Below are 380,351 nucleotides of genomic sequence, written 5' to 3' on the forward strand. Positions count from 1 at the left end.
CTGCATTAACCACGTTGTCCGCAGTCACTGCATTGACGTTCAATACCGTACCTGTCGTATCTGGTGGCAAGCTATCTACCACTTCACTGCCCGGTAATGATGGGTTACCCGCTGGGTCAGTCGCGACCGCAGTCACTGTACTGCCGTTTGGTAAGTTACCTGGATTTGGTACTGTCCATACGCCTGTGGTTGGATTAGTTGGAACTTGAACTGTACTACCATTCGGGAAGGTCACCGTCACCGTTGACCCAGGCTCTGCTGTACCGGTAATCGGATCTGTTGCATTGATTGGGTTAATGTCTGGTGCATTCGGTGCAGTTGTATCTACGGTATAAGTTTGACTATCACCCTTCGTACTACTATTACCTGCTGCATCTGTAAATGTGACTGTTGCATCGATGGTTTTATCACCATCAGCCAATAAACCACTACCTGGCACACTCACACTCCAAGTGCCATTAGCCGAATTGACTGTCGCTGTATACGTCACACCATTGACTACAACTGTTACCACTGTGGTCGCTGCATCTGCTGGGATACCAGTTAAGACTCCCGTCACCGTTATATTACTTGTAGATTCTGCTGTATTGAGGACATTATCGGCAGTTACGGGATCAATGTTTAGTATTGTTCCTGAAACATTTGGGCCAACTGTATCAACTGTTTCTGTGCCTGGCGCAGATGGGTTACCTGCTGGATCTGTTGCTACCGCAGTTACTGTACCACCATTTGGTAAGTTACCTGGATTTGGTGTGGTCCATACGCCTGTGGTTGGATTAGTTGGAACTTGAACTGTACTACCATTCGGGAAGGTCACCGTCACCGTTGAGCCAGGTTCTGCTGTACCGGTAATCGGATCTGTTGCATTGATTGGATTGATGTCTGGTGCATTCGGTGCAGTTGTATCTACGGTATAAGTTTGACTATCACCCTTCGTACTACTATTACCTGCTGCATCTGTAAATGTGACTGTTGCATCGATGGTTTTATCACCATCAGCCAATAAACCACTACCTGGCACACTCACACTCCAAGTGCCATTAGCCGAATTGACTGTCGCTGTATACGTCACACCATTGACTACAACTGTTACCACTGTGGTCGCTGCATCTGCTGGGATACCAGTTAAGACTCCCGTCACCGTTATATTACTTGTAGATTCTGCTGTATTGAGGACATTATCGGCAGTTACGGGATCAATGTTTAGTATTGTTCCTGAAACATTTGGGCCAACTGTATCAACTGTTTCTGTGCCTGGCGCAGATGGGTTACCTGCTGGATCTGTTGCTACCGCAGTTACTGTACCACCATTTGGTAAATTACCTGGGTTTGGTGTGGTCCATACGCCTGTGGTTGGATTAGTTGGAACTTGAACTGTACTACCATTCGGGAAGGTCACCGTCACCGTTGAGCCAGGTTCTGCTGTACCTGTAATCGGATCTGTTGCATTGATTGGATTAATATCTGGTGCATTCGGTGCAGTTGTATCAACAGTATAAGTTTGGGTATCTGTTACATTGCTGCTATTTCCTGCTGCATCTGTGAAGGTAACTTTTGCATCGATGGTTTTATCGCCATCAGCCAATAAACCACTGCCTGGTACGCTTACAGTCCAAGTGCCATTTGCTGAATTCACCGTTGCTGTGTAAGTCACACCATTAACGACAACAGTAACTACAGTTGTTGCTGCATCTGCTGGTACGCCTGTTAAAGTTCCTGTCAATGTTACATTGCCTGCAGATTCTGCTGCATTCAATATGTTATCTGCAGTTACTGGATTTACATTAAAGTTTACAGCATCCGTATTCGGAGGCGTTGTATCAGCATTATTGTTATTATTTCCGCCACCCCCACCCCCACTCGCTGCGGCAGCAATACCTCCAATCGCAAGCACGGGTAAAGCCCATAACCATGGACTGAATCCACTAGATGCTTCGCCTGCATAAAGCAATGGTTCTACTGCTTCAATAGGTTGTAATGCAGCTGCTTCAACTGGCGCTGCTGCAGCTTCTGGTACAACTGCTGGTGTTTCCTCTAAATAAACAGCCCCTTCATGATCATCGTCATCCGAGTCTGCATCAGCATCTGCATCAGCGTCTGCATCGGCATCACTTTCTGCATCCTTGAAGTGAGCCCAGACCAATTGATTATCTTCGCCTTGAAGTACCAGACTATTATCTGCAACTTCACTATTATTAAAGAAATTATGAATAACGATCGTTTCGCCATTTTTTAAAACTACAACTGCATTTACACCATCTCTCTTAACAACTGAAATATCATTTGCAGAGACCTTAATTAATACAACTGAAGGTTCAGAGGGTAATGTTGCTGTTTTTCCCGTCGTATTTACAAGGGTTTGATGACTTTCCTTGGAAATAATCTGTATTTGAGACATGGTTATATTCCTCATTATAAATTATTAATTCTTAATTACATTATTAACTTAAGTTTAAATTATTGTTTCTAAGTGATAGACTTCACAGCACCACTTTAAATCAAACATAATAAATGTTAAATAGCTCACAAAATAAAAAAACAAACTTACATTGCAATATTTTTTAATAACAAAATAAGGTAATGATTTAAAAGAACAAAAAGAGAATAACACTTTTTAAATAATTATTAAATTTACACTTTTAAACAAACAATATAAAAATAACCAATAAATTCCAAAAAGGTATTTAAATTAAATTTAACAAACATTTTAAATATCTTATTCAATCAAAATAAAACCCTTCTTTCCAATAAATATTATTTAACTTTATTTAATAAATATTTTAATAATATTCACCTAATAAAATAAAAGCCTTTTATGACAAAAGGCTTTTTTAACATAAAACAAAAATATATAATTAAAAATTATCAGGATTCTCTAGTCGTTTAACTTCTTCTCTCTTATTTGGATGATGCATTGTCGCCACACCATCTTCCGTTTTCTGGTCCAATAAAATTTCAGGATTATAAATGGTAATCGTTTCTCTACCTAGGCTATCTTCACCAACAATATACTTAAAACCACGGCGATTCATCTTATTGCACATACGTTGGTAGAAGCCCTTCAAGCCCTGTGTCTCTTCACTCGGATTGTAATAGAAAGCATTCATCACACCCGGTAATCCTAGACCACAGACCACCCCAGATAGCAATACACTAATAAATGTATAACCAATCAGAATACTACTGTATTGGCTCAACTCTGGAATATTCGCCACTGCAAGGATCAAAGCCAGTGAAATCCCTCCGCGAACACCACCCCATGAAAGAATCGCTAAACTGCCGTTGTAGCTTTTATTACGGAATGATGGAAATAATGCAAAAGCAGCAAAATTCGCTGCAAAACGAGATAAATGCAAAATAATAAAGGCAATGATTCCACCAATAATTAAGTTGGCACTCAAATCAAGAATAAATAACTCTAAACCGATCAAAGTAAAAAGGAATGAATTAATAATTCCTTCAACCGTATGCCAGAAATGATTCACCTCGCGGATTTCTCTCTGTTCACGGATTTCTTGCCATTTATTGCCGACAATCAAACCACCAATCACACAGGCAATCGGAGCAGATGCATGAGCAAATAACGCAACTAAATATGAACCACTAGCAAGTAATGCCGTAGTTAGAATGAGAGATTCCATCTCATGTTTACCACGCAGTAAACGTAAGATCGCAAAACCAAAAGCAAAACCAATAATCACAGCAACAAATATTTCATATAACAAAGTTTCAATTGTTGCTAATAATGAAAAATGCTCACCCTGCAAAACTTTTAATAATGTCATAAATAATGCAATACACATCGCATCATTAAATAACGACTCACCTTCCAGCTTTACAATCAGATGGTGCGGTGCCCGAATAGAACTCAACACCCCCTTAACCCCAATTGGATCTGTTGCTCCAAGTGCTGCACCTAATAATAATAGAACACCAATTGGAACGGGATAACCAACCAACCATTGAAACAAATACAATAATCCTGCATAAAATCCTGCACATAATACCAATGCTATTGTTGCCAAAATACTAATCGGCTTCCAGTAATTCCTTAAGTCTGAAATTCTAAATTTAAGTGCAGAAGAAGTTAAAATAAAGCAAATGACGCCATTGATTAGAAAATCATAAAAATCGATATTTCTTACAGCTGCCTCAATATTATGAATATTAATTGTAATAAACTGATTACCATTTAATAGGCTGGCGCCCCACTGCAAAATAAAGACAAAAATAGCTGAGACAATTGGAACACCAATCGCCTGAGGAAAACCTAAAATTCGTTTATTAAAAATGGTCGTCGCAATGGATAAAGCAAAAATGACCGTCAAAGCCTGCAAAAGAAAAAAATTACCCATACGACCTCTTTAATTTATTCAATTTTAATAACATAGACTTTATTTAAATTTTACAACTTTGATAAATCATAAATTTAAAAGACTTTGTGATCGAATAAAGAATGAGGGCCTATGCTGTATTTTATCCATCTTATTATTTAACTTTTATTCACAAATGGTTTAGACACAACAATAAACCAATCATCCTCAATTCAGCATAGACAATGCTATTTTACGTCAATTGTTCTTCTGATTCGTATATCTTCCGTATAAAAATCAAGGAGCAACGCTCCTTTTTCATCCTATTTAAAGGTATTACACTGGTTCACATCACCTGATTTCAGACCAATCTGGAACCATTGCATCCGTTGTTCACTCGTACCATGGGTAAAACTATCTGGTACAACTTGCCCAGTCGCACGACGTTGTAAGTAGTCATCACCAATTTTTTCGGCTGCATCCATTGCTTCTTCGATATCACCCTGCTCAAGGAATTGTGTACGTTTTTGGTTCTGATGTGCCCAAATCCCTGCAAAACAATCCGCCTGTAATTCTAAACGAACAGAGAGTTGATTACCTTGTGCGGGGCTAGCCTGTGCTCGTGCTTGCTGCACCTGACCAGAGATCCCTAATAAGTTCTGAATATGATGTCCAACTTCATGCGCAATCACATAAGCTTGGGCAAAATCCCCCGCCTGATCTTGACGAGAAAGTTCCGTTTGATTCTGTTCCCCAGAAATCCCCATTTGTTGACGCATTTCTTTAAAGAAAGAAGTATCAATATAAACTTTCTGATCAGCAGGACAATAAAATGGTCCCATAGCGGCTTGCGCTGTACCACAACCAGAGCGATCTACTCCACTAAATAGTACAAGGCGTGGTGGTTTATAGGTCATCCCAAGCTGCTGAAAAATGGGGGTCCATGTATCTTCTGTATCGGCCAGAACAGTACCGACAAAATCACTGGCTTCTTTTTGTTCAGCAGTTAGATTTTGTGGTGCACCGCCTTGCTGAGAAGACTGTGCTGTTACTGCTTGTGTCGCTTGATAGGCCTGCTGCGGGTCAACCCCAAAAAACTTCCAAGCCACAAAAGCGACCACTAGCCCAATAATACTAATGCCACCTGCTTTTGCTCCGCCACCACCGCGACGGTCTTCTACATTGGTACTGACTCGACGACCTTTCCAACGCATAATTACCTCACATAATTCTGATGATGACGACCTAGGTTTAAGTGGCTGGCTTTACTTTAGACCAAACCTTCTGAATGAGCATAACAACGATCAACACAACTGCACCTGCAAGCAAGCCAATGCCTAAGTTAATCAGGGTTGGTGTTAAGGCACCAATGATTGAACCGACACTTGGGATCAACTCTAAATGATCGACCGTTTCTTCAGTAAAATGATGCAATAAAGGAATGGTATGGCTAATAATCCCGCCACCAACTAAAAACATTGCAACTGTTCCAACAATTGAAAGTGTTTTCATTAAGATTGGAGCAAAACTAAGTAAACCACGACCGATTTTATTTTTAAATTCAGAAGCTTGTTGTGTTAGATATAAACCTAAATCGTCAATTTTTACAATCATTGCAACCAGACCATATACCCCTACGGTCATGACAATTGCAATAATACTTAATACTGTCACTTTAGTCATAAATGCTGCTGTTGCAACTGTACCTAACGAAATCACCACAATTTCAGCGGAAAGAATAAAATCGGTTCGAATCGCTCCCTTAATTTTTTCTTTTTCAAATTTGGCTAAATCAACTTCAACCTGTTGTAGGTTTTCACTCGCTTCCTCTGCTGTTTTGGCCTTTTTGTGATACAGCATATGCACAACTTTTTCGACCCCTTCATAACAAAGGAATAAACCACCAATCATCAATAATGGATTAATCAACCAAGGCGCAACAACACTAATGAGCAAGGCAAGTGGCACTAAGATTAACTTATTAACAAATGATCCTTTAGCAACACTCCAAACCACAGGTAACTCGCGGTCTGAACGAACACCACTGACTTGTTGTGCATTGAGGGCTAAATCATCCCCCAATACCCCTGCTGTCTTCTTTGCTGCCATTTTACTCATGACCGCAACATCATCTAAAATTGTTGCAATATCATCAAGTAATAATAATAAACCACTCGCCATTTTTATTTCCTAGTTTGTATTTATAGGGCTATTGTAGAATCACGCGGTGAAATCACAATATGATTTTGAGAAAAAGTTAAAATAATCGCTGACGAAAAAAATTTATTTCTCGTACAATAATATCAATCTTATATCTATGAAATTACTGAATCTTGGAACATCTCATGAGTAATATTGATCAACGTCCCATCATTTTGACAGGCGACCGCCCAACTGGACAACTCCACCTTGGACATTTTGTCGGTTCATTACGTTCTCGTGTAGGTCTACAAGACAGTCATCATCAACATCTATTATTGGCTGATGCGCAAGCGATGACAGACAATGCAGATAATCCAGATAAGGTACGCAACAATATTCTTCAAGTTGCACTTGATTATCTTGCTGTCGGGATTGATCCAAGCAAAACAACCATCTGCGTGCAATCTTGTTTACCTGCACTAAATGAATTAACCATGATTTACCTCAACTACGTGACCGTTGCACGTTTAGAGCGTAACCCAACCGTGAAAGCTGAGATTCAATTACGTAACTTTGAGCGTGATATTCCAGCAGGCTTCCTGTGCTACCCAATTGCACAAGCAGCAGACATTACTGCATTTAAAGCGACTGTTGTTCCTGTTGGGGAAGATCAACTACCAATGATCGAACAAACTAACGAAGTAGTACGTCGTATTAACCGTCAAATTGGCCATGATTTGCTGCCAGAATGTAAAGCGCTTTTATCAAATATGGCACGTTTGCCTGGTTTCGACGGTAAGGCGAAAATGTCTAAATCATTGGGCAATACCATTGTGCTGAATGCTACTGATAAAGACATCAAAAAAGCCGTGAATGCAATGTATACCGATCCAAATCATTTACGTATTGAAGATCCAGGTCAGGTTGAAGGCAATATTGTCTTTACCTACCTTGATGCGTTTGATCCAAATAAAGAAGAAGTGGAAGAATTAAAAGCACATTATCGTCGTGGTGGTCTCGGTGATGGTACTGTGAAAAAACGTTTAGAAGGTGTTTTACAAGAGTTGATTGCGCCCATTCGTGAACGCCGTGCTGAGCTAGAAAAAGATCCTGATTACATTATGGATGTATTGAAACAAGGTACCGAAAAGTGCCGTATCATTACCCAACAAACACTTGATGAAGTTAAAGCGGGAATTGGATTATTTAAATTCTAATTTGCGTTATTTTTCACATAAAAAGCCCATGATTGGGCTTTTTATATTTTAACCTTTTGATTTAAGTTTAATTTTAGAACTCCTTCAAAAAATCCAAAACTAACAATTATCGTCACTTCTTAACATCTATTAACAGTAGTTAACATGAATACCGATGAACTTAGTCAGGTTTTTAAATACTATGGCGTTGTAGGTTAGTTAACACTAATCTCATGACATTTCTCCTTTCAACCGAAACTGTTTTAAACAGATTCGTTGTTCAACGCAGTGATCACCCCAATCATTGCGTTTTTTTTCGCGTGCCATAATGTGATCGATTTAGGTTGAAATTTAGCCGAGTTCGTTTTACTCTTATAACTGTTTTATTTCTATAAAAAATTTATTAATTAACGCTAAAAGAAATAAGAGTAATTGTGATGATCTGGGATCTTTTAACACATCCTTCCAATATTGTTTTTAGCATTGCTTTAATGTTGTGTCTATTTATCGGCATTCTCGAATTAATTCTTCTATTATTCGGTGGCAGTGCTAGCTTCTTGGAACAGTTTTTACCTGATAGCCTGACTGATATTGATCATGCAGACCTTTCTCTAGAGCAGTCTGATAGTGTTCTGACTCAACTTTTAGAATGGCTTTATCTAGGTAAAGTACCTTTACTGATCTGGCTAATCATCTTCTTAACTATTTATGCGCTCACAGGTTTAATCATTCAAGATTTGTTCTATCAGTTTACAGAACATTATCTCTCTGCTTGGATCATTGCACCTGTTTGCTTATTTTTATGCATGCCATTGGTGCGTTATAGTGCTGCATTCATTGCCAAAATCATTCCTAAAGATGAAACCACTGCAATTCAAGCAGATGATTTAATTGGTAGAACCGCGCATATTATATTAGGGGATGCTAAACCCAACTCCCCTGCACAGGCCAAAGTTAAAGATCAATTTGGTCAAACTCATTATGTCTTGGTTGAGCCTGAACTTGATCTTGTTTTTCATCAAGGACAAGACGTAATTTTAACGCAAAGAACCAAAATTGGATTCCAAGCGATTGCTTCTTAATTTTTATATTTAATACATGAGGGTGTTTACATGTTGAATTCAGCATTGACTGAAATTTTAATTATTACTGGTATTATTTTTGCGGCACTCATCTTTATTGGCGTTGTTATCGCGCGTTTATATACACGTTCGAGTAAAGAGGTTTCTTTTGTGCGTACAGGTTTTGGTGGCGAAAAAGTCATTTTAAACGGTGGTGCGATTGTCCTACCAGTTTTACATGAGATTATTCCTGTAAATATGAACACCTTACGTCTCGAGGTAAAACGTGCAGCCGATCAAGCACTCATTACCCGTGACCGTATGCGTGTTGATGTCATGGCTGAGTTCTATGTCCGTGTAAAACCGATTGCAGAATCAATTGCAACAGCAGCACAAACCTTGGGACGTAAAACCATGTCTCCGCCTGAGCTTAAAGATTTGGTGGAAGGTAAATTTGTCGATTCACTTCGTGCTGTTGCCGCTGAAATGGCAATGGAAGAACTACATGAAAAACGTGTCGACTTTGTGCAAAAAGTTCAACAAGTGGTGTCTGAAGATTTATCAAAGAATGGTTTAGAACTAGAAACGGTTTCATTGACTGGACTTGACCAAACTAGCTTTAAATTCTTTAACCCTCAAAATGCATTCGATGCGGAAGGCTTAACCAAGCTGACTGAAACCATCGAAGACCGTCGTAAAAAGCGGAATGACATTGAACAAGATGCTGACCTTGCGATTCGAGCAAAAAACTTAGAAGCAGAACGCGCACGTTTAGAAATTTCGCGTGAAGAAGAATATGCAAAGTTACAGCAAGAGCGTGAAATCTCGATTCGTAAAGCTGAACAAACCGCAGAAATCGCCTCTCAAGAAGCAGGTAAAAAACGTGAGGCTGAAGAAGCTCAAATTGCAGCTGAGCGTGAAGTGGAACTAAAACGAATTGCTTCAGCTCGTGATGTAGAGAATGAAAATATCCAAAAAGCTCAGCTCATTCAAAAAGCACAGGTCGAACAAAAGAAAACCATTGAATTGGCTGAGCAAGACCGCGCCATTGCCATTGCTGAAAAATCTCGTGCTGAATCAGAAGCCAAGGCGCAAGCTGACAAGGCCCGTGCCGAAGCGGTAAAAGCAGAGGAAGAAGTTGTGACGGTACGTGAAACACAACGTGCTGAGCGTCAAAAAGCAGTCGAGCTGGTTGCAGCTAAACAAACTGCTGAGAAAGAAGCGATTGCGATTACAGTCGCTGCGGATGCAGGTAAAAAAGCCGCTGCCGATGAAGCAGAAGCTGTACGTATTGCTGCCGAAGCTGAGGCTGAAAAAATTCGCTTAAAAGCGAAAGGTGAAGCAGATGCAAAAATCCTACTTGCTCAAGCGTTGGAAAAACAATATCAGGTTGATGCGGAAGGTGCGCGTGCGGTGAATGAAGCAGCCAATACTCTTTCTGCTGAACAGGTAGAAATGCAAGTGCGCTTGGCACTATTAAAGCATTTACCAGAGATCATTCGTGAAAGTGTTAAACCAATGGAAAACATTGATGACATCAAGATTTTACAAGTGAATGGTCTAAGTAGCTTTGCTGGTGGCGGTACTGTCGGTAGTGATACGGTTGAAAATAGTCAAACCTCTTTATCTGATCAAGTGGTAAATAGTGCCCTACGCTATCGTTCACAAGCACCATTGATTGATAGCTTAATGAATGAATTAGGTCTACAAGGTGGTGATATCAATGGTTTAACTCAAGGATTGAATAAACCTAAAACAGAATAAGCATTTTGTGACCGATAAAGAGCCTTCACCATAAGGCTCTTTTTTTCATATCAAAGAATACAAATAGACAATAGGTAAAATTTAAACATCATTCAAAAAAATTAATATTTTCTTCAATTCTGAAATTACTTCATCTTCGTCATATAGGTACTCACTACCTCCAGACACATAAGACGCTAGAATTAGAATCATATTCTCTATGATCTCTTCCTCTGAATTTAAATCATCAAGAAGAACTTCTATTCTTTGTGCATTCTTGATAGAGATATCATTCTGATCTATAAATTTTTCGACACTATAAATTAATTCTTCCCTACTCATTTATTTTACCCTGGACTAATTATGTTAATTATTCTATTTTGTAGCAGAACTTATATCATTTCATTTTAATAAAAAAAACCCCGATAAAAATTTATCGGGGTTTTCAAGATTAAAATCTAACGTATTACGCTAAACCTTTCTCTTTTAAAACTTGCAACATAGTAGAACCAAGCTCAGCTGGGCTACGTGTGTAAGCCATTCCCGCACGTTCAAATGCAGCGAATTTCTCTTCAGCAGTACCTTGACCACCAGAAATGATCGCACCAGCGTGACCCATACGCTTACCTTTAGGCGCAGTTACACCAGCGATGTAACCGACTACAGGCTTAGTCACGTTAGATTTGATGAATTCAGCAGCTTCTTCTTCCGCTGTACCACCGATCTCACCGATCATGATGATTGCATCAGTATCTGGATCGTCTTGGAACAATTGAAGTGCTTCGATCTGGTTCATACCTGGGATTGGGTCACCACCAATACCGATACAAGTAGACTGACCTAAACCAAGCTTAGTTGTTTGAGCAACAGCTTCATAAGTCAATGTACCTGAACGTGAGATGATACCAATACGACCTGGTTGGTGGATGTGACCAGGCATAATACCGATCTTACATTCACCTGGAGTGATCACGCCTGGGCAGTTAGGACCAACTAAACGAGTACCGTTACCGTTAGTTTCTAAGTAGCGTTTCGCTTTAAGCATGTCGATCGTTGGAACACCTTCAGTGATCACAACGATTAGGCCAACACCTGAATCAACCGCTTCAACGATTGAGTCTAAAACGAATGGAGCTGGTACATAGATTACAGATGCATCAGCATTTGTTTCACGTACCGCTTCTTTCATTGTGTTGAATACTGGTAGATCAAGGTGAGTTGTACCACCTTTACCTGGAGTAACACCACCAACAACTTTTGTACCGTAGTCTAAAGCTTGTGCAGAGTGGAAAGTACCGTTTTTACCAGTAAAACCTTGTACCAATACTTTAGTGTCTTTATTAATTAATACGCTCATGATTGATACTCCTTACGCTTTAACTGCAGCTACAACTTTTTCTGCGGCATCAGATAAACCGTTCGCAGAAATTAATTTCAAACCAGATTCATCAAGTAATTTAGCACCTAACTCAGCGTTGTTACCTTCTAAACGAACAACAACTGGTACAGTTACGTTTACTTCTTGAACCGCTGCAATAATCGCTTCAGCAATCATGTCACAACGTACGATACCACCGAAGATGTTGATTAAAACACCTTGAACAGAAGTATCAGCAAGGATGATTTTGAACGCTTCGATTACGCGCTCTTTGGTTGCACCGCCACCAACATCAAGGAAGTTTGCAGGCTGGCCACCATAAAGTTTGATGATGTCCATCGTTGCCATTGCGAGACCAGCACCGTTAACCATACAACCGATGTTACCTTCTAAAGCAACATAGTTAAGGTCAAATTCAGATGCTTTCAATTCACGCTCATTCTCTTGAGATTTGTCACGTAAAGCAGCAACTTTAGGTAAACGGTAAAGCGCGTTAGAGTCGATACCTACTTTCGCGTCTACACATAAAATATCGCCATTTTCACGAACTGAAAGTGGGTTAATTTCGAATAATGCAAAGTCATTTTCAACAAATGCTTGGTAAGCAGCAGCCATGATTTTTACAAATTGGCTGATTTGCTTGTCTTTCAAACCTAAAGCAAACGCAACTTCACGCGCTTGGAATGGTTGTAAGCCAACTAATGGGTCAACTTCAACTTTGATAATTTTTTCAGGCGTTTCTTCTGCAACTTTCTCGATTTCTACACCACCTTCGGTAGAAGCCATGAAAGTAATACGACGGCTAGAACGGTCTACAACCGCGCCTAAGTAAAGCTCACGTTCAACTGGATAAACGTCTTCAGCAACGATAATGCTGTTAACTGGTTGACCATTTGCATCTGTTTGATACGTTACAAGACGAGTACCAATGATGTTGTTAGCAAATTCGATAACATCTTCTTTAGATTTTGCAACTTTAACGCCGCCAGCCTTACCACGACCACCAGCATGAACTTGCGCTTTCATTACAGCGAATTTACCACCAAGCTGTTCAAATGCAGCAACTGCTTCGTCTGCATTTGTTGCCAAGATACCTTCTTGTACTGGCATGCCATATTCTTTCAATAATGCTTTAGCTTGATACTCATGTAAGTTCATTTAGTTACCTACTATGTTGTTTGTAGTGATACAGCCCTGATCTTCTTAAAATCAGACTGCTACATATTGAATAAATGATTGCCTTAAAAAGACAATCATCATCATTCAAAAAAGTGTGGCGAACCACACTTTATGTTTTATTTACGCTTACGTTGAATGGCGTGGATTGCACGACCATCAACCGAAAGCGCTGCTTCATGTACAACTTCTGAGAATGTTGGGTGACCAAAAGTCATCAACTGTAAGTCTTCAACAGAAGAAACAAACTCAAGCGCGATCATACCTTGGTGCACGATATCAGATGCATTAGGCCCCACAACGTGCATACCTAAAAGACGATCTGTTTTCGCATCAGCAACGAACTTCACAAAACCAGCAGTATCACCCGCAGCTAACGCACGACCATTCACCGCAAACGGGAATTGACCAGCTTTAACTTCGTGACCTTTTTCAGCTGCTTGTTCTTCAGTTAAACCAACCCAAGCTGCTTCTGGATGCGTATAAATAACGCTGATGATTGTGTCATAGTTCACTTGAGCAGCATGACCGTGAATACGTTCAACAGCCATTACACCCTCTTCCATTGCTTTATGTGCAAGCATTGGACCGCGTACTAAGTCACCAATTGCATAAACACCTTCTACAGATGTTTGGCACTGATCATTTACATCAACCAAACCACGTTCAGTTAATTTAATGCCAGAGTCTTCTGCCAATAAACCTTCTGCATATGCTTTACGGCCTACACAAACGATTAACTTGTCAAAAACTTGTTCTTTGTCTTCGCCAGCTTGGTTATATTTAACCGTTACTTCGCGACCATTGGTTTCAGCACCAGAAACTTTTGCACCGATACGGATATCTAAACCTTGTTTTTTCAAGATTTTTTGATATTCCTTCGCCAATGCTTTGTCCGCCATTGGTAAGAATGCATCTAATGCTTCAAACACAACAACTTCTGAACCAAGACGACGCCATACTGAGCCAAGCTCTAAACCGATAACACCCGCACCGATCACACCAAGACGCTTAGGAACTTCTGAGAATTTCAATGCGCCAGTAGAATCAACAATTAAGTCTTCATCAACTGGTGCTACAGGAATATTTACAGGTACAGAACCAGTCGCAAGAATCACGTACTTCGGCTCTAAAATCTGTACGTCGCCTTCAAAAGGTGTGAATTCTACTTTTTTACCTGCAAGTAATTTACCAGTACCTTGTAACCACTCGATACCATTACCTTTAAGTAATTGAGCAACACCACCAGTCAATTGATCTACAACTTTGTCTTTACGTGCCAACAAAGTATGTAAATCAAATTTAACTTCACCTGTCGTGATGCCGTGTTCAGCAAGTTCATGAACAGTTGCTTCGTAACGGTGAGAAGAGTCAAGCAATGCTTTAGAAGGGATACAACCAACGTTTAAACAAGTACCGCCTAAAGATGGCTTACCATTGTGAATACGTTTTTCGATACAAGCGACTTTGAAACCAAGTTGAGCTGCACGAATCGCCGCTTCATAACCACCAGGTCCACCGCCAATGACAACAAGATCAAACTGTTGAGACATGTTTCTATTCCTTAAATCTCCCCCTAACCCCCTCTTTCACAAAGAGGGGAAATACCTTTAGTGGTAGTCCCCCTTTATCAAAGGGGGATTTAGAGGGATTTAAATATGTTAAAGATCAAGAATGAGTTTAGCTGGCTCTTCTAACAATTCTTTGATTGTTACCAAGAAACCTACAGCTTCTTTACCATCGATTAAACGGTGGTCATAAGAAAGCGCTAAGTACATCATTGGCAAGATTTCAACTTGACCATTTACCGCCATAGGACGCTCTTGGATTTTATGCATACCCAAAATCGCTGTTTGCGGCGTATTCAAAATCGGCGTAGATAATAATGAACCGAAAGTACCACCATTGGTGATCGTGAACGTACCGCCAGTCATGTCTTCGATGCCTAATTTACCGTCACGCGCTTTGAAAGCGTAATCACGGATACCGTTTTCCACTTCTGCATAGTTCATGCGGTCAGTATCACGAAGGACTGGCACAACTAAGCCACGCTCACTTGATACAGCAACACCGATGTCATAGAAACCGTGATAAACGATATCGTCGCCATCAATAGAACCGTTCACTGCTGGGTAGCGTTTTAATGCTTCAGTCGCTGCTTTAACAAAGAAAGACATAAAGCCTAAACGAGCACCATGACGTTTTTCGAAAGCATCTTTATATTGCTTACGCATTTCCATGATTGGCTTCATGTTAACTTCGTTGAACGTTGTTAACATTGCAGTTTGTTGTGTAGCAGCCAATAAACGCTCAGCAACGCGCTTACGTAAACGAGTCATTGGAACACGTTTCTCGATACGCTCGCCTACCGCAACGCTTAATGGTTGAACTGATGCAGCAGGTTTAGCTTGATGGCTCGCAACATCTTCTTTAGTAATACGACCACCGCGGCCTGTACCTTGTACGTCAGCAGCATTGATACCAGTTTCAGATAATGCTTTACGAACTGCAGGCGCTTGGTTTTGATCAACTGCTTGAGTTGATGCCGCCGCAGGAGCAGCAGCTGTAGGAGCTGCCGCTGCTGGTGCAGCAGCTTCAGGAGCAGCTGCAGAAACAGCACCAGCTTCGAATTGAGCAATCACTTCGTCAGAAAGAACTGTATCGCCTTCACCTTTGATGATTGCAACTAAGCTACCATCAGCCGGAGCAACCACTTCTAAAACAACTTTATCGGTTTCAATGTCACAGATCACTTCATCACGTGATACAGGTTCACCTACTTTCTTGTGCCAAGTTGCGATCGTACCGTCAGCAACTGACTCTGGAAATACCGGTGCTTTAATTTCGGTTGCCATTATTTAGAATCTCCTGATTGTTCAACTTCAATCGCAAGTGCGTCATTGATAAGCTGAGCTTGTTGTTTTGCATGCAAGTATGGCGAGCCACAAGCAGGTGCGGCAGATGCTTCACGACCAGCATAGCTAATACGGATTTGTTTACCAGATTTAAGAACGTCTTCATACAAACGAGGAACGATGAATAACCAAGCGCCTTGGTTCTTCGGCTCTTCTTGTGCCCAAACAAGTTCTTGAATGTTTGGATACTCAGCCATAACTTCAGCCAAGCGTTGTTCTGGGTATGGATATAATTGTTCGATACGTACAATCGCAATGTGGTTTAAACCAAGCTCACGACGTTTTTCGAGTAAATCGTAATAAACCTTACCACCACAAAGCACTAAGCGAGTTACGTCAGCTTTGTTGATTTGATCAATTTCATCGATCACAGTTTGGAATGAACCATTTGCTAATTCATCTAAAGTTGAAGTCGCAAGTTTATGACGCAATAACGATTTTGGTGACATCACGATCATTGGCTTACGAATCGGACGAACCGCTTGACGACGTAAAGCATGGAAAATCTGTGCAGGCGTCGTTGGTGTCATCACTTGCATGTTGTCTTCAGCGCATAGCTGTAAGAAGCGCTCTAAACGTGCAGATGAATGCTCTGGACCTTGACCTTCATAACCGTGTGGTAACAACATGGTTAGACCACACACACGCTCCCACTTGGTTTCACCCGAAGCGATAAACTGGTCAATTACAACTTGCGCACAGTTAGCGAAGTCACCGAATTGAGCTTCCCAAACGATCAAGCTTTTCGGCAATGTCGTTGAATAGCCGTATTCGAATGCAAGCACTGCTTCTTCTGACAGTAGAGAGTCATAGACCGCAGTACGTGGCTGATTTTCTTTGATATGGCAAAGTGGAATATAAACAGAACCATCGACTTGGTTATGTAATTTGGCATGACGGTGCGAGAATGTACCACGACCAACGTCTTCACCAGTAATACGAACCAAGAAACCATCATCAAGTAAAGTCGCATACGCTAAAGTTTCTGCAGCACCCCAGTTGAGTGGCATTTCACCTGTTTGCATTTTCACGCGATCATCGATGACTTTTTGAACTTGACGCTGTAATACAAAACCTTCTGGTAATGTATTCATTGTTAAACCAAGCTCTTTCAAACGATCGATGCTGAATGTTGTATCCCAAAGGTCTGTATATTCATGGCCCAAATATGGGGTCCAATCGACAAACATCTTTTTATTTGGTTCACGAACTAAAGCATTGGCAACGTGATTACCTGCTTCTAAATCAGAACGATAGCCTTCAACCATTGCATCTGCGCTTGCGCGATCAAGTACTTTTTCTTGAACCAATTGATCAGCATACAAGGTGCGCGTAGTCGCTTTCTTGTTGATCACTTGATACATCAATGGTTGAGTTGCAGATGGTTCATCCGCCTCGTTATGACCGCGACGGCGGTAGCAGAACAAGTCTAAAATGACATCTTTACGGAAAGTATGACGGAAATCATGTGCAAGCTGAGTTACGAAAATCACAGCTTCAGGATCATCACCATTCACATGGAAAATCGGTGATTGGATCATTTTAGCAACGTCAGTACAGTATTCTGTAGAACGTGTATCACGTGGATCAGAGGTCGTGAAACCAACTTGGTTGTTGATCACGATATGGACTGTACCGCCCACTGTATAACCACGTGTTTGTGACATTTGGAAGGTTTCTTGGTTTACACCTTGACCCGCAAATGCAGCATCACCATGAACAATCACTGGAAGAACGTCATCACCACCAATGTCTTTACGACGAACTTGACGTGCACGAACCGAACCTTCAACAACAGGTCCAACGATTTCTAAGTGTGATGGGTTAAACGCTAATGCCAAGTGAACTTCGCCACCTGGTGTCATTACGTTTGAAGAGAAACCTTGGTGATACTTAACATCACCAGAACCTTTTTTATGTAGGCTCTTACCTTCAAACTCACCAAACAGGTCAGCTGGGTTTTTACCCATAATGTTAACAAGAAGGTTGAGACGACCACGGTGTGGCATACCAATCACAACTTCTTTACAACCAACACTACCTGCACGCTGGATGATTTCGTTCATCATCGGAATAAAAGACTCACCGCCCTCTACACCAAAACGTTTCGCACCAACGAATTTATTACCAAGATACTTTTCTAAGCCTTCTGCAGCGGTTAAACGCTCAAGGAAGCCTTTCTTCTGATCACTGGTATAGTTAAATTTACCGCGAACACTTTCCAAACGTTGTTGAATCCAACGCTTTTCTTTGGTGTCAACGATATGCATATATTCCACGCCAACTGAACTACAGTAAGTCGCTTCCATTGCCTCAACCATTTCAGACAATGTTGCTTCTGCTTTGCCAATTGCGAGGTTACCTGTATTAAATACAGTATCAAGATCTGATTTGGTTAAACCGTGAGCAGATAAATCTAGGTCAGGAACGTCTTCGCGTTTCGCAAGACCTAATGGATCGAGTTTAGCTTTTTGATGACCACGGTTACGGTAAGCAGCGATGAGTTGTAATACACCAATTTGACGACGCTCATGTTCTGTACTTACAGTGCTTTGTACGACAGGCTGAACTCGGCTTGCATTACGTCCCAAAAGGAGGAATTGCTCGCGCACACTGCCGTGTGGTTGATCACCTTTAGGGTATTTATCGAAATATTCACGCCAATCCTCTGACACTGAGGTTGGAGAAGTTAGGTACTGTTCGTATAGCTCTTCAATATACGCTGCACTATCAGCGGAAAGTTCAGTGTCAAGACGCGATGCGTCAGCAACTTCTTGCATTTTTGGACCCATTTCCTATTGCAAAAAATAATACAGGCTGCCTTTTAAGCACACCCATGATTCATAGTGTCAAATTGGTAAACACGACACTACTACCCAAGATCATCCAACCTTGAGACATTATTACTACACATCAGGAGTATTCCCTTTGATGTAACAAATGAGCTACGCACCTTCAATTCAAGGCACATAACTCATTTTTCATACTCGATGAAATCGAGCAATTTTTTGCAAATCATTTTAGAAAAATTAACTGGATTTTTAACTTTTCTAAATTGACTTTTTCCATGAAATCTGTACAAATCTCTAAGACATTATCGTTCGATAACATCAAGAATCTGTTTATTTTTTGATTTCATTTGTGGCAGAAATCCTAACATGTTCTCAAGCTTGGATTGATTTTTTTGACACATACCATCCATAAAGCAGCGAAATACACATATCAAATTATATTCTAATATACCGCCCTTTTGATAAAAGTTGCACTCCAATCGATCAAAAATAAACATTCTCTACAAATCTTGCACAAACGTTATTCAGTTTGATGAAAAATAGATCAATATATTTAACATATCGATTCTCATGATTTGGTTTAACAGCAAAATCTATAAATATTTAAGGCCGAATTGCTGAAATTCAAGCCTAATTTTTCCAAGTAAACACTTTTTAACCAAGCTCACCCTTTAAGCAAATTCCAATAAAAAAGAAGCCCCTTTAGGGGCTTCTTTTTTACGCTAGAAAAAGTGGATTAACCCGCTTGATCTAACAACATATTACGAATGTGACCAATTGCCTTTGTCGGGTTCAAACCTTTAGGACATACAGATACACAGTTCATGATCCCTTTACAACGGAACAAAGAGAACGGATCGTCTAAACGAGCCAAACGCTCTTGTGTTGCCGTATCACGAGAGTCGATGATAAAACGGTATGCATTTAACAATGCTGATGGCCCAAGGAACTTATCAGGGTTCCACCAGAATGATGGGCATGACGTTGAACAACATGCACAAAGAATACATTCATATAGACCATCTAAGTGTTCACGTTCTGCTTGAGACTGTAAACGTTCTTTTGCTGGCGCAGGTTGATTGTTAATCAAGAATGGCTGGATCTTGTCATATTGATCATAGAACTGATTCATGTCTACAACCAAGTCTTTTACCACTGGTAAACCAGGTAAAGGACGGATCACAATCTTCTCTGGTAAATCGTTCAAGTTCCACAAACACGCTAAACCATTTTTACCATTGATGTTCACACCATCCGAACCACAAATACCTTCACGGCAAGAGCGACGGAATGTTAATGACTCATCTTGCACTTTCAACGCAAGTAACGCATCAAGCAACATACGGTGCTTATCGGTTAACTCAAGTTTGAAAGTTTGCATGTACGGCGCTTTATCCTTATCAGGATCATAGCGGTAGATTTCGAATGTACGAGTGCCTCTACTCATCTTTGTTCTCCCGATTAGAATGTACGTGGTTTAGGTTCAATTGCTTCAACCGTTAATGGGCTGAAACGTACTGGCTTATATTCAAGACGGTTGTCTGATGAATACCATAAAGTATGCTTCATCCACTCATCATCACGGCGACCGTAAGAATAAGTTGGGTGGTCAGGTGCTAACTCATAGTCAACAACTGTATGTGCACCACGACATTCTTTACGTGCAGCAGCAGAAATCAGAGTCGCCTTCGCAACTTCATATAAGTTTTCAACTTCTAATGCTTCAACACGCGCAGTGTTAAATACTTTAGATTTGTCTTTTAAATGAATGTTACGAACACGTGGTTCAATCGCAAGGATTTCTTTTACGCCCTTATCAAGCAATGCTTGAGTACGGAACACACCTGCGTGATCTTGTACGATGTCACGGATTGCATCAGCAACTTCTTGCGCGTTTTCACCCGTAGTTGAATCATCCAACTTACGAATACGCTCTAATGTATTTACCAATACATCAGTCGGAAGCGGTTGATAATCATCGCCATGATGTTTAGTCACGTAGTCAATGATGTGCTCGCCCGCTGCTTTACCAAATACTACAAGGTCAAGCAATGAGTTTGTACCTAAACGGTTTGCACCATGTACAGATACGCAAGAACATTCACCAATTGCATAGAAACCTTTGACTGGCTTCACATAGTCACGTGTACCTTTATAAGAATACTCTTTAGTATCCTTATCATAATGCGCAGAGAATTCACCCTCTTCAACACCATGTGGAACAACCACTTGACCATGAATATTGGTCGGAATACCACCCATTTGATAATGGATTGTTGGTACGACAGGAATTGGTTCTTTGGTACAGTCAACGTTCGCAAACTTCTTACCAATCTCAAATACAGATGGAAGACGCTTCATAATCGTTTCAGCACCCAAGTGAGTCATATCCAATAAGATATAATCCGCCTTAGGACCACAACCACGACCTTCTTTAATTTCTTGGTCCATAGAACGTGATACGAAGTCACGCGGTGCCAAGTCTTTTAAAGTCGGTGCATAACGTTCCATGAATGGTTCGCCGTCTTTGTTACGAAGGATACCACCTTCGCCACGACAACCTTCAGTCAACAATACGCCTGCGCCAGCAACACCCGTTGGGTGGAATTGCCAGAATTCCATATCTTGCAATGGAATACCTGCACGAGCCGCCATACCAAGACCGTCACCAGTATTGATATAAGCATTGGTTGATGCGCGATACACACGACCAGCACCACCTGTAGCGAACAAGGTTGCTTTCGCTTGGAATACTGCAATGTTACCTGTTTCTTGGTCAATTGCCGTCACACCAAGGACATCACCTGCTTCGTTACGGATTAAGTCTAATGCAATCCATTCAACGTAGAACTGAGTACCCATTTTTACGTTGCTTTGATACAAGGTATGAAGTAACGCATGGCCTGTACGGTCAGCAGCAGCACACGCACGCGGAACTGCTTTTTCACCATAGTTTGCAGAGTGACCACCAAATGGACGCTGATAGATCGTACCATCTTCGTTACGGTCAAACGGCATACCTAAGTGTTCAAGCTCGTATACCACTTTTGGCGCTTCACGTGTCATGAACTCGATTGCGTCCTGATCGCCTAACCAGTCAGAACCTTTTACCGTGTCATAGAAGTGATAATGCCAATTATCTTCTTGCATGTTACCTAACGACGCACCAATACCACCTTGAGCAGCAACTGTATGCGAACGTGTTGGGAATACTTTGGTTAATACTGCAACTTTTAAACCTGCTTGAGCAAGTTGATAAGCAGCACGCATACCAGAACCACCACCACCAACGATAACTGCGTCGAAAGTGAGGTTTTGAATATTTGAATAATCTTCTTTAGGGTTAATTGCGCCCATGATCTCTTCCTATCAATTTGCCCAGAAAATCTGGATACCCCAGATTGCGTACACGAACACTGAAATAATGACAGCAGAAGTGAGTACAAGGCGTAAACCTGAAGCTGAAGGGCCCATTTGACGAGTCGTTACATAATCAGTAAAGACTTGCCACATACCAATCCAAGCGTGTGCAACGAGCGCTAACACTGCTAATAAAGAGAAAATCTTCATTGGCAACGTCAACATAAAGCCAGCCCACTGTTCATAACCAAATCCGCTATTGCAAAGGATCCAGCCAAACAAAACCACAGTGTATGCAGCCAACACTACAGCACTGACACGTTGGATATACCAATCGCGAGAACCTGAACCTGTTAAACCTGTAGCACTTTTCATCAGAACATAATCCATACGAATGCTGCGACAATACCAATCGCAGACAAGATCAATGAAACTGTAGCAGCGATACGACCGCTTTGAAGTTCTTCAGCAAAACCGAGGTCAGCAAGTAAATGCTTCACGCCTGCGATAAAGTGGAAAATCAAGCCAGCTACAAATACCCATACGATGAAACGTACAATGATATTTCCGAAAACGACATTTTTAACGTAGTCAAATCCTTCTGGTGAAGATAAAGATTTATCCAAAATCCATAAAAGAACTGCAACTAATACGAAAACGATTACACCTGATAGACGGTGTAGAATTGATGCAATAGCCACGGGTGAGCGTAAATTTACCGCTAACACCTGACCCATGGACAAATTGACAGGTCTGTTGCTTTTCACAGCGGGCATCCTGTAGGTAGAAACTCCAACTGGAGTTTGTTTGAATTAATTCAAAGGAAAGCTGGCATTGTTAGGCAAGCACAGCACATGCCTAACCTATAAACGACAGCGAATTATAAAACGTGAAATATCAAAATACAAACAATCAACTTTCGCTTTAGTCGAAAAAAACTTTAAATAAGAATCATTCACACGCATAATAACGGCGATAAATGCATCAAGTTTTATCAAAAACAACTATCTATTTGTTTTGTAATGATAAAAATAAAATACTATTTTTTATAGATACTTTTTAATTTTATAAATTCTTTTCTTGTTATTTCACAAAAAAGTGCCCTTTTCAGCTTCAAAGCAACACAAATTTTCTACCTTTATATATAGTCAAAAATAATACCCCTCATTTATATATTAAATATAATCAATTAATAATATATTTTCATAAATCAATTAACCAAAATTAATCAGTCATTTTTTATACAAATAATCGCACCATAATGGGTCAATTATTACTCCATAAATAACGCTTTTAGGTGTTTTTTGAATGAACAGTTCACCTCAAACCTTAACAAATAGAGGGATTGCAAGCGTCATAAGTATTTATTTTATAAGCAGCAACATCTGACCCAAATAAAAATTTACTTACAATTGGACTGATGCTTCATTTTTTTTATGCACCTGAAACTTGATTTGACATATTATACTCGACCGGTGCTGTGATTTTACTCAGTTTTTTCTTCGATACTGAATGACTAATTGACTGTAGCAACGTCATTTTTTATCCCTAAGTATAATTGACAAAATTTTAGTAGCCACTAATCTTATAGCAAATTTTGACACCGTCTGATTCGCACATGACAAGATTAGTATTTCGAGTCAGATAATCATTCACCAGGACAGGAGATCTATTGAATGTCTGCAGCAACTGGCAAAAAAGCCGTATTACAGCTTGATGGCAAAGAAATTGAATTACCAATTTACAGCGGCACATTGGGCCCAGATGTAATTGACGTTAAAGATGTATTAGCATCAGGTCACTTTACTTTCGATCCTGGTTTTATGGCGACAGCTGCTTGCGAATCTAAGATCACATTCATTGATGGTGACAAAGGTGTGTTATTACACCGTGGTTATCCAATTGATCAATTAGCGACTCAAGCAGACTACTTAGAAACTTGCTACTTATTGCTAAATGGCGAGCTTCCAAATGCTGAACAGAAAGCAGAATTTGATGCGAAAGTACGTAACCACACAATGGTTCACGATCAAGTAAGCCGCTTCTTCAATGGTTTCCGTCGTGACGCTCACCCTATGGCAATCATGGTTGGTGTTGTTGGTGCGTTATCTGCGTTCTATCACAATGGTTTAGACATCGAAGATGTGAACCACCGTGAAATCACTGCAATTCGCTTAATCGCGAAAATCCCTACACTTGCAGCGTGGAGCTACAAGTACACTGTAGGTCAACCATTCATTTACCCACGTAATGACCTTGGTTATGCAGAAAACTTCTTACACATGATGTTTGCTACTCCTGCTGACCGTGATTACAAAGTAAACCCAGTTCTTGCTCGTGCAATGGATCGTATCTTCACGCTTCATGCTGACCACGAACAAAATGCGTCTACTTCTACAGTTCGTCTTGCTGGTTCTACTGGTGCGAATCCGTATGCATGTATCTCTGCTGGTATCTCAGCACTTTGGGGACCTGCTCACGGTGGTGCAAACGAAGCTGTACTTAAAATGTTAGATGAAATTGGTAGCGTAGAAAACGTTGCTGAATTCATGGAAAAAGTAAAACGTAAAGAAGTTAAACTCATGGGCTTCGGTCACCGTGTTTATAAAAACTTCGACCCACGTGCGAAAGTCATGAAAGAAACTTGTGACGAAGTTCTTGCTGCATTAGGCATCAACGATCCGCAATTGCAACTTGCAATGGAACTTGAGCGTATTGCGCTTAACGACCCGTACTTCGTTGAACGTAAACTTTACCCGAACGTAGACTTCTACTCAGGTATCATCTTAAAAGCGATTGGTATCCCAACAGGTATGTTTACAGTAATCTTCGCGCTAGCACGTACAGTTGGTTGGATCAGCCACTGGTTAGAAATGCACAGCGGTCCTTACAAGATCGGTCGTCCACGTCAGCTTTACACAGGTTCGACGCAACGCGACATCAAACGTTAATTTCGATTAGCGTGAATAAAAAAAGGATGCTTCTGCATCCTTTTTTTATTTTATCGGTTATGCTCTTGGAATAAAGCTTAAACAACATTCATTTTGCATAACTACTTTTATCGAGCCAATGAGCAAAAAAACCACTGTTTTGATGCAAGTCACACTACCCGCCTATCAAATAAAAATTGCGTCTTTTACGTTGTTTTTATTGATGATCATACTGACTTGGCTGCTACTCGTTTACTTTAGTTATGATCTAAGCCTGTACTATCTTTATCAATTCCTGCCTTTCTTCGCCCAACTACTCAGTATTGCTTTAATGTTTGCTTTATTGATCCCAACGCTTTACCTCTATAACCAGCTTTATCAGAAATACTTTAGACGCTCCATCACCTTTAAGCTATATCAGCAAGGCATAGCACTGGATGATTCAAAACAATCTACTTTTTTCTCTTGGCAAGATTTGATTCAGATACAGCTTCGACAACAACAAACTCAAATCCATAGTTTTCATCTCTTAAGTAAAAACAAACCTTATCGACAGTATTTTTATTTTAATTCATGGATGTGGCCTGCCACCTTAACCCAGCAACATTGTGAGTTTTTACCATTCTGGAAAAAACTGCAAGCACTGGCAAAACAGCAACAGTTGCAACGCATTCACAGCTCTAGTAGCAACCAAAAGACTCATATTGAGATAAGCACTTTAATTGCAGATCAACAAGCGCTAGACATTTTCCAACGAAAACAGAGATGGTCTGCTATCGCATTAACACTTGGTATTTTAGTCAGCTTTAGTCTTTTTATGGGTTATCTACTCTGGCATGAATTTGAGGATGGGAGTATTGATCTGCCCCATCAACAAACACAGGCAATCTCTGGCACAAATTTCGAAACTTTTCAGAATCAGGTCTATATTTTTAAACAAGGTCAAGGTACTTTTTTAGTTCCTCAAGTAAAGGCTAATCAATTTACAGGTTTAGCTTTAGGCAATCTTCCTGATCGTGCAGATGAGCTGTATAGCAATGTCGGTAAAACACCACAACATGTTTACTGGCAAGACCACATCTTGTCACAATTAAATCCTGCGCAAACAAGCTATTTAGGCAATGATTTCACCAAAGATGGTCAACAGGTTTATTTTCGGGATATACGCTTAACCAACGCGAATGCCGCACATTTCACGGCAATATTGCATCCAAGATTCAATACGCTTGGCTATTTTTATGCTAAAGATAATCAACTGGTCTATTACAAAACAACGGTCTTAACAGATTTAGATCCTCAACAGAGTCAAGCATTTCCAAATAATAGCCAATATATTCACGATCAGCATGTTGTCTATTACCGAGATAAAAAGCTTCACGGATTAAATGCTCAACAGACTCAAATTTTTAGTGGCAACAACCGTTTTAGCCACAAGCTTAATTTAGCAACAGATGGTCGTGCTTATTACTTAAATGAACATCGATTACCAACTGTAGCCGAGTATAAATTTTGGGGAACAACGCCTGTTGATTTATCACACCTACAACTCATTGGTAGCCAAAGCAATGAGCCCTATCCAGGAAATTTCAGTTATCTTTTTGCAGATCAGCAAAACATTTATATCTATGATGAGTTTTACCAACGATTAAAAGTTCTCTATCATTTTTCCCAACCAGTGCAGCTACAGGCTATGGATGATCGGCGTTTTAGCGACGGGAAAAATATTTACATCCTGACTGAAAAGATCTACCGCTCTAGAGGTCGCTCTTCTGGAACCACCACACATGGTTTTAAAATAAGCCTGATGCGTGAAAAAGACCAGCAGATCATCGCTCAGTATTTTGCCCGCAATCCAAGTGCCTTAAAACTATCCAACCTGCTTCAGGATAGGGACATCAACTAAACTCAGAATATGAACAAGATAAGCTAGATGTCGATCAACACTTTTCATGATCGACAAGATGCTCTACAACAGGTGATTGTCTTAAATCTCATCTTCTTCTAGCTCTAATGCACGCAATAAAGTATTGCTGATGCCATCGGCACGCAACCATGCCAACTCATAACTCGCCTTCGCTAAAGCCAGTACACGACGTTCAAACTCATCCCAAATCGGCTTAACTTGTGCATCACTAATACCAAGACCACTTTCATGCGCCAAATGTTTATTCTTTTCACAAATCTTTAAGGCGTGGTACAACTTGCGCCCTTTACTCGCACTCTCCAATACACGGGTACGCTTATTCTGAATAAAGCCCTCAATATGCTGTACATTCGCATGAGGTAATAAAGGCACCAAGATCTGATCAAGTTGTGCATCTAAGCGTTTCCACACCATCAAGCGTTGCTCAGCCGTATAAGTATTCCACTGAATCACTTCATGATTAAAGCGGCGACAGCCACGACAGACTAGATCACCAAATACCGTTGAACAGCGCCCTGCACATGGGGTCAATGATGGAATTCGACGATCATTACTCAAAACCAACTCCTCTAAAACCATATTTATTTTATGGTTTTCTCGCTTATTTTCAGATTTCGCGCTAAAATGTGCGCCTTATTTTTCTATCTTAATACATTTGGAGTTATCCATGAACGCTACTGTAGAACAGCTTGCACCTGTAGAACAGCAAGCGACCAATAATTGGGTTGTTGCAGCACTATATCAATTTAAAGAAGTTTCAGATGCAGCGGATCTGCAACAACGTCTTTTGGACTTAGTGAATAGCATCAATTTATGTGGAACTCTGATTGTAGCGTCTGAAGGAATTAATGGCACTGTTGCTGGCGACCGTGCCGCGATTGATACAGTTCATCAATTCCTTTTGAACGAAGGTTTTAACGCAATGGAATATAAAGAGTCAGAAAGCTCTGAAAAACCATTCCGTAAAATGAAAATTAAACTCAAAAATGAAATTGTAACTTTAGGTGTAGAAGTTAAGCCACGTGATTTAGTCGGTCACTATCTTGACCCTAAAGAATGGAATGAATTGATTAATCGTGATGATGTGATCTTAATTGACACACGTAATGACTATGAATACAAAGCAGGCACATTCAAGGGTGCAATTGATCCTAAAACAGAAAGCTTCCGTGAATTCCCTGAATATGTAAAACAAAACCTTGAACAGCATAAAGACAAGAAAATTGCGATGTTCTGTACAGGTGGTATCCGCTGTGAGAAATCAACGTCATTGCTGCTACAAGAAGGCTTTAACGAAGTTTATCACCTGAAAGGCGGTATTTTAAAATACCTTGAAGAAACCCCTGCCGAAGAGAGCATGTGGGAAGGTGAATGCTTCGTCTTTGATGGCCGTACCGCGGTTACACACGGTGTTGAAGAAGGCGAAAATATTAAGTGTCACGCTTGTGGTTGGCCACTGACTAAAGTTGAAGCCGAGTTACCAAGCTACGAGCATGGTGTTTCTTGTGTTTACTGTATAGATAAAACCACTGACAAGCAAAAAGCGGGCTTCCGTATGCGCCAGTCACAAATTGCAGCAGCAAAACGCAAACGTCTATAAGCTGAAAAATTAAATTTAAAGCCATAGTTAAACTATGGCTTTTTTATTGTGCTGATAAAAATCATGTAACGATTCGGCTATTGAGCGTTACATCAACTACAACTATGCTAAAAACAATAATCAAATGAATCATATAAGGGCATTATGGGACTGGAACAATGGGTCTTATCGATCATGGAGAAACTTGGATATTTAGGTATCGCATTTTTAATGTTTCTGGATAATGTCTTCCCCCCTATTCCCTCTGAAATCATTATGCCTTCAGCAGGCTATACTGCATCAAAGGGCGAACTTACCCTGATCGGTGTCATTATTGCAGGCAGTGCAGGTTCAATACTCGCAGCGATGCTGTTGTATTGGATAGGACGCAAAGTCCCTCAGCAACGTCTGTTTAATTTTGTAGAGCGCTATGGAAAATATCTCCGTATTCAGGTGGCTGACCTAGAAAAAGCCTTAATGTGGTTTAACAAACATGGACATCGGATTGTTTTCTTTGGTCGTATGATTCCAGCTGTACGTTCTTTAATTAGTATTCCTGCTGGTATGAGTAGAATGCCTTTTGCCAAATTTATGTTCTACAGCACTGCTGGAACCGTGATTTGGACCAGTTTTCTGGCCTACCTGGGTTATCATTTTAGTGAAAATCAGGCACTGATGCTGGCGATTCTGCAACGTATCAGCTACATCATTTTTGCGCTTGTTCTGCTTTATATCCTGTGGTGGATAATCAAAAAGTTTTATCTGAATAAATCAAATCCCTAAAAGCGCAGGCTTGGTGACAACGATCATTCAGCTTTTGTTTGATCAAATGAAGCCAACCACAATTGACTCTTTTGCATTTCATCTTTCAGCCAATCTCTAAACACCAACTTGCGAATATCATCCTCAAAGGGCTGAGCTGATAATAAATGATAAGCGGAGCCATCAGCATACACAGCTGTCAGCCGATCCAGCATTTGATATTTTATTTCCCGCTCAACCATATAGGCAGAAACCACAGTCGCGCCCAAGCCAGCCAAACAAGCCTCTATACACAAATAAAAATGCTCCAGAGACGACCGTTTTAAATCATTCAACTGTTCTGGGTGCTGACGCTTAAACTGTTGCCATAGTTTTGGTCTAGACTTGGAAATAAACACTTGTGTCGGTGCTGCACGATCATTCTTCCTGATCACACCTAACATCTGCTCATCTGCAATTTTTTCGCTATGGAGCACATCACCCCAATCGAAGTCATCCCGCCTTAAGGCCAAGTCAATGTTCTGTGAAGCAAAATCGACAGCCCCTCCACCCGTCAATAAACTGACTTCAAATTCAGGATAAAGCTGCTTAAAGTGTAGCAATCGAGGAATTAACCATTTCATTGCAAGTGTGGGTTCACAAGAAAGAATTAAGCTCTTTTGCGCTTTGCTATATTGCTGTAATTGTAATAAACACTGATCTATTTGCTGGAATACCTGCTGGCAACAATCAAACAGTACTTCTCCTTCTGAGGTTAAAGTTAATTTTCTGGCTTCACGTACAAATAACAGCAAGCCTAAACTTTCCTCCAAGTTTTTAAGTTGCTTGCTCACCGCACTTTGCGTCACAAATAGCTTTTCCGCAGCAACAGTCACGCTTTCATAACGCGCGACATAATAAAAAAACTTGAGTGAATTCAAAGATACTCTCTCAATCATTCCAAAAACTCATGTATTGCAGGAATTAACTTCAATTTTAAATATAGCAAGAATATGAAAAATATAAAAAATCTTTAATACATCAATTTAGGAATAGATGAGTGAATGAAATCATTGCAGTAGCCTTAGTCACCCTGCTAACGGTCATCAGCCCTGGTGCAGACTTCGCCCTAGTCACTCGAAACAGTTATCTTTATGGTCGTCATTTGGGTATATGTACAGCCTATGGTATTGCAATGGGTGTTTGGGTCCATATCAGTTATAGCTTAATAGGACTCACTTTTTTACAGCAATATCTCCCTAATCTAATTCAACTGATTCAATATATTGGCGCAGGCTACTTGATCCATATTGGTTATAAAACCTTTACGCAAGCTGCCATTTTATTTGATGAAAATAGCCATCAGATCACACGTTGGCAGGCCATCAGACATGGTTTCCTCACTAACAGCCTCAACCCGAAAACCACACTTTTTATCATGAGTATTTATGCACAGGTCATGACCAGCAATAACAACCTACACACATTAATCGGATATGGTGTATTTATTTCTGGCAGCCATCTGGCTTGGTTTTGTCTCGTGGCAATTTTTTGTTCTGCCCCTTTGATTCGCAATAAAATTCTCGCTCGCCAAGTCAGTATTAATCGAGTCATTGGTTGTATCTTAAGTGCTTTAGGACTGAGTCTGTTTTTCGCTCATTTTTAAAACGATCTAAATACAAAGCCGAAACACCAGCAATCGGCAATAAAAAAACGCCTGCTAGAGGCGTTTTAATATTCTATTTGTTTCTCATTCATCAACCACAATAACCGCAGTATTAGCGGCATGTTTATGCTGGTGTATGGTACATCAGATAAAGTTCATTTAAATTATTTGGAATTTCTTCCGCTAATTCATCCATCAACTGACCATTACGGCGGAAAGATTCCATTTGTGGATCTTCTTCATCAATTCCACTAAACACCATAATTGGTAATGTTAAATCGATAAGCTGTTCTTCAAACTCAGGCGCGAACCATGCATCCTCATTAAGGAACATGGCATCAACAAAACCAACACTCCAATCACCTAAGCTTGATTCAACGTCTGCTTCTTCGATTTCAAATGGAAACTCGATTCCATTTTCATTGGCTAAATCTTGACGAATAGATTCCAACCAAAGCTTAACCTGCTCAAGAACTTCAGCAGGAAGTTTCTTTTGATTACTTTCGAACAGCTCATCTAACCAACGATCAAATTGTGGACCAACTGCAATCGCACACAAAAAGCCATGAGTCGCTGCAAAATCTAGACCATATTCATTTTGATCGCCGTCAAGATAGTTACTCAATAAGTCTAAATCTAACGTGCTCATTCTTTAATCCAATTTTAAAAATACATCGCCAACAGCATAACATTTTCGGACATAAAGTCTTAGCAATTTTGCTTAGTCTTCGTCATCAAGATCATCGTCATCGAAATCGTAATCAAAATCTTTGAGTTCTCGTTCTAAACGACGTTGCGCCAGAAGCTCATCGATCAAACGGCGCTTTTCTAATGATTCTTTGGCAGTAATTTTTCCAGATGACTCATCAAAACCTGCATCATCTTCACCATAGTTATCATCATCTAATTCAAAATCTGTAGAAGACACTAAGTACCTCTAATGAAAAAATATAAATGGGTCTAGCCGCTATTTATCGGTCTTAGCCAGCCTTGTCAAGTTTTATTTGTTTTTTTTGTGATAAAACGATGTTTTGTACTTTTTTTCGTCAGTTTTTTTGTGTATTTATAATCTAAGAACAATTGTAATTAAAAAACATCTTTAATCAGGACTGACTGCTTGAAAATTTATGACTTAACCCCATATTCAAGAAACGAACGTGAAATCAAAGCTATTTTTTATTTAAAGCAAACCGATCAAATCCAAAACATTCGTCGTGAATTGTGCTATCATGCACGGTTTTTCACCGCCACAGATTCAACAAAAGAGTAAGCAAAGATGAGCGATATGAATTCCCCTACTTCGCAAGTAGCGGCTCTGATTAGCCGAGGCAAAGAGCAAGGTTATTTAACTTACGCTGAGGTTAACGATCATCTACCAGACTCAATTACGGAAAGTGAGCAGATTGAAGACATCATTCAGATGCTTCAAGACGTTGGTATTCCAGTGCATGAACGTGCGCCAGAAACTGATGACACCATGTTTGGTGAATCAACTGAAGCGGCTGACGAAGTTGCCGAAGAAGAAGCTGCTGCCGTATTAGCATCGGTTGAAAGTGAGCCTGGTCGTACCACAGACCCTGTACGTATGTACATGCGTGAAATGGGTACGGTTGAACTTCTTACACGCGAAGGCGAAATTAGCATTGCAAAACGCATCGAAGAAGGTATTCGTGACGTTTTACATTCGATTGCTTACTGGCCAAATGCGGTTGAAGTTGTTTTACAAGAATATAATGACTTTTTAACAGGTGAGCGTCGTCTTGCCGATATTCTCTCTGGTTATTTAGATCCAGAAACTGACGAAGATATTCCAGAAGTTCTTGAAGAAGAAGCTGAGCTTGAAGACGACGAAGGTTCTTCATCTAAAGCAAAAGACGTCAAACTCGATGATGATGACGAAGAAGAAGAATCTGAAGGTGATGATGATTCTGAAGGTGAATCAGGTCCAGACCCTGAAGTTGCTAAAGTTCGTTTCTCTGAATTAGAAGCTGCTTGGAATGAAACCAAAGCGGTTGTCGCGAAACATGGTCGTGATAGCAATGAAGCAAAAGCTGCGCTTGAAGCGCTTGCTGCTGTGTTCATGATGTTCAAATTTACACCACGTTTATTCGAAATCATTTCAGAAATGATTCGCGGCACACATGACCAAATTCGTGCAAATGAACGTGAAATTATGCGTTATGCAGTGCGTCGTGGTCGTATGGATCGTACTCAGTTCCGTACAACGTTCCCTGAGCAAGAATCAAATCCTGCTTGGTTAGACGAACAAATTGCCAAAGCACCTGCTGAAACCAAAGCACATTTAGAAAAAGTGCGTCCTGACGTATTGGCATTCCAGCAAAAAATTGCTGATATCGAGAAAGATCTTGGTTTAAACGTTAAAGATATCAAAGATATCTCGAAACGTATGGCAGTTGGTGAAGCAAAAGCGCGTCGTGCTAAAAAAGAGATGGTTGAAGCAAACTTACGTTTGGTAATTTCGATTGCGAAGAAATATACCAACCGTGGCTTGCAGTTCCTCGATTTGATTCAAGAAGGTAACATCGGTTTGATGAAAGCCGTAGACAAGTTTGAATATCGTCGTGGTTATAAATTCTCGACTTATGCAACTTGGTGGATTCGTCAGGCAATCACGCGTTCGATTGCTGACCAAGCACGTACCATTCGTATTCCAGTACACATGATTGAGACCATCAACAAGATCAATCGTGTTTCTCGTCAACTTCTTCAAGAAATGGGTCGTGAACCGACACCTGAAGAGTTAGGCGAACGTCTGGAAATGGATGAGGTTAAAGTTCGTAAAGTACTTAAAATCGCCAAAGAACCGATTTCGATGGAAACACCGATCGGTGATGATGAAGATTCGCATCTTGGTGACTTCATTGAGGACTCAAACATCACATCTCCAGTGGATGCTGCGACCTCAGAAGGCTTAAAAGAAGCGACCCGCGAAGTACTTGAAAACTTGACTGAACGTGAAGCGAAAGTATTGAAAATGCGTTTTGGTATTGATATGCCAACCGACCATACTTTAGAAGAAGTAGGTAAACAGTTTGACGTAACACGTGAACGTATTCGTCAGATTGAAGCCAAAGCATTACGTAAGCTTCGCCACCCTTCTCGTTCAGAACACTTACGTTCTTTCTTGGAAAACGACTAATATTTGGGAAATCTTGTGCTAGACCAAAGCATGGCATTGGCTTAGCACAAGACTTGAAGTTTAACACTTCATCCCCATCTATGTATTAGATCAAAAGCGCCTGCACTGATGCAGGCGTTTCAAATTAAGAGGTTGCTCATGTTAGACCGCACTCCTTCTCGTGAATTGCAAGAACATCTTTGGGTTTTCCCGATGGACTATCCGATCAAATTGATTGGTAATGCAGGGGATGAACTTCGAGTGGCTGTTGTTGATATTTTGCAGAAGCACTTCCCTGAATTTGATGGCGAATCAGTAAAAGTTCAGCCGTCACGTACAGGTAAATACCACTCTTTAACTGCTCAACTGCGCTTTGAAGAGTTGGAACAAGTTCATGCCTTATACGCTGATCTTGCAGCCTGTCCTTTAATTAAGACAGCGCTTTAATTAAAAAAGTCCAAAATACGAAAGTGTTTTGGATTTTTTTTTCGAAAAAAATAATACCCAACTTTTTCGATAAATCCCTATTTATCTGATTTAAAGCATTACATAATTCAACAACTCATCAATTTAACGCTGCCAAGGAAATCCTGTTGTAATGAGTGCTGCAAAACCAACTTTAATCATTCGTTGTTTCAATGATCTACAAGATTACACCACTCGTTTTGAAGCAATGAAAGACTTCACAACCAATCGTGATGAAACCACACCAGATGAAGTTTGGCTACTTCAACATCAAGATGTCCTGACCCAAGGACAAGCAGGCAAGCCTGAACATATCCTCATGCAGAGCAACCTTCCAATCGTACACACAGATCGCGGTGGCCAAGTCACTTGGCACGGCAAAGGTCAGTTGGTTGCCTACTTCCTGTTAGACTTGAACCGTTTGAAATGGCATGTTCGTACTTTAGTTAGTTTTGCAGAACAAGCCATGATTGATCTACTCAAACAATATAATATCAATGCCTATGCCAAACCAGATGCACCTGGCGTCTATGTCGATGAACGTAAAATTGGTTCACTCGGTTTTAAAATTCGTCGTGGGCGTAGCTATCATGGTCTTGCCCTGAATATTGACTGTGACTTAACTGGTTTTCAGACCATTAACCCATGCGGTTACGCAGGTTTAGAAATGGTACGCTTACAGGACTTACTGACAGATTACCCTAGCTTTGAACAGCTCTGCGCTGATTTTGTCAGCTATTTTAAAAATACCGATTTGTTTAATGACCTTGTAGTCAAATCTGAATAATTTACTTTTCAATTCTAATAAAATAAATTAGAGTAAATACTCTAAATTAGCTTTTGCATAATTTTAACAAGGGATACGCAAGTGATTTCAACCAAAGCAGTGAAGCCCACGTTGCAATTTGCCTACGTCAAACTCATGATGGATGTTGTGGGTCGTGGCCTCGTGATGGCAAGCCAAGTGGATGATGAAGTACAACAGGAAGTGTCGAAGTTTCCTGTTGGTTTTATCCTTTCAATGAATGTTTTCCCCAATGGACCTGCATTTGTTGCTCGAGTAACCGAAGAAAAACAATTAGAGCTATTGTCCAATTACAAAGGCAAGCCTGATTTAACCATTACCTTCAAGCATTTAACCCATGCATTTTTGGTATTTTCTTTCCAAGAAAGTACCGCGCAAGCCTTTGCCAATGACCGTATGATTGCCGATGGTGATGTTTCAAGCGCCATCCGTCTAGTGCGTTGCTTGAATAAAATGGAAGCCCTGATCTTACCTAAGCTAATCGCTTCACTTGCAGTCAAGCGCTACCCTGCTGAATTAACATTAAAAGAAAAATTCACGGGTGCAAAAAATATTTATCTTAAAGTCGCAAAATCATATCTCAAACGGAGCGCATAACATGGCTAAGCCTTATTACGAGTTTTTCTGTCCTGTAAAAGTCATTGCTGGTAACGCTGCCTTAGAGCATATCCCATTTGAACTTGCGACACTTGGTGCAAAACGCCCGATGATCATTACCGATAAAGGTGTGCGTGCCAATGGTTTGCTCAACCCAATCGAAGCAGCATTCAGCACTACTGATGCGGTGATTGGTGCGATCTTTGATGATGTTCCACCCGATTCAAGCTTGGAAGTTGTTCGCTTAGCAGCAGAACTTTACCGTAAGCAAAAATGTGATGCGATCATTGCGATTGGTGGCGGCTCAGTCATCGACACCTCTAAAGCGACCAATATCTTGGTGTCTGAAGGTGGTGATGATTTATTGCAATATTCAGGTGCACATAACCTGCCAAAACCACTCAAACCATTCTTCGTGATTCCAACCACCTCTGGTACAGGTTCGGAAGTCACCATGGTGGCTGTCGTTTCCGACACACATCGTAATGTGAAACTGGCATTTGCTTCATATTACCTCATGCCACATGCCGCGATTCTTGATCCACGCATGACTCAGACTCTACCACCGCATCTTACTGCCATGACAGGCATGGATGCACTAACTCACTGTGTAGAAGCCTACACCTGTTTAGCAGCCAATCCACTCAGCGATGCCTATGCCAGTGCAGGGATTAAAAAGATCAGTGAAAACCTGTTCAAAGTTCTAGACAACCCAAGCGATGCACAAGGTCGTTTAGAGCTTGCACAAGCATCCACCATGGCGGGGATTGCCTTCTCTAATTCAATGGTGGGCTTAGTTCACTCATTGGGTCATGCGCTTGGTGCAGTTGCACATCTGCCCCACGGCTTATGCATGAACTTATTCCTGCCATACGTTCTGGAATACAACAAAGAGATTAATGGCGACAAGATTGGTGAATTACTGCTGCCTCTCGCGGGCGCTGATATTTACGCTCAAACACCAGCCAACTTACGCGCTGACAAAGCAATTTCGACGATTTTAGCCATGCGTGATCGCTTATTCAGCTTGACTAAATTGCCACGTACGTTACGTGAAACAGGTAAAGTCACTGAAGCGCAACTGGATGAGGTTGCAGACAAGGCACTCAATGATGGTTCTATCATTTACAACCCGAAAGAAGCAAACCTGAAAGACATTCGTGCAATCTTACAAAAAGCATGGTAATACATTAAGTTAAATCAAGTATTCCTGCTTAACAGCCTCGATATTGATTGAATATCGGGGCTTTTCATTTTTAAGTGAATCTTTATTCATCTATTTATTTACCCAATTGGCAAAAAAATTGCTAAAAAAAGCATAAAAGTACTGACAATTTATAGTGTTTTAGGATAGATTGGCGCACTTTCGTTTTTTGTACGGGGGATCGTTTTTGTCTCAAACGATCCTTAACACTATGGCTGATCTTTGATCAACGATTATGAGGATAACGCCGTTGACAAATTTATCTGGGACTCAACCAACAGCGAAGCTTCAAAAGAATCTTGTGCTTTGGCACATCATCATTATTGGCTTAGCTTATATTCAACCATTAACTTTATTTGATACGTTTGGTTTAGTATCTGAAAGAAGTGGTGGTCATGTACCGACTTCCTACATATTTGCCTTAGTTGCAATTCTTTTAACGTCGATCAGTTATGGTCACATGATTCGTCGTTATCCATCTTCTGGTTCTGCATATACCTATGCCCAAAAGTCGATTCACCCTAATGTTGGTTTTATGGTGGGTTGGTCTTCGTGGTTAGATTATTTGCTCTCTCCTCTAGTGAATATCATTCTTGCTGATATTTATTTGAGAGCACTCTTCCCAGAAGTCAATAACTGGATTTGGGTCATTGGTTTAACCGTCCTGATGACGGTGATCAACCTGTTTGGAGCACGTTTTGTCGCGCGTTTTAACAGTACTATTGTGGTGATCCAACTCGGTGTTATTTTCTACTTTGTGTATCAGGTCTATATCCTGCTTACGCAAGGGGTCTATGCCGATGGCACACTGAATCCGGACAAAGCTGAATTATGGTCGCTTGCGCCATTCTGGAATGAAATGACCTCTGTCGGGGCGTTAATTGCAGGTGCAACCGTTCTATGTTTCTCATTTACTGGCTTTGATGCACTTTCTTCACTTGCAGAAGAAACCAAAGATGCTGAGAAAACTTTGCCACGTGCAATTTTCACTACAGCCTTGGTTGCGGGTATCATCTTCATTGTCAGCACCTACTTTATTCAGCTTTACTTCCCAAGTAATCCGAGTACCTACTTCAATCCATTGGATGAGTCTCAGCCCGTGATGGTTGCAGCGATTGGTAGCCTTGCATTTAAGACCATGGTGCTCTACTTTGCAGTCGTGGCAGTAATGGCATCAGGTATTTCGGCACATGCAGGTGTATCGCGTTTGATGTATGTGATGGGTCGTGATGGTGTGATCAATAAGAAGTTATTCGGTCATATTAGCCCACGCTTGCACACCCCAACTTACAACATCTTGATTGTAGGTGTTGTTGCGCTGTCTGCTGGTTTCCTTGATCTTGAGCATATCGTGAACTTGATTAGCTTTGGTGCATTAACTGCATTTAGCTTTGTTAACTTCTCGGTGATTTCTCGCTACGCGTTGCGAGATGGCAAGAACAAGACACCAAAAGACATTATCAGTTACATCATCATTCCTACACTAGGTTTCGCCAGCGTGTTTATGATGTGGTTAGAAATTGATAAATTGGCTTTACAGATTGGTTTGGCTTGGGCAGTAATCGGTGTCGGTTATCTTGCTTATAAGACTAAAGGCTTCAAATACAATGCACCACAGCATAATGAATTTGATGACAGACATTAATCTGATAAGTTAATAAAAAAGGCGCTCAATGCGCCTTTTTTATGGCTTGAAAATTTAGCCGTGCAGCTTTTCAACAACCGATTTCACACGTTTTGCATAAAGCTTCGCTGTTTCCAAGTCCCCTGTTGGGATCTCATCGGTACTCGCATCTGATGGCGATTGAACCAACAAGCCGACTGAACCGCCTAAATTGTTCACATCTTCACGTTTTGCATCTTTGGTATTGGCAGGCAATAGTCCCAAGCTCACCCAAATACCACCATGTTGAGATGCCAAAGTTTGTAACTGAATCAAGGTCACTTGCTTATCACCATTCAAGCTCGCGCTATTGGTAAAACCTGCAAACACCTTATCCTGCCAACCACGGGTAAACCAGATTTTTGACGAAGCATCGGCAAATTTCTTGAACTGCCAAGGGGCTGCCGCCATGTAAGTTGGCGCTCCAAAAACAATACCTTGCGCATTATTGAGTGTTTGCCAATCCTGTTCCGTAATTTCACCATTCTGATCAATTTCAATCAGAGAGGCATCAATCGCACTCGCAAAAGTTTCAGCAACAACTTTGGTATGGCCATAGCCCGAGAAGTAAACAACTGCAATTTGTGTCATGAGTGTATCCAAAATTTTTCAAAAGCTCGATTTAATGATATATTTTAGAAACTAGGTGTCAATTAGTTACCAACTGGTAACTACTGACATTTCATTGAGAAAATGAGGGCTGTCGCTATGAATCAGGCATTAAAATACGATATTTATCAACAACATTGCCCTGCTCGGTTATTTTTTGAAAAAATTGCAGATAAATGGGTACTGATGATCATCAATGTACTTGCGCGAGAAACCCAACACTTCAATCTATTAAAAAAAAGCATTCAAGGCATCTCACCTAAGGTATTGTCACAGAAACTAAAAATGCTGGAACGAGACGGTTTTATCGAACGCCAAGTGCAGAATACCGCTCCAATTCGGGTGGATTATTCACTCACCACACTCGGTTTAGAAGTTGCAGAAATGGCCTATCAACTCAAAGATTGGGCTGAAAGTAATATTGAACAGGTGATTTACGCTCAACGACGTTTTGATACGATACAGGAACAAGAACTCGAATAACTCCGTGAGGTGTCTATGTACCCACAACCTTTAATTGCAGTTGCAGATGTCGAGAAAACCAGTCAGTGGTATCAAACTGTGCTTGGCTTAAAAAGCGGGCATGGCGGCAAAGACTATGAACAGTTGCTGTTTGAGCAGAACATGGTACTGCAACTGCACCAATGGCAAGCGCATGATCACCCACATATCGGAGATCCGAAACGAGTGGTTGGTAACGGCGTTTTGCTTTGGTTTGAAAGCGATCAATTTGATGAGATTGTCAAAAAGCTACAAACCCATCAAGTTGAAATTTTGGAAGGTCCTAAATATAACCCCAACGCACATCATCGCGAAATTTGGTTTAAAGACCCAAATGGCTATACGCTGGTTGTGGCAAGCCCATATGGAGATATCTAAGCTGGGAAATTAGAGTTGTTTAAAACCCTGTTGTCGCCACGCTTCATAGACAATCACAGCAGTTGCATTAGAGAGGTTTAAACTTCTTGAATTTTCAGCCATCGGTAAACGGATCCACTGTTCTTGCGGGAACATGAGACGTACCTGCTCAGGCAGACCACGGGTTTCAGGCCCCATTAACAAGGCAACTGGACGATTCAGATCAACCGTATGCGGTGTCGCTGAGCCTTTAGTGGTGAGTGGAAAAACATGCTCTACCCCTTTGGCTTTTAAGTCAGCAAGGCAAAGTTCGATATTGTCCCAGATTTGCATTCTTGCCCATTCGTGATAATCCAATCCTGCACGTTTCAACTTTTTATCATCCAGCTCAAAGCCTAATGGTTTGACCAAATGTAGTTGCGCACCTGTATTGGCACATAGACGAATGATATTACCTGTATTCGCTGGAATCTCAGGTTCGTATAGGACGACATGAATCACAAATTTTCTCTACTTTTCATAATCCCTCCTATCCTCCCTTTGAAAAAGGGAGGAACTCCTCCTCTTTTTTAAAGAGGTGAGGAGCGGTTATAGCTCCGCAAGGAGGGATTCTATTGCCATTTTAACTGTTCACGTAAACTCACCACTTCACCAATAATGGTTAAAGTCGGTGCTATGATCTGATGTTCAGATACTTTGGTCGCGATATCTGCCAATGTACCCACCACCACTTTTTGATCAGGAGTAGTACCTTTAGAAATTAGGGCCACAGGCATGGTTGGACGTTGACCATGTGCAATCAATTGTTCACAAATACGCTCCAAACCGACCAGTCCCATATAAAGGACTAAAGTTTGGTTTTCATAAACCAGCTCATTCCAAGGTAATTCAGGTGAGCCTTCTTTTAAATGCCCTGTCAGGAAACGTACACTTTGCGCATAATCACGATGCGTCAGTGGAATACCTGCATAGGCAGAACAACCTGAAGCTGCGGTAATACCCGGAACAACTTGGAAAGTCACATTGGCTTCCACCAATTCCTGAATTTCCTCTCCACCACGTCCAAAGATAAAAGGATCACCGCCTTTTAAACGGCAAACACGTTTACCTTGCTGTGCATATTCAACCAATAAAGCATTGATGCCATCTTGTGGAACCGAATGATTAGAACGGGCTTTACCCACATAAATCTTTTCAGCATCACGGCGACACAATTCCAAGATGGGTGCAGACACCAAGCGATCGTAAATCACCACATCGGCTTGCTGCATCAAACGTAAGGCTTTTAAGGTCAAAAGCTCGGGATCACCTGGACCTGCACCCACTAAATACACCTCACCTTTCGGTGCAGTCCATTCCGTTAAAGCCTGCTCAATCAGATCATTTGCCACTTCAATATTGTCATTGAAAACCTGTTCTTTCAGCGGACTGGCATACAGGTTTTCCCAGAAGATACGACGCTCATCTGGATTGGCAATTTTGGCTTTCACTTGCTTACGCCATTGGCCTGAAAACTCAGCCAATTTGCCCATACCGTGCGGCACAATGGTTTCAATCTGAGTGCGCAGCTGTCTAGATAAAACGGGTGATGCTCCATTGGAAGCCACCGAAATCACCAACGGTGAGCGATCAATAATCGCAGGCACCATAAAGCGGCAATGCGGAATATCATCGACACTGTTGACCAGTAGATTACGCTGTTCACACTGTTCAAATACCGTTTTATTAACATCAGGTTGGTCTGTCGCGGCAATCACTAAGCGATAGGCTGTTACCAAAATGGTTTCAGAAAAAGGCGCTTGTATATATTGCCCCGTTGATTGCTCAACAAGTTGACCTAATTCAGGAATGATGTCTGGTGCAATCACATCAACAATTGCACCAGCTTTGACGAGCAGGTTTGCTTTGCGGTAGGCAATATGCCCACCACCCACAATCAGACAACGTTGCTGCTGCAACTTTAAAGAGATTGGGAAAATTTCCACGTCACGCCTCTATATTTTCAATCTGATTGAGCTTAAGCAAAAACTATGCACAAATTCGATGCAAAGTTTAGTCGATGTAGCTAACACCGCCCATATATGGACGTAAAACTTCTGGAATCTCAATTGAACCATCAGCGCGTTGATAGTTTTCCATCACTGCAAGCAAAGTACGACCGACCGCTAAACCTGAACCATTTAAGGTATGCACCAATTCGATCTTCTTCTGATCGACACGGTAGCGTGCCTTCATGCGGCGTGCTTGGAAATCGCCCACATTTGAACAGCTTGAAATTTCACGATAAGTATCTTGGCTTGGTACCCAAACTTCTAGATCATAAGTTTTGACTGCACCAAACCCCATGTCCCCACCACAGAGCAAAATCTTACGGTATGGTAAGCCCAATGCCTGCAAAATGCCCTCTGCGTGTGCAGTCAACTCTTCAAGTGCCTGCATAGAGTGCTCTGGTTTTACGATTTGCACCATTTCGACCTTGTCGAATTGATGTTGACGAATCAAACCACGGGTATCACGACCATAAGAACCTGCTTCGCTACGAAAACATGGCGTATGTGCAGAATATTTCAGCGGCAAACGATCCGCATCAATAATTTCGTCACGAACGAAGTTGGTCACTGGTACTTCAGCAGTTGGGATCAGGTAATATTCTTTTTCACCTTGTAGCTTGAACAGATCTTCTTCAAACTTAGGGAGCTGACCTGTACCACGTAAGCTGTCTGCATTGACTAAATATGGTACATAAGCTTCGGTATAACCATTTTTAAGCGTGTGTGTATCGAGCATGAACTGAGTCAAGGCACGTTGTAAACGCGCCAAAGGTCCTTTCAATACGCTGAAACGTGAACCTGTTAATTTGGTCGCTGTTTCAAACTCCAGACCACCCATCATTTCACCAAGATCGGTATGATCTTTGATTTCGAAATCAAACTGGCGTGGTGTACCCCACTTCAAGATTTCAAGGTTATCGCTTTCGTCTTTACCAAAGGGAACAGATTCATCTGGCAAGTTTGGAATTGCAAGAGACTTTTGCTCAAGCTCAGCTTGCAGCTCAGCCAAAGCCACTTCAGCAGCTTTGATTTCATCACCAATGGCCGCCATACGCGCCATGATCTCAGAAGCATCTCCACCCGACTTTTTGATTTGACCGACTTGTTTGGCACCAGCATTACGCTCTGCTTGTAAGTTTTCAGCTTTGGATTGCAAATCTTTGCGGCGAGCTTCTAAATCAGCCCACTCTTGTACATTTAGCTGAATACCACGTTTTGCCAAAGCAGCATTAACTGCTTCAATATTATTTCTGAGTAATTTTGGGTCGATCATAATCAATCATGAATAGAGAAAAAAACTGGCTATAGTGTAAGGCTTTAACCCAAAAAAATACAGCGATTGCGCAGCATCTACACATCATATGTAAATGCTGCACTAAAACTAGTTCGGATCTTTTGATAGGCTTGGTAAATATTCAGCCTTCACAAACTGCTTGGCTGCGTAGTATGGCAAGGTCAACTCGCTCATGCCTTCTGCATAAGATGCCAATTCATAGAGTGGATAAACAAATACAATGCCATTTACCCCATAGTAATAGTTATCACTGACCTGTAACTGTTCTTTTTTAATGCTGTGGTCTTCCAACCAGTTTTGATTGGATGCATAGAGTTCATCGCGTAGTTTGGTATTCATATCGGGTTTAAGCAACTCACTGACCGTAATGTGTTTTTTATTGCTCAAGTCAAAATTCACAAACTCTTGATGTGACATGCCATGTGCAGCGCCTGCAGAATAGGAATAGGTCTGAATTGCAAAAGTCGCTAGATTATAATTTTGCCCAACAAAGCGTACATAAGTGCTGCTTTCACTTTGCGATGGCTCATCTGCTGGGACTTTGACTTTCTGATCTGCAATATTTGAAAAAGCATTCGGCTCGGCCTTTTTCATACGATTGACGAAATATTCATTAATCCATTTCTGATTAGTTTCAACCGTTTGTAAATCATAAGTGGTACAGCCATCTTCCAAACACACTTTTTGCTTTGGAATTTTAACAGCCACCACTTTTGCATGAATCAATGGAATATCCACTTTTTCAGTTGCCGCTGCGGACTCTTTTTTAGGTTGGCAACCTGCGAACGCAACGACAGTCAGGATGGGAATAAGTGGAATAATTTTTGATAGTTGTGAAGTATTCATCGTCATGCAAGTCTCTGATGTTTTTCTTCACTATACAAAGCCTTGCCCAGAGATGAAATTAAAAAATGTATCCAAGCTTCACATAAAAAAAGCCGCAACATGTGCGGCTTTTTAAATCAAACAATCAATTACTGATCAATAATATCGGTACCCTTTGGCGGTGTAAAATTAAACACCGATGCTGGAATCGCCTGATTCACCTTAATATTACTGAAACGGACATACGTGGTTTGACCTAAAGAGTCCTGTAACACCATCAAATTCGGTGCTTTATTGCCACCAAAACTAATGGTTAAGCTCTGGAACGCACCATCTTCCTGTTTTGGATATAAGGTGTAATACAGTTTAGTACGGTCAGGTTGAGTCACACGATAAGATTGCATGATCTGGTTAGTATTGCCCGATAACAATAATGCAGGGGTATTGGCAATTTGATCATCCAAACTTTGACGCACTGCTTGCTGCAAGTCTGGGTCATAAATCCACACCACTTTGCCTGTGGTTACAATGGTTTGTTTAGCAGGACTAGTAGTTTCCCAATAGAATTTCCCAGGACGTTCAACTTTCATGGTCCCTTTGAAGGTCTGATTCATATGTTGAGCAGTTAAGCCCTTCTTCTGTGCGACTTTATTACTATTACTAGGTGCAACTTTTGTGGTTTGTTCAAAATCTGCGGTGAATCGTTGCAAGCCAGATAACTGTTGAACCAAACTTGTGGTCGCTTGTTGAGCCGATGCAGCTACAGGTGCAGCGAATACCTGACTACTCACAACTGGAGCAAGTGTCATTGCACTTAACGTTGCAGCATAAGCCATTTTTTTTACGAAATTCATAAAAACAACCTTCTATCAGATTTCTACTGGTATGACGACATCTTACTGTTTTTGATCATTAAAAAAATGAAGAAAAGCAACGGTTTTGTGTAATTCGTGTCGCAAAGTTCTGCATTATGTATGAAGTTGCAGCCTTTATGTAGAGATTGTAAGGATGAAAATCAACTTTTCGACCATTCACCGATTAAGGACATCAATGCCAGATCAGAGAAATTATTCATCAACAATGCTCTAGACGAAAAATAAGAGTTTGATAACCTAAAACCAATAACTTAAAAAAGCACCATCCATGAAAAGTCTTGCCTTTATCCACCGTAATGACACTCGATTTGCAATTGGTGATTTTTATCCCGCCCTGTCAGTCTTTTCTTACCAGGAACTCGGCAATACCACCTCCCCTTTTTTGCTTTTAGATCATATTGGACCTGGACGTTTACCACCTAAAAGTACTAAAAAAGGTGTCAATGAACATCCGCATCGTGGTTTTGAAACCGTCACCTTTGTTTTTGCTGGTGAACTGCAACATCAAGACTCAACAGGAAGTGGTGGCGTGATTAGCCAAGGTGATGTGCAGTGGATGACTGCTGCATCAGGTATACAACATATTGAACATTTCAGTCCTGAATTTCGTGAGCAAGGTGGATTATTTGAAATGGTGCAATTGTGGGTCAATCTACCCGCCAAAGATAAAATGTCTGCACCACATTACCAAAGCTTGCTGAATCACAATATACCAAAAGTTATACTCGAAAATAATGCAGGCTATGTTCGTATCGTGGCAGGACAATTTAAGAGTACGCAGGGTATCGCGCAAACCTTTAGCCCAATGCATGTATTTGATATCCATTTGGCTAAAGGACAGCATCTTATACTTCCCGCCAATCATGGTGATAGCACCTTAATTTATTTACGCAATGGAAAGCTTCAATTCTCTGCTGAAGAAGAAGTTTTAGAAGAACAAGCTTTGGCAATCATGTCCAGTTTCGACAATGATGTAGCAGTTACCGCTTTAGAAAATTGCGATTTGCTATTTTTATCCGCACCGCCCTTACAAGAACCAATCAATGGACATGGCTTTTTTGTGATGAACAGTTATGAGGAAATTCTGCAGGCCTATGACGATTTAAAAACAGGGCAATTTGGAAAACCATAAAACTCTCCACCTTAAAATCCAGTAGGCATAAAAAAACCCGCTAAAAGCGGGTTTTTCGAACTATTAAAACTTAAGCTTCAACAGTTACATAGCGACGGCCAAATTGACCTTTCACTTCAAATTTTACTACGCCGTCAGCAGTAGCAAATAAAGTATGGTCACGGCCCATACCAACATTTGCACCAGCGTGGAACTCAGTACCACGTTGACGAACGATGATGTTACCAGCAGTTACAGTTTGACCACCGTAAACTTTAACACCTAACATCTTAGGATTCGAATCACGACCGTTCTTCGTCGATCCACCGGCTTTTTTAGTTGCCATGTCTATTTACTCCTCGTGTTAGCCTGCGATACCAGTAATTTTCAACTCGGTAAACCATTGACGGTGACCTTGTTGCTTACGGTAGTGTTTACGACGACGCATTTTGATGATGCGGATTTTGTCGTGACGACCATGGCCAACTACTTCTGCAGTTACTTTTGCGCCAGCTACAACTGGAGCACCGATTTGAATGTTGTCACCGTTAACAACCATTAATACGTCATCAAACGTAATAGTCGCACCAGTTTCAGCTTTCAATAATTCTACTTTAAGGGTTTCACCCTCAACAACACGGTGCTGTTTACCACCGCTTTGGATTACTGCGTACATAATGTACTCCAACATGCCCGTGTCGTCGTGCCGATAAAAGGATATACCGATCTTAAAACGAGCGCCACTGGGTTTATACAAGGGGACAAATTTTAAGTGAAAATTGATCAAACAACAAGTTATTTTGTATAAATGCACGCATAACGATAACTTGCTTGGATTTTCCAGTAAAATCAATTAGATTGATGGCGAGCTGTTTTGATTGATTCGCATCAAAATTTGAAATACATTTTTGAAAACAAAATGTGACAATAACAAACTGTGTTTTTACAGTGCCCTAAGTAAAGTAATGGCGTTTGATGAAAACCGCCTTTTTCTGTCTAATTTAAGACCAAAAAGCTCTTCATTGTGTTTTAAATGACAAATTATACAGTCTGTATAACTGTTTAGTCACAGATTAATTGATACACTTGGCAACATTACCACCTATACGAGGTTTTCCTTCATATGGTTATCGATTTTAAGCAAGACATTCTCTCCCCTGTTGCGACAGATTTTGCTGCGATGGATCACCTCATTAATGAAGGGATTAGTTCTAAAGTTGGTTTAGTGATGAGTGTCAGCAAGCATGTTGTTGAAGCGGGTGGCAAACGTATGCGCCCAATCATGTGCTTACTGGCTGCACGTGCCTGTGGTTTAGCCAATATGCAACAAGCACAGCATTTAGCTGCTGTGATTGAAATGCTACACACTGCAACCTTAGTTCATGACGACGTCGTCGACGAATCAAGTTTACGCCGTGGTCGTCCAACCGCAAATGCAACGTGGAATAATCAAACAGCAGTTTTAGTCGGTGACTTCCTCATCTCTCGAGCTTTCGATTTATTGGTCGACTTAAATAATATGACCTTATTAAAAGATTTCTCGACTGGAACTTGTGAAATTGCAGAAGGTGAAGTTTTACAACTACAATCTCAACACCAACCAGAAACCACTGAAGAAACATATTTAAGAATTATCCACGGTAAAACATCTCGTTTATTTGAACTTGCAACCGAAGGTGCCGCCATTTTGGCAGGAACTGAAGAATACCGTGAACCGTTACGTCGTTTTGCTGGTCATTTTGGCAATGCTTTTCAAATTATCGACGACATTTTAGATTACACCTCTGATGCGGAAACATTAGGTAAAAATATTGGTGATGATTTGATGGAAGGTAAACCAACTTTACCGTTAATTTCAGCATTAGCCCATTCAACTGGTGAGGATCAAGCGATCATTCGTCGTAGTATTGCAACGGGTGGTGTTGAGCAATTAGATAAAGTGATTGAGATTGTTCATCACTCGGGTGGCCTAGATTACTGTCAAAAACGTGCGCAACAAGAAACGGATGCTGCTTTAGAAGCGTTAAAAGCGCTACCAGATAATGAATATCGCCAAGCACTGATCAATTTGACCTTAATGGCTTTACATCGTCTACAATAATTTTTTGACCGCCTATGCATTTAACGTTATCTGATCTTTTTTTAAAAATGCAGGATCAGCTTGATCAACCTCAAGCTGTTCTTGACGAACAACTTCTCATCGAACTGGTCGACCGTATACGGCCAAAAAATCCAAATAATGCAGATGAGGTCAAGCAGCGTATTCATGCGCTAATCAAAATATTATTACTCACTCCAACATCTGCAATTCTACTGCAAAACTTTTTACTTAAGCTGATCAGCCAATACAAACAGCTTAGCTTATATGCCGATAGTGGCATTCTATCGCTTGATGGTTTCTGGAACCAATTAGGGCAACGTCTAGGCGCGCACTTCCTCCCTTTGGTCGAAGACGGTCAACAGCTTAAAACCCTCATTGGGAAAGTCTTTCACCAAGAAAATGACAGTGAATGGCTCGATCTGATTGAGAATCAAGACTGGATTACACTATTCAACCTGTTAGGTGAAAGCCAAAGCAATACCAGAGAAAAGCAAATTTCAAAGAATGAGCTAATTAAAGCGATTACGGTATTGTCCTATCGGATTAGTGGTATCGGTTTATATCCTGAATTTATTAATGCCCAACCCGAAATTACCGAATATGAATCGCCTTTTTTGGTACAAAACCGAGAAATCGTAGAATTCATCGAAAAATATAAAAAACAGATTGATGATCAAGATGCGGTTGCAGTTTTACCACCACCTGATGCTTCACAAGCCTTTGTGATGCTTGATCAGTGTCGTGAAGTAGTGCTAAAAATTCGCCGTGCCACCAAACGGATTGGGGTCAGTATCAGTCTGACCTACTTATTGTCGCTATTAGAACAGGCGATTGACCGTATTGAACTGCTGCTGACCTTGTTAGCCAGTAAAAATGATGCACGTTATACCGCATTGGGTGAGCTGATCGTCGATTTGACCAAAGCACATTATAATGAAAAAAGTGTACGTCATTTGCTCACCTCGACCAGTGAATTGATTGCCTTACAGGTCACTGAGAATGCCAGTAAAACAGGCGAGCATTATGTAAGTACCGACAAAGCTGGCTTCTTTGGCATGTATAAAGCTGCAGCTGGCGCAGGTGCGATCATTGCCACCATGGCGACACTGAAAATTTTAACGGCACGCTTGGTACTCGCACCTTTTGGACATGCTTTCTTATACAGCATGAACTATGCACTTGGTTTTATGCTGATTCATGTACTGCATTTTACTGTTGCAACCAAACAGCCAGCGATGACTGCTGCCGCACTTGCCTCGACTGTACAACAGCAAAAAGGCAGTAAAACTGCGCAGATCGCAGAACTAGCGGCATTGATTATTAATATTATTCGAACCCAGTTTATTGCGATTTTGGGGAATATCTCAATTGCAATCCCAACCGCAGCGCTGATTACTTATTTGTGGCAATACAATTTAGGTGAACCTCTACTCAATCATGCCAAGTCAGCCGCATTGCTACATAGTCTCAATCCATTTACCTCATTGGCTGTTCCGCATGCAGCAATTGCTGGTGTTTGTTTGTTTTTCTCTGGTTTGATTGCTGGCTATTTTGATAACTTAGCGGTTTATCGCAAAGTCGGCCCACGTTTAAAACAGCATCGCCGCTTAAAACGCTGGATGGGACAACAACGTTTAGACAAGTTTGCCAACTATATTGAGACCAACCTTGGTGCATTAGCAGGTAACTTCTTGTTCGGGATCATGCTTGGAAGTATGGGCACAATTGGATTTATCTTAGGTTTGCCTTTAGATATCCGTCATATTGCCTTTGCTTCTGCCAACTTTATTCAAGGTTTAATGACCATTGGTGGTCCTGACATTGGTTTAATTTTGGTATCATTCTTAGGTGTTATGCTAATCGGCTTAACCAACTTATTTGTCAGTTTCACCTTAACAATTATTGTTGCTCTACGCGCACGTCGTGTTCGTTTTGCACAATGGAAGCCTTTAGCCAAGTTAGTAACAACGCATTTCTTAACTCGACCAAGTGATTTTTTCTGGCCACCTAAGCAGCCCGTAGAAGTTGAAGAGCAAACCAAGAACGCATCTTCGCATCACTAACTTTGTACAGAAAAAACGGTGAAGTACAAGTCTAACATTTGAACTATTTTTACGTATAATCAATCCACCAAAAATAGTTCAAATGGGTTGGTATTCCCTGCGTCTATTGTTCAATAGATCACTTCTCAGCCATGGTATCCCCTTTCCCTAAGGAGATACGATGACGTGAGTCCGTATCTCAATTTGAATGATAGAGATCGAAACAATGCTTCTTGATTACTGACGTCCTAAGAATTTTATAATGTACTTGAAATAAGTCGTTTATTTTTTGCTTTCGTTTAATCATGTTCTATAGCAGATATGTGGTGTATATGGTGAAACGAATAAGTTAAAAAGAGCCTATTTCAATAAGTACATATATCAATCTAAAATGAGATATACATCAAATTTTGTTATGTTTTTTTACTAGCCCTTAAAAAAACACAAAAATGAAATTATCATAAAATTTCAAGACTTGACCAAAAGTGTACTCGCGAGTACACTTTCAAACACTCAACAACCCTGAATAATGGTTAAGCAAATAATGAGTAGCGCATGCCGTACCTATTGCTTTGTATTGGTTGCTTTTTTTTAGGACTCGGTGTGATTGGATTAATGAATTCCAACGCATCAACTTTAGACCTTTTTAGTGTTCAAGCTTTTTTTGAGCACCGTTCATTTACGCTTAACCATGTGACAGTTCTGCTCTCCCGACTAGGTGGAATGCCTTTTTTACTATTTTTAACAACATTTTTGTGTATTTACCAAACGTGGATTAAAAATTATAAGAATGTGACTTTTATCGCTTTAAGTGTGAGCGGCAGCATTGTGATTGGTTGGCTTCTGAAATGGAGCATTGATCGGCCAAGACCAATGGAGTTTTATCACTTGGTTCAAAGTTATGGCGCATCCTTCCCAAGTGCCCATAGCCTTTATGCTGCAACCCTTGCGAGTCTAGCCATGCTGTTGTGTCAACAGTATAAGTATCGCACCAGTGTCATTTTAGTATCTACTTTATGGTTTATATTCATGGGGATATCTAGAGTTTATGCAGGGGTTCACTTCCCAACTGACGTACTTGCTGGTTGGGGAATTGGGTTGATTTGGACTTCGTTGCTTTGGTTAGGGCTGTATCAAAGCACTTTCAGCAACAATTTGTTTTTAGATAAAAAATCTAAATTGAGGTGGAATAATGATGTCGGCTAAGCTTTGGGCTCCTGCCCTAACTGCTTGCGCATTAGCAACAAGCATTGCGCTTGTTGGTTGTAGCAAAGATCCTAAAGATGCACAGCAAGCTGCTGCTGCTCAAAAAATGCCACCTCCAGAAGTTGGTGTCATTGTTGCGCAACCACAAAGCGTTGAACAAAACGTCGAACTGTCAGGACGAACCTCTGCATATCAAGTTTCGGAAGTACGCCCTCAAACAGGTGGCGTAATCTTAAAACGATTATTTGCTGAAGGAAGCTACGTTCAAGCAGGTCAAGCACTTTATCAAATTGATGCAAATACCAACCGCGCAACGGCAGACAGTGCTCGTGCAACGTTATTGCGTCAACAAGCAAACTTAAATGCATTACGTGTGAAAGAAGGCCGTTATCGTCAGCTTGTGGGAACAAATGCTGTTTCTAAACAAGAATATGATGATATCAATGCTCAAGTAAAATTGGCTGAAGCTGATGTCGCTGCGTCTGAAGCTGCATTGAAAAATGCTGAAATTACTTTGGGTTACTCAACTGTTCGCGCGCCAATTTCTGGTCAATCTAGCCGCTCTTCGGTAACGCCTGGTGCGTTGGTGACTGCGAACCAAGCTGATCCATTGGTCACGATTCAACAATTAGATCCAATCTATGTTGATATCAATCAATCCAGTGCTGAATTATTGCGTTTACGCCAACAACTCAGTAAAGGCAGCTTGAATAACAGCAACAATACCCGTGTCAAAATCACGCTGGAAGATGGTTCTGAATACCCAGTTGAAGGTCAACTCGCTTTCTCTGATGCGAGCGTGAATCCGGATACAGGTACTGTGACTTTACGTGCAGTCTTCTCAAATCCAAACCATTTATTATTACCAGGTATGTATGCAACGGCTAAAATTTCGCAAGGAGTTTTACCAAACGCTTATCTGATCCCTCAAGCAGCTGTGTCTCGTTTACCAACAGGACAAGCAATTGCTTTAGTGGTAAATGCTAAAGGTGCGATCGAAACACGTCCAGTTAAAACTGTGGGTGTCAAAGGTCAAGACTGGATTGTAACTGAAGGCTTACAGGCTGGTGATAAAGTTGTTGTTGATGGTGTTGCCAAGGTAAAAGAAGGCCAAGAAGTGTCTGCTAAACCTTATCAACCAAAAGCAGCTGAAGGTCAAAATGCAGCACCAAAAGCTGCTGAACAACAAAAGCAAGCCAATTCACCAAAAGCTGAACAAAAAGCAACTTCAGAAGCTTAAGGGGTAGATTGCATGGCTCAATTTTTTATCCATCGCCCAATTTTCGCTTGGGTGATTGCACTGGTCATTATGTTGGCGGGTATTATCACGCTTACAAAAATGCCAGTTGCACAATATCCGACAATTGCCCCCCCCACGGTAACGATTTCTGCAACTTATCCTGGGGCTTCTGCTCAAACTGTTGAAAATACCGTAACCCAAATCATTGAACAACAAATGAATGGTTTGGATGGCTTACGTTACATTTCATCGAACAGTGCGGGTAATGGTCAAGCATCGATTAACTTAAACTTTGCACAAGGTATCGATCCAGATATCGCACAGGTTCAAGTTCAAAACAAACTGCAATCAGCAACAGCGCTTTTACCTGCTGACGTACAGCGTCAAGGTGTAAAGGTAACTAAGTCTGGTGCAAGCTTCTTACAAGTTATTGCGTTTTACTCGCCAGATAACAGCCTTTCTGCATCTGACATTAAAGACTATGTGAACTCAAATATTTCTGAGCCACTGAGTCGTGTGGCGGGTGTAGGTGAACTCCAAGTATTTGGTGGTTCATATGCAATGCGTATCTGGTTAGATCCAGCAAAGCTGACGAGCTTTAACCTGACACCAAATGATGTTGCGACAGCCATTCGTGCACAAAACTCTCAAGTTGCAGTTGGTCAGCTCGGTGGTGCGCCATCGACTGCGGGTCAAGTACTCAACGCAACAGTGAATGCACAAACCATGTTGCAAACACCTGAACAGTTCAAAAACATCTTCCTGAAAAATACTTCAGGTGGTGCTCAAGTTCGTTTAGGTGATGTTGCACGTGTAGAACTGGGTTCTGATAACTACCAATTCGACTCGAAATTTAATGGTAGCCCTGCAGGTGGTGTTGCAATCAAACTTGCAACTGGTGCCAATGCACTGGATACCGCTGCTGCAGTTGAAAAGCGTTTATCTGAGTTACGTCATAACTATCCAAGCGGTTTAAAAGACAAGCTTGCGTATGACACGACACCATTTATTCGTCTATCAATTGAAAGTGTTGTCCATACGCTGATTGAAGCAGTCGTCTTGGTATTTATCGTAATGTTCTTGTTCTTACAGAACTGGCGCGCAACGATTATTCCAACATTGGCTGTACCTGTGGTTGTACTCGGTACATTTGCCGTGATTAATATCTTCGGCTTCTCAATCAACACACTCACCATGTTCGCAATGGTACTTGCCATTGGTCTATTGGTGGATGACGCCATCGTTGTGGTTGAGAACGTTGAACGGGTAATGCAAGAAGAACATCTCGAACCGATTCCAGCGACTGAAAAGTCAATGAGTCAGATTTCGGGTGCCTTAGTCGGTATTACCAGTGTGTTAACAGCGGTATTTGTACCGATGGCATTCTTCAGTGGAACCACTGGTGTTATTTATCGTCAGTTCTCGATCACGCTCGTTACCGCGATGATTCTGTCATTACTGGTAGCATTAACCTTTACCCCTGCCCTGTGTGCGACCTTGTTAAAACAACACGATCCAAACAAGCAGGAAAGCAACAATATTTTCGCGCGTTTCTTCCGCTGGTTTAACCGTAGCTTTGAAAAACTTTCAGAGAAATACCAAGGCGGTGTCAATCGTATGACCCACCACAAGTTATTCTCTGGTGTGCTTTATATTGTTGTCATCGCAGCATTGGTTGGTATCTACAAGGTATTGCCATCTTCTTTCTTACCAGAAGAAGACCAAGGTGTGGTCATGACCTTAGTTCAGTTACCACCAAGTGCGAGCTTGGAACGTACTGATAAAGTCATTGATACCATGACGGGCTACTTCTTGAATAAGGAAAAAGAAAATGTAGAGTCGATCTTTACAGTTGCTGGTTTCTCTTTCACAGGGGTGGGTCAAAACGCGGGTCTTGCCTTTATTAAATTAAAAGACTGGAGTGAACGTACGACACCAGAATCACAGATTGGTGCCATCATTCAACGTGGTATGGCATTGAACATGATTGTGAAAGATGCGTCTTACATCATGCCGTTACAGCTACCAGCAATGCCTGAATTGGGTGTCGCTTCTGGTTTCGATATCCAGTTAAAAGATGCAAGCGGTCAAGGGCATGAGAAGCTGATTGCTGCACGTAATGCGATTTTAGGTATGGCATCTCAAGACAAACGTCTTGCGGGTGTACGTCCAAATGGTCAAGAAGATACACCACAGTACCAGATCACCATTGATCAAGCACAAGCAGGTGCAATGGGCGTCAGTATCGCTGATATTAACAGCACCATGAGCATGGCTTGGGGTGGTTCGTATATCAATGACTTCGTTGACCGTGGTCGTGTGAAGAAAGTTTATGTCCAAGGTGAAGCGGATACTCGCATGATGCCTGAAGACTTGAACAAGTGGTATGTGCGTAATAACAAAGGCGAAATGGTTCCTTTCTCTGGCTTTGCCAAAGGTGAATGGACTTATGGTTCACCTCGTCTAGAACGTTATAACGGCGTATCATCTGTTAACATTCAAGGTACTCCTGCACCGGGTGTCAGCTCTGGTGATGCAATGTTGGCGATGGAAGAAATCATTGGTAAGTTACCTTCTATGGGCTTAACTGGTTTCGACTATGAATGGACAGGTTTATCTTTAGAAGAACGTGATTCTGGTAGCCAAACAGCTCCACTCTTGGTTCTTTCATTATTAATCGTGTTCCTGTGTCTTGCTGCACTCTATGAAAGCTGGTCAGTCCCTGTTTCTGTATTACTGGTTGTACCTTTAGGTATCGTCGGCGCATTTACATTGACATGGTTAGGTATGCTGATTAAAGGTGATCCAAACTTATCCTTTAACATTTACTTCCAGGTTGCGATTGTTGCCGTAATTGGTCTATCCGCAAAGAACGCGATCTTGATCGTCGAATTTGCGAAAGAATTACAGGAACAAGGTGAAGAGCTTTTTGAAGCAACTCTACATGCTGCAAAAATGCGTTTACGCCCAATTATCATGACCACACTTGCATTCGGTTTCGGTGTTTTACCGTTAGCTCTAGCAAGCGGTGCTGGTGCTGGTAGCCAACACTCGGTCGGTTATGGTGTACTTGGTGGTGTAATTTCATCAACGCTTTTAGGTATTTTCTTCATCCCTGTATTCTTCGTGTGGATTCGTAGTATCTTTAAGTACAAACCTAAAACTTTAAATACTCAGGAGCATTGATCGTGATGCAAACTGTATGGTCTATTTCCAGTCGTGGCATTGCAATCTCTGCACTCGCGCTTTCTTTGGCTGCCTGCCAAAGCATGCGCGGGCCAGAGCCTGTTGTGAGTTCAGATGTTCCTGAAAGCTTCGCGTCTTATGGTAATGCTTCTGGAAAATCAATCGCAGAACAAGGTTACAAAGATTTCTTTGCTGACCAACGTTTATTGCAAGTGATTGATCTGGCACTTGCCAATAACCGTGATTTACGTACTGCTGCTTTGAACATTCAAAAAGCGCAACAGCAATACCAAATCTCGGAAAACAATCAATTGCCGACTATTGGGGCAAGTGGCAGCGCGGTTCGTCAAGTCACCCCTAGCCGTGACCCTAATAACCCGTATTCAACTTATCAAGTTGGCTTAGGCTTAACTTCATATGAATTGGATTTCTGGGGTCGTGTACGTAGCTTGAAAGATGCAGCTTTAGATAGCTACCTCGCAACACAAAGCTCACGCGATGCAACGCAGATCAGTTTAATCAGCCAAGTCACTCAAGCATGGTTAAACTACTCATACGCGAATGCGCAATTGAAATTGGCGGATCAAACGCTAAAAGCTCAACAAGACTCGTTTAACTTAAACAAGAAACGTTTTGATGTGGGTATTGATAGCGAAATCCCTGTACGCCAAGCACAAATTTCAGTTGAAACGGCACGTAATGATGTCGCGAACTACAAGACTCAAGTTGCTCAAGCACAAAACTTGTTGAACTTGCTTGTTGGTCAGCCAGTTCCTCAGAACTTGCTCCCTCAACAACAAGTTGCACGTATTACGCAACAAAGCGTGTTTAGTGCTGGTTTACCAAGTGACTTGCTCAATAACCGCCCAGATGTAAAAGCATCTGAGTACCAGTTAAGTGCTGCGGGTGCGAATATTGGTGCTGCTAAAGCCCAACTGTTCCCAACCATTAGCCTGACTGGTTCTGCGGGTTATGCATCAACTGATTTGAGTGACTTATTCAAATCAGGGAATGCGTTATGGTCAATTGGTCCAAGCTTGAATATCCCAATTTTTGACTGGGGTACACGTAAGGCCAATATCAAAATCTCTGAAACCGATCAGAAAATCGCACTTGCTAACTATGAAAAGTCAGTACAGTCAGCTTTCCGTGAAGTGAATGATGCTTTGGCGACGCGTGCCAACATTGGCGACCGTTTAACCGCGCAACGCCGTTTGGTTGATGCAACCAATACAACATATAAGCTTTCAAATGCCCGCTTCCGTGCTGGTATTGACAGCTATTTAACCGTATTGGATGCACAACGTTCTGCTTATTCAGCTGAACAAGGTTTATTGTTGCTTCAACAAGCAAACCTCAACAACCAAGTTGAACTGTACAAAACTTTAGGCGGTGGCCTCAAAGCATCTAGCAGTGAAACGGTAACGCACCAGCCATCTAGCTCAGAACAACACTACGCAAAAAAATAATTTCATCTTTTGCGCATAAAAAAGCTCACTTCGGTGAGCTTTTTTATTGCAACCATGACCAATATTTCTTATCTTCAAACTGAATATATTGATGATTTAGAAAATACGATGTTACTAAGCAGTTTAGAGTCTGTACCAGGTCATGAAATTTTACGTCAACTAGATGTGGTGTATGGCAGCACCGTTCGTAGTAAACATGTGGGCCGTGATTTGATGGCAGGTTTAAAGAATATTGTGGGTGGTGAATTGACGGGCTATACCGAATTGCTGGAAGAGTCACGTCAAGAAGCGACACAACGCATGATCGATAAGGCAAAAGCTTTGGGTGCCAATGCCATTGTCGGTATTCGTTTCTCGACTTCAAATATTGCCCAAGGCGCATCAGAGTTATTTGTGTATGGTACCGCAGTAGTGGTACAACCCGTTGCACCTAAACTTCCTGATCCATTTGGCGCATAGGCAAAATTATGGATGGATTCATTTTTCAGATTGTCCTGTTTCTGATCCTATTTTCAGTCGGTTGGGGTTTTGGTCGTCATATCGAGCAAAAGCACTTACGTGAGCTGGATCAGAAAGAACAGCAATTTGCCCATATTCGAATTGATACCAATCGCTTTGTAGAAACCACTGCCTATGGGCAAATGGTCAGCAGCAATGTGGTGATCTCCCATGATTATTTTAAGTATGTACTGGCAACTATTCGAAACTTCTTTGGTGGACGTCTAGTCAGCTATGAAAGTGTGGTGGAACGTGCGCGTCGTGAAGCTGTGGTTCGCCTGAAGCAAGAAGCGCATGCCATGGGGGCTAATCATATTATGGGGGTTCGACTTAGTACTACAGAATTGGGTATGCAAGGTGGTATGGTTGAAGTCTTTGCCTATGGTACGGCAATCGTAAACGCTCAACATTGATGTCAATAGTCTATTGGGAAATTACGGTACTACCCATAAAATAAAAAATGCCTCGAATCATGAGGCATTTTTTATCGCTTAGATTTTAAAGTTAATGAAATAAAACAATCGCCTTTTGCAAAGTAAACCAAATCCCTGCCAATAAAGGGAGACCCACCACCAACCAAGCAAGTACCACCGTAATGGTCTTGGATGGCGCATGTGCTACATTATTTTCTATGCTTAGATCTTGTGATACTTTCTCATGCGCTAAAGCCTTTTCTGCGGCTAATTCCGCATCTGTCATATATTGATCTTCATCGACAGGTTTGATCAAGAGATTAAGCACAAACCCAACTGCCAACATCCCCGCTAAAATATACATGGCAACATCATAAGATTGTGCCTGAGTTACACCGTGCGCCAGTTGATAATCACGAATATTGGTAATCAATAAGGTTCCCAATATCCCTGCGACAGACCATGCGGTAAGCAAACGCCCATGAATGGCCCCGACCATTTGCGTACCAAAAATATCGGCCAAATAAGCAGGCACAGTGGCAAAACCACCGCCATACATCGACAAGATGACACAGAAAGCTAAAACGAATAATGGCAAATTTTCAGCATGTGCCAAGTGTGGAATTGAGACATATAACAAGAAGCCCAACGCGAGAAAAATAAAGTAGGTGTTTTTACGACCAATAAAGTCCGATGTCGATGCCCAGAAGAAACGCCCAGCAATATTAAATAAGGACAGTAAACCCGTAAAACCTGCTGCAAAAGTTGCAATCTGCATTTTTTGCTCTGCGCTTAATTCATTAATTCCCACATCTAAACCGATGAGGCGTCCGCCAAATACCTCCTGTAATAACGGCGAAGCCATCGCTAAAATGCCAATACCAGCAGATACATTTAGACAGAGCACGCCCCAAATTAACCAAAACTGCTTGGTTTTCCATGCCTTATTTAAATGAACATGACGATTGGTCACAAGACCCGTCGCCTGCGTTACGCTCGGTTGCCAGCCACTCGGTTTCCAATTTGAAGGCGGAATGCGGTAACCAAATGCACCACCGATCATAAAAATGAAATAAACGACAGCCAGTACCAAAAACGTTTGCCAGACACCAACAGAGGTATCCGTTGCAAAGAACTTCATTAACTTATCTGCCAATGGCGCACCAATCATGGCGCCTCCACCAAAGCCCATAATGGCAAGACCTGTTGCTAAACCACGACGGTCTGGAAACCACTTAATCAGGGTAGATACAGGTGAAATATAGCCAAGCCCAAGCCCGATACCCCCTATTCCTCCTCCCAGCCACAATAACCACAACTGATGTGTATAAACACCCAGCGCAGATAAGATCAAACCACTTGCCCAGCAAAATGCTGCAACTACACCTGCCTTTCGCGGCCCTGCATGCTCCAGCCAGCCGCCAAACAAAAACGCGGATGAACCTAAAAAAACAAAAAACAGCGTGTACATAATGCTTAATGTAGACACACTCCAGTCACAGGTTGTAGTGAACAACTGCTCAAGCAGACCTATGTTTTTACATTCAATTGGCGCATCAATTCCCAATGCTTTGGATAATGGCAACCAAAACACGGAAAAGCCATAGGCCATACCAATACTGAGATGAATCGCTAACGCGGCAGGAGGCAATAGCCAACGGTTATAACCAGAATGGGCAATCGTGCGTTCCTTGGCCAAAAGTGAAAGTCGTCTTTCCATGTACAATCTCCGTGCCTTCACTGCTAAAGAAAGGTTAGTATTATTCATTTGGATCTAGGCAGCCATTCGCGCTTATGCCAGAGCTTTGTATTATGCTTATTTTTCAGTGAAGACCAATCAAATGATTGTGCAAAAAATATCTTGTTCTTATCAAGTAGCTTTTTTTAATAAAAAGTAAATAACGGGTTTAATGATTTTTAAAAATATCCTGTGACATGCACAGGATATTTGCCCTACTCTGCAAAAATTGCTTGCCAATAGTGATAGGTTTTCTCTTCCCCATCTTCTAACTTAAACTCATATGACATCTGACGAATTCCAGCAATTTCAAATTCAACAGCATGTTTAAATAAACCGCCTGCATAAGCAAAAGTATGGTATTCGCCATTTTCACCACAAACATCAACATCACTAGGCATCCGCTCTAGCAAAGCTGCATCGATATCCTGTCCAATAAACGACTCATCCAATTTGCTGGCATCAGTCACAATGATTTTGGTTTTAATGCCTGAATCCAAGAAATCCTGCATCACTTCAAGCGAGTTGAGATTCCATATTGGCTCAACTACTTCGATGCCTAAAGGATGTAAACGGTCTTCGCGATATTTGCGCACATCACTGAGGTAGATATCACCAAAGATAAAGTGCTCAACGCCCTGTGCCTTAAAATGATTGGCTGCATCGAGCATACGTTGCTCATAGACAGGCAGATTTTTCGGCAGGAATACAGGATAGAGTGGAATACCAATACTTTCAGCCTGCTTTTCAAGCAATGTATGCGGAATGGCATGCATGGACGACAAGGCTGTTTCTTCATTGACCGTAGTTAATAAAGCAACCACCTCAAACTCATTTTGCTGTAAGACCTTATACAAGGCCAAAGAAGAGTCTTTACCACCGCTCCAATTAAAAACGGCTTTCTTACGCTTATTCACACTCATTTCACTTTCATTTTGCGAATCATCTTATACAACAAGTTGGGTGACAATCGAGAGACCAGCACACCCAATTGTTCTTTTTTCCCACCAACTACAATATATTGCTCGCCTGCCATCAAGGATTCCACCACACGCTCCGCAAATACATCGGCATCTAAACCATTTTCAATGGCTTCATCCTGATGGCCTTGAGGCTTACCTTCACCATTTAAGGCATTAAAAGAGACATTGGTTTTGACAAAGCCTGGGAAGACCACCGAAACTTCAACACCTTCTGGAGCAACTTCGGCACGCAAACTGTTGGCCCACATATGAATCGCAGCTTTAGCCGCAGAATAAGTAGCGCGATATTGGGTTCCCAATAAGCCAGCCACACTCGAAACAAACACCACCCGACCTGATTTTTGTTTTAACAATGTTGGCAATACTGTTTTGGTAAAAAAGACCTGTGAAAAATAATCGACTTCCATGATGGCACGTTCAGTGTGCATGGTCGTATCTTGAATCAAGGCACGTTGACTCAAACCTGCATTATTGATAAGCCAATCAATACGCCCTTTACTTGCCAAAACTTGTTCATGGGCATGACGGACTTGGGCTTCATCGGTAATATCCGCAGCAATCGAAAGATGCTGTTCGGGCTTGAGTAATCCAACTCGTACTGCTTCTAATTCATCATAACGACGTGACGTCAACACCACTTGTGCGCCTTGCAATGCACATTCACGAGCTAAAGCTTTACCTAAGCCAGATGATGCGCCCGTAATCCAGACCACTTTATTTTCAAGAGTTTTGAGTTTTGCCATTTTTATGTTCTGCCTATGCTTGATGACGCATAAATTTCAGGAAGTAATCTACATATGTTGCCGCTACTTGCTGATCAATTTGCGTGCCTAATTTTTCCAAACGTTTATAACCCAAATGTGTGGTCATATTAATCACCCCATTAAGAGTTTTATCGACCACAAAATTGAACTTGAGACATTTCTTTGGTTCACGAATCAAATGGGTGACACCAGCATCAATCACTTCGGTAAGAAGTTTGAGTGCATTTGAAACTTCTCGATGATCTCCTCCTGCCAACTTTTGGCTAGAAGCGATGACCTTTTGAGCCAAATGCTGCTCAACAGGATAAGTCATATATACCTGTTCATCTTCAAGTTGCAGGGTTTTAGAGAGATATTCCACCAAAGGGATTAAGCGGTCATTGCCAAAAAATGAAATCGACCATGGCATATATTTGCGAATTGCTTCCAAAATTTGCTGAATCACTTTTTCAGATTCACCCGTTTGTGAATACTGCTGATTTTCTTGTAACAGCACCATAAAAACTTGTTCAATCACTTCACAAGCCATTTCAGACAATACACTGCCCAAAGCATTGGCCTGACTTTCTTTACTTCCTTGCAATAATTGCGTCCGAATATGTGCAAAACGTGCATAAGTATCCGCATGAATATTTAAAAAAACGGCGGTGTTCATTCTCATAACCCTAATTGTAAGATTCCATAAAAAAAGAGCTTGTTTAACAAGCCCTTTAATCAGATCAATTTTTCTATGATTTTTGGCGTTGTACACGCCGAATTTAGCACACTCTATTCTGTATCGACATGCATAAATGCTAAAAAATGGTTGACGCAATCCGTTGCGGCATTGGCATCAACCTGATTGCCCATTTTCTCTAAACGCTTATAACTTAAATGTGCAGTCATATTGATCACCCCATTTAAGGTTTTATCGACCACGGTATTAAAGTTGAGACATTTTTTCGGTTCACGAATCAAGCTGGTCACGCCCAAATCCACAATCTGAATCAAGGTTTGAAATACATCAACCATGTCACTGATTTCATTATTCTTGAGTTGTGTGATCAATGTATGTGCCTGCTGCACCAACTGACGATCAATCGGATAAGACACATAAACCTGTTCATCGTGATACTTAATCATATTGGAAAAATAATTTGCAAATGGACAGAGACGCTCATTACCAAATAAGGCAATCGACCACGGCATATATTTACGTACCGCGCCAATGATTTGTTGAATTACTTTTTCTGATTCAGCCGTATATTTCTGCGTTAACTGCGTCGGTTGGCGATTTTGAATCAAGAGTACTGAAAACACTTGCTCGACAATATCACAGGCAATTTCGGATAACACCTCACCCAAGATACGTGATTGACTCTCATGCGTACCAGCATTGAGCTGCTGGCGGATCGTTTCAAATTGTCCATGTGTGACGTCATTAATTTTCAATAGGATTGAATAACTCATGAGAAGCATCCCTTTTTTAGTTTTTCGCATTCTTATATTGTTGTTTTGAGCATCAATATTTTTAAGTTATGTGATGCATTACACAAATCTAACCCTATTTGTATAAAAATCCAACGCCTTTCATCGGCTTTTTCAGAAAAAAATGAAGTCTATAAAGCATTTATCTTGATTGAGCTGTCGATCATCAGTCATAAAAGCCACATGATGAAGCTGCACTAAACATCTGCTCTATAAAAGCTCAAAAAACGGCAATTCAGACATTATTTAAGCAGCTTTTCGCATTAACACTTGGCATGGCTGAAATGCCTACAGAAGCGAGGATTTTTTGCTACAATAGATCTAATTTTTTATTCAATTTTAATCTTCTGTACTATGACTGACGCTCAATCTGCTCAAAATATTGCAACCACTTACGATCCAACCGAGATCGAAAAGAAATGGTATCAAATCTGGGAACAACAAGGTTATTTCAAACCATCAGGTCAAGGTGAATCATTCTGTATCATGATTCCACCACCGAACGTCACGGGTAGCTTGCACATGGGACATGGCTTTAACAATGCCATCATGGATGCACTGACCCGTTACAACCGTATGATGGGTAAAAATACCTTATGGCAACCAGGAACTGACCATGCGGGGATTGCAACGCAGATGGTGGTCGAGCGTCAATTGGGTGCACAAGGTGTCAGCCGCCATGACTTAGGTCGTGAAAAGTTCATCGAAAAAATTTGGGAATGGAAAGAGCAATCAGGTGATACCATCACCCGTCAAATCCGTCGTTTAGGTTCTTCAGTGGACTGGTCGCGCGAACGCTTCACTATGGATGAAGGTTTGTCCAATGCGGTGAAAGAAGTTTTCGTAAAACTGCATGAAGATGGCTTGATCTATCGTGGTAAACGCTTAGTCAACTGGGATCCGAAACTACAAACAGCCCTATCAGACTTAGAAGTTGAATCGGATAAGGAAGAAGCAGGTTCACTGTGGCACTTCAAATATTTCTTTGAAGATAAAAACCTCCGTACCCATGATGGTAAAGACCACATCGTTGTCGCTACCACTCGTCCTGAAACCTTGTTAGGTGATACTGCGGTTGCTGTAGCACTGGATGATGAACGCTATACACATCTTGTGGGGCAGAACATTATCCTGCCAATTACAGGTCGTGCTGTTCCAATCGTTAAAGATGAATATGTAGATAAAGAATTCGGTACAGGCTGTGTGAAAATCACCCCTGCACATGACTTTAACGACTATGAAGTCGGTAAGCGTTGTGAATTACCAATCATTAATATCTTCAATAAAAATGCAGAAGTATTGGCTGAGTTTGAATACATCGCCAAAGCAGGCGAGCAAATTTCTAAAACCATCCCTGCCCCTGCGGACTATATTGGTTTAGAGCGTTTTGAAGCACGTAAAAAACTGGTTGAACAAGCTGAAGCTGAAGGCTGGTTAGATCAAATTCAACCTTATACACTGAAACCACCACGCGGTGACCGTTCAGGTGTGATCGTTGAACCATTATTGACAGATCAATGGTATGTAAAAATTGCACCATTGGCTCAACCTGCAATTGAAGCGGTTCAAGACGGTCGTATCAAGTTTGTTCCTGAACAGTACAGCAACATGTACATGGCGTGGATGAACAACATCCAAGACTGGTGTATCTCTCGTCAACTTTGGTGGGGTCACCGTATCCCAGCTTGGTACGACGCTGAAGGCAATATCTATGTGGGTCGTGATGAGGCGGAAGTTCGTGCTAAAAACAACATCCCTGCTGATGTTGTGTTAAACCAAGATGAAGACGTGCTAGATACGTGGTTCTCATCTGCGCTGTGGACCTTCTCAACTTTGGGTTGGACGGGCGATGCCAAGAAAGATGCAGAAAACTATTTCCTCAATACGTTCCACCCAACTGATGTATTGGTGACTGGTTTTGACATCATCTTCTTCTGGGTTGCGCGTATGATCATGTTTACAATGCACTTCATGAAGAATGAAGATGGTACGCCACAAGTACCGTTTAAAACGGTCTATGTTCACGGTCTGGTTCGTGATGGCGAAGGTCAAAAAATGTCGAAGTCTAAGGGCAACGTGCTTGACCCATTAGACCTAATTGACGGTGTTGACCTTGAGACTTTAGTACAAAAACGTACGACGGGTCTGATGAACCCGAAACAAGCAGCGAAGATTGAAAAATCAACTCGTAAAGAATTCCCAGAAGGCATTCAAGCTTACGGTACCGATGCAGTTCGTTTTACGTTCTGTGCGCTTGCAAACACAGGTCGTGACATCAAATTCGACATGAAACGTGTTGAAGGCTACCGTAATTTTGCCAACAAGATCTGGAACGCAACCCGTTTCGTATTGATGAATGTTGAAGGTCAAACGGTTGCTCAAGAAGCGCGTCCTGAGCTGTGGGAACTTCCAGAAAAATGGATCATGAGCCGTCTGCAAAAAGCAGAAGCTGCGGTACATCAAGCATTTGCTACCTATCGTTTAGACCTTGCTGCACAAGCGATCTATGATTTTATCTGGAATGAATACTGTGACTGGTATGTTGAGTTAACCAAACCAGTTCTGAACGATGCCAATGTATCAGAAGAGCGTAAAGCGGAAGTTCGTCGCGTATTACTTGCAGTGATGGAAGCATCTTTACGTTTGGCTCATCCGTTGATGCCGTATTTGACTGAAGAAATCTGGCAAACCCTTGCACCAATGTTAGGCAAAGGTGGTGCTACGATTATGACTGCGCAATACCCTGTTCCCGATCAAGCGAAAGTGAATGATCAAGCTGAAGCAGACATGCAGTGGTTACAAGGTTTGATTGGTGCGGTACGTAATATCCGTGGTGAAATGGGCTTAGGTAATGCGCGTTTATTGCCTGTATTACTCAAGAACATTTCTGATGCTGAGCGTGAGCAAATCATCCGTATCGAAGCTTTATTCAAAGCACTCGCTAAAGTTGAAAGCATTGAGTTCTTAAGCAATGAGCAAGAACCACCGTTGTCATGTTCTAGCGTTGTTAGCCATGCATCGGTATTTGTACCAATGAAGGGCTTGATTGATCCTAAAGCTGAATTAGGTCGTTTGCAGAAGGACTTGGATAAGGTTCAAAAGCAACATGATCAAATTGCCAATAAACTTTCAAATGAAGGTTTCGTAGCGAAAGCACCAGCAGCGGTTGTTGAAGGTGAAAAAGTGAAATTGGCTGAGTTTGCTGATCAGTTAGCGAAAATTAAGCAAAGTATGGAGCAAATTGCTGCGCTTTAAGGTGTTGCATATTTAATCTGATCGATTGCATAAAGGGCTGATTATTCAGCCCTTTATGTTAAAAAGAAATCCAAGTTTTAAGTTTAGATGCCTTTCAAGTTGCGAAATGTTGCCCTATAACTAACATGCGATATTCTCTCTCCTTCTAGGAGAGGGTTAGGGAGAGGTACTTTTGCTTTTCAAAGAAGAACAAACATTCCATAAATCATCTAAAACTCTCTCAGTATTTTTTAAAATCTCATGATTCCAATACCGCACCACTTTTAAATCCAAAGCTTCTAAAAACTTGGTTCGCTCAGCGTCATATTCTTTTCCGTCATCAGTACCGTGCTGACTGCCATCTAGTTCAATCACCAAACCCAATTCATGACAGTAAAAATCCACAATATAGGAGGCAATCACATGCTGTCTGCGAAATTTAAGATTCATAAATCGTTTAGCACGAAGTAGTTGCCACAGCAGGTGTTCTGCCTCAGTTGCATTACTTCGCATAGTTTTGGCGAATTCTAATAACTGTGGGTCTAGTTTCATTTTATGTTATCACCTCTCCCTAGCCCTCTCCTAAAAGGAGAGGGAATATCATCTAATTACAACCACTATAAAATCCATTGCCACTCCCTCTCCCTCAGGGAGAGGGTTGGGGTGAGGGAAAATCAAAGCACCCCATGCTCCAACAACATCTCTACCCCACTCACCTTCTTCATATGCTTTAAACGTTCCTTTTCCCACTTCAACTGTTGCTTTAACTCAGCACAATCTGCATCTATGGCTTTATACACATCACTAATATGCAGATGCTCCGCTTTGACTTTTTTCGCCAATTGAAAAGAATCTAAAATCTCCTCAATTTGACTTTCAAGCTGCTGACTCTGTGCATCCAGAGCCAGTTTATAAAACTTTACTTGCTCTGCCGATAGCTCTTTAGCGCCAACACCTTTGTTCTGTTCAAGCTGTAATTGAAGCTTGAGCAAATAAAACAAATCCTGCTGCTCATAAGCCTGACTTGCCTGCTGGAACAACTCAGTTTTTTCTTCTTTTTTGGTCTCGTCTTGTTCACGGTCAGGATGAATCGTCGCAGCAATTTTTAAATACACGGTTTTCAACGATTGCGCTGCCATCTGCTCAGCTTGTTCACGTTTCTGCTGCTGTCTAAGTTGCTTAGCTTGTTCACGTGCCTGTTGTTGCTCGGCAGCATACTGCTCAAAGTCATCTTGATCTAATTCTGCACTTTGCTCATAACCTTCATCAGATTCAAACTTGGCTGACTGTACTTTTTTATTCTTTTTAGCCAATTGCTGAGCATGTTGCTGATAAAAAGTATCGATCTGTTTGACGAGCTTTAACTGTTCATCATTCAACATCTTGGAACGCTTTAGCATCTGTGCAAGCTGGGCAATTTTTTCATCCAGTTGCTGCATATCCGCTTTAGAAAACTCATGCTGTTGTAACAGTGTCCAAAGTTGATCTAACTGCTGAAACAAGATTTCATGCAATTCACTATACACAGGCATCAGCTTTTGCCGCGTATGCTGTTGAATCTCGGCTTGGGCATTCTGCCATGTGGCAAGGCTGATTTTTTGCTGTTCTATTTGATCAATCAGGCGATTCAGCTTCTTCTGCTGTGCGGAAGGTTCAGCCCTTTGCTTTAAACTGACTTTGAGATCAAAGGACATAATGCTTCCGCCTAAAAATAAAAAAGTGTAGCAATAATCAACCAACAAAGTCAGCAAACACTTTCAATATCGTGTTTGGACAAACAAATCGCTTAACTAAGCTTTACTCATCGCCAAATAAGGCATTGGCTGAAACGACTTTGGTGATTTTAACTTTATCTTGTTTCAGCAAAGGATAGATTTTTTGTCTAAGTACATCACTGGTCATCGTGCCATTCAAATTCAGTAATACAGGTTCTTCACTCAGTGATCCTTTGCCCAAGTACTCTTGATTCAAATCATTGGTGGTTGCTTGATTCACTACAACAAAATATCCCGAAATGCCTTTGACCTGACCACAGGCCAAACTTTGTGGTGACCAATCCCCTTGGCGAATCACTTTTTGCAACGTATAGCCTTTGCTTTTTAATTGCTGCGTTTGTACTGCGGTTGCAATTGGAAAATCAATCCGCTTTTGTTGTCCTTTCCAATTCACCAGCAAATGGCTTGATTGACAAGATTCACGCATGACACCCCCACTTCCTCTCAATGCGCCTTCATCGGGATCAAAACAGGATGAAATCACTTGAAAAGTTGCTTCACCACAATGCAACAGCTCGGATTGATAGGTCTTGAATGGCGTTGCTTGAGCGTGGCTCAACTGAGTTAAACATAAGGAAATAAGACAAAAACTGATGAATTTATTGTTCATATGAGGTCGTATTAGAATTAAAAGCTGATTCATTCTAACTCAAAAATTGAGTGACTAAAGAGAGTTCTCATACTCCTCAATTTGAATTAAACATTAAAAATGACAGGCCCAACTTTTAAGCTAAAATCGGTTATATACATCATCATTTAAATACTCGAATTGTATGAAGAATAAAGTCCTATTGCTCACCTCATTTATTTTGCTCGCTGGATGTAATGAAAAACCAAAAACATCATCAGAAAGCGATCAACCCACACAAAGGGCAGCTCAACAGACTCAAGCCGTATCAGAACCTGTGCTAATTCCCGCTACCCCCGAATCCGATTATCTCGCCAATAATTCAACTCCACTTCCAAAAGGCTATTTAGTCGATACAACCCATCTCAAAAAGCCTTTGTTTATTGATTTTAATGGCGATGAAGATCTGGATACTTTTCGAGTGCTGAAAAACCCAAATAAAAAAGGAATGAAATATCTCTTTGAATTCCGTATCTCAAATAGCAACAAAGTTTATTACTACGAAAATACAGATAAAGATTATGACCTCGATATTTTCGGAACTTTTGAAGTTGCACCTAAAACAGATATTTACGTGGATGAAGATTATCGCTTTGATGAAAATGGAAATATCTTAGCTGATGAGCAAATTGACCCAAAACATTATCTAAAGTTCAAGGGTGATGGTCTTTCTGTCAATGTTTTAGAAGAAACCTGTGCAACATCTGTATTTTTCTTAACAGATGAAAAAATTAAACGAATTGCGCTGTGCTAACGCATCACGTTCATTTCATAAAAAAGCCGCCCAATTGAGCGGCTTTTTCAATCACGTAAACGGATTACTGTGCGGTATAACCACCATCCATCACCACCGCCTGTCCTGTGATTCCTGCGCCTTTGCTGCTGGCTAGGAAAATCGCATAGTCGGCAATTTCTTCAACACTGAGTAAACGCTTCTGCGGTACCATCGCCAAAATCACATCTTCCAAAGCACTTTCCAGACTAACATTACGGGTTTTGGCTAAGTCAGCAATTTGCCCACGCACCAATGGCGTATCCACATAACCCGGACATAATGCATTCACGGTAATGCCGTCACGGGCACATTCCAAAGCAGCTACTTTGGTTAAACCAATCACCCCATGCTTGGCACTGTTATATCCCGCCTTACCCGCAAAGCCAATCAAGCCATTGATCGAAGACATATTGATAATACGACCATATTTTTGCGCTTTCATAATTGGAAATGCATGTTTAATTCCGATAAATGAACCTGTCAGCATCACCTGTACCAGTTTCTGATAAATATCAGTGGAGAAGTCTTCAATTGCTGCAACATGCTGAAAACCCGCATTGTTAATCAAGATATCCAAACGTCCGAAAGTTTGCGTGGTCAAATCAATTGCCGCTTTATAAGCCTGTTCATCGGTTACATCACAAGGTGCAGACAAAGCGTCAAAACCTTGTTGTTTTAACTGCTCCACTGCTTGCTGGCATTTCTCTGCATTGACATCAGAAATCACTACTTTCGCGCCTTCCTGAGCAAATTTTTTCGCAATTTCTAATCCAATACCACTGGCAGAACCCGTAATAAAGGCCACTTTGGCTTCGAGTTGTTGAGTCACTGTTCTACTCCTGTTCTTGATGATCTTGATTGCTCACCAGTCATTACTGACAAGCTCAAATAAATTCGACTTAGACAATACCGAACCATGTAAATGCAGCAATCACCACAAATACTGCCAAGGTTTTAATAATGGTGACCGCAAAAATATCTTTATAAGATTGCTTATGAGTTAAGCCTGTGACCGCAAGCAAGGTAATCACTGCACCATTATGTGGAAGTGTGTCCATACCACCCGATGCCATCGCTACCACACGATGCATCACTTCTGGTGGAATGCCTGCAGCTAAAATAGCTGCGTTATAGATTTCTGCCATCGCACTCAAGGCAATACTCATTCCACCCGATGCCGAACCTGTAATCCCTGCCAGCACTGTCGTGGTGACGGCACCATTGACCAATGGATTGGTAAATGTGGTACCGAGTGCATGGCTAATCAAAGCAAAGCCCGGTAAAGCCGCAATAATCGCACCAAAACCATACTCCGACGCGGTATTCATCACTGCCAATAATGAACCACTGATACTGGCATTGACGCCTTCTTTAAAGTTGGTCACCACGCGCTGATAATCAAATAAAATTGCCGCAATAATCCCAACAATCAAGGCCAAACCGACTGCCCAAATCGCCCCAGTTTTTGCTACATCAACAGTGTAGTTGGCTAGACCAATTGCATTAAAATCAAAGCCATTTGGGTACCATTCTTTGATGGCCGTAGACAGATAACGGTTCATCACTGCAACTAGAATCAACGGAACAAAGGCCATACATTGACGTAGTACTGAACCATTGTTTTGGGTTGATGACTCAATATCGACTGCCGTTTGCGAGACTGCATCTTCAGCAGCAAAACCTGCATAGCCTTCACCTGCACGAGCCGCAGCTTTACGACGTGATTCCAAATATAGTAGACCCATGCTCAAGACGAAGATCGCCCCAATGACACCCAAAAACGGCGCTGCATAAATATTGGTGCCAAAGAATGTGGTTGGAATCACGTTTTGAATTTGGGGTGTACCCGGCAAAGCATCCATGGTGAATGTAAATGCACCTAAAGCAATAGTGCCAGGAATCAAACGTTTTGGAATATTGGCTTGTTGGAACAACTGATTGGCAAATGGATAAATCGCAAATACCGCCACAAACAGACTGACACCGCTATAAGTCAGAATGGCACCGAGTAAAACCACGGTTAAAATGGCTTTCTTTGCGCCAATTAAATTGACAATGGTGCGGGCAATCGACTCGGCAATACCGGACATTTCGACCACTTTGCCAAAGATCGCGCCAAGCAAGAACACCAAGAAATAGTCTTTAATAAAATTGACCATTTTCGGCATGAAAACGCCCGAATAAAACGGCAGCACATTGGCGGGGTTAATCAGAAAAACCGCCAATAATGCACACAACGGTGCCATGAGGATCACGGAAAAACCGCGATAGGCGGTGTACATCAGCAAGCCTAAAGACAGCAGAATGACAAATAAGTCCCACATATTCTTTTACTCCATTCCAAAGAATATATGTCAGGGTCAACCAAATTATTTTTTTTATACTGTGTGGTGGTTATCCTAACCATAAATAAAATCAAAATACTGCATATTGCAGTACAGAATCCAAAGCAAAGACGCATACTAAAACGTATTTTAAAATAGCATTAAAATCACAAAAAACAAGACCATTAAAACAAAATACATCATTTTAATTACCATTAAAAATCAATATCTTAAATAAATTAAGATTAAACAATTTAATTGATTAATAAAACAAATTAACTATTCAAAAATACTCATTAATCTCATCAAATTATATTTAGCTTATTCTTTTTAAAATCCATTTTTCGATATTGAGATAAAATAAATCAATAATCGCATGTCAAATTTTTAAAAATAAACAGCTTGCCTCTCGCCACCGAATTAACAAAAATGCCAGTCACAATGTGCTGTTTTTTTTATAAATTACAGCATATAAATCAAAAACTTTCCGCATAGGTCGTCCACCATGACTTTAAAGCAACTCAAAGCATTTCTGGCTTTGACTCGTACCCTGAATTATGCAAATGCCTCTGCTGAATTGCATCTCAGTCAATCTGCTTTAAGTCTAAGTATCAAATCACTGGAAGAAGAACTGGGCGGCAAGCTGTTTAAACGCAATACCCGTCGGGTTGAACTAACACAGGAAGGAAAATCATTAATCCCCTATGCCAAGAAATTACTGGCCAATTGGGAAGATATGGAAAAAGACGTCAAACAACGATTTAAACTCAATCGCGGCACCCTGAACATTGCCTCGATGCCCTTTGTCACGCATGCGATTTTGCCGCAAGTGATTCATAGTTTTTTAGCCAAACATCCCAATATCAGCTTTTCCATTCATGATATTCCCAATGAAAAAGTACTGGAAAATGTTCAGGATGGTATTTTTGAAATTGGTATCTGCTTTGAGCCACCGCGCAATGATCAACTGGAATTTAAGCCTTTATTTGAGGAAGATTTCCTTGCGCTCTTACCGAAAACACATCCACTAGCAAGCGCGGATTCGATCAGTTGGAAACAGCTGTGTGCCAATCCCTTTGTGACCTTGCAGCATCCCTCGATTGTTCGGCATCTAATTGAAGAAAACTGTCTCAAAAACCATCTGACTTTAGATTTAAAAGTCGAATGTCATCAAATCAGTTCCCTCTCCAGCTTTGTGGCATTGGATATGGGGGTCAGTGCCATACCCCGCCATTTTCAAAATTTCATCGACAAGGAGCATAATGTCTTAATTGAAATTGAGGACGGTAAACTGCCGCAAGCGATTGGCATTGTCTATAAAAAAGACTTTGAACTTTCCAATATCTCAGCCGAGTTTATCGAGATCTTGCTACAACATGATTTTGGCTAACCCTGATTGACCGCTACAGGAAGACAGACTCGCTCCGTCATCCTGCTCTTTTGAGTGAAATAGATGAAATTTGTTGTATTAATGAGTTTCCCTCATTAATCCTTTAAAAATTTAAACTTCTGTAAATAATCCCTGAGTGCTAAAACTATTAGAAACCAAGGAATTTACAGGTGAAAAAAATGAATAAAGTCTATTCAACCGCAGCACTGGCACTGCAAGATGTGGTGCAAGATCAACAGACATTTGCGGTTGGCGGTTTTGGCCTATGTGGTATTCCTGAAGCATTGATCCAAGCACTGAAAGAAACAGGTGTAACAGGCCTCACTTGTATCTCAAATAATGCAGGCATTGATGATTTTGGCTTGGGTGTCTTGCTCAAGACCCGACAAATTAAAAAAATGATCTCGTCTTATGTGGGCGAAAATAAAGAATTTGAACGTCAGTATTTGAATGGCGAGCTTGAAGTTGAACTCACACCTCAAGGCACACTAGCCGAAAAACTACGCGCTGGTGGTGCAGGTATTCCTGCCTTTTATACCGCAACAGGTGCAGGCACCTTGGTGGCTGAAGGTAAGGAACAACGTGAATTTAATGGTCGTACTTACATCCTTGAACCCTCACTGACCGCAGATGTGGCACTGGTCAAAGCCTATAAGGCGGATAAAGCTGGCAATCTGGTATTCCGTAAAACCGCTCAAAACTTCAACCCTGAATGTGCGATGGCTGGAAAAATCACCATTGCTGAAGTCGAGCAAATTGTTGAAATCGGCGAACTTGATCCAGATGAAATTCATTTAGCGGGCATTTACGTCAATCGGGTGGTGCTGAATGCCACCCCAGAAAAACGTATTGAACAAAAAACCCTAAAAGCACAGGACGCATAATCATGGCATGGACACGTGAACAGATGGCACAACGTGCCGCGCAAGAATTACAAGATGGTTTCTACGTCAATCTTGGTATTGGCCTGCCAACCCTCGTTGCCAACTACATCCCAGAGGATATGGATGTGTGGTTGCAATCGGAGAATGGTCTGCTCGGTATTGGTGAATTTCCAACAGAACAACAACTTGATCCTGATTTAATTAATGCAGGCAAACAAACGGTTACCGCTCGTGCAGGTGCGGCATTTTTCTCAAGCAGTGAATCCTTTGCCATGATTCGTGGCGGCCACGTCAATATCGCCATTCTGGGTGCTATGGAAGTCTCTGAACAAGGTGACCTCGCCAACTGGATGATTCCGGGCAAAAAAGTCAAAGGCATGGGCGGCGCGATGGACTTGGTTGCAGGCGTTCAACGTGTGGTGGTGCTGATGGAACACAATGCCAAAGACGGCACCGCTAAAATCGTGAAACAGTGCAGCTTACCGCTCACAGGTCAAAAAGTCGTACATCGCATCATTACCGACTTGGGCGTTTTAGATGTTGTCTCAGCAGGCATCAAACTGGTTGAACTGGCACCGGATGTAACTGAACAACAAATTCAAGCTGCCACAGGTGTTGAGCTGTTGATTGAAGCCAAAGCTTAACTCTACACCCCCTTTTATTTTTCTCGTTGAAGTGATGCTGTAATGGCATCACTTTTCGCTGTTTTCGGGAGCAGCACATTCATTTAGGACAAATGAATCAGATACAACAAAATTAAAAATGGATGCTAAACATGAATAAACAACCTGCCTTGTTAGAACGGTTTGCCCTGCGGATTAGTAACTGGTCGGAAAAATGGTTTCCTGACTCTTATATCTTTGCCCTGCTCGGTGTGATTATCGTTTCCTTTGCTGCAATCAGTATCGGTGCATCGGTACAAGATGTGGCGAGTTCCTTTGGGAATGGTTTTTGGAGTTTAATCCCTTTCACTCTGCAAATGACCATGCTGATTATTGTTGGCTATGTCGTTTCAGTTTCTGCACCTGTGAAAAAACTGATTCAGAAGATGGCGCGTATCCCCCATTCGGGACGCAGTGCCATTGTGTTGGTGGCCACGGTCAGTTTATTGATTTCTTTGGTCAATTGGGCAGTCAGTACCATTTTAACCGCATTATTGGTGATTGCGCTGGCAAAGCGTAAAGAACTACAGATGGACTACCGTGCTGCCGCCGCCGCTGCAATCATTGGCATGGGTGCAACGTGGGCACTGGGTATCAGTTCTTCTGCAGCTCAATTACAGGCCAATAAAGCCAGTCTGCCTGAGTCGATCTATAACTTAACTGGTGTCATTCCATTTACCGAAACCATCTTCCTGTGGCAATCCATGCTGATGACCCTAATTTTGGTGATTGTCTCAATTGCGATTGCCTATTGGTCTGCACCGAAAGGTGACAATGTCAAAACCATGCAAGATTTTGAGCTGAGTTTTGAAGAAGAGGAAAAGACCGAAGTCAAATCGACCCGACCTGGGGATTGGTTGGAGAACTCACCGCTTTTGACCATTATTGTGGTGGCATTAGGCTTGATCTGGATGTTTATCGAGTTTTCTAAAACCAATCCAATCATCGCCATTTCCAGTCTCAATACCTATAACTTTGTGTTTTTGATGCTGGGTCTGGCACTACACCGCACCCCGCGTAATTTTCTCAATGCTGTCAGTCAAGCGGTGCCTGCGGTCTCAGGGATTTTAATTCAATTCCCACTCTATGGCAGTATCGCCTTTATTATGACCCAAGCCCTGAATAGTCAGGATTTATCTCTGTCGCACTATATTGCTGAATTCTTTGTCTCGATTGCCTCCAAAGAGACCTTTGCGATTGTGATGGGCATCTACTCTGCGGTACTCGGTTTCTTTGTGCCATCAGGCGGTGGGAAATGGATTATTGAAGCGCCTTATGTGATGCAGGCCGCCAATGATTTACAAGTACATTTAGGTTGGTCGGTACAGATTTATAATGCGGCAGAAGCATTGCCGAATCTGATCAATCCCTTCTTTATGCTGCCGATGTTGGGAATTTTAAAACTTAAAGCCAAAGATGTGATTGGTTTTACCGTCACTCAATTGGTGTTCCATCTCCCTTTAGTACTGTTCTTATTATGGATTTTAGGCCGTACCCTCAGCTATAGCCCACCTGTCATGTAAGACCAGCAACAATTGCACAGCGCTGCTTTTTATATTGAACATTACGGATATGAAAAGTGGCGTGAGCTGTTCTTGAACACAGCAAAAATCATCTCTCCATTTGCATTCAAATCCCCCACGACGCCTTTCATTTAGAAACACCCAAAACTGTGCTATTTTTAAGCAAATTGCACCACTTTTCATCAAAATGATAATTTAACCTCTAAATTGGTGCGTTTTTTGCATTAGATATTTCATCAAATTGAGCTGTTGCGATATAGCTTGAGTTTTTAGATTTACTAAATCCATTTTGGTGCAAAAAACGAATCAAATATTTGCACCAAAATAAAATTTAGCACTTTTTTTGAGCGCCACTATGCAAAACGTAGATCTATTTTTTTTACTGCTCGGGGCAGTACTGGTATTAGCAATGCACGCTGGCTTTGCATTCTTGGAATTGGGCACAGTACGCCATAAAAACCAAGTCAATGCGTTGAGTAAAATCCTCACCGATTTTGCCATTTCAGCAATTGCCTATTTCTTTGTAGGCTATTGGATTGCATATGGTCAAAACTTTTTCCACGCTGGCAGTACCTTAGCAGCCGATCATGGCTATAACCTGATGCGCTGTTTCTTCTTACTGACCTTTGCTGCTGCAATTCCTGCGATTATTTCGGGTGGGATCGCAGAACGTGCCAAAATGCGTGCTCAAGCCATTGCAACATTGATTTTGGTGGCACTGATCTATCCTTTGTTTGAAGGCATGATCTGGAATGGTAATTATGGCCTACAAAAGTGGTTAGAGAACTCTTTTGGTGCAAGTTTCCATGACTTTGCAGGCTCCGTTGTAGTGCATGCCATGGGCGGTTGGATTGCCCTTGCTGCGGTGATTTTACTCGGTGCTCGTCATGGTCGTTATAAAAATGATGGTCGTGTCAGTGCCCATCCACCATCATCGATTCCATTCCTTGCTTTAGGTTCATGGATTCTGATCGTGGGTTGGTTTGGCTTTAACGTGATGAGTGCACAACGGGTTGAAGCGATTTCAGGTCTGGTTGCAATCAATTCTCTCATGGCAATGGTCGGTGGTACTTTAGCAGCCAATTTTATGGGCCGTAATGACCCTGGTTTCTTACACAATGGTCCATTGGCTGGCTTGGTCGCAATCTGTGCGGGCTCAGATATTGTGCACCCAATTGGTGCATTGGTGATTGGTGCTACTGCGGGTGCACTATTTGTTTACCTATTTACTTACACTCAAAACAAACTCAAAGTTGATGATGTACTTGGGGTATGGCCATTACACGGTGTATGTGGTGCATTAGGCGGTATTGCGGCAGGAATCTTTGGGCAACAAGCCCTCGGCGGTCTAGGTGGTGTTTCCATCATTTCACAAATTATTGGCACCAGTTTAGGTATTGTCATTGCACTTGCAGGTGGTTTCTTAGTGTATGGTCTACTCAAAGTAACCATGGGAATTCGCCTTTCTCAAGAAGATGAATACCGTGGTGCAGACCTTTCCATTCACAAAATTTCAGCGAATTCTGAAGAATCGATGTTCTAATTTTTCAAATCTTTTTAAGCGACGGAAACGTCGCTTTTTTTATCTAATATTAAAAGGTATAGACTCAAATTTACGGGTTCATTGCAAGATAAGGAACTTATTGATTGGTCATCGCCCGCGTTTGAAATACACAGTCCAATAGCGCTTTTTATCGTTGTATTGCAAAGCTAAATCGCCATCATGGCACATATTATGCTTTACGTTTCTTGCAATTTTTACTGTAATTCATTCATTTAAAAATTGCTTAATTCATCGACAGTTACTATTAACAAAACGGTAAAGAATATCGCTTGAGCAATCGTATTGAAGTCTATTAAGATGAAAAATAATGTATTTTTTATGCATTAAAAAAGAACACATTATTTTTCATAACAATGAACGGTTAAACCGCAACAATTACGAATGCGATCATAACGATACAAAAGGAGTTTTGTATATGACACCTAAACGCACCATGACCTCCCTACTTTGTGCAAGCACTCTGATGCTCGGATTAAGTGCCTGTAGTGACAATAAAGCGCCCGCTGCAGGTGAAAAAGCTGCTGAAGGTAGTGCTTCCGCCTCTGGTACGTTAAACAAAATCAAAAGCTCTGGCACGATTGTGCTGGGTTATCGTGATTCATCAATTCCCTTTTCTTATATTGCCTCTACCCCAAATCAGCCAGTAGGTTATGCACACGATCTACAACTTAAAGTTGTTGAAGCCCTAAAGCAGAAACTCAACATGCCGGATCTGAAAATCCGCTATAACCTCGTCACCAGTCAGAACCGGATTCCATTGGTTTCGAATGGTACGGTAGATCTGGAATGTGGCTCGACCACCAACAATAAAGAACGACAGCAGCAAGTCGATTTCTCTGTTGGTTTCTTTGAGGTTGGCTCTCGACTGCTGACTGCTAAAAACTCTGGAATTAAAGATTTTTCAGATTTAAAAGGCAAAAAATTGGTGACAACAGCAGGAACCACATCTGAACGTTATATTCGTCAACATCAACAAGAACTAGGGATTGGAGAAATTATTTCTGCCAAGGACCATGCTGAATCTTTCTTGATGCTGCAAAATGGCCGTGCTGTGGCATTTATGATGGATGATATTCTGCTTGCTGGTGAAAAATCCAAAGCCAAAGATCCAACTCAATGGGATATCGTCGGTACCGCGCCAATCCATGAAATCTATGGTTGTATGTTGCGTAAAGGCGATACTGGTTTTAAACAGGTCGTGGATGATGCCATCAAGGCAACCTACGCTTCTGGTGAAATCAACAAAATGTATGAAAAATGGTTCCAACAACCGATTCCGCCAAAGAACATTAATCTGAACTTTGCAATGTCCGATCAACTCAAAGCATTAATCAGCAATCCACATGATCGGGATCAATAATTTGTCCTTATAACCAAAATCTTATTATGGAATCGGGGAACAGTGGATGTTCTCCCGCTTCTTCTCAGGAGTTATTATGACGTATAGCTGGAACTGGGGAGTTTTGTGGCAATCTACAGGTATCGGGGATACAACCTACCTGAGCTGGATAATAACGGGTCTGGGATGGCTTGTGGTGATTGCTATTGTTGCATGGAGTATTGCCATGCTTCTCGGCAGTATCCTTGGAATTATGCGAACGCTCCCAAATAAAACAGCCAGAGCCATTGGTACAGCCTATGTCACCCTGTTCAGGAATGTGCCCTTACTTGTTCAGTTATTTATCTGGTTTTATGTGGTTCCCAACTTTCTCCCTGCACCAATCAAAAACTGGTGGATGAATGATCTCGGTGCTAATACCACAGCCCTGATTTCTGCCAGTGTTGGGCTCGGGCTATTTACTGCTGCTCGTGTTTGTGAACAGGTTCGAACGGGTATCGAAGCCTTACCCAAGGGACAAATTAATGCAGGCTATGCTATGGGGTTTTCCACGGCACAACTGTATCGCTATATCATTCTGCCGCAGTCTTTTCGTACCATTTTACCGCCACTGAGTTCAGAGCTGACCAACTGCGTGAAAAACACCTCGGTTGCCTCTCTGGTTGGGGTAGCGGAAATTATTTCACAGATGAAAACCATCAGTGAATATACCCAGAACACCATCGAAATTTATACCTATGTCACAATCATATTCATTGTGATCAATGTTTGTCTTATTTTTACCATGAACCTGCTGGAAAAACGTCTACGTATTCCTGGTTTAATATCAGGAGGAAAGTAGTATGGAATGGTTAACTTCTTTTCTAAATGATTTACAGCAGTCTGGACCTGCACTCTGGTACGGTTTCAGCATTACTTTAAAAGTGGTTGTTCTAGCAACGATCGGTGGTATTGCCATTGGTACGATATTGGCCCTGATGCGTCTATCTTCGATCAAGATTCTAAATTGGATTGCACAAGCTTATGTGGATCTGTTCCGCTCTATTCCCCTGCTGTTGGTGTTGATGTGGTTCTATTTTGCAGTTCCGTTTCTTTATACCGCGATCACGGGGCAATACCTGACCATTGATACTGCTCTGGTTTCAAGTATCGTGGCCTTTATGCTATTTGAAGCTGCTTACTTTTCTGAAATTGTACGTGCCGGTATTCAATCGATCCCCAAAGGTCAAGCTGCTGCGGCATATGCGCTGGGTATGAATTACAACCAGTCGATGCGATTGGTTATTTTGCCGCAGGCATTCAGAAAAATGACACCGTTACTGCTTCAGCAGACAATTATCCTGTTTCAGGATTCAACTATGGTCTATGCCATTGGATTATTAGATTTTTTCAGAACCAATTATGTTCGTGGCGATCTAATGTCTTTACTCACCCAATATATTCTATTTGCAGGACTGGTGTATTTCACCATTAGTGCTTTAGCAACGTTCACAGTGAAGCGTTTACAAAGGAGGTTACGTGTATGAGTGACAAGAAAGTAATGATAGACCTCCAAAATGTCAGTAAATGGTATGAACAATTTCAGGTACTCACTGAATGTAGTACTCAAATCTGTCAAGGTGAAGTTGTCGTGGTCTGTGGCCCATCTGGTTCGGGAAAATCAACCCTGATTAAAACCGTAAACGGGCTAGAACCATTTCAACAAGGTAAAATCTTTGTCGATGGCGTGCCAGTTCACGAACCCAAAACAGATATGACTAAGCTACGCAGTCGTGTCGGTATGGTGTTCCAGCACTTTGAACTATTTCCACACTTGAGTATTACCGAAAATCTCACTATTGCACAAATCAAAGTGCTTGGTCGTTCCGAAGCGGAAGCAAACAAAAAGGGACTGGCTTATCTAGATCGTGTCGGTCTGAGCGCCCATGCCAATAAATACCCTGCTCAGCTTTCAGGTGGACAGCAACAGCGCGTTGCGATTGCGCGTGCCCTTAGTATGGATCCAATTGCCATGCTATTTGATGAGCCAACTTCTGCGCTCGACCCCGAAATGATCAATGAAGTACTGGACGTGATGGTCGGACTGGCCAAAGAAGGCATGACCATGATGTGTGTCACCCATGAAATGGGCTTTGCCCGGCAGGTAGCCAATCGCATTATTTTCATGGATCAAGGAAAAATTGTAGAAGACTGTTCCAAAGATGAATTTTTTGGTTCACCACGTGGAGAACGTGCACAGCAATTCCTGAATAAAATCCTGCACTAATCAGTTCTGCTTTACAGTAGAAATAAAGCAGCCAAATGGCTGCTTTATTTTAAAAACCCTGCAAAATAAATCACCTATCTTATTTTTCAATGAGTACCCATTACTCTTTTTTAAGGCTCATTTAAGAGCCAATTAAGCTTCTAGGCATTAAATAATCAGAACATCATCCAGCCCTAACAGCCAGTTCCATGATATTGAAAACACCATTCTTCTTATGGCTGAGTTTTTTACTTTTTATTAGCTTTTTCATTTTGTTATGGGTGTTTCCTGTGGGAGGAGCAATTGACTTAAACCTGATTCAACCGTGGGTGAGTCAGCATGGCACGTTTCCTTATAAGAATGATTGGTTCCTCGACAAACTTAACCACACTTATGTCAAACAACTATTAACGCTTGTTTATGTGGTTTTTTTCATTTTATGGTGTGCCTCTTTTAAAGTCGAAAAGCTAAAGCCACAACGTTGGCAATATGGCTATATGTTTTGGGTCAGTATGCTCTGCACCTGTATTGTCGGATTACTCAAAGCACATTCTACCCAAGCCTGCCCATGGTATATGACTCATGCAACGACTACAGGTTTTGTTTGGGATTTCTCTGCAACCGAAGGACATTGTTTCCCTGGCGGACATGCCAGTACAGGCTTTGCGCTGATTACAGGATTCTTTGCCTATCGCTTACATCAAACACAACGTGCTTGGTTTTATCTGATTGCAGGTATAACCCTAGGCTTTGCCATGGGTTGGGCCCAAATGATGCGTGGTGCTCATTTCCTAAGTCATAATCTTTGGACCGCCTGGGTTTGTTTTGTGATTAATTTACTCTGTTATGCATTGACTTATCAGCATCATCAAGCAGTTGCAAATCGTAATTCTGTACCTTTCCCGACGCCTGATGTGGTAAAGTGAACGCCCGTGCTCATAGAACGAGTACGTTTGACACTCACATTAGGATTATTTTTGCTGCCGTATGTCTGACTATCAAACGTTTTTAGAATCCACTTTAACGACCCAATCTGACTCTATTCAATCTTATGAATTAGATTCACGAAAAGTATGGCTTAAAAAAGCATCTGAACGTCATGGTTTATGGTTATATACTCCATTGAAATGGTTAGCTAAAATATTTAACTTAGGCTCAATCACGCCTGTTCCAAATCAAGGTGGATCAACCGCAATCCAATGTGAGTTTAAGCGCATCCAACAGCTTAAAGCTCTAGGCATTTCTACACCAAATGTATTAGCTATCTCTAAAAAAGGCATTTTATTGGAGGATGTTGGTTCACAGCGCCAGAGCCCTGTCAGTCAACTTGATCAAAAGTTAGGAAGCTTGAAAGATCATCCTGAACAACAGTTTCAATTATTTCATCAAGCAATTCAATCGATTAGTCAATTACATCAACAACAAGGATATTTGAGCGAAGCCTTTGCTCGGAATATTTTGGTTGATCAAGAAAATCATTTTACTTTTATTGATTTTGAAACCGATCCTCGTGATGTTCTGAGCCTACATGATTGCTTTGTGCGCGATTGGTTACTGTTTATCTTTTCAACTGCTTATCATTTTGAATTCGAACAACTTGAGCAAGCCAGCCACCAACTCTATCAAGCTTTATTAGATGAAATACAAGTCTATAAAGATATTTGCAAAGTCGGTAAGCGCCTGAATTGGGTATTACGCTTTAATGTCAGTAAAGTGGGCAATGATGGCAAACGTATTCAAAAATGTGTGCTGTTTCTGCGTTATCTCAAAGAACAAGCAGAACGTAGCAATGGCTAATGGTACTTTTGCTCATTATTTAATGTAGCTCATGATGGGCAAGTTTTTTTGGCAATTTGACCAACACACTTAAACCACCTAATTCAATACTTCGAGATAAAGTTAAAATCCCACCCAAACGCTGAGTGGCTTTGTCTACAATCGAAAGTCCAAGTCCACTCCCCACTTCTAAGTGATGATGTACGCGATAAAAACGTTTGAGCACTTTGTCATATTGTTCAGGATCAATCCCCGCACCACTGTCTTCAATTTGGACATAGGCAAAATTATCGGTATCGCTATACACTGAAATATTGATAACACCTTGGCTTGGGGTGTACTTAATTGCATTATCAATTAAGTTAAAGATAATCGAATGCACGGTTGATTCGAGGCTCTGCATTTCAATCGGCTCATTGCGCTCGAAACCTAAGTCAATTTCCTTTTGCATGGCCAAATTCACCAATTGCTCAACACAATTGAGTGCAACATCATTTAATCTGAAGTTTGTATTGGGTTCAATCAGACTCAGAGCAACATCCTGTTTAGCCAATGCCAAAAGCTGAGTGACTAAATGTTGAATACGGGCTAAACCTTTACTCAGATTTTGCAAAGCCTCATGTTCTGGAAACTGACTCATCAGAATTCTTGTCTGTAAATTCAGCGCAGTCACAGGTGTTCTAAGTTCATGTGCGGCATCGGCAATAAATTGCTTTTGTTCAGTCTGAGCATGCTGAATGCGTTCAAATAGACGATTCATTTCTTCAATGGTTGGCAACAGTTCTTGCGGATAATCTTTAACATCGATAGGCGACAAGCCATCCGAATCACGCTGTGTAAGTTCCTCTTTAAAATCGTCCAAGGGTTTTAAACTTAAACTGATAATAAATGCTAAAACTAAAATCGCAATCGGTAATAGGAGTAGATAAGGAACAAACATACTCCCAGCCAATTCCCAAGCAAAGGCATGGCGAACCTCTTCTTGCTGGCTGACCTGAATCTGATAATCTTTTAATGGGATCACATAAACACGCCATTTTCCTTGCGGTGTGTTCTGGGTATAAAAACCTGCTTGCTTCACAGGAGGGACTAAAAGATGTGTCTGATGCCATAAATGGCTTTGATCTTTATAAGCCCAGATATCAATCAGCAAATCTTCTTCGTGATAAGCTCGATGTAACTCCACGCGACTCGCCATAGGCGTTACAGGATGAGAGCTTGAACGTTCCGCCATATACTGCATTTGGGTATCTAAAATTTCATCGACCTCATGTAATGAAATTTTATATGCCGCTAAAACCAAAAAACAGCCCAGTACAATACTGAAAATGGAAGTGCCCCAAATCAGTCTTTTCTTGAGCGAATAATGCTGAGCTGTTTTCATAAATTTAAGCTTGCCCCAAACGATAACCTAAACCACGAATCGTACGAATAAAGTCTTTTCCAAGTTTGGCACGCAAGTGGTGTACATAGACTTCAATGGTATTACTGGTCACTTCACTATCAAAATCATACAACTTATCTTCAAGATTGGCTTTCGAGAAAATTTTGTTTGGATGAGAAACCATTGGAATCAGAATCGCCCACTCTCGATTAGAAAGTTCGATCTGTTGTCCTTTAAAAGTCGCCAAGTGTTGTTCAACATCTAATGTCAACTCGCCACTTTTTAACAATTGCGACTGACTTTTCAATTGTGCCGTTTCTACGCTACCACGGCGCAACAAGGCATTGATTCGTGCAAGTAGTTCATCAAACTCATAAGGCTTGATCAGATAATCATCCGCACCTTGATTTAAACCATCAACACGGTTTTGTAGCTGGTCACGCGCAGAGATAATCAATACAGGTACAGTACTACGTTGACGAATTTGCTTGAGAATTTGCATTCCATCCATTAAAGGAAGACCCAAATCCAACAGAACCAAATCAAAAGCCTGCTTGGTCAGCAAAGCTAATCCATCTACCCCATTGTTGACCCATTCCACTTCAAACTGATGATATCGCAATAAAGTCAATGTTGACTCTGCAATCATAAAATCATCTTCTATCATCAAGATCTTGGTCATGATTTCACTTCACCTTATGGCTTAGGACATGTTTGTAACATGTCATCTTTAGGATTAATTACTTTAGTTTTAATATCAAGCAAACTGAGCATGGTTGGGAATAAATTATCCTGACTGAGTTTATTTTTACTTTGTTGCGCTAAGCATTTGATTTGCTTGCTTGCCTGTTGCTGCCATACACTAGAAAACCACATCAACATCGGAACATGTGTCTGTTGGCTCGGTGCAATCGCATAAGGCGCGCCATGCAAATACATCCCACTTTCACCCGTTGATTCACCATGATCAGATAAATACCACAAGCCTGTTTGATATTGCGTAGTATTTTTTAATGTATTGATCAATGAATCTAGAACATAATCAGTATAAAGCAAGGTATTGTCATAAGTATTGATTAAAGCTTCTTGAGTGCATCCCTGAATCGCATTGGTATCACACGTTGGCTTAAACACACGAAACTCCTCAGGTGCACGTTTATAGTAAGCTGGACCATGACTCCCCATTTGGTGCAAGACCACCAATTGCGGACGTTTATCATCTTTTGGAATCGTTTCGAGATAAGCTTTCAGGCTATCAATCAAAATGTCGTCCAGACATTCACCATCCTTACACCATTTCTGCTTGATCGATTCTGGAATTTTATATTCTCCAATCCGATCACATGTCCCCTTACAACTTGAATTGTTATCAATCCAAGTGACTTGGTAACCCGCACGTTTTGCAATATCCAGTAGCCCTTCTCTATGGCTAGCCAACCGCTCATCATAATCCACCCTTTGCATACCTGAGAACATACATGGTACGGACACTGCCGTTGCTGTACCACATGAGCTAACCTGAGAGAAATTCAAAATATCTTGTTTAGATAATTTAGGATTGGTCTCTTTTGCATAACCATTCAAAGAAAAATTTTCTGCACGTGCTGTTTCACCAACCACCAGCACCATCAGTTTAGGTGCACCTTTTGGAGTTTGAGAAACTTGTGCATCTTCACCGTAATGCACCAGAGGTAAATTCTCTTTAGGTGCTTTCTTTTTATAATAAGATACCGATGCAGCAATCATATTTTGCGGGGAAATCATCCCTTTCAAATCACGATTTTCACGAAAGATTGCAGCAAAATCGACATAGAAAATAAATAGCAAACCACCAACAAGCGTTAAAGAAACCAGCGATGCCATTATTTTTTTAAAGACTTGTCTCCCCCTAGACTCTGGCTTTAACTGAACTTTTAGAATCACCAAAATCGGTAGAATGATCATCCCGATGACCCAAACCACTAAACGCCAAGACCAAGTATCGCGAGCCTCAGCAATATTGGTTTGCATCATATTTTGAATTTGGTCAGCAGTAATCCAAACGCCTAGAGTGTTCACCGCATAGGCTGCAAAACCACCAATAAATATCAAAGCAATTGCAATTGGCTTTGCCGTCCATTTCCAATTTAAAATCTGTAACGCAAATAAATACAAGGCTGTCACGACACCCACTGAAGCAACCACAAATAGCCCAGCCTTAAGTCCTGTATAAGGCGTTAATGCTTGCATCTTTTGATAAAATGCAATATTGAGAAATACACCCAACCAAATTGCAAGTAGCACATTGAAGGTCAGAAGTGAAATCGATCTAGGCATGGCTTTTTGTAGCAACATAGGCATCACAGTCTAAAAATAATTTTCTTTGCTTTTTTTAAAATAAGAATAAAAACTTAAAAATCACTTAAACCTTGTAATAAGTGTGCAGAATTGCTGAATTGCTTTGTTCAAAAATAGGATGAACCATACAATCTAAAAGCACTGATTATATTTTTATAGTTGATGAAATAAATTTTATGATGATTATGTTTTTTTCTTATTACGACCCAATATAAGCAAAAAAGCCCTTTAAGCAAACTTAAAGGGCTTTTTTTGAATGACAGCAGCTTAGAATTTGAATTCTAAACCTAAGCCTGCAACAGGTTGTTTATCCTTTTTGCTTGCTTGTTCAAGCGTTAGATAACCTGCATAACCATAAGTTTTAACTTGTTTGTTAAAAGCATAGTCAGCACCTGCAATAATTTGTTTTGCTTTAAAGTCGGCTGTATTGTTTTTAAAGCTCGTATCATTTTGGCTATATTGCCCCTTCACCGTCCAGTTTTTTGCTTGTGGGATATTATATTCCGCACCCACTAACCAACCTTGTGCATCGTCAATATTATCTGTAAGCACACCATTACCATTGCCAGCTGCTTTTTCAACTTCAGAAGTTTGATATAGAGCTTTTAATGCCAAACCATCAATCGGCGTTACTTTACCAATTGCACGTACGGTATTTGCCGCTGCAAAAGTATCTGCCGCTGCTGGCGCTGATCCAAGTTTCGGCTCAGCTGCATTTAAGAAACCGCGACCCAAGAAGTTACTTGGAATGGCTTTATCATAACCGATACCAGCAACCACCAATGGGTTTTCATAGGTAACAGATGCTGACCATGCATCGCCTAAACCGCGACCTGCAGTTTTAACAACGCCCTTATCTGATTTAATACCACTCGACTCACCAGTAGCCAATAAAGCATTAAACTTAAATGCACCATCTAATAACTTAAGCGCTGGAGACTCATACACAACAACGTTCGAAACACGGTTTTCACCTGTAAAAATACCTGTGATATCGGCTTTGTTAGCAACATAGTTATTAAACGTATCAACCACACTTGATAATTGTTTTACTGGCGTATCATGCGCACCAATTTTCAAGGTACCCAATTGCGCATCTTTTAAACCGACAAAACGGTTACGCTTGCTCCAATCATCGCCATCACCATCGGCATTAAATGCCCACTCAATTGCATAAACTGCGCTTAAGCGTTCAGTCAGTTTTTCATCGCCTTTAAGTCCAAGGAATGAACTGTTTGAGCTAATTTCCCAAACATCTTTATTTGATTTTTTTGCATTTTTTTCTGGTAAATAATCAACACTGGCATCGATCTCGCCATAAAATGTTGGTGCTGCAAAAGTGGTTGTTGCAAGTAAACTAAGCACTGCTGCTGTTACAATTTTGATTTTCATTGTTTACATCCTGGTTAAATTTGTAACAAATCCTACACATTAACTTTATATGACAAAACGATTAAAATCTTATTAATTTATTCCTATTTCGACTAAAGTTTAATTTTTGTACACACACTTATTGTTTTTATTGAATCATTCCACACTTTTATTTATGAGTAATTTAATTTAAATATCAATCAATTAAACCAATATTTTCTTGATTATTATTCACCCACCCCTCTATATTCAAAAAATTCAAAAATCCGACAAAAAACTTATAATCTATAGATAAGTCCTACTTTAAGCACGCTCAGTTGTTTCAGAATAGGTCTGTTTAACACAAAAATTGTAATAAAAAGTGATCTTCATCTTGCTTTATTTTTCCAATAAAAAATTGGACATAAACATAGGATAGAAACGATACAAATCACGATCAAATAACGATAATAGCCCAGCCAATCTCCAATCACGCCACTGAATAAATAGAGTAAGCCACTTATCGTTGCCATGATGGATACTTGGAAAGTAAAGTCAGTACCTGCAAATTGTTTACGGCTGTACTGCATAACTAGTGTCAGCATCACCACCAGCAACATCGCTGAACAGGCATCTTCAAATGCATTCACAACATAAAGCCAAATTGGTGTAATGTGATTTTGAGCTTCATAATGATAAGCAAGAACTGTATATCCACCTAAGCTCATGATTTTAAAAAAGGAAAATATAAGTAGGCAATGTACTCGGGAATAATGCTTCAATAATAGCCCAGCAATGCCAGCACCCAATAAGGCAGCCACAGCACCAAACATGGTAATAAACACACCAATCTGAGTGAAATTTAATCCCATATCGACCATCAATGGTTTTAATAGAGGTCCTGCCATACCATCAGCCACTTTAAAACTGATCAACACCAGCAGCCATGCTTTTAATTCAGAAGAAGACTGAAAATAATTTAAGTAAGCTTTAATTACCTGAGTAAAAGATTGAGAGTTTGCTTTATTTAGGGCGGCTTTACTTTCATGCCGCGGCTCAGGATAAAACAAAACAGGTAATGTGTTGATAAAAACCAATACAGCCAAAGCCAGAAAGGTTTTTTGCCAATGCAGCCAATCCAAGCACCAAAGTACAGCTCCCCCACCGACAATAAAACCTAAGCGCGATCCAATTACCTGAAAGGTATTACCCCAATGTTGCTGATCACTTTTAAGTAAGTTGACAGCTAGACCATCTGTAGCAATATCCTGAGTTGCACCAGTTAAATTTATCAAAAGCAGCAGCGCAAAGAAAATCAGCAGATAACTCGGCTGATCCAAAGCATGAATAGGGAAAAAAGATAAAATAATCAGAATAACAACGCTGCACAGTTGCGTTGGAATGATCCAGCTACGGTAATGTCCTAATGTCGATAAAGCAAAACGATCTACATAGGCCGCCCAAAAAATCTTAATTGACCAAGGCAACATGAGTAAGCCAAAGCCACCAATATGTGCCAACGATACGCCCTGTGTTCTTAAAATTACGGGCAATGCATGCGTCATAAAACCAACAGGCAAACCCTGCGCCCAATACAAAGAAAACAATAAAATGTAAATCTGTCTAAGATTAGGCATTTTGAGTTTTCCATGGCTATATGATGAAGTTGCTCAAGTATCTAATCCTTTCATCTACATGGCAATAAAATCTTATTTTTTGCCAATGCAGTACATGTAATGAGCGTTTAACATAATTGTAGTTGTCATTACATATCGTGATTTATGCCACAACATTTCCCTGATTTACCTCCGCTAGTTCCGCAACGTGGCACTGCTTATAGCCGTGCCTTGTGTAAAAAACTTTTTCTTGGACAAGGCTGGACAGTCATTGGTGAAATACCAAACTTACCCAAAGCCGTCGCGATTATCTCCCCACATACCTCTAATATTGACGGTTGGTATGGCTTTTTAGCCATTGGCGGTTTAGGTTTAAAAATTACAGTCTTGGGCAAAGATAGTCTGTTCAAACCACCATTTCAGCCGTTATTAAATTGGGCTGGGCTGATTCCTGTCCGTCGCGACAGCGCACACGGACTGACAGAACAGGTTGTTGCCACGATTCATGCGCACGATAAAATCTGGATCGGGATGGCACCTGAAGGTACCCGTAAAAAAGCTGAGAAAATGAAAAGTGGTTTTTATCATATTGCGCATGCTGCAGGGATTCCCATCGTAATGTTTGCCTTCGATTACGATCATAAAACCATTTATTGCTTAGGCGCTTTTACCCCGACAGGTCACTATCAACAAGATCTAGAGCAAATCATGCAACGCTATGTGGGACATTTCTCACCAAAGAATCCGGATTGGCTGGCTGAACCCTTACAAAAACTTGTGAAAAAAAACTAGAAAAATAAGGGCAAATCTGCTCTGATGTGCCCATCTTTTTGTTCATTTTATCTGCACCTGATATGAAAATTGCTCGACTGTCTTGCTTGGCCGTCCTTAGTCTCGCTTTATTTGGTTGTGATCAAACAGCGAAAAAAACTCCCTCTACAACAGCAATTAAAGCACGTGAACCTGTCATCGCACTTGCTTTGGGAGGCGGTGGTGCCAAAGGCTTTGCCCATATTGGTGTGATCAAAGTTTTGGAGTCTCATGGTATTAAAGCCAAAATCGTGACAGGTACCAGTGCGGGCAGTTTTGTGGGTAGTATTTATGCTAGCGGGCAAACACCTTATCAAATGCAAAACCTTGCATTGAAACTGCAAGAGTCTGATTTGCGTGATTTAACATTAAATAGTCAAGGCATTATTCTCGGTCAAAAACTACAGAACTATGTAAATACACAAGTTGGCAATAAACCGATTGAGCAGTTTCCAATCCGTTTTGCCGCCGTTGCAACACGTTTAGATAGTGGTAAAAAAGCTGAGTTTATTAAAGGCAATGCAGGTCAAGCCGTACGTGCTTCTTGTAGTATTCCAAACGTGTTTGTGCCTGCGGTGATTGGTAATACCAAATACGTCGATGGTGGTCTAGTCAGCCCAATCCCTGTGAAAACAGCCAAAGACATGGGGGCTGATATTGTGATTGCAGTGGATATCTCTGCACGTCCGGTCGGTGGTAAACCATTGAGTATGTGGGGCCTATTAGACCAAACCATTAACATTATGGGACAACAAAGTATTAATGAAGAACTCAATCAAGCCACGGTTGTGATTCAACCAAAAGTTGGGCATCTTGGTGCACTTGATCTTAAATCGAGTAATGAAGCAATTCTAGAAGGTGAAAAAGCAGCTCAAGCCAAGATCACTGCGATTCGGAATGCGATTACCACATTTAAAAACTCTCCTGCAGCCCTTAAGCCTGCGCCAAAGTCTAAATTCTAAAAACCCACCACAAGGGCTGTTGTTCTCTAAAAATACTTGCGATACAAGTAAGATTTTTAGCAGGCATCAGCCCTAAATTCTAAAAAAACAATCTTTGTATATTCATAAAGATAATGATCTGCTAGAGTGCTAAAGGTGAATATTTTTTCACCTCCACTCCGTTTAATGATGCGAGCAAATCTATGGAATTTGTAGTTGAACCTTGGCACTGGTTTGTATTAGGGATTTTACTGATTCTTTCAGAGTTAATTTTGCCTGCTTTTGCTGCATTATGGTTTGGCATTGCAGCAGTCATGGTCTGTATTTTACTGTGGCTTTTCCCGATGATGGGCTTTACCACCCAAGTGATTACTTGGGGAATTTTATCTATTTTATGCACGATTCTTTGGTTCAAATTTATCAAACCTCTCTCCATTGATAAAACCAAAGCAGGACTTCCTCGTGAAGCAACCATTGGTCAAGTAGGTATGGTTATCCAAACTGGACTTGAGCATGGACAAATTGTTGTACGCTTTCCGATGCCTGTTTTAGGTAATGATGAATGGAATTGCCGTTGTACCGTACCTGTACAAGTCGGTGATCGCGTTCGAGTAGTTGATATTTTGGGTAATGATTTAGTCGTTCAACCGCATAGCACGTCATAAACACAAAAGAGGGTTTTCAATGTCTGTCGGTACTATTGTTGTTTTAGCTTTTTTAGCTTTTATTGCTATAACTATCTTTAAAGGGGTTCGTATTGTTCCCCAAGGTTATAAATGGATTGTTCAACGTTTAGGTAAATATCATACCACGTTGAATCCTGGTCTCAATTTCGTTATCCCCTATGTAGACGAAGTTGCTTATAAAATTACCACTAAAGATATTGTTTTAGATATTCCTTCACAAGAAGTAATTACCCGAGACAATGCTGTACTGGTGATGAATGCCGTAGCTTATATCAACCTGACAACACCAGAAAAAGCGGTGTACGGGATTGAAAACTATACTTGGGCAATTCAAAACCTTGTTCAAACTTCACTCCGTTCAATCGTTGGTGAAATGGACTTGGATGATGCACTTTCTTCACGTGATCATATCAAAGCGAAGTTAAAAGCAGCTATTTCTGATGATATTTCAGATTGGGGGATTACCCTTAAAACGGTTGAAATCCAAGATATTCAGCCATCTCATACCATGCAAGCTGCGATGGAAGCTCAAGCTGCTGCTGAACGTCAACGTCGTGCGACAGTGACTAAAGCTGATGGTGAAAAACAAGCTGCAATTTTAGAAGCAGATGGTCGTTTGGAAGCTTCGCGTCGTGATGCAGAAGCGCAGGTTGTTCTTGCAGAATCTTCACAACGTGCGATTGAAATGGTCACCACAGCTGTAGGTGATAAAGAAATCCCTGTTGCTTACTTACTCGGTGAGCAATATGTGAAAGCGATGCAAGATCTTTCTAAATCAAGCAATGCAAAAACTGTGGTACTTCCAGCCGATGTACTCAATGCCATTCGTGGAATTATGGGCAAACACTAAGTCCTGTTTCCAATAAAAATAAAGCAGCGTTATCGCTGCTTTATTTTTTATACACTCTGAATCCTTTTTCGATCTTTAAGTGGAAGTTTTCCCACCACCAAATCATAAGAATCTTTAATCAGGTCTTGCAGTAAATCAGCTGTAATTTCATGACCACTGGCAATTGATATCCAATGTTTCTTATTCATGTGATAACCTGCTGAAATTGAAGGATACAGCTCCTGATATTCCAAACTTTTCTCTGGCTTGCATTTAATCGTCACCAGCAGCTTACCTGAATAAGCACCAATCAACATAAATACCTTATCAAAGACCTTAAAGACCTCACAATCTGGACCAAAAGGTTGTGATTGGATGGAAAAAGCCAGCTGTTGTCCATATTCAAGTGCATATTGTTCTAATTTATCGTCGTTCATTAAAATATATCCTATTGTTATTAAAAATGAATTTAATATTCCACGCTGCCTTTTTTCATTTTAGTTGATCATAAAATACTTCGAACTCTACTTCACCACCCTTTGCGGATATTCCCCAAGGTTGTTCTGTCGTTATAATGCAACGTTCCCGCCCATCTTGTTCAACCCATAAACGAATCATCTCACACGCAATCTTTCCATATTGTGGATAGCTACTCGTTTCATGCAAATTTTGATCGGTAAAAATAGGGATTTTATCTATAAAAAACCATTTTCGATTCGACGTATCAATTAATAGACATTCAACCCACCCTGGAAAATATGAATCTACGAACCGGACGATTTGGACATTTACCATGTACATAACATATGTCACCTAGATTAAATTTCGATAATTAAGCCTATCTCATTGCTCTAAATGATTAATCAAGAATACATATTTTAAGAAATGAATATCAACTTTTCCGTGCCAGTAAAAACTGTGAAATCTCGACCAGCTCTTTGGCATCATCACCAAAATAAGCCAAGGCTTCAAAGGCTTGATCATGTAAAGTTTGTGCATAGGCCTGTGCTTGCGCTAAACCCATCAACGATGGATACGTTGATTTCTGAACTTGCTCATCTTTACCAGCCGTCTTACCTAAAGTCTCAGTGCTTGCCGTCACATCTAAAATGTCATCTTGTACTTGGAATGCCAAACCAATCGTTTGTCCAAATTGGCGTAATTTTGGAATTGCTTGATCAGTCCCATTAAAAATGGTCACCGCGCCCATCATAATTGCCGCTTGAATCAAAGCACCTGTTTTATTGCGGTGAATGTTTTCCAATTCAGCTTGATCAACTTGCTTCCCTTCCCCTTCAGCCTGTAAATCCAATACCTGACCACAAACCATTCTTGAACTAGCTGTTGCTAAGATTTGCACTTGTTTTAAGACAATGGCTGCTTCAGTACCTTGACCCTGCTCATCGAACAAACGACTGCCCAATATTTCAAAAGCCATCGACTGCAAAATATCACCAGCCAATAACGCAGTATCTTCACCAAATGCGACATGGCAAGTTGGTTGTCCACGACGTAGTAAATCGTTGTCCATGCATGGTAAATCATCATGTGCCAACGAATAACAGTGAATCAATTCAACTGCAACTGCGGCACGGCGAGCTGCTGCAAAATTGTGATTTGGCTGTAATGACGCTGCTGCATAACAGAGTGCAGGACGAACCCGTTTACCACCTAACATCACGGTATGATGAACGGCTGCTTTTAAAGGTTCTGGAATTGAAAATGCAGCCAATGCTGTCAATAAATCTTGTTGAATACGTTGTTGAGCTTGTTTTAAAACATCCGCATTAACTTGAGAGATAGATGACACAGTTGTTGCCTCAGGAAATCTGAATGGAAGAGTAAAATGACAAGACTTGTCAGAATCGCAACATCATAACATTATTTATCTCATGAAATTGTGTTTGTATTTTTAATAGATTTAAAATAATAAAGCCTTCAAATGAAGGCCTTACCAATAAAATTCAAACCGATAAATTAGAAGCTATCTCCTGGTACACGAACCCAGCCTTCCATCAGCACACGTGCGCTACGACTCATAATGGCCTTTTTCACAGACCATTTACCATCAATCAATTCTGCTTGAGCACCCACACGTAAAGTCCCAGATGGATGACCGAAACGAACGGCTTCACGCTCACCGCCACCAGCTGCCAAATTCACCAAGGTACCCGGAATAGCTGCGGCTGTACCAATTGCCACTGCTGCTGTTCCCATCATGGCATGGTGTAATTTACCCATCGACAAAGCGCGAACCAATAAATCCACATCACTCGTCTCAACGGGTTTACCACTTGATGAGGTATAGTTTTTGGGTTGTGATACAAAAGCAATTTTAGGTGTATGCTGACGTGCAGCAGCTTCTGAAATATCTTTAATCAAGCCCATGTGTACCGCACCGTAAGCACGAATCTTTTCAAAACGTGCTAAAGCTGCTGCATCAGCATTAATTTGATCTTGTAATTCTGTACCTTGGTAACCAATATCTTCTGCATTGAGGAAAATGGTCGGAATACCTGCATTGATAAATGTCGCTTGGAATGTACCGATTTCAGGAACGGTCAATTGATCGACCACATTTCCTGTAGGGAACATATCCCCCCCTTCTTCACCATCATCAGCCGGGTCTAAAAATTCAATTTGAACTTCAGCGGCTGGAAAGGTCACACCGTCCAGTTCAAAATCACCTGTTTCCTGAACTTGACCATTAGTCACAGGGACATGGGCAATAATGGTTTTTTGAATATTCTTCTGCCAGATCCGTACCGTACAAATGCCATTTTCGGGAATACGCACTGTATCAACCAAACCATTTGAAATTGCAAATGAACCCACTGCTGCGGTTAGGTTGCCACAGTTACCACTCCAGTCGACAAATGGCTGATCAATTGATACTTGACCAAATAGATAATCAACATCATGTTCTGGCTCTGAACTTTTTGCCAAAATAACGGTTTTACTGGTACTTGAGGTTGCCCCACCCATGCCATCAATCTGTTTGCCATAAGGATCTGGACTACCAATCACACGTAGAAGAAGTTGATCACGCGCTTTGCCCGCTACTTGTGCCGCTTCAGGTAAATCATCCAGTTTGAAAAATACACCTTTACTTGTGCCTCCACGCATATAGGTTGCTGGGACTTTTATTTGCGGTACTGAGCTCATGTCAATGTCTTCCTTTTATCATATTCTTGGTGCAGATAAATTTTGAATCTAAAGGTACTGCACTGCTATTAAAAATACCATACGACCAATGGTTTTGGGATTGGTCATAATGCGTAAAATCTGTGCATTATAGTGAGTAGATTTCCAGGCTTTCACAATGGCAGAAATAGCAATCCATCCGTCGGGAAAAACTTGGGGATTTTTTAACTGTATAAAATTACAGCATATTTCATTTTAATATTCATATAAATATAAGATTTTAAATAACTTTTAAAAACAACTTTCCAGTCATAGCATCGCTGTACTTTTACTAGGCGAAAATCTTTCAATCTATTAGAATAATCCAGTTAATTCCTCGTCGAGCTCAGTCCTTTGAACAACGATTCTTCTCAACTTCAGCGTGGACTAAAAAACCGCCATATCCAACTCATTGCGATGGGTGGAGCGATTGGTACGGGCTTATTTTTAGGTTCTGCGCAAATTATCCAGTCTGCTGGGCCATCTATTATTTTGGGGTATGCGATTGGCGGCTTGATTGTTTTTCTAATCATGCGTCATTTAGGTGAAATGATTGTTGAAGAGCCTGTTGCAGGTTCATTTAGCCATTTTGCTTATAAGTATTGGGGTAAATTTCCAGGCTTTATAACGGGTTGGAACTATTGGGTGCTCTACATCCTTGTTGCAATGACTGAGCTAACGGCAGTAGGTAAATACATTAATTACTGGTGGCCACAAATTCCTGCATGGCAATCTGTATTATTTTTCTTTGTCGTGATTACAGCAGTGAACCTGACCAATGTTAAGTTCTATGGTGAATCTGAGTTCTGGTTAGCAATCATCAAGGTGACTGCCGTAGTTGCTATGATCTTGTTTGGCTTGTTCTTACTGTTCACTGCGGATTCAAACTCAACAGCCTCATTTAGCAACCTTTGGTCACAGGGCGGCTTTTTCCCACATGGCTTCGATGGCTTGTTTTACATGCTGGCTTTCTTGATGTTTGCCTTTGGGGGAATTGAGCTCATTGGTATGGCCGCAGCAGAAGCCAAAGACCCAAAGACAACAATTCCGAAAGCGATTAACCAAGTCGTTATTCGTATTTTAGTATTCTATGTGGGTTCTCTTGCTATTCTCTTGTCACTTGTGCCTTGGAATCAATTGGATCTCGGTGGCTTAGATAAAAGTCCATTCGTGATGATTTTCAGCCAAATGGGGATTGGTTGGGCAGCCCACCTACTTAACTTTATTATCCTGACAGCAGCATTGTCGGTGTATAACAGCGGCATGTATGCCAATAGTCGAATGGTATTTGGTCTAGCTCAACAAGGTAATGCACCAAAAGTATTTACCAAAACCAATAAACAAGGGGTTCCTGTTCCAGCAGTACTGCTCTCAGCTTTCCTAATCTTTGGTTGTGTATTACTCAACTACTTTGTGCCTGAAGATGCCCTCGGACATTTGATGTATGTGGTTGTTGGTGCTTTAGTTTTAAACTGGGCAATGATCAGTTTGACCCATTTGAAATATAGAAGTTATATCAAAAAAGCTCAAATTAAAACCTCTTATCCAGCGTTATGGTCTCCGTTCAGTAACTATTTGGTATTAGGTTTTATTGCTGTTGTGCTTTACATCATGTGGCAACAAGGCTTCAAAGAATCTGTACTGATGATTCCGATCTGGATCGTAGGTATGTTTATTTTCTATAAGTTTTTAAATCGTAAAACTGAAAATTAACATTTGATCGGTTTCATTAAAAAGTGATTGCTTCTGCAATCACTTTTTTGTTTTAACCATCAAATTTTTTAGTTTTGATGGTTAAAACATTCCAAGAAATTAAAAATTTTAACTTTAAATATCTGTTAAAAAAACTAAACAGTATGTTCTTTATATAGCTTGATATTATGCCCTAACAAGAATTAAACAGAGGGGAAAATAAATTATGACAACACCTTATATCGTCATGGGCTGCCCTACTACTGGCGGTGGTCAAGTTATATCAGGTAATAGTACGTTCCAAGTTGAAGGTATTCCCATCGCTTGTGTTGGTGACAAAGCCACATGCCTAAAACATAAGACTCTTGCAACAATCATCACTGGTGATCCTTATATGCAAGTTTTAGGCAAAGCAGCAGCAAGAGTGAATGATAGCCTTTCATGCGGCTGTAAATTGCTTCCTAAACAAAATCTAGTTGTTGGAGCAACGGAGTCAGGCAATGGCTCTGGATCTTCTAACTCATCTACATCAAATTTTGCCCAAACAAATCATCTTATTTACGATGAACAAATTATTGCTGTCGATGAGCAAGGTGCACTTATGCCAAATATCAGTTATTACATTGAAACGGTAGAGGGTGAAATATACAAAGGCAAAACTGATAGCTTTGGAAATTGTCCAAGAATCGCAACTTCAAAGAAAAGTGAATTAAAAGTCTGGCTAGGTGATGATGCCGAAATTAAAATAAATGAGGCTAATCAAACATGACAACCCAGCCCAAAAAAGTACCAACGAATAGCTCTAGAAATTCTACCACTCAAATAACTGTGAATCGTAAAAACAGGATTATCGCTTGGGGTGGAGCTTATTCTAAAAGTGATAATCACACCTTTTTAGACACTGCAAACAATCTACAGAGGGCTTATAAAAATAAGGATGGAAGCAAATACAATATATTTGTGAGGGAGATTAAAACTAAAGATGATTTTATTGATCTGATTAATCGCCAGCCTGAAAATAGCATACGCTCATTAGATATATTCACTCACGGCGGCGAAGATTCACTTTACATGGTATCTGTACGCCAATCTGATAGCTGGTCCCCGAGCCAATATCGCTTATGGCGTTATGCATTTCACAATAAAACTTTTTCATCTTCGGACTTATCCTCTTTGCAGTATAAGACTTTTACACAAAATGCAAAAATAGAGATTCACGGTTGCCAGACTGCCGCAAATCCGCAAGCTGCGAATAATCTTGCTTCTGAATGGTCTAAAAAGCTGTATAGTGCAGGTAAAACACAATCATCCGTTATGGGACACACCACGAATGCCAGCCCTTTAATTAATGGATCTAAGACCACTTCGTCAGAACAATCATATATGTGGCAGCAGCGTGTTGCATATAGGAATGGGCGTATTATTCTGGATACAACAGAGAAAGGATTGATTGACGAAGTTAAGCTGTCGAAGTAAGAGAAAATTATGATTGATAATCCAAATTTTTTTACAAATGCTCTTGTTTATTTTTTCGGGTGTCTCGTTCCTATCTTTTTTATTCTGGCTCTTTATGCGCCTATTGCACCAGAAAAATTTTCTAGACTCTCAAAAAATAGATTAGCTTTGTTTATAATTTTTTTACTATTGGCGATAGTCTGTTTTGGTTTAGCTAACTTATTTATCCCTAGAGGCTTTCCATAAATTTATTTTCTCTTTAACAGCTGATCGGTTTCATTAAAAAGTGATTGCTTCTGCAATCACTTTTTTGTTTATAATCATAAAATTATGCGCTTATAGCTTAACTGGATAGAGCAGTTGCCTCCTAAGCGACCGACGTGGGTTCGAGTCCCGCTGAGCGCATAACCCATCTTCATTTTCCTTATGCAGTGATGGAAGACTTTAAATATCCCAGTTCTTTTCAATAGCAGTAATCTGGCTATATACGCTTTGGTACTCTGCCTGCTTCACTGTGCACCAAAGATCAACAAAGGCTTTGCCTAGATATTCCGTTAAACAGGTATTGGCTTTCAATAATTTTAGTGCTTGCATTTGCTCGGTTGGCAAGAACACATGTTCACTTTTAAGTTTTAATTGATGTGCTTGCTTAGGAATATCCAATTGATTCGTTAAACCATGTAAAGTCCCAATCAAAATTGTTACCAAAGCCAGATAAGGATTACAATCGGCTCCCGCAACACGATATTCTAAACGCTGATTTTCTTGATCTGAACATGGGATTCGAATTGCTACATTCCGATTATTCAGTCCCCAATTGGCTTCCAAAGGAACATGATTACCCAACTTGAAGCGACGGAAAGAATTTAAATTGGGTGCCAAAATTGCCATTGAATCTGGCATCAAAAACAACAATCCACTCACTGCTTTTAATAATGCATCAGCTATATACCCTTGTGATGAGCTAAAAAGATTCCGTTGGTTCTGATCCAAAAGACTCATATGGAAGTGCATACCACTACCCGCTTTATGCATTTCAGGCTTAGCAAGGAAGTTTGCACGCAGACCATGCTTATTCGCAATCTGTTTGATGGTTCTTTTTAGCAACATAATCTGATCACATAAGGTCAAAAGATCCGTTGTATGTTGCAGATTAATCTCATACTGGCCAGAAGATGATTCGGAAACAATTCCTGTAATTTGAATGCTCTGCTGTTTTGCAACCGCTTCAATCTCATTCAGAATATCTTGATAATGATCAGAGGTATTGATATCAAAGCATTGTGACATCGTTTGTTCAGCATCATTAGCCTCACGTAAAGGATGTAAATAGAACTCAACTTCTGCAGCAATACGGGGGTAGTAGTTTTGCAGCTGTAATTGAGAGAGCATTTTCTTTAAAATATTTCTGGGCTCTAATAGACAGTCCTGCTGATGATCATCTTTCATACTGAGCAGTAATTGGGCTGTTATTTCGGGTTCAAGCGCATGTGGCTTTAATGTTCCTAAAACAGGCTCACATAAACGATCAGGTTCACCAATATATTTACCAAGCCCTGTTTCCTCAATCACTTTACCATCCAGACTCATGGCATAAATCGACAATGGGAAATAACAGCCTTTACTCAAATTTTTTAGGCAACCGACATCTATCCGTTTACCGCGTAAATGCCCATTTAAATCACATAAATAAATATCGACGTGTTGGGTCTGTGGGTAATGTTTTAAATAGGTTTCAACTTCTTCTATAAATCCTTTTTTTTGCGAAACACCGTCAACATCATTTTTCGAGGCTGCGGTATGAATATACTTTTTAAGCGCAGATGGATGATTGATCTCAACAAGTACAGCACTCATAGCTGAAAGCTCAAGTTATATAGATAGATTCAGCTTAGTTGAGCCTTAGGCAGAAGTAACGTAAACAGTGCGTAAATTGACTATGCTATTGAATAAATTTTTTATAAAAAGCAGAAAAATAAAAGCCCACAGTGCATGAGCTTTTATTATTTAAGAATAAATTACTGAATTTTGCCTTCAATCAACTGTTGATTCAGTAAAGTTTTAGCTTGCGATTGCAACTGTTCAACTTTCACTGTTTTCCCTGCAACCGACTCAGCTTGGTCATTAAAATAGCTAAAATGAGACTTTTCATTTTTCTCAGCAAATTTTAATGCCACAATTTGATTTTGGTTAAACGCATTACTCCAAGCACCTCTGACTGCGCTCCAATAAGCCGCATTAGTTTTCCAATAATCATAAGCAGGTTTAAAGTCATAACCTTCGATTTTGTTGTATTGATTAACCCCAAGTTCGCGTGCAAGTGCGGTATTGGTTTTACTATCAAACTTAATATTGTCTTGCTCATGTACCCAACCCGTTGCCGTGAGTGCATGTCGATTGATACCAATAATCACATCATAGTCATTACGTGTGGTATGTTCACGACGAGGCAATGGACGATAGGTTTCATTGGATACCCATTCAACAGCACCATTATCTTTAGTCCATTTACCTAAACCAGCATAACGGGGTGAATCATCCACTTGCCAAACAGTTTGTAGCCACTTGCCTTGGGTCTCTGCTTTTTTTAGCTCAATGCTTTTCCAACGATAGTCGCCAATATAGCTCCACATTTTAGTTGGTTCATATTCCCAGTCTTGTCGCCAGTGTTTTACCACATGCCCACCAGCCACCAAGATATGCTGTAGCGATACTTTATTGGGTGTGTTCTCTAAGACGATGACCGTTTCATGCCCACTCGATAAATCATCATCTTTGAGTTCATAACCTTGTTTAAGTGAATAAAGCTCTTCAAAACGAAAGTCGACTTTGTATTCCCCTGCCATTTTTAAAATGGCTTGGCGAGCTTGTTCTTGAGTCAGATCTTCATGTAAAGATTGCTGTTGTAATGCCTCAGCTAATTTTATTGGCTGTTGTGCAGCATTTACACTTGTTGTCCCCAGAACAAATGCCATAACCAAAACATAAGACAGCTTAAGTTTCATAAAAAAATCTCAATTCAACACTAAAATACTGATTCAAATAAATAAAACAACTTTTCAAACTCTAGTTGCATGTATCTTTTTGAAATAAACCTGTAAAGCATTGTAAATTATTGTGAGAATGATTACCATTTATATTATGGAATAATTTTCATTGCGATCAAATATTGTGAATATGCTGTCTCCTCAATTTTCGTTTAAGCCTAATTTTTTATTTGCTTCCCTTTTAGCAGCAGGCTTAATTTCTCCATCAGCTTATGCAATCGAGCAAACAACTGATACAACTGCAAAAGCACCACTTCATGTTCTTGACACGATTGTCGTGACAGGAACTCGTTCAGAAAAAAAATTAATTGATAGCCCAATCCGAACTGAAATTATCAGTGAAGATGAACTGAAACGGACCAATGCCATAACCTTAAAAGATGCTTTGGAAAATATTCCAGGGATTCTGTTAAGAGAAATTCATGGCAAATCAGGCTATGAAATTTCATTGCAAGGCTTGAGTAGTGATCAAGTCCTGATTTTGATTGATGGCTTACCGCTTGCTGCCAGTACCAGTTCTACCGTTGATTTGGATCAATATTTAATTGGTGGTATTGAACATATTGAAGTGGTTAAAGGCGCTGCATCCGCACAATATGGCTCATCTGCGATGGGTGGTGTGATTAATATTATTACCAAGAAAGTTCAGGACGGTGTCTCAATTTCAGGACAGATCGATATTGGTTCTTATGGCAAACAAAATGCGGATGGAAAAAACACGTCCATCAACAATCACCATCAGAAAATCAGTATTGAAGCCGCAAATGCAAATTTGAAAGGCCGAATTATTGCAGATCAATTCACTAATGATGGATTTGCGGTAGAACCTGATGCTTACCCACGACAAGGAGATGAACAAAAGCGTCAACAATATGCTGTTTATGGTGCATGGCAGGCCTCAGATCAAGTTATGCTTTGGGCAGATTTCAATGAATATAAAGAAAAAGATCATCAACGCAGCTTAAATTTTGTTCCACCCTTTTATTTAAAACAACACAAGATTGAAGATATTGAACGTCAACGCTTTAGCGCAGGGTCTCAATTCGACCTTATGAATACTGCCAAAGTTGATTTAAAAGCAGTCCATGAAACTTATGACTCGACTTCTACTCAAACTTTAGATGGTTATCTATCTGCATTGAGAAACTCAAAACAAGAAAATAATCATTTCAGCTCTCAGCTCACATTCCCTAAATGGCATAAGCAAAATTGGCACTTGGGCTATGACTGGCATGAAGAAAAGCTAGAACAGAGCAACAATGGAAAATTTGAGATGCAAGGTGGCAGTGTTAAACGTGATCGCCATGAATTCTATATTCAAAATGATTTCAATTTAGTCGCCAATCTTGATGCGGTTATTGGTTGGCGTTTCCAAAATGATGATGATTTTGGTGACCACAATGCCTTTAAACTCAGTACTAAATATCGCTTTTATGAGCAAAATGATTTATTGGCAGATCTTCGCTTAAGCTATGGTCAAGGCTACCGTGTTCCCAATTTAAAAGAACGCTTCTATTCTTTTGATCATAGTCACTTAGGCTATATCGTGATTGGTAATCCAAACCTAAAACCAGAGTCATCGGATAGCTATCAACTGGGATTAAGCCTGGTTCAAAATGAGCGTTGGAATGCTGACTTCAATCTATTCTGGAACGATGTTAAAGATCTCATTCAAACAGACTATGACAATGCCACAACGCTAAATGGTATAACCCAATATAGCTATAACAACGTTGCCAAAGCTGAAACTAAAGGCTTTGAAAGCTCAGTTAAATGGAATCTGACACCGTATTTTTCACTCAATGGCGCATATACCTATACCGAAGCCAAAGATAAAACGACAAATACACTTTTAACAAGACGCCCAAAACATATCGCGCGTTTAGGGGCTGATTATGCCTTGAATGATCAAGTTGATTTGACCTTCCGTACTCGTTATCAAAGTGATGAATATGGTGATAGTGCCAATCAACATAGCTCCCCGAGCTGGATCACTTTTGACTCACAAGTTGATTACCGCATCAACAAATATATCAGTGCCTTCGCAGGTATCGACAACATTTTCAACGAACAACGTGATTTCTCTGCAGCTTTCGATTATCGGCCTATTTCTGGTCGTTATACCTATATGGGTCTGCGCTTTAACTGGATGAAATAATCTTTAAAGGATAACTGGACAATGTCTCATTTAAATTTAGCTAAATTATTTGCCCTCAGTACTTTAAGTACTCTGCTCATCGCTTGTGGTGGTGGAAGTGATGGCTCACCTTCAAATAATGGCGGCTCAACCAATCCCCCTACAACACAGACAGATCTCTTTACAGTCAAAGCTAAAGAATGGTCTTTTCAAGGAAATACTACTGAAGCCCAATGCTATGATATTGATCTTCAACAAGCAGCTAACTGCTCTGGTACGGATTGGGATATCAAAGCAGTAATGAATCGTGGCACACCAACTTTTTCGAGTAATGGTGGTGCAAGTGGGAATGGTAAAGCAGCTGTTCTTTATTCACCATTTGATGCAACATGGGCTAACTTATCCAAGCTAATTGATGCAAATAAACAAGGAAATGATGCGATTCCTGCATCGGCATGGTCTCAAGATGCATATAGCAATGGATTTACCGCAACAACAGGTTATAGCTTTTTAGAATATAATTTGTTTGGCGATCATCGTATGTCACCAAATTTTAAAATCTATTTTGTCACCACAGATACAAAAAATCTCAATACGGTTGGGACAGAAGACAAACCTGTGTATGCAGTACAAATTTATAATTATTATAATCAATCAGGTACTTCAGGTTATATCAGCATCCGCTATATTGATACACGATACCCTGATGTTGTTAAAACAATTGAGAACGTCGATGCAACAAATGGCTGGGCTTATTTAGATCTAAAATCTGGTGTTGCAACAAACTCCGCAACACAACCATGGCAGTTAGCTTTTAATCGTTACAATGTTCAAACCAATACAGGTATCGGTAGTACCATTGGTTTACAGCCTACTGGTTTTTATGATGCTGATAGTAAACCGATTATCAATAAATTTAAATCAGCCACGGTTTTTGTAGATACTTTAGCTGAACTTAAAGAATTACCAACAACAGTAAAACAAGTAAATAGTTGGACAAATAATGGCGTTAAGTCATTACTCAACCCAGCCTATAAAGGTGCATACGGTAGAGAACCGCTTAATTTTGGCTGGTACACTTACTATTCAACTGATGCCTTAGCTGCACCGGTTGGTTTAAAAGCCCATATGATTAAAGCAAATCCTGAAGCCGCATCTCTTATTCGTGGTAATACAGGCAATAGCTATGCACGTCTACATCTGAAAGATGTTAAATATGCAGATCCAAGTAACGCCTCAAGTGCAACCACATGGACCTTTGAGCTAGATATCCAACCTGCCAAATAAGCCATAAAAAACGGAGCCATGCTCCGTTTTTTTACAAATTCATTCAGGTCTGATATGTATCAATCAATCACTTGAACTGGCTTTATACGTCTAACTCTAATTGCCAACTCTTTCAGTGCATGATTGACCAATACGACCAACATAAAGCCAATCACAAAAGAACCTATCACATCAAATGGGAAGTGAACACCTACAAAAACTCTCGATAGTCCGACAACAACACTACACAATAATCCAATCAGACCAATCTTTTTAAAACCCGCCATCCAATAAGAAAACCCAATAATCACAACTGTGATTGTATGTTGACTTGGGAACGATGAAGTTGAGCCATGACCAATTAACTTATGACCTAAGTCGATTTGAAATGGACGAGGATGATGATAAAAGAATTCAATAATGTCGCTTAAAAGTAAAGAAAACAACACAATCACTAAAGTTTTGGCAAATAAAAGACTATATGTTTTCCATTGGATTACCAATAAAAATACAAGAAAACTGATCAATACTGTATTTAAATCTTCTGCTAAAAAAATTGCGATTTTGTCTAAAGCAGGATGCTCTTTTGCAAAAGAATTTATGCTATTAAACAATGAGATATTTAAATCTTTAAAAATCATTTCCTTTTCTATCCACACTATCCATGAAGATCAATGCGCTCAATATACAGGATAATAATGAAGAAATTATTAATAATTTTTATATTTTATTATTCACATATTCCAAAAGGATTTAAGTCAAGTATTGCTTAATCGGCAAGCAAAATAGGTCAAGTAAAATCATTGATAAATAGGACAAAATTATCCTATTTATCAATGTTAATTGACTGAAACTTAGAACTTAAATTCTAAACCAGTACCCGCAATCGGTTGCTTATCTTTAGCACTTGCTTGCTCGAATGTTGAATATCCAGCATAACCATAGACTTTCACTTGTTTGTTAAATGAATAATCTGTTCCTAACAAAAGTTGTTTGGCATCGAAGTCCTCATTACCATTGTTAAAACTGGTGCTGTTTTGGCTATATTGCCCTTTCACGGTCCACTTAGATTGATTCGGTAGCTTATATTCCGCACCAATCAGCCAACCTTGTGAATTATCAATACTACGGATGAATCCTTCTGGGTCTAAAGTTGTTGGATCTACAACTTTATTGCCTGGCTTATCTACAACCTTTGATGTCTGATAAAGCGCTTTTATGGCAAGTCCTTCAAGTGGCGTCAAACGACCAATGACACGTACAGTATTCGCTGCCGCAAACACCTCATCCACTTGCGTTTCTGTTTCTGCTGCATTCAATAAGCCATGCCCTAAGAAATCACTTGGAATCGCTTTGTCATAACCGACACCAACTAAGAATACTGGATGGCTATAGCTCAAGGATGCCGACCAAGCATCGCCTAAGCCACGCCCCGCGGTATTCACTCCACCGCGTTTATCATCTTCAATCCCGCGGCTTTCTCCTGTTGCAAGTAGAACACTTGCTTCCAAGTTACCACCGTTCAACGCAATTTCAGGGGAGTCATAAACCACTACATTATTCACACGATTTTCACCTGTCATAATGCCTGTGATATCTGCTTTATTACTAATATAATTATTAAAACTATCAACAGGGCTCGATAAATCTTTTAACGGTGTATTATGTTTACCGATTTTGACTGTACCAAAACGATCATCTTTCAACCCGACAAAGCGATTACGTTGCGACCAATCAGTTTTATCACCGTCTGCATAAAATGCCCATTCCGCTAAATAAACCGCACTTAAATTTTCGGTTAATTTTTCCTCGCCTTTAATTCCGACAAACGAACTATTGCTATTTACTTTCCAAACATCATGATCTGCCGAATTTGCATTTTTTTCTGGTAGATAATCAATACTTGCATCAATTTCTCCATAAAATTTTGGCGCTGCAAATGCAGAGCTTGTCGCAATACTTATCATCGTCGCGAGTACAATTTTCATCTTCATTGTTATGTTCCTAACCATCTAAAAAAGTGTAAAAAATCCCTATTTCGCTATATTTCAAGCAAAATTTTAAATTAAGTGGGAATGCGTAAATAAGTATGCTTTTATATTCTCATGAATATAAAAGCATTATAACAAATTGATTTACATATTATAAAATGGAAATACACCGAATATTAAGGCACTACCCATCAACACGCAGCAGGTAATAAATGCCCATTTCAAAGTGAATTTCTGATGATCACCCATTTCTACAGCAGCCAAACCACATAACAAGTATGTTGAAGGAACTAAAGGTGATAACAAATGAATCGGTTGTCCAATAATCGACGCACGTGCAATTTCAACTGGTGCAATGCCATAATGCGATGCAGCTTCTGCAAGAATCGGTAAAACACCGAAATAAAAGGCATCATTAGACATAAAGAAGGTTAAAGGCATACTCAAGACACCTGTAATCGGTGCCAAATAAGGTCCCATGCTTGGTGGAATCACAGCAACAAACCCTTTAGACATCGCTTCAACCATGCCTGTACCCGATAAAATTCCTGTAAAGACACCTGCAGCAAAGATCACACCAACAACTGCTAGTACACTATCCGCATGCATGGCAATCCGTTTTTTCTGCATGTTGACGCATGGATAATTCACGACTAAAGCAATACAGAAACCGAGCATGAACAGGATAGACATTGGTAAAATCCCTTTCACCAAAGAAGCCATTAAAACTAAGGTCAAAATACCGTTAAACCAACGTAAATGAGGACGCTGTGCTTCTGGATCTTTTGAGATCGAAATATCATCCGCATGGCTAATATCGACCAATTCAATCACACCTAAGCGTTTGCGCTCGTACATGCCATACAGATAGGCCAAGAAGAATAACCAAGCAGCCGCCACAATCATCGATGGAATCATTGGAATAAACACTTCACTGGCATCAACTTGTAATGCACTGGCAGCACGGGCTGTTGGTCCACCCCATGGCGTCAAATTCATCACACCACTACAGAGGAGCATCAAGCAGGTCATGATCAGTGGATTCATGCCTACACGTTTATACAAGGGCATCATTGCAGCCACGCAGATCATATACGTGGTTGAACCATCACCATCTAAAGAGACCAATAATGTTAGAAAAACTGTACCTAAAGTGATTTTTAATGGATCGCCTTTTACTTTCTTTAAAATCCATCTTACCGAAGGGTCAAATAACCCCGAATCAATCATTAATGCAAAATATAAAATAGCGAAAAGAAGCATGACGCCTGTTGGTGCGAGCTTTTTAATACCCTCTAACATGGTATTGCCAAGTTCGGCCAATTGAATATGACTTAAGCTGTCAAAATAAAAACCTAAGCCCCAAGCGATAATAGCAAATATGAATGGGATTAAAATTAATGCAACTAATGCACTGAGACGTTTTGACATGATCAAATACATAAAGCACATGATCATGCTGATACCTAAAAAAGTCAGCATTGAATGCAATCCTTAGCATAATAAGTTTTTTTAATGGGTAGACCCTACCCTAATCCAGCACAGATTCTATGCGATTTAACTTTAGGTAATTCATTTAATTTAATTATATAACCAACACACCCATTCACATGAAAAATACCTTAAAAGTATGCAAATATACTTTTAATTGTAAGACTTTAATTATTAACATATTTTTAATAAAAAATTTAGATCAATCGATCAAAACACCTGAACAATAACCAATCAAAATGCTATATATTTAAAATATCAATGCAATATTATGGTGCATTTTTTGATTAAAAAATAACATTTTTCAATTAAATGATAATTAAAATAAATATCATTCATTTATAAAACTTCTATTCAAGTTAAAATAAACATCTGTTTATTATCACTTCAACAATTATAACAATCATTATTATCCTGTGATATTAAAATTAAATTAAAAAATTCATACTTTGAGAATAAAACCTATTTTTAAAACTAAATTATCTTATTTTTATCCGCTCGATATTCATTTGGTGAAATCCCAACCCAATTACGATAGGCTTTCCTAAAATTTGATGTATCAGAAAATCCTAAGCGTTCTGCAATTTCATCAATACTCAAACTTGTTGCCAAATATTCATCTGCAAGTCGCCTTCTGGTACTGTCTAAAATCTCTTGATAACTGACTTCCGCATCTGCCAAACGGCGGTATAAAGTTCGCTTGGATAAATGCAATTGATCTGCAATCTCTTGTGCAGTTGGAAAGCTGCCTACTGCATCTAATAAGATCAGACGAATCGTACGAACTAAATCGGGTTCTTGTTGATCATCATCGCTACCCAGCATCCTTTCACAAAAAGACTGACACATATCAGCAGTAATCGGATTGGCATTGGGGCAAGGCTTCTCTAGCCAATCAAGATCAAAATGCCATTGCATTACGTCAGTATCAAACTCAACTGGACAACGAAAAACCTTTTCATATTCATCTGCATAGTCAGGTGCAGGATAAGGAAGTAACAATTTTTTCGCTTGAAATGGTGCTTCTAATACACACTCAATTAGGGTCTGCATTGAACTAAACCAAAACTCACATACCAAAGGCAATAATTTACCGAGCGCGATAATTTCATGACCTTCAAAAATGGCAACTTGCTTTTGGATCGAAAAGGTTTTCTTGAGAACTGGCGCCGCAAGTTTGATATGGCGAATCCCAAACTCTACCGCCTGCCGAAAATTACGAGAGGAATACAGTGCATAACCATAGACCCCAAAGTCCGAAAGGCGCTGTTTTTGCCCAGCTCGTATACCAATAAGCGGATCTTTTGATAAACGCTGAATCGTTTGAAAAAGTTGTAATTTTTGATAGGGGGAGATGTGAGAAGCCGCACTATTTAGTGCATCTTGAGAAATTCCTGTACCCGTTAAAATCTCCTCCAAGCGATAGCCTTGCTGTTGCATAGCCTCCAGTAGACTAGTTAGACCTAAAATCGGTGTGCCTTGACTCAACTCTTTTTGATCATAACGCGCTTCGACTCGTACTGGAATAAGATCCTGTTTACGCATTTTTTCACCTCATCCCTTGAGTGATGATGCATAATGGCACTAAATTACTCTTTGTTGTCTCAATTTAACATCGACTACAAATCTCATCAATCATAAAGTCTATTCTACTAATAAGCATGAAAGGAGCAACAATGACACTTTCAACTTCACAACCATTCAGTGATCCTGCAACCGAACATATGTATTCTGTGTTTAATCAACAGCGTGCTGCTTTTGATGCTCAGCCCTACCCAGATCTTGATAATCGACGTACAAAATTATTGCAAATAAAAAAACAAATTATCCGTTATCAAGATGTGATTGCGACTGCAATTAATAGTGACTTTAGTTCACGCTCGGTAGATGAATCTAAACTGCTTGATTTGCTCGGCTCCGTACTCGAAGCAGAACATGCGATTCGCCATTTACGCCGTTGGATGCGGCCAAGTAAACGTCATACTGAATTGCTATTTTTATCGAATCGCCTACGTGTGCAATACCAGCCTAAAGGTGTAGTAGGTGTTATTGTTCCTTGGAACTTCCCTGTTTATTTAGCCTTGGGGCCATTAATTGCCGCAATTGCAGCAGGCAATCGGGTGATGATCAAACTACCTGAAGTGACTCCAGCAACCAATGCTGTGGTTAAACGAATGTTGGCTGAAATTTTTAGTGAAGATGAGGTTGCTGTTTTTGGTGAAGAGATCCTTGATCCAGCACAATTTACCTCGCTGCCATTCAACCATATTGTATTTACAGGTTCACCAGCGATTGGTCGAGTGGTGATGCGTGCAGCCGCAGATAATTTAACCCCAGTCACCTTAGAACTTGGCGGTAAGTCCCCTGCTTTAGTCAGCCGCAACTATCCGCTTGCTGATGCAGCAAAACGCGTTCTACATGGTAAAGCGACCAACTGTGGTCAAATCTGTGTTGCGCCCGACTATGCACTGGTGCCAAAAGAAAAAATCGATCAATTCGTTGCAGAATGCCAAGCGAATTTCACTGCGATGTATGGCAATAATATTAGCCAAAACCCAAACTACACGTCGATTGTGAATGATCGTCATCTAAAACGCTTGCTTGATATTTTGGATGATGCCAAAGCCAAAGGTGCTCAAATCATTGCATGTGGTGAATATGATCGAGATAAAGATGCACGTCGTATGCCTGTACATATCGTACTGAATTGCACAGCAGATATGCGGATTCTAAAAGAAGAACTATTTGGTCCAGTTTTACCTGTGGTTGCTTACGGTACAGTGGATGATGCAATTCAATATATTCAAGCGGGCGAACGACCATTGGCCTTATACCTCTTTACCCACGATGCCAATGAACGTGATTATGTCTTAAAACAAACCCATTCAGGTGGTGTGACTTTAAACGATTGGGGTTGGCATGTGGTCAACCATGATGCACCATTTGGTGGTATTGGTAACTCTGGCATGGGGACATATCATGGAGAAGAAGGTTTCCGTGAGCTTTCCCATGCAAAAACTGTTTTTGCACGTCATCGTTTCTTCCCAACTCAATTGTTCTATCCTCCATACGGTACTTGGGTACAAAAACTGGCTTTACGTTTCTTCTTGAAACAAGGTGATCCAAATATTAAATAAGATTTAATATTAAAAAAGCCTCTTGTTGAGGCTTTTTTAATATGCAGATGACAATGGATTACTTCACAACACCGTCTTGTTGATATTTAGGTGAACGAGGTCCGTAGAGCAAGCCCAGGCCGGGGTTGTGCTGCGTTGGTGTAAATAGTTGGGTATTTACAATCGTTGCCAAAGGATAAGCACGATCATTTAAGCTACCCGCAATCTGTTCAACCAATGCGCCAACAAGTGCAGTGAGTAAATCATTATTACCGCTATTGCTGGATTGAACGGCTTTCTTCTCACCAGTCCAAAGTGTCTCATTGGTTTTTAAATCAACCAGTTTTGCCTCTACACTAACTGCCGCAACACTTTGAATGACTTGATACTTGGAACCGTATTCTTTAATTCGAATATAAAGTGCAGCATCAGCACCAAAAATTTCCTGTAATTTCTGTGGTGAGATGCTTTGTGCATCATGACCATTGGTCACGCCGTTCTCTTTAAACATTGAGTCGACAACAGAAATTGGAAAGACATAGTAACCCGCTTCGGCAACTGGTGTGATCACAGTCGGCCAATAGCTATAAGTTGCTTTTACATCTGGAGAATCATTGACAGGTGGTAATACCAAAATTGATTTTGGCATATGCTGTTTATAAGCAGTCATATCTTTATTGACTACAGGAGAAGATGCACATCCTGTGAGTAACAGACCAGTGATGACAAGACTCGAAATTATACACTGCTTGATCATGACTTGCCTGATCCTACATTTGTACTCATTTTCTGTAATAAGCGATCCATTAATACCGTTGACTCAGGATAAACCTGTCGCTCTAACTGAAAATATTCAGTTGCTTTTTGCGCATTATTTTCCTGCAAATATAACAAGCCCAGATGTGCATATAGACCAGGTGGGACTACAAGATTTTTGCCTTTGGCTTTTTCTATTTCAGCTTCCAACTTGGTTATTTGTGCATTCGGCATCGCTTTTTCTGGTGCGTTATACATCAAATAGGTCTGCTGTGTATAAGAGCCCCAACTATATAAAGGTTGAGGCCCCGCAGCACAGCCAACCAAGCCGATCGTGATTAGACTGGTCAACAGAATTTTTTTCATTTCTACAACAATCCAAGCTTATTGAGCAGTCCAACGATTATTCTGGATATCAGTCACTAAGTTATTCACTGCTTCACGTACAGCCAAGTCGAGAACTTTACCGTTTAAGGTCGAATCATAAGAGGCTGTAGAACCAAAACCCAGTACTTCACGAGCACTTAAGGCATACTCACCCGCACCTTGTACTGAATGTACAATTTCTGAGGTCTTAACATCGACAATATTTAAATTTACTTTTGCATAGGCAACTTGTTGCTTACCGCGTCCTAAAATACCAAATAACTGTTGGTCACCCACTTCTTTACGACCAAACTCAGATACATCACCAGTAATGACATAACGAGCACCCTTAATGGTTTGGGCAGTATTGCTATAACCAACTTCTTGCTTAAGTTCGGACAAATTGTCGCGGTTTAATACAGAAAAATAGCCTGTTTGCTGTAGATGCGTTTCTAAAATAGTTTTTGCCTGTCCACCAAGACGGTCGACATTATCTGAAAATATGCCTCTCATATAGCTTGAACGATTATCAAACTTACCGATCGACACAGGTACTTTCGCCCCATTATATTTAATTTGCTGAACTGCTGCGGTCACCTGAGGGCTTTGAATCACTTTTGATGTTTCTGTGGTTGAACAGGCCATTAGACCTAAAGAACTGAATGCTGTAATCGCTAATAATTTTTTCATTTTGACTCTAGTAAGACATTAAAAAAGCCTTATAAGTATATACTAAAACAGTGATCCAACTCACCTTTTATACTTATCAGCATACACAAAAACCAATAAATAGCATTATAATACAGTGTATTACAAATACTATCACCAGCTATTCTCCAAACCTCAATCCGACTCCAGCAATCGTAAAAATATATTTAGGTGTTATTGCAGAATCTCCGATTTTGGTTCTGAGCTTTTTCACCAAGATCCTGAGATAATGAGTATCTTCTTCATGGGTAATCCCCCATAACTCGGTCATAATTTGTTTTTGTGTCACAATCTTGCCCTGATGGCGAATCAATAAAGCCAACAATTGAAATTCTTTTTTGGTCAAGGCGATTTCTTCACCACCCAGCTTGGCTGTATGCTCAGCAACATCAATACAAAGTTGTCCATCATTAAAGACTAAATGGTGCTCCAACTGTTGTGGCATATTCCTAAACATCACTCGAATACGCGCACATAACTCCTGGATACTAAAAGGCTTGGTAACATAATCATTCGCCCCTGCATCCAATAGCTTAATTTTCTGGTTTTCATCGGGACGCGCAGATAACACAATCACAGGAATAGCAGACCATTGTCGTAACTCAATCAAAACATCCTGTCCATCCATATCTGGTAGACCAAGGTCGAGAATCAACAAATCCGCACCACGTGTCGCCAGAACCTCTAATCCTTTCATGCCATTTTCAGCTACATGAACTTGATAACCTTGGGCACGTAAGGCAATATCCAGAAACTTCCGAATTTGTGGTTCATCATCAATAATGAGAATAGATGCTTGAGAATTTAATGTTTGCGGCATAGATGATAATTTTAATCCTGATGCAGTGGTAATCGTATTCTAATTAAAGTGCCCTGACCATATGTACCTGCCAAAGCTTCAATACTCCCCATATGCGCCCCAATAATCGCTTTGACAATTGCAAGACCTAATCCAGTGCCTGTTTTACCGCGATCCCCACGTTGCATGGTATAGAACATATCAAAGATTTGCTCTCGCTCCTCTTCTGGAATGCCAACACCTTGGTCAATAATATCAATCTGAAGATCACCTTCATCCTGTTGGATCCGTACTTCAATTGGCACATTATCAGGTGAAAACTTAGCTGCATTTTCTAGCACGTTAAATATCGCTTGCTCAATCAAAGCAGGATGTACATACAACTGTGGTAAATCTTGTTTTATTGCTACATCAATGTTGACCTTAGGCTGATAACGTTTAAGTCGCTGCGTGGCAGAACCAATCAACTCTTCTACCCCAATCCAGTCCCGACTTAAGCTTAAACCTTGATGACCTAATCGGGTCATATCCAGTAAATTTTGAATATAGCGATCCAGCCGTTCACCTTCAACATGAATGGTATCCAGTAAACTTTCTCGATCCGCTTCAGACATTTGCTCGCCATAGTATTTCAGGCTGTCTGCTGAACCAATCATTGCAGCCAATGGTGAACGTAAATCATGGGAAACAGATGAAAGTAAAGCTGAACGTAACTTTTCAGTTTCAGCAACTACGCGGGAGTTTTCCAACTGTAAGGACAACTGTACGCGAGAAGCGGTTTGAGCAATATCATCAATCATTAACTCAGCTAAACGCTGCTGCTCAAAACTAATGCTATCTGTATTTTGATTAAATCGAATAGCGATAACACCATAGTCCCCCACCAAATTCAGTGGATTAAACCACCATGCTGATTGAGTTAAAGTATTGGTAAAACGTCCACATGGCTTAGCATTTTTCTGAGTCCAATTTGCCGCAATTTGATCTTTTTCATTAAATAAACGGCTATCCCCTAATTCCTTTGTTCCAATTCTTAGCCAAACTGTTGCATTTAAAGAGCTTTCTAAATGCTGCTTGGCAATATTCAAAACTTGTTCAATATCGACACAACTGGATAGTTTTCGTTCTAATTCCTGCATTTGTAAGGAAACTGAATTCGCTGCACGTAAACTTAGAACCTGAGCGCGTAATTGATTAGCTAAACGTCCAACCAGCAAAGCCGAAATGATAAAAATGATGATAGTCATCACCCCACGCTCAGCACTAATTCGCAGCGTAAATCGAGGTTCAATGAAAAAATAGTTATACAGCAAGAAGCAAATCAACACACTGATAATGGTAATGAACATCCGTGCTCGCATTGCAACCACAAGCACAGTAACCACAAAGATTAAAGCCAGTTCACTATAACCAATAAAATGATCACTTACCGTTGCAGTAATCAACCCCAGCAAAACAATCAAAATGCTTTCAATCATCTCTCGTGGGTTAAATGCCAAGCCTTGTTCTAACCAAGAAGAATAAGCCCTATCTGTCTGTGGCTTAGCCTCATTATTATTGTTTTTAGCTTTTAAGGGTTGAACAAAAGTGATCTCAAATGGATGCTGTTTTTCCAAAAGTTGATCAGCAATATGATCTGAAAACAGACGTTGCCAGAGCGATTTTTTGGGACTTTTACCGAGTAAAATATTGGATGCACCATAATCATAAGCAGCCTGTAAAATGGTCGATGCAATATGATTGCTATGTAATAAATAAGTATCAGCTCCAAGTTTTCTTGCCAGATTAAAAGCTTTGGTTACCGCAAACACTTGTGTATTGGAATTCTGGCTTTTTTGAATCGAAATCACACTCCAGATTGCATTGCGTCTTTCTGCAATACGATGTGCACGTCGAACTAAATCTTCCGAAAACTCCGAGCCATCAATCGCCAACATTACATGATTTTGAATAGGGATAATCTGTCCTTGGGCAACAAACTTTTCCCGATAATCAATTTCAACCTGCCCTGCAACTGTTTGAATCGCCAAATCACGTAAAGCGGTTAAATGTGCAGGTTTAAAAAAGCCTTGTAATGCGTGTGGTGCGACATCTGCCAAATAAATCTTGCCGTGCTGCATTCGTTCCAACAGCTCTGGAACGGGCAAATCAACCAGACGGATATCTTTCAAGCGTTTTAATAACGCATCGGGAACCGTTTCGCTGACCCGAATGCCCGTGATTTGATAAACCACATCATTCAGACTTTCTAAATGCTGAATATTTAAAGTGCTATACACATCAATGCCTGCATCCAGTAATTCATTGACATCCTGCCAGCGATATTCATGTCGGCTATTGGGTACATTACGATGCGCGAGTTCATCCACCAAAACAATTTCAGGTTTTAATTTAAGAATTTGATCAAGATCCATCTCCTCCAAAATTCGACCTTGATACTCCACAGCCTTCCTTGGAACAACATTGAGTCCTTGAATTAAACGCTCAGTATCAGATCGACCGTGAGTTTCAACCACCCCAACCATCACATGTTGCCCTTGCTGCATCAACTCATGTGCTCGAGTCAGCATGGCATAGGTTTTACCCACCCCTGGTGCTGCACCCAAGAAAATGGTCAAACGTCCAGACTGTTCACGCTGACTATGTGCCAACCATGCATCTGCTTTATGATTACGGTCAATCTGCATAAGTGCGCTCTATTAACGAGGTGTAGACGACAATTGATCTAAGGCTAGATTCAACTGTAAAACGTTGACTCGAGCTTGCCCATAGAGATTGAACTGAGCAGGCTGAGTCTGTTGTTGCACTAAATCTCGCAGTTGCTGTTCAGGTAAATGACGTTGTTCTGCCACACGTTTCACTTGTAATAATGCACTCTCAGGTGAAATATCAGGATCAATCCCACTGCCTGATGCCGTGACTATATCGTTAGGTACCTGCTGCTCTGAAACATGATTATTGTGAGCAAATTGCACTGTTCTTTCCTTAATTTGTTTTTGTAAGTCAGGATTAGAAACCGCTAAATTACTTCCCGCCATCCCATCGACATTGTAACTTACCGCACTTGGGCGACCATGAAAATATTGTTCACTGACAAAGTTTTGCCCCACCAAACTTGAACCAACAATTTTGCCATCCAGTTCAATCAAACTGCCATTAGCCTGCTTCGGAAAAATCAACTGCGCAATAGACACACTAACGGTAGAGTACAGCAACCCTGCAATTAAGAAACCCACAGCTGTCAGCCCAAGACTAGGACCTAAGACCGAATGCCCTTGACCTGATAATGTCAAGTCATGTTGATTCAATTGCTCATGATTCAATAAAGTATTCATTTCCAACTCCTAAATCCACAATGACACAATAAGGTCAATTAACTTGATCGCAATAAACGGAAAGATCACACCACCGACACCGTAAATCAGCATATTACGGCGTAACAATTGCAAAGCACTCGCTGGCTTGAACTGCACACCTCTTAATGCCAATGGAATCAGCATCGGAATAATCAAGGCATTAAAGATCAATGCAGAAATTACTGCACTGCTTGGACTACCCAATTTCAAAATATTCAGTACCCCAAGTTCAGGAATTGCCACTGCAAACAGCGCAGGTAAGATCACAAAGTATTTAGAAACGTCATTGGCTAAAGAGAATGTGGTTAATGCACCACGAGTAATCAATTGCTGCTTCCCAATTTCGACCACATCAAGCAATTTAGTTGGATCAGAATCTAAGTCCACCATATTGCCTGCTTCTTTCGCAGCCTGAGTGCCTGAGTTCATGGCTAGGCCAATATCCGCCTGAGCCAAAGCAGGAGCATCGTTGGTACCATCCCCTACCATCGCGACCAGTTTACCTGCAGCTTGTTCATTACGAATACAGGCCAATTTATCTTCAGGTCTTGCCTCAGCAATATAATCATCTACACCCGCTTCAGCAGCAATTGCTGCGGCAGTCAGCGGATTGTCCCCTGTGACCATAATGGTTTTGATGCCCATCTCACGTAACTGTGCAAACCGTTCTTTAATGCCTTGTTTGATTACATCCGAGAGTTCAATTACCCCTAAAATACTGTGATTCGAAGCCACTACGAGTGGTGTCGCACCTTTAGAGGCGATTTGTTCAACACGAGTTTTAAGTTCAATGTTGTCTTTAATCTCTTGATTGGTAAATTTAAGAATAGCATCGACAGCACCTTTACGAATCTTTTGTCCGGTCACCAAGTCCACCCCAGATAATCGTGTCGATGCACTAAACTGAATGAATTCGGCATCTTGAGGTTCACGAATGTTCTCGCCCATTTCTTTACCCAAACTCACCACGGATTTACCTTCAGGGGTTGGGTCAGCAAATGAAGTTAACATCGCTGCTTGGCGTAACTCGGTTGGAGTCACACCGGCCAATGGATAAAAAGCAGTGGCCTGACGGTCGCCATAGGTGATCGTGCCTGTTTTATCCAACAACAACACATCAATATCACCAGCAACCTCAACTGCTTTCCCTGATTTAGCCAAGACATTGGCTTTTAAAGCACGGTTCATCCCAGCGATCCCAATTGCAGGTAATAAGCCCCCAATCGTGGTTGGAATCAAACATACCAGCAGCGCAATCAGTAAAACCATACTGATTTTGATTCCCACCATTGAGCCAATAAATGGTAATGTCGCCACCACTACAATAAAGGTAATGGTCATGATATTAAGCAAAATACTTAACGCGATCTCATTTGGTGTTTTCTGACGGTTTGCACCTTCAACCAAGGCAATCATACGGTCTAGAAAGCTATGACCAGCTTCATTACTGACCCGAATAATAATTTCATCTGACAAAACTTTAGTACCACCAATCACACCTGAACGATCGGTGTTGGCTTCACGCAATACAGGTGCAGACTCACCAGTAACTGCCGACTCATTGATGGTGGCAAAACCTTGAATAATCTCCCCATCTGCTGGAACAATCTCACCAGCTTTGACAATCACCAAATCATCTTTTTTGAGTAGATTGGCAGAAATCGTATTCGGTACTGCATCTAAATCTAGAATACGATTTGCTGTTAAGTTTTCACGTGCCTGACGCAATGATGCTGCTTGTCCTCGACCTTTGGCTTCTGCGACCGCTTCTGCGTAATTCGCAAATAATACGGTCACCAATAAAATTAAGCTCAGCAATAAACCAAAACCTAAGCTAGTACTCCCCATCAAAGTGGCCGCAATAGTCAAAACGGTTCCGACCCAGACACATGCCATAACAGGATTTTTAAAAGCATATTGTGGCAACAGTTTATGAAAAGTTTGCTGAATAATTTCTTTATTCAAAATATCCATCTGTTGTGTCGCATTTGAATGTTTCATTGTGCTTGCTCCACACTTAAACTTTTATCGATAAATAGTCAGCAATTGGTCCAATCACCAACACTGGCATGAATTGCAATAAGGTGAGAATCAACACGATCCCGATCAAGGTCAAAGCAAATGTCGGTGATTCAATATGTAAAGAACCTTTGCTTTCGGCTGCTTGAGCTTTGGTTGCTAAACTGACTGCAATCAAGACTGGAATGATTAGCACGCTATAACGCCCTGCTAATAAAGCGATACTGGCACTGAGATTCCACCATAGGGTGTTATCGCCTAAACCTTCAAAACCAGAGCCATTGTTTGCGTAAGCTGAAACATATTCATAAAACACTTGGCTAATCCCATGGAATGCTGGATTTGAATTCCCTGTAATTGCGGGGAATGCAATTGCGATTGCAGTCAAACCAAGAATCACCACAGGCTGTAATAAAATCACCAGCGCTAACAACTTAATTTCAGTGACTTCAATTTTTCGACCAAACAATTCAGGGGTACGCCCTGTCATCAAGCCTGCGATAAAGACAGCAAGAAACAGGTAAATAAAGAACTGCAATAAGCCACAACCAATCCCGCCCCAAATGGCATTAATCAGCATATTGCACAGCTCAACCAATCCTGTCAGTGGTGAGGCTGAATCATGCATCATATTGACCGAGCCATTATTGACTTGTGTGGTCAAACTTCCCCACAGGGCAGATGCTTCAACACCAAAGCGAAGCTCTTTCCCCTCCATCAACGCTGTGTTTGAAATTAACGAAGACTTTTCAGTCCACAAGGTTAATAAGGTTGAAGCCAATGACATCAACAACATGGTGCCAAAAATCATCCACATCAATTTCTTACGCTGGATAAAGCGTCCAACCATAAATACTGCTGACAATGGAATAAGTAAGATCGCAATCATCTCAATCACATTCGATAACGGCGTTGGGTTTTCTAACGGCACACTGCTATTTGGCCCATACCAGCCGCCACCATTACTACCCAGTTGTTTAATCGCGACCATTGGCGCAACAGGACCGAGCGGAATATGCTGTGTTTTCAACTCTACGCTTTGATCCAAGACCTGTGCTGTCGGGCCAGCAGATAATGTTGCTGGAACACCTTGAAAGGTCAGTAACAAAGAAAAAATAAGGCCTAATGGAATGAAGAATCTAAATAATGGTCGAATGATATCCATCCAATAATTACCTAGATTAATCTGATTCCAATTCTTTTGATCTGAATCTTCTGTTTGACGTGATTGCAGGAACAAAGCTCGTAACATTGCAACCAATAAAGCAAGCCCAACAATTGGAGACAAATATTGCAGCCCAACGATTACCGTCATTTGTGATAAATAAGAAAGTTGAGCCTGTCCTGAGTAATGTTGCTGGTTGGTATTGGTTAGGAATGAAATAGTGGTATGTAATGCCAAATCCCAGTTCATATTGGGAATATGATCAGGATTCAGTGGCAACCATGCTTGAGTCATTAAAACGGTAACGCTAGCGCCCAGCAATAAAACGTTACTGAGTAGGAAAGCAGCAAGATATTGCCGCCAATTCATACCGACTTGCTTCACATTTAGAACAGCATAAATCGGTTGCTCAATCCATTTAAACAATCGGTCGCTTTTCATTGGTTTTGCCTGCATCACATCCGCAAGATAAGCACCTAGCGGGTAAGCCAACAGCAATGAAAGGATAAATACAGAAATAAATTCCCACATAGCAAATGCCATTTAAAAATAGGTCAGCTTTAGTATGGAAATTGAGGACGTAAATTCTCTATATTGAAAAACGAGGGCAACGTAAATTTTACGTAAATTATTTGAATTAGATTTAAAATGCTTAAAAAATTAGCTAAAAATCAAATATGAAGAAATAAATCTCATTTTTTACAAAAAATCTTTGACCATATAAAAAACTTTTTTTCTAAAAATGCAAAAAGAAACGATTATTATTTTAAAATAATAATTTATATTTATCATTATTTTACAAATAAAAACACATATGTATATAAATTTTTTAAGATTTATTTTTATCCATTTTCATCTAATCCTTAGTACTGCTTAGTTCATTTAGAACATTTACTCTTATTTTAATTATGGTATTTTTGTTACATGAAGTTATAGCCAATCACGATAGATAACTTTTTGTTGTCAGATCATAGCTTCTTAACACTTAAGAATCTTGAAGTTCAAGGAAAGATTTACAATGAAACTAAAACATCTTAGCACTGCCATGATCTTAGCAACGCTACCTGCAACTGGAGTTTTTGCAGCTGCGTTAGACCGTTCAGGTCAATCTATGTCTGCTTTTTTACAACCGGGCAACTATTTTGAAGCCGGTCTTTCGGTTTTAGACCCAACAGTTAAAGGTCAAGAAGCGGGTACTTCATCAACGACACGTAAAATCGGCGATATGGGCGATGATTACATGTTCCCTAGCGCAGCATTAAAACTACAGCTGACTGATAATATTTCTTTTGGTCTTCTTTATGACCAACCATTTGGTGCTGATGCAAAATATACAGGTGACAATGTATTCGTATCTAGCCCAACTGACGGTGTTTTATCTGCAAAATCAATTGATGGTATTGTGACAAGCAGAGCAATTGCTGCATTGCAAGCACAAAACCTTCCTGTAAATGAACAAACCATTGCAGCTGCGAAAGCCCAAGTACAAAATACGCCTCAATTTAAGCAATTGGCTGGTGCATTAAATGCAGCTAAGAACTATCTTGGTTCTAGTACTGGTCAAAATAGTACCCAAGTTGAAGTTGATACACAAAATTTATCTATGGTTTTTGGTTTCCAACCAAATCAAAACTTTAACTTCTACGCAGGTCCTGTACTTCAAACAGTAAAAGGAAATGTAAGCCTTCGTGGTGAAGCATATAGCGTTTACAATGGTTATGATGCTGATATTAAAGAAACAACAGGTGTGGGCTGGTTAGCAGGTGCTGCTTACCAAATTCCTGAGATCGCACTTAAAGCGTCTGTAACTTACCGTTCAGAAATCGACCATGACGTAAAAATTAAAGAAGACTTATCTTTGTTAGGCTTCCCTGGATTAACAAGTGTTCTTGGTGGATTAGGACTTGATCCAAGCAAACTCACTGCTGGCCTTGCACAAGACAAGAAAACCAAAATCACAACACCTCAATCTGTTAACTTGGATTTCCAAACAGGTATCATGGCGAACACCGTTGCATTTGCCAATGTTCGTTGGGTGAACTGGAAAGATTTCTCAATCCAACCATATAAATTTGGTGTTTTATCACAACAAGTTGGTGGTTTAGTTGGTCGTCCAAATGGTTTCAACTTAGTTGAATATTCTGATGACCAATGGTCTGTAAATGCTGGTGTTGGTCGTAAACTCAATGACCAATGGGCTGGTAACGTTTCTGTAGGTTGGGATTCTGGTGCAGGCAACCCTGTAACAACTTTAGGTCCAACAGAAGGTTACTGGAATGTTGGTGTAGGTGTTCAATATAGCCCTACTCCTGCAACCTTTATCTCAGGTGGTGTGAAATACTTCTGGTTAGGCGATGCTAAAGCGCAAACAGGTGCTCAAGCAGGTGGTAATGACTATGTTGCAGACTTCCAAGATAACAAAGCAATCGCTTATGGTATGAAAATTGGTTACCGTTTCTAATTCGTTTCTATAAAAGAAAGGTCATCATCAGATGGCCTTTTTTATTGCGCTTTAATAAATAAAATCAAAATCATAGATCAATAACTAATATTCATTTCAAACACTAGAACCACCAAGGTAAAACTTGAATGCTCAACTATTTTTCGTGACCTCATCAGTTCATTTATTGACATTTGTAAAATATTTAAGCGAATAAAAATTATGTTACTTTTCGCGCCATTCTGTTACAAAGTGATTTGAGAGAACATATTAATGAAGCTGAATGCTATTCAAACGGCTCTTCTACTTAGCTTAGTTCCAACAACGACAACATTTGCCGCAGCATTGGATCGCTCTGGCCAATCAATTGCAGCGTTCCTACAGCCAAATAATTATTTTGAAGCAGGTATCACAGTTCTTGATCCCAATGTATCAGGTAAGGACATATCTCAAAACAATACAGGGAATATGGCGAATCATTACTACTCGCCAAATGCTGCCCTAAAAATTCAAGCAACGGATAAATTCTCGATTGGTCTTATTTATGACCAGCCTTATGGGGCAGATGCAGAATATACAGGTAAAAGTAACTTTATCGAAAGTCGCCCTGTTCCATTTAAAGGCGGTACATCGGTTACAGTTGATACTGAAAACTTAAACTTACTGTTTGGTTATCAACCAACACAAAACTGGAACCTCTATGCGGGTGCGGTTTATCAAACCTTAGACAGCACTGTATTATTACGCGGCCAAAGCTATAGTGCCTATAGTGGTTATGATTTTAAAACGGGTAAAGATGAAGCTGTAGGTTGGTTAGCTGGTGTTGCCTATCAAATTCCTGAAATTGCACTCAAGGCTTCATTAACTTATCGTGCCAAGATCAAGCACGAAATGAATGCCTATGAAACGCATGGCATTGCAGGCATGACAGGCAATGCGGGTTTTGATGCAATTTTAAATAAAATTAATCATTCAGAAGGCACCACTGAAATCACCACCCCTCAATCGGTTAATCTTGATTTCCAAACAGGGATTATGGAAAACACGGTTGCCTTTGCGAATTTACGTTGGGTGAACTGGAAAGACTTTGCCATTCGTCCATATAAATTTGGTGCAGCTTCGACTCTCCCTCCAATCGTTGCTTCAACAGGTAAAAAAGACGGTTTTGATCTGGTTGCCTATACCGAAGATCAATATTCAGTGACTGCAGGTGTTGGCCGTAAACTGAATGATCAATGGGCAGGTAATTTATCTGTGGGTTGGGACTCTGGCGCAGGTAATCCTGTGACGACATTAGGTCCAACAGAAGGCTATTGGAATGTCGGTATCGGTGTTCAATATAGCCCGACGCCTGCAACCTTTATTACGGGTGGAGTAAAATACTTCTGGCTCGGCGATGCCAAAGCACAGTCAGGTTCACAATTCAATACACCTGGTTATGTCGCTGAATTTGAAAATAATGATGCCATCGCTTATGGTTTAAAGATTGGTTATAAATTCTAAGAAATCTCCCCTCACCCTGAGCCACGACTGAAGTGGCGCAAGGTGAAAAAGCCCCCTCCTTTTCTAAAGGAGGGCTGGGGAGGATTAATTACTCTGGAATATCACGTTGTGATACAGAACGAATCGCCTGTTTTAACGCTTCATAACCATGTAATGGTGGGAATTGTGGAAACTCAGCAATCACATTTGCTGGCGCATCAAACAAGAAACCATGATCAGCTTCGCCAAGCATAGTCGTATCGTTATAAGAGTCACCTGCCGCGATGACGCGGAAGTTTAAACCATGCAATGCTTTTACCGCCTGACGCTTTTGATCAGGTTGGCGCAATTTATATGCGGTAATCATACCGTTTTCATCAGTTTCAAGCTTGTGACAGAAAATCGTTGGCCATCCCAATTGCTTCATGAGTGGATGAGCAAACTCATAAAAAGTATCAGATAAAATAATCAATTGAAAATGAGTACGCACCCACTCAACAAACTCTTTAGCCCCTTCAAAAGGTCCCATATCAGCAATCACAGCTTGAATATCATTTAAGCCTAAACCATGCTGTTTCAAGATATTCAGACGTTGAGTCATGAGTACATCGTAATCTGGAATATCACGTGTAGTTGCTTCAAGTTCTTTAATCCCTGTTTTTTTTGCAAAGTTGATCCAAATTTCTGGAACCAAAACCCCTTCAAGATCTAGACATACGATTTCCATGCTTATCCAACTATCCTATGTGTTAAAAATTGCGCTAGTTTAGCATGGAGAGCTGTTCAAGAATCGCCCTTTTTTCATACTCTAACCATAGATTTTTTGAATAAGAATTTGCTTGATGGTCATATCCGACTCGGCATAATTACATTACTATATGGCGTAGTGTGTCGTGTATACGATAAAGACCGATGATCATAAAAGGCAACGCGTTATGACTTTAAACTTGGATCAAATCAATACAGAATTTGGCAATGATGCTGAAAAACTAGTTGAATGGGCATTAAGCTTAAATGAAAAAGCTATTGTGACAACTAATTTTCGTCCATTTGAAGCTGTCATTTTACATATGTTGACCCGTGTCAAACCTGATATCCAAGTGGTATGGATGGATAATGGCTACAACACCGAAACAACCTATAAGTATGTTGATGAGATTACAAAACTGTTGAATCTTAATCTTCTGACTTATTTGCCAAAACGTTCACGTGCACATCGTGAAGCACTGGAAGGCACCGTTCCAGCATTGGATGATCCAAAGCATGAAGCTTTTACTGCTGAAGTAAAATTAGAACCTTTTGAGCGCGCATTACGAGAAACCGCACCCAAAGTTTGGTTTACGGCATTACGTGCAACAGATACCGCTGTTCGTGCTGAAATGGACCCTGTGAGCATTAATCCAGATGGTCTTATCAAGGTTGCGCCATTATTGAAATGGACTTCAAAAGACCTCTGGGAATATATGCAAAAACATAATTTACCTGATAATGAAGATTATTTTGATCCGACAAAAGGTGAAGAGCATCGCGAATGCGGTTTGCATCTAAACCACTAAATCTCTATTCCATTAAAACAAAACCACTGATTCGTCAGTGGTTTTGTTTTTTATGACTCGCTTGTCTAAAGTCATATTTTAACCAGAACAAACAGTATATACTGCGCAGAACGGTTCCAATAATTCTAATAAGAGCTCCATGAGAGTATCTTAGAAAAAATGCGATGAGAGGCTAGGTCTGCTATGCGCCCACTACACCCAATTGATTTTATCTTTCTCTCGCTAGAGAAAAGACAACAACCTATGCATGTAGGTGGATTGTTTTTATTCGAGCTTCCAGAGAATGCTTCACCTACGTTTGTGCACGATCTAGTCAATGAAATTCGCCAATCAAAAAGTATCCCTGTTCCACCATTTAACAATCAATTGAATGGTTTGTTTTGGGGAGAAGACAGTGAGTTTGATCTAGACCATCATTTCCGCCATATCGCGCTACCAAATCCAGGGCGTATCCGTGAACTACTGGTGTATATTTCACAACAGCATAGCTCTTTGATTGATCGTGCCAAACCACTTTGGACCTGTGACATCATTGAAGGAATTGAAGGTAACCGTTTTGCCATGTACTTCAAAATTCACCATGCGATGGTGGATGGAGTTGCAGGTATGCGTCTGATTGAAAAATCACTGTCTCAAGATCCAAATGAAAAGCATGTCGTACCGTTATGGTGTGTGGAAGGAAAACGAACCAAGCGTTTGAAAGCACCTAAGCCACCAACGGTGAGTAAAATTAAAGGTGTGATGGAAGGGATTAAATCTCAGCTTGAAGTTGCACCTAAGGTCATGCATGAACTGTCACAAACCATCTTTAAAGAGATTGGTAAAAATCCTGATTATGTATCAACATTTCAGGCGCCTCCTTCAATTCTGAATCAGCGCGTCAGCTCTTCACGTCGCTTTGCAGCACAATCTTTTGAACTCGGTCGTTTCCGTCATATTGCCAAATCTTTGGGTGTAACGCTCAATGATGTGATTCTAGCGGTATGCTCAGGTGCTTTACGTGAGTATCTGATCAGTCATAATAGCTTGCCAAAAAAACCTTTAATTGCAATGGTTCCTGCATCACTGCGTACCGATGATTCTGATGTCAGCAATCGTATTACCATGATTTTGGCGAATCTTGCGACCCATATCGAAGACCCTATTGAACGTCTGGAAATCATTCGTCGTAGCGTACAGAACTCAAAACAGCGTTTTAGCCGTATGACTGCCAATGAAATTCTGAATTATAGTGCGGTTGTGTATGGCCCAGCTGGTTTAAACATTGCATCAGGCATGCTACCTAAACGTCAGGCATTTAACCTTGTCATCTCAAACGTACCCGGTCCGCGTGAACCCCTCTACTGGAATGGTGCCAAATTAGATGCGCTCTACCCTGCATCAATCGTGATGGATGGACAGGCACTGAATATCACGATGACCAGTTATTTAGATAAACTGGAAGTGGGCTTGATTGCATGTCGGAATGCTTTGCCTAAAATGCAAAACCTATTGACCCATTTAGAAGAAGAAATTCAACGTTTTGAACAAGCCATTCAAAACTTGCCTCAACAGAAAGTTGCGAATTAATTGTAGAGAAAAAATTAAGGGGCTTTCGTTAGCCCCTTATTTTTTAATTGTGCGACAACGCTGTAAAAGCTGATGGCAGGCTGAACGAATCATTGCCGTAGTAATCTGAACTTCTTTACCTTGGCTATCTACCATATAACATGTGTTTACAGGATTACTGTCTAATACATGCTTAAAACCGTGACTTACTAATCTTTCACTTACATTCATAATTAGATACCTCATATTATTTGCTAAGGCACCGAAAAGTACCTATGGCTCATTCTATGGTTCTAGTATTTAAAATTCATGATAGAAAGTAAAATTTCAGTTGTAACAAGGATTAAGCGAAATCTTGTTACAACTTTAGGTCAAAATGATATCGTATTGCTCTTGCGTATATAGATTTTCCACTTGGAATTTAATCACACGATTCACAAAATGTTCTAAATCCGCGACAGCTGGGGCTTCTGCTGTTAATAGCCGATCTATCACAGCTGGATGAGCAACGACAGTAAAGCCACCCTTGGAATCAAATGCACGTGCATAACGCATGACTTCTCGAAATATCTCGTAACATACTGTCTCTGCTGTCTTCACATAGCCCCGCCCTTGGCAGGTCGGACATGATTCACAAAGCAAATGCTCCAATGATTCACGGGTCCGTTTACGTGTCATTTCAACTAAACCCAACTCCGAAACTTGGGTAATTTTAGTTTTTGCATGATCACGTTCCAGCATTCGTTCAAACTGACGCATCACTTCTTCACGATGCTCAGCTTCTTGCATGTCGATAAAATCAATAATCAGAATACCACCCAAATTACGCAGACGCAGTTGTCTTGCGATCACTTGAGTTGCTTCCATATTGGTTTTAAAGACCGTGTCTTCTAAACTGCGACCACCCACATATGAGCCTGTATTGACATCAATCGTGGTCATCGCTTCAGTCTGATCAATCATCAGATAGCCGCCAGACTTGAGTGCGACACGGGTCTGCAACGCTTTTTGAATATCTTCTTCGACGTTATACAAATCGAAAAGTGGCTTTTCACCAGGATAATGAATTAAGCGATTTTGAATCGTGGGAACAAACTCATCGACAAACTCGCTGAGCTTGCCATGAATCTCACGTGAATCGACATAGATCTTCGCCGTTTCATCACTGGCTAAATCTCTGATGATACGTTGCGGTAACGGGAGTTCCTCAAAGATCAGTTCAGCAGTAGCTGCTTCTTTTTGTTTGCGCTGAATGAATTCCCAAAGTTTACTGAGATAACACATATCTTGTGCAATCGCAGCTTCATCTACACCTTCTGCCGCAGTACGAACAATGACACTACCCGGCAAATTATGTTCTGCTTGAATATGTTCAATAATGCTACGTAGGCGGTCTCGTTCCTCTTCAGACTCAATTCGCTGTGACACACCAATGTGATTGCCATAAGGCATGAGAACGAGATAACGCGATGGGATAGAAAGATCAGTACTTAGACGAGCGCCTTTGGTACCCAACATATCTTTCATAACTTGGACAGTGAGCATCTGCCCCGGATGTAACAGCTCAAAAACGTTTGGGGTTGGCTGCGAACGCGACCACACCATATCGTTAATATGCAAAAAAGCGGTTCGAGACAAACCAATATCGACAAAGGCAGCTTGCATACCCGGCAGTACACGCACTACTTTACCCTTGTAGATATTACCCACTAACCCACGTTTTACAGTTCGCTCAACGAATAATTCATTGACCGTACCATTTTCAATCAATGCCACACGACATTCCATCGGCGTGACGTTAATCAGCAACTCTTCTGCCATAACAAACTCAAAACTTTATAAAAATTCTTATAACCGAAAGTGTCGTTCCCTGTATTGAAATACTTAGGTTTTAACGCTTTCTAATAACTGTGCAATCTCATGCAAAGGCAAACCGACGACATTACTATAACTGCCTCGAATCTGTGGAATATATTGTGCTGCAATTCCCTGTATTGCATAAGCACCTGCTTTGCCTACAGGTTCGCCTGTTGCCCAATATTTTTCCATTTCCGCATGACTGAGTTGTTGTAACTCAACTTGCGTTCTTACCACTGTACTTAATATCTGAGCAGAACTTGCAACACAAATTCCAGAATAGACATCATGCCATTGCCCTGAAAGCATCGACCAGATGGAAAAAGCATGTTGCTTTGACTCTGGCTTCCCAATGATCTGCCCAGCAAAACTTAAACTGGTATCTGCCGCAATCACAATTGCGTCAGCATATTTATTTAAAACGACCTGTGCCTTCTCTCGCGCCAAACGTTCAACATAATGCTCAACAGCCTCTCCATCATGCACCGTCTCATCGACATCTGGACTATAAATCTCAAAGTCCAAACCCAATTGCTGTAATAGCTCCTGCCGACGAGGCGAGCTTGATGCGAGAATTATATGCGCCATTTATGTAAGCAATAATAAACCAATGGCCATGCCAGTACACTTGTCACAACGGGCTGCCAATGGCGCGCAATCGAAAAATGTGTTCCTGCAATGGTCTGGCTAATCCACAAAAATGTAATATGTGCAACAACCGCAATCACTGCGATAACCCATGAATTACCAAACGTCAGAATACGACGTTCACGGATTAAATAGCGAATACCAAAACTGATCACAACAAAACTGAGTGCATTTAAGCCAAAAGGTGCATCCAACAGTAAATCGGCAAAAAGCCCCATACCAAATGCAAACCAGACACCACACCATACAGGTTGATACAGAATCCAGAACAGCATAATCATGAGCATGATGGATGGTCGCCAACCTGAGGCCTCATAGGCCATTGGATAAACCATCAGTACAGAACCAATCACGATGGATAGAATAATCATCCACAGCGGATCTTTGCGTTTCTCATAATTGAGCTTAGCGATCGGCATACGGTTGCTCCTGCGCTAAGGATTCTGAAAACAGCACCACGACATGATGACCACTTGCCAATTGAGCCGCTGGTGTGACATCAATTTCAGCAAACTCACCTGAAGTATGACGACTGACTTTAGACACAGTTCCCACTAAATAACCTGCTGGGAAATGTTCGCCTAAACCTGAACTAAAGACTTTATCCCCAACCTGAATATTGGCGCTGGTTGGCACATATTCCATTTTGAGTTGACCCAAATCGCCAGTACCTGAAATGATCGCACGCATACCAGTACGTTCTAAACGCACAGATAATGAGTGCTCCTTATCAGACAGCAACATGATACGAGCACTATGCGGATAGACATTAATGATCTGCCCCATAATCCCCTTATCATCTAGAACAGTTTGTCCCGCACTTAAATGATCCACTGAACCACGGTTAATGATAATAATATGGCGTAATGGATCAGCATCAGTCCCTATCACCTCCGCAATTTGCATACGTCCATCAATAATTAACGGCGTATCCAAAAGCCCTCTTAAACGGTTATTTTCCGCAGAAAGTTCTGAAAGTTTTTGGAGGCGGACTTGTGCTTGTAATAGTTCAGCTTGCATTGCCGTGTTTTCACGGCGCAATTGCGCTTCAGATTTGGTTTGTTGGTTAAGCCATTCTCGCGACAGTACAGGATAGCTTGCCAGCGCATAAATTGGATTATACGCGGCGTACAAGACATCCCTTGCAGGTTGAATTACATAAGGCATGCGCCAATCAAAGAAAAGCACCACCAAACATGTAATTACCGCAATAACAAATGAGCGAAAAGATGGCGGTTGTCTTGAAAAAAGATTCGGTTGCACCGCCTAGTCCTTATGATTTAACCAACGAAAAGCATGTCGTGGTTTGGATTGTCAAAGAACTCTAATACTTTACCGCCACCACGAGTGACACAAGTTAAAGGATCATCTGCAACAATTACTGGCAAACCTGTTTCTTGCGCAAGCAATTTATCAAGGTTACGCAACAATGCACCACCGCCTGTCAACACAATACCGCGCTCAGCAATATCCGAAGATAATTCAGGAGGCGTTTGCTCTAGTGCAGATTTAACCGCACTGACAATGCTTTGTAACGGATCAGAAATGGCCTGGGTAATTTCATCAGAAGTCACCGTAATCGCGCGAGGTACACCCTCAGCCAAGTTACGACCGCGAACTTCGATCTCTAGGGTCTTGCCATCAGCAACAGCCATACCCACTTCTTTTTTAATGACTTCGGCTGTTGTTTCCCCGATCACACAACCGTGTGCTTTACGCACATAATTGATGATTTGCTCATCAAATACATCACCACCGATACGTAAAGAATCAGCGTAGACACAACCCTGTAATGAAATGATTGCAATTTCAGTGGTACCACCACCAACATCAACAACCATCGAACCACATGCTTGCTCAACAGGCATACCCGCACCAATTGCAGCAGCCATTGGCTCTTCGATTAAACGTACATCACGCGCACCTGCATTAAATACAGCCTCGCGAATCGCACGACGCTCAACCAATGTCGATTTACAAGGTACACAGACCACAACACGCGGTGCTGGCGGGAATAAACGCTTTTCATGCACTTTGCCAATGAACTGATTCAACATGGTCTCAGTGACTTCAAAATCAGCAATCACACCGTCTTTCATCGGACGAATTGCTGAAATATTCGCTGGTGTACGGCCTAACATTTGTTTAGCATCAATACCTACAGCGGCAACAATTTTTTGTGAACCACTATGGCGAATTGCCACAACAGTTGGTTCATTTAATATAATGCCACGGCCTGGTGCATAAATAAGTGTATTTGCAGTACCTAAATCAATGGCTAAATCCGGCGAAAACAAGCCAATTAGTCGTTTTAGAATCACGGGGGCGTTCTCAATTAAACTTTGTGTGAATACAAGGTGGCAACTTTAACTAAATGTGATGATTTGAACAAGTCAATCGCTTATTATAACGCACGATATTTTGAAATTTTTTAATACTGAATTAGGTAAAGTTATGTCTACATCATCAGATGCTCAGCAGACAACAGACTTAAATGCGCAAACGGTCTCGCAAATTGCACACCTTGCACGTTTATCTCTCAATGACACGCAATCTGCTGAATATGCTCAAAGTTTAAATAAAATCCTTGGCATGATGGAAAGCTTGAAAGGCATTAATACCGATGATGTTGAGCCTTTAAAGAGCCCATTTGACAACCCGCAACCCTTACGCGCTGACGTTGTGACTGAAAGCAACCATCGTGATGAATATCAAGCGGTCGCGCCTGCTACAGAAGCAGGTTTGTACCTCGTACCTCGCGTAATTGAATAAGATTTATTCAATTAGTCAATATTTTATATTTAGAATGTAAAGAAATTTTTCATATGACAGATTTACATCGCTTATCAATCCGTGAACTCTCTGAAGGCTTAAAAACAGCCCAATTTTCATCACGCGAATTGACTGAACATTATTTAAAGCGTATTGCCCAAATTGACCCGAAAGTAAAAAGTTATGTGACAGTGACTGCAGAACAGGCACTTGCAGAAGCAAATGCGGCCGATGCGGCACTGAAAGCAGGTAATGCACATGCTTTAGCAGGTATTCCACTTGCCCACAAAGATATTTTTTGTACCCAAGGTATTAAAACCACTGCCGGTTCAAAAATGCTGGATAACTTCATTTCACCTTATGATGCAACTGTGGTTGCTAAAGCTAAAGCTGCGGGTCTCGTGACTTTAGGTAAGGTGAACATGGACGAATTCGCCATGGGTTCCACCTCTGAAAACTCGTATGTCGGTGCAACGTCTAACCCTTGGGCACTAGATCACGTTCCAGGTGGTTCGTCAGGTGGCTCTGCTGCGGCTGTGGCGGCTGATCTTGCGCCAATCGCAACAGGTACCGATACAGGTGGCTCAATTCGTCAACCTGCTTCATTCTGCGGCTTAACGGGCTTAAAACCGACCTATGGTCGTGTGTCTCGCTTCGGTATGATTGCGTATGCATCATCACTCGATCAAGGCGGTCCAATGGCACGTTCTGCGGAAGACTGTGCTTATTTGATGAATGTGATTGCTGGTCATGATGCCAAAGACTCAACTTCTATCAACAAAGAAGTGGATGATTACGTTGCTAACCTAAACGGCACAGCAGTGAAAGGTCTACGCATTGGTATTCCAAAGCAATACTTCAATGTTACAGGTCTAGACGCTGATGTAAAAGCACGCGTTGAAGAATCGTTGAAAAAGCTTGAAGACATGGGTGCGATCTTGGTTGAGATTGACCTCAACATGACTGAAGCCTATGTACCAACTTACTACTTGATCGCACCTGCGGAAGCTTCTTCGAACCTGTCACGTTTTGACGGTGTTCGTTATGGCTACCGTTGTGAAAACCCAGTGGACTTGATGGACTTGTACAAACGTTCACGTTCAGAAGGTTTTGGTGCTGAAGTACAACGTCGTATCCTGATCGGGACTTATGCCCTTTCTGCGGGTTACTACGATGCATATTATGTCAAAGCACAAAAAGTACGTCGTTTGATCCAACAAGATTTCCTCAAAGCATTTGAAAATGTTGATGTGATTGCTGCGCCATCTGCACCAACCACAGCCTATAAGATCGGTGCAAACCTCAGCCCGACTGAAATGTATTTAGGCGATATCTATACCCTTGCTGTGAACTTGGCAGGTCTACCAGCCATCAACGCACCAGTTGGTTTTGATAAAGACAGCTTGCCTGTGGGCTTACAGTTGATTGGTAACTACTGGTCAGAATCACAATTGCTTTCGATTGTGCATCAATATCAACAAAATACAGACTGGCATACCAAACGTGCGGCAATTGCTGAGGAGAATGCATAATGACTGAAGCTCAAAAGTTAAAGCTTATTGACGGTTGGGAAGTCGTTATCGGGATCGAGATCCACACGCAATTGGCGACCAAGTCTAAGATCTTCTCTGGTTCATCGACTGAATTTGGTCAAGACCCAAATACACAAGCCAGCCTTGTTGATTTAGCCATGCCGGGTGTATTACCAGTATTGAATGCTGAAGTGGTTGATCTTGCGATTCGCTTTGGTTTGGGTATCGATGCCTATATCGACCAAGCCTCTGTGTTTGCACGTAAGAACTACTTCTACCCAGATTCTCCAAAAGGCTACCAGATTAGCCAGATGGACAATCCGATTGTAGGCTTGGGTCATATCGACATTCAGCTTGAAGATGGCACTGTGAAGCGTATTGGCGTGACTCGTGCCCATCTTGAAGAAGATGCTGGTAAATCGATCCATGACCAATTCGAAGGTATGTCGGGTATCGACTTAAACCGTGCGGGCACACCATTGCTTGAAATCGTATCTGAGCCTGATATGCGTTCGGTGGAAGAAGCGGTTGCCTATATCAAATCGATTCACACCTTGGTGCGTTGGTTAGGTATTTCTGACGGTAACATGGCAGAAGGTTCATTCCGTGCCGACTGTAACGTGTCACTTCGTCGTCCGGGCCAACCTTTTGGTACGCGTTGCGAGTTGAAAAACCTCAACTCATTCCGTTTCATTGAGCAAGCGATCAATGTTGAAATTGAACGCCAAATGGAAATTTTGGAATACGGCGGCGAGATTGATCAGGAAACTCGTTTGTTCGATCCGAACAAGATGGAAACCCGTTCAATGCGTTCGAAAGAAGAAGCGAACGACTATCGCTACTTCCCAGATCCAGACTTATTGCCAGTGATCATTGCTGACGAACAAATCGAAGCGGCACGTGCTGCCCTTCCAGAACTGCCTAAAGCGCGCCGTGCACGCTTTATTGCTGACTTTGCTGTGACTGAGTACGATGCGCATGTATTGACGCTGTCACGCGAAATGGCAGACTTCTACGAAGCAGTTGTAGCTGCTGCGGGCGGTGCGAAGCAAGGTAAAGTCTCTGCAAACTGGGTGATGGGTGAATTCTCAGGTGCTTTAAACAAAGCTGGCCTAGAATTGGCGGACTCTCCTGTTTCTGCTGAGCAGTTGGGCGGCATGATTGCGCGTATTGTCGACAATACCATTAACGGCAAAATTGCGAAGCAAGTGTTTGGCTTTATGTGGGAAGCAGAAGGAAAATCTGCGGATGACATTATTGCTGAAAAAGGCTTGAAGCAAGAAACCGATACAGGTGCGATTGAAGCAATTATCAAAGAAGTGCTTGCAGCCAATGAAAAAATGGTTGAAGAGTACAAGTCGGGTAAGGAAAAAGCCTTTAACGGTCTGGTTGGTCAAGTCATGAAAGCTGCAAAAGGTAAAGCCAACCCAGCCCAAGTGAATGAATTAATGAAGAAATTGATTGGTTAAACTGATCTAACTTCAAAAGAAAACCCGCTTTAGAGCGGGTTTTTTGGTTTTTATAGGATAAAATACCCGCACAATAAATTTTAAACTAAAACGGACATGATCATTCAACTTATGAAAAATAGATTACTTTTGAGTACCTGTTTACTTTTAATCAGCAGTTCTAATTTTGCACAAACACCTCAAGTTCCTAAAGCGGATACTGATGCTATTTTTAAAGCAGCGGGCTTTTCAAAAAGTAAAAAAGGCTGGAAAAGTGATTGTTCAGTTGGTGAAATTACTGCTTATGCCGATTTAAATGGTGATGGGCTGAGAGATGCAATCGTTTCAGATTACGGCACCATGTGTTATGGCAATACAGGGGTTGGCTATTATATTGTTTCACAGCAAAAAAATGGAAAATGGAAGCAATTATTTAGTAATTCTGGTATACCAAAATTTCTGAAAATGACAGGAAAAAATGGATGGCCTGACATTGAAAATGGTGGCCCTGGTTTCTGCTTTGCAGTTTATCGTTGGGATGGTCAAGAATATAAGGTTCACCGTTATGAATATGAAGGTAAAGCTTGTAAATTAGATTAAAGGTTATAATAAATCAAAATTATATGTAAAATAAAAATAGTGATTTTACATATTAGGGACTATAAAAATCATGGCTCAAACTAAAACAGTTTTTAACATCACAGAAGAAAGAACATCCAAGCTGGCTGTTTTAATCGATGCAGATAATGCCTCAGCAAAAGATATTAAAAATATTCTAGATGAACTTACAAAATATGGGGAAGCAACAGTAAAGCGAATTTATGGAAATTTTGTTAGTCAAAATGGTAACTGGAAACAAGCTATTAATGATTTAGCCATCAAGCCAATGCAACAATTTGCTTATACCACAGGGAAAAATGCTACTGATGGTTTTATGATTATTGATGCAATGGATCTTCTTTATACAAATCGATTTGATGGTTTTGCCCTAATTTCAAGTGATAGTGATTTTACTGCTTTAGCTATTCGTATTAAAGAACAAGGAGCAACTGTTTATGGCTTTGGTAAAATGCAAACGCCTGAAGCATTTAAAAATGCTTGCTCACATTTCACATATGTTGAAAATTTAAGCAATGAAAATGATACTGAAATCATCCAACCGTTGCCAACTAAACAGCAAACAAATATTAAAACACCTCAAAAAGAAACAAAAAAAACAGAAAGCACTCCAATAATCAGCAATATTAGTCATAAACTACCATTATCAACAATTAAGCAAATTTTCGATAATCATGATGCTGAATGGATACCCGCTTCGTCTTTCACGTCTCAATGGAAGTTATTACAAAATGACTTCGACCCAAGAAATTATGGTTTCAAAAAAGTTGTAGACTTAATCAAAAGCCATACCGATATTTTCAAGTATGATGAGCGTCTATTAGAAAATGGACACAGACAAATATATATAAAATTAAAAGATTAAATTATCCAATATTAATAACATGCTAAGTCTAATATAACTAATTTATTGCATGGCCTTCTATTCTTAGAATGGAAGGCCTAAATCATCACTGCCCTCTTAATACACCCAACTTATTCCAAATATCAGGTGTTAAAAAAGTTGTGACCAATTTATTTAAATCAATATAACGCAAGGTACCTTGCAACTGCTGTCTGACCGCTGGGTCTTTGACAATATCCTGCCCTGCACTCTGACCTAACTGCTGAAAAGCCTCTCCAACAGCCTTAACACCTTCGGCTTGAATCACAGCCTTAGTCTGTGTCGAACACTGCTCCACAATCACACGCTGTAACACCTGTGCTAACTTCTGATCCAACTGAGTTTTCTGCTCAGGCGTGACATTACTAAAAGACTTTAAATCTGGATGCGCAGCCAAAGCAGTAAAAGTCCATTGCAAAACCGTGGTCTTATCCGCTGCTGTCGTGGCTTTCACTAGACAATCACTCAGTTGATCGACTGTTGGCCCTGCCATCGCCACTTGGGTTGTACCCAACACAGCCGCAGCCATGAATACAGAACGACTCAAATGAGAAAATTTACGGCGGGCAGAAGTATAAACACGAGACATAAGCACAGTTCCAAATTGCAATCTTTCCCTTTGTACCATGCTCTGTCTAGATCATCTGTTATGACGCTGTAAATTGCGTAAGTCCACGCCCTTAAAGCTTTGGCAAAATGTAAAGGCTATTAGGATTACAAATGACTCAACCCGCACCCTCATAGTCCCATTCTTCTGGTATATTCGGCTGCTCAGGTGCTTTATTTAAATCAATATTCAAGTTGCGGCTGCCCTTAAACGATTTCTCACCCGAATCTGACGCAGGTGACACATCCAGACTGTAGCGATAACGGAATTGCCAAAGCATCGGCTTGATCGGACGAATATCTAGGCCCAAACTATCTTCATCATGGCACTTGCCCTTAGAGCTTTCATAATCCTGTTCTGAGAAACAGGCCCGAATCATGCGATAAAAATGAAAAGGATAGTTTTCAATAAAGCGATGCGTCTTACCTGAATCCTTTAACTCATAAAAGCTGGCACGCTCAACACTTGCACCACCACCTGAATATGATTCTGAAAAAGTATCAATCACCGCAACGGCATAACGGTTTTGCTCCATTGGAAACAGTTTAGGGAAAATATATTGACTAGATCGTGCCATTTCTTCCGAAGCCGCCAACTGAATACGCCACTGCTTTAACAATTTAAAACCTGTGGTCGATGTCGCAAACTGGGCAATATTGCCCTCAGATAATAACCATAAGGTTTGATCTGGCGTTTTCAAACTCTGCAATTGTGTTCGCTGCTGACATAGCTCTTTTACTTGTTCACAGAGTTGTGTCTGTTCCGTTGCACTCAGTTGCCCCTTTTTAAAGTCAAGAATCTGTAAAGGCGCCGCAAAAACAGATGCACTAATATAGGCGGATGCACCTATTAAAATCATTCCACCTAAACCCATCTTATATTTAAGCATTGTGTTTCCTTAGGCTATTTTTATATTCATAATATTATTTGACGATTGCTTCAATCTGATCAAGTTCCCATACCCCACCTGCAGCAAGCCCTTTACACATCCCCGTCCACATGTCTTTGGTATGCACAAATTTCTGCCCATCCCACACCCATTCATCACTCGACCAACAATCACCAATACCACGCCCTTTCTGTGAGCTACTGATAATACCCGCATAAAACTCAGAAGCATGTTCAGTCACAAAGTTCGGTTTTGTCGTGAGTGATTCATCCAACACCCATGCACCAGATCCTTCGTTATAAGCACCACGCCAACACAAGGTCATGGCCAATACTTTTTTATTGGTCAATTTATACAGCTCGATCGCTTGAGGCTTTGTTTCACCACCATCATAAATCCCTTCACAAAAACCCTCCTGTTTTGGTGTCGGCTGTGCAGCCATCAAATTACGATATAAGGCAGCATAACGTTTATTGTTTGGCTGCAAAGTCAGATAAGGCTTATTTGAAGTTTTAATCTGTTTTACCATGAATTTTGGCTGTGCAGCCAAGACATGCGACTCATCCGCCTTGCCCTTTTTAATCAATGCGCCAACAGTACCAACACGCTTTTGAAAATCATCCATTTTCAATAAGACTGCGGTCATACCCAAATCCGAGATTTGCCATTGCAAGTTCACATTTTTAAAGATGATTTCGGTCTTTTTCTTGGATTGCTGCAATAAGGCATTAACCTGTTGCCCAGACAATCTTCCCATTAATGGAAATTCAGTTCCTTCAAACGAGACCGCACCTAAATCTTTCCCATTCACATAGAAATGAATATTTTTGAGCTTGGCTGCTGGAAAAGATGGTTCTTCATAACGTGCCAATGCAAATTCCACTTGAACAGGCTGCCGTGCACCCGCCTGACGCGTCAAAAGTAGAGAAGCAGGCTCGTTGCGATATTCTTCATTCTGATAACCCGCTGCACGACAAGTGCCTGTGTTACTACAATAAATTTCCCAATCTTGATGCGAGAATGAAATTCCTTTGATCTCTTGGGCAAAAGCACTAGAACTCATCGCCATATAGCAACAGGCTAAAAATATCTTGTTCATAAGACGTATTTCTCAATGCAATTTATTTATTATTCATTCAAAATATTCTAAATCTTTTAAATTGATCACTTTGTAGGTTCTTGTATTTCAGAATATGTTAATTTTAACTCAACTCGAAAATACCAACTTAAGAATGAAAACATCAATCTCCATTTCTACTGCGCTATTGGTACTGTCTGCTACTCTAACTCATGCCGAAGTCAGTAGCTTTAAGCCCATTTTCCCGAAATTTTCAAATACAGCACAACAACGCCAAGCCGAAAATCAAATATATACACTCGGTGAGGTATCCTTTGCCAACGATGTCCGTGTTCCCTTTTATGGCGTTACCGCACTTAACCCTGCCGATGATGGTCTATTAAAAGACTTTAAAAGCTGTACAGCGAAAAGCTGTCATTTTGATTTTAAACTGGAACCAAATCAGGCCAAACAACTTAAATTATTTGCGCTCCCTGAAATAGGTCTTGTACTGGTACCTAAAAATTGGAGTGACGCAGAAGCAAGTGCTGGCGCAAATGGTACGGGTTCAGCCCTGCTGATGAGTCCAAATCAAAAACAGGCAATTGAATTATACGACTCATCTTTCTGTGTCGGTTGCGGCATGCCCAATGCCACGCTTTATTTTCCTAACCTGTTAAAAGAAAGTGTTGAAAATGAATTTGGCGGCTATAAAGATTCGCAGAAATTAATCAATGTAGTGCATCCTTCTAAACAAGTGGCTTTCTTTAGTTATCAAATTCCAAACTTGAATAATAAAACCCATGGCGTCGCAAAATACTATGATGAAGACACCTTTAATTTTAGAGAAATCATCGTAACGCTAGATAAATCACAACAGCACTTGGTTGGACCAATTTTAAATTTCTATCACTTCAGCCATTAACGACCGCTACTTTTTAACCGGCTTGGCTAGCCCTGAGCAAACTCAAGAAATGTTCAACCCGAATATTATTTTCTTTAGCTCGACAAATTGCGTAAATCGGTGCAATACAAGGTTTCTTGGCTTCTAAAGGTCGATAGATAATCTGTTTATTCCAAAAGTCTTGAATCGAAGCCGGCACAATAGAAAGTCCAATCCCAGCAGCAATCAGATTGAGACTGGAGGTTAAGCGCGGTGCTTCTTGTACGATATTGGGACTAAATCCTGCCTGATAGCAATTTGCCAGAATATTATCAAACAAGTCCTGTCCTGCAATACGACGATACAACACGAACTCATAAGGCTCTAAATCGACTAAGCGAATTGCACCGTCTTTGTCTGTTAATGGATGATTGCTAGGTAATGCAACAATTAATGGTTCATTCAACACATGAATACTTTGTACTTGTGCATGAATGGGCGCAGGTTTGCGTAAAAAGACAATATCCAGTTTTTCATTGATCACGGCATCAGTTAAAGCCGTACTGCTATCCTCTTCCAAATGAATGGCGACAGCAGGAAACTTCTCCCTAAATTGACGCAATAATGCAGGAAGAAATGGATGTAAACCTGCGGAGTTGGTAAAGCCAATATTGATTTGACCTTCCAAGCCTTGAGCTATGTTTTTGACCCGTTTCGGAATCGACTGGGCATGCGCCAAGATCGTGATCGCTTCCTGATATAAAGCCTTACCCGCTTCAGTTACTTCCACGCCTCGCGGCAAACGTTTCAGTAATGCGGTATCCAATTCCTCTTCCAGACTTTTAATTAAGCGAGTCAGTGGCGGTTGTTGCATATGTAGTCGAACGGCGGCTTTAGAAATATTACTTTCCTCGACCACAGCAACAAATGCATTGAGCTTATGAATATCAATCATACATACCCTAAAAGTATAGATAACAGCAAAAATAGCATTTGTGAATATACCACAAATCATCCATTCTATAGCTCACAAGGTTGAACAGAAAGGTCGTCCAATGAAAGCCCAAGCCCTATCAATACAGAATGAGCCACTCACCACTGCTCCTGATTGTAAGGCATTATTCACGGGATTTATGAAGTTGGGATTGATGGGTTTTGGTGGTGTTCTACCACTGGCACATCGCATTATCGTTGAAGAACACAAATGGATCGATGAAGGAAAATTTACCGACTTACTCGGTGTCTGCCAGTTATTGCCCGGTGGAAACATCATCAACATGTCGGTTGCAATCGGCATGGAATTTCAAGGTGTTAAAGGTGCGATCAGTTCAGTGCTCGGTTTGATCTCCGCCCCAACAGCAATTGTGCTAATCATCTACCAAGTCTATGAGTATTTTCAGTACCTCCCAGCGGTTAAACACATGATTCAAGGTTTGGCCGCAGCAGCAGCAGGCTTATTGTTTGCGACAGGCTTTAAGATGCTCAAGCCGATTTTAAAAAGTTATCTGACCATTTTTACGATTGGATTAACCTTCGCGTTTATGATCTGGATCAAGCTACCGTTGGCACTGACTTTAGCGATTCTACTTGCCATTAACATGCTAGTTTTAGGAGTGAAAAAGTCATGATTTTGCTGACACTTGCAATTGTATTCACTCAGCTCTCGCTACTAGCTTTTGGTGGTGGTAATGCCATCCTGCCTGAAATGCAGCACCAAGTAGTGACCGTGCATCAATGGATGAGTGCTGAACAATTTAGTTCACTATTTGCCATGGCACAGGCTGCCCCCGGCCCCAATATGATGATCGTACCTTTGGTTGGTTGGCATGTCGCAGGCCCAGCAGGGTTATTGGTGACTTCTCTAGCGAAGTTCGGTCCGTCTTCAATCATTACCATTTATGCACTTAAATTCTGGGAACGCTTTAAAGACAATCCGTTACGCGCGCGTTTTGAAAAAGCCTTAAAACCGATTACCGTGGGTTTGGTTCTGGTCAGTGCATGGTTGATTGCGGATGCATCTGCACAAAACCTGCTTCTGGTCATGATCGTGATTGTCACCGCAATCCTCGGCATGTTTAAAAAGATTCATCCGCTCTGGGTCATGGCTGCGGGTGCAGGACTTGGAATTGCTTTCCTTTAAGCTCTAAGCATCAATAAAAAAACCTGCATCAAGCAGGTTTTTTTATTGAATCTCGAATTACCAAATACTGACACGTTTTTCAGGAGCCAAATACATTTTATCTCCCTCTTTAATCTTGAAAGCATCGTAGAACGGTGCTTGATTGACTAAAGCGCCATTGGCGCGAACTTTATCTGGTGCGTGTGGATCTGTTTTTAAATACACAATCGCTTGCGCTTCACGAGTTTTGGCACGCCATACTTGCGCCCAACCCATATAAAAACGCTGCTCTCCTGTCTGCCCATCAATGATTGGTGCAGGTTTACCAGCCAAGGATAGTTGATACGCTTTATAGGCAATCGACAGACCTGAGTTATCGGCAATATTTTCACCCAAGGTCAGCTCACCATTAACATGATAACCCGCAATCGGCTCATAAGCATTGTACTGTGCCACTAAAGCCTGTGTTTTGGCTTTAAAGCGTTTGTGATCCTGTGCGGTCCACCAATTGCGCATATTGCCCAATTCATCAAACTGACTGCCTTGATCATCAAAACCATGACTAATCTCATGTCCAATGACACTGCCGATTCCACCATAATTCACCGCATCATCAGCATCGATATTAAAGAATGGCGGTTGCAATATTGCGGCTGGGAATACAATTTCATTTGATGATGGATTGTAATAGGCATTCACGGTTTGAGGGGTCATAAACCACTCATCACGATCCACAGGCTTACCGAGCTTATCTATATCATCTTGATGTTCAAATTCTCTGGCACGAATCACGTTACCAATCAAATCACCATCTTTAATGTCCAGTGCTGAATAATCACGCCATTTCTTTGGATAGCCGACTTTAATCGATAAGCTGGCTAATTTCTTTTTAGCCTGCACTTTAGTTTCAGGGCTCATCCAATCCAACTGGCTAATGCTTTGATCATAAGCCTGTATCAAGTTTTGAACCAATGTATCCATGCGTTGTTTTTTCTCTGCAGAAAAATGTTTTTCCACATAGATTTTGCCTAGACCATCACCCAACACTGCATTTACTGTTTGTACACCACGCTTCCAGCGAACTTCTTGTTCTGCAACATCACGCAAGGTTTTGCCATAAAATTCAAAACTTTCATCCACAAAAGCCTTGTTTAAGAACGGTGAAAAATTACTGATCAAGTTCCATTTAAAATAAGCTTTCCATACATTTAAAGAGGTTTGATTAATCACTGGATCAAGCGCTTTGAAATAACTTAATTGATGTACTTGGATAGTCTGAATTTTATCCTTGACACCAACTGTTTTGAGATAACTATCCCAATCAAAACGACGAGTTAATTTGTTTAAATCTTTAAGTGAATAAATATTGTAGCGCTTAGATAAATCACGGTTCTGGACATTGCTCCACTGAATCTTGGCCAAGTCTGTTTCGAGCTTGAGAATTTCTTTTGCGTGCTGCGCCGCTTGCTGATCACCTGAAAGTTGTAGCATTCGTTCAATATGCTTGAGATATTTGGCGCGAGTTTCGACAAACTTTTTATCATCTTTTAAATAATAATCTCGATCTGGTAAACCCAGCCGACGCTGAGCCAGACCTGCAATCATCACATCAGAACGTTTCATATCTTGATCAATACTGATATCAAACGGTGTTCTAACTCCGATGCGAGAGAAATGCCCCATTAATTGAGCAAGGTCTTGTTTATTTTGAATTGCATCAACCTGTGCCAATTCTTGCTTTAAAGGTTTAATTCCTTTCGCTTCAATCTCTTTTTCATCCATAAAGTTGGCATACAGACTTGAAACTTTTTGCTCAACCGTTCCTGTTGCCCATTTTTGAGCGTTAAGCTCCTCAACAATGGTATGTAACTGATTGGTCGATAATTCATGTAATTCATTGAATGCGCCCCAACGTGATTTGTCTGCAGGAATCTCAGTATCTTTTAACCATTTTCCATTCACATAGTCATAAAAATCGTGATTGGCTGATACGCTTGGATCAATATATTGCTGGTCTATGCCTGAGATTTTTTCAGTTGGGGAGGATTTTATTGCTTGGTCTGCCCAGACATTTGCAGTAAAAGCCGTCAGTGCAAGTGCTAATGCACTTTTGAGCAATACAGGTTTCATGATTTATCCTATTTGTTTAAGTTTTAAGCGACCCAAGAGAGAAATAAAAGAAGATCATTAATTTTATCAAAGGACTATAGTGAAACCACACGCTCAAATAAAGTAATTTTCACAGAAATGCATATGCAAACGTCACATAAGAAACAATTCTCATGAGATAAAAGCCAAACAACTTCACGAGATGTGAAGTCGTTTGGCTTAAGTCATTCAAGCTAATCTAACGTTTTTTCAAATGTTCGAAGACGTTTATAAATTGACAATAACTCAATGATCGTTGGCCATGAAGCAATAAGATATTGAAATGATTTTCTCACTTGCTGAAAAACATTCATAATCTGCATCATGATCCCTAATGTAATCGCACCTGCTGCAATTGAAGGCGCTAAAACAAAGAAACCGTATAAATTATCTAATTGTAAATACCAAATCCGCACTAAATTAAAATAGGTATAGTGGAAATACAATTTAAAGTAATTCAACCGCACCTTACTAAATAACTCTTTTAAAGTTAAAGGATCTGCTCGATCTAGATGATCTTCACCATAAACCAACTCTTTACGATACGCAGCTTCAACCTTTTGATTATTAAACTCCAACCCCGGAAGTTTCGCGCCAACCACTATTAAAACCACGGTTCCAAAAATTGCCCAACCTAAAGCAGCTGTCATTAGCGTATGTGGTATTTCACCGACTATAGGTAAAACTTTGACGTGAACTGAAAGCTGTATCAAAATCGGCAAAAAGGCAACTAAAGTCATAATCGCCTCAATCAAACTTACACCTAGCCCCTCTAAAGTCCCAGCAAATCGCATGGTGTCTTCTTGGATACGTTGCGATGCACCTTCTATATGACGTAGCCGCTCCCAATACTGGGTATAATAATCATTCATTGCCGTACGCCAGCGAAAGATATAATGGCTAACAAAGAATAAATTTAATATAGCGATGGTGACATAGACCATCGCTATCAGAATAACAGTAAACATTTCACTATAAAGCTGCTTTAAATCGCCACCACCACTCGAAACCATTTTCTGTATTAATGAATAAAAAGGGTTATACCAAGCATTCAATACAACATCGACTTGTACCGAGAACCAAACATTAAACAAAATAAAAGCAGAGCCCCAAATTGACCAATGTTGCCATTTATTGGATGAAAAAATACGCCAAAAACCTGCAAGCAATCCTGTTGCTGCAATAAACCACAAATAAAACCAAATAAAAGAAGGCGCCCAAAAACGACTGACATCAATAGGTAATTCAGCTTCAGCATAGCCTTTGGGAAAACCCAGATATTCACCCCAACTATGCCCTCCGGTGTACCACAGCAGCATATTAAGTGCTAACCACACGATCACTGATATAAAAAACAGGCGTGGGTTTGGAAAGAATGACTTAAACATCGTGCTTAACAATCCTTGTCATGTTGCAATTAATCGTATAGGTCATCCTATGACCTAAAACTTAAGATTAACTGATAAAAAAGTTTTATGATTTGTAGTTATTTACCTGTTTTTCTCTATTTTTAATAGCTTTTTGTAGAGGTTTTACAATTTGTTTTTTGCCTGAATATTTATTGAGTAAATGGGCTCAACGACCTAAGCCCATTAGACATTATTCAAAAGCTTGCTTAGCGAGGCGAGGAAGTACTCAATTTTAAGGCAATATCTTGTCGTTCCGTTTGTGTTGGATAAGTTTTACTTTGAATTGCCCATTGGATTTCAGCTAACTTTTCATTTGCCGCATCTGCACCTGCCTGCATAGTCATTTCCCTACCTTTCACATCAAAGATATGTGCCTTTTCACGTAGGTCAGGTTGAATCACGATATCTGCATCTTTCAACTCTTCTTCAGCCAAACGCCCTTGCATGATATTAATGTTTTGGTTGAACAGTCCCCACACATTGCTGGTCTCGGTATGGATTGGTTGCGCCAAGATATCGACTGCAATCACAACATCTGCACCAAGCTCACGCGCGACTTGAACAGGTACTGGACTAACCAAGCCACCATCAACATACTCAACATCATGAATTTTGGTCGGCACAAACATACTTGGAATTGATGCAGATGCACGAACAGCCTGCCCTGTATTGCCATAGTTAAATACAGTCCTGGTACCATCTTTTAATTCAGTTGCAACGACGTACATTGGAATCTTTAGTTTTTCTAATGGCATGTTATGGACTTGCTCGTTGATATAGTCTTCAACCTTCTTACCGTCAAAAAAGCCTTTTAGACTGACATTCACTTCGCGAACATCATTGGCTTTGAGTTTTAATGCAATATCACGTAATTCAGCAGGGCTTTTACCACTGGCATAGATAGACCCAACAATACTTCCAGCACTGGTGCCCACGATAAAATCTGGACGAATTCCTTGTCGCTCTAATACTTCAATCACACCAATGTGTGCATAGCCTCGTGCACCACCGCTGCCCAATACCAATGCAATCACAGGGCGTTTTTGTTGCTGTTTAATTGAGGTAAAAGGTTGATTGACAGCATGGGCTTGTGCATCTTCAATGACAGGTGCTAATTGTGATGTGGTTTGACAGGCTGTCAAAACCGTCATTGAAAGGCCGAGCATCCATAATTTAAGCTGTTTCATACGCAACAATTGCCATATTCACCATATTTCTTGGCTAAATTTTAGCGTTTAGCTGATCTAAAAACTGTAGCATTTTTTGTATTTGTCATAAAAACAACATAAAAAAAGCTCCTCGAGAGGAGCTTTTTTAGGATCTCAGCTTAACTTAAATCAAATTACCAAATATCAGAATCTACTTTTTTCTTCAATTCTGGATAGTTATCAATCTTAAATTCAGGCTCTTTAATGCCTCGTTTAAGTTGAGAGGTATAATCTTTCAACAAAGTTCGTGCCATTGGTGTTAACAGCAAGATTGCGATCAAGTTAATAGTTGCCATGATCCCCATGAACAAGTCAGCCATTGACCAAACCAACGGAACACTGCCGATCGCACCGAAATACACCATCACCAATACAAAGATTCGGAAAATGAACATGACTTTCGGGTTGTTATTAATAAACTGTACATTACTCTCTGCATAGGCATAGTTACCCAATACAGCTGAATAACAGAATAAGAATAATAGCACTGCAAGGAAATCAGCACCCCAATGTCCGACTTGCGTCTCTAAGGCACGTTGCGTCAGCTCAACCCCAACAAAACCTGCATCGTGATAAACACCTGACACCAAGATAATGATTGCCGTACTGGTACATACAATGAAAGTATCTACGAATACACCAAGCATTTGCACCAAGCCTTGGTTCACTGGATGTTTCACATCCGATGCTGCTGCAGCGTTTGGTGCAGAACCCATACCCGCTTCGTTAGAGAACAAGCCACGCTTGATCCCTTGCATCATCGCCATCGAAATCATAGCACCAAAGAAACCACCTGCCGCAGCATTGAACTGGAATGCTTCAGTGAAAATGAGTTTGAAGATACCCGGAAGAAGTTCGTAATTGCTGATTGCAATATACAAAGCGACAGCCAAATACAGACCTGCTTTTAACGGTACAAACATTTCTGCAAATTTAGCGATACGTTTAATACCACCAAAAATTGCCAATGCAACCATTACCACAAGTGCAAGACCGACCCATGAGATTTCTAAATCAACGCCACCTAAGTGAGCGATGAGATTGGCTTTATCCCAACCCCAAGCATGAGAAGAGGCATTGGCAATCGCATTGATTTGAACGGAGTTGAATACAAAACCATAGGTAAAGATCAGTGCAAGTGCGAAGATTACACCAAAGGTTTTGCTACGTAAGCCTTGAGTAATATAGTAAGCTGGGCCACCGCGGAATTGCTTACTGTTACTGTCTCTAACTTTAAATAATTGTGCGAGTGAAGATTCGATAAAAGCTGAACTCATACCGAGTAATGCTGTAAACCACATCCAAAACACAGCACCTGGTCCACCAATCGCGATCGCGATCGCAACACCTGCGATATTACCAACACCAACTCGACTTGCTAACCCCGTAACAAAAGCCTGAAATGGAGTAAGTCCATGTGAATCTTTTTCTTCACCTTTAGTACGACTGCCTCTCATCACCTTGATACTGTGAAAGAACATTCTAATCTGTACAGCTTTGGTCGCAACAGTATAGAAAATACCTACAGCAAGCAGGAAAACAACGAGGAAGTCCCATAAAGGATCATTAAAAAAACTTACCCAAGCCATCAGGGTGTCATTTAATTTTTCATTCATCACTTATTCGCTTTTAAATATTTTATGTACATCCGTACATATACGATAACAATGGATGAATCAAAAAAGCCCCACATGGGGCTTTTGATCCGACTTAGGCAAAGAATTTCAAAATTAATTGAATTACTGTTGCGTTAATTAAATCAACGAAGAACGCACCACAAAGCGGAACAATCAAGAAGGCTTTATGAGATGGTCCATACATATTGGTAATCGCTTGCATGTTTGCAACCGCAGTTGGTGTTGCCCCCATACCAAAACCACAGTGACCTGCTGCTAAGACAGCTGCATCGTAATTTTTACCCATTACACGGAAAGTAATGAATGCTGCATACAATGCCATAGTAATGGTTTGTGCACCTAAAATAACGACAAGTGGACCAGCCAAATCTGCCAATTGCCATAATTTTAATGAAAGCAATGCCATCGCAAGATAAAGTGATAATGACGCATTACCAAACACATCAATTGCACGGTCAAAGATATCTACTTTTAATACGCTTTCTAAGATATTACGTAAAATCACACCGCCGCCAAGCGCCCAAACAAATGTTGGTAGCTCGAACCAAGTGCCCTTACTGAAACCTGTCATGAATTCTGCGAATGCTAAACACGCAGCAAACATACCCAAAGTCGTAATCGCATTATCAGCTGTAATTAAACGAACCTGATGTGGATTTTCAAATGGTGCTAACTCGTCAGGATGTTGATCTAAATGCGTATCGCGATCTTTGATCTCTGCTGGGGTTTGCGCTTGCGCAAGGCTATAACGATTGATCAGCAATTTCGCCAATGGACCACCGATAATACCACCGATAATCAAGCCAAAAGTTGCACTCGCCATACCTAAAGCCAAAGCGCCTTGAATCCCATGCTGAGTTTCAAGAATCTCACCCCACGCCCCTGCTGTACCATGACCGCCTGTCAATGTGATTGAACCTGCAATCAAACCAACCAACGGATCAATACCCAGCATCGTTGCTAGGCTCATACCTACAGCATTCTGTACCACAATAAATGATGCGACACAGACCAAGAAGATCACTAAACCAATACCACCTTCTTTGAGCTTCATAAAGTTGGCACTTAAACCAATAGAAGCAAAGAAGATCAACATAAAACTGGTTTGTAGTTCACTACTAAAGATAATGCTGTAACCCCAAAGTGAGTGTACAAGTAGCGAAACTACCGCTGCAACCAAACCACCCGCAACAGGCTCAGGAATGTTATAGCGTTTTAAAAAGTCAATTTTATTAACGAGTAAACGCCCCAATAACAAGACGATCACCGCCGAAATTAGGGTATAGAAACCATTAAAAGTAAATTCCATATCTTCTTCCGTTTATTTTATTCGTTCTGTCTATGATTTTATCGACACATCAGAACGTATAAAATAGTAACTCTCAAAATGAGTGAAAACTCAATCAACTTAATAAAAAGCATACAGTTCTAAGCCAGAACTAAGGCCTATTTCATCGATCAGTTTTCACGGATGATTTACACCTACAGGATAGATGGCTTAGAAGTTATAGCGAGCCATTGCCCCTACACGATTATCCTGACCTTTTTGTCCATCAAAGGTCTTACGTTCACCATAGACATACTCTAGGCCAAACGTAATCGGTGTAACTGGTGAATACATGATATTCCACCAACCTTGTTGCAAGGTCTTGTTCTGTGCAGCATCTTTTGCAATCACGGCTTGTTTAGCAAAATCATTACTGTCATCAGCGAACATTGCACCATAAGCCAATGTACTGCGTAATTTAGGGTTAATTTGATAAGTCGCCCCTAAGGTTAGAGCATCGAACTCATTTAGATTTAAACCGAAATTATTTGGGTTTACGTTGTAAGCATTGTTGGTATACAACAAGAATTTACTATCGCCCTTCACATGCGAATAGTCGATCATCGCTTGCAATGCATCAGTGAACTTATATTTTGCACCAACCGCAACACCCCAACCTAACTCTGAATCATTGGCACTAATCTGCTTGCTCTCTTTCTTAAAGGTGTCTTTATCGATTTGTGTTAGCACCTCTTTATAAGCATCTTTACTACGTGCTTCTGTAATTAACGCACGTGCAGAAGTCGTACCTTTACCTTCAGCAAAATCATATTTTAATTTTGAAGTTAAAGCAGGCGCTCTGTTATCGTCATTACCTTTTTCCAAGGCAACAAAATAATGTGTATTTGGATTGAATGCACCACTATAACGAACCATTGGCGTACGATAAGTACCAATTCCCAAAGGAGAGTTAAAATCAAGCATTTCTGGCTGTAAATCAGTTGCCAAGAAAGTTGATGTGGTTTGACCAAATAACCAGTCATTCATCGTTAAATACGCATGGCGAATACGAATCGTGTCATTGCTGCTGCCACCACGGAAATCGACTTCCAACTTACCGCCCACCTCAGTACCTTCGACAGGTGCTTTGAAATCAAGCCCCAAACGTGTAACCGTTGCAGTGCTATAGAAGCGATCACTGTTCTTTTCGGCACCTTCTAAATCAACCTTGTTGATGCGGTTAAATATCCCGTCACCACCTTTAGATTGATAAGATGCATCGCCACGTAAGAAACCATGTAATTTAACTTCTGCACCAGAGGCAGTGTTAAACACCAATTGCGACTTTTTAGGGACAGTAGGTGCCACAACTACATTTGTAGGGTGATCTGGATGTGTTTCTTTAAAATTAGAATGTTCCTGTACAGGAGCAAGGTCATTTTTTTGTTTTGCTTGGGGAACATATTGCTGTAATAAAGCTTTTAATTCCTTCACTTCATCACGAAGTTGTTGAATCTGTTCTTGCTCACTAGCAGCGTGTGCATTGTTCATCATTAAGGCAGCAACAGTAATTGCCAAACCTTGCAGTACGAACGGCTTACGGATGAGAGATACACTCATGAGAAGCTCCTTGTATCTGTGTATATTTCAACATTTTCTAACAGCATAAAATTGGATAAATTTGCTATGCCTGGTATAGAAAATTCCCCTCACCTTATCAGTAAGGAAAGCCCAATCAGTTTTTTAAAAAGGGCGTATTATGCATAAATTTCGAATATTGTGTGTACTTTTTATTTAAGGAGTTCTCATCATTTTCGCGTGAATAAAAAAATAGTTTTTCGATTTCATTATGTTACTAATAGTTTTCTTTTTCACACAAACCAAACAAAATACATAAAACACACTACAACTTATCTTAAAGCTTTATTTTTGTGATTATTTTTTACACACCGCTAAAGTTGTATGTGAAAAACTATCTGCAAAAACCATTTATTGATTTATAGTCAGCACACATTAAAAGATCAAAATGATGAGGAGTTTTTTATGAACACGGAACAAGTCCACTATGTCGATGAAGCGATTACGTCTCGTCATTCAGTCCGTGCATTTTTAGATACCCCTATTGAAATACAAACCATCAAAGATATTTTAGCTGTAGCAAGTCGTGCGCCCTCTGGCACCAATGTTCAGCCTTGGAAAGTTTATGTGGTAACAGGGCAAAAACGTGCCGAGATGATTGATCGTGTTTGCACAGCCCAAATTGAACTGCTACAGAAACCTGAACTAGCAGCACAATATCAAGAGACGTTTGCCTATTATCCTGAAACATGGATTTCCCCTTTCATTGACCGTCGTCGTGCCAATGGCTGGGGGCTTTATGGCTTATTGGGTATCCAAAAAGGCGAAAAAGAAAAAATGGCAGCGCAACAACTGCGTAACTTCCAATTGTTTGATGCACCTGTTGCCTTATATTTTACTGTGAATAAAGTCATGGGGATTGGCTCAAAAATGGACATTTCCATGATGATCCAGAACGTGATGGTCGCAGCCAAAGCGCGTGGCTTAGATACTTGCCCACAAGCAGCATGGAATCACTTTCACCCAATCGTACTCGATATTTTAGGTGCGCCTGACGACGAAGAATTGGTTTGCGCAGTGGCTTTGGGTTATGCCGACCCAGATCATATTGTGAATACCTTCATTACTCCACGCGAGCCCGTTGAAAACTTTACAGTGTTTCTCGATTAAGCATATAGATAAAGCAGTTTCTCTAAGCTGAGAGACTGCTTTGCTGTTTTCCAACTTTTAAAATGGCAAACAATCCTGCGCTGGTAAACAGTAACATCATGATGCCCATGTTCAGAGATGCCTTCCACACCAAGAAGTTCAAGATAACCCCAGCCAGCAGACCACAAGCAAATTGCATACTACCCATAATCGCGCTGGCTGTACCAGCACGCGCCCCTTGCTGAGACATCGCCAGAGCCATCGCATTCGGGCCAGTTAAACCAATTCCAGACACCACCAAGAACAAACCTGACATTAACAGTAATAACGGCGCATCCGCCATAAGACCCGCACTCAGTACAATCAGTGCCCCAAAACACTGAATTAAACCACCCAAACGCAGACGTTGGAAAATTCCCATTCGGGTATTCAGATGTTTATTCAGCGAGGACATCAACATAATCCCTGCTGCATTCAACGCAAATGCATAAGAGAAATGTTGCTGAGACAATCCATATTGCCCCATAAACACTTCGGAAGCAGAGCTGATATAGCAGAATAAAGCTGCGCCAGTTAAGCAACCTGCAAACATTGGCACCCTAAAACTCTCATCTTTAAGAATTGCAGCATAGAGCGTGGTCACTTGATAAGCCGATAATTTTAAACGGCGTTCGACAGGCAGTGATTCTTTAAAGAAGAAATGCACGCAGAGCCAACACATCACCCCAATCATCGATAAAGTGATAAAAATCGCCTGCCATGGAAAGAAATTCAAAATCCATGCCCCAAAGATTGGCGCAAGAATCGGTGCTAGGCCCATGACAATCATCATGCTTGAAAATGCTTGTGCAGAGCCCTGCATATCCAGACGATCACGAATGGTTGCGCGAGCCATCACGACACCAACACAGCCACCCAAAGCCTGAAAAATACGTGCTGCAATCAAAGCCCACTCATTGGTCGCAAATACACAAGCTAAACTGGCAATTGCATAAAGCCCTAAACCAAAATATAAAGGTTTTTTACGTCCAATACGGTCACTAACAGGGCCATAAATCAACTGACCAATCGCCAGCCCCAAGAAATAAGCAGGTAAGGTATTGGCGACCATTTGTGTACTGACCCCAAACTCATCTGCCATTTGCGGCAAAGCGGGTAAATACATATCAATCGACAATGGCCCTAATGCGGTTAACAAAGCAAGCAACAAAATCCATGCTGTTGAATATTGACGCTGATTGGTTTGCTCTGCCTGCATAATGCTCTACTTTTCATGTTAATCACCATTCTAAGCTTAGCATCCTCAACATATTTGTGCATAATAAGAATCAGAAAATTGATTGCAGAATACAAAAAGGACAAACTTTGAATCCTTGGTTCGGACGTTTAAGACAAGCAACCTATAACACCACGTTCATGTATAACGTGCGTATGTTAATCGCGTTTACGGGCACAGCTTTTGTCCCCTATCTTTTAGATTATCAATTGGCAACAATTCCCTTAACACTCGGTGTCGTTGCTGCAGCGATTAGTGATATCGATGACCGCTTTTCTGTGCGCATCATGAACCTGATTTATACCTATATTGGGTTCTTCATTACAGCGGCTTCGGTTCAACTGTTATTCCCCTATCCGATCGCCTTTGCAATTGGATTAATCGCCTCTTGTATCGGCTGGATCTTATTGGGTTCTTTAGGTCGTCGCTATGCCACCATTGCCTATGGTTGCTTGGTCATTTCAGTCTATTCGATGTTGGGCGTACATTTATTTGAACAATGGTATTTGCAACCTGCTCTACTTGTTGTTGGTGCGGCTTGGTATGGTTTACTTTCTACCATCAGCTTTCTATTGTTCCCCGTACGTAAAGTTCAAGATCAATTAGCTGCGTCCTACACCGCCTTAGGGAGTTTCTTATTCGCCAAATCAAACTTATTTGATGTGGATATGACCCCCTCTAGCTATCAACAAAGCATGATTGATATCGCTATGGAAAATGGCAAGTTGGTGGCAATCTTTAACGATATGCGCATGTCGCTGTTGACTCGATTAAAAGGGGATCGCGGACAGAAAGGAACTCGACGAAGTCTACAATATTATTTTGTCGCTCAAGATATTCATGAACGTGCCGATTCAGCACATATTGACTATCAAAAACTGGCAAAAGTGTTTCAACATAGTGATATTTTATTTCGCTTTCAAAGGATCTTATCGATCCAAGGTAAGGCCTGTCAGGATTTGGCTCAATCGATATTAAGTCGCACTCGTTATATCCATAACAAGCGCTTTAAGCATAGTTTTGAGAACTTACGTTTATCATTAGAAAAACTGCGCCAAGATGGACACTATGATCAGGTCAGAATTAATGCTTTATTTGCACTTTATCAAAACCTCAAATCGATTGATGCACAACTACAAAACCTAGAAACAGAAAGAAATCTGCAAAAGATCAATGCACAACATACCGAAAGCCAGTTAAAGGATGATGATCTAAAAGGCTGGAACGACATCATGGTACGAGTGAAACAACATCTCACACCAGAGTCCGTATTGTTCCGTCATGCGGTACGTTTATCAATCGTATTATTTATTGGTTATCTGTTTATTCAGCTTACCAATATCGCCTATGGTTACTGGATTTTGCTCACCGCATTATTTGTCTGCCAACCCAATTTCAATGCGACCAAACGACGCTTGTATTTACGTATCGTCGGAACATTGGTCGGTATTATCGTTGGTCTCGCCATCATCTATTTTATTCCTTCAATTGAAGGTCAATTGGTGATGTTGATTCTGAGCGGTGTACTGTTCCTTGAATTGCGCAGTAAACAATATGCGCAAGCCACTGCATTTATTACCATTCTTGCTTTAATCAACTTTAATCTAGACGGCTCTGCATTTGCAGCAGGTTTGCCACGTCTTATTGATACCGTGATTGGATGTGCCTTGGCATGGTTTGGTGTCAGCTTTATTTGGCCAGACTGGAAATTTCGCAGACTGCCCCGCTCAATTCAACGTTCTCTACAGGCGCAATGTAAATATCTTGCCGAAGTGGTAGAGCAATATCATCAAGGTCGTAATAATGCCTTGAATTATCGCGTGGTTCGACGTGCTGCACACAATACCGATGCCGAAGTAGCATCCCTGATTTCAACCATTGCAACCGAACCGAATATTGATGTGAATCAAAAAAGTTTAGCGTTTGAATTTTTATGCCTCAGCCATACTTTTTTAAGCTATATCGCAGCATTAGGTGCGCACCGTGAGCAAATCCAAGATCAGGAAGTATTAGATTTACTCGATCAAGCTTTAGATGACATTCAAGGTGCGCTGCTCAGAGATGAAGTTCCGGATTTATCAGCACACAACCTGATGCAAACCATCCGTGATCGTCTCAGCCGCAATGAAAATGATGATCCAAAATCGCTCATCATCTTGCAGCAACTTTCGCTCATGCTCAGTGTGTTAACACGTTTAAGTATGTTAAAACAAAGCTTGAGCCACGAGCCCAATGAAGATGGTACCGAATTTGCTTCACTTTAAGGGCTGTGGAGATTGCAACAGCCCGTTATGATTCGCCTTTGGCATAATATCTTTGCATGCCAATAGATGTTAAACTAAAACCAGTTATATACTCATTTTTTATACTATGACCGCCAAAACGCTATACGCTTATACGCTACAACCTGTTCCTTACGAAGTTTCTGAAACTGAACAACGTCAAGCTCAACTGATGATTTGGCGTAGTACCAACAAATTCAGCCGCAAAGCATGGATGATTATGATTGCACTTGTGGTGCTTTCTTTGGTTGCTGCAGGACTTATTAAATATTATTCGACTTACTCAACAGTGATTTGTTGGGTGGTAATTGTGAGTGTTGTGCTGTTCTATTTGATCAAACGTTTTGGTCTGGAGTGGTACGTTAAACGCAAGATGACTGAATTCCCAGTACAGGAAATTAAAGGTCTACGTTTAGGCGTACAGCCGCACGGCATCGTGATGCGCCAAAAGATGGGACTTCAAGAAGGTACCGCAACGATCGGTTGGAAAGACATTTACGAATGGTATAGCTCTCCTGACTTTATTTTGGTGAATTTCAAAGTAAAAACACCAAAAGGCGAAGAACAGCAAGGTGCTTATATTTTACCAAAGCGTATGGACTCAAAGAATTTCTCGTTCAATACAGTACGTAGACACCTGAATGAAACAGTTGGTGCACCTAAATCAATCTAAGTTTTAGTCTCTGACTTAAAAAAACCTCCCTACATGGGAGGTTTTTTAATGTCCGCTAAATAAATGAGAATCAAAATCAATATTATCTGCAAAATCCATATTATGTACTTATTCTTGGGTTATAATTTTTTACATGAATTTCATTATCTTTCCATTCTTTGACCATGCTTAAAAAAGTTTTTTTCCAAATCCATTGGTTTTTAGGAATTACCGCGGGGCTTATTCTCTCTTTGATGGGGGTAACAGGTGCAATCTATTCATATGAGCCACAAATTCTAAAATGGATCAACCAAGACAGCTATGTGGTTGAGGTTGCCCAAACAGCAAAACTCACTCCTGCCCAGTTGTATCAACATTTCAATCAGCAACAACCCGAGATTGAAATTAACAGCATTACCATTGCTTCCGACCCAACAGCATCTTCTACCGTCAATATCAAAAAAGAAGGTGCGCGTCGTGGCTACAACATGATGGTCAATCCATATACAGCAGAAATCTTACCCGATGTAAAAGGTCGTGACACCCTACAATTTATTCAGCGTTTGCATCGTAATTTAACCGCTGGTGAGTTTGGGGCTCAAATTACGGGTGCATCAACCCTGATGCTCATCTTCTTTGTTTTGAGTGGCATCTATCTGCGCTTTCCGAAGAAACATAGCTTTAAACAATGGTTCTTTATTAAACCCAAACTCAAAGGTCGCAATTTTATTTGGGACTTACATGCTGTTGTTGGGACATGGGTAGTCGTATTTTATCTACTGTTTGCATGTACAGGCTTATATTGGTCTTATGACTGGTGGCGTGCAGGTATGTTCAAAGTCATGGGCGTTGAACAACCGCAACGGAATCAACAAAATAATGAACGTGGCAAAGATAAACAACCTGAACTGGCAAAACCACAGGTCAATGCTATCCTGAGCCAAACATGGACAGGAGTAAATGCACAGATTGGGCGTGAGTACTCAAGCCTCACCTTAAATATTCCAAAACACGATAATGCCAAGGTTGAGCTTTCATTTGTCGATGCGATTCCACAACATGAACGTGCACGCAACCAAGCAGTCTATAATTATCAAGATAATAAATTCGAAAAATTTGAACTCTATGAAGACAAGAAGCTCAATGAAAAAATCATGAGTAGTATGCTACCTGTGCATCGTGGTAGTTTCTTTGGTTCAACCTATCAATTTATTGCCATGCTGGCTTCATTGGCAATGCCACTGTTCTTTGTAACTGGTTGGATGCTGTATCTAAAACGTCGCAAACAGAAGAAGTTAACTCAAGCGGCACGTCAGTCACTCAGCGCACAGTCGATTGATCCAAATGCTAAGCCTTGGCTGATTACTTATGCAACCCAAACTGGTGTGGCTGAACAATTGGCTTGGCGTACAGCGACCAGCTTGCAAGAAGCACAGCAGCCAACTACGGTTAAACCAATTCAGCAACTCACTGAGCAAGACCTATTACAGGCACCACAGGTTTTATTTGTCGTCAGTACCTATGGCACAGGCGAAGCACCTGATCTAGCCGTAAGTTTCAGCAAGAAATTGATGCAACAAAAGCTCGATCTGAGCCAAATGCAATATGCTGTACTGGCACTCGGCTCAAAAGAATACCCAGATAGTTATTGCAGCTTCGGTTATGCTGTAGATACATGGTTAAAGCAATGTCATGCGCAACCCTTATTCGACTTGATCGAAGTGGATAATGCCAATGCCACTGATATTCAACGCTGGAATCAAGGCTTGTCTGCGGTAACTCAACATGAGCTACATGCAATGAATATTGAGAAAGTATTTGATCAATGGACGTTAAGCGAACGTACCCTACTCAATCCAGATAGCTTAGGACAAGCGGCCTATAATATTGAGCTGACCACAGCATCTGACATGACATGGCATGCTGGTGATATTGCAGAAATTCAACCAGCCAATAGTTTGGCTGATATTCAGAACTTCTTGATCAAATATCAAACCCCTGCACACAGTATCGTTGAGTCATTAAACCAAAATATTGAACAAACACTTTGGGATAAAAATCTGCGGGTTGATATCCAGCCGTTTAGTACGCTTGAAGATTTACTGGAACAACTTCCAACCCTGCCAGCACGTGAATATTCGATTGCCAGTATTCCATCTCAACAAGTACTAAGACTGGTGGTTCGCCAAAAACGCGATGAAAATAATCAACTCGGTCTTGGTTCTGGTTGGTTAACCGAATTGGCTCAGCTAAAACAAACCATTTCCCTGCGTATTCGAACCAATGAATCATTCCATCTCATTGACGATAACCGTCCAATTATCTGTATTGGTAATGGTACAGGAATTGCGGGTCTCATGAGCTTGTTACAGCAACGTAATCGACAAAACTATACCGCGAATTGGCTGATCTTCGGTGAACGTCAACGCGAACATGACTTTTTCTATCAAGAAACCATTCAAGCCTGGTTAAACATGGGAACATTACAGCGTTTGGATTTGGCTTTTTCTCGCGATCAAGAACAGCGTATCTATGTTCAGGACGTATTACGCAATAATGCTGATGAACTCATCAAATGGGTTGAGCAAGGTGCTGTGATTTATGTCTGTGGTAGCATTGAAGGTATGGCCTCTGGTGTCGATCAGGCACTGATGGATATTCTAGGTGAAGAAAAACTAGATGAGTTAAGACAAACTGGCCGTTACCGTCGAGACGTGTATTAACTATTGTTCGGAATAAAAAAACGAGTGCAAGTCACTCGTTTTTTTATAAGACAATAAGAGGATTTGCCTTTCTCTGAATTTTGCATACACTTAGCACGGTTCAAATCGACACAATTAAGATTATGCAAATAAGTTCATGGGTTCGTATTGTTTTAGCCCTTATCGGTTCAGTTCTGTTCTTAGATGGCGCAATTCTGATCGCCTTTAAAAAGATTCACATCGGAACAGTACTGCCGCTGCTACTTGGACTATTTTTCTGTCTCTATGCTTATTTCTATTACCATATTGAACGTTTCTTTTTCTATCATTTCCGTTTACATTCAATCTGGCGCTTCGGCTGGCTGTGTTTCTGGATTTGGGTCGTTAGCTTAGGCTATTTCTTCGATTATCTTTCAGATAATAATGCCAAAGCTCAAAATATCCCTCCAGTTAAAGCAATTATTGTATTAGGAAGCGGTGTTGAAAATGGACAACCTTCTGCCACACTCGCAAAACGCTTAGATCGCGCTGCACCTGTTGCTTTAGCTCAACCCCAAGCAAAATTAGTCATGACAGGTGGTATTGATTTTGGTGAAACAGACAGCGAAGCTGTAGTAATGTCACGTTATGTACAACAGCACTATCACATTCCTGCATCACACATCATTTTAGAAGATAAGAGTACCAGCACTGAGCTGAATCTCAAAAATAGTCAAGCCTTATTGCAGGCGCAACACATTACTATTCAGCAGCCAATTGCAATCGTCACCAGTGATTTCCATACCTTACGTGCCGCTGCCATTGCCAAGAAACAAGGTTACAGCAATATCACCATGCTTGGTGCAATCACACCTTTGGCAACACGTTATAATGCATGGTTAAGAGAATACTTCGCCTATGCAAGTGGCTGGATCTTAAATGAGTATTGATTGAGGGTCTTCCTTTTCAATACTAGGATGAAGCTGAGTTATGCAAACGAATATCGCGAGGTAGAGGAAGTTTTAACTCAGCAAATACATCAGGACGTTGTAAATATATTTGGTATAAAAAATTCTTAATATCCAATAACAAAGCATCAGGGGAAACCAATAAATTATTTCCCTCTGGTGTTAAATCTAAAGATAAAATCGTATTGTTTTCTTTTAAAAATGGAATCATCTTCTCAATAAAGGCCAGCAACGGCACTTCCTGAATTTCGTATTGCGCCCAATTGTCTTTAATCAGTAATTTTGCCAAACTTTTATTCTGCCAAACGGATAATGCATGCTGTCCTGATGGTGTTGAGCATAAGGCCCACCCCTCATGATAAAGTGCAATCACGTGACGTTGCATAATAATATTTTGAATAAACTGACGGTAAGCGTCTTTAAGCGAAGAATTAGCAGGTGTAGTTTGAGATTTCGACGCAGCCTTGCGTTGATAAGGGTTTCTCATAAAGTACTTCATATTAGAATCATTATTGATGCTAATCATAAAATAACTTTGTAATGATTACAATGATATGAGATTTGGAGAGATATATGGTGGGCGCTGACGGGATCGAACCGCCGACATTCTGCTTGTAAGGCAGACGCTCTACCAACTGAGCTAAGCGCCCTGAGCGAGGATAAACAAAGCGAAGCTTTGTCTGAGCGCAAGAGAAAAATCTTTGATTTTTCTAATGGCATCTCGAATCAGAGATCAAGTATAAAAATACTTGTTAAAACTAACATTCTCTTAAACTGATATCAAAAGAATGGCGCAGCGGACGGGGCTCGAACCCGCGACCCTCGGCGTGACAGGCCGATATTCTAACCAACTGAACTACCGCTGCACTGTATTACTTCATAGTGAGAAGTAAATGTCACAAATTATGGTGGGCGCTGACGGGATCGAACCGCCGACATTCTGCTTGTAAGGCAGACGCTCTACCAACTGAGCTAAGCGCCCTGAGCGAGGTAACAAACTTAAAGCATTGCTTTAAAATTTGTTTAAGTATAAAAGAAATAAATTCCAATGTACTCAACTCTATTTCATTCTTGCAAATTTAAGTGGCGCAGCGGACGGGGCTCGAACCCGCGACCCTCGGCGTGACAGGCCGATATTCTAACCAACTGAACTACCGCTGCACGATAATTTTGCAATCATGACAAACAATTATTAAAACTTAAGTGGCGCAGCGGACGGGGCTCGAACCCGCGACCCTCGGCGTGACAGGCCGATATTCTAACCAACTGAACTACCGCTGCACTTGAGTTTTAACGTAAAGGCTTGGTGGGCGCTGACGGGATCGAACCGCCGACATTCTGCTTGTAAGGCAGACGCTCTACCAACTGAGCTAAGCGCCCTTAACGTCTTCATCGTTTGTGAGGTGCATTATAGAGAATCTTTACAGCCTGTCAAACGCTTTTGCCACTCTTTTCCTAAAAAACCGCACGAATGATTAAAAAATAAGTGATTCCATTAAAAATTTGATATTTCCGTATTTTATTTAAGCACTTATTTGCATTTTCACACTTTATTTTCTAAGGCATGTTCAGAAATATAAACCACGGCTTGCTCAGAAACGAGCTCAAACAATTCAACAATTTCATCATTCTTCATCCGAATGCAACCATGTGACATTGGAATGCCCATCGGTTCTGTGTCTGGGGTACCATGGATATAGATATAACGCTTAAACGTATCGTGCCCTTCCCCATGGTTAAAGCCTTCCTCTAAACCATCCAACCATAAAATTCGTGACAAGATCCAATCTCGTTGTGGAAATTGCTGTGCTAGTTGTTGGTCATACACTTCACCTGTGGGTTGGCGTGCAATAAAAACGGCATTTTTAGGTGCATCACCACCAATCTTTTGTGCAACCTGATGCCAACCTCTTGGTGTCTTGCCACTATTTTCCTGTTCACCGATACCGTTTTTACCTGAAGAGATCACATAGAATTTATTATGTTTTGGCAAATGTAAGGTTTGCTTTGCTAAATCAATGACGATATCTGCCTGATCTAGGGTATAGCTCATTTTTATCTCGATAGATGATAGAACACTTTTATTTCAACATAGACCGCAATCTTTTTCTTGTACTTTTAGGTAGTTTTAATTGTTCGTCGGTTTTAAATATAGAAACAAAAAACAATGCAGCATGATTTAATCTTATTCTGATCTTTTGGATCGGCGATAAGGATTCTCAGAACAAAGGATTGCTTTTCTTAACTCGCCACTCACAGCATATGAGCCATATTTGGCGCAAGGTCTTGCGCAGCTAAAAAGCGTTGCTTTTCTTAACGCTGCTCAGGCTCGGGGCGTAACCACAACCACACCGCAACGATAAACATAGTGACATCAGTAAAGACTTTTACCCAAAATGGCGCATTGGTAAATAGCATCAAAACACCACTGATCAGCATCATGATACTGGCAATCCATTTTGCCTTACGCGGGACTGTGCCATGCTCACGCCAATTGCGTAACGTTGGTCCATACTTCGGATGATTCAATAGCCATGCATCCATTTCTGGCCAGCCTTTTGAAGCAGCCCACGCTGCAAGAATCAGAAAAACAGTGGTTGGCATTCCCGGTAGAATTGCCCCAATAATTCCCAACGTAATAAAAATCACGACTAAACTACGCCAGAACAATGTTTTCATTGAGTAATTAACCGACACTTATTTGCAACCGTGCTAGTATAAAGTGTTTTTATCACTCTTTCTTAAACTTCACTTATTATTTCAATGATTGAGTTATTTTATGCCTAGCGCAATGAGTCCTGTTTATTATTTTGAACCTTGGCTACAGTTTAAGACTCCTATCGTAAGACATTTAGCGTTTTGTATTGCCAGTCCGAATATCTTGACGCAAATACCCAGTGAACTAGCCGTAAAGCATAATTTTGAGTTTCATCATGATTCCAAGTGGCAGAATTATTATCAAAACTATGAACAACGCTTAAAGCAACTCGATCAACAGCCTCAAGCGCTGATTGATTTTCTGGCACAACTAAAAAGTACACGCCTTGGTTTACGTTTTGAGAATTTACTCTGGTTTTGGTTATTGGATGATGAATACCATCCCTATCAACTACTTGGACACAGTATTCAGAAAATTGCAGGTGCAGTGACTTTAGGTGAACTCGATTTTGTTGTACTCAATCGACAGACGCAAGAAGTTGAACACTGGGAAGTGGCTTTAAAATATTATCTTGGTGAAGAAAAACTAGATTTAGCGCAATGGTATGGACTCAATCGACAAGACACATTACGAAGAAAATTAAGACATTTTACCGAACGTCAATTTCAATTTTCGGAAGCAAACCAGTATCAGATTCAACGAAAATTTGCCGTCATGAAAGGACAACTCTATCTACCCCATGAACAAAATAATTTAAGCCTACCTTCTTGGATCAATACATCACGGCGTTTAGGACAATGGGGTACACAGATTCCGCAAACACCTTATTCTCGCTTACAACGTCATGAATGGCTCTGCCCTGATCTAGGGTCTTCATCACAAACAGCTGTTTGGTGGACCAATGGTTTATATTATCAGGATCAACCAACACCTTCTTATTATATGTTCCGCCAACCTTCACTTTTATTTATGAAATAAAGTGAATTATTATTCTACAAATTAACATTTTATAACATATCTACCATCAAACCCACATGGTCATTTTCTGTTAACTTTTTTAGCCTCTTAAGTACATCATAATTAAATTGAAATGGAGACGATGATGAAAAAAATCTTAGTTGCTTCAATCATGACTGCTTTTGTTTTAACTGGCTGTAATACATTTAAAGGTATTGGTAAAGATGTATCTAAGGCGGGTGATAAAGTCACTCAAACCGCGGAGAAAACACAAGATAAGATGTAATCCCTGAAAGCAACTTACCAAAACCTTATCTAAACCTAGATAAGGTTTATTTTTACATACCTTTCTGCATCATATTCCCCTATTATATCGGTTCACATTTCACCAGATTTAGCTACATCTCGCATGAACCATTCCGATACGCTCGAACTTAGTTTACAACTCCTTCGTCAACCGTCTGTAACGCCTGTAGATCATGATTGTCAAAACATCATGGCAGAGCGTTTAGCAAAGATTGGCTTTAATATCGAAAACATGCGTTTTGAAGATGTTGATAATTTATGGGCACGCCGCGGTACTGAAAATCCAGTATTCTGTTTTGCAGGACATACCGATGTTGTACCAACGGGTCATTTAGATGCATGGAATTCAGATCCATTTTTACCAAGTATTCGTGATGGTAAATTATATGGGCGCGGTTCAGCAGATATGAAAACCGCATTGGCTGCGATGGTAGTTGCATCTGAACGTTTTGTTGCTAAACATCCAAATCACAAAGGTTCAATTGCCTTCCTGATTACTTCGGATGAAGAAGGACCATCTATCAATGGTACCGTTAAAGTCGTTGAAACATTAGAAGCGCGTAATGAAAAAATGACGTGGTGCTTGGTCGGTGAACCATCAAGCACAAATCAACTGGGCGATATCGTCAAGAATGGCCGTCGTGGCTCTCTAAATGCGGTACTCACAGTTCATGGCAAGCAAGGTCATGTTGCCTATCCACATCTGGCTGAGAACCCAATTCATTCTGCTTCTAAAGCCATCAATGAATTGTGCGAAACAGTTTGGGACAACGGCAATGAATACTTTCCTGCAACCTCATTCCAAATTTCAAATATCCAAGCAGGCACTGGCGCAACCAACGTTATTCCAGGTACATTAAAAGTCACTTTCAACTTCCGTTATTCAACCGAAGTCACTGCAGACATCTTAAAACAACGTGTACTTGAGACCTTAGATAAGCATCAACTGAATTATGATATTCAGTGGACTTTATCTGGTTTACCATTCCTTACACCCGTTGGTGAGTTGGTGAATGCTGCAAAAACGGCGATTAAAAATGTTACAGGCATTGATACTGTACTTTCAACCAGTGGCGGAACCTCAGATGGTCGCTTTATTGCCCCTACAGGTGCGCAAGTACTTGAGTTAGGTGTGTTGAATGCAACCATCCATCAGATTAATGAGCATGTCAATGTCGCTGAACTTGAACCATTGGCTGAAATCTATGAACAGATTTTAATTGAGCTGCTTGCTTAAAAATAAAAAGAGATCAATAAAAAAGGAACTCAAATGAGTTCCTTTTTTATTACAACCCGAGCTGGGTTTGTATATTTTGCAAATGGGGAACATAGAATTCATGCTCTCCCATTTTTACATATTTAAAAACTTTGTCGTCATCGGTTTCGCGCTCTTCATCCACAATTTCTGAAATACGCACACGAATCGATTCAGGCATTTCATCGCAGACCAAAGCAAATCGCTCAGAAACATCATCCCCTTCAATCACCAACGCAACCCCTTGTTTCTGCTTCGGATCATTCACGGCATAGACAGGAAGTTTTAGATCATGCCATTCAATATGATCAACATTGGTTTGAGTATCCATTGCGGATAACACAATATTTTGCGGTAACAGCATCGGCACTTTTTGATGGCATTGAATAATATATGCATCAATAAATCCTGTTGAAACCGTAATTAAATGTTGTAACTCTTGCTGGTCAATCTGCCCCAGTGCTGAGTTTGCGCTTTTCTTTGCCATTATTTTTCACCTCTTAGCGCACTGCAAGTAAGCTTTCAATATTTTCCAAGAGTGCCTCCTCTTGGAACGGTTTACCCATATATTGGTTTACACCAAGCGATAATGCACGTTCACGATGCTTCTCACCGGTACGTGATGTAATCATAATGATTGGTAAATCACGGTGGATTTCATGATGTCGTACCAGATTCGATACTTCAAAGCCATCCATACGTGGCATCTCGATATCCAACAACATCAGATCTGGCTTAATCGTCTCAAGTTGTTCGATTGCATCCACACCATCTTTCGCAGTTACAACGTCATAACCTTGGCGCTCTAACAAACGTGAAGTTACCTTACGTACCGTTACTGAGTCATCGACAATCATAATCAGGCGACGTTCATCATAACGCTGTTTGGTATAAGTCTCATCAGCCTGTTTACTACGCGCAGTTGACTGCGCTTGTCGAGCAATGTTTTGACCATCCAAAATCAAACATACTTGACCATCACCTAGGATGGTGGCACCTGCAATTACGCCAATACTTGAGAACTGTTGCCCCACAGGTTTTACAACAATTTGTCCTCGCGATCCAATCAACTGGTCAACTAGCAATGCCGTAGTCTGACCTTGGGCACCTTTAATTAACAGCACAGGCAATGAGTGAACCACACCGCTCAAACGTGGAATTGGTTGCCCAGCAACGAACTCCGACAAATAACGTAAACGATAGCGTTCTTGGTCAATACTGAAGTAGTCTTCTTGACTATCGAAGTACTGCTCTAATGCCATTGGTGAGATACGCACAATACGATCGATCTGCGCCAACGGGAAAGCAAACTGTTGATCGCCTGCTTTTACCATCAAGGCATCGCTTACCGCTACTGTAGTTGGTACGCGAATGGTAAAGGTCGTTCCTTTACCTAAAGTTGAATCGACACTGACGTGACCGCCTAGCGTTTTAATATCACTTTGTACCACATCCAGACCTACACCACGTCCAGAAATTTGAGTGACTTGAGCCGCGGTACTAAAGCCCGGATGGAAGATAAATTGTAGAATTTCTTCCTGATCAAGTTTCTGATCTTTGGTCATTAAACCAGTCTGTAATGCTTTTTCTTTGATACGGTTAACATCAATCCCTTTACCGTCATCGCTGAAGGTCACAACCACATCTGTACCTTGACGCCCAATGTTTAGCACAATATGTCCAGTCTCTGGCTTTTCTGCCTGTAGACGTTGTTCGCGGTCTTCAATCCCGTGGTCAATCGCATTACGTAACATATGTTCAAACGGTGCAACCAGACGTTCAAGAATACTGCGGTCTAATTCACCTTCAGTATTATTCACCACCAGTTCTGTAGGACGGTTCAAGGTCGATGCTGTTTGACGCACGATACGTTGTAAACGCGGCAATAGACGCGAGAATGGGACCAGGCGAGTACGCATCAAGCTTTCTTGAATTTCAGCCTGAATACGTGACTGCTGTAACAACAAACCTTCGGTATCACGAATCTTTTCAGACAGTGTGGTTTTGAAGTCAACCAAATCCGATGCAGACTCTGCCAATGATTTAGACAATTGGTTCAACGATGAATACTGGTCCATTTCCAGTGGGTCAAAATCGGCATAACGCGAGTTTTCACCACCGTGTCGTGCAATAATCTGGCTTTCCAACTCACCTTCCATTCGACGTAATTGATCCGCCAAACGTTTGATTGCCAGTTCCATTTCCGTCAAAGTACCGCCCAACTGACCTAGGTCCATTTCAATACGTGAACGGTTGATCGCATTTTCCCCAGACAAGTCAATCATCTTCTCAATGACATCAGCAGAAACACGGATCATTTCATTATTCTGTTCAATCCGTTCTGTGGTTTCCCATTCACCCAGCATTGACGGCGGCTCAGTACCGTCTCCCTGAACAAATTCCATCGTATATTCAGGGGTAAAGATATCTTTAGCAGAAAGCTTTTGTGGCAGTTGCGCAGAAACGTCGACAAACTCCATTTTTTCTAGGCTTTGTTTTAAGCCGTCGAAATTCGCATATTGACGTTTAAAGATTGCATCATTCAGCCAAGCAAATGCGGTATTGAGTAAGTTGTCATACACATTCGAATTGAAATGATGTACACCAAATTGCTCGAATGCATTTTCTAAGTGGTAGGCAATAATGGCAATAGCATCCATTTCTGCCATACGTGCACCACCTTTGAGACTGTGGGCATTACGCTGTAACTGCAACAGTAAACTACGGTTACCACGTTGATCAAACCATTGTTTTAATAAGCCTTGTGCCTGCTCTATTAATTCTTCCGCTTCCTCTAGGAAAGTCTGTTCAACCAGAGAACGAACATCGTCATCTGCCGACGTGGTCTCTGTCTCAACAGTTTGAGCTGCTGAAGTATCTTCCAACACTTCCTCTTCAACTTCAACACTGCTAACTTGCTCTTCAAGCGCTATTGGCTGCACGTCAACTTCAGCTTCAGCCTCGATAAATTCAAGAACTTCTGCTTGAGTAGCAACGCTTTCAGTTTCATTGACTTCATCTACAGGCGTATCCTCAACAGCTGTGTCCAACGTTGCAGGAGCAACTGCTTGATCTGCCTGTTGTAGTAACTGCACCACATGAGTAGATGGGTAATCTGTTTGCTGATCGCGAATAGTTTGAATACGATCTGCAATATCATCTTGGACTAAACGAATGATCGCAATTAGTTGTGGCGTTGCTTGAATCTGCTGGTTGATCAGCTTTTCATAAATCGTTTCTAATTCATGCGCGATCAAACCGATATGACGTGCTTGAATCATATTTGAACCACCTTTTAAGGTGTGCAAATAACGCATCAAGTTCTTTAACGCATTGATATTTTGATGATCGGCAGTCCAAGTATTCAGATCCGTATCAATCCCACCCATCAACTCATCTGCTTCTTCAAGGAAGATATCCAATAAGTCTGGGTCAAAGTCACGGTTTGCATCTGTTGATTGTAACTGTTGCTTATCCAGAGCTAACTGAGCAGCATATGTGGTGACATCAATCGCAGCTGATACAGACTCAGTTTTGGCTGGCGCTACCGTAATCATTGCCTCTGATGACTCAACAACATCTTCAATTACAGTTGATTGATCTGGTAGTGTTGCTGGTACCGATTCAGTTTCAACTGCATCTGCCACAACAGCAGTTTTGGATAAATTAGCAAGCACAACCAAAGTGTGTGTCGATGGATAATCCACCTGTTGATCACGAATAGTTTGAATACGATCTGCAATATCATCTTGAACTGAACGAATCGTAGCAATCAATTGTGGCGTTGCCTGAATTTGTTGATTGATCAACTTCTCGTAGATCGTTTCTAATTCATGTGCAATTAAGCCAATATGACGCGCTTGAATCATATTTGAGCCACCTTTTAAGGTGTGCAAATAACGCATCAAATTCTTTAACGCATTGACGTTTTGATGGTCCGCAGCCCAAGTATTTAGATCGGCATCAATACCACCCAGTAACTCATCGGCCTCTTCAAGGAAGATATCCAATAAATCTGGATCAAAGTCACGATTCGCATCATCCGACTGCAACAGTTGCTTATCTAAAACAAATTGAGCAGCTAAATCGGTAGTAGCGGCAATAACAGGTGTAGTTGCCTGTTGGAGTTCGACGGTATTTGTCTGTTCAACTGCCTCAGTGACCTCAACAACTGGTGTTTCCAAGGACTCAACATTTTGTTGAGTAAATGAGCTTAATTCATTTAAAACAAGTTCATGCGCTTTGCTTAAGGTAACCCGTTGTCCCGCGGCCAAAGTATCAAACAGTTGAATAAACTGTTGATGTACTTGATGATAAAGCTCAAATGCATAATCAAGATTAAGTAAACTTGGTTTAAATAGAATATCTTGATAGCTTGAACGCAACTGGCTGGTGTACTGATACATACCAATCGTTGCATGGTGATGGGTATGCTGCAACAAGGTCTCAGCTTGCTGGCTGAGTAACTGAATATACTTAGGAAACTCGTGACGCGCACGTTTTTCAAAATCGAACTCGACATCTAAGAGATCATTGATATTCAGTTCGAGTAGCTCAGAAACCAAACCTTGTGGTCGAACTGTAGTCCCATTCTTTTCTTCGAGTTGGAAGTCATAGCTATCCCATGCAACGTTGAAGGTTGCATAGATTTCATCAAACTTCAGCTGTGGCGCTTGTTGCTTCAAGGTATGTAAATAATCACGTACAAATTGAGCATAATGTGTCAGCAAAGCCGTTTCATCTGAACTTGAATCCAGCTCTTCTTGTAATAATGTCTTAAACAGATTCTCAACTTTTGAGCTGGCCTCAAATACATGATCAACCTGCGCCATGGCAGAGCTACCACGTAAGGTATGTAATGCTCGGATCAGCGTATTATAGTGATCATTACTCGGATGATCATTCACTAAGAATTGATCAATTGTGGCAAGATGCTCTTCTGCCTCTTCCAAGAAGATTGCCAAAGTTTCTTTCGCAAGAACTTCATCATCGGTATGATTTGTTGTCTCGGCTGAAAGAGATTCGACAGCAATGGTTTCAGGTACAGTTTCTTCAACTGCTTCAGCATCTGCCGCCCATTCAAGGCCTGTCATTACATCATCATGTGTCAGATCAGTAGCAAGCTTAAACAACTCAGCCAACGCTGGCTCAGGACTTTGCTGTTGTTGTAATTGTTGCCCTAATAAAACCAGTGGTCTGAAATCGATGAGATGTTTTTGAACGGCTTTAAAATCATGAATCAGTTTAAAACGGTACAGATTGAAAACTGTTTGTATATAGCGCTGAATATCGGTATTTAAGGTAATCGTACCAGCAATGACACGATTCAAAGTATCTTCAACCGTCCACGCCAACTCTCCAGACGACTTCGCTCCAACCATTCTTCCAGAGCCTTTCAGCGTATGAAAATGGCGGCGAATATCTGTAAGCACATCTTGCTGATGTGGTTGTTCCGTCCATTGAACTAATAATGGTTCTAACTCAACAAAGATCTCATCTAATTCTTCAATAAAAATTTCAAGAATCTCTGCATCTTGTTCAAGATAACTGTCTTCAGGAAGCGTCATCGTTTCAACTAACGTTTTTAATATTTGTTTCATAGCTGCTTCTTTCGTTTTTATCCACCAACGTGGGTAAAAATTACGTCTATCTATCACACAAGATGTAGTTACATTTCGCCATCACCTTGTTGAGATATCCAACATCTCTAAAAATGGAAAGACAGACACCCCCATCTGCCTTTCCAATTCGGTTTACTCAGGTAACTTAAAGTCAGTTACCGATTCACGTAATGATTCAGCCATGTTTGCCAACTCAGAAACTGAGCGCGCTGTATCAAACGTTGCAGTTGTTGTTTGTGAAGTAATTTCCTGAACGACATTCATCGTGGTTGCAATATGGCTGGCAGATGCTGACTGAAGTTTTGCTGCATCCGAAATGCTTGCAATCAGTTTTGCCAAGTCACCCGATACCGTTTGAATCTCATCTAGTGCAATACCTGCATCTTTCGCCAAGTTCGCACCACGTACAACTTCCGACGTAGTTTGTTCCATCGAAATTACAGCTTCGTTAGTATCTGTTTGAATGGTTTTTACTAAGCTCTCAATCTGCTTGGTTGCTGATGCAGAACGTTCTGCAAGACGTTGTACCTCGTCCGCTACGACCGCGAAACCACGACCTGCTTCACCTGCCATCGATGCTTGAATCGCTGCGTTTAATGCCAAGATGTTAGTTTGGTCGGCAATATCGTTAATCAACGAGACGATGTTACCAATTTCTTGAGAAGATTCACCCAAACGTTTAATACGTTTTGAAGTCTCTTGAATCTGTTCACGAATGTGATCCATACCTTCGATCGAACGGTTTACCACTTGCGCACCATTGGTTGCAATTTGTACCGAACGTTGTGCTACGTCAGCTGATTCAGATGCGTTGGCAGATACTTGGTCAATTGACAATGCCATTTCGTTCATCGCGGCTGATGCACCTGCAATTTCTTGCGCCTGATGTTCAGAAGCTTCCGCTAACTGGTTGGTAATGCTCTGGGTATCTTGGGTGTAGCGTGCAACTTCTTGCGAGGTATCTGTAATTCGAGATACAAGGTCACGTAACTGGTCAATCGCAAAGTTAATCGAGTCGGCAATCGCACCCGTAAAGTCTTCAGATACCGTTGCATACGAACGCAAGTCACCGTCCGCTAAGTCGGCAATCTCATCCAGTAAACGCAAAATCGCGTTTTGGTTACGGTCATATTCATCTTGTAAACGCGTTACACGTTCTTTATCCGTATTACTACGTAGTGCAAGTAATTGTAATGCAGAGAATACAAGTAAGCCTAAAGCACCAATCAGTACAATACCGGCAATCACGTTACCCCAACCGCCTTCTGCTTTGTTTGACAAATCATTGAGTGAGGTCAAAAGCGCATCAGACTGAGAGAAAATTTGTGAAGATGCCTGACGTACACGAACAATCTGATTGGCGTTTTGCAATACGGTTGCTGCCGCAGATTTCAATACTGCATCATAATCAGATTTAATGCTGTCTACAGACTCACGTAATGCTGATGAACTAATACGGTCTACACCAAGCTCTGAGCTACCATTTAACTGTGCATTTAAATAAACACCAAAGGTATCGATATCGGCACCAAAGTCATTCGCTGAAACGTTTGAGTTGTCTGTACCCACCAGTACCGAGTTAATCGAACGTAAAATACGTTCCGCGATGAACACTTGGTTTTTAGTGATAATTACCTGACTACTCGGCATGTTCTCACGAACCATTTGATCGACCATCAAGTTATATTCAGCCTGAATTTCAGGAATCGTTTCACTAATCGAGATGTTGGTATCGTAAAGTTGGTTAATGACTTTTTGTTGCGATGCAATTAGATCAATATTCTTAGCGACAGTGTCCCAAAGTCCACTCACCTTCTTATATTCATCAGAGCCTTTACCATACACACTTTCAACCGTGTCTAGGTTTTCAGCAAACTGCTTCTCTGACTCAACTAGTTTTTTCATTGCTTCTGGCGTACCAGACGCAGTTGCTTCAGTTGCTTGACGCGAAATGGTTTGCGATAACAAACGCAATTCACCCAAACTACGGGTCAATTGGTTCGAACGCGGAACACTCACGAATAAGTAAATTAAGAGGATAACTGCAAGGGCCAAAGCAATTAAAGCACGATAGATAATCGGTTTTGATTTCTCTGTTTCACCGAATAAGCGCGAAAACTGGTCAAGTTGCGTTTTAATATTATCTAAAAACGCACCACCTTTTTTCAGCCCTGCACTATCGCCATTGCCGTTCTTTTTTTTAAGTTTAAAGCCCATATCAGCTTCTCCCCTGAATACGCGTTTATGTTCCGTAGCGTATAAATTAGTTTATAAATTTTATTGATGCATTCATGTATTGAGGATTGCTGAGCAACCGACTCAATAAAAACACATGCCATTGTTGATTATGTTGATGGAAATGACCTTGGCAATAATCTTTCAATTTATTATCCAGCTCATTATTTTGAGAGAAAAAACTCTTTTTATTAAAGTGTTGAATCCCCAAAACCTGATCGACGACCAACCCCACATAATGGTCTTGATGGCTAATACAAATCACTTTTTGCGTTGGGGAAAACTGACTTCGCTGTCCTGAAATAAAATGTGTTAAATCAGAAACGGAAAGTAGTCGTCCACGAATATTGGCCAAACCGCGCACCCACGCCTGAGTATTTGGTACTGGTGTATATTTCGGAGGATAAATCACCTCCGAAATTTCCCCTAACGGCGCAACAAAATATTGCCCCAACATCTCAAATGCGATACCAGACCAACGGCTGACTTCATTTTGAGTTGAAGTATATTGCTTATTGCCTCGCTTGGATAAACGAAGCAATTCGATAAATCCATTTGCTGCCATACCCTATCCCGTATTGAGAAGGCTCATCTTGAGCAAAAAATTAACTTAATAATTGTTTAATTACATCAATAAGCTGCTGTTCATCAATCGGCTTAGTCAAATAATCACAAGCCCCTTGACGTTTACCCCATACACGGTCTGTAGCCTGATCTTTAGTACTGACAATCACCACAGGAATATGTTGTGTGTCTTTACCTTTACTGATTTGGCGTGTCGCTTGAAAGCCATTCATCCCTGGCATCACCACATCCATCAACACCAAGTCAGGCAATTCTGCTTGCGCCATGGTTACCCCGTCAGCACCATTGGTTGCTTCAATAACGTCATAACCGTGCTTTGTCAAAATTTCTCTAAAGCGAAATGTTTCAGTAGGTGAATCATCTACAATAAGTATACGAGCCATTTTTTCCTCAATCTTAAATTTTATGCGCTAACGTGGTTGCGAATCGCGTTTAACAACTCATCTTTACTAAATGGCTTCGTTAAATATTCATCCGACCCCACAACACGCCCTTTAGCCTGATCAAACAAACCGTCTTTGCTTGACAACATAATTACTGGAATATTTTGATAATTTAGAGAATTTTTGATTAATGCACAGGTTTGATAACCGTCTAAACGAGGCATCATGATGTCTACAAAAACGATATCTGGATTGGCTTCAGCAATTTTTGACAATGCTTCAAAGCCATCAACCGCAGTGATCACTTCACAACCTTCACGTTGTAACAAGGTCTCAGCTGTACGGCGAATCGTTTTTGAATCGTCAATCACCATCACCTTTAAATTTTGAAATTTATCGTCCATTTATTGTCCTGCCCCAATACTCAATACAAACTATGGTTGGTTTAATTTGTTTTATACAGATTAGTTGATATTTTTAACATATCTTTACTTGCATTATCAATGAAGTTTTTTGAACCAACCTATCAGTTTCTCTTAACAATCACAAACAGTTCACACTTTTGATTAAATTCCTATTTTTTTTGCTGAATAACTATTTTTAAATGTCTAAATTAGCACTAATATACAACTGATTATTATTTAAAAATAAGTGATTTAATTAACTTTTTTACGGGGAATGTAATGACTGGTTCGTTAAAGTGCGGTTTCCGCATTCGTCACTTTACAACGATTACTCGTAGTTACATTTGTTGTTTTTTTCTATTGCTATTTGTCAACAGTTCCACTTTTGCCGCAACTGAACAAGCTAAGCCTGTTTGGTATCGTTATTATGACAAAAACGGTGTTGCCAATGTCAGCACCTCTGTCACGCCAGAACATATCCGGCACGGTTATGAAGCACTCGATCGTAATATGCAAGTGATCAAACGCAATCGTGCTTATAATGCCGCAGCAGATGCTCAGCAATCTGCCCAACGAGAATCTCAAGCACGTCGTCGTGAACAAGACTTAAGATTAAAACGCGCCTACGGTAGCCCACAAATTGCCGCAGCAAAACGGGATCAGATTTTGGCCACCTTAAAAAAACAGTTGAATTATCAACAGGAACAATTGCAGCAATTACAAAAAGATAAGATTAGTTTTAAACGTCAAGAAATGGAGTATCATCGCAAAGGTGAAATGCTACCAGCACAACTTAAAAACAACCTTGAGAATAATGCTCAGAATATTGAAAACGTCAAAAAAACCGTTGAAAGCCTACGCAACGCCTACCACAAGACTGAGGTTGAATATAGCGATATTATCAATCGTTTAAATACACTCGGCTCGACTTAATCTCTCAATCTTCTATAAATCTCCTATCGTCTCGATACTAATTTTTAAACGATTTCAATATTTAACCACATGCTACTGCTTTATACTGCGCGAAATTGCACGTTTCATGTCATAATGCCATTTGCTCAAAACTGGGCCCATTATTTTGCTCATTTTATAGCACTTTTTAAATAACACTTAACTTTAGGACAGTTTCCATGCGCGCAAGCCGCTTTTTATTTGCAACGTTAAGAGAAACCCCAAATGATGCTGAAGTGATTTCACACCAGCTCATGTTACGTGCGGGGATGATTCGTAAATTAGCTTCTGGCTTATACTCTTGGTTGCCCATGGGAACGCGCGTTTTAAAGAAAGTAGATGCGATTGTTCGTGAAGAAATGAATCGTTCAGGCGCATTAGAAGTGTTCATGCCTGTGACACAACCTGCTGCGCTTTGGGAAGAATCAGGTCGTTTTGAACAATACGGCCCAGAGCTATTACGCTTTAAAGATCGTCATGATAATCCTTTTGTACTTGGTCCAACTCACGAAGAAGTGATTACCGACTTGGCGCGTAACGAGCTTAAAAGCTATAAGCAATTACCATTGAATTTCTATCAAATTCAAACCAAATTCCGTGATGAAATTCGTCCACGTTTTGGTGTGATGCGCTCGCGTGAATTCATTATGAAAGATGCTTATTCTTTCCATGCGGATCAAGCATCATTACAAGAAACCTATGATGTCATGTATGACACCTATAGTCGTATCTTTACGCGTTTAGGCTTGGATTTCCGTCCAGTACAAGCAGATACAGGTTCAATTGGTGGTTCTGCATCGCATGAATTCCATGTACTTGCATCAAGCGGTGAAGATGACATCGCGTTCTCGACAGAATCGGACTTTGCTGCGAACGTTGAAATGGCAGAAGCACTTTTAGTCGGTGAGCGCGCTGCTGCAACTCAAGCATTGACCTTGGTCGATACGCCAAATCAAAAAACTATTGCTGATGTTTGCCAGTTCTTAAATGCCGATGCCAAACAGTCTGTTAAAGCATTATTAGTACAAGGTCCAACCGATGACAAAGGCAATACACCAGTTGTAGCCTTGTTCTTACGTGGCGACCATGAGCTCAATGATATTAAAGCTGAAAAGCATCCATTGATTGCAGCACCTTTAGCATTTGCAACTGAAGAACAATTGCAACAACACGGCCTAACAGCTGGTTTCTGCGGTCCACAAGGTCTGCTAGAAAAAGGCTTAACTGTGATTGTGGATCGCGCTGCGTCAGTATTGTCTGACTTTGTGGCGGGTGCAAATGAAGTCGACAAACATGCAACAGGTGTAAACTGGGAGCGTGATGCGAAATTCACGGAAGTGTTTGACCTACGTAATGTGGTTGAAGGCGACCCTTCTCCAGATGGTAAAGGTACAATCCAAATTAGACGTGGTATTGAAGTTGGTCATATTTTCCAACTCGGTACAAAGTATTCTGAAGCTTTGGGCTGTAAAGTCTTAGGTGAAGATGGCAAACCATTTACCGTAACCATGGGTTGTTACGGAATTGGGGTAACACGTGTAGTCGCTGCTGCAATCGAACAAAACTTTGATGATAAAGGCATTATCTGGCCACAAGCGATTGCACCATTCGAAGTTGCAATTGTGCCAATGAATGCACATAAATCACCACGTACGCTTGAAGCAGCTGAAGCACTCTATGCTGAATTACAAGCACAAGGCTATGACGTATTACTAGACGATCGTAACGAACGTCCAGGCGTGAAATTCTCTGATCTTGAGTTGATGGGTATTCCTCATCGTATCGTGATTGGTGAGAAAGGCTTAGATGCAGGCACTTTCGAATATAAAGGGCGTCGCGATGCTGATGCCAGCAACCTCAATAAAGAAGAATTATTAGCAAAACTTGTTCGCTAATCTCAATTCTAGCTGTAAAAAAGCCGTTTCAATGAAACGGCTTTTTTATTGGGGTTAAGTGGTTAAATCTTTAATCGTTTCTGATGGTCCATTCTTTTTCACAGACTCAATGCCTTTATCACGCGACTGTTCACTTGAATACAGCTGACTGTTACCAATCACCTGATGGTTTGCAGCTTTTAAATTAAAGTATGGCTTATCATTTTTAGAAGTTAATTTTTCATAACGACCATCATCAGGACTATTTTTTTGTACTGATGCAATCCCATTCAGTGCAGCTGCTTTGGTTTTATATAATTCACTCGTTAAAACAGTCTCACTATTACCTGCTTTTAATACGAAGCGATATTGCCCATCACTCGCCTGACTGACTTCAAACCATCCTGACATAAAGACCTCTATTCTTGGAGTTACTGTTGTTTGTTATCTCAACAATATAGATCAGCTCTCACCGTTTAAGAAGATTGTTTTTTGTTCACTTTTGGTAATTTATATCAGATAGAAAAAAGGAGCATTTTCATGCCCCTAAATAAAAATTTAAACTTTTTTCACAAACTCTGATTTCAATTTCATCGCACCAACCCCATCAATCTTACAATCAATATTATGACCATCACTTGCATCAGGTACTAAGCGGATACTTTTTACCTTTGTTCCCACCTTCACCACAGAAGATGAACCTTTAATTTTTAGGTCTTTCACAACCGTAACACTATCACCATCTGCCAATACATTACCGTTGGCATCTTTAATGATGTCTTGTAATTCTGAAGCTGAAGTTTCCCCTTCCTTCCATTCATGTGAACATTCAGGGCAAATCAATAAATCGCCATCTTGATAAGTATATTCTGATTGGCATTGTGGGCAATTTGGAAAAGACATAAAAGAAACTCAAAACGACTATTATGATGGATAGACGCAGTTTTTCAAAATTTAGGCTTGAATCGCTTTGCCAAGTAAATAATTTTTAAGTACCAAAGCATGATTAAGCTCAGGATCTTTAGCTGCATAAATCAGCGTCAATTGCTGTTGCTCTGCCATTTCTCGGAGCTGATGTACATACGGATTATCTTTAAGCTCTTGATAATATCCCTCTTGAAAACTCAACCAGTGCTCTGCTTGATGACAAAAAGCCTGCCGCAATTCAGTTGAAGGTGCAATTTCTTTCAGCCATAAATCCAAATGCGCACGCTCTTTAGAAATACCTCTTGGCCATAAGCGATCAACCAGTACACGCTGCCCATCGGTTGACTCCACAGGATCATAAATACGTTTGATCTCAATTTGCACACGACTCTCCAACAGCTTATTCAGTCAACTTTCCATTGATATATCAATAACCTGTCCTTTTGCATCAAAACTCACGCAAATCACATAGTTGGTGATTTCATCTGGCAAGGTAAAATCCAGCATATCATAACTGTCCAAGTCCTCATCTTGCCACTGATGAGCAAGCACCAACAACGCTAACACCTGTGTAGGTAATGGTGTTGCAGTTCCAAAGTGTTTTTTCCAATATGCTGGCTCCACTTCCTCCAGATGGTGTTGAATAAACAATTCCACACTATCTTCAGCTTGTTGATTTTCTAAGGCTTCACGCATCGCTATACGTGCAAGTTGTTCACGGCGTTCAACAATCGCTTGTTCTGACATAGCATCCCCCAATGTAATAATCATCAAAACTCTTTATTTAAGATTTAAGTCGTTTGATTTATTGGTCTGGTATCTCTGCTTGCACCAATAAGCCCAATAAATAAAGCGACTCTTGCCAACCGAGATAACATGCCTCAACAGGTATTACATCAGGTAATCCTTCTTGGGTAATATGCACTTCGGTTCCAACCAAGACTTGCTTCAATTGAATTGTGACCTGAATGTCACCCGGTAAATTCGGATCATCAAATTTATCGGTATAACGTAGCAATTCATTTGGCACGAGTTCTATATAGGTTCCACCAAACGAATGACTACGTCCTGTTGAAAAATTGCTAAATGAAATTTTATAAGTTCCACCTTCTTGTGGATCTAGATGATGAACTTTCGCTGTAAAGCCATGCGGAGCCATCCATTTCACTAAGGCATCTGGGTCAAGAAAGGCTTTAAAAACTCGAGCGGGTGGCGCATTGAATACGCGATGTAATCGTACTATTCCAGTCATTATTATTCTCCAATTTCACTATTATTCTGTTGGATCGATTTATCATAGCGATTTGTTGTTCAAATGCTACGCCATCAATCGCTCATTTGAACACGAATATCGAGAATCTCAAGCTGCTTTTTTATGAAAAATGGCGCAAAATAACAATCCATATTTTTAGTGACCAGAACGCAGCTTTAGGATTGATCTATGAGTCAGCTTGCTTTTAGTGCTTTTAGTTTAAATGGTGTCGATGCACAAAAATTTTTACAGGGTCAAGTGACTATTCATGTAGAACGTTTACCTGAAAATGAAAGTCGCTATACTGCTATTTGTGACTTAAAAGGACGTATTCATTTTGGTTTATGGATTAAAAGATTAAATCCAGAAGCTTTTGAACTTGTCACCACTCAAGACCAAGCAGAAGAATTTGCTAAACATATTAAAAAATTTGGTGCTTTTTCTAAGATGAAATTAGAAGAAATAGGTTCTGTCTTTCCAACGGCAAACGGCATTCAAACTGAATTTTCGCCAACCGAAACCGATATAAATGCTTGGCAGATTCAAGCAATTCAGTCTGGACAAGCATGGATTAGTCAAAATACTGAACACCTATTTCAACCTCAAGAATTACGTTTACATCAACGTGATGGTGTACATTTCGATAAAGGTTGCTATCTCGGTCAGGAAATTGTGGCACGTCTATGGTTTAAAGCTAAACCAAAACACTGGCTTCATTTAATCCAAGCCAAAGGGGATCTTCCTGCCTCTGCAACTCAACTCAATAAAGATGTTGAAGTGGTCAATAGTATTGCATATGAAGAAGGCTATTTAGCGCTGGTCATTGCAAAACCCGTTGCTTTAGAAGAACTCGGTGTAAGCATTTTAGATTTACCAGAAATGCTTAATGGTGATGTAGCACGACCAAGCTAAATACGTGTAAAAATCAGGCTTTGTTTTATATTAAAAACTCATGTGTTATCGCGGCTGCTAAACCCGATCAACGCATGAGTTTTTTAATATGGATCATGTATCACAATAACCTAATCGAGCCTGGCGACGTAAACAAAAGCTTCTATTTCGTGGTCGAGACTGTAGGCATCGTTCCCTCTGTTGGAAGCCTCCTAAACAATAGAAATATCTGTATACACGACAAGATAAACTTGTACGTGCCAAACAATTAAGAATTGAATATCCTCGAATTCCCAAAGCAAAATATTTACGTGAAGCTCATTTCAACTCATGGATTTAAAATTCTGAACACTCTTTTCATTTGCAGTCGCAATCAATGGCGTAGTCCTACAGCCGAACGTATTTTCGCTCAAGGGTATGGTCTACATACCCGTTCAGCGGGAACCAGCCGTCACGCCAAACATACAATTTCACCCAAAGATATCGCTTGGGCCGAGCAAATTTTTGTGATGGAATCTCGACATAAACAACAAATCAAACAACAGTTTTCCAAACAACTCACGCATAAGAAAGTGTTTGTGCTCGATATTCCAGATGACTATCACTATATGGACTCAGATCTGATTGAGTTACTTCAATTAGCGATGCAACCTTATTTAAAATAAAGTTTAACGATCATTCTTGTCGAAAACCAAAATGAACGTTATTGTTCACCTATTCTCAATACAACCGATTTCTCATGAAAATAATGATCAAAACATGGTTATCTGTACTCAGCTTGAGTCTTCTCAGCGTACAAAGCCTGCATGCCGACAGCAAAACACTGGAACGAAACTTCAAACAGAATTATCCAGATATTCCAGTCAAATCAGTTAACTCCTCTCCTTTACCAGGTATTTATGAAGTCTATGCCGCAGGTAAAATTATCTATACAGATGAAACAGCTAAATACCTGTTTTTTGGTAATCTACTTGACGTCAAAAACAAGAAAAATCTAACCGAAGAGCGTTTAGCTGAATTTGGCAAAATTGATGTCAAACAACTACCTCTCGATCAGGCAATTAAATATGTCAAAGGAGATGGAGAGCGTATCCTCTATGTCTTTAGTGACCCTGATTGCCCTTATTGCCAAAAGCTTGAGCAGCACATGACTTCAGTTGATAATGTCACCGTGTATCTGTTCTTGTTCCCGCTCAAGAAACTACATCCTCAAGCAGAAGCTATCGCCAATAAAATTTGGTGCTCAAAAAATCAATATGAAGCTTGGGAAGATTATATGCTGCACCGTAAAGCACCTAAAAATGCAGCACAGTGTGAAACCCCTATTCAGAAAAATCTCGCCCTAGGTCAAAAATTACAAATTGATGGCACACCAACGATATTCTTGCAAAATGGTATACGACTCTCGGGTAGTCCGCAAAATGCAGAACAGATTGAGCAACTTTTACAGGAAGCCAGTTCTCAGAAATAAAGATTAAATTTGACGGCTTGTTGAGCATTTTTCTACAAATGGCTCACAAGCCTTTTTTAAATTCATTATAATTCAATGATTTTAATTAATTTAATAAAAATATTAAATCCCTTTCACTACCCACCTTTGCTACGTTTTATACAAAATCCTTATTTACATTTTGTCGTAAGCTTTTATGATGAGAGCAACATATTGAGTTCTGCTATGCAAAGGATGAAAGCAGATCAACGTGAAAGGAAAATAAAGATGAAAAAAGTGCTCATTGCGAGTTTAATCACTATTGCAAGCCATGCAACATTCGCCGCAGACAATAAGACTCCAACCACTAAAGCAGATCCTCTGTTTACTAAAGCAACCCAACTTTACGAAGCGAAGGACTACCCTGCTGCTTTTCAAGAAATGCAACGTTTAGCCAATACAGGAAATAAGCAAGCAATCTATAACCTTGGCTACATGACTCAACTTGGTCAAGGAACAGTAAAAGATGATAAAAAAGCGCTACAATATTATCAAGATGCATCTAATAAAGGTTATGGCCCAGCAAGCTATGTCCTAGCACAGGCATATCATAAAAGTACACTTGGCTTAGCGCATAATCCACAGAAGTATAAAGAGTATTTAGATAAAGCCTCGAATCAAGGTTCAGATGAAGCAACTGTCGAATTCGCGGATTTACTTTTTAGACAAGGCAAACCACAATACGACCAAATTGCAATTCAAAAGTTATTGCCTCTGCTTCGCAAAGACTACTATCCTGCAAAGAATTTAAAAGCAGTCTATGACCTTGGCATTGGGGTTAAAAATAAAAATCCCTTCATGCAACAACAAGCTGTTGAAAGCTTAAAAGATTTAGCCAAGAAGAATTATGCACCATCCCTAATGATTCTAGGTAACATGCTCGCTAACGGCAATATTATTGATCAAGATTTAGAGCAGGCAAAAAATATTTTTTCTCGTTTAGCTGCAGCAAACTATCCTGATGCAAAAGAATCTTTAGCCAAAGTTGAAGAAGCCATAGCAGCAAAAAAAGCTACACCAGCTCAAGCACCCAAAAAGTAAAAAAGTTAGAGCAGCATAAAAATGCTGCTCTTTTCAGATTAGAATTGCTTACTGACTTTAATTCCCGCACTCCAGTTACGACCATCAGCAGGTTCAAAGAATCGGCTATTACTATCGTTGACAATCACTGAACCTGCATAGTTTTTATCAAATAGGTTGTCTACACGTGCAAAGCCATTAATACCCCAATCTGCGTATTTCCACGCATATCCAGTATAGACTGAAGCAACGGTATAACTTGGTGCTGCATCGCTATTGATGTCATCAACATAAATCTTGTCCATATACTGAGCATCAATACCTGCATAGAATCCTTGCTCTGGTTTCCACGCTAATCCCATAAAAGCTTGGTTTTTAGCGACTCCTGGGATTGCATTGCCCTTTTCAACAGCTTTCACAGTACCAATTGCTGGAATAGTAGCATCAAATTTGGCATCCAAATAACCATAACTGGCATTCATTTCCAAGTCTTTCCAAAGCTTTTTATTCCATGCGAATTCAGCGCCTTGGCGTATTGTTTTATCCGCATTTCTAAACGTTGAACGACCATCAGAAGTACCTGCCGAAACAATATCATTCTGAGTCTTGCTCTGGAAAACAGCCACAGTGAAATCACCAAACGGGTTTTGCGATTTCAAACCCACCTCATAGTTATCACTTGTAGAGGGTTTTAGATCAAAGTTAAACCCAGACTTTTTAGGATCAGCTTGATAAGCCATTTCTGTAAATGTCGGAGTTTCAAAACCTTTGGCATAGCTGGCATAGGCCAATAACTCAGGTGCAATTTGCCAACTTAAAGCAGCTGATGGCAAGACCTTGTTGTAATCTGTTTTATCACTATCATCGCCATTACTTAAATAACGATCCTTGGATTTGTAATGCACATTACTATAGCGTACGCCCGTATCTAAGCGCCAAGTCGGTAAAAATTGCCACGATGCTTGTAAGTATGGATCAACATTCCACAGGCTATTGTCTTCATTACGACGCAATGTACCCTTTACGCCATAAGACGGCGAGCCATTAACAAGATTAAAGTTCTCATACCCTTTACGATCTTCATCCATACTATCAACAGCAAGCCCTGCGCTGAAGGTTGTATTCGGCAATAATTCTTTACCTGTCCAGCGGAAATCAGCACCATAATAATTACGTTCAAAATCAATCACACCACCCGCATGATTAGGATTTCTTTGACCTGAGTAAACTGGGTTACCCTTATCGTCCAACGTTATTGTTCCACGTGGTATAGATTGATATTGAGTCACCTGACGATTACCCAAATAAGCCATGGCATAAAGCTCATGCTGATCATTAATCGGTTTAGACCAAGTCACCCCCGTTTGCGTTTGTTCAATATCTTTACGAACCTTATATACATTATTCGCATCGTTGACTTGACGTGGGTTTTGCTGCCACTGAGTTCGATTCAATCCTTGAGGATCATCGGCATGAATCTTGACATAGTTTGTGACCCAATTGATTTTACTACCATCATCCAAATTCCACGTCAGTTTCGCATTATTTAAAACTTTTTCTGCACTGCTATGATCACGATAGCCATCGGTGTCAAAATATGAGGAACTGATAATATAGCTCGGTTCATTTTGATTTTTCGCACCACCCTGAAGTACCAGACCTGCACGATTCTTGTTATGGCTACCACCCGCATAACTCATCTCAATCGAATCTTTACCCTGCCCCTCTCGAGTTGTCGCCAAAATAGCCCCACCCGATGAGTTGCCATAAAGTGATGAGAATGGGCCTGTTAATACCTCAAGATGACTGAGGCTGCTTAAATCAATATTCGAGGTTTGGCCCTGTCCATCTGGCATCGTTGCTGGAATACCATCGGTATATAAGCGGATCCCACGCACACCAAAGGTCGAACGCGCACCAAAACCACGCATCGAAAGCTGCAAGTCTTGCGCATAATTCTCGCGATTGCGTAATTGAACACTTGGAATCCCTTTCACCACTTCGGTTAAGTTCACCTGCGTAGATTGATCATTTTGAGGCATATCCACTCTAAAGATCGACGCAGGGGTTTCCATATAAGTGGTATCGGTACGTGTTGCTTCAACTTTAATTGTTGGAAGATGTACGGCTAGTTCTGCATTAGGTGCATCAGCCCAAACAAGGGAGCTGCTTAACCCCATACACATTGCAACACAACCGTATAAAAGGTTAATTTTCGGTGAAGGCATGAAGATTCCTTATTTCTCAAAATTTCAAAGAAAGGCTTTTAAAAAGTAAGAGTCTGATTATTTTATATTTATCTTACACATTTAACTTTAGCTAAAACCATCAATCACGTTACTGATCTGCATTAGCAAATAAGATTAAATACCGTCATAATTGTAAGTGAAACATTTACCCTCATTGTATTGTTGTTGAAACAACTTGAGCTCATTATGCCCGAACTTCCTGAAGTTGAAACTACCAAAACTAGCCTACTCCCGTTGTTAGAACAACGTGTGCAAGCGGTCAAAGTATTGAATGCAAGCTTACGTTGGCCAATTCCCAATAACCTTGATAAATTAATTGGACAACGCTTAACTCAGCTTAAACGTCGTTCTAAATATATTTTGGCAGAATTTGAACAAGATCATATGCTTTGGCACTTAGGTATGTCTGGCAGCTTTCGTTTATGTGAGCCGAATGAAGCACTCAGAAAGCATGATCATTTAGTAATTGATTTTGAAGATCTGCAACTCCGTTACCATGATCCGCGACGCTTCGGCTGCATTCTATGGTTGGACCAAGCCAATCAGACCAAGCTAATCGATACACTCGGCCCTGAACCATTGAGTGATGACTTTAACGCAACTTATTTGCATGAAAAACTAGCCAAAAAGAATGTCGGCATTAAAATTGCTTTGATGGATAATCATGTGGTGGTTGGTGTCGGCAATATTTATGCGACTGAAAGTTTATTCAACATCGGGGTTCATCCTGCACAACCTGCTTCGACGCTGAGCAAAGCACAAGTGGAAAAGTTGGTCATTGAGGTTAAACGCATCTTAAAACAAGCGATTGACTTAGGCGGCTCAACCTTACGTGACTATAGCAATGCAATGGGTGAAAATGGTTATTTTCAGCAAACACTTTTGGCCTATGGCCGTGCTGGAGAGATGTGCGTGAATTGTGAAACCACTTTGGAAAACTTAAAGTTAGGACAACGTGCCAGCGTATTCTGCCCACAATGCCAACCACTGAAGTTAAAGAAAGCGTAAGCGAATTGAGATGTACCAAAGGAGAACACATCATGCAAACTGCGATTGTTCGACATATTCTAGTCAAAGATAAAGATTTAGCTGAACAGCTAAAAAAGCGCATTCAGTCAGGTGCTGATTTTGCTAAAGTCGCCAAGCAATATTCAACCTGCAATTCAGCAAAACGTGGCGGCGAACTTGGCGAAGTTAAGAAAGGCCAGTTAGTCCCTGTGATTGATAAACTGGTATTTACTGCCGCAGAACGTATTTTACATGGTCCAATTAAAAGCCAATTTGGTTTTCATCTGGTCGAAGTTAAATTTCGCATGAGTAGCTTGAGATAGTAGATAAACTTGAGCTTAAATTCCGATTTAAGCTCAAACGTCTATTGTGAAATCAAACCCTTCAACTCTGAGGCTTCATCACATAAGTCCATGCTGATGTCGCCGTACCATCAACTAACTGAACCAGAGCTTCTACACGTTGATACTGCATCCCTTCAAAATCATCCAACATCTGCCAGTTTTGTTCTAATTTATCCGTACTAAACAGATATCCCTCAACCAAAGGATCAGCCTCATTCAGTATCATTGCAGGCAAACCTTGATCTGGTCCCCAATCTAAAATATGAATGGTTCCATGTACAAAAGCTTGTTGCCAGTCACCGCCTATTCCACCCAAAATATGAGCATTTTCTCGATTTGGGCAAAGTGTGCCGTAAACAAATAGTCGATTCATGTTGATTGATCCCCACGCAATATGCACAGCATCTTAGAATGAAAACAGCAATTTTTCTACGTAAAAACGAGTATTTTCACATCATTATTCAGCAGTATCCTATTCAAATAGACAATAAAAAACGGCATTTAAAATGCCGTTTTCACTCAAGATCACATTAACCTTGTTTTTTTAATTCATCACGAATTTCACGTAACAATTGTACATCTTCTGGTGTTGCTTCAGGCTCAGGTGCAGCCTCTTCTTGTTTACGGATACGGTTCATCACTTTCACCAACAAGAATACAACCCATGCTAATAATAAGAAGTTAATCAGGATCGTTAAGAAACTACCATAAGCAAATACATTTAGTCCTGCATCCTGTGCCGCTTTTAAGGTCGTCACATTGTTCGGGTTATCTCCGAGGATAAGGAACCAATTGGTGTAATCCACATCACCACCCAAGATCCATGAAATCACCGGCATCACGATATCTTTCACTAATGAATCAATGATTTTACCGAAAGCACCACCAATGATGACACCAATCGCCAAATCCATCATATTGCCTTTGATGGCAAATTCTTTAAATTCTTTAATAATACTCATCTATAACTCTCCAGAGTTGAACTTGATCGCAGCCTGTTTTTGCATTGTTTATTACACAGGTGCAGTTATCCACATAATGTTGATAATTTAATATTTTTATCAAAAAAAGAAAGTTATTTCACACTTTAACAACACTTTTTATTTTAATAAAAATATGTGTTTAAGCATCTCTCGACCATTAAGTTTATGCAATAAAAAACCGCTAAATAAATTTAGCGGTTTTTTCATTTTTCGGTGAAGAAAAATTATTTATCGCGGTTACGCTTACGTTCGTTTTCAGTTAAGTAACGCTTACGAATACGAATCGATTTTGGTGTAACTTCTACTAACTCATCATCTTCAATGAATTCAAGTGCTTGTTCAAGCGTGTATTCAATTGCAGGTGTCAAAGTTAAAGCATCATCAGTACCAGACGCACGAACGTTGGTTAACTGTTTTGCTTTAGTTGGGTTTACAACCATATCGTCTGAACGAGAGTTAATACCCACGATCATCCCTTCGTACACTTCTAACTGTGGCTTCGCAAATAAACGTCCACGGTCTTGAAGCGTGAAGAGTGCATAGCCCAAGCAAGTACCTTGAACCATAGAAATCAATACACCGTTTTGACGCTTCGCTACGCTACCCTGTTTCACAGGACCGTAATGAGAGAAGCTTGATGTCATGATCCCTGTACCAGAAGTCATGGTCAAGAATTCAGAACGGAAACCAATCAAACCACGTGAAGGAACAGTTGCTTCAATACGGATACGGCCTTTGCCATCAACTTCCATATTGGTCATCTCACCTTTACGGTGACCCATTTGCTCCATTACAGAACCTTGGTGCTGTTCTTCAACGTCAAACGTTACGTTTTCATACGGCTCTTGTCTTTCACCATCAATTTCTTTGATGATTACTTGTGGACGTGATACGCCCATTTCGAAGCCTTCGCGACGCATGTTTTCAATCAATACTGAAAGGTGAAGTTCACCACGACCAGAAACCTTGAAACGGTCTGGACTGTCAGTATCTTCAACACGTAATGCTACGTTGTGAATCAATTCGCGATCAAGACGTTCACGGATGTTACGTGAAGTAACAAACTTACCTTCTTTACCAGCGAATGGTGAGTTGTTTACTTGGAATGTCATCGAAACTGTAGGTTCGTCTACAGACAATGGCGGTAAAGCTTCTACATTTTTCGGATCACAAATCGTGTCAGAAATGTTTAATGCATCGATACCTGTAATACATACGATATCACCTGCTGATGCAGATTCTACATCAACACGCTCTAAACCGTGGTAACCCATGATTTTTAAGATACGACCGTTACGTGTCTTACCTTCTTTATCAATCACAGTGACTGGTGTGTTTAATTTCACTGAACCACGCTGGATACGACCAACACCGATAACACCAACGAAACTGTTATAGTCAAGTGATGAAATCTGCATTTGGAAAGGACCATCAACATCAACTGCTGGTGGTTCAACAATATCTACAATCGTTTGGAACAACGGTGTCATGTCTTCCGCTAATTCTTCTGGTGAAGGACCAGCAACACCACGTAAGCCTGAAGCATAAACGATTGGGAAGTCTAACTGTTCGTCAGTACCGCCAAGGTTATCAAACAAGTCAAATACTTGATCAATAACCCAATCTGGACGCGCGCTTGGCTTGTCGACTTTGTTGATAATCACGATTGGCTTTAAACCACGTGCGAACGCTTTTTGCGTTACGAAACGAGTTTGTGGCATTGGACCTTCTTGTGAATCTACAAGAAGCAATACACAGTCAACCATCGACATTACACGTTCCACTTCACCACCGAAGTCGGCGTGTCCTGGGGTGTCCACAATGTTAATGCGGTATTCGGTGTTTGTACGTGCGTCTAACCATTTGATTGCTGTGTTTTTTGCAAGAATGGTAATACCACGTTCAGACTCAAGCGCGTTAGAATCCATAACACGTTCAATCTCGCCTGCGCGATCACCAAGAGCACCTGATTGTTGTAAAAGTTTGTCGACTAAAGTCGTCTTACCATGATCGACGTGCGCAATAATGGCAATGTTACGGAGAGTTTTAATATCTGACATGTAAAATTCGATACGCTTTAAATTTGAGGGCAAATTATACAGAAGAATCCTAAACTTTAGTAGTGACAGTTTATTGACAGTGCACTTTTTTTCTGACGAAGTGTCATAGAATCGTTGGTAAAGCGAGCTAACTCTATTAGAATATTCCACTAATGCCTCTCGCTTTTTATACTCCCATGTCGAATTCACAACCTCAGCAGCAGCTTGATCTGGTCTACGGACTCAATGATCGACCGAAACCTTTTGTTGCATTTTTAGCCGCTTTACAGCATCTTTTGGCGATTTTAGTCCCGATCGTAACCCCTGGATTACTCATTTGTTTGGCACTTGGCGTATCTCGCGAAGACACCAACATGATCCTTTCGATGTCTTTAATCATTTCAGGAATTGCAACCTTTTTACAGTGTAAAAAAGTAGGTCCATTCGGTGCAGGACTGCTCATTGTTCAAGGAACAAGTTTTAACTTCATCGGCCCAATTATTGGTATTGGGAGCGCAATGGTTGCTACTGGAACACCAGTTGAACAAGTGATGGCTGCCATTTTTGGTGTCGTGATTGCTGGTTCGTTTATTGAAATGGGCGTTTCTCGAATTTTGCCTTGGGTGAAGAAGCTGATTACACCATTGGTGACAGGTATTGTGGTTCTGTTGATTGGTCTTACCTTAATTAAAGAAGGTCTGATTAGTATGGGCGGTGGTTATACTGCGATGCAGGACAACACCTTTGCCAATGCGGATAATCTGATCATGTCATGTACCGTACTTGGCATTATTATTCTACTCAATCGTATCAAAATTATTTGGGTGAAAAGTTCAGCAATTTTAATTGCACTGGTGATTGGCTATATTCTTGCTGGCTTTATGGGGCATTTAAACTTTTCAGTGCTCAACGATGCCCCTCTAATTCAAATTCCAACACCGATGCATTTTGGACTCAGCTTCTCTTGGAGCTTGTTCATTCCTATGGCATTCATTTATCTGGTCACTTCACTTGAAGCGATTGGTGATGTTACCGCAACCAGTAAAATCTCAAACCAGCCTGTAGATGGTCCAGTTTGGATGCAACGTATTAAAGGCGGTGTATTAGTCAATGGTGCTAACTCTTTCCTAGCAGGTATTTTCAATACTTTCCCAAGTTCTGTATTTGCACAAAACAATGGCGTGATTCAACTCACGGGTGTTGCAAGTCGCTATGTAGGTATCTGGATTGCCGTACTTTTAGTGATTTTAGGCTTATTCCCTGCTGTTGCTGCAGTAATCCAAGCAGTACCGCAAGCCGTGCTTGGTGGTGCTGTGATGGTAATGTTTGGTGCAGTCGCTGCTTCAGGTATTAATATTCTTTCAAGTATTCACCTTGATCGTCGCGCCTTGTTGATTATTGCGATTTCACTTGCTCTAGGTTTAGGCGTTGCACAAGTCCCTCAAATTCTTGAGCACCTACCTGAATTATTTAAGAATATTTTTAGCTCAGGTGTCGCGACTGGCGGTATTGCTGCCTTAATTTTAAATATTGTTTTACCTGAAACACATAAATAATCAACCAACAATCGCAACTGCCCAGTTTCACGACTGGGCTTTGTTTTTGATGAGAGATCAAAATGGATCCACGTAGTGAAGTTGTCATCAGACAACAAAATTATTTAAATGGGCAAGTTTTACTGATTAATGCCCCAAATGACCAACTCGCCAAAAATTTACCTGAGCAAGTTCAAGCATCAGTATGGACTTGGAATTATGCTGATCATCAAGGTTTTATCAGCTCTGGAATTCGCTCTCATTTTTCCGTGGAATTCCCACAAGCACCGTTTGATCAAGTTGTTATTTTCGTTCCCAAGTCAAAAGAACTCCTCAATTATATTCTGCACGTTGTGGTTAGCCATTTAAAACTTGATCAAAATATTTTTCTGGTTGGTGAAAAAAAAGGCGGTGTTGAGCGAGCAGCAAAACAATTATTGCAATATGGTAAAACACTGAAACTTGACAGTGCACGTCACTGCCAACTTTGGCAAATGAAAATTGAAAAAAATGATGAGTTAAAACCACTTGAGCGTTGGTTAAAAACTTATACAGTTCAAATAGATCAAGAACAGTTAAATATCTGTGCCTTGCCTGGTGTATTTAGTCAAGATCACTTAGATGTCGGAACAGCCGTATTAGTCCCTTACCTTAGTCAAGTAAAATCAGGTAAGATTGCCGACTTTGGTTGTGGTGCTGGAATTATTAGTGCTTATTTAGCCAAGCTAAATCCAAACCAGCAGATTTTTGCACTTGATGTTGATGCATTTGCATTACGATCAACTGAATTGACTTTTCAGAAAAATAATCTGAATCTCGATCAGTTAAATCTACTACCTGTAACAGGTTTTGTAGATGCGCCCAAAGATTTGGATGCAATCGTAAGCAATCCGCCTTTTCATCAGGGGATTCAGACCAATTACGATGTAAGTGAAGAACTTTGCCAACGCGCGAAACAACATCTTAAAAGCTCAGGTGAGTTATGGATCGTGGCAAATCGTTTTCTGAATTACCCTCCACTCATTGAACAGAGTTTTGGTCAATGTCTGGTCAAGGCAGATCAACAAGGATTCAAGGTTTTATATGCCTGTGCAAAATAAACATTTTAAGGAATTTTTATGAGCGATACATCTGCTCCTCAACACCTTCAGCGCAAGCTCGGGGCTCGACACCTGAACATGATTGCGATTGGTGGATCGATCGGCACAGGCTTATTCCTTGCTTCAGGTTCTACCATTGCTAACGCAGGCCCTGGGGGTGCGTTACTGGCATATGCTTTAATCGGTATCATGATTTATTTCTTGATGACCAGCTTAGGTGAATTAGCAACGCACAATCCAACATCGGGTGCTTTCTTTACCTATGGTAGCCGCTATGTCGAAGATGGTTTTGGTTTCGCCTTAGGTTGGAACTACTGGTATAACTGGGCCATTACAGTTGCCTTTGAATTGGTTGCAGTCCAATTCATCATGAAATTCTGGTTCCCGGATATCCCTGGGTTTTACTGGAGTGCAATCTTCCTTGCCATTATTTTTGCAATTAACGCTTTAACAGTAAAAGGTTTTGGCGAAAGTGAATTCTTATTCTCTTTGATCAAAGTAATTGCCATTATTGTCTTTATCGTGATTGGTATCTGGATGATTTTTAAAATCATGATGACGCCTAATGTATCAGTATTCCAACACTGGACTTATAAAGATGCGCCTTTTGTCGGTGGTTTTCAGGCACTGATTGGTGTAGCAATGATTGCTGGATTCTCATTCCAAGGCACAGAGATGGTCGGCGTTGCTGCTGGCGAGTCAAAAGATCCTAAAAAGACCATTCCACTAGCGATTAAGCAAATTTTCTGGCGCATTTTACTGTTCTATATCTTGTGTATCTTCATCATTGGCACACTGGTTAGTTATGATGATCCACTGTTATTAAAAGCAGCGCAAAGTGAAGATATCGCGCTGTCCCCTTTCACACTATTGTATGAAAAAGCTGGTTTTGCCTTTGCTGCAAGCTTGATGAATGCGGTTATTCTCAGTGCAATTTTATCTGCGGGCAACTCAGGCATGTACTCTTCTACCCGTATGTTATTTGATATGGCTAGAGAAGGCCGTGCGCCAAAATGGTTCTCCAAATTGGATGTTCGTGGTGTACCAATGAATGCACTTTATGCAACCACTGCAGTTGCTGCACTGTGCTTCTTAACCACATTTATTGGTGAGAAACAGGTGTTTAACTGGTTACTCAACATGTCAGGTATGTGTGGTTTCATCGTATGGCTAGGGATTGCGATTTCACATTATCGTTTTCGTAAAGGCTATATCGCTCAAGGTTATAAAGTTGAAGATCTTGCCTATCGTGCCAAATTCTTCCCTTTTGCACCTTGGTTTGCATTCATCTTATGTTCGATCATTATTCTAGGTCAGAACTATCAAGCACTATTAGGTGGCAAAATTGATTGGTTAGGCTTAATTTCTACCTATATCAGTATTCCACTCTTCTTAGCCATTTGGTTAGGTTATAAATGGAAACACAAGACCAAACTAATTGCTTATAAAGACATGAACGTGAAAGAAGGCGAATAAAATCGCTTTTTACTTGACCCAAATGAAAATATGAGTAGAATCTCGCTCATATTTTCAACGATACTAACGATATAGGAGGACGACAGCATGCCATTAACACTAGGAACAACACAGTAAGATTTGGCACTGTCGACTCACGGACAAGTGTACAAATCTAATGATCACTTGTCCGAATGCTCTATTCAACCTAGCATTCGCTAGGTTTTTTTATGCCTATTCGGACCAAATATTAAAATATCCCGAGACAAGAAAATGGGCATACAAAAAATACTCAACGCAGATGCACAATATGGCGTTCCAGTGAAAATCTTCACTAACGATATTGATAGCGAAAGTATTGAACAACTCAAGAAAATGGCGCAACTACAATTTGTTTATTCACATATTGCAGTAATGCCAGATGTACATGTAGGCAAAGGTGCAACTGTAGGCAGCGTGATCCCAACCAAACATGCGATTATCCCTGCTGCTGTCGGTGTTGATATCGGTTGTGGTATGAATGCAATTCGACTCAACCTCAAAGCATCACAACTTCCAAACAACCTTGCGCCATTACGCCATGCCATTGAACGTAAGGTCCCTGTCGGCTTTGAATTACATAAACAAGTAAAAGCAAAAGCATCTAGTATTATTCCGCTAGAAAAGCGCTTACAACCCATCATTAAAAAACATCCCGGCTTGGTTCGAATGCTAAGAAAATTTGATGCAACTTGGCAAAAACAACTGGGAACTTTAGGAGGTGGTAATCACTTCATCGAACTCTGTCTCGATGAAAATCAGGATGTTTGGGTGATGCTGCATTCTGGCAGTCGTGGTTTAGGCAATGTCATTGGAACCTATTTCATTGAATTGGCAAAGAAAGAAGCGCAACACCGTTTTGGCCATGTTCCTGACAAGGATTTGAGTTACTTTGCAGAAGGCTCGCATAGTTTTAGCGACTATGTTGAAGCAGTTGAATGGGCACAGGAATATGCTTTCGAAAATCGACGCGAAATGATGCGTCTTATTTTAGAGGCGATTCGCCCGCTTCTACCGCCTTTTCAAATGACCAAAGAAGCGATTAACTGCCACCACAACTATATAAGTCGAGAAACTCACTATGGTGAAGAGCTGCTAATTACACGTAAAGGAGCCATTCGGGCAGGGTTCGATGAGCTAGGCATCATCCCGGGTTCAATGGGAGCACGCTCCTATATTGTTAAAGGTAAGGCTGACCCTGAATCATTCTGCTCATGTTCCCATGGTGCAGGGCGAAAAATGAGTCGCAGTAAAGCAAAGCTGCTGTTTAACCAAGATGACTTGATTCAACAGACTCAAGGCATCGAATGCAGAAAAGACAGTGCGGTAATTGATGAAATTCCGGCTGCTTACAAAGATATTGATCAAGTTATGGCAAACCAATCCGACTTGATTGAAATCGTGCATACCCTCAAACAAGTTTTATGTATCAAAGGATAATCAGATGAAACTCAAACAAATGCCAAAAATTAAAGTCCGTAACCCTGTAGCGCTTTCGCCTTTATTACACAAAGGTGGAGTTCATGAGACAGAAAAACCTAGAGCACAACATCGTCGTGAAAGACAAAATACCAAGCAGCAGTTAAAAAAAGAGGTATGGTAAATAATTAATCATTATTGAAATATCTTAAAACCATTAAATAAAAAGGAGAATCTCAATGTTTTATCACTTAGCCTCCCCATATAAAAAAAGCGACTCTGACGAGTCGCTTTTTTTTCAGTTCATAAACTCAAATTATTGAGCTTGTTGACCTGGTTGTACAAGAACAGTACGGCTACCAGAAATCGCAGCGAATACGCGACGGTTCATAGCACGACCTTCTTTAGTTTTGTTGTCAGCAATCGGTTGATCCCAAGCGAAACCTTGAGTTGTCAAACGAGTTGCATTTACGTTGTATTCGTTAACAAGTGCAGATTTAACAGAGTTAGCACGTGCTAAAGATAAACGTTCGTTCAACTTACGTGGACCTGTGTTATCTGTGTGACCTTCAATACGAGCTGTCGCATTCGGGTATTCAGCTAACTTCTCTGCAACTTTAGCAATTTCAGACTTGTACTGTGGCTTGATGTCTGACTTGTTCGTATCAAAGAATACGCGAAGTTCCATGTTAAGGTCTTCAGTCAACTCTTGTGGCTGTGGAGCAACTGGAGTTGGCTCAACTGGAGCAACTTCTACAACTGCTGCAGCTGGTTTCAAGTGACCACCAAGAACTACGTTTAAGCCAGCAAGTGCTGTATAGTTCCAGAAGTCTTCATCGATGTTATATGTACCACGAGCTTCAGTACGAAGAGATAAAGCATCGTTTAAGCGCCAGAAAGCACCAAAACCAGCATTACCTAAAGTACCTTCTTCTTTATTACCACGAGTACCACGGTTTACATCATCAAATGTATATTTGTAGTGACCAGCACCTAATAATACATATGGCTTGATTTTGCTGTCATAGTTTTTAGTGATTAAATCAGAAGTAACATAGAAGTTACCGTTGATTTGCTGTTGCTTGTATTCAGCGTTAGCAGCAGCACCGTCTACATCACCTTTAACTTGGTTATATTCAGCTTCAAAACCTAACCATGGTGTTAATTCAATACCTAATGCAGCACCAACAAATAAATCATCCTGAAGCTCAGGACCATTTGTTAAATGCTTATCACCATTGTTGTGTTTAGTGTCTTGGAATGTGTAACCAAGCATTAATGGAGTTACTGTTACGCCTGCATTCGCAGCAGCTAACGGAGCAGCAACAAGCATAGCAAGTGCAATACGACTCAATTTCATGGAATATCCTCCAAAAACAAAAATTGTTTGTTATGTAAACTCTAATAATCTCTGAATACTGAGAAATAGTTTCATTATATCTTTTTCAGTTATTCACCTCATGTAGAATCATACAAATACCTGATCAATTTTCCAAGTATTTGACAACATTCAGCTAGCAGCCACTGAAAATTACCTATTCCTCTCCCAAAAACCTAGAAAATTCTAATTTAGCAACATATCTAATAACGCGAAGAGAGCTTATCACTTTTTAATCAAAATTTTAACAAGCTATAAAAATCTTTTCAACGAAACTAAATAATCTCAAGTAAATATCCAAAATTAAAGCAAGATTATTCTAGTTTTAAATACTTATGTTTTAGTTTTACATCAATGCTACAAAAACGTATACATCCATAAAAAAAGCGACTCTGACGAGTCGCTTTTTTCAGTTCATAAACTCAAATTATTGAGCTTGTTGACCTGGTTGTACAAGAACAGTACGGCTACCAGTGATCGCAGCGAATACGCGACGGTTCATAGCACGACCTTCTTTAGTTTTGTTGTCAGCAATCGGTTGATCCCAAGCGAAACCTTGAGTTGTCAAACGAGTTGCATTTACGTTGTATTCGTTAACAAGTGCAGATTTAACAGAGTTAGCACGTGCTAAAGATAAACGTTCGTTCAACTTACGTGGACCTGTGTTATCTGTGTGACCTTCAATACGAGCTGTCGCATTCGGGTATTCAGCTAACTTCTCTGCAACTTTAGCAATTTCAGACTTGTACTGTGGCTTGATGTCTGACTTGTTCGTATCAAAGAATACGCGAAGTTCCATGTTAAGGTCTTCAGTCAACTCTTGTGGCTGTGGAGCAACTGGAGTTGGCTCAACTGGAGCAACTTCTACAACTGCTGCAGCTGGTTTCAAGTGACCACCAAGAACTACGTTTAAGCCAGCAAGTGCTGTATAGTTCCAGAAGTCTTCATCGATGTTATATGTACCACGAGCTTCAGTACGAAGAGATAAAGCATCGTTTAAGCGCCAGAAAGCACCAAAACCAGCATTACCTAAAGTACCTTCTTCTTTATTACCACGAGTACCACGGTTTACATCATCAAATGTATATTTGTAGTGACCAGCACCTAATAATACATATGGCTTGATTTTGCTGTCATAGTTTTTAGTGATTAAATCAGAAGTAACATAGAAGTTACCGTTGATTTGCTGTTGCTTGTATTCAGCGTTAGCAGCAGCACCGTCTACATCACCTTTAACTTGGTTATATTCAGCTTCAAAACCTAACCATGGTGTTAGTTCAACACCTAATGCAGCACCAACAAATAAATCATCCTGAAGCTCAGGACCATTTGTTAAATGCTTATCACCATTGTTGTGTTTAGAATCTTGGAATGTGTAACCAAGCATTAATGGAGTTACTGTTACGCCTGCATTCGCAGCAGCTAACGGAGCAGCAACAAGCATAGCAAGTGCAATACGACTCAATTTCATGGATATCCTCCAGAGATAACAATTGTTTGTTGTGTAAGCTCAGCCTATGATTTTTCGTCCTGCGAAAGTATATTCAGCAGTATTTTTTTCAGCTATTCACTTCACTTTGAATCATACAAACACTTGATGAATTTTCCAAGTGCTTGATAACTTTAACCTCGTAAATTATTGACAAAATTTCTTACAATTTCCGTTGTAGTTCAGTAAATTTTCAATTCCCATTAGATATCTTATTGAATTATTGTTTATGAAGTTATGTTTTAGTATATCTTAACTATTTTTTTAATAATTCTCACCATCAAGATTAAATTTACACTTAAGGCTATGTTTATAAAAAAGTTAATAAAAATAGATAGGTAAATATGTTTAGATCTTTTGGCTTTAGTTTAATTGAGTTGATCATTACTACTGGAATCTTGGCAATTTTGAGTGCGCTTGCACTCCCCTACTTCCGAGAAATGATGATCTCAAGCGAAGCAAACCACCTCAAAAGAACTCTCACAATTCATATACAAAAAGCAAAGACTGACGCACAACTTCATCATAAAAATGTGATGCTTTGCCCAAGTTCAGATTTTGAAAACTGCCATAAAGATTGGAATAAAGGCTTTATCGGATTTATTGATACCAATCGAAATCATCGTCGTGATCAAGCTGAAAGACTACTCTTTACCGTTCCTCTCAACCATAAATATGGTAACCTCAATTTTAAATCTTTTGGGCAATCGCCTAACTACCTTATCTTTCAAGCAGAAAATGGACTCCCTTTTGCATCTAATGGCAGTTTTGTCTACTGTTCAGAGTCACCACAGCACCATACTAAAATTGTTTTAAGCCGTATGGGCAATATACGTTTTGAAAAGCTCTCCACCTGCTAAAAACTCTTCAGTCTAGCCTAAAATAGTTAAAACACTTTATTCCAATCCTTTTTTTACTATACTGCTTAAGTTTGGAACATTTTTATAAATTATAAGTGTGGAGACACATCATGACTGATATCGTAATTGTTAATGGCGCGCGTACAGCAATGGGCGGCTTCCAAGGTGCATTATCTGGTGTAACTGCGCCAGAATTAGGTGCTGTTACCATTAAAGAAGCAATTGCGCGTTCTGGTCTACAACCGACTGACGTAGAAGAAGTAATCATGGGTTGTGTTTTACCAGCTGGCTTAAAACAAGGTCCAGCACGTCAAGCTATGCGAAAAGCAGGCTTACCAGACTCTACTGGCGCAGTGACAATCAACAAACTTTGTGGTTCTGGTATGAAAGCTGTGATGCAAGCAGCAGATATGATCAAAGCAGGGAGTGCAGAGATCGTTGTCGCTGGTGGTATGGAATCGATGACCAACGCACCATATGTTTTACCTAAAGCACGTGCTGGCTATCGCATGGGTCATGGTGAGATTAAAGATCACATGTTCCTAGATGGCTTGGAAGATGCTGAAACAGGCCGTTTGATGGGTTCATTTGCTCAGGATATGGCAAACAAACGTAGCTATACACGTGAACAAATGGACGACTTTGCTATTCGTTCATTACAACGTGCACAGAAAGCGATTACTGAAGGTTACTTTAAAGATGAGATTGTTGCTGTAACTGTTTCTACTCGCAAAGGTGATGTTGTTGTTGATCAAGATGAACAACCATTAAGTGCGAAAATCGACAAAATTCCATCATTAAAACCAGCATTTGCAAAAGATGGCACGATTACAGCTGCAAATGCGAGTTCAATTTCTGATGGCGCATCTGCACTGGTATTAACATCAAGCGACGTTGCGGCTCAACGTGGTTTAAAACCTTTAGCGAAAATTCTTGCAACTGCATCAAACTCTCAGCACCCTTCAGAATTTACCATTGCACCAGTAGGCGCAATTGAAAAAGTTTTGAAGAAAGCAGGCTGGGATGCTCAAGACGTTGATCTTTGGGAAATTAACGAAGCTTTCGCAATGGTGACCATGTGTCCAATTGATGATTTCAAATTAGATGCAGCAAAAGTAAATATTAATGGTGGTGCTTGTGCTCTAGGTCACCCTGTTGGTTCTACCGGTTCTCGTATCATCCTGACATTGATTCATGCACTTAAGCGTACTGGCGGTAAAAAAGGTGTTGCAGCCTTGTGTATCGGTGGTGGTGAAGCGACCGCTGTTGCGATTGAATTGATCTAAATATTTTTCAATCTGATCAAAAAAAATCCTGCTTGATGCAGGATTTTTTTATTTTAGGATTACAAAAAATAATGCATCTATAGTCAAAATATCGATAAGTTATGCTGTGTATAAAAAAACAACAAGGAGTACATCATGCAACTTAATCATTATCTAAATTTTAAAGGACAAACAGAACAAGCATTCAACTTTTATAAATCTGTATTTGGTGGTGAATTTGCCATGCTCAGCCGTTATGGCGATATGCCACCTACTGAAGGCGTCAGCCTTTCAGAAGCTGATAAAAACCTGGTTTTACACGTTTCTTTACCCATCAATGAATTTACCGTATTGATGGCTTCAGATGTTAATGATCAATTCTGCGCTCAAAATAGCGTATTTACCCAAGGCAACAACCACTATATTTCAATTAATCTTGACCCAGATGAGCAAGACGAAGCACAACGCCTCTTTGATGCCTTGTCTGCAAATGGTCAAATTGAAATGCCTCTAGAAAAGACCTTCTGGGGCGCACTGTATGGTGCGTTTACCGATCAATTTGGGATCAAATGGATGATTAATTGCCAGTTAGATGGGTAAGTTGAACCAATAAAACATGACTTCATAGAAATACATCGTTATTTCTATGAAGACTACACATCAATATTGGAATACTGCGCGATAATCATAAGTCCAATCGTAATAAACCCAATGCCTACCCACCCTGCTAAATCAATATGCTGCCCTAAGAAGACCTTAGCCAAAGCAGCTGTTGCAATAACACCAAGCCCTGACCAGAGCACATATAAAATCCCAGCCTGCATATATTTCAAAGCAATCGCAGCACAAGCAAAAGAGATAAGGTACAAAACCAATGCGATGCCTTGATCAAGTTTATTCACTAAACCATTGCCCTTCGCAGAATAAAATGTCGACAGCACATCAGCGGCAATCGCAAAAAGCAACCACACCACCCCAGGATTTATTTTTAAAATAAAGTTCAGCATTTTATTCTTCAATTGATTTACTAAAACGATGCCCCATAAAAAAGCTGAACCGTAGTTCAGCTTTTTTGATCTCTAGTGACTTATGCACCAGTTTGATAACTTGCTTGTGGCACAGCAGTAGAAGCTTGATAAGGATTGGTAAAATCTTGAAGCCCAGCAGCTGCTTCATGAATATCTTTACCTTCTTTGACTACAAATGTATCAAAGCCAGAACGTTTTAAATAGTTTAAAACATCCTTAAAGATATCACCGACTGCGCGTAACTCACCTTGATAACCTTGGCGACGTAATAAGGCAGCAAATGAATAACCACGGCCATCATTAAAACCAGCAAATTCAATAAAAATGGCATCAAGCTCATTCAATGGAAATTCATGAGTTTCAGGTGAATCATTGACTGTGATGTATAGGGCTTTTTTGCCTTGTACATTTGCCAATTGATCCAACTGCGCAGTTGTTACAACCACATCACCTTGTGGAAGTACGCCATCTTCGGCAATGACTTGATAAGTATTGTCTGCAATTGTGCCATCTTTAAAGAGCACTTGTAGCGTTGTATTAAGCATAAGCACGCTCCTTAAATGGTTGAATACCAACACGGCGATAGGTATCAATAAAACGCTCACCTTCTGTACGTAAGTCAAGGTAAGTATTCAAGATTTCATCAATCACATCTGGTACAACTTCAGCAGCAAATGACGGTCCTAAGATATCACCGAGTGATGCATCATGATCTGCATGACCACCTAAAGTGATTTGATAGAACTCAGCACCTTTCTTATCGACACCTAGAATACCGATGTTACCGACATGGTGATGGCCACAAGCATTCATACAACCCGAAATATTCAGATCAAGTTCACCTAAGTTATAGATGGTGTCTAGATCATCAAAACGACGGCTGATTGCTTCTGAAATTGGAATCGATTTGGCATTTGCCAATGAGCAGAAATCACCACCCGGGCAACAGATAATATCGGTAATAAAGCCAATATGTGCACGTGCCATGTCGCTGTGTTCAAGCGTTTGCCACAATTCGAATAAATCTTTCTGCGGCACATCGACCAATGAAATATTCTGTTCGTGCGTAGTACGGAACTCACCGAAAGTGTATTTATCGGCTAAATCAGCAATTAAATTCATTTCTTCAGTGGTGACATCACCTGGCGCAATACCTGCGCGCTTCAAAGAAATCGTGACAATACGATAGCCTTTCACTTTATGTGCATTGGTGTTGACGTTAAACCACTGTTTGAATTTCGGATGTGCAGCGAATAAGTCTGTGAAGTCTTGATCTTCTAAATCTTGATAATCAAATGGTGTAAATTCTTCATCCAATTTTTTCAAGATTTCAGGTTGAATCTTCAATGCTTCACGCGTGTGCTCAAATTCTGCTTCCACTTTTTGTGCAAATACTTCTGGTGTTAAAGCTTTCACCAAAATTTTGATACGCGCTTTATATTTGTTATCACGACGGCCATGTAAGTTATAAACACGCAATGTCGCTTCTAAATAAGCAATCAGATCTTCACGAGGTAAAAACTCACGGATCACACTACCAATAATTGGGGTACGACCAAGTCCACCACCAACCATGATTTTATAGCCCATCTCGCCCGCATCGTTACGTACTAGATACACACCGATATCATGGAATGCAGTTGCAGCACGATCTTTCTCTTCTAAAGCCGAAACTGCAATTTTGAACTTACGTGGTAAGAAGGCAAATTCAGGGTGAAACGTACTCCACTGACGAATTAATTCACAAGTCGGACGTGGGTCAGCAATCTCACCTGCAACTACACCTGCAAACTGGTCAGTTGTGGTATTACGGATACAGTTACCTGACGTTTGTACGGCATGCATTTGTACCGTTGCCAGCTCAGCTAGAATGTCAGGTACATTTTCCAATGCGGGCCAGTTCAACTGAATATTTTGACGAGTTGAAACATGCGCATAGCCACGATCATATTCAGTCGCGATCTCAGCAATTTTTCTTAATTGTTTAGTATTCATCAAGCCATACGGCACAGCAATACGAAGCATAGGCGCATAGCGTTGCACGTATAAACCATTTTGCAAACGTAGTGGACGATATTCGTCTTCTGTTAATTTTCCTGCTAAATAGCGTTCTGTTTGATCGCGAAACTGAGCAACACGTTGGTTAATCAGTTGTTGATCGAAATCCGTATATAAATACATGGCGTATGGCTAGTCATTCATTATAAAGGCGACTAGCATAGCGAGCTTTTATTCATCAACAAAATGCTTTTTTTGCATATTTAATAACGGTTTTATTGATAAGCCTATCTAATTGCCATAAAAAGAAAAAGCCCAGATAAATCTGGGCTTTTTATCTCCCCTCACTCTGAGCCAAGATTATAGTGGCGTAAGGATTAAATTAGGGAACTCCTCCCTTTGACAAAGGGAGGTAGGGAGGGATTTAAGGTAAAGCGTACGCAACGAGATAATCACCCATTTTGGTACCGAATGAACCATGTCCACCAGCCATAATCACCACATATTGTTTACCATTTGCTTCATAAGTCATTGGTGTTGCTTGTCCACCTGCTGGTAAACGTGCTTCCCATAACTTATCGCCATTTGAAACATTAAAGGCACGGATGTAATTATCTTGTGTTGCACCAACAAACATCACATTACCCGCAGTCGAAATCGAACCGCCTAAACCTGGTACACCAATTTTCACTGGTGGTAACTGGAATAAGGTTGGTAAGCTGTCACGAATGGTACCAATACGTTTTTTCCACACCACTTCATGTGTTTTTAAGTCCACACCAGCGACAAAACCCCAACCTGGTTGTTTACATGGTAAACCCAATGGAGATAGGAACGGACTAATATCAACACCGTATGGTGTACCATACATCGGTTGCATGCCCTGCTCAGTACCAGCACCACGTGCCACAGGTTGACGGTTTGGATCCGCTGGAATTAAACGACTCACGAATGGCAAGCCAATCGGGTTCATGACCGCGACCTGACGATCAGCATTCACTGACATACCGCCCCACTCAAATACACCCAAGTTTCCAGGGAATACCAAGGTTCCATTTTCAGAAGGTGGTGTATAAATACCATCGTAATTCAGTCGTTTAAATTTCACACGACACATCAACTGATCAAACATGGTGGCACCCCACATGTCTTTATCAGTCAATTTATCTTTAGGTGCTAAATCAAAGTCAGAGAATGGTTGAGTTTTTGAGTAGAACTCACCTTTGGTTTGTGGACCCCATTTCACAGTTTGCGGAACAGGTTTCTCAGTAATTGGTACAATCGGCTGACCATTACGACGGTCTAAAACAAAGGCATTCCCTGTTTTAGTCAATACATAAATCGCTGGGACCGTTTGACCTGATTTATCTTGAATATCAGCCAATGACGGTTGTGATGGTACGTCCATATCCCACAAATCGTGATGTGTGGTTTGGAAGTGCCATACCAGTTTACCCGTGGTTGCATTGATCGCCAGCATTGAGTTGGCATAACGCTCTTTCAACTCAGTACGATCTCCACCCCAGATATCTGGTGTACCCACACCTGTCGGAACATAGACGATATCTAGTTTTGAATCATAGGCAAGTGGCGCCCATGCATTTGGTGAATTATGAACAAACTGCGTGTCTTGACCTGGCATTGCATTTGGATCAGCAGCGCCTGTATCAAACACCCACAATAATTTACCTGTGTTCACGTCATAACCACGAATCACGCCGGATGGCTCTTTATTCGAATGGTTATCGGTCACTGAACCTGCAATCACGACAGTAGTACCAGAAACCACACCCGGAGATGTTGGGTTATAACCACCTGGATAAGCATATGGCATGAATTCTTGTAAATTCACTTCACCATTTTGACCAAAGTCAGAACATGCTTTACCTGTATCAGCATTGACCGCAACTAAACGACCATCATTCACAGGAACAAAGACTTTACGCGGACACTCGGTTGAGGTCGACTTTTTCGCCTGTAAGCTGGTTGCAAATTCAGTAGTATTGGCAGCATCGTAGTACATCACACCACGACAAGTTAAATGCTGGAAGGTTTTATCAGTTTTGAGTTTAGGATCAAAACGCCATTTTTCCTTACCCGTTGCAGGGTCAATCGAAATTAAATGTTGATGTGGGGTACACATAAACATGTTATTTCCAATCTTGATTGGCGTTACTTGATTCGTGGTTTCGCCCGAATCATTTTCAGTTCGGAAATCACCCGTGCGTAATGTCCAAGCCACTTTGAGATCTTTGACGTTTTTATCGTTGATCTGTGTCAATGGAGAATAACGTTCACCGCCCTGACTACGACCATATGCAGGCCAATCTTCAGGGGCAATGCCATCCACGGCTTTCGCTTGTGCTGGCTGTGGCGTTTGAATCACACCATTAATTTCTTGTGGATCATTAAAGATCGAGTACACCATCACCACAATTGCAATGGCTAAAGTCGATGATAACGCCACTTTACTTGAAGTGAGGTTATCAATCCCGCGTGTTACAGCAGGAACCAGTAACCACAAACCTAAGATGCCAAGGATATCAAGACGTGGTGCCAGTGCCCAGAAGTCCGTTCCAACTTCCCAAACACCCCAAACCACACTACCTAACATCAATGCCGCATAAACCCACAATGGGCCTGAGGCACGTTTATAGAGTTGTACTGCTACAATGAGTAACAGCACACCCGCAATCACATAATAAAAAGACCCGCCAATTGCTGCGAGCCAGATACCGCCAACGAGCAAGAACAATGCAATGAGGGCGATAATCACCACCGTCAAGGTTCTAAGCCCAGATTTTGAAGCAGATTGATTCATAAGATCACCTTGCATCTTTTATATTTTAGATCCATAAAAAGAAAAAAATCTCTTTTTATGGTCGAGTTCAAAACACAATAAGAACTTTGCAGATATCGCCCATCGTATGAACTACATCTGCAAAATTGCTCAAGTATCAAAATTAGAAAATAGTTTGGAACTTAATACCGCCAACCCAAGTCTTATCCCCATCTTTCAATGCACCTACATGGTGGACATATTGAATATTTGGACGGATGGTGAGCCAGTTGGTTGCATGAATGCCGTAATACAGCTCGGTGTTATATTCTTCATCCAATAGACTATTGTTTTTGTCATTGGCATGAATACGGGCAACACCTAAAGCAATTTCATCTTGAGGACGTTGATCCAACAAACCTTTATAGACCAAACCGACATTTTGCATGTCTTTGATGGCATTGGTTTTAGAATCATGTACTGTGACATTGACAAAGCCCGTCAAACCACGATCTGACTGACCATCATGACGAGTCAATTGTTGTTTCGCAGTAAACCAGCCGCCTTGTTTATGTCCAGTCTTGGCAGGATTCTCAATTTCTGCGGCATCTGCTGTACTGTAGTAATAACCAAAGCGATATTCACCCGGCAGAGCAAGTGCACCTAATTTAGGATTCCATACCACCTCTGCAGGAATGATCGCACCATGTGAACCATCCGTACTCAAGTTAAAACCTTTGCCACGCTGTAAGTTCTCAGGGTTATATTCATACGCCCCGATTTGTGCATAAAGATCTGGCTGTAGGTTATATTTGACCCGCAATGCCCATTGGCTTACTGGCCAGTTGTACCATTGATCACCAACCCAGTTACCCACCTGAGAACCGCATAGCGACAAGTTCTGGAAGTCACAGTTAAAACTGTTGAAATCTTCACCTTCACCGAAACGACCGACTTTAATATCTAAAGCTTGATCTAAAAATTTCTTTTTGATCCAGAGGTCGGTTAAGCGCCAAGTTTGACCACGCCCCCAAACTTCTTGTACAGAACTTTGGTGACCTTGCAAGCCATCTGCAGTTTGTGACAAAGACTGACCATCACGATAAGTCACCGTGATTTGCGCCTCAGTGTCTTGCCAACCTAAAATTTTATTTAGGTCGAAGTTCGTACCTAAAGCCAATTGCCCAGTGAATTCACTGCCATGACTTGAGTGTTGTTTAGAATCTAAAACCCCTGCAAATTCACCAGTGTAATCAGCAGAAAATTTGTAACCCTGTTCTTGCAACGCAGTGCGTTGACCGTTCCAATCACCAAACAGCCATTGACCATTTGGATCAAATGCGGAAGATGCTGCTTGAGTATGTTGTGCGAAAAGACTCAATGATAGAACGGATAAACAAGAAACAATCAAAGATTTAGAGATTGTCATGTTTACGTAACCTTTTATGTTATTGTGTATAAAAGGTTACTCTCATTTTTAAATTACAACTTATTCAAAATGTTAACAAACTGTACAATATTTTAACAATCAGTGATTGGTCGCACATATTTTCTACCATTTACCCTCCCCCAAACCTTGGCCAATAAAAGCATACTTCATTTGTGAACGAGAAAACTTGATCGGACACGCCAACTGAGGTTCGGTTTGTGATGCATTTTCCGATACTGGTACGTCAACCACCCATCCTCTCTGTTGAGCCATTGGCGAGACCAATGCTTCATCCAAGCTGAGTACAGGTTCAACACAAATATCCAAGCTTTGGAATAGCTGTTGCCATTCGGCAAAATTTTGAGTTTTAAACTTCTCCTGCAAAGCTTGCTTTACCGCTTGACGATCTTCTGGATCAAAAGATGTCCCTTTTGCAAGGAGTACAGGTAATTGTAACGCTGTAGCCAAGCCTGTCATAAATTGTGGCTCTAAACTTCCCACTGAGAAATAACGACCATCTTTGGTCTGATAATAATCATAGAAGCTTGCACCATTCAGCATTCCCGTCTCGGGTGCTTGCGGCGTTTGTCCTGCCAAACTTGCAGAAGCCGCCATACTATTCAGACTTGCCACACAATCTGTCATCGAAATATCAAGATATTGCCCCAGACCACTGCGTTGACGCTCGACCACAGCAGCAAGAATGCCAATCACTGCATGCAAAGAGCCACCTGCCACATCCGCAATTTGAATGCCTAACGGTGGAGGTCCACTATCTTGACGACCACTGTGCCCAGACACACCAGCCAATGCTAAATAGTTAATGTCATGACCTGCCCGATCTTTATAAGCACCTGTTTGACCATAACCTGTAATCGAACAATAAATGAGTCGTGGATTAATCTCAGCTAAGGTTTCATAGTCCAAGCCCAAACGTCGCATCACATCTGGACGGAACTGTTCAAGCACAATATCAAACTCAGAGATTTTATTTTTGATCAGTTCAATATTGGCCGCATCTTTGAGATCAAGGGCAATCGACTGTTTATTCCGATTCAAATAACTGTGTGCAGTGGCCTGACCATTGGCATAGGGTGGCATAATCCGTACGAGGTCTGGACGAGTCGGTGATTCAACATGGATAACTTCTGCACCCATGTCCGCAAGATACATACTGGCAAATGGTCCTGGTAACAAAGTCGAAAAGTCTAGGACTTTCAATCCCTTTAATGCAGATGGCATAATAATTTTTACTCAATTTGTTCAAATTTTCTTTTATACTAGGTGTGGATAAACACAAAAACAATGTCATGTTCAGCCATTTACCTTGATAGTTTCGGCAATTTAACATGTATACAAGGCGCAATTATTTTTCTTGTCAATTGCCCAATTTGATATTTTAGACGGTTATTTAGGTCAATTATCGTGAATAGTAAAGAAACTGAAGGATTCAATATGAGCCGTGATACGATCAGCATCCACTTCGTGAATGCGGCTTTAACAGGTGTTAAACGCCTAGGCATGGACGTTGAAACGTTACTTTCACATGTCGGCATAGAGGCTGAACTGCTTCGCCAACCGAAGGCTCGAATCTCTCCAGAGCAGTACACCCGTTTTGTAAAAATGTTATGGATGGTTACCCAAGACGAACACGTAGGCTTCGATGTACAGCCACGTCGCTTGGGTACATTCGCAATCATGTGTCAATTGATCATTCATTCCAAAACACTTGGACAAGCACTCGAACTCTCCTCTCAATTCTATAAACTGTTTGGAGATGAATGGTCGGTAAGCTTGGAACGTGACAAACATGAAGCACGTTTAGTCCCCCACATTCCTAAAGCTTTAGATCCTGATCATTTCATTACTGAAAGCATGCTGATGATCTGGCATGGTCTAGCATCATGGTTAATCGAACGTCGCCTACCTTTAGAACGTGTGCATTTTGGTTATGAACGTCCGAATCATGCTGATGAATACGATGCATTGTTCTTCGCCCCAGTGATGCAATTCGATGCACCACGTACCGAAATTACCTTTGCAGCAGATTATCTTGATCTCCCAATCCGTCAAGATGAAAAGACCTTAGAAGAATTCTTGAAAGCAGCGCCTGCCCAGTTGTTAGTGAAATTCAAAAATACGAACTCACTCACTTCACGTATTCGTGATGTATTGAAGAGCCAGATTGGTGAAGAAATGCCAACGCTCAATGATGTAGCGGCAATGTTGTATTTATCACCGCAAACCTTACGACGTCGTTTAGCTGCGGAAGGTAAAAGCTATCAAGGGGTTAAGGATGCCTTACGTCGAGATGCGGCGATTCATTTATTGTTGACTCCAAATCTCACCCTTGAAGATGTAGCTCAACAAGTCGGCTTTAGTGAAACCAGTACTTTCCACCGTGCCTTTAAGAAATGGACGGGAGTAACACCGGGTTTATATCGTCAGTTGCACGGCCATCACAACTAATAACGGTGATAATGTAGTGTTCAACCCTATTATAGAGTTGAACACTACATTTTAAATATGCTAATAATCAAGCAGATCTCTACAGTGTGCTTGAATAGCAATGATCATTAAAAAAGCTGACTTTACTCACCCACAAGTGCAAAATTTGATTTATATTCACTTGCATGGCCTGCATCAAAACACCCCACTTGAACATAGTTTTGCATTAGACCTGAGCAGTCTGCAAAAAGATTCAATTAGCGTCTATACCTTATGGAACAATGAGCAATTACTGGGCTGTGGCGCAATCCAAGAACTGACACCCGACCATGCAGAAATCAAATCTATGCGGACTCATCCTGCCCATTTGCGTCAAGGGGTCGCAGCACAACTACTGAACTACTTACTAGAACTTGCTCAGCAACGTCACTATAAAAGAGTCAGTTTAGAAACAGGAAAAGACGTTCACTTTGATGCAGCAATCAAACTTTATAAGAAGTTTGGTTTTGTTCAAGGTACAGCTTTCGCAGAATATACCGAATCAGCCTATAATCAATTCTTTCATTTAGATTTCTCGAATAAGTCCATAAACTCAAGCTTGGGATGATCTACGTGAATAGCCATTGCTCAATGCCTTTTGGATAAACAGGATATTGAGTCAGTGCGATTTGTTCTCGACTCAACCACTGTGCGATATAGCGATGTCCATTGGGTTCACAACCCTGTATCTCGTATTGCTGATACATATGCGAGTCTACAAATTCAGCATCATATACAAACACAATTTCATGGCCTTGCTGTCCATCAAAGCTAAAGAGATTCTCCATGACACAGACAAGTTTAGGCTGGGTCAGTTGCTGCTGAATTTCTTCCAAGACCTCTCTTTCAATTGCCTGAATAGAGGTTTCCCCAAACTCGATACCACCACCGATCGGTCTGAAAAAATGCTCATCCTTATCGGGATCATACGCTTTTGCAAGTAACACCTTTTCATTATGACGAAATAAGCATAACGCTTTTGCTCGAATAGCCGTCATTACACGGCCTTAATCTGTTCTAAAAATTTTTCTGCTTGTTTTGGAGACGTTAAATGAATAAACCGAATCTGCTGATATCGAGCATCATTCATCATCGCCAAATACTTTTTTCTATTTTTAGCATGATGACTGATCATCCATAAAATAATTGAATCCTTTGACATAAAACTGGTCTTAAAACTTTCTCGATTGTTTGAGTTTGGCCACAATCTTTTTTGCGTGACTGCCCGAGCAATTGCCCGTTTTACTGATCGAAAAAGATTTAAAGAAAATGAATAGTCTAACCAAATAATGGTATCAACATATCTAAGCTTTAAAGCTTGCGTTCGAGAATAGTTACCGTCAAGTACCCATCCACCCGTCGATTGGTCCATTTGACTTTGCAATTTTGGGAAAAATTCGTGATCAGGTGTTTCTTGCCAATTATCCAGCCAGAATAAATCATCCATTTCAATATGAGCCACAGCTAACTTTTGGGCCAGTTGACGAGCAAAAGTGGTTTTTCCAGCAGCAGATGTGCCTACGACATTGATGAATTTCATCTCAAACACCCTATTTTATAAGCTATTATTTCACTCAGATTGAAGATGATTATTTATACCTTCAGATGCGCTAAAAAACGTCTTGTTTGTTTAGGGGAGGTTAAGTGAATAAACCGAATATGCTGATGGTCAGGGTTTTGCATCAAAGCTAAGTATTTTTTTCGGTTTTTCGGATAGGATTTAATTAACCAGATAAAAATAGATTGTTTGGACAGCATCAATTTTAAACTTTCCCTATTATTTGAATCTTCCCATAACTTTTTCCGACTGATCACACGCCCGAATGTACGCTTGGTCAAACGATATAAATTGATATAAAAGGGATAATCTAACCAGATAACGGTATCTACTTTCTCCATCATCATTGGAATAGTGCGGGTATAAAGTCCATCAATGACCCACCCTGTCGCAGCATTTTTCATGGCGACTTTCAGCTTCAAAAACAAGGCTTCATTAGAAGATTCTTGCCAATCATTCAACCAAAGCAAATTATCCAATTCAATATATTGTAATTGTTGTTTTTGAGCCAACTGTCGGGCAAACGTGGATTTGCCTGAACCTGTCGTACCAATAATATTAATAAACTTCATTTGTTATTAGCACAATCAAAAGGCATGTGAGTTTAAACAACTTGCATCGGCTTGTGAACCAGTCAATGCAAGTTATAAATCAATTACTTATCTCGAGCAGCTTGAATCAGTTTCTCAGCATTGTCACCTGTCACCTGCCAAGTGAGACAACGTACACTACCACCCATTGGACAAACACTTTCAGCATTTACAGGAATGACTTTCTTAGAAGTGTTTTGCTTGATGATCGTGAGTGCTTTTTGATCATGTGGCATATTAAAGGTCGGCACATAGATATTGTTATGCGTGACAGTGGCATTTAAATTCACACCGCATGCAGACTCAAACCCTTCCCATTGCCCTTTGGGATTGGTCTTGTATTCAACAGGCACTTCCACAATTTTTGCAGTTGGAAACGAAGCTTTTAACTCCTTCATTACGGTTGTTCTAAATGCTGGTGTTTTTGAATAGTCATTCACCAGCAAAGTATTTTTATCCACCCAACTGACCATGCCATCTGAATGAGCAAGCACTTCTTCATCTGGTTCTAAAATGGCAACTTCGGTTGCACCCAAAGTCGCTTTTAACTCTTGTTTAGCCTCGTTATAGCTAAGCTCATTATCTTCCATAAAACGTGTAGTGGTGATCACACGACCTGCATAATCATCAACAAGGTTACCCCCATCAATCATCAAATCAGTTTTAGCTCTTTGAATTTGATAACGATCAGCAAACTGACTAAAACTTTTTTGCACATCTTTACTTTGTTTCTTGGTCATCGACGCCCAAGTATAGGTAAATTGCACAGGCTGCATTGGGTTGACCGTGGTGAAGTCGCGCATCCAGATATCACGCACATCATCTACCAATAAAATATCTTCAGGCACTTTGCCAGTGAAATACGGCTTAGTGTCTTTATCTACCACAATGACCACATTGTCATTGCCCAAAATCGATTTTGCATAATCAATCTGGAAATCCACAATCCGTTGAAACGCTGATTTATAATAGGGATCATGTACCGAAGGTGCAGATAAAACCAATAACATTTTGTCATCAGCAGTTTGATTTGAATGGGTTTGGCTCACCTTGTTTTTATCCTCGATTGCTTTGTTATTTTCAATATTCCGTCCAGATGAATCACATCCAAAAAGTGACAAGATCAATGCCATAACAGCATAGTGACGCTTTAGTATTATCATGTGCTTTCGCCCATCTTTTCTATCAATCATTTCCAAATGCTAGTCTAATCGAAGATGTCGCAAGACATGCAGAAAAATACCAAATTTAACGCTTGGCTTGATCACTCAGGCAATCTATCAAATTGGCGAAAAGCATCAAACTTGCCAATGTTTATCATCATTGCACTGACACTTAAATTGAGTACACTCGATAAACAACAATTTTAAGGTGATACAAGGAAAACCTATGAGCGAGGCCTACATTATTGATGCCATTCGCACACCACGCGGAAAAGGGAAAAAAGACGGCTCACTTCATGAAGTCAAACCGATTACTTTACTCACATCATTACTGAATGAATTACAACAACGCCATCAACTTGATACTTCAAAAGTCGATGACATCGTCTTAGGTTGTGTCACACCAATTGCTGATCAAGGCGGTGATATTGCTAAAACTGCAGCCATTGCAGCAGGTTGGAATGATGATGTTGCTGGTGTACAAATCAACCGTTTCTGCGCATCTGGCTTGGAAGCAGTCAATTTGGCAGCACAAAAAGTCCGCTCTGGTTGGGAAGATGTGGTGGTTGCTGGTGGTGTGGAGTCCATGTCACGTATCCCGATGGGTTCTGATGGCGGCCCTTGGGCACTTGATCCTGAAACCAACTTAAAATCTTCTTTTGTGCCACAAGGCGTTGGCGCAGACTTGATCGCAACCTTAGATGGCTATAGCCGCAAAGATGTTGATGCTTTTGCAGTAGGCTCACAACAAAAAGCAGCGGCAGCACAGGCCAAAGGTTATTTCGATAAATCAGTCGTACCTGTTAAAGATCATTCGGGTGTACTGATCTTAGAAAAAGATGAATTTATTCGAGGTGCGACCACCGTTGAAGGCTTGGCAAAACTGAATGCCAGCTTTGAAATGATGGGACAAATGGGCTTCGATGCGGTTGCTCTACAAAAGTACCCTGAAGCGCAAAAAATTAACCATGTACACCATGCAGGAAACTCATCAGGCATCGTTGATGGTGCTGCAGTGGTGTTATTGGCTTCTGAAAAAGCCGTCAAAGAACAAGGCTTAAAACCACGTGCCAAAGTACTTGCAACGGCATTGGTGGGTACAGACCCAACGATCATGCTGACAGGTCCTGCGCCTGCTGCACGTAAAGCCTTAGCCAAAGCTGGCTTAACGATTGATGATATTGACCTATTTGAAGTGAATGAAGCATTTGCTGCCGTGGTGATGCGTTTTATCAATGAACTCAACGTTCCAGCTGAGAAAGTCAATGTCAATGGTGGTGCAATTGCGATGGGTCATCCATTGGGCGCAACGGGCGCGATGATTTTAGGAACTTTGCTGGATGAGTTAGAACGTCAAGGCAAAAAACGTGGTCTAGCCACATTGTGTGTTGGTGGTGGAATGGGGATTGCCACTATTATTGAGTTGGTGTAAGGAGCACAACATGAGCGCTATTAAATACGAAAAAAACGCTGACAATATTGTAATTCTTACCCTTGATTCATCGGGTCAATCTGCCAACACCATGAATGCAGAATTCCGTGATTCACTCAATGAAGTCAGCCAAAAGCTCAAAGCAGAAACGGAGCTAAAAGGCATTATTTTCCGTTCTGCCAAGAAAACTTTCTTTGCTGGCGGTGATCTAGATGAGTTGATTCAAGTTCAACCAGAACACGCTACCGAATTCTTCAAAATGATTGAAGAACTCAAGGGTGACTTACGTGCGATTGAAACTTTAGGTGTACCTGTTGTTGCTGCCTTAAATGGTACGGCGCTCGGAGGCGGTTGGGAGATTGCTTTAGGCTGTCATTACCGTATTGCCATCAATGATCCAAAAACCAAATTTGGTTTACCTGAAGTGACTTTAGGCTTGTTGCCAGGCGGTGGCGGTATCGTGCGTATGGTACGTTTGCTTGGCTTACAAAATGCGTTTCCATTCTTGATGGAAGGCAAACAGTTTGGTGTCGATAAAGCAAAATCACTTGGTTTGGTACATGACACCGCTGAGAACGAACAAGAGCTGTTAGACAAAGCCATTGCTTGGGTCAAAGCCAATCCTAAGTCACAGCAACCTTTTGATGTTAAAGGCTACAAAATCCCAGGAGGCGATCCGAAAACTCCTGCTGTAGCACAAGTGCTTGCAATTGCTCCAGCGATGCTACGTGATAAAACCAAAGGATGTTACCCTGCACCTGAAGCGATCATGGCGGCTGCGGTAGAAGGTGCACAGGTTGATGTTGATACCGCTTTGCGTATCGAATCACGTTACTTTACGCAACTCACAGTCGGTCAGATTTCTAAAAATATGATCGGTACTTTTTGGCACGGTCTCAATGCAATTAAGTCTGGTGCAAGCCGCCCTGCTGAAGTTGCAAAATGGCAAGCGACTAAAGTGGGTGTATTAGGTGCAGGCATGATGGGGGCAGGCATTGCTTACTCAACAGCAATCAAAGGCATCCCTGTCGTACTCAAAGATGTCTCTGTTGAAAATGCTGAAAAAGGCAAAGCTTATTCACAAAAACTTCTGGATAAACGTGTTTCACAAGGTCGTATGAGCGCAGAAAAGCGTGACCAAGTCTTAGCACTGATTACCGCAACCGCTGATGCGGCTGATTTGCAAGGCTGTGACCTGATCATCGAAGCGGTATTTGAGAATCAGGAATTAAAAGCCAAAGTGACGCAAGAAGCTGAACAATATTTGGCTGAAGGTGGAATCTTTGCATCGAATACCTCTACCCTACCAATCACTGGTTTGGCAACGGCAAGTAAAGATGCTCAAAAGTTCATTGGTCTACATTTCTTTAGTCCAGTCGATAAAATGCAATTGGTCGAAATTATCAAAGGTAAACAGACCTCTGCTGATACTTTGGCGAAAGCTTACGACTTTGTTCAGCAAATTGCCAAAACCCCAATTGTAGTGAATGACAGCCGTGGCTTCTTCACCAGCCGCGTGTTTGGTACATTCATTCAAGAAGGGATGCGACTACTTGCGGAAGGTGTACATCCTGCCAAAATTGAAATGGCAGCACTAAAAGCAGGTATGCCGGTTGGTCCACTAGCGATTCAGGATGAAGTTTCTCTGACCTTGACTGAACATGTCGCAGCAGAAACCCGTAAAGCCCTGCAAGCAGAAGGCAAAGATTTACCGAAAACTCCAGTCGATGACGTGGTACACACCATGATTCATGAACTGAATCGTAAAGGAAAGGCTGCGGGTGCTGGCTTCTATGACTATCCTGAAAATGGTAAAAAACATTTATGGGATGGACTTAGTCGCTGGCAAAAAGAGAACACTATTTCTGAACAAGACATGATTGACCGCTTCTTGTTTGTACAGGCACTAGATACATTACGCTGCTATGAAGAAGGTGTTTTAGAGTCTGTGATTGATGCCAATGTCGGTTCGATATTCGGAATTGGTTTTGCTCCATGGACAGGCGGTGCAATTCAATTCTTGAATCAAAATGGGATTGAAAAATCCTTGCAACGTGCTGAGCAACTGGCTGCTCAATATGGTGACCGTTTTACCCCACCAAAGTTATTGAAAGAAAAAGCACAGCAAAATACTGTGATTCAATAATCTCGATTTAGCCAAGCCAATTAAGGCCCGTATGGAACTCCTTGTCTGTACGGGCTTTTTAATGCGTCCGACAAAATCACAGCAAAACATCTGAGTAATGCATCACAATTTATGCTATAACTTTATCAATTCTGCTTTATTTTTTTGCATCATTTGGAAATTTCTTATGTCTGAAAAACTCTGCCCAGAAACTTCGCCTTGGGGTTGGAAAGCATTAATTATCACCACAATTCTCAGCCTACTGTTTATGGTGATTTTCTACTTGGCTATTAATAATGAACCAGATTATATGCCAATGAACCAAAAGAAAGCCGCAACTCCTGCTGAAATGTCACAGTCATCAGTGACAACAGAAACAAGCTCAACTGAAGCACATCAACACAATCACTAAAGTGTTATTGTCGAATATGATAAATCCGTGTAAAACATGGGTTTATCATGATATTCGAGATTTTCAATGCTTCAACAAAATCGTCAGGCACTGGTCGTTGAAGGCGGTGGAATGCGCGGTGCATTCACCAGCGGTGTCTTAGATGCATTTTTGCAGCAACAATTTAACCCCTTTGATCTTTGTGTCGGTGTCTCCTCTGGTTCAACCAATGTCGCCAACTACCTCGCTGCCCAACAAGGTCGCACCTTACAAATCTATTTAGATCATTCACTCCGCACTGAATTTATCCAATATGGTCGCTTTTTCAAAGGTGGTGACTTACTGGACTTAAAATGGATGTGGGATATTGTTGAACAAGAGCATCCGCTCAATCAAGCTCATCTGTTTGCCAATCATCCTGAATTCTATATGGTGCTCACCCACGCCATTTCAGGTGAAGCCACTTACATCAAAGCGTCTAGAGACAATATCTTAGAAGGTTTAAGAGCATCGAGTTCAATTCCTGTCTTAACTCGTCAAGCCGTTGAAGTCTTTGGTGAACCTTATTTTGATGGCGGCGTTGCCGATGCCTTACCCGTACCTTGGGCCGCCCAACAGCATGATGTTTCCAAGTTAATGGTGTTGAGAACACGTCCACAGAATTACTATAAAGCCAGCAGTAAAGGCGACCAGTTGCTTGCCAAATACCTGTTTAAACAGCAACGTGGTTTTGCACAAAGTTTATTAACGAGGACTCAGCGTTATAACGATGCAGTCGAATTTACTCGTACCCCCTCTGAACAAAAAATCTTGGAAGTTTGCCCCCCTGATTTAAAAAATATGGCAGGTCGACTTTCAAAGAATAAAACCAAGATCCGTTATAGCTATGATGTTGGAATAGAAACAGGTTTAAAGGCAATTGAAGACTGGAACAAACTTTAATTCTTATTCAAATAAATCCAATTTTACTTTGGATGGCGAAGCGTTTTTTAATTTAACGATGGCAGCATCTTCGGTCTACGCGCCCCTATCCAAAGTATGAGCCAATTTCTTATTCAAAATTTCTACTTGGCAAATCAGCCCCAAAAGGCGCAGAATCTAGTTTTGTTTTTTGTTATTTTTGGAATTTATTATGAATAATCAACCATCCCAAAAAAAAGATTCAAATGAAGAAACCGTATTGGGATGGAAATTTGTCATCATTGTTGGTGTGCTCAGCACGATTTTTTTAAGCTTTTTCTATTTAGCCATGACCCAAGAACCTGATTATATGCCAGGCGCGCAACGTAAAGCGCAACAACAGGAACATGCTCAAAATAGCTCTTCAGCGAGTTCTGAAGTGGCTACCCAAACTCAGCAGCAGCCATAACTTATTTATCCTACTTTCGCTCAACAAAAAATAGGATACTCGTAAAAGTCATCAGCAAGTTGAGCAAGCCAAAGCGACTAAAGCTTTGGTGAAGCGCAAGACAACAATTTGTATAGTCTATACTCAAGCATAGCTTTCGCCTTGCGGTGCGGCAAAGATAATAAATCTTTGCTATTAGCACCTCAGGTTTTGCCTACTTTTCCCAAAATGAGAAACAACGTTTCGTAAGGTAGGTCGAGCCGAAGGCTAATCTTGAAATTGAATGAGAAGTCATCAAGACACCGTCAAGTACTTTCTTTTCAACAAATTGACTCAATATTTAAACCAAATTTAGGTTATTTACATTGCACTTGTTCAATCATTGACATAATCATCTCAATATGTGGAATTCCACACTCATCATATTCATCCCCTTGCACCACAAAACCAAGCTGCTGATAAAATGACATCGCATGGACTTGCGAAGACAAATGCAGGAATGCACGTCCCTGCTGCTTCGCAAAGGCAATAATATCCAGCATAATCATTTGACCAAGCCCTTGCCCCCGATAAGCCTTAAGCACAGCAACTCGCCCAACGCTATTATTTTGCAATAATCGTGCTGTCGCAATCGGCTGATCCTGATCATAGATGACAAAGTGTTGTGAGATCGCATCTTGCTCATCCCACTCGTCCGCTTCAGCAATACCTTGTTCCTGAATAAAAACCAATATTCGGATCAATTTCGCATCATGCTGTAATTGATCCCAATTTCCCTGTTTGATTTGGTACATCGTTTTCTCTGTTTTAATTAACACTTACAACCGATATTCTCGACTGGCATCTGATCTTGTAATAATAATTCCAAACTCTGTTTCTCAATGCCATACATGGCTTTTAACGCTTGAATCTGTTGCATGATTTTGACATCAGGTTGTTGAATATCCTTTCGTTTCGTCGCCAAAATCATTTTATTCTTACTGGTATGCTCCAAAGACACAAACTCAAAAACTTTAGTTTCATAACCATAGGCTTTAAGCAGTAACGCACGTAAAGTATCGGTCAGCATTTCAGCCTGTTGTCCTGCATGAATGCCAAATTGCAACATCGGCTGTAACACCTCTGGACTTTGTAGCTGTGGACGGAGTTCCTTATGGCAACACGGTGCGCACATAATCATGGATGCATTCAGACGAATACCGGTATGAATAGCAAAGTCAGTGGCGATATCACAGGCATGCAATGCAATCATCACATCTAACTTTTCTGGCTGATAACTACGCACATCCCCTTCAAAGAAATCCAGATGACTAAAACCCGTTTGATCAGCAACATTTTGGCAAAATTCAACCAGATTCGAACGCAATTCAACGCCCGTAATTAACGGTGTTTTATGCTGCGCCTGTAAATAGTCATATAAAGCAAAAGTTAGATAGCCTTTGCCTGAGCCAAAATCGACAATATTCAATTCTTGTTGTGATGCATCAATCTGTTCATAGGCATGTGAAAAGATTTCAATAAATTTATTAATCTGCTTCCACTTACGCGCCATACTTGGAACGATTTGCCCTTTTTCATCAGTAATACCGAGATGCTTTAAAAATGGGCTCTGCTGTTGTACATAACGCTGCTTTTCACGATTGTGCTGCTGTTGCCCTACTTTATCGGTCGATGCCTGTTTCTTCTGAGTGTTCAACATGGCTTTCTTTTTATTTTTCTTCAGTTGAACGTCTTGTTCAGTGCTAAAGAGATTGGCTTGCTTAGACAGACTCAATAACTCAGCAATCTTTTCCAAACCTTCGACAATACTATAGTTTTTAGTGATGTCTTGTGTGGTGTGATGATATAAACAAGACAAGCTTGCCTGTCCCTGTAGTTCAATCACACGGAATGTCATTTTTTCTAGTTGCGCCATTTCGCCTTTGTACTGACTTAAAATCAGGCGATCAAAGCTATTATTTTCAATAGATTGCTGGATATCCAAGAAAAACTGCTGTTCTTGTTCAAAAGAAAAATTCGGCGCAAACATAATGAAAACCTGACAAATAGAAACTAAATTTTAAAGCGTCTTACTTTAAAAGGGAAATTGCATTACGATACAGTTGTATTTTTATGCAACCAGATCGCTTGATGAACACAAACACATTACTGGACTATGACCCCAAAGAAGAATTGATTAATGCCTATAGTCATGGGGCTGGCGCAGTACTGGCTTTAATTGCCTCAATCTTTTTGATCATCAAAGGCTATGGTCTGCCTTTAGGGCAATGGATCAGTTTATGGGTCTATGGCTTTAGCTTGGTACTATTGCTCAGTAGTTCCATGCTGTATCACTTTGCCCAAGATGAACGTAAACGCTATTGGTATAAAAAACTGGATCATACCGCGATTTACTATCTGATTGCAGGCACCTATACCCCTTTTCTCAGTATTGCCATTCCAACTGCCAAGGCACATTATTTATTGATTGCTTTATGGGCCATTGCCCTGATCGGTACTTTGTTCAAACTGGTATTCATTCATCGCTTCCAAAAACTTTCTTTAGCCGCTTATTTAGTCATGGGCTGGCTCGCTGTTTTGGTGATGGATGATATGCAACGTTATCTGTCTAAAGAAGCGGTACAACTGCTAATTGCTGGTGGGTTGGCTTATACCATCGGCACATTGTTTTATGCCTTAAAAAAGGTAAGATATACCCACGCAATTTGGCATGTTTTTGTGCTATTAGGCGCAGGATTACACTTTTTGGCAATCTACTGTTATGTATTATAAGTCCATATATAGCATTAAGTTTTCGAAGTAAAACTGCACATTCAAAAGGAATTTTTCAAGACAACCGCTATTCTGTTTCTTGAATGAATAACATGAAGGTCTTGTATGTCGTCAAGCACTACGACTGCCACCCCAGAAGTGGCCAGCAATTCAAAAGCGCGAGTATTATTTGCCAGCCTTGTCGGTACGACAATTGAGTTTTTCGACTTTTATATCTATGCCACAGCAGCAGTACTCATTTTTCCACACTTATTTTTCCCAGAAAGTAGCGATGGTGCTGCGGTGCTTAAGTCACTCGCGACCTTTGCAATTGCTTTTATCGCCCGACCGATTGGCGCAGCAATTTTTGGACATCTCGGTGACCGAATCGGACGCAAGGCCACGTTAGTTGCTGCCTTGCTGACCATGGGGATTTCAACAGTGTGTATTGGTCTGTTACCGACCTATGCACAAATTGGTCTAGCAGCACCACTATTGCTTGCCTTATGTCGTTTAGGCCAAGGTTTAGGTTTAGGTGGTGAATGGAGCGGTGCAGTACTGCTTGCTACTGAGAATGCACCAGAGGGTAAACGCGCTTGGTATGGTATGTTTCCTCAACTCGGTGCACCAATCGGTTTCATCCTTGCAACAGGCTCATTCTTGCTACTCAATGCCTTTATGTCTGAACAAGCATTTATGACATGGGGTTGGCGTATTCCATTTATTGCCAGTGCTGTGTTGGTTTTAGTTGGTTTATACATCCGTTTAAAACTGCATGAAACCCCTGCTTTCCAAAAAGTATTAAACAAGCAAAAAGAAGTGAATGTACCGTTTAAAGAGGTCATGACCAAACATTTTCCAATGTTGGTGCTTGGGACAATTGCAGCCATCTGTACTTTCGTGGTGTTCTATCTCACCACCGTATTTGCCTTGAACTGGGGTACCACCAAGCTCGGCTATGCCCGTGGTGAATTCCTAGTATTACAGCTCATCGCGACCTTATGTTTTGCAGCCTTTATTCCACTCTCAGCAATTTTTGCAGAGAAGTTTGGTCGTAGAAATACATCAATTGCAGTATGTATTCTTTCAGCCTTGTTCGGACTGTGTTTCGCACCGCTACTCGGTTCAGGTAGCCCGATTCTGGTATTCCTGTTCTTATGTATCGGTCTTTCGATTATGGGCTTAACCTATGGCCCAATTGGTACGGTACTGTCTGAAATCTTCCCCACCTCAGTTCGCTATACTGGCTCAGCACTGACTTTTAACCTAGCTGGTATTTTTGGTGCATCCTTTGCGCCTTATATCGCCACCAAGCTCGCAGAAAGTTATGGCCTAGGTGCAGTTGGTTTATATCTGAGTTTGGCTTCAATTTTATCGTTGATCGCATTTTTAATGATTCGCGAAACCAAACATGATGATGTAAATAACCAGATCTAATCGTAATTTTTTCAGATGATCTGTGCAAAACACCCGCTCAGATCATCTGAAATACCATTCAATTGCATAGTTTTTATCTTATAAAGTTGCTTTTACAACTGCATTCTTCCAAATATTTTTTATGCTAAAATAGCCGCCTTCATTTTTTTTTAGACGATTGTGTTATGTACGCAGTGATTATCGTTGCCGTATTTTTAATCAGCTTTTTATATACCTATTTTCGGGGCAAAGAACGATTAAAAGCATCTCGACAATTATTTGACCATTCGACATTTTTAGCGCCCGTGAACATGTTCATGACTGGTTTTTCTAAATTGCCGAACCAACCCTTCTTTGATGTGGCACAGTTTCCAGAACTGAAGCCCTTACAAGACAATTGGCAAGTGATTCGAGAAGAAGCAATTCAACTGCAAAACCAAATTAAAGCGTCTGAAAAAAATAATGATGCTGGCTTTAACACTTTCTTTAAACGTGGTTGGAAACGTTTTTATCTAAAATGGTATCAAGACAGCCATCCTTCAGCACAGCAACTCTGCCCAAAAACAGTAGCTCTGTTGGAAAGCATTCCTTCAGTCAAAGCAGCGATGTTTACCGAACTACCATCAGGTAGTTATCTTGGTAAACACCGTGATCCTTATGCTGGTTCTGTTCGTTATCACTTAGGTCTGGTCACGCCAAATAGTGATGATTGCTTTATTGAAGTCGATCAAGAGCGTTATAGCTGGCGAGATGGTGAGGCAACCGTTTTTGATGAAACCTTTGTGCATTGGGCTGAAAACAAAACTGAGGAAACCCGTATCATCTTATTCTGTGATATTGAACGTCCAATGAAATGGGGCTGGGCACAAAAGTTGAATTATTGGTTTGGTCGTAATGTCATGTCTGCGGCAAGCTCACCGAATGATGATCAGGACAAAACTGGTTTTATTAACCGTATTTTCAAATATGGTTATGCCGTCCACCATTATGGTCGTGGCTTAAAAGAGCGTAATCGCCCACTCTACTATGTATCCAAGTGGTTACTATTTGCCATCCTGATTGGTTTAATTTTATTACCAAGTTTTTTATAAAATATTCTTCCATAAAAAAGAGATGCAATTGCATCTCTTTTTTATTTTTAAACAAATCGTAATTAATTTGCTTTTGCTGTCTGTGTACTAGCCGTTTGCGCTGCCGCAGCATTCGCAGCCTGAACAGCAGTTTCACCGATTAAAGCAATCTTCGCTTTCTCTTGGCTTTGTGCTGACAATGCAGGGTTTGATGCCACAATACGGTTAATATTGGCTGAGTTTGCAGGTGCGATTGCTGCAGTTTGCAATACGATTGGGCGATTGCCTGTATCACCTAAGGTATAGCGAATGCCAGTACGCGGACTAATAACTGTAGTTACTTCACGTTTTATTTGAGCTTCTGCAGTAGTGGTACCTTTTGCTGCCAAAACTTTATCCACAGTCGTGGTTTGTGGGGCATCATCTGCAAATGCAAAACCAGATACCGCCGCACTTGCCAAAATTAAAAGTTGTAATGGTTTTTTCATTGTCTTCCCGCTTTTAAGGCGCACTCAATCAAGATCTATAAGTCCAATAATGAAACTACAAAGTGTGCTTGTACTCAAGTAAATTCTCGTAAAAAAGCAGAGACAAATGCTCTGCTTTTTTATTTTAGGTTAGTCTAGGTCAAAACTTAGATTTTACCGTGACATTGCTTGTACTTTAGACCTGAACCACACGGACAAGGTGCATTACGACTTTCTGGAACCGGGAATGTATGATCAGCAATTTCTTCAGAAGTGGTTACTTCACCGGTTAGGCCATCAACATCATCATGTTCAAAAGAAAGACGCATTGATTCAGCCTGACGTTGTTGCTGAGCTTCAAGTTCAGCCAACTCTTCTGCCGTTGGTACATGAACACGAGATAAATCAGTCACCACATCTGACTTAATCACACCCAACATATTTACAAATAAGTTGAATGCTTCTTTCTTGTATTCTTGCTCAGGATTCTTCTGTGCATAGCCACGTAAATGAATCCCTTGACGTAGATAATCCATCGCAGCCAAATGATCTTTCCAATGACGATCAAGTGAGTTCAACATAAAGTGACGTTCAAGCATTGCTGCTGATTCATCACCCATTTGTTCACGGCGTTGACGATAACGTGCAATTACCTCATCAGTAATACGTGCAATCAAACCTTCTTCATCTAAACGACGATCTTGGTCTAACCATTGCTGTACAGGTAGGTCAATGCCTAAATCTGTATGCAAGGCATTTTCTAGACCGTTAATATCCCACTGATCGTGAACCGACTCTGGTGGAATAAAGTCTGCAATTAAGCCCTTCACCACTTCTTGATGCATTTCTTCAATGTAATCTTGTAAAGTGCTTTCAGCCAATACTTCATCACGTTGCGAGTAAATGATCTTACGTTGTTCGTTGTTAACATCGTCATACTTCAATAAGTTCTTACGAATATCAAAGTTACGCGCTTCAACTTTACGCTGTGCATTCTCGATTGAACGACTGACCATTTTGTGTTCAATGGCTTCACTTTCTTGTAAGCCCATTGCACGCATCATAGCAACTACACGATCACCCGCGAAGATACGCATCAAATCATCTTCAAGTGACAAATAGAAACGAGATACACCAGGGTCACCTTGACGACCAGCACGACCACGCAGCTGGTTATCAATACGGCGTGATTCATGACGTTCCGAACCAATGATATGTAAACCGCCAGAACTTAAAACATCTTCGTGATCTTTTTCCCACTGTGCCTGTAAACGCGCTTCATCTTCTGGCGTTGAATTTTCAATTTTGGCAAGCTTGGCTTTCCAGTTACCACCCAGCAAAATATCCGTACCACGACCCGCCATGTTTGTCGCAATCGTCACAGCATTTGGACTACCCGCTTGAGCAATAATATCCGCTTCGCGTTCATGCTGTTTTGCGTTCAAGACTTCGTGATGAATACCCGCTTGTAACAACTTAGAAGACAAGATTTCACTTGCTTCAATGGTCGCTGTACCAATCAAGATCGGTGCAACACCCTGCTGACGAATATTGGTAATTTCTTCGATAATCGCAGTGTATTTACCATTACGGTTTAAATAGATTAAATCGTTATGATCTTTACGAACCATTGGACGATGTGTCGGAATAATCACAACGTCTAAGCCATAAATCTCTTTCATTTCCGCAGCTTCTGTATCGGCAGTACCGGTCATACCTGAAAGCTTTTTATATAGACGGAAATAGTTCTGGAAAGTTGTCGTTGCAAGTGTTTGGTTTTCAGGTTGAATTTCCATGTTTTCTTTGGCTTCAACCGCTTGATGCAAACCTTCTGACCAACGACGACCTGGCATTGTACGACCAGTACTTTCATCCACAATAATGACTTCTTCTTTCTGAGTCTGTGGATTAACACCGATGATGTAGTGCACGTTCTTTTGATAGAGATAATGTGCACGAATCGCTGCAGTCACATGGTGAACCAAATTCAGGTTGGTTGCTGAATACAGGCTTTCACCCTCAGCCAACAAGCCCATTTCAATCAGATTTTGCTCAACTGTTTCATAACCAACTTCAGTCATTTCCACTGAACGTTGTTTCTCATCCACCCAGAAATGTCCGCCATCAGCCACTTTTTCTTCTTTCTGTGGACGAAGTGTTGGAGGAATATTATTAATGAGCTGATAAAGATGAGATGAATCTTCACTTTGACCAGAAATGATCAATGGCGTACGCGCCTCATCAATTAAAATTGAGTCAACTTCATCAATGATGGCATAGCTTAAACCACGCTGTTTTTTCTCTTGTAGAGAAAACACCATATTGTCACGCAGATAGTCGAAACCGAACTCATTGTTGGTCCCGTAAGTAATATCGGCAGTATACGCTTGTGCTTTTTCATCTGGCATTTGCATGGAATAAATCACACCAATGCTCAAGCCTAAGAATTCAAATAGTGGACGGTTTAACTCAGCATCACGTTGCGCCAAGTAATCATTCACTGTAATCACGTGAACACCTTGACCACTTAATGCATTAAGGTAACAAGCCAAAGTACCCATCAGGGTTTTACCTTCACCTGTACGCATCTCAGCAATTTTACCTTCATGTAAGGTAATACCACCGATGAGCTGCACATCATAGTGACGCATACCCATGACACGTTTTGCAGCTTCACGACAAACAGCAAAAGCTTCTGGTAATAATTTATCTAAACTTTCACCATTATTAAAACGTTGTTTGAATTCTGGAGTTTTTGCAGAGAGGTCTGCATCGTTAAGAGCAGATATCGTCGGTTCAAGCGCATTGATTTGTTCAACAATTTTACGCATGCGTTTGAGCTCACGCTCATTTTTTGTACCGAAGATACCTCCGATCAGACTTGCCAACATGAATAAACTCTCTAATCCTGTTTGTTATAAGGTTTGTCAATTTCAACAAACCCTAGGTCGGTTAATTTTTTCTTAGCTGTTATTATGGAGTCAGAAATTAGAACTACAAGTGCTTTGCATTCAAACAGGCAAAAAAATCTGCGAGGCGATTCTGACGTCACATCACTAAAGATGCGTTAATGTAGCAAATTTGCATTTAACTTACATCGATTTGAATGTGAATTTCTGATCATTTTTTTAGCATCGCTACTTATACATATCTCAAAAACTCATAATAAAATGAAAAAACAATCTTTTTATTTATAAAGAGAATGCTGCATATTGAATGCAGACAGAAAACATAAAGAATGTATAGAGGACTGATCATGACATTACGTTTAGGCGACATCGCCCCAAACTTCCAACAACAATCAAGCCAAGGTGATATTGATTTTTATGGCTTTTTAGGGGATAGCTGGGGGATTCTTTTTTCCCATCCTGCGGACTACACCCCAGTCTGTACCACGGAACTTGGCTATACCGCAAAGCTAAAAGATGAGTTTGATAAGCGTGGTGTGAAAGCCATAGCACTTTCTGTGGACGATGTTGAATCACATCAAGGCTGGATTCAAGACATCAATGAAACACAGAATACCACTGTTAATTTTCCAATCATTGCCGACAAAGACCGTAAAGTTTCTGAGCTGTATGGGTTTATTCATCCAAATGCCAGTGAGACCTTAACAGTGCGTTCATTGGTAATTATTGACCCGAACAAAAAAGTTCGCTTGATTATTACCTACCCAGCATCAACAGGTCGTAATTTTAATGAAGTACTCCGTGTAGTCGACTCACTGCAACTAACCGACAAGCATAAAGTGGCAACCCCTGCCAACTGGCAACATGGTGAAGATGTGGTTATTGTACCGTCCTTGAAAGATGAGGAAGAAATCAAACAACGCTTCCCGAAAGGTTACAAGGCAGTCAAACCTTATTTACGATTGACCCCACAGCCTGAGTGAGGATCAAACGAGCAACGCTCGTTCCGAAACGCAAGATGAACAGCTATGCTGTGAATTAAAAGATTGAAGCCGATTAAAGGCTTCAAGTGAAGTGCAAGACAAACGAAGTGCGTAGCAATAAAGACGAGCAACGCTCGTTCCTGAGAGGCGACTAAAGCTTCGCAAGAAGATGAACAGCTATGCTGTGAATTAAAAGATTGAAGCCGATTAAAGGCTTCAAGCGAAGTGCGTAGCAATAAAGACGAGTAACGCTCGTTCCTGAAAAGATTGAAGAACAAACATCAAGCCTATCCATTTGATAGGCTTTTTTATGTGCAATTGAAATTTGTTTTGGTATTCCTGAATCAATAGGTTATAAGAATAATTCGATCCGCCACACAATAAAAACAGCATCATGATCTACAATATCCACCATCTGCACTGTGGAAGCTTCTGCCCTGTTTGTGCCCCTTTATTTGGACAAAAAGGCTGGAAAGCACACCTCGTTTGTCATTGCCTATTGATTGAAACTGATCGTGGTTTAGTCTTAATTGACACAGGTCTGGGGCTTCAAGATTATTTACATACCGAACAACGTTTAGGCCGTTTGCTCAAACAATTCGGTTCAATTGTGCCGAATTTAAAATTAACTGCCATTCAACAAATACAGCAACTCGGTTTTAACCCGAGTGACGTAAAACATATTTTTGTGACCCATCTAGATTTTGACCATGCGGGTGGAATTTCTGATTTCCCAAATGCTACCGTACATCTGTTAGCTGCGGAATTTAATGCGACCCAATCACTCACAACAAAAGGCAAACTACGCTATAAGACAGAACAATTTAAACAACATCGTCATTGGAGCTTTGCTGAACATAACAATGGAGAGCCATGGTTTAACCTCCAAAAAGTCAAAGGATTACCTCTATTTCAAGATGAAATCCTGATGATTCCACTGATTGGGCATACCGCTGGACACTGTGGGATTGCAATTAAAAAGGCAGATGGATGGGTTCTATTCTGCGGTGATGCCTATTACACCCATTTGGAACTCAATCCGAAAAATAAACTCAGAGCCCTAGACCTCACCGAACGATTACTCGCGGAAGATAACCAACTGCGTTTGCAAAACCTGAAACAGTTACAATATCTAGCTCAACATGAACCAAGCATTGAGTTAATTTGTGCGCACGATCCAGTCGAATTCAGTCGTTATCAGTAAAGCATATGAAAAAAACACTCATTACCGTTGCTCTTGTTTCAACATTAACACTTGGTGGGTGCATGAAACACCCAAGTTTGGATGATGAACAACGCCCAAAAAATTGGGGAACACTCATTTCTCATACGCATAATTTTTATCAAATTAGCAATGATGTATTTCGTAGTGATCAGCCCAGCAATGAGCTCATTCCAAGCCTAAAACAATATAATATTGATACGGTCATCAATCTCAGAGCTAGGAATGAAGATGCCAAAGTTTTAAAAGATCAACCTTTTAATCTAGTGCATATTCCGATTTATACATGGGCCATCAATCGTCAAGACCTATTGCAGACCATGCAAGCGATTCAAACAGCCAAACAAAACAATCATAAAATTTTAGTACATTGTTATCATGGCTCAGATCGTACCGGAGCAACCATTGCCATGTATCGGATTATTTTTGAAAACTGGTCGATTGAAGATGCAGTCAAAGAAATGAAACAAGGTGGCTATGGCTTCCATGTGATCTGGAAAAACATTGATCATTTATTTACGCCTGAAAATGTAAAATGGATTCAACAACAACTGTCAAACCCATCTAGTTAAAGCGCAAAATAGTTTTGGACGAAGTACTCTTTGTCAGATATTTTTTATTGAGCAAGTTTATTCGTCCATTCTCTAAAGTATCAGCCTGTGATTATCATTTAGCCTGCAAAATATACTTTTCAAAATTGCATGATCAACAGACCGAGCTCCCCCTAATCTCCCGACTTGGCAAAAGCAGAACTGTTTAGCAGTACTTTCAAAATTTCAGAATCACCGCCATCACTATCCGTAACCAATAAAAAAACTTCACCATCAGGTCTCGATTCTAACCAAGTAATCCCTTCAACTTTAATCGGTAGCGTTTTTCCTTCCACATCCTGAATCAGATGACTAGACAAAGCTCTCCCATCTGGCGTTAACACTAAAATAAAACTACCTAGCACATCCCCATCGTCATAGGTATTTAAGGTTTGCTCAACCGCAGCCGTCGCGACAATGAGATTTTTATCCACAAAAAAATAGGCATCAGAAATCCCACTTGCAGCACCCTCAATCTCAGGCAAATTGAGATTAAGCGAGTTGATAAGCGCACTTTCCAACGGTTCTCCTGCTTGAATTTTGACTAAATCAAAGACTAAAACACCATGATGGCGATTAATGTTGCCACGTTGAAAAATGTAGAGATAACGATGATCCGAACATACAGCTTCTATATTTAGTTCAGCTCCACCCGTTAATTCGACACTGTTTTCTAAAAAGTGATAATCGACTGCATCCAGAAAAATGCTAATTTGATTGTTAAATGGATTATAAAGTAATGCTTGTTTCCGATTTTCGGTAGAACCTGATCCCATCACCAGTAGTTGCTGTTGCCCATCCAAGCTTATGCAACTTAGTGCTTCAAAATCAGGTTTTTTTGCTTTGCTCAATGCAATAAGTGGTATTTGTTCGGACGGTTCAGATAACGGAACTTTTTCAAAAACTGTTGCACTGATCATTTTATTGTTTCGATTAGTTTTTAATAAATAACGGACATCGTCACCAACAAAATAGAGATCTTCCCCAACACAAGCAACACCAGAGAGTGCACTAACAACAGAATCATGCTCAAAAACAAATTGTTCTAATATTCTGATCGTTGTATTCATCATCTCATCAGTCCCCTATTGTAATTTTAATTGAACACGCACAGCCCCAATAAAGCCTGTGACGTGTTCCTGATTTGATTAGAGGATGATTAGATATTTATCGCTGGTCAAGCGGAACCCAATCAATCACCCAAGCTGATTTCATATTTAAGCTTTCATCCGTTGTAATTTTCTTACGGGTTGCATCAGCTACATCGCGGTCTTTGGCTGGACCAACCATAATACGAATCCCTTTAGACGTCGGACTAGTGGTCACTTTATAACCTTTTGCACGCAACTTAGAAACAACGGCATCTGCATTGGCTTGGTTCGCAGCTAAGGCGACTTGTACCATCCATTTTTTATCACCATTTTCCATCAGATCACGCGCTTTTTCAGCTTCGGCTTTCTTATCGGCTTCAGCTTTACGCTTTTCTTCTGCTGCTTTCTTATCCGCATCAGCTTTACGTTTATCTTCAGCTGCTTTCTTATCAGCTTCGGCTTTACGCTTATCTTCAGCTGCTTTCTTGTCAGCTTCGGCTTTACGCTTATCTTCAGCTGCTTTCTTGTCAGCTTCGGCTTTACGCTTGTCTTCTGCTGCTTTCTTATCCGCATCAGCTTTACGTTTATCTTCCGCTAACTTCTTTTCAGCATCAGACTTCTGTTGATCTGTTTTTTGCTGCTCAGCACGCTTCTTTTCATCGGCTTTACGCTTTTCTTCAGCAAGACGCTGTGCCTTGGCTTTTTCGTCTTCAACTAATTCGGGTGGAATATTATCCGAGCTTTCCTGAGCTGCAGTACGACGTGCATTAATCGCTGCATATTCTTCTGCAGCTTTACGTGCTGCTGCTGCTTCGGCCTGTTGCTGCATCTTTAAGAATTCAGCTGCACGTGCTTCTTGTTCAGCCACTGCTTTTTCACGTGATCGACGCTGTTCTTCCAGTAAACGCTTTTCTGTTTCCACATCGACAGCCAATGGTTGTAATGACACCATTTCGCTGTCTTGAGCTGGCTGTGCCGTTTTCGGTTTAGACTCAGTTTTGGGAATCGGATGAGTAACTGGAGCTTGCGTGTGATCTTGCTCAATTTCATCATTGCCTTTTAACAGCAATGCAGCTAATAAAACACCACCACCGAGTAGAACAACGCCGCCCATCCAACGTTGTTTGTTATTCATCGACATTCTTCTAAATACTCCCAGACCGCTTCTAAAGTATGAAACGAACCACAGACTAAAATCAGCTGATTGTTATTACTTTGTTTCAGCACAGTTTCAAACGCTTGCTGGATACTGCCGAACTCGTATACCTGTTGCCCTTGCAATGCATCATGTATCTGTTGCACTGGTGCGGCTCTAGGCACATCTAAATTAGCAATAAACCAATCTTTTACTGTTGTTTTTAGTAAATCAGTGACCGATGGAATGTCTTTATCGGCCAGCATTGAAAATACTGCAACAACATCTGTGTACTGTTTATTGTATTTTAAGAATTTTCGCAACTGCTTCAATAAAAATTCGACGCCATGCGCATTATGCCCAGCATCAAAAATCACGGTTTTATCTTGGATTTGTCGTATTTCAAAACGACCTTGTAAACGTGCTTGTTGGATACCTGTTGCAATCGCTGCTTGCGAAACCTCAATACCACTCGCCAATACAGCGGCAACTGCGGTAGAAATATTGTCGAGTGCTAGCTGTCCAACAGGAAGCTGTAAGGTTGTGCCAGAAGAAGCAAATGACCAAGTTTGGCCATCATCATTGAACTGGTAAAAATAATCCCGATTCAAGGCATATAGCTGCGCTTGGGTTTCAACCACTTTATCTTGAATGGCTTGCGGCAATTGTTGTTGACCAGCAAACACTACTGGAATATTCGGACGAATAATCCCTGCTTTTTCAAATGCGATTTTTTCTACGGTGTCACCGAGCCAATCTACATGATCTAAACCAATATTGGTAATCACTGCAATATCAGGATCAATCACATTGACCACATCAAGACGACCGCCTAGACCGACTTCAAGTACCCAAACATCACATTGTTGTTGTTTAAAAATCAAAAAAGCAGCCAAAGTGGTTGCTTCAAAAAAAGACAAACTCAAACCACATTCACGTCGGGCTTGATCCACCAAAACAAAAGCATCGACCAGACTTTGATCATCAACCTCTGTACCTGCCAATTTAACGCGTTCATTAAAACGATAAATATGCGGTGATTGATACAGACCAACCTTATAGCCTTGCGCATTTAAAATCGCAGCTAAAGTTGTGGTGGTTGAACCTTTACCATTGGTTCCAGCGACGGTAAATACCTTTGCTTTAGGTCGCATCACATCCAATTTTTCAGCAACAGGAATGACACGTTCTAAACCTAAATCAATGCCTGTAACATGAACATGGCCCCAATAATCGAGCCATGTTGTTAGTGTATCTGTTGAATGTGGTGCAAGTGGTTTCAAGGTAAATTCATCAGCTTAGCGACAAGTCGGTATACAGTATCACGTAATGCATGACGATGAACAATTTGATCGACCACACCATGATCAAGCAAATATTCTGCACGTTGGAACGGCTCTTCCAGTTTTTCACGAACCGTCTGTTCAATCACACGTTTACCAGCAAAGCCAATCATGGCTTTCGGTTCAGCAATATGTACATCGCCAAGCATCGCCAATGATGCCGTTACACCACCGTATACAGGATGGGTTAATACCACCAAGTATGGAACACGTGCTTCTTTCATTTTCTGGATTGCAGCCGCAGTACGCGCCATCTGCATCAAAGACAACATGCCTTCCTGCATACGTGCACCGCCAGAAGCAGCAAAACAGATCATCGGTTGGTGCAATGCGATTGCACGTTCAGCGGCCTGCACAAAACGGTCACCAACGACGGTACCCATTGAACCCGCCATAAAATCAAACTCAAAGGCACACGCAATCAGATCTAGGCCTTTCAACGAGCCCTGCATCACCACAAGTGCTTCGGTTTCATCTGTTTTGTCTTGTGCTTCACGAATACGATCTGGATAAGGTTTGCTATCCACAAACTTTAATGGATCTTTGGGATTAAATTCCTGACCTAACTCACCATTGACTTGATCAAAGAACCAGTTCAAACGATCACGCGCACGCATATGTAAGTGCTCATCACACTGAGGACAGACATAAGCATTAAATGACATTGCAGTACGTGTTACCAGCGCATGACACTCAGGACATTCAATCGTAGGCTCAGTAAAGGTCGCTTTAAATATCTGTTGTTGATCTGCAACCTGAATACCAGGGACATGACGCTCAGTCCAAGGTGTTGAAGGGTTAAGAACCTTCCCTGATGTTAACTCTTGACTCATACTAACTCATCGAGCGCAGCTCGAAGCTCCTTCACTTTATTCACCGTCTGTTGCGCAGCTTCATCCGCTGGCAATGTCGCAAAAGATTTAACGAAAGCACTTCCTACAATCACGGCATCGGCAACTTGACCCATTGCTTTTGCAGACGCAGCATCACTAATCCCGAAGCCAACGCCTACTGGCACATTGGTTTTAGACTTAATTTTTGCAATACGCTCTGCTGCTTCAGAGGTATCTAAAGTTGCTGCACCAGTCACACCTTTGAGGGACACATAGTAAACAAAGCCGCTCGCCTGATTGACCACATGTTGGATACGTTGGTCTGTTGAAGTAGGTGCAAGCAAGAAGATCTGATCCATTCCATTCTGTTTAAGAACTTCACCTAATTGCTTAGACTCTTCTGGTGGTAAGTCCACCAAAAGTACCCCATCAACACCACAGTCTTTCGCATAAGCAACAAACTTTTCATAACCAATGACTTCGACAGGATTTAAATATCCCATCAATACCACGGGTGTCGTTTGGTCTTTTTCACGAAAGGCTTTCACCATATCCAATGCATCTAAGGTATTGGTTCCACCTGCCAAAGCACGCTCTGCGGCTAAAGCAATCACAGGGCCATCTGCCATCGGGTCAGAGAATGGTAGACCCAGTTCAATGACATCGACACCTGCTTCAACCATTTGGTGAAGCAATGGAACGGTTACCTGTGGATGCGGGTCACCTGCCATAACATAAGAAACAAGCGCTTTACGTTGCTGAGATTTAAGCTGTTCAAAACGAGTGGCAAGACGTGACATAGGATTATGCTTTCCTGATTTATATAAATTAAGGAGTTGTTTGTAGTCATACAAAAACACTGCATTGTAACGCTATTTTTTGTTCATTGAACAGAGTTTGACGTGATTGCGACAGTGAATCTTGCTACTTACAACAGCCTTGCTACATTTATCTATATTTTGAGTTTTTTCTCAATGATCAAAGCTTCCTAATTTTGGGCTTATCGCATAGCATTTTAGAAATCAGCCAAGCTCCTTTATACTAGCCGCAATTTTTAAGTTTTCTTTTTATTTTTATGTCTGCCCACTCTCAGGAAAAAGTACAAAGCAATGCCCTTGCTTTGCTACCGCTATTGGTATTTTTGATCATCTTTCTCGGGAGTGGTGTCTATCATTCAATGATTGGGACAGAATTTGCCTTCTATCAAGTCAAGGCACCTGTTGCAGCCATTCCAGCCGTGATTTTAGCTTTGTTGTTATATAAACAAAAACTAAATGCGGCAATTGAAGAATTTTTGCAAGGTGCCAGTCACCCCAATCTGATTCTGATGTTTATGGTATTTATGCTGGCAGGTGCTTTTGCCAGTGTCTCCAGTGCCATTGGCAGTGTTGATGCAACGGTACAGTTAGGGCTTTCGCTTATTTCACCAGAATTTGTCTTACCCATGCTGTTTATCATTGCCGCGTTTATTGCAACGGCAATGGGAACATCAATGGGCACCATTGCCGCCTGTGCCCCAATCGCCTTTGGTTTTGCCCAAGCCACTGATATTGCACCTGTCTATGCCATTGGTGCCGTAGTCGGTGGCGCCATGTTTGGCGACAATCTATCTATGATCTCAGATACTACCATTGCAGCAACTCGTAGCCAAAATGTTGAGCTTAGAGATAAGTTTAGAGTCAATGTCTGGATTGCACTCCCTGCGGCCATTATTACCTTATTGGTCTATATCTCGATGAGCCATGAGGCGGAAGCGATTCAATCAACACCTTATGATCTCTGGCTGATTCTGCCTTATCTGGCTGTGTTTTTCCTCGCTTTTACCCGTTTGCATGTCTTGGCCGTGCTGATGATTGGGGTGATTTTATCAGGGCTAATGGGTCTAATTGAAAAGCCAGATTTTGATATCCTCAAACTGAATAGTGCGATTTATGATGGCTTTGTCGGCATGTTTGAGGTGGCATTACTTTCCATGTTGCTTGGTGGACTATCTACCTTGATGCAGAAAGAAGGTGGTTTACAATGGCTAATCCAACGTATTTACGCCATTACACGCCTCTTCAAATTCGGTAAACAACGTGCTGGTGAATTAGGGATTAGTTTCCTAGTGGTATTCTCGAATCTCTTTGTTGCCAATAACACCGTGGCAATTATTTTATCTGGTGACATGGCGCGTGAAGTGGCAAGAGAATATGGGGTTGATCCTAAGCGCAGTGCGGCTTTGCTTGATATTTTCTCGTGCGTGGTTCAAGGGATTATCCCCTACGGCGCACAGCTGCTGTTGGCCTGTTCGATTGCCAAGCTCTCTCCCGTTGAATTGATTGGCAATATTTATTATTGCTGGATCCTTGCAATTTGCGCAGTCCTCGCAATTGTCTTTAATTATCCGCGTTTAAAACTGCGCTAAAAAATTTAGATTAATCATTGAATATAGCAACGACTCTTACATTTTTAATAATTTTTTAATTTAAGCGACAATTTACTATCGTGGCAGGCGACATGGATGTCGCCCGTTGGACTGCGGTAACAAGGATGTACCGTCAGTCCAACAAAGGATTTTTGTTACTTTTCATCCATGAAAAGTAAAGAAGATATTAAAATGATCCGATAATTCATAAATTAAGTTACAGTAGCCAAAACCCATTTATTAAAAGTTGGTTAGCCATAAAATCTAAAGAGATTTTAAAAACTGCTTGGGAGTAACTCCTGTCCAACGCTTAAACGCCCGCCCAAACGCACTCTGATCGGCATAATTCAACCGCTCCGCAATCTCAGAAAAAGACTTACCTTGTTGCAAATACAGTTTGCTCTGCTCCAATCGATACTGATCAAGTACATCCTGAAAATTTAGCTCATAGGCTTTAAGCTGACGTTGTAGCGTTCGTTCCGAACAATGCAGACGCTTTGCCACATAACTTTGCAACACCTCTTCCTGCTGCATTAAACCTTGCTCGATAAAGCCATGTATCTTTTGGCGAAATTGCTGCTGTTGGATTTCAAAAGAACTCACGCTATTCAATGAATGCTGCGCTTGAGTGGATAACACTTGATTCAGTTGCAGATCGGCAGCAATACTTTTTGCCTTTAAAATTTGATTGGAAAAACGAATCGCATACTGCCCCTGCTGAATCTGAATCGGACAACCATAGAATTTTTCAAAATGATAAAGCGCTGTATGCGGTGCATAACCAAATTGAATCATCTGCGGTGGCACTAAAGCATCCTGCACGATCAATTGTGAAATTTTAAAGATCAAGGCCAGATTGAGCTCGTACATTTCCCGATAGTCACTATAGGATGCACTCCAAACAATTTGAATATATTCAGAAAATTGCTGCACATCGAGTTGTTCTAAATTGGTTTGCTTAAAGACGAGAGAATAATAGCGTTGTAATAATTGAAGTGCTTGTTGTAGATCAATACTGGTCGATGCCAAATAGCCCATCAAACCCAAATCTTGCAAATTGGCATGCTCGGCCAACACCAAAGTAATCGGACGAGTAAAGTGTGCTTGAGCAGCCTGTAATAACAAGGCATAGCGTTCGACATCAAAGTCACGCTCATCGGGGTTTTCCAGACAGGCTTGAAAGGCTTGCCAAAGTTCAGGTGCAACAACTTTAGACAAATCAATTTGTTCCTGTTGTAAAACACGATTAAACAAACGCAAATATCCAATGATTATTTTAACTGACATGGGCCAATCTCATCCTGAGCTGTCGTTATTTGTATAAAACTTGGCTGTAACTGTCAAAACATTTCATCGGACTTTTTCCATACTGAGTGCATGAAGAAAAACAAGGAATAGTCAAGATGAATGCACATGTTTCCTATCAAGTTGATCCTGTTGTCAGAACCAAATTGGACTTCCACCTCGACCAAGCACCGCGCTTTTGGTTCGGTGGTGATCCGTTCCGTACACGTATGTTTGATGCTTTAAGTCTTACCTTTCCTGATGGCGAGCGCTACTTTATTGAATGTGTCCGTTTATTCCGTGACAAAATTGATGACCCAGACTTGCAGGAACGTGTTGCTGATTTTATCCGTCAGGAAGCACAACATGGTATTGCCCATGACAAAATGAACCAAGTCATGAAAGATCAAGGAATGCCTGTAGATCAGTTCACAACGCGTTTAAAGAAAATTTTTAGATTTGAACTCAAGAATCGCTCACCACAATACAACATTGCCATGACCGCAGCAGCCGAGCATTTAACTGCGCTGATGGCCGATACCTTCTATAGCAAAAAAGCAACTTTGGCGGAAGCTGATCCCTTTGTACGTGCACTTTTTGCTTGGCATGCGATTGAAGAAATGGAGCATCGCGATGTCGCCTTTGATGTAATGCGTGAAGTCGGTGAAGTGCCAGAAGCAACCCGTCGCTTTGCCTTGGTGTTTACCACAGTGATGATGTTTGGCTTTACCTTGTATCGCACTGATGTGATGCTCAAAACCGATGGTTTTAATTTAAGACAACGTTTTGATATGGCACGTAAAGGTTTGCCTTGGTTCTTTGGTCGTAACGGGATTTTAACAGCGAAAAGAGCACAATATAGCGACTGGTTTAAAAAGGATTTCCATCCAAATCAACATCCTGTTATTCGCCAATACGATGTCTGGATTGATACTTTAGCCAAAACCAATGATCCAATTGCGGCAGGTGAAGCGTTCTGGCAAGCTGGGCTTTAAAAATATATATTTTAAATCTCCTTATACTTAATTAAAGGTATAAGGAGTTAAGTATATAAAGATAAATTTTTACTTAAAAAAATTCTTAGTTTTTTCTAAATAGTCTAGATTTTCCTTATTTCTATGTTGAATTGCATTATCTAGTCTATCTACCACACAGCCACCCCATTGCTTAAATTTAGCTTTAGGAATAGATTCGTTTTCTGCTATTCCCATTTCAGCCATACATTCCTTTCTATAAAAGTGATCTAAATTTAGTAATAAATCTGAATTAGCTTCAGATTCAGTATTCACAACTGCAATTTTTTTGCCATCTTCAATATAATAATCAACTTTGGTTCTTGAACACCAAGTTCCAGCTTGATTGCAATTCTCATAATCCATTAGAGCAGATTGCATAGGTTGTTCAGCTAGTACATGAAGAGATGCTACTAGTAATAGTATTAAAAAAACTCTATTCATTTTATGCGTAAAAACCTCTAAATTTTACATATCACCACTTCGCATAATGCTGTTCTAATAAACCATATTGCTGATCCAACGCCACCACTTCAACCTGCTCATGTGCAATGGTGCCACTGACTTTGGCTTGCCATTGATTAAACTGACTGCCAATCAAACGCAAGTTAATATTCTCAAAACGACACCAGCCTGTTTCGACAACCAAATTCAAACATCCGCCCAATGAACGAATCGACCACGTCGTTTCATTTTGCTGTTCAAATAAAACATCCGTCAGTGGATACAAACGACCATTCACCCACAAGGCATTTTCATTACCAAAACTTTCATTGACTCCCGATGCAAGATTCAACCCAATCCGACGGTCCTGTGCATCACGGAACTGGCAAGACAACCAGAACCAAGCTGTTTCAGGACGCAAAAAGCCACAGGTATCATCCAAAGCTGCAAGGCTCTGCGCATTAAATTCAATCTGTTGTCGATCTGGGCTGATAAAGAATCCCTCAACCGCCAATGTGGTTTGCTTCTGGGTATAAGTCCAACCATTAATCCCCGTCGGGCTACACAAACTTAAAGCATCCGTGCCCGCACAAAAAATTCGGGCTTTCAGTTGTACTTCACCATGTTTGGTCACTTGGATATAGCGCACTCCATTGGCATGTTGCATATCAAATTGATAAGCCGATTTTTTAAAATGACTTTGACTAAATAAAGGTTGCTCATCGAGCTGTGTTTTTAATGCCAATGGTTGGATTGCATTCCACTCAATCACTTTCTCTGACTGATGGTCATAGACATAGAAAAAACCATGCCCTGCCCAAGATAAATCAACAATTGCGACCCCAATGCTGTAATGCTCATGCTGCAAACCACAGAATTTAAATTTTTTATATTTAAGCTGTTTGCGCCAACCTGTTAACACCTGACCATAAGGTGTTTTATAAATATAGTCATCCAAGTTAATGCGCGAAGGTACTTGCTCAAAACGCCCATAACGCGGTTGACCATTGGCTTGTATCAAATCCATTTTCTATTCCATGATTGCTGAGTCGCATCTACGCCCATAATAGACTGTAAGTGATCAAATTTACTACTATTTTTATGTTGGAAAATTCTAATTACCACATATTTTTTCCAGCAATTTTAAAATTCTGAACAATACTTTTTAGCTCACTATTTCATCAAATATTCATACAGAAGTTTTATTTTAAAAACAATCTTATACCACCCGATCAAAAACCATGATGACTCATAGACTATTAAAAGCAAACGTACTCTGTCTCATGATGCTGGCTTTAACAGCTTGTAATGACAATGATGATAATAACGAAACGCCAACAGTTGAACGCAAAAATCAGAATATCAACATCCTTGCGTTTAACGACTTTCACGGTAATTTAGAACCACCAAAACGTTTTATTGAAGCAGATGATCCCAGTGATAACAGTAAAACCGTACGCATTCCTGTTGGTGGCGTCAGTTATTTTGCCGATGCCATTAAAAAGCTACGTGCTCAATACCCCAATAATGCGGTGGTTTCAGCGGGTGACTTAATTAGTGCTTCCCCACTCACTTCATCGCTGTTCTTGGATGAACCCACCATTGAAGCCATGAATGACATTCAGATTGATTTCAATGCGGTTGGTAATCATGAATTTGACCGCGGGACAGATGAATTACGTCGTTTGCAAAATGGTGGCTGTCAACAATATACCAGTGCCAAACCCTGCCAGATCAACCCCAAATTTGAGGGTGCAAAATTCAATTTCTTGGCCGCTAATGTTTCAATGAAGAATGATCCCAAGAAAACCCTATTCCCTGCTTATAAAGTCAAAAGCTATGGTGGCATTCCTGTTGCCTTTATTGGCATGACCCTGAAAGCGACACCAAGTATTGTCTCAGCTGCTGGTATTAAAGATGTTAACTTTAATGATGAAGCGGATACCGTCAATGCCCTAATTCCTGAGTTAAAAAAACAAGGAATCGAAGCGATTGTCGTGGTAGTGCATGAAGGTGTGGCACCAAGTACCAAATTTAATAAGAAAACTTGTGATGGTCTCAGTGGTCCATTACTCGGTATCCTCGATCGTTTAGACCCAGCGGTTGATGTAGTCGTTTCAGGTCATACCCATCAGTCTTATATCTGTGATTATGCTACCAAGAATCCACAAAAACCGTTTTTACTTACTTCTGCGGGTCAATACGGCACAGCCATTACCAACATTCAGTTAGAACTAGATGGCAAAACAGGTAATGTGATTAAAAAAGATGCCAAGCAAGTTCCGATTCAAAGTGAAGCCTATAGCTCTGGCACAACCACGGTAGGCTTGACCAATCTATATGAAAAATTCAATAAGACGCCAAGTATCGAGGCAATTCTGGATAAATATCGCCAAGCCGTCACCACCATTTCAGCCCGTGTGGTCGGTACAGCCAATGGTGTCATTAATCGTAATGCCACCGAAAGCGGTGAAAGCCCACTTGGTAATTTGATTGCCGATGCGCAACAAGCCATGGCATTAACAGCAAGTAATCAAGGCTCTGACTTTACCTTGATGAATCCAGGCGGTGTTCGTGCCGATTTATTGGTAAATAGCAGCAATCAGATCACCTTTGGCGATGTCTTTACGGTACAGCCTTTTGGTAATTCGGTCGTGACTCTTAGTCTGACAGGCAAGCAGATTCGTGATGTGTTAGAACAGCAATGGTCAGGTGCAAACACAGCCACAGTTCGTATCTTACAGCCATCTAAAGAGTTCAGTTATTCGTATAAGAAAGATACATCGGTTTCTCCACGCGCCAGCAATATCTTAGTTGCAGGACAAGCACTCGTGGATAGTAAGGTTTACCGCGTGACGGTGAACAGTTTCCTTGCCGATGGCGGTGATAACTTTACGGTATTAAAAGAAGGTAAAAATCCAGTCGGTGGCGGACAAGATATCGACGCATTAGAAAAATATGTGGCGCAGCATTCTCTACTGACGGCACCTAAAACAGATCGAATCAAAGTACTTCCTTAAGCGCATACGCAATAAAAAAAATAGGGAAGCAATTGCTTCCCTATTTTCATTTTTACTACTGATCAATCCAAAGTCAGATAAGTATTTTCCCAAACTGTAGGATTAAACTCACCTTGAACTAAATGAATATAACGCCCCGCAACATGATCAATTGGAATGCAATCATCGACATCCACCACACGATCGGTATGCGGTTTATGCCAATCTTGTTCGATAAATTGTTTACCTAACTGTTTTGCAATCACTGCATCAGGTGCAACGACTAAATGATAGCTATGTAATTCACCAAAAGCGTTAAGTGAATATCCACCTAGATTAATCAAATATAATTTTTCATCCAAAGCCGACGGTGCGGCATCGGAAAACTGAATTTGATAATTCACGCCTTGTGATTGAACACCTGAAATCTGTGCCCAAGCATCTATATGTAAGCCTTTCGATTCACCAAACCAAGCCTGTTTAAGCTGAGGTATGACTTCAGACAATGATTCACCTATTGCCATCACCACATCATGCACTTCAGTATTGGCCTTTGCATGTCGGCCACCCAACATCACCATAAACAAACTTGGCATTTTGAAAACTTACATCTCGACCATTTCAACACCATCAATACGCGCAACCGTCATCAAGTCTTTATCGCCACGACCTGAAACTGTTGCAATAATAATTTGATCTTTCGACATGGTTGGCGCGAGTTTAGTGACATAAGCCATGGCATGTGAGCTTTCAAGCGCAGGAATAATTCCTTCGATTTGAGTGAGATCACGGAAACCTTGTAAAGCTTCATCATCATTGATTGGCACATATTCAACACGGTTCATGTCTTTCAGGAAACTATGCTCAGGCCCAACACCAGGATAGTCCAAACCTGCTGAAATACTATGTGTTTCAATGATTTGCCCTTGTTCATCAGACATTAAGTAAGTACGATTACCATGTAACACGCCCACATGGCCAGCATTTAATGGTGCAGAGTGTTTACCCGTTTCAATGCCATAACCAGCGGCTTCAACACCGTACATTTTCACGTCTTGATCATTCAAGAATGGATAGAACAAGCCCATCGCATTTGAACCACCACCTACACAAGCCACCAAAGCATCTGGCAAACGCCCCGCTTGTTGTTGGATTTGTTGGCGAGCTTCGCGGCCAATAATCGACTGAAAATCACGAACCAGCTGCGGATATGGATGTGGGCCTGCAACAGTACCAATCACATAATAGGTGCTATCCACATTGGTCACCCAATCGCGCATCGCTTCGTTCATGGCATCTTTCAATGTTTTTGAACCACTTTGCACAGGCACCACCGTTGCACCCAACAAACGCATACGATAGACATTCATGGCCTGACGTTTCACGTCTTCAGCGCCCATGTACACCACACATTCCATACCCAAGCGTGCTGCAATCGTTGCTGTCGCCACACCGTGTTGACCTGCACCTGTTTCCGCAATGATGCGCTTTTTACCTGATAGCTTTGCCAATAAAGCCTGACCAATGGTGTTATTAACCTTGTGCGAACCAGTATGGTTCAAGTCTTCACGTTTCAGGTAAATTTGCGCACCGCCGAGGTGCTGAGACCATCGTTCAGCATAATAAAGCGGGCTAGGACGACCAACATAGAATGCAAGATCACGGTCAAACTCCGCTAAAAACTGTGCATCATTCTTCATACGACCATAAAGACTCTCGAGGTCTTCAAGTGCAGCCATCAGCGTTTCGGATACAAAACGTCCACCATGAATACCGAAATGCCCTTGAGCATCTGGAAACTGGGTGTAGTCAATCACTTGATTTTTTTGACTAAGGCTTTGCTGATCCACGTTGGACTCCTTGCATAAATTTTTCAATCAGTTGTTGGTCTTTTATACCTTTTGCGGACTCGACGCCTCCGCTGACATCTACAGCAAATGCCGCTGTAGTATCAATAGCTTCACTGACATTTTCAGGGGTTAATCCGCCTGCCAAAATGAGTGGAATTTCAAGTTGCGGGAATTGGGTCCAGTCAAAACTGTGCCCTGTGCCGCCTTTCAGTTCAGGATGCCATGCATCAAGCAAGACGGCACCAGCTCCCGCTGCTTGATAACGCTGGATTTCAGCCACAATATCTAAATCAGGTTTGACTTGAATGGCCTTATACCAACGGCGTTTACAGTGTGCTGCAATTAATTGGCATTGTTCTGGCGTTTCATCGCCATGTAGTTGTAATACATCCAAAGCAACGGAATCAAGCACCGTTTGTATTTGTTCAGCACTGGCATTTACAAATAAGCCGACCAATTGCACATAAGGTGGTACCAGCTTTGCCAAGCTTTGGGCTTGCTCGATACTGACATGACGTGGACTGGGTGGAAAAAATACAAAACCAATCGCATCTGCCCCTGCTTGGACAACGGCTTGGATATCTTGTGCTCGGGTAATTCCACAAATCTTGGCGCGAGTTCGCATTTGGCTTTGGCGCATGAGCTGTCCAATTTAAACTGAATATTTTTGAAACTTTCGCATTGTAATCCAATTTGACTTGCTTTGGGCAAAGTTCATTCGGAAATGCAATTGTTTAAAAAACGTTAACACTTTATACTTTGCGTAATCTTGCAACAAGTCTAAAGCAAATTCTTTTGTTTATAGGGAAGTTGGTGTAAGTCCAACACTGCCCTCGCAACGGTAACACCGAATCACTCATCTCAGCTCAAAGCCAAATCACTGCATCGGTATGATGTGGGAAGATGATGAGTAACATCATTCATTTGATGATTATAGTGAAGTCCGGAGACCTGCTTGTTGTTTATTTCCACATTATCATTCACGACGGGTGAATGTCTGGAGCGACATCATGTCTACTGTTTTTCAACCGACTCGTTTAGTTGGTGCTATCGCTATTGCGATGGGGTTTTCTTCACCTGCTTTTGCTCAAGATCAATCAAGCGATAAAACTGCGACGCTAGATACGATTGTTGTGACAGCATCTCGTACTGAACAAAAAATCAGTGAAGTTCCTGCGCGAATCAATATTATTGAACCGAAAATTCTTGAGCAGTCACCAATTGCATCTTTACCACAATTATTACAAACCGATGCTTCTATCAATATGGTACAAAGCGGTGGCTATGGCCAGACAGCTTCTATCTTCCTACGTGGTGGTAATTCAAACCAAACGCTTGTTTTAAGAGACGGTGTCCGCCTGAATTCAGCAACTTCTGGCACAGCCTCTTTACCATTTATTGATACAACTGATATTAAGCAGATCGAAGTATTAAAAGGTCCTGCATCAGTTTTATATGGTACTGATGCAATCTCAGGCGTAGTTCAACTTATTTCTAAAACACCAGAAAAAACCGCTGCATTTGTAACAGGTGAAATAGGTGAAAATAAAACCTATAAATCTGTAGTAGGTGCAGATCTGGCTGAAAATGGTTTCTATGCACAAATTCGTGGGCAACGCCTTGAAACGGATGGGACACCTGTAAAAGAGATAAAAAATGCAGCCGATGCCTCATTTGATCAAAAGGGCTATAGTGCAAAAGTTGGCGTTGATAAAGAGCAATATGCGGCTTCGGTTGATTATAGTGAGAACCAAGGTTCTAGCGATTACGATATCTCAGGCAAATTCGTTTCTCAAGATTTTAAAAATGAAATCATTAACGTCAAAGGACGTTTAAATATTCTTGATAATTTAGCCGTACATGCCCGTTTCTCTCAATTTAAAGATGAATTAGATCAAAATAATTCAATAGATTTTGTGCATAGTAAAACACAAGAATCTGAAATCTATGGTCAATGGGGCTTTACACCAAATCAAAAGCTTCTCGTTGGTGTAACACACCGAAATATTGATGGTGATGTGATTTCCTATGGCACGCCATATCAAGAGGATATTGATTCAACAGGTTATTATATCCAGCACAAATATGATCAAGCAGGATTAAACACCCAAGTTGGTATCCGTGTAGAAGACAATGAAAAATTCGGTACACATACTGTTGCTCAAGGATCTGTTCGTTATCAATTGCTACCTTTAACTAGTATTTATGCAAATATTGGTTCAGCTTTTAAAGCTCCAACACTCAATGATATGTATGCTTATGGTGGTAACCCAAACCTTAAACCAGAAGAAAGTTTGTCTTATGAAATCGGTCTAGACCAAAAACTGGCTTACAATATTTCAACTGGTTTATCTCTCTATACTACAGAAGTAGATAATCTCATTGCTTTTGATGGCGTTCTGAATCAAATGAGTAACGTTGAAAAAGCTAAAATGGAAGGTAGTGAGCTGTATGTGAAATGGCAAGGTGAAAACCTGTTTACTAATTTAAGCTATAACTATGTTCGAGCTAAAGACAAGAAAAATGATGAAGATTTAAGTCGTCGTCCTCGTCAAAATATTACTTTGACTGCAGGTTGGACCGATGAACAATATACCTTCTCGACTACAATGCTAGCGAATGGTGATTACGACAACAGTGCTTTTGACAATGTTCAAATCCCTGGACACTTCCGTGTAGACATGCATGGACAATACAAAGTGAATAAAAATGTAGATGTTTTTGCGAACATCCAAAATGTAGGTGATTCAAAATATCGTACCGCTTATGGTAGTGGTAGTTACTACATCAACGGTGGTCGCCTAGCTTCTGCAGGTGTCACATTCCGTTATTAATCGCATGATAAAATAATAAAAAATATTTTCTTAACTCCAGTTTCGGGGTAATGTTCTGACCGACATTATCCCCTTTTTATTTTCAGGATCAGAGAAGCAGAACTATGGGACATCGTTTAAGCAAAATCTATACCCGTACAGGTGACTCAGGCACAACTGGCTTAGGGGATGGTTCACGCGTTGCCAAAGATGATTTACGCATCGCAGCATTGGGTGATGTCGATGAACTCAATGCGACCATTGGCGTGCTCCGCGCACAAATCAGTAACAGCCAAATTGAAAATAAAGCACACTGGGATAAAAGCTTAAGCCTGATTCAGCATTGGTTATTCGATTTAGGTGGCGAAGTGTGTATTCCAAAATATCTTCTACTACAACCTGTATGTATTGATTTCCTTGAAAAAGAAATCGATCACATGAATGAATCACTGCCGATGTTAAAAGATTTCATTTTGCCATCAGGCACTTTAGCTTGTAGTTATGCACATCAAGCTCGTGCAGTCTGCCGTCGTGCAGAACGTGCTTTGTTGTCAGTACATAATCGTGACCAAAATATTCAAGCAACCGCATTACAATTACTGAATCGCTTATCGGACTGGTTATTCGTTGCTTCACGTGCATTACAACGTGCTGAAGGTGGTAGCGAAGTGCTGTGGCAAAAGAATATTAATGACAGTATCGATCAAGCGTAATTTTTCAATAAAGGCAGAAACACATGCGAATTATTGGTCATCGTGGTGCACGTGGTGAAGCTCCTGAAAACACTTTGGGTGGTTTTCACTATTTGCATGATTTAGGTGTACGTGCCGTTGAATTTGATGTGCGCCAACTGAAAGATGATCAATTGGTCGTGATTCATGATGATGATTTTGTTCGTACTGCCGGTCGTTCACAACAGGTTGAAAGCTGCAATTTATTAGAAGCTCAGCAATTCGATCATCGCCATCAATGGCAGGCATGGGCATTTGAAGAATACACACCAAGCCTGCCGCATGTTTTGGATTGTTTAACCGATTTTGAGCATATCGAAGTTGAAATTAAGGCCGTTGCAGATGGAGCAGCAGCTGAACGTTTGGTCTATCAACTGCATCAAGATTTAAAAGGGTTTGAGAAGAGCGTAACCATTACCAGTTTTGATGTCAAAATTTTGGCGGCATTACAACAACATCACAGTTCATTTAAACGTGGGCTATTGGTGGAAATTCCAATTGGTGAATATGCGATCGAACTAGCACAGCAATATGGCTGCAATCAAATTGGTTGGGGAGATGCCTTGGCAACAGATGAAATTATTCAACGGACTCAACAAGCGAATCTTGAGATTAGCGTCTGGACGGTGAATGACGTTGAACGTGCCAAGCACCTTCAGCGATTGGGCATTCAAGGTTTGATTACCGATGTACCCACCACGATGTTGCAACACTTGAAGTAAACAAAAGGCGGAATACATTCCGCCTTTTTTATTCTATTTTTTACGTTGCGCCTGAATAAGACGTTGCCCTTTTGCATCTAATAAATATAAGTTTGCACCATCCAACTGGAAGCGCTCAACCCGTTGAATCGAGTCCATCAAGTCAGCTTCTTGTGCTAAAGCGCGATTACAGCTTTGATGTTGTGCCATCACATCAAAATCTAGTTTACGTTGGGTGAAATCGTATTTATAACGACCATAAATATTGTTACACCCAGTATGGCCTGTCACCATTTTTGAAACAGAGTTAAGCAAGAAACTGGGATATTGATTAAAGAACAATGCTCGCTTGCCCTGAATCGTTGTAATCTGCCATTCCACATCCTGAACACCGTCTGTACTCTTACGCACTTGCATTGCTGGTGGCTGAGTTACTCGCTTGGGCTGCAAGGTGTTTTTTTGCACAGGTTTTGGCTGGCTTTGGCACGCTGCAAGCATGACTGCAGCAGAGAATATTAAAGTTTTGTTAAAAAATGCCTTCAAAGAAAAAATGGGATTTTTCATGGTAATTTGCTCAGACATTGATTTATTTCACCTTTTAATTCATTGATTAATTTTACAAATGAATTCTGTTACTGTTCTTTCGATACAACTGTAGAATAATGCTAGTGCTAATTGATTTGGGCATGCTAATATCAGTGATAAAATAGCAATATATCGTCATGATTGGTTTTGCTATCTCGTTTAGTTTTATTATCTTGTGCAAACAAGGTTTTTAGGAGCGCTGACGGATATGACTTCCGCCCCACTCAAAAAAGCACCCATTAACTGGACTGCTAGCATTACCTTAATTGGAACACCAATTCTTGCTGCTATATTAATTCCTTTGTACGCCTATTATTATGATTTTAGTGTAAGTGCATGGGTGAGTATGATTTTCCTATTGGCACTCAGTAGCCTAGGAATTACAGCAGGTTATCACCGTCTATGGGCACATCGTGCTTATGAGGCAGCATTACCGCTTAAAATCTTACTCATGATTGGCGGCACCTTTGCTGTTCAAAACAGTATTTTGTTCTGGGCTTCAGGTCACCGTACCCATCACCGCCATGTCGATGATGTTGATGAAGACCCGTATTCAATCAAACGTGGCTTTTGGTATGCACATTTAGGTTGGATGATTCGCGATCACTCCCCATCTAAACCAGATTTTAAAAATGCACCTGATTTGCTCAATGACAAATTAGTGATGTTCCAACACAACTACTATGTGCCAATGGTGATCGCAGTTCACGTTGGTGTATTAGGCTTGATTGGTTGGGCGACAGGCGATATCTGGGGTGTAATTTTACTCGGTGGTTTATTACGTTTGATCATCAGTCATCATGTCACCTTCTTTATCAACTCACTATGCCATATGTGGGGCAAACGTCCTTATACTGATGAAAATACAGCGCGTGACAACTTCGTGTTAGCTATTTTCACTTGGGGTGAGGGTTATCATAACTACCACCACATTTTCCAATACGATTACCGTAATGGTGTGAAATGGTGGCAATATGACCCAACCAAATGGTTGATTTGGACCAGTTCTAAACTTGGTTTAGCAAAAAACTTACGTCGTATTCCTAGCTTTAATATCAAAAAAGCAGAGCTTGCGATGAAGTTCAAATATGCGGAACGTGACTTGGCAATTTATGGTCATGATGTGAATACTGACATCGTGCAAATGAAACAACGTATCGCACAAGAATATGAAGCTTTCACCCATACTTTAAATGATTGGGCTAAGCTGAAAGAACAAGAGCTTCAAGCGAAGAAAGCAGCGATGGCTGAAAAAATTCACCAGATGGACCATAAACTGAAAGTTGATTTCCAATTGCTTGAACATCGCTTAAGTCACCATCGTGAATGTTTAGAAACCTTGATGCGCAATATCAAAAAAGCGCCTGTTTCCGAATAAGCGATCGATAACTAAAATGGTCTCAAGAGAGGCCATTTTTTATGCCTATACATCTACCATTCCTTTCTCCCGACGATTCACCATTTCACACTGATATTTGCTATAGTCATGATTCGGCTCTCTCTGATGTTTCGTTTATGCAATTCAATCCTCGCTATGCTTCGCTCAATCCCAAGCTCTATCACCAACAGCAGCCAAGTCCATTACGTGGTGCCAAAGCTGGGCATTTTAATGAAGCATTGGCTGATGAATTGCAGTGGAGCGAAGAAGATAAAGCCAACTGGGTTGAAATCTGTAGCGGACAAAAAACTTTTGCTGAATTTCCCCCACTCGCCATGGTTTATGCAGGCCATCAGTTTGGGCAATGGGCTGGACAGTTAGGAGATGGCCGCGGTTTGTTGATCGGGCAAATCCTAAATAAACAAGGCGAAACGATTGATCTACATCTCAAAGGTGCAGGTTCAACCCCCTACTCGCGTATGGGTGATGGTCGAGCCGTCCTACGTTCAGTGATTCGTGAATATCTCGCTGGACATGCGTTAAATGCTTTGGGCGTTGCATCAAGTCATGCGGTTGGTTTTACCAGTTCAACTCAGGGCGTACAACGCGAAACCCTAGAGCTGGGTGCAATGTTATTGCGCACATCCGAATGTCATATTCGTTTAGGGCATTTTGAGTGGATCAATCAATACGCCCCTGAGCTTTTGGTTGAATTCACCCAGAAATGTATTGAATGGCATTATCCAGAATGCCTGAAAGCTGAAAATCCAATTCTGGCTTTCGCCGAAGCGGTGATTGAGAGAACCGCGATCATGATTGCTAAATGGCAATTGGTTGGCTTTGCGCATGGTGTCATGAATACCGATAATCTTAATATTACAGGTTCAACACTCGACTTCGGACCTTACGGTTTTATGGAACGTTTCCGCCCGAATTGGATTAATAACCACTCAGACTATCAAGGGCGTTATACCTATCAAAATCAGCCGAGTATTGGTCATTGGAATCTTTGGACATGGCTGAATAACTTAATTCCCCTAGCGACCACAGAGAACAAAGAACAGTTCAAACTCGATCTAGCAGCATGTTTAGAAAAATTTGAGCCGACTTTCTTACAACATTATGGGCAAGGTCTATGCCAAAAAATGGGGCTGCCAGAATTTCATAAAGACAGCCTAGATTGTAGTTTTGCCTTTCTTGGTATTTTGCAAACTGAGCAGCTAGATTACACGCAAAGTTTTCTTCGTTTGCAGCAACAGAATTACAAGGCTTTAAGAGATGATTGTATTCATATCCAGCAGTTTGATGACTTCCTAACCCGCTATCAAAATATTCGACAACATCAAGATACTGATGCCTTGGATGAGATCATGCAGCAGGTCAATCCACAGTATATTCTACGTAATCATATGGCACAGAAAGCCATTGAACTTGCTGAACGTGGTGACTTTAATGAGGTCGATCGTTTGTTTAAGCTATTGAATCAACCTTATCAAAAACAAGCTGATTTAGAAACGGAACAAGATACTGGGCCTTTACCAAGCGATGTAGCTGAAATTTCTGTCAGTTGTTCATCTTAGAAGAAGAAATCTATGAAAATTGGGCTGATGATTGGATGTGCGATTTTAATCCTGTTATTGGGACTGGCTTATTCCCAGTATGGCAAGTTTATCCCAACAATGGGCTCAGCACATCAACCTCTTTCAGCCCATGAAATACAACAGCTTCAAAAAAACAAACCGGTGACTTCAATTGAAGTGTTTAAAAGCCAGCGCATTCTGCAATTGAAACATCAACAGGAAGTCATTCGCAGCTATCCCATGCGTTTAGGCTTTGATCCGATCGGACACAAACAGTTTGAAGGTGATGGTAAAACACCTGAGGGAACTTATTCTATTGATTGGCGGAATCCTCAAAGTGCTTACTATAAGTCTTTGCACATCTCCTATCCCAATAAAGTGGATCGCGCCTATGCCCAACAGCAGGGTCAATCCGCTGGCGGTGATGTGATGATTCATGGTACCGTACCAACACGGGCAACATCACTTCCTGCAAGCGCAAGCTATATGCCACGTAAAGACTGGACACTGGGTTGTATTGCGGTAACCAACTCAGATATGGATGAGATATGGCAATTGGTCACGGATCATACGCCCATTATCATTCATCCATAATCAAACAGGCGTTTAAAACCGATTCTGTGGATAGCGGCTTTTATTAAACCGAACAAGGCTTATTCAGGGGATAAGTTCGATAGAGAGAATTGATCTCAATTACGGCACAGATATCATCACAACCTTTTGTAAAGTAATGTAATATTTTTTAGTGGCGAAGATAGCGATTTTTCACTTAACCACATAACAGCAGATAATTTCTACAATAGCTTTGCGAAACTATCCACATTTTCTGTGGATAACGCTGTGGTTATCCACAGGATAAAACTTTTTGCAGTACGTCATCCCTTATCATCATCAAGATCCATCTTATTTCAGCTTCTCTATACAAAGGAAAAGAGGCGAACTCATCTGTAGAAACTATCCACATTTTCTTGGATATGAGCCGCGTTGAAGCGGCGCAAGGGCGACTATAGCAGTGCAAGGCGTTGTAGCAGCGCAAGGCTTATCACAGGATAGCGTAAATCTAGTTACTCATCTGGATATTCAAAGCGATAACCTACCCCATACACCGCCTGAATCCATTCATGACGATTGCCCGTATCTGCCGCTTCTGTGATCTTACGGCGCAGGTTTTTAATATGACTATCAATCACGCGATCGGCAACATCGAAGCTATCAGGGTTAATATGATCAAGTAATTGCGCACGAGAATAAACTTGACCTAAGTGTTCCAAGAACAACTCTAATAAACGAAACTCAGTCGGGGTCAAAGTCAGTGCTTTTTGTTGATACCAAATCCGTTGCTGCGCTTTATCAATACGGAATAAATCATTTTGTTCAGGCTCAGCCTTACGTTCCAAACGGCGTAAAACAGCTTGTACACGAGCAACCAGTTCTTTTGGACTAAACGGCTTACAGATATAGTCATCTGCCCCCATGTTCAAACCTAATACGCGGTCAATTTCTTCAGTACGAGCAGTCACCATAATGATCGGTAGATCAGACTGTTCACGGACTTTACGGCAAATGGTCAAACCATCCATACGCGGAACCATCAAGTCCAAAATCATTAAGCTTGGTTTACGTTGCTGAAACTGAGTATAAGCATCTTGACCATCATGAAACATACTGACTTCAAACCCAGCAGCTTCTAAATAGTCACGAACCAACTGTGCGAGTTCAACTTCATCTTCAACCAACATAATATGTTTCATGGTCTTCATCCTATCCATCATCCCCCACCAAAGAGGATTTAAAAGTTACTTAATCTGTTTTGGGAAAGTCAGCACACAACGCAACCCACCTAGAGGTGAATGGTCGAAAGTCAGTGAACCACCTAAAGCTTGTGCCAGTTTACATGATAAAGCTAAGCCTAAACCGGTACCCCCAGTGCTACGTGTACGCGAGTCATCGACACGATAGAAACGCTCACCTAAACGTGCCAGTTGCTCATCATTCACACCCAATGGACTATCATCAACATACATTATCCATTGTTGCTCATTTTGTTGAGTGTGAATCTGTATTTTTCCACCTTGCTCGGTATAGCGAACACAGTTACCCAGTAAATTGACAATAATCTGTTTAAAGCGGTCTCTGTCTAAAGATAAGCTAGCCCCTTCCCCTGACAGTGTTACTTCAAGCTGGTTTTGCTCAAAGGTAGACTTAAAGTTTTCAACCTCTTGCAATACTACATCCCAAGGATTAACTGTCGCAAAATAGCATTTCAACTGTTGCGCATCAGCTTGTGCCAAATCAGCTAAATCTTGGGTTAACTTTTTCAAGGTACTCACCTGACGCATCATGGCATCAAGGTGTTCCGGTGTGGCTTTACGAATCCCATCCTGCATCGCTTCGATCTGTGCCTGCAATACAGCCAACGGTGTTTTTAGTTCATGTGAAGTATCGGATACCCATTGACGGCGTGATTCTTCATGCTGATGTAAAATATCAGCCAAATGATTCAGCTGGTTAGATAAATCACCAAGTTCATCATTACGTTTGATCATGACCTGATGCTGATAATTACCATGTGTCAGTTCTAAAGTAGCTTTTAATAAGCGTTGAATCGGCTTCTTAAAATAAGTTGCCATCAACAATGCAGCAACCAGACTTGAAAGTACCGTTAATGCATAGACCAACAGCAAATAACGTTTTTGGTTACTAAAGAAATTGATACTGGATGCATCGTCCTGATCAAGTACAGGTTTTAAACCTAAATAACCAACCACCTTTTCCCCAACCACAATTGGGCGGAACGAAATTTGGTCACTCGCTGGCTCACCTACAATAAACTGCTGGTTTTCATCATATAAAGATAAACGTGAACTTAAACCTAAACGATCAGGAATAGAAACAAAGCGTTTTTTACCATGTTCAACAGGCGCTGTATTAAGTTTGTTTTCTTGTTTATCTTCTTTGCTATCCGTCTTTAAACGAAATTGACGAGGGCTTAAAGGAAAACGTAAGCCTTCGAAAGGCTGATATTCTGAAGGTAAGTTTTGTTTGAGAATTTTTAATTCTTCGTCGTTAAATATCTGCCGATTTTTTACCTCAACACTATTCTGTGCCAAAGTAGGAGAAAGGCTGAGTAAAGTATGGTCATTAAAATAACGTTGCTGTAAGGCAATATCATACTGACGGCGTAACCACCACTGCGATAATCGATCATAGTCGTCAGGTGCAGCAGTACCTTCTATTTGCAGAATCTGTGCCTGAATCGCATTACCCCAGTCATGATAAACCGTATAAACATTGCCCAAATTGGCAATCAGACGGTCTAACTTCTGCATTTCCACATCGGCCACATAACGCGCAAAGTTTTTTTGCATGGTCCAATGCAAAACCCCCAAGCTAATCGTTGCGATCAACAAGGTTGTAAGTAATACCGTTAAAAACAGGCGTAAGGCTAAAGGTACGCGACGAACATTCAAAAGCTGAATCTCAATAGTGTTCTATTTATGGATTGTAACCAACATGGTCGAAAAAAACTCTCCATTGTTTCTTCATCTTTATTATCTAATCTTTAACCATCGAATCTCAACTGATCATGCTGGATAAAATAATGAACAAGACAAAAATTGTATTGATGACCACTCTACTCGGTTCTATTTTAGGTTTGGCTGCCTGTCAATCGACAACTCCAGCAGAACAGTCGATGAACCGTGACCACCACCGTCATAATATGCAACGTACACCACTAACACCAGAGCAACGTGCCGAATGGCAAGCTAAACGTGAACAGCGTTTAGAGCAACGTGAACAAATGCGTCAGGAACATCAAGCTCAACGTGCGCAAATCGAACAAGCCTGCCAAGGTAAGCGTATTGGAGAACGTGTGAATGTTCAATGGAATAAGCGTGTAATTGAAGGCACATGTGAAGTTCGTTTTACCCCAGATAAATCTCAGTTCAAACGCCAAGCCAACGCAACAACATAATCAACCTCTTCCTCATCGGCGCTTTTAAAGCGCCTTTTTTTATGGCCAAAGAGCATTCATTTTGAATTACACAGCTGCTTACGATTTTAGATCAGCAGTTTAACTCAAAAGCCTGAAAACCGCCTACAATCTATACGCTTAAGCAGGTTGAACCATAAACTTTGACTTAGCAGTCACTAAGAAATGACCTGCAAAAGCTTGTACCGAACTATAACTTGTTGCACGATTAGCGCTACCAAATGGTGCTCTTGGGCACATCAAACATTGACTAAGATTATAACTCTGGTTTAACCAGTATTGAGGAACCCGCTATGCCACAATACAAAGCACCCTTACGTGATATGCAGTTCGTATTGCACGAATTATTAAATGCTGAAGCACATTACGCGAAACTTCCTGCATTTCAAGACACAGTAAGCCGTGAATTGGTTGATCAATATTTAGAAGCAGCGGCTGATTTCTGCGAAAACGAACTTTCTCCTTTAAACCAAGTCGGCGACCGTGAAGGTTGTACTTGGAATGACGGTGTTGTAACAACACCTACAGGCTTTAAAGAAGCGTATCAAAAATATATCGAACTTGGCTTCCCATCTCTTTCTGCTGATGAAGAATTTGGCGGTCAAGCATTACCAAACTCTTTAGGGATTTCTATCTCTGAAATGGTCGGTACTGCAAACTGGTCATGGGGCATGTACCCTGGTCTTTCTCACGGTGCTGTTCGTACTTTAGAACATCACGGTTCTGATGAGCAAAAGAACACTTACTTGCCAAACCTTGTTTCAGGTGTTTGGACAGGGACCATGTGCTTAACTGAATCTCATGCAGGTTCTGACTTAGGTATCATCCGTTCTAAAGCAGAACCAAATGCTGACGGTAGTTACGCAATCTCTGGCGAGAAAATCTTTATCTCTGCTGGTGAACATGACATGGCTGAGAACATCATTCATATCGTACTTGCACGTTTACCAGGCGCACCAAAAGGTACTAAAGGGATCTCATTATTCATCGTACCTAAATTCCATGTAAATGCAGATGGTTCTGTTGGCGAGCGTAATGCAGTGCGTTGTGGTTCAATCGAACACAAAATGGGTATCCATGGTAACGCAACTTGTGTCATTAACTTTGACCAAGCAAAAGGTTACTTGATCGGACCTGAGAACCGTGGCTTAAACTGCATGTTCACCTTCATGAACACAGCACGTATCGGTACAGCAGTTCAAGGTTTATCTGCATCTGAATCTTCTTTCCAAGGCGCTTTAGCGTATGCGAAAGATCGTTTGGCAATGCGTTCTCTTTCTGGTCCTAAAGCACCTGAAAAAGAAGCTGATCCAATTATTGTTCACCCAGCTGTTCGTAACATGCTTTTAACGCAAAAATCATTTGCTGAAGGCGGTCGTGCGTTGGTTTACTTATTGGCTCAATATGCAGATATCGTTGAGAAAGGCGAAACTGAAGAAGAGCGTAAGTTTGCTGATAACATCTTGTCTTTGTTAACACCAATTGCAAAAGCATTCTTAACTGAAACGGGTTCTGAATCTGCGAAGCACGGTGTACAAGTATTTGGTGGTCACGGTTTCATCTCTGAACACGGTATGGAACAAATCGTACGTGATACACGTATTGCTTGCTTATACGAAGGTACCACTGAGATTCAAGCACTTGACTTGTTAGGTCGTAAAGTCCTGCAAACTCAAGGTGCGATGTTGAAAGACTTCACCAAGATCATCCATAAATTTGTTGAAGCAAACAAAGACAATGCTGCAATGCAAGAGTTCATTGCGCCATTGGCTGCTGCAAACAAAGAATGGGGCGATATCACCATGCAAATCGGCATGCGTGCAATGCAAAACCCAGATGAAGTTGGTGCAGCTGCGGTTGACTACTTATACTTCTCTGGCTATGTAACGCTTGCTTACTTATGGGCACGTATGGCGCTTGTTGCTCAAGAGAAATTAGCAGAAGGTTCAACTGAAGTTGACTTCTACAATGCAAAAGTGACTACTGCTCGCTTCTACTTCAAGAAGATCTTGCCACGTGTTCGCTCACATGTAGACGTACTTTCAACTGGCGTAGCGCCATTGTTTGAACTTGATGCGGAACACTTCGCTTTCTAAACATAGTTTAGAATGAGATGCAACGTTCATCACAGAAAAAGGACTGGTCAGTTTTGACCGTCCTTTTTTTGTTTAATCAATGCTAAATTTACACTATTCAATTTATTTGTTCGTTTTATTTGATCACTTTGCACATGAAACTGTGCGTAGAAGGGAACGATTATGCCAATTTACAATGCTCCTTTAGCAGATATGAAATTCATCTTAAATGATGTATTTAAAGCAGAACAATTTTGGCAGTCTAATGAGAAACTGGCTCATGTAGATGCTGCAACAGCTGAAGCAATTTTAGAAGAAATGGCGAAGTTTGCCCAAAACGTGACACATCCGTTAAACCGTACGGGTGATGAAGAAGGCGCACGTTGGGAAAATGGTGAAGTTTTTACCCCAGCTGGTTTTAAAGAAGCATTCCGTCAATATGCTGATGGTGGTTGGATCGGCTTAGGTGCTGATGAAGAATGGGGCGGTCAGGCAATGCCAAAAATGCTGACTGTACTGTCTGATGAAATGTTATTCGCAACCAACCCATCATTCATGCTCTACCCGCTGCTTTCTGTGGGTGCTGGTATGGCCTTAAATAGCTATGCATCACAAGAGCAAAAAGAAACCTATTTACCTAAAATCTACTCTGGCGAATGGTCAGGTACGATGTGCTTAACTGAACCACATGCAGGTACAGATTTAGGCATTATCAAAACTAAAGCTGAACGTAATGAAGACGGTACTTATAACATTACCGGTACTAAAATCTTCATCACCGGTGGTGATAACGACCTAGCTGAAAACATCATTCATCTTGTTCTTGCCAAGACACCTGATGCTCCTGCGGGTTCACGTGGTATCTCGTTATTCATCGTTCCAAAGTTCCTGTTAAATGAAGATGGTTCTTTAGGTGAACGTAACCCTGTAGGCCCTGGTTCAATCGAGCACAAAATGGGGATCAAAGCCTCTGCAACATGTGTGATGAACTTTGATGGTGCTAAAGGCTACCTCGTTGGTAAAGAAAACGAAGGTCTTGCTGCAATGTTCGTCATGATGAACTACGAACGTTTGTCGATGGGTATCCAAGGTCTGGGTGCTTCTGAATTTGCTTATCAAAATGCAGCACAATATGCGACTGACCGTTTGCAAGGCCGTAGCGCAGCAGGCGTCCAATCACCAAACAAACCAGCGGACAGCATTTTAGTTCACGGCGATGTACGTCGTATGTTGTTAAATGTACGTGCGAATAACGAAGCATCACGTGCATTTGCAGTCTATGTCGGTCAACAACTGGACATCACCAAGTTCTCGACCGATGCTGAAGCTGTGAAGCAAGCGAACAACCGTGTTGCATTGTTAACACCTATCGCAAAAGCTTACCTCACTGATACTGCTTTCCAAGCGACTCTAGATGCGCAAATGGTGTTTGGTGGCCACGGTTATATCCGTGAATGGGGTATGGAACAATGTATCCGTGATCTTCGTATTGCTCAAATTTACGAAGGTACCAATGGTGTTCAGTCTCAAGATTTAATTGGTCGTAAAACCATTAAATGTGGCGGTGCATTCATTGCTGAGTACATCACTGAAATCCGTGACTTCGCCAATGATCTAGACACTGATTTGAACTTCATTAAAGATGCAACCTTAGATGCTGCAACTGAAATTGAAGCAATCACGCAGTTCATTATTGAGCAAGCAGCTGAAAATGTTGACTTCCCGAACTCCGCTGCGGTTGATTACTTACATGCAGTAGGCTTACTCAGCTTCGCATATATGTTTGCAAAAATCGCTGCTGCTGCAAAAGACAAGTCTGGTGATTTCTACCAAAACAAAATTGCATTAGCACAATACTTTGTAGACCGTATCTTGCCTGAATTAGATGCACGTTTAGCGAAAATCAAAGCAGGTTCTGATTTGATCATGAACTTCAGCGAAGATTATTTCACCAATCAAGCTTAATTTTAGCGCGGTGATAAAACTGCCTCAATCATTTGGTTGAGGCAGTTTTTTTATGACTATAATAAAATCAGCATAAAACTTGCATAACATTCTAATGATCATGTTGAGAATATAAATCGCTATGTCTAATTCAAGAGAGAAACTTGAAGGCTTACCTCGTCTACTTGATCGCTTCGGTCATTACGCAGTTGAAGCTTTTCATTATTTAGCCTTATTTATTATCGGCTGTATGATTGCATGGTCAGCCGTACATACCGTGATTGAAATTCTAACGGTAAAACAGTACGCCACCATTGATGACATCTTGCTGCTGTTTATCTATTTAGAATTAGGTGCAATGGTAGGGATTTATTTCAAGACCAATCACATGCCGGTGCGCTTTTTGATTTATGTCGCGATTACTGCACTCACCCGTCTATTGATTGCCGATATTCAGCACAATCATAAAGCCTCTATGGATTTGGTCATTACCACAGGTTCGATCTTGATTTTAGCTGTGGCGATTTTGGTGGTACGATTTGCGTCATGGAACTACCCTTCTGTAATTCGGGGCAAAGATCAAGAACAACAATTGCCTTCCAACAAAACACCTCAACCACAAGATGACGAACTGGCATAAATAAAAAAGCAGGCACATGGCCTGCTTTTTTATTACGTTTGCTATGCAACTCGGAAAACACGATATTTCGAGTCCACCAACACATATTTGCCTTGTACCTGCATCCAGTTATAGCCACGAGGTGGTTCATATAAACGATGGCTACGATAGTTCGAAACCACATAGCGGTTACTGCGGAATTCTGAGGGTAACCGTTCGCCACGCTTGAAGTTAATACGTTGACCATAATGATTACCGCGGTCGCCATTTGACCAGCGTGGCTGTTCACGATGATCGTAACGGTGGTCATAACGATCATAGCGATTATCGTAGCGATCTCTATGATCATGATTCCAACGATTTGAATCCGCCATAGCTGAGGCAGAAACACCCAACATAAGTGTTGATACAAGTAATACTGCGGTCTTCTTCATTCTTTGATCCTCTGTTTTTCGATCTGAAATCAGATTAAGAAAAACTCAAGGAGAAAGCATGAATAAAACTCGCAACATTGCAAAGCTTTGTAATGAATAGCGAGAAATTATGAAGAGTCCTCTAGAGACTTCATTTTAAAAACCATCAAAAAATCAGCGAATAATCTCAATGGTAAAGTTATCATCAGTCACTAAAAGATAACGTCCATCGACAACGACCCAATGTCTGCCACGTGGTGGTTCACGTAAGGAATAATAGTCCCAGTCTCGAATCACATAGCGCTCGCTTCGGAACTCACCTGGTAATTCATTGCCAACCACAAAAGACTCACGACGATAGCTGCGGTCATATTGTGTGTCTGGATAATATTCGACACGAACACCCGGTCGATGATTCGGATAAGGATAGTAATTATTTTGATTGGGTTGATAGTAGTACCCTTTCGGTGGCGCTGTCGGTGTCGCGCGCTGATTTGAGAACGCAAATGGGTCTTGCGCAGGTGGCTGATAGCCAGGAGTAGTCTGATGATAGGAACGACGCTCTACCCCACTATAACCACTCCAAGCATTGTCCGCATAGCTCATTACTGGGAGATAGCTCAATACAGCCGCCAAGCCATAAATATAAGATTGAAATTGCTTCATCGTGATCTCCCTAAAAGCAGAGTATCTGTCTATTTTAGAACAAAAAATAATCACAACTGTTGTAATAATATTTTTTCAGATCAACTGCTGCTTTACAGAGATAAACAGCAACGACCTACAGCTCTACCTAGATATGCTAAAATCATTTTTTTGGTTTTAAGGCAACATCTGTGGCTGAAATGAATTTTGATCGTCTCTATCAATTCTTTTGCAAAGTTCCAAGTGTGCAAGAAGCGCGTATCGTTGCGCATGGTGCAGATGGTCAACATGCATGGTGGTTTAAATTCAATATTGATGTTGAACATCCTTTAGCATGGCAAACCGTTCAAGAGCTTGGACATGTTCTTAATTATTTATCCACCAATGAACGTTTACCAACCCAGTTCTTCCCAGTGTCTCCACCACCCTATATGAATGGTGAGGCTAAAGATTTCTTGGCTTGGGTAATTCAGTGCAATCATCCAGAATTCACTCCAGATGTGGTCTGTGACTGGCTAGAAGCCCGCTTACCGAATCCTGTCGATGATGAAAATCAGTGGAAAATTAAAACAGATTTAAGTGAACTCGAGCAAATGGCTGATAAGGATTTAGATCAATTAATCCCTCCAAGCCCTTAATTTTTTATTGATGATGTAGGTCTTTCAACAAGCTGAATCGCAAATAAACACCCACATTCAGTTTGTTGAACTCACGATCTAAATCACGATAAGTCATAACCTAAATATTCTTGTGGGGATTCTGAATAAGGTAATATCAGATAATTATTTTCCAAAATCAGCGCTTTCATTTTTTCTTGATGGATTGAGTCCAAGGGGTAAATTAAAGCGAGATCCTGAATTAAATCTTCAATTTTATCCGCTTTAAAATCTGGTGTTTTAATCCATCCCAATAAAGATGCACCCAGTCCGATAAATTCGAAGCCATAGTGCTGTATCTGCTGAATAATGGCGAAGTTTTCGAAGGGATCAAAATCACAAGAAAAATAGCCATTCGGTAGCATCGCCAGTTTCAATGCTTCTGTTTCCACAGCAGCCACTTTAACCATTATTTCAGTATTGCTAGAGATCAATAGGTTTTGATTGAAATAAATTAGTGCCTCTAGATCACTCTGATCATAGTGCTGCATTTTTTCAGCCAGACTTGCAAAGCTTCTCTGATGATCTAGATGACTCAGCTGTTGAACATAATGCTGCAGCCTTAAAGGTGTGACAATATTACTTTCAATCAGTTGGCTTTCTCGGCTGCCAATATCTTCGATTCCTGCAAAATATTGGCTGTCATCAAAATAAAGCTGATCCCCCAATTGAGCATGCATAGAGGTGTATTCTGCTTGTGACCTATCATCTAGAACTAGAAACACTTTCTTTGGTTTAACATCTTGTTTTAGAGCTAAATAACTCTCTAAGAGTTCTGCCCAACTTTGGATTTCAACAATATCTGCATAATGATTAAATTGATGTACATCTAAATCAATCTGCTCATCCTGTCTGATATTCAGTTTAATTTTCGCCATTGTGTAGAACTCTATTTAAGCTGCATTAAAAGGTGGATAATCCCGACCATTCCATAAAACGATAGATCCAGTATTTTACTTTTGATTCATCAGCATATTTTGCATAATCCACCGTGATTTGACGGCCATTTGCGTTTGTCCATGCTGCATCAAAGTACTGTCCTGCATCTTTAAACACGGGCGCTTGTGCTGCACCAATCACGCGCATGTCGGTTTCAAGATTATAATTTTTTAGATTACGCGCAGTTAAGTTGGCAGAACCAAGAACGATCTCCGCTTGCTGGGCATTAGATTTAAGCAACATTTTGCTATGGCATTGCTCTCCACGGGTATCACACCAACGGATTGGAATGCCTACCGCATTCATTTCCGAAGCTACTTGGCGATTGGGAATACCATTCTTTTGGCGACCGAAAGCATCTTTATTCGGGTCAAGCATAATACGAATATTGACACCACGTTGCTTGGCTTGTTTCAAGGCTTCAATGATATTACGCTCCGATAAATAGAACATCGCCATATCTAAATGCTCTTTGCTCTTCGCAGTCTGAATCATTTTCAGCACAGCATCGTAAATGGCTTTTTCAGTCAGCACTTGTACTTGTGGCAATGTTTTATCTTCAGCTAGCCCGCCCATAATCACAAATGGGCTCGAACCTTTTGACATATTCGCCACAGCTTGTTCAGTTTGCAACACATCAATCGCTGTTGGCCCATCTACCACCAAAGCCACATTGCTATGATGCGAACTACCATCGTGTGGATTTGCCGAAGTCACCAGACTTTTCCAGCCGTCAACCGTATCAACTACCAAGGTTTTACGGTGATTGGCTTTGAAATTGAATAATTCTAGATAACTGCGCAAGGTAATTTTATCATTGCCAAATGGGCTACTTAACCAACTACCTTCAGGATTATTACCTAAGTTTTGACAGCAGATATACCAAAAACCTGACCACAGTGGATTCGAGGCACGCAATGGTTTTAAATCAGTTTCGATGACATCCACACCCGCTTGGCGTAGTTGTAGATAATGCTTTGGAGTCAACCCACCATAAACCGAATTAATCGGATCAGTAATCACCACAACTTCTACATTTGGATGCAAACGGCGCTTCACGATTAAGGCATCGGTCAGTTCTTGCATTAAAGGAAACTGTTTGACTGTCGACTTACCCACTTCCTGATTAAATAGGAACATATCCAGCACAATGGTACTCTGTGCCTGATCAATCAACTGGAAGACTTCTTTGAAAATATGCTGATCAACTTGTTGCTGACCTTGCGCATCGATATAGGTCTGATCGGCTAAAAATTTCACATTGGCATGACGTAGTTGCCCAGTAAAATCCAGACCTTTCGGAAGTGGTTTTACTGTGTGATAGATTGCCGAAGCAATGTATCCAATCGCAAAAATACACAATATAACTGCCATGTAACGTCGACCTGACCAGTTTAATTTTCGATGGATTCGTTGGAAGATACGCATATAAACAAAAAAAGCCCTAGCCGAATAAAAATCACCCCAGCCCTCTTTATCAAAGAGGGGGAACTTTATGTAGGCTAGAGCTTATACTTTGATTTTTCAATGCTAATTTAGTGATCATTTAAAAAATCAAAAATTAAATTTTCACTTAGAAGTTAAAATTCACCCCAACCGTAAAATTACGTCCCACTTGTGGAATTGTTGATAAGAACGATGCATGTTGGTACACCTGGTCATCGAGCAAGTTATTGGCATTTAGATAAACACGATAATCTGTTGCCTTACTATATTTACCCGTGTAAGCCACACCTAAATTCAGCATGTTATAGCTTTGGGTATTAGTCTCATAAGCAGCAATCTTGTCCTGTTGGAACACATGATAGTATTCAGCTGAACCGCTAAAGCCATCACCAAAGTCCGCATTTACTTTTGTTCCTAGACGACCTGCTGGGACACGCGGGGCATTTTCATTGTCAATCTTGCCGCGTACATAGTCACCAAATACACCAACTTTGTACATGTCCGAGATCTGATAACCCGCCTCTGCTTCAGCACCGTAGAAGCGTGCTTGATCTTGGGTATATTTCACCAAACGAAAATCTTTATAACGATCTAAAGTTTGAGCATAGATATAGTCGTCAAACCAGTTGTGATAGACATGCACATGGTAGTCAAACTTGTTATTGTCATAATGGAAACCAAGTTCCACATTATTCGATTTCTCTTTCTTCAACTGATCATCACCTAACTCATAAGTGTTGGTCGCGAAATGTCCACCATTTGCATATAGTTCTTGTGCTAATGGTAAACGTTCCTGATGAGAGGTTACGAAAGAAAGTTTATAGTTCGGTGCAAACTCCCAATTGGCAGCACCAGAAACAGAAAAGGCTGAACCGTCGAAATCTTTTTTAGTTGAATCTTCAATATCAATTTTTTGTTGGTCTGCACGTGCTGCCAGCTCGACATGCACATCATTAAACTGTGCATGTTCTAAGGCAAAAATACTCCACTTCTTCGTCGTATTTGGTGCTAAGAAAGCTTCCTCACCCGTGAGTTCTAATTTTTGTTGACCATATTGGGTTCCAATCACCCCTTCCCAAGGACCCAATGGATTATGTACCAATTCTAAACGACCATCATAACCTTTGTTTTTAAAGCGAGTGGCGATGGTATCTTCTTCAATTTCATCATGTTTATAATCGGTATAACTGGCTTGAGCACGTAACTTTTTAAATCCTGCAAAGGGATCATTCAATTCTGTACGCACATCATAACGCTCAGATTTCAGATCAATCCAAGGACCTGCCTCATGTGCATGATCGTGGTCGTGATCGTCATGACCATGCCCATGATCATCCCCATCTCCATGATCATGCTCACCACAATGCAAACTTAGACCATGTAAATGGCAGCTCTCATATTCATGGCTATGTCCCGGCAGACCATATTTATCTTGGCGATTGCTATATGAAATTCCTGTAAAACCGCGATCATAAATCCAAGACAAACCGACATTTACCGTTTCACCTTTGGCAAAGGTATTACCGACACGACGCTCTTTCTCACCTTCGTGCACATAGTTCGGCGCGATATAGTCATTGGCTTCACGATTTAAGCCTTCAACACGCAAGGCCACTTGATCACCAAGAGCGACCGTTACCCCAGCCGTTGCCAGCTTTTCATCACTGCCCGTGTTGTAACGTAAACCCACATTACCTTCATAGCCATTTTCAGGCATTTTGGTTGGAATCTTACTATCTGTTACATTAACTAAACCACCCACTGTTCCTGCACCAAACAACAAGGTAGAAGGTCCACGAATCACTTCAACCTGTTGAGCGAGTGCAGGATCTACAGTCACTGCATGGTCAGGAGATAAAGTTGATACATCAATATTTTCGGAGGAGTTTTGCAAGACTTTTACCCGTGGTCCATCTTGACCACGAATCACAGGGCGACTTGAGCCCGCACCAAATTGATTGGAATAGATCCCAGGTTCACTACTCAATGCCTCACCAATGGTGACAGCTCCCTGCTGTAAGCGTTTTTGATCCACTACGGTATCGGCAACCGCAAAATCTTTCGATGTTTGCTCTAATGGATGTGCTTTAATTCGTATTGTCTCTAAACTTGTCACTTGCTCATTTTCTGCTGCAAACGTAGATACAGATACAACAGCTAAAATAGATAAGGTCAAAATATTCTGTGGAAATGACATATCGTGTCTCGAATCAGTCGATCGTTATTTTTGTTATATTATAACATTTCATTTATTTTGCAATAAAAAACAGTGCAACAACGAACATTTGCTACACTACTTCTTCATGATTCAATGAATGGTCGTTTTTCAACGATATGCCTTTTACACTTTCCCATGCCGTCCTCGCTCCACCTTTATCCAAATTAAGTCAGGGGCATTTGCCTGTCGCAGCCTTGGCAATTGGATGTATGACCCCCGATCTCTATCGATTATTTACCCAAGAAAATATCGCTTTAACCCACCAGTGGTCAGGCATCTTATTTCCAAATCTACCCATTGGATTATTCTTTTGCCTCTTATGGTATTTAATCTATCGTCCTGTGACCTATCGCTGTCTTGAAATCAGACACCCTTTAAATATTCACTCACTGGATGACTTTATTTCTTTCAGCCTTCTGAGTTGTCTGGCACTTATACTGGGGATCAGCACACATTTGATCTGGGATGGACTCACCCATCTCGATTTTCGAACTTTTGCTTTTAAAGAAATTCTGGCTCAGAACATTTCATTGTTGGGTTTTAGTTATCCATTACATTTTGTCTTGCAGATTGGCTCTTCTATTATTGCTTTGCCGTTCCTCATAAGAATGTGCTGGCATTATTATAAGACCCATCAACATCCAGATCCCGTCCCAGTTAAACTCAAAGGGTTTGCACTACTCAGTGTTATCCTCTCCATCTTATATGGGCTGTTCTCAGTTTTAGACTACAACCAACATATCAGTACTGATCTTTGGAACAGTGAACGCTATTTTTTTATTGGTAAATCGATTAATGAATTTACCCAAGCTGGCTTAACGGTCTTTACTGTGGCTTGTCTATTATTCTTATTTTTAGATCGGACAGAGCGTCTAAAATCATTTTAACAAAAAGCGTCTGTTTAAAATTCGCTTGAAAACATTAAGACTTGAGACTATACGTCCAACAAGGCATAATCTCCCCTTCATTGGTGCTGCGCTGTTTACGCATTCACCTTCTACAGCCAATATAGTTTGGATAAATAATTCAATATGATGCGCACTCATTACTGTGGCTCTTTAACAGAAGCCCAAATCGATCAAACAGTTACTTTATGCGGATGGGTTCACCGTCGCCGTGACCATGGCGGTGTGATTTTCCTTGATATGCGTGACCGTGATGGTCTCGTTCAGGTCGTTATCGATCCAGATACGCCTGAAGCATTCGCAACAGCAGATAAAGCACGTTCAGAATTTGTATTAAAAATTACAGGTCGTGTACGTCGTCGCTATGAAGGTACTGAAAATGCCAACATGGTGAGTGGTCAAATTGAAGTTTTAGGTAAAGATATCGAAGTTCTAGCAGCTTCTGATACTCCACCATTCCCATTGAATGATGAAAACACCAATATTTCAGAAGAAATACGTTTGAAATATCGTTTCTTGGACATCCGTCGTCCAGAAATGTTAGAGCGCTTACGTTTCCGTTCTAAAGTCACTAACTTGATCCGTAACTATTTTGAAGATCATGGTTTCTTAGACGTTGAAACACCAATTTTGACACGCGCAACCCCAGAAGGTGCACGTGACTATCTCGTGCCAAGCCGTGTTTCAAATGGTAGCTTCTACGCACTTCCACAATCACCACAATTGTTCAAACAGTTGTTGATGGTGGGTGGTATCGACCGTTATTACCAGATTGCTAAATGTTTCCGTGACGAAGATTTACGTGCGGATCGTCAGCCTGAATTTACCCAAATCGACGTTGAAACATCGTTCATGAGTGACGATGACATCATGGATTTAATGGAAGGCTTAACGGTTAAAATGTTCAATGAATTATTGAATGTAAAATTCGATAAATTTGAACGTATGACCTATGCCGACGCAATGCGTGACTATGCATCTGACAAACCGGATATGCGTATTCCATTGAAACTGGTTGACGTTGCAGACTTGATGCAAGACGTAGAGTTCAAAGTCTTCGCTGGTCCTGCAAAAGATCCTAAAGGCCGTATCGTTGCTTTACGTGTTCCTGGTGCTGGTTCATTGCCACGTAGTGCGATTGATGAATACACCAAATTTGTTGGCATCTACGGTGCAAAAGGCTTGGCGTACATCAAAGTCAACGAACTTGAAAAAGGTATTGAAGGTCTTCAATCTCCAATCGTTAAATTCATCGAGCCAATCGTGCTTGATTTATTAAAACGTGTTGGCGCTGAAAATGGCGACATCGTGTTCTTTGGTGCGGATAAAGCTAAAGTTGTAAATGATGCGATGGGCGCACTTCGTGTTAAAATCGGTCATGACTTGAAGCTGACTACTTGTGAGTGGGCACCACTTTGGGTTGTTGACTTCCCGATGTTCGAAGAAACTGATGATGGCAAATGGACTTCTGTTCACCACCCATTCACACTACCAAAATCAAGTGTTGAAGAAGTGAAGAGCAATCCAGGTGAAGCCCTTTCTGTTGCATACGATATGGTCCTGAACGGTACTGAAATCGGTGGTGGTTCGCTTCGTATCTATACTTTAGAAATGCAGAAAGCAATTTTTGAAGCTTTAGGTATTGGTGAAGAAGAAGCCGAAGAAAAATTCAGCTTCTTATTGAATGCACTCCGTTATGGTGCGCCTCCACACGGTGGTTTGGCATTTGGTCTTGACCGTTTAATCATGTTAATGACTGGCGCATCTTCGATTCGTGATGTGATTGCATTCCCGAAAACCAAGACAGCTGAATGTCCATTGACTCAAGCACCTGCACCAGTTGAAGCAAACCAATTGCGCGACTTAGGTATTCGTTTACGCGAAAAAGCAAAAGCTGAAGAAAAATAAACCATAGGTTTATGATTCAAATAGAACCCTGCTCTATGCAGGGTTTTTTATATTCGAGTTTTGCTTTGCGAACATGGCAGCTAGTGGCATAATAAGCTGCTTTTTTATTGAGAGATCCATCTTATGGCAATGCGTCCTGATGTACGTCGACATGCAATTGTAATTATTGTATTTTCACTTGCTCAATGGTTTTTCATGCGTTACATCTTGGCAAATGAACTCTTCAATATGGATACCAATCAACGCATTTTATACTTCTGTGTAAGTAGCTTGGCCGGTGCTCTGCTGATTTTTGTCGCATTAATCTATATGGTGCTTAAGGGCAACGTAGACAAACAAGACTAAGATCATGTCGTTTTACGCTACCCTACTTCGTATTCTCCCTTTAACACTTTTGCGTAGTATCGCAAAAGTGGTGGCCTACTTTATCAATCAAAATCCGAATAAAAGTATGCTGTGGAAAACCAGAATCAATTTAGGACTAGCTTATCCTCAACTTAGTCCAGAACAAAAAGAACAGCTCGCCAGAGAAAGCGTCACCAAACAATGCCTCAGTTATATTGAATCTGGAAAATGCTGGGCGATGCCACCTGAATGGAGCATCCAGCAGATTCATACGGTACATCATTTAGAAGTATTAACAGATGCACTCAGTGATCCAAGAGGTGCACTGATTATTACTCCGCATTTGGGTACATGGGAAATGATGAATGCTTGGGTGCATCAATACGGCATTCCAACCATTATGTACAAACCAATGAAAGATTCTGGCTTTAATGCATTTGCCTTGCATGCACGTCAGCGTCTTAACGCCACGTTAGTCCCAACTGATGCATCTGGTGTAAAGGCCTTGTTTAAAAATCTGAAGCAAGGTGGTTTCAGTGTCATCTTGCCCGATCATGTCCCAGATCCGTCTGGCGGTGTCATTGTTCCTTTTTTTGGGATTCCATGCCTAACCAGCACGCTTGCCAGTAAAATGGCCCAAAAAACCGAATGTCGCCTAGTCGGCTTAAGTTGTTTCCGTCGTGAAGATGGCGAAGGTTTTGATGTCTATTGTGACGATCTGAATGATCCAAAATTATATGATCGAGATATCGAAGTTGCCACAACAGCACTTAATCAAGCAGTTGAACAGATGATCAATCGCTTTCCTGCTGAATATATGTGGGGTTATAAACGGTTTAGAGGTGAATCAACTAATAAAGATCATTATAGATAATCAAAACTTATTTTTATGAATTCCATCGTCAACTTAGTTCAAATCAATTCAGATTAAAACGCTAGAACTACAAAAACTTAATAAAACAATGATATATTATCATTCTGTTTAGACTTACTCTTTACCTAAATGATTCCTAAAATTATTCATTATTGTTGGTTTGGAAAAAAGAATATTCCAGAACCATTACAACACTATATCAATGGTTGGAAAGAAAAATGTCCCGATTGGGAAGTTAAGCTATGGAATGAAGAAAATTTCGATATTAATAGCCACCCTTTTACCCGATCTGCATATCAACAAGAAAAATATGCTTTTGTTTCAGATTATGTACGTGCATGGGCATTATATGAATTTGGAGGTGTTTACTTAGATACGGATGTCGAAATCAAGTTACCAATCGATAATTTCTTAAGTTATGAAGCATTTAGCGGCTTTGAAGGAGTTGACTTACCTTTTACTGCTGTATGGGGGTCAATACCAAAGCACAGTTTTTCAAAAAAAATCTTAGACTACTACCATAATAAAACTTACTCTAATCAATCTCCTCCTAATACTCTATTTATTTCAGATATTCTCACTACTGATTTCCATATAGATAAAAAAACAGATTCTTATCAAGTTGGAAGTGATAATAAAAATATTATTCATATTTTTCCATCGAACTATTTCTGTTTAGATCTCCCAATAAACTACACGACACACCATTTTGTTGGCTCATGGATAGAAGACCACCACAATAGAAAACCATATAAGCAACAACTACATAATAAATACTATTCAAACAAGCTAGAAAATGATTTTTTTTGTGAAAAAGATCAACTAAAGAAAATAGCTAAAAAAATAAACCTAAGCCAACTATTAATAATTATACGTTACTACGTCCGGGCAAAGATAAAATAAGAATCCAAAGAGGTTGCATATTAAAGCATATGCAACCTCTTGATATAAAAGTTAAAGCTATAAAGGCGATATTTCATAAAGATTCGGAGGCGATAGAGCCGCACCATTCTTAATTTCTATAGCCACTCACTCAAAAATATAAAGTGCTTGAGCTAACTTTTTAGACTTATCTAAAAGTACATCACTTTAATGTATAAAAAACAGATAAATTGAATATAAAATTATGTACTAAAAATGCTATGACAATCATAATTATAAAAATAATGGTATATTATCTAGATACCTTAGACTTAAATTCTATTCCATGATCCCCAAGATTATTCACTACTGTTGGTTTGGAGGAAAAAAAATTCCCGAACCACTACAACACTATATCAACGGCTGGCAAGAGAAATGTCCTGATTGGGAAATTAAGCTATGGAATGAAGAAAATTTCAACATTAACAGCCACCCTTTTGCTCAAAAAGCATATGAAGAAAGAAAGTATGCCTTTGTCTCAGACTACGTTAGAGCATTTGCATTAAATGAGTTTGGAGGGGTTTACTTAGATACAGATGTTGAAATTAAACACTCGATAGATGAATTTCTAGGACTAGAAGCATTTAGCAGTTTTGAAATTGACGCGATTCCTTTCACTTCTGCCGTATGGGGAAGTATTCCTCATCACTCACTCACCAAAAGAATGTTAGATTATTATGACTCAAAGATTTACAGTCATGATGAACCACCCAATACGGTTACGATCAGCAATCTTCTAACCAACTTTTATGCAATTGACCCGCATAAAGATGAAAATCAGATTGGCAATGATGGATCCAATAAAATTCATATTTTCTGTTCTTCTTATTTCTGTTTAGATCTTCCTCAAAATTATACCACTCATCACTTTATTGGCTCATGGTTAGATAAAGATAAAAAAGAAAGCTACAAAGAAAAAGTACATACCGTACATTATACAAATAAAGTTTTAACTGAAAATGTAGCAACAGATAAAATTTTCTTAAAGAATTTGGCAAAAAAAATAAATATTTCAAGCCTATTTAACTTGATTCGATATTATCTAAAATATAAGTTCAAGTAGCTTAGACTACTTGAACTCTATTTTCTTTTTGAAAATTTTATAATGCAAACTGTAAATTTGAACAAAAAACCGATAGATCTCTCTTTTTATTTTTAAGCTTATTTTATTTATTTTTACAGGAGAAATCATTTCATTTTTATGTCTTTCTGAACGATCCTTCTGAAGGCAACTCACAAATTTAATATCTTTATTATAAATAAAGTCTTGAATACATAATGCTGGCTGCATCTGATATATTACTTTATTTGCAATATAGCTATCAAACATAATATCATCAATTGGTTTTACAACATCCAACCCACCAATATAATCAAATAAATTTCTAGCTCCTGCATTGGAAATAATATAACCAGCCGTGCCCAAATGCCTCCCTTTTAAAATAAATAGGGATCTATCATTAATAATATCTTTTTTAGAAAAAAGCTCAACCTGAACCGAATCTGAAAATGCTTCAAGTTTAATAACCTCTGCACTTTCAGGTATCCAGGAGCTATCTTTTAGAAACGATTTTGCTTTTGAACCTAAATAAATATCATCTTCAAAAATTGCCATATAGGGTAAGTTATTATCAATTACTTTTTTCCACAAAGAGAGATGGCTTAAAAGACAACCTATCTCACCTTTTGTTAAAGAACAATTTTTAAGTTCGATTCCTGTATTTTTAAGTGCCTCATCAATCTGATGAGGTTCAATAGCATCAAAATATTGAAATTCAATTTGTTGAGTCATAAATTGCTTATTTATATGCACCCTTCTTTCAAGTGCATTTTTTAAGCTAACGACAGAAATATCCATTCAATGCTCTCTTCTCAGGATCTTGCTAACAACGTACTGTTATTTGAGTAATTATAGGATAAAATAGGATATGACTCAAATTCGCTATATCCCTTCGATGATCTGTTTAAGTATTATTATTCCTGTATACAATGTTGAAAAATACATTCATGAATGTCTGCTAAGTGTATGCAATCAAATAGAAAATAATATCGAAGTTATTATTATCAACGATGGTTCAACTGACCGATCCGCACAAATTATTGATGATTTTATAGACAAACTACCCAATTCGCTCAAACAGAATTTTGTAGTCATTCACCAAAAAAACCTAGGTGTAAGTCATGCGCGAAATAATGGCGTACAGAGTGCTAATGGTAGCTATATAACCTTTATAGACTCCGATGACATCATTGCTGACCAATATATTTCTAAGATATTGTCTGCGATTCAGAAATTTCCTGATCTGATCCAGTTTAATGCATATTGTTTTTTCGAGGGTGCACCTGAAAAAAACTATCACCTATCCCAACCGTCATTATCTGGTCTACATAAGGTCAACGATGAATTACTTCGCAATATTTTCAATCAAAACAATTGGTTCTCTTGGCTAAGAGTATTTAAACGAGAGTTACTTCTCAATAATCCATTCCCAACAGATATGACCCATTTTGAAGATGCATTTATTGTATCGAAGATACTTACTGAAATTGAGAGTATATTTATAATTAAAGATAGCATTTATAATTATAGAATTTTAGAAAGTAGTGCTACGCGCGAGAATAATCTAGCAACAAAAAACAAGCTATTAAATAGTTGCTCTGTTTTAATTAAAGAACTAATTAAAAACACTAAAAAAAATGAAGTATTTGCAATACCACTACTTCATTTTTCTTACATCTACCTAGATGAATCAAAAAAAAGTAAAGGTTATTTTATTACGAATAAAAACTGGAAAGAAATCAAAAAAGAAATGAAAGGTTTAAAAGTTAATCTCAGTATTATACAAACAAAAAGAGAGAAACTTTTATTTATATTTCTAGACTTCGGTATTTTTGGCCACTATTTAGCCAGAAAACTAAGTAAAGTTATAAAATAAATACCCAAGAGTAGCAATATATTCTTGGGAAAACCCCTTACTTAAATCCAACAGTCTTAAAGAAAATAAGATTTCTGATTTGTTGAAAAATTCGACTTAATTCTAAAAATATTTTATCCAGACCTGTTTTTTTATCATAATGTCTTCTGGTTAAGCGTTCTTTATACAAATGACTTGCAAAACGCACACTATCCTTTGTAGAAAAGAGTGTTACGTCTTGGATACACAAGGCTGGTTTCATCTGAGATACAGATAAAATTTTATCTTGAATAAGCTTTTCAAACATCAAGTGATCCAAGGCAATCAACTTATCCAATGACTGAATGTAGCTGATTAATTGCTTAGCCCCATGTAAAGAAAGAATATAACCAGCCGTCCCAAGGTTCTTACTTTTAAGCTCAAAAAGTGCTCTATCAGGCTCACTATTAAAGGTTTTAATCTGTTGTCCTAATGCAACTTTGGAGGTAAATTCTTCAATCTTGATCAGATGCCAATTAGAGTCAATCCAAGAGTTATCAGTAAGAAATGCTTTAACATTTTCACCTAAATAAATATCATCTTCGAAAATAGCCATATGTGGAATATTCTCGTTGATCATTTTATTCCACAAGAAAACATGGCTCATAAAGCATGCAACTTCACCTTTTGTTAAAGACTGTCTATCAACGTTTAAGTTAAGTTCTTTCGCAAAAAGAGCTGCTGGCTCAGGAGTCAAAGCATCAAAAAAGTCAAAATTTATACTTTTTTTACCAAACTCACTACAAATATGTTCTCTACGTTCACTGGCCGTCGAGAGACTAATAACAAATTTTTTCATAGTAGTAAAAAACTGAAGATTAGTCATATTTTACTACCTTTTTGAATAAGCTTCACCACCAATTCATATAGGCAGCGAAGTTGTCTAAAAGTTAAGAAAGATCAAGCAGAGAACCATCCAGATACATTCCCTTTTCATAATAATGGCTCAGGGTTTTTCTTTCCTTACCGGCAAGCTTAATCAATCTTGGCATTTCCTGAGGCGGGTAATTGATTGCCATATCAATCAGCACTTTTTCTTTGACCCATTGATGCTTCACTTGGAAAAATAAGGCATTTTTATCACAGTTAATCAAACTCATACTTGGTAAATGGCTACGCATCACCTTCTGACAAGCCACATAGGCAACCAAATATTCTAAACGACCAATCTGTTGAAATAAGTCCTGATATTGTGGCTCTGTTTGCTTAAGTTGCTGTAGATAAGCTTTAGGGCTCATTTCAATGGCTTTTGCCAACTCATTGAACCACGCTTTAAAGAAGATATTTTTCTCTGTACTGGCCAGTAACCAGTTCTCTAATACGGGAAACTCTTTAAGGGTGGTGTTCTTCGCACGATAGTAGGCAAAGCTATTGGTTTGATTCTTCAACACTAACGCTTGAATCCAGTCCAAACTCTCATAAACAATCGTACTGGCATCTAGCCAAATGCCACCATGTTGATAAATCAGCTCAAAACGGATGAGATCAGCTTTTTGCTGAGGTGTTGCATGTTGAAAGCGCTCATAGTCAATGTCACAAAAATCCTTAACGGTATCAGGGGTTAAAAAATTAACCTCATAGTCCGGATTGGTTTTTTTCACTTGCTCAACACATTGTTCAACAAAGCTTGAAAGTGTCCCTTCCCAATACATCCAGATTTTTTTAGGAATCACCGCATTTTGCACAACCGGATTAAGAACAATTAAATCTGCTTCATTATCTATTGCTTCATTCACTCCTCTCTTTTTATTCGAATACATCGTATAAAACTTTAAGAGATAGAATATTTTTTTAAATATTTTCATAGAGGGAACTCAGCAAAAATCAAATCACTTGTGCTTTTCATGTCATGCCAATGATTTACACATATCACTTTCATTAAAGGAAGAGATGCTTAAAAGCATAAAAACGGTCACGCCACATTCTTTTCTGCTTCTTGAAACCATGAGATGAATCACGCTTTTCCAAGTCTTTACGCTGAATCCCCTGACTTGCAACAGTACCTAAAATATCACTGTCTAAACCTGCTGGTTTTACAAAAGGTTGCCAAACGCCTAGACCTTTACCATTTTTACTGAGCCAGCCTTGGAAGAAGATATCGACAGGAACATGAATTTGTTTACCAACTTTTACAAACTCTTCTGCACCTTTGCGAGACCAAAGCAATCCGACCCCACGAATCGGAAAATAGTAAGCATGCCACAATTGATATTGATCTATCTGGATAATGTCTTTTGCTAATTTTTTCTTTTTAGCAGCCATATTTACCACGTACCAATCTAATTCTTTATGCTGATCTAAATAGTTAAGAAGCGAATCAAGATTCTGCTTAAAGTTGGGTAGAACCTGAATATCATCTTCTAATACCACCAAATAATCAGCATCAGTTTCAAGAAATTTTTCAGCACAGCCATAGTGGCTCAGATAACAACCTAATTCAGAATTAATCAGACTACGCCCTAAAATTTTCTGTGCTTCTACATCATCATAATTTGTAAACTCTGATAAAGCCTTACCACGACCATCGTAGGCAGCAAAACGGGTAAATGGCCAACCCTCGTGCTGCAATTGGGCCGTTGCACTGGCTAGACGCTGATCACTGCCATCAAGATTAATTAGATAAGTTTCAACTTTCATCATTTATCCTTTGGCCGTTTCAGCCAATAAAACTTTCGGGATATAGCCTGCCAATTTTTGATTTAAAGCTGCATAAATTTCTGCCGCTGCCGCATCACTCAATTGATCCAAACTTTGCATACACCCATATTTAATCTGTTCATTGCCCAAACTTTGCAAGAAGCTACTTAAACTGCTTTCATTTTTCAAATAGGCAATCTCAAGATCAGGCTTTAACAAGGCCTCACCCTTTTGAATTTTTAAATGATTCATCAATGAAATCGGATTGATTTGTTCGACACTGCGGAACTTATGCTGAATCTGTTTGTCTAAAAACTTGGGATGTGCAAGTAAATAGTCTTGTAATATTTTACGGTCAACCGCGTGCGGATAATGGTGAATCTCAAAAAACTTTTTAAATCCAAGCATATCTGCACCTAACATTTGCGCAATCATATGTTTAGGCTGAATGGGCTTATTAAAATATTGATTTAAAACCTGACGATACCAAAGTTTGGCCTTGAGCACAAAACTGCTTTGCCAATGCCCGTAAATCACCATTTTCTGATCAATCAGAATATCTTCCAACTGCGCAGGTGCATTGAAAAAGAAATCATCATTCAAGTAGAAAAAGTAATCGGATACACCCTGAATATTCCAGAGCATGGTTTCAATCGAACGTGTATTGAAAGTGGGTAAGTATTGCTCATAACCCGTAAAGATTTCACGATGATCAACAATCCGAATTTTACCTGCCTCACAAATCCCATCCTGAACAAAGTCATCAATCCATTGCGGTTGCTGACCATCAGTCACAATATAGATATGTCTGCAAAATGGGACATATTTCAGAATAGATGCAACGTTATAATAAATTTCATGGTTGCTGGCAAAGCGAGTATCACTAATAGCATCAGAAGCTAGTACTTTGCCCTGATACTGCATGCGCTTCTGCTTTAACTTTGGATCATTGCCATCCACCCAAGCAATCACCACATCAACCGGTTGCATCATTTCACTCATCAATTCACTCTTAAACGATTAGAAGGCACAAGAATCGGCCAAACATGTTTAATCTAGGACTACATGATAACATCACTGATCTGTTCACAGGCAGTCTCTTTTCGTAATGCTAGGCATCTTGATCATGTAATCATTCCATATAAATCAATATATTATAATTATTAAAATTCTCACATCAGAGAAGTGCTCATGCATCGCGCAATTTAGCCAATTTAGCAACTTTATTAATCGCAACTTAAACTCTGACAATCCCTAACAAAATCAAACCTTTTGGAATCATTTCTCATCAATATTTACGACATTTTTATTAGACGAATTTAGGTATTTTTATTATAATTACAGGTTACTTTAATGGGATTTAATCTTTTGACTGATGATTTATAATTACTTTGAGTATCAAGCAAAAATAATTAGAACTAAATTTGTTTCAGATAAAGCGTATCTGACTAAACGGTTTATCTGCAAATTAGGTTATACCCCTAATTTTTGCTCGCCAAAAAGCTTCAATGAAAAAGTTACTGCGCGAATGATTTTTGAGCGAAGTCCGCTATTCACAAAATTAGCAGACAAATGCGCAGTCAGACAGCTGGTTTCAGCAAAAGTCGGTGATGCCTATTTTGTTCCATTGATTGGCATTTACAAATGTATTGATGAGATTGATTTTAATCAGTTACCCAATCAATTTGTTTTAAAGTGTACCCATGACAGTGGCAGCGCCATGATCTGCCGCGACAAGAGCAAATTTAGTGTAGAAGCAGCAACAGCTAAAATCAAAAATCATCTCAAAATGAACATGTATTTTAGAAAGCGTGAATGGCACTACAAAGATATTTGCCCTAAAGTGCTGGTTGAGGAATATGTTGAGCTCTATGTCGACCCTACCAGCCAATCCACCATTACTACGTGTCGTGTGCACTGTTTTGAAGGCCGCCCCGAATATTTGGAAATTGATGTTCAAGATGCTCAAGGCAATGACTACTCAAATATGTATGACACTCAATGGCAGTTACAGCCATTTCGGGTCGATCTTAAAGAAAACTCTCCTTCCGCTTTAACGGCACCGAAACAATTGCAAGAAATTATTCAACTGTCAGAAAAGCTTTGTTTTGCGTATGGTTATAGCCGAATTGACTTCCTATTGTCTCAAGATCATGTGTATTTTAGTGAAATCACCCTCACTCCGAATGCAGGGCGAATGGTCATTACACCAGTAGAATGGGATTTAAAATTAGGCTCACTCTGGTTATCCTATTAGCCGTCCATCATGTATTAGAATCTGTTAGGTATTTATGAAAATAGCGATTGCTGGAACAGGATATGTCGGATTGTCAAATGCTATGCTATTTGCACAACACCATGAAACCATTGCACTTGATATCCTACAAAGTAAAGTAGATTTGCTGAACGACAAAATATCACCGATTCAAGATCATGATATTTCACTCTTTTTAAAAGAAAAAAACCTAAATTTCACAGCCACCACTGATCAGCAACTGGCTTATCAAGATGCTGATTTTATTATTATTGCTACCCCAACCGATTACGATCCACAAACCAATTATTTTAATACGCAAAGTGTAGAAAGTGTCATCCAAGATGTTTTGGCAGTCAATCCAAATGCGACCATGATCGTTAAATCAACAGTGCCTGTTGGTTTCACTGAACAAGTCAAAAACAAATATCAAACCCAAAACATTATTTTCTCACCAGAGTTTTTACGTGAAGGCAAAGCGCTGCACGACAACCTTTATCCTTCGCGGATTATTGTCGGTGAACAGTCTGAACGTGCCCAGCAATTTGCAGACCTACTGGTCGAAGGTGCGATCAAGCAGGATATTCCTGTATTGCTGACTCACTCGACCGAGGCTGAAGCAATTAAGCTATTTGCCAATACCTATTTAGCAATGCGAGTTGCCTTCTTCAATGAACTAGATACTTATGCACAAAGCTTTGGTCTAGATACGAAGCAAGTAATTGATGGCGTTTGTCTCGATCCTCGTATTGGCAGTCATTATAATAATCCATCTTTTGGCTACGGCGGCTATTGTCTGCCAAAAGATACCAAGCAATTACTGGCTAACTATAACAACGTCCCAAGCAATCTGATTAAAGCCATTGTCGATGCCAATCGCACTCGTAAAGATTTTATTGCAGATTCAGTTCTCGCACGAAATCCAAGTACGGTGGGAATTTACCGTTTAGTGATGAAAAGTGGCTCTGACAATTACCGCGCCTCAGCCATTCAAGGCGTGATGAAGCGACTAAAGGCCAAAGGTCTGGAGATTATTATTTATGAACCAACCTTTCATGAAGACAGCTTCTTTAAGTCAAAAGTCACTCAGGATCTAAATGAATTCAAACAATCTTGCGATGTGATTATTGCCAATCGCCTCTCCAATGAATTGCTAGATGTACAAGATAAAGTTTATACCCGAGATATTTTTGGAGGCGATGAATGAAAGTTCTAGTCACAGGTGCTGCTGGATTCATCGGCTTTAGTGTTGCAAAAAAACTGCTGGAACGCGGTGATGATGTGGTCGGTTTTGATAATTTTAACGATTATTATGATCCATCCCTGAAAGAGGCCCGTGCTCAGCAATTACAGCTGTTGGCTGAACGCAACGATACAGGTAGTTTCACTCTGATTCGTGACAATCTCGCCAATAAAGCTGTGGTGGATCAATGCTTCCAAGATCATACTTTTGATCGTGTCATTCATTTGGCTGCACAAGCAGGTGTACGTTACTCATTGGAGAACCCGCATAGCTACGTGGAAAGCAATCTGATTGCGTTTACCAACATTTTGGAAGCCTGCCGCTATGCAGAAACACCACACTTGACCTATGCAAGTACCAGTAGTGTATATGGCGCCAACACCACCATGCCTTTTAGCGAGCAACACGGCGTGGATCATCCTTTACAATTCTATGCCGCAACTAAACGCGCCAATGAATTAATGGCACATAGCTACAGTCATTTATTTAAATTGCCAACCACAGGGTTACGCTTCTTTACCGTCTATGGTCCATGGACACGTCCAGATATGGCCTTATTTAAGTTCACCAAGAACATTTTTGAAGGTAAACCGATTCCTGTATTTAATCACGGCAATCACACACGTGACTTCACCTATATCGATGATATTGTTGAAGGGATCATTCGTACCAGCGACAAGATTGCAACACCTGATGAGACTTGGGACAGCAACCATCCAAACCCTGCAACCAGCAATGCCCCATTTAGAATTTTCAATATTGGTAACAACCGTACGGTGAAACTGATTGAATACATTCAGGCCATTGAAAAAGCAGCAGGCAAAGAAGCGATTTTAGACCTTCTCCCCCTCCAGCCAGGTGATGTGCCAGATACCTTTGCTGATAGCTCTGCGCTTGAAAACTATGTGGACTATAAACCCGCAACTTCAGTGGTTGATGGAGTGAAAAACTTTGTCGATTGGTATCGCCAATACCACAATATTTAACAACCCTTAAAGCAAAAAAATCAGGCATTCCGCCTGATTTTTTTATCCTATTCATCTATTCAATTTCAGGATGAACAAGGCTTGGATTATTGCCAAGACTCTTTAATCCAATCCGATGGCAATACATAGCGATACCACTTACCACCGCCACCACTGATCGCATCAGGTGGATTAATCTCACCATGGAAAATAATAATTTTTGCGCCTTTTGGTTTGATAGGCGGCTGGAAATAAGCAAATGGCACTCGTCTTAAACAGTGGTATTTATAGCTTTTGCACCACTCTTTATTCCAATAACTCAATTTGCCTTCTTTATGCACAAACCAAGACAGGTACTCTTGTTCATTACGGAACTTTTGACTGATCTCTTTAAAGTTTGCACGGAAGTACGGCAAAATATCAGGGAAAGCGCCCAGTTTAAAACGATAAACCGAACTATTGCCTGTGATACGCCAAGGGCGTTTCCAGTCGTGAATCACCAAGAACTCACCTTCCGCTTGGAAGAAGCAGTCAATATTATCAATGATCACTACATCCAGATCGAGGAATAAAGCATTTCCTTTTAAGCCATACAGATCAGGCTCAAAGGTCGACAGTTTATTCCAGCCACGTTCAGGACTACCCGCAGGTAAATCTAAAGATGGAATTGGGAAACATTGAACATTCGGGTCAATACCTTCGGTACGATCCGTTAAGCACACCATTTTAAAAGGTAAAGTCAAATGACGTTTGACCATGTTATACAAACGGTTGACGTACTCAGCACCATACTTGGTTCCCCACTTCATGCATAAGATCACATTGTCTTCATGAGTTGCCGAATTTTGTTGAATATCTACCATCTGATAACCTTAAATGCTTGAGATACGAGGCTACACTTTGTCCAAAAAAACAAAAGTGTTCAATCATATGCACTGAATATACGCTCATCTTAGCATAGAGCGGATTGTTTTTTTTAGTATTAATTCGTCAATAAAAAAGCGAAGCCTAAGCTTCGCCTTTGTGCACGATTACAGCTTATTTAATATAAGTTAACCAGTGTGCATATTTGTCATTGCGGCCTTGTACTGCATCAAAGAAAGTCTTTTGAATCACAGTGGTAATCGGACCACGCGAACCACAACCGATTTCACGGTCATCATATTCACGGATTGGCGTCACTTCCGCAGCAGTACCGGTAAAGAATGCTTCATCTGCAATGTAGAATTCATCACGGGTAATACGGCGTTCCACCACTTCATAACCAAGGTCTTTAGCAATGGTAATCACGGTTTGACGGGTAATCCCTTCTAACGCGCCACCTGCTAAATCAGGGGTATGCAAGACACCATCTTTGATCAGGAATACGTTCTCGCCCGCACCTTGGCAAACAAAGCCTTGTGGGTCAAGCAACATTGCTTCGTCATAACCTGAACGCGCTACTTCCTGATGCGCCAAGATCGACACCGTATAGTTACCACATGCTTTTGCTTTACACATGGTCACGTTTGGATGGTGATGCGTGAATGAAGAGGTTTTCACACGAATACCACGTGCCATTGCTTCTTCACCTAGGTATGCACCCCAGCCCCATGCTGCAACCGCGGCATGAATGGTGTTGTCAGTTGCGGCAATACCGAGTTTTTCAGAACCAATCCAAATCAATGGACGTAAATAGCAAGATGCTAATTTATTTTCACGCACCACATCGATTTGTGCTTGTTCTAGTGTCGCTTGATCAAATGGAACATTCATTTGATAAATTTTTGCTGAATTTAATAAGCGTTTAGTATGATCTTGCAAACGGAAGATTGCTGTACCATTCGGTGTTTCGTAAGCTCTGACGCCTTCAAAGACACCCATGCTGTAGTGTAGTGTGTGAGTCAAGACGTGAATTTTTGCATCACGCCAATCAACTAATTTTCCATCTTGCCAAATAAAACCATCACGATCAGCCAAACTCATCGCATATACTCCATTTTCTTTTTTACACAATTATTCACTTTCCAATGCTTGCGCAGTTGGATCAATTAATCTTTGCCATAACTTGCAAACGATCTCGCGGGTATCGTGCCAATCCGCAGCATTGACTTGCATAGATTGATTTGCAAGCGCTAGACGGTGGCTCTCAGCTCGTTCACGGAGATAAGCGTGTATTAATGCTGTGGCATCTTCACTGGATAAGCAGCCTGCTTTAGCAGCATCTTCTAGAATTCTTACATTATCGGAAAAATGGGCGAGATCTGTATTCGTCCCACTCCATGCAAGCACAGCATACTGTGCCATAAATTCGATATCAACGATACCACCTGAGTCCTGTTTTAAATGAAAAATCCCATGTTTTTTTTGCTCAGAAGATGATCCCAAATGATCCTTCATCTTTTGGCGCATTTTCAACACTTCTTCACGCACTACATTTTCATCACGTACTTGGGTCAGGATTTGGCAGCGGATCTGTTCAAATTGCGTGCATAATCCACTATCTCCCGCAATCGAGCGAGCACGCACCAAGGCTTGATGCTCCCATAACCAGGCACTTTTTTGTTGATATTGCTCATAAGCTTTTAAACTGGTGACCAACATCCCTGCTTCACCTGAAGGTCGAAGACGGGTATCAATTTCATAAACACGACCATCTAGGGTCTGCGTGGTCATTAAAGACATAAACTTTTGTGCAACACGAATGGCAAACTCAGCACCACTAATGCCCTTACGCCCATCAGTTTCACTATGCTCTTCAAAGGCATGGATAAACACTAAATCTAAGTCTGAGCCATAGCCCAACTCAATGCCACCCAATTTGCCATAGGCAATCACGGCAAAGCCTTTGCTATCAAGACTACAACGCTGCCCATTATTTCCGACTGGATAACCATGACGCTGCGCAACTGCCTCATAAGCCAAGCGTAAAGTCGCTTGTACACTGACTTCGGCAATATCAGTGAGTGCATCAGAGACTTTCATCAACGGACTTTCTGCAAGCACATCACTAGCTGCAACGGTAAGTACATTGCTCTTTTTAAATAAGCGCAGCACTCGCATTTGATCTTCAACTTGATCAATCTCGATGCGTAGCAACTGTTGACGCAGTGAATCTTCCAGATCTTTGCGTTGCGGCAGACCAAAATCCATCGATAAAAATTCATCGAGCAAAACTGGATACTGCGCCAGTTCCTCACAAATCCATGGACTGACAGTTGCCATCTTGACCAGTCGCTGTAAAGCACCCCGGCTTTCCATCAGCATGACCAGATAAACCGTACGACGTAGCACCGATTCGACCAATGGCATCAAACGTAACAGTGCCATTTGCGGTTGATCCGACTGTAAAATCGCTTCAATCAAATGCGGCCAGAATTTCTTTAAACGCTCTAAGGCACTGGCAGGGATTTTGCGTAATGCCTGCCCATGCCAAAAGTTTTGAATCAAGCTCTTGGCATCATCATCCAATACCGCATGGAGTTTTTGTTCAAGCTGTACAAAGTCATCAACAGGTTCAGCAAATTCTTTTTCCTGAATCAACTGTTTAAACTGGACTTTAACCTTGTCACGTTTCTGATTGAGTACATCCAAGAACGAAGCCCAATCAGCAAAACCCAATGTATCCAACATCCGTTGTCTCAATTCAGGCTCGGTTGGCAAAGATTGGGTCTGCTGATCATTCAAGGCTTGAATCGCATGTTCGACACGTCTTAGGAATAGATAGGCATCTTCCAGATCAATCACCGCTTGCTGATCCAATAATTCTGCTTCACCCAAATGATGCAAATTGACCAGACATTGACGATCTTGCAGTTCGCGCTTCGATCCACCATAGATCAACTGGAACACCTGCACGATGAACTCGATTTCACGAATCCCACCTGCACCGAGCTTAATATCCTCTTCGATATTACGGCGCATGACCTCACGCTCGATCATGGCTTTCATTTCACGCATAGCAGCGAAAGCGGAATAATCGACATAGCGACGGAACACAAACGGACGTGACATGTCTAGTAATTCTTCGCCCGCTTTGCCACCTGTAATCACGCGCGCCTTAATCCATGCATAACGTTCCCATTCACGCCCATGCTGACTCAGATATTTTTCTAATCCGCTATGGCTAATTGCCAGCGCTGAACCATCACCCCACGGACGCAAACGCATATCGACACGGAACACAAAACCATCTGCGGTAATATGATCAAGCAGATAAATCAGCTTCTGCCCCCACAAAATACAAAACTGCTGTACATCAATACATTTACGCCCATTGGTTTCGCCTTGTTCATCGAAGGCAAAAATCAGGTCTATATCACTAGAAAGGTTCAGCTCTTGGGCACCGAGCTTGCCCATGCCAATCACAATCAGATCTTGTAACTGACCTGAATAACCGATCGGTTCACCATGTTTGGCTAATAAAGGTGGTAATGCAAAAGCTTTGGCGGCACAAATACTGGCATCAGCAAAATCGGATAACTCACGGGTCAGTGTCACCACATTGGTCAGTTGATTGGCATCTTGCCAAATCCAGCGAAACATCAGCTTGGCACGGAGTACGCGTAACGCTTTCATCCATGATTGTTCATCAGTGAGTTCAGCTACAGCCAGTTGCACTTTTTGATAGATGGTTTCGGTCGACAGCGAGTCCAGAAATTGATCTTCGGAATAGTCTTGTTCTAATTGTAATTTGTATAAATTTAAAACTTGTTCAGCATATTGGCTTGCAACTAAGGTTTTTTGTAGCTGTTGCGCATTCATATAAAAAGGCTCGACTGATGTCATGTCATCTAGGTTAGTTATATCAGTTACAAGCTTATCTTTAAAATCTCTTTAGACTAATTTCGCTTTGCTTTTTTGTTGATCCGTACATAAATCAACCTGTTCACGTTCGATTGGCAGCAACACTGTAAATACCGTGCCTTCGCCCTCATTGGAGCTAACATTGATTTCACCTAAATTCATTTCTACAAAGCGCTTACACAAACTTAAGCCCAGACCCGCACCTTTTTCTCCAGCGGTGCCTTTATAACTCATAGTAATCCGTGGCTGGAACAGATCGTTGATTTGTTGTTGAGTCATGCCGAGACCGGTGTCTTTGACATAGACTTCAACATAAGTGCCTTTATGCTGTGCTTGAATATAGACTTTGCCCGTACCATCGACATCGGTAAATTTCAGCGCATTAGACACCAGATTCTGAATGACCGAGGTGATCATATTCATATCGGCATAGACTTTAAGATTTTCATCGACTTCATTAATCAGTTGAATATTCTTCTTAATCGCCAAAGTTTTGAGAATATCGGTCACGATATTGGTGATCTGACGTAACTTAAAGTTGATTGGGTGATAGACAAAACGCCCACCTTCGGCCATTGCCCAATTGAGCAAGCTTTCCAATAAGTTATAGGTCGATTGCGAAGTATCATAAAGATAGTCGGCAATATTCTGAATGCTAGACTCGTCTAAGGTTTCGCGTTCTTTTGCCAATATTTCAGAAAAACCTAGTAGCCCATGAAACGGTGCGCGTAAATCATGCGAAATAATCGAAAAGAATTTGGTTTTACTAAAGTTCAGTGCAGCTTCTTGTTCATATAATTCTTTTAGTTCATCGTGGTTAAACTTCAATTCCAGTTGTTGCATGAAGTTGATGCAATGTTCCTGCAGGAGTTGTTTTTGTAAATCACTAAAGCCTTGGGCAGCTTCATCAAACAGGATAATATAGCCGAGTGAAGTTTGGTCTGGATGCCTGAGATGTAACGCAACCGCAGTTTGGATTTTCTTTTTTAGGGGTGCGAGAAATGCCAGTAAGGTTGAGTATTGCGGATGCTCACTATCGACTAAATCACCATTCACAAATAAGGTATTGAGACTTTTAGTAATTTTTACGGAATCAATGGCTTTGAGTTTTTCAGGGCAACGATGCCACAGGTAAGGTTCTTGGTGAAATGACAGCAATGCAGTACTGGTTTGCATCAGTTTTCGGTTGAACTGTAAAAATTGCTCAAGCAAGTTCTGCTCTGAAGTTAGCCCCAAAGAAAGAGAGATTTTACAAGCACTTAACTTTTCGGCTTGTTGTAGTTCTAATAATTGAATCGTCATTCCCGCCTCTCGAATATTTTCGTTATACGGTTCTTTACGTTTTATAAAAAAAATGTGAAAACTATCACTTAGTATTAACAAACTTTAACAGAAAAGGCAATTGTTGATTCAATCAATTCGCAACAAAACGTGAAATTTCATTAAATTTTAACTTTGTAAGTCCCCCTACCTGCTCACCACAAAGTAACTAACAGTATTGCAAACTCCATCTTTATTATTTAAACCTACATCCATTTTGGAGAGACTTATTCTTTATCAATTAATTATTTGATCTGCTTCGGTTATTTTTTGCATAAACTTTTCTGCATGTGACAAACTCGATGCTTGTAATAAAGCAACAGCTGCGGCCATAAAGCTAGCAAAGCCAAGGATAACAGTACAGAGAACAAATATAAGAGGTGTCTCCTTGGACATCAAGAAGCTAGAGAACCAAGGAGAAATCAAAAAAGGAATAGAAACTATAAATGCAAATAGAAAATACTGTAGATTAAAAAATAAATTTTGTTTTTTTACAGACCTATCATTTTTAAGCTTTAGGCTAAAATTATTTACATCAACTTGCCCAAGACTTGGTAAATATATTATAAATTCTTTGCCAACTTTATAATGATGTATAAGCTCATCTAGCTTAATTAAAAAATTTTCGTCAAGTTTGATTAAATAACATAAAAACTTAAAGTCTATTAATTCAGATTTTACTACATCCTGTGCAGCTCGATCTAAGACCAATTTATTCTTACCCTGTTCCTTTCCATAGAACTCATCGAAAAAACGTATGGTAGCGTCTAAGCGAGTCGAGAAATCCTTATGTCTTAAAGCTAAAACTTCCTCTCTTTTATAAAAAAGACCTATTACAGCTGCTAAACCTGCAAGTATTGGTATCCAATCTTTTAAATTTTCCATCTGACATTACTCCTTCACAAACAGACTCGGAATAACGGGCATGCCACACCACTCAGCTATGCTGTTATAACGTCTTCCTAAACTTTTAAGCAGATCTAATGCTTTGCCACCCTTTTCTGCTAATTCACTCGCCTCAGTTCCTACTTCATTTGCTTCATTTAAAAACTTAGCTAATTTTTTCATACCATTAGAATCTTTAACGTCCTCAGGATTATCTAAGTTTCTATTGTTATCTAAAGCGTTTTGAATCGTTGCAAGTTTATTCTTCAGAACATCACTATCAGCAAGATCAATCAGCTCCTCTAAATCATCATTAGATTTTGATATCTCAGCTTTATAATTAATTACAGTAGACTGCAAGTTATGTAATTGGTTAATGATCGTAACTGGTGCATGAGAAATAGGAGAAAGTGCTTTATCCACGATATCTTTTAAACTCAATATTTGACCATTTTGTAAGGCAATAATCTCTTTTTGGGACTCGACTTGGAATTTAAATAAATTGAGCTGATTTTTCAGTTCTAAGGCTTTTAATGGTGAAATGGCAAATTCATCTGCACTTGTCTGACCTTTAAGCACCAACTCATACTCGTAAAGTGCTTTTTCAATCGTTTCAATGTTCCCATCTTCAGATTGAATAATCATACGCACAGTTAAATCATGTTGCTCAATTTTAATTGTGGCATTTTGCTCAGGGTATCTATCCCTTAAGACCGTTCCAAAATAATTGAGAATACTTAATCCTGCTTGATAGTATTCGGGTTCAAAGGTAATACTTCTATCAATTTTTACATTTAAGTCATTATCATTTATCTTTTCATGCAATATTTCTTCTACTTCTAACTCTCTCTTATCCAATCCAACTCCAAAAATTAAAAAAGGATGTTCAAATTTTAAGGGAGAAATCCTATTTAGCTTTTCTTTAATACTATTCAATGAATAAGTTTTACTGTCTTTTGAAATTATATTAAAAGAATTTTGATTAACCGCATCAATAATTTGCCTCGAACTCATACTATAAATTAATAAAATAGGTATAGAAATTTTTTTTACTTTCGCAACATAAGCTATTTCTGAAAATATCCAAGACATAATTACAGTTGCGGAAGATGAGCCAATCGCAGATCTAATAAAACACTGGTCTTTGCTGACACCTAAATTCTTTATCAATCTATCTTGAGAAGTAAAGCTATGACTTACTTTTTGCCAATCTAGATTAATTAGCTCCTCTTCTGTTTCCTTAGATAGAAAATTGGATAGTGGCGGGAAAGTCCATTTATTATCCAGATCTGCATCCAAATAAATATGAAATACCTTCTCTTCAAGATTTTCTAATACATGAGTTATATCATCCAATAAATTTGAGTGTTCAACTTGTAATTTCCCCCAAGCATCCATATAACTTATTACTTCGTTGATATACATTTCTAAACTCTTATAAGTTCAACATTAGCGATTTTTTATTTTTATAACATTTTAATTATTCTAAAACATCATTTTACTGATAAGTAATCCAACAGCGGAATAATCTATGAAAATAAAAATTTCCATTAAAAAACCCCAAGCCTTTAATACCAGCTTGGGGTCTTTGAATCTTGGTCCCGAGGGTCGGGATCGCAGTAATGTAAATAATTCAGAGTGTTAGATATAAACATGGGGAAATAATGTGCATATAAGGAAAAAATTACTGAAATATCAGAAGTATAGAAACAATAATTTAAGGGTGTTTTGTACCCTTCTCCCTAAACTTTAGGTCATCAAAAATAGGGGTTACAAAAGTTACAGATATTTATTTATATAGTTAAATATATGATTATTATTAATAAATATATAAAATATAAAAGTTACATATAGGTTACTTTGAAGTTACATGTAACCTCTTTTCGAGGTTACAAGATGTAACCCCTTATATATATGATTTATATAGATATTCTATCTTTTTAAAAAAATCCGTAACCTCATGTAACCTCTATGAAGTTACAAAATATTATTTTAATAATCATATACTTAACACTTGTAACTTCTATTAATTTTAAGTTGTAACCTCAAAATACCTATAGTTTTAAGGTTTAAAAAATCTTTTAATTTCCCTATTTTTTATTTAGTGCATTGGATTGCGTCAAAGCGCATCTAATATGAAATTAAAAAAGGGCTCTAAACCTTATAAAACATAACGTTTGAACATAATTTCTCTGTGCATCAAAAATGAGACATTTAGAAACTGCGCAGGCGGGAGAGGAGACTGCGATTGCCCCCTCTGCCTGTTGGTTGAGATCCAGTGCAAACACTGTTGATCTGTTTAATATTCTCAAGCAAAAAAAAATGCCAAGCTTTAAACTTGGCATCTTAAAAATTAAATAAATGTATATTTTTTAATGATTTTTTGATAAAATACAGGTATCTATGGCTTCGATTCCGAAGAAATTAATTCATATTCTTTAAATCGAATTACTTCTATTCCCAGTTGATCATTTATTTGTTTCATTAGATTTTGTAAGTAAACGATCTCATTGTAATAAAACACCCTAGCGGCTTTTTCAATGTCTCCAAATCCTCCAGCATTCTGAGGTACTACGCCCATCAACTGTGGTGGCATACGATGCCCAGCAAGCTGATCGTCTCGGCTTGCAATCTTGATATTATAAAACTCATCCTTTGCAGCAACTTCAGCCAGCGGTATAACATTTAGCCCCTTTTCTTTCCCTCCAGGCGTATAGACCAATAGATTTTTAAAATTGCCGGCACCTTTTGAATTCTTTAAAGAATCCTCCAAATCATCTACATCCTTTTGAGTTTTCATGGCGTCTGTAATGTGAAGAATGAAACCTGCATGTGCGCCATTTTTATAATATCGACGACGGAATAAAGTCGCTGCCTCATTCAAAAGAATGGCATTGATACTACTTAGATAATTCGGAACGCCATAAATTTCCTGATTGATATCAGGCTCAGAAATATGAATGATTTCGTGCGGATCAAATACATGTTGTTTTGCTTGGAAGCCATCCAATTGAAAGAATCTTTGCAGATCAATCCCTTTTCTCATATTGATTGCTGGACGTGAAGTTAGCTTCAGTACACCACGGAATCGATTATATTGAATATGAGCATAACAATTTGCAAAGGTGATCAGGTTCAATGCCAAGGCATTAAAATCATGGCGGCTTAAAAGTGGATGCGGGATAAAGTCATTTGAAAGAATATTTCTTTTTATGACAATTGCACTGGTATGGTGGCTGGTACCGCGATAAAGCTTTGAAGTAGCAGCTATGTCATATGGTAATTCATACCATTCCTGCCATTGGGGGCAATAGCCATATTCAAAAAGAGTATGGCCATCAAGAACTGGCTCAGGATCTCCAAAACTTCGAAACGTAGTTTTAGTTTGTTCGTTCACGCGATTTATTGGTGCCGAATGATCAACCGACATTTGCTCCTTGTGCGGAAATAAACTTGTAATAACTCTGTCTAATATTTTCATGAATTAAATACTCTGATACGGCTTTGACGTGCGCCTTGATGTTCTGGATCTGGGACATGAATAATTGGTGCATTCTCTAGTCCGTTCATTACGGCCCAAGCTATGTCTCCGTGACCCGTTTCAGCACTTCGACTTGTGATCAGTGTTTTGTTTCCACCGCCTCCAGTGAGTGCTTTTTTGATCGATAAAAAGGACTTAGCCACTACTTGCAAACCTGCATCAAAATGCAGTCTGCGTTTCTGGAATAATTCTTTTACCCGTAGGCCCATACGGATTTTCAATTCTGGTGTGTAGTTCAAGCGCGTGAGTTGCGGGAAGAAAATCTCTACATGCTCAGCAACGGCCAAACCATTCCCGGTGTTATCAATACCGATAAAAGTAACGTTGTAACGTCCGCAAACTTTTTTGATGTACAAAGCTTGTTCACTGGCTTTCATACCCTGAAATTGTTTGATTTCTAGGATTCGATAGGGTTCCAGCGGTGTGCATGGCGGTGCAATTACGGCAAGTGCTGCATTGTCTCCAGTGAACGAAGGATCGTAGCCGAGCCAAACTTCCCCTGCATAACGTGGATTTTGATTAGGAAAAAAGTCCTTCCAAACTTCCCAGGTGTCGACCATATTCGGGATGATGTCTTTAAGTGGAAAATAAGATCCTGAATCATCGATAAATTCACAATCGAATAAATTGGCAAATTCCTCGTCGCCATATTCTGCAAGGAGATCCTCACGATCAAATAGATCACACCCCTTTTCCTCGGCATCGCTCAATGTGACAATTTGCCTAGTTTTCCTATCTGCGCACTTAACTGGAGTTTTTAATGCAACCTTGCTGATATCGATCTCGATAGGTTGTTTTCGTTTGCTATCTTTACCTGTCCAGAATGTAAATGCTTCATGCAAAATACTTGAAGGGGTAGACATATAAATTTGCTTATACATCTTTTGGGATGCCATTGCTGAAGCAACTTTTTTGAACTGTAAAAACTTACGAATCCAAAAAAACTCATCCATGATGACATCGCCATGTCGACCTTGTGCTGTCAGCGCATTTGTTCCCAAGTAGTAGACTGTTGCTTGTCCATTCGGTCCATTGATCACAATCGGATCTCCAGTCAGATCTAACCCAATGACATCAAGCACAAATGCTTTTATATATTCGACAAATTGGTAAGCCTGCGCTTTTGACGCAGACATGAAAATTTTATTCTTCCCTGTTTTTAATAAATCAATCAATGCCCATAAAGCAAAAATATAAGTCGCTCCGATCTGGCGAGATTTTAATAATATAAAAATACGAGACCAGGAAATTGCATCCATCCATTCCTCTTGATAAACGTACAAAAATTCCTTGAATGCTTCCTCAAGTTTTTCCAGATCCTCGAGCGTAATTTCATTTTTAAGTTTCCGCTTTTTAGGTCCAGCATTTCTGTTCTCAATGTTCGGATTGAGATCCGTTTGTTTACCTGACTCTAAATATTTATTGATCCTAGCCCATCGTTCGAACTCTTTTGAGATCCGTTCCATTTCCTTGTAATTGGCATTACTTTTATTTTCCATAAAAGTGAGTGACATGTAACGGATTTTCAAGGCAATTGTGATGTCATCAAAAACATCCGATTTTGCCCACTGATCGCGCTGTTTCCAACTTTCTACAGTCGAACGATTTTCGCCAGTGTGATTGGCGATTTCAGAGACAGACATACCCATCGAGAAAAGAATTCTTCCCTGCTGTCTTGGGTTCATGAGTTCAAGGAACGTCGGCGTATTTGTATTCATGTGCCAATGTTGCGATAAGCACAAAAAATCTCTGAGTGATGTTTTCCTGATTAAGCGTTAATCAGGATAGGTCAGATTGCGCCTATACCTTGGGTCAAAGCAGACTGCAATCATCTTAAAAATGAATTGCGGATAATTTAATGGAACTACCAGGAGAAGGACGTGTAATCAAACGATTTCGAGTTGCCCGTGAGGGTCAAACTGTCGATGGCCGTGAACTCACTCGCCAAGATATTCAGGATATGGCAGATACCTACAATCCTGAACATTACGCAGGACGAATCAATATTGAGCATTTTTCAGGATGGTCACCAGCCCCCCCCTTTAATGCCTATGGCGATGTTTTAAAGGTTGAAGCTATTGAAGAAAATGGAAAGTTAAACCTTTACAACGAAATCTCAGCATTACCGAACTTTGTTGCGATGAATAAAAAGGGACAAAAAATTTATCCCTCAATTGAGTTCTATCGCAACTTTGCCAATACAGGCAAAGCATATCAAGTGGGTTTAGGGATGACCGACACTCCTGCTTCATTAGGTACACAAGCCATCAAATTTGCAGCAAATCCTCACTCGCTCAGAACCCAACCTGATTCGGAGATTTATTTCACCATGTCTGAAAAAACAAATGAAGGGAAAAGTTTACTTGATCAGATCAAAGAAGCATTAACCCCTACACCCAAGCCCCAAGAGCAATCCGCAGTCAGTGAAGAATTGGCAGGTGCATTAACTCATGGATTAGTCCAGTGTTTGGCTGGGATTAAAACTTTATCTCAGGAATTGAGTGGACTTAAACAAACACTTAGCACTTCTGAGCCTGCAGCTGCTCCAAATTCTCAAACCCCGCCTGCAACTGCGCCAAATGTTCAAACACCACCTGCAGCTAGCCCAGATCAGCTTTCAAGCCAACAAAGTTCACCAGGTAATAGCATTCCGCCTGAACTGGCCACAGCTTTACAACAACTATCAACGGGCATTACAGGGCTTCAAACCACTTTTAATGCCCTAAATGTTACCCCTATGAACCCACCACCTGCTCAAGCCGGTGGCGCAGCAAACACTGTCGATTACTAAGGAATTAAATAAATATGTCTGTAGTTCTACAACCACAAGCACGTCAGCTATTTGAATCCTATAAAGCTGATATTGCTCGCGCCAATGGTGTCGAGAGTGTTCTTAATACGTTTGCTGTAAATCCCGTACCACAGCAAAAAATCATCAAGGCATATCAGGAACAAGCCGATTTTTTAAAGTTGATCAATTATTTCCCTGTTGATAATGCTCGTGGTGAAAAAATTGCATTAAGTATCGGCACAAGCATTGCTGGTAACACCAACACCAATGTCCAAGAACGTCAACCGACTCCAGTGGGAAATCTGGATCATCTTGATGAATATGATTGTACTCAGACAGATTACGACGTTGCGATGAAATGGGCATTGCTGAATGCATGGCGTCATCACCCAAATTTCAAGCAAATGCTTCAGGAACTTGTTATTCGTGCTGTTGCGTTGGACAAACTTTGTATTGGGTGGAATGGTTTATACCGTGCTCCGACTTCTGATCGCATTGCCAATCCATTATTACAGGATGTGAAACGCGGATGGTTGCAAAAAATTCGTGATATCGCACCGGAACAACATTATGAAGGTGTAGATGTAACTGTTGGCGGTGTGACTAGCAAAAAAACCCTTATCGGTGCTAGTAATGAATACAAAACAGTAGATGGCTTGGTTGAATACGCTGTCGAGGAATTTATTGCTGACCAGCATAAAGACAGTGGACTGATTGTCATTTGTGGTCGTGGAATTTTGAGCGATAAATATTTACCGCTATTAAATAAAATTCAAGATCCAACCGAACAATTGGCGGCCCGTACTATCTACGCAAACAAGCAGCTAGGCACTCTACCCGCTCTGCATGTTCCAAAATTCCCTGCCAAAACGATGCTTATCACAACTGCTGATAATCTGTCGATCTATATGCAGAACGGTACTTTTAACCGCTCTATCGAAGATCAACCTTCATGGAATCGCGCGGTGGATTATCAATCAGTGAACGAAGACTTTGTAGTTGAAGATTATACAAAGGCTGTTCTCATCGAAAACATTGAGGTCCAATAAACATGACCGTTAATTCTATGCGCCAGCATCGTGAGAAGATGCTGGCTGAACGGGCCATAAAAGCCCAACAAAGCCAAGATCCACGAGTCAAACGCACTAATGTGGTTGACTTGGCATCGGGCCCAAATCAAACAGTCCAAATTCCTGCTGAGCTATTGAATCAGGGTAACCAGCCAAATATCGAACTACGCATGTTCAATCATTTGAATATTCTTAGTGGTATGAAATCGATTCAAGAGCGTATCGCGAAAAAAGCGGAATGGCTTCCTGAATATGCAGGTTTTATTGATGGCTGTCTGGCTGTTTCACCAGCTCCACAAAACACTACCCTCGTTCATTTAATGATCTGGGCATGTGATGTCAACGATTTTGAACTTGCTGTAAAAATTGCTGAATATGTTGTGTTAAATGACATGGTTATGCCTGAAGGATATTCACGTTCAACCGCTGAATTTATCACTGAACAATGTGCTGAAGTCTTTATCGATGACGAAGTTCAAGCTATCGCCAATGCATCGCTTATCGAGCGAATTATTGGTCTCGGTGATGGTGAACCTATGGTCGATGAGGTTCGCGCAAAAATTTATCGTGCTTTAGGTGATGCATTGAGCCAAGCACAACCAAATGAAGCTGTATCAGCTTACAAGAATGCACTTCGATACAATCCGAAAGCTGGTTGTAAAAAAGATTTAGAACAGCTTGAAAAACGATTGCGTCAACTTGCAACTGGGTCGTCTCCCGACGCCACGGTCGGCTCGCAGGCAGTTACATCGGCAGACTCAAATGCCGCTGCAACTGATCCTGCGTCCACCGACTCCAAAGCTAAGGAGTAAACCATGCTTTTAAACGCACCCGTTCGCGATGCTGAAGTCGAGAATCCAATTGCTGAATATCCAAGCCTCAGCATCAAGGATCTGCTCGCGAACGTGCGTTTGGACCAATCCAAGGGCGAACTTTTACTTACTGAAAAGATCCTGTTGGCAATGGACACCATCAATGGCGATTTAAAAGGCCTTGATATCCATTCAAAAGAACAGATCCGCAAATATAAACGTGCTGTGAGCTATGAAGCCGCAGCACTGATATGTGAAGACAATCTGGATTTTGATACCACAACCGCAGGTCAAGTCAGGGGTGAAAACCACCAAGTAAAAGCAGATGCCCATCGTCGGATTGTACAGCATACGATTGCTGACTTAACGAATCGGCCACGTAATCGGGTCCGATTAATATGAGATCAGTCAATGCTATTCAGGGAGACACTTTGGAGTCGATAGCGTTCCGATACTTTGGATCTAAAGCGGTCGACATGCTCCCTGCTCTTATCGGAGCAAACTCGACAATCAATCAGCTTTTTTTGAATGAAAATCAAAAAATACAATTACCAGAATTAACCAAAGCTTCAGCTCCACAAACGCTCAAGCTTTGGGATTAAGGGGATGGTCATGAATGACCCTATTAGCATAAAAGGCCTACCATGGTTCATAAAAATCGTTGCCGCAATCATTGGGGCCGTCTTGGCTCTGACTCTTAGCGGTGATATTGACATCGATGGGCGATTAAAAATATCTAAAGGCTTACTTCTTAAATTCACATTTAGTGTAGCGATAAGTATCTTTGGTGGTGCGGCTTTTATCGAATACTTTGGTTTAACACATTATTCGCACCCAGCCCAAGGCATCGTAATGTTAACGTTTGCAGTCTTTGGCCTGTTAGTCGTGGGAATTGTATATCAATCCTTTAAGATGATGGATGGTAAAAAACCTAGCGAACTCATCAAAGAAATTAAAGACACTTTCACCGCAATTTTTAAATAAATGGTGGACTGAATGAGTTTAAAAATTTCCTTGGACCAAATTGAGCAACAGGCAAGAAATCTGGGGATTGAAACAGCCGCATTACGTGCTGTGATTGAGATCGAATGTAAAAGCTCAGGTTTTAACAAAGATGGCTCACCCGTTATTTTATATGAACGCCACATCATGCGTCGCAGATTAATTCAAAATAAAAAGCCAAAAATCGCTGATGAAATGATGCGAAAACGCCCTGATCTTTGCTCAAAAACTTCGGGGGGTTATGGTTTAGAGTCAGTACAACATTTAAAGCTTCAGGATGCCGTCAAATTTGACCGTGAAAGTGCTTTAGAGTCTTGTAGCTGGGGACTAGGCCAAGTCATGGGTTATCACTGGTATTCTCTTAGCTATGATTCAATCCAAGACTTTATAAATGCGATGTACATGAACGAAGCCCATCAATTGGATGCAATGTGCCGCTATATCAAAGTAAATAATTTAATTAATGCTTTGAAAAACAAGGATTGGAAATCATTTGCCCAAGGGTACAACGGTCAAAACTACAAAGCCAATAATTACGATACTAAATTGGCCAATGCTTATCAACGTTTTGCGAGATAGCCATGCAAGCCCTAGTCCAACTAAAACCGTTTTTAATTGAACGTTTGCCTTTGATGTCAGCGGATAAATGCCATCCCTTGATTGTTAATGGCACTCAAAAAGATGGTTATATAGATTATACGGCTCGCATTTTAATTCTTGATTACCGGGGAGATCCTATCGAGGTCATAATGCTGATCAGATCATGGTTAGAGTCTAAAAATTTACATTTAGATCCAGCGGGGAAAGATATCCAGCTATCTTTTAACTCTGAAATTATTGATTCAGATACCTTTGACCTCGAAATTGACTTCCCGCAGCGGGATAAAGTTATATTTTCTGAAAATGAGTATCACGTTTGCCCCCCATTAGTTTGGAGTGATGTGAAAGGTGGATTCTTCCCTGCAGGTGAATAATGTATGCAGTTAAAGGTTTAAATCATTGGCTAGATCAACTTGCAGTACTTCTTGAACCGTCACAACGCAAGGAGCTATCGAGGCTCTTATCGCAAGGCCTTCGCATTCGATTTCGTGAGCGAATAAAAAAACAAAGAGATCCAAATGGTGACAAGTTTGTCCCACGTAAACGAGATCAAATCGGAAATATTAAACGACAAAGTGCCATGTTCCAAAACATCGGCAAGCAACTTAAAACAGATTATTCAGTAGATCATGCTGCTGTAGGTTTTGGTGGACGTACAGGTTTTGTGGCTTCGGTGCACCAGGAGGGAAAATCAATCCGACCAAGCAAAAATGCAAGATCAACACGCTATCCAGTCCGTGAACTGGTTGGCTTTAGCAAAGATGATCAGGAATGGATTAAATCTGAAATTACGAAGTTTTTAACAATAAAATAAAAGCTCAATATTGAGCTTTTATTTTATTGTTCAGATAACTCTTTTTCTTTTTTTTCTTTTAAATTTACAAAATTAATAGTTGGTAAAAATGTTGGTTCATATCCAGCATTTAAAAGTAAGTTTGAGAAAAAAGCTCTAAAATATGGATAACCAATCGCAGGAGCATTAATTAAAGCAAATTTATTTTTTAAAAACTCTTGATCAATTATTTCACCTGTTTCAAATTGGGCTACAAATACAACTTTACATGCAAATGCTTCTTTATAGCTCTTCATTTCACCTAAAAATGCAATAATAAAAGATTTTATTTCCACTTCATTTTCAGGTAGAAAAGGATTGAAATCAAAAGAGAAATCTATCTCCTTATTAGAAGACTCATCATCCACTTCACAAGGTGTAAGTTCAATATTAATTGCCTTAGTTGAAACAAGCTTAATTTTCATTTAGTTATCCAAAATACTAACTACGCAACAAGAGAATAGTCTTCATCTACAGAATCACTCATAAAACTATCACTAGAATTATATAATGTTGAATTTTTAAAACCATAAACCTCATCATTTGCACATCTTTGTATTTTACATACTCGTGTTGAATCGAAGAGTTCTAATATACGTTGCATTTCATGCTCAGATAGATTTAATGAAGTTACATCTGTATAAGGGTTTTCCCAATAATCTTCATTAGTTAAACCGAATAGAGCATATGTCGGAATATGTAATATTTGCATGAACTCATCAATACTAGGTCCGCAAGAATGTTCTTGTAGCTCTAAAAACTCATTCAAGAATTCATCGGCATCAACATTAGCTAACCATTCTTTAGCCTCAAGTAATGCAACTTCGTGATGTTTATTCATAATAAGCACCTTATACCTCATCTGCAATTTCATCAGGAGTAGTTGAATAATGCCATTCAGCTTGTCCTAATAAGCCCCTTGCCTCAGGAAAAACCACAATTTGTTGCCTTGTTGGATAATGTAAAACTGCATCATCTGTATTAGGAACAACATAACTTATTGTATTTGTATCGTTTGAAACAATATCTTGAGCCTTCACCACCTTATAAGGAAATTTTCTTTCCTTTCGGTAATGTTGAATCACTGTCGATACTGTTAAAGGTTTATTCATAGCTTGTTTAACAAGCTGTTGTTTTCTAGGATCAGTTATCTGTTGAAGCTTTTTACGTAAAGCTTCATGATATTCACTAACTAATTTAAGAAATGCAAGTTGATCACTAACGTTTCCAACCAAATCTAAAAAAAGATCACTGTCTATACTTAAGTTAAATTTGGTAATGACATAATCACCATATCTAGGAGCTAGTTTACCCCAATCATGAGCATAGTGATCAGAATCCGTCCAAAGATAATAACCCTGCCCAAGCCATTGAGGCTTAGTTGAATTACTATGAAATGGTGCGCGTTCTAAAATAAACTCTTTGCCACCTTCACTTTTACACGTATGAAAACAAAGAATTTCTTTCGTCATTACACATCTCAAAACTAGTGTTACTAATCCTAAAAAAACGTATTTCAGTCAGTATAATGCAATACCATGTATTGCATTATACTGACAGCTAAATAAAACTGCTAGAACTTTAACAACTTAACACATTAAAACCTGATTAAATACTCACTTGATACCCCTCCCCAACAAAGTTAACTTGTTAAGACCACTCCACATGAGTGGTCGAGTTTGGTCGCTCGTTGAAAATACATGGTAGACAACCGCTACTTGCGGATTTTTTTTGTCTATAATTCGGTGTACCCGCGTTATGGTAGATCGGATGGGGAGGCCTAAGCCTGCCGTTTTGCCTGTGTTTTACGGTCGACCAACCCCGTTCGATCTGCCACCCTAGTTTGGTCGCTAGGAGGGCAGAAATACCAAATACACAGGTGAATCATCATCAATAAGAATCTAAAGGTACAAAACCATCTCGACAAAATCTGCTATCAACGCATCCAATCACCAGACTTTGCCCGATCCTCTTCACTCATTCAAAAAATTATTAAAACAATCAAAGGGAGAAGTATATGAAACATCCCTTCTTTTCTCTCAGTGAAGACAACTAAAACATCGTCAATGAAGTACGTGCCACACTGAATATAATTGCCTCTATGGGCTTAACCGACACCAGTGATAGTTGCAATCAACTCTCTAAAGACGACCTTATCTGTGTACTGTTACAGGCAGAACAAAGGCTCAAACAAGTGTTAGAAGAAACCGCCAAAAGCTTCCGATCCTGAATAACCTTTAATCAGACAAGTCAAATCAAAAAAGCCCATGATCCAAACATCATGGGCTTTTTTGTTTCAACATGAGCTATTCTCACTACTTCTCAACTTTATCTAGGGTCATATCTTCTGGTTTTGGACTATTCGCATATAAGATTGACATAACTAAACAGCTAAAATTTCTATTCCAAATACCATTATGTCCTTGGATTACATTATCACTCGCTCTCATAAACCAGTATGGATTATTTTCCCAAGTTGTTGGATAATCAGATGTTTTTTGGGGCTCATTTTTTTTCCAATGTCCACTTGGTATATATTGAGTCGAGATTCTCAATGGCAATTGATCAACTAACCCATCATCCTTTTGTACCGATTGAGCTTTATTATGTTTAGAAAGTGATTCTTCTTGCTGCTTAACAATGTTTTTAAAAATAAGCTCTTGGTTTTTAGGTCGATTTTTGTCTGTCGGTTTATATGCTGTAGACCAGTTTTCACTTTCAGAATTATGATTTACAGAGTCTATTAGCCAATTTCTATTTTCAATTTCGCAAGTTTTTTCAGATATAAGATCCTTTTCAAAATATTCTCTAGATATCGGCTCTTCAAAAGCCTTATTGAGAGTAGAAGGTTTTATATTATTATCTTCAATGAACTCAGAAATATAAGTTTGATATTGAACCACCCAGTGAGTATAGTACGGTGCATAATTACCAATCGCTGTAACATCCATACTTTTTTCGTTTACAGTTTTTTCTTTGTTAGATATACCATCAATAATTTGGGTATCTCTGTAGTTTTCAGTCCAAGCATTTAATTTTCTACCGATTGGGAAATACCGAGTAGTATCAGTATCAGTTCCACTTCCAATCACAATGAAAAATGGTTTTAAATTATTCTTAAAAATCCTTGGTCTTTCTCCTCCATTTTTCCATATATGCTCTCGTAAAGCAGCGAACCTAGTAACCTCAACTGCAGGGTTAATTAAAAGTACCAAATCACCAACACCTTTAAGTGCAACTGAACTATCTTTTTCCTGTTGACGTATACCTTCATCAAATCGCATTAAAAGCATAGTAGATACTGCACTGTATAAAGCTGAAGCCCCAAAGCTATGCCCCGCCAAAATAAATATCGGCTTTTCTTCATGGGGTTTGGAATCACTTAAAAATCCATCTAAGTTCAAAATAAAGCGCTGAAGATCGCCACGACCAATATCTTCACTAACTTTTTTCCTATTCCAAAAGGTAGCTAGTTTATTTAGATAATCAGGATATACTTTTGCTCTCCAACTCACATATACGCCAATAACATCACGATAGTTACCATCTTTATTTTTAATTTTTACTGACTTTATTATCTTTTTAAAATCACTAAGATTTTCATCTCCTTCGATTGAATTATGATTCCAACCATGTATAAAAAGAAGGACTACAGGCTTACTATCAGACTCATTTTCTTTCTTAACAAAATCAATAATTTTATCTGCATATGACTCATTAATATAATGACCTTGTTCATCAATCTCTAAAATTGCCACCGTTTTCCTTTCATTTGTATTTTTATCCACATCTGTATAAAAAACAGAATCAGAACAACCTGATTTAGCACTTAAGGAACATTTATCCATAATATCAAAGTTAGTTCTTTTTCCATCCTTATAAAAAAAACTACACGATGTTAGTGTAGAACAAGTTAATACAGTTATGCCTAAAGCTTTAAAATTATTCATATATTTCCCCTCTTGTAATTTTGATTATTAAATATTTAGCATTTTCATACATATATGAACGAATACTTTCTGACAAATGGTTAAATTCACAATCTTTAAAGTTAACTTCCAACTCATAAACTTCCTGAATAACCTTTAATCAGGAATGTCCAAATAGCAAGCCATACCTAAAAAGCCCATGATCTAAACATCATGGGCTTTTTAGTTTCAACATGAGCAATTTAAACAGGCAATTTCAAAACTTGGCAGGCATTGGTAGCGTGATTGCGATCGATGCTTCAGTCGGGAAAATGCGCCTAAAAATCGACGAAAACGAAACCGACTGGATTCCGATTCCAACCATAGCTGCAGGTGTGGTCAAGTTTTGGCGATGCCCATCGCTAGGCGAACAATTTTCAGTAACAGCACAAGGCGGTGAACTCACCAGTGCTGTTCCACAGGTCAGCCTATTTTCTGAAGCCAATCCGCCACCGACCGATAATCCTGACGAGGTTTTTATTCAACTTGGCGAACATAGCTTTGTTGTCAACGTTGCCACTGGTGAAGCCAATTTCAAACTGAATAAATGTGTTTTTGATGTGCCTGAAACTATTTTCAAAGGCAAAGTCCATGCTGAACAAGACATCACATCCGATACCGATATCAAAGCAGCAGATGTCAGCCTTGTTCAACACCCTCATGGTGGTGTGATGAGTGGGTCAAGCCAAACAAGCTCTGCAATACCAAGCGGAGGTGGCTAGATGAAAGGCATGTCGAGATTAACAGGCTATGCGATCACAGATGATGAAAGCCAAGAATACGCTCATTTAAAACAATCCATTCACGATATTTTAAGCACCCTGATCGGCACACGCTTATGCCGACGCTTTTATGGCTCTTTAGTACCTGAACTGATCGATCAACCGTGTAATGAATTTACCCAAGTCAAACTGATGTCCGCTGCGGCCACTTCACTGATTCGTTTTGAACCACGCATCAAGATTAGTCAGATTCGAGTCAATCAATCCGCACAGACATCAGGGAAATGGGATTTCTTTATTTTAGGTAATCAAATCACCGCTTCAGGTGAAAAACCTTTTAACGAAAACTTTATGATTGGAGCAGCTGCATGAGCACCACCCGAATTGATTTATCAGCACTGCCCTTTCCCAATGTTTTAGAAACACTGGACTATGAAGCCGAGTTAGCAGCATGCAAAGCGGATCTGATTTCTAGAGATCCTGATCTTGCACCGGTTCTAAATTATGAAAGTGAACCCTTGGTCAAACTGCTTCAAACCTTTGCTTATCGCCAATTCTTAAAAACTGGCCAAATCAATGAGAAAGCCAAAGCTTTGATGCTTGCTTATGCCAAAGGTGCAAATCTTGATCATTTAGCAGCGAATCGTGGCGTTTATCGTAAAACCATTGCCAAACCCAATCCAAATACCACCCCACCCACCGCTGCAGTGCTGGAATCAGATGAGGATCTCAGACGACGAGTTCAACTCGAACCTGAATCAATGTCAGCAGGATCAGAAGGTTGCTATCAATTTTGGGGATTGTCAGCACATGGTCATGTTAAAGATATTGCCGTGACAACACCGACTGCAGGCTATGTCGATATTTATGTACAAAGTCACGTTGATGAGATTGCCGTTCAATCCTTACTTAATATCGTTGATCAAACGCTTATTCCAAGCACTCGCAGACCATTTACCGATAAAGTTACAGTCAAAGCAGCCTCTCCGATTGAATGGACATTAAACGCCTCATTGGTTTTATTCCCTGGTCCTGATGCTGAAGTCGTCAAAGAAGCAGCTGAAACGGCTTTGGCTGAATACATCAGTATCACCAATTCACTCGGCTATGACGTAACTCGCAGCGGATTATTTAGAGCTTTGCACCAGGGCGGAGTGCAAAACGTCATTATCAATAATCCACTCAATGACATCGTGATCTCAAAGAGCAATTACGCAAAAAACATCGGCTTCGATATCAACATTACGGAGTTTAGAGATGTCTAGTTTACTGCCACCCAACGCTACAAAACTTGAGAAAAATATCGAGCAGATTGGGCAGCGTACCAGTCAATTGCCCATTCCTTTTGTTGAGTTACATCGAGTCGAACTGTGCCCTGTTCCATTTCTCGCATGGTTGGCTTGGGATCATCGAGTCGAATACTGGCGATCAGACTGGAGCGAAACAGAAAAACGTCAAGCCATTTCAGAGAGTAAAACGTTCAATGCTCAACGGGGTACACGCTCCTCGATCCAAGAATTACTTAGTAAGTTTTCAACCAATTTTCAGCTAAAAGCATGGCATGAGTTCAACCCACCACAACCCCCTTTTACTTTTGTTGTGATTATCAACGAACTCACTGTCTCGATTGTTCAGCTCTTACAAATCCAAACTGCAGTCGAAGCGACTAAATCAGCTCGTGATAATTTTTCAATATCTGCAAAAGTTGTAAGCAGTGGGCAATTTCAAATGACAGGTGCATGTCATTCAGGTGAAACCGTTTATTTAACTACACTTTAGGATTAAACATGCAAGCAAAATATTATGTGACTCTTACCGATTACGGTGCAACCCAAGTGGCTCAAGCGCACGATGTCGCATCAATTACATTGACTCAAATGGTGATTGGTGATGCCAATGGTGTTCCATACGATCCTGTCGATCAAAAAAATCGAACTACATTAGTCAATCAACGGGCGAGTGTTCCTGTTCAGTCAGTAGTCATCAATGGTGCTGTCACTACAGTTACAGCAACAATTCCTGCCAATATCGGTGGTTTCAATTTGCATGAGATTGGATTAAAGGACAGCACTGGTCAACTTGTCTATATTGGTAATTATCATGGCGGTTATAAACCTGCAATCGCTGAAGGTGCGGGTGGTGAATTAACTATTGTGATTGATATTAAAGCCGAAGCAGGTAATCAGGCTTTGATTGAAATTGATCCAAATATCGTGACGGCAAATAAGGATTGGGTCAAATCAAAGATTGAGGAATTAAAACTAGACTTATTAAATGAGATTAATCTTGCTAAACAGGATGTGGCTGTTGGGGATCTTTATATTACTACGCTTGCATTTCCTGATGCCCAAGCTGTCGCCAACCATAAAGGATATGGCACTTGGGAACCTTTTGGAAACGGTCATGCCTTAGTTACTCGTTCACTATCACACGATAATTTAGGTGCATATGAATGGCTTAAATTTATTGGGGCTACTGGTGGCTCTAATACTCATCAATTAACGGTAAATGAGTTACCTAGCCATCAATTCAACTATCCTAACCAGTGGGCAGGAACTAACCCGCCAAACGCTGTAGAAGTTTATTCTTATGATGACATTGGTTGGGCGAAAGATGGATCTGCTGATACCTCTTTGACTCAGCATACGAATAGCGTGGGTGGCGATCAACCTCATAATATTGTCCAGTCTTCTATCGTGATTGCAGCATGGAGAAGAATGACATGATTCAATATATCAATCCCGATTAGGTTTTAATCAGGATACAAGCATTCGCACTGTTGAATTTATGCATTCAATATCTCCAAAAGCCACCCTATCTTTTGGAGATTTTTTTAAATGGCAAACCAACACCATGGCATTACAGGACGTGAGGTCCAATCAGGCATCATTCCCATGCAAGATGCCGCAACCAATACAATTGGAATGATCTGTTTTGCAGACGATGCAGATCCTGTCATTTTTCCAGAAAATATCCCGGTTCGAGTTTCATCAATCAATCGCGTTTTACCTGCAGCGGGTTTAACAGGCAATTTGCGCAAATGCCTTGAGATCATTTCTAAAATTACAAATCCTACGCTGATCGTGATTCGAATCCCTTCCCCGTTTGGTGAAGTTTTCGATGTGCACAATGTGACTGGTGGCGTTAACGAATTCGGACAACGAACAGGTATTGAAGCATTCTTGACTGCCAAATCAATCCTAGGGATTAGCCCTAAAATTATTATCGCTCCTGATGTTGAAACGCCCGACGTTGTTGAGGCTTTAGCTGCGGTATGTAAAAAATTACGTGCCTATAGCTACGTTACCCCTCGCGATATTACAGGCGGTATTCTCCCAACAGCTGAAGAAGTTGTCTTATACCGCGATCAGCTTGCACATCGTGAGATTGAATTAATATGGCCTGAGTGGACCTCAGGGAGTGTATTTTTGGGGGAGATCCAACCCCCTCAGCACTAAGTTGTGAGGGGGCGATAAGATCCTTTAAATGGGTTATGGCGATCCGACAAGGCACAACACCTGCTGCAAATCTCAGTGTTTTTATAGACGGTGTAAATCAACAAGATAAACCGCCTTTAACTTGGTTAAATGAACAAGTTTTAGAGGAAAATTACCCTTATCTATCTCCTGATCTTGAAGGATTTCAAGTGGGGCAAGGTGTTATGCAATGGACGAATAACGATGATAAAAATCATCGTGTGGAAATTGTCAGCAATAACCCTGATATCATTCTCCTTACATATGGAAATCCAACTGTGATGGCATTTTCCTCCACACATATCGGTGTTTGTCTTAGCCATAGTGAAGCTGAATCAATATCATGCTCTGGGGCAACGGATAAAGTTAAATTTAAATCCTCTGGTTTAAGTAGTAACAACACAGGATACAACCTTATTGTTAATGGCTTTAATTACCGAGATTTCAATTGGAGTGGTGATAGTTCTCTTGTTGGATATTTACAACATGCAGTCTTGAATTATCTTTCTGACAAACTAATCGTCACAACCGAAGGTTCTGGCTTTGGAACAGATTGGACTATTCAAAATATTTCAAATGAAAATTTAAGAATTAGTCTTGTACCTTGGATAAGTACTACTGATTTTTCCATTGCTCCAGATAATGAAAACCCAACTTTGCACAGTCCAAATTCACAGGTTTTCGAGTTTTGTCTTTCACCAGGTGCACAAGTTGATCCCCCATGGGACATTGAATACCAATATATAGGAGAAACCACTAGGGAACTTACTGGCAATGAGATTCCAGACTATAGTAATTTTGGAAACGTCTACGCGACATCTCTAAAGTTCAATAATACAGTGATAAGAATCGGTGATGCTGCCTTCAAGGATTGGTCATATGCACTATCACTTGAGTTAAGCAACACTGTAAAAAACATTGGAAATGGAGCATTTAGCTCATGGATCAGAGCAACTACTTTAATCATTCCTGAGGGGATTGAAACCATTGGCAGTGAATGCTTTGACCACTGGCTTGTGCTAAAAACATTAACTTTACCAAGCTCGATTACTAGTATTTCAACTGCTGCATTTAATTATTGCTCAGCACTAGAAAAGATCACAGTCAACGCAATTAATCCGCCAAATATGACTGGAGCTGCTTTTTGGGACACTAATAATGCACCAATTTATGTACCTCAACAGTCGGTAAATGAATATAAGGCCGCTCCAAATTGGTCAAATTATTCATCGCGTATTTTTCCAATACCTTAGATCAATGAAACCACCTTCGGGTGGTTTTTTTCAAATCAACAAATCCCGATTAGCTTTTAATCAGGATTGAACAAATAGCGAAGCCTGACCATTCACCGCATGATTGACCCATCAACCAATGAAATGGGAAATTTCATGCCACAAACCAACTTATCCGAACTGTACGGACATGGCAGTTTCACTGCCGTAGTCGCAGCTGCAGCTTTGCGAGCCGAAACCGACAAAAAGGTCGGCTGGCATAAATCACTATCAAATATTCCTGTGACTGGTCCAACAGGAATCAGCCAACCAATGACTTGGGATCTTGAAGATCCAGACACAGACGTCGGTTACTTAAATCAGCACGACATTACCAGCATGATCCAGCATCAAGGTTTCCGTTTTTGGGGAAACCGCAATTGCTCTGATGATCCTCGCTTCAGTTTTGAAGTGGCCACACGTACCGCACAATTTATTTTAGACACCATCATTAATGGCTGTTTTCCATTCGTGGACCAACCACTGACCCCATATCTTGCCAAAGACATCATCGATTCGATCAACGCTGAGCTACAGGAACACGTTACAGCACGTCATTTGCTTGGTGCCTCAGTTTGGTATGACCCAGCCGAAAACTCGATCCAGAACTTACAACAAGGGCAACTCTGGGTCGATTATGACTACACCCCTATCCCAACACTTGAAAACCTTGGCTTAAACCAACGCATCACTGATCGCTATTTAGTAGATTTCAGCAAGTTGCTTGGTGGTGGTTCAACAACGGAATAAGGAGTTCCAAATGCTTCCACGTACACTCAAAAACTTTAATGTTTTTGTAAATACCCATTCATGGGCAGGGGTTGCCGAATCGATCACTATTCCAAAAATCACCAAGAAAACTGATGACTATCGCGGTGCTGGAATGATTGGTGACGTTGCTCTGTCCACAGGTTACGAAAAGCTTGAGAGCGAAGTGACCTATGCAGGTTTCGACGTTAAACAATACCGACAACTTGGAGTCTGTGGAACGTCAGATTTGCCAATTCGTTTTGTGGGTGTTTATGAACGCCAGGACAACTGCACCACTCAAAATGTAGAAATTTATACGCGCGGCCAAGCGACTGAATTGGATCCTGGTGACACTAAAAATGGTGAACGTACGGAAATCAAAATGTCATACAACCATACCTATTACCGTATGGAAGTTGATGGTGTCGTCGAAGTAGAGCTTGATTTCATTAATGGTATTGAACGCTATGGCGATAGCAATATCGCACAAGAAATTCGCGAATTACTTGGCCTATAGGTCAAGTAATCCCCCTTCCCCCCTATAAATATCCAAACAGGAAAATTTCATGTCAACGACAGAGCAAACTCAAAACGCTGAAGCAATTGCAGATCCTAACGTGAAAACCGTTTTATTCGATTTCGGTTTCAAACGTGGCGAGACATTGATTAAAGAAGTCGTGATCCGTAAACCAAAAACCCGGGCTTTACGTGGTTTAACTTTATCGGATCTGCTGCGTCTTGATGTAGATACGATTGCAACCCTTACCCCACGTATTACACAACCTGTTATGTCTGTAAATGATGTGTATGACCTTGAACCAGTAGACCTAACCAAAATTGGGAAGGAAATTATTAGTTTTTTCGTGAAAACAACGGACGAAGACTTCCAATAAATGTCGATGAAGTCATTGCAGATTTAGCCGTTGTATTCCATTGGAGTCCTGATATCTGCGATGACTTTTCTATTGATGAGTTGATGGATTGGCATGAACGTGCGCGTAAGCGATGGGAAACAGATAGTAAATGAGTGAAATAACGTTAAAGGCAATGCTTGAGCTAGTGGACAAGGCTACAGCTCCACTTAAAGAAGTTTTCGGGGCAAGTAATGAAACGAGTGAAGCACTCAAGTCTCAACGTGAGGAACTCAAAAAACTATCGAAGGCTCAATCTGAAATTTCTTCATTTCGTCAATTAAGCTCGGCTCTTAAAAAAACCAAAAACGATCTTGAAGATGCCAAATCTTCAACTGCACGTTTGGCACAGGAATATGCACGAGTTGAAAAACCAACTCGTGCTATGACTAAGCAATTTGAGCAGGCAAAACTGAAGGTAAAGCAGTTAAAACAGGCAGAACAAGAGCAACAAATGCAGCTATCAATGCTGCGTAATGGATTGAATCAAGCAGGTATCAGTACAAAAAATCTTGCCAAGGACGAACAGGCACTCAAGCAGAAAATTGATTCCTCCACTCAGGCTTTAAAGCAAAAAAAACAACAACTGGATAAACAGGTTGCTAGTCAAAAACGGTTAGACGAAATCACTAAACAGCACAGAAAAACTCAGGAACTCGTCGGCAATATGACAAGTGCTGGCTTGGCCACTGGAGCCGCTGCTGCCACTGGAGCCGCTGCTATCGGTTTCCCTATCAAAGCATTTGCTGAGGCTGAAGATGCTTCAACCACTTTGAAAGTGTCAATGATGCAATCAAATGGAATGGTAGCTAGGGAGTTTAAAGATATTAATTCACTGGCCAATGTCCTTGGGACCAAATTACCAGGAACAACAGCTGACTTTCAGTTAATGATGGCCAAGCTTGTACAACAGGGTATCAGTTACAAAGCAATTCTTGGCGGTGTGGGTGAAGCTTCAGGCTATCTTGCAGTTCAGCTAAAAATGCCATTTGAAGCTGCTGCAGAGTTTGCGGCCAAAATGCAAGATGCGACTAAGACATCCGAAAAAGATATGCTCGGGCTAATGGATACAATCCAACGCGCTTATTATCTTGGGGTCGATTCAGACAACATGCTCCAAGGATTTTCCAAACTTTCAGCTGGTATGAAAACTATCAAGGCTGAAGGACTAGCTGGAGCAAAGGCAGTGGCTCCCCTTCTGGTAATGGCCGACCAGGCTGCAATGGCAGGAGAATCCGCTGGTAACGCATACAGCAAGATTTTCTCCAGCATGATGAAAACAGATAAAATCACCAAAGCTCTGAAGAAAAATAAATCCCCATTGAGTATGAATTTCACCAATGGTAAGGGCGAATTCGGTGGTCTCGATCAAATGTTCAAACAACTAGAAAAATTAAAATCACTTTCAACTGAAGCACGTCTGCCGATTCTATCGGATATGTTTGGGGATGATGCAGAAACAATTCAGGCATTAAACCTGTTAATCGATAAAGGTCAAACTGGCTATAACGAGACAGTGGCCAAAATGAATGCTCAGGCCGATCTACAAAAGCGAGTCAATGAACAGCTTGGCACCTTAAAAAATCTTTGGGATGCAGCAACAGGTACATTTACAAGCGCGATGACAAATTTTGGAGCAGCAATTGCCCCAGAACTTAAATCTGCGGTGACAGGTCTAACCGATATTACTGAAAAGGTCGGAGCTTGGTCACAGGCTAATCCTGAATTATCAAATGCGATCATGAAAACGGTTGGCATTATTGTCATTTTATTAGCGGTATTCAGCGCAGTTTCACTTGGACTTGTTGCTTTACTTGGTCCAATGGCTTTACTTCAAATGACGTTCAGTGTTTTAGGTGTGAAAGGTTTCGGGCTGATCAATGTTATCAAATTAATTGCTGGCGCATTTATGTGGTTAGGAAGAAGCTTATTAGTTGTAGGTCGTTTAATGCTGGCCAACCCATTAATTTTGGCTATCACCTTACTGGCCGTGGCAGCCTTCCTGATCTATAAAAATTGGGGATCAATTGGTCCATTCTTTAAAGAAAAATGGGACAGCATCGGTGCAGGTGCTTCACAGCTTTGGCAGCAGCTTGTTGGATTTTTTAATAGCGGTATTTCCAATATCAGTACAGTGATTCTGAACTGGTCCCCTATCGGCCTTTTCTATCGGGCATTCGCTGCTGTAATGAGCTACTTTGGTGTCCAACTGCCAAGTACATTCACAGGATTCGGACAAATGCTTATGCAGGGTTTAGCCAATGGTATAGGCAATGCGGTCGGAGGTGTCATTGCAAAAGCTAAAGAGGTTGCATCATCGATCACCAATACCGTTAAAGGTGCATTCGGTATTCATTCTCCTAGCCGGGTATTTGCCGAATTAGGTGCTTATAACATGCAAGGCTTGGCTATCGGCATCGACAAGAATGCAAAACTTCCCTCAATGGCCGTTTCAAATGTCAGCCGGGAAATGTTAGGAACTTTTGACACTAGCGGCATCCGTTTCGATACCCGCCCATCGATTTCATCACGTTTACCAGGTGCAATTGCTTCAAGTAATTCTCAGCCGATGCAACTGACCATTAACGTCTACCCTTCAGCGGGTATGGATGAAAAATCATTAGCTCAAATGGTGGCTGCTGAAGTTGCAAAATTCCAAAGGGTGCCAAGTAAAAACCCTCGTACATATAACGATCTTGACTGAGTAAAAAACTATGCTTATGTGCCTAGGCCAGTTTGCATTTACGACTGACACTTTAACTTTCACAGAGATCCAACGCCAACGTTCTTGGCAATATGCAGATAATGCAGTGGCCACAGGTCGCAAGAAACGCCAATTTATCGGATCTGGTGATGACATCATCACACTCCCGGGAGTGATTTATCAGGAGTATGGTTTCGGTAATCGTTTTGCCATCGATGAACTTGCATCGATGGCCGATACTGGACAAGGCTTTGTCCTGGTCGATGGCAGTGGATATATATATGGAGTCTTTACGATCGACAACATAGACGAAACCAGACAGGTTCTATTGTTTAATGGTGTACCTCGAAAGGTAGATTTCACGATTAAACTTACCCGTGTGGATGACGAAAGAATTGATCAGCAAACGGCTGCGGAGTCTTAACAATGCCAAAGATTCCTGTTTGTGTTTTAACGGCCGATAGCAAACCACTAAATGAGCAAATCACTTTGCGGATTCTCAGCGTCCAAGTGACCGATAACCGCGCCAATGAAGCAGATCAACTCGATATCGTGATCGATGACAGTGATGGAGAGCTTGAACTCCCCCGACGAGGTGTAAAAATCAATTGTCAGCTTGGTTTCCATAATGAAGTACTGCACGACAAAGGGGATTTTATTGTCGATGAAACCGAATGGAGTGGACCGCCTGATATCATCACAATCAAAGCATCCAGCGCAAATTTTAAAAGCAATATTAAAGAAGCCAAATCAAAGTCATACCACCGCAAAAAATTCGGTGAAATAGCTTCTGAGATTGCCACTAGCCACAAACTGACATTGGTAATGACCGATGACCTTAAAAATATTGATTTAAGACATGTCGACCAGACCAATGAGTCGGATCTCAATTTACTGAATCGGATCTCAAAGCAAAACGGTGCAGAAATGGCGGTCAAGAAAGATCGGCTATTAATTTTTAAAGCTGGCACCGCACAAACGGCCTCAGGACAAAAACTTCCAACGATCAAAATGACCAGGGAGGAAGGTGATCAATTCAAGTACTCCGAGCAAGATAGAGACTCGGACTATACTGGCGTTTCAGCTAGCTATCATGACCAAGGCAAAGCAACCCGTAAACATGTGACTTCAGGCAATCCAGAATCCCGTGGCGCGGTCAATGATCCAAATACTAAAACCAAAGTATTAAAAGGGACCTTTGCATCCAAAGAAGAAGCACAACGAGCAGCTGATGCCAAAATGTCCGAGATCAAACGCCAAAAGGCGACCTTCAGTATTACCACCGCTTTGGGTATCCCTGCCGTTTCAACCGAGACACCTCTGGAACTGGAAGGATTCAAGCCGCAGGTAGACAAACTAAAATGGATTGTTGGAAAAGCCGTTCACACATATTCGACGGGTGGCTTGGTTACGCAATTGGATCTCGAGGCTAATATTTAATTTATGGATTAGGATTCAAATTATTTTCAGAAATCCAAATAAGTATTTCAGCTAAAGTACGAGCTTTATATGCCCCTACAGTCATCATATGATCGGATCCTTCTAGTTCAATATATTTACCAGACTTGCCGTAATTCTTTGCAGTCCCTCTACACATTCCTGGCGGTGTACACTTATCTTGAGATCCACCAATTACCAAAACTGGTGCCTTTACTGCCTTGTAATCAATTCTTGTAGATTTTTTTTGATCTAAAAACCAGAAAATCATTTGAGAATACGCTGTTCCTGATTCAGCACACAAACTCGCATAATATGACTCTTGTATTTCCAAAGGTTGTGCATTACAAATATATTTTTGCCAAACATCCCATTTTACTGGATACATTGGTCGGCCTAATACCCATTCTGGTAAGTAGCGTCCCCATAATTTTAAACACGATGGGTATAATGCAAACATTCCTGCTGTTGGAGCTGGTCCAAGTAAAACTAAGCCTTTAGTCTTTCGTCTAACAGCTACTAGCTGTGCTATTAATGCTCCGACAGAATGTCCAATAATAATTGGAGGACTGTCCATAGTGTCGATTAATTCGCAAAAATCCTGTGTATAGTCCAACATACCTAGCTTAGAAATCTTTTGAGCTGATCCCCACATATCCTTTTGAGCAGGCTCACCGTGATAGCGATACGAAGGTGCGTAAACTTTATAGCCTCTTTTTTCCAAATCGGTTTTAAATTCCCCCCAATTTCCACCATTACACCAAGTTCCATGTATTAATAATACATTTACCATTTTCTGTTCCTTTTGAAATTGCATTAAGTAAGTACTTAATATAGATTCTAAATAAAGAACAAAATTGACTTTATGAGACAATTTAGAGATAGATTATGATCAGAATGGGTGCGTTACAAGGCTATAGAGAACTGATGCTTACTCTAAATTGTGATCCATCACCTTTTTTAGTTCGTCATAATATTGATTATCAGAGACTTAATGATTCGGATGCATTTATCGAGATTGCCAGTTTGATAAATTTATTAGAAGAAAGCTCTCATGCAACTGGCTGTCCAGACTTTGGCCTTAAATTAACTCAGCATCAAAATCAGGATATGTTAGGTCTTTACCTAATCCTACTTCAACATTCTTTTAGTATTGAACAAGCCATAAATGATGCATCCAATTATATTTTTTTGCATAGTCCTTCAATGAGGCTTTTACTTGATAAGAATCAAAAATTATTTAAAAATTGCGCCTCTCTATATTTTGATATAAAAGTATCTGAATTTATATCTCAAAGGCAAATGATAGATGGTTGTCTTGGTAGAATTTTTTTAACATGTACTCAACAATTTAATATTCAACCTCAACATATTAAAGCAATATCAATTCCACACTCACCTACAGCACCAAAGTCTGCTTATCAAAGATTTTTTAAAGTACCTGTATATTTTGAGCAACCCTTCGCAGCTATACATTTTGATATTAATTTATTAAAAATTGAACTTTTTCCTACAAATACTAATATTAGAGACGAACTTATAAGAGATATTTCTAAGAACTATTCTCAATTGCAAACTCAATCTATGATCGAAAAAGTACAATACCTCATTCGCTCAACTATTGGCTTCCAGCAAATATCCAAAAATGATATTGCATCTTTACTTAATATGCACCCTAGAACATTGCAAAGAAAGTTAAGCAATGAAGGTAGTAACTTTGAAATAATTAAAGAAACTGTATATAAACAAATTTCACAGTCATATTTGTTAGAAACTAATATTCCTATTAAGCAAATTTCTAGTATTCTGGGGTACTCAGAGCCGTCGATTTTTACAAGAGCTTGTGATCGGTGGTTTAATAAAACACCTAAGGAAATTCGAATTAATAGAAAACTCTAGTGATTAATTCGGATCATGCCTTCAGCTGTAAAATAATTCGGAGTGAGATTGGATCTCTGCATGGTCCATTCTCCACCTAAGCCCCCTGCCCCAACTGATTCTCCAACATGAAAAAAAAATGTCACCATACGGTGGGGTAATATGGAACTGAGTTTCTAGGTATAAAACTACTATACATCGTAGTTTTATGTTAATCAATTTTCTGAAGTATTTTTCGGATCTTTTGGATTTGTACTTGTTGCATCAACTAAACTTGGTTTAAGTGATTTCACTATTTCCGTGCTAGTTTTAAATACCTCTAAACTCGTTTTCATTTGTTCATTCATTAAATCACCGATCTTGTCATGCTGAGTTTTATCAAGCTCTTTGCCAAAATACTTGGATACGAGTTCTTTGTAAATTCCTGAATGCTCTGACTTTTCAACTTCTGCCAAATAAAGTGGTAATGCTCTTAGCTCTAAAGAAGTTTGATGAGCTTGTTCGTGTAACTTTCTAAAATGAGCTGCTTTTCGTAAAAACAATGTTCCAAGTGTTAGAACAAGAGTTATAGTTAAGACTTTGAATAAAATAAAATTAACAAGATTCTCGTCACTATAAGGGAATATGTTTAAACTGACTATCGTAACTAATACAGCACCTCCAAATAACATATAAAACAGAATTTCATAAGTTCTAGCAGCTTCTAAAAATTTATTACTAGCCTCTGAATATATCTCTTCAGTTTTAATTCCTTCTAAAGCACGTTTTGCTGATTCAACTTGTTTAACTGTTTCTCTGGCTTTTTCAACTTCTTGCTGTAAGTTAAATATAAGCTCATTTGATACTTTCTCCTTATCTGCAATATCTTTAACAGTTGTATAAAATTGAAGTAAATTTCTTATGTTATGAAAAATTCTACTTAAATCATCTAATGTAATTTCTGTATTACTTGGTGGTAGTGTAGAATTTGCTAATTGAATATGTTGAATCGCATCGTAGTCTTGAATGGTATATTTTATATATTTTCTATTATCTGAAAAAAAACTATTGAATTGCATTTCCAACACAGACGTTTGTGCTCTTACTCTTTTAAGAGTTCTCTCATAGGGGCTTTCCATTTCATTTTCAGGTGATAGATCCGCTGTAAAGGCTATATTATCTAAATTTTTTATTAACTCACGTAATGATTTTTGAAAAATATTAAAAGTTTCTCTTTCATCACTTGCCATTGGTTCAGTAAAACTCAAAGCCATATCCCCTCCTCAAAAATATTAAAACAATAATTCTTTAATTGACCCCATGCATTAGCTCACTTTGACCCTATCCATTGGCTCAAAGTGGACCATCGCATTGTATCAAAATGGAATCTTCTTTCCTTATATAAATAAAATAAGAATTAAAGTTATATAAAAATGCAAAAACGAAAAATTGTTGACTAAAAAAAAATTTAAATTATATTGTCCATATCACAGCAAAATCTGTGATCAGGCGTGAGAACCTGCATTATTATCCAACGGTGCAAAATCAAAGTCGCACCAAGCGGCATTTTTTTTGTCTATTGCATAGTCGTGCTTTCGTTATGGCAGGCTAGGCAGGGCAGCTTTATGCTGGTCGCAACCGTTGGAGCGATTTCTCACCCCTGTTTAGTCTGTCACCATTACCGTGAGAAGTGATGCTGGCAGGTTAATAAAACTTACCAACGGAAAACGACTATGAACACACGTTCTTATAGTGCATACACACGCACGTCTACCACGCCAATCGAACACACCCCAATCCTTGATTTTCCAGCTTATCTGGCATCAAAAAAGAAAGCCGCAAAGCTCAAAAAATTAAAGACACCCTCGCATTTCTTACCATCATAATCCTTGCCTACATCCTGATAAATTTAGGCGGTGCATGATGCCAAAGGTCCTCATATACACCGAACTAGGCACTGAAAGACTGTGTACAAGCTGTGGCGAGTACTACCCATTCGACGGTGAGTTTTTCAACAGAAATGGCTTAAGAAAGGGCGTTCAGCAATGGACCTCAAAGTGTAAAGCTTGCTATATGGAGCTTTATCGGGGGGCTGTAGCATGAAATTATTACTTCAACATAATGAATTTCCCCTGATCGCTTCGCCAAAAATGGCGAAGGTTTTGGGGATTACAGCGGCAACCTTTCTGCAAAAACTCTATTACCTGATCAACGAAACCCGTAAACGCAAAACCAAGAAAAATTTAACCACTTACAAAGGCCGCAAGTGGTGGTTTCATACCTTCGAAGAATGGAAAGAGACCCTCGGAATGTTTAGCGTTTCAACGATCAAAAGAGCCGTGGCCAAGTTACGCGCTCTAGGTCTCATTCAGGTTGCAAAGCTATCTGATGTGAAGTCGGATCGGGTGAACTACTACACCATTGACTACAAAAAATTAAAGTCCTTATTCTGCATCGACATCCCAACTTCAGACACGCCAGTGCCGCCACCTGCAGCTGCTCCACACCAGGATAAAATTATCGGTACACCAGAGCCACAAAACCCACCTGCAACACCAGACCAATTAAGGGCCATGCCTGATAAACAAAGGAAGCTGTACAACCAATTACGCGCCTTAAAACTGGATATCACCCCATGCGAACCCTTACTCGAAATATGGGTCCATCATGCCAACATGATCACTGCTTATGTGGCATCCGCATCATCACGATTAGACATTACCAAATGGCACTGGCACACCCCTGTCCAGATCCTCCCATCGCATTTACTAGACTGAGGGTTTTACAATGAAAATAGAAAAAATAATTGTCAGAGTACAAAATCAGAAAACAAGAAAACGCCAGCTTTTTGTCAGCTCTAGAAAATTACATCGACTTATACAGAGTAATCACTCATATAAAACTTTTATCGAAACTAATATTATTTGGTCTCGATTACGAGAAAACATTGATTACCATTTCAACAAAAATTATGACACCTATAACCTGAGTATCTGTGCTGTTCAAGCCATTTTAGTAATGGAAAATACTGAACTAAGTTGGAGACTTTTCAACGAACTTTCAGACCTGATAAATAACGGATTTAACCATTCATATGGGGTATGACATGGATATACAAACAAGGTTAACATTATTAGATCAGCATTTAAGTTTACTTGTTGAAGCAACAGAATGCTGCGAATCATTAACTGGCGAGTCTGTCGCTGCGACATTATTTATTATTCAAGAGCAAGTTCGACTTATTCAAAAATCTATGAATCAAGAGTAAAAAAAGCCCTCTCATGAGGGCTAATCATCATATAAACCATCTGTATTTGAATCAAAACTCTCAATTAAAGGCTTGTATTTTTCAGCATCACCATCTCGAGGTAAATGCAAAAAAGTAATGGGAATATGTCTAACTTTATAGTTATATTCCGTTCCTGAATGTGGCTGAAGGCTGTAGGTGCAACTCGATTTCATTTTACATTGTGTAAGTGAAACTAATTTAGCACCAAGTTTTTTGGACAAATATTCTTGCCAATTTTTCATAACTTTTGGTTCAGTATGATTTGCATTGTTTGGCTTTATAAATATCAGCATTGCTCCTGCTGTAGCTCCAATCTGGCCTTTACTATATCTTTCAGTTAATTGCGTATAGCCGCCATATAAATATGTATTTCCATATTTATTAGGACCACCCCAAATTTTAGCTTCAGCAATCCATGTAAAACTACCTAACGTAATTGAAATATCGGCATTTCCATTATTATCACTATCTTTCTGTGCAGTAGGCCAGAATCTTTTTAATCCTAACCAAATATTGTGGGAAATCTGAACCTCAGTCATTCCCCAATAATATTCAACAGCAGTTAACATATCATTAGTAATTTCATCTATTTCATTGTAGATAAGTTCAACAAAATCCTCATAAGTACCATCCGTAGCAACAAGGTCTTGGTACATTCTTTTTTGCATTTGTTGCGAGGCCTGTGCCATTAAAGCAAAATTCACAATATTGACTCCCAAATTTTGATAAAATTCAGAGTCGGTACAAAATAAGGAAATACAACCTGATGATATTGTTCAAAGCTTAATCTGCATCCTTCTTGAGGGTGATAATATTCATTATTCTTCATTGCTAAAAAGACTTCACCTCTAGGGATCTCTTCCCAATAGCCAGTTACAATATCTCGATAATGAAAATATTGGATCAATACCTTTACTTCTTGGCTACTCAGTAAATACACAGCATCAATAAATTGCGAATGCTCAGCATCTTTTGCTTTTGATACATTAAATAAATAGCTAAAGTGCATATCTGTTTCAGAATTCAAATCATCACATTGAGCTATTTCAATAATCAAATTTTTACAAAGAGCAAATACAAGCTCATGATCTGATCGACCATCAACTAATTTTTCAATAGTTGGCTCAAAATACTCAAAAACCTTATAAGCTCTTTGTAAATAATTATTCATTTACTTATTCACTTTATGTAAGTGTGTCATAATTTTATCAATACAATATTGTAGACCTTTATATGAGTCTAGATGGTCTAAAATTGCATATTTTACTGGATTATGAGTTGAATCTCTAAACTCTGCTTCAGTAAGCCCTAAACTAATAATAGGTTTTTCCTCATCTGATACATTATATTCACGATCAATACCAAAAAAGTCCAGAATCTGACTTTTTGATCCCTCTTGGAAAAACTTATCGTCACGCATGTCATTCAACTTTTTCCCACTACGACCAAGATAAGTATAACCTCCTTTACCTGTAGAAAAGTCATGATTCACGACACGACCTGTCGCTGAACTTTCAACTTCCATTTCTGGAATGATTTTTCTTAGGTTAAGGCTATTTAATTGATCTAGCATGCCGTATCTCTTAATTATTGTTTTGTAGTCTTCTATTTTTATATTAGATAAAGCCCTATCAAAAACATTAATTAAATCAATACCTATTACAATTATTTCATGTTTATGATCAATCTTGATAAAATCAAATGCATTAAGATCAAAACGTAGTTTTTTGGAAATACCAACCACTACTGCATCAGGAAACTCTAAGGAAAACTCATCAACACTACGGACCGTTTCTGGAACAGTTCTATAGTAATGGCGTTCACTTTTGAAATAGTAAATTGTTCCGCTGTCTAATTCTTCTGCTTTAGCTAACACAGCATCATTAGTAGTTGCAGGGCTGTGATTAAATTCACTTTCAAAAAGATTAAATTTTAAAGCTTCATTTTTTAATTTATCTTCAATATCTTCTATAATTTTTGAGTCTACCTTATATAGTAAAATCTTTTTATTGAAGAAAGCTACATGCTTATCAAGAATTTTTTTAAGTTCACAATTTACTTCATTTAAATCTTTTAAAACATCTCCTTTATCTAACCCCCTTACTGCGTTTATTAAACCGTGGCGACCTCTTCCTGTAATATGAAATGGACGAAAAACATCTGCTATTTTGTTTGCCGGGAACTTTCTTTTATTTAGCTGATCTAACTTATTAATAACTTCAATTTTTAGATTTTCAATTTTTGGATCTTTTGCCACAAAACTAAACCTTATAGTAACTTAACAATAATATATTTATAGCATTGTTTATTTTATAGCACCATTATATTTGATCATATTTTGACAAACAGATTAGAGTAAATGATTAATGTCATTTACTCTCTTAATTATTTATTTGAAAAACTCTCAGCAAAATTTCTTACCAATGTAAGCAAGGTCACATGCTGTGCGGGGTCAACTTGATTCCAAAGTTTTAATAGCTCTTTTGCATCGTCTGAAAGTAGATCAGGACGTACACGCTCTCCAGTAAGAAGAAACCAAACATCGACCCCTTCTTGATGTAAAGCTTCCAAATCCTCTTGGTTCATGACCCTTTCGCCCTTTTCATAGCGCAAAACAGCCATCGTTTTCTTATTAAACAAAGCAGAAAAGTCTTTTTGAGAAAGCCCTAATCTTGATCGTTCAATCCGAATGCGTTTACCTCTTTGATTGATATTTTCATCACCCATTTGGGATATACCTATTATTTAAATATCCCAAATGGGATATTATTTGTTTAAACATATACCATCTTAACAAAGTTCTTTCTTCACTACAGTCTAAAACTGTCACTAAAAAGGAAACCTGCAATGGTTACTCAAGAGTCTCAAAAAGAAATTCAAATCAGTTTTCGTACCACATCAGAAAATCGTCGCTTAGCTCGCATCGAAGCAGCCAAATGCAATATGTCACTCAATGAGTGGATCAAATTTCTGGTCGAATCAAAACTGCCGAACTCTACTCCTTCAAACTCAAAATAATCATAAGAGACGACTTTTTGGCTCATCACAGATTCCCTAGCCAATCACGTAAATGTTTAGTAAAGAAATGAAACGGACTGTAAAACAGCAAAAAAATAACAAGTGAGTGTCGTCGGGAGCAACAGATCACTTGGTCGATTCACTAGGGGTAATAATGAGTAAATCTATAGGATTCTATTGTCCGCATTGCGAACGTAGATTACATGTGACCAGTCGCAAACGCCCATCACCATTACTACACAACATTATTGTCAGTTGTATAAATCCTGACTGTTTAGCAAGCTTCGCTGCTGATCTCGAAATCACACGCACTATCCACAATAGTCTTTCACCTAAATCAAATCTTTCCATCACAAAACAAAAGTGGGAAATCGAAATAGAGCTGCAGCTTTTCGCTTTAGAACTTCAAACTGAAATTGATCAGTTCCAAAAATGCTTTATCGAAGGTGCGATTAATGCATTGCATTGGGCAAATAAAATTGATCTAGCAACCGCTCAAAGCTATCGCAACCGCCTCCTACAAATGAAATTGATCTGAGTAATACATGGATATTTTGCAACGTCGCATCGACGAAAGACTGAACCAACTTTTCAAATTCAAAAAAGTAGGCGACTGGTACCGCAGCGGTGTATGCCCTAAATGTAATCAAAAAGAGTTATACACCCACGCAATAACACCAAAAGTGGTGAAATGTGGCCGTATCAATAAATGTACTTATGAAGAACATGTCAAAGATATCTGCGACGATCTTTTTAAGGACTGGTCGCAGGACTTCCCTAAGACAGAATCAAATCCAAACGCTTCTGCAGATGCATACATGCAACACGCTCGGGGCTTCGATATATCCAGCTTTAAAACTCTCTATAAGCAAGAACTTTACCGCGACTATAAGAATCAAAGCCTAGTAACGTCCACGGTTCGTTTTGAACTTGCACCAGGTATTTATTGGGAAAGGTTTATTGATCGTCCAGAACGTTTCGGACGTATGAAAGCCAATTTTATTGGCGAATGGAAAGGCTTATCGTGGACCGTTCACAGTTTAGATGATCTTTGTAATGCTGGCAGTATATGGTTAACAGAGGGAATTTTTAACAGCATTGCATTGTCACAGTCGGATCTGATCAGTATCAGTACCATGAACAGTGGCAACTATCCAAACAAGATCCTGAGACAAATCGCTACACGCTGCGAAGAACTCCAAAAAGACCGCCCTCGCCTTGTATGGGCTTTAGATAATGACAAGGCTGGAAAAAAGTTTTTACCTAAACAGATCGACCAATCGATAAAAGATGGATGGTTATGCACAGCTGCTCTACCTACGGTCGGTCAGGATTGGAATGATCTATTTCAAAACAATCTTCTCACCAAGAAACACCAGGATAAATATATCCATTACGGCAAGCTACAAATCGCAAAGACAGCTGAGGAAGCCGGCTTATTGATTTACAACTTCTACAACATTGCAAAGTTTTATTTTAATCACGGTTTCCGCACCTATTGGTGGGAACTGGATTACAAAAAATTTAATTCAGTGCTTGAAGCAACAAAAGAAGGACAAGGTTCAATGTTGTCCGAAGAAGAACAAAAGATTCACGCTCTAAAAAATAGTTCTTCAGTCGTGGAGATCTGTAACGCACAACTGGAACCTTTATATTTCCAACGTAACGAGATAACCGACGAAAGTTGGTATTACTTCCACCTGCAATCACCGTGGGGAGAAGTTAAAGCAACGTTCACCCCTGAACATATTTCATCACGTAGCAAGTTTAAACCGCGTGTTATGGGCGTTTTATCAGGTGCAATGTGGACTGGATCAGATCAACAGCTCGAAACCTTTATCAAGCGCAAAACGGAGCGTTTACGCGAAGTCAAAACGATCGACTTTATTGGATACAGCAAGGAACATGATATCTATATCTTCGATCAATTCGCTGTGCATAAAGGCCAAGTTATCCCCAAAAACGAACACGATTATTTCAGAACAAACAAAAAAGAGATCAAGACTTTAGCTTCGACGCCCATTATTCATATAAACAACAAGAAGGAATTTCAACCGACTTGGTGGCGTGATTACTACGACTTAAACGGTGAAGTCGGACTAATACTTTTAGCCTGGTGGACAGGTTCATATTTTGCGGAGCAGATCCGCGCGGTTAATTCATCATATCCATTCTTTGAGTTTGTTGGCCAAGCAGGATCAGGTAAATCGACTCTGATCGAAATGCTTTGGAAATTTAGCGGCCGCGAAGCCTATGAGGGTTTTGACCCAAATAAGTCAACAAGCGTGGCGATTTATCGTAACTTCGCCCAAACCTCAAATATGCCAATCGTACTCATCGAGGGCGACCGTAACGATCAACAATCAGCACAAAAAGCAAAATTTTCATGGGATGAATTAAAAGACGCATTCAACGGCCGTGCAATTCGCTCCAAAGGCTTAAAAACGGCAGGTAATGAAACATACGAGCCACCGTTCCGTGCTGCTGTGATGATCAGCCAGAACACGCCGATCCAAGCCTCTGAAGCAATCCTCTCTCGTACCCTGCATATATCGGTCGATATCAAAGGTCACAGCTTAGAGAAAAAGAATATTGCGACCAGATTGTCGCAAATGCCTTTGGATGAAGCATGTACTTATATGACGTACTGCCTGAAGAACGAGAACAAGATTTTAGAGACTTACAGCAACAATCTGAAAAAGATCGAAGCAGAGTTCCACGCAAAGGGAATCACTCATGTCCGTATTGCGCTATGCCATGCCCAAGTCTCAGCGATGATCGACTCATTAGCTGAGCATGTACTTAAAAAAGAAATCAGTGCAACCGAAATCCAGAACGCCAAAAACATGCTTGAGAACATGGCTAGAAAACGCGTCGACGAGATCGGAATGGACCACATCTACGTGCAACAGTTTTGGGATGCATACGAATATCTTAACGGCATCCGAAACGTACATTTTCATCTTAATCATTTCGACGCAACAGAGGCACATATTGCAATCAATTTAAACGAAGTCTACAAAGTCGCTGCTCGGAACTTCCAAGCATTACCAGACATCAACGAAATGCGGAACTTATTGCGTACAAGCAAAAGATACAAGTTTGTTGAAGCTAATAAGCCAGTCAGATCGAATAAATTCCCTGCCGAAGATGCCAAAAATTTAGGCGACCACACCAACGACAATCCACTCCAAAGCGAGCGGATTATTAAGTGCTGGATCTTCACAAATCCAAATCAAGTTAAACAACCAGGAATAAAAAAATGATGAATATGACCCAAGCCACAATTATTATTAGTAGTTCATCATTTTGCGGAGCTGTTTATTTTTTATCTGAAACTTTACGATAATGGATACAACAATGAGTAATGAAAAATTATTAGAAAAAGTCATTCTAAAAATGCTTCAGCAACTGGATGCTAAACCAATCATCCCGATAGAGCATCAACTCTGGGATCTCGACGACATAGCGAAATATTTTAAATATTCTACCGACTATACCAAACGCCACATCATTACAAATCCCCACTTCCCCCCTAGTCGTGATCTACCCACAACTCGCGATCACACAGTCCCAAGATGGCGAGCCAAAGATGTGATTAGTTTTGGTATGGCCTTTGATAAAGCTAATGTAACATATCGATGATGAAGGATTATAATATGCAAAAATTTAATGTATGAATATATATTTAATTTGTACAAAAAAATGTATATTACAACAAATTATTGAGTACTGATTCATAAAAATTATGCCTACAACAGTTGATAAGAATGCCGTTACTTGGGTTGATACTTTTAGTAATTTTTTAGATGCCAATTGGTTTAGCATTTTTAGTTGGATTATTGGTATTGCTCTCGCAATTTTTTTATACTACTTACAAAATAAACGTGCAAACTCTGCTTATCTTGAGCAAGTTAAACAAGCGAAAAAAGAAATAATAGATACACTAGAAAACTATATAATCAATGATATACCAATCAATGAGGATATGATCGAAAATTTAAGATCTGGAACTGAAAGAAATTATAAAGTTATCATTGAAAATGAATGGAATACTATTTCGACCCTTCAAGATATTAACTTTCGCCTACAAACAAGTAGACATCTGGCTATTACGCAAAAAGCTGCATATTCAAAATCATTAGATGAATTGATTAACCAATTCAAAACCAATCAAAGTGACATAGGCTTTAATAGCATTAACAATGACAATAATCTACTAATCAAGCAAATACTTGATCAAACGCCTCCAGAAAGTCAATTAGAGGTTAAAAAAATAATATTTAAAATTTTAAATGATCAAGAAAATAAAATTAAATCTAGAATACATAATGAAAGATTCAAATCCACACAGTTTGATAAAATTATTATTTCTATAGTAATTGCATTCTCGTTGACTACATTCTTATCTACTATAGTAACTAAAAGTGGAAAACTAGAAGCTGTTGCTCAAAACACTGTTAACTCACTAATTTCAATTTCAAATATTGATACATTATTTGTTCTATTCACATTAATTGTTGCAATATTAACTGCATATTATTCCTACTTAGATCATAAGAGCAAAAGAAAAAAAATGGATGACTAGCATCCTATTAGACATCAAACTTTAAAAATAAAATTTTATTTTACTCTTAGAGTTTGATTCAGCTCCTCAACAATCTCATCATTGGTTGGATTGTAATAAACCAAGGCAAACTTAGGATCTTTCCAACCAAAAATCTTACAAAGCGTAAGTGCATTTTTAATTCGTTTAGCCATCAAACTTGCTGCTTCATGTCTTGAATCATGAAAAGTTAAATCTGCATGTTCCAAACCTGCTTGCTTCCTCGCCTTTCTAAACAACGTATCTCTTGAAGAATCAGACACAGTGAAAACTTTAGGTGACGCTTTGCGATCAATCTTCATAGCCAGTGACCAAAGATGAACCGCAAAATTGTCCAATGGAACTTTTCTTGATGTGCCATTCTTGGTATCAGGCAACAGGATCTGCTGCTTACTCAGTAGAACTTCTCTAGGTAACCGATTAACAATTTCACCTGAACGCATACCAGTAGCCATCGCAATCAACCAAATTAAAGCAACTTCCTGAGATTTATTTGTTGGAACAGAACCAGGAACATACTTTAAAGCTACTAACATCCTCTCAACTTCATCCAACTCGATACGACGTTCACGATTAGTAGGTTTAGGTGGTAACTTCACTTCTGACACAGGATTATGCTTAATCCATTTTTTCTCGATACACCAAGAGAAAAATGACGACAATGTAGAAAAGTCACGACGCACTGAACTCGCCTTCAAAGGCTTGATTGAACGATTCAACATAGCATCACGATACTGAGCCAAATAATCAGACTGAAAATTTACCAATGGCCAATCAACATTCGGCAAATGGTTTTGAAAATATTTAATACGCTGCCCTTCTTTCTTTCCAGTTTTTTTATAGCGTGAAACTTCATTGGAGTAACGAGTTAAAGCCTCATGAACGGTCAAAACAATTTTTCTTTTTAAAGCTTCTTCGGTCGAGTTATTCAAAAGAATATCGCGTTCTTTTTCCATCGCCCATTTCAGCACTTCTGTTTTTGTTTTTCTAACTTTGCTGCAACGAACATTTAAAACTCGCAAATCAGCTCGCCAAGAGCCATTCGCTTGCTTATAAACAGACAAACTCATATCTGCACCAAGTCCCTAATTTCTTAAAATAAATCCACAAAAATTTAATGTGGAAAATGTGTGGAAATATATACCCGAAAAACCCTAGAAATACCCGAAAAAAACTCAAACGCCAGAAACGACAAAGCCCCAAGCCTTTGATATATAAGGCTTGGGGCTTTGAATAATCTGTGTAAGCTTTCGCTTGGTCCCGAGGGTCGGACTCGAACCGACACGTCATCTCTGACAGCGGATTTTGAGTCCGCCGCGTCTACCAATTTCACCACCTCGGGAAGAGTGCGATGCTTTGTGTTGCGTATAATAACCTGTTTGATTTTATTGTCAAACACTAACTATCGCTTATTGCTCACTTTTAAATCACTCAGATATTTTTCTGCTTATAAACACGCGAACTCAGCGAGAAAACGCAAAAAAGACTATACTACGCCCAATTTTTGCAATGTTTTAGATGTATGCAACTCTCCGACTTTTCGTTTGATCTCCCCGATGAACTTATTGCTCGCTATCCATTAGACAGCCGTAGCGCATCTCGCCTGCTGCATATCGATGCTCAAGGTCAATATCACGACCACGCGTTTACCGATATTCTTGACCTGCTCGAAGACGGCGATCTGCTGGTACTGAATGACACCAAAGTCATGAAAGCACGTTTAAAAGGCAAACGTGCGACAGGTGGCGCAATCGAAGTTCTGGTTGAACGCATGTTGGATACCCACACTGCCCATTGCCATATCAAATCAAGCAACTCACCTAAAGCAGGCGCAGAACTGTATATCGGTGAAGATGCGGTTCCAGTCACCGTACAAGGTCGCCATGAAAACCTGTTTGTGGTGAAGTTTTCACAACCGATCTTGTCGGTACTGGATCAATACGGTCAGTTGCCGATCCCGCCTTATTTCAACCGTGAAGCGGAAGAGATTGATACCGAACGTTATCAAACTGTGTTCCACGACCCTGAAAAAATTGCCAGTGTTGCAGCACCGACAGCGAGTCTGCATTTTGACCAAGGCTTATTAGAAAAACTAGCAGCCAAAGGCGTGCAAAAGACCTTTGTCACGCTACATGTCGGTGCAGGGACTTTTATGCCTGTGCGTACCACAGACATTACCAATCATATTATGCACAGTGAATGGTGTGATGTACCGCAAGCAACCATTGACCTGATTTTGGCAACCAAAGCGCGTGGCAATAAAGTGATTGCAGTGGGAACCACAGCGACCCGTGCCTTGGAAAGTGCAGCGCAAGCTAATCAAGGCAAAATTGCAGCTTGGACTGGTGATACGCAAATCTTTATCTATCCAGGTTATCAGTTCTGCATCGTGGATCGTTTGATTACCAACTTCCATTTACCAGAATCGACCTTGTTGATGTTGGTTTCAGCGCTATCAAATCGAGACAATATCTTGGCTGCTTATACCCATGCAGTTGAACAACGTTATCGCTTCTTTAGTTATGGCGATGCAATGTTGGTAGATAAACTCGACGCTTAAAAGTGATCAATCGACTAAATTACGGTTTAGTCGATTTTCTCAATAAAATGTTTTGGTAAAAGTCATTCATTCAAGATAATAAAACTCAACTAGATTCAGATTATAGACTTCTTAGTTTCTGAAATTTAAAGCATAATTCAAACAAGACCAACCTATTATAATGAAACGATTATTTCCATGCCAATCGACACTGTACAACAAGCGCTGCATATCAGACGTAAAAAAAATGCGCAGGTTTTTCACAATATTGCTCGGCTGTGGGAAGCTGGACAAAAGTCTCATAGCGATCAAGCCTTGCTAGATGCTTTGCATCCATGGCGTGACGATCACAGTCTACGATTTTTTAATGTGCTACCCTACTTACTGGGGATGATCAGTGTTGGCACCTTGGTGTTTGGTTATTTTCTACATCCGCATATTCAATATATCTGGAGCCTACTTGGGGCATTTCTGACAGGTTTTCTGGCTTATCTGCTCTATGAACCACAAGAGCCATTAACACGCGTCATTCATTATTTAGAAGAACGCATGACGGTTTTACGTTATGGTTTGCAGTTCCAGCAATTGCCAGCTTATTTACCTATTCAAGCACAGCCACTTTTGGTCATCAGCAAACTAAAGCAACATTTCCCCTTATTCAATCGCGGCAATGAAGCCAACGAAATTACTCAATATGCATCGACCACGTGGGATGATGGCAACACAACCCACCAAGTCCTGCTATTTCAGTATCACTATGTCAGTGAAATGCCGATCCTTCAGGATCAAAGCAGTGATAAAAAAATCGTTAAAGAAATCCATAAAGATTTGTGGGGTGCATTTATTTTTCAAATGCCAGCCTTGGGTATTGCCGTAAGCAATCAACGTTCTCGTTTTTTTGAACCTTATACCAGTTCATGGCAAAGCAGCGATATTTTGATTAACCAAGAATTGAATATTTTTGGCTTAGATCAACACCGACTCGCAAAAGAAGTGAGTCCTAGTTTGACCTTAAAGTTACATGATTTTTTTCAACATTTTACAGGTGATTTAATTTATCATCATGAAGAGCAAATCATGTGTTACGTCGGCGAACAAAATCTTTTCCAAACCGCCAGTAAACGCAGTGAAATACAGGATATTCCAGCATTACGTGGACATTTAAGAACCATGACCATGCCGCAATATCAAAAGTTTCAACAGCTCATGCTGAATTTAATTAGCTAGTCATCTAGCCATAACAATAAGGGGAATAGCGATGACAGGTTTACTGATCTTTTTGGGGATTTTTGTGGTACTGATCGTATGGGGCGTTTCTATCCGCAACAACATCGTACGATATTTTAATGCCACCAAACGTGCATGGTCAGAAGTGGCTAACTTTGAACGTCAGAAAGTAAAGACCTTAGAAGCTCTGGAAGCAACGCTGGATCAATATACCCAGTTTGAAAAATCCACTTTGGAAAAAGTCACCGAGTTGCGTCAGCAGATCCTCAATCTGAATGTCAATGACACTGATATTTCTCAGTTACAACAGATTGAGAAAATGAGTAAGGAACTGATTCGTAGCTTGAATGTGGTGGTCGAAAATTATCCTGAACTGAAAGCAGATGCGCTGTATAGCAAGATGATGGATGATATTCAGGAACAAAACGAAAATGTCGGTGCGGCAATCACTATCTTTAACCGCAATGTAGAATTATTTAATAACCAAATCGAAGTGTTCCCAAATAATCTGATCAATACACTGACTTTATCTAAGAAAGCCATTCGTCCATTTAAGGATAATCTGGCGACTGAAAATTTTGATTATAAGCCGAATTTTTAGTGCCTTAGCGGCGATCACTGTAGTCTATTTTATATAGCGGAAAATCATTCAGTTTGATGCTCTAGATTTACTATCTTACCTCGTAAATCCCCCTCCCTTGCGCTGCTACAACCGCAGCTCACCTTTTAAAAGGAGGGGGCATTTGAGTTTATCTTCAGAAATATTGCCTTTTATCCCCCCTCTTTTTAAAGAGGGGTTAGGGGAGATTATTATTTTTTGGTTATGGCTACATTTAGTAGTAGAACTACACGCCATAATCGGGGAAAATAGCCGCTTTCGATCAGCGAACTGTTTTTTCGCCTCCTTGCGCTGCAATCAAAGTAGCACTTCGATCTTGCTCAGGTTATTACATGAAATTTGAAAAATTAGGCCAGTCGGGGCGCGCCCGTCGTGGTCGACTTACTTTAGAACATGGTGTGGTTGAAACCCCTGTATTTATGCCAGTGGGTACCTATGGTACGGTTAAAGGCATGCTCCCGCGTGACATTGAAGAAATTCAGGCACAAATTATCTTAGGCAATACCTTCCACTTGTACTTACGTCCAGGCTTGGAAGTGATTAAAGAGCATGGCGGTCTGCATGAGTTTATCCGATGGGATAAACCTATTTTGACTGATTCAGGCGGTTTCCAAGTGTTTAGCTTGGGCGCAATGCGTAAAATCAAAGAAGAAGGTGTGACCTTCCGCTCTCCGATTGATGGCTCAAAGGTGTTCTTGTCTCCAGAAATTTCAATGGAGATTCAACATGTATTGAACTCAGACATCGTGATGATCTTTGATGAATGTACGCCTTACCCTGCAACCCATGAAGAAGCGCAAAAATCATTGCAGCTTTCTTTACGTTGGGCAAAACGTTGTAAAACTCACCACCATGATGAACTCAAGAATAAAAATGCATTATTCGGCATTATTCAAGGTGGCATGTACGAAGACCTTCGTGACGAGTCTCTCACTGGCTTGTTAGAAGTTGGTTTTGATGGTTATGCGATTGGCGGCTTATCGGTCGGTGAACCGAAAGAAGAAATGATCAAAGTACTTGATTATTTACCTAACAAAATGCCACAGGACAAACCGCGTTATTTAATGGGTGTGGGCAAACCAGAGGACATCGTAGAAGCAGTTCGTCGTGGTGTCGATATGTTTGACTGCGTGATGCCAACCCGTAATGCACGTAATGGTCATTATTTTGTCACCGATGGTCTGGTCAGAATTCGTAATAGCCGCTACCGTCATGATCAAGGTCCTTTGGACCCACATTGTGATTGCTACACTTGTAAAAACTTCAGTCGTGCCTATTTATATCATTTAGAGAAGTGTGGTGAGATGCTGGCATCAATGCTCGGCACAATCCACAACTTGCGTTACTACCAACGTCTGACGCAAGGTATGCGTGATGCTTTGGATAACGGCACATTTGATGAGTACGTTCAGGACTTTTATGCTCGTCGTGGATTAGACGTTCCACCATGTCCAGAAGACTAAGCTGAACGATTTGCATCAAGATTTGCGCCTGATCGCAAGACAAGGTACATTGCAAAACGAATTGGAATTTATTGTTAATTTTTTGCCTTTTAATTTTAGGAAATCGAAATGAGTTTTTTCATCTCTACTGCTCACGCTGCTCCTGCTGCAGCACAAGGTCCAAGCCTCATGGCAAACATCTTGATGATTGCTGTCTTTATCGCAATCTTCTATTTCTTGATCTGGAGACCTCAAGCAAAACGTGCTAAAGAACACCGTTCTTTAATCGAAAGCTTGGGTGTAGGCAGTGAAATCGTGTTTGCTGGTGGTTTAATGGGGAGAATTACCAAGCTTGAAGGTGACTTTGCAGTAGTTGAACTCACTCGCGGAGTTGAGGTAAAAATCCAACGTGCGAGTGTCATTTCAGTATTACCTGAAGGCACATTAAATAACCTTTAATCATAAAATAGTCGTGCCTCAGCACGACTTTTTCATTTAAGAAGAAAGCGAATGCGTTACCCTGCATGGAAATATTTACTGATCCTTGTGGTACTTGTGATCAGTACGTTATATGCACTTCCAAGTCTGTATCCAGATGAACCTGCTGTCCAAATTTCTGGGGCAAAAGCAGGCACCAAAATTGATCAGACTATCGTGCAAAAAGCTGAGCAGATTTTAAAAACTGCCAACATTAGCAGTCACGACAATAGCTTTGCCAACAACGCGGCCTTATTACGCTTAAACTCTTCTGAAGAACAGTTAAAAGCCAAAGAAGTGTTACGCCGTGATTTAGGTGATGACTATGTAGTTGCGCTCAACCTTGCACCGACCACGCCAGAGTGGCTGCAAAAGATTGGGGCAAAACCGATGAAACTCGGTTTGGACTTACGTGGCGGTGTACACTTCTTGCTCGAAGTCGACATGGATAAAGCAATTAGTCAGCGCATGGAAACATCTGCGACTGATTTACGTCGTCAATTCCGTGATAACAAAATCAAATTTAACAACCTTGCATTAAACAACAACACCATTACCATTCAGTTTGCAAGCAATGCAGACCGTGATGCAGCGGCAGATTTTTTACGTCGTAATGGTAATGAGTTTACTCAGCAAGCAGTTGCTACTTCATCTGGTGCAACTTTAAGACTGAATTATACCGACACTCGTCGTCAAGAAATTCAATCTTATGCAGTCAACCAAAACTTAACTACCTTACGTAACCGTATCAACGAACTCGGTGTGGCTGAAGCGCTGGTACAAACTCAGGGTAGCAACCGTATTGTAGTTGAATTACCAGGTGTACAAGATACAGCTGAAGCAAAGCGTGTCTTGGGTCGTACAGCAAACTTAGAGTTCCGTTTAGTTGCGGATAGCAATGATCAATATATTGACTCATATACAGGAAAATATAATGATCAGCCACTCCCTCCAGGTACTGAAGTCTTTGCTTATCAGTCCTTAGACAGTGGTCGTCAATTGCTGTTACAACGTAACCGTATTTTGACAGGTGAACGTGTTCAAAATGCAAGCTCTGGCTTTAGCCAAGACTCTGGTGGTGCAGAAGTAAACATCACTCTAGATTCTTCGGGCGGTAAGCTCATGGCAGATGCAACGCGTGGTGCTGTAGGCAAACGTATGGCGGTTTTGTTTATCGAGAATAAACAAAAGATCTCTTATGTTGCTGATCCAAATACAGGCGTTCAAACTGAAGTTCGTACCCCATATACAGAGTCTGTCGTAATCAATGCTGCGACGATTCAAGCAGTACTCGGTTCACAGTTCCGTATTACTGGCCTAGATTCACCGCAAGAAGCGGCTGAACTTGCCTTGATGCTTCGTGCAGGTGCTTTGGCTGCGCCAATGTACTTCGTAGAAGAACGCGTTGTTGGTCCAAGTCTTGGTCAAGAGAACATTGATAAGGGCGTGTTATCAACCCAAATCGGTTTCTTACTCGTTGCGATCTGGATGGTGGTGTTCTTCCGTTTATTCGGTTTAATTGCAAACTTTGCCTTGGTGTTCAACCTTGCCATGATCCTAACAGTCATGTCTTGGATTGGTGCCTCCCTCACCCTACCGGGTATTGCGGGTATCGTCATTACCATTGGTATGGCGGTCGATGCCAACGTATTGATCTGTGAGCGTATTCGAGAAGAAATGCTCTGGGGTGCCTCGCCCAAACAGGCGATTGTCGCAGGTTATGATCGAGCCTATAACACCATTCTTGACTCCAATTTAACCACTTTCATTGTTGCGTTTATCTTATTCGCGATTGGTACTGGTCCGATCAAAGGCTTCGCAGTCACCTTGATGATTGGTATTGTTTGTTCGATGTTTACTGCAATTACCGTAACACGTGCAATCGTACAGCTCATTTATGGCAAGCGCCGTAATTTGACCAAGTTGAGTATTTAAGGAGATTCACATGACTGATCTGACTCAACAAGACTCAAAGCAATACGGTCGCCCAGATGATCTAAAAATCATCCCGTTTATGAAGATTGCCACACCTGCGGCCATCTTCTCGATCCTGATAACAATTGCCAGTATCTTCTTTATTGTGACTAAAGGTCTAAATCTCGGTTTGGACTTTACTGGCGGTATTTCGGCTGAATTGAACTACAAGCAAGGTGTTCAACCTGCTCAAGTGGTTCAAGCACTCGATCGTGCAGGCTTTAAAGATGCTGTGGTACAAACATTAGGAAGCAGTACTGACCTTATCGTACGTATGCCAGTACAAGAAGACCTGAATGTTGAAGACCTGAGCAACAGCATCACGAAAGCAGTTCAATTACCAAATAACACAGTAGAAGTTCACAAAGTGGACTCTGTCGGTGGTGCAGTGGGTAATGAGCTCTATGTACGTTCTGCAGGTGCCGTTGCACTGGCACTGATCTTAATGTTGATCTACGTCACCGTTCGCTTTGAATTTAAAATGGCAGTCGGTGCTGTAATGTCATTATTCCATGACATTATCATCATTTTTGGTGCTTTTGCGCTGTTCCAGTGGCCATTCGACTTAACCGTACTTGCGGCTGTGCTTGCGGTGATTGGTTTCTCACTCAACGATAACATCGTTGTTTCGGACCGTATCCGTGAAAACTTCCGTAAAATTCGTGGTGCAAGTCCTCGTGAAATCGTAGACATCGCACTCACAGAAACTTTACGTCGTACCATTCACACTTCGATGACCTTATTACTCGTGGTACTTGCCATGATGTTCTTAGGCGGTGATGGCTTACACTGGTTCTCTATGGCAATGTTTGTTGGTATTTTTGTTGGTACTTACTCATCAATCTATATCGGTACAGCATTCGCGTTATGGCGTGGTCTGAACCGTCAGGACTTTATTGTTCAAGTTAAACCTGAATTTGAAGAAGACCAGATTCCTTAAATCTTGCGCTTGTTTGATTCAAATAAAATGCCAGCAAAATGCTGGCATTTTTTATGTTAGTACAAGATTATTTATACATATGCTGAATAATCTGAATCTGTGGAAACTGAAAACCACGACAAGATTGCTCAGCTCGCCACGCTACTGTCAGCACAATATTTTGATTGAGAATAAAATTCTGATAAGCAAAACTTCCAATCAAAGGATGAGAACACATTCCCCCATAATTAGATGGATGGACTTGGGTATTTAAACTATTTAAATCAAGGCGGATTCCAAGTCCCGAAGCTTTAAGAATAGCCTCTTTAGTGGTCCAAACCCGTAACCAATATTCATTGTCTTGATCTTGCTGCTGCCAAGTTTGGTATTCCTCAGGATGAAATGCATGTTGTGCCAAGGCATCAAAGCGCACTTTCCGATCGAGTTCTTCGACATCAATCCCAAGATCTTTTACCCGCTCACTCATGGCCAAGGCATAATATTGCTGGCTATGGGTATGATTAAAATGTAAGTCATGCGAACTTAAAAAAGGCTTGCCATGTTCATGTTTGGAAAAACTGAGTTCCTCAGCATTACATTGCAGCCGCTCAGCCAACAGATCATTACGATATTCCTTTATCTGCTGTTTTTTATAATGATTAAAAGCACTTAAATCAGCAAAATCAGTTTTACTTTGTTCGAGGAGTTGAGTCAATGCCTGAACATGGATTTCAATTTCACGTGTTGACATTGGCTTTACTCCCTATAAAAAAGCCCAAAGCAAAGTTTGGGCTTTTGGCATCAAGATCAGCTTAACGCTTAAATTTCTTTTCAGCTTTCTTAAACTTCTGTACATAACGACGTTTACGTGCTGCAACGCGTTCATCCACTTGCGACTTACGTCCTTCAAATGGGTTGTCCGATGTTTTAAAATCAACACGAACAGGTGTCCCTTCCAATTTATAAACTTTGCGGAACACATTCTCAAGATAACGGCGATAGTCCGCAGGTGTTTTATCTACTTTATTACCATGGATTACGATCGTTGGTGGGTTCTGTCCACCCATATGCGCATAACGCATTTTAATACGTTTACCACCAATCATTGGCGGTTGATGCGCTTCAGTCGCATCATTTAAGATTTGAGTGAGTTTCGCAGGAGACACTTTTAAGTGTGATGAATCATAAGCACGATGGATAGTTGGGTACATTTCACCCACACCTGTGCCATGCAATGCTGAGATTAAATGTACTTTCGCCCAAGGAATAAAGTCAAAACGACGGTCAACATCCAACTTACATTGCTTGCGATCATACTCGGTCATGTTGTCCCATTTATTGATCGCAATCACCATGGCACGGCCAGCCTCAAGCGCATAACCAATTAAGTGTAGATCTTGTTCTACTACACCTTCTCGAGCATCCAGTACCACCACAATCACATGCGCATCTTTAATCGCTTGTAGTGTTTTCACAATTGAGAATTTCTCAATCATTTCCTCGACTTTGCCTTTACGACGTACACCAGCTGTGTCGATCAAAGTATATTGACGACCATCGCGCTCATAAGGAATATAAATCGAGTCACGCGTTGTACCAGGTTGGTCAAATGCAACTACACGGTCTTCACCCAATAGACGGTTAACCAAAGTTGATTTACCCACGTTAGGACGACCAATAATGGCTAAACGTAAACCCGTTGCTTTGTCATGTTCTTCTGGATTTTCATCTTCTGGAACTTCAGCCAACACATCTTCAAGCATCTGCTGTACGCCACGTCCGTGACTTGCAGCAACCTGTAATGGCTCACCCATACCAAGCTTATAGAATTCAACCAAAGCAGCTTCGGCATGTACACCGTCTACTTTATTGGCAACGAGATATACTTTCTTACCTAAAGTACGAAGCTCACGTGCAATTTGCTCATCCGATGCCAACAGACCGGCACGTGCATCCACAACAAAAACAATAATGTCTGCTTCATGGATTGCAGTTTTCGACTGCTCTGCCATGTAAGAGTCGATACCACCTTCGTTCTCACCAATACCGCCCGTATCGACAACAATGAACGATTTATTTTGATAAACCGCATCGCCGTATTTGCGGTCACGAGTTAAACCAGCGAAGTCAGCAACCAAAGCATCACGACTTTTGGTGATTTGGTTAAATAGCGTTGATTTTCCGACGTTTGGACGACCAATGAGCGCAATAACGGGTTTCATAGATTAACCTTAATTCAGACGAGCCATCGTTGATGACATCGTATCAGAAACAGTATGGAAGATTTTGGTGATCAAGTAATCACAATAAAAATTCGGGGTTTTGTTTAGACAAATACCCCGATCATTCTTTTATTAGCAATAGCTAATTGAGCATTTTACCACAAGCTAAGGCAAAATTAACGATTCTGCCAAATGGTTAATGCACCTTTTCGTGTTGCAACATAAAGCTGATTGTCAATCACACGCAATGAACGAACATCACCACTGGTTTTCGCACGGCCAATCAACTTACCCGAAGCAGGATTAATCAAATGGATCACACCATCTAAATCACCTACCACTAGGTTTTGCCCTAACATCACCGGATTACTCAGCTTACGATTTAGCAACTCTTCATTTTGCCAAACCAACTCACCCGTTGCTAAGTTATACGCATTCAACTTACCGTCGGTAGTCGCAACAAAGACTTTATCTTCAGCAACTTCTGCGCTATTGGTACTGCTCGCATCTTCGCTCCACACCACACGTTGTGTCGCAAGATCAGTTACAGTCACTTGGCCTTGGAAGCTCGTCGTCACCAGATATTGACCTGAAACAACTGGGTCTCCAACCACATCGACCAAACGTTGAATGTCTGAACGACCTTCACTAATTGCAACACGGCGTTGGAAACGTGGTACACCACTGATGATATCCAAAGCATAGATATAGGCATTTGCAGAACCAATCAACACGGTACGCTCATCTAAACGAACAGGTGCAGGTTGACCACGCAAACTAAACTGAACATTCGGTAGCTTATACGCCCAAACCTGTTGTCCAGTCACTGCATCATGTGCAAATACAGTACCATCATTGGCAATAGTAATCACACGACCAGACTGAATCAATGATGGAGACAAAATTGCACCGGACAATTTCGCAGTCCATTTTTGCTCACCTGTGGCTTGGTCTAAAGCAAATAGCTGTCCTTTACGATTACCACTCACCACAATCCCTTCACCTGCCTCTACACCAGCGGTAAGTTCTTGTTTGGTAATTTTACTTTTCCAAAGACGCTCTTTACCTTTGTAAGCAGACACTTGACCATCAGGATCAATAGCAAAAACTACACCATTGTCGGTATCCAACTGCAGGCGTAAAGCTTCTGCTGCATTGGTCGACGAAACACTTTGTGAAAACACAAGGTTTAAACTTTGTTCTTGCGTGATCTTTGGCAATGGATTTGGTTTTACTTCTTTTACTTTATTGCTTGAACAACCAACGAGTAAAGCTGAAGCAATTGCAATTGCCAAAGGTAGTTTTAGTTTATTCTGCATTAAGACTCATCCACTTTGGTATCTAAGATCGGGCGCTCAAACTCAGGATCATCTACTAAAACGCCAACACTTTCGAGTTTAATTTGTAAAAGCTGACGCTCTTGTTTACGCTCGAGCAAGTTATCCCATGCACTTTGATACGCTTTACGAGCAGATTCATTGTCTTTTTTCGCAACAAAAATATCACCACGAAGTTCATCAGCAGTCGCCTTGAACGCTGGATCTGTCACGCTAGTTAAGGTTTTTAAAGCTTCATCGTATTTGCTTTGGGCCAATTGCGCATCTGCTAAACGTAATTTAACAATTTGAACCAAACCCGCATCTTTAACTTTTGAAGTTTCAACTTTCTTCAACGCTTTTTCAGCAGCAGCATAATCTTGCTTGTCATACGCAAGTTTCGCCATGATAAATTGTGTTTGAATTGCTTGAGCAGAATCCGCATCATCTTTCACAATCTTATCTGCAGTTTCAGATAAGCTGGCAAAGGCATTCGGTTGACCTGATGCAGCTTTTGCCTCATCCATCAACTTTTGCACCTTCGCAGTTTGGTTCTGGGCTTCAGCAAGATTTTTCTTTTGCCAGTATTCCCATCCGAAAAAGGCAATCAAGGCAATGAGAATTCCGCTAATCATTGCAGAACCATATTTTTTGGCAAACGACTTTAACTGGTCGAGTTGTTCATCATCACTTAAACTCATGTGATTGTCCTTTTCCTAAATTGTGCAATTTATTGTTTAAATTTTTCGATAAAAAATGGCGTCAGTTCAGTTAAAGCCACTTGTGCCTGTTCAGCCGTTGCAAGTTCCTTCACCAGTAACTGCTGAGATTCCCACTCACGCTCACCCAAGATGACTGCATAGATCGCACCTGATTGATCCGCCTTTTTCATTTGGCTTTTCATGCTACCTTGAGATCCAGTCTTTAAGCGGATTGAACTGTTCGCTGCTTCCAACTGGTCACGGATTTGTTCAGCCAATACCAAAGCTTTAGCTTGATACGCGGGTTCAGCCAATAAAAACACTTCACAATCACGGACATCTTTGGCTTGCGCAACTTGCTCAACCAATAACAACAAGCGCTCCATACCCATGGCAAAACCAACCGCTGGTACAGACTGATCCGCTTTCCCTTTAAGCTGTCCAACCAGACCATCGTAGCGACCACCCGCACAAACAGTACCTTGTGAACCCAACATGGTTGTGGTCCATTCAAATACAGTCTTGTTGTAGTAATCCAAACCGCGAACGAGCTTTTGGTTAATCACAAACTCAACACCAGCATCAGTTAAATATTGCTGTAATTGTTGAAAGTGATTGATTGAATCTTCTTTTAAGAAATCATGTAGCTTCGGTGCATTTTCCAAAATCTTTTGCGTTGATTCAATTTTAGAATCCAATATACGCAATGGATTCGTCGTTAAACGACGTTGCGAATCTTCATCCAAGGCATCTTTATGCTGGTTTAAAAATTCAACCAAGGCTGCACGATATTCTGCACGCTCATCACTTTCACCTAAAGTATTTAACTCTAAGCGCACATTCGCTGCCACACCCATACGTTTCCATAAACGTGCGGTCATTAAAATGATTTCTGCGTCAATATCAGGTGTTGCTACACCAAAGGTTTCCACACCAAATTGATGGAATTGGCGATAACGACCTTTTTGTGGTTTTTCATAGCGGAACATTGGTCCGAGATACCATACACGCGGTGTTGCACCACGTAGTAAGTTATGCTCTAACATCGCACGTACACAACCCGCCGTTCCTTCAGGACGTAAAGTTAGTGATTCTGGCGGATTACCCTTGTCGAAAAAGGTATACATTTCTTTTTCAACAATATCAGTCGCATCGCCAATGGCACGCTTAAATAAACCAGTTTGCTCAACGATTGGCAAACGGATTTGTTGATATCCATAAGCATCCATCAAAGATGCAAGTTGTTGTTCCAGACTTCTCCAAGCCGCAGTTTGCGTTGGAAGGGTGTCATTAAAACCTTTGATAGCGACAATTGAACTCATGATGAACTACGAATAATTACTTTAGATTTTGCTTCTTCAAGCTCTTGAACACGTTGACGAACCATTGTTTCAATTTCATCAACCAACTGATTTGTGTCGATCAAATGGCTCTTTTCACCATTTCGATAGACCAGTGAACGAGGTGATGCACCTACAATCCCGATATCTGCTTCTTTCGCTTCACCAGGACCATTCACTTTACACCCGATGACAGATAAATCCATCGGTGTACGAATATCTTCTAATCGCTCTTCCAACGCCTGCATCACTTGAATCACATTGAATTCTTGACGTGAACAGCTTGGACAAGCAATAAAGTTAATCCCATTTGAGCGTAAGCCAAGCGATTTTAAAATATCAAAACCGATTTTAATTTCATCTTCTGGTTCAGCCGCAAGCGAGATACGCATGGTATCGCCAATGCCTTCCATCAACAGCCCGCCCAGAGCGATTGCTGACTTGACTGTACCAGTACGATAAATCCCTGCCTCAGTTACACCCAGATGCAGCGGATTATCAATCTGTTGAGACAATAAGCGATAGGCATCCATGGTTAAGAACACATTTGATGCTTTTACGCTGACTTTAAACTCATGAAAATCTAAACGATCCAGAATGTCGATATGACGCATTGCCGATTCAAGCAAGGCCTGCCCTGTTGGCTCGCCATATTTCACCTGTAGGTCTTTTTCCAATGACCCTGCATTGACACCAATACGAATCGAAATGCCGTGATGTTTTGCCGCAGCAACCACTTCACGCACTTTCTGATCCGAACCGATATTGCCCGGATTGATACGTAAACAGTCTGCGCCATAGTCAGCCACAGCTAAAGCAATACGATGATCAAAATGAATATCTGCCACCAGTGGCACAGAAACGCGTTTACGAATCGCGCCAAACGCTTCTGCTGCTTCCATCGACGGTACAGAAACACGCATGATATCCGCGCCTGCATCTGCACAGCGCTGAATTTGCGCCACAGTTGCATCCACATCACAGGTTTCAGTATTGGTCATACTTTGAACACTGATCGGGGCATCACCACCGACATACACCGAACCGACACGGATTTTTCGTGTTGGGCGGCGCTTAATTGGATTCACAATCATCGTATAGCTCTACTCTTTGGCATTAACGAGACAAACGGAATTCTGCTTTTCCATTGACTGTATATGGAGACAAGGAAATTTGCTCTTGATTTAAAGTCAACGCTACAGCTGTTGCATCATCTAAACGAATTTGAAATGGTGATTCACCACTTAAAGTCAAAGTTGATGCTTGACGACCTGTTGCCAACACTTTACCTGTTGCATCGACAATATGCACAGAAGTTGGTCGGTTAAAGTTCAATACCAACTGGTCACCAGATGTTGCTGTGGTGGCATTGCCCATTGGAAGAATCTGAACTTCAGAGTTCTTAATCTTTGGCACATCTTCATCATCTTTATGACTTGATGTCCAATTTTGTACTGCCATCACTGCGAACCAAGCCAAAATAGCCACTGCAGCCACGATCGCAATACGTTTTAACCAAATACGGTTACGTACACTTTTCGAACCTGATAATTTCCCCATGATTTTAATTGGAGAGTTATTCAAGGCATGACTGGCTTTAAGACCAGTATCATTCACATAAATTTCATCAAAGCGTTGAATGATTGCACTGGCATCTGCATTTAAAAATTTTGCATATGCACGGTAGTAACCTTTGATAAATGTTGCTTCTGGCAATGATTTATAATCATCTTGCTCTAATGCTGTCAAGGTTTTGACAGGCATATTCAATACGTTTGCAATCTCTTCAATTTCTTTCTTTTGTGCAATACGAATTTGACGCAAATACTCACCAGGTCGTTGAATATTTCCTAACGTTGACGATGGCGAGGTTGAGCCAGTTGGCTGATGTGAATTTGGATTTATTTCCATACGGCCTCAGTACTGTACTGTAATTGCAAATAACGTTGATATTCTGGACTATCAGGAAATAGCGCACGTAGTTGGTTCACTAACACTTGCATTCCTAATTGATCCGCATTCGCTCGAGCAATGCGTAGACCAATCCAAAGTGCTCTTGCCCCTTGGTTTTTCTGTCCTACATTACGAACATATTGTTCGTATAGTTGCGATGCATCTCTATTATTTTGTTGCAAATAGAAAATTTCCGCCAACTCTAACATTGAAATAGTTGCGTTTCGATTCGCTTGTAGCGCTTGTTTGAACGATTTTTCAGCATTCGCAACATCGCCCAATCTCAAATAGATTCGCCCTAGGTTTTCCAACGATTGAAACCGCTGTTCATAACCTAAGGTTGCACCCGCACGGGTAAATTGCTCAATCGCTTCATTATAGCGTTGCTGTTGATACAAATATGTACCGTAATTATTACGCGCTTGCGCATTATCTGGTTCTGAGGAAATTGCACGCTTAAAATAAGCCTCTGCTTTTTCCATATTGCTGGCACTGCCTTCCTGTTGTAGCAAGATGCCCATCATCATATTGGCATTGGCATCTCGGGAATCAACTTTTAAGGCTTGATCCAGCGAGCGCTTGGCTGAATCTAAATCACGATTACGAATATATTCTGCTGCAAGTTGGGTACGGACCTGCACTGCTTTTTCTGGATCTTTTTTTAATGTTGTAGATGTCGATTGACATGCTGTTAAGCTAAATAAAGTAAACCCAACAGCTATCGCAATAATCGTTTTTGGTCGAGTGGTATTCAACGCCTTTTCCCCAAGTATTATCCTTGTGTGCGCAAAATTTCTTGTTGTTGCGCCACTTTCTTTTTCCATTGTTCAGCACGACGGGTACGGTCAGCAACCTGTCCTACCAACTGTCCACACGCAGCATCAATATCATCACCACGTGTCTGACGAATCGTACACACAAATCCAGCATCCGACAAAGTTTTTTGGAAAGCGATAATACGGTTACGACTCGAACGACCATACGGCGCATGCGGGAACGGGTTAAATGGAATAAGATTGATCTTACTCGGTAGATTTTTTAACAGTTTTAATAACTGTTGCGCATGCTCAGGTTTGTCATTGACACCATCAAGCATCACGTATTCGATCGTGACATGTCGACGGGAACTTTCACTACCATCTTTTGCGAGATAGCGCTGGCAAGCTGCAATCAATTGTTGTAATGGATATTTTTTATTAATCGGAACCAATTCATTACGGAGCTCATCATTTGGTGCGTGTAAAGAAATCGCCAAAGCGACATCAATATCTTGCGCCAATTGATCGATCTTAGGTACAACACCAGATGTTGATAAAGTTACACGGCGCTTCGACATGCCATAAGCGAAGTCGTCCAACATTAACTGCATAGAACTGAGTACAGCATCATAGTTGAGTAAAGGCTCACCCATACCCATCATGACCACATTAGTCACGGTACGCTCACGTTCAGCGACAGGTACATCTTCCATATAGGAATAGTTCGCCATCCACAATTGACCAATAATTTCTGCTGGCGTTAAATCACGCTGGAAACCTTGTTTACCCGTCGAACAGAATGAACAATCCAATGCACAGCCCACTTGTGACGAAATACACAAGGTCTTACGTGCACCTGTTTTATCTTCCGCAGGAATTAAGACAGTTTCAACCAATGAACCTTCACCATCTCCAACACGGAACACCCACTTACGAGTTCCATCTTTAGAGTAGTTGCGGTGCACCACATCAGGGGCTTTAATTTCACAAATTTTTTCTAATTTTTCGCGTAACTTGCCTGAGATATTGCTCATCTCAGCAAAATCAGTCACAAAATATTGATGAATCCATTTCATGACCTGACCTGCACGAAACTTTTTTTCGCCCAAATCTTCGAAGAATTTTTCTAATTCAGCTCGAGACATGCCAAGTAAATTTACCTTTTTCTCGGCAGCATGAACGACAGGCATAGAAACAGACTGTTGTTTTTCATCCAAATTTTCTGATGAAACGACCACTGCAGAACTCATGTACATTTACCTAAACAATATCAGCGCTAAAAACCGCTGTGCATAATTCGCACAACGCAATCTATAAAAAATAAAAAACCAGATAAGTAGTATACCACTTATCTGGCCTGAATACTTTGGATTAACGAGTGCGTGGGCAAATCTCGTTATCAGCAAAGAAGTAAGCAATTTCACGCTCAGCAGAAGCAACTGAGTCAGAACCGTGAGCAGCATTTTCGTCGATGCTTACAGCGAAGTCAGCGCGGATTGTGCCAGGAGCAGCTTCTTTAGGGTTAGTCGCACCTAAGATTTCGCGGTGAGCAAGAACTGCGTTTTCGCCTTCAAGAACTGAAACAACAACTGGACCAGAAGTCATGAATGCAACTAAGTCAGCAAAGAAACCACGTTCTTTGTGCTCAGCATAGAAACCTTCAGCATCAGCTTGAGAAAGGTGTTTCATTTTAGTTGCAACAATTTTCAAACCTGATTTTTCGAAACGAGCAAAGATGTCGCCGATGTGGTTCTTAGAAACTGCATCTGGTTTTACGATAGATAAAGTACGTTCAATCGCCATGATTGACTCCTATTATGGTTTAAACTAAAAAATTTGCCGCATTATACCGATGTCATCGCTAATAATCAGCTTGAATATGCAAAACTTAAGCGTTTTCTGACGAATTTTTAACGAACTTCATCTAGCCATGCCATTTGAATGGCTTCGAGCAAACCTTCAGTTGACTTATTTGGGTCATCACTAAAGTCAGGCAAAGCACAAACCCATGCATGTAAATCGGTAAAACGAATCCATTGTGGATCTACATCTGGGTGTGCTTCGGTGAGTTCAATCGCAATATCAATCGTATCTGTCCAACGTAAGCCCATATGACAACCTAAATAAATATGTGTAATTGAGCGTACTTTAACAAATCATGCAATTTAAGGGATAGTGCTCTATTGCGAAATTCAGCATAAAACACATTACAATGCGATATTAAAGCTGGGTGCCAACAAAATAATCGCACTGGCAACTGATGCACCAATCATCGCACCCACAATCACATCACTCGGATAATGCAGACCTAAGACCATACGTGACAAGGCAACCAAAATGGTGAATGGCAACATCAACAGCAATAGTAGAGGTTGAATATAACCCAAAGTGATGGTCACCATCACTGCATGTAAAGTATGACCTGATGGAAAACTAAAATGATCGAGTGCCCGTTCACCCAAGACAATCACTTGATGCACCTGATAAGGTCTTGGACGTGTGGTTTTATTTTTCAAAAATTTATAGATCAAGGTTCCGACGGAACCCGCAGCAATCACATACAAAATTTGCAGCCCGTATGCCAAACCTTGCATTGCCCAGACTGATAACAACATGACATACCAAAATGGTCCATCCCCCAAACGACTGATCGTTTTAAAAAATAAAGCGACTCGCTGCGAATGGGAGAGATGATTAAGGTAGACACACCCTTTTAAATCTAAATCAAGTATTTTTATTTTTGCATTTTGAAGATTCATACTTTTTCTCCTCTTATGAGAATACTTTAAGTCGTGGTCATGGGAGACTCCTCACGACTTGATATAGTGCTTGTTCTAATTGTTGTACTGGAAACTGCCAGCTGCTTTGTTGCACACTTTCACTGGCTACTAAACCCATCTGTCTTAATTGTGGTAGTGCAGGTAATTGGCAAATCGATTGAATGAAATGATCTGTTTGTCCCAGTGGACTCAGCCAGCCTGTCACATTGGGTTGAACATGCTGGTGTGCACAGACATAATCATATGCCACTACTGCCAAACCACTGGCAATCGCCTCTAAAACCACATTACCGAAGGTGTCTGCTTGGCTGGCAAAGGTAAATACATCAGCACTGGCATAAGCAGCTGAGAGTTCTCGACCACTCAGACTACCCATAAAGATAATGTCATCCGATTGTGCCATTTTGCCTAGACGACCACGATCAGGGCCATCCCCGACAATCACAAACTTCACATTTTTGCCTTGTTGGGCCTGTAATGCATGAAAGCTCTTGATCAGCACATCGACTTCTTTTTCGGGTGATAAACGTCCGACATACAACATCACTCGGGTATCGGCATCGACACCCCATTGTTGGCGCAGTTGTTGTGAACGATGTTTGGCTGAGAATTTTTCAGTATCCACACCACGTCCGACCACCACCAATGGGCAAGTCACACCAAAACCACGTAAAGCTTGTTCGGTATATTGACTCGGTACACAGGTCACATCAGTACTATTATGAAACCAAGTCAAATAACGTTGAATCGGCTTGACTAAAAACGCCAAGTCAAAGAAGCGGCTAAAATCATGAAAGGCTGAATGGAAACCACTGGATACTGCTATTTTTCTTGATTTTGCTGCTTGTAAGGCAGTTAAACCCAAAGGCCCTTCAGTAACGATATGCACCACATCTGGAGCAAATTTTTCAAAGGCTTTGGATACTTTAATATATTGCGGCCAACCAAACTGAATACTTGGATATTTGGGAATCGGTTGTGACATCACCAGACATTCTTGTTCAGGATGAAATTCGGTACAGACTGCTTTTTGGGTTGGTCGTACCAATAAAATTTTATGCCCTAGTCGCTGCAAACCTTGGCACAATTGCATCATCGACAAGGCCACACCATTGATTTCTGGTGGCCATGTTTCAGTTACAATGGCAATTCGGAGACGAGGACGAACGAGATCACGAAGCTCAGTCAATTCATCTTGTTTATTTTTGAGTTGTTTCCTTTTAAAGTAAAATTTAAAATTTTCAGGAAACTCTTGCTTGAATAGAGATGTCGCGTATGTACTCTGCATATCGCCATCCATTTGTGTCGTTATTTTCATGCTTTCAGCTTAAAAACATTATTTGACACTTTAATGATCAGTGTATGACAGTTTTTTGACAGCCTTAAAATAAAAAATGCCCGATTTTAGTATGAAAATGGGCATTTAAAAAATATCACAGACTGTTCAAGCTAAAGGATTATCCACCGCAAACATGTGTTGATCTTCCAAACGGAATGCCATCAGTTGCTGTCCCCAAACACAGCCACCATCAACATTTTGAATTTGAGCACTAATGGTCTTGCCCTGCAAAGCCGCCCAATGTCCAAAAATCAACTGATGGGTCTGTGCCGCCTGACTTTCAAACTCAAACCATGGTTGGAAACCCTCAGGCATCGGTGCATCGAGCGCATCTTTAAAATCAAATTCCAAACGGCCTGCTGCGTCTGTTAAACGCATTCGAGTGAGATAATTGGTAATACAGCGTAACCGTGCCATACCCGTCAGCTCATCAGACCATAGATCAGGTTGTGAACCATACATCTCGGCAAGAAAACTATCTAAAACCGAAAGATCCTCATGACCCACTACCTGCTGTACTTCTTGTGCTAATGCCACAGTTTGTTCGGCATTCCAGATACACGGCACACCTGCATGGGTAATCAAAGTCTGTGCATTTGGAGATAGGCTTAACGGCTGTTTACGCAGCCAATCAATCAGCTCATCGCCATCAATGGCATCAATCACTTCTTGAGTATGATCTTTGTCTTTGGTCTTTTTAAAACCACGGGCGCAGGCAATCAAGGTCAAGTCATGATTACCTAATACCGTTGCGGCAGCACCACGGTCAGCCAGCTTTTTAATAAAGCGTAAAGCACCCACCGAGTTTTCACCACGTGCAACTAGATCACCCGCAAACCATAAAAAGTCTTGGTCAGGATCAAAGCGGATTTCTTTCAGCAACGCTTTCAGTGCTTCGAAACAACCTTGCACATCACCAATAACATAGTTATAGCGTTTAGACATTAAGACACCATCTGATCAGAAAGTGCGACAAAATCAGCCAAGCTCAATGTTTCTGGACGAGCCATCGGATCAACGCCTGCTTTTTCAAAGCCGTCTTCAGCCAACATGCCTTTTAAACTATTACGTAAGGTTTTACGGCGCTGGGTAAAGACATGTCCAACCAAACGCGCCAAAGCTTTCTCATCCTTTGCCACGATTGGCTTGGTTTCATAAGGTTCCAAACGAAACACTGCTGATGTGACTTTCGGTGGTGGATTGAATGATCCCGGTGGTACTTCAAATAAGAAGGTTGGCTTGCAGTAATACTGAATCATCACCGATAAACGACCATATTCTTTGGTATTTGGAGTCGCAGTAATACGATCCACGACTTCTTTTTGCAACATGAAATGCATGTCTTTAACTTTGTCACCAAACTCCAAGAGATGGAACAACAAAGGCGTAGAAATGTTATAGGGCAAGTTTCCTACCACACGCAGCGGACGGCCGTCTTGAAACAGCTGCGTGAAATCATATTTCAAAGCATCGGCTTCAATAATCGTTAGGCGCTCAGGATGTGGTACACGTCCCGGTAGGCCTGCTGCCAAATCGCGATCCAGCTCAACCACAGTTAAGGCATCACATTCACCAATCAATGGTGACGTTAATGCAGCCAAACCTGGCCCAATTTCAACAATATTCTCGCCTGTGCGTGGATTCACTGAGCGTACAATTTTGGCAATCACACGCTGATCATGTAAAAAGTTTTGACCAAAACGTTTTCGAGCCTGATGCCCTTCATCTTTAGGGTTTAGGGCATTAATTTGATACATACATTTATACTCAATATTTGAAACGTAATCCCCCCTCTTTTATAAAGAGGGGTTGGGGGAGATTCTTGCTAAATCAAGTGCTAAATCCACTGCAACATGCAAGCTCGATGCTTTTGCTTGTCTAGTGCCTGCAAGAGAAAGTGCTGTACCATGATCGACAGAGGTTCGAATAAATGGTAAGCCTAATGTAATGTTTACTGCTTCACCAAAGCCTTGTGATTTTAACACAGGTAAGCCTTGATCGTGATACATCGCTAAAACAGCATCTGTATCCTTCAGATTTTCAGGGGTAAATAATGTATCTGCTGGCAAACTTAGACTCATATCAATGCCCTGTGTTCGGTAGGTTTCCAACACTGGATTGATCACTTCAATTTCTTCTCGGCCTAAATAGCCATCTTCACCTGCGTGAGGATTCAAACCACACACCAAAATACGTGGAGCTGTGATTTTAAATTTTGTTTTTAAATCATGAATCAAAATATCAATGACTTGCTGCAAGCGCTCTTTAGTAATGGCATCAGGCACATCACGTAAAGGTAAATGGGTCGTTGCCAAGGCAACCCGTAATGTTTTCGTTGCCAGCATCATCACCACACGATCAATAGCTGCGAACTCTTGGTAATATTCAGTATGTCCGCTAAATACGATTCCAGCCTCGTTGATAATCGACTTCTGCACTGGGGCAGTTGCTACACCAACACTCTGTCCAGAGATCGCATAATCAGCTGAACGACGTAATTGTTCTAATACATAAGCGGCATTAGCTGAATCCAATCGTCCCAACACAACAGACTTAGCTAAAGGCACATGTTCAACAAAAAGTTGCCCCTGCAAACTGGATTCAGTCTGCCCTTGATAAGCAATCAGCTCAACAGCTATACCTAAAAGATTTGCGCGCTGCTGCAACATCTGCATATCAGCTAAAATAACAATAGGTCGCTCATCTACACGCTCTGCCAAACTTAGACAGATGTCAGGGCCAATTCCTGCAGGTTCGCCTGAAGTGACATATAAAGGGAGCATAGGTATCGCCAGTCTTTTTTGATTCCTATCTAGTGTAACCAAAATCTAAAACGAGCTATAGCCCTTCATTTTTATAATTCACTTTACTTCGGGATTTGTTGTCGCTTTTGGTAAATTCTGTGGAACTAGATTTGAAGGCACAAATTCAACCTTTCGTGTCCATGGGTTAATCTTTGGCTGTACTTTCTTCTCTGGCTGCACTACCGCCACTTCTTCTTTTTTCTCAATCACAGCAACAGTACTTGCCGCTTTTTCTGCTAATGGATTCACAGCAGCATCTTTCTTCTCAAGCACTTGAGCGACCTGAGACTCTTTTTTTTCTACAGCAGCTGTTGCAACTACAGCACTTGTAGGTCGCGTATAAGGAGCCGCGATTGAACCTTGTTTCACAACCGTTTGTGTCGCTGGTTGCTGAACAGAATGCGTCATTGAATTTGAACCTTGTCCTTGCAAATTCATTTGGTCGACAGGAATTTCAATCGCTTTCATTTCTGCGGTGACTGCCATCGCAGGGTCAACATGATCGTTGCCACGACTCTCCAGTACTTCAAGTTTACGACTAGTACCTTCTTTGGGCTGAAATTCTGAATAATTGGTGACGCTGGTCTGATCTACCCATTTATAAAGTCGTCGTGCATTGGTTTGTGATGAACAAACGCCAATTAATAATGTGACTACAACAATTTTTGTAGAAAACGACAACTTCATCAAATTCCCCAAGAGAAGAGGTAAATACTTCTATTTATTTCAAATATTTGCTAGAAAAATAATAGGGCAAATCTAGTCCCCTCTCAAGATAAATAATAGATCATTCAGCTCAGCGCATATTAGTTCCCAAATCAGTCACATTGCAGCAATTTATGACGACTCAGGCGAATTTTTCTTGTGTACTTTTACGAACTCATGTAGAATTCGGTCTCCTTTTGTTTGGACAGATTTTACCGTCCAAACCAACTATAATAGGTAGTGGTTTAAATGAAAACTCTCAGCGCTAAGCCAGCTGAAGTTCAACACGACTGGTATGTTGTTGATGCTTCTGGCAAAACTTTAGGTCGCCTTGCGACTGAAATCGCTCGTCGTTTACGCGGTAAGCACAAGACTTCTTATACTCCTCACGTTGACACTGGCGACTACATCGTTGTGATCAATGCTGAACACGTTCAAGTGACTGGTAACAAATCACTTGATAAGAAATATTATCGCCATACTGGTTTCCCTGGTGGTATCCGTGAGACTAACTTCGAGAAGTTAATTGCTCACAAACCTGAAGCAGTTTTAGAAAAAGCTGTTAAAGGTATGTTACCAAAAGGTCCTCTTGGTTATGCAATGATCAAAAAAATGAAAGTGTACGCTGGTACTGAGCATCCTCATACTGCTCAACAGCCACAAGTTTTGGACATCTAAGGGATACAGCACATGGCTACTAATTATGGTACAGGTCGCCGTAAGACCGCAACTGCACGTGTTTTCTTATCAGCTGGTACAGGTAAACTCGTAATTAACAACCGTACACTTGAGCAATATTTCGGTCGTGAAACTGCTCGTATGGTTGTGCGTCAGCCTTTAGAACTTTTAGAAGTTACTGAAAAATTTGACCTTTACATCACTGTTAAAGGTGGTGGTATTGGTGGTCAAGCAGGCGCTATCCGTCACGGTATTACTCGTGCATTGATCGCTTCTGACGAAACTTTAAAACCTGCTCTTCGTCAAGCTGGTTTCGTTACTCGTGATGCTCGTGAAGTTGAACGTAAGAAACTTGGTTTACGTAAAGCTCGTAAACGTCCTCAATTCTCTAAACGTTAATCGTTTTACGAATTGGACAAAAAACCTCGGATTTTCCGAGGTTTTTTTATTTCTGAATTTCAGTTATTTGTTTTTGTTCTTTTTAGAACAGTCCATCACCGCATCAGCTAAACCATCGGCAGCAATTGATTCAGTAATGGTGCAGCCATTTTCTTGATAAGTTCTCGTAGTCTTGGAAAATTGATGATCTTTTGGAATCGGTGCATTGCACGGTTGGTCGGTTTTCTCATTGACCATCTGAACTGGCCCATCATTATAAATTGTCACCTTACAACCTTTGACCACGTACTGTTTTTTGATTCCGCCATATTGAGAATCATCCTGATCAGCACCAGCCGCAATAGCAGCATCTGTAGCCGCACCACCCTCATCTGCAGATGCAATATCCACCTGATTCGAGATAGTTGGCGTGCTAGTACAACCACCGAGTAATAATGCTGCACAAACTGCAGCAAAGTAATATCGCTTCATGCTATTTTTCTCTCTTTGAACTTATTGAATCATAAATCTATTCTGTAACAATCATATTGTTCAGCTTTAAGTGATTTCCAACGTTAATTTTAGTATTCTAAACAGTCAACCATAATTTTTTGGACTTATGTCTTTAGAAAATCCCCCAACCCCTGTTCAAGGCATTACGCTTTATAGTCATGCAGATGATTTCCGCTCACACTGGATTCGTTTTTTACTTGCTGAAAAACAGATCAAATATCAACTGATTATCACAGACCATGAAGATGAGGATCTTGCAGATCTTAATCCTTATAATCAGCTTCCGATGCTGATTGAGCAAAACCTAAAACTATTTTCAGCCAATGTCATTGCAGAATATTTGGATGATCGATATCGCCAAAATAAGCTCTATGCTGATGCACCAATGGCACGTGCCGAGCAACGGCAATATATTTGGCGCTTTGAACAAGATTGGTTCAAACTTGCCGACCATATGTTGAGACATGCAGATACGGTAAACCCGCAACAAAAGCAAAAAGCACAAAAAGAACTTCGGGATACCCTGATTTCGCTCACCCCCTTATTTCAGCATTTTCCATTTTTTATGTCAGAAACCTTTTCAATCTTAGATTGTATGCTCGCTCCAATCTTCTTACGTCTAAAAAGTATGGGAATTGAACTACCTGCACAACACTGTCGACCTATATTCTTGTATTGCCATCGTATCTTTAGCCGACCATCTTTCATTAAATCGATGACAGCTCAAGAAAAAAACAGCTACAATGAATTGATTTCTACGATTTAATAAGTTTTTCAATTATGTCTGAGCAAATAACTTTTACGCCTACACGCCCATATCTTGCTCGTGCCATTTATGAATGGATTTGCGATAACCAACTCACTCCTTATTTATTGGTTGATGCAACGCAACCCCATACTGATGTTCCCCTACAATTTGTGAAGGATGGTCAGATTGTCTTGAATCTTGCCCCTCATGCAATTCATCAGCTGCATATGAGTAATGAGGCGATTACCTTCTCTGCTCGTTTCGGAGGCGTTGCAAAAGAAATTTATGTGCCGATTCGCGCTGTCTTAGGTATTTATGCAAGAGAAAATGGCCAAGGCCTGTTTTTCGATCCTTCTGAATACGCAGAAATTGAAGAATCGACAGCTGCACCAATCAATGAAACAAAGCAAGAAACTGAACCAACGAAAAAGAAACCTTCACTAAGAATTTTAGATTAAGCGAGGATCGTCACGATGGCATTTGACTTAGTTCAATATTTTTCTGAACAAATTAAAATTCAAAAACCACAACTTTTTGGACAATATTCTCCTAAAGAAAAACAAACATATATTGATGAAGTAAACGTGTTGGCTCTTGGACAACTCATTAGTCTGTGGAAACAAAATCCGCAGAAACTCTATCAAGAAGTTCATACAGCCGATCCACTGTATATTCAAGAGATTGCTCGCCATCTCACTACTTCAGCCCATAACCAATCGACCCTTAAAGCAACTGAATTGGAAAAAAGCCTCTCAGATGTTCTGGCCTTACAATTAACTGAATTGAAGCAGCTTGATCAGACTGGTAGTTTTGGGCAGACAGGACTCACAGAACTTTTATTGGGTCAGATTGAACATTTATCTGGACAAGCAGAAGACTGGGTTTGGTCAACCAATCAACTCACCGAATTACTTGGCTCCAAGCCAGTTATTCAGCAAGAAGTATCGCTTGAAGCGACTATGCAAGAATTTAATCAAATGGTTCATCAGGCACAACCTCTTGCGCATGACCACGAGCCTACTATTGAAGTGGAAACGCCAGAAATCCCAACATGGGCCTATATAGTTTCGCCTTTCGTAGCATTGGTCATTTTGATCTTTTTGTATTGCTCATATTGCCAACTCATTTCAGTTTAATCCTCCTCTAAAATGATAAGGAAAGTACGATTGCTTTCTTTATCATAGACTTAACATTAATTTAATTTTATTTAAAATATCAATTTACCCATATTAAAAAAATTTATTTACATTTATTTACAATCAAAGAGTGCATTTAAATACTGATATTAATGTGAATAAAATCACAATAAAAACCATTTATTATCCTCAATTAATATTTTTAATTGTTTATTTGACAAAAATTGTCAATTATTAGCACTCCTGTGATTTCAATTATTTTAAAGTATGATTGATTTAATAAAAGAGTTTCCTATAATGAGATTAACTGCTTTTGAAAACTAATCATAAAACAGAAGTGGCGAATATAAATTCATAAACAAAGATGTAATTAGTAGAGATAAAATCATGGCTAAAATTTCATTAGAAAGCTTAACAAATATTGATGGATTCGTTGCGGCAGCGTTAGTAGACACTGAAAGTGGTTTAGCGCTAGCAACTCAAGGTGGGGGCGCAATCGACTTAGAACTAGCAGCAGCGGGTAACACCGAAGTTGTTCGAGCAAAACGCCGTGTTGCTAACTCACTTAAACTTAATGATGATATTGAAGATATTCTAATCACACTTGGTAAGGCATACCACTTAATTCGTCCACTAGAAAGCAATGGCAATTTATTCCTCTATCTCGTATTAGACCGCAGTAAATCTAACCTCGCGATGGCTCGCCATGAATTAAAAACATTTGAAAAAGAATTAGACTTCGCTTAATTCAAAATTTCAGTTTATGTAATATATTAGACTTCTTGTGTATTCCTTATATTTTATTCACTATAAAGTATAATAAAAATATACAAGAGGTCTATTATTAGTCTTTAGTATTAGACTAATTTTGTGCAGTCCAATATTTTACAAAATATTAAAGTGATACTATGAATGGACATTGCATTAATATCGCAATTTCAGGTATAAGTTTAAAAGTTTCAGATGAATTAAAAATAGAACTTAGAAAAACAATACCTCATGAATTTGGCATTAACTGGATCAACATTGCCGATCCAAATATAGACTTATTATTAATAAATGAAAATTTTTTTGAAACTGAAGGCATTCAACGTATTTTAGAACAAAAACAACTTCCCTGCTTAAAAGTTTCAAAAGGAGAAGGCTCACATCATATAGAAGAACACAATACACTTTATTTACCGTTCCAGCATACAGATGCATTAAAAGACTGGATTCATCTTCGTCTTTTAAGTTACCTCACCCATCAACAAGCACAACAACCCAAGACTGAAACCGTTTCTACACACAATGCAATTAATGAAAAGTATTTAACCGATATGTTAAATCCTGATAATGCCCGTCTTCATTTATTTGATGATCACGGGACTTTGGCCATTATCGATACCCGTAGCCAAATTGCCTGGTTAGAGCCAACCCGTACACAAACACAGACCAATCATAGCTTTAAATATGAGTTCGCTACGACTTCGAACTTCACTAAAGTCTCTCGAAAAGTTGAATATAACTTGCAAGATTGGTTATGGAACTTATTTTGGCATTCGCTGGAGTTCCAGCGCTTAGCCCCAAACGAAAATGAACACTACAAAATTGAATATTGGCCTCAGCCAGCTCAAAGCACTGACCGTAAAACGGCCTTATTGCTTTCTGCTTGCTTCATACAAGGAGCTCAGCTGTATCAAGTTGCAACACAATTAAAACTTCCTATTCAAACGGTTCAACAATTTATCGCTGCCTGCATTATTTCGGACAACGGCGGCATTATCCCTGCTTCAGAAAGTCATTATTTACGAACAGAAACTTCTAAGCAAACAACTGAACAACAAGGCTTTTTAAATAAATTTTTCGGCAAGGTTAGACGCCGCTTTGGGCTTTAAGGATTGATATGATTCTCCAACAATATAAAATTGTTTTTGCAGGAAGCATGGGCGCAGGAAAAACGGAAGCAATTAAATCGCTTTCAGAAATCCCTGTCCTCGCAACCGAAGCATTCAATACAGATAGTCAGGCCCATAATAAAATGCAAACTACCGTTGGCATTGATTATGGCGAGATTACATTAGATGACGGTGTAAAAATTGGCTTATATGGCACACCTGGACAATCACGCTTTGATTTTATCTGGCCTGTGATTTGCCAAGGTGCTTTGGGGGTAATTTTACTGGTGGATCACAACAGTAAGGTACCGATCGAAGAACTTGAAGGGTACTTGGATACCTTCAAAGACTATACTAAAAATATTTCCATTGGCATTACCCATGTCGATGAACATAAAGGACAACCGACCACTATTTATCGTGAATGGTTAATCCAAAACGACTATCAATATCCTTTATTTTTCATTGATGCACGTAAACAAGAACATATCTTGCTGATGATTGAATCGCTCATTGCAGCATTAGAAGTCAATTTAAAAGCAACAAATTAATTACTTTATAAAGAGAAGAATTATGTTCAGTATTCCCAGTCAGCAACGTACTGCTCCCAAAGAGCTGATTCAATTTGCTAAAGCGCAGGCCAATGATGTTTTAACCAACATCCGAGGGGTGGATTATATTATGCTCTGCTCTACCGATGGATTCGAGTTGGCCTCGATTTACAAGAAGAACCCATATAACAGCACTAAACTTGCGGCTGTGAGTAGTTCAATCTTGGCCATGGTCACCGCTTTCCTTAATGAAATCCAGCTGACGGGATGTCAAAGTATTACTTTGGATGCTGAAAATGGCAAAGCGATTTTGACCTCTATTCCAGCCCCACATCACCCGATGGTGATGGTAACGCTAAGCAATAAAGACGTCTTGTTAGGACAGCTTTTATATAGCTTAAAACAAGCCAGCAGTGCAATCGTCGACGCAGACCAAGCTTAATCTTTTTCTCATCAAAAATCTGACAGACCTAGCAAGTCTGTCAGATTTTGTCATTTATAACGTCTATAATAATACTGTACTTTTCAATTTTCATTTCTGAATTACTCTCAGTTCTAAATTTCACTAATTAACTGCTTCTATTTGTTAAAAATCTCCTAAATAAGTCAAAAATTTAGAATAAAATATTGTTTTTAAAAACATCAGATGAATGGTCATTAATTTAAATGATTTAGCAATATTTTTTCATTATTATAATTTTCGAACAAATAACAATCATAAAATTTTCACAAATGAATAATTTTAATAATGAAAGGTTGTATTTGTTCAAACATTATTAAGCACTATGGAGAGATAAAGATGAAGCTGAAGAGCTTAAAACTAGGCGCAGGGGTCGCGCTCTTAATCAGTGGTTTTTCTACCCAACATACATTGGCTGATTCCTACGTGTTCGTGACCAATACCACGCCACAAACTGTATCAATACAAGTCAATCAAACTGGGGCAAGCTTACAGCAAGGCAATGAATGGGCGCAGGAAGCGACTCAACTAGCCCCCTACGAAACCAAACGGGTGTTACGTATCAACCGTTATACGGGGATCAAATCCGGTAAAACTTATAACTTTGATACCGTTCTCAGCAGCGGTAATTCACAAGTCACTTTAAAACAGACCATGACCGGAACTTGGTCGGGCAGCAATATTAAACATGGTATTCAAACGGCGACCACAACATCACCTTGGTATTCAGATCGTGATGTCCACCGAATTAGCACAACTTATGCTGGTTTATCTGCTCAAGCAGCGGTGAAAGCTGAATACACTGGTGGTTATGATGATTTCCACTACACCATTCATCAGAACACGATTCAAGAGCCTGTCTCAGCCAGTGCCGATGAGTTAAAAGTACTGACTTATAATATTTATGCCCTCCCAATGGTGGCGAGTAAAATCAGCGAGCGCTTAGCTGAATTACCGAATCATTTAAACGGTTATGATGTGATTATGATGCAAGAAGCCTTTGCTTCATCACGTACAGGTATGCTAAATCAACTAGCTCAACAGTACCCATATCAAACCCATATTCCAGTGGGTTCGGGCTACAACTTATTTGATAGTGGATTGGTGATTGTGAGCCGTTATCCAATCGTCAAAACAGCACAATTGATTTATCCAGATTGTACCGGAACGGATTGTTTTGCGGATAAAGGCGTGTTGTACGCGGAAATCATTAAGAATGGTAAGGCTTATCACGTTACCTCTACGCATACAGCCTCTTTTGATACCGATGCAGCACGCGCATTACGTCAGGTCCAGTTCAAGCAAATTCGCCAATTGGTGAATCAACAAAATATTCCAAGTTTTGATGCGGTACTCATGGGCGGTGATTTCAATGTCAATAAACTGTTATGGCCGCAAGATTATCAAGATATGTTAACCAATCTAAATGCGACAGCTGCACCAAGTACTGGTTATACTGAATCGACCTTTGACCCACGCGTGAATAAATTGGCTGGCGCTGCAGGTTCAGGCGGTGCAACAGTCGAATATCTAGACTATGTCGTGGCTTCAAACAACCACCGTCAACCGACTCAGTCTCGTAACGATGTTCGCATCCTACGTACCACAGCGGACCCACTGTATATGACTTGGGATCTTTCTGATCACTTCCCTGTGATGGGGCAATTTAATTATGGTCCATAACGGAATTCGGTATGAATAAAAGACTATTGCTAACAATTATTATTGTTGTCGTGGTCTTGGTTGGGATTGTAGTTTGGAAGAGCACAGCCTCTTCCGCTGCAATTCAGCACACCAAATCCACTGCATCATCTCAAGATTCATCAGCACAGATGAGCAATGAAAGCATGCCAAACAAAACCAAGGATGAAGTTTTCCAAGACTCGCTATTCAAGCAATTAAAAATGTTACAGCAGCAACCTGGAAATATCACCGAGTTTCTCAATGATTTTAAAGCTAACTGTCCTGTATCCGACTGTAATGCCGCTTTAGCAAAAGCTTTGGCCAATTACCCAGATCAAAACTTTGCACATTTGGTGGAAAATCTAATAAAACGTATGCCGCAATATGAACAACGCATGCAAAACACGGTGTTATCGACGTCGTTATCTCCAAAAGAACGCTTTGATGCCTTGTGGAAGCTAAGAGAACAAACCTTGGGACAAGCCGAAGCGATGCTGGGCTTTGGACAAGAACGAGGCTATGCAGATTATCGGTTTGCCTACAATGATTTGGCGCAGAATCAAAAGCTTAGTGCTGAACAACGCTTAAAAGCATTTGAGCAGCTACAAAAACAGTACCCTGATGCAACTCAACAAGAAAATAAAATGGGGCTTTATGAACAAGCACTCGGTTTAATTAATCAAGGACAGTACAGCCCTGCTGAAACACAACGCTTAAAACAGATGTTACAACAACGCTATTTGACTGAGCAGCAACGCCAAGACGTACAGCAGCGTGAACAACGTGAAGTTCAACAGCAGCAGCAAGTCGATCAATATCAACAAGCCGTGCAACAGTTACAACAAGAGATGGAGCCGTTAAAAACACAACTGCCAAATGAAGAGTGGCAAAAGCAATATCAAAGCCGTTTAGAAAGTCTACGTTTAAAAATGTTTTCTTAATTGCTCATCAACATGGATATTGCTGAAGATCTTTTACTAACCTTCAATAACGAATCAGTCGACCATTTAGGCAAACAATGTGTCGGCTGTAAATAAGAATGCTACTTTGAAAATCATCCGTTCACTTATTTGACAAAGAACATTCCTTCCCGCTAAATAAGCCATTCAATCATTTTAAGAAGATGATTTGGCATGAACAGCTTAAAAAATGATAACGTTGGTTGGAGTGGTCAAGCAGCAATTGCTTTGGGGATTGGCGCTTTTCTTGGACAATCAGGAAATAATCACCCTCACCACCACTATGCGCATCAAATCACCATATCATTGAATGTAGATCAACCCGTGCAAGTGATTGCTGATGGTCAACTTTATCAAGCACCGACTTTATTCATTCCCGCCAAGCTAAAGCATCAACTCATAACGGGTGACTATCTATCGATCTATATCGATACCTGTCATGCACTCACAGCCAAGTTCAATCTAGGATTTCATGCACCTACACAGGTATGTGAAGTATCAATCGATCTACAACAACAATTGCAACACAGCTTTAGCTCGAAGATGCCTCTCAATCATGGCTTAGCCCATTTCTTAAAAAGTACACAGCTGAGCAACCCTGCTCCCCATGGTAATCCCCAGAAAATTGAACATATTCTAGAATTGCTTTATCAGGGCATCTTGCAAGCCAATATTCCTGATCGTCAATATCTAGCACAAATTGTAGGTTTATCTGAAAGTCGTTTTTCACACTGGTTTCGTGAACAGGCAGGACTACCTTTACGCAGCTATCGCAAATGGTTACGCCTTATTTGTGGATTAACTCAAATACAAAAAGGACTCGCATTAACAGATACAGCCCATCAAGCTGATTTTGCTGATCAGGCACATTTCACACGAACTTGTGTTGAGCTATTAGGAGTTCGGCCATCTGAACTTAACCATATGCAGGGTCAAATTTTCTTTATTGACTAAATAGCTGTTTTGTTCAATTCAGTACTGCAACCCCACAGGCATAGTGACTGTTCACTCTTTTGGAACAATACACCATGCCTAAGCCAATCCAGTATCTCATTCGCTATACCTGTTATCCCCTGTTGATGGGGTTGAGTATGGCTTGTTTATTCCCCGTTGCAGCAGGTGAACTTGCCTATTGGCCTTATGTGCCTTTAATCGCAGCCATTGCGATTGGAGCGGTTGCCCTGCTTGAACAGGTTCAACCTTATGAACAAACGTGGTTAACCGACCATGAAGATACGCTTGTTGATATTCTGCATGCCAGTTTTAGTATCATCATGATTTTTATGACTGCTGAATGCATTACCTTATTTCGGCAGCTGATTCATATTCCTAGCTTTTGGCCAGCCTCTCTACCAATCTGGCTACAATTACTGATTGTCGGTCTAGTCATTGATTTTGGATTATGGCTAATGCATTACTTAAGTCATCAAAAACGCTTTCTATGGAAATTGCACGCCCTTCATCACAGTTCTGAACGATTATACTGGCTTAATGGTGAACGTCGTCATCCATTAAGCGCTGTTCTACTCGCAGCGCCTGGAATTATCTGTATTACCTTAATCGGTGCCCCTGCCAATCTGATTGGGACATGGATGGGATTAACTGCAATTCATTTGGCTTTCCAGCATGCCAATCTGGATTATTCTGTAGGTGTGTTTAGACATTTATTAGGGGTTGCCGAAGTCCATCGCTGGCATCATAAATATGGTTTTGGTCGTAAAAACTTTGGCGAATTCTGGATGATCTGGGATCATTTGTTTGGGACATATTACTATGAAAGCAAACCCGTAAAAGCTGGGCAAGTCGGATTAAGGACTGCGCTCCCGAAGACTTATCTCAAACAAATACGGTGGCCATTCGCTAGAAAAAATTAATAAGACGCATAAATTGAAGGAAATCGGCAATGCACTATCCACAATATCAACAAGACCTCAACACCGCACTTGAATCGGAAATATTGGGTGAATTGATTTTTTTAAATGCAGCCAAACATGCACGCTCGATTGAGCAGCAACAAAAATGGCAAACGTTGGCTAAACTGGAAACCCAAACCCTACGCAAGTTACAGCAGTTCTTAACCCAACAAGGTCAAACAGCTACAATTCGTTTGCATATTAAGTTACAAGCCAAGGCATCAGGCATTGCGATGGCCAAACTGCCGTGGAAAGTGTCCATGTATTTGCTTAAACAGGGTACTCAACCGTTTATGGCAGCTTTTGAACGGATGCAGCAACACGCAGATACCAACTCTCTGGATTTTCTCCAGTATTTGTTGGCACATGAACAAGCCTTAGCTGAGTTTGCAACACAGGAATTACAGGGTAACTCAGAGCATTCTTTAGGTGCGGTGCTGCACTTACTAAAAAGCGAGGCATAAAACCTCACTCTTTAATCTCTTGTATAGCCTTCAAGTCGTGCTAAGGTTCAACAACAATTGACGTTTTTTCACCTGCTGCCCGACTTGACCAATCAACTCCTCGACAACACCATCGACATCGGATTTGATTTGTTGCTGAATCTTCATCGCCTCAAGCACCAATAGGGTTTGTCCTTTTGTTACTGAATCTCCGACATTGACCAGCAAATTCACAATCGCACCGTCCATTGGCGCACGAATTTTACCATCACCTACCACCTCTGTGGCTTCTGGTGCTGCATAGGTGGTATTTTCAATCAGCACATTGCCATTGCCTGTATCTAGATACAGCTGATTTTGATCAAACACATACGCAAGTTTATGACGTACACCCTCACAGCTATAAACAATCTGCACATCACTGATGCTTACAATCTTGATTGTCGCTTGTTGATCACAAAACTCTACTTTGACCTGCTGCGGATCATTTTGCACATGTAGCAAGATCTGCTGATCGGCATATTTCAGTTTCAGCGGGAACGGCATACCTATACCCGTTTGCCAAGCCACTTGTTTCTGATTTTTCTGGGTAAATAGTGCTGCTGCCACGGCTAAAGTCTCAAGCGGCAAAACTTGCTGGTGCAGGCTGATATCCTCTTGGAAGTGCTGTTGAATAAATGCGGTGTTGGTATCCCCAGCCACAATGATCGGATGGCGCAATAAATTGACAAGAAACTGCTTATTGCTATTCACACCTAGCAACACACAATCATCAACCGCTTTGGCAAGCAGGCGAATCGCATCCTGACGGGTCTTGCCATAGGCAATCACTTTGGCCACCATCGGATCATAGAACGGACTGATTTCACCGTGTTCTAGCATGCCATGATCAATACGGACATTCGGTAGAGTGCCATCAGCACCCGCTGCTTGCCAACGCAGTACTTTGCCTGTTTGTGGCAGAAAGTCTTGACGTGGATCTTCTGCATATAAACGGACTTCGATCGCATGTCCGTTTAAGGTCAACTCATGTTGTTGTAAAGGCAGGGTTTCGCCATTGGCAACACGCAATTGCCATTCCACCAAATCCAAGCCTGTGATCATTTCAGTGACTGGATGTTCGACTTGTAAACGCGTATTCATTTCCAAGAAATAGAACTCACCCGATTGATCCAGCAGAAACTCGACCGTACCTGCTCCAACATAATCGCACGCCTGTGCTGCCGCAACAGCTGCTTCACCCATTTTCTGACGTAGTTCAGGTATCATCACTGGACAAGGTGCTTCTTCGACCACCTTTTGATGACGGCGTTGGATCGAACAATCCCGCTCAAATAAATACACATAATGACCATGCGTATCCCCAAAGACCTGAATCTCGACATGCCTTGGGGCAATCACCGCTTTCTCTAAGATCAGCTCCCCCGAACCAAAGGCATTTTCTGCTTCCGAACGTGCTGTTTTTAATGCCTCTAATACATCAGTAGCATCTTGGACTAGACGCATGCCTCGCCCACCACCACCTGCCGAAGCTTTGACCATTAAAGGATAGCCAATCTTCTCAGCTTGTTGTGCTAGATAATCAAGGTCTTGCTGATCACCTTCATAACCAGGCACACACGGTACGCCTGCTTGGATCATGGCAATTTTAGAAAGACGCTTACTGCCCATCAGCTCGATGGCAGCAGCGGTCGGCCCAATAAAAGTGATGCCATGATCAAGACAAGCCTGAGCAAAGTCAGTATTCTCAGACAAGAAACCATAACCTGGATGTACAGCATCCGCACCTGTCTTTTTGCAGGCTGCAATAATATTGGCAATGGATAAATAGGATTCTGAAACTTTAGACGCACCGATATAAACCGCTTCATCCGCTAGCTGGACATGACGGGCATTGGCATCTGCATCTGAATACACCGCAACCGTTTGATAGCCCATTGCTTTGGCTGTTTGCATCACACGAACAGCAATTTCACCACGGTTTGCCACTAAGACTTTTGAAAAACTCATTGTTTCATCTCTATTATTAAATTCCCCGTCCCCCTTCTAAAGGATAAACGCCCTTCTTTTTAAATAGGGATTAGGGAAATTTCAGTCAAACCAACTCGGATTACGTTTTTGAATAAATGCCATGGTGCCTTCTTGTCCTTCTGCGCCACCGACTGCCTGAGCAAACTGTTGTGCCGCATCATCCAGAAGCTGCTCTAAAGGCTCATTCAGTGTCCGATGCAATAAAGCTTTGGTGGTACGGGAAGCCAATGGTGCAGCACGTTTAATCTGCCGAATGCTCTCTGTAAGCTGTTGTTCAAGCGCAACATTATCTTGTGCAATTTGGTGAACAACACCTAAATCCAAAGCCGTCTTGCCATCAAAACGTAAACCCAATAATGCTAAACGACGGGCTTGGGTCAGACCAATCCGCTTCACCACAAAAGGCGCAATCTGTGCGGGCAAAATACCTAAGCCTGTTTCAGGTAGCCCAAACTGAGCTGTATCACGGCTGATGGCAATATCTGAAACACAGGCAAGACCAAAACCACCACCGAGTACAGCACCTTCTAAAACAACAACCACGGTTTGGGGGGCCTGATCGACTTGTTCAATCATGGCACCAAAACGGCGGTTAAAATCCACATAGGGCTGTAAGCTATCTGTATTGGCAGCTTCAACTCTTAATCCCGCCATATCCTTGATATCGCCACCTGCACAGAAATGCCCGCCTTGACCGCGTAAAATCACTGCACGAATGGATAGATCATCGGCAATCTGGCTAAACACCTGTTGAATAGCAGTGACCATTTTTAAACTCATGGCATTACGGCTTTCAGGACGATTTAGCCATAGCGTTAAAATGCCACCTTGCTGCTCTAACCGAATGCTGTCATCTAACACTAAGCCTGCAAGAGAAGTTGCAACTGTCATGCTTCTGCTCCTATTTTTTCTGTTTTTTCGGCAAAATATCGGTGAGCTTACAAATGATCCCCAACATAATTTCATCTGCACCGCCACCAATCGAACCTAGACGTCCATCACGGAACAATTGTGATGCTGGGTTATCCCACATAAAGCCATTACCACCCCAATATTGCAGGCAGCTGTCTGCCACTTCACGGCTTAATCGCCCTGCTTTCAGCTTCGCCATTGAAGCCATTAATGTGACATCTTCACCCGCAATATGCTGTTCACAGGCTTGAAGGGTTAAGGCTTTTAATGCCGCAACTTCTGTCATGAGTTCAGCAAAACGAAAATGTACATACTGGTTATGAATTAAAGGTTGACCAAAAGTAGTGCGTTCTCTGGTGTAGTCAATGGTTTGCTGAATGACTTTTTCCATGCCCCCCACCGCATTGATACAGGCCCACATACGTTCTTCTTGGAACTGCATCATTTGCATCATAAAGCCCATGCCTTCCACCCCAACCAAGTTGCGTTGTGGCACACGTACATTATCGAAGTAGACTTGAGCCGTGGTGGTTGAGCGCATCCCCAATTTATTTAAGGGTTCTGAAAAGCTGATCCCTGCCGTTTTTGCAGGAACAATAATCATGGATTTATTGACGTGTGGCTTATCGTCAGAAGTATTGGCAAGTAAACAGAAGAAATCGGCTTGCAGTGAATTGGTAATCCACATCTTGCTGCCATTAATCACATAATCATCACCATCTTTTTTTGCTGTGGTTTTGATGGCTGCCACGTCAGAACCGGCATGCACTTCCGAGACCGCAATCGACGCGACATATTCACCACGAATCGCAGGGTTTAGAAATTCATCTCGCAACTCTTTGCTGCCAAAGCGTGCCAGTGCAGGTGTTGCCATATCAGTTTGCACACCAATCGCCAGTGGCACCCCCCCACACGCGGCACGACCTAATTCTTCTGCCACCACAAGGTTGTACGAATAGTCGAGTCCTAAACCGCCATTTTCTTCAGGCTTACAAATCCCCAATAAACCCAAGTCTCCCATTTTCTTAAATACGTCATGAATCGGAAAACGGCCCGCTTCTTCCCATTCGGGGATAAATGGATTTAATTCGTTTTCAACAAACTGACGTGTGGTACGGCGTAAAGCATCATGTTCTGCGGTAAATTTCATTGTTTTTGTTCCTTAAAAATTGTTTTTCCCCTCTCCCTAACCCTCTCCCCAAAAGGGTGAGGGGATCCCTTCTCCCTCAGGGAGAAGGCTAGGATGAGGGTGTTAAAAATTAAAATCTCGACACACCAAATCGTGTTGGATTTAACTCACGTTGCTGTGCTTCATAAATGGTTTGTAATAAAAATATCAATACCTTACGGGTATCTCTTGGATCGATGATGCCATCATCATGCAGCATTGCGGTATTAAATAAAGCCGTCGACTGTTGTTCCAATTTCATTGCCGTACTTTGTTCTAAGAAATCCAACATCTGTGGATTCGGCTCCATCCCCGAGGCTTTTTGTTTACCCTCAGCTACAATACGTAAGACTTTGCCTGCTTGCGCAGCACCCATCACTGCTACATGTGAGTTTGGCCATGCAAAGATAAATTGTGGGGACAAACTGCGACCACACATTGCATAGTTACCTGCACCATAAGAGCCTGCCACCACAATCGAAATCTTGGGCACAGTTGCATTGGCAACTGCTTGGATCAGCTTGGAACCATGTTTAATAATCCCGTTCTGCTCTGCATCGGTTCCGACCATAAAACCTGTGGTGTTATGCAGAAATAACAGCGGTCGTTGGGTCTGCTCACACAGATGAATAAACTGCGCTGCTTTGGCTGCCCCTTGAGGTGTAATCGGCCCATTATTAGTAATGATGCCAATATGTAAACCACCCATTTTCGCCCAGCCACATACGGTTAAAGCATCATATTCCTGTTTAAATTCTAGAAAATCTGAATCATCAATAATCCGGGCAATGATATCTTTCATATCAAAAGGTTGTTTTGGATCTTGCGGGATAATGCCCAACAGCTCCTCCGCTGAATAACGCGGTTCTTTATAATCATGATTCGAATGAGTGGTCTGTTCTTTCCAATTCAGATGCTCGAAAATCTCACGCGCTAAGCGAATACCATCGGCATCATTTTCAGCTAAATATTCCGCCACACCTGAAACTTGAGTATGCATTTCTGCACCACCTAGTTCTTCCGCAGTCGCCACTTCCCCTGTTGCTGCCAATAATAACGGTGGGCCAGCCAACAACATTTCAGTTTGTTTGCGTACTGCAATCACATAGTCAGACAAACCCGGTTGATAAGCACCGCCAGCAGTTGCATTACCATGTACTACTGCAACTTGCGGAATCCCTGCCGCAGATAAGCGCGCCTGATTGGCAAAAGTCATACCACCATAGGTAAATACCTCCGCCGCATAGTTCAGGTTTGCACCGCCACTTTCAGTTAAGGTCACCATCGGCAACTTTTGTTCTAAGGCGATCTTTTGCAGACGTAGCGTTTTATGTACGCCCATTGGGGACATGGTGCCACCTTTGATGGCGCTGTTACTGGCAGAAACCAGTGCACGTACACCATTAACAAAACCAATGCCAGCAATAATGCCACCACCTGCTTCGGAACCATCTTTATCATCATGCATGTTGTAGCCAACTAAGCCGCACAGCTCGATAAAAGGTGAATCCGCATCTAACAGTAAACGAATACGTTCATGTGGCAAGATTTTGCCTTTCTTATCGAACTTAGGTTTTGCTGCATAGGACTTATCAATACTTTTTTGCTGCACCGCCCGAACTTCAGCCAACTGGGTTAATAACGCCTCTCGATTTTGCTGGTATTGTTCACTACCCACTGCAATTTCAGATTGAAGAATACTCATGTTTATTCTCCATCACCGTTATTTTTAAAAATATCAGGGATAAAAGCACGATGGAAACCATTAAAAGCATCATTGTTGGTTGCATCAGCTAGCGGATACATACGCGTCCCTTGGGATGCCGCCCCATCAATACGTAACGTTACACCTGAAACAAAAGCCGCTGCATCCGAAAGTAAATAGCAGATGGCTGAGGAAATTTCTGACTCGGTACCCATTCGTTTTAATGGCACATTACTCGCTAAACTTGGAATGATTACTTTGGCAAAATCACCACTATAGTTATCCATGCCCGAAGAAATAATCCAGCCTGGTGCAACTGCATTGACACGTACACCTGACTTGCCCCATTCTACTGAAGCAGTTTTGGTCAGGTTATCAACACCCGAACGTGCTGCACCTGAATGGCCCATGCCCGGCATACCACCCCACATATCGGCAGTCATATTAACAATGCTACCACCATGCTTTGCCATCCACTGGTTATAGGCTTCGCGCATCAAGTAAAAGGTTGAATGCAGGTTATTACGGACCACGGCATCAAAACCATTGGCAGAAATATTCTCTAATGCAGAAGGAAATTGTCCACCTGCGTTATTGACTAAACCATCGAGCTTGCCAAATTTTTCAAGCACTTCCGCAATCATGCTTTTGACTTGTTCTTCATCACGGTTATCACAAACAATGAAATGGACTTTGCCACCATCTTCCAAAATTTCTTGGCTAACCTTTTCCAATTTTTCTACTTTTCGTCCCGTGATTACCACTTGCGCACCTAAAGAAGCAAGCTCATGTGCAGTACAACGGCCAATACCAGAACCCCCACCTGTGACGATAATGACTTTGTCAGCAAATGCATCTGCCCTGAAAATTGATTGATAACCCATGTTTATATCCTTAATATTTTTCTAACAGTTGTGCTGGTACTTTCACTGGCATATCCAATAATTGCTGTGCAAAAGCCTTACCTTGTGGATCAATTCGCAAGCTGGCAATACCACCACCACCTAATGCATTTTCCAACATAAAATTCAGTGCATGCATCTCAGGCAATTCATAACGAATGACTTTGGATTTCTCAGGATCAAGAACATGCTGCATATATGCTGCAACATTGGCTTCGGTTAATGAGGCACGAATCCACGGTAAATATTCAGCTTTACGTGCAATCACCCCGATATTGCTATGATTTCCCTTATCGCCACTGCGTGCATGTGCTACGTCTATCAAAGAGACTTCAACCTCATCGCCTTTATACGCGGCTACTTCACCAACGGAATGCTGTACATAATCCTGTGAAACTTGTTCGAAGGGGATCTGAACGGGATAACGCTGTCCTGCAAAGTCGACTTCTATCTTTAATTGATCTTTATCAATCAAGAATGAAAATAATTTCACCACAGCCGATGCTTTAGGACGCCCTCCGACAATTCCTGCCAATGCAGGTGCCATCCCTGTAGAGGCTTGGGCAATTTCCGAGGCAAAGAACATACAGGCTTCTTTAAACAGATGCTTTACCGCGATCTTAACTACCACTTCACGGCTGTCTTTGATTCGGGCATGTGCACCATAAGTACTTTCAATACCTAGAATCTCAACCGATTTTTCACTAAAGGGTGGAACGGAACGCAGCGCCAATACACGTTCACATTTATTGATAATGGCATCGGCAATCACTTGGGCTTTTTCTGGCGCTTCACGACCTGCAATCAAGAAACTAACCAAAACACGATAACCATCCGCATAAGTCACACTGACTTTATATTGCTGAGTTGGCACACGGCCTGTGGCACCAGTCACTTTGACTCGATGCTCTCCTACCTGTTCTAAATGCACTTGGCTAAAATCAGCGCTCACATCAGGTAAAAGATAGGCTTGTGGATTGCCAATCTCATAAACAATCTGCTCTGCTACAGTCGCAGTTGAAACAAGGCCACCTGTCCCTTGAGGCTTGGTCACAATAAATGAAGCATCAGCGCTGACTTCTACGATTGGAAAGCCCATATTGTCAAAGCCTTGAACCAAGCGCCAATCAGTAAAGTTTCCACCTGTACACTGTGCACCGCATTCAATCACATGCCCTGCCAAAGAACCTTGTGCCAACTTGTCATAATCATCGAGTGACCATTTATATTCATGCAATAATGGGGCAAGCACAACCGCTGAATCGACCACACGGCCTGTAATCACAATATCTGCACCCAAATCTAAAGCATCACGAATTGCAACAGCACCGAGATAGGCATTACTACTTGCCACATGTGCAGGCAAGGCATCGCCATTAAACATTTCCTGAACATTTTGGGTGAGTAATTCAGCATGCTTAGGCAATACATCATCACCCAACACCACTGCAACTTTTAAATCTAAACCTTTTTCATCAATAATTTTTTGCAAAGCATCACGACAAGCCAGTGGATTCACCCCACCTGCATTACTAATCACTTTTATTTTTTTCTCAGCAATTTTATTGATCAGGGGGGACATCACTCGACTGACAAAATCCAGCGCATAACCATGACTTGGATCCATCATCATCGCCTTCGCCATAATCGACATGGTGATTTCTGATAGATAATCAAAGACCAAATAATCAATATCACTCAGATGCACCAACTGAAATGCAGCGGTGTTGGTATCGCCCCAAAAACCTGATGCACACCCGATTTTGACTACCCTCTGGTCATCCTGTTTGACAGTTGTCATGCGCTTTCTCATTGTTATTGCTAAAAACGCCTTAACATTACCAAGCAAGTGCTTGGTTTGTAAAGTACATAATGCTATGCTGTATTGGCAAAAATAGTCAAACTCAAGCAAATGCTTGTTATAAAAAGATAAGACAATGCATCAAATGATTTTTGTTACAATAGACTTTAGATTAAACGGGATAGATGAATAGGCATGATCGCAACCTCAATTGAGCAAATACCCAAGATTGTTTGTTTTGATGACAGTCCACGTGGACGTTTACTGCAAGGTGCTGCCTATCTGTTTTATAAGCAAGGTTATGACAAAACCACGGTTCGTCAACTCGGTGAATTTATTGGCATTCAATCGGGTAGTCTGTTTCATCACTTTAAAAGTAAAGATGAAATTCTGGCGACAGTGATGGAACAAACTATTATCTATAACTTTGCCCGTTTAAAAGAAGCTGCTGAACGCTCAACTGATCCTGAACAACAATTACGCCATCTCATCAAAGCTGAATTACTTTCCATTGCTGGTGATACAGGTGCAGCTATGGCGGTACTGGTGCATGAATGGTTTGCCCTTTCTAAAGAAAAACAAGATTACCTTCTGAAAATGCGTAATGAATATGAGCAAGTCTGGTTGGATGTGATTGAAAAATTGCGTGCTCAAGGCAAAGTTAAACATGATGCTTTTATTTGGCGTCGCTTGCTCGGTGGCTCGATTTCTTGGACGGTGACGTGGTATAGACCAGAAGGCAAAGTCAAAATTGATGAATTGACTGAAATGGTTTGGGAAATGGCTGTTAAATGAGTGCGATCTATTTGCGTAAGCCTCAAATCAGCGATTTAGCTGAAATCAAACTTGCCTACCAAAATAGTATTCAACTCCATCAACCGTGGACCTATCTACCAACAGATTTTGAACAATATCTCGTACAAGAACATCGTTATTTCGTCTGCTTGAAAGAAAATCATGCCATTGTCGGCACTTTTAATATCTCCAATATCGTTCGAGGTCACTTTCATTCTGCTTACTTGGGTTATGAAGCGTTTTATCCTTATGCAGGACATGGTTATATGCGACAAGGGCTACAACAGGTTTTACACGAAGCATTTCAAACTCTGAACCTACATCGACTAGAAGCCAATATCCAACCAGACAATCTACCCTCTATTCGCCTTGTCGCAAATGCAGGTTTTATAAAAGAAGGCTTCTCCCGCCAGTACCTACGCGTCGGAGGAAAAGAATGGAAAGACCATGAGCGATGGGCAATTTTAAATTCGGATTGGACAGATAAGAAATATCAAGCATTTTAATTATTGCGATATCTGACACATTAAGATAAAAATAAACTGATGCCAATTTTTTAGGCGAAAGATATGCAACGCATAATCTTGATTTTACTTTTCAGCCTAATTCTCGGCTGTACCGATGATAAGGTGACAACCAAGTTTACAGATTTGCAGCATGCTAAAGTTGAACATGCGTTTGAACGCGGTTGGTTACCTCCAATTTTGCCACCCAGTACAAAAAATATTATTGAAATAAATGACCTAGATCTAAGTAGAGGTCATGGCTCTTTTACTTTTTCACCAACAGACCTAAACTATTTCAGCGGTCATGGTGCCATCCCAATTAAAATGAATAATGTGACTCAAAGTAAAAAGAAAGAAATGCAGGATCAGGGATTCCAGTTTTTGGTCTATGCTCAGAATTCATCAATTTGGTATATCGCAGTTCATCCTGAGGGAAAAGGAGCTTATTGGGTTGAACCCATACGGTAAGCTCCTAGCGATCAGGTTAATAGCCCAACTGCTTACTAATTAAATCCTTCATAATTTCTTCTGCACCACCACCAATCATATTCACCTTCACTTCACGGTAAATACGTTCAGATTTAGTACCACGCATAAAGCCCATGCCCCCGAGCGTCTGTACTGCAGCATCGGCACAGAATTGCATGGTTTGAGTAGCAACATTCTTCAGCATACAAATCTGGGCAATCAGTTCACTGCCCTGCAATTCAGGCTTACCTAAGCGATAAGCTGTATCTTCGAGTAAAGCACGGGTTGCCGTTAGTCGCGTGGCCATGTCCACCAGTTTATGACGCATGACCTGATGATCAACTAGACGCTTACCAAAGGTTTGGCGTTGCTGTGCCCAATCCAATGCTTCCTCATAACACGTCAAGGCAAAGCCATAACTACTTGCTGCAAGGAAAAAACGCTCCATATTGAAGTTATTCATAATCACCAGAAAGCCCATATTCTCAGGGCCCAATAAATGGCTAGCAGGCACTTTGACATTATCAAAATGCAGATGTGCCGTATCTGATGCCCACCATCCCATCTTATCCAATTTGGTTTTACTGATTCCTGCACTATGCGCATCTATGAGCAGCATTGAAATACCATTTGCTCCTTTGGCATTTGGATCAGTACGTACTGCCACTGAATAATAATCAGCTCGCATCCCCGAAGTGATAAAGGTCTTTTCACCACTCACCAGAAAATAATCACCGTCACGTACAGCCTTGGTTTTAAGCGAAGCCACATCTGAACCACCTCCTGGCTCAGTAATTGCCAATGCTGAGATCTTTTCACCCGATAAAATCTGAGGAAGTACTTGAGCTTTTACCTCTTCGTTGGCAAAGTGCTGAATTGGTGGCGCACCAATGGTATGTGACAGTAAAGAGGCTGCTAAGCCACCTGAAGCACATTTTGCGAGCTCAATCGAAGATAACAATGTATAAAATGCATCAGTTCCCGCAATCCCCCCATACTGCTCTTCAAAACCTAATCCCAACAAACCAATCTCAGCGGCTTTCTTATAGAGTTCTCTTGGAAAGGTTTCACTTTCATCCCATTCATTGATAAATGGTGAAATTTCTTTTTCAACAAAGCGTCGAATACTCTTGGCAAATTCAAGATGCTGCTCGCTGTAGTACAAAGGATTGAGATGCATATTCTGCTTCCTAGCAATTATTGATCATTGTTTATTGAATGAGCACTAAAGTAGCAAAACCAGAAAAACCAAGCAAGCGCTTGGCAAAATTAAAAAATAAAAAAAACGCCAAAGTAAGATCGAATCACAAAACTATATTTTTAATCGACCACGAAATCCACGGGTCGCATAATAAGATTGAGCGCCATTATGATAGGTAAAAACACGGCCATAACGGCTATCACAAAAAATTGCACCACCCAATTTACGCACATCTGCTGGGGTTTTTACCCAACTTGAGGTTTTTAAATCAAAATATTCAACCGACTGTAACTGCCTATATTGTTCTTCTGTGAGCAATTCAATACCAATCTCCTCTGCAACCTCAACCGCATTGCTTTCGGGTTTATGTTCTTTACGTGCATTCAAAGCAGCACGATCATAACAAAGGCTTCTACGACCTTTTGGCGTTTCTACAGCACAATCATAAAAGACTATTTCCGATGGTTTGGAATCAAATGAAATGATATCTGGTTCTCCACCAGTTTCTTCCATTTGATTGAGTGACCATAGCTTTTCAGGTTTTTGTTTTAACTGATCTTCGATATCAACCCAATTCAAACCGTGATGCCGATGCATATTTGCTTCAAAACGCTTTTTTAGGATCTCGAACAACATGATCGACTGTTCAGCACTTAACTGTTTTTTCTTGGTCATTTTTATTCTCTAAATTTGAGTGTTAAACCGAACGACCATCAAAATGATTAATTTTGATACTCTCCAAATTTAAATCTTCGATACATCTGATATTAATGGCGTACATCTTATTCCCTTTCGGATCAATGCCTGTTGCAAAAGGATGAATACCACAGATCTTACAAAAATGATGATCAATCACATGCTTATTAAATTGGTAACTAGCTAAAGCATCGTCCTGAACTGTAATATCAACTTTATCTGTAGGCAAGAACCACAACAAAGAACCTTTTCTCTGACAAATCGAGCAATTACATGACAATGCTTCAGTCAAATTACCTTGTGCAACAAAGATGATTTTTCCACAATGACAGCTTCCTTTATATTCCATCTTATTGTCCTTTTTATAATGTTCTACCGTATTAAACAAAGCTGGTTAAATGATGTCCACTTAATTTAGTTATTTCTTGGGTGATATGAAAATGCAAGTTGATGCCGCCATTGATATTCCAATCGAGCCAAAGCACCAACAAAGACCGCCTCCCCAGCAATATGGATCACGGCAAAGATTGTCATTTCCTGCCCGAATCGCCAAAGCATAATCAGACAAACCAAGACCCATATGCTATTTGCAACCACTAAGATATTAATGAGGAACATTGAGCGTTTTTTATAATTGGCTAACGTAAATGAATAAATTGCGTATAAGAGATTCACGCAACCCACGAAAACAATAATCCCCTTGGGTAAATGATAGAGTTGACTTAACCATTGTGCAGTCAACAATACAATCAGTCCTGCAAATGCAGCCGCAGTACAATCTACCCATAAAATATTTTTCTGAATATTCATAACGTCAACGCTCTTTTTATTTTAGTTTGAGCATATACAGATCATTCATGATTTAAAACATCTTGTTGATTTGCTATACGACATTAACTCCAAAAATGTTGGCACTGCCGACACTTCATTCCATTTTTATAAGAAAATAATGGAAAACCCAGCAATAGAAAAACCACATAAGCGGGGCGTTTACCTTCTGTATAAGGTTGTATATCTGTACTACCACACTTAGGACAGCTTTCATTTACACCAAACTGTTGTTCTAATTCTTGGCTAAAATCTTGAGCAAGTAATGCTTTAGCTTCTTCTTCATAGCTTTCAGGAACTAACAGTCGCACACCACCTAAAGCATTGGAGTAAAGCCAATCCATATTAATGGTATGTTCATTTTCAATTCGTGCTGGAATCTCAGCTGCTTCCAATTGTGTTTTGGCAATTTGAGCTTCATACGGAAATGAAAAGCTTTGTACTACGATCCAAGTCATATCAGAAAGCCCTTAAAACAACCAGTATATAAAATTCCGCGCAATAAAAAACACCCCCAACGGTTAGGTTGGGGGTGTTTAGATTTAAAAGCTGGCGATGACTTACTCTCACATGGCAAGTGCCACACTACCATCAGCGCTAAGAGGTTTCACTTCTGAGTTCGGGAAGGGATCAGGTGGTTCACTCTTGCTATTGT

359 protein-coding genes, 8 tRNA genes, 1 rRNA gene, 1 pseudogene and 1 riboswitch are annotated in these 380,351 nt (G+C 40.6%); of the genes and pseudogenes, 178 read left to right on the forward strand and 191 right to left on the reverse strand.

The features are described 5' to 3' along the window. From F3J02_RS11790 to F3J02_RS11805, 4 genes are all read right to left on the reverse strand, one after another. Nucleotides 1-2,398, reverse strand: a 2,398-nt coding sequence (locus F3J02_RS11790) for an Ig-like domain-containing protein (protein WP_167249540.1), incomplete at its 3' end; no start/stop codon positions are given. Nucleotides 2,399-2,855: 457 nt separating this feature from the next. Next, nucleotides 2,856-4,355 (reverse strand): cation:proton antiporter, encoded by a 1,500-nt coding sequence (locus F3J02_RS11795; protein WP_167249542.1) that lies wholly within the window; start codon nucleotides 4,353-4,355, stop codon nucleotides 2,856-2,858. A gap of 281 nt (nucleotides 4,356-4,636) precedes the next feature. Beyond that, nucleotides 4,637-5,527 (reverse strand): neutral zinc metallopeptidase, encoded by an 891-nt coding sequence (locus F3J02_RS11800; protein WP_167249544.1) that lies wholly within the window; start codon nucleotides 5,525-5,527, stop codon nucleotides 4,637-4,639. Between the two features lie 37 nt (nucleotides 5,528-5,564). Continuing rightward, nucleotides 5,565-6,494 (reverse strand): DUF808 domain-containing protein, encoded by a 930-nt coding sequence (locus tag F3J02_RS11805; protein WP_167249546.1) that lies wholly within the window; start codon nucleotides 6,492-6,494, stop codon nucleotides 5,565-5,567. Nucleotides 6,495-6,658: 164 nt separating this feature from the next. On the opposite strand from F3J02_RS11805, the gene trpS reads away from it, so the two are divergent. The 3 genes from trpS (at nucleotide 6,659) to F3J02_RS11820 (ending at nucleotide 10,476) form a co-directional block, all read left to right on the forward strand. After that, on the forward strand, nucleotides 6,659-7,672 hold the full coding sequence (trpS, locus tag F3J02_RS11810; RefSeq protein WP_004652187.1) for a tryptophan--tRNA ligase: 1,014 nt from the start codon (nucleotides 6,659-6,661) through the stop codon (nucleotides 7,670-7,672). 416 nt (nucleotides 7,673-8,088) lie between these two features. Continuing rightward, nucleotides 8,089-8,733 (forward strand): YqiJ family protein, encoded by a 645-nt coding sequence (locus F3J02_RS11815; RefSeq protein WP_167249548.1) that lies wholly within the window; start codon nucleotides 8,089-8,091, stop codon nucleotides 8,731-8,733. 30 nt (nucleotides 8,734-8,763) lie between these two features. After that, nucleotides 8,764-10,476, forward strand: a complete 1,713-nt coding sequence (locus F3J02_RS11820; protein WP_167249550.1) for a flotillin family protein — start codon at nucleotides 8,764-8,766, stop codon at nucleotides 10,474-10,476. A gap of 81 nt (nucleotides 10,477-10,557) precedes the next feature. On the opposite strand, the gene F3J02_RS11825 is transcribed toward F3J02_RS11820, so the two are convergent. The 10 genes from F3J02_RS11825 to sdhC all read right to left on the reverse strand — a co-directional run bounded on the left by F3J02_RS11825 (nucleotide 10,558) and on the right by sdhC (nucleotide 22,852). Further along, complete coding sequence (locus tag F3J02_RS11825) at nucleotides 10,558-10,797, reverse strand: hypothetical protein (protein ID WP_167249552.1); 240 nt, start codon at nucleotides 10,795-10,797, stop codon at nucleotides 10,558-10,560. A gap of 124 nt (nucleotides 10,798-10,921) precedes the next feature. Further along, nucleotides 10,922-11,812 carry a succinate--CoA ligase subunit alpha gene (gene sucD, locus F3J02_RS11830; protein WP_003655479.1) on the reverse strand — a complete coding sequence of 297 codons (891 nt, stop codon included), beginning with the start codon at nucleotides 11,810-11,812 and terminating at the stop codon, nucleotides 10,922-10,924. Nucleotides 11,813-11,824: 12 nt separating this feature from the next. Continuing rightward, entirely contained in the window at nucleotides 11,825-12,991 is a 1,167-nt protein-coding gene (sucC, locus tag F3J02_RS11835) for an ADP-forming succinate--CoA ligase subunit beta (protein WP_003655470.1), read from the reverse strand. 137 nt (nucleotides 12,992-13,128) lie between these two features. After that, nucleotides 13,129-14,562 (reverse strand): dihydrolipoyl dehydrogenase, encoded by a 1,434-nt coding sequence (gene lpdA / locus F3J02_RS11840; RefSeq protein WP_167249555.1) that lies wholly within the window; start codon nucleotides 14,560-14,562, stop codon nucleotides 13,129-13,131. Nucleotides 14,563-14,670: 108 nt separating this feature from the next. Continuing rightward, complete coding sequence (gene odhB / locus F3J02_RS11845) at nucleotides 14,671-15,864, reverse strand: 2-oxoglutarate dehydrogenase complex dihydrolipoyllysine-residue succinyltransferase (RefSeq protein ID WP_167249557.1); 1,194 nt, start codon at nucleotides 15,862-15,864, stop codon at nucleotides 14,671-14,673. Then, entirely contained in the window at nucleotides 15,864-18,704 is a 2,841-nt protein-coding gene (locus tag F3J02_RS11850; protein WP_167249559.1) for a 2-oxoglutarate dehydrogenase E1 component, read from the reverse strand. The genes odhB and F3J02_RS11850 overlap by 1 nt, the downstream gene beginning before the upstream one ends. Nucleotides 18,705-19,452: 748 nt before the next feature. Then, nucleotides 19,453-20,163, reverse strand: a complete 711-nt coding sequence (locus tag F3J02_RS11855; RefSeq protein ID WP_004664446.1) for a succinate dehydrogenase iron-sulfur subunit — start codon at nucleotides 20,161-20,163, stop codon at nucleotides 19,453-19,455. A 14-nt stretch (nucleotides 20,164-20,177) separates the two neighbouring features. After that, the gene (gene sdhA / locus F3J02_RS11860; protein ID WP_167249561.1) at nucleotides 20,178-22,073 is read right to left on the reverse strand and encodes a succinate dehydrogenase flavoprotein subunit; all 1,896 of its coding nucleotides are present in this window, start codon (nucleotides 22,071-22,073) and stop codon (nucleotides 20,178-20,180) included. A gap of 12 nt (nucleotides 22,074-22,085) precedes the next feature. Then, nucleotides 22,086-22,451, reverse strand: a complete 366-nt coding sequence (gene sdhD / locus F3J02_RS11865) for a succinate dehydrogenase, hydrophobic membrane anchor protein (protein WP_005243783.1) — start codon at nucleotides 22,449-22,451, stop codon at nucleotides 22,086-22,088. After that, a complete protein-coding gene (sdhC, locus tag F3J02_RS11870; protein ID WP_050559990.1) occupies nucleotides 22,451-22,852 on the reverse strand; it encodes a succinate dehydrogenase, cytochrome b556 subunit in 402 nt (133 codons plus the stop codon). The genes sdhD and sdhC overlap by 1 nt, the downstream gene beginning before the upstream one ends. Nucleotides 22,853-23,752: 900 nt before the next feature. Here sdhC and gltA point away from each other — a divergent pair. Together gltA and F3J02_RS11880 are read left to right on the forward strand one after the other, a co-directional pair. Continuing rightward, entirely contained in the window at nucleotides 23,753-25,027 is a 1,275-nt protein-coding gene (gltA, locus tag F3J02_RS11875) for a citrate synthase (protein ID WP_004652200.1), read from the forward strand. Nucleotides 25,028-25,145: 118 nt separating this feature from the next. Continuing rightward, on the forward strand, nucleotides 25,146-26,909 hold the full coding sequence (locus F3J02_RS11880; protein WP_167249563.1) for a DKNYY domain-containing protein: 1,764 nt from the start codon (nucleotides 25,146-25,148) through the stop codon (nucleotides 26,907-26,909). 81 nt (nucleotides 26,910-26,990) lie between these two features. On the opposite strand, the gene F3J02_RS11885 is transcribed toward F3J02_RS11880, so the two are convergent. Beyond that, a complete protein-coding gene (locus F3J02_RS11885) occupies nucleotides 26,991-27,488 on the reverse strand; it encodes a DUF1289 domain-containing protein (protein ID WP_032857212.1) in 498 nt (165 codons plus the stop codon). A gap of 109 nt (nucleotides 27,489-27,597) precedes the next feature. Here F3J02_RS11885 and F3J02_RS11890 point away from each other — a divergent pair, with 109 nt between their 5' ends. Both F3J02_RS11890 and F3J02_RS11895 read left to right on the forward strand, forming a co-directional pair. Next, complete coding sequence (locus F3J02_RS11890) at nucleotides 27,598-28,530, forward strand: rhodanese-related sulfurtransferase (protein ID WP_167249565.1); 933 nt, start codon at nucleotides 27,598-27,600, stop codon at nucleotides 28,528-28,530. Nucleotides 28,531-28,674: 144 nt separating this feature from the next. Beyond that, on the forward strand, nucleotides 28,675-29,292 hold the full coding sequence (locus F3J02_RS11895; protein ID WP_167249567.1) for a DedA family protein: 618 nt from the start codon (nucleotides 28,675-28,677) through the stop codon (nucleotides 29,290-29,292). A gap of 23 nt (nucleotides 29,293-29,315) precedes the next feature. On the opposite strand, the gene F3J02_RS11900 is transcribed toward F3J02_RS11895, so the two are convergent. Beyond that, the gene (locus F3J02_RS11900) at nucleotides 29,316-30,209 is read right to left on the reverse strand and encodes a LysR family transcriptional regulator (protein WP_167249569.1); all 894 of its coding nucleotides are present in this window, start codon (nucleotides 30,207-30,209) and stop codon (nucleotides 29,316-29,318) included. 101 nt (nucleotides 30,210-30,310) lie between these two features. Between F3J02_RS11900 and F3J02_RS11905 the strand changes: the two genes are divergently transcribed. Then, nucleotides 30,311-30,916 (forward strand): LysE family translocator, encoded by a 606-nt coding sequence (locus F3J02_RS11905; protein WP_167249571.1) that lies wholly within the window; start codon nucleotides 30,311-30,313, stop codon nucleotides 30,914-30,916. A gap of 124 nt (nucleotides 30,917-31,040) precedes the next feature. Here the strand turns inward: F3J02_RS11905 and F3J02_RS11910 are convergent, their stop codons facing one another. Next, nucleotides 31,041-31,565 carry a YecA family protein gene (locus F3J02_RS11910; protein ID WP_004803148.1) on the reverse strand — a complete coding sequence of 175 codons (525 nt, stop codon included), beginning with the start codon at nucleotides 31,563-31,565 and terminating at the stop codon, nucleotides 31,041-31,043. Nucleotides 31,566-31,637: 72 nt separating this feature from the next. After that, on the reverse strand, nucleotides 31,638-31,844 hold the full coding sequence (locus F3J02_RS11915) for a PA3496 family putative envelope integrity protein (protein WP_004803146.1): 207 nt from the start codon (nucleotides 31,842-31,844) through the stop codon (nucleotides 31,638-31,640). A gap of 348 nt (nucleotides 31,845-32,192) precedes the next feature. On the opposite strand from F3J02_RS11915, the gene rpoD reads away from it, so the two are divergent. From rpoD to F3J02_RS11945, 6 genes are all read left to right on the forward strand, one after another. Beyond that, nucleotides 32,193-34,076, forward strand: coding sequence for an RNA polymerase sigma factor RpoD (rpoD, locus tag F3J02_RS11920; RefSeq protein ID WP_167249573.1), 1,884 nt, complete (start codon nucleotides 32,193-32,195; stop codon nucleotides 34,074-34,076). 138 nt (nucleotides 34,077-34,214) lie between these two features. Continuing rightward, the gene (locus F3J02_RS11925) at nucleotides 34,215-34,502 is read left to right on the forward strand and encodes a YbeD family protein (protein ID WP_167249575.1); all 288 of its coding nucleotides are present in this window, start codon (nucleotides 34,215-34,217) and stop codon (nucleotides 34,500-34,502) included. Nucleotides 34,503-34,653: 151 nt separating this feature from the next. Further along, nucleotides 34,654-35,307 (forward strand): lipoyl(octanoyl) transferase LipB, encoded by a 654-nt coding sequence (gene lipB / locus F3J02_RS11930; protein WP_167249577.1) that lies wholly within the window; start codon nucleotides 34,654-34,656, stop codon nucleotides 35,305-35,307. Between the two features lie 81 nt (nucleotides 35,308-35,388). Then, entirely contained in the window at nucleotides 35,389-35,922 is a 534-nt protein-coding gene (locus F3J02_RS11935) for a hypothetical protein (protein ID WP_004652214.1), read from the forward strand. 1 nt (nucleotide 35,923) lies between these two features. Next, nucleotides 35,924-37,108 (forward strand): iron-containing alcohol dehydrogenase, encoded by a 1,185-nt coding sequence (locus F3J02_RS11940; protein WP_167249579.1) that lies wholly within the window; start codon nucleotides 35,924-35,926, stop codon nucleotides 37,106-37,108. Nucleotides 37,109-37,376: 268 nt separating this feature from the next. Continuing rightward, nucleotides 37,377-38,771, forward strand: a complete 1,395-nt coding sequence (locus F3J02_RS11945; RefSeq protein WP_005192588.1) for an APC family permease — start codon at nucleotides 37,377-37,379, stop codon at nucleotides 38,769-38,771. Nucleotides 38,772-38,825: 54 nt separating this feature from the next. On the opposite strand, the gene F3J02_RS11950 is transcribed toward F3J02_RS11945, so the two are convergent. Next, nucleotides 38,826-39,380, reverse strand: coding sequence for a flavodoxin family protein (locus tag F3J02_RS11950; protein WP_167249581.1), 555 nt, complete (start codon nucleotides 39,378-39,380; stop codon nucleotides 38,826-38,828). 117 nt (nucleotides 39,381-39,497) lie between these two features. Between F3J02_RS11950 and F3J02_RS11955 the strand changes: the two genes are divergently transcribed. Both F3J02_RS11955 and F3J02_RS11960 read left to right on the forward strand, forming a co-directional pair. Then, nucleotides 39,498-39,881, forward strand: coding sequence for a winged helix-turn-helix transcriptional regulator (locus F3J02_RS11955; RefSeq protein WP_159414397.1), 384 nt, complete (start codon nucleotides 39,498-39,500; stop codon nucleotides 39,879-39,881). Between the two features lie 15 nt (nucleotides 39,882-39,896). After that, nucleotides 39,897-40,277: a VOC family protein gene (locus F3J02_RS11960; RefSeq protein WP_167249583.1), complete on the forward strand. Its 381-nt coding sequence runs from the start codon at nucleotides 39,897-39,899 to the stop codon at nucleotides 40,275-40,277. A gap of 9 nt (nucleotides 40,278-40,286) precedes the next feature. Here F3J02_RS11960 and F3J02_RS11965 read toward each other — a convergent pair whose 3' ends face one another. From F3J02_RS11965 to lolA, 5 genes are all read right to left on the reverse strand, one after another. Beyond that, nucleotides 40,287-40,757, reverse strand: coding sequence for a tRNA (cytidine(34)-2'-O)-methyltransferase (locus F3J02_RS11965; RefSeq protein ID WP_004669235.1), 471 nt, complete (start codon nucleotides 40,755-40,757; stop codon nucleotides 40,287-40,289). Between the two features lie 110 nt (nucleotides 40,758-40,867). After that, entirely contained in the window at nucleotides 40,868-42,241 is a 1,374-nt protein-coding gene (gene cysG / locus F3J02_RS11970) for a siroheme synthase CysG (protein WP_167249585.1), read from the reverse strand. A gap of 67 nt (nucleotides 42,242-42,308) precedes the next feature. After that, nucleotides 42,309-43,580, reverse strand: coding sequence for a serine--tRNA ligase (serS, locus tag F3J02_RS11975; RefSeq protein ID WP_004652225.1), 1,272 nt, complete (start codon nucleotides 43,578-43,580; stop codon nucleotides 42,309-42,311). A 108-nt stretch (nucleotides 43,581-43,688) separates the two neighbouring features. Next, a complete protein-coding gene (locus tag F3J02_RS11980) occupies nucleotides 43,689-44,453 on the reverse strand; it encodes an RsiV family protein (RefSeq protein ID WP_167249587.1) in 765 nt (254 codons plus the stop codon). Nucleotides 44,454-44,575: 122 nt separating this feature from the next. Beyond that, nucleotides 44,576-45,280 carry an outer membrane lipoprotein chaperone LolA gene (gene lolA / locus F3J02_RS11985; RefSeq protein WP_167249589.1) on the reverse strand — a complete coding sequence of 235 codons (705 nt, stop codon included), beginning with the start codon at nucleotides 45,278-45,280 and terminating at the stop codon, nucleotides 44,576-44,578. A gap of 289 nt (nucleotides 45,281-45,569) precedes the next feature. Between lolA and F3J02_RS11990 the strand changes: the two genes are divergently transcribed. Then, nucleotides 45,570-46,433 (forward strand): pirin family protein, encoded by an 864-nt coding sequence (locus tag F3J02_RS11990; protein ID WP_167249591.1) that lies wholly within the window; start codon nucleotides 45,570-45,572, stop codon nucleotides 46,431-46,433. Nucleotides 46,434-46,503: 70 nt separating this feature from the next. Here the strand turns inward: F3J02_RS11990 and rpmA are convergent, their stop codons facing one another. Further along, nucleotides 46,504-46,758, reverse strand: coding sequence for a 50S ribosomal protein L27 (gene rpmA, locus F3J02_RS11995; protein ID WP_004640422.1), 255 nt, complete (start codon nucleotides 46,756-46,758; stop codon nucleotides 46,504-46,506). Nucleotides 46,759-46,776: 18 nt separating this feature from the next. Then, the gene (rplU, locus tag F3J02_RS12000; RefSeq protein ID WP_004652230.1) at nucleotides 46,777-47,088 is read right to left on the reverse strand and encodes a 50S ribosomal protein L21; all 312 of its coding nucleotides are present in this window, start codon (nucleotides 47,086-47,088) and stop codon (nucleotides 46,777-46,779) included. Between the two features lie 447 nt (nucleotides 47,089-47,535). On the opposite strand from rplU, the gene sdsA reads away from it, so the two are divergent. The 8 genes from sdsA (at nucleotide 47,536) to F3J02_RS12040 (ending at nucleotide 58,567) form a co-directional block, all read left to right on the forward strand. After that, nucleotides 47,536-48,513, forward strand: a complete 978-nt coding sequence (sdsA, locus tag F3J02_RS12005; protein ID WP_167249593.1) for an All-trans-nonaprenyl-diphosphate synthase — start codon at nucleotides 47,536-47,538, stop codon at nucleotides 48,511-48,513. A gap of 14 nt (nucleotides 48,514-48,527) precedes the next feature. After that, on the forward strand, nucleotides 48,528-50,576 hold the full coding sequence (locus tag F3J02_RS12010) for a site-specific recombinase (RefSeq protein ID WP_167249595.1): 2,049 nt from the start codon (nucleotides 48,528-48,530) through the stop codon (nucleotides 50,574-50,576). Between the two features lie 534 nt (nucleotides 50,577-51,110). Beyond that, nucleotides 51,111-51,761, forward strand: coding sequence for a phosphatase PAP2 family protein (locus F3J02_RS12015; protein ID WP_167249597.1), 651 nt, complete (start codon nucleotides 51,111-51,113; stop codon nucleotides 51,759-51,761). Then, nucleotides 51,748-53,001, forward strand: coding sequence for an efflux RND transporter periplasmic adaptor subunit (locus tag F3J02_RS12020; protein WP_167249599.1), 1,254 nt, complete (start codon nucleotides 51,748-51,750; stop codon nucleotides 52,999-53,001). Before F3J02_RS12015 ends, F3J02_RS12020 begins: the two co-directional genes overlap by 14 nt. 12 nt (nucleotides 53,002-53,013) lie before the next feature. Next, nucleotides 53,014-56,187, forward strand: a complete 3,174-nt coding sequence (adeJ, locus tag F3J02_RS12025) for a multidrug efflux RND transporter permease subunit AdeJ (RefSeq protein ID WP_167249601.1) — start codon at nucleotides 53,014-53,016, stop codon at nucleotides 56,185-56,187. A gap of 5 nt (nucleotides 56,188-56,192) precedes the next feature. After that, nucleotides 56,193-57,656, forward strand: coding sequence for a multidrug efflux RND transporter AdeIJK outer membrane channel subunit AdeK (gene adeK / locus F3J02_RS12030; protein ID WP_167250084.1), 1,464 nt, complete (start codon nucleotides 56,193-56,195; stop codon nucleotides 57,654-57,656). 108 nt (nucleotides 57,657-57,764) lie between these two features. Beyond that, nucleotides 57,765-58,115: a YbjQ family protein gene (locus tag F3J02_RS12035; protein WP_005227055.1), complete on the forward strand. Its 351-nt coding sequence runs from the start codon at nucleotides 57,765-57,767 to the stop codon at nucleotides 58,113-58,115. An 8-nt stretch (nucleotides 58,116-58,123) separates the two neighbouring features. Continuing rightward, entirely contained in the window at nucleotides 58,124-58,567 is a 444-nt protein-coding gene (locus F3J02_RS12040) for a YbjQ family protein (RefSeq protein ID WP_167249603.1), read from the forward strand. A gap of 91 nt (nucleotides 58,568-58,658) precedes the next feature. Here F3J02_RS12040 and F3J02_RS12045 read toward each other — a convergent pair whose 3' ends face one another. From F3J02_RS12045 to F3J02_RS12065, 5 genes are all read right to left on the reverse strand, one after another. Further along, nucleotides 58,659-60,287, reverse strand: coding sequence for an OFA family MFS transporter (locus F3J02_RS12045; protein ID WP_167249605.1), 1,629 nt, complete (start codon nucleotides 60,285-60,287; stop codon nucleotides 58,659-58,661). A gap of 233 nt (nucleotides 60,288-60,520) precedes the next feature. Then, nucleotides 60,521-61,228 (reverse strand): diphthine--ammonia ligase, encoded by a 708-nt coding sequence (locus F3J02_RS12050; RefSeq protein ID WP_167249607.1) that lies wholly within the window; start codon nucleotides 61,226-61,228, stop codon nucleotides 60,521-60,523. Then, entirely contained in the window at nucleotides 61,225-62,031 is an 807-nt protein-coding gene (locus F3J02_RS12055; protein ID WP_167249609.1) for an SDR family NAD(P)-dependent oxidoreductase, read from the reverse strand. Before F3J02_RS12055 ends, F3J02_RS12050 begins: the two co-directional genes overlap by 4 nt. A 13-nt stretch (nucleotides 62,032-62,044) precedes the next feature. After that, the gene (locus F3J02_RS12060) at nucleotides 62,045-62,707 is read right to left on the reverse strand and encodes a hypothetical protein (RefSeq protein ID WP_167249611.1); all 663 of its coding nucleotides are present in this window, start codon (nucleotides 62,705-62,707) and stop codon (nucleotides 62,045-62,047) included. A gap of 113 nt (nucleotides 62,708-62,820) precedes the next feature. Beyond that, complete coding sequence (locus F3J02_RS12065) at nucleotides 62,821-63,501, reverse strand: hypothetical protein (protein ID WP_167249613.1); 681 nt, start codon at nucleotides 63,499-63,501, stop codon at nucleotides 62,821-62,823. A 372-nt stretch (nucleotides 63,502-63,873) separates the two neighbouring features. On the opposite strand from F3J02_RS12065, the gene F3J02_RS12070 reads away from it, so the two are divergent. After that, a complete protein-coding gene (locus F3J02_RS12070; protein ID WP_023271565.1) occupies nucleotides 63,874-66,774 on the forward strand; it encodes a valine--tRNA ligase in 2,901 nt (966 codons plus the stop codon). 156 nt (nucleotides 66,775-66,930) lie between these two features. Here F3J02_RS12070 and F3J02_RS12075 read toward each other — a convergent pair whose 3' ends face one another. The 3 genes from F3J02_RS12075 to F3J02_RS12085 all read right to left on the reverse strand — a co-directional run bounded on the left by F3J02_RS12075 (nucleotide 66,931) and on the right by F3J02_RS12085 (nucleotide 69,138). Beyond that, the gene (locus F3J02_RS12075; RefSeq protein WP_167249615.1) at nucleotides 66,931-67,305 is read right to left on the reverse strand and encodes an endonuclease domain-containing protein; all 375 of its coding nucleotides are present in this window, start codon (nucleotides 67,303-67,305) and stop codon (nucleotides 66,931-66,933) included. 122 nt (nucleotides 67,306-67,427) lie between these two features. Continuing rightward, entirely contained in the window at nucleotides 67,428-68,447 is a 1,020-nt protein-coding gene (locus F3J02_RS12080; RefSeq protein WP_167249617.1) for a molecular chaperone DnaJ, read from the reverse strand. A gap of 103 nt (nucleotides 68,448-68,550) precedes the next feature. Further along, nucleotides 68,551-69,138 carry a hypothetical protein gene (locus F3J02_RS12085; protein WP_167250086.1) on the reverse strand — a complete coding sequence of 196 codons (588 nt, stop codon included), beginning with the start codon at nucleotides 69,136-69,138 and terminating at the stop codon, nucleotides 68,551-68,553. A 163-nt stretch (nucleotides 69,139-69,301) separates the two neighbouring features. Here F3J02_RS12085 and F3J02_RS12090 point away from each other — a divergent pair, with 163 nt between their 5' ends. Then, nucleotides 69,302-69,910, forward strand: a complete 609-nt coding sequence (locus F3J02_RS12090) for a hypothetical protein (RefSeq protein WP_167249619.1) — start codon at nucleotides 69,302-69,304, stop codon at nucleotides 69,908-69,910. Nucleotides 69,911-69,974: 64 nt separating this feature from the next. Here the strand turns inward: F3J02_RS12090 and F3J02_RS12095 are convergent, their stop codons facing one another. Both F3J02_RS12095 and F3J02_RS12100 read right to left on the reverse strand, forming a co-directional pair. Continuing rightward, nucleotides 69,975-70,760, reverse strand: coding sequence for a 3-hydroxybutyrate dehydrogenase (locus F3J02_RS12095; protein WP_167249621.1), 786 nt, complete (start codon nucleotides 70,758-70,760; stop codon nucleotides 69,975-69,977). Between the two features lie 70 nt (nucleotides 70,761-70,830). Then, entirely contained in the window at nucleotides 70,831-72,255 is a 1,425-nt protein-coding gene (locus F3J02_RS12100) for a GntP family permease (protein ID WP_216076278.1), read from the reverse strand. A 505-nt stretch (nucleotides 72,256-72,760) separates the two neighbouring features. On the opposite strand from F3J02_RS12100, the gene F3J02_RS12105 reads away from it, so the two are divergent. From F3J02_RS12105 to F3J02_RS12155, 11 genes are all read left to right on the forward strand, one after another. Beyond that, complete coding sequence (locus F3J02_RS12105; protein ID WP_004803082.1) at nucleotides 72,761-73,645, forward strand: LysR family transcriptional regulator; 885 nt, start codon at nucleotides 72,761-72,763, stop codon at nucleotides 73,643-73,645. Nucleotides 73,646-73,824: 179 nt separating this feature from the next. Beyond that, nucleotides 73,825-74,529, forward strand: coding sequence for a CoA transferase subunit A (locus F3J02_RS12110; RefSeq protein ID WP_004652254.1), 705 nt, complete (start codon nucleotides 73,825-73,827; stop codon nucleotides 74,527-74,529). A 2-nt stretch (nucleotides 74,530-74,531) separates the two neighbouring features. Continuing rightward, nucleotides 74,532-75,173 (forward strand): CoA transferase subunit B, encoded by a 642-nt coding sequence (locus F3J02_RS12115; RefSeq protein ID WP_167249623.1) that lies wholly within the window; start codon nucleotides 74,532-74,534, stop codon nucleotides 75,171-75,173. A gap of 131 nt (nucleotides 75,174-75,304) precedes the next feature. Continuing rightward, nucleotides 75,305-76,714, forward strand: coding sequence for a short-chain fatty acid transporter (locus tag F3J02_RS12120; RefSeq protein WP_151715045.1), 1,410 nt, complete (start codon nucleotides 75,305-75,307; stop codon nucleotides 76,712-76,714). A 355-nt stretch (nucleotides 76,715-77,069) separates the two neighbouring features. Beyond that, nucleotides 77,070-78,257 carry an ammonium transporter gene (locus tag F3J02_RS12125; protein ID WP_167249625.1) on the forward strand — a complete coding sequence of 396 codons (1,188 nt, stop codon included), beginning with the start codon at nucleotides 77,070-77,072 and terminating at the stop codon, nucleotides 78,255-78,257. Between the two features lie 436 nt (nucleotides 78,258-78,693). Then, nucleotides 78,694-79,638 carry a transporter substrate-binding domain-containing protein gene (locus tag F3J02_RS12130; RefSeq protein ID WP_167249628.1) on the forward strand — a complete coding sequence of 315 codons (945 nt, stop codon included), beginning with the start codon at nucleotides 78,694-78,696 and terminating at the stop codon, nucleotides 79,636-79,638. Nucleotides 79,639-79,714: 76 nt separating this feature from the next. Continuing rightward, on the forward strand, nucleotides 79,715-80,458 hold the full coding sequence (locus tag F3J02_RS12135) for an amino acid ABC transporter permease (protein WP_159886682.1): 744 nt from the start codon (nucleotides 79,715-79,717) through the stop codon (nucleotides 80,456-80,458). A 1-nt stretch (nucleotide 80,459) separates the two neighbouring features. Further along, complete coding sequence (locus F3J02_RS12140; protein WP_167249630.1) at nucleotides 80,460-81,143, forward strand: ABC transporter permease subunit; 684 nt, start codon at nucleotides 80,460-80,462, stop codon at nucleotides 81,141-81,143. Between the two features lie 14 nt (nucleotides 81,144-81,157). Then, nucleotides 81,158-81,883: an amino acid ABC transporter ATP-binding protein gene (locus F3J02_RS12145; RefSeq protein ID WP_171526129.1), complete on the forward strand. Its 726-nt coding sequence runs from the start codon at nucleotides 81,158-81,160 to the stop codon at nucleotides 81,881-81,883. A 188-nt stretch (nucleotides 81,884-82,071) separates the two neighbouring features. After that, nucleotides 82,072-82,788 carry a phosphatase PAP2 family protein gene (locus tag F3J02_RS12150; protein WP_167249634.1) on the forward strand — a complete coding sequence of 239 codons (717 nt, stop codon included), beginning with the start codon at nucleotides 82,072-82,074 and terminating at the stop codon, nucleotides 82,786-82,788. 61 nt (nucleotides 82,789-82,849) lie between these two features. Next, nucleotides 82,850-83,659 (forward strand): lipopolysaccharide kinase InaA family protein, encoded by an 810-nt coding sequence (locus F3J02_RS12155; RefSeq protein ID WP_167249636.1) that lies wholly within the window; start codon nucleotides 82,850-82,852, stop codon nucleotides 83,657-83,659. A 19-nt stretch (nucleotides 83,660-83,678) separates the two neighbouring features. Here F3J02_RS12155 and F3J02_RS12160 read toward each other — a convergent pair whose 3' ends face one another. The 5 genes from F3J02_RS12160 to F3J02_RS12180 form a co-directional block, all read right to left on the reverse strand. Next, on the reverse strand, nucleotides 83,679-85,022 hold the full coding sequence (locus F3J02_RS12160; protein ID WP_167249638.1) for an ATP-binding protein: 1,344 nt from the start codon (nucleotides 85,020-85,022) through the stop codon (nucleotides 83,679-83,681). Nucleotides 85,023-85,026: 4 nt separating this feature from the next. Beyond that, the gene (locus tag F3J02_RS12165) at nucleotides 85,027-85,704 is read right to left on the reverse strand and encodes a response regulator transcription factor (RefSeq protein WP_167249640.1); all 678 of its coding nucleotides are present in this window, start codon (nucleotides 85,702-85,704) and stop codon (nucleotides 85,027-85,029) included. A 14-nt stretch (nucleotides 85,705-85,718) separates the two neighbouring features. Next, nucleotides 85,719-87,356, reverse strand: a complete 1,638-nt coding sequence (locus F3J02_RS12170) for a phosphoethanolamine transferase (RefSeq protein WP_167249642.1) — start codon at nucleotides 87,354-87,356, stop codon at nucleotides 85,719-85,721. A gap of 270 nt (nucleotides 87,357-87,626) precedes the next feature. Beyond that, nucleotides 87,627-88,751 (reverse strand): porin, encoded by a 1,125-nt coding sequence (locus F3J02_RS12175; RefSeq protein ID WP_167249644.1) that lies wholly within the window; start codon nucleotides 88,749-88,751, stop codon nucleotides 87,627-87,629. Between the two features lie 347 nt (nucleotides 88,752-89,098). Next, nucleotides 89,099-90,346: an MFS transporter gene (locus F3J02_RS12180; protein ID WP_167249646.1), complete on the reverse strand. Its 1,248-nt coding sequence runs from the start codon at nucleotides 90,344-90,346 to the stop codon at nucleotides 89,099-89,101. Between the two features lie 144 nt (nucleotides 90,347-90,490). Between F3J02_RS12180 and F3J02_RS12185 the strand changes: the two genes are divergently transcribed. The 4 genes from F3J02_RS12185 to F3J02_RS12200 all read left to right on the forward strand — a co-directional run bounded on the left by F3J02_RS12185 (nucleotide 90,491) and on the right by F3J02_RS12200 (nucleotide 93,612). Continuing rightward, nucleotides 90,491-91,117: a lysophospholipid acyltransferase family protein gene (locus F3J02_RS12185; RefSeq protein WP_167249648.1), complete on the forward strand. Its 627-nt coding sequence runs from the start codon at nucleotides 90,491-90,493 to the stop codon at nucleotides 91,115-91,117. 62 nt (nucleotides 91,118-91,179) lie between these two features. Then, nucleotides 91,180-92,097 carry a patatin-like phospholipase family protein gene (locus F3J02_RS12190; RefSeq protein WP_167249650.1) on the forward strand — a complete coding sequence of 306 codons (918 nt, stop codon included), beginning with the start codon at nucleotides 91,180-91,182 and terminating at the stop codon, nucleotides 92,095-92,097. 182 nt (nucleotides 92,098-92,279) lie between these two features. Further along, nucleotides 92,280-92,741 (forward strand): NfeD family protein, encoded by a 462-nt coding sequence (locus F3J02_RS12195; protein ID WP_167249652.1) that lies wholly within the window; start codon nucleotides 92,280-92,282, stop codon nucleotides 92,739-92,741. A 19-nt stretch (nucleotides 92,742-92,760) separates the two neighbouring features. Continuing rightward, a complete protein-coding gene (locus F3J02_RS12200) occupies nucleotides 92,761-93,612 on the forward strand; it encodes an SPFH domain-containing protein (protein WP_004803045.1) in 852 nt (283 codons plus the stop codon). A 47-nt stretch (nucleotides 93,613-93,659) separates the two neighbouring features. On the opposite strand, the gene F3J02_RS12205 is transcribed toward F3J02_RS12200, so the two are convergent. The 4 genes from F3J02_RS12205 to prpF all read right to left on the reverse strand — a co-directional run bounded on the left by F3J02_RS12205 (nucleotide 93,660) and on the right by prpF (nucleotide 96,756). Continuing rightward, the gene (locus tag F3J02_RS12205) at nucleotides 93,660-94,028 is read right to left on the reverse strand and encodes an MmcQ/YjbR family DNA-binding protein (protein ID WP_167249654.1); all 369 of its coding nucleotides are present in this window, start codon (nucleotides 94,026-94,028) and stop codon (nucleotides 93,660-93,662) included. Nucleotides 94,029-94,083: 55 nt separating this feature from the next. Next, entirely contained in the window at nucleotides 94,084-94,209 is a 126-nt protein-coding gene (locus F3J02_RS18680) for a hypothetical protein (protein WP_266096170.1), read from the reverse strand. A gap of 274 nt (nucleotides 94,210-94,483) precedes the next feature. Next, the gene (locus F3J02_RS12215) at nucleotides 94,484-95,401 is read right to left on the reverse strand and encodes a polyprenyl synthetase family protein (RefSeq protein WP_167249658.1); all 918 of its coding nucleotides are present in this window, start codon (nucleotides 95,399-95,401) and stop codon (nucleotides 94,484-94,486) included. A 167-nt stretch (nucleotides 95,402-95,568) separates the two neighbouring features. Continuing rightward, on the reverse strand, nucleotides 95,569-96,756 hold the full coding sequence (gene prpF / locus F3J02_RS12220) for a 2-methylaconitate cis-trans isomerase PrpF (RefSeq protein WP_167249660.1): 1,188 nt from the start codon (nucleotides 96,754-96,756) through the stop codon (nucleotides 95,569-95,571). 372 nt (nucleotides 96,757-97,128) lie between these two features. Between prpF and F3J02_RS12225 the strand changes: the two genes are divergently transcribed. The 4 genes from F3J02_RS12225 to F3J02_RS12240 all read left to right on the forward strand — a co-directional run bounded on the left by F3J02_RS12225 (nucleotide 97,129) and on the right by F3J02_RS12240 (nucleotide 100,326). Beyond that, a complete protein-coding gene (locus F3J02_RS12225) occupies nucleotides 97,129-98,487 on the forward strand; it encodes an amino acid permease (protein ID WP_167249662.1) in 1,359 nt (452 codons plus the stop codon). A 205-nt stretch (nucleotides 98,488-98,692) separates the two neighbouring features. After that, nucleotides 98,693-99,235 (forward strand): PAAR domain-containing protein, encoded by a 543-nt coding sequence (locus F3J02_RS18615; protein ID WP_228284349.1) that lies wholly within the window; start codon nucleotides 98,693-98,695, stop codon nucleotides 99,233-99,235. Next, nucleotides 99,232-99,942 carry a hypothetical protein gene (locus F3J02_RS12235; RefSeq protein ID WP_167249664.1) on the forward strand — a complete coding sequence of 237 codons (711 nt, stop codon included), beginning with the start codon at nucleotides 99,232-99,234 and terminating at the stop codon, nucleotides 99,940-99,942. Before F3J02_RS18615 ends, F3J02_RS12235 begins: the two co-directional genes overlap by 4 nt. 311 nt (nucleotides 99,943-100,253) lie before the next feature. After that, nucleotides 100,254-100,326: transfer RNA gene (locus F3J02_RS12240), tRNA-Arg, on the forward strand. A gap of 39 nt (nucleotides 100,327-100,365) precedes the next feature. Here F3J02_RS12240 and F3J02_RS12245 read toward each other — a convergent pair. Next, nucleotides 100,366-101,778: a glutamine synthetase family protein gene (locus F3J02_RS12245; RefSeq protein ID WP_167249666.1), complete on the reverse strand. Its 1,413-nt coding sequence runs from the start codon at nucleotides 101,776-101,778 to the stop codon at nucleotides 100,366-100,368. Nucleotides 101,779-101,939: 161 nt separating this feature from the next. Beyond that, a complete protein-coding gene (locus F3J02_RS12250; protein ID WP_167249668.1) occupies nucleotides 101,940-102,926 on the reverse strand; it encodes a DUF6607 family protein in 987 nt (328 codons plus the stop codon). 151 nt (nucleotides 102,927-103,077) lie between these two features. On the opposite strand from F3J02_RS12250, the gene F3J02_RS12255 reads away from it, so the two are divergent. Then, a complete protein-coding gene (locus tag F3J02_RS12255; RefSeq protein ID WP_167249669.1) occupies nucleotides 103,078-105,126 on the forward strand; it encodes a TonB-dependent receptor plug domain-containing protein in 2,049 nt (682 codons plus the stop codon). A 21-nt stretch (nucleotides 105,127-105,147) separates the two neighbouring features. Then, nucleotides 105,148-106,392 carry an HmuY family protein gene (locus F3J02_RS12260; protein ID WP_167249670.1) on the forward strand — a complete coding sequence of 415 codons (1,245 nt, stop codon included), beginning with the start codon at nucleotides 105,148-105,150 and terminating at the stop codon, nucleotides 106,390-106,392. Nucleotides 106,393-106,451: 59 nt separating this feature from the next. Here F3J02_RS12260 and F3J02_RS12265 read toward each other — a convergent pair whose 3' ends face one another. From F3J02_RS12265 to F3J02_RS12280, 4 genes are all read right to left on the reverse strand, one after another. Then, on the reverse strand, nucleotides 106,452-107,012 hold the full coding sequence (locus F3J02_RS12265; protein ID WP_167249672.1) for an undecaprenyl-diphosphatase: 561 nt from the start codon (nucleotides 107,010-107,012) through the stop codon (nucleotides 106,452-106,454). A 213-nt stretch (nucleotides 107,013-107,225) separates the two neighbouring features. Beyond that, nucleotides 107,226-108,365: a porin gene (locus tag F3J02_RS12270; RefSeq protein ID WP_167249674.1), complete on the reverse strand. Its 1,140-nt coding sequence runs from the start codon at nucleotides 108,363-108,365 to the stop codon at nucleotides 107,226-107,228. Between the two features lie 141 nt (nucleotides 108,366-108,506). Beyond that, nucleotides 108,507-109,844 carry a CitMHS family transporter gene (locus F3J02_RS12275; RefSeq protein WP_167249676.1) on the reverse strand — a complete coding sequence of 446 codons (1,338 nt, stop codon included), beginning with the start codon at nucleotides 109,842-109,844 and terminating at the stop codon, nucleotides 108,507-108,509. 483 nt (nucleotides 109,845-110,327) lie between these two features. Then, nucleotides 110,328-111,398 carry an AraC family transcriptional regulator gene (locus F3J02_RS12280; RefSeq protein WP_167249678.1) on the reverse strand — a complete coding sequence of 357 codons (1,071 nt, stop codon included), beginning with the start codon at nucleotides 111,396-111,398 and terminating at the stop codon, nucleotides 110,328-110,330. Between the two features lie 131 nt (nucleotides 111,399-111,529). On the opposite strand from F3J02_RS12280, the gene F3J02_RS12285 reads away from it, so the two are divergent. After that, a complete protein-coding gene (locus F3J02_RS12285) occupies nucleotides 111,530-112,990 on the forward strand; it encodes a coniferyl aldehyde dehydrogenase (protein ID WP_167249680.1) in 1,461 nt (486 codons plus the stop codon). 58 nt (nucleotides 112,991-113,048) lie between these two features. Here F3J02_RS12285 and F3J02_RS12290 read toward each other — a convergent pair whose 3' ends face one another. From F3J02_RS12290 to kdpA, 8 genes are all read right to left on the reverse strand, one after another. After that, the gene (locus F3J02_RS12290; protein WP_167249682.1) at nucleotides 113,049-113,726 is read right to left on the reverse strand and encodes a DUF799 domain-containing protein; all 678 of its coding nucleotides are present in this window, start codon (nucleotides 113,724-113,726) and stop codon (nucleotides 113,049-113,051) included. After that, nucleotides 113,723-114,091 carry a DUF4810 domain-containing protein gene (locus F3J02_RS12295; RefSeq protein ID WP_167249684.1) on the reverse strand — a complete coding sequence of 123 codons (369 nt, stop codon included), beginning with the start codon at nucleotides 114,089-114,091 and terminating at the stop codon, nucleotides 113,723-113,725. Before F3J02_RS12295 ends, F3J02_RS12290 begins: the two co-directional genes overlap by 4 nt. An 18-nt stretch (nucleotides 114,092-114,109) precedes the next feature. After that, nucleotides 114,110-114,781 (reverse strand): CsgG/HfaB family protein, encoded by a 672-nt coding sequence (locus F3J02_RS12300; RefSeq protein WP_167249686.1) that lies wholly within the window; start codon nucleotides 114,779-114,781, stop codon nucleotides 114,110-114,112. A 139-nt stretch (nucleotides 114,782-114,920) separates the two neighbouring features. After that, a complete protein-coding gene (locus tag F3J02_RS12305) occupies nucleotides 114,921-115,619 on the reverse strand; it encodes a response regulator (protein WP_167249688.1) in 699 nt (232 codons plus the stop codon). Nucleotides 115,620-115,630: 11 nt separating this feature from the next. Beyond that, a complete protein-coding gene (locus F3J02_RS12310) occupies nucleotides 115,631-118,285 on the reverse strand; it encodes a sensor histidine kinase (protein WP_167249690.1) in 2,655 nt (884 codons plus the stop codon). A gap of 12 nt (nucleotides 118,286-118,297) precedes the next feature. Next, the gene (gene kdpC / locus F3J02_RS12315; RefSeq protein WP_167249692.1) at nucleotides 118,298-118,933 is read right to left on the reverse strand and encodes a potassium-transporting ATPase subunit KdpC; all 636 of its coding nucleotides are present in this window, start codon (nucleotides 118,931-118,933) and stop codon (nucleotides 118,298-118,300) included. A gap of 9 nt (nucleotides 118,934-118,942) precedes the next feature. Further along, complete coding sequence (gene kdpB / locus F3J02_RS12320) at nucleotides 118,943-120,955, reverse strand: potassium-transporting ATPase subunit KdpB (protein WP_167249694.1); 2,013 nt, start codon at nucleotides 120,953-120,955, stop codon at nucleotides 118,943-118,945. A 16-nt stretch (nucleotides 120,956-120,971) separates the two neighbouring features. Then, entirely contained in the window at nucleotides 120,972-122,669 is a 1,698-nt protein-coding gene (gene kdpA, locus F3J02_RS12325; protein WP_167249696.1) for a potassium-transporting ATPase subunit KdpA, read from the reverse strand. 487 nt (nucleotides 122,670-123,156) lie between these two features. Here kdpA and F3J02_RS12330 point away from each other — a divergent pair, with 487 nt between their 5' ends. Next, complete coding sequence (locus F3J02_RS12330) at nucleotides 123,157-124,599, forward strand: OmpP1/FadL family transporter (RefSeq protein ID WP_167249698.1); 1,443 nt, start codon at nucleotides 123,157-123,159, stop codon at nucleotides 124,597-124,599. A gap of 252 nt (nucleotides 124,600-124,851) precedes the next feature. Further along, a complete protein-coding gene (locus F3J02_RS12335; RefSeq protein WP_167249700.1) occupies nucleotides 124,852-126,081 on the forward strand; it encodes an OmpP1/FadL family transporter in 1,230 nt (409 codons plus the stop codon). Between the two features lie 88 nt (nucleotides 126,082-126,169). Here F3J02_RS12335 and thrH read toward each other — a convergent pair whose 3' ends face one another. Further along, entirely contained in the window at nucleotides 126,170-126,787 is a 618-nt protein-coding gene (thrH, locus tag F3J02_RS12340; protein WP_004652299.1) for a bifunctional phosphoserine phosphatase/homoserine phosphotransferase ThrH, read from the reverse strand. A 208-nt stretch (nucleotides 126,788-126,995) separates the two neighbouring features. On the opposite strand from thrH, the gene F3J02_RS12345 reads away from it, so the two are divergent. Continuing rightward, nucleotides 126,996-127,616 (forward strand): phosphoadenosine phosphosulfate reductase family protein, encoded by a 621-nt coding sequence (locus F3J02_RS12345; protein ID WP_005192766.1) that lies wholly within the window; start codon nucleotides 126,996-126,998, stop codon nucleotides 127,614-127,616. Between the two features lie 183 nt (nucleotides 127,617-127,799). After that, complete coding sequence (locus F3J02_RS12350) at nucleotides 127,800-129,185, forward strand: WS/DGAT/MGAT family O-acyltransferase (RefSeq protein WP_167249702.1); 1,386 nt, start codon at nucleotides 127,800-127,802, stop codon at nucleotides 129,183-129,185. Between the two features lie 36 nt (nucleotides 129,186-129,221). Here F3J02_RS12350 and F3J02_RS12355 read toward each other — a convergent pair whose 3' ends face one another. From F3J02_RS12355 to F3J02_RS12380, 6 genes are all read right to left on the reverse strand, one after another. Further along, nucleotides 129,222-129,395, reverse strand: a complete 174-nt coding sequence (locus tag F3J02_RS12355) for a PA1571 family protein (RefSeq protein ID WP_125318358.1) — start codon at nucleotides 129,393-129,395, stop codon at nucleotides 129,222-129,224. 135 nt (nucleotides 129,396-129,530) lie between these two features. Beyond that, the gene (rng, locus tag F3J02_RS12360) at nucleotides 129,531-130,985 is read right to left on the reverse strand and encodes a ribonuclease G (protein WP_167249704.1); all 1,455 of its coding nucleotides are present in this window, start codon (nucleotides 130,983-130,985) and stop codon (nucleotides 129,531-129,533) included. A gap of 63 nt (nucleotides 130,986-131,048) precedes the next feature. Continuing rightward, nucleotides 131,049-131,609 (reverse strand): Maf-like protein, encoded by a 561-nt coding sequence (locus tag F3J02_RS12365; RefSeq protein WP_167249706.1) that lies wholly within the window; start codon nucleotides 131,607-131,609, stop codon nucleotides 131,049-131,051. Beyond that, on the reverse strand, nucleotides 131,597-132,088 hold the full coding sequence (mreD, locus tag F3J02_RS12370; protein WP_167249708.1) for a rod shape-determining protein MreD: 492 nt from the start codon (nucleotides 132,086-132,088) through the stop codon (nucleotides 131,597-131,599). Before mreD ends, F3J02_RS12365 begins: the two co-directional genes overlap by 13 nt. Beyond that, the gene (gene mreC / locus F3J02_RS12375; RefSeq protein WP_004802987.1) at nucleotides 132,075-132,932 is read right to left on the reverse strand and encodes a rod shape-determining protein MreC; all 858 of its coding nucleotides are present in this window, start codon (nucleotides 132,930-132,932) and stop codon (nucleotides 132,075-132,077) included. The genes mreD and mreC overlap by 14 nt, the downstream gene beginning before the upstream one ends. 17 nt (nucleotides 132,933-132,949) lie before the next feature. Further along, entirely contained in the window at nucleotides 132,950-133,990 is a 1,041-nt protein-coding gene (locus F3J02_RS12380; RefSeq protein ID WP_004652309.1) for a rod shape-determining protein, read from the reverse strand. A gap of 133 nt (nucleotides 133,991-134,123) precedes the next feature. Between F3J02_RS12380 and gatC the strand changes: the two genes are divergently transcribed. The 5 genes from gatC (at nucleotide 134,124) to F3J02_RS12405 (ending at nucleotide 138,904) form a co-directional block, all read left to right on the forward strand. Then, on the forward strand, nucleotides 134,124-134,441 hold the full coding sequence (gene gatC, locus F3J02_RS12385) for an Asp-tRNA(Asn)/Glu-tRNA(Gln) amidotransferase subunit GatC (protein ID WP_004652310.1): 318 nt from the start codon (nucleotides 134,124-134,126) through the stop codon (nucleotides 134,439-134,441). A 53-nt stretch (nucleotides 134,442-134,494) separates the two neighbouring features. Further along, complete coding sequence (gene gatA, locus F3J02_RS12390; RefSeq protein WP_167249710.1) at nucleotides 134,495-135,973, forward strand: Asp-tRNA(Asn)/Glu-tRNA(Gln) amidotransferase subunit GatA; 1,479 nt, start codon at nucleotides 134,495-134,497, stop codon at nucleotides 135,971-135,973. Further along, the gene (gatB, locus tag F3J02_RS12395; protein ID WP_167249712.1) at nucleotides 135,973-137,442 is read left to right on the forward strand and encodes an Asp-tRNA(Asn)/Glu-tRNA(Gln) amidotransferase subunit GatB; all 1,470 of its coding nucleotides are present in this window, start codon (nucleotides 135,973-135,975) and stop codon (nucleotides 137,440-137,442) included. Before gatA ends, gatB begins: the two co-directional genes overlap by 1 nt. Before the next feature lie 96 nt (nucleotides 137,443-137,538). After that, nucleotides 137,539-138,021 (forward strand): hypothetical protein, encoded by a 483-nt coding sequence (locus F3J02_RS12400; protein ID WP_167249714.1) that lies wholly within the window; start codon nucleotides 137,539-137,541, stop codon nucleotides 138,019-138,021. Between the two features lie 70 nt (nucleotides 138,022-138,091). Then, on the forward strand, nucleotides 138,092-138,904 hold the full coding sequence (locus tag F3J02_RS12405; protein WP_005322607.1) for an NYN domain-containing protein: 813 nt from the start codon (nucleotides 138,092-138,094) through the stop codon (nucleotides 138,902-138,904). Between the two features lie 85 nt (nucleotides 138,905-138,989). Here the strand turns inward: F3J02_RS12405 and F3J02_RS12410 are convergent, their stop codons facing one another. The 3 genes from F3J02_RS12410 to F3J02_RS12420 all read right to left on the reverse strand — a co-directional run bounded on the left by F3J02_RS12410 (nucleotide 138,990) and on the right by F3J02_RS12420 (nucleotide 141,517). Beyond that, complete coding sequence (locus F3J02_RS12410; RefSeq protein WP_216076279.1) at nucleotides 138,990-139,511, reverse strand: hypothetical protein; 522 nt, start codon at nucleotides 139,509-139,511, stop codon at nucleotides 138,990-138,992. Between the two features lie 136 nt (nucleotides 139,512-139,647). Continuing rightward, nucleotides 139,648-140,418 (reverse strand): hypothetical protein, encoded by a 771-nt coding sequence (locus F3J02_RS12415; RefSeq protein WP_167249716.1) that lies wholly within the window; start codon nucleotides 140,416-140,418, stop codon nucleotides 139,648-139,650. A 34-nt stretch (nucleotides 140,419-140,452) separates the two neighbouring features. Continuing rightward, entirely contained in the window at nucleotides 140,453-141,517 is a 1,065-nt protein-coding gene (locus F3J02_RS12420; RefSeq protein WP_167249718.1) for a DUF1176 domain-containing protein, read from the reverse strand. Between the two features lie 133 nt (nucleotides 141,518-141,650). Here F3J02_RS12420 and F3J02_RS12425 point away from each other — a divergent pair, with 133 nt between their 5' ends. Continuing rightward, a complete protein-coding gene (locus F3J02_RS12425; RefSeq protein WP_167250092.1) occupies nucleotides 141,651-142,400 on the forward strand; it encodes a DUF4850 domain-containing protein in 750 nt (249 codons plus the stop codon). A 13-nt stretch (nucleotides 142,401-142,413) separates the two neighbouring features. Here the strand turns inward: F3J02_RS12425 and F3J02_RS12430 are convergent, their stop codons facing one another. Next, the gene (locus F3J02_RS12430) at nucleotides 142,414-143,313 is read right to left on the reverse strand and encodes a LysR family transcriptional regulator (RefSeq protein WP_167249720.1); all 900 of its coding nucleotides are present in this window, start codon (nucleotides 143,311-143,313) and stop codon (nucleotides 142,414-142,416) included. Between the two features lie 100 nt (nucleotides 143,314-143,413). Between F3J02_RS12430 and F3J02_RS12435 the strand changes: the two genes are divergently transcribed. Together F3J02_RS12435 and F3J02_RS12440 are read left to right on the forward strand one after the other, a co-directional pair. After that, nucleotides 143,414-143,986 (forward strand): chromate transporter, encoded by a 573-nt coding sequence (locus F3J02_RS12435; RefSeq protein WP_005192794.1) that lies wholly within the window; start codon nucleotides 143,414-143,416, stop codon nucleotides 143,984-143,986. Further along, complete coding sequence (locus tag F3J02_RS12440; protein WP_167249722.1) at nucleotides 143,983-144,498, forward strand: chromate transporter; 516 nt, start codon at nucleotides 143,983-143,985, stop codon at nucleotides 144,496-144,498. The genes F3J02_RS12435 and F3J02_RS12440 overlap by 4 nt, the downstream gene beginning before the upstream one ends. A gap of 57 nt (nucleotides 144,499-144,555) precedes the next feature. Here the strand turns inward: F3J02_RS12440 and F3J02_RS12445 are convergent, their stop codons facing one another. The 6 genes from F3J02_RS12445 to F3J02_RS12470 all read right to left on the reverse strand — a co-directional run bounded on the left by F3J02_RS12445 (nucleotide 144,556) and on the right by F3J02_RS12470 (nucleotide 153,766). Further along, nucleotides 144,556-146,607, reverse strand: coding sequence for a M13 family metallopeptidase (locus F3J02_RS12445; RefSeq protein WP_167249724.1), 2,052 nt, complete (start codon nucleotides 146,605-146,607; stop codon nucleotides 144,556-144,558). Nucleotides 146,608-146,819: 212 nt separating this feature from the next. Continuing rightward, complete coding sequence (gene sbmA, locus F3J02_RS12450) at nucleotides 146,820-148,013, reverse strand: peptide antibiotic transporter SbmA (protein ID WP_167249726.1); 1,194 nt, start codon at nucleotides 148,011-148,013, stop codon at nucleotides 146,820-146,822. Nucleotides 148,014-148,240: 227 nt separating this feature from the next. Beyond that, nucleotides 148,241-149,221: a patatin-like phospholipase family protein gene (locus tag F3J02_RS12455; protein WP_167249728.1), complete on the reverse strand. Its 981-nt coding sequence runs from the start codon at nucleotides 149,219-149,221 to the stop codon at nucleotides 148,241-148,243. 155 nt (nucleotides 149,222-149,376) lie between these two features. Next, a complete protein-coding gene (locus F3J02_RS12460; RefSeq protein WP_167249730.1) occupies nucleotides 149,377-150,858 on the reverse strand; it encodes an alanine/glycine:cation symporter family protein in 1,482 nt (493 codons plus the stop codon). 94 nt (nucleotides 150,859-150,952) lie between these two features. Then, nucleotides 150,953-152,188 carry a sodium/glutamate symporter gene (gltS, locus tag F3J02_RS12465; RefSeq protein WP_167249732.1) on the reverse strand — a complete coding sequence of 412 codons (1,236 nt, stop codon included), beginning with the start codon at nucleotides 152,186-152,188 and terminating at the stop codon, nucleotides 150,953-150,955. Nucleotides 152,189-152,377: 189 nt separating this feature from the next. Beyond that, nucleotides 152,378-153,766, reverse strand: coding sequence for a DcaP family trimeric outer membrane transporter (locus F3J02_RS12470; protein ID WP_167249734.1), 1,389 nt, complete (start codon nucleotides 153,764-153,766; stop codon nucleotides 152,378-152,380). Nucleotides 153,767-154,189: 423 nt separating this feature from the next. Between F3J02_RS12470 and F3J02_RS12475 the strand changes: the two genes are divergently transcribed. After that, entirely contained in the window at nucleotides 154,190-154,894 is a 705-nt protein-coding gene (locus F3J02_RS12475) for a nitroreductase (protein ID WP_167249736.1), read from the forward strand. Nucleotides 154,895-154,916: 22 nt separating this feature from the next. On the opposite strand, the gene F3J02_RS12480 is transcribed toward F3J02_RS12475, so the two are convergent. After that, nucleotides 154,917-156,131, reverse strand: a complete 1,215-nt coding sequence (locus F3J02_RS12480; RefSeq protein ID WP_167249738.1) for a multidrug effflux MFS transporter — start codon at nucleotides 156,129-156,131, stop codon at nucleotides 154,917-154,919. 107 nt (nucleotides 156,132-156,238) lie between these two features. Between F3J02_RS12480 and yccS the strand changes: the two genes are divergently transcribed. The 4 genes from yccS to F3J02_RS12500 all read left to right on the forward strand — a co-directional run bounded on the left by yccS (nucleotide 156,239) and on the right by F3J02_RS12500 (nucleotide 162,714). Beyond that, on the forward strand, nucleotides 156,239-158,413 hold the full coding sequence (gene yccS / locus F3J02_RS12485) for a YccS family putative transporter (protein WP_167249740.1): 2,175 nt from the start codon (nucleotides 156,239-156,241) through the stop codon (nucleotides 158,411-158,413). Between the two features lie 106 nt (nucleotides 158,414-158,519). After that, on the forward strand, nucleotides 158,520-159,104 hold the full coding sequence (locus F3J02_RS12490) for a YcxB family protein (protein WP_167249742.1): 585 nt from the start codon (nucleotides 158,520-158,522) through the stop codon (nucleotides 159,102-159,104). Nucleotides 159,105-159,268: 164 nt separating this feature from the next. Continuing rightward, entirely contained in the window at nucleotides 159,269-161,806 is a 2,538-nt protein-coding gene (locus tag F3J02_RS12495) for a PepSY domain-containing protein (RefSeq protein ID WP_167249745.1), read from the forward strand. Nucleotides 161,807-161,928: 122 nt separating this feature from the next. Then, on the forward strand, nucleotides 161,929-162,714 hold the full coding sequence (locus F3J02_RS12500; RefSeq protein ID WP_167249747.1) for a YdcF family protein: 786 nt from the start codon (nucleotides 161,929-161,931) through the stop codon (nucleotides 162,712-162,714). A 22-nt stretch (nucleotides 162,715-162,736) separates the two neighbouring features. Here the strand turns inward: F3J02_RS12500 and F3J02_RS12505 are convergent, their stop codons facing one another. From F3J02_RS12505 to F3J02_RS12545, 9 genes are all read right to left on the reverse strand, one after another. After that, on the reverse strand, nucleotides 162,737-163,219 hold the full coding sequence (locus F3J02_RS12505; protein WP_167249749.1) for a DUF2750 domain-containing protein: 483 nt from the start codon (nucleotides 163,217-163,219) through the stop codon (nucleotides 162,737-162,739). A gap of 87 nt (nucleotides 163,220-163,306) precedes the next feature. Further along, nucleotides 163,307-163,382: transfer RNA gene (locus F3J02_RS12510), tRNA-Val, on the reverse strand. A gap of 139 nt (nucleotides 163,383-163,521) precedes the next feature. Beyond that, nucleotides 163,522-163,598 (reverse strand) — tRNA-Asp (locus F3J02_RS12515). A gap of 40 nt (nucleotides 163,599-163,638) precedes the next feature. After that, nucleotides 163,639-163,714, reverse strand: a tRNA-Val gene (locus F3J02_RS12520). Nucleotides 163,715-163,816: 102 nt separating this feature from the next. Continuing rightward, nucleotides 163,817-163,893: transfer RNA gene (locus tag F3J02_RS12525), tRNA-Asp, on the reverse strand. A 43-nt stretch (nucleotides 163,894-163,936) separates the two neighbouring features. Further along, nucleotides 163,937-164,013 (reverse strand) — tRNA-Asp (locus F3J02_RS12530). Between the two features lie 23 nt (nucleotides 164,014-164,036). After that, nucleotides 164,037-164,112 (reverse strand) — tRNA-Val (locus F3J02_RS12535). 163 nt (nucleotides 164,113-164,275) lie between these two features. Next, complete coding sequence (gene elsL / locus F3J02_RS12540; protein WP_167249751.1) at nucleotides 164,276-164,785, reverse strand: cell wall-recycling L,D-carboxypeptidase ElsL; 510 nt, start codon at nucleotides 164,783-164,785, stop codon at nucleotides 164,276-164,278. Between the two features lie 260 nt (nucleotides 164,786-165,045). After that, nucleotides 165,046-165,411 carry a YbaN family protein gene (locus F3J02_RS12545; RefSeq protein ID WP_167249753.1) on the reverse strand — a complete coding sequence of 122 codons (366 nt, stop codon included), beginning with the start codon at nucleotides 165,409-165,411 and terminating at the stop codon, nucleotides 165,046-165,048. Between the two features lie 100 nt (nucleotides 165,412-165,511). Between F3J02_RS12545 and F3J02_RS12550 the strand changes: the two genes are divergently transcribed. The 3 genes from F3J02_RS12550 (at nucleotide 165,512) to dapE (ending at nucleotide 167,891) form a co-directional block, all read left to right on the forward strand. After that, a complete protein-coding gene (locus tag F3J02_RS12550; protein WP_167249755.1) occupies nucleotides 165,512-166,369 on the forward strand; it encodes a DUF1853 family protein in 858 nt (285 codons plus the stop codon). A 121-nt stretch (nucleotides 166,370-166,490) separates the two neighbouring features. Continuing rightward, a complete protein-coding gene (locus F3J02_RS12555) occupies nucleotides 166,491-166,634 on the forward strand; it encodes an entericidin A/B family lipoprotein (protein ID WP_016541456.1) in 144 nt (47 codons plus the stop codon). Between the two features lie 123 nt (nucleotides 166,635-166,757). Then, the gene (gene dapE, locus F3J02_RS12560) at nucleotides 166,758-167,891 is read left to right on the forward strand and encodes a succinyl-diaminopimelate desuccinylase (RefSeq protein ID WP_005192851.1); all 1,134 of its coding nucleotides are present in this window, start codon (nucleotides 166,758-166,760) and stop codon (nucleotides 167,889-167,891) included. A 49-nt stretch (nucleotides 167,892-167,940) separates the two neighbouring features. Here dapE and F3J02_RS12565 read toward each other — a convergent pair whose 3' ends face one another. From F3J02_RS12565 to pilG, 6 genes are all read right to left on the reverse strand, one after another. After that, complete coding sequence (locus tag F3J02_RS12565) at nucleotides 167,941-168,396, reverse strand: hypothetical protein (protein WP_005206060.1); 456 nt, start codon at nucleotides 168,394-168,396, stop codon at nucleotides 167,941-167,943. Between the two features lie 13 nt (nucleotides 168,397-168,409). Then, the gene (locus F3J02_RS12570; protein WP_167249757.1) at nucleotides 168,410-173,509 is read right to left on the reverse strand and encodes an Hpt domain-containing protein; all 5,100 of its coding nucleotides are present in this window, start codon (nucleotides 173,507-173,509) and stop codon (nucleotides 168,410-168,412) included. 153 nt (nucleotides 173,510-173,662) lie between these two features. Continuing rightward, a complete protein-coding gene (locus F3J02_RS12575; RefSeq protein ID WP_167249759.1) occupies nucleotides 173,663-175,747 on the reverse strand; it encodes a methyl-accepting chemotaxis protein in 2,085 nt (694 codons plus the stop codon). A 46-nt stretch (nucleotides 175,748-175,793) separates the two neighbouring features. Next, a complete protein-coding gene (locus tag F3J02_RS12580; protein ID WP_005206065.1) occupies nucleotides 175,794-176,330 on the reverse strand; it encodes a chemotaxis protein CheW in 537 nt (178 codons plus the stop codon). A gap of 40 nt (nucleotides 176,331-176,370) precedes the next feature. Continuing rightward, nucleotides 176,371-176,733: a response regulator gene (locus tag F3J02_RS12585; protein ID WP_004652355.1), complete on the reverse strand. Its 363-nt coding sequence runs from the start codon at nucleotides 176,731-176,733 to the stop codon at nucleotides 176,371-176,373. Between the two features lie 20 nt (nucleotides 176,734-176,753). Next, nucleotides 176,754-177,137, reverse strand: coding sequence for a twitching motility response regulator PilG (pilG, locus tag F3J02_RS12590; protein WP_004802929.1), 384 nt, complete (start codon nucleotides 177,135-177,137; stop codon nucleotides 176,754-176,756). Nucleotides 177,138-177,416: 279 nt separating this feature from the next. On the opposite strand from pilG, the gene F3J02_RS12595 reads away from it, so the two are divergent. Further along, entirely contained in the window at nucleotides 177,417-178,070 is a 654-nt protein-coding gene (locus F3J02_RS12595) for a hypothetical protein (protein ID WP_167249761.1), read from the forward strand. Nucleotides 178,071-178,267: 197 nt separating this feature from the next. Then, the gene (locus tag F3J02_RS12600; RefSeq protein WP_167249764.1) at nucleotides 178,268-179,983 is read left to right on the forward strand and encodes a proline--tRNA ligase; all 1,716 of its coding nucleotides are present in this window, start codon (nucleotides 178,268-178,270) and stop codon (nucleotides 179,981-179,983) included. 54 nt (nucleotides 179,984-180,037) lie between these two features. On the opposite strand, the gene F3J02_RS12605 is transcribed toward F3J02_RS12600, so the two are convergent. The 5 genes from F3J02_RS12605 to F3J02_RS12625 all read right to left on the reverse strand — a co-directional run bounded on the left by F3J02_RS12605 (nucleotide 180,038) and on the right by F3J02_RS12625 (nucleotide 182,147). Further along, nucleotides 180,038-180,373 (reverse strand): YegP family protein, encoded by a 336-nt coding sequence (locus F3J02_RS12605; protein ID WP_167249766.1) that lies wholly within the window; start codon nucleotides 180,371-180,373, stop codon nucleotides 180,038-180,040. A 147-nt stretch (nucleotides 180,374-180,520) separates the two neighbouring features. Further along, entirely contained in the window at nucleotides 180,521-180,865 is a 345-nt protein-coding gene (locus F3J02_RS12610) for a zinc ribbon domain-containing protein YjdM (RefSeq protein ID WP_167249768.1), read from the reverse strand. 51 nt (nucleotides 180,866-180,916) lie between these two features. After that, the gene (locus tag F3J02_RS12615; protein WP_167249771.1) at nucleotides 180,917-181,273 is read right to left on the reverse strand and encodes a DUF488 domain-containing protein; all 357 of its coding nucleotides are present in this window, start codon (nucleotides 181,271-181,273) and stop codon (nucleotides 180,917-180,919) included. A gap of 24 nt (nucleotides 181,274-181,297) precedes the next feature. Further along, nucleotides 181,298-181,660: a DUF2004 domain-containing protein gene (locus tag F3J02_RS12620; protein ID WP_167249773.1), complete on the reverse strand. Its 363-nt coding sequence runs from the start codon at nucleotides 181,658-181,660 to the stop codon at nucleotides 181,298-181,300. A 34-nt stretch (nucleotides 181,661-181,694) separates the two neighbouring features. After that, nucleotides 181,695-182,147 carry an SRPBCC family protein gene (locus F3J02_RS12625; protein WP_416224652.1) on the reverse strand — a complete coding sequence of 151 codons (453 nt, stop codon included), beginning with the start codon at nucleotides 182,145-182,147 and terminating at the stop codon, nucleotides 181,695-181,697. A 183-nt stretch (nucleotides 182,148-182,330) separates the two neighbouring features. Between F3J02_RS12625 and F3J02_RS12630 the strand changes: the two genes are divergently transcribed. From F3J02_RS12630 to F3J02_RS12650, 5 genes and pseudogenes are all read left to right on the forward strand, one after another. Beyond that, a complete protein-coding gene (locus F3J02_RS12630) occupies nucleotides 182,331-183,053 on the forward strand; it encodes a YgfZ/GcvT domain-containing protein (RefSeq protein ID WP_167249777.1) in 723 nt (240 codons plus the stop codon). A gap of 88 nt (nucleotides 183,054-183,141) precedes the next feature. Further along, a pseudogene (locus F3J02_RS18620) lies at nucleotides 183,142-183,372 on the forward strand (hypothetical protein). A gap of 4 nt (nucleotides 183,373-183,376) precedes the next feature. Continuing rightward, nucleotides 183,377-183,697 carry a low molecular weight protein tyrosine phosphatase family protein gene (locus F3J02_RS12640; RefSeq protein ID WP_167250095.1) on the forward strand — a complete coding sequence of 107 codons (321 nt, stop codon included), beginning with the start codon at nucleotides 183,377-183,379 and terminating at the stop codon, nucleotides 183,695-183,697. Nucleotides 183,698-183,780: 83 nt separating this feature from the next. Further along, complete coding sequence (locus tag F3J02_RS12645; RefSeq protein WP_167250097.1) at nucleotides 183,781-184,503, forward strand: DsbC family protein; 723 nt, start codon at nucleotides 183,781-183,783, stop codon at nucleotides 184,501-184,503. A 246-nt stretch (nucleotides 184,504-184,749) separates the two neighbouring features. Continuing rightward, nucleotides 184,750-185,562, forward strand: a complete 813-nt coding sequence (locus tag F3J02_RS12650; protein ID WP_167249779.1) for a tetratricopeptide repeat protein — start codon at nucleotides 184,750-184,752, stop codon at nucleotides 185,560-185,562. 38 nt (nucleotides 185,563-185,600) lie between these two features. Here the strand turns inward: F3J02_RS12650 and F3J02_RS12655 are convergent, their stop codons facing one another. Beyond that, entirely contained in the window at nucleotides 185,601-187,769 is a 2,169-nt protein-coding gene (locus tag F3J02_RS12655; RefSeq protein WP_216076280.1) for a TonB-dependent receptor family protein, read from the reverse strand. Nucleotides 187,770-187,976: 207 nt separating this feature from the next. On the opposite strand from F3J02_RS12655, the gene mutM reads away from it, so the two are divergent. Next, entirely contained in the window at nucleotides 187,977-188,798 is an 822-nt protein-coding gene (gene mutM / locus F3J02_RS12660) for a bifunctional DNA-formamidopyrimidine glycosylase/DNA-(apurinic or apyrimidinic site) lyase (RefSeq protein ID WP_167249781.1), read from the forward strand. Nucleotides 188,799-188,830: 32 nt separating this feature from the next. Further along, the gene (locus tag F3J02_RS12665; RefSeq protein WP_167249783.1) at nucleotides 188,831-189,121 is read left to right on the forward strand and encodes a peptidylprolyl isomerase; all 291 of its coding nucleotides are present in this window, start codon (nucleotides 188,831-188,833) and stop codon (nucleotides 189,119-189,121) included. Nucleotides 189,122-189,182: 61 nt separating this feature from the next. Here the strand turns inward: F3J02_RS12665 and F3J02_RS12670 are convergent, their stop codons facing one another. The 3 genes from F3J02_RS12670 to typA form a co-directional block, all read right to left on the reverse strand. Continuing rightward, nucleotides 189,183-189,515, reverse strand: coding sequence for a gamma-glutamylcyclotransferase family protein (locus F3J02_RS12670; protein ID WP_167249785.1), 333 nt, complete (start codon nucleotides 189,513-189,515; stop codon nucleotides 189,183-189,185). A 157-nt stretch (nucleotides 189,516-189,672) separates the two neighbouring features. Beyond that, nucleotides 189,673-190,104, reverse strand: a complete 432-nt coding sequence (gene mscL / locus F3J02_RS12675) for a large conductance mechanosensitive channel protein MscL (protein ID WP_004652374.1) — start codon at nucleotides 190,102-190,104, stop codon at nucleotides 189,673-189,675. Between the two features lie 245 nt (nucleotides 190,105-190,349). Then, nucleotides 190,350-192,185: a translational GTPase TypA gene (gene typA / locus F3J02_RS12680; protein ID WP_167249787.1), complete on the reverse strand. Its 1,836-nt coding sequence runs from the start codon at nucleotides 192,183-192,185 to the stop codon at nucleotides 190,350-190,352. A 176-nt stretch (nucleotides 192,186-192,361) separates the two neighbouring features. On the opposite strand from typA, the gene F3J02_RS12685 reads away from it, so the two are divergent. The 5 genes from F3J02_RS12685 to F3J02_RS12705 all read left to right on the forward strand — a co-directional run bounded on the left by F3J02_RS12685 (nucleotide 192,362) and on the right by F3J02_RS12705 (nucleotide 197,896). Beyond that, entirely contained in the window at nucleotides 192,362-193,720 is a 1,359-nt protein-coding gene (locus tag F3J02_RS12685; RefSeq protein ID WP_151715102.1) for a uracil-xanthine permease family protein, read from the forward strand. Nucleotides 193,721-193,782: 62 nt separating this feature from the next. Further along, nucleotides 193,783-194,799 carry a class I SAM-dependent methyltransferase gene (locus F3J02_RS12690; RefSeq protein ID WP_167249789.1) on the forward strand — a complete coding sequence of 339 codons (1,017 nt, stop codon included), beginning with the start codon at nucleotides 193,783-193,785 and terminating at the stop codon, nucleotides 194,797-194,799. A gap of 18 nt (nucleotides 194,800-194,817) precedes the next feature. Further along, the gene (locus tag F3J02_RS12695; RefSeq protein WP_167249791.1) at nucleotides 194,818-196,275 is read left to right on the forward strand and encodes an amino acid permease; all 1,458 of its coding nucleotides are present in this window, start codon (nucleotides 194,818-194,820) and stop codon (nucleotides 196,273-196,275) included. A gap of 252 nt (nucleotides 196,276-196,527) precedes the next feature. Then, nucleotides 196,528-197,733: an RtcB family protein gene (locus F3J02_RS12700; protein WP_167249793.1), complete on the forward strand. Its 1,206-nt coding sequence runs from the start codon at nucleotides 196,528-196,530 to the stop codon at nucleotides 197,731-197,733. Between the two features lie 4 nt (nucleotides 197,734-197,737). Next, nucleotides 197,738-197,896: a hypothetical protein gene (locus F3J02_RS12705; protein WP_167249795.1), complete on the forward strand. Its 159-nt coding sequence runs from the start codon at nucleotides 197,738-197,740 to the stop codon at nucleotides 197,894-197,896. A gap of 132 nt (nucleotides 197,897-198,028) precedes the next feature. Here the strand turns inward: F3J02_RS12705 and omp38 (F3J02_RS12710) are convergent, their stop codons facing one another. After that, nucleotides 198,029-199,072, reverse strand: coding sequence for an outer membrane protein Omp38 (omp38, locus tag F3J02_RS12710; protein WP_167249797.1), 1,044 nt, complete (start codon nucleotides 199,070-199,072; stop codon nucleotides 198,029-198,031). Nucleotides 199,073-199,517: 445 nt separating this feature from the next. Next, nucleotides 199,518-200,561, reverse strand: coding sequence for an outer membrane protein Omp38 (gene omp38 / locus F3J02_RS12715; protein WP_167249799.1), 1,044 nt, complete (start codon nucleotides 200,559-200,561; stop codon nucleotides 199,518-199,520). 362 nt (nucleotides 200,562-200,923) lie between these two features. Between omp38 (F3J02_RS12715) and F3J02_RS12720 the strand changes: the two genes are divergently transcribed. From F3J02_RS12720 to F3J02_RS12730, 3 genes are all read left to right on the forward strand, one after another. After that, complete coding sequence (locus F3J02_RS12720) at nucleotides 200,924-201,439, forward strand: GspH/FimT family pseudopilin (RefSeq protein WP_167249801.1); 516 nt, start codon at nucleotides 200,924-200,926, stop codon at nucleotides 201,437-201,439. 110 nt (nucleotides 201,440-201,549) lie between these two features. After that, complete coding sequence (locus F3J02_RS12725; protein ID WP_167249803.1) at nucleotides 201,550-202,725, forward strand: thiolase family protein; 1,176 nt, start codon at nucleotides 201,550-201,552, stop codon at nucleotides 202,723-202,725. A gap of 135 nt (nucleotides 202,726-202,860) precedes the next feature. Next, a complete protein-coding gene (locus F3J02_RS12730) occupies nucleotides 202,861-203,304 on the forward strand; it encodes a VOC family protein (RefSeq protein WP_167249805.1) in 444 nt (147 codons plus the stop codon). A gap of 53 nt (nucleotides 203,305-203,357) precedes the next feature. Here the strand turns inward: F3J02_RS12730 and F3J02_RS12735 are convergent, their stop codons facing one another. The 6 genes from F3J02_RS12735 to F3J02_RS12760 form a co-directional block, all read right to left on the reverse strand. After that, nucleotides 203,358-203,711 carry a DMT family transporter gene (locus F3J02_RS12735; protein WP_167249807.1) on the reverse strand — a complete coding sequence of 118 codons (354 nt, stop codon included), beginning with the start codon at nucleotides 203,709-203,711 and terminating at the stop codon, nucleotides 203,358-203,360. Between the two features lie 80 nt (nucleotides 203,712-203,791). Then, a complete protein-coding gene (locus F3J02_RS12740) occupies nucleotides 203,792-204,277 on the reverse strand; it encodes a DUF934 domain-containing protein (RefSeq protein ID WP_167249809.1) in 486 nt (161 codons plus the stop codon). Beyond that, nucleotides 204,270-205,913, reverse strand: coding sequence for a nitrite/sulfite reductase (locus F3J02_RS12745; RefSeq protein WP_167249811.1), 1,644 nt, complete (start codon nucleotides 205,911-205,913; stop codon nucleotides 204,270-204,272). Before F3J02_RS12745 ends, F3J02_RS12740 begins: the two co-directional genes overlap by 8 nt. 241 nt (nucleotides 205,914-206,154) lie before the next feature. Then, nucleotides 206,155-208,551: a glucose/quinate/shikimate family membrane-bound PQQ-dependent dehydrogenase gene (locus F3J02_RS12750; protein ID WP_167249813.1), complete on the reverse strand. Its 2,397-nt coding sequence runs from the start codon at nucleotides 208,549-208,551 to the stop codon at nucleotides 206,155-206,157. A 142-nt stretch (nucleotides 208,552-208,693) separates the two neighbouring features. Further along, on the reverse strand, nucleotides 208,694-209,917 hold the full coding sequence (locus F3J02_RS12755) for a carbohydrate porin (RefSeq protein ID WP_251111555.1): 1,224 nt from the start codon (nucleotides 209,915-209,917) through the stop codon (nucleotides 208,694-208,696). A gap of 144 nt (nucleotides 209,918-210,061) precedes the next feature. Continuing rightward, a complete protein-coding gene (locus F3J02_RS12760) occupies nucleotides 210,062-211,180 on the reverse strand; it encodes a CaiB/BaiF CoA transferase family protein (RefSeq protein WP_167249817.1) in 1,119 nt (372 codons plus the stop codon). 213 nt (nucleotides 211,181-211,393) lie between these two features. On the opposite strand from F3J02_RS12760, the gene F3J02_RS12765 reads away from it, so the two are divergent. Beyond that, complete coding sequence (locus F3J02_RS12765; protein ID WP_004652394.1) at nucleotides 211,394-212,407, forward strand: AraC family transcriptional regulator; 1,014 nt, start codon at nucleotides 211,394-211,396, stop codon at nucleotides 212,405-212,407. 100 nt (nucleotides 212,408-212,507) lie between these two features. Beyond that, nucleotides 212,508-212,993, forward strand: a complete 486-nt coding sequence (locus F3J02_RS12770) for a GNAT family N-acetyltransferase (RefSeq protein ID WP_167249819.1) — start codon at nucleotides 212,508-212,510, stop codon at nucleotides 212,991-212,993. A gap of 1 nt (nucleotide 212,994) precedes the next feature. Here the strand turns inward: F3J02_RS12770 and F3J02_RS12775 are convergent, their stop codons facing one another. The 4 genes from F3J02_RS12775 to F3J02_RS12790 form a co-directional block, all read right to left on the reverse strand. Then, nucleotides 212,995-213,423, reverse strand: coding sequence for an NUDIX hydrolase (locus F3J02_RS12775; RefSeq protein WP_167249821.1), 429 nt, complete (start codon nucleotides 213,421-213,423; stop codon nucleotides 212,995-212,997). Then, on the reverse strand, nucleotides 213,423-213,965 hold the full coding sequence (locus F3J02_RS12780) for an adenylate kinase (RefSeq protein WP_167249823.1): 543 nt from the start codon (nucleotides 213,963-213,965) through the stop codon (nucleotides 213,423-213,425). The genes F3J02_RS12775 and F3J02_RS12780 overlap by 1 nt, the downstream gene beginning before the upstream one ends. A 53-nt stretch (nucleotides 213,966-214,018) precedes the next feature. Next, on the reverse strand, nucleotides 214,019-214,555 hold the full coding sequence (locus F3J02_RS12785) for an AAA family ATPase (RefSeq protein WP_167249825.1): 537 nt from the start codon (nucleotides 214,553-214,555) through the stop codon (nucleotides 214,019-214,021). Between the two features lie 83 nt (nucleotides 214,556-214,638). Beyond that, nucleotides 214,639-215,736, reverse strand: a complete 1,098-nt coding sequence (locus F3J02_RS12790) for an agmatine deiminase family protein (protein WP_167249827.1) — start codon at nucleotides 215,734-215,736, stop codon at nucleotides 214,639-214,641. A 226-nt stretch (nucleotides 215,737-215,962) separates the two neighbouring features. Between F3J02_RS12790 and F3J02_RS12795 the strand changes: the two genes are divergently transcribed. The 5 genes from F3J02_RS12795 (at nucleotide 215,963) to F3J02_RS12815 (ending at nucleotide 221,053) form a co-directional block, all read left to right on the forward strand. Further along, nucleotides 215,963-217,168 carry an acetyl-CoA C-acetyltransferase gene (locus tag F3J02_RS12795; protein ID WP_167249829.1) on the forward strand — a complete coding sequence of 402 codons (1,206 nt, stop codon included), beginning with the start codon at nucleotides 215,963-215,965 and terminating at the stop codon, nucleotides 217,166-217,168. A 10-nt stretch (nucleotides 217,169-217,178) separates the two neighbouring features. Beyond that, entirely contained in the window at nucleotides 217,179-219,314 is a 2,136-nt protein-coding gene (locus tag F3J02_RS12800) for a 3-hydroxyacyl-CoA dehydrogenase NAD-binding domain-containing protein (protein WP_167249832.1), read from the forward strand. A gap of 166 nt (nucleotides 219,315-219,480) precedes the next feature. Continuing rightward, entirely contained in the window at nucleotides 219,481-219,705 is a 225-nt protein-coding gene (locus tag F3J02_RS12805) for a hypothetical protein (protein ID WP_167249834.1), read from the forward strand. A 66-nt stretch (nucleotides 219,706-219,771) separates the two neighbouring features. Beyond that, nucleotides 219,772-220,626, forward strand: a complete 855-nt coding sequence (locus tag F3J02_RS12810; protein ID WP_167249836.1) for a patatin-like phospholipase family protein — start codon at nucleotides 219,772-219,774, stop codon at nucleotides 220,624-220,626. Nucleotides 220,627-220,816: 190 nt separating this feature from the next. After that, entirely contained in the window at nucleotides 220,817-221,053 is a 237-nt protein-coding gene (locus tag F3J02_RS12815; protein ID WP_167249838.1) for a hypothetical protein, read from the forward strand. A gap of 335 nt (nucleotides 221,054-221,388) precedes the next feature. Here the strand turns inward: F3J02_RS12815 and F3J02_RS12820 are convergent, their stop codons facing one another. Both F3J02_RS12820 and F3J02_RS12825 read right to left on the reverse strand, forming a co-directional pair. Next, a complete protein-coding gene (locus tag F3J02_RS12820) occupies nucleotides 221,389-221,826 on the reverse strand; it encodes a GNAT family N-acetyltransferase (RefSeq protein ID WP_167249840.1) in 438 nt (145 codons plus the stop codon). Nucleotides 221,827-221,843: 17 nt separating this feature from the next. Then, complete coding sequence (locus F3J02_RS12825) at nucleotides 221,844-223,061, reverse strand: class I SAM-dependent methyltransferase (RefSeq protein WP_167249842.1); 1,218 nt, start codon at nucleotides 223,059-223,061, stop codon at nucleotides 221,844-221,846. Between the two features lie 101 nt (nucleotides 223,062-223,162). Here F3J02_RS12825 and trhA point away from each other — a divergent pair, with 101 nt between their 5' ends. The 3 genes from trhA to lpxO all read left to right on the forward strand — a co-directional run bounded on the left by trhA (nucleotide 223,163) and on the right by lpxO (nucleotide 226,290). Next, nucleotides 223,163-223,804, forward strand: a complete 642-nt coding sequence (gene trhA / locus F3J02_RS12830) for a PAQR family membrane homeostasis protein TrhA (RefSeq protein WP_023271383.1) — start codon at nucleotides 223,163-223,165, stop codon at nucleotides 223,802-223,804. Between the two features lie 105 nt (nucleotides 223,805-223,909). After that, nucleotides 223,910-225,220: an MFS transporter gene (locus tag F3J02_RS12835; RefSeq protein ID WP_167249844.1), complete on the forward strand. Its 1,311-nt coding sequence runs from the start codon at nucleotides 223,910-223,912 to the stop codon at nucleotides 225,218-225,220. A 164-nt stretch (nucleotides 225,221-225,384) separates the two neighbouring features. After that, nucleotides 225,385-226,290, forward strand: a complete 906-nt coding sequence (gene lpxO, locus F3J02_RS12840; protein ID WP_167249846.1) for a lipid A hydroxylase LpxO — start codon at nucleotides 225,385-225,387, stop codon at nucleotides 226,288-226,290. Between the two features lie 62 nt (nucleotides 226,291-226,352). On the opposite strand, the gene F3J02_RS12845 is transcribed toward lpxO, so the two are convergent. Both F3J02_RS12845 and secA read right to left on the reverse strand, forming a co-directional pair. Next, nucleotides 226,353-226,757: a hypothetical protein gene (locus F3J02_RS12845; RefSeq protein ID WP_167249848.1), complete on the reverse strand. Its 405-nt coding sequence runs from the start codon at nucleotides 226,755-226,757 to the stop codon at nucleotides 226,353-226,355. Between the two features lie 146 nt (nucleotides 226,758-226,903). After that, the gene (gene secA, locus F3J02_RS12850; RefSeq protein ID WP_167249850.1) at nucleotides 226,904-229,627 is read right to left on the reverse strand and encodes a preprotein translocase subunit SecA; all 2,724 of its coding nucleotides are present in this window, start codon (nucleotides 229,625-229,627) and stop codon (nucleotides 226,904-226,906) included. Nucleotides 229,628-229,992: 365 nt separating this feature from the next. Here secA and F3J02_RS12855 point away from each other — a divergent pair, with 365 nt between their 5' ends. From F3J02_RS12855 to F3J02_RS12865, 3 genes are all read left to right on the forward strand, one after another. Next, nucleotides 229,993-230,628, forward strand: a complete 636-nt coding sequence (locus F3J02_RS12855; protein ID WP_004802824.1) for a peroxiredoxin — start codon at nucleotides 229,993-229,995, stop codon at nucleotides 230,626-230,628. A gap of 394 nt (nucleotides 230,629-231,022) precedes the next feature. Beyond that, nucleotides 231,023-231,832 (forward strand): MBL fold metallo-hydrolase, encoded by an 810-nt coding sequence (locus tag F3J02_RS12860; protein WP_167249852.1) that lies wholly within the window; start codon nucleotides 231,023-231,025, stop codon nucleotides 231,830-231,832. A gap of 5 nt (nucleotides 231,833-231,837) precedes the next feature. After that, on the forward strand, nucleotides 231,838-232,422 hold the full coding sequence (locus tag F3J02_RS12865) for a dual specificity protein phosphatase family protein (protein WP_167249854.1): 585 nt from the start codon (nucleotides 231,838-231,840) through the stop codon (nucleotides 232,420-232,422). 152 nt (nucleotides 232,423-232,574) lie between these two features. Here F3J02_RS12865 and F3J02_RS12870 read toward each other — a convergent pair whose 3' ends face one another. The 5 genes from F3J02_RS12870 to trpA all read right to left on the reverse strand — a co-directional run bounded on the left by F3J02_RS12870 (nucleotide 232,575) and on the right by trpA (nucleotide 237,642). Next, complete coding sequence (locus F3J02_RS12870) at nucleotides 232,575-233,510, reverse strand: DUF6929 family protein (RefSeq protein ID WP_167250101.1); 936 nt, start codon at nucleotides 233,508-233,510, stop codon at nucleotides 232,575-232,577. Between the two features lie 97 nt (nucleotides 233,511-233,607). Then, complete coding sequence (locus F3J02_RS12875; protein ID WP_167249857.1) at nucleotides 233,608-234,672, reverse strand: SPOR domain-containing protein; 1,065 nt, start codon at nucleotides 234,670-234,672, stop codon at nucleotides 233,608-233,610. Further along, entirely contained in the window at nucleotides 234,663-235,949 is a 1,287-nt protein-coding gene (gene folC, locus F3J02_RS12880; RefSeq protein ID WP_167249859.1) for a bifunctional tetrahydrofolate synthase/dihydrofolate synthase, read from the reverse strand. The genes F3J02_RS12875 and folC overlap by 10 nt, the downstream gene beginning before the upstream one ends. Beyond that, nucleotides 235,946-236,842, reverse strand: coding sequence for an acetyl-CoA carboxylase, carboxyltransferase subunit beta (gene accD / locus F3J02_RS12885; RefSeq protein WP_167249861.1), 897 nt, complete (start codon nucleotides 236,840-236,842; stop codon nucleotides 235,946-235,948). The genes folC and accD overlap by 4 nt, the downstream gene beginning before the upstream one ends. After that, entirely contained in the window at nucleotides 236,839-237,642 is an 804-nt protein-coding gene (trpA, locus tag F3J02_RS12890; protein ID WP_167249863.1) for a tryptophan synthase subunit alpha, read from the reverse strand. Before trpA ends, accD begins: the two co-directional genes overlap by 4 nt. Nucleotides 237,643-237,917: 275 nt before the next feature. On the opposite strand from trpA, the gene F3J02_RS12895 reads away from it, so the two are divergent. Beyond that, complete coding sequence (locus tag F3J02_RS12895) at nucleotides 237,918-239,249, forward strand: Na+/H+ antiporter NhaC family protein (RefSeq protein ID WP_167249865.1); 1,332 nt, start codon at nucleotides 237,918-237,920, stop codon at nucleotides 239,247-239,249. Between the two features lie 264 nt (nucleotides 239,250-239,513). Here F3J02_RS12895 and F3J02_RS12900 read toward each other — a convergent pair whose 3' ends face one another. Further along, nucleotides 239,514-240,536, reverse strand: coding sequence for an AraC family transcriptional regulator (locus F3J02_RS12900; RefSeq protein ID WP_167249867.1), 1,023 nt, complete (start codon nucleotides 240,534-240,536; stop codon nucleotides 239,514-239,516). 116 nt (nucleotides 240,537-240,652) lie between these two features. Between F3J02_RS12900 and F3J02_RS12905 the strand changes: the two genes are divergently transcribed. Then, nucleotides 240,653-241,528, forward strand: coding sequence for a metal-dependent hydrolase (locus F3J02_RS12905; RefSeq protein ID WP_016651169.1), 876 nt, complete (start codon nucleotides 240,653-240,655; stop codon nucleotides 241,526-241,528). Nucleotides 241,529-241,597: 69 nt separating this feature from the next. Here F3J02_RS12905 and F3J02_RS12910 read toward each other — a convergent pair whose 3' ends face one another. Together F3J02_RS12910 and F3J02_RS12915 are read right to left on the reverse strand one after the other, a co-directional pair. Next, the gene (locus F3J02_RS12910; protein WP_167249869.1) at nucleotides 241,598-241,927 is read right to left on the reverse strand and encodes a hypothetical protein; all 330 of its coding nucleotides are present in this window, start codon (nucleotides 241,925-241,927) and stop codon (nucleotides 241,598-241,600) included. 94 nt (nucleotides 241,928-242,021) lie between these two features. After that, nucleotides 242,022-243,017 carry a DUF2804 domain-containing protein gene (locus tag F3J02_RS12915; protein WP_167249871.1) on the reverse strand — a complete coding sequence of 332 codons (996 nt, stop codon included), beginning with the start codon at nucleotides 243,015-243,017 and terminating at the stop codon, nucleotides 242,022-242,024. A gap of 214 nt (nucleotides 243,018-243,231) precedes the next feature. Here F3J02_RS12915 and F3J02_RS12920 point away from each other — a divergent pair, with 214 nt between their 5' ends. Further along, nucleotides 243,232-245,010 carry a bifunctional metallophosphatase/5'-nucleotidase gene (locus F3J02_RS12920; protein WP_167249873.1) on the forward strand — a complete coding sequence of 593 codons (1,779 nt, stop codon included), beginning with the start codon at nucleotides 243,232-243,234 and terminating at the stop codon, nucleotides 245,008-245,010. Between the two features lie 62 nt (nucleotides 245,011-245,072). Here the strand turns inward: F3J02_RS12920 and F3J02_RS12925 are convergent, their stop codons facing one another. From F3J02_RS12925 to F3J02_RS12935, 3 genes are read right to left on the reverse strand one after another with little or no spacing between them, the layout of a single operon-like run. After that, a complete protein-coding gene (locus F3J02_RS12925) occupies nucleotides 245,073-245,585 on the reverse strand; it encodes a DUF1543 domain-containing protein (protein WP_167249875.1) in 513 nt (170 codons plus the stop codon). 9 nt (nucleotides 245,586-245,594) lie between these two features. Then, the gene (gene trpB / locus F3J02_RS12930; RefSeq protein ID WP_159414313.1) at nucleotides 245,595-246,839 is read right to left on the reverse strand and encodes a tryptophan synthase subunit beta; all 1,245 of its coding nucleotides are present in this window, start codon (nucleotides 246,837-246,839) and stop codon (nucleotides 245,595-245,597) included. Beyond that, complete coding sequence (locus tag F3J02_RS12935) at nucleotides 246,820-247,479, reverse strand: phosphoribosylanthranilate isomerase (RefSeq protein WP_167249877.1); 660 nt, start codon at nucleotides 247,477-247,479, stop codon at nucleotides 246,820-246,822. Before F3J02_RS12935 ends, trpB begins: the two co-directional genes overlap by 20 nt. 119 nt (nucleotides 247,480-247,598) lie before the next feature. Beyond that, nucleotides 247,599-247,813: riboswitch (cobalamin riboswitch) on the forward strand. A 36-nt stretch (nucleotides 247,814-247,849) separates the two neighbouring features. Between F3J02_RS12935 and F3J02_RS12940 the strand changes: the two genes are divergently transcribed. From F3J02_RS12940 to F3J02_RS12950, 3 genes are all read left to right on the forward strand, one after another. Then, nucleotides 247,850-249,673, forward strand: a complete 1,824-nt coding sequence (locus F3J02_RS12940; protein WP_167249879.1) for a TonB-dependent receptor plug domain-containing protein — start codon at nucleotides 247,850-247,852, stop codon at nucleotides 249,671-249,673. A gap of 104 nt (nucleotides 249,674-249,777) precedes the next feature. Next, a complete protein-coding gene (locus F3J02_RS12945; protein ID WP_167249881.1) occupies nucleotides 249,778-250,365 on the forward strand; it encodes a cob(I)yrinic acid a,c-diamide adenosyltransferase in 588 nt (195 codons plus the stop codon). 23 nt (nucleotides 250,366-250,388) lie between these two features. Next, nucleotides 250,389-251,105, forward strand: coding sequence for a glycerophosphodiester phosphodiesterase (locus tag F3J02_RS12950; RefSeq protein ID WP_167249883.1), 717 nt, complete (start codon nucleotides 250,389-250,391; stop codon nucleotides 251,103-251,105). Between the two features lie 33 nt (nucleotides 251,106-251,138). On the opposite strand, the gene F3J02_RS12955 is transcribed toward F3J02_RS12950, so the two are convergent. After that, entirely contained in the window at nucleotides 251,139-251,666 is a 528-nt protein-coding gene (locus F3J02_RS12955) for an META domain-containing protein (protein ID WP_159886515.1), read from the reverse strand. A gap of 211 nt (nucleotides 251,667-251,877) precedes the next feature. Here F3J02_RS12955 and F3J02_RS12960 point away from each other — a divergent pair, with 211 nt between their 5' ends. From F3J02_RS12960 to F3J02_RS12970, 3 genes are all read left to right on the forward strand, one after another. Further along, nucleotides 251,878-253,047, forward strand: coding sequence for an acyl-CoA desaturase (locus F3J02_RS12960; RefSeq protein WP_005193015.1), 1,170 nt, complete (start codon nucleotides 251,878-251,880; stop codon nucleotides 253,045-253,047). A 137-nt stretch (nucleotides 253,048-253,184) separates the two neighbouring features. Next, on the forward strand, nucleotides 253,185-254,627 hold the full coding sequence (locus tag F3J02_RS12965; protein ID WP_167249885.1) for a protein adenylyltransferase SelO: 1,443 nt from the start codon (nucleotides 253,185-253,187) through the stop codon (nucleotides 254,625-254,627). A 12-nt stretch (nucleotides 254,628-254,639) separates the two neighbouring features. Beyond that, on the forward strand, nucleotides 254,640-255,221 hold the full coding sequence (locus tag F3J02_RS12970; RefSeq protein WP_167249887.1) for a L,D-transpeptidase family protein: 582 nt from the start codon (nucleotides 254,640-254,642) through the stop codon (nucleotides 255,219-255,221). 470 nt (nucleotides 255,222-255,691) lie between these two features. Here the strand turns inward: F3J02_RS12970 and F3J02_RS12975 are convergent, their stop codons facing one another. Together F3J02_RS12975 and baeS are read right to left on the reverse strand one after the other, a co-directional pair. Then, the gene (locus tag F3J02_RS12975; protein ID WP_005193024.1) at nucleotides 255,692-256,378 is read right to left on the reverse strand and encodes a response regulator; all 687 of its coding nucleotides are present in this window, start codon (nucleotides 256,376-256,378) and stop codon (nucleotides 255,692-255,694) included. A 45-nt stretch (nucleotides 256,379-256,423) separates the two neighbouring features. After that, on the reverse strand, nucleotides 256,424-258,097 hold the full coding sequence (baeS, locus tag F3J02_RS12980; RefSeq protein ID WP_167249889.1) for a sensor histidine kinase efflux regulator BaeS: 1,674 nt from the start codon (nucleotides 258,095-258,097) through the stop codon (nucleotides 256,424-256,426). Between the two features lie 131 nt (nucleotides 258,098-258,228). Here baeS and F3J02_RS12985 point away from each other — a divergent pair, with 131 nt between their 5' ends. The 4 genes from F3J02_RS12985 to F3J02_RS13000 all read left to right on the forward strand — a co-directional run bounded on the left by F3J02_RS12985 (nucleotide 258,229) and on the right by F3J02_RS13000 (nucleotide 263,280). Continuing rightward, nucleotides 258,229-258,603 (forward strand): heavy-metal resistance, encoded by a 375-nt coding sequence (locus tag F3J02_RS12985; RefSeq protein WP_167249891.1) that lies wholly within the window; start codon nucleotides 258,229-258,231, stop codon nucleotides 258,601-258,603. 311 nt (nucleotides 258,604-258,914) lie between these two features. Beyond that, complete coding sequence (locus F3J02_RS12990; protein ID WP_005193034.1) at nucleotides 258,915-260,717, forward strand: acyl-CoA dehydrogenase C-terminal domain-containing protein; 1,803 nt, start codon at nucleotides 258,915-258,917, stop codon at nucleotides 260,715-260,717. 162 nt (nucleotides 260,718-260,879) lie between these two features. Continuing rightward, entirely contained in the window at nucleotides 260,880-262,661 is a 1,782-nt protein-coding gene (locus F3J02_RS12995) for an acyl-CoA dehydrogenase C-terminal domain-containing protein (protein ID WP_004652441.1), read from the forward strand. 121 nt (nucleotides 262,662-262,782) lie between these two features. Beyond that, entirely contained in the window at nucleotides 262,783-263,280 is a 498-nt protein-coding gene (locus F3J02_RS13000; protein ID WP_167249893.1) for a phosphate-starvation-inducible protein PsiE, read from the forward strand. 41 nt (nucleotides 263,281-263,321) lie between these two features. Here the strand turns inward: F3J02_RS13000 and F3J02_RS13005 are convergent, their stop codons facing one another. Together F3J02_RS13005 and F3J02_RS13010 are read right to left on the reverse strand one after the other, a co-directional pair. Next, nucleotides 263,322-263,693 (reverse strand): RcnB family protein, encoded by a 372-nt coding sequence (locus F3J02_RS13005; protein ID WP_167249895.1) that lies wholly within the window; start codon nucleotides 263,691-263,693, stop codon nucleotides 263,322-263,324. A gap of 153 nt (nucleotides 263,694-263,846) precedes the next feature. Continuing rightward, complete coding sequence (locus F3J02_RS13010; RefSeq protein ID WP_167249897.1) at nucleotides 263,847-264,338, reverse strand: RcnB family protein; 492 nt, start codon at nucleotides 264,336-264,338, stop codon at nucleotides 263,847-263,849. Nucleotides 264,339-264,517: 179 nt separating this feature from the next. Between F3J02_RS13010 and F3J02_RS13015 the strand changes: the two genes are divergently transcribed. After that, complete coding sequence (locus F3J02_RS13015; protein WP_171526132.1) at nucleotides 264,518-264,955, forward strand: hypothetical protein; 438 nt, start codon at nucleotides 264,518-264,520, stop codon at nucleotides 264,953-264,955. Between the two features lie 83 nt (nucleotides 264,956-265,038). Here F3J02_RS13015 and F3J02_RS13020 read toward each other — a convergent pair whose 3' ends face one another. The 3 genes from F3J02_RS13020 to znuD all read right to left on the reverse strand — a co-directional run bounded on the left by F3J02_RS13020 (nucleotide 265,039) and on the right by znuD (nucleotide 269,555). Further along, on the reverse strand, nucleotides 265,039-265,851 hold the full coding sequence (locus F3J02_RS13020; RefSeq protein WP_167249901.1) for a hypothetical protein: 813 nt from the start codon (nucleotides 265,849-265,851) through the stop codon (nucleotides 265,039-265,041). A 25-nt stretch (nucleotides 265,852-265,876) separates the two neighbouring features. Then, on the reverse strand, nucleotides 265,877-267,340 hold the full coding sequence (locus F3J02_RS13025; protein ID WP_171526125.1) for a phospholipase D family protein: 1,464 nt from the start codon (nucleotides 267,338-267,340) through the stop codon (nucleotides 265,877-265,879). A gap of 145 nt (nucleotides 267,341-267,485) precedes the next feature. After that, complete coding sequence (znuD, locus tag F3J02_RS13030) at nucleotides 267,486-269,555, reverse strand: zinc piracy TonB-dependent receptor ZnuD (RefSeq protein ID WP_167249906.1); 2,070 nt, start codon at nucleotides 269,553-269,555, stop codon at nucleotides 267,486-267,488. Nucleotides 269,556-269,692: 137 nt separating this feature from the next. Between znuD and F3J02_RS13035 the strand changes: the two genes are divergently transcribed. From F3J02_RS13035 to F3J02_RS13060, 6 genes are all read left to right on the forward strand, one after another. Further along, nucleotides 269,693-270,463 (forward strand): DUF4184 family protein, encoded by a 771-nt coding sequence (locus F3J02_RS13035; protein WP_167249908.1) that lies wholly within the window; start codon nucleotides 269,693-269,695, stop codon nucleotides 270,461-270,463. Between the two features lie 144 nt (nucleotides 270,464-270,607). After that, nucleotides 270,608-272,389: an aspartate--tRNA ligase gene (gene aspS, locus F3J02_RS13040; RefSeq protein ID WP_016162615.1), complete on the forward strand. Its 1,782-nt coding sequence runs from the start codon at nucleotides 270,608-270,610 to the stop codon at nucleotides 272,387-272,389. Between the two features lie 123 nt (nucleotides 272,390-272,512). Continuing rightward, on the forward strand, nucleotides 272,513-272,734 hold the full coding sequence (locus tag F3J02_RS13045) for a hypothetical protein (protein WP_005269244.1): 222 nt from the start codon (nucleotides 272,513-272,515) through the stop codon (nucleotides 272,732-272,734). Between the two features lie 4 nt (nucleotides 272,735-272,738). Beyond that, entirely contained in the window at nucleotides 272,739-273,608 is an 870-nt protein-coding gene (locus F3J02_RS13050) for a lysophospholipid acyltransferase family protein (protein WP_167249910.1), read from the forward strand. A gap of 129 nt (nucleotides 273,609-273,737) precedes the next feature. Beyond that, complete coding sequence (locus tag F3J02_RS13055) at nucleotides 273,738-274,511, forward strand: glycosyltransferase family 32 protein (protein ID WP_167249912.1); 774 nt, start codon at nucleotides 273,738-273,740, stop codon at nucleotides 274,509-274,511. Between the two features lie 304 nt (nucleotides 274,512-274,815). Further along, the gene (locus F3J02_RS13060) at nucleotides 274,816-275,592 is read left to right on the forward strand and encodes a glycosyltransferase family 32 protein (RefSeq protein ID WP_167249914.1); all 777 of its coding nucleotides are present in this window, start codon (nucleotides 274,816-274,818) and stop codon (nucleotides 275,590-275,592) included. 6 nt (nucleotides 275,593-275,598) lie between these two features. Here F3J02_RS13060 and F3J02_RS13065 read toward each other — a convergent pair whose 3' ends face one another. Then, nucleotides 275,599-276,387: a glycosyltransferase family 25 protein gene (locus tag F3J02_RS13065; RefSeq protein WP_167249916.1), complete on the reverse strand. Its 789-nt coding sequence runs from the start codon at nucleotides 276,385-276,387 to the stop codon at nucleotides 275,599-275,601. A 70-nt stretch (nucleotides 276,388-276,457) separates the two neighbouring features. Between F3J02_RS13065 and F3J02_RS13070 the strand changes: the two genes are divergently transcribed. Continuing rightward, nucleotides 276,458-277,465 carry a glycosyltransferase family 2 protein gene (locus tag F3J02_RS13070; RefSeq protein WP_167249918.1) on the forward strand — a complete coding sequence of 336 codons (1,008 nt, stop codon included), beginning with the start codon at nucleotides 276,458-276,460 and terminating at the stop codon, nucleotides 277,463-277,465. A gap of 37 nt (nucleotides 277,466-277,502) precedes the next feature. Here the strand turns inward: F3J02_RS13070 and F3J02_RS13075 are convergent, their stop codons facing one another. The 4 genes from F3J02_RS13075 to F3J02_RS13090 all read right to left on the reverse strand — a co-directional run bounded on the left by F3J02_RS13075 (nucleotide 277,503) and on the right by F3J02_RS13090 (nucleotide 281,122). After that, nucleotides 277,503-278,282: a glycosyltransferase family 25 protein gene (locus F3J02_RS13075; protein WP_167250103.1), complete on the reverse strand. Its 780-nt coding sequence runs from the start codon at nucleotides 278,280-278,282 to the stop codon at nucleotides 277,503-277,505. A gap of 91 nt (nucleotides 278,283-278,373) precedes the next feature. Next, nucleotides 278,374-279,288 carry a glycosyltransferase family 32 protein gene (locus F3J02_RS13080; RefSeq protein ID WP_167249920.1) on the reverse strand — a complete coding sequence of 305 codons (915 nt, stop codon included), beginning with the start codon at nucleotides 279,286-279,288 and terminating at the stop codon, nucleotides 278,374-278,376. Between the two features lie 73 nt (nucleotides 279,289-279,361). Beyond that, on the reverse strand, nucleotides 279,362-280,120 hold the full coding sequence (locus tag F3J02_RS13085) for a glycosyltransferase family 25 protein (RefSeq protein WP_167249922.1): 759 nt from the start codon (nucleotides 280,118-280,120) through the stop codon (nucleotides 279,362-279,364). A gap of 3 nt (nucleotides 280,121-280,123) precedes the next feature. After that, nucleotides 280,124-281,122 (reverse strand): Stealth CR1 domain-containing protein, encoded by a 999-nt coding sequence (locus tag F3J02_RS13090; RefSeq protein WP_167249924.1) that lies wholly within the window; start codon nucleotides 281,120-281,122, stop codon nucleotides 280,124-280,126. Nucleotides 281,123-281,495: 373 nt separating this feature from the next. Between F3J02_RS13090 and F3J02_RS13095 the strand changes: the two genes are divergently transcribed. Genes F3J02_RS13095 through F3J02_RS13105 form a run of 3 tightly spaced genes read left to right on the forward strand, consistent with a single transcriptional unit; the run spans nucleotide 281,496 to nucleotide 284,603 of the window. Next, nucleotides 281,496-282,377: an ATP-grasp fold amidoligase family protein gene (locus tag F3J02_RS13095; RefSeq protein ID WP_167249926.1), complete on the forward strand. Its 882-nt coding sequence runs from the start codon at nucleotides 281,496-281,498 to the stop codon at nucleotides 282,375-282,377. A gap of 34 nt (nucleotides 282,378-282,411) precedes the next feature. Further along, entirely contained in the window at nucleotides 282,412-283,581 is a 1,170-nt protein-coding gene (locus F3J02_RS13100) for a nucleotide sugar dehydrogenase (protein WP_167249931.1), read from the forward strand. Continuing rightward, nucleotides 283,578-284,603 (forward strand): NAD-dependent epimerase, encoded by a 1,026-nt coding sequence (locus tag F3J02_RS13105; protein ID WP_167249933.1) that lies wholly within the window; start codon nucleotides 283,578-283,580, stop codon nucleotides 284,601-284,603. Before F3J02_RS13100 ends, F3J02_RS13105 begins: the two co-directional genes overlap by 4 nt. 86 nt (nucleotides 284,604-284,689) lie before the next feature. On the opposite strand, the gene F3J02_RS13110 is transcribed toward F3J02_RS13105, so the two are convergent. From F3J02_RS13110 to F3J02_RS13145, 8 genes are all read right to left on the reverse strand, one after another. Beyond that, nucleotides 284,690-285,445 (reverse strand): hypothetical protein, encoded by a 756-nt coding sequence (locus F3J02_RS13110; protein WP_005206212.1) that lies wholly within the window; start codon nucleotides 285,443-285,445, stop codon nucleotides 284,690-284,692. A gap of 175 nt (nucleotides 285,446-285,620) precedes the next feature. Next, nucleotides 285,621-286,547, reverse strand: a complete 927-nt coding sequence (locus F3J02_RS13115; RefSeq protein WP_004652473.1) for a branched-chain amino acid transaminase — start codon at nucleotides 286,545-286,547, stop codon at nucleotides 285,621-285,623. A 30-nt stretch (nucleotides 286,548-286,577) separates the two neighbouring features. After that, nucleotides 286,578-289,325 carry a bifunctional [glutamate--ammonia ligase]-adenylyl-L-tyrosine phosphorylase/[glutamate--ammonia-ligase] adenylyltransferase gene (gene glnE, locus F3J02_RS13120; protein ID WP_167249935.1) on the reverse strand — a complete coding sequence of 916 codons (2,748 nt, stop codon included), beginning with the start codon at nucleotides 289,323-289,325 and terminating at the stop codon, nucleotides 286,578-286,580. Between the two features lie 72 nt (nucleotides 289,326-289,397). After that, nucleotides 289,398-290,669 carry a sensor histidine kinase gene (locus F3J02_RS13125; RefSeq protein WP_167249937.1) on the reverse strand — a complete coding sequence of 424 codons (1,272 nt, stop codon included), beginning with the start codon at nucleotides 290,667-290,669 and terminating at the stop codon, nucleotides 289,398-289,400. Nucleotides 290,670-290,924: 255 nt separating this feature from the next. Continuing rightward, nucleotides 290,925-291,572: a hypothetical protein gene (locus F3J02_RS13130; RefSeq protein WP_167249939.1), complete on the reverse strand. Its 648-nt coding sequence runs from the start codon at nucleotides 291,570-291,572 to the stop codon at nucleotides 290,925-290,927. A gap of 6 nt (nucleotides 291,573-291,578) precedes the next feature. After that, nucleotides 291,579-292,997 (reverse strand): hypothetical protein, encoded by a 1,419-nt coding sequence (locus F3J02_RS13135; protein ID WP_167249941.1) that lies wholly within the window; start codon nucleotides 292,995-292,997, stop codon nucleotides 291,579-291,581. A gap of 976 nt (nucleotides 292,998-293,973) precedes the next feature. Beyond that, nucleotides 293,974-295,053, reverse strand: coding sequence for a phage portal protein (locus F3J02_RS13140; protein WP_167249943.1), 1,080 nt, complete (start codon nucleotides 295,051-295,053; stop codon nucleotides 293,974-293,976). After that, nucleotides 295,050-296,831, reverse strand: a complete 1,782-nt coding sequence (locus F3J02_RS13145) for a terminase large subunit domain-containing protein (protein WP_167249945.1) — start codon at nucleotides 296,829-296,831, stop codon at nucleotides 295,050-295,052. Before F3J02_RS13145 ends, F3J02_RS13140 begins: the two co-directional genes overlap by 4 nt. A 140-nt stretch (nucleotides 296,832-296,971) precedes the next feature. Between F3J02_RS13145 and F3J02_RS13150 the strand changes: the two genes are divergently transcribed. Genes F3J02_RS13150 through F3J02_RS13190 form a run of 9 tightly spaced genes read left to right on the forward strand, consistent with a single transcriptional unit; the run spans nucleotide 296,972 to nucleotide 302,202 of the window. Continuing rightward, nucleotides 296,972-297,904, forward strand: a complete 933-nt coding sequence (locus F3J02_RS13150) for a GPO family capsid scaffolding protein (protein ID WP_167249947.1) — start codon at nucleotides 296,972-296,974, stop codon at nucleotides 297,902-297,904. Between the two features lie 14 nt (nucleotides 297,905-297,918). Continuing rightward, nucleotides 297,919-298,953, forward strand: coding sequence for a phage major capsid protein, P2 family (locus tag F3J02_RS13155; RefSeq protein ID WP_167249949.1), 1,035 nt, complete (start codon nucleotides 297,919-297,921; stop codon nucleotides 298,951-298,953). Nucleotides 298,954-298,955: 2 nt separating this feature from the next. Next, nucleotides 298,956-299,786 (forward strand): phage terminase small subunit, encoded by an 831-nt coding sequence (gene gpM / locus F3J02_RS13160; RefSeq protein WP_167249951.1) that lies wholly within the window; start codon nucleotides 298,956-298,958, stop codon nucleotides 299,784-299,786. A gap of 3 nt (nucleotides 299,787-299,789) precedes the next feature. Beyond that, nucleotides 299,790-300,188: a head completion/stabilization protein gene (locus F3J02_RS13165; protein ID WP_167249953.1), complete on the forward strand. Its 399-nt coding sequence runs from the start codon at nucleotides 299,790-299,792 to the stop codon at nucleotides 300,186-300,188. Beyond that, entirely contained in the window at nucleotides 300,185-300,388 is a 204-nt protein-coding gene (locus F3J02_RS13170; protein ID WP_167249955.1) for a tail protein X, read from the forward strand. Before F3J02_RS13165 ends, F3J02_RS13170 begins: the two co-directional genes overlap by 4 nt. A gap of 10 nt (nucleotides 300,389-300,398) precedes the next feature. Beyond that, on the forward strand, nucleotides 300,399-300,770 hold the full coding sequence (locus F3J02_RS13175; RefSeq protein ID WP_005149844.1) for a hypothetical protein: 372 nt from the start codon (nucleotides 300,399-300,401) through the stop codon (nucleotides 300,768-300,770). A 12-nt stretch (nucleotides 300,771-300,782) separates the two neighbouring features. Then, the gene (locus F3J02_RS13180; RefSeq protein ID WP_167249957.1) at nucleotides 300,783-301,367 is read left to right on the forward strand and encodes an N-acetylmuramidase family protein; all 585 of its coding nucleotides are present in this window, start codon (nucleotides 300,783-300,785) and stop codon (nucleotides 301,365-301,367) included. Nucleotides 301,368-301,369: 2 nt separating this feature from the next. Further along, entirely contained in the window at nucleotides 301,370-301,762 is a 393-nt protein-coding gene (locus tag F3J02_RS13185) for a phage tail protein (RefSeq protein WP_167249959.1), read from the forward strand. Then, entirely contained in the window at nucleotides 301,762-302,202 is a 441-nt protein-coding gene (locus F3J02_RS13190) for a phage virion morphogenesis protein (protein WP_167249961.1), read from the forward strand. Before F3J02_RS13185 ends, F3J02_RS13190 begins: the two co-directional genes overlap by 1 nt. 23 nt (nucleotides 302,203-302,225) lie before the next feature. Here F3J02_RS13190 and F3J02_RS13195 read toward each other — a convergent pair whose 3' ends face one another. The 4 genes from F3J02_RS13195 to F3J02_RS13210 form a co-directional block, all read right to left on the reverse strand. Next, entirely contained in the window at nucleotides 302,226-302,645 is a 420-nt protein-coding gene (locus tag F3J02_RS13195; RefSeq protein WP_167249963.1) for a protein-export chaperone SecB, read from the reverse strand. Between the two features lie 20 nt (nucleotides 302,646-302,665). After that, on the reverse strand, nucleotides 302,666-303,061 hold the full coding sequence (locus F3J02_RS13200; protein WP_167249965.1) for a hypothetical protein: 396 nt from the start codon (nucleotides 303,059-303,061) through the stop codon (nucleotides 302,666-302,668). Between the two features lie 10 nt (nucleotides 303,062-303,071). Further along, complete coding sequence (locus tag F3J02_RS13205) at nucleotides 303,072-303,692, reverse strand: hypothetical protein (RefSeq protein ID WP_167249967.1); 621 nt, start codon at nucleotides 303,690-303,692, stop codon at nucleotides 303,072-303,074. A gap of 843 nt (nucleotides 303,693-304,535) precedes the next feature. Then, nucleotides 304,536-306,170 carry a hypothetical protein gene (locus F3J02_RS13210; protein ID WP_167249969.1) on the reverse strand — a complete coding sequence of 545 codons (1,635 nt, stop codon included), beginning with the start codon at nucleotides 306,168-306,170 and terminating at the stop codon, nucleotides 304,536-304,538. A 212-nt stretch (nucleotides 306,171-306,382) separates the two neighbouring features. Between F3J02_RS13210 and F3J02_RS13215 the strand changes: the two genes are divergently transcribed. The 14 genes from F3J02_RS13215 (at nucleotide 306,383) to F3J02_RS13280 (ending at nucleotide 317,462) form a co-directional block, all read left to right on the forward strand. Continuing rightward, entirely contained in the window at nucleotides 306,383-306,910 is a 528-nt protein-coding gene (locus tag F3J02_RS13215) for a phage baseplate assembly protein V (RefSeq protein ID WP_167249971.1), read from the forward strand. Between the two features lie 9 nt (nucleotides 306,911-306,919). Further along, the gene (locus tag F3J02_RS13220; protein ID WP_228284351.1) at nucleotides 306,920-307,282 is read left to right on the forward strand and encodes a GPW/gp25 family protein; all 363 of its coding nucleotides are present in this window, start codon (nucleotides 306,920-306,922) and stop codon (nucleotides 307,280-307,282) included. Beyond that, nucleotides 307,279-308,175: a baseplate assembly protein gene (locus tag F3J02_RS13225; protein ID WP_167249975.1), complete on the forward strand. Its 897-nt coding sequence runs from the start codon at nucleotides 307,279-307,281 to the stop codon at nucleotides 308,173-308,175. Before F3J02_RS13220 ends, F3J02_RS13225 begins: the two co-directional genes overlap by 4 nt. Then, entirely contained in the window at nucleotides 308,168-308,689 is a 522-nt protein-coding gene (locus tag F3J02_RS13230) for a phage tail protein I (RefSeq protein ID WP_167249977.1), read from the forward strand. The genes F3J02_RS13225 and F3J02_RS13230 overlap by 8 nt, the downstream gene beginning before the upstream one ends. An 8-nt stretch (nucleotides 308,690-308,697) precedes the next feature. Next, nucleotides 308,698-309,636 carry a phage tail protein gene (locus tag F3J02_RS18625; protein ID WP_228284352.1) on the forward strand — a complete coding sequence of 313 codons (939 nt, stop codon included), beginning with the start codon at nucleotides 308,698-308,700 and terminating at the stop codon, nucleotides 309,634-309,636. A 111-nt stretch (nucleotides 309,637-309,747) separates the two neighbouring features. Continuing rightward, nucleotides 309,748-310,368, forward strand: a complete 621-nt coding sequence (locus F3J02_RS13240; protein WP_167249979.1) for a hypothetical protein — start codon at nucleotides 309,748-309,750, stop codon at nucleotides 310,366-310,368. Between the two features lie 35 nt (nucleotides 310,369-310,403). Further along, a complete protein-coding gene (locus tag F3J02_RS13245) occupies nucleotides 310,404-311,639 on the forward strand; it encodes a leucine-rich repeat domain-containing protein (RefSeq protein WP_167249981.1) in 1,236 nt (411 codons plus the stop codon). Nucleotides 311,640-311,774: 135 nt separating this feature from the next. Further along, complete coding sequence (locus F3J02_RS13250) at nucleotides 311,775-312,407, forward strand: phage tail sheath subtilisin-like domain-containing protein (protein WP_167249983.1); 633 nt, start codon at nucleotides 311,775-311,777, stop codon at nucleotides 312,405-312,407. A gap of 10 nt (nucleotides 312,408-312,417) precedes the next feature. Then, a complete protein-coding gene (locus F3J02_RS13255; RefSeq protein WP_167249985.1) occupies nucleotides 312,418-312,924 on the forward strand; it encodes a phage major tail tube protein in 507 nt (168 codons plus the stop codon). 49 nt (nucleotides 312,925-312,973) lie between these two features. After that, the gene (locus F3J02_RS13260; RefSeq protein ID WP_167249987.1) at nucleotides 312,974-313,300 is read left to right on the forward strand and encodes a phage tail assembly protein; all 327 of its coding nucleotides are present in this window, start codon (nucleotides 312,974-312,976) and stop codon (nucleotides 313,298-313,300) included. A gap of 14 nt (nucleotides 313,301-313,314) precedes the next feature. Continuing rightward, on the forward strand, nucleotides 313,315-313,434 hold the full coding sequence (locus F3J02_RS13265; protein WP_167250105.1) for a GpE family phage tail protein: 120 nt from the start codon (nucleotides 313,315-313,317) through the stop codon (nucleotides 313,432-313,434). Continuing rightward, nucleotides 313,431-316,022 carry a phage tail tape measure protein gene (locus tag F3J02_RS13270; protein WP_167249989.1) on the forward strand — a complete coding sequence of 864 codons (2,592 nt, stop codon included), beginning with the start codon at nucleotides 313,431-313,433 and terminating at the stop codon, nucleotides 316,020-316,022. Before F3J02_RS13265 ends, F3J02_RS13270 begins: the two co-directional genes overlap by 4 nt. 10 nt (nucleotides 316,023-316,032) lie before the next feature. Further along, nucleotides 316,033-316,446 carry a phage tail protein gene (locus F3J02_RS13275; protein WP_167249991.1) on the forward strand — a complete coding sequence of 138 codons (414 nt, stop codon included), beginning with the start codon at nucleotides 316,033-316,035 and terminating at the stop codon, nucleotides 316,444-316,446. Nucleotides 316,447-316,448: 2 nt separating this feature from the next. Then, complete coding sequence (locus tag F3J02_RS13280) at nucleotides 316,449-317,462, forward strand: contractile injection system protein, VgrG/Pvc8 family (protein WP_167249993.1); 1,014 nt, start codon at nucleotides 316,449-316,451, stop codon at nucleotides 317,460-317,462. A gap of 1 nt (nucleotide 317,463) precedes the next feature. Here F3J02_RS13280 and F3J02_RS13285 read toward each other — a convergent pair whose 3' ends face one another. Next, complete coding sequence (locus F3J02_RS13285) at nucleotides 317,464-318,252, reverse strand: alpha/beta hydrolase (protein ID WP_167249995.1); 789 nt, start codon at nucleotides 318,250-318,252, stop codon at nucleotides 317,464-317,466. A gap of 104 nt (nucleotides 318,253-318,356) precedes the next feature. On the opposite strand from F3J02_RS13285, the gene F3J02_RS13290 reads away from it, so the two are divergent. Then, nucleotides 318,357-319,358 carry an AraC family transcriptional regulator ligand-binding domain-containing protein gene (locus F3J02_RS13290; RefSeq protein WP_167249997.1) on the forward strand — a complete coding sequence of 334 codons (1,002 nt, stop codon included), beginning with the start codon at nucleotides 318,357-318,359 and terminating at the stop codon, nucleotides 319,356-319,358. 194 nt (nucleotides 319,359-319,552) lie between these two features. Here F3J02_RS13290 and F3J02_RS13295 read toward each other — a convergent pair whose 3' ends face one another. After that, on the reverse strand, nucleotides 319,553-320,590 hold the full coding sequence (locus F3J02_RS13295; protein WP_167249999.1) for a hypothetical protein: 1,038 nt from the start codon (nucleotides 320,588-320,590) through the stop codon (nucleotides 319,553-319,555). Between the two features lie 876 nt (nucleotides 320,591-321,466). Between F3J02_RS13295 and F3J02_RS13300 the strand changes: the two genes are divergently transcribed. Together F3J02_RS13300 and F3J02_RS13310 are read left to right on the forward strand one after the other, a co-directional pair. Beyond that, nucleotides 321,467-322,093 (forward strand): hypothetical protein, encoded by a 627-nt coding sequence (locus F3J02_RS13300; protein ID WP_228284353.1) that lies wholly within the window; start codon nucleotides 321,467-321,469, stop codon nucleotides 322,091-322,093. 329 nt (nucleotides 322,094-322,422) lie between these two features. After that, entirely contained in the window at nucleotides 322,423-322,584 is a 162-nt protein-coding gene (locus tag F3J02_RS13310; RefSeq protein WP_167250001.1) for a hypothetical protein, read from the forward strand. 20 nt (nucleotides 322,585-322,604) lie between these two features. Here F3J02_RS13310 and F3J02_RS13315 read toward each other — a convergent pair whose 3' ends face one another. From F3J02_RS13315 to F3J02_RS13330, 4 genes are all read right to left on the reverse strand, one after another. Then, nucleotides 322,605-323,309, reverse strand: coding sequence for a hypothetical protein (locus F3J02_RS13315; RefSeq protein WP_323127325.1), 705 nt, complete (start codon nucleotides 323,307-323,309; stop codon nucleotides 322,605-322,607). Next, nucleotides 323,306-323,776 carry a hypothetical protein gene (locus F3J02_RS13320; protein WP_167250002.1) on the reverse strand — a complete coding sequence of 157 codons (471 nt, stop codon included), beginning with the start codon at nucleotides 323,774-323,776 and terminating at the stop codon, nucleotides 323,306-323,308. The genes F3J02_RS13315 and F3J02_RS13320 overlap by 4 nt, the downstream gene beginning before the upstream one ends. Next, nucleotides 323,777-324,862 carry a hypothetical protein gene (locus F3J02_RS13325; RefSeq protein WP_167250003.1) on the reverse strand — a complete coding sequence of 362 codons (1,086 nt, stop codon included), beginning with the start codon at nucleotides 324,860-324,862 and terminating at the stop codon, nucleotides 323,777-323,779. Nucleotides 324,863-324,990: 128 nt separating this feature from the next. Next, entirely contained in the window at nucleotides 324,991-325,332 is a 342-nt protein-coding gene (locus F3J02_RS13330) for a helix-turn-helix domain-containing protein (protein ID WP_167250004.1), read from the reverse strand. Between the two features lie 120 nt (nucleotides 325,333-325,452). On the opposite strand from F3J02_RS13330, the gene F3J02_RS13335 reads away from it, so the two are divergent. From F3J02_RS13335 to F3J02_RS13355, 5 genes are all read left to right on the forward strand, one after another. Continuing rightward, complete coding sequence (locus F3J02_RS13335; RefSeq protein WP_167250005.1) at nucleotides 325,453-325,623, forward strand: hypothetical protein; 171 nt, start codon at nucleotides 325,453-325,455, stop codon at nucleotides 325,621-325,623. Between the two features lie 154 nt (nucleotides 325,624-325,777). Continuing rightward, nucleotides 325,778-326,161, forward strand: a complete 384-nt coding sequence (locus tag F3J02_RS13340; protein WP_167250006.1) for an ogr/Delta-like zinc finger family protein — start codon at nucleotides 325,778-325,780, stop codon at nucleotides 326,159-326,161. A gap of 7 nt (nucleotides 326,162-326,168) precedes the next feature. Next, nucleotides 326,169-328,889: a toprim domain-containing protein gene (locus F3J02_RS13345; RefSeq protein WP_167250007.1), complete on the forward strand. Its 2,721-nt coding sequence runs from the start codon at nucleotides 326,169-326,171 to the stop codon at nucleotides 328,887-328,889. 94 nt (nucleotides 328,890-328,983) lie between these two features. After that, nucleotides 328,984-329,268: a hypothetical protein gene (locus tag F3J02_RS13350; RefSeq protein ID WP_167250008.1), complete on the forward strand. Its 285-nt coding sequence runs from the start codon at nucleotides 328,984-328,986 to the stop codon at nucleotides 329,266-329,268. A 103-nt stretch (nucleotides 329,269-329,371) separates the two neighbouring features. Beyond that, on the forward strand, nucleotides 329,372-330,211 hold the full coding sequence (locus F3J02_RS13355) for a hypothetical protein (protein ID WP_167250009.1): 840 nt from the start codon (nucleotides 329,372-329,374) through the stop codon (nucleotides 330,209-330,211). A gap of 35 nt (nucleotides 330,212-330,246) precedes the next feature. Here the strand turns inward: F3J02_RS13355 and F3J02_RS13360 are convergent, their stop codons facing one another. Together F3J02_RS13360 and F3J02_RS13365 are read right to left on the reverse strand one after the other, a co-directional pair. Further along, entirely contained in the window at nucleotides 330,247-331,299 is a 1,053-nt protein-coding gene (locus F3J02_RS13360; protein WP_167250010.1) for a tyrosine-type recombinase/integrase, read from the reverse strand. A 185-nt stretch (nucleotides 331,300-331,484) separates the two neighbouring features. Next, nucleotides 331,485-331,571: transfer RNA gene (locus F3J02_RS13365), tRNA-Leu, on the reverse strand. A gap of 180 nt (nucleotides 331,572-331,751) precedes the next feature. Between F3J02_RS13365 and queA the strand changes: the two genes are divergently transcribed. The 7 genes from queA to secF all read left to right on the forward strand — a co-directional run bounded on the left by queA (nucleotide 331,752) and on the right by secF (nucleotide 339,447). After that, entirely contained in the window at nucleotides 331,752-332,789 is a 1,038-nt protein-coding gene (queA, locus tag F3J02_RS13370; RefSeq protein ID WP_016162594.1) for a tRNA preQ1(34) S-adenosylmethionine ribosyltransferase-isomerase QueA, read from the forward strand. Between the two features lie 177 nt (nucleotides 332,790-332,966). Further along, on the forward strand, nucleotides 332,967-333,995 hold the full coding sequence (locus F3J02_RS13375) for a hypothetical protein (RefSeq protein ID WP_167250011.1): 1,029 nt from the start codon (nucleotides 332,967-332,969) through the stop codon (nucleotides 333,993-333,995). A gap of 31 nt (nucleotides 333,996-334,026) precedes the next feature. Continuing rightward, complete coding sequence (locus F3J02_RS13380) at nucleotides 334,027-334,596, forward strand: LemA family protein (RefSeq protein WP_005193124.1); 570 nt, start codon at nucleotides 334,027-334,029, stop codon at nucleotides 334,594-334,596. Nucleotides 334,597-334,946: 350 nt separating this feature from the next. Then, nucleotides 334,947-336,077: a tRNA guanosine(34) transglycosylase Tgt gene (tgt, locus tag F3J02_RS13385; RefSeq protein ID WP_005193126.1), complete on the forward strand. Its 1,131-nt coding sequence runs from the start codon at nucleotides 334,947-334,949 to the stop codon at nucleotides 336,075-336,077. A 108-nt stretch (nucleotides 336,078-336,185) separates the two neighbouring features. After that, nucleotides 336,186-336,515: a preprotein translocase subunit YajC gene (yajC, locus tag F3J02_RS13390; RefSeq protein WP_167250013.1), complete on the forward strand. Its 330-nt coding sequence runs from the start codon at nucleotides 336,186-336,188 to the stop codon at nucleotides 336,513-336,515. 51 nt (nucleotides 336,516-336,566) lie between these two features. Further along, nucleotides 336,567-338,468, forward strand: coding sequence for a protein translocase subunit SecD (gene secD / locus F3J02_RS13395; RefSeq protein WP_167250015.1), 1,902 nt, complete (start codon nucleotides 336,567-336,569; stop codon nucleotides 338,466-338,468). Nucleotides 338,469-338,478: 10 nt separating this feature from the next. Then, on the forward strand, nucleotides 338,479-339,447 hold the full coding sequence (secF, locus tag F3J02_RS13400) for a protein translocase subunit SecF (protein WP_167250017.1): 969 nt from the start codon (nucleotides 338,479-338,481) through the stop codon (nucleotides 339,445-339,447). A gap of 67 nt (nucleotides 339,448-339,514) precedes the next feature. Here secF and F3J02_RS13405 read toward each other — a convergent pair whose 3' ends face one another. From F3J02_RS13405 to F3J02_RS13485, 17 genes are all read right to left on the reverse strand, one after another. After that, a complete protein-coding gene (locus F3J02_RS13405) occupies nucleotides 339,515-340,177 on the reverse strand; it encodes a 4'-phosphopantetheinyl transferase family protein (RefSeq protein WP_167250019.1) in 663 nt (220 codons plus the stop codon). A 61-nt stretch (nucleotides 340,178-340,238) separates the two neighbouring features. Continuing rightward, nucleotides 340,239-341,648 carry a ribosome biogenesis GTPase Der gene (gene der, locus F3J02_RS13410; protein ID WP_004802653.1) on the reverse strand — a complete coding sequence of 470 codons (1,410 nt, stop codon included), beginning with the start codon at nucleotides 341,646-341,648 and terminating at the stop codon, nucleotides 340,239-340,241. A gap of 176 nt (nucleotides 341,649-341,824) precedes the next feature. Further along, nucleotides 341,825-342,967: an outer membrane protein assembly factor BamB gene (gene bamB, locus F3J02_RS13415; RefSeq protein ID WP_167250021.1), complete on the reverse strand. Its 1,143-nt coding sequence runs from the start codon at nucleotides 342,965-342,967 to the stop codon at nucleotides 341,825-341,827. Then, nucleotides 342,967-343,665 (reverse strand): YfgM family protein, encoded by a 699-nt coding sequence (locus F3J02_RS13420; protein WP_167250023.1) that lies wholly within the window; start codon nucleotides 343,663-343,665, stop codon nucleotides 342,967-342,969. The genes bamB and F3J02_RS13420 overlap by 1 nt, the downstream gene beginning before the upstream one ends. Nucleotides 343,666-343,694: 29 nt before the next feature. Next, a complete protein-coding gene (hisS, locus tag F3J02_RS13425; protein WP_167250025.1) occupies nucleotides 343,695-344,987 on the reverse strand; it encodes a histidine--tRNA ligase in 1,293 nt (430 codons plus the stop codon). Further along, complete coding sequence (gene ispG, locus F3J02_RS13430) at nucleotides 344,984-346,099, reverse strand: flavodoxin-dependent (E)-4-hydroxy-3-methylbut-2-enyl-diphosphate synthase (protein WP_004802647.1); 1,116 nt, start codon at nucleotides 346,097-346,099, stop codon at nucleotides 344,984-344,986. Before ispG ends, hisS begins: the two co-directional genes overlap by 4 nt. A gap of 22 nt (nucleotides 346,100-346,121) precedes the next feature. Then, complete coding sequence (locus tag F3J02_RS13435) at nucleotides 346,122-346,916, reverse strand: helix-turn-helix domain-containing protein (RefSeq protein ID WP_167250027.1); 795 nt, start codon at nucleotides 346,914-346,916, stop codon at nucleotides 346,122-346,124. Further along, nucleotides 346,907-347,713 (reverse strand): type IV pilus biogenesis/stability protein PilW, encoded by an 807-nt coding sequence (gene pilW, locus F3J02_RS13440; protein ID WP_167250029.1) that lies wholly within the window; start codon nucleotides 347,711-347,713, stop codon nucleotides 346,907-346,909. Before pilW ends, F3J02_RS13435 begins: the two co-directional genes overlap by 10 nt. A 17-nt stretch (nucleotides 347,714-347,730) precedes the next feature. After that, complete coding sequence (rlmN, locus tag F3J02_RS13445; RefSeq protein ID WP_167250031.1) at nucleotides 347,731-348,966, reverse strand: 23S rRNA (adenine(2503)-C(2))-methyltransferase RlmN; 1,236 nt, start codon at nucleotides 348,964-348,966, stop codon at nucleotides 347,731-347,733. Nucleotides 348,967-349,087: 121 nt separating this feature from the next. Beyond that, nucleotides 349,088-349,519 (reverse strand): nucleoside-diphosphate kinase, encoded by a 432-nt coding sequence (ndk, locus tag F3J02_RS13450; protein WP_004652531.1) that lies wholly within the window; start codon nucleotides 349,517-349,519, stop codon nucleotides 349,088-349,090. A 107-nt stretch (nucleotides 349,520-349,626) separates the two neighbouring features. Continuing rightward, nucleotides 349,627-349,827 carry a Fe-S cluster assembly protein IscX gene (gene iscX, locus F3J02_RS13455; RefSeq protein ID WP_004652532.1) on the reverse strand — a complete coding sequence of 67 codons (201 nt, stop codon included), beginning with the start codon at nucleotides 349,825-349,827 and terminating at the stop codon, nucleotides 349,627-349,629. 96 nt (nucleotides 349,828-349,923) lie between these two features. Further along, nucleotides 349,924-350,475 carry a phosphatase PAP2 family protein gene (locus tag F3J02_RS13460; RefSeq protein ID WP_167250033.1) on the reverse strand — a complete coding sequence of 184 codons (552 nt, stop codon included), beginning with the start codon at nucleotides 350,473-350,475 and terminating at the stop codon, nucleotides 349,924-349,926. Between the two features lie 37 nt (nucleotides 350,476-350,512). Continuing rightward, nucleotides 350,513-351,784 (reverse strand): glycosyltransferase family 4 protein, encoded by a 1,272-nt coding sequence (locus tag F3J02_RS13465; RefSeq protein WP_167250111.1) that lies wholly within the window; start codon nucleotides 351,782-351,784, stop codon nucleotides 350,513-350,515. 156 nt (nucleotides 351,785-351,940) lie between these two features. Beyond that, a complete protein-coding gene (locus F3J02_RS13470) occupies nucleotides 351,941-352,780 on the reverse strand; it encodes a symmetrical bis(5'-nucleosyl)-tetraphosphatase (protein ID WP_167250035.1) in 840 nt (279 codons plus the stop codon). Then, entirely contained in the window at nucleotides 352,780-353,592 is an 813-nt protein-coding gene (rsmA, locus tag F3J02_RS13475) for a 16S rRNA (adenine(1518)-N(6)/adenine(1519)-N(6))-dimethyltransferase RsmA (RefSeq protein ID WP_167250037.1), read from the reverse strand. Before rsmA ends, F3J02_RS13470 begins: the two co-directional genes overlap by 1 nt. A gap of 39 nt (nucleotides 353,593-353,631) precedes the next feature. Continuing rightward, nucleotides 353,632-354,618, reverse strand: coding sequence for a 4-hydroxythreonine-4-phosphate dehydrogenase PdxA (gene pdxA / locus F3J02_RS13480; RefSeq protein ID WP_167250039.1), 987 nt, complete (start codon nucleotides 354,616-354,618; stop codon nucleotides 353,632-353,634). 78 nt (nucleotides 354,619-354,696) lie between these two features. Next, the gene (locus tag F3J02_RS13485) at nucleotides 354,697-355,326 is read right to left on the reverse strand and encodes a hypothetical protein (RefSeq protein ID WP_167250040.1); all 630 of its coding nucleotides are present in this window, start codon (nucleotides 355,324-355,326) and stop codon (nucleotides 354,697-354,699) included. 267 nt (nucleotides 355,327-355,593) lie between these two features. Here F3J02_RS13485 and rplM point away from each other — a divergent pair, with 267 nt between their 5' ends. Both rplM and rpsI read left to right on the forward strand, forming a co-directional pair. Next, a complete protein-coding gene (gene rplM / locus F3J02_RS13490; protein ID WP_004652543.1) occupies nucleotides 355,594-356,022 on the forward strand; it encodes a 50S ribosomal protein L13 in 429 nt (142 codons plus the stop codon). Between the two features lie 12 nt (nucleotides 356,023-356,034). After that, a complete protein-coding gene (gene rpsI, locus F3J02_RS13495) occupies nucleotides 356,035-356,421 on the forward strand; it encodes a 30S ribosomal protein S9 (RefSeq protein ID WP_004652544.1) in 387 nt (128 codons plus the stop codon). A 63-nt stretch (nucleotides 356,422-356,484) separates the two neighbouring features. Here the strand turns inward: rpsI and F3J02_RS13500 are convergent, their stop codons facing one another. Then, nucleotides 356,485-356,892, reverse strand: coding sequence for a hypothetical protein (locus tag F3J02_RS13500; RefSeq protein ID WP_167250041.1), 408 nt, complete (start codon nucleotides 356,890-356,892; stop codon nucleotides 356,485-356,487). A 127-nt stretch (nucleotides 356,893-357,019) separates the two neighbouring features. Between F3J02_RS13500 and F3J02_RS13505 the strand changes: the two genes are divergently transcribed. The 12 genes from F3J02_RS13505 to F3J02_RS13560 all read left to right on the forward strand — a co-directional run bounded on the left by F3J02_RS13505 (nucleotide 357,020) and on the right by F3J02_RS13560 (nucleotide 366,704). Further along, the gene (locus F3J02_RS13505) at nucleotides 357,020-357,679 is read left to right on the forward strand and encodes a glutathione S-transferase N-terminal domain-containing protein (RefSeq protein ID WP_167250042.1); all 660 of its coding nucleotides are present in this window, start codon (nucleotides 357,020-357,022) and stop codon (nucleotides 357,677-357,679) included. 14 nt (nucleotides 357,680-357,693) lie between these two features. Next, nucleotides 357,694-358,119, forward strand: coding sequence for a ClpXP protease specificity-enhancing factor (locus F3J02_RS13510; protein WP_167250043.1), 426 nt, complete (start codon nucleotides 357,694-357,696; stop codon nucleotides 358,117-358,119). A 15-nt stretch (nucleotides 358,120-358,134) separates the two neighbouring features. Further along, nucleotides 358,135-358,797, forward strand: coding sequence for a hypothetical protein (locus F3J02_RS13515; RefSeq protein ID WP_167250044.1), 663 nt, complete (start codon nucleotides 358,135-358,137; stop codon nucleotides 358,795-358,797). A 387-nt stretch (nucleotides 358,798-359,184) separates the two neighbouring features. After that, on the forward strand, nucleotides 359,185-359,544 hold the full coding sequence (locus tag F3J02_RS13520) for a hypothetical protein (protein ID WP_087544648.1): 360 nt from the start codon (nucleotides 359,185-359,187) through the stop codon (nucleotides 359,542-359,544). A 161-nt stretch (nucleotides 359,545-359,705) separates the two neighbouring features. Further along, the gene (locus F3J02_RS13525; protein ID WP_167250045.1) at nucleotides 359,706-360,674 is read left to right on the forward strand and encodes a hypothetical protein; all 969 of its coding nucleotides are present in this window, start codon (nucleotides 359,706-359,708) and stop codon (nucleotides 360,672-360,674) included. Nucleotides 360,675-360,682: 8 nt separating this feature from the next. Continuing rightward, complete coding sequence (locus F3J02_RS13530; RefSeq protein ID WP_167250046.1) at nucleotides 360,683-361,225, forward strand: GTP-binding protein; 543 nt, start codon at nucleotides 360,683-360,685, stop codon at nucleotides 361,223-361,225. 22 nt (nucleotides 361,226-361,247) lie between these two features. After that, a complete protein-coding gene (locus F3J02_RS13535; protein WP_167250047.1) occupies nucleotides 361,248-361,667 on the forward strand; it encodes a roadblock/LC7 domain-containing protein in 420 nt (139 codons plus the stop codon). Nucleotides 361,668-362,024: 357 nt separating this feature from the next. Then, on the forward strand, nucleotides 362,025-363,368 hold the full coding sequence (locus F3J02_RS13540) for a sphingomyelin phosphodiesterase (RefSeq protein ID WP_167250049.1): 1,344 nt from the start codon (nucleotides 362,025-362,027) through the stop codon (nucleotides 363,366-363,368). An 11-nt stretch (nucleotides 363,369-363,379) separates the two neighbouring features. Beyond that, nucleotides 363,380-364,309, forward strand: coding sequence for a lipase chaperone (locus tag F3J02_RS13545; RefSeq protein ID WP_167250051.1), 930 nt, complete (start codon nucleotides 363,380-363,382; stop codon nucleotides 364,307-364,309). Between the two features lie 192 nt (nucleotides 364,310-364,501). Beyond that, nucleotides 364,502-365,281 (forward strand): AraC family transcriptional regulator, encoded by a 780-nt coding sequence (locus F3J02_RS13550; RefSeq protein WP_167250053.1) that lies wholly within the window; start codon nucleotides 364,502-364,504, stop codon nucleotides 365,279-365,281. 74 nt (nucleotides 365,282-365,355) lie between these two features. Next, the gene (locus F3J02_RS13555; RefSeq protein WP_167250055.1) at nucleotides 365,356-366,201 is read left to right on the forward strand and encodes a sterol desaturase family protein; all 846 of its coding nucleotides are present in this window, start codon (nucleotides 365,356-365,358) and stop codon (nucleotides 366,199-366,201) included. Nucleotides 366,202-366,230: 29 nt separating this feature from the next. Next, nucleotides 366,231-366,704: a hypothetical protein gene (locus F3J02_RS13560; protein ID WP_167250057.1), complete on the forward strand. Its 474-nt coding sequence runs from the start codon at nucleotides 366,231-366,233 to the stop codon at nucleotides 366,702-366,704. Between the two features lie 30 nt (nucleotides 366,705-366,734). Here F3J02_RS13560 and F3J02_RS13565 read toward each other — a convergent pair whose 3' ends face one another. From F3J02_RS13565 to F3J02_RS13590, 6 genes are all read right to left on the reverse strand, one after another. After that, nucleotides 366,735-368,693 carry an acetyl-CoA carboxylase biotin carboxylase subunit gene (locus F3J02_RS13565; RefSeq protein ID WP_167250059.1) on the reverse strand — a complete coding sequence of 653 codons (1,959 nt, stop codon included), beginning with the start codon at nucleotides 368,691-368,693 and terminating at the stop codon, nucleotides 366,735-366,737. Nucleotides 368,694-368,774: 81 nt separating this feature from the next. Then, complete coding sequence (locus F3J02_RS13570) at nucleotides 368,775-369,605, reverse strand: enoyl-CoA hydratase/isomerase family protein (protein WP_167250061.1); 831 nt, start codon at nucleotides 369,603-369,605, stop codon at nucleotides 368,775-368,777. A 10-nt stretch (nucleotides 369,606-369,615) separates the two neighbouring features. Beyond that, on the reverse strand, nucleotides 369,616-370,776 hold the full coding sequence (locus F3J02_RS13575; RefSeq protein WP_167250062.1) for an acyl-CoA dehydrogenase family protein: 1,161 nt from the start codon (nucleotides 370,774-370,776) through the stop codon (nucleotides 369,616-369,618). 109 nt (nucleotides 370,777-370,885) lie between these two features. Beyond that, on the reverse strand, nucleotides 370,886-372,499 hold the full coding sequence (locus tag F3J02_RS13580) for an acyl-CoA carboxylase subunit beta (protein ID WP_167250064.1): 1,614 nt from the start codon (nucleotides 372,497-372,499) through the stop codon (nucleotides 370,886-370,888). Between the two features lie 2 nt (nucleotides 372,500-372,501). Beyond that, complete coding sequence (locus tag F3J02_RS13585; RefSeq protein ID WP_167250066.1) at nucleotides 372,502-373,383, reverse strand: SDR family oxidoreductase; 882 nt, start codon at nucleotides 373,381-373,383, stop codon at nucleotides 372,502-372,504. Nucleotides 373,384-373,393: 10 nt separating this feature from the next. Next, entirely contained in the window at nucleotides 373,394-375,202 is a 1,809-nt protein-coding gene (locus F3J02_RS13590) for an acyclic terpene utilization AtuA family protein (protein ID WP_167250068.1), read from the reverse strand. 195 nt (nucleotides 375,203-375,397) lie between these two features. On the opposite strand from F3J02_RS13590, the gene F3J02_RS13595 reads away from it, so the two are divergent. The 3 genes from F3J02_RS13595 to F3J02_RS13605 all read left to right on the forward strand — a co-directional run bounded on the left by F3J02_RS13595 (nucleotide 375,398) and on the right by F3J02_RS13605 (nucleotide 376,971). Further along, on the forward strand, nucleotides 375,398-375,997 hold the full coding sequence (locus F3J02_RS13595) for a TetR/AcrR family transcriptional regulator (RefSeq protein WP_004652564.1): 600 nt from the start codon (nucleotides 375,398-375,400) through the stop codon (nucleotides 375,995-375,997). Further along, nucleotides 375,994-376,503 (forward strand): GNAT family N-acetyltransferase, encoded by a 510-nt coding sequence (locus F3J02_RS13600; protein ID WP_167250070.1) that lies wholly within the window; start codon nucleotides 375,994-375,996, stop codon nucleotides 376,501-376,503. The genes F3J02_RS13595 and F3J02_RS13600 overlap by 4 nt, the downstream gene beginning before the upstream one ends. A gap of 63 nt (nucleotides 376,504-376,566) precedes the next feature. Further along, nucleotides 376,567-376,971 carry a hypothetical protein gene (locus F3J02_RS13605; protein ID WP_167250072.1) on the forward strand — a complete coding sequence of 135 codons (405 nt, stop codon included), beginning with the start codon at nucleotides 376,567-376,569 and terminating at the stop codon, nucleotides 376,969-376,971. A gap of 16 nt (nucleotides 376,972-376,987) precedes the next feature. Here F3J02_RS13605 and F3J02_RS13610 read toward each other — a convergent pair whose 3' ends face one another. The 6 genes from F3J02_RS13610 to rrf all read right to left on the reverse strand — a co-directional run. Beyond that, entirely contained in the window at nucleotides 376,988-378,151 is a 1,164-nt protein-coding gene (locus F3J02_RS13610; RefSeq protein ID WP_167250074.1) for an acyl-CoA dehydrogenase family protein, read from the reverse strand. Between the two features lie 132 nt (nucleotides 378,152-378,283). Continuing rightward, nucleotides 378,284-378,847: a DUF4256 domain-containing protein gene (locus tag F3J02_RS13615; protein WP_167250076.1), complete on the reverse strand. Its 564-nt coding sequence runs from the start codon at nucleotides 378,845-378,847 to the stop codon at nucleotides 378,284-378,286. Nucleotides 378,848-378,869: 22 nt separating this feature from the next. Then, a complete protein-coding gene (locus F3J02_RS13620) occupies nucleotides 378,870-379,217 on the reverse strand; it encodes a GFA family protein (RefSeq protein WP_167250078.1) in 348 nt (115 codons plus the stop codon). A gap of 65 nt (nucleotides 379,218-379,282) precedes the next feature. Next, the gene (locus tag F3J02_RS13625) at nucleotides 379,283-379,678 is read right to left on the reverse strand and encodes a hypothetical protein (RefSeq protein ID WP_167250080.1); all 396 of its coding nucleotides are present in this window, start codon (nucleotides 379,676-379,678) and stop codon (nucleotides 379,283-379,285) included. Between the two features lie 83 nt (nucleotides 379,679-379,761). Then, on the reverse strand, nucleotides 379,762-380,154 hold the full coding sequence (locus F3J02_RS13630; RefSeq protein WP_167250082.1) for a DUF2007 domain-containing protein: 393 nt from the start codon (nucleotides 380,152-380,154) through the stop codon (nucleotides 379,762-379,764). A gap of 89 nt (nucleotides 380,155-380,243) precedes the next feature. Then, a 5S ribosomal RNA gene (gene rrf / locus F3J02_RS13635) occupies nucleotides 380,244-380,351 on the reverse strand; the annotation flags it as partial.

Source organism: Acinetobacter sp. Tr-809, from assembly GCF_011753255.1.
In the GTDB taxonomy this organism is placed as follows: domain Bacteria; phylum Pseudomonadota; class Gammaproteobacteria; order Pseudomonadales; family Moraxellaceae; genus Acinetobacter.

Excerpts from the sequence above, each read along its gene's own strand:
- F3J02_RS11795 (WP_167249542.1), bottom strand. The coding sequence starts at position 4,355 with ATGGGTAATTTTTTTCTTTTGCAGGCTTTGACGGTCATTTTTGCTTTA.
- F3J02_RS11800 (WP_167249544.1), bottom strand. The coding sequence starts at position 5,527 with ATGCGTTGGAAAGGTCGTCGAGTCAGTACCAATGTAGAAGACCGTCGC.
- F3J02_RS11805 (WP_167249546.1), bottom strand. The coding sequence starts at position 6,494 with ATGGCGAGTGGTTTATTATTATTACTTGATGATATTGCAACAATTTTA.
- trpS (WP_004652187.1), top strand. The coding sequence starts at position 6,659 with ATGAGTAATATTGATCAACGTCCCATCATTTTGACAGGCGACCGCCCA.
- F3J02_RS11815 (WP_167249548.1), top strand. The coding sequence starts at position 8,089 with ATGATCTGGGATCTTTTAACACATCCTTCCAATATTGTTTTTAGCATT.
- F3J02_RS11820 (WP_167249550.1), top strand. The coding sequence starts at position 8,764 with ATGTTGAATTCAGCATTGACTGAAATTTTAATTATTACTGGTATTATT.
- F3J02_RS11825 (WP_167249552.1), bottom strand. The coding sequence starts at position 10,797 with ATGAGTAGGGAAGAATTAATTTATAGTGTCGAAAAATTTATAGATCAG.
- sucD (WP_003655479.1), bottom strand. The coding sequence starts at position 11,812 with ATGAGCGTATTAATTAATAAAGACACTAAAGTATTGGTACAAGGTTTT.
- sucC (WP_003655470.1), bottom strand. The coding sequence starts at position 12,991 with ATGAACTTACATGAGTATCAAGCTAAAGCATTATTGAAAGAATATGGC.
- lpdA (WP_167249555.1), bottom strand. The coding sequence starts at position 14,562 with ATGTCTCAACAGTTTGATCTTGTTGTCATTGGCGGTGGACCTGGTGGT.
- odhB (WP_167249557.1), bottom strand. The coding sequence starts at position 15,864 with ATGGCAACCGAAATTAAAGCACCGGTATTTCCAGAGTCAGTTGCTGAC.
- F3J02_RS11850 (WP_167249559.1), bottom strand. The coding sequence starts at position 18,704 with ATGCAAGAAGTTGCTGACGCATCGCGTCTTGACACTGAACTTTCCGCT.
- F3J02_RS11855 (WP_004664446.1), bottom strand. The coding sequence starts at position 20,163 with ATGAGTAGAGGCACTCGTACATTCGAAATCTACCGCTATGATCCTGAT.
- sdhA (WP_167249561.1), bottom strand. The coding sequence starts at position 22,073 with ATGGGCGCAATTAACCCTAAAGAAGATTATTCAAATATTCAAAACCTC.
- sdhD (WP_005243783.1), bottom strand. The coding sequence starts at position 22,451 with ATGAAAAGTGCTACAGGTTTAACAGGTTCAGGTTCTCGCGATTGGTAT.
- sdhC (WP_050559990.1), bottom strand. The coding sequence starts at position 22,852 with ATGCCCGCTGTGAAAAGCAACAGACCTGTCAATTTGTCCATGGGTCAG.
- gltA (WP_004652200.1), top strand. The coding sequence starts at position 23,753 with ATGTCTGCAGCAACTGGCAAAAAAGCCGTATTACAGCTTGATGGCAAA.
- F3J02_RS11880 (WP_167249563.1), top strand. The coding sequence starts at position 25,146 with ATGAGCAAAAAAACCACTGTTTTGATGCAAGTCACACTACCCGCCTAT.
- F3J02_RS11890 (WP_167249565.1), top strand. The coding sequence starts at position 27,598 with ATGAACGCTACTGTAGAACAGCTTGCACCTGTAGAACAGCAAGCGACC.
- F3J02_RS11895 (WP_167249567.1), top strand. The coding sequence starts at position 28,675 with ATGGGACTGGAACAATGGGTCTTATCGATCATGGAGAAACTTGGATAT.
- F3J02_RS11900 (WP_167249569.1), bottom strand. The coding sequence starts at position 30,209 with ATGATTGAGAGAGTATCTTTGAATTCACTCAAGTTTTTTTATTATGTC.
- F3J02_RS11910 (WP_004803148.1), bottom strand. The coding sequence starts at position 31,565 with ATGAGCACGTTAGATTTAGACTTATTGAGTAACTATCTTGACGGCGAT.
- rpoD (WP_167249573.1), top strand. The coding sequence starts at position 32,193 with ATGAGCGATATGAATTCCCCTACTTCGCAAGTAGCGGCTCTGATTAGC.
- F3J02_RS11925 (WP_167249575.1), top strand. The coding sequence starts at position 34,215 with ATGTTAGACCGCACTCCTTCTCGTGAATTGCAAGAACATCTTTGGGTT.
- lipB (WP_167249577.1), top strand. The coding sequence starts at position 34,654 with ATGAGTGCTGCAAAACCAACTTTAATCATTCGTTGTTTCAATGATCTA.
- F3J02_RS11940 (WP_167249579.1), top strand. The coding sequence starts at position 35,924 with ATGGCTAAGCCTTATTACGAGTTTTTCTGTCCTGTAAAAGTCATTGCT.
- F3J02_RS11950 (WP_167249581.1), bottom strand. The coding sequence starts at position 39,380 with ATGACACAAATTGCAGTTGTTTACTTCTCGGGCTATGGCCATACCAAA.
- F3J02_RS11955 (WP_159414397.1), top strand. The coding sequence starts at position 39,498 with ATGAATCAGGCATTAAAATACGATATTTATCAACAACATTGCCCTGCT.
- F3J02_RS11960 (WP_167249583.1), top strand. The coding sequence starts at position 39,897 with ATGTACCCACAACCTTTAATTGCAGTTGCAGATGTCGAGAAAACCAGT.
- serS (WP_004652225.1), bottom strand. The coding sequence starts at position 43,580 with ATGATCGACCCAAAATTACTCAGAAATAATATTGAAGCAGTTAATGCT.
- F3J02_RS11980 (WP_167249587.1), bottom strand. The coding sequence starts at position 44,453 with ATGACGATGAATACTTCACAACTATCAAAAATTATTCCACTTATTCCC.
- lolA (WP_167249589.1), bottom strand. The coding sequence starts at position 45,280 with ATGAATTTCGTAAAAAAAATGGCTTATGCTGCAACGTTAAGTGCAATG.
- F3J02_RS11990 (WP_167249591.1), top strand. The coding sequence starts at position 45,570 with ATGAAAAGTCTTGCCTTTATCCACCGTAATGACACTCGATTTGCAATT.
- rpmA (WP_004640422.1), bottom strand. The coding sequence starts at position 46,758 with ATGGCAACTAAAAAAGCCGGTGGATCGACGAAGAACGGTCGTGATTCG.
- rplU (WP_004652230.1), bottom strand. The coding sequence starts at position 47,088 with ATGTACGCAGTAATCCAAAGCGGTGGTAAACAGCACCGTGTTGTTGAG.
- sdsA (WP_167249593.1), top strand. The coding sequence starts at position 47,536 with ATGGTTATCGATTTTAAGCAAGACATTCTCTCCCCTGTTGCGACAGAT.
- F3J02_RS12010 (WP_167249595.1), top strand. The coding sequence starts at position 48,528 with ATGCATTTAACGTTATCTGATCTTTTTTTAAAAATGCAGGATCAGCTT.
- F3J02_RS12015 (WP_167249597.1), top strand. The coding sequence starts at position 51,111 with ATGCCGTACCTATTGCTTTGTATTGGTTGCTTTTTTTTAGGACTCGGT.
- F3J02_RS12020 (WP_167249599.1), top strand. The coding sequence starts at position 51,748 with ATGATGTCGGCTAAGCTTTGGGCTCCTGCCCTAACTGCTTGCGCATTA.
- adeJ (WP_167249601.1), top strand. The coding sequence starts at position 53,014 with ATGGCTCAATTTTTTATCCATCGCCCAATTTTCGCTTGGGTGATTGCA.
- adeK (WP_167250084.1), top strand. The coding sequence starts at position 56,193 with ATGCAAACTGTATGGTCTATTTCCAGTCGTGGCATTGCAATCTCTGCA.
- F3J02_RS12035 (WP_005227055.1), top strand. The coding sequence starts at position 57,765 with ATGTTACTAAGCAGTTTAGAGTCTGTACCAGGTCATGAAATTTTACGT.
- F3J02_RS12040 (WP_167249603.1), top strand. The coding sequence starts at position 58,124 with ATGGATGGATTCATTTTTCAGATTGTCCTGTTTCTGATCCTATTTTCA.
- F3J02_RS12045 (WP_167249605.1), bottom strand. The coding sequence starts at position 60,287 with ATGGAAAGACGACTTTCACTTTTGGCCAAGGAACGCACGATTGCCCAT.
- F3J02_RS12050 (WP_167249607.1), bottom strand. The coding sequence starts at position 61,228 with ATGAGTGTGAATAAGCGTAAGAAAGCCGTTTTTAATTGGAGCGGTGGT.
- F3J02_RS12055 (WP_167249609.1), bottom strand. The coding sequence starts at position 62,031 with ATGGCAAAACTCAAAACTCTTGAAAATAAAGTGGTCTGGATTACGGGC.
- F3J02_RS12060 (WP_167249611.1), bottom strand. The coding sequence starts at position 62,707 with ATGAACACCGCCGTTTTTTTAAATATTCATGCGGATACTTATGCACGT.
- F3J02_RS12065 (WP_167249613.1), bottom strand. The coding sequence starts at position 63,501 with ATGAGTTATTCAATCCTATTGAAAATTAATGACGTCACACATGGACAA.
- F3J02_RS12070 (WP_023271565.1), top strand. The coding sequence starts at position 63,874 with ATGACTGACGCTCAATCTGCTCAAAATATTGCAACCACTTACGATCCA.
- F3J02_RS12075 (WP_167249615.1), bottom strand. The coding sequence starts at position 67,305 with ATGAAACTAGACCCACAGTTATTAGAATTCGCCAAAACTATGCGAAGT.
- F3J02_RS12080 (WP_167249617.1), bottom strand. The coding sequence starts at position 68,447 with ATGTCCTTTGATCTCAAAGTCAGTTTAAAGCAAAGGGCTGAACCTTCC.
- F3J02_RS12085 (WP_167250086.1), bottom strand. The coding sequence starts at position 69,138 with ATGAACAATAAATTCATCAGTTTTTGTCTTATTTCCTTATGTTTAACT.
- F3J02_RS12090 (WP_167249619.1), top strand. The coding sequence starts at position 69,302 with ATGAAGAATAAAGTCCTATTGCTCACCTCATTTATTTTGCTCGCTGGA.
- F3J02_RS12100 (WP_216076278.1), bottom strand. The coding sequence starts at position 72,255 with ATGTGGGACTTATTTGTCATTCTGCTGTCTTTAGGCTTGCTGATGTAC.
- F3J02_RS12105 (WP_004803082.1), top strand. The coding sequence starts at position 72,761 with ATGACTTTAAAGCAACTCAAAGCATTTCTGGCTTTGACTCGTACCCTG.
- F3J02_RS12110 (WP_004652254.1), top strand. The coding sequence starts at position 73,825 with ATGAATAAAGTCTATTCAACCGCAGCACTGGCACTGCAAGATGTGGTG.
- F3J02_RS12115 (WP_167249623.1), top strand. The coding sequence starts at position 74,532 with ATGGCATGGACACGTGAACAGATGGCACAACGTGCCGCGCAAGAATTA.
- F3J02_RS12120 (WP_151715045.1), top strand. The coding sequence starts at position 75,305 with ATGAATAAACAACCTGCCTTGTTAGAACGGTTTGCCCTGCGGATTAGT.
- F3J02_RS12125 (WP_167249625.1), top strand. The coding sequence starts at position 77,070 with ATGCAAAACGTAGATCTATTTTTTTTACTGCTCGGGGCAGTACTGGTA.
- F3J02_RS12130 (WP_167249628.1), top strand. The coding sequence starts at position 78,694 with ATGACACCTAAACGCACCATGACCTCCCTACTTTGTGCAAGCACTCTG.
- F3J02_RS12135 (WP_159886682.1), top strand. The coding sequence starts at position 79,715 with ATGACGTATAGCTGGAACTGGGGAGTTTTGTGGCAATCTACAGGTATC.
- F3J02_RS12140 (WP_167249630.1), top strand. The coding sequence starts at position 80,460 with ATGGAATGGTTAACTTCTTTTCTAAATGATTTACAGCAGTCTGGACCT.
- F3J02_RS12145 (WP_171526129.1), top strand. The coding sequence starts at position 81,158 with ATGATAGACCTCCAAAATGTCAGTAAATGGTATGAACAATTTCAGGTA.
- F3J02_RS12150 (WP_167249634.1), top strand. The coding sequence starts at position 82,072 with ATGATATTGAAAACACCATTCTTCTTATGGCTGAGTTTTTTACTTTTT.
- F3J02_RS12155 (WP_167249636.1), top strand. The coding sequence starts at position 82,850 with ATGTCTGACTATCAAACGTTTTTAGAATCCACTTTAACGACCCAATCT.
- F3J02_RS12160 (WP_167249638.1), bottom strand. The coding sequence starts at position 85,022 with ATGAAAACAGCTCAGCATTATTCGCTCAAGAAAAGACTGATTTGGGGC.
- F3J02_RS12165 (WP_167249640.1), bottom strand. The coding sequence starts at position 85,704 with ATGACCAAGATCTTGATGATAGAAGATGATTTTATGATTGCAGAGTCA.
- F3J02_RS12170 (WP_167249642.1), bottom strand. The coding sequence starts at position 87,356 with ATGTTGCTACAAAAAGCCATGCCTAGATCGATTTCACTTCTGACCTTC.
- F3J02_RS12175 (WP_167249644.1), bottom strand. The coding sequence starts at position 88,751 with ATGAAAATCAAAATTGTAACAGCAGCAGTGCTTAGTTTACTTGCAACA.
- F3J02_RS12180 (WP_167249646.1), bottom strand. The coding sequence starts at position 90,346 with ATGCCTAATCTTAGACAGATTTACATTTTATTGTTTTCTTTGTATTGG.
- F3J02_RS12185 (WP_167249648.1), top strand. The coding sequence starts at position 90,491 with ATGCCACAACATTTCCCTGATTTACCTCCGCTAGTTCCGCAACGTGGC.
- F3J02_RS12190 (WP_167249650.1), top strand. The coding sequence starts at position 91,180 with ATGAAAATTGCTCGACTGTCTTGCTTGGCCGTCCTTAGTCTCGCTTTA.
- F3J02_RS12195 (WP_167249652.1), top strand. The coding sequence starts at position 92,280 with ATGGAATTTGTAGTTGAACCTTGGCACTGGTTTGTATTAGGGATTTTA.
- F3J02_RS12200 (WP_004803045.1), top strand. The coding sequence starts at position 92,761 with ATGTCTGTCGGTACTATTGTTGTTTTAGCTTTTTTAGCTTTTATTGCT.
- F3J02_RS12205 (WP_167249654.1), bottom strand. The coding sequence starts at position 94,028 with ATGAACGACGATAAATTAGAACAATATGCACTTGAATATGGACAACAG.
- F3J02_RS18680 (WP_266096170.1), bottom strand. The coding sequence starts at position 94,209 with ATGATTCGTTTATGGGTTGAACAAGATGGGCGGGAACGTTGCATTATA.
- prpF (WP_167249660.1), bottom strand. The coding sequence starts at position 96,756 with ATGAGCTCAGTACCGCAAATAAAAGTCCCAGCAACCTATATGCGTGGA.
- F3J02_RS18615 (WP_228284349.1), top strand. The coding sequence starts at position 98,693 with ATGACAACACCTTATATCGTCATGGGCTGCCCTACTACTGGCGGTGGT.
- F3J02_RS12235 (WP_167249664.1), top strand. The coding sequence starts at position 99,232 with ATGACAACCCAGCCCAAAAAAGTACCAACGAATAGCTCTAGAAATTCT.
- F3J02_RS12245 (WP_167249666.1), bottom strand. The coding sequence starts at position 101,778 with ATGAGTGCTGTACTTGTTGAGATCAATCATCCATCTGCGCTTAAAAAG.
- F3J02_RS12250 (WP_167249668.1), bottom strand. The coding sequence starts at position 102,926 with ATGAAACTTAAGCTGTCTTATGTTTTGGTTATGGCATTTGTTCTGGGG.
- F3J02_RS12260 (WP_167249670.1), top strand. The coding sequence starts at position 105,148 with ATGTCTCATTTAAATTTAGCTAAATTATTTGCCCTCAGTACTTTAAGT.
- F3J02_RS12265 (WP_167249672.1), bottom strand. The coding sequence starts at position 107,012 with ATGATTTTTAAAGATTTAAATATCTCATTGTTTAATAGCATAAATTCT.
- F3J02_RS12270 (WP_167249674.1), bottom strand. The coding sequence starts at position 108,365 with ATGAAGATGAAAATTGTACTCGCGACGATGATAAGTATTGCGACAAGC.
- F3J02_RS12275 (WP_167249676.1), bottom strand. The coding sequence starts at position 109,844 with ATGCTGACTTTTTTAGGTATCAGCATGATCATGTGCTTTATGTATTTG.
- F3J02_RS12280 (WP_167249678.1), bottom strand. The coding sequence starts at position 111,398 with ATGCGTAAACAGGATCTTATTCCAGTACGAGTCGAAGCGCGTTATGAT.
- F3J02_RS12285 (WP_167249680.1), top strand. The coding sequence starts at position 111,530 with ATGACACTTTCAACTTCACAACCATTCAGTGATCCTGCAACCGAACAT.
- F3J02_RS12290 (WP_167249682.1), bottom strand. The coding sequence starts at position 113,726 with ATGATCAAGCAGTGTATAATTTCGAGTCTTGTCATCACTGGTCTGTTA.
- F3J02_RS12295 (WP_167249684.1), bottom strand. The coding sequence starts at position 114,091 with ATGAAAAAAATTCTGTTGACCAGTCTAATCACGATCGGCTTGGTTGGC.
- F3J02_RS12300 (WP_167249686.1), bottom strand. The coding sequence starts at position 114,781 with ATGAAAAAATTATTAGCGATTACAGCATTCAGTTCTTTAGGTCTAATG.
- F3J02_RS12305 (WP_167249688.1), bottom strand. The coding sequence starts at position 115,619 with ATGCCGCAAACATTAAATTCTCAAGCATCTATTCTCATTATTGATGAT.
- F3J02_RS12310 (WP_167249690.1), bottom strand. The coding sequence starts at position 118,285 with ATGCAGATTGACCGTAATCATAAAGCAGATGCATGGTTGGCACATAGT.
- kdpC (WP_167249692.1), bottom strand. The coding sequence starts at position 118,933 with ATGAATACTTTATTGAATCATGAGCAATTGAATCAACATGACTTGACA.
- kdpB (WP_167249694.1), bottom strand. The coding sequence starts at position 120,955 with ATGAAACATTCAAATGCGACACAACAGATGGATATTTTGAATAAAGAA.
- kdpA (WP_167249696.1), bottom strand. The coding sequence starts at position 122,669 with ATGTGGGAATTTATTTCTGTATTTATCCTTTCATTGCTGTTGGCTTAC.
- F3J02_RS12330 (WP_167249698.1), top strand. The coding sequence starts at position 123,157 with ATGAAACTAAAACATCTTAGCACTGCCATGATCTTAGCAACGCTACCT.
- F3J02_RS12335 (WP_167249700.1), top strand. The coding sequence starts at position 124,852 with ATGAAGCTGAATGCTATTCAAACGGCTCTTCTACTTAGCTTAGTTCCA.
- thrH (WP_004652299.1), bottom strand. The coding sequence starts at position 126,787 with ATGGAAATCGTATGTCTAGATCTTGAAGGGGTTTTGGTTCCAGAAATT.
- F3J02_RS12345 (WP_005192766.1), top strand. The coding sequence starts at position 126,996 with ATGACTTTAAACTTGGATCAAATCAATACAGAATTTGGCAATGATGCT.
- F3J02_RS12350 (WP_167249702.1), top strand. The coding sequence starts at position 127,800 with ATGCGCCCACTACACCCAATTGATTTTATCTTTCTCTCGCTAGAGAAA.
- F3J02_RS12355 (WP_125318358.1), bottom strand. The coding sequence starts at position 129,395 with ATGAATGTAAGTGAAAGATTAGTAAGTCACGGTTTTAAGCATGTATTA.
- rng (WP_167249704.1), bottom strand. The coding sequence starts at position 130,985 with ATGGCAGAAGAGTTGCTGATTAACGTCACGCCGATGGAATGTCGTGTG.
- F3J02_RS12365 (WP_167249706.1), bottom strand. The coding sequence starts at position 131,609 with ATGGCGCATATAATTCTCGCATCAAGCTCGCCTCGTCGGCAGGAGCTA.
- mreD (WP_167249708.1), bottom strand. The coding sequence starts at position 132,088 with ATGCCGATCGCTAAGCTCAATTATGAGAAACGCAAAGATCCGCTGTGG.
- gatC (WP_004652310.1), top strand. The coding sequence starts at position 134,124 with ATGTCTACATCATCAGATGCTCAGCAGACAACAGACTTAAATGCGCAA.
- gatA (WP_167249710.1), top strand. The coding sequence starts at position 134,495 with ATGACAGATTTACATCGCTTATCAATCCGTGAACTCTCTGAAGGCTTA.
- gatB (WP_167249712.1), top strand. The coding sequence starts at position 135,973 with ATGACTGAAGCTCAAAAGTTAAAGCTTATTGACGGTTGGGAAGTCGTT.
- F3J02_RS12400 (WP_167249714.1), top strand. The coding sequence starts at position 137,539 with ATGATCATTCAACTTATGAAAAATAGATTACTTTTGAGTACCTGTTTA.
- F3J02_RS12405 (WP_005322607.1), top strand. The coding sequence starts at position 138,092 with ATGGCTCAAACTAAAACAGTTTTTAACATCACAGAAGAAAGAACATCC.
- F3J02_RS12410 (WP_216076279.1), bottom strand. The coding sequence starts at position 139,511 with ATGTCTCGTGTTTATACTTCTGCCCGCCGTAAATTTTCTCATTTGAGT.
- F3J02_RS12415 (WP_167249716.1), bottom strand. The coding sequence starts at position 140,418 with ATGCTTAAATATAAGATGGGTTTAGGTGGAATGATTTTAATAGGTGCA.
- F3J02_RS12420 (WP_167249718.1), bottom strand. The coding sequence starts at position 141,517 with ATGAACAAGATATTTTTAGCCTGTTGCTATATGGCGATGAGTTCTAGT.
- F3J02_RS12425 (WP_167250092.1), top strand. The coding sequence starts at position 141,651 with ATGAAAACATCAATCTCCATTTCTACTGCGCTATTGGTACTGTCTGCT.
- F3J02_RS12430 (WP_167249720.1), bottom strand. The coding sequence starts at position 143,313 with ATGATTGATATTCATAAGCTCAATGCATTTGTTGCTGTGGTCGAGGAA.
- F3J02_RS12435 (WP_005192794.1), top strand. The coding sequence starts at position 143,414 with ATGAAAGCCCAAGCCCTATCAATACAGAATGAGCCACTCACCACTGCT.
- F3J02_RS12440 (WP_167249722.1), top strand. The coding sequence starts at position 143,983 with ATGATTTTGCTGACACTTGCAATTGTATTCACTCAGCTCTCGCTACTA.
- F3J02_RS12445 (WP_167249724.1), bottom strand. The coding sequence starts at position 146,607 with ATGAAACCTGTATTGCTCAAAAGTGCATTAGCACTTGCACTGACGGCT.
- sbmA (WP_167249726.1), bottom strand. The coding sequence starts at position 148,013 with ATGTTTAAGTCATTCTTTCCAAACCCACGCCTGTTTTTTATATCAGTG.
- F3J02_RS12455 (WP_167249728.1), bottom strand. The coding sequence starts at position 149,221 with ATGAAACAGCTTAAATTATGGATGCTCGGCCTTTCAATGACGGTTTTG.
- F3J02_RS12460 (WP_167249730.1), bottom strand. The coding sequence starts at position 150,858 with ATGAATGAAAAATTAAATGACACCCTGATGGCTTGGGTAAGTTTTTTT.
- gltS (WP_167249732.1), bottom strand. The coding sequence starts at position 152,188 with ATGGAATTTACTTTTAATGGTTTCTATACCCTAATTTCGGCGGTGATC.
- F3J02_RS12470 (WP_167249734.1), bottom strand. The coding sequence starts at position 153,766 with ATGAGTGTATCTCTCATCCGTAAGCCGTTCGTACTGCAAGGTTTGGCA.
- F3J02_RS12475 (WP_167249736.1), top strand. The coding sequence starts at position 154,190 with ATGAACACGGAACAAGTCCACTATGTCGATGAAGCGATTACGTCTCGT.
- F3J02_RS12480 (WP_167249738.1), bottom strand. The coding sequence starts at position 156,131 with ATGCAGGCAGAGCAAACCAATCAGCGTCAATATTCAACAGCATGGATT.
- F3J02_RS12490 (WP_167249742.1), top strand. The coding sequence starts at position 158,520 with ATGACCGCCAAAACGCTATACGCTTATACGCTACAACCTGTTCCTTAC.
- F3J02_RS12495 (WP_167249745.1), top strand. The coding sequence starts at position 159,269 with ATGCTTAAAAAAGTTTTTTTCCAAATCCATTGGTTTTTAGGAATTACC.
- F3J02_RS12500 (WP_167249747.1), top strand. The coding sequence starts at position 161,929 with ATGCAAATAAGTTCATGGGTTCGTATTGTTTTAGCCCTTATCGGTTCA.
- F3J02_RS12505 (WP_167249749.1), bottom strand. The coding sequence starts at position 163,219 with ATGAGAAACCCTTATCAACGCAAGGCTGCGTCGAAATCTCAAACTACA.
- elsL (WP_167249751.1), bottom strand. The coding sequence starts at position 164,785 with ATGAGCTATACCCTAGATCAGGCAGATATCGTCATTGATTTAGCAAAG.
- F3J02_RS12545 (WP_167249753.1), bottom strand. The coding sequence starts at position 165,411 with ATGAAAACATTGTTCTGGCGTAGTTTAGTCGTGATTTTTATTACGTTG.
- F3J02_RS12550 (WP_167249755.1), top strand. The coding sequence starts at position 165,512 with ATGCCTAGCGCAATGAGTCCTGTTTATTATTTTGAACCTTGGCTACAG.
- F3J02_RS12555 (WP_016541456.1), top strand. The coding sequence starts at position 166,491 with ATGATGAAAAAAATCTTAGTTGCTTCAATCATGACTGCTTTTGTTTTA.
- dapE (WP_005192851.1), top strand. The coding sequence starts at position 166,758 with ATGAACCATTCCGATACGCTCGAACTTAGTTTACAACTCCTTCGTCAA.
- F3J02_RS12565 (WP_005206060.1), bottom strand. The coding sequence starts at position 168,396 with ATGGCAAAGAAAAGCGCAAACTCAGCACTGGGGCAGATTGACCAGCAA.
- F3J02_RS12570 (WP_167249757.1), bottom strand. The coding sequence starts at position 173,509 with ATGAAACAAATATTAAAAACGTTAGTTGAAACGATGACGCTTCCTGAA.
- F3J02_RS12575 (WP_167249759.1), bottom strand. The coding sequence starts at position 175,747 with ATGGGCTTTAAACTTAAAAAAAAGAACGGCAATGGCGATAGTGCAGGG.
- F3J02_RS12580 (WP_005206065.1), bottom strand. The coding sequence starts at position 176,330 with ATGGCAGCAAATGGATTTATCGAATTGCTTCGTTTATCCAAGCGAGGC.
- F3J02_RS12585 (WP_004652355.1), bottom strand. The coding sequence starts at position 176,733 with ATGGCTCGTATACTTATTGTAGATGATTCACCTACTGAAACATTTCGC.
- pilG (WP_004802929.1), bottom strand. The coding sequence starts at position 177,137 with ATGGACGATAAATTTCAAAATTTAAAGGTGATGGTGATTGACGATTCA.
- F3J02_RS12595 (WP_167249761.1), top strand. The coding sequence starts at position 177,417 with ATGACTGGTTCGTTAAAGTGCGGTTTCCGCATTCGTCACTTTACAACG.
- F3J02_RS12600 (WP_167249764.1), top strand. The coding sequence starts at position 178,268 with ATGCGCGCAAGCCGCTTTTTATTTGCAACGTTAAGAGAAACCCCAAAT.
- F3J02_RS12605 (WP_167249766.1), bottom strand. The coding sequence starts at position 180,373 with ATGTCAGGATGGTTTGAAGTCAGTCAGGCGAGTGATGGGCAATATCGC.
- F3J02_RS12610 (WP_167249768.1), bottom strand. The coding sequence starts at position 180,865 with ATGTCTTTTCCAAATTGCCCACAATGCCAATCAGAATATACTTATCAA.
- F3J02_RS12620 (WP_167249773.1), bottom strand. The coding sequence starts at position 181,660 with ATGATTATTACATTGGGGGATGCTATGTCAGAACAAGCGATTGTTGAA.
- F3J02_RS12630 (WP_167249777.1), top strand. The coding sequence starts at position 182,331 with ATGAGTCAGCTTGCTTTTAGTGCTTTTAGTTTAAATGGTGTCGATGCA.
- F3J02_RS12645 (WP_167250097.1), top strand. The coding sequence starts at position 183,781 with ATGATCAAAACATGGTTATCTGTACTCAGCTTGAGTCTTCTCAGCGTA.
- F3J02_RS12650 (WP_167249779.1), top strand. The coding sequence starts at position 184,750 with ATGAAAAAAGTGCTCATTGCGAGTTTAATCACTATTGCAAGCCATGCA.
- F3J02_RS12655 (WP_216076280.1), bottom strand. The coding sequence starts at position 187,769 with ATGCCTTCACCGAAAATTAACCTTTTATACGGTTGTGTTGCAATGTGT.
- mutM (WP_167249781.1), top strand. The coding sequence starts at position 187,977 with ATGCCCGAACTTCCTGAAGTTGAAACTACCAAAACTAGCCTACTCCCG.
- F3J02_RS12665 (WP_167249783.1), top strand. The coding sequence starts at position 188,831 with ATGCAAACTGCGATTGTTCGACATATTCTAGTCAAAGATAAAGATTTA.
- F3J02_RS12670 (WP_167249785.1), bottom strand. The coding sequence starts at position 189,515 with ATGAATCGACTATTTGTTTACGGCACACTTTGCCCAAATCGAGAAAAT.
- mscL (WP_004652374.1), bottom strand. The coding sequence starts at position 190,104 with ATGAGTATTATTAAAGAATTTAAAGAATTTGCCATCAAAGGCAATATG.
- typA (WP_167249787.1), bottom strand. The coding sequence starts at position 192,185 with ATGTCAGATATTAAAACTCTCCGTAACATTGCCATTATTGCGCACGTC.
- F3J02_RS12685 (WP_151715102.1), top strand. The coding sequence starts at position 192,362 with ATGTCGAATTCACAACCTCAGCAGCAGCTTGATCTGGTCTACGGACTC.
- F3J02_RS12690 (WP_167249789.1), top strand. The coding sequence starts at position 193,783 with ATGGATCCACGTAGTGAAGTTGTCATCAGACAACAAAATTATTTAAAT.
- F3J02_RS12695 (WP_167249791.1), top strand. The coding sequence starts at position 194,818 with ATGAGCGATACATCTGCTCCTCAACACCTTCAGCGCAAGCTCGGGGCT.
- F3J02_RS12700 (WP_167249793.1), top strand. The coding sequence starts at position 196,528 with ATGGGCATACAAAAAATACTCAACGCAGATGCACAATATGGCGTTCCA.
- F3J02_RS12705 (WP_167249795.1), top strand. The coding sequence starts at position 197,738 with ATGAAACTCAAACAAATGCCAAAAATTAAAGTCCGTAACCCTGTAGCG.
- omp38 (WP_167249797.1), bottom strand. The coding sequence starts at position 199,072 with ATGAAATTGAGTCGTATTGCACTTGCTATGCTTGTTGCTGCTCCGTTA.
- omp38 (WP_167249799.1), bottom strand. The coding sequence starts at position 200,561 with ATGAAATTGAGTCGTATTGCACTTGCTATGCTTGTTGCTGCTCCGTTA.
- F3J02_RS12720 (WP_167249801.1), top strand. The coding sequence starts at position 200,924 with ATGTTTAGATCTTTTGGCTTTAGTTTAATTGAGTTGATCATTACTACT.
- F3J02_RS12725 (WP_167249803.1), top strand. The coding sequence starts at position 201,550 with ATGACTGATATCGTAATTGTTAATGGCGCGCGTACAGCAATGGGCGGC.
- F3J02_RS12730 (WP_167249805.1), top strand. The coding sequence starts at position 202,861 with ATGCAACTTAATCATTATCTAAATTTTAAAGGACAAACAGAACAAGCA.
- F3J02_RS12735 (WP_167249807.1), bottom strand. The coding sequence starts at position 203,711 with ATGCTGAACTTTATTTTAAAAATAAATCCTGGGGTGGTGTGGTTGCTT.
- F3J02_RS12740 (WP_167249809.1), bottom strand. The coding sequence starts at position 204,277 with ATGCTTAATACAACGCTACAAGTGCTCTTTAAAGATGGCACAATTGCA.
- F3J02_RS12745 (WP_167249811.1), bottom strand. The coding sequence starts at position 205,913 with ATGTATTTATATACGGATTTCGATCAACAACTGATTAACCAACGTGTT.
- F3J02_RS12750 (WP_167249813.1), bottom strand. The coding sequence starts at position 208,551 with ATGAATCAATCTGCTTCAAAATCTGGGCTTAGAACCTTGACGGTGGTG.
- F3J02_RS12760 (WP_167249817.1), bottom strand. The coding sequence starts at position 211,180 with ATGCCATCTGCATTAAAGGGATTGAAAGTCCTAGACTTTTCGACTTTG.
- F3J02_RS12765 (WP_004652394.1), top strand. The coding sequence starts at position 211,394 with ATGAGCCGTGATACGATCAGCATCCACTTCGTGAATGCGGCTTTAACA.
- F3J02_RS12770 (WP_167249819.1), top strand. The coding sequence starts at position 212,508 with ATGATCATTAAAAAAGCTGACTTTACTCACCCACAAGTGCAAAATTTG.
- F3J02_RS12775 (WP_167249821.1), bottom strand. The coding sequence starts at position 213,423 with ATGACGGCTATTCGAGCAAAAGCGTTATGCTTATTTCGTCATAATGAA.
- F3J02_RS12780 (WP_167249823.1), bottom strand. The coding sequence starts at position 213,965 with ATGAAATTCATCAATGTCGTAGGCACATCTGCTGCTGGAAAAACCACT.
- F3J02_RS12785 (WP_167249825.1), bottom strand. The coding sequence starts at position 214,555 with ATGAAGTTTATTAATATTATTGGTACGACAGGTTCAGGCAAATCCACG.
- F3J02_RS12790 (WP_167249827.1), bottom strand. The coding sequence starts at position 215,736 with ATGATAATACTAAAGCGTCACTATGCTGTTATGGCATTGATCTTGTCA.
- F3J02_RS12795 (WP_167249829.1), top strand. The coding sequence starts at position 215,963 with ATGAGCGAGGCCTACATTATTGATGCCATTCGCACACCACGCGGAAAA.
- F3J02_RS12800 (WP_167249832.1), top strand. The coding sequence starts at position 217,179 with ATGAGCGCTATTAAATACGAAAAAAACGCTGACAATATTGTAATTCTT.
- F3J02_RS12805 (WP_167249834.1), top strand. The coding sequence starts at position 219,481 with ATGTCTGAAAAACTCTGCCCAGAAACTTCGCCTTGGGGTTGGAAAGCA.
- F3J02_RS12810 (WP_167249836.1), top strand. The coding sequence starts at position 219,772 with ATGCTTCAACAAAATCGTCAGGCACTGGTCGTTGAAGGCGGTGGAATG.
- F3J02_RS12815 (WP_167249838.1), top strand. The coding sequence starts at position 220,817 with ATGAATAATCAACCATCCCAAAAAAAAGATTCAAATGAAGAAACCGTA.
- F3J02_RS12820 (WP_167249840.1), bottom strand. The coding sequence starts at position 221,826 with ATGTACCAAATCAAACAGGGAAATTGGGATCAATTACAGCATGATGCG.
- F3J02_RS12825 (WP_167249842.1), bottom strand. The coding sequence starts at position 223,061 with ATGTTTGCGCCGAATTTTTCTTTTGAACAAGAACAGCAGTTTTTCTTG.
- trhA (WP_023271383.1), top strand. The coding sequence starts at position 223,163 with ATGAACACAAACACATTACTGGACTATGACCCCAAAGAAGAATTGATT.
- F3J02_RS12835 (WP_167249844.1), top strand. The coding sequence starts at position 223,910 with ATGTCGTCAAGCACTACGACTGCCACCCCAGAAGTGGCCAGCAATTCA.
- lpxO (WP_167249846.1), top strand. The coding sequence starts at position 225,385 with ATGTACGCAGTGATTATCGTTGCCGTATTTTTAATCAGCTTTTTATAT.
- F3J02_RS12845 (WP_167249848.1), bottom strand. The coding sequence starts at position 226,757 with ATGAAAAAACCATTACAACTTTTAATTTTGGCAAGTGCGGCGGTATCT.
- secA (WP_167249850.1), bottom strand. The coding sequence starts at position 229,627 with ATGTTGGCAAGTCTGATCGGAGGTATCTTCGGTACAAAAAATGAGCGT.
- F3J02_RS12855 (WP_004802824.1), top strand. The coding sequence starts at position 229,993 with ATGACATTACGTTTAGGCGACATCGCCCCAAACTTCCAACAACAATCA.
- F3J02_RS12860 (WP_167249852.1), top strand. The coding sequence starts at position 231,023 with ATGATCTACAATATCCACCATCTGCACTGTGGAAGCTTCTGCCCTGTT.
- F3J02_RS12865 (WP_167249854.1), top strand. The coding sequence starts at position 231,838 with ATGAAAAAAACACTCATTACCGTTGCTCTTGTTTCAACATTAACACTT.
- F3J02_RS12870 (WP_167250101.1), bottom strand. The coding sequence starts at position 233,510 with ATGAATACAACGATCAGAATATTAGAACAATTTGTTTTTGAGCATGAT.
- F3J02_RS12875 (WP_167249857.1), bottom strand. The coding sequence starts at position 234,672 with ATGTCGATGAATAACAAACAACGTTGGATGGGCGGCGTTGTTCTACTC.
- accD (WP_167249861.1), bottom strand. The coding sequence starts at position 236,842 with ATGAGTCAAGAGTTAACATCAGGGAAGGTTCTTAACCCTTCAACACCT.
- trpA (WP_167249863.1), bottom strand. The coding sequence starts at position 237,642 with ATGTCACGTCTTGCCACTCGTTTTGAACAGCTTAAATCTCAGCAACGT.
- F3J02_RS12895 (WP_167249865.1), top strand. The coding sequence starts at position 237,918 with ATGTCTGCCCACTCTCAGGAAAAAGTACAAAGCAATGCCCTTGCTTTG.
- F3J02_RS12900 (WP_167249867.1), bottom strand. The coding sequence starts at position 240,536 with ATGTCAGTTAAAATAATCATTGGATATTTGCGTTTGTTTAATCGTGTT.
- F3J02_RS12905 (WP_016651169.1), top strand. The coding sequence starts at position 240,653 with ATGAATGCACATGTTTCCTATCAAGTTGATCCTGTTGTCAGAACCAAA.
- F3J02_RS12910 (WP_167249869.1), bottom strand. The coding sequence starts at position 241,927 with ATGCAATCTGCTCTAATGGATTATGAGAATTGCAATCAAGCTGGAACT.
- F3J02_RS12915 (WP_167249871.1), bottom strand. The coding sequence starts at position 243,017 with ATGGATTTGATACAAGCCAATGGTCAACCGCGTTATGGGCGTTTTGAG.
- F3J02_RS12920 (WP_167249873.1), top strand. The coding sequence starts at position 243,232 with ATGATGACTCATAGACTATTAAAAGCAAACGTACTCTGTCTCATGATG.
- F3J02_RS12925 (WP_167249875.1), bottom strand. The coding sequence starts at position 245,585 with ATGCCAAGTTTGTTTATGGTGATGTTGGGTGGCCGACATGCAAAGGCC.
- F3J02_RS12935 (WP_167249877.1), bottom strand. The coding sequence starts at position 247,479 with ATGCGCCAAAGCCAAATGCGAACTCGCGCCAAGATTTGTGGAATTACC.
- F3J02_RS12940 (WP_167249879.1), top strand. The coding sequence starts at position 247,850 with ATGTCTACTGTTTTTCAACCGACTCGTTTAGTTGGTGCTATCGCTATT.
- F3J02_RS12945 (WP_167249881.1), top strand. The coding sequence starts at position 249,778 with ATGGGACATCGTTTAAGCAAAATCTATACCCGTACAGGTGACTCAGGC.
- F3J02_RS12950 (WP_167249883.1), top strand. The coding sequence starts at position 250,389 with ATGCGAATTATTGGTCATCGTGGTGCACGTGGTGAAGCTCCTGAAAAC.
- F3J02_RS12955 (WP_159886515.1), bottom strand. The coding sequence starts at position 251,666 with ATGTCTGAGCAAATTACCATGAAAAATCCCATTTTTTCTTTGAAGGCA.
- F3J02_RS12960 (WP_005193015.1), top strand. The coding sequence starts at position 251,878 with ATGACTTCCGCCCCACTCAAAAAAGCACCCATTAACTGGACTGCTAGC.
- F3J02_RS12965 (WP_167249885.1), top strand. The coding sequence starts at position 253,185 with ATGCAATTCAATCCTCGCTATGCTTCGCTCAATCCCAAGCTCTATCAC.
- F3J02_RS12970 (WP_167249887.1), top strand. The coding sequence starts at position 254,640 with ATGAAAATTGGGCTGATGATTGGATGTGCGATTTTAATCCTGTTATTG.
- F3J02_RS12975 (WP_005193024.1), bottom strand. The coding sequence starts at position 256,378 with ATGAAACATATTATGTTGGTTGAAGATGAAGTTGAACTCGCACAGTTG.
- F3J02_RS12985 (WP_167249891.1), top strand. The coding sequence starts at position 258,229 with ATGAACAAGACAAAAATTGTATTGATGACCACTCTACTCGGTTCTATT.
- F3J02_RS12990 (WP_005193034.1), top strand. The coding sequence starts at position 258,915 with ATGCCACAATACAAAGCACCCTTACGTGATATGCAGTTCGTATTGCAC.
- F3J02_RS12995 (WP_004652441.1), top strand. The coding sequence starts at position 260,880 with ATGCCAATTTACAATGCTCCTTTAGCAGATATGAAATTCATCTTAAAT.
- F3J02_RS13000 (WP_167249893.1), top strand. The coding sequence starts at position 262,783 with ATGTCTAATTCAAGAGAGAAACTTGAAGGCTTACCTCGTCTACTTGAT.
- F3J02_RS13005 (WP_167249895.1), bottom strand. The coding sequence starts at position 263,693 with ATGAAGAAGACCGCAGTATTACTTGTATCAACACTTATGTTGGGTGTT.
- F3J02_RS13010 (WP_167249897.1), bottom strand. The coding sequence starts at position 264,338 with ATGAAGCAATTTCAATCTTATATTTATGGCTTGGCGGCTGTATTGAGC.
- F3J02_RS13015 (WP_171526132.1), top strand. The coding sequence starts at position 264,518 with ATGAATTTTGATCGTCTCTATCAATTCTTTTGCAAAGTTCCAAGTGTG.
- F3J02_RS13020 (WP_167249901.1), bottom strand. The coding sequence starts at position 265,851 with ATGGCGAAAATTAAACTGAATATCAGACAGGATGAGCAGATTGATTTA.
- F3J02_RS13025 (WP_171526125.1), bottom strand. The coding sequence starts at position 267,340 with ATGCGTATCTTCCAACGAATCCATCGAAAATTAAACTGGTCAGGTCGA.
- znuD (WP_167249906.1), bottom strand. The coding sequence starts at position 269,555 with ATGTCATTTCCACAGAATATTTTGACCTTATCTATTTTAGCTGTTGTA.
- F3J02_RS13035 (WP_167249908.1), top strand. The coding sequence starts at position 269,693 with ATGCCTTTTACACTTTCCCATGCCGTCCTCGCTCCACCTTTATCCAAA.
- aspS (WP_016162615.1), top strand. The coding sequence starts at position 270,608 with ATGATGCGCACTCATTACTGTGGCTCTTTAACAGAAGCCCAAATCGAT.
- F3J02_RS13045 (WP_005269244.1), top strand. The coding sequence starts at position 272,513 with ATGGCAATGCGTCCTGATGTACGTCGACATGCAATTGTAATTATTGTA.
- F3J02_RS13050 (WP_167249910.1), top strand. The coding sequence starts at position 272,739 with ATGTCGTTTTACGCTACCCTACTTCGTATTCTCCCTTTAACACTTTTG.
- F3J02_RS13055 (WP_167249912.1), top strand. The coding sequence starts at position 273,738 with ATGATTCCTAAAATTATTCATTATTGTTGGTTTGGAAAAAAGAATATT.
- F3J02_RS13060 (WP_167249914.1), top strand. The coding sequence starts at position 274,816 with ATGATCCCCAAGATTATTCACTACTGTTGGTTTGGAGGAAAAAAAATT.
- F3J02_RS13065 (WP_167249916.1), bottom strand. The coding sequence starts at position 276,387 with ATGGATATTTCTGTCGTTAGCTTAAAAAATGCACTTGAAAGAAGGGTG.
- F3J02_RS13070 (WP_167249918.1), top strand. The coding sequence starts at position 276,458 with ATGACTCAAATTCGCTATATCCCTTCGATGATCTGTTTAAGTATTATT.
- F3J02_RS13075 (WP_167250103.1), bottom strand. The coding sequence starts at position 278,282 with ATGAAAAAATTTGTTATTAGTCTCTCGACGGCCAGTGAACGTAGAGAA.
- F3J02_RS13080 (WP_167249920.1), bottom strand. The coding sequence starts at position 279,288 with ATGAAAATATTTAAAAAAATATTCTATCTCTTAAAGTTTTATACGATG.
- F3J02_RS13085 (WP_167249922.1), bottom strand. The coding sequence starts at position 280,120 with ATGAAAGTTGAAACTTATCTAATTAATCTTGATGGCAGTGATCAGCGT.
- F3J02_RS13090 (WP_167249924.1), bottom strand. The coding sequence starts at position 281,122 with ATGAGTGAAATGATGCAACCGGTTGATGTGGTGATTGCTTGGGTGGAT.
- F3J02_RS13095 (WP_167249926.1), top strand. The coding sequence starts at position 281,496 with ATGATTTATAATTACTTTGAGTATCAAGCAAAAATAATTAGAACTAAA.
- F3J02_RS13100 (WP_167249931.1), top strand. The coding sequence starts at position 282,412 with ATGAAAATAGCGATTGCTGGAACAGGATATGTCGGATTGTCAAATGCT.
- F3J02_RS13105 (WP_167249933.1), top strand. The coding sequence starts at position 283,578 with ATGAAAGTTCTAGTCACAGGTGCTGCTGGATTCATCGGCTTTAGTGTT.
- F3J02_RS13110 (WP_005206212.1), bottom strand. The coding sequence starts at position 285,445 with ATGGTAGATATTCAACAAAATTCGGCAACTCATGAAGACAATGTGATC.
- F3J02_RS13115 (WP_004652473.1), bottom strand. The coding sequence starts at position 286,547 with ATGAGTTTGGCTGATCGTGATGGTTTTATTTGGCAAGATGGAAAATTA.
- glnE (WP_167249935.1), bottom strand. The coding sequence starts at position 289,325 with ATGAATGCGCAACAGCTACAAAAAACCTTAGTTGCAAGCCAATATGCT.
- F3J02_RS13125 (WP_167249937.1), bottom strand. The coding sequence starts at position 290,669 with ATGACGATTCAATTATTAGAACTACAACAAGCCGAAAAGTTAAGTGCT.
- F3J02_RS13130 (WP_167249939.1), bottom strand. The coding sequence starts at position 291,572 with ATGGAAAATTTAAAAGATTGGATACCAATACTTGCAGGTTTAGCAGCT.
- F3J02_RS13135 (WP_167249941.1), bottom strand. The coding sequence starts at position 292,997 with ATGTATATCAACGAAGTAATAAGTTATATGGATGCTTGGGGGAAATTA.
- F3J02_RS13140 (WP_167249943.1), bottom strand. The coding sequence starts at position 295,053 with ATGAAAATATTAGACAGAGTTATTACAAGTTTATTTCCGCACAAGGAG.
- F3J02_RS13145 (WP_167249945.1), bottom strand. The coding sequence starts at position 296,831 with ATGAATACAAATACGCCGACGTTCCTTGAACTCATGAACCCAAGACAG.
- F3J02_RS13150 (WP_167249947.1), top strand. The coding sequence starts at position 296,972 with ATGGAACTACCAGGAGAAGGACGTGTAATCAAACGATTTCGAGTTGCC.
- F3J02_RS13155 (WP_167249949.1), top strand. The coding sequence starts at position 297,919 with ATGTCTGTAGTTCTACAACCACAAGCACGTCAGCTATTTGAATCCTAT.
- gpM (WP_167249951.1), top strand. The coding sequence starts at position 298,956 with ATGACCGTTAATTCTATGCGCCAGCATCGTGAGAAGATGCTGGCTGAA.
- F3J02_RS13165 (WP_167249953.1), top strand. The coding sequence starts at position 299,790 with ATGCTTTTAAACGCACCCGTTCGCGATGCTGAAGTCGAGAATCCAATT.
- F3J02_RS13170 (WP_167249955.1), top strand. The coding sequence starts at position 300,185 with ATGAGATCAGTCAATGCTATTCAGGGAGACACTTTGGAGTCGATAGCG.
- F3J02_RS13175 (WP_005149844.1), top strand. The coding sequence starts at position 300,399 with ATGAATGACCCTATTAGCATAAAAGGCCTACCATGGTTCATAAAAATC.
- F3J02_RS13180 (WP_167249957.1), top strand. The coding sequence starts at position 300,783 with ATGAGTTTAAAAATTTCCTTGGACCAAATTGAGCAACAGGCAAGAAAT.
- F3J02_RS13185 (WP_167249959.1), top strand. The coding sequence starts at position 301,370 with ATGCAAGCCCTAGTCCAACTAAAACCGTTTTTAATTGAACGTTTGCCT.
- F3J02_RS13190 (WP_167249961.1), top strand. The coding sequence starts at position 301,762 with ATGTATGCAGTTAAAGGTTTAAATCATTGGCTAGATCAACTTGCAGTA.
- F3J02_RS13195 (WP_167249963.1), bottom strand. The coding sequence starts at position 302,645 with ATGAAAATTAAGCTTGTTTCAACTAAGGCAATTAATATTGAACTTACA.
- F3J02_RS13200 (WP_167249965.1), bottom strand. The coding sequence starts at position 303,061 with ATGAATAAACATCACGAAGTTGCATTACTTGAGGCTAAAGAATGGTTA.
- F3J02_RS13205 (WP_167249967.1), bottom strand. The coding sequence starts at position 303,692 with ATGACGAAAGAAATTCTTTGTTTTCATACGTGTAAAAGTGAAGGTGGC.
- F3J02_RS13210 (WP_167249969.1), bottom strand. The coding sequence starts at position 306,170 with ATGAATAATTTTAAAGCTTTAGGCATAACTGTATTAACTTGTTCTACA.
- F3J02_RS13215 (WP_167249971.1), top strand. The coding sequence starts at position 306,383 with ATGAGCAATTTAAACAGGCAATTTCAAAACTTGGCAGGCATTGGTAGC.
- F3J02_RS13220 (WP_228284351.1), top strand. The coding sequence starts at position 306,920 with ATGTCGAGATTAACAGGCTATGCGATCACAGATGATGAAAGCCAAGAA.
- F3J02_RS13225 (WP_167249975.1), top strand. The coding sequence starts at position 307,279 with ATGAGCACCACCCGAATTGATTTATCAGCACTGCCCTTTCCCAATGTT.
- F3J02_RS13230 (WP_167249977.1), top strand. The coding sequence starts at position 308,168 with ATGTCTAGTTTACTGCCACCCAACGCTACAAAACTTGAGAAAAATATC.
- F3J02_RS18625 (WP_228284352.1), top strand. The coding sequence starts at position 308,698 with ATGCAAGCAAAATATTATGTGACTCTTACCGATTACGGTGCAACCCAA.
- F3J02_RS13240 (WP_167249979.1), top strand. The coding sequence starts at position 309,748 with ATGGCAAACCAACACCATGGCATTACAGGACGTGAGGTCCAATCAGGC.
- F3J02_RS13245 (WP_167249981.1), top strand. The coding sequence starts at position 310,404 with ATGGCGATCCGACAAGGCACAACACCTGCTGCAAATCTCAGTGTTTTT.
- F3J02_RS13250 (WP_167249983.1), top strand. The coding sequence starts at position 311,775 with ATGCCACAAACCAACTTATCCGAACTGTACGGACATGGCAGTTTCACT.
- F3J02_RS13255 (WP_167249985.1), top strand. The coding sequence starts at position 312,418 with ATGCTTCCACGTACACTCAAAAACTTTAATGTTTTTGTAAATACCCAT.
- F3J02_RS13260 (WP_167249987.1), top strand. The coding sequence starts at position 312,974 with ATGTCAACGACAGAGCAAACTCAAAACGCTGAAGCAATTGCAGATCCT.
- F3J02_RS13270 (WP_167249989.1), top strand. The coding sequence starts at position 313,431 with ATGAGTGAAATAACGTTAAAGGCAATGCTTGAGCTAGTGGACAAGGCT.
- F3J02_RS13275 (WP_167249991.1), top strand. The coding sequence starts at position 316,033 with ATGCTTATGTGCCTAGGCCAGTTTGCATTTACGACTGACACTTTAACT.
- F3J02_RS13280 (WP_167249993.1), top strand. The coding sequence starts at position 316,449 with ATGCCAAAGATTCCTGTTTGTGTTTTAACGGCCGATAGCAAACCACTA.
- F3J02_RS13285 (WP_167249995.1), bottom strand. The coding sequence starts at position 318,252 with ATGGTAAATGTATTATTAATACATGGAACTTGGTGTAATGGTGGAAAT.
- F3J02_RS13290 (WP_167249997.1), top strand. The coding sequence starts at position 318,357 with ATGGGTGCGTTACAAGGCTATAGAGAACTGATGCTTACTCTAAATTGT.
- F3J02_RS13295 (WP_167249999.1), bottom strand. The coding sequence starts at position 320,590 with ATGGCTTTGAGTTTTACTGAACCAATGGCAAGTGATGAAAGAGAAACT.
- F3J02_RS13300 (WP_228284353.1), top strand. The coding sequence starts at position 321,467 with ATGGCGAAGGTTTTGGGGATTACAGCGGCAACCTTTCTGCAAAAACTC.
- F3J02_RS13310 (WP_167250001.1), top strand. The coding sequence starts at position 322,423 with ATGGATATACAAACAAGGTTAACATTATTAGATCAGCATTTAAGTTTA.
- F3J02_RS13320 (WP_167250002.1), bottom strand. The coding sequence starts at position 323,776 with ATGAATAATTATTTACAAAGAGCTTATAAGGTTTTTGAGTATTTTGAG.
- F3J02_RS13330 (WP_167250004.1), bottom strand. The coding sequence starts at position 325,332 with ATGGGTGATGAAAATATCAATCAAAGAGGTAAACGCATTCGGATTGAA.
- F3J02_RS13335 (WP_167250005.1), top strand. The coding sequence starts at position 325,453 with ATGGTTACTCAAGAGTCTCAAAAAGAAATTCAAATCAGTTTTCGTACC.
- F3J02_RS13340 (WP_167250006.1), top strand. The coding sequence starts at position 325,778 with ATGAGTAAATCTATAGGATTCTATTGTCCGCATTGCGAACGTAGATTA.
- F3J02_RS13345 (WP_167250007.1), top strand. The coding sequence starts at position 326,169 with ATGGATATTTTGCAACGTCGCATCGACGAAAGACTGAACCAACTTTTC.
- F3J02_RS13350 (WP_167250008.1), top strand. The coding sequence starts at position 328,984 with ATGAGTAATGAAAAATTATTAGAAAAAGTCATTCTAAAAATGCTTCAG.
- F3J02_RS13355 (WP_167250009.1), top strand. The coding sequence starts at position 329,372 with ATGCCTACAACAGTTGATAAGAATGCCGTTACTTGGGTTGATACTTTT.
- F3J02_RS13360 (WP_167250010.1), bottom strand. The coding sequence starts at position 331,299 with ATGAGTTTGTCTGTTTATAAGCAAGCGAATGGCTCTTGGCGAGCTGAT.
- queA (WP_016162594.1), top strand. The coding sequence starts at position 331,752 with ATGCAACTCTCCGACTTTTCGTTTGATCTCCCCGATGAACTTATTGCT.
- F3J02_RS13375 (WP_167250011.1), top strand. The coding sequence starts at position 332,967 with ATGCCAATCGACACTGTACAACAAGCGCTGCATATCAGACGTAAAAAA.
- F3J02_RS13380 (WP_005193124.1), top strand. The coding sequence starts at position 334,027 with ATGACAGGTTTACTGATCTTTTTGGGGATTTTTGTGGTACTGATCGTA.
- tgt (WP_005193126.1), top strand. The coding sequence starts at position 334,947 with ATGAAATTTGAAAAATTAGGCCAGTCGGGGCGCGCCCGTCGTGGTCGA.
- yajC (WP_167250013.1), top strand. The coding sequence starts at position 336,186 with ATGAGTTTTTTCATCTCTACTGCTCACGCTGCTCCTGCTGCAGCACAA.
- secD (WP_167250015.1), top strand. The coding sequence starts at position 336,567 with ATGCGTTACCCTGCATGGAAATATTTACTGATCCTTGTGGTACTTGTG.
- secF (WP_167250017.1), top strand. The coding sequence starts at position 338,479 with ATGACTGATCTGACTCAACAAGACTCAAAGCAATACGGTCGCCCAGAT.
- F3J02_RS13405 (WP_167250019.1), bottom strand. The coding sequence starts at position 340,177 with ATGTCAACACGTGAAATTGAAATCCATGTTCAGGCATTGACTCAACTC.
- der (WP_004802653.1), bottom strand. The coding sequence starts at position 341,648 with ATGAAACCCGTTATTGCGCTCATTGGTCGTCCAAACGTCGGAAAATCA.
- bamB (WP_167250021.1), bottom strand. The coding sequence starts at position 342,967 with ATGCAGAATAAACTAAAACTACCTTTGGCAATTGCAATTGCTTCAGCT.
- F3J02_RS13420 (WP_167250023.1), bottom strand. The coding sequence starts at position 343,665 with ATGAGTTTAAGTGATGATGAACAACTCGACCAGTTAAAGTCGTTTGCC.
- hisS (WP_167250025.1), bottom strand. The coding sequence starts at position 344,987 with ATGAGTTCAATTGTCGCTATCAAAGGTTTTAATGACACCCTTCCAACG.
- ispG (WP_004802647.1), bottom strand. The coding sequence starts at position 346,099 with ATGATTGTGAATCCAATTAAGCGCCGCCCAACACGAAAAATCCGTGTC.
- F3J02_RS13435 (WP_167250027.1), bottom strand. The coding sequence starts at position 346,916 with ATGGAAATAAATCCAAATTCACATCAGCCAACTGGCTCAACCTCGCCA.
- rlmN (WP_167250031.1), bottom strand. The coding sequence starts at position 348,966 with ATGAGTTCTGCAGTGGTCGTTTCATCAGAAAATTTGGATGAAAAACAA.
- ndk (WP_004652531.1), bottom strand. The coding sequence starts at position 349,519 with ATGGCGATTGAACGTACTTTATCTATCGTAAAACCAGATGCAGTTTCT.
- iscX (WP_004652532.1), bottom strand. The coding sequence starts at position 349,827 with ATGGGCTTACGTTGGACAGATACGATTGATATTGCGATTGAACTCACC.
- F3J02_RS13460 (WP_167250033.1), bottom strand. The coding sequence starts at position 350,475 with ATGAATCTTCAAAATGCAAAAATAAAAATACTTGATTTAGATTTAAAA.
- F3J02_RS13465 (WP_167250111.1), bottom strand. The coding sequence starts at position 351,784 with ATGCAGAGTACATACGCGACATCTCTATTCAAGCAAGAGTTTCCTGAA.
- F3J02_RS13470 (WP_167250035.1), bottom strand. The coding sequence starts at position 352,780 with ATGTCTAAACGCTATAACTATGTTATTGGTGATGTGCAAGGTTGTTTC.
- rsmA (WP_167250037.1), bottom strand. The coding sequence starts at position 353,592 with ATGTATCAAATTAATGCCCTAAACCCTAAAGATGAAGGGCATCAGGCT.
- pdxA (WP_167250039.1), bottom strand. The coding sequence starts at position 354,618 with ATGCTCCCTTTATATGTCACTTCAGGCGAACCTGCAGGAATTGGCCCT.
- F3J02_RS13485 (WP_167250040.1), bottom strand. The coding sequence starts at position 355,326 with ATGAAGTTGTCGTTTTCTACAAAAATTGTTGTAGTCACATTATTAATT.
- rplM (WP_004652543.1), top strand. The coding sequence starts at position 355,594 with ATGAAAACTCTCAGCGCTAAGCCAGCTGAAGTTCAACACGACTGGTAT.
- rpsI (WP_004652544.1), top strand. The coding sequence starts at position 356,035 with ATGGCTACTAATTATGGTACAGGTCGCCGTAAGACCGCAACTGCACGT.
- F3J02_RS13500 (WP_167250041.1), bottom strand. The coding sequence starts at position 356,892 with ATGAAGCGATATTACTTTGCTGCAGTTTGTGCAGCATTATTACTCGGT.
- F3J02_RS13505 (WP_167250042.1), top strand. The coding sequence starts at position 357,020 with ATGTCTTTAGAAAATCCCCCAACCCCTGTTCAAGGCATTACGCTTTAT.
- F3J02_RS13510 (WP_167250043.1), top strand. The coding sequence starts at position 357,694 with ATGTCTGAGCAAATAACTTTTACGCCTACACGCCCATATCTTGCTCGT.
- F3J02_RS13515 (WP_167250044.1), top strand. The coding sequence starts at position 358,135 with ATGGCATTTGACTTAGTTCAATATTTTTCTGAACAAATTAAAATTCAA.
- F3J02_RS13520 (WP_087544648.1), top strand. The coding sequence starts at position 359,185 with ATGGCTAAAATTTCATTAGAAAGCTTAACAAATATTGATGGATTCGTT.
- F3J02_RS13525 (WP_167250045.1), top strand. The coding sequence starts at position 359,706 with ATGAATGGACATTGCATTAATATCGCAATTTCAGGTATAAGTTTAAAA.
- F3J02_RS13530 (WP_167250046.1), top strand. The coding sequence starts at position 360,683 with ATGATTCTCCAACAATATAAAATTGTTTTTGCAGGAAGCATGGGCGCA.
- F3J02_RS13535 (WP_167250047.1), top strand. The coding sequence starts at position 361,248 with ATGTTCAGTATTCCCAGTCAGCAACGTACTGCTCCCAAAGAGCTGATT.
- F3J02_RS13540 (WP_167250049.1), top strand. The coding sequence starts at position 362,025 with ATGAAGCTGAAGAGCTTAAAACTAGGCGCAGGGGTCGCGCTCTTAATC.
- F3J02_RS13545 (WP_167250051.1), top strand. The coding sequence starts at position 363,380 with ATGAATAAAAGACTATTGCTAACAATTATTATTGTTGTCGTGGTCTTG.
- F3J02_RS13550 (WP_167250053.1), top strand. The coding sequence starts at position 364,502 with ATGAACAGCTTAAAAAATGATAACGTTGGTTGGAGTGGTCAAGCAGCA.
- F3J02_RS13555 (WP_167250055.1), top strand. The coding sequence starts at position 365,356 with ATGCCTAAGCCAATCCAGTATCTCATTCGCTATACCTGTTATCCCCTG.
- F3J02_RS13560 (WP_167250057.1), top strand. The coding sequence starts at position 366,231 with ATGCACTATCCACAATATCAACAAGACCTCAACACCGCACTTGAATCG.
- F3J02_RS13565 (WP_167250059.1), bottom strand. The coding sequence starts at position 368,693 with ATGAGTTTTTCAAAAGTCTTAGTGGCAAACCGTGGTGAAATTGCTGTT.
- F3J02_RS13570 (WP_167250061.1), bottom strand. The coding sequence starts at position 369,605 with ATGACAGTTGCAACTTCTCTTGCAGGCTTAGTGTTAGATGACAGCATT.
- F3J02_RS13575 (WP_167250062.1), bottom strand. The coding sequence starts at position 370,776 with ATGAAATTTACCGCAGAACATGATGCTTTACGCCGTACCACACGTCAG.
- F3J02_RS13580 (WP_167250064.1), bottom strand. The coding sequence starts at position 372,499 with ATGAGTATTCTTCAATCTGAAATTGCAGTGGGTAGTGAACAATACCAG.
- F3J02_RS13585 (WP_167250066.1), bottom strand. The coding sequence starts at position 373,383 with ATGGGTTATCAATCAATTTTCAGGGCAGATGCATTTGCTGACAAAGTC.
- F3J02_RS13590 (WP_167250068.1), bottom strand. The coding sequence starts at position 375,202 with ATGACAACTGTCAAACAGGATGACCAGAGGGTAGTCAAAATCGGGTGT.
- F3J02_RS13595 (WP_004652564.1), top strand. The coding sequence starts at position 375,398 with ATGATCGCAACCTCAATTGAGCAAATACCCAAGATTGTTTGTTTTGAT.
- F3J02_RS13600 (WP_167250070.1), top strand. The coding sequence starts at position 375,994 with ATGAGTGCGATCTATTTGCGTAAGCCTCAAATCAGCGATTTAGCTGAA.
- F3J02_RS13605 (WP_167250072.1), top strand. The coding sequence starts at position 376,567 with ATGCAACGCATAATCTTGATTTTACTTTTCAGCCTAATTCTCGGCTGT.
- F3J02_RS13610 (WP_167250074.1), bottom strand. The coding sequence starts at position 378,151 with ATGCATCTCAATCCTTTGTACTACAGCGAGCAGCATCTTGAATTTGCC.
- F3J02_RS13615 (WP_167250076.1), bottom strand. The coding sequence starts at position 378,847 with ATGACCAAGAAAAAACAGTTAAGTGCTGAACAGTCGATCATGTTGTTC.
- F3J02_RS13620 (WP_167250078.1), bottom strand. The coding sequence starts at position 379,217 with ATGGAATATAAAGGAAGCTGTCATTGTGGAAAAATCATCTTTGTTGCA.
- F3J02_RS13625 (WP_167250080.1), bottom strand. The coding sequence starts at position 379,678 with ATGAATATTCAGAAAAATATTTTATGGGTAGATTGTACTGCGGCTGCA.
- F3J02_RS13630 (WP_167250082.1), bottom strand. The coding sequence starts at position 380,154 with ATGACTTGGATCGTAGTACAAAGCTTTTCATTTCCGTATGAAGCTCAA.